The following is a 461,373-nucleotide window of genomic DNA, read 5'->3' on the forward strand; positions in this document are numbered from 1 at the left end:
TTGCACCTGCTGAGGTGCATCCTTTGTATATCAGCGTAACCGAGATCAATCACAATAATACGGATAAAACTATCGAGATCAGCTGCAAAATTTTCACGGACGACTTCGAGAAAGGCATCTCCGAAGTACTCAAAAAGCATGTAGATCTCAGCAAACCTGCCAATCAGGAAGAAGCCAATAAACTGGTGGCTGAATACATCACGCGGCATCTGCAGCTCAGGGCCGATAACCGCGATCTGAAATATGAATTTGTAGGGTTTGAAAGGGAGCGGGATGTGATCTGGAGCTACTTTCAGGTGAGTGGCGTTCCCAATCCTCCCAAAACCATAACAGTAAAGAATTCCATACTGTACGAGACTTACGATTCACAGATAAATATGATGCATGTAACGGTGTCGGGTAAGCGGAAAAGCTACAAGGTGAGCAATCCGAAACCCGATGCAAGTTTCGAGTTCTGATATCTCACAAATCATAATGCGATACTGAGTTTTACTGAACCGGCTGCATTCCGCGCGAATGTGTGCCTGCGGTCTGTGTGTTTTTCCATACCTGCGTAGGGGTAAGGCCTCACTTGATTGTTTATATAGCAAGTACTTTATGTTTTACACTTCCCGGAATGCGGGCGGCTGGAGGGCTGCTTGCATTTTCGGTTTTTATCACCATCGTCCCCGTAATTTTTTAGTAGCCGGAATAGAAATGAATTCCTTGAAAACTGCTGTCGATAACAGCGCCATCCTCCGGATTATTCTGGTGGGTGGCGCCATCACTGCGCTGTTATTCAGTAAGAGTGGGAATTAATTATCGTCCATATTCTCTTTGATCTCATCCGAAATGTGCACCAGCACTTTATCGATGCGCTGTGCATCCATGTCGATGATCTCAAATTTGAATCCCTGCCAGTCGAGGGTATCGCCGGTTTGCGGAATGCGTTCGAGTTTATGCAGAATAAATCCGGCGAGCGTATCGAACTCCTGTTCGCCTTCATTCATCCATTCTGTTTTTTCGAAGTGTGTGAGGAAGTCGTAGAAAGGTATTTGTCCGTCTACAAGATAGGAGCCGTCTTCGCGTTCGCGCACTTCATAATCTTCGATATCCATCTGCGGCAGATCGCCCACGATGGCTTCGAGGATATCGTTGAGGGTGATCATTCCCTGCAATGTGCCGTACTCGTCCACAATAAAGCAGGCATGTATCTTCTGTTTCTTGAATTTCTCCAGAACAGTGTAAGCGGTAATGTTTTCGGGTACAAAGAGTGCTGGTTTCATGATAGCGCCGAACACGGTGAGATCATTGGTAACGTACAAATCTTTCAATGATACCACGCCTTTGAGGTTATCGAGGCTTCCTTCGCAGATGGGATATACCGAATGAGGTTCGCGAATAATCTTTTCCTTCATCTTCACTTCGTTGTCCGAACTGTCGAACCAGATGATGTCGCTGCGGTGCGTCATTATCGAAGTGATATTGCGGTCTCCGAGATGGAAAACCCTTTCGATGATTTCCTGCTCAGCTTCTTCGATGGTGCCTTGTTCGGTTCCTTCGCTGATGATGGCTTTGATCTCTTCTTCCGTTACCTGTGTGTCTTTGGCTTTGATGCCTAAGAGTTTCACCAGCAGGTGGGTGCTTTTGGTAAGCAGCCAGATGAATGGATAGGTGGCGAGACTGAGCAAACGCATGGGAGCCGCCACATTTTTTGCAATGGCTTCCGGGCGCGATAGCCCCAGTCTTTTGGGAACCAGCTCTCCGAGCACCAATGAAAAATACGTAACGGCCACTACGATGATGGCAGTGGCGAGTCCGCTTGAATATGGTCGTGTAAGGTCGAATTGCTGCAACCAGATAACGATACCTGATTTCAGTTTCTCACCGGAGAAGATACCGGTAAGGATACCTATGAGTGTGATTCCGATCTGTACTGTACTGAGGAACGTGTCGGGGTGACTGGCCAGTTCTAGTGCTTCCCTGGCTCTTTTGTCGCCCTTATTGGCCTGGGCTTCGAGCCTTGCCTTGCGTGCTGATACCAGGGCGATCTCTGCCATCGAAAATAATCCGTTCAGTAAAATCAATCCCAGTATTATAAAAACTTCTCCCATTGCCGGCTTTATTTGTCTAGACTTAGCGTACCTATCTGTCGGTTAAACATTTTTCCTGTAAAATATCCTATGCCACAGCCTAATAATGATCCACAAAATACGTCAAAAGGATAATGTACGCCTACATATATTTGAGTGTACCCGATAATAAAAGCCCAAAAGAAGAAAATCCATGCGAATTTTCCTATAACCGGCCTCAATGTTAAGAAAAAGAACATAGCCTGCGCAAAATGGCTGGTGGCATGCGAAGAGGTGAAACTGGAGCTTCTGGGGCAATACTTGATGAAAAATCTTAATTGCTGAGACAGTTCCGGATCCTGACAGGGACGGGTACGCATTATAGTCTGTTTGATGATCTGACTGCTGAACACATCGGCCAGAGCCGCAGTAACAACAATGCCCAGAAACCACCACCAGCCCTTCACTTTGAAGTTGAAGGCCACAAAAAGCAGCAGGAAAAGATAGAGGGGAATCCAGAAAAGCGTTTCCCGCATATAGGGGAGAACGGTGTCGAAGAAGTTATTTCCCCAGTTCTGATTGATATGTTTGATCAGCCAGCTGTCTGCCGGCTGAATTAGTTTCCAGAATGTTAAGAAGCATGTGCCTGAGTCGAAAATCATAACTACAAAAATAAAAACTATAATTTTAGCGCCTATTTTCTTTCTATGAAACAATTTATCAGAAGATTACCGGCCCTGGTTCGCTGGATCGGCTCGATCGGATTGATCTTTTTCATCCTCTTTACCCTCATGCGCCTGGGGATGTACCTCTTTTTCAATAAGCAGGGATACAGCCTCGGACAGCTTACGGATGCCTTTTTTCTCGGCGCCCGCTACGATCTCCGGATCATCAGCCTCGTACTTCTGATCATTTTGCTGCTGGGCAGTCTTCCCTGGCTGCATCCGTTCAAAAGCAATTTCGGCAGGCGCTGGTGGAATGTAATATTAACGATTGTCTGCTTCTTCCTGTTGTTCTTCTTTGTAGTTGATTATGCGCACTATGCTTATCTCGTACAAAGATTGAATGCCAGTGTGCTCAATTACCTCGAAGATGCCGGCATCAGCACCAGCATGGTATGGCAGAGTTATCCCGTTATCAGACTGGTTCTTGGCCTGCTGATCGGAACCTGGTTCATCGTTTGGCTCATCAAACGCTCCTGGCGCAGGATTCAGGCCAGCGCCCAACCCGTAAGCAAGAAAATGCGCATCGGATCTTTCATCGGTTGCTTTCTGATCTTCGGTTTTCTGATCTTCGGAAAGTTCAATCAGTATCCGCTTCGCTGGAGCGATGCATTTGCATTGGGCAGCGATTACAAAGCCAATCTCTCACTCAATCCATTCGAATCTTTCTTCAATACACTCAAGTTCCGCGCTAATCAGTACGATATCAAAAAGGTGAAGGAATTCTTCCCTGTGATAAAACAATACTACAACCTCGATGCCAATACTCCGGAGTTGCAGTACGAAAGAAAAGTGCTGCCGCGCACTACCAATACGCTCACATCGAAACCGAATATTGTTCTGGTGATCTGTGAATCGTTCAGCGGATACAAAAGTTCCATGTGGGGCAATCCGCTCAATACTACACCTTTCTTCGATCAGATGTGTAAATCGGGGATGTTCTTCGAGCGCTGCTTCACGCCTACCTACGGCACTGCCCGCGGTGTATGGGCCACACTCACCGGAATGCCCGATGTGGAGATGCCGAAGACTGCCAGCCGCAACCCGTCTGCTGTGGATCAGCACATCATCATCAACGATTTCACCGACTACGAAAAATTCTATCTCATCGGTGGCAGCACCAGCTGGGCCAATATGCGCGGACTGCTCACCAACAATATCCAGAACCTCCATCTCTACGAACAGGATGATTACGAAGTGCCCAAAGTAGATGTGTGGGGAATCAGCGATAAGAATCTTTTCCTCGAATCGAACAAGATACTCGCAAAGCAAACCAGGCCGTTCTTTGCGGTGATCCAAACGGCCGATAACCATCGCCCGTACACCATTCCGGAAGAAGATCAGAAAGAATTCAAAACCATCAATGTTCCGCAGGATTCCCTTCGCAAATACGGATTTGAATCGCTTCCCGAAGTGAATGCTTTCCGCTATACCGATTTCTGTTATCAGAAATTCATCGAAGCAGCGAGCAAGGAAAAATATTTCGATAACACTTTATTCGTATTCATCGGCGATCACGGCATTCCCGGCAATGCAGGAACCATGTTCCCCGATGCATGGACGGAGCAGCGTCTCACATCTGAGCATGTGCCGCTGCTGTTCTACGCACCGAAACTGATTGCGCCCGAACGCCGTTCGCAATTATGTTCTCAGATGGATGTACTGCCCACTATCGCGGGTCTCAGCAATATCCCTTACGTGAACAGTTCATTGGGAAAAGATCTGCTGGATACCACTTCCAAAAAGTTTGCGTTTATCTTTGATCCGGACAATACCCTCATCGGTGCCGTGAAAGGAGATTATTTCTATCGCGAACAACTGAAAACGAAGAAAGCAGAATTCGTATCGGTGGTTAACAACAACAAACCCGGCACTGACGCTGCTACGATGGCCGAGCGCGAGCAACTGAAGCAACTGAGCGAGGCCATTTACGAAACAGCGAAATATCTGTTGCTGAACAACAAGAAGAAAGTTCCGCCTGCGAAATAACAGCGGCATCAACTTCTATCAAAATATATCCGGGTTTCGTGAAAGCGAAACCCGGTTTTCCAATCCTGCAGAAGAGCCTCATACACATCCGGTATCCCTCACTGCCCATGGCAACCCTAAACAAACCTGCATGAAAAGTGGATTCACCGGATTACTGATCGCATTCGCATTCATCGCCTGCAATGATGCCGACAAGTCTGCATCGAAAAACGCATTGGCCGAAAATCGTCCTGCACCCTGCAATTCTTCTTCGAAGATCACCACCATCACTCCCGATGATGTGTATGACCTGAGTGGTTATGCGCACATCTCGCGCGTGAGTCCTTACAATCTCTTCGACGAAAATTATTTCGATCCGAAGGATCGCTTTGCCACCGAATTCCCGAAAACTTCTCCGCATCCGAAGAAGGGAATCAACTTATATTTCAAAGATGGCGGAAGCCGCATTGTAGTTGATCTCCGTGCGCCGCATAAATTATCGAACATCACGCTCTACGATCGTTCAAAACAATCCGACAGCGTATTCATCTACACTGGCACCATGCGCAACTGGAAACTCAAAGCAGCATTCAGTACCAAAGGAGATCCTGCAGGGTGGGGCTGGCGCAATATCAGTATTCAGGACAGCACTCAATACGTAATGTTCCGATTCAGCAGTCCGGAGGCCGACATCACCGAAGCAATTATGTACGGATGCCCGCTCGCAACGCTTCCTCCACCAGCACCAGCCGAGTACACCGGTCCGCGCCTCGAACCCAAAATGATGAAGGAATTCCTCGGCGTCAATTGCTACCAGGGCACCGATATCCGCTGGATGAAACCATTCTACTACTCCCGCGTATACACCAGCATCAGCCGCATCGATGTAGACAACGTAGACAACTGGCCCAACATAAAATATTTCATCACACCACATGGCTGGTGGAACAATGGCACCAACGATTACGTGCTGTATGCAGACAGCATCACCCGCGATGTGGGCAACAAAGTCTGGTATGCCTATCTCGGTGTACCTGCATGGATGGAGAAGAAGGGATTATGGAATGAAGACAGGCCCGTTACCAAAATCGGCATGAACCCCGAAGATCCGATGAGCTACGCACGGCATGCCAACATGATGTGGACCATGGCCGCCTGCTACGGCACCACCAAAGTAGACACCAATCTCATTCGCTCGATAGAACCACATCGATTCTCCGGCCGCAACATCATGACCATCTATGAAAACGGCAATGAAACCGATGCCGCCTGGGGAGGCAACAAATATTGCAATCCTGTTTCTTACTTCGCGCAAAGCACAGCAGATTACGATGGCAATGAAGGCCGCATGGGATCTACCTTCGGCATCAAGAATGCAGATCCCAACAGCAACCTCATGCTCGCCGGATTCACCAGCTTCGATGTAGATCGACTGCGCGTATTGCAGTTCCTCTGCAACACACTTCGCGACGATAAAAAATTCCTCTGGAATGGGGGCATTCAATACCACTATTACTCCAGCAATGGAAAAGGCGATCACCCCACAGATATCTTCACCAGCGCCACAGCCGGCATAACACCTGAAGAAGATAGCCTGCGTCAGAAAATGACCAAAGCACGAAACGAAACCTACAAGCTGCAACCCAATGTAGAATGCATTCTCGGAGAATATGGATACGACAAAAGCCGCACCAGCAAGGTATCTGCGCCACTCGTTCCGGGCTACAACCAATCTGAAAGTCAGGGACTGATGCTGGTCCGCGCCATCAATCTCATTGCCTTCTCCGGCTTCGACAGGTACATCATCTATTGGGTGAAAGACGATGCCGACGAAAATGATCCGGGCCTCTTCATCACCAGCGGTATCCTGCGACAGACGGGCAATTTCCAGTTCTCGCCATATCCCGCCTGGTTTTACATCAACACTTTTGTACATCATCTAGGCAACTACATTCCCGAAAAAATAATCAAAGAGCAGGGTGATGTATGGATCTACAAATATCGCAACAAAGTCTCTCCTGATTCAGCAGCCTACTTCGTATACTGTCCAACGCGCAACGGAAAAAAAGTGAATGCATTCACCTTGCAAACCGGCGGAGTATCTGCTACTGAAGTATCACTGAAAGATAAAATGCCGGAAGGAATAATCACTCCGCTGCAAATCAGCAATGGCACTGTAAACATAAACGTTAGTGAGGCGCCAAAGCTAATACTGGTGAAGGAAAAATAGTATGCAGCCGGAGGCGGGGCAGCAACGCGGCAGACAAATATGCCCGGCAGAGCAGTATCTCCGATGGGCGTTGGTCAAATCGGATTAAGCGATAGTAATACTTTTCAGCTTTCGCGCAACATATTTGAAGGCCTGCGTTGCTGAACCCCGCCTCCGGCTGATCGCTGAATGTGCAACAGTAAACTTTGAAAAGGTTCATGCTTCTTCTGTTGATCATGTGATGCATTGTGCTGCTCATTATTTTGACATTCATTCATCAGTTGCCTTTTATCTGCTGCACCTTCAGCGACGTGCAGCAAAGGGATATGCAACGTTGGCCTACAAATATGTTGTACTGCAGTTCAGCCTTGTGTCGAAGTTCCATCCGATTCGATAATGTCGATCGGAGATACTGCTCTGCCGGGCATATTTGTCAGCCGCGTCTCATATCCCTTTGTGAAACCATTCCTGCAATAGACATTCTAAACATGCCATTTAATGAGTCTGTAATTACTCAGTAACTGATCATCCAAACAATCGATTGATAACATTTCTCATATCCGCCTGTTGCCTTCATCCGGGCCTCCAGCCGCAAAAAACAGGGAAATAGGGCATATTTAGGGCTCCAATGTTGGTAAAATACCCGGAACTGGTAATCAGAACCTGCTGGTAAACACTTATTTTTGTACCCTTAATTTTGGAACCTTGGCATTGATAAAAAGCATATCAGGCATTCGCGGAACAATTGGCGGCAACCCTGGCGATAACCTGACACCACTCGACATCGTAAAGTTCACTGCTGCTTATGGCAACTGGATTCTCAGCAAAGATCTTCCCAAAAAGATTGTGATTGGTCGTGATGGACGCATCAGCGGCGCTATGGTGCAGCAGCTGGTTGTGAACACACTCATCGGTCTGGGAATCGATGTGATCGATACAGGTCTCAGCACAACACCAACTGTTGAGCTCGCCGTTGTCTGGGAAAATGCAGGTGGTGGCATCATCATCACAGCAAGCCATAATCCCAAAGAATGGAATGCACTGAAACTGCTGAACAATGCAGGTGAATTCATCAGCGGAGAAGATGGAGCAATCATCCTCGAATCAGCTGCAAAAGAAGATTTCAAATTTGCAACGGTGGACAAACTCGGACAGTACACTGTTAACGAAACCACTTTGCAAAAACACATCGATACCATCCTCCACTATCCACTGGTTGATGTAAATGCTATCCGCGAAAAGAACTACAAAGTAGTAGTGGATGTGATCAACTCCACCGGTGCACTGGTAGTACCCGATCTGCTCAAAGCACTCGGCGTTGGCGAAGTGATTGTGCTCAACGGAGAAGTAACCGGAAAGTTTGCACACAATCCCGAACCATTGCCTGAAAATCTCACTGAACTTGCCAATGCCGTACGCTCACATAAAGCAGACCTGGGCATTGCAGTAGATCCGGATGTAGACAGACTCTGCTTCGTTTGTGAAGATGGCAGCATGTTCGGAGAAGAATACACGCTGGTTGCAGTGGCCGACTATGTGCTGAGCAAAAGACCCGGCAATACCGTGAGCAATATGAGCAGCACCAAGGCACTGAAAGAAGTGACCATCAAACAGGGCGGCGAATATTTCCCCTCAGCAGTAGGAGAGGTGAATGTAGTGAAGAAGATGAAAGAGAAGAATGCTGTTATCGGTGGCGAAGGCAACGGAGGCATCATTGTACCCGATCTGCATTACGGACGTGATGCACTGATCGGTATCGGTCTCTTCCTGAGCGCGCTGGCAGCACATAAGAATGGCATCAAATCGTTCCGTGCAAAATATCCCGATTACTATATCTCCAAGAATAAGATCGAGCTCACCAATGGCATCGATCTGAACGCCATTTTCGACAAGATCAAGGCGAAATACAAAAATCAACCGGTAAACACTGAAGATGGACTGAAGATCGAATTCGACTCGGACTGGGTGCATCTCCGCAGTTCCAACACCGAGCCGATCATCCGGATCTATGCCGAAAGCAGCTTCGAAACAACGGCCAATAACATCGCTTTACGCCTCATGCAAGACATAAGGGAGTCAATCTAAGGCTATTAATGTACTCAAACTCCGGTTTTGTACAGGATAATTTCCTTTTCGTCATACCCTTTGATGTAATGAGTGTGGTTTAGAAATAATTTCGGAAATTTGCGCCGGAATTATAACGGGCAGTCAGCCGGAAGGTCAGCTGTCAAATAAACTACACGCAATGACTCAACGTATCTATTTCGATAATGCGGCAACCACACCATTGGATGCTACTGTGCTGGAAGCAATGATGCCTTACCTTACGGATAAGTTCGGTAACCCGAGTTCAATCTATTCATATGGACGAGAGAGCAGACTGGCTATCGAGAATGCCCGTAAATCCGTAGCAAAGATCCTCAATGCACATCCTGCAGAGATCTTCTTCACATCAGGCGGAACGGAAAGTTCCAATACCGCTATCTGTGCGGCAGTGAGAGACCTCGGATGCAAACATATCATCACATCACCTATCGAGCACCATGCTACACTCCATACAGTAGAAAATCTCTACCATCGCGGAGAAGCAGCGCTCAGTTATGTGAAACTCTTACCAAACGGACATATCGACCTGGAAGATCTGGAGCAGATCCTCGCGGGCAGCGAAGAGAAATGTGTGGTAACGCTGATGCATGCGAACAACGAGATCGGCAATATGCTCGACATAAATGCAGTAGGGGAGCTTTGTAAAATGTACAATGCCATTTTCCATTCAGATACTGTGCAGACAGTAGGGCATTTCCCTTTCGATCTGCGCAATACACCAGTGCATTTCATCACCGGAGCCGGACATAAATTCCACGGACCCAAAGGAGTGGGCATTCTCTACATCAATGAGAATGTGAAGATCAAGCCTTTCATTCAGGGAGGAGGACAGGAGCGCAACATGCGTGCCGGTACCGAAAACCTGTATGGAGTGGTAGGTTTCGCGAAAGCGCTGGAAATGGCTACCGAAGGATACGAAACAGAAAGCGCCCATATCAAGGGACTGAAATTATACATGATCGAGCAATTGAAGAAGAACATCAAAGGTGTTAGCTTCAATGGTGATCCGCTTGGCCGCAGCCTTTACACGGTGGTGAGCGTATCATTCCCTAAAACAGAGAAATCTGAAATGATACTCTTCAATCTCGACATCAGCAATATCTGCGCAAGTGGCGGCAGCGCCTGCACCAGCGGAGCCGATGCCGGTTCGCATGTGATCCGCGCCATCAACAACAACCCTAATCAGGTTACCGTTCGTTTCTCGTTCAGCAAACAGAACACCAAAGAGGAGATCGACTTCGTAGTGGAGAAATTGAAGGAGATGATTTAACTTGGTTGCTCTAATCTGAGCAAACCATGACTTCATTCATACAACGTATTCTGGCGATGACTGCAGTAACAAGCTGCTTCATCGCCAGTTGTGCTTCCGGCCCCGACAAAGAGAAAGCAACAGAAAACAACAGCGGGAAAGATACCATTGCCGTAGCGCCGCCTCCGGATTGGATAAAGCAATCCAACGTCTACGAAGTGAATGTGCGCCAGTACACCAAAGAAGGAACCTTCTCAGCGTTCTCCTCGTCTCTGCCCCGACTGAAAGAAATGGGGGTGGATGTTCTGTGGTTCATGCCCATAACACCCATCAGCAAAGCAGACCGCAAAGGAACGCTCGGCAGTTATTATGCAGTATCGGATTACACTGCTGTGAACCCTGATTTCGGTACATTGGAAGATTTCAAAAAGCTGGTGCGCGAAGCACATGCGATGGGCTTCAAAGTGATCACCGATTGGGTAGCCAACCACACCGGCGCCGATCACAAATGGCTGGCCACACATGCCGATTTCTACAACCGTGGTAAAGATGGTCAACCCATCTACGCATTCGACTGGAGCGATACCCGCGATCTCAATTACGATAACAAAGAGCTGCGCGACAGCATGACCGCTGCCATGCAATTCTGGCTTCGCGAAACCGATATCGATGGCTTCCGCTGCGACGTAGCTGCTGAAGTGCCCGCCGATTTCTGGAAGCAATGCATCGCGGATCTGAAGAAAACAAAACCCGGTATTTTCATGCTCGCCGAAGGCGATAATGGTGAATTGCACCGGGCAGGATTCGATGCGAGTTATGCATCGGATATGTTCCAGCATACCAAAATGATAGTGGCCGGAACCCGCGATGCACTTACCCTCGACTCTGTGCTTACCCGCGAAGATGAAGGTTTCCCCAAAGGTGCCATCCGCCTCTATTTCACCAGCAACCACGATGAGAACAGCTGGAACAAAAGCGATTTCGGCACTTATCCCGGTCAGTCACATTGGCCATTTATGGTATTCACGCAAACCATGCGCAACGGTGTTCCATTGATCTACAGCGGACAGGAAGAACCGATCCTTCGTGCCATTCCTTTCTTCGAGAAAGACAATATGGATATGAAGCACTTCAGGCGTGCGAAGATTTACAAAACCCTGCTGGAACTTCGCAAGAGCAATCCTGCATTGAGTACCGATGCCAGTTTCAAAAAGATTTCTGTGGGGGATGATAAAGCTCTCTACGCATACGTACGCGAAAAAGACAATCGTAAAATTCTGGTGATACTCAATCTCTCTCCCAAAGAGCAGACGATCCAGATAAAAGATACTTCCCTGGCAGGCAACCCGATGAATATTTTCATGGGCTCCAAAGAACCCATCAGTGTAGGGCTCAGCTTCGGCATCGAGCCCTGGGGATATATCGTGTACGAATATTAATACAAGCTAACGCGTTCATGCAATTCATTATCGGACTCGACATTGGAACAACGCATACCAAAGCAATCGCCCAGCAAAGCGATGGAGTTGTGGTGGCCGTAACATCCGCAGGATACCTGCCCATCACAGCCCCCGATGGACGGTATGAACTGGATTGCGAAGAGCTGTTGCAGGCCGTTACCAATGTATTGCAACAACTGATGCAGTCGCTGAAACAGCAGGGCATTGCGCAGGCCCCGTCTGCACTGGCTTTCAGCAGTGCCATGCATAGTCTCATTGCAGTGGATGCGCAACTGCATCCGCTTACCAACTGCATTACCTGGGCCGATCTCAGAAGTATTGAACAGGCAGAACGGCTTCGTGCAACCGATATGGCGATGGAGCTGTATCGGAACACAGGTACTCCTGTGCATGCGATGTCTCCGCTCTGCAAGCTCATCTGGATCGGAGAGACCATGCCGGAGCTTCATCGCAATGCAGCGTCTTTTATCGGCATCAAGGAATATGTGATGGCGCATATGACGGGTGAGCGCATAATCGATCACAGCATAGCTTCCGCAACTGGTTTATTCGATATCCATAACAGAAGCTGGTTCAGGCCAGCGCTTGCATTGGCAGGTATCGACGAAAATCGGTTGTTCGACCCAGTTAGTACCGATCATATCATACAGGGCATCACAGAAGAGTGGGCTACCTGCACGGGTCTGCCTCAGAATATTAAGCTCATTGCAGGTGCCAGCGATGGCTGCCTCGCCAATATCGGTAGCAATGCACTCTATCCCGGCGATCTCAGTGTAACGGTGGGTACATCAGGTGCAGTACGGATGTTATCGGATACGCCTCAGACTCACCCGCAGGCCAGCGTGTTCAACTACATTCTCGATGATGAATATTTTGTCTGCGGAGGTCCGCTGAACAATGGGGGAGCGCTGTTGCAATGGTATGCAAAACAATTGCTGCAACGCGATGTACAGGCAGATACAGACATGCAATGGTTCTTCGATGAAGCAGCCACTGTGCCTTCTGGTTCAGACGGATTACTTTTTCTTCCTTACGTGCGCGGAGAACGCGCACCCGTGTGGGATGCGGGCGCCAAAGCCGCATTCGTTGGTCTCGATCACCGGCATACGCGTGCACACGAGATGCGTGCACTCATCGAAGGCATCAACTATTCCATCTGCGATATCACCGATGCAGTTGCACAAACTGCCGGCAGCATTCAAAATGTATTTCTGAGTGGTGGCATCACCCGATCACCTCAATGGATGCAATGGCTGGCCAACGCGATGGGTAAGCCATTGCAGGTTTCCGGTAATGCCGATGCATCTGCACTTGGCGCGGCTATTCTAGGATGGAAAGCGCTAGGGCATCTGAAGTCCCTGACAGATGCGCGGGATTTTTTTCAGGTTGCTCACACCTATCAGCCGGATAGGCTCACCCACCAATTGCACCAACAATTTTTCAGCGTCTACCGCAACCTCTACACATCACTGCAAAGCAGCTTTAAAGCTTTGCAAACTATCCGGCATACGCATAATGATTTTCTTTAACATTTTATTCTGTTAAGTTATTGCCAACTGGCGTGGGGATTGAACTACGGGCTGCGTACAAGAGCGGAGTTTTCCGCGTCTTACAATTCTGTGGTTAAGTTTGAATTGGTCATCGCGCAACGTGACCAGGACTGCCGGGCGAAAGTCCGGCAGTTTTCTTTTGTCCAATGCAAAAAGCAGCAGAGCCGAAGCTCCGCTGCTATTCCACTTTTTTCCTGCTCCTTATGGCATCACGATCGCCTGTTTGAGCACCAGCTCATTACCGGCAAATACATGCACCACGTAGGTTCCTCTGGAGAGAGGCGTTTGTTGTAAAGGCAGGGTTGCTATCTGTCCACGGGCCATTGAGCCCAGATCTTTTTTCAGCAATTGCTGTCCTGCAATATTTCTGATCACCACCTGCAACTGGCTATGATCTTTTTCTGATTGAATGAAAAGCTGTTTATGCTGATCGAGTAAGGTTGGGTAAATTTTTGCCGATGTGGAAAGTTTTGTGTTGATGTTTACGATGGCTGAATATTTTTCAGGACCATCCTTGTCGATGATCTTCAAACGATAGAAAGCTGAACCTGATGGGGCATTGCGATCGTTGTAGCTGTATCGTCTGCCATTGGGTACCGCCACTGCTTCGGTTGATTTTACTTCTCCGATTGCATTGTATTGTCTGCCATCCGTACTGCGTTCGATCACAAAGCGGTCTTCAGTGCTTTCCTTGCTGGTGGTCCAGCTGAGGGTTGAGCCGCTGCCGGTATTCCTTCCGTCGAAACTGATGAGGTTAACGGGAAGGGTTGACCCATAATTGAAGAACACACGGTTAGGGCCATGATTGCCGTAATATTCAAGCACCATGTTGATGTAACCTCCGGTCAGTTTTATTGCTTTGGAAGTCATATTGAAAGCAGCCTGATCGGCCCATTTGTCGATGATCCAGGTTGCGCCACCATCAAGGCTGAGACGATAACCGTCGTCGCCACCGGCAGTGAAGAGGAACCAGCCTGCGGCGAAACTCTTTCTCAGCCTGAAGCGTACGCTGAAAGTTTCTGCAATAGGGCGGCATGCATTGGTGGGAATAGTGGCTGTGGGGCCTCCCCAGTCTTTATCGATCTTTGAATTGCCATCACTTCCCCAATCTTCACCCATGTAGGTGTTGAAATTCTTTCCATCGTAGTAATAAGCTTTCCAATAGGTATCCTGGCCGTAAGTTTCTGTAGGGATAGTGCTCATACAGCTGGAAACACTGTAGGCAAAACTTACCCTGTTGGTAGATTTATTGCCGTAGTATTCCACTACGAGATTATGCGCACCGGTGGTAAGCAATACAGGCATCGTATAAACAGTGTAGGTCTGATCGAGCCATTCGTCGATCATCAGAATGCCATCGACATACAGCTTTACACCGCCACTGGAGCCAACTTTAAAGTCGTATGTACCTCCTGTAAAATTGTGTGTAAGCCTTGCGCGCATACTGAAATTACTGCCATTTGCAGGGCATGTAAAAGTTGATGGCGAAGGTTTGTAGTTTCCGCTGAGTGTGATGTCGAATGCAGGATTGCCGATGCTTGCGCGGGCGTGATAGTTGGTTAAATTAAGGTCGCGATAGAAGTAGGCGTACCATACATTGCCTGATGGTGAAACAGATTGGTTGTCGGATTGTGCTGGGCAGCTTTGGCCATGCACAGGAGTTAGGGCATAGAGCAACAATCCACTGATAAATACCAGCAGTAGTTTACTTTTCATAACGGTTTAGCGTTTTACGGGCACAAGGGTTTAAAAAAAGGGCATAACAATCCTTGTTGCTGTTTGCAGCATCAGTTTAAGGGCATAAACTAACGCATACGCAGCAACGCAGAATACGTTCGGTATCAGGTTTAAATGATCAATGCGGGTAAGTGCGCGTCAGGTGTAACCATGCGAGTGACCTATGCAGCAAACTGCTTAAATAGCACTACATGCCTGAACAACGTTCAATAAGGTTATTGTGGTTAGCATCGCTGGTAAGCGGGCGATGTTTCAAAAGGGCAGCTTAGGGAATAATGGCAGTTATTATAAGCCAGGATATTAGTTATAAGTACGGTTGGAAGCACGAATGTAACGCACGGATTTTACTTTTTAGTATACCCATGCACTTAACTCTTTCATTTATTGAGATAAAGCAAGAAATGAAAAAAATTAATTCACTTTGCTTTTAATTTCCTGCAATTTTAATAAGGCCTCTACGGGAGTGAGTCTGTTGATATCTATGTTAGCGAGTATTTGCCGTATATCGTCGAAGGTTTCGCTATGTGCATCGAAAATTGATAATTGGAATTTCTCAGTCGCTATGCTTTTTACCTTCTCATTGGTGGCTGCAACAGCAGGACCATTTCCATCTACATGCTTTTCTTCGAGCTGATGCAATATCTCGTTTGCACGTTTGATCAGTGAAGGCGGCATACCGGCCATCTTGGCCACATGGATACCGAAGCTGTGCGTAGTGCCGCCCGGCGCCAGTTTGCGCAGGAAGATCACTTTATTGCCCACCTCTTTATTGGTGATATGATAATTGCGGATGCGGGGCAGTTTATTCTCCAGCTCATTCAGTTCGTGATAGTGTGTTGCGAACAGTGTACGTGGACGGAAATCCGAATTATGCAAATGCTCCGCAATACTCCATGCAATGGAGATACCATCGTAGGTGCTGGTGCCTCTTCCGATCTCGTCGAGCAGAATCAGACTGCGTGCCGTGATATTGTTGATGATGCTGGCCGTTTCGTTCATCTCCACCATAAAAGTAGATTCGCCTCCGCTCAGGTTGTCGGATGCACCTACCCGTGTGAAAATTTTATCGGTCAATGGAATATGCGCACTGTCTGCCGGAACAAAACTTCCCATATGCGCCATCAATGTGATCAGTGCTGTCTGACGAAGTATCGCACTCTTACCGCTCATGTTCGGACCAGTAAGAATTATGATCTGTTTGCCTTCGGGATCGAGCTCTATATCGTTGGCGATATACGGTTCTCCCACCGGCAGGTTTCTTTCAATCACCGGATGGCGGCTTTCTTTCAAGCTCAGCGAATGCCCTTCGTGCAGTTGCGGTTTTTTGTAGTTGTATTGCAAGGCATTGTTGGCAAAACAGATGAGGCAATCGAGTATGGCCAGCACACTGCCGTTGAGCTGCATCGCTGCGAGATGCGGTTGCAGCGCACTGAGCAGTTCGTCGTAAAGTGCGGCTTCGATGTTCAGTATCTTTTCTTCTGCACCTACGATCTTCTCTTCGTATTCTTTCAGCTCGGGAGTGATGTATCGCTCCGCACTGGTGAGTGTTTGCTTGCGGATCCAGTCGGCAGGCACTTTGTCTTTATGCGTGTGGGTTACTTCGAGGAAGTAGCCGAATACATTGTTGAATCCGATCTTCAGGGACGAGATGCCTGTTTTCTCTGCTTCTTTCTGTTGCAGGGCATTGAGGTAATCTTTTCCGCCGCTGGCAATGGCGCGCAGCTGATCGAGTTCAGCATGGATGCCTGCTGCAATTACACCTCCTTTGGCCGCAACGGCAGGTGGGTTCTCACCAATGGTATGGTTGATTCTGTCGCGGATAGCGGCGCAGGCATCGAGCGTTTCGCTTAGTCTTTTCAGATAGGCGTTGGGACTGTCGATGGTGAGCTGCTGCAGTTCTTCGATATGCTGCAATCCTCTTGCGAGCTGCAATACTTCACGTGGACCGATCTTTCTCGTCGGGATCTTGCTCACGAGGCGTTCTACGTCGCCGGTCTGTTTAATATGATGAGTGATCTTATTGCGCAGATCCACTTCTTTGATGAAGTGCTCCACCAGATCGAGTCGCTCATTGATGCGGCCCATATCTTTCAATGGCAGCAGTATCCAGCGTTTCAGCAGTCGTGCTCCCATAGGGCTCACGGTATGATCGAGTACTTTATGCAGACTGTTGCCCAGTTCGGGACCTCCGGTGAGTTCGAGGTTGCGGATAGTGAAGCGATCCATCCAGAGATAATCTTCTCTGTCGATGCGCTGCACGCCGGTGATATGCTGCAGATTCGGATGTTCGGTATCGCGCAGGTAATGCAGCACTGCACCTGCAGCGATGAGTCCTTCGCGCATGCCTTCCACACCAAATCCTTTCAGTGAATGCGTTTGAAAATGTTTCAGCAAACTTTCCGTGGCATACGCTTCGTCGAAGATCCAGCTCTCCATGGTGTAGGTGTAGAACCTGTTGGCGAATTGCTCTTTGAACATTTTCTGGTAACTGCGCTGGAAGATCACTTCGGCAGGTCTCAGCGTCTGCAGCAGCTTTTCGATATATTCCTGATTGCCTTCGGCAACATAGAATTCTCCGGTAGAGATATCCAGAAAGGCGATGCCGCTCTGTGTTTCGGTATAATGAATGCCTGCGAGGAAGTTATTGCTGTTATGCTCCAGCATCTTGTCGTTGGTAGCGATACCGGGGGTAACCAGTTCGGTTACACCACGCTTCACGATGCCCTTGGCTGTTTTGGGATCTTCGAGCTGATCGCAGATGGCTACGCGATGGCCGGCCTTCACCAGTTTATGGAGATAGGTATCCAGTGAATGATGGGGGAAACCTGCCAGATCCAAAGCGTCGGGATCGCCGCTGTGGCGCTTGGTAAGCGTTATGCCCAACACCTGGGAAGCAACGATGGCGTCGTTGCCGAATGTTTCATAAAAATCACCTACGCGAAATAAAAGAACAGCATCAGGATACTTCTGTTTGATCGCTTTATGCTGTTGCATCATCGGGGAAACTGTGCCTGCTTTAGCCATGGGGGCAAATATAAAGGCTTTGACGGCCTCCAAAAAATCCCGGAACCGGGTGTGGAGAATTCGTGGATTGTTTCTGACAACCAATATCTTTGCAGGATGCGTAAACTTGAAATGGATGAGCTCAACCGCCTGAGTGTAGACCAGTTCAGACAGAGTGAGAAAGTACCTGTGGTGGTGGTGCTCGACAATATCCGCAGCATGCATAACGTGGGCAGTGTATTCCGTACCTGCGATGCTTTTCTGCTGCAGTGCGTGTACCTTTGCGGATATACACCGCAACCGCCGCACCGCGATATCAATAAAACCGCGCTCGGCGCTACGGAGACCGTGGAATGGAAATATTTCGATACCACCATCGCTGCGGTAGAGCAGCTGAAAGAGCAGGGGTACAGCATCTGGGCCATCGAGCAGGTACAGGACAGTGTTCCGCTGCATCAGTTTACTTACGATGCTGAAAAACCACTGGCCATTGTATTCGGCAATGAAGTGGAAGGCGTGGATGCCGATGTGGTGAAAGCCTGCCATGGCAGCATTGAAATACCTCAGCTCGGCATGAAACATTCGCTCAATATTTCAGTAGCGGCCGGCATCGTGCTCTGGGAATTGGTGAGAAGCCGTAAAAACCTTTTTAGTTCAGACAAATGACTACAGTAAAAAAATATCTCTCGCTCGTTAAGTTTTCGCATACCATTTTTGCGATGCCTTTTGCTATGATCGGATTGGTACTGGGCCTGGTATCGGAGGAATATGCACATCAGGCAAACCCCTCACCATGGTGGAGAACATTCATTCTGGTGGTACTCTGTATGGTGTTTGCAAGAAGCGCTGCCATGGCCTTCAACCGCTGGCTCGATGCGAAATTCGACGCACTCAATCCGCGTACCGCCATTCGTGAAATTCCCGCAGGTATTCTGAAAGCCGACAGCGTACTCTGGTTCACCATCGCCTGCAGTCTGCTCTTTATGGCATGCACCTGGTTCATCAATCCTATTTGTTTCTTCTTATCGCCGGTTGCGCTCTTTGTGGTACTGGGATACAGTTATACAAAACGATTCACTCCGCTTTGTCACCTGATACTCGGATTGGGATTGTCGCTGGCTCCCATCGGCGCCTATCTCGCCGTTACCGGAGTGTTCAGCATGCTTCCCATTTTCTTCTCCATTGCAGTGATCTGCTGGGTGAGCGGATTCGATATCATCTATGCTTTGCAGGATGAAACCTTCGATAAGAACAACAATCTCCATTCCATCCCAGCTGCACTGGGCGGAGCCCGCGCGCTGCGCGTATCAGAACTGCTGCACCTGATCAGCGCCGCCTGTGTGATCGCAGCCGGACTGTACGGCCATTTTGAAATGCTTTACTGGATTGGTGTTGCCGTGTTTGTGGGTATGCTCATTTATCAGCATTCCATTGTAAAACCAAACGATCTCCGCAGGGTAAATCTCGCATTCATGACGGCCAATGGCATCGCCAGCGTAGTGTTTGCGGTATTCGTAATTGCAGATCTCACCATCAGGCACGCATTGGCCTGCTGTTAATTCATTCAACAATATCTCATGGCGCGCATACTGGCAATAGATTATGGTGGAAAGCGTACAGGGCTGGCCGTTACGGACCCTCTGCAAATAGTGGCAACCGGATTAACCACCGTTGAAACGCCGCAACTCTTCAAATACCTCAAAGATTATATCAGCAAAGAACAGGTAGAGCTGATCCTCATCGGCATGCCCACCAACTGGGACGATTCCGATACCCACGCCACTCCGCTGGTGAAAAAAGCCATTGAAAGACTGAAAAAAGAATTTCCCGCAATACCCCTCAAAGAAGTGGATGAACGATACACTTCCAAAATGGCCAAACAGGCGATGATCCAGATGGGGCTTGGCAAAAAGCAACGTCAGAATAAAGCGCTGGTCGATGAAATTGCTGCCACCATCATGCTGCAGGAATATCTGCAACAGAACGTGTAGCTTCTTCCTCATTCCTCAAGATTATTGAGCTGAAATCATGAGAATAGCCACTGGAAACCCCGCCTTTGCAATTCCATGACCGATGCGGCAATTATTTTGTTATCAACCACTTATCTCAATGTGGGTCTCAAAAGGAACCTCAATCCCCTTGCCGGTACTGAATTTTGGAGTAAATTTGCAGGATTCACAAAAAACAAGCAATCAAGCAATTACTATACAATGATTCTTCCAATTGTAGCTTACGGTGCGCCTATTCTGAGAGCAGTGGCGAAAGATATTGAACCTGATTATCCCGGTCTGCCAAAGCTGATCGAAGATATGTGGGAGACCATGTATTCTTCCAATGGAGTAGGGCTGGCAGCTCCGCAAATAAATAAAGGCATCCGCATTTTCGTAGTGGACAGTGCGCAGATTTTCGAGAATCTCGAACCCGAAGACGAAAAATATCCCGATGCTCCAGGCATCAAGCAGGTGTTCATCAATGCACATATCAAATCGCTGGGTGGTGATGAATGGGCATACAACGAAGGTTGCCTCAGCATCCCCAAGATCCGCGAAGATGTTTACCGCTCGGAAGAAGTAACCCTCGAATATATGGATGAGAACTTCGTAGCACATACTCAAACATTCATTGGCGTTACTGCCCGTGTAATTCTGCACGAATACGATCACCTCGAAGGCAAACTCTTTATCGACTATCTGAAGCCGCTGAAAAAGCGCATGATCAAAGGCAAGCTCGACGATATCTCCAAAGGGAAAGTGCGCGTAGATTACAGAATGACTTTCCAGAAGTAGCCGTCGGCAACACTGCATGAAGTTACTCTACACAATATCCTTTCTTTGCATCGGTTCTGCTGCCATGTCGCAGCAGGATACGAGCCATGTAAAGAAAGACAGTGCCATCATCGGCAACAAGGCCGTTACGCTCAAAGAAGTGGTGGTGCGCAGCAATCTCAATGTGCCGGCCTTCATCAACCGGATAAAGGAAGACACCACTTTCTACAAAGCTTTCCGCAATCTCAAAGTGCTGGGATACACTGCTCTCAACGATATCCGCATGGTAGACAAATCCGGTGAGCCCGTAGCTACCCTGTACAGCCGTACCATTCAGCAAACCGGCAAAGGTTGCCGCTGGATGAATACCGTTGAAGAACAGACCACCGGCGATATGTACAACAAGAAGCACAGTTTCAATTACTATACCGCTGAAATGTACGCCGGGCTTTTCTTTGCGCGCGATACCATCTGCGGCGAAAGCAATATCGTAAAAGGAACTTCCTTCACCATGGAAGGAAAATCCGGTATCGAAAAACACAAAGAGCAGTTGAAGATGCTGTTCTTCAATCCCGGCAAAAAGATCCCCGGCATTCCATTCATCGGCAACAAGATCGCCATCTTCGAAGAAGAAGCTGCCGCGCTATACGATTTCTCCATCGATATGCAGGAGTTCAAAGGGGAGATGTGTTACATCTTCAAAGTGATTCCCCGCGACAATCTCAGCAAATCTGAAAAGGACCAGATAGTGATCAACGAAATGACCACCTGGTTCAATGTAAATACCTGGGATATCGTGGCAAGAAACTACGACCTCAGCTACAATACCGGGTTCTACAATTTCGATGTGCACATGGAAGTGGAAATGACAAAATTCGAAGACCTGATCGTGCCCCGCGTACTCCGCTACTACGGCGGCTGGAACGTAATATTGAAGAAACGCGAACGCGGCCTCTTCACTGCCACACTGTTCGATTTCAACAGAAAATAATTTGCACCTGCATAAAAAAACGGAGCCCGCAATCTGCGCGCTCCGTTTACTATTTTAATGAACCAGTGTTAGATGATATTCTTCACCTTCACATAGTTTCTCCATTTCTCTATCAGCGCCGTCATATCAGCCGGGATCTCACTTTCAAACTGCACATGCTTGCCTGTGCGCGGATGTTTGAATCCGATGGTTCTTGCATGCAGTGCATGTCTGGGGCAGAGTGCAAAACAATTGTCTACATACTGCTTGTACTTGGTGAACACGGTTCCTTTCACGATGCGGTCGCCTCCGTATAATTCATCGCTGAACAATGGGTGGCCGATATGTTTCATGTGCACGCGGATCTGGTGTGTACGGCCTGTTTCCAGTTCGCACTGCACCATAGTTACGTAGCCCATGCGCTCCAGCACTTTGTAGTGGGTGATGGCTTCTTTTCCGTAATCGCCATCCGGGTAGGCGTCGAAGATCTTTCTGAAACGCTGGTGGCGGCCGATATGTGCGTTAACGGTGCCGCTTTCTTCAGCTACATCGCCCCATACCAATGCAACGTACTGACGGTGGATAGTGTGATCGAAGAATTGTTTGGCGAGACTGCTGGCGGCTTTGCCGGTTTTGGCCAGTACCATCAGTCCGGATGTATTCTTATCGATGCGATGCACCAGACCGAAACGTGGAAGTTCGTCGGTGTTCAGATTTTTATTCTGCTGCAACAGGTACCAGGCCACTCCATTGATGAGCGTGCCGCTTGGGTTGCCGCTTGCAGGATGCACTACCAGACCAACAGGTTTGTTGATGATGAGGATATCGTCATCTTCAAAAACAATATTGAGCGGCATTTCCTGAGGAATGATTTCTTCTCCCTGCACTTCTTTATCGGAATACACAACTATCTCTTCTCCGGGCTTGATCTTATGGTTGCTTTGAACCTGTTTTCCATTGATCAGCACACGGCCGTTTTCGATAGACTGCTGCACTTTGTTGCGGGAAGCGCCTTCGATGCGGGCCACGAGGAATTTATCGAGGCGCATCGGTTCCTGGCCACGGTCAACCACCAGGCTCATCCGCTCATAGAGCTCTTCCTGGCCATCTTCCTGGTTGTCGTCGAGTTCATTCAGCGCATCATTATTGATATTCGTAGTCATAGCGTGTAGAGGGCAAATTTCCGCAAAGGTAAGGGATCGCGGGGAGGTGCCGAATTTTGCGTAGTTTGCTGCCCTATGAAAGCTACCCTCATCCTGTGTTTGCTCATCGGAAGCCTGTTCTCAGCTCAGGCTCAGTCAGATCCGTGGACCGGCATCTGGCAATTCAGCCGTAAACCCTATGCAGGGGCATTAAAATCCATTGAGATGCAATTGCATATCGGCAAACCCGAAATGGGCATTCTCTACCCGGCGGTTCTTACCCTCAAATTCGGAGAGTTCACCGGCATTTACGAACTGCTGCTGGCCCGCAAGAACGAATACCAGCTCGGCATCAGCCGCGCCAAATACCCGCTGAAACAATCTCCCTACAAACTCGGCATCTGGATGTGGTATCTCAATGGTACCCTCGATATGAACAATAAGAAGATTTCCGTTAACCGCATGTACATCGATAAAAGCGATTTCTGGATGCGCGGTCTCTACGACGACGATGAGATCTACGTACACTCCAAAACTTTCCTGCGCGATTTTTTGTATCGCGACAGTATCACACTCAGCAAAACCGGCAATGGACAATTGCCCGATTCAAGTGTAAAACGCATTCTCGATCCCGGTGTAAAAAAAGTGTACTTCGGCATCTATGATCCCATCGTTTCCAAACAGGCCAGCATTCCCATGAAAGTGGAAGACGACGAACGGTACGACAAAGACACCGTAACACTCCTTCACAATGGCCGTGCTCTCTTCTCCAAAGAGCAGATCACAGACAGGAATCGCAGGATGGATATCAAACTCGATAGCGGCAGAAATTTGTTCATCTTCTTTGCCGACAATTACGGGAACATACAACCGAATACGGGCTTGCTCCATGCCACTATCGATGGAAAAGAATATGGGTTTGGATTTGCCAACCGCTCCAATGCCTACGCTACTTTTCTGGTAGCGGATATCTTATACAAACCTTCGCAGGTTTCAGTTGCTAAGGCAATACCTCCTGTGTTGCCTAAAACAATAGAACCCGCTCCGGCACCCGTTGTGGCTGCGCCACCGGTTGCAAAACTCACCGGAAAAGACACGATAACAAAACGCCTTACATCTTCTATTGCCACCTTCAAAGTGGATACAGCTGATGTTGTACTCGAATTGCGTGATAAAGAAATTCAGGATGGAGACAGCATCTCACTCCGCCTCAACGGAGAATGGATACTGAAAGGATTTGCCGTGAAGAAGGCTGTTCAGTCGGTGAACATTCACCTCAAACGCGGAGAGAACAGATTGCTGTTCGTCGCGGATAATCTCGGAAGCATACCGCCGAATACAGCGGAGTTGCGCATTCGTTACAAACGCGAAACGAAAGTATTGTCGCTGAGTACCGATCTCGCGAAGAACAATGAGATCATTATTGATTTTGTCCCTTAGCAGGAGGTGTGTAATCCTGTACCATCACGGGTAGTGGCTCAGCGATAGTGTTTTCAAAAATGATTGATTTCATTATTTTGAGGCCAATGTCTTTGTACTTGTCATAGGTATCGATGCGGGTAGTAAGTGTCAACACATACGACATATTTCCTTTCGCAAAACAATGCTGTGTAATCCTGATATTGTGTACGCCATATTTTCCCTGATAATCCAGAACATAGAAGGAGCGCCCATTCTCTGTTACGGTTTCACTTTTAAGAATAGTAACATCAGCCAGCATTTGGTTGATCTGGGTCAGGTTCGATGCTACGGCTTTTTCCAGATTGAAGGTAGTGCTGTCTATAGGTAACAAAACAACATTTACGTTTTCGCTAAAAGGGTCAGTTGCATCCTCTTTAGGAGAAAAGAAGTAGAGATCGCAGCCTCTCGTTTGGGAACTGTCTACCCTCCATTCATGCGGAGCCAGAATGGAATACGTGGGCCTGAAAATTCTGCTCCATCCACCATTGTTATTGGTTTTCTGCTGAGCATGCAGCAGGGCAGGGGTGGCCAGTAACAGTATCCATACACAAATGGAGGCTGAAAAAAATCTGCTGGTTTTACTTGCAGAACTATGCAGAGAGAATGCTTTCATAACTTCAATATTGAGCCAATATAGATCAAAACGTGAAAAACACCCTATACAGTTTCACTATTTTTTTGTAAGCTGCACAACGAAATGCAAATAGCGATCCAACCAGCAATTACTTCCGCCTGTGAATGATAGCCGCTAAAAATGCGATCAAAGCGGATAATCCCCCCAATGAAAAAAGTACAGATTTGATAGTGGTGAAATTTGCCACTGCAACATTTACGTTACCCTGTGGGTGCCAGAGATACCATGCAAAACTGATATTCTCTCCGAGGTCGCAGGCTACGCAGATGATCATAGCTGCTCCGAGAGTTCTGTAAAACCCTGTACCCTTCCAGTATGCAGCGAGACCCAGAAAGAAAGCACAATAAATAAAAGGATAAAACAGATCGAGGAGGAAAAAGCTGCGCATGTAGAGCGACCTGTCGTATTGTGCAGATGCCAGTCTCACATAGTCGGCATCGAATAAACGCCGGCTCCAGTCACTGAAAGAGGCATCATTTTTTTCAGGCATCAGATGCGAGTCGATGATATGCGTTACTGTTTCTGTGGGGGTGAAGAATCCGTTCTTATGTATCAGCTGAAAGCCGGCAGTAGCAGCAATAAAGAACAATGTGTTGATCAGCAGCCGTCTGGTGAAGATGCTTTTTTTCATAAGCAGGTTGTTGATTCAAATTATCAAAACTTAACTAAAATTCAAATAGTATGAGCAACGGTTTTCCCAATGCCAGCTTCAGGCAATACTGGTTATATCTGTATGCCGAAATAAAAGAAGAGGATGATGGTTTCTTCCGAAAGATCTGGAAAGGCCTGCGGATACTGGGTAAACTAACTTCAGAAGTGCTTTGGGATGCCTGGCTCGAATTGCTCTTCCTCGCGCTGTTCTGGCTGGTGATCGCTAAAATGGGACAGGGAAGAGACCTGATCGTAAGCCTCTTTGAACCAGACGGACTCTATACCGAAGTAAGGATCTTCTTTACCATCGTAACTGTGATCTTTTACTCGATGTCCATGTGGATCATCCCTGCGGTTTTCTTTCAGCAGAAAGATGATTATGCAGACAACAAACCTAATTATGAATCGAGCTTCCACAAACACCTTTTCTTTGCACATCGCATACTTCCGCTGATCCCTTTCTGGCTGATGTCTACAGTGCTGTTCAGACAAGCTTATGCCGACTGGATTTTCGCAGGTTTTGCGCTGATCGAGATAGTGATACTCACGCTTTTCAAGGGCTCGGAATATGAGCCCAGAAAGAAAGAGGGGCGTGATCTGCAAGCCGTAGAAAAGAAACGAAGAACCGGCCGGAAATGGCTGATGATCATCGTTATTGTTTTGCTGGCTGTTTCATTAGTTTGGTTTGCCATCATCTATCAGAAAAAATATACAGAAGCGAAGCGTGTGTTTGCGCTGATCCTCTACCTGATCTCTTTTCTCATGTACTTCTTCTACAATCGTAAAGATTCGCAGCTGATTGCAGTGGTGAAAGAACATGCAGGCCAGGAACCAAAACCTAAAACTAAAAGGTACAACTGGTGGGCAACTGTAAAAACATACAAAGCCAATAGTCTTTTCTTTGCGGGATATCTGATAATTCAGCTGGCTATTGTAGTATACATTTTCAAGTGGCGGCCGAATATCGATTTCGCTCCGGAATCATTACTGCTATTTTTATTCTCCTTCTACGTACTCATCATCGATCTGTTCTTTTATTTCATCAACGTAAGCAATGCACGGAGATTTGTTGCCGGATTTGTTTTTGTAATACTGGTAGTGCTCTACAACAGCAGTGCCGGCATCAATCTTAATCTGCGGCATTACAAACTCGATCCGAATCCCGAAAGTTCATTGGTAAATCAGTATGAACGGCTCGATTTTCAGCACAGGTACGAAATGCTGAGAGACAGCATCAACAACAGAGACAGCATTGCGCCTTATCCCATCATCCTCGTAAGTGGCGAAGGTGGCGGATCGCGTGCAGGCATGTGGTTCAGCGAAAACCTCATTGCATTCGACTATCTCACAAAAGGAAAATTCAGAGACCATATCTTTTCTGTTTCTACAGTATCCGGAAGCTCCATCGGGCTGGGAACAGTGATGGCATTCTGGGAGCAACCGATGAAGGGCGACAGCATCGACAAACGATGGCTGAACCTTCCTGCCAAAGTATTCTGCAATAATTTCGTAGGAAGTTCCATCACCGGATCGTTGCTCACCGATCTCTGGAAAACCTTTATACCGGTGGACCTCAGTACCCACGACAGAAACAATATTCTGCAGGATGAAGAAGCATTCTTTACACAGAAAGCACTCATGGAAGTTACGCAGGAGATCAGCACAGGATCGGATCAGGAGATCAAACTCCCCCGAAATATTCAAATTCCCGCAAACGAAAGAATACTCGCGCACGACTTCATGAGTTTTTTCTACGAGAAAGATCCTTACCATAACGGCATCCGTTTCAGAGCGCACATGCCACTTGTTTTTGTAAACACCTGCAGAAGCAACGACGGAAGAAGAGGCATCTTTTCTCCCATCAGATTAAGCGGAGATTATTTCAACGATGCAGTGGATATCACGGCATACCTGTACGATAAGGATGTGTATGATGAAGCCGGAAATAAAATTCCTGCATTCCGCAAACGAAATATTTCACTCGGACAGGCATGCAATACCAGCGAGCTTTTCCCGGTATTCAGCGCTTCCGCTTACATCGATAGTCTCGGTAATTTTGTAGATGGAGGCTATCACGAAAATTCAGGCCTCAAAACCACGCTCGATGTTTACCGCAAGCTCAGTGAGCAATTGGCGAATGATACTAAGATCAAAAAAGGGAGTTACAAAATCTATATCCTTTACCTGAAAAACGGAGAAACAGACAGGGATCTCTATAAATCGCAAAGGGCCGAACCTCCTTTGTTGTCGCCAGTAAAAGCCTTCTTCAATCAGCCATTCACTGGCAGCGCTGCCTACTTTGAAGAGAAGGCCCGGCATATAGGACTCGATAGTTCTGTGGAGTTCGTAAATATAGCGCTGAGCAATAGGGTAGCGCTCGATACATCCATTACATCGCAGCGTAGCAAGAAGGTTGGACTGGAACTGGAAAAAGAAATGCTCAACGATCTGGTGATGGAAATAGACACTTCCAAAAAGCAGATGGAACTCAATTTTCCGCTTGCGCGATGGTTGTCCCACGCCGTGATACGAAGAATCAGAATGAGTGCTCAGATACCTTTGACCAATAATCCCAAGCTGATGCAGCTGCTGGGTGCAGTGAATGCTATTTACATACGCAAATCGCAGGAGAATCATTTTCAGGAACTGCAGCCAATGCAGATTGAAATAAACAGCGATACATTGTTGCCGCTGCCGGATAGGGCAGTGCCTGCAAACTGATTCACCTGCATTGATTACAGTTGAATATTGGCAGCAATCTTCGCCGCAAATTCATCGAGGCTGATATTGCCCGTATTGCTGAGCAGTATAATGGTAGACCCTGTTCCTTCGATATGGAACAGCATGCTTTGTGCACCCATTATCATGCCCGGCCTTTTGATAATGCGGTACATGGTTCCTTTGATATCATAATCTTCGTACACCCAAACGCCATAACCGTATTCTCCTTTTCCGGATAAAAACATCTTGTCGAGCGATGCGGCTTTCAACAGTTTAATTCCGAACAATGCATTGCTGAACTGAAGCAGGTCCGCAACAGTGGAGTACATGGAGCCGGCGCCATACCAGTTTTCGGGATACACCGGAAAGTCTGGTGCAAGCCTGCCGAGATCATCCCGATAGAAGTAAGTATCAGCAAGGCCTGCGGGCATATCCCGTTGATGCAGCACTCCGGTATTCTTCAGCTGCAATGGCTTCAGTATATTTTGTTGCAGCACCGAATCGTACGATTGGTTGTACAATTTCTCGATGATCCTGCTGAGAATAACATAATCTGCATTGTTGTAATCGAACCGGCTTCCCGGAGCCTTTACCAGTTTGCCGCTGCAGAATTTATCCATCACTTCTGTTAAGGTATAGGGATGCTGATAAGGAGGCAAACCATTGTTCAACGCACTTTCAAAACTGGTGACGGTATCCATATTGCTGATACCCGAAGTATGATTCAGCAACTGATGAACAGTTACTTTATCCTTCGCCTCCCCTTTATATTCCGGAAGATATTTTCCGATAGTGCTGCTGAGCTCAAGCCTGCCCTGCTCGTACAGTTGCATAATCAGAACTGAGGTGAATAGTTTTGTTATCGAAGCAATCTTATATTTTGTATCGACGGACGAAGGAATTTTAAACGAAAGATTCGCATAACCAAAACTCTTCTGATAACTCAGTTTGTTCTTTTCCTGAATCAGCACTACGCCGTTGAAGCCTGCCGCTTTTGCAAAAGAATCGATGTACGTTACATACGACTGTGCCTGAGTGCAATGCAGGGCAATCAGCAAAAGCATGCTGCAGAGTATTCTTTTCATATGCCGGATGGTTTAAAGGAGTAAATCAAAATATGACATAAATCCCGGAAAACCTACCTCGGCCCGCAGATTTGAACCATTGTCAATTTCCTGTGTTTTATACAGTGTATACGCTATTTTTGCAGCATGAACACGCCACCCATCCCCGTAATTTTTGAAGATCTCGGCAATATGAGCTACCAGGCCGCCTGGGATTACCAGGAGCAACTGCTGAAGCAGAAGGTAGAGCGTAAGTCGAGGGTATTCGCCAATTCAGGGGAGCCGGTGGTTGAAGAAGACAATTCGCCGATTCCTCACCACCTGTTGTTCGTAGAACATCCGCCTGTGTACACGCTCGGAAAGAGCGGCAAGATGGAGCATGTGCTCATCAGCGAAGAAGAGCGCAACGCAAAAGGCATCGAATTCTTCAAGATCAATCGCGGTGGCGACATCACATTTCACGGCCCGCAACAATTGGTGGGTTATCCCATTTTCGACCTCGAACAATTCTATACCGATATCGGCAAGTATCTCCGCAATCTCGAAGAGGTATTCATCCTCACCATGGCAGAGTACGGTTTGAAAGGAGAGCGTTCGCCCGGAGAAACAGGCGTATGGCTCGATGCCGATGATTACACAAAAGCAAGGAAGATCTGCGCAATGGGCATCCGCTGCAGCCGCTGGATCACCATGCATGGATTTGCTTTCAACGTAAACACCGATCTCGATTATTTCTCTTACATCGTTCCCTGTGGAATAGAAAACAAAGCCGTTACATCTTTACAAAAAGAAGTAGGCCATGCGCTGGACATGGAGGAAGTAAAAGAAAAAGTAAAGAAGAATTTTGAAAAGGTCTTCAATATTACTGTAGGCTAGAAAGCAGTATCCATCAATCTTTCGGGATGAACACTTTGTGTGTTTCTTTCAGCTTCCCATCTTCATACAATTCAAATCTGAACCATCCTGAATGCAGGAAGGTTACTTTGTCGATGAGCAGCATAGGATCGCGTACTTTCTTTATTTCGAACAGAAGACTCTGATCGTCTTCGAAGAATTTCACTTCGTAATCTTTTTTGAGTGCATCGTAGAGATCAATCACCACATTGCCATCTCTGTCTGTAAACACAAAGCGCGATGGTTTGTAGATCTCGCGTGGTATATAGGGCCTCAGTACAATGGTGTCGAGGTTTTTGAAAGCGAGTGTGTCTTTGGTTTTGTACACGATGGAGTCGCGGAATTTTTTGAATCCTTTTTCGGGAATGGAGAACAGCAGGGAGTCGCGCTTCTTTACCACAAAAAACTTCTCCGCCGGTTTTACAGGAGTGGCGGGCTTTGCAGCATTTTGCTTCAGCTCTGCCGGATCTTTGTAATAAGGATTGGTGGCCTTGATCGATTGCTTTTCCGATTCTTTGGTTGCTTCGCGCAGTTCTGTTTTCAGTTGCTCCACATCACGCTGGCTCATATTGTCTGCTACAACAATGCGGTGGTTGTTGTTCTCTCCGGTGAAATTGCCTTCTCTTGAATCGGGCCTTGCTCCGGCAACGGTATCCCAGTAAGGGCGTTTAACCGGACTAAAAACATACTGCCCGCCTTCGAGCATAATGAAGAGACGATAGAAGAGATTGGGTGAATATGATTTTGTATCCACGAATCCGTTTTGCGGAACGGTGGGATCGGCAACATTCAGAATAGTGCGGAAACCTTTTGTACTGTCTGTAGAACGCTGGATACTTATCTGCGCAACATTCCGGTAGTTGTTGGTCCAGCTGATGATAGCTTTATTATAACCCCTGGTGGTTACGGTGAACCGGGGCAAAGTATCCTGTGCAAGGGAAGGAACGGAGATCAACAACAATAAACACACCCACAGCCTGTTCATGATAGCAATAACGATGTTTTTGTGTCTGTATTATTTAAGTTACAAATATAACGATCGTATCGTTGTCAAAATCCCTGCCATTAATAACTCAGTAAACCGGCCGGGAGACTGCGATTCCCCTGTAATCCACCACTATGTATCATCAATACGCGGTTTCCGGATGTGAAGAAGTTTTTCTGCAGCAGGTCGTTTAATCCGAAAGCCATCTTGCCGGTGTACACAATATCGGTGGGTATTTTGGTCTGCAGGTACAGTTCGCGCATGAAGCTGATCAGCTCCGGTTTATGTTTGCCGAAACCTCCGGAATGATAGTCGTAGATGAGCTGATACCGGTCATTCAACGCATGTTTGCTGAGAAATTGCAGCAATGTGTTGTCGTTGGTATTGCTGAGTTTGAGGCTGCTGAAACCAAGTATCTGCTGATGCGGGAGGCTGCTGTTGATCAGTCCGGCCATCATGGTGGCAGTGCCCACTGCACAGGCGATATGCGAGTATCGGGCAAGATCGGGAACGAGTGTAAGTATCTCTGATGCGCCGAGAACGCCTTCGGCGCTTTGTCCACCTGAAGGGATCACCGCAAAATCCGGAAACTGTTCCTGCATTTTAATTTGCAGCATTTCTTCCTCACCATATTCAGTTCTGTTAACGAACAATAGTTCCATTCCGGCATTTTCTGCATCCTGCAAAGCGGGATTAAGGGGTTCATTTCTTTCGCCTCTTACAATACCTTTGGCAGCAAAATTGTTAATCAATGCAGCTTCCGCTACTGCAACAAGGTGATTGCTCCAGGCGCCCCCGAAACTGAGGATGCCTTTGAAACCCTTGCTCCGTGCGGATTGCAGGTGATATTTCAGTTTAAACCATTTGTTGCCGGAGATAACGGGATGAATGAGATCGAGGCGAAGCACATCAACAGGAACAGCAATTGTTCCCCATTGTGAAAAATCCACCGGCTGAACAATTGCCCTGCTCAGATCAACTGTCTCGTATGGTGGTCTGGTGAACAAGCGCCTAATATCGCATATTTTTATATTTTCGTGCGTGAATTTTTAAATCAAAACAGACACATGCAACCAACGCTCTTAATACTGGCAGCCGGGATGGCATCGCGGTATGGCAGTATGAAACAGATACAGTCTTTTGGACCTGGAGGCGAAACCATCATGGACTATTCGATTTATGATGCAATCCGTGCCGGTTACAAGAAAGTGGTGTTTATCATCAGAAAGGAATTTCATCAGGATTTTGCTGATATTTTCGAGCCGAGGCTGAAGGGCAAAATTGAGATCGATTATGTGTATCAGGAAGTAACCGATGGCAGAACCAAACCATGGGGTACAGCACAGGCGGTTCTCTGCGCCAAAGACGCCATCAAAGAACCATTTGCCGTAATCAATGCAGATGATTTCTATGGCCGTGATGCATTTGAGAAATCATACAAATTCCTCACATCCGATGTAAAGCCTGATGTATACAGCATTATCGGATATGAGTTGCTGAAAACATTGTCCGACAACGGAACCGTAAACCGCGGTGTTTGTCAGGTGAATGCAGAGGGCAACCTGAGTTCTATCGCCGAGCGACTGAACATTGCCATGAAAGATGGAAAGATCCTTTGTGACGACGATCAGCAGCCGAAAGAGCTGGATACAAACTCTAAAGTATCCATGAACTTCTGGTGCTTCGATGCATCTGTGTTCAGCTATACAGAAAACCTGTTCAATGAATTCAGAGCTGCCAATGCCGGCAATCCGAAAGCGGAATTCTTTATTCCGCTGATGGCCGATCAATACATTCAGGAAAAAGCGGGTGTTATCAAAGTGATCCCTACTTCATCCAAATGGTTTGGCGTAACGTACAAGGAAGATGCTCCTGAGGTGAAAGCTGCGCTGGAAGCGCTGGTGAATGCAGGTGAATATCCTCCTGCGCTCTGGAAATAATCAATTGATACAAGCATAAATAAAGCCCCGTGCAGAACTGCAACGGGGCTTTTTTACTATCAGAGCTAAAACGGAAACTTTACAAGAATGCAAACAGAGTTTTTGATCAATAGCTTTTAACCATGAACACGCAGTCTTCGATCTTTTTGATCTGCTGAACCCGGTCCATGCCCTTTATCTGGGTATTGGAAGGCAGTTTCAGATTGCGAAACGTACTGTCTTCTTTTTTAATTGTCTCAAGTGTGCGGATAATGTTTTTTGCAGTGAGGGCAAACACCACACCTTCGGCCTGTTTGAGGCGGGTATTGATGATACCGATCACTTCGCCATTGCGGTTGAACACGGGGCCGCCTGAGTTGCCGGGATTGGCGGGTACACCAATCTGGCAGGTGAGCGTATCGCCGTTGTATCCGGTCTTGGCGCTCATATATCCTTCGTTGTAAACGATCTCTTCGCGGGGGAAGCCCAGTGTGAACAGAGGCTCTCCGAGATCGGAACCTCCTTTGCGGAAGGAGTAGGGAAGAACGGAATGCACTTTAAAATCGTCGTCGCTGATTTTGAGGATCGCCACATCTGAATTGTAGTTCACGTAGGCGGTCTGAGCGCGGAATTCCTGTCCTTTATTATTCTGAACAATGAAGGTAGAACCTCCCTTAATAACGTGTGCGTTGGTAACGAGGTAACCTTTACCGTCGATAAGAAAGCCTGTACCTCCTGAAATGGGTTCGGCGTCGACCGGAGCTTTGGAGATTTTGGAAATCACTTCATCCAGTACTTCATTCTTTTTATTGGCTACTTCTATTTTGAATTCGCGGCGGAGCTGTTGCAGCTCTGCATTGCTGGCCTGGCGTGTGTACCAGCTTACGCCACCGGCGATGAGCAGGGTAGTGATGCCGGCTATGGAAGCGGCAACACCCATTACTTTTTTGTATTTGCGGAAGATGGAAACCACTGTGGCTTTTGGAGCGGTTTCGGTGATCTCACCCGATTCGGTGAGTTGATGATGTACATCCTGCAGGGTGGATTTGAGATTTTTCCACTCACCGAACTGATCCATCTGCTGTAAGAACATGGTATGTTCCACTACCAGCTGGTCGATTTCGGGATTTGATTTCCGCAGTTGCTCAAAGTGCGCTTTTTCTTCCTGAGGCATTTCGTTTCTCAGGTAGCGTTCAATGGCATCCATCAGTTGAAGATCTTCCATCACAGGTTATTATTGTTTTTGTATGCACTGAAAAACAGTTTTTTCAGGCGCATCAGACATTTGTATTTCTGGTTCTTGGCATTATCGGCATTGGTGTAGCCGAAGTTGCCTGCGATCTCGGTCATGCTTTTCTTCTGAAGGTAGAAGGCATCGATGAGGCTCCGGCATGGTTCGCCGAGGTTCATCATGGCTTTTTCCATCATCTGGTAGGCGATATTCCGTTGGCCGAGAGCATCGAGTTCTTCTTCAACGGGTACCAGTTCTTCCAGACCGTTTACATCTGACACGAATTTCTGCTGCTGTTGCAACCTTTTGAGCCAGAGGCGTCTGCACACGGAGTACAGATAGGTTTTGAGCAGGCAGTTGAGCTCGAAGCTGTCGCTTTTTGCTTTTTCATACAGTACGATCATGGCTTCCTGGAAGATGTCCCTTGCGTCGTCTACACTGCCGTTGTTATTCAGTATCAGGGCCTGTACCATATTATAATGTTGCTTATAAATGGTTTCAATGGCCTGTCTGTCGTTTTTTGCCAATCCTTCCAGTAATGCTATTTCTCTGGGGTCTGTTTTCACGCGTAACCTTTTATTAATACCCAAAATGAGGAGAAGTAACCCACAAATTCCTTGTTTTTAAGGAGCTTTTCCCGCTCGCAAGATCGCTAATTCCGGGCCAAGGAAAAAAAATTACAATTTTTTTTAACGGGGCAGGTTACCTTTTGGGTGACCGGGGTATTAATCTTCAAATCATTCGATAACAAAACAAAAAGAAACAATGAAAAAGCTCCTGTTTGTATTCGCTGTAGCTGCATTTGCTGCTTGTAACGATTCTGGTTCTGCTGAAGCTCCTAAAACTGATTCTCCTGCAGTAAACACTCCTGCTGTTGATACTACTCAGAAAGTTGACACTAGCGCTACTATCAAAGCTGACACTACTGTTAAAGCTGATACTACTGCTAAACCAGCAGCTCACTAAGAGTTTAGTTCACTTTATTCATATGGCAAGCAATCGTTAGAGGCCATCCTGTTCGCAGGAGGGCTTTCTTCGATCGCTTGCCAATTTTGAGTAGAATAGCCGTTTCAAAAGCTGAAACGGCTTTTTTGTGCCTGCACATTGCTGAATGGGTTTCTTCGTTGGGAGGAATTTTTCAGGGCTGCCAAATGTGCCGGCCAGTATTGTAACTCCGATGGACTTAGGTAGGTAGGATTGGGCGGTGGTGCTACACCGGGCTTTCGTGCAAAACATTCGAAGGCCCTGAAAAATTCCTCCCAACTCCGAAACCCGCAGTTTCGCCGGAGGTGCAGCAAAAAAAGACCTGTTTGCAGCTTTTGTTTTTTGGGGAGGGAAGAGGTCTGGGAAGCATCATAAACTGCATAAAAACTGCAGAGCAATACCTGAAGTATTGCTCTGTAATGGCACTGTACTGGCTGACTTCCCCTTTAAAAGCGCTGAAAATAGGCTGAATACTGGCTGAAAATAGGCTGAAATATGTATGTCAACGTATGGACTCTGTGAGTCCATCCATACAGCGGGTTCCACCCTCCATTCATTTCTTTTCCTCAATCGAAGCCGGTATAAAATAATTGCAGAGTCGATTCCACTCAACCAGACTTTAAAACCAGCCCCCGCAGCGGGTGAGGGGCAATGGGGTATGCCTTTGGTGGCCTTCGGGCATGGTGCACGAAAGCCTGGCATAGCACCACCGCCCAATCCTACCTACCTAAGTCCATCGGAGTCACAACACTGCCCGGCATGCCTGTCGACACCAAAGGCATACCCCTTTGCCCAACAGAACAAAACAAAAACATCCACCACCCAATACCCCATCGCCCAAAAACAAAAAGTCTTTCTCACAGTGAGAAAGACTCGCAAATATTTTATAGCCCGGAGTTCGATTGCTCTATCTTCCGCTGCCGTAGCCGTAGCCAACGAGATTACGGGAAGAAGCGCATCCGCCCTTAGAAGCTGTGCATGAAGTGATCAATACTCCCGCCAATAATACAACGGCCAGGATAACCAGTGTCCTTTTCATTTTTGTGGTATTTAGAATGTTTACAGATTGCCTGATGATGCGGATAATCGATCTTCAGGTAATTCAGAGGTAGCGGATTCCGGTTAAAAGAGTTGTGGGGAGATTTTTAGAGGATTGGACGGGTTGATGGATCAAAATAACAACATATTTCCGGCTTATGCAATACCCCCTGCAAAAAAACGTTACGGGCAAATCAGAAATGTTTTGAACACTGAAATTGCCTATTTTCGATCCTTATTTCCAGTATGAACGTACATTTTATAGCCATCGGCGGCAGCGTAATGCACCAGCTTGCTCTTGCCCTCCATAAAAAAGGATACCGCGTTACCGGTAGTGATGATGAGATTTTTGAACCCGCCCGCGGCAACCTCCAACAGGCAGGCATTCTCCCCGCAGAAATGGGATGGTTCCCCGAAAAGATCACCGCTGATCTCGATGCCGTGATCCTCGGCATGCACGCCAAAGGAGACAATCCCGAATTGCTCCGCGCTAAAGAACTGCAGCTGAAGATCTATTCTTTCCCCGAATACATTTATCAGGAATCGATCGGTAAAACCCGTGTAGTGGTAGGCGGCAGCCATGGCAAAACCACCACCACAGCCATGATTATGCATGTGCTGAACCAGTCAGGCAAAGATTTCGATTATCTGGTTGGAGCAAGGCTCGAAGGTTTTGAGCAGTCCGTTCGCATCACCGATGCACCGATACTCATTGCAGAAGGAGATGAATATCCTGCAAGTGTAATCGAAAAACGCCCCAAATTCCATTTCCTCTTCCCGCAGATCGCCATCATTACCGGCATCGCCTGGGATCATATCAACGTATTTCCAACGTTTGAGATCTATCTCGAACAGTTTGTGATCTATATCAACAAAATTGAGCAGGGTGGACTGCTGATCTACAACGAATCCGATCCCGTTCTGAAAGAACTGGTGGAGAAGAATGCGCGTACCGATATTCGTTATCAGCCGTATTCCATTCCGCAGCATACCATTGAAAACGGACAAACCACCGTTACCATCGATGCGCAAACCACCCCGCTGGCAGTGTTCGGCGATCATAATCTGCTGAACCTCCATGCAGCCTGGTATGCCTGTGAAGAACTGGGCGTAGATGCAGCTGCATTCACTGCAGCCATTGCCAGCTTTACCGGTGCAGCAAAAAGACTCGAACTGATGGCAAAAAGCGCCGGCACAGCCGTGTACCGCGATTTTGCACACGCCCCCTCGAAAGTGAAAGCCACTATCGACGCAGTGAAACAGCAATATCCTGAGCGAACACTCATTGCCGTACTGGAACTGCATACCTACAGCAGCCTCAACGAGCAGTTCATGGAGCAGTACAACGGCGCCATGGAAAAAGCTGATAAAGCTGTGGTGTACTATTCCAATCACGCACTCGAATTGAAAAGACTGCCACCATTGGATGCGGCCCGCATCATAGCCGGTTTCGGTAAACCCGATCTGCAGGTGATGAACAACAAAGATGTGCTGATGAAATGGCTGGCAGAACAGCAATACCAGAACAGCAACCTGCTTTTGATGAGCTCCGGCAATTATGATGGAGCAGATATGCTTACATTTGCAAAGAACATAGTTGGCTAAATAAATCAATCAAGAGTTTCGATGTTACAGTTATCAAAACCATTAGCAATCCTCGACCTGGAAACTACCGGCGTTAACCTGGGTGTTGACCGTATTGTAGAAATTGCAATCGTAAGGATCTCGCCCGACGGAACAAGGCAGGTAAAAAGAAAGTTGCTCAATCCTGAAATGCCTATCTCGGCTGTTTCAATTGACATACATGGTATCACCAACGAAATGGTGAAAGATGCGCCAACTTTCAGACAGGCAGCCAACGAAATCAAGCAGTTTCTGGAGAATTGCGATCTGGCAGGCTACAACTCCAACCGTTTCGATATCCCGATGCTTGCAGAAGAATTCCTGCGGGTAGACCTCGATTTCGATTTCAAGGGCAGGAGACTGGTAGACGTTCAGAAAGTATATCACATGATGGAACAGCGCACACTCAGTGCCGCTTACAAATTCTACTGCAACAAAAATCTCGAAGACGCACACAGTGCAGAAGCCGATGCCAGCGCTACATGGGATGTACTGCAGGCGCAGGTGGAAAAATATCCGCAATTGGGAAATTCCGTGGAGAGCATCCTCAAAGTTCTGGGAGAAGATCCTGTGGTAGACTTTGCCCGTCGCATGATATTTGAAAACGGTGTGGAAGTATTCAATTTCGGTAAACACAAGGGAAGATCTGTTGCCCAGGTGTTAAAATCCGAACCCCAATATTATGATTGGATGATGAAAGGAGACTTTCCGCTTCATACCAAACAGAAACTCACTGAGATATTCAACAGAACCCTGTTAAAGAAGGGATAAATTGATCATGTGAGCAAGAAATGCTGGCCGTGAGGCCGAAAAATTGTACATTCGCTTATCTACAAGGGCCCTGATTTTGGAAAAGATAGTAATCATACCAACGTATAACGAGCGGGAGAATATTGCCAATATCATTGAAGCAATCATTTCCCTGCAACAGGGTTATCATATTCTTGTTATTGACGATGGTTCACCCGACGGAACCGCTGCCATCGTTAAAGAATTCCAGAAAAAATATTCCGGACAGGTATTTCTCGAAGAAAGAAAAGGCAAACTGGGCTTAGGCACTGCCTATATCCATGGTTTCAAATGGTCGCTCGCAAGAGGTTACCAGTTCATCTTCGAAATGGATGCCGATTTCTCTCATAATCCGCAGGATCTCGAAAGGCTGTACAATGCCTGTAAATCAGGCGGAGCAGCCATGGCCATCGGAAGCCGCTACGTAAAAGGTGGGGGAACCATCAACTGGCCATGGGATCGCATCTTTCTGTCAAAAGGCGGATCGCTCTATACGCGCATCATCACCTGGATGCCCGTAAAAGATACCACCGCCGGCTTCGTTTGCTACCGTCACGAAGTGCTCGAAGCCATCAATCTCGATCAGATTCACTTCCTCGGCTACGCCTTCCAGATAGAAATGAAATTCGCCACCTGGAAACTTGGTTTCAAGATCAAGGAAGTTCCCATCATCTTTCAGGACCGTAAATACGGCGCCTCCAAAATGCACAAAGGCATAGTGAAAGAAGGGATACTCGGCGTGCTCAAACTTCGCTGGTACAGCCTATTCAAAGATTACCACAATCGCGTGAAGAATACCAATCCTCCGCCTGCCTTTCGCTCGTTTACGAGAGACGAAGTGGTAAAATTATAGTTGCCGTTAAGGCATATTAACTTTGAATAATTATTCTCATGCGAAAGGCATTCATTCAATTACATACAGCTGTTTTTATAGCTGGCTTTACAGCTATTTTAGGACGACTCATTACACTCAACGAAGGTTTACTGGTTTGGTATCGATTGCTCTTTACCATCATCACCATGTGGCCTCTCTTTGCATTTCAGAAAAAACTGCAACGCATTTCGTTTAAAGAAATGATGAAGATCGGTGGGGTAGGCGTTATTGCTGCGCTGCACTGGGCAACGTTCTATGCCAGCATCAAATACTCCAATGTATCCGTTGCACTGGTTTGTTTCTCTTCCATCGGTTTTTTCACTGCCATCTTTGAACCTATCATTACGCGCAGCAAATTCAAGATCATCGAAATTCTGCTGGGACTGATAGCGGTAGTGGGCATTTCATTGATCTTCCATTTTGATCCGTCGTTCAAAGTGGGCATCATACTGGGCATTATCACGGCTATGCTGGGCAGCCTCTTTCCCATTCTCAACAGAGGATTGCTGAAAACACATTCAACGGAAACGGTTACCGTGTACGAACTCACCGGAGGTTTTGTATTTCTCACTCTGGTGATGCCGTTCTACCTGAATGTGTTCCCTACAGACAATCTGATACCTGGCTGGCAGGATCTCATATGGCTGCTGATTCTCGCATGGGTATGCACGGTACTCGCATTTCAGATGTCGATGGAAGCATTGAAAAAGATCTCCGCATTCACTGTGAACCTCACGTATAATCTGGAACCGATCTATGGCATCTCACTGGCCTTTATCATGTTCAGGGAAGATAAGATGCTGACCAACGCATTTTATGTGGGACTGGCACTGATCGTTTGTTCGGTGCTGTTTCAATCTTTCCTGGTATACCGGTCTAACAGAAAACCGGTATACAGAAAGTAAAAGCGGCTGATTTGTCGATCTAACTTGAGTTGTGATGAAAGGTTGTTTAATTTTATAGGATAAACCTAATCACATTTCCAATGAAAAAGATCCTAGCGTTAATGTTATGCGTTGCTGCATCAACCTCTGTTTATAGTCAGATTCGAATCGGAGTGAAAGGAGGTCCAAACCTTTCCAATCAGCGGACCCGCACCAGAGGCATGAACAGCGCCGGCAACCTCGATTACATAACAGGTTTTCAGACCGGATTAACCAGTGATATCAAACTCACCAGTACGCTTCACCTCAGACCGGAACTGCAGTATACAGCCAAAGGCAGTCAGGGAAAGGGGGATGGAATAAAAGTAAAATCCAATCCCGGTTATCTTGAACTGCCATTGAACCTGGTGGTTTATCGTGAGGGGGCGAAGCTCAGTTACTATGCAGGTGTTGGTCCGGTGCTTGCTTACGGGATATCAGGCAAATACAAATTCAACGACAGCAGCAACGATCTATTCGGTAAAGACGGAACGTACCGCCGGTTCGAGCTTGGGTTCAATATCGTTGCAGGCATCGATCTGCCTGGTGGATTTACCGCAGCACTGAACTTCAACCGGGCAATAACGAAAGCATGGAGCAATACCATTCATGTTACCGATATGCAGGGAAATGACAGGGGTACATTGCATACGTATGCCAGGAATTTCTCATTAGGCATCAGCGTTGGATACTTCTTCTACAAAAAGTAGATAACAGAACATACAGAAGGGCGGATTTTTCCGCCCTTCCTTTTTGGTGCAACATTGACCTGAAAAAAGGTATATTTAGCCCATACTACTACTAAACATTCATGGTATGACTAAAATGCCCCTTTTATTCATGGCAGTATTGTGTTCTACTGCCGCCCTGGCGCAGAAAAAGCCGCTGGATCATTCGGTATACGATGGCTGGCAAAGCATCAGCGAAAGGGTTATCAGCAACAATGGAAAATATGTGGCCTATACCATCACGCCACAGGAAGGCGATGGAACATTGGTGATCCAGGCAACAGACAAATCGTTCAAAAAGGAATTTCCGCGCGGAGCCAATCCCGTTATCACGCCGGATAACCGGTTTGTACTGTTCAGAGTGAAGCCCTTCTTCAAAGACACACGCGAAGCGCGCATCAAAAAGAAGAAACCGGAGGATATGCCCAAAGACACATTGGTGGTCTTCGAATTCGGCAAGGACAGCATCCTTCGTGTACCCAATATCAAAGGTTTCAAAACGCCCGAAAAAGGAACAGGGCAATGGATGGCTTACCTGCTCGAAAAAGCGGCGCCACCCGTTCTTCCCAAACCTGCGCCTGATTCACTCGCACAGCTGAGCAATCTGGAGAAGATGGCCGACAGCCTCGTACGTGTGAGCGACAGCCTCCGCAAAAAAGCAACAGAAGCCCGCACGAAGGGCCTCAGCATATTGCAGCCTGCAAAAAAAGAAAGCAAGTCCGCACCTAAACCCGGCGATCCTGTTGAAGAAGGAACCGAACTGGTGCTGCGCAACCTCTACACCGGTGAAGAAAAAAGATACCAGTTGGTATCCGACTACCTCTTCAGCGAAAAAGGAAATGTGCTGCTGATAGAAACAACCCGCAAAAATTCCGATACGCTCCGGCAGTCGCTGGTACTCTGGACGAAACTTCCGGAAGGGACCACTGATACGGTTATGCGCAAATTCAACGAAGCACGCAACTACTCCTTCGACAAGGAAGGAACACAGTTATCCTTCATGGCGGAGCGCGACAGCGTTTCCAAAGCGCTCACCAAATTCTTCCGTCTCTGGTACTACAAACCTGGCTACGACAGTGCACGCATCCGTGCAGACCGCAGTACGGCGGGCGTTCCATCGGGATACACCGTAACGGAAAATTATCCTGCCACATTCAGCAGAGATGGAAAGAAACTGTATTTCGGATTATCGCCCATCCGCAAACCGAAAGACACTTCGCTGGTAGACTTCGAAACAGCACGCCTCGATATCTGGCATTACAACGACGATTATCTGCAACCTCAGCAACTGGTGAATCTTTCCCGCGATCAGCGCAAAGCATATATGGCGGTACTGAATTCTCCGGAGGCAAGTACAGTGGTATCGTTATCGAATCCTGATTTTGATAATGCCGCATTGGTGGATGAAGGCAACGCAGACTATGTACTGGTTACCTCCACCAAAAACAATCGCGTAGCATCACAATGGCAGGGATTCACTATGTCTGATGCCTATATCGTATCAACACAGGATGGATCGCGCAAACTGGTGAAACAGAAGATCCGCGGCGGTTACAGCGCATCACCCTCCGGTAAATTCATCATCTGGTACGATGCTGCTTCAAAACAATATTTCACTTACGAAGTAGCTACCGGAACCACGCGCAATATCACACAGAAGATCACTACACATCTCTGGGACGATGAAGATGATCATCCCGATGATCCCGATGATTTCGGTATTGCAGACTGGACAGAAAACGATGCAACCGTACTCATTTACGATCGTTACGATGTATGGCAATGCGATCCCACAGGCGCTGCGGCCCCCATCAATGTAACGGACGGATATGGCAGAAAGAACAGAATCATACTTCGCATACAAAGCACAGATAAAGAAGCCAGATTTGTGAAGCGCGATGAGCAGCTCATCATTGGTGGCCTCAACAGAAACAATAAGTACAACGGCATATTCACTAAAAAACTGGATGTAACCGGCGAGCCGGTACAACTGTATCAGGGCCCTAATGCATTGGGGCTTGCAGGAAAAGCCAAAGATGCATCCATGTACATGCTCTCAGTAGCAAACGTGCAGGAACCTGCGAACATCAACGTTTCTGCTGATCTGAAAACTTTCACCAAACTCAGTGATATCAATCCGCAACAAAAAGAATACAACTGGCTCACCGCCGAGCTGGTGAAATGGAAAATGTTCGACGGAAAAGAATCTGAAGGACTTCTCTTCAAACCCGAAAATTTCGATCCTAAGAAAAAGTATCCTGTGATTCTTTACTTCTACGAACGCGATGCAGATGGTTTGTACAATTACCGTAATCCGGCGCCAAGCGCCTCAACCATCAACATTCCATGGTTTGTGAGCAATGGCTATCTCGTATTCGATCCCAATATTTACTACAAGAACGGACAGCCGGGAGAAAGCGCTTACAACTCCGTTGTATCTGCAGCGAAGATGCTGGCCAAACTTGGGTATGTAGATTCAACCAAAATGGCCATACAAGGCCAGAGCTGGGGAGGATATCAGGTTTCTTATCTCGTAACAAGAACGAATATGTTTGCAGCTGCAGGCGCCGGCGCACCTGTAGCGAATATGACCAGTGCTTATGGTGGTATCAGATGGGGCAGTGGCATGAACAGACAGTTCCAGTACGAGCGCACGCAAAGCCGCATCGGCGCTACATTGTGGCAGAGACAGGATCTTTATCTGAAGAACTCTCCGCTTTTCCATGCACCGAAAGTAACAACGCCATTGCTGATTATGCACAACGATCAGGATGGAGCAGTGCCATGGTATCAGGGTATCGAATACTTCACTGCACTGCGCAGACTGGGCAAAAAAGTATGGATGCTTCAGTATAACGGAGAAGATCACAACCTCGTAGAACGCAGGAACAGAAAGGATCTGAGCATTCGTCTCAGTCAGTTCTTCGATCATTACCTGAAAGGTGCGCCTGCAGCAAAATGGATTGCAGAAGGAGTACCTGCGATAGACAAAGGAATCGATTGGGGAACGGAAGTGAAGGGAGAAACGAAAGCGGGTTTCTGATATCAGTAAAAATAAAACATAACACAACGGGCAGACTGATTGGTCTGCCCGTTCTTATTGGTTGAAAGTATAAATTTATTGTGCATCACGCTGCAGTGGACAAATACCTCACCAGACATCGCTTCGCAACGGGCAACAACGTCTCATCCAGCGGAAAACTCAGATCCGTTTCTATCGAATACACTGCCGGATTCGGAAGATCTTTTCTCAACCGCAACAACTCCGTCTTAATATTCTCATACGAATTCGAAATATTCCGCGTCCACTGATCTAAATACTCTGTTCTGATGGCGCGGTATTTTTCTTCGTGATTCTCAAAGATACTGAGCTTGTACTGATACACACGCGTGATGCGGTAAGAGCCGTCGCTGAGAAAGAAATATCCTTCGTGGCTGTCGAGCGGAATAAGTCCAACAGGAAAGATCGTCAACTGATCTTCCACAAACTCATAAATGGCAGTTCCACTGCTGATGGTGGTTTGTATCTCTGCCGTTGCATAATTGATGATGTCTTCCAGCTCCTGCATCAGCTCATCGTCTTCAATGATCTGTTCGTACAGCAACTGCAATTGTTTTATCTGAAAGCCGGTAAGTTTTTTGGGGAAATGCTCCTGCAAATACTTTTTGTTATTGCGCAGCGCAACAAGATTGTTGTAATGAAAGATCACATCTGAAAGTTGCGGATAGAGCCGGTTCTCATTGAAATATTTATTCACTTCCTGCAGATAGGCGAGCAGGGTATATTTCTTCAGTTCAAAATCTACATATCCTTCGGCAAACCAGGTTTCGGAGAGTGTAACCATAAATAAAAGTTTTATGACGCTCTGCTATCCTGAATATACGAAGATTAACGGATTATTCCTCTATCAGTTTTTTGCCTTCCACCTTCAGATTGATATTGCCGGAACTCAGTACGCGCAGGATGCTGCTGAGCGGAAGATTTCTTTCGATCTTTCCCGAAAAGATTTCGGATGAAGGATTGCTCTTGTACTCCAGCTCCAGATCGTACCAACGCGCAAGCTGACGCAATATGCTGCGGGTATCTGTTTTATCGAACTGAAAATATCCTTTCACCCAGGCGGTGGATAGTAACGGATCTACTTCTTTCACGCTGATATTTCCCTGGTTTTGCAATTGCGCCTGTCTCCCTGGTTCGAGCAGGACAGACTTCTGTGTATTGTTCACTTTAACGGATCCTTCGAGCAGTGTAACCAATGCCTGTGGTTCATCTTCATAATTCATCACATTGAAATGCGTGCCGAGCACCTGTATATTCATCTGATTGTTCTTCACAATAAAGGGCATGTCTTTATTGGCTTCGACCTCAAAATATGCTTCGCCCGTGAGTTCTACTCTTCGTTCACCGTCTTTGAACTGAACCGGATAACGAAGCGTGGATGCCACATTCAGCCAGACTCTTGAACCATCGGAAAGCGTGAGCTGATAAGGCCTTCCTCCACGCGGCACTATCACTGTGTGCATGGCTGTAGTGGGTGTAATGGGGGATACGTTATATGCAATGGACCCATCCCGGAGTTTCTTTACTGTAGCATGGCCGGCTATTTGTCCATTTGCCTGTTTATCGAGCGCAAGCTGCTGTCCGTCTTCAGTTACAAGGATGGTCTGAGCAGTATTTGGTTCTATCGCTGGTGGATTTTGCTGCTCCTTTTTTTCAGCAAGAGGAGTGGTGCTGGGGCGTTTCATCAACCAGAAAACAGCCAGTGCAGCTACAAGAAGTAGAGAAGCTGCAACAGCTGAAGGCCACCAGCGGCGTGCTTTTCCGATGGATGGTGTTTGCTCCTGATGCTGCACTATCTGTTGCAGCATCTGATCCCAGTTAACGGTTCGTGATTCATCGCGCAGCTCACCGGATTTGGCACGTTCCCATAACAACTGATACTCCTCCGGCAATGCAACATCCTCCTCATCCATGCCATGAACAAGTATCAGCAATTCATCCAGTTCTCCGGAGCTGATGGTTTTGTTCTGATAGCGGGATAGGAGATACCTTACCCTGTCTTGTATTTCCATACAATAGGTTTTATTTGTTGTTATGGGGCCGTATGCACAGTAAAGACAGTCGGCACTGTAATTATAACTATTGATCCAACATATTTTTTTTCATCACCTGTGTATATGATTTTTTTAGTAAACTTGCCCTGGAAGCCGCCCAACCAAAATGAGTACTCACAACCATACTGCCCCCGGCTATTCAGAATTTCTGCACCTGTTCAACACATACAGGGAACCGGTACTGGCGTATATCCGTACCATTACGGCAGATCATGATGTGGCGGAAGAACTCACACAAAACATCTTTCTCAAACTCTGGCTGAAACGCCTTCAATTCTCCGAAATAGAAAACAAAGACCAGTACATTTTCCGCATGGCACACAATGCCAGCATGAACTGGTTCAAGAAGCTTGCACTCGATGCAAGGCTTGCCGGCGAAGTGAAACGCCGCATGAAGCTTGAGAACAATAATGTAGAAGACCATATCGCACACAGAGAAGCCAATGCGCTGCTCGAAAAAGCTTTGAACACTTTACCTCCTCAGCGCAGAAAGGTATTCGAACTCAGCAGAAGACAGGGCATGAAACTTTCCGAGATTGCGAGCCATCTCAATATATCGAAACACACAGCCAACAATCATTTGGTTACTGCCTTATCCCAGATCAGGGAATACTTCGCAATGCATTGCGGAGATACCGCCTTTCTTATCCTTGTATTGTCGCATGCATTATAGTGCGCAGAAATTATTTTTCTTTCCCTTAGCTACAATTCTTTTCTCATGGGTCTATGTACGTAAAGAGGCCACGTTTTCGGATGCATCTGCAAGGCATCCGAAAAAAAGAACCGCCACAACTGTAATTGCGGCGGTATTGTTCCGGGGTCTCTGATAATAACTAGCAGGCTATTATTTAAAACCCAAAACTGGTGCAAATTATGCATTTCCTGAATTCCAGGGAACGGCGCTTTTTCTGCATGCGCGCTGCCCCTGCCAAAACTATCTGGTTAGGTATGAGATTAACTGCCCTTCTGCTTACTGTACTTGTATGCCAGGTTGCTGCCAAAAGCTTCTCGCAACAGGTTACGTGGTCCGGAAAAAATGTTCCGCTGGAAAAACTCTTTCCGGTGATCGAACGGCAAACAGGCTACGTGGTATTTTACAATTACAATGCTTTAAAACAGGCAAAACAGGTAACTGCCGAGGCGCATAACATGCCGCTGAAACAGTTTCTGGAACTCTGTTTCAAAGAACAGCCGCTCAGTTTTACCATCGAAGGCAAAACCATTGTGGTGGCGCCGAAGAAAGAACCGCAGCCCATTCTGCAATTGTTTCCCACACTGATCGATATCAGGGGAAAAGTGGTGAACGAATCCGGTGAACCCATCGATAATGTTACCGTTACCGTAAAGGGAACCAAAACAGCCACCACTACGGATGCCGATGGCATTTTCTGGCTGAGGAATGTAAAAGAGCAATGCATCATTGTTTTCTCCGGCGTAAATATCGAAGTGTATGAGCTGGAGATCAAAGGCAATCGTGACTTTGCCATTGTGCGGCTCAAAACAAAGATCACTGCACTCACCGAAGTGAGCATCAGCATCAACACCGGTTATCAGACAATCTCCAAAGAACGCAGTGCGGGCTCTTACTCTAAACCTGATATGAAAGTGCTGCGCGACAGATCGGGCACCATGAATATCCTGCAAAGACTCGATGGCCTTGTACCAGGGCTCACCATCAACAATGCTCCCGGCGCCAGACAAAACCCACTGCTGATACGCGGTCTCTCCACCATCGGCATACCCGACGGTGAAGGCGGTTATGCAGGCACCAACAGAAGTCCTTTGTATGTGGTGGATGGTATTCCCATGGACGATGTATCTTCCATTAATCCGCAGGACGTTGCAGATATTACTGTTCTCAAAGATGCCACTGCTGCTTCCATCTGGGGCGCCAGAGCTTCCAACGGAGTGATTGTGATAGAAACAAAAAAAGCCGGAGAGAACGATAAACTCCGCATTCAGTACGATGCTTTCGTGAACTTTCAGGGCAAGCCCGATCTCGGTTACATCCCCACCATGAACAGCCGCCAGTTCATCGAAACATCCAAAGAAATGTTCGCTCCGGAACTGAATCCATGGAACAGCCTCACAGGCGATTCCGACAATGGAAGAACCGGCGTAGCGCCGCATCAGGTGATCATGTACAACCGGTACAGAGGATTGATCACCGAGGCGCAGGCCAACAAAAGTCTCGATAGTCTGGCCAGCCTCGACAACAGAGGCCAGATCAAAGATCTCTGGTATCGCAATGCTCTGCTGATGAATCATACATTGTCCGTTTCAGGAGGAGGCAGAGTGCATTCGTTCTACGGATCTGTTGCCTATACCAACACACAATCCAACCGTCCCGGTGAAAAGAACAATGCCTATAAGATCAATCTTCGTCAGGATCTGCGTTTCAACAGACATATCAATTTCTTTCTCATCACAGATCTTACCAACACTGTAACGTCAGCGAAGAACAATCCTGCAATAGACAACCGTTTTTATCCTTATCAGTTATTCAGAGATGGCAACGGAAAAAATCTGAGTGTGCCGTACATGGGTATGCTCAGCGATTCTGTACGCATATCCAATCAGGCAAGAAGCCGCATCGATCTCGATTACAATCCGCTCGATGAAGTGGGCAGAGCAAAAACAGAAAGCAATGCACTGCTCGCCAGAATTACCGGAGGGGTTACAGCGAAGCTGCTGGACGGACTGCGGTTCGAAGGTGTTTACGGCTATGTGCGAGGCGCAAACAAAACCACTTTTCTCGAAGACCTCAGCAACTATGGTGTGAGAACTGAAATAGTACAGTTCACCAGCGCAGGTGCTCCGGGCTCGACACCTGTGTACTATCTTCCTATCAATGGCAGCAGGTACACGGCTTCGGAAGCATCTCAGCGAAACTACACGGTTCGCAATCAGCTCATCTACGATCAGGGCTGGCAGAACAGGAAACATCAGTTGATAATGATGGCCGGACAGGAAGCGCAGGAGGCGCTCTCCATCTCCACCCGAAGCCTTGTGCGCGGATACAACGAACTGCTGCAAACCTACGGCTCAGTAGACTATCTGAAACTGGGATCACAAGGCGTGCCTTCACCTGTGATCGCCAACAACATCGGCAGAAGCGTACTCACCAATGATGCATTCCGCAAATCGGAAATACAAACCCGATTCACCAGCTGGTATGCAAACCTTGCTTACACATTCGACAGAAAATATGCGCTCAACGCCAGCTGGCGTATCGATAAAAGCAATCTCTTCGGATTGCAGAAATCTGCGCAGAACCGCTCTGTATGGAGCGTTGGCGGAAAATGGACCATCAGCGACGAAGCCTTCATGCAGGACCAAAGCTGGCTCGATATGCTGGCATTGCGCGCTACCTACGGCATCACAGGAAACTCTCCTGCGCCAGGCACTGCATCGTCCTACGATATCCTCAGCGCACAGAGCAGCAATTTTCTGCCCGGCGGTGTTGGTCTGCGCATCACTACTCCCGGCAACGATAAACTCACATGGGAAAGCACGCAGACCATCAATGTCGGATTCGATTTCGGCATCTTCAACAACACCCTCACCGGTTCGGTTGACCTGTACAGTAAGAAAACTGAAAACCTCATCGGCGATCTGGCCGTGAACGGATATACCGGTTATGCCTCCATCATCGGAAACTTCGGCGATATGCAGAACAGAGGAATCGAGTTGAGTCTCAACTCCTGCAACATCCGTTCAAAAGACTGGAAATGGAATACCATTTTCACCATGGCCTACAACAAAAATGAGATCACACGCCTGAACAGTGTAGCGCCGATCACCACCGGCGATCAGAAAGTGATGGAGTCTTACATGACGGGTTATGCAGCCTTCGCTGTATTTGCCTACAAGTACGCAGGTCTCGATGTTATGGGCGATCCGCAGATCTATGCAGGCGATAAATTAACCAAAGAAAGAAATGTTGCCAGCCTCGACGATATTCAATACGCAGGCACATTCCAGCCGATATGGAGTGGTGGCCTCAGCAATTCTGTTTCGTACAAAGCCATCAGACTTTCTGTAAATGCTGTGTACAATCTGGGGCATGTGATGCGCCGCGATGTGGATCCTTTCTATGCTGTCAACTGGATCTATGCAGGTTGGGTAGATCATGGAAATGTACTGAGCCTGAGCAGCAACAGCGGTTTCACAGGAGGCAACTTCAGCCCCATATTCCTCAATCGCTGGAAGAAAGCCGGTGATGAAGCCATCACGGATATTCCTTCTTATGATCCGAATTCTTCGGAAGCCATGAGCAGACGCGACATCGAGTATTTCAGAAAGGCCAACAAAAATGTTGTGAGTGCCTCCTACATCAAGATCAGGGATATCACACTGGCCTACAGTCTGCCGCAACAACTGATCCGCAGAATAAAAACGGATGATATTACGCTGCGGGTTCAGCTCTCCAACATCATGCTCTGGAAAGGAAACAAAGACGGCATCGATCCGGAGTTCCACAATGCTGCCTGGGGCGTAAGATCTGTGCCGGTAAATCAGGGATCTGTAACAGTTGGACTGAACGTCAGATTCTGATCCATTCACTTCTAAAACCGAAACAATGTTCAGAAACATACATAAGATCGTCGCATGCGTTGTGGTTGCTGCCACGATCACTTCCTGCAAAAAAGATTTTCTGGAGATCACGCCGAAGGGAAAACTCATTGCATCAACAGTATCGGATTACAATCTGCTGCTGAGTAATCTCGACCTGCTGAACATGAGCGCCGGCAGCGGTCTTGCGCAGGTTATCATGGGCGATGAAGTAGCAGCTGCTGCACCATATTTTGCAGGAGCAGATCTCCGCACGCAAAGACTCTTTCGTTGGGATGATGTGATCTATCAGCCAACAGAGATCGCTACCGAGATGAAGGTTTTCATGGAGAACCTGTATACCTACAACAAAATAATCCATGAGATCGATGATGCTACCGGTGGTTCGGAAGAGCAAAAAAAATCCATCAAAGCAGAGGCGCTGGCAAGCAGGGCATGGACCTACTTCTCACTGATCAACTACTATGGCAAGCCATACGATGCGGCAACTGCTGCCAGTGATCCGGGTTATCCCATCATTACTGTGGCAGATGTTACGGAGAGCAAATTCACGCGCGCGAGTGTGAAAGAAGTATATGATTTTATTGTGAGCGATCTTCAGGCGGCCATTCCGCAACTGCCTGCTAAAACAACACACCGGCTCAGAATGTCCAAAGCCACCGGAGAAGCCCTGCTCGGAAAAGTATGGATGTTCATGGGTAAGTTCGATGCCGCAGAACCATTGCTGGCCGCAGCTTTGACGGGTATTGCCAATGCAGAGATATCCGTTCAGTTATATGATTACAATGTTACGTTTGGGCCCAATGGCGAGTTTATGCCGGTTGGCTTTTTCGGTCCGAATTATCCTACTGCTCCGAATATCAAAGAGAACCTGTTTGCCAAGCAATTCATGAACAACTGGACGTTCACCAACTCCGAACTGGTGCTACATCCGCAGGCGGTGGCCTTGTACAAACCATCGGATCTGAGATTGAATTTCTATTCAACACAACCATTTCCCAGTGGAGACGATTACAAAGGCGGAGCACTCAGAAAAATGGGTCCCATCAGTGCACAGTTCGGCATCACGGTTCCCGATATCTATCTCCTGCTGGCAGAATGCAAAGCCCGCAACAACGATCTCAGCGGAGCAGTGACCACTACTGAAACACTTCGCAAAAACAGAATGCCTGCGCAGGATGTTGCCATCCCGGCAAATATCGCTACCAACAAAATATCGCTGGTGAAATTCATTCTCGAAGAGAGGATCAGAGAGTTTGCCATGCAGGGATACCGTTGGTTCGATATGCGCAGACTGTCTGTAGATCCCGATTACAAAAACACCGTAAAATACACGCACACATTATTCGACGAAGCTGGAAATGCCAGCTCATTTACACTCAGACCCGAAAGGCTGGTGATGCGGCTTCCGCAGCTGATCATTACACAGAATCCGGGAATGCAAAACAATCCATAAACAAATACACGTCATGAAACAGAAACTTGTTATGCTGTCGCTCTGCGCCGCAGCATTCAGCCAGCTCCATGCCCAGGAGAAATTCACCATCAAAGGAAAGATGGCAGGATGGAAAGGGAACACCAAAATATTTCTCGAATACAGAGATGGGGGAGACGGAACAAAAGATTCCACCATCGCCAGAAATGGTGTGTTCGAGCTGAAAGGATCAGTTGCTAATCCTACCAGAGCCACGCTGCTGGCGGCACCCATGAAAGACGATGGGCCTATGACCATAGAGAAATACATGAACCGCGACCTGCAGGAGTTCTTTCTCGAAAAAGGAACCATCACTGTAAAAGGCGCCAAAATTAAGAAGGCGATCATCACCGGTGGCAGCACGCAAAAAGACCTCGCATTGCTGCAGCAGCAACTGAAGCCATTGGAAGATAAAATGCGTCCATTGAGTGAGAAAATGCAGAAGCTGAAAACTGAGAAAGAAAGAGATGAGCTCTTTCCGCAATTGCGCGCCATCAGATTAGAGATGAACAAAGTGGAGGAAAAATTCTACGAAGATCATCCGGATTCTTATGTAAGCCTCGATATGCTGGAAAGCAGATCAGCAATGATCGATGTAGAAACTTTTGAGCCCCAGTTCAACCACCTGAGCGATCGCCTTCGCAGTTCAGCAGCCGGAAAAGAGCTGGCAGAGCGGCTTAGCATCGCCAGAAAATCTGCAGTAGGAAGAACAGCTGCCGACTTTACGCAAAACAATACAGAAGGCAAACCTTTCACGCTGTCTTCACTCAGAGGCAAATATGTGTTGCTCGATTTCTGGGCAAGCTGGTGCGGTCCTTGCCGTGCAGAGAATCCCAATGTACTGAAGGCATACAATCGGATGAAGGGAAAGAATTTCGAGATCGTAGGTGTATCGCTCGACGATAAATTGGCCAACTGGAAAAAAGCCATTGCCGACGACGGACTTCCATGGATCCACGTAAGCGATCTCAAAGGATGGAAGAACGACGTAGCCATCGAGTATGGCGTAAAAGCTGTTCCTCAGAACCTGCTCATCGATCCCAACGGGGTGATCATTGCAAAAGATCTTCGCGGCGAAGAGCTGGCTCAGAAACTCGAATCACTGATCAAATAATGTTTTAACTCATTCACAGATGAAAAAAATAGTATGGTTGTTGCTGCTGTGTTTCTCCATGCTGCAATTGCTGGCGCAGGATGGAATACAGTTTGAACATGGCAGCTGGAAGGCAGTGCTGGCAAAAGCCAGGCAGGAAAACAAACTGGTGTTTATCGATGTATACACCAGCTGGTGCGGTCCCTGTAAAAAAATGGTGAACGAAGTATTCCCCCGCAAAGATGTAGGGGAGAAATTCAATGCCTCTTTCATCAATTACAAACTCGATGCAGAAAAAGGAGAGGGAATCGATATCGCAAAATCCTTCGACGTTAAAGCATATCCTACCTATCTCTTCGTTAACGGAGATGGTGAACTGATCTATCGTTTCGGTGGATACAACGAACCCACTGCATTTCTGAAAGAAGCATCAGTGGCACTGGCAGAACAGAACTCTCCCAAACCACTGGCAAAATGGATCGCAGAATATGAATCAGGAAAACGCGATAAAGAATTTCTGTTGGGGTATCTTAAAAAAAGAGCCGTAGTGAAAATGCCCTCCGCCGCTATTATTGAAGAGCTGATGCCGATGCTGAGTACGGCAGAACTGGAGAGTAAAGAGGTGTTGGCAGTTATCGCCTATTACGATACCAATATCGAATATGTTCCCGGAGGAAAGTTCTACAACTACATTACAGCATCGCATGCAAAAACAGATGCGGCAATAGGCGAGCAATCCGGCTATGCATTGCAGTTGCTGCAGTTCGGCATAGGCAATTATTTCAAGAAGCAATTGATCCCTGCAAAGAACGAAGCAAAGGCTGCGGCTGCAGTAACCGCTGCCAGAAAACTGGCGGATCTGATGAAGGATGAAAACGCCGATGCAGCTTCGAAAAGAATGTGGATGAATTTCTATGCATCCTTCGGTGATGAACAGAAACTGATCAAAGCCTCCAATGATTATGTGGAGAATGGATTGCTGAAAATGAATATTCAGAAGATGCGCGATTCTGCAAAGGCGGCATACGACAGGTTCATGCAGCCATTTATTACGGGCAAAGAAGATTCTGTGAACAACGAAAATTTCACATTCTCCAAACGCTTGATGCAGGCAGGAGATCTTATCGAGCTTTCCTACAATATGCGCGATGCTGCCGAAACTGTGTTCTTCCATGTAGAAAATAAAGCAGCTGTTGCAAAAGCCATCGGTTGGGCAAAGCAGGCGAATGCTTTCTTTCCGCATTTCTCCACGCAGGCTGTGTATGCAGCGCTGCTGTATAAATCAGCCGATGCAAAACAGGCTGCTGCCTGGATGAACAAGGCGGCAACAGATTCTTTTCTGGCCGGTCAACCTGATTTGAAGGGTTTATTGATGGCCAATGCCGGTAAAATCGGCAAAGGAGAAGCCCTTACTGAAATCTGGCATAGGAAGTAATAAAGGTTGATAAACACATTTGTAACATGCGCGGATATTATCAAATAGTTATACGTGCATGTTTTGTTTTTTATATACGTAATCCGCCGCAGTTTTGCTAAATTCAGGAAGAATAACCCTGAATTAAATACATACCATGAGAATTGTTACATTGCTGACTGCTGCTGTACTTGTTTTGTCGTCCTGCTCACACACTTACTATGTGGTAAGGCATGCTGAAAAAAATGTTCCTGCTGAAGGAACCGTGATGAATACACCTAAAGATCCTCCGCTCAGCAAGGTCGGCGAACAACGCGCCATTGCACTGAAAGAACTGATGCACGATAAAGGGATCAGGTACATTTATTCTACCAATACCATCCGAACAAAGTCTACTGTGGAGCCAACGCGCGCGCTGCTGGGGTTAACAGTACAGACCTATGGACCGAAGCCCGATAGCGCGTTTATCAATCAATTGAAGCAGTTGAAAAAGAATACACTGATTGTAGGGCATAGCAATACCATCGATGATATTGCCAATGGATTGGCAGGTGAGCAGAAGGTGGAGGGCGATCTGGATGAATCGGTGTATGATCAGGTGTTTATCATTCACTATAGAAAGGGCGGGAAGAAGATTGTGTTTGAGAGAGTGAGTTATTAATTCAGGCGAGCATCAGCACTTTTCTCAATATCACTCAGAATCTGCTCTGCAATGGTGGTTGAAATATCCTCTATTTCAGGTTCAGTAAGATATTGATTGCACAATTTCTTGTAAAAGACCTCATTGTTATTGTAGCCGCCCAACTTCAGGCCGTACCAGTATTTTTCCACTACAAGGTGAAGAGTTATATTAATGTCAAAGGTTTCAGTGCCTGCAAATTTGAATCCATTAAGCTGATAATAATATTGAACTCCTCTGAATGTATCAAAGGCACTTTCTGTTTTCCACCTTTGTTCGAGGGTTGATAGATCATTGACAGTATTGGTTCCTGTGAACCAACTGTAATTGTGAGAAACAAAGCTTGGGTTGAATTCTTTTAGAGTTGCTGTGAGTTTTTCCATCAATGGTCTAAAACTATTATCAAATATTTTACAACAGCCAGCAAAATCAAGGGCTGCTTCAATTTCTCCAGCACTTCTGACCGCCAGTTTTTGTTTCACTTTTTCCAATCTTTGTGCAATGGGATCGGCTACCGCTTCAATTTCCAACCCCAGATTTTGTTCGATTTCTTCAATGCTGGGAAGCTCTCTTTGGATATGTTCCGGAAGCTCTCTTTGGATATGTTCCGGAAGCAACTCATTTATCTTGTATTCTGCTATTCCGATTGGAAGCTTGGAATCTCGTAAAGCATATTCCGCAATAACTCCATCCTTGGTTTTGCATAGTATCAAACCAATACTGTTCCCATCATTTTTATCCCGCAAAAGATCATCTGCCAGCTTCAGATAGAAGTCCATCTTGCCAATATGTTCGGGTTGAAAATCGCCGATTTTCAACTCTACTATTACATACCGTTTGAGTTTTGTATGATAGAAGAGCAGGTCATAGAAAAACTCTCTATCCCTCAGGTTCACTTTATATTGCCGCCCAAGGAAGGCGAACCATTGGCCCAGCTCCAGCAAGAATTTTGTGATTTGTTTTGTCAGCGCTTCTTCGAGGTCCTTTTCTCTGGATGCATCTCCCTGATAAATGAATTCAAAAAAATAGGGGTCTTTGAAAATCTGCTGAACAAGTTCCGATTCTTCGGGCGGGAGAGCAGTAGCAAAATTTGAAGGTAAATTTCCCTGTCTCTTAAATAGATTGGCTTCTATCTGATGTACCATTACATTTCTGCTCCACCCTCTTTCAGCTGTTGTACAAATGTAATAGGCGCGTTCATTACTATCTTTTACCTTGTCCAGCAAGGTGATATGATGATACCAACTCAATTTTGCAAGTGGTACTTGCAAAATTGTCTGACCAACCGAATAATTAATAACGGGGAATTCCGGATATGCTGTAAAGAAATCACGCATATAACGCAGGTTGCGTGGCGAAAAGCCTTTCATATCATTGAATTCCGATTTCAGATCTTTTGAAAGCTTATCAATTACCTTTGATCCCCAGCCTTCATTGATCTCCTGTTCTGCAATAATCTTCCCTGTCTCCCAATGTATTTTCAACAATTCGGTATTTACCGTATCAGTGGCTCGCCGTCTAGCTTCTCTGATTTTCTCTTTTAGTATACTCAGTACCGTTTGATATTTTTCTATGGCAGCTTGATTCATAAGCCGCAAATGTATCTTACAATACCATACGTGAAGTAAACATTTATCTACAAATAGGGCTTGGATATATGATTGTCTTTATATAGAAAAGGGTACTGTTTTTATCCAATAAATAAGTTTGGCAAGTTAGTTTATTCAAAAAAATACTCTCCGTTGCGTAACTCATAGATATACTCACTGGCAGTAATACCATTGACATCAAGAATTCTAACCTGTACGGCCGATTTCTTCATTGCTTCAGACTCTGTAGTAATATTTACATCAACACCAATAGCTGCCATTGAATACTCTTTATCGAGAATTCCTTTTCTGATTCTTTCTTCCAGCAGTCTGAGCACTTCACTTGCATCCGGGTATTCTTCTCCAGTGAAAAAGCCGATAGGCCTTAACTCCTGATGCATATTGATAGCAGCGCCGAATGGATAGAATTCTCCGGCCTCAGCGAGAAAGTATTTTTGCCTGAGATAAAATGTTATTGGTGAGTGCAGTTCGCTTTTCTTCTAATGTGTTATACATCCGTATGAGATTACTTATTTTCTAAAATACTTTCAGGCATTTAATGCTATCGAGGGCACCGAGGTAAAATTCCCAATGCCCTTTGTCTTTCAGATTAAGCCTGCCAATTATCTGCACTTTCTTATCATGCAGTGAATCCAGTTTTTGAGAAGGTATATTCCCGAATTCACATCCTAACCATATCGCTTCTTTGGAAGGTGCATGCTGTGCGGGATAAATAGCTACATCTTCAAAATTGGTATGCAGGTATCCTTCAAGCTGTACCCATTTCCCATCGAGGTTTTTGATCCGCTCAACATCTTTCAGCGATACAATTTCTACCGGTTCGGGAGCTGGATCACAGATGATTGTTACAGGTTCTCTTGTCGCAGATTTGCAACCAGTGATCGCCAGCAATAAAAGAATGGATAAGGCCTTGGTTTTCATCGCATCAAATTATGCATTTTTGGGAAGCTGGCATAACGCCGGCTACTCATAAAAAAAGCTGCCTTTGCAGGCAGCTCTTATAGCAAGTAACACAAACATTTCTATACTGTTCTCGCCGGATCGAATTGCTCCAGCTCTTTTGCCACAGCATTCAGGAACGTGGCGCCAAGCGCTCCATCCACAATTCTGTGATCGTAGCTCATGCTGAGATACATCATATGCCTGATGGCAATGCTGTCTCCCTGCTCTGTCTCGATCACTACCGGGCGTTTTTTGATCGCACCAACAGCGAGTATCGCTACCTGTGGCTGATTGATGATCGGTGTTCCCATCAGACTGCCGAATGTTCCCACATTCGTGAGCGTAAATGTTCCGCCCTGCGTATCATCTGGTTTCAGTTTATTGTTGCGGGCTGAATTGGCCAGTCCGTTCACCTGCTTGCTCAGTCCTACCAGGTTCAGCTGATCTGCATTCTTGATCACCGGAACAATCAGGTTTCCCGAAGGCAGGGCAGTGGCCATACCGATATTGATATCTTTCTTGATGATGATGTTATTGCCATCCAGACTGCAGTTCAGCAGCGGATATTTCTTCAGGCAACGTACAATCGCTTCTACGAACAGCGGAGTGAACGTGAGTTTTTCTCCTTCTCTCTTCTCGAAATCTTTTTTCACGCGATCTCTCCACAGCACCATATTGGTAACGTCTGCTTCGGTGAAGCTGGTTACGTGCGGACTGGTGTGTTTGCTGCGCACCATGTGATCTGCGATCAGTTTGCGCATGCGGTCCATCTCGATGATCTCCACATTGCCGCCATAAGATGCAGCGGGCGTTGAAGTGGTTGCTGGTGTGCTGATCACATCGGCTTTCGAAGCAGGCTGAGCAGCAACCGGGCGTGTTTCAGTTACTGTAGAAGGAGCAACAGCAGGTGTTTTTCCTGATTTGCGACCTTCAACATAAGCGAGAATATCTTTCTTGGTTACGCGGCCTTCGTTGCCGGAACCGGGGATGTTTTCGAGTTCGCTCATGCTTACTCCTTCACCGGCTGCGATATTCAGTACCAGCGGAGAGTAAAAACGATTGGCTGTTCCGTTTACAACAGGGCGGGCAGCAGTGCTGGTCTCTACCTGTGCAACGGCAGCGGGTGCAGTTTCTGCAACAGTGGCAGCTGGCGCTGTAACCGGAGCAGCAGCAGGGGCAGCAGACTCGGCAGCTCCCGTACGAATGCGCGCAATCGGCGTTCCGATCGGCACCACATCGTTCACATTAAATAGTATCGCTTCAATCACACCTTCGGCAGTGGATGGTACTTCGCTGTCTACCTTGTCGGTAGCGATCTCCAGGATCGTCTCATCCATTTTCACCGGGTCGCCGGGTTGCTTATGCCATTTGAGGATGGTGGCTTCCATAATACTTTCACCCAGTTTAGGCATTATTAAGTCAACAACTGCCATAGTTGATCGGAGGTTTTATTGTTTTTGTGTACTTGATTTGATCTGATAACGGGCCAAAGGTAATGATTTTACTAACAACCGTTCGCACTCTGCTCAATGATAAACTTTCTCAGCAGATTCAGTGCATTGATTGCCGTCATTTCTATGTTTCTGGCCCGGTCGAACCGGAAATGGAACTCCTGCGTAACTAGCGCATGTTTATTGCCTGCCGCCACCCATACCGTTCCTACCGGTTTTTGTTCTGATCCGCCCGAAGGGCCCATGATCCCGGAGGTGGCCAGTGCAAAATCGGTCTTCAGGGTGCTGAGCGCTCCTTCTACCATCTGCATCACGGTGGCTTCGCTCACTGCACCATATTTTTGCAGGGTTTCGGGCGATACATGCAGCACATTTTCTTTCACTTCATTGGCATAACTCACTACCGATCCCTTGTAAAAATCGCTGCTGCCGGATATGCTGGTGATCAGGTGAGCGATGTACCCGCCTGTGCAGCTTTCTGCGGTAGCCATGGTGGAATTGGTTTTCCGGAGCAGATCGCCGATGGCTTCCTGCATGGGCTTGTCTTCATCCACCACTATATAGGCAGCAACCAGTTGCTTCAGTTTGCTGAACTCGTTATCGAGCTCCTGCTCCAGTTGATTTTTGTCGGCGCCCGATCCCGTGATCCGCAGACGCACCATGCTGTAGTGCGGAAGATACGCCAGTTTTATATGTGCAGGAAGTTTTGCTTCCCAGTCTTTGATGATCTCCGCCAGAAAGCTTTCTCCGACCCCCGCAGTGAGCAGGGTACGATGGCTGATCACCGGCATCGTAAAATGCTGCTGCAGTCTCGGCAGTACTTCTTTCTGCATCAGTCCTTTCATCTCGTGGGGTACGCCGGGAAGGGAGACAAATATTGTTCCGTCCTTTTCGAACCACATGCCCGGTGCGGATCCGCGTTCGTTGAAGAGTACGGTACATACATCCGGAACCAGTGCCTGATCGAGATTACGTTGAATGATGGGCCGGCGGTATACCTGCTCGAACAGATGATAGATATGCGCCAATACTTTTTGGTCCATCACCATCTTTCCGCCGAAATAATCATTGAGTACTTCTTTGGTGATATCGTCGTTGGTAGGGCCGAGGCCGCCGGTCATGATAACGATCTGCGTATCTTTTTTCTGTTCATCGAGTGCATGTACGATCTCTTCGCGGAGATCACCCACAGCCACTCTTCGCTTCAGCCATACGCCGATCTTGTTCAGTTCCTGTGCCATCCACGGACTGTTGGTGTCCGTTACCTGTCCTATCAGTAATTCATCTCCGATTGTTATGATGCTCGCAAATACCTGCTGCATAGAATTTGAAATTGGGTTCAAAGGTAGTCACAAATATGTATTTTCATGGTGTAATCGAACATCGCATGAAGAAGATCCTCTACGTACCGTTTTTATTGCTTTTTGCCATTCGCGTAAACGCTCAGGTGGCGCAGAAACTGGAAGAAGCCATTGTGCAGCTCGAAGCCGATCCTGTGTTCAAACATGCTACCATCAGTCTCTGTGTGGTGAATACAGCTACCGGAGAACAGGTGTTCGGGCGCAATGAACAAACCGGACTTGCACCGGCCAGCACACAGAAACTCTTTACCAGCGCAGCTGCTTACGAATTGCTGGGGCAATTGTTCAAGTTCCACACCGCAATCGGCCGCGATCAGCAGGGTAATATCTTCATCACAGGTGGAGGTGATCCCACACTCGGAAGCTGGCGCTGGGCCGCTACCAGAGAGAAAGTTATTCTTCAACGCATCACCGATGTGCTCAAAAAACAAAAGATACAGGAAATAAAAGGTGATATCTGGATCGACGATCTCACTTTCACCAAAGATCCTATGCCCGGTGGCTGGATCTGGACCGATATCGGCAACTACTACGGAGCAGGATGCTGGGGACTCAACTGGCACGAAAATCAGTACGATCTCACATTGTCCGCCGGTGATTGCTGCGGTGGTCTCACTACCATCAAAAGCATTTCACCTGCCATCCCTGATTTTACCATCAGCAACGATATCAAAGCAGGGAAGAAGGGCAGTGGTGACAACGGTTATATTTTTTCCGCACCGTTCAGCACCAAAGCATACACATCCGGCACCATCCCTGCCAACGAAAATAATTTCACCATCTCCGGTTCCATGCCGCAACCTGCTGCTGTTTTCGGAGCCGCACTGAAGAGCGCAATCGTTCAGGCCGGCATCAAATTCTCCGGTAAAGTGCAAACCTCTGCTGGTGCTATGATCAATCAGCAAACAATCCGCAAACCTTCTGCGATACTCGACATACTCGCTTCGCCTACACTTGATAGCCTCAATTACTGGTTCCTTCAGAAAAGCATCAACCTCTATGGCGAAGCGCTCGTAAAACAATTTTCTTTTAAACAGGGAGGCGATGGCAGCACCGAGGAAGGTGTTGAACTGCTTCGCAAATTCTGGGAATCGAAAGGCATCGATAAAGGCGCTGTGAACATTATGGATGGAAGCGGACTATCCCCTCAAAATCGTGTAACAACAGACGCACTGGTGCGCGTACTGCAGTATGCGAAGTCTCAACCCTGGTATGCATCGTTCTACAATGCCTTGCCGCAATACAATGGCATGAAGATGAAAAGCGGCTCCATCGGCGGTTCCCGTGCGTATGCGGGCTATCATACAGCAAAAGATGGAGCGCAGTATTCATATGCCATCATCGTCAACAATTACAACGGATCTGCAGGAGATGTAGTGAAGAAAATGTACAAAGTGCTGGATAATCTCAAGTAGGCATAAAACAGAAAAACATCCGAAAGGATGTTTTTCAAAGGACGTTTTGGACAAAAGCTTGTTTCCAAGGTCCGGTTTTTGGACGGTCTTCTTCTAGGATTGGACAGGTTTTTCGTTTGGACTGGATCGTTTGGTTTTTCAGGAATTGGACAGTGCAAAGAAATTGTTTTGTTGGCTTCTTTCGGACATTACCCGGTTAAGTAAATATTAATTCGGACGTCCGCAGTATCGATGATAAAAATCAACTAAGCTTCTACGTTAAAGAAAGGTTCGAGCCTTTCGCGCAATGGTGCAGGCATCAGAGTGCGTTCTCTCGTTTTCGAATCGAGAAAATACAGCACCACATGCCCAACAGTAAGCAGTTTGCCTGCTTCATTGAAAACTTCCTGATGAAATTCAATTCTGTGATTGGATGGCAACTCGCGCAGAGTGGTCTTTACGGAGATGAGATCATCATAATGGGCGGGACGTAAGAACTTGAACTGTATTTCTACAATCGGCATTATTACGCCCGCCGCTTCCATGTCTTTATACGTAAACCCCAATTGCCGGATGCTTTCTGCTCTGGCCACTTCAAAATACTGGGCATAGTTACCGTGGTAGACGATGTCCATCTGATCGGTCTCGGCATATCGCACACGGATAGGAGTTGTAGTGATGTACATAGGAAGATGTTCTCTTATTTTCCGGCCATTCCGTCAACACTGATTTTACCAGGTCCCATAATGATGAGCGCGAGGTAACCTGAGAGATAAAGAGCAGCCATTTCGCCTTCTCCGAAGATCTGTCCGCCATGCGCTTTGAACAGTGCCACGCACATAGTGATGATCAGCGGAACACAGGCCAATCTTGAAAATAATCCGATCAGCAGCAACGCGCCACAAACCAGCTCGGCAAAAATTACCAGGCCAAGAGTGGTGGACTGGCCAATACCGAGAAAGCTCATGAATTGTCCTTTATACGTTGCGAAATTCACCAGTTTATCGTATCCGTGGTGAATGATCAGGCCGCCGCAGCCCAGGCGTAACAAAAGGGTTGCAAGGTTAAAGGAGCCTGTTGTGTAGTTGGTTGACATTAGTTTACTCATGGATAAAATGTTTGCTGCGCCAAAAATAGTAGTTTGAATCTGGAATTTCCTACTATAAAAAGAAAAGTTAAACCTGCCACTTATCCACAGGTGTTTGGAACGATGTTTGGTTGTAGATGAAATATTTAGAATCTTTACCACGTTACAACAGCGTATTCACTGTTGAGCTCTATTTCAAACGGATATTGGAATGAAAAAAATCACAGCCTTTTGCGTCCTGGCTCTTTCCATTCAAGGTTCTATTGCACAGCAAACCCGATTCATCAACGACCCGCAGGGTACTTTCAAGCAGGCTAAAGAATTTTTCCAGCGCGAACAGTACAGTCTTGCGTATCCGCTGCTGAAAGATCTTCAGCTGCAGATGAAGGATCAGGATAGAACCAATCTTGCCATCACCACGCAGGAAATCAAATACTATACTACTGTCTGCGCACTCAAACAAAATGAGCGCGGAGCCGTAGACAAGGCGAAAGATTTTATCGATCTCGAAGACAATACGCCGCGCGTTCAGATGATGAGCTTTCATCTGGCAGAATACTATTTCCGTCAGGGTGATTATTCCAAAGCGCTCGAACTCTACGAAGCCACCAATATCGAGAACCTCAGCAACCGCGAAATTGCAGACCTGAAATTCCATCAGGGCTATGCGTATTTCAACGCCAAACAGTTCGATAAGGCTAAACCCTTATTCGATGCCATCCGTCAGCTGAAAGACGATCCCAATTACATCGATGCCAATTACTACTACGGCTTCCTCGCGTTCAACGATAAAGAGTACCGCAAGGCGCTCGATGCATTTGCCATTGTAGAAGATCATCCGCAATACGGTCAGGTAGTGCCTTACTACATCGCAAACATTTATTATGCACTCGGCCAGAAAGATAAAGCCCTCGACTATGCCGAAGGCAAACTCAAAAGAGGCAATCTCTATTACGATCTCGAAATGCGCCAGATCGTAGGCCATGCTTATTTCGAGAAGAAAGAATTCAGCAAGGCCCTGCCTTATCTCGAAACCTACGTAAACAAATCAGATAAAGTAAGAAAGGAAGATCTGTACGAACTGAGCTATTGCTACTATCAGGCAAACAATCTCAACAGAGCCATCGATGGTTTCAAACAGATCAGCGGCACGCAGGATTCACTGGCACAGAACGCCATGTACCTGCTGGGGGATGCTTACCTGAAAACCGATCAGAAAGCCAATGCCCGCAATGCCTTCTACATCTGCGCTACCAACAGCAGCAATGCAAAGCAGAAAGAGATCGCATCGTTCAACTACGCCAAACTCTCCTTCGAGCTCGGCTATCAGGATGTGGCGATCACCGAACTGCAGAAATTCCTCGCAACATATCCGAACAGCGAATACAATGCAGAAGCAAAAGAGTTGCTCATCAATGTACTCGCCAATACCAACAACTACAAAGATGCACTTGCATTGCTCGAAGGTTTGAAAACACCTTCGCCCAATGCAAGAAAGCTCTATCCTAAAATATTGTACGGCCGCGCTACCGAGCTCATCAACGATGGCATGCTCGTAACCGCCAATGAACTGCTCACGCGCGCAGAAGCAATGCCCGATAACAGCAGCGTGCTGCCTTACATTCAGTTCTGGAAAGGAGAGATCGCTTACCGCCTCAACCGTACGGACGAAGCCATCAAGTACTATTTCGATTACCTGAAAACCGGCGTGGTGGCCGATGAAGCCAACCCGGTGAGTGCGAAATACAACCTCGGTTACTCCTATCTGCGCAAAGAAAATTATCGTCAGGCATTGACATTCTTTGAACAGATCGTAACCAATCCCAAACTGAATTCAACACCCATCGAGCAGGATGCCTATGTACGCGCAGCAGACTGTTACTACATGAGCCGCGATTACAAAAAAGCGCAGGCCATGTACGATAAAGTGCTCGACTATTCATGGCCGCAGAGCGATTACGCCACTTTCCAGAAAGCGATGATCGCCGGCGTTAACAATGGTAAGGACAAGATCGCTGTCCTCAGCGGCATCAGCAGAAAATATCCGTCTTCCGGTCTCGTGGGAGATGCCAATATGGAGATCGCCACCACTTATCTCGCCAACGAGCAGTTCCGCGAATCCATTCCGTATCTGAAGAATGTGATCAGCGATCCCAATTCGTCGCTCAAGCCAAAAGCTTATCTCAAACTCGGTATTGCCTACTACAATCTTGAGAACGATAACGAAGCGCTGAATCAGTATACATCCATCATCAAACAATATCCCAACTCACCCGAAGCGGAAGCAGCGCTGGAAAATGCCCGTACCATTTTTGTTGAGCAGGGCAAAACCAGCGAGTACGTTACATTCGCGCGCAGCATGGGCAAAGAAGTGAGCGGGTCACAGGAAGAAGACCTGGCCTATCAGGCAGCCGAAGTGCAGTTCAACAACGGCAACTTCCCGGCAGCCGCCAAAGCCTTCGAAGATTATATCAAACGATTCCCTGAAGGAAGACATTCGCTAGAAGCGCTCTATTACAAGAGTGAGATCTATTTCAATCAGAAAGACTGGAACAAAGCCATCGTGGGATACGAAGCGCTGGCCGACCGCGTTCCGCACAAATACGGAGAGAAATCTCTCATCAATGCAGCACGCCTCAACTTCTTCGATCTGAAGAACTACGAGAAAGCGGAGAAATATTTCAGAAGGCTGAAAGACTTCGCCACCTCACAGGAGAACAAGCTCGAAGCCATGCGTGGTCTGCTTCGCAGCCAATACCAGTTGCAGAAATGGAGCGATGCCGTTGAAAATGCACGCGACCTGCTTGCACAGAAAGGTATCGGTACAGACGATAAAACAATGGCGAATATGGCCATCGCCAAATCATATCAGAACAATAATCAGTTAGATCAGGCCATTACACAATTCCGTTCAGTGGTAGCGCTCAGCAAATCTGCCTACGGCGCTGAAGCCAGATACGAAATTGCAGCTTCCCTCTTTGCCCAGAACAGACCGAAAGATGCTGAGAAAGCAGCCTTTGAAGTAATCAACAAAGCAGGTTCTTACGAGCAGTGGGTAACCAAAGCCTACATTCTGCTGGGAGACATCTACTTCAAGCAAAACGATTACTTCAATGCCAAAGCCACTTTCCAGAGCGTTGTAGAAAATGCGAGGATCGAAGAACTGCGTCAGGAAGCTCAGCGCAAACTCGATCAGACCATCGAAGCAGAGAAGAAAAACAGTAAGATCAACAACTGATTACAATGAAACGCATCCACATATCACTTGCATCTCTCATTGCTTTTTGTGCGGCAGTTCCGGGCATGGCTCATGCGCAGGATACCACAAAGAGAAAAAGTATCGATATCACCAGCACCTTCAAACCCGTGCTGCGCGAAGCTGCCAAGATCAATTTCAACGCAGCGCCGCCTTCCGTTGATACCAGCAAACCAAGACTGGGGTATTCCATCCCGGTGCAGAATCTGTTCTTCACTTATCAACCCGCCGAACTGAAGCCGGTTGCTTTGCAGATGGATTCTATCACTGCATGGCAATACAGCAATTTCATCAAGGTGGGCATCGGCAATGTGCACCAGCCCTACGTGAAGGCAGGATTCAGTTTCGGAGATTTCAAGAATACTTTCTTCAATGTATTCGCCGATCACTACACGTCGAAAGGCAGTCTCGATTTTCAGAAGAACAGTCTCACCAGCGTAGGCGCCGCTATGACCTACAAAACCAACAGCAATCTGGAGATCAATGCCAGACTGGGTTTCAAGAGCGACGACTACTATCTCTACGGCTTTCAGCCTAAAGATCTTCCATTCAAGAAAAGTGATCTGCGCCAGCGATTCCAAACCATCGAAGGCAAAGTGGATCTCCGCAATATCGAACCCACTGAATTCGGGCTGAACTATCATCCCAATCTCCGCATCAGTGTGTTCAACGACAATCATTCACCCAAGGCCAACGAGACCAACACCGTGCTGAACCTTCCGCTCGAAAAAACATTCGGCGAAGATTTTGCCTTCCATCTCGGAGCCACAGCCGATCTCACCCGCTACGAGAGAAAGCTCAACACATCCAATGGCAGACCCCGTCTGGAACAGATGAACAATCTCTATCAGGTGAATGCGGCGCTCGAATACAAATCCACCAATCTCTTCATCCATGGCGGCATTACGCCGAGCTGGGAGCAGAAGAAATTCCATATGCTGCCGAACATCATGGCAGACATCACTACAGACGATAAGCAGCTGACCCTGCAACTCGGCTGGATCGGTTACTTCGAGAAAGGATCTTACCAGCGCTTCGCAGGCATCAATCCCTGGCTGGCGCAACCAGACAGCATGCTGAACACCCGCGTGGAAGAACGTTATGCCGGCCTCAAAGGCTCTGTAGGCAATCATTTCACCTACTCGGCCAAATTCGGATTGCTCACTTACCGCAATGCACCGCTGTTTGTGAACGATGATGTGGATGGCAAAACCTTTCTCGTTCGCTACGAACCTAAGTTCCATGCCATTCAGCTGCATACCGAAGCCGCCTACAACGTAAGCGAAACCTTCGGCGCAAAAGCAGGCTTCACCTTCAACAATTACTACAATATGAAAGTGGAGAAGAAAGCATGGGGAATGATACCTGTAGAACTCAATGCCGGATTGCACTGGCAGGCTATGAAAGACCTGATGCTGCGTACCGAATTCTGGCTCTGGGATGGCGCCCGTTACCTGAAGAACGGAACCGACTACAAAACCAAAGCCGGTCTCGATCTCAATGCAGGGGCAGAGTTTCGTATTACACGCAATTTGAATCTCTGGGTGCAGTTCAACAATATCCTGAACAACAAATACCAGCGCTGGAACCAGTACGAAGTATTCGGCTTCAACCTGCTGGGTGGAATTACCTATTCCTTTAACCAGAAATGATTTTGATTATACAACAAAATACTGTTGTTTCGCAACTTTAAACAACGTCTCATGACGGAAGTGCTGACCAGTTACTTATTGCAGAACAAGAGCCTATCCATTCCGGGTTTGGGTACCATCTATATTGAGCGTATCCCTGCTCAGACGGATTTCGTGAACAAACAGATACTGCCTCCTGGTTATCATTTCAGGTTCGATAAATATTTCGATGCGCCAGATAAAGATTTCTTTACCTATATCTCCAGAGTAAAGGATATCGCAGACTACGAGGCCATCAAATGGTACAACGAATGGGCTTATGAGTTTCGCGGGCGACTCCGCAACGATACCGAAGAGGTATGGCCCAATGTAGGATCGTTCAGAAAAGACAGTTCCGGTGAGATTGCCTTTCAGTCCGCCGGCGCAATTCCCACATACGAGAAACCATCTCCTGCTACCAGGATCGTAAGAACGCATACGCAGGCCACCATGCTGGTAGGCGATCGCGAAGTTACCCGCGACATCATCCATCAGGATGGCGAGAACTTTGCCGAAGAAACCGTTTACCGCGAAAAAGACAGCTGGTGGATCTATGCACTTATCATCGGCGCCATCGCTGCCAGCGCATTATTCTTCCATTTTTACAAGAAAGGATTCAACCCCGCATCACTGGGCAACCAGCAAAGAATCGAAATATCCGGATAAGCCTTTATTGCTGACTGATTTTCCTTTTCTTTGCACCTCGGTTATTTACAATGAAAGCTGTTATTACGTATACCAACTGCCCTGTATGCAGTGCCGCAACCATTCACGAAGCTCTGATTGCCACGGATCATACCGTTTCAGGAGAGCAATTCAGCATATGGGAATGTGCATCCTGCACGCATCGTTTTACCCAGTCTGTTCCAGACGAAGCAAACATCGCTCCCTACTACAAAGCAGACAGCTATATTTCGCATTCCAATACCAGCAAGGGTTTGGTGAATACTTTGTATCATCAGGTTCGTAATATCACACTTCGCAGCAAAAGAAAACTGGTACAGTCCACCACCAACCGCACCACCGGGCAGCTGCTCGATATCGGCGCCGGAACGGGCATGTTCGCCGGCTTCATGCAACGCAGCGGATGGCAGGTACTGGGCCTCGAACCAGATGCCAACGCGCGGCAAACTGCCAAAGAAGTGAACGGCATTTCATTGCATCCTACCGACGAACTCTTTGACCTTCCTGCAGAACATTTCGATGTAATTACCATGTGGCATGTACTGGAGCATGTTCATCGCCTGCAGGAATACATGCAGCAGCTGAAAAGACTGCTCAAACCCGGCGGCGTGCTGCTGATAGCCGTTCCCAATTACACCAGCTTCGATGCGCAGCATTACGGCCGCTTCTGGGCTGCTTACGATGTGCCGAGGCATCTCTATCATTTCTCACCCGCATCCATGCGTACACTGCTGAAAAGGAACGATCTCAAACTCGACTCCATCAAACCCATGTGGTTCGACAGTTTCTATGTGAGCATGCTCAGCGAAAAATGCAAACACGGAAAAGCCAGTCTGGTGAAGGGTTTCATCACGGGTCTCCGTTCTAACCTCAAAGCCGGCAAAGGCAACAATGCAAGATGCAGCAGCCTGATCTATGTGATCAGACCATAATCTACTCAAGGAATTATTTATTGGTGTAATGTGATCTCGTACATCTCAGGCCATTTCTTGCCCGTGATCATGTACCTGCCTGTTTTGGGATTGTAGGCAATGCCATTCAGCTCGCGATACACGATGAGCTGCTTATCTGCTTTCTGCTGCAATGGACTCAGATCTATTTTCCCCTTCACATAACCGGTGCCTGCATTGATCAGCAGAATATTATTCGTGAGCCACTGATTGGCGAAGATGGTTCCGTTTACATATTCCAGTTCGTTGAGGTTTGTAACCGGACCGTTTTCATCGCGCACTTCCAGCACTTTGTACCGAATGAGCGAATCGGGGTGGAGGTAGTAAAGCCGGTTGGTTCCATCGCTCATGATGAGATGGGTAGAGTCGTGAGTGAGTCCCCATCCCTTGCGTTCTATGGAAGGAAGCTTGAATTCTTTGAGTTTCTGCTTCGACTGAAGATCGTATACAAACCCAACACCATTATCGAGCGTGAGCCAGTACAGTTTATTGTTGAAGAAAGTAATGCCTTCTGCAAAGTATTTGCGCCTGTCGAGCAGTATCTCGGGATCATTGATGCCCTTCTTTGTGTTCACCACGCCAAGCACAGATGGGAAGGGACTTTCAGCGAGATTGCCTCCGGACGATTCCCAGAGTTTATCATCAAAATATTCAAGGCCTTCAGTGAAGTAAGTGGTATCGTGCGGATAACTGGCAAACACCGTATACCCGATATTGATGCTGGCTGGTATGCTGCTGTCGCTTTTGGTTGCGGAAGTGGCGTGTTCCGGATTGGAACATCCGGCCATGGCGATCAGCAGTGCAAGCATATCGGGAATAAGGTTTTTCATGATGCCTTATTGTATTTTGATCTCGTATACCTTCGGCCACTTTTTACCGGTAATGTAGATCTTGCCATTGGCGCTGTCGAATGCGATGCCGTTCAGCACATCGGCTTCGGGAGCTGTGTTGCGTATTTCATTGGTAAGATTGGAGAGGTCTAATTGTCCTACTACCTTTCCGCTGTTGGGATCGATCTTCAGAATGTAAGGTGTTTCCCACTGGTTGGCATATACGAAACCGTTGATGTATTCGAGTTCGTTGATATTCGCCACCGGACCATTGTAATCGCTCACGCTGACGATATTGAGCATCTTCAGTGAATCAGGACTATAGAAATACAGTTTGTTGCTGCCATCGCTCATGATGAGATTGGTTCCATCGTTGGTGAGTCCCCATCCATCGTGGTTATAAGTGAATTGTTTTACCAGTTTGAAATCCGGCAAATCATACACAAAACCTGCTTTTGTTTGCCAGGTGATGTAGTATGCTTTATTGTTGAGGATGGTACTGCCTTCTCCGAAATGTTCGGGAGCGAGTTTGGCTTTATGTTCGGCTTTGCCGGTGGCAAGATCAACAGGTCCGATCCAGGAGCCATTGTTCTTAATGCCTTCGCCGGGGCTGCCGGTGCTCTCATACATTTGTCCGTTATGAATAGTGAGGCCCTGCGTAAAGCTTTCTGTATCATGCGGAAAAGCATTCACTACAGTGTACTGCAGCCTTGGAGTACCTGCTTCAACGGTGTTGCCTGAATTGTTGTTGTTGTCTGTATTGTCGTTACTGTTGCAGCTTCCGAGAATAACACTGAGCAGGAGACTGCTATAAACTAAGTTTTTCATCATATATCGCTGGGTCTGTATGATCAAAAATACTGTTTTGGTGGTAAGAAAAAAGTGAAAATCATGTCGAATGGGAGGGGACTTGCATTTATTGGAAAGATTTACTTGTTTTACATCAGCTTACTGTACCATGTACAAGTTCAATATCCCACCTGTAATTCCATTTCCTGTTATTCTTTCGTTAAGTAACGCATAATTCATTCCTGTGTATGAACCTGGCAGCTGATGCCGGAGATTCAGGCAGCAGCTGTGGCTATTCGCTCACGAAAGCTGAACTGATGAAACACATTTTACTTGCCGCCTTACTTTTACTGCTGGTTTTTGCTGCAGATGCACAACGTGTCTGTCACACTATTTTCGATTCACCGGCAAAAGCACAAGGTGGAGTAAATAAATCATATACTTCAAACACTACAGCATCCATTTCAACACGATCCGGCACAGAAACAAACGGAGAGCTCCGCCTCATCCGCATTCCGGTTGTTGTGCATATTCTCTACAACAATGCACAACAGAATATCAGCGATCAGCAGGTATACTCACAACTCGAAGCGCTCAACAAAGATTTTCGCAAACTGAATGCCGATACGCAGTTCATACCTGCTGCGTTCAAAAGTATCGCAGCAGATTGCCGAATAGAATTTCAACTGGCCAGTTCCGATGCAGTGGGGCGAGCCACCACTGGCATTATTCGTAGATACACGCGCATCAAAGCATTTGGCATCGATGAAGGGATCCGTTCCACTACTTATGGAGGCAGTGATGCCTGGGATGGCAAATACTATCTCAATATCTGGGTGGCAAATCTCACGCAAGGCATTTACGGATATGCCACAGCGCCCGGCGCAACAGCTACCAATGATGGGATCGTAATTTCTTTCAAAGCTTTCGGCACTACCGGCACGGCGCTCGCACCCTACAACAAGGGCCGCACACTGACCCACGAAACCGGCCACTGGCTTGGTCTTCGTCATATCTGGGGAGACCGCGACTGTGGCAACGACTATATCGACGACACGCCTCCGCAGCAAAGCAGTACCCGTGGCTGTCCTTCGGGCATGCGCTCTACCTGCAACAATGGAGCTAACGGCGATATGTATATGAATTTTATGGATCTCACCGACGATGCCTGTCTGGGCATGTTCACTGCCGGTCAGTGCAATGTTATGCGCAGCCAGTTTGCACAAGATGCAGCACGCAGTTCTTTGCTTCAATCGAAAGGGTTATCGGCCCCCACATTACCTGCATTGAATGCCGAAGAAAATATGCCACGTAGTCTGGCATTGCATGTATGGCCTAATCCTGCAAAATCATTTGTGCAGTTATCGGGGTCGGTTGCTGATGGAACAGTTGTACTTGTTCAGCATGGCAACGGACAAACAGTATTGCGCACAACAGTGCGGACAGGAAAGATCTATCTGAATGGATTGAATGCGGGATTGTATTTTTTGAAAGTGGGGATGCATCCGGTTATCAAACTCATAAAGGTTGATTGATATAGTTTTTTATCAACGGCCGTGCCCGGGATATAAAAACAACGTCGAAAAACAGGCCCAGCAGGGGTTAACTTCGATTGGGCTATAAGTAAGGAGGATTGGGCGTTTGAATGTATCCGGGCTATCACGCAACCCGTTTTAAGGCCGTGTTTTCATATCCCGGTTCCCGGCCTTGCTTACTATTCGTATGTGCGTAAGAGTGAATCACCAACAGCTATTCATCATCAACTCCGACCTTTCTCCCTTCCTCCAACTCACAGCGCTCGTTGAATAAGATATTGCTAAAAAAAATGTTACACCTTCACGGGCATAGGGCAATGGGATATGATAATATCCGGCCTTGAAACGGGTTGGGCAGACGCCCGGTTTTATTCTATCGCCCAATCCTCCATTACAAAAGCCTCATCGGTGTTAACCCCTGCCCGGCCTGTTTCTCGACGGTATTATCATATCCCTTTGCCCAAAATTACCTAAGCCATTCTCTTTGCAATATCTTCTCCAACGAGCGCCGACAACGCCACACCCATGCCGCTCATGCGCACTGCGCAGAAAATGTTTGGTGCAACTTCCTTAATGATCGGCATTTTCTCAGAGCCCATTCCCATGATGCCGCTCCAGCGATCTGTAATTGTGAAACTTTTTCCGGGGATGATGTACTGTGAAAGAAAATTCTCCAGCTCCTGCTGAATGGTTTGAGTGATCTCCATCTCTGTAGTGGCTTCTTCTTCAAAAGCCTTGTTGCGCGCGCCTCCCAGGAGTATGCGGTCTCCAAGATCCCTAAAGTAATAGAAACCTTCGTCATAATGGAATGTGCCTTTGAATGGCAGGTTTTCGATTGGTGAGGTTACCAGAATTTGTCCGCGCGCGGGAACGATATCGAGATCGGGAAGCAATTGCTTTGCAAATGCATTGGTGCAGACAAGCAGTTGTTTGCTTTTGATTGTGAGTGATTGCGGAGTATCGCTGATCCTGTAATGGCAGTAGATATTCACTCCTTCGGGCCCTTGCTCGAAATGTGTAACATTGGTGGCATTCAGAATAGTTACGCCCATGGCCTGAATGCGTTGCATCAGTTGCTGGCAAAGCATGCCGGAATGAAGTCCGCCTTCAAATTTATTTTCGAGGAGATGCGCGGTTTGCCCGAATCCGAACTTCTTTATTTTGTTGCCGGCAAATCTGAAAGTGGGAGAGGAGCCGATGATGGGAGAGAGTTTTTCGTTGAGATAATCCATCTGTTGCTGCAGTACAGCTTTGCCCGGATCTTTTGCTGCAGTGATCATTTCATAGCCTCGGCTTAACTGAAAACCGATGGCTTTTTCACCGAGTATTTTTCTGGTTCGCTGAAGTCCGCGAAAGCGCATGTCTACCAGTTGAAGCATGGCATCTTCACCGGATTTTTCCATGTCTGCCATCAGTTCGGTTACGCTGCCGAAGCAGGCGAATCCTGCATTCCGTGTGCTGGCTCCTGTGGGGATGATGCCACGGTCGATTATTGTAATTTTGCTGGCAGGTTGCTGCTTCTTCAGATGCCATGCACACCATAGCCCAACCAGTCCGCTACCAAGGATCACCACATCATTGGGGGCGAAAAAACTTTCCTTTTCCCAGACAGATATTTGCATTGAATAAAGTTATTTGATAATATGCACCCGGAAAAATTGTAATTCAGTTTATTTGATCAAATCACTACCAGATGAAAAAGTTTATTTACCTGTTGCCACTATGTATTGTTTTGTTTTCAGGATGTGAAACCACACAGCAGATTCTGAAAGATATCGGACAAACCACGGGCTCGGGAACAGGCGCCGGCAGCAATACAGGATTGAGCAATGGCGATATCATTGCCGGATTGAAAGAAGCCCTCTCCGTAGGCGCTCAGCGCTCTTCCAATCAATTGTCTGCCATGGACGGATTCTTCAAAAATGCAGCTATCAAAATATTATTGCCACAGGAAGCACAGAAGGTAGAGAAAACGATGCGCGATCTCGGCATGGGAAATCTGGTTGATAAAGCCATCCTTTCATTGAACCGCGCGGCAGAAGATGCGGCTACATCAGCAGCGCCGATTTTCATCAATGCCATCAAGAGCATCACTATCACAGATGCACTCGGCATTCTGCGTGGAAGCGATACGGCTGCTACTTCTTTCCTCAGAGGAAGAACTACTACCGCACTCACCAATGCATTCAGACCTGTGATCGATAAATCACTTGCTAAAGTGAATGCTACAAAATACTGGAGCGATGTATTCACTGCATACAACCAGTTTGCTGCGAAAAAGATCAATCCCGATCTCGCAGGATATGTAACTGAAAAGGCATTAGGCGGCATTTTCTATCAGGTAGGGCTTGAAGAACAAGCGATACGTAAGGATCCTGTTGCAAGAACAACGGAGATCCTGAAGAAAGTATTTGGCAGCCGGTCATGATTACGGCTTGCTGAAATCCGGGGAGTGCCTCTGCAGACGGTACTCCCTTTTTTATGCCCGGATGATTCAGAATGAATGCATTAAGATGTTAAACTGTTCCGATTTGTTCTATGCCGGTTTCGACTACGGCGGTATTTTTGTAAATTGAAAATCAATTCAGAAACAGACAAATCCACGATGAAGTACCAGGAGATAATTCCGGGCAACAGACTGAAGCAGTACGTTAAATGCTATTACATCTATGAGTCGTCATCAGATGCAGCATTTGACGATACAGTGTTTCCGAGCGGATGCCTGGAGATCATCTTCAACCTTGGATCAGGCCAGTGGCAGACGGGTACTGCCGATGGATTTGTAACCAATCCTCCCATTGAGTTATGGGGACAGATACTGCGTCCCCTGCAAATAAAATCTGTAGGAAAGAATACCATGCTTGGCATAAGATTCTTTCCGCATGCAGCTGCTTACTTTCTGCCGGACAAAGTGGATCTCTTCAATAATCAGGTGGCTGATTTTACAGATCATTCAGGTAATGAAGTGAAGGGACTGCATAATCAGTTGCTGGAGACAGCTTCCTGGCAGCAAAGGATTGAACTGATCGAAAGATTTCTGACGCAGAAACTCGCGCGTACCGAAAATAAATTGCAGAAAGGAGTAGTCGTCAGCGGAGTGATGCATGAAATGATGCAGCGCGATTTCTTCGACAATATCGAGAATGTTGCGTCTAAGTACGGCATTACGTCGAGATACCTTCAAAAGTTGTTTCTTCAGTATACGGGCCTTACGCCGAAGCTGTACAGCAAGATCAACAGATTTCAGAACAGCCTTAAACTGATGTCTAAAAAAGAAAGTTCCCTCACTTCGATAGCCTATGACCTTGGCTATGCAGACCAGTCGCATTTTATCAGGGAGTTCAAATCTTTTACAGGATTAACGCCTTCCGGTTATTCATTCGAAAGTTCTCCCGTAACAGCTGCATTTACCGGCAACTAGTTGTTCCGATTTGTACAATTCCACGTTTTGATGCTGATATAATTTTGTTCCTGCAATAAAGCATACACAACAAAAAAGAAATATCATGTCATCATCACTCGCACAATTCAAAGCACTGCATCAGGCATCGGAATTATTTGTATTGCCAAATGCATGGAATGCAAAAAGCGCAGCAAGTTTTCAGGAACAAAATTTTTCAGCAGTGGGAACATCCAGTGCGGCAGTAGCCAGCAGCCTGGGTTACGACGATGGAGAGCAGCTTCCGTTTGAAGAGTATCTGCTGATTGTAAGAAGAATTCTCGCATCGGTAAAGATCCCTGTTACGGTTGATATCGAAATGGGATTCGGCAATACCAACGAAGCCATCCTGAAAAACATTCAGCAACTGGTTGATCTCGGCGTAGCAGGCATCAACATCGAAGACTCTCAGATCATCGATGGAGTACGCACACTGAAAGATGCGAAGCAATTTGCCGCTACCATCGAATACATCAAAAACAAACTGGCGGCTAAAAATCAGGATATCTTCATCAATCTCCGCAGCGATACTTATCTGCTGAATGTTGCCAACAAACATTCAGAAACTGTTACCCGTTTGAAGCTGTACAACAATACCGGAGCAGACGGCATCTTCCTTCCCTGCATAACCGCAGAAGAGGATATTGCAGCAGCAGTGGGCGTTTCATCGCTTCCGCTGAATGTAATGTGCATACCTGGGCTGCCGGATTTTGAACAGCTGAACAAGCTCGGCGTAAAACGCGCCAGCATGGGACCATTCTTCTTCAGCAAAGTGTACGAAGAAGTAGGGCAGCTGGCCAATGCAGTGCGCAGCAGTTACAGCTTTGCATCCATCCTTAGCTGATTTCAATTTTTCAACTTAAATAATCAATCGATGAAATTGCCAACCAGAGCCGAAGATGCACATGCGTCTTTAGCAGCAGCTTACAATACCGGCGATCTTGCTACCGTATTGAGCATGTACGATGTAAACGGAATAATTGTACCAGAGCTAAACAGGCCGGTTTCAGGAAAGGATCAATTTGAAGAAGCGGTGAAAGGCATTCTCTCCATCAAAGGAACTATGGAGATCAGAACAGTGTACTGTCTTCAAACAGGCGATCTCGCCGTTGGAAGATCGGAGTGGAATATCACCGGTGGAAATGATGTAAAAGTAAGTGCCAAAGGAATTGAAGTAATGAAACGCCAGGCTGATGGTACCTGGAAGATAGTGATCGACCATGCATTCGGAGCGCTCGAAGCGCTCACGCCATAAAAAACAAACATCAATTTTCTCTTGTGACCATGAGGCCTGATTTTTTGATCAGGCCTTTTTTCAAAATTCCCGGCCCCATTCTATTGCAGTCTCCCAATGCTCGCGTTATGCTGATCTGACACAGCGACTACAGATCAGCGGCTCACCAGCATCTTCTCTGCCAGAGTTGCTTCATCCGCATAATGGTACACGGCGCGGAGTCGGCAGAGGACACTTCGCGAACTGTTTGGTTGGGCCGGGGACCTGCACACTTAGACCTGACATCAAGTGATTCGGAACAGGAGCCGGGTATTTTGATAAGGCGCTGCCGTAATGCAGCATCGAACAGGGTTTAGGGAGCAGGGGTTAAACTTTCAGAACATACTGATACATATCGTTTATGATTAAGCGAAAACGATCGCTAATAATATTCTTTCAGACCCGATGGGCCGATAATGTTGTGTTGTTGTGTAAGGCAAAGCCCGTTGACCGGAAAGATCAATGGATAAAGAACATGAAATGGTTATCAAGGAAAAATGAGGAAGGTAATTGCAAAGGATATTTAATCTGAGGAAACTGACAAGGATTCCCGTGGAAATGATTGAATGAAACGTGGACGGGATATATGGTTTAAACGAAAGCGCTTGATGCACCGGCGTTTCCGCGTAAACAGGTATTGAATAGTGCTATTTCAAATATACAATCATTTTTAATATATAGTAGAAATACGCAGTTTTTTGTTTGACTTTTTTCACGCAAACGATTGCTTCTTATCATGATAAAAAAGCTGCCCCTTTGCAGGAGCAGCTGGTTTAACCATCACCTTCCAAAAGGAAACCACACTACTTTACCATGATCTTTCTGGTAATGGTTTCACCTGTAGAATGGTGTTTGATATTCAGAAAATACAAGCCTGTTTTAAGGTTGTGCAGTGTATACTGATTAACGCTGATACTTCTTACTGTTTGTATCTGCCTTCCGCTGCCATCAGTAACCTGAATGTCCTTCCCACTGGCATCATTGAACGAAATATTCACATTGCCATCCAGTGAAGGATTGGGATAGATCAGCACGGCCAGGCCTGATGAAGTATTGCCTTTCACTATCACCACTTTGCTGAAAGATTTCCTGCCATCGAGATCTGTCTGAGCCAACCTGTATTGCGTATTGTTGTCGGCACTGTTGTTATCTGTGTACTCATAGTTGCGTAGACTATTGCTGTTGCCATCTTTCGCAGATGATGAAATGAAGGTGATGGTTTCAAAATCACCACTGCCGGTTTTTCTTTGCACTTCAAATCCTTTATTGTTATGCTCGGAAACTGTTTGCCATTTTAGTTTTACCGATGAAGTGTTCAACCTGGTTGCGTCGAAGGAAGTTAGTTCAACAGGTAAAACCGGACAGGTATTCGAGAGTAATTGCGTAATGGAGAATGGTTGCCCGGTAACCTGAACGCGCACCCATAGACTTGCATTTTCATTTGGAGAAAGCAGTGGGAGCGCAGGAGAGGTGAAAGAAGTGCCCACCGCAGGAATGTTAACCAGCACAGAAGTGAAAATCACCGGGTCGGTTGCATCGAGCACACCCAACACTGCATTGTCTGCATACACAGTGAAGATGGCTGTCTGAGCTAACGACTGAGATGCAATGTTCACAGTGTACGTGCGCGGTAGTGGGCAAAGAATTTTGCCGCTTACCAACGGATCATTAACTATAAACGGATTTTTGGGCGATACACACTGCGTACCGTTATTGCTGTTTGAGTTGCTGCTCCATACATCGGCTATCAGTTTAGTTACATTGTTGCACGCACCCGGTATGGTCAGTGCAATACCTTTAATGGTAAAGCGATTGATGGTATTGATGCCTGTTCCGCTGACATAAGTTTTGGTAATGCCGGTGGCAGAAAGAATAGGAGAGAGTGTTGCATTCTGATATTGTGTACCAAGTGTTGGTGTGGCTAATGTTGGGTTTACCACTAAGATGGTTCCTAAAACATTGGCCAGATCTGTTGCATTGGGAGGATGCGCATAAGTGAGTTGTGGATTGGGATAATTCGCTTCCGTCCAGATATGTACAGTAGTGAACTTGTTTCCGCCATTATTACGCTGATCCCAGCTGAGGTCGATATTGAGTTGACAATTGCCGCCGCTGTTGGTGGCGCTGTTCAGTTTGATGGTGATGTTTGTTACATCACATGCCTGTGCCATTGCCTTTTGAAGGGAGGATGTAAAAATGAGGGCAATAGTAAGACAGGCGAGTAGTACTTTTCGCATAATGTGTGTGTTTTTTAGGTGACGAATAGGTAATAGAATATCGGTGCGTCAATGTATGTGTGGTATAACATTGATACACAAACGAAAAGTTCGGGCAATACAATTCCAGCAGGACTTCCGTCCTTGTTTTTTGGTGGCCTTGAATGCCTTAATTATGGAAATAGGATGGTTTACTGACGATTATGTCAGCGTTTCAGTGATGTTACTACATAGCGGGACACCGGGAGGTATTCCTGGAATTGCAAAGGATGGATGGATGGAAGGATAGATGGATGCGAAAGGAATAACCAGTAAAGGTTAACAAAGGATATTTGAATGCAGAGTGCATTGTGTAATAGACTCAGGTTAGCGAGTCATGTGGTGTGTATTGCAACGTAGGCTGAAGGAGTAAGGTAGGTATTGTGAAAAGTGGAGTGCCGGTTTATTAAGGTCGAATGCCGGGGTTATATATTAGCCAATTCAAAAGTACAAACAAATTTGATATATAGTAAAAATACTGTCTGCAAAATGGGGTGATATTTATCAATAAAAAAGGGCATTCCGTACAACGGAACGCCCTCCCTTCACATAATACCCTTATCAGATTATTTATAAAGATTAGGGTTATTCTGTTCTTCTGCAAGCGGAATTGCAAACAGGTAGTATGGACTATTAGGAACATAATCACTGCCATCGATAAACTTCGTGGAAGTATGTGATTTCGATGGAACCTGAATGGGAGTACCATCGGGTGTAATGGCAGTTACTACAATTGGTTTCTTATCTGCATCTACATACGGTTTGCGCGAAACAGCCTGCTGATTGCGGATGATATCGGAGAGCGAAAATCCTTCACCCCAGAGTTCCTTTCTGCGTTCGATCAGGATCTCTTTGATCAGATCATCTTTGCTGATTGCAGGATCTGCAGGCGTGGCGCCACGTGCATTGCGTAGATCGTTCAGCGCCTGCACAGCTTCTGCTTTTTTATCGGCACGTGCGAGACCTTCAGCTTTGATCAGATGTGCTTCAGCGCTGCGCATCAGCACGAGATCAGCCGTTTGATCGTCTCTGAAACGGAATTTCTTGTACTGAAGAAATCCCTGACGTCCCGATCTGCCATCCCATGAGAACAGCGATTTACGGATATCCCCATCATTGAACAGCAGCATGAAGAAGGGATCTGCACTGAAGCTATAGTAGTAAGAAGAAGCAGAAGATACATCGAGGAAGTGGAAGCTGTAGCTGCCATCACTCTGAGATGGGATCTCCGAATGGCCCCATATCCATTCTGAATTTCTTACATCATTGAAGCCCTGTGTGTAGTCTGCCTGCGTCATCAGCGGATAATATTTCAGCGCTTTGCTGGCAGCAGTTGCAGCTTCGTCCCATTTACCTGTGTTGAGGTATGCGCGGGCCTGAAGACCAAATACCACATTGGTATCGATCTTATACTTGGCTGTACGCTGATATCCATCCAGCAAAGGAATGGCATCGCCGAGATCTTTCAGAATCTGCGTATAGAGTTCATTCAGAGTGGCTCTTGGTTTGCCTTCCGTTTTATCGGTTGTAGGCTCTGTGTAGATCGGAGCTGTTTTCGCATTCGGATCTTTCAGATAAGAGAACTGATAGAAAGAAGCAATGGTGAGATAGATATTCGCACGTTGTGCCAATGCCTGACCTTTCGCCACACGCTTCAATCCTGCATCTCCCTCTACTTTATCTACATTGGCCAGAATGATGTTCTGGTTATTGATGATTTTGTAAAGCTGATTCCAGATAGCATTTACGCGGCTGGTTGTTTTATCGTGCAGCTGATTGAAACTGTATACAGGGTTGTAGCTGTATTTGTTTGGATTAACCGCTACATCACTACCCATCGCATCGCTTACGAGTGCAATGGTTTTGAAACCGGGGTTACCGAATGTGCCTCCATAGAAATCGTCCATGAAAGATGCCCATGCACCTTCTGAAATGGTATTGAGGTTGCCGATATTCTTCAGAATAATTTCTTCAGAAACGGCATCGGATGGAGAGGTGTTCAGTTGTTTGTTGCAACTCGCCAGGCCTATGGACAGTGCTGCAATATATAAAAGATGATATTTCGTTTTCATGATGCTTGATTTGAATGTGTTCATTAAAGTCCTACCTGTAAGCCAACTGAAATTGTTTTCATCTGTGGATACTGATAGTAGGTTGTACCGCCGAGTGATTGCTCAGGATCCATACCCTGGTGACCGTAGAAAGTGAGCAGGTTCTCGCCCAGCAGGTACACTTTGGCTGTTTTCAAACCAGCACGCGATAACAGTGTGCGTGGCAGATTGTAGCCTAATGAAACCTGTTTCAACCTTGCATATGTGGCATCGTACAAAAATCTGGTTGAAGTAGACGTGAAGTTCAGATTGTCTGTAGTGAGAATAGGAACATTGGTGTTCTTGTTCTCAGGAGTCCATCTTTCTTTCAGCTCCACACCCCAGTTGCGGCCGGGAGAGGTACCACCGGTAAGCATGTTCACGTAATCGAGATCGAGTACTTTACCACCGAGGCTGTATGCGAGGATGAACGACAGTTCAAATTCCTTATAGTTGAGGGTGTTGGTGATACCGCCGGTAACATCAGGAAGCGCAGTGCCGGCTTGCGTAAGCGTTCCGTCGCTGTAAACAGAAGTTGTTTTTCTTGCACCTGTTGTTTTGTCGTTTGTATACCAGAGTGGTTTGCCTGTTTCGGCATCAACACCAGCCCACTCGCGGAGGAAGAAATCGTAGATCGATCCGCCAACTGCCAGACGTTTTGTTCCGCTGATGATCTCTTTCTGTGGAAGTTCAACAATTTTGTTTTTGTTGTGTGCGAGGTTCACACCTACTGTCCACCTGAAATCTTTATTGCTTACAGGAACCGCATTCAGTTCTACTTCGATACCGGTGTTGCGGAGCTTTCCGATATTGGCGCTTACAGAAGTGAAACCTGTAGAACCTGCCAGTGGTTTGGCATACAGCAGATCTTTACTGGTTCTGATATAGTAGTTAACGGAACCGTATAAGCGATTTTTGAAGAAACCGAAATCTGTACCTACGTTAAAGTTGAGGTTGCTTTCCCATTTGAGGCCAGGCGTTGGAAGGCGGGATGTGATAACACCACCGTTGCCGAGGTTGGTCTTAATGGAATACAAAGCCAGATAGTTGTAAAAGCTGGTAAGATTATCGTTGCCTGATGAACCATAGCTGGCTTTCAGTGTGAGTGCGCTCAGCCAGTCCACCGACTTGAGGAAGTCTTCTTCAGACAATCTCCAGCTTGCACCTGCAGACCAGAATGTTCCCCATCTTGAATCCGGGTGGAAGCGGCTGCTTCCGTCTCTGCGAACCGATGCGGTAGCGAAATACTTTCCGAGATAGTTGTACTGCGCCTGTCCGAAGAAACTCAGCTTAACATAGTTGTCTGCGGTACCGGAGAAATCGTTCAGCTGTGAACCAGCTACCGGCTCGTACAGATCGGGCAGTACCATTTTCTGGCGGCTGCCATAGATGCGGTTCTTGTTGAGATAGTAGTATTCATGACCAGCCAGCAGGTTCAGGTGGTGACCCGATTGCAGGTTGAGATCATAAGTAAGAATGTTGTTCCATGTATAAGAAAGAAAACGGGAATTCTCTCTGTACACAGTGCCTTCGATCTCGGCATCTTCACCCACCAGTGGATTGGTGTAGTAATGTGAGTTGGCGTTGATGTAATCGAGATTGAAGCTGGTTTTGAACTTAAGCGCAGACGTAATGGCTGCTTCGAGGAATGTTCTCGCAGAGATATTCTCGTTGGTGTTTCTCGATCTGTTCAACGGCTCTGAACCGATGAGGTTGTAACGAGCCAGTGCAGAAGATGGACGGTAATCGCCATAATCGTACTGTGTTTTTCCGTTTGCATCGGTAAGGAATGTGCCATCAGGGTTGCGTTTCCAGATAGGGTAGAAGCTTGGAATGGTTCTTCCGAACAGCACAATGTTGGCTTGTTTGGAATCGGAAGAAGTAGGGTAGTCCTGTGTGGTAGTTGCACCATTGAGGTTAAGGCCTACTTTCAGCCATTTCTTTGCCTGCAAAGTGAGGTTGCTTCTGAAGTTATAGCGTTTGAAACCAGAGCCGAGGAAAGCGCCTTCATTGTTGGTGTAGCCACCGCCGAGGTAGTAAGTTGCTTTTTCAGTGCCGCCGCTGAAACTCAGCTGAGCCTGTGTGTATTTGGCGTTTTGCTGCATCGCATCGGCCCAATCGTCGTTCCAGAGCGGAACGGCGCCGGCAACGATCTTACCGTCTCTTCCAACCGGTTCGGCAAATTTGGGACCGTAAGGGTTGATGCCAAGATCAGATACAATGCGGCCGCTCGCAATTTCTGCTGCTTTTGCAGGTGTTTCTTTATTGCTGAGTGCTTTGTTGCGGAGTGCCTCCCAGTAAAGCTCGAAATAATCGTTGGTGCCGATCTTGTCGTAGTCTTTCACTGCGCGGCTGCTCGAGCCCTGATTAACTGTAACATTGATTACGCCATCTTCTCCTTTCTTTCCTGTTTTGGTGGTGATGATAATTACACCATTAGCAGCGCGTGAACCATACAGGTTGGCAGAAGCGGCATCTTTGAGGATACTGATAGATGCAATGTCCGCAGGGTCCAATGCGTTGATGTCTCCATCATATGGCGCACCGTCTACCACAAAGAGTGGAGCACTGGAAGCATTGATAGATCCAACACCGCGGATGCGGATGGCAGAAGCATTACCGGGTTGTCCGTTCTCAGAAGTGATCTGCAAACCGGGAGCAAGACCCTGCAATGCGTTGGTGATGTTGGGAGTAAGCCTGTTGTTGATCTTGTCGGCACTGATAGTGGCAACAGCACCGGGGTAACCGCTACGTTTTACAGTGGTGTAGGCAACTGCTACTACTTCTTCAAGTGTGGAATTCGATGCCTTCAGAAGAATGGTAAGATCATTGTCTGATTTTACTTCTGTTTCGAGCGGTTCTCTTCCTACAAATGTGATAGTGATAACGGTTTTCCCTTCGGGAACTTCCAACTGAAATTTTCCCTGCTGGTTGGTGGTGGTTACAATGGAAGTTTTGTTGACTGTAATAGTAGCCCCTTCTAAGGGTTGTTTGCTTTCAGCAGTCAGCACAACTCCACGCAACTGTTTTTTTTGTGCGTATACTCCAATGCTGATCAGCAGCGCCAGCATGAGTATTACATTTTTCTTAATAAGCATACGTATTGTTGAATTAAAAGTAGACACGGAATATCCCTTCCGATGCCTGGGTTTAGAATTGGCATAGCATCGGTTACAATGCTCCTTGAGGAGCTGTCAGTTTTTTACTTAGCTTGATTTGATACAGGAAGTAACTATCCCATACAACAGCAACAACAGCAGCGTTGCATGCTATGGGGCATCAGTTGACACATTCGTGGGGCAGAATAAATAGCTTTCATCACTTTCAACTTTACATGAGACAACCATTAACCAGAAAATGCTGCGGAGCGCTCAGAAGAGTTTTGAAATACATTCAACTATCTCATCTTTCTCCTTTTCAGGAGGAGGAGTTAGCACCTTATACATGGGTAAGTACAGGTTGCCAAGACGTCGCAGGGCCCTTCCCTCAGTCTGTTCTGGATAAGTGTTGTAAAAGATCTATTGTGTTTGGAGGTGCAAATATAGAGCGCATATTTTAGTCTACCAAAAAAGTAGGGTTATGTTTCAGGATAAATTTTCCGGACTGCTGCAAAAGGTTTCCAGACACTTGCAAAAGTTTCCTGAAGCGAATATTGGGCAGGTAACTCCCCACTATCCAATAATGCAAAAATGAATGGAGGTTTATCGGCTATGAATGCGGTTTTCAGACCTTTTAACGGTTTATGATCGACGTTAGTATCGGAATGATCTGTTCAGACTGTATTGCATCATTACTTATCAATATATTTTTATATTTTGTCCGGGAATAATCTAAATTTACCGAAGAGCGGGAACTGAGGCATATCAAAGCGAAGTACACTTTCAACCGTACAAACGGATTCAGCAAGCTGGTGTATTACGAAAAGAATGCATGGGAGAGTGAGCCGAAGGAGATTGATATCAAATAATCCGGATCGACGGATTCAATAAAAACAAAAGTCCCGCATCAGCTGATGCGGGACTTTTCTTTTATGCAGATAAATGCAATTAAAGGTGGATAGCTTCGCCATAAGCCACTTCAATAGCATCTTTCACGCTCTCGCTGATAGTCGGGTGCGGGTGGATGCTGTTGAGTACTTCGTGGTAAGTAGTTTCGAGCTTGCGGCCTACTACTGTTTCGATGATCATTTCAGTTACGTTGTAACCGATCATATGCGTACCGAGCCATTCGCCGTATTTAGCATCGAAGATTACTTTTACGAAACCTTCTGTATGGCCTGCAGCAGAGGCTTTGCCCGAAGCGCTGAGCGGGAATTTACCCACTTTGATTTCGTAGCCGGCTTCTTTGGCTTGTTTCTCTGTGTATCCAACTGAAGCGATCTCAGGTGTGCAATAAGTACAACCAGGAACGTTGTTGTAATCGATAGCTTCCGGCTGGTGATTGAATTTCTTCTCGTTGTATGCAATGCTCTCTACGCAGATGATGCCTTCTTTGCTTGCTACGTGTGCGAGTGCCTGGCCAGGAGCACAGTCACCGATTGCGTAGAAACCAGGAACATTCGTCTGATAGTATTTGTCCACTGCAACACGGCCTTTCTCAGTTTTGATGCCCAGTGTTTCCAATCCGATATTTTCGATATTGGCAGTAACACCTACAGCGCTGAGAACAACGTCTGCTTCGAGCACTACGTCGCCATTGGCAGTTTTGATAGTGGCTTTAACGCCATTGCCGCTGGTATCAACGCTGGTAACTTCGGCATTGGTCATTACTTCGATACCTTGTTTCTTGAAGTTCTTCTCCAGTTCTTTCGATACATCTTCATCTTCAACAGGCACGATGCGTGGGAGGAATTCAACGATGGTAACTTTTGTTCCGAGAGCATTGTAGAAGTAGCCGAATTCAACGCCGATAGCGCCTGATCCTACTACGATGATGCTCTTGGGTTGGGTAGGAAGGCTCATGGCTTCGCGATAGCCAATGATCTTCTTGCCATCCTGTTTCAGGGCTGGCAGTTCGCGGCTGCGGCCGCCGGTTGCTATGATGATATGTTTTCCTTCAACGATTTGTTTTTTGCCGTCAGCAGCAGTCACTTCAACCTGACCTTTTGCTTTGAGCACGCCGTTGCCCATCACAACGTCGATCTTGTTCTTTTTCATGAGGAACTGAACGCCCTTGCTCATTTTCTCTGCTACGCCGCGGCTGCGTTTGATCACAGCAGCAAAGTCGTGCTGACCGGTGGCTTCAATACCAAAATCTTTTGCATGTTTGATGTACTCCATTACTGAAGCACTTTTCAGGAGGGCTTTGGTAGGAATACAACCCCAGTTGAGGCATATACCACCGAGGCTTTCTCTTTCAATGATAGCGGTCTTTAAACCTAACTGAGATGCACGGATAGCTGCCACATATCCGCCGGGGCCACTTCCGAGTACTATTACGTCGTATGCCATATTTGGTTTGTGATTTTAAACATTATGATTTTGGGTCTGTAAGATAAGCTCTTGTTCCTCATGGGGCAGGAGGGGTTTCTTACGACCTGCGAAGCTAGTCGAAAATGGAGAAAAACCCAAATACGGGCAGGAGAGGGAAATGTTGTATCATTATTAGAACAAAATTTGAAGTAAAAAGTTGATTATCTGAATGATATGCTTATTTGATTAATTCTTCTCCCTGCTCAAAGTCATACTTCGCTATTCGGAGTAAGGCAGCAATTAACAAAAGTGCTTTATCAATTGAATAATCGTGATACTCATAATATGAATGTGCAACATTATTCCTGATATTAGGGCCACCTTCATTCAGAAAAAGATATTTGAAGAAAAAAACATCATCTTCTTCAAAATATTTCAGGAATTCTTCTTTCTCCAGAATGTTGTTAATATACAATTCCTGCATCCCTTTTTGTCTGCTAATGCTGGTGCTAACATTAATGTATTCGCAGAATTTGCGCAAAAGGCCTTCGAATTTTAGGGTTAAGCTATCAATACACAAAACAAAAGACGGTTGGTAGTATTTTGAACTGGTCCACGCCTGAATCTGAACAAAAAACTCAATGATTGAGGGGATAATTAACGGACTGGTATTTAATTCAAGTTCTTGTCCGCTTATGTCTTTGTAAATAAAACTTTTGCCAATCCAGCTGTCATTAACAATAAAGGAAATGAAATTTCTAAATGTCAAATGTCCTGATTGAATTCCGGGTATAATAATGTACCGCAGTTTGGGAAGAAGGCTATGTTGAACATAATAGGAATAGAATGTGTACAAATGGTTAGTCTGAATGTCTAAGGCGTTGTTCTTAATTATGTTTTTGTTTTTATCAAATTGTATATGATTAAAATGGTCAAAAGTTGTTTTTGCTAGTTTCTTAACCCCTTGTTGAGCAGCCTTGTAATTCGGCAGGATAGGCTCATTAGCTAAATAGGAGTAAATGCTTCTGGGCGTACACATTAATATTTTCTCTGCATTTCCTTTTAGATATTCATCCCATTTTTCAATTGCATTAACTGTTTTTACATCATAGTTTATACTAAAGGAGGTTAATCTGATATTGGATTTATGGGCATGATATAGTTGTTCGGTTTCCTCCTTTTCTTTAGTATTATGCGCTAATGTAAAGGCCTGGATTGCCTTGGTGTAATTATATTGCTTAATCCAGGCTCTGTCTTCGGTTGATTCCCGGTCGGCCATCCTCCTGTTTGCAAATCCAACTTCATTATGCCATTCTTTTAAATTTTCTTTCGTTTTTTGTGCTACTTCGATTGCTTTAGGAAAATATATTGATGTCCAAAGAAAATCACTTATTCTAGGGTTCTTATTTAGTTCGCTTTCGTAAATGTCAAGCACTCCCTTAAAGTCAATAGCCTTAAAAAGTTTTGGGAAGGATAACATATCTTCAACAATTCCCGACTTCACAAAAAAGGGAATTCCCGAAACTCTAAATAGTAAGTGGTTAGCTAGCTTTTTAATTTGCTCATGTTCAGTGTTAATTTCATTGCAGAGGCTCGATGTATTTTCGAAATAGCGTCCAATTAGGCTTGCTTTGTCTTCATCATAATTAGGGTGAAGCTGTTTAATAAGGTCATTAATACAATCAAAATAATTTTGGATTGCTTTAATGCCGTACTTCCTATTCTTAACACCAGAAATAGCTCTCCATAGTAAATGATAATACCTTGCCTTAAGTAAACTGGTTTTGCAGTTCTCCGCTCTTTTTTTTATGTAAGAAAATGCATTGGTTTGTATCTGATCTAAGGAAGGAAATTGACTTACCTCACCAATTATTGCACCATTAGAAGAGGAAAGAGAAAATAACCGGGGACCATTAATTTCAAAAATGAAGCATTCAACCTCCCATTGGGCCCACTGCTTTTCTTCAGGGGAATTTGTGAAATTTCTATACTTTATGAAAATATCTGAGATTTCCGAAAATTCCTCCAATTCCATCCCATTAGCTTCAACAAACTCATACAGGTCGTCAATTGTAGAAAATTGTGTTGCATCAAAGTCCTGGAAAGAGTTTTTATTCATAACTAACTTGCGCTGAGTTTTAATTGTTTAGAATCTTAATTTGTAAATTATATTAAAATAAAATAATAACTGATCTTGTCTTAAAAATCCAGGAAATTGATATGCATTTTGGGATTGTTGGGCAGTTAAAAATGTATCTAACAAAGTCATAAGAAATCCTTGCTTGTTTTTGGCTAAATTGTTATTAATTAGCCTTGCATGAAAAAAATCAACCGATACTTGAGTTATTTTGCCTACTCAATTGTAATTCTGCTGATTGCATTTGCAGGTTATGCATTCATCAGCGGCAAAACCTATCTCTTTAAAGTTGTCTGGTACAATTTCCCCGGCATCGACGATTACAAACATTTCAACAACAATACTCTCACCACCGGCACACATCAGCCATGGGCGGTGAGCACGGATTACAACAAACCTACACTCCCCGCCGATACACGCAGGCTGCTCACAGACCTGCAAACTACTGCTCTCCTCGTTATAAAAAACGACTCTGTTTTATTTGAAGAATACTGGGATGGATATTCCGATTCTTCCTGGTCCGGCTCTTTCTCCGTGGCCAAAAGCATCACCGGTCTGCTGGTTGGATGCGCGCTCAAAGACAGCAGCATCAAATCTCTTCAGGACCCTGTCGGAAAATATCTTCCGGAATTCAAAGAAGGAGAGAAGTCGAAAGTGAAAATCATCGATCTGCTCACCATGAGCAGCGGCACCGATTTTCAGGAAACCTATTCCAACCCGCTCAGCATCACTACTGAACTCTATTATGGAGATGATGTATACAAAACTGCCACGGGCGTGGGAATGGAGGCTGAGCCCGGTAAGCTCTTCGAGTACAGATCCGGCGATACGCAACTGTTGGGTCTCATCGTAGAGAAAGCCACCGGAAAATCGCTCAGCGCCTACTGTGCAGAAAAACTCTGGCATCCGCTGGGGGCCGAACATCCGGCACTCTGGAGCACCGATCATACGGGCGGACATATCAAATCGTATTGCTGTTTCAATTCCAATGCGCGCGACTTTGCAAGATTCGGGCAACTGATGGTGGACAGCGGCCGCTGGAAAGGGCAGGAGATCATTTCCCCCGAATACTACACTCAATCCATTACACCCAATATGATCCCCGACAGGCATGGAAAGCCCTGCGACTACTATGGTTATCAGTGGTGGATCATTCCCGGCAATGAAAAAATATTCTATGCCCGTGGAATCCTTGGGCAATACATCATTGTTATCCCTTCCAAAAAACTGGTGCTGGTGCGGTTAGGCAAAAAAAGAGCCGATCCCGTTCCTGCATTGCATGCCCCCGGAGAAGTAGCAGAATTGATCAACTGGGGAATGCAATTGTGAACAAATCCCTGATTATCTTTGTTGTTCGCACATCAACGATTATGAAACTAGATATACTCGCCATCGGCGTCCATCCCGATGATGTGGAACTTGGTTGTTCCGGAACACTCATTAACGAAATCAGAAATGGAAAGAAGGCTGGCATTCTCGACCTCACACAAGGGGAGCTTGGAACCAGGGGAACCATCGAAACCCGGTATGCCGAAGCGGCCAGTGCAGCAGCCATCATGGGCGTGCATGTGAGGGAAAACCTCAAAATGCGCGACGGTTTTTTCCGGAATGATGAAGCGCATCAGTTGCAACTGATCAGCGCCATCCGCAAGTATCAGCCGGATGTGATCCTCGCCAATGCGCTCGACGATCGCCACCCCGACCACGGCAGAGCGGGCCACCTCATCTCAGACGCCTGTTTCCTCAGCGGTCTTGTTAAAGTGGAGACCCGCGACGAGAACGGTAATCTTCAACCAAAATGGCGTCCCAAATATGTGCTGCACTACATGCAGGACTGGTATCACGAACCTAATCTCTTAATCGACATAAGCGATGTATTTGAACAGAGAATGAAGGCTGTAGAGGCTTATTCAACTCAGTTCTTCAATCCTATCAATGGCGGTGAAGGCACACAAACCTATATTTCCACCCCCGACTTCCTCGACAGTGTAATTGCGCGTGCGCGCATGCTCGGAAAAAGAATTGGCGTGAAATATGCAGAAGGGTTCATCAGCGAAAAAAAGATCGGCATCCGCAATCTCGATTCGCTGGTATTGGTAGAAACATAATTAGCAAGGTTTTAAGGGTTTGTAGGTATTATAATCGTAACTTTGCGCCTTTATTAATTTCTTTTAGTCCCCCTGTATTAAACAAAATGGCGACACCAAAATTTGCGAATGTTCCTCACTCATTCCATTCAGAACTGAAGCGCAGGATCAGTGAGTATTTTCAGGAAGTGGGTACATCCCAAACCGGTAATTACAGCCTTTTCATAAAAGCTGTGGTGCTGATGGTAGGTTTTCTCGCTGTGTATATTCACCTGGTGTTCTTTACACCCAGCCTCCTTTTTCAGATACTGGAAAGCGTTATACTGGGCGGACTGGTAGCAGCTATCGGCTTTAACGTAATGCACGACGGTGCACACGGAAGCTTCAGCAAATACAAATGGGTAAACACCCTCGCTTCTTTCTCTCTCAATATTCTCGGTGGCAACAGCTTCATGTGGAATGTGAAACATAACGTGATCCATCACGCGTATACCAACGTAGACGGTGTGGACGACGATATCGATATCCAACCATGGATGCGCATGAGCTCCACTCAGAAAAAATACAAACTGCACAAGTATCAGCATATCTATTTCTGGCTCCTGTATTCACTGCTCTACGTACTGTGGATCTTTGTACTCGACTATCAGAAATATTTCAAGAGCAAAGTAGGCAGCATGCCTCTGAAGAAAATGAAACTCAGCGACCACCTCGTGTTCTGGGGCTTCAAATTGCTGCACCTCTTCATGTTCGTTGGCCTTCCCATTTACATGGTAGGTTTCTCTTCATGGCTTATCAGCTTCCTCATCTTCACACTGGTGGCAGGTCTTGTACTGAGCCTCGTGTTCCAGCTGGCACATACGGTTGAGCATACTGCTTTCCCTGTAGTGAATGAAGATACCGGAAGACTGGATGATGAGTGGGCTATCCACCAGATCAAAACCACCGCAAACTTTGCTACCAACAATAAAGTAGTGAGCTGGCTGGTAGGTGGATTGAACTTCCAGATCGAACACCATCTTTTCCCCAAAATATCGCACGTACACTATCCTGCTATCAGCAAGATCATTCGTAAAATGTGCCAGGAGCACGGTCTCCAGTACATCGAATATCCACGTGTACGCTATGCGGTAGCTTCTCACGTGGCCTTCCTGAAACAAATGGGAACCGCAATGCCTTCATAGGCACGGAGTTTTAACACTAAAATTCCTGTTATTGCATAACTTTGCAGCCTCAAAGTTTAAACCATCATGTCTAAAGTAAAAGTAGGACTGGTGCAGATGAGTTGCACCGCCAATAAAGAAGAGAACCTGCAAAAGGCAGTTGACAAAGTAAGAGAAGCAGCTGATAAAGGTGCTCAGATCGTTTGTCTGCAGGAATTATTCACTTCACTGTACTTCTGCGATGTGGAGGATTACGACAACTTCAATCTGGCAGAAGCTGTTCCCGGACCATCCACTGAAACCCTCGGAAAGGTAGCGGCGGAGAAAGGTGTGGTGATCATCGCTTCACTTTTTGAAAAAAGAACACAGGGGCTGTATCACAATACCACTGCCGTGATCGATGCAGATGGTACTTACCTCGGCAAGTACCGCAAAATGCATATTCCCGATGATCCGGCTTACTACGAAAAATTCTACTTCACTCCCGGCGACCTGGGATATAAAGTCTTCAAAACAAAATTCGCCACCATCGGTGTGCTCATCTGCTGGGATCAATGGTATCCCGAAGCTGCGCGCATCACTGCACTCATGGGCGCAGAAATTCTGTTCTATCCCACCGCTATCGGCTGGGCCACTTCACAGGACGAAGCCACCAACAACGAGCAGTACAATGCATGGCAGACCATTCAACGCAGTCATGCTGTTGCCAATGGTATCCACGTGGTGAGCGTAAACAGGGTAGGCCTCGAACAGAACGGCGCCATGAAATTCTGGGGCGGCTCTTTCGTGAGCAATCCTTTCGGTAACCTCACTTATCTGGCAAGCCACGATAAAGAAGAGACCCACGTTCAGGAGCTCGATCTGAAACTGAGCGATCGCTATCGTACGCACTGGCCATTCCTGCGCGACAGAAGAATCGACTCTTATCAGCCGATCACCAAAAGATATATCGACGAAGATTAATCTGCCCTTTACCGCAGCATAAAAAACATTCCATGGAATCAATCACTCCTGCACAGCTGGGCTATGTGTTCCCTGCTGAATTTGCTCCGCATACCGCAACCTGGCTGAGCTGGCCTCATAAAGAAGCGAGCTGGCCCGGAAAGATCAATGCCATCTATCCATACTACAGCCAATTTGTAAAAGAACTGGCGCTGAGTGAGCTGGTGCGCATCAACGTGGCTGATGAAGCCATGAAACAGTTCGCATCGAAGCATCTCAACGATGCAGGTGTTGATATGAGTAAAGTGGAATTTTTCTTTCATCCCACCAACGACGCGTGGTGCAGGGATCATGGTCCGGCTTTCCTCATCAATCCCGCAGCAGAACAGAAAAAAGTGATCGTCGACTGGGGCTACAACGCCTGGGGCGGAAAATATCCTCCATTCGATCAGGATGATGTAATTCCAACCCTCATCGGAAAACATTACAACCTGCCTGTGTACAATCCCGGTATCGTAATGGAAGGAGGATCTGTAGAATTCAATGGCGCCGGCACTTTGCTCACATCAACAGCATGCCTGCTCAATCCGAACCGCAATCCGCATCTCAATCAGGATCAGATCGAAAACTACCTTCGTCAATATTACGGAGTAGAGCAGATCCTCTGGGTTGATGAAGGCATTGTAGGTGACGATACCGATGGACATATCGACGATACCATCCGCTTCGTGAATGAAGACACTGTGCTTACGGTTGTTGAATTCAGCAAAGAAGATGAGAACTACGAACTGCTGCAGCAGAACCTGCGTCAGCTGAAACAGATGCGACTGCTCAATGGCAAACAGCTCAACATCATCGAGCTGCCCATGCCGGATGCAGTGGTGTTCGACGATCAGCGGCTGCCGGCTTCTTACGCTAATTTCTATATCGCCAATAAATCTGTGATTGTTCCAACGTATCGCTGTGCAGCGGATGATGTGGCATTGCAGATCATTCAGCAAAGTTTCCCCGACAGAAAGGTAGTGGGTATCGACAGCACGGAGATTATCTGGGGACTGGGAAGTTTCCACTGTCTGAGCCAGCAGGAACCTGCGGTGTAGGGCAATGTTATTCCGCTAATCATTTATGGCAATAAAGAATGCTTCGGCGCCCTGTCTCGGCTTGATAGAGTTGCGGCAGGGCTCCATTTTTTTAAGACGCAGCTGTTGCTGGAAGATTGGCATATACGATTCGATATGTCCTCCATAAGGCGGCGCTGAATCAAAATCCCTGTTGAACAACACACCTGCAATTGTGCCTCCCGGAGCGAGCAATTCTTTCACTTTCTCTGCATATTTCGGCCTCATTGCAGGAGGAAAAACACAGAAGAAAGTCTGTTCGAGAATGAGATCATACTGGCCTGCATGCTCAAAGAAATCTCCGGTTATGATGTTGAGTGAATTGCCAGCATAAGTTTTTAATCTTTCTGCCAGCTGTGCTGTGAGAACTGAAGAAATATCAATTACTGTAAGGTGCTGAAACCCTTGCTGCATCAGGTATTCAGCTTCGTATCCGTTGCCGCATCCGGGAATGAGGATGCGAATGTTCTTATCTGTCAGCTGATCGATGTATTCTTTTAATGGAGTAGAGGGATAACCGATATCCCAGCCTTGTTTTTGCTGTTTGTATTGATCGTCCCAGAAGTCAGCATCGAAGATTTGATCCGGCATGGCATATCGTTTATGGATGGTTACTGCTTTGTTCTTTTCTCTTTCAACACTCTGGCTAGATTAGTGATCATCAGGTGATGTTTCTCCATCTCTGTACTCGTGGCAGGCTTCCCATCGATATAGAAAAATGGAGGCGCATCTCCATTCAATGTGAGTTTGTAAACAGTTCCACTTGGGTCTTTGATGGTGATGGTATTCTCCGCTGTTTCCTGTTGCATGCTTGGTTGTTCAAGCGGAGCAGATGTACTGTCTTTGGTACGTACCATCGTTTCTACTTCAGCCGGCAGAACGGTATCTCTGTTCCAGTATAGAAAACCCAGAATCACCAGCAACAAAAAAGAAGCTGCCATCCATACGCGTGCTGTGCGTGCACCGCGTCTTTCTGATTTCGGGCGAAGTGAAATTTTGTCACGCATGTTGTGTGCTGCTTAGTTGTGTTGTAGCCTGTTGCCTGATGATCGCATGCAGCGCACAGCCGTATGCCGGATCATGAAGCATTATTTCAAATCCAAGGTACGTTTTTTTGACAGCTAAGGTTAAACTACAGGAAACCAAATGGAAGGGAAAGCTCCGAAACCTGCTATGGTAGCAGGTTTGGAAGGAAGAAAAATATTAGGATGAGTCGGCTAAAGATTCTGCAAATACTTATATCCACTGCCGGTATTCAGCAGCAATATCTTTTCGTTGCGATCTATTTTGCCGGCATCAAGCAATTGCTCAAGTGCTACGTAAAGTGCGGCACCTTCCGGTGCGATGAGCATGCCTTCTGTGTTGGCGATCATGCGAACTGCATCGAGCATCGCCTGGTCTTCAACAGCAACCGGGAATCCGCCCGATTCCTGCAATACGCGCATGATCATCTTTTCCGCAAACGGATGCGGCACTGCCAGGCCGTTTGCCAATGATGGTGCGCCGGTATATTCTTTTACGCTGCTGATCCTGCCTTCGTAGCGTTGCACGATAGGTTGACAGTTTGCCGCCTGCACTGCAATCATTCTCGGACGATCAGGCCCAATCCAGCCCATGGCCTCCATTTCAGCGAAGGCCTTCCACATGCCGATCAGTCCGGTTCCGCCGCCGGTGGGGTAGAGGATCACATCGGGCAATTCGAAATTGAATTGCTCCGCAATCTCATAACCCATCGTTTTTTTGCCTTCGAGCCGGTAAGGCTCCTTCATGGTGGAGATATCGAAGTAAGGATATTGCTGTTTCAGCTCGGCCACTTTTTTTGCGCAGTCGCTGATCAATCCGTTTACCAGTAAGAGCTTCGCTCCGTACAATCTGCATTCTTCCTTGAATACTTCGGGGGTATGTGTGGGCATCACTACGATGGCCTGCATGCCTGCTGCTGCGCAATAGGCTGCCATAGCTCCGCCTGCGTTGCCGGCTGTGGGAACAATGCATCCTGAAAGTCCGAATTCTTTGGCTTTGCTCACCGCTACACTGATGCCGCGTGCTTTGAACGAACCGGTAGGATTTCCTGATTCATCTTTGATGTACACATCAGGCGTTCCGAGTTTTTCGGTTAGCCGTTTGGGATAGATGATGGGCGTCATGCCCTCACCAAGGCTCACGATATTGGATGCATCCAGTACAGGAAGCACCTCCGCATATCTCCACATGGTTGATGGCCGATGCTGCAATGCAGCAGGAGTGAAGCTTTCAGGATATTCGTATTCCGCTGTCAGCGGCTGCTGACAACAGGGAGAAAATGTCTGAGGCTCAAAAATCGATACTGGCTGACCGCATGATGAACAGATCAGCCGGGCTAATGTGCTTTGTTGCTGTGCTAGTTTCATATACTCACAATGACCCTGTAAAAGTAACAAGTCGCTGCACTGCCGCTAATGCTGATTGCTTATACGCTATAACTTTTTGTTATAACCCTTGGCCAGCTTAATGAATAACTGATTGAGCTTATCTGCTTCAGAATCTCTTCTTTGTACAAAGTAAAATGCACGCTGGATGGTCATTCCCGGTATATTCAGTTTTACCAGCTCTCCATTCTTTAACTGTTTCACAACAGATCGCAATGGCAGAAATCCGAGACAGGTATCGTCGAGCAGAAAATTTTTGAGGGCTTCCGTACCTCCGAGCACTATTTTATGGCGTATATCCGCAATGCTCATTTTGCATTTCTGCAATGCTTCGGTAACGGCGGCGAGTGTACCCGAACCTCTTTCGCGCAATGCTACAGGGATCTGCTTCAGCTCATCGGGCTGAATGGTTTTTCGTTTCACCAGATTGCTGCGCGCACTGCATACCGGCACTACTTCGTCGGAAATGAAGAACTGGTATTTCACCGCCGTGAGTTGTTTTTTTCCTTCGGTGATGCCCAGATCGATTTCGTGATTGAGCAATGCTTTCAGAATATTTTCGGAATTGCGGTTCACCAGCGTGAGCTCGATGTTGGGATATTGCTGATGGAATGCAGAAAACATGGGAGGAATCACATACAGCGTAATGGTGGTGCTGGTGCCGAGGGTGAGCGATCCCTTCGCCTGATGGATGTCTTCCTGTTTGCTAAGATCGAAGGCCAATTGCCGTTGCAGCTCTCTGCCCTTCACCACATAATTCAGCAGCAGTCTGCCTTCCGTGGTAAGCAGTACTGCATTGCCTTTGCGCTCGAAGAGGCTGGCCCCGTAATTTTTTTCGAGGGTCTGAATATGCCGCGTAATGGCGGGCTGACTGATAAACAGCACTTCCGCTGCGCGCGAAAAACTCAGGTGAGTAGCTACTTCAAAAAACACTTCATGACTGAAACTGATCATATCAGGCGCTTGTTCTCCCAAGATACGCAATAAAAAAAGGCCACCCTAAGGCGGCCTCCGAAGCAGATAGTTAATGTTGTATAGAACTCAGGTTTACTCGTGGATAGCCACAATCGGAATATGGCTATGATAAGCCAGCTTCTTCGTATGGCTTGTTTTGAACAGGCCACTCAGGAATGAATTTCTTTTCGGTACAATAATGATGGTATCGATCGCACGATCGATGCTGAACTGGCTGATCGCCTCCTGAAAATCATATTGACGGATGAAATAAAACTCAGGACTGTAACCGCTGAACATCTTCTCCATTTTCGCCTTCTCAGACTTGTATTCATCGGTAATATCAACGTAATGCTCACTGTCTACATTCACAATATGCAGTGAAGCTCCAAAAAGTTGCAGCACGGATCTGATAGGAGCCACCGGTGTAGTGGTTTCCACATCTTTCAGATCGGATGCCAGTGCAATATTTTTGATGGAATGATAAGTTGCATCGGGAGGAACAATCATCACAGGTCCGATACCCTTATCAACCAGGTTGAGGGTATTGCTTCCCATGAAGATCTGTTCGAGACGGGTAGCGCCGGTGATGCCCATTATCACGAGGTCGATGCCATGATGTCTCACATATCGTTCCAGACTATCTACCAGAGATGAACCTGCTTCGAGCACAATTTCGATTTTCACATTGCCGAGCGTAAGCAGCTCTGATTTCAGATTTTCAAGCGCATCGGTAAGAATAACCAGCCGGTCGTTCTCCGTTTCGGTCAGCAAAGAACCGTCTGATCCTGCAGCTACTACATCATGCAGATTGTACAAAATGATGGTGGAGTCTTTGTCTTTGGCATTGGCAACGGCTTGAACGGCAAACCTGGCAGCATTTTTCGAAGTGTCAGAAAAATCCGTTGGAACGAGGAATTTTGTCATACGTAACAGTTGGTTTTTTTGGAAAGATACATAAACGGGATTAAAAAAATATGCTCTATGATTGAATGAATACAATCCCCTAATTTTATTCACTCCATTCACTTAGCCCAATTAAGTTATATGAAAAAAATCACTATTGCGTTTGTATTGCTTGCCTGTTCTATGATTGGCGCAGCACAAACCTTACCTGCGATTATTCCACAACCTGTATCCCTCGGACTCCGTACCGGGAATTTTGAGCTGAATGCGCAAACGCGTATCGAAGTATCCGGCTCTCCCGAAGCGCTCCGTGTAGCTGAAATGCTGGCCACACAGCTCAGACCCGCCACCGGATATGCCCTCCCCGTAGGGAATGGCTTTACTAAAACGGTGAAATCGAATCTTATTGCATTTGAACTCAACAAATCTGCCGACATCACACTCGGCAATGAAGGGTATTCGCTCGACATTCAGCCTTCTTCCATCTCCATCAAAGCCAATAAGCCTGCAGGCCTGTTCTATGCCGTACAGACACTGTTGCAGATCTTCCCCAAAGAGATCGGCGGCAAAACCCTGATTAAAAAAACATACTGGAGCCTGCCCGGACTCAGCGTTACAGATCAGCCCCGCTTCGCATGGCGTGGACTGATGTTCGATGTAAGCCGCCACTTCTTCACCAAACAGGAAGTGAAAGACTTTATCGACAATATGGTGAAATACAAATACAACCTGCTCCACTGGCACCTTACAGACGATCAGGGATGGCGAATAGAGATCAAGTCCCTGCCCAAACTCACCTCTGTTGGTGCATGGCGCGTAGACAAGACCGGCAACTTCGGAAGCTTCTCTGCACCCACCGAAGACGAGCCCAAAACATACGGAGGTTTCTACACACAGGAAGACATCAAAGAAGTGATCAAATATGCAGCCGACCGTTTCGTTGACATTCTCCCCGAAGTGGATGTGCCCGGCCATAGCAGCGCTGCCATTGCTTCTTATCCCGAACTCACCTGCGACCCCGCCAATGTGCGTGTAAGCTCAGGAGAGAAATTCATGCAGTGGCATGGAGGTGGCAAATTCGACGCACTGGTTGAGAACATGCTTTGCCCCGCAAAAGAAACCACTTACGAATTCCTCGATAAAGTATTCACCGAAGTAGCCGCACTCTTTCCTTTTCCATACATCCACATGGGTGGTGATGAGTGTGCCAAGAACTTCTGGGAAAAAAGCAGTGCCGTAAAAGAACTGATGGAGCGCGAAAAGCTGAAAGACATGCACGAAGTGCAGAGTTACTTTGTTAAACGTGTAGAAAAGATCATTCTCGCCAAAGGCAAAAAAATGATCGGATGGGATGAAATCCTCGAAGGTGGCCTCGCACCCAGCGCTGCAGTGATGAGCTGGCGCGGCATGAAAGGCGGCACCGAAGCCGTGAAGATGGGCCACGAAGTGATCATGAGTCCCAACACCAATGCCTATCTCGATTTCATGCAGGGCGATGCCAGCATGGAACCTCCTGTATACAATTCACTTCGTTTGAAAACATCTTACGAGTTCGATCCCATGCCCGAAGGTGCAGATCCTAAACTGGTGAAAGGCGGACAAGCCAATCTCTGGACAGAGCAGATCTACAACACGCGTCACATGCAGTACATGCTGTGGCCACGTGCATTCGCCGTTGCTGAATCTCTCTGGAGCCCCAAAGAGAAGAAGAACTGGAAGAGTTTTGTGGAAAGAACGGAGCAGCATTTCGCGCGCTTCGATGAAGCTGAAATAAAGTACTCACCTGCGATGTACGATGCGATTGTGAAGCCCACACTCACTGAAGCCGGACAATTGAAAATCGATCTCAGCACCGAAGTGGATGGCCTCAATATCTACTACAGTTTCGACAATTCGTTCCCCGATCGTTACTATCCGAAATACACACAAACACTTACGCCACCCAAAGATGCCAGCACCATGAAGCTGATCACCTACAGAGGCAAGAATGTGGTTGGCCGCATGATGGTGATTCCCATAGCTGATCTGCAGAAAAGGGCAGCTAAAAAATAATGAGTGACCTCTCTGTGAATTTTTTTCAGAAACAATGCAACGCTCTGTAATTGAAGGGTGTCAAGGTAACCGGACGCAAGGAGAGCGTTCATTGGTATTTGCTTAGGGGTTATTACCAATTATGTCTACGTAGGGGCTTCCACCGTCTGAATGGAAGCCCCTTTTTTTATTTGTATACGCGAACGTAATCGATCTCCATACGAATGGGGAAGATGGTATCATCCACGCCTTTTTGTCCACCCCAGAACCCGCCCACAGCAATGTTCAGCAGCAGGTAGAACTTATTGTCGAATGGCCAGGCGTCATTGCCGGTATGCTCGTTGCGGAAAGTAAAATAAGTATTGTTGTCGACGCTTACACGAATGGAATCGGCATTCCAGTCGAGTGCATATACGTGAAATTTTTCCGATACATCGTTCACGCGGATCGTATCGGTTTTTTGTGTGCCGATGGTATGAAAATATTTCTTAGTGTGTGCGGAACCGTGAATCATTCCCGGGTTATGGCCAACGTGTTCCATGATGTCGATCTCGCCATCATCGGGCCATTGTTTCGGATTGGCATTCAGCATCCAGATGGCAGGCCAGCTGCCGCGGCCTGCGGGCAGTTTGGCACGCACTTCAATTCGTCCATACTGCCATTCGCCTTTTCCTTTGCTCACGAGTCTGGTGGAAGTGTATTTGTTCCCTTCCCAATCTTCTTTTCTTGCTTCGATCACCAGCCGGCCGTTTTCTACCCACACATTTTCTTTTCGTCCTTTGGTATAGAACTGCAGTTCTTCGTTGCCCCATCCGGAACCGCCCACATCGTAGCTCCATTTGGTGGAATCGGGAAGGCCGGTATAATTGAATTCGTCGCTCCAGGCGGGAGCAGGAACTACAGGTACCTGTTGCGCATGCGCAAAGGAAGGAAGAATAAGACTGGCTGCAATGCAGCAGTGGAGCAGAAAGGAGCGGGGTTTCATGAGCTATTATTTCAGTGTGTGTTACTGTAAAATACGGCAATATCGCAGCATCACTTACGAACGGCTGTTAAAATCCTCGCAAAAAAATATTTTGCAGTTCACATTCAGGTGTTACCTTTGCTCCACATTATGTTACAAAACACACATATCCATCATCATCATACTTACCGAGAGGTAGGCCAGTGATGTTGTGTATATGTACCAACAATATTCAAAGGGCTTACCACACGGTGAGCCCTTATTTTTTTGCTCATACTCCAAACACATAAAAATGGATCAGACAAAACTGCGAATCGCCATTCAGAAATCAGGCAGGCTCTACGAAGATTCAGTGCAACTGCTGAAAGAATGCGGCATCGACCTTCGCAATGTAAAAGACAGGCTGAAGACCGAATCTGATAATTTTCCGCTGGAAGTTTTCTTTCTCCGTGATGATGATATTCCTCAATATGTGGAAGATGGCGTAGCCGATATAGGCATCGTAGGCGAAAACGTACTGCTCGAAAAGAACAAACAGGCAGTGGTAGTGGAGAAACTGGGCTTCGGAAAATGCCGCCTCTCGGTTGCCATCCCCCGTGCCATGGAGTATGAAGGCGTGAAATCTTTGCAGGGCAAACGCATCGCAACCAGTTATCCTTTCCTCGTAAATAAATACCTCACCGATAATGGCGTGCAGGCTGAAATGCACGAGATCAGCGGATCAGTGGAGATCGCTCCCGGCATTGGTCTCGCAGATGTGGTGGCCGATCTCGTGAGCAGCGGATCAACCCTCTTCATGAACGGATTGAAAGAAGTGGAATCGATTCTGCAATCGCAGGCCGTTCTGGTAAAGAACAATAGCCTCGCACCTGCGCAATTGCAGCTGCTCGATAAACTGCTCTTCCGCATCCGCGCCGTGAAGAAAGCCAAGCGCAACAAATACGTGCTGCTCAACGCACCGAACGAAAAGCTGAAAGATATCATTTCATTACTGCCGGGTATGCGAAGCCCAACAGTTCTTCCGCTTGCAGAACCCGGATGGAGCAGCGTTCACAGCGTACTCAGCGAAGACACTTTCTGGGACATCATCGAAGCCCTGAAATCAGCCGGTGCCGAAGGCATTCTGGTAGTACCTATCGAAAAAATGGTGATCTAAAAACTGCACTATGAAATTATACCGATACCCGGAACAATCAAGCTGGAAGGCGCTGCTGCAGCGGCCTGTAGCTGATGCTGTTTCGTTAACACAACGTGTACGAACTGTATTGGACGATGTGAAGCAGAACGGAGATGCAGCAGTAAAACACTACACCAAACAATTCGACAATGTGGAGCTGAACACCGCACTGGTGTCTGCTGCTGATTTTGAAGAAGCAGAACAATCATTGTCCGAAGAACTGAAGCAGGCTATTCTCACTGCAAAGAATAACATTGTTTTATTCCATGAACAACAAATATCCCAACCGGTAATTGTGGAGACCATGCCCGGTGTGCAATGCTGGCGAAAGTCGGTAGGCATCGAGCGGGTAGGGCTCTACATTCCCGGCGGATCTGCCCCGCTTTTCTCTACCATTCTGATGCTGGGCGTTCCGGCTGTGCTGGCTGGTTGCCGCGAGATTGTGCTCTGTTCGCCTCCTGATGCTAATGGTAAACTGCATCCTGCCATTTTATTCGCAGCCAAAATTGTAGGCGTTACAAAAGTGTTCCGCATCGGTGGCGTGCAGGCTATCGCAGCAATGGCTTACGGAACAGAAACTGTTCCTTCGGTGTACAAGATTTTCGGTCCGGGTAACCAGTATGTTACCTGCGCCAAACAACTGGTGCAGCAGGAAGGACTGGCCATCGATATGCCCGCAGGTCCCAGCGAAGTAGCGGTTTTTGCTGACGATACGGTTCCTGCAAGTTTCATCGCAGCTGATCTGCTCAGCCAGGCAGAACACGGAGCAGACAGTCAGGTTTTGCTGGTAACCTGCTCCGAAAAACTCATCGGAGAAGTGGAAGCAGCTGTTGCTGAACAACTCGCACAACTGCCACGAAAAGACATTGCAGCACAAGCACTGACGCACAGCAAACTGATTCTGATGCGCGATGAAACTTCTGCCATGGATCTGCTCAATGAATATGCAGCAGAACACCTTATTCTCAGCTGCGCCAATGCTGCTGAACTTGCAGAAAAAGTGATCAATGCAGGATCTGTATTCCTCGGAAACTATTCTCCGGAAAGCGTTGGAGACTATGCCAGCGGCACCAATCACACGCTTCCCACCAATGGATATGCACGAGCCTACAGCGGCGTGAGCGTGGATAGTTTCGTAAGAAAGATTACCTTCCAGCAATTAAGTTACCAGGGGCTGCAAAGCATCGGCAGCACTGTAATTCAGATGGCAGAAGCAGAAGGGCTGCAGGCACACGCCAATGCAGTGAAAGTAAGATTGCAATAATTGAATTCTATCAATCAAAAGATCATGAGTTTTAATCTCGATAATCTCGTTAGACCGAATATCAAAAATCTCGTTCCCTATTCATCCGCACGCGACGAATTCAAAGGCAGCGCAAGTGTTTATCTCGATGCCAATGAAAACGCTTACGGTTCACCACTCACCAAATGGTACAATCGTTATCCCGATCCTTTGCAGTTGCAGGTGAAGAGCAAAATCAGCGAAGTGAAAGGTGTTCCGATGGAGAATATTTTCCTCGGCAATGGCAGCGATGAATGCATCGATATTCTCATCCGCGCATTCTGCGAACCGGGAAAAGACAATATCATTATTTGTCCGCCTACATACGGCATGTACGAAGTAAGCGCCAATATCAACGATGTGCAGATCAGGAAAGTGCCGCTCACACCTGAGTTTCAGCTCGATCTCCCTGCCATCGAAGAAGCTGTGGACGACAATACAAAAATCATCTTCCTCTGTTCTCCCAATAACCCTACGGGTAATTCACTCGATCGTGAAGACCTCGAAATAATTCTCAACAACTATTGGGGTATTGTGGCGCTCGACGAAGCCTATATCAATTTCTCCCGCTTCCGCAGCTTTACGCAGGAGCTTGCAGATTATCCGCAGCTGGTAGTGATGCAAACACTCAGCAAAGCATGGGGACTGGCAGCGCTTCGTCTCGGACTGGCCTTCGCTTCCGAGGAGATCATAGGTGTGATGAATAAAATAAAACCGCCGTACAATATCAACCAGGCATCGCAGGATCTTGCACTGAAAGCACTGGAAGAAGTAGGGATGGTGAACGATATGATCCGCGAGATCGTAAGTCAGCGCGGCATGCTCGAAAAAGAGCTGGCGAAGCTGCCTGTTGTACAAAGAATTTATCCCTCAGACGCCAACTTTCTGCTGGTGAAAGTAACAGATGCCAAAGGCATCTACAACTACCTGCTCGAAAAAGGAGTGGTGGTGCGCGATCGCAGTGGCGTTACCCTTTGCGAAGGCTGCCTCCGCATAACCGTTGGAACTGAGGCGGAAAATAAAGCCCTATTGGCATATTTGCAAAGTTACTTGGCATAAATAGCTTAGTCTGGCCAAATCATTTAATTTAGAGACGTACATAAAAGTCTTCAAAATGAATGCGATAATCAAAATGCTGCCGGTAGCCCTGTTATTGTCCGTGCAGACCCTTGCCAACGACTCAACTGTGGTGAAGAAAAAAATCATCAAAGAAGAGAATGGAGGCATCACGCTTCCCAAAGGTTTCAAAGCTGTAGTAGTGGCTGATAACCTTGGAACAGTGCGTCATATCGTGGCCCAGACCAATGGCGATATCTATGCAAAGCTCGATCGTGTAAAGAATGGAAAAGGCATCCTTCGTCTCCGCGACACCAACAAAGATGGTGTGGCAGATGAGATCCTCGGATGGGGCAACTACAGCGGAACAGGCATCACCATCAAAAATGGTTATCTCTATGCATCGTCCAACACAGATGTGTATCGTTACAAACTCGACGATAAAGGAGATGTGATCGATACTGCCAATGCTGAGAACATCGTAACGGGGTTGATCAACCGCAGAACACATAACACCAAATCCATCGTGCTCGACAATGATGGAAATATCTATGTGAACATTGGCGCTCCGTCCAATGCATGTCAGCTCAGCGACCGCACCGTGAACTCTCCCTCGATGGACCCATGTCCGCTGCTCGATTCAACCGGCGGCATCTGGCAGTTCAAAGCCGACCAGAAAGGGCAGAGCTACCACAACGGCATCAAATATGCCACCGGCATCCGCAACGTAGTGGGCCTCGACTGGAACCAGACCACCAATCAGCTCTACGCCATGCAGCACGGCCGCGACCTGCTGAACACGCTCTTCCCAGGCATGTACAACGAAGAGCAGAGTGCAGAGCTTCCTTCGGAAGAATTGCTGCGCATCAAAAAAGGCGACGACTATGGATGGCCATATTGCTACTACGATCAGTTCCAGAAGAAAAAAGTACTGGCTCCTGAATATGGTGGAGATGGAAAGAAATTGGGAAGATGTGCGGACAAATCTCAACCTATCTACGGATTTCCCGGACACTGGGCGCCGAACGCATTGCTGTTCTACACCGGCAACCAGTTTCCTGAAAAATATAAGAATGGCGCATTTGTGGCTTTCCACGGATCATGGAACCGCGCACCACGTCCGCAAAACGGCTACTTTGTAGTATTCCTTCCATTCAAAGACGGAATGCCTGGCGGAGATTATGAGATCTTCGCAGACGGATTTGCCGGAGAAAAGATCGATCCGAAAAATGCACGCTTCCGTCCATGCGGACTGGCACAGGGACCCGATGGATCGCTGTACATTTCCGAAGACAAAAAAGGAAGGATCTGGAAAGTATCTTACAACAAATAATTACGAACCTGAAAACTTACAAAATGAAAAGATTATTCTTTGCAGGAGTGGCAGGTATCGGATTGTTCTTCCTGAGTGCATCTTATCGTAATCCAGATCAGACGAAGCCCAAACAAACCAAACCTGCACAAACAAAGCAGGCAGCCATTTCAAAGAAAACGCTTGCCGATGGCAAGAAGATCTACGATACGTACTGTCTCGTTTGCCATCAGGCAGATGGAGGAGGCGTTCCGCGCCTCAATCCACCATTGCAGAAAACAGAATTTGTGCTGGGCGATAAAACCAGACTGATCAACATCGTGCTCAAAGGCATGAGTGAAGAAGTGGAGATCGACGGAGAAGTATACGACAACAATATGAGCGCTCACGCCTTCCTTACGGATCAACAGGTGTCTGATGTGCTCACTTATGTGCGCAATAATTTTACTAACAAAGCCAGTGCGGTTACACCCGCTGAAGTAAAGGCTGTTCGTGCAAAGCTGAAATAATTCAATAAGGGTCAGCTTGCCGGATCAGTATTTTTAAGTTGCTATGAAAAGGATTTTATTTATAGATCGCGACGGCACGCTCATCAATGAAGCGCCGCCTACTTATCAACTGGACTCATTCGACAAGCTGACCTTCTATCCCAAAATGTTCGAATACATGGGGAAGATCGCCAGAGAAATGGATTATGAACTGGTGATGGTCACCAATCAGGATGGACTCGGCACGGATGCCTTTCCTGAAGACACTTTCTGGCCGCTGCACAACCTGGTGATGAAGAGCCTCGAAGGCGAGGGCATTCGTTTCAGCGCTGTGCATATCGACAAATCATTCCCGGCAGAAAATCTTCCTACCCGCAAGCCCGGAACGGGCATGCTCACGCAGTATCTCAACAATCCGGCTTACGATATCGAAAATTCGTTTGTGATCGGAGACCGCATCACCGATGTGCAACTCGCCAAGAACCTTGGCTGCAGGGCCATCTGGCTGAATGAAGATTCAAGCCTTGGTGCGGCAGAGATCAGCGATAAAGTGGCTGAACTGCAATCGGTGATTGCACTTGAATCGATCGACTGGGCGGAGATCTATTCTTTCCTGAAACTCGGATTACGTCAGGTATTGCACGAACGCAATACGAACGAAACGCAGATCAAGATCGAACTGAATCTCGATGGCAGTGGCAAAGCAAAGATCATGACCGGCCTCGGTTTCTTCGATCATATGCTGGAGCAGATTGCACGGCATGGAAAATTAGACCTCACAGTTCGTGCAAACGGAGACCTGCATATCGATGAACATCACACAATAGAAGATACAGGCATTGCACTGGGTGAAACATTCGCGCAGGCGCTGGCAGATAAACGCGGCATGGAGCGTTATGGATTTGCATTGCCGATGGATGATGCAGAAGCAAAAGTGCTCATCGATTTCGGAGGAAGGAACTGGATTGTGTGGAATGCAGAATTCAAGCGCGAATACGTAGGGGATATGCCTACGGAGATGTTCTATCATTTCTTCAAATCGTTCTCCGATGCAGCGAAATGCAATTTGCAGATAGAGTGTCATGGAGATAATGAGCATCATAAGATCGAAGCGATCTTCAAGGCATTTGCGAAGGCCATCAGAATGGCGGTGAAACGCGATCCGATGAGCAATTATCTGCCGAGTACGAAGGGGGTGTTGTAGGGTCAATAAGCAGAAACACATATCTGAAATAGAAAAAATACTTATCCAGATATTCTGACCAAAAGACGTCAAACTACTTGATCTAAATAAAGATGAGTATTGAGCATGTATCATATACTCATCTTTTGGATATTAATAAAAGGTGGATTTTGTCTTATTAAAAGGTTTTTTTTATACCAAGGTGAAGAAGTAAGAATCCTCCCAAAGCCCAAATAGCCTCCGAAAAAAGATTTATTAATATGTTCCATATTGTTTCCACGAAACATTTGTAACTATATGAAGATACCAAATTTCAAGGCATTTGCGAAAATGGTAAAGTTGGCGGTGAAGTAAAATCTTGTACACGATTAGATGCGAGTAGGAAGGAGAAAATTCCCAATTGTAACAGATTCAGTTGGATCGAATCCAAAATTATTGTGAGTTTTGATTATCATAGATTGATATTTATAGATAAATATCAATCTTTCTACGCTTGTAATTCGATTTATATCCAGTACTTTGAATTAATACTTGTTGATTTTGGTTATTGTTTTCTGATTAGCAGTAATAAAATTAACCAACATGAAAAAAACACTTCTCATTACTGCAGTTTTGATGTTTTCGATCATTACCTTGAACGCACAGCAAAGCCCAAAAGAAAAGGAATCAACTGAAAAATCTAAACTTGAGGCATTCAGTTTAAAAACAGGAAGCTTAATAAAAAAAGAGTTTAAGACCCTCGGAACAGTAAAAAAGGTAGAAATAAAAACTCTTATCTTAACAGATGTGCTTTCTGATTCAAAAATTTCTGGAATAAAACTCGAGACCTCTGTTTACAAAAGTTATGGTTCTACAACCAAAAGCTGTTTTCTGGATTCTGACGAGATAGAAGCATTTCTCAAATCGGCTAACTACCTTATGAGTTCAATTGGTTCTCCTGGGGAGTTGTATTCTGAATTTCAGTTTACCAGTAGGGATGGATTTCAAGCAGGATGTTATAAGGAGAAAGACATTTGGAAATATTTTATCAAACTGGAAAAGTATGATGGAGATTCTTACGTTTTCCTTGATAAAGATGACTTTCAGAAGCTTATTGATACTATCCAATCAAAAGGGTAAGAGAACTTAACTCAAAATAAATTTGGTGATTCCTACTCAATCCCTACTTTTGCACTATGACATTTCAAGTAATAAACAAACAGTGGTGGTGGCATACAAACTCTATTCGGGGCTTGTAATCCACTATTGTTGTTTATTATAACACCATATTAGAAGGGCCTCGATGTACAATCGGGGCCCTTTTTCTTTTTCCCAAATACCTGAAGTCTCACTAATGAAAAAAATTACAGTTCAAACGAAATGCAAGAAAATGCTGGCGGATGTTTATACGCCGGTGGGGATCTACCTCAGGCTGAGAGACAGGTTCCGTGATACTGTGCTCCTCGAAAGCACCGATCACCACTCCGCAGAGAACAGTTACTCCTTCATCTGCATCAATGCCATCGCCGGCATGCAGATCAGCTCCACCAAAGAACTGGAACTGAAATATCCCAACAAGAATCCCGAAACACTACCTATCAAAAATGTGCAGGATGTACCTAACATCCTCTGGGACTTCATGCAGAACTTCACCATGCAATCCAACGAAGTGAAAGAAACCCGCTTCGCACAGGGACTGTACGGTTACACCACTTTCGATGCAGTGCAATTCTTCGATACCCTGAAACTGAAATCGGCGAACGAAACTCCTGCCATTCCTTTCATGCGTTATCGCCTGTATCAATACGTGATCGTTATCAATCACCATAAAGATGAACTCTTCCTCTGCGAGAATCTGGTAGACGGGCTCGAAAGCGATGTGAACGCAGTGGAAAGCCTCATCCGCAGTAAAGATGTTCCTGTTTATCCGTTCAAAGCCGTTGGTACCGAAACTTCCAATATGGACGATGAAAGCTACCGCAGCATGGTGAACGAAGGCATCCAGCACTGCTTCCGCGGCGATGTATTTCAGATAGTGCTCAGCCGTCGTTTTCAGCAGCAGTTCATCGGCGACGAATTCAATGTATACCGCGCACTCCGCTCTATCAATCCTTCTCCATACCTCTTCTTCTTCGATTACGGCGATTACAAACTGATGGGCTCTTCACCGGAGTCTCAGATTCTGATCAGCAATGGCAAGGCTGTTGTACATCCGATTGCAGGTACATTCAAACGTACCGGCGACGATGAAACCGATCAGAAAGCAGCAATGGATCTGCTGAAAGATCCGAAGGAGAATGCAGAGCATGTGATGCTGGTCGATCTCGCGCGCAACGATCTCAGCAGAGTATGCGACGATGTAACTGTAGCTCACTATCGCGAAGTGCAATACTACAGCCACGTAATTCATCTGGTAAGTGAAGTAAATGGAAAGGTTCGTGAGAATGCCAATCCTTTTGAACTGATGGCAAAAACATTCCCTGCGGGAACGCTCAGCGGTGCGCCAAAATTCAAAGCCATCGAACTCATCGACGGGCTGGAACCCACCAGCAGAAGCTATTACGGCGGAGCCATCGGATATATGGGCTTCGACGGAAGCTGCACGCATGCCATCATGATCCGCAGCTTCTTCACCAAAAACAACACACTCTACTATCAGGCAGGCGCCGGAGTGGTTGCTGCGAGCAAGCCCGAAAGCGAATTGCAGGAAGTGAACAACAAACTCGGTGCACTCAAAAAAGCCATCGTGTTTGCAGAAGAGATCGCACAATAAAAACTTTTAAAAAATTCCTTGTGAAAATATTAGTATTCGATAATTACGATTCATTCACCTACAACCTGGTTCATCTCGTTGAAAAGATCCTGCACCAGCGCGTAGACGTAGTTCGCAACGACCAGATTCCGCTGGAAAAAGTGAAAGACTACGATAAGATCATTCTCTCTCCGGGTCCCGGTATTCCCAATGAAGCCGGACTGCTGCTGCCGCTGATAAAAGAATATGCTCCCAGCAAATCGATACTGGGCGTATGTCTCGGCCATCAGGCCATCGGCGAAACCTTCGGCGGAAAACTGGTAAACCTCAGCACAGTGTATCATGGTGTGGCCACACCGGTGAACATTACCGACAGAGGAAGAAAGGGAATGGATCTCTTCGAATCATTGCCCGATACCATTGAAGTTGGTCGCTACCATTCATGGGTAGTGAGCGATGAAAATTTTCCGGCAGAGCTCCTCATCACTGCACGCGATGAGAAAGGATATGTGATGGGATGTCAGCACAAAACCTACGATGTACAGGGTGTGCAGTTCCATCCGGAGAGTGTGCTTACTCCGCAGGGCGAAACCATCCTCCGGAACTGGCTGAAAAAGTAAACCCGGCACAAACCCCATTTCTGAATCAGTGAACAGTTTACAATGAAAAAGATCTTAGAATTATTATTCGCACATAAATCCCTCAGTCGTGCTGCAGCCAAAGAAGCGCTGGTGAATATCGGCAAGGGAATGTACAACGAGCATGAAGTAACTGCGTTCATGACTGTGTATCTCATGCGCAGCATCACCATCGAAGAGCTGCAGGGCTTCCGCGATGCACTGCTTGAACTCTGTGTGCCTGTTGATCTCAACGGACACGAAACCATCGATATCGTTGGTACCGGAGGTGATGGCAAGAACACTTTCAATATCTCCACGCTCAGCTGCTTTATTGTAGCGGGTACAGGTCAGAAAGTGGCCAAACACGGCAATTACGGCGCAAGCAGCATCAGCGGTGCATCCAACGTGATGGAGCAGCTGGGCTACAAATTCAAAAGCGACAAAGACAGCCTGAAACGCGAAGTGGAAGAAACCAATATCTGTTTCCTGCATGCACCATTGTTTCATCCTGCCCTCAAAACCGTAGGGCCGATCCGCAAGAACCTGGGCATCCGCACCTTCTTCAATATGCTCGGACCGATGGCCAATCCCGCTTCTCCGAAATTTCAGCTGGTAGGCGTGTACAGCCTCGAAATGGCACGCATCTACAACTATCTGCTGCAACAATCCGGAACAGCATTCACCATCATTCACGGCCTCGACGGATACGACGAGATATCCCTCACCAACGATACCAAAGTGATCACCAACAAGGGCGAGCAGATCATGACGCCGGAGCAACTTGGCAAGCGCGCTGTAACGCCTGCAGATATCTACGGAGGAAATTCGGTGGAAGAAGCTGCCAAACTCTTCGTTAAGATATTGAAGGGAGAAGGAAGCTGGGCACAACATGCAGTTGTGCTCGCCAATGCCGCCATGGCGCTGCATTGCACAGGAACACACAAAACCTACGATCAGGCATATGCCGCAGCGGTGGAAAGCCTGGAGAGCGGTAAAGCCTATTCGACATTCCAAAAACTCATTGCGCTGCAATAGCGAAAACCTTTGCACATGAATATCCTGGATACAATAATTGCACATAAAAGAATGGAAGTAGCGGAGCGCAAAGCAGCCACACCTGCCAGCGCTCTGGAACGCTCGGAATTATTCAAAAGAAAGGTGTTTTCCCTGAAAGAATTCCTGCTCGATGATGCTCGTACGGGCATCATCGCGGAATTCAAAAGAAGATCACCCTCCAAAGGACTGATCAACGGAAACGCAGACGTGGTAGGTGTTACAGGCGCATACGCGAAACATGCTTCGGGCCTCAGCGTACTCACCGACGAACAGTTCTTCGGTGGTGTTACTGCAGATCTGATGGCTGCGCGCATCAATCAGATTCCCATTCTTCGCAAGGATTTCATCATCGATGAATATCAGATACTCGAAGCACGCGCCATGGGCGCCGATGTGATTCTCCTGATTGCGGCCTGCCTCACGCCCGCAGATGTAAAACGGTTGGCTACCTTTGCTACTCAGCTCGGACTCGAAGTGTTACTGGAACTTCACGACGAAGAAGAGCTCGCCCATATCTGCGATGAAACGGTTTTGGTCGGCATCAACAACCGTAACCTCAAAACCTTCAAAGTGGATATCGAACGCAGCCTCGCCATGGCAAAGAAAATCCCCGACAACCGGGTAAAGATCGCAGAGAGCGGAATCAGTTCTGTAGACAATATCCTGCTCTTCCGCAACAACGGTTTCAGAGGATTTCTGATCGGAGAGAACTTTATGAAAGAATCCGATCCCGCCATTGCTTTTGAAAACTTTGTACAGGAGCTGAAAGCGGCATCAGCACTGTAGTTCAGATTGCTTGCCGGATACACGCTTAACACTTAAAATCTGAACAATATGAGAGTAAAAGTATGCGGCATGACCCAGCCAGACCAGGTGGAGAAACTGGCGGACCTCGGCGTTTCGTTTGCGGGATTCATTTTCTATCCCAAAAGTCCGAGGTATGTGTTCAAACACATGACCACCACGCAGATCCGCAAGGAGAATCGTCTCAACAAAGTAGGCGTTTTTGTAAATGCCCCCATTGAAGAAGTGCTCCATATGGTGGATGAATGCCGGTTGCATCTTGTACAGCTTCATGGCGATGAACCACCCAAGTACTGCGAGAAACTCGCCGATTACGTAAGCGTGGTAAAAGCCTTCAGACTCAGCGATAACGACAGTGTGGAATGGATGATCCGGCCCTATCAGGATGTCTGCGATATGTTTCTCTTCGACACCATGGGCGCAGGATACGGGGGCACAGGAAAAAAGTTCGACTGGAGCGTGCTGAAAAATACCGACATCGGAAAACCATTCTTCCTCAGCGGAGGCATCGAACCCGGTGATGAAGAACAACTCAGAGAGTTCGAAAAAGAACCCGCTGCAAAAGCACTTTTCGCGCTCGATATCAACAGCAAATTCGAAACCAGTCCGGGTTTCAAAGACCTCGACAAAGTGGCTGAATTTGTAAATAAGATGAAATAAAAAATATCAGTTCATAAATAATCGGATGGATCATGGCAACAACAATTTATCAGCAACCTGATGCACAGGGATACTACGGAAAGTTCGGCGGCGCATACATCCCCGAAATGCTGCACCCCAATGTGGAAGAGCTGCGCAAACAGTATCGCAGCATCATTACCAGCAAAGACTTCAAAGATGAGTATCAGGCCCTGCTGAGAGATTATGTAGGACGTCCAACGCCGTTGTACTTCGCATCGCGCCTGAGCGATCAGTACAACACCAATATCTACCTCAAACGCGAAGATCTATGTCATACAGGTTCACACAAACTCAACAATGCGTTGGGACAGATCCTGCTGGCACAGCGGCTCGGAAAGAAACGCATCATTGCCGAAACAGGAGCCGGACAGCACGGCGTAGCAACCGCCACTGTATGCGCACTCAAAGGCATCGAATGCATCGTGTACATGGGAGAGAAAGATATTCAGCGTCAGGCTCCGAATGTTGCCCGCATGAAGATGCTCGGCGCTACTGTGATTCCCGCTGTCAGCGGCAGCAAAACGCTGAAAGACGCTACCAATGAAGCAATCCGCGACTGGATCAACAATCCCATCGATACGCATTACATCATCGGATCGGTGGTAGGTCCACATCCTTATCCGGACATGGTGGCCAGTTTCCAGAGTGTGATCTCCGAAGAGATCCGCAAGCAACTGAAAGATAAAACCGGCAGCGAATTGCCCACGCATGTACTCGCCTGTGTAGGTGGAGGAAGCAATGCTGCTGGCGCCTTCTATCATTTCACGGAAGAACAATCCGTGAAGCTGGTAGCAGTGGAAGCTGCGGGTCATGGGGTAGACTCCGGCATGAGCGCCGCTACAACACGCCTCGGGAAACCCGGTGTACTGCATGGCAGCAAGAGTCTTGTAATGCAAACAGAAGATGGACAGGTGGTAGAGCCACACAGCATTTCAGCCGGACTGGATTACCCAGGCATTGGACCACTGCATGCAAATCTGTTCGATAGCGGCAGAGGCACCTTCCTCAGTGCAACGGACGAAGAAGCGGTACGCGCAGCTTTCAATCTTACGCAGCTCGAAGGCATCATTCCCGCACTGGAATCATCCCATGCACTGGCAGGTCTCAATCAGGTGGCATTCAAAAAAGATGATGTAGTGGTGCTCTGTCTCTCCGGAAGAGGAGATAAAGATATGGCCACTTACATGCAGGCAATGGGAGTATAACAGTCACGGACATACTATTTCTGAAAACCGGAATCAATTATCATGAGCAGGATACAATCACTTTTCAATACAAAGAACAAACAGGTACTCAATGTGTACGTTACAGCAGGCTATCCGCAGCTGAACAGCACACTCACCATCATGTCGGCACTGCAGAAGAGCGGCGCTGATCTCATTGAACTCGGTATGCCGTACAGCGATCCGCTGGCCGATGGCCCTGTGATCCAGGCCAGCAGCACCATCGCATTGCAGAATGGCATGACCATCAAAACACTGTTTGCACAGCTTAAAGACTTCCGCAATACCATTCATGTGCCGGTAATTCTGATGGGCTACATGAACCCCATATTGCAGTACGGATTCGAGAAGTTCTGTGCGGATGCAGCAGCAGTGGGCATCGACGGACTGATACTTCCGGACCTTCCGGAGTTCGAATTCGAATCGGAGTACGGAGCCATCATCAAAAAGTACAATCTCGATTTTATATTCCTTGTAACGCCTGAAACAAAACCGGAGCGTGTACAGCGATTGGATAATCTCAGCACAGGTTTCCTGTATGCAGTATCATCCAGTTCCACCACGGGTAAAGATCAGAACATGGATGCAGTGAATGCTTACCTGCAACGACTGCAATCGATGAACCTGAAAAACCCAGTGCTGGTAGGTTTCGGCATCAAGGACAAAGCCAGTTTTGAAGCGGCTTCAAAATATTCCAATGGAGCCATCATCGGAACGGCCTTTATCAAAGCGCTCGAAGGAGCAACCGATGTTACGGCCGCTACCGAAGCCTTCATCAAAACTGTAAAATAATTTTACCTGACATTCAGAAAATAAACACCGTGGAATTAGCCATCGTAAAATACAATGCAGGAAATATCCAGAGCGTATTGTATGCGCTCGAAAGGATCGGCGCAACAGCTGTGGTCACCGATGATCACGAGCAATTGCGCAAGGCGGATAAAGTGATCTTCCCCGGAGTGGGAGAGGCCAGCAGCGCTATGCGTTATCTGCAACAGCATGGCCTCGATACAGTGCTGAAAGATTTGCAGCAGCCCGTACTCGGCATCTGTCTTGGCATGCAGCTCATGTGCGCATACAGCGAAGAGAACAATACACCATGCCTTCGCATCTTCGAGGAAAAAGTAAAACATTTTGAAAGTGTGACCACTGCTGAAGGCCCGCTCAAAATTCCGCAGATCGGCTGGAACAATATCTGGAGCCTGAAAACAGACCTCTTCAAAGGTGTGCCTGAAAACAGCTTCACGTATTTTGTGCATGGATACTATGCAGCGCTCGGTGAACATACCATTGCCACCACCACTTATGGCCATAGCTACAGCTCTGCGTTGCATCGCGGCAATTTCTACGGCGTGCAGTTCCACCCGGAGAAAAGTGCAGCTGTTGGCGAAACAATTCTGGGAAACTTTTTGAAACTTTAATCAGATACATGCAGATTATTCCGGCCATTGACATTATCGAGGGTAAATGCGTGAGGCTTACCCAGGGCGATTACCAGCAGAAGAAGATCTATAACGAACATCCGCTCGAAGTAGCGAAACAATTTGAAGATGCCGGCCTGCAACGCCTGCATCTCGTTGATCTCGACGGCGCAAAAGCCGGCACAGTAAAGAACTGGAAAGTGCTCGAATCCATTGCCGGGAAAACCAGACTGGTAGTGGATTTTGGAGGAGGCATAAAAAAACGGGAAGACGTTGATATCGTATTCAACTCCGGTGCGGCGCTGGCCACCATCGGCAGTCTCGCTGTGAAAGATGAAAGCACTTTTGTTCAGTGGCTCCAATCCTACGGAGCAGAAAAATTCCTGCTCGGAGCAGATGTGAAAGACGAAAAGATCGCAGTAGCCGGTTGGCTCGAAACCACCGATATCTGGATCTATGATTTCGTTCAGAAATACATCGAACATGGCATTCAGCAAGTGTTCTGTACCGATGTGAGTAAAGACGGATTATTGCAGGGGCCATCCACCGAACTGTACAAAAGCATTCTTACTAAATTCGATGGGCTGCACTTCATTGCCAGCGGCGGTGTAAGTTCAGTAGCCGATCTCGATGTTTTGCGCAATATCGGATGTGCCGGTGTAATCGTTGGGAAAGCCTTCTACGAAGGACGAATAACACTCGACGAACTGGTGCAATTCAACAGAGGCTAACACATAATAAAAATCTGCCGGTACAAGGTCTGATCAAACTCAGACCCTATACTGGTTTCATAAATTTCAGCAATGCTTTGTAAAAGAATCATTCCCTGTCTCGATATCAAAGACGGACGCACCGTGAAAGGCACCAACTTCGTTGATCTCCGCGACGCCGGTGATCCTGTTGAACTCGGCGCCCTCTATGCAAAGGAAGGTGCCGACGAACTGGTGTTCCTCGATATCACCGCTACCGTTGAAAAAAGAAAAACGCTTCGCGAGCTGGTGAATAAGATTTCGCATCATATCAATATTCCCTTCACTGTTGGTGGCGGCATCAGCAGTGTGGAAGATGTAAGTGCTTTGTTGCAGAACGGTGCCGATAAGATCTCCGTAAACACAGCTGCATTCAAAAATCCTGCACTGATCAACGAACTGAGTAAGGAGTTCGGAAGTCAGTGTGTGGTGCTGGCCATCGATACACGCAAAGAAGACGACGGAGAATGGTACGTTTACCTCAATGGAGGACGCGTAAAAACTGATATCCGGTGCATCGACTGGGCAAAGCAGGCCGTTGATCTCGGAGCCGGAGAAATTCTGCTCACCAGTATGAACCACGATGGAACCAAGGCCGGATTTGCCATCGATATCACTCGTGAACTGGCCACAACGCTGCCGGTTCCTGTGATTGCCAGTGGCGGCGGCGGTACCAAAGAGCATTTTGTAGAGGTGTTTGAAACCGGAAAAGCAGATGCAGCGCTGGCTGCAAGCATTTTCCACTTCAAGGAGATATCCATTCCGGAATTAAAAGGATATTTGCAGGAGAGGAAGATACATATCAGACCAGTTTAATGTATTTGTCATGCGTTTTCTTGCTCATATTGTTGAGATTATTGTGGCGTATTACAACGCCAGACCAGGTGCCTTACAACTGAGAGGCAGAGCTAAAAGGCATGCAAAGTGGGAAAAGAAAATTTCGAAATTGAAAACTGAGTCCGAAAAAGAAAAGTACCGGCACAGCAAAAATAACAGCGCATGAAGTTCCCTATTTTTATTCCACTGCTGGCAATCGCAATAACGATGTTTGTTTATTTCAAGAACAAGCAGTCAGATAAAAGCCGACATCGTCGTGAACGCTTTCAGGAAAAACAGGAAGAACTGCTCGAAACGTTGAGAAAACAAAAAGAAAAAAAAGATCAACAAAAGGATAGTCAATCGTAAACAGCAAACCATGAAAATCGATTTCTCCAAATATGCCGATGGCCTCGTTCCTGCCATCATTCAGGATTTCACCACCCACAAAGTACTGATGCTTGGTTTCATGAATCAGGAGGCAGTAGACAAAACCATGGCCGAAGGAAAAGTAACTTTCTTCAGCCGCAGCAAACAGCGACTCTGGACCAAAGGCGAAGAGAGTGGTCATTTTCTGCTGGTAAAAGAAGTGCTGAACGATTGCGACAACGATACCCTTCTCATCAAAGCCAATCCGCTGGGCCCAACCTGCCATACAGGTGCGGATACCTGCTGGGCAGAAAAAAATCATTCCGAAGAATTCCTTTATTATCTTCAGGATATCATCAATCTCCGCAAACAAAGCACCGATGCAAAGTCGTACGTGCGCGATCTTTTTGGCCGGGGAATCAATAAGATAGCTCAAAAAGTAGGGGAGGAAGCCGTGGAGCTGGTGATCGAGGCAAAGGACAATAACGAGGAGCTTTTTCTCAACGAAGCTGCCGATCTGCTCTTCCATTATTTGATTTTACTTAACGCAAAAGGACATAAATTGCAAGATGTGGTTGATATACTAAAATCAAGGCACTCAAAGTAAATTATGAAACTATTTTTCTCCCTGTTACTGATCGTTCCGGCAACCGTGTTTGCCCAGCAGAAAGGATTTGTGATCAACGGATCGATAGCCGGGTTGCAGGATGGATCGCTGGTTACCATCAGCGACGCCAACAATCCAACGGATACCCTCGCCAAAGCCATTGTTTCTAAAAATCAGTTTATACTCAAAGGCTCACTGAAAGAGCCGAATGTGCACTATGTAAATTTTCATGGCCCGAAAAAGAAAACTGTTCTTTTTATCGGCAATGAGAATGTAACCATCAAAGGCGATACGGCCGATGTTACCAAACTCGATGTAAAAGGTTCGCCGATCCAAAACGATTACGAAGCTTTTGCTCATCAGTTCAATCCGATGTTCGAGCAGCTTACCTTGCTCACGCAAAGAATCAACAGCAAGCAGGATATTCAACCCGGAGACACACTGCTGGTGCAGCATCAGGCCCTCATCGATAAACTGATCAGCAATATCGAGTCTTTCGTAACATCGCACAATACATCACCGGTATCTCCATTTTTGCTGGTGATTACATCGCAGCTCGATCAGGATATCGCCACTACAGAAAAAAGATTCGCCCTGCTGAAGCCCGCTGCGCAGGAAACCTTCTACGGTAAAATGATCAAAGACAGAATTGAAAAAAGCAAAATAGGACTGGTTGGATCACAGGCGCTCGACTTCACGCAGCCGGATGTTGATGGAAAGCAGGTTTCATTGTCCTCTTTCCGCGGAAAATATGTGCTGGTAGATTTCTGGGCAAGCTGGTGCAAACCCTGCCGCATGGAAAATCCCAATGTGGTGGCTAACTACAACCAGTTCAAATCGAAGAACTTTACTGTACTGGGTGTATCGCTCGATCGCGAGAAAGCCGACTGGCTCGAAGCCATCAAGGCCGATAACCTCAGCTGGACGCATGTGAGCGATCTTCAGTTCTGGAAGAATGCAGTTGCTGTGCAATACGGCATCGAAGGCATTCCTGCAAACATTCTGGTAGATCCGCAGGGCAAGATCGTAGGGAAGAATCTTCGTGGAGAAGAACTCACGGCCAAACTCACAGAATTACTCGGAAGCAAATAAGCGGCATACATTCAGCAGAAGAAACCACACATGAAAATATTGATCACCGGAGCAAATGGATTGCTGGGACAGCACCTCGTGAACGAGTTGCTGCAACAGCAGTTTCAGGTGGTGGCCACCGGCAAAGGCCCGTGCCGCCTGCCTTTTGAGCCATCGGAAAAATTCAGCTATCGCAGTCTCGATATCACAGACGAACTGGAGATAGAGAAAGTGCTCAGCGAAGAACGTGCAGACGTTATTGTTCATTCCGCTGCCATGACGCAGGTGGATGAATGCGAGAAAAATCCTGAGCTCTGCGAAAAGATCAATGTTTACGGCACCACACAACTGCTGGTGGATGCCGAGAATTACAGCAAATACATCATCTATCTTTCCACCGACTTCGTTTTCGATGGATTGTTTTCTCCCTATCGCGAAGACGATGATCTTCGTCCTGTGAACTTCTACGGGTTTACCAAAATGCAGGCGGAAGCCATCATGCATACCAGTGAAATTCCATGGGCCATCGTTCGCACCTGTCTGGTGTATGGCAATCCATTGGAAGGCACGCGCACCAATATCGTGAGCTGGGTAAGAGAAAGCCTGCAGGAAGGAGAGCCCATCAAAGTGGTATCCGATCAGCAACGCACACCTACGTATGTGGAAGATCTTGCCAAAGGCATTGTACTGATGATTCAGAAACAGGCCACCGGCATTTATCATATCTCCGGCAAAGACCTGCTTACGCCTTACGAAATGGCCATGCGCACTGCCGACTATTTCAGTCTCGATAAAAGCCTCATTACAGAAGTAACTTCCGAAACATTTACGCAGCCTGCAAAACGCCCTGCCCGTACCGGTTTCGATATCAGCAAAGCCGTTAAGGAGTTGGGTTACAGCCCTTCGTCTTTTGAAGATGGATTGAAGCAGATGTCTCAGTAATTATTCTCCAGAAAGGTATTCTGCAGCATCCCGCCACTTAATGGACGGTTCATTGTCAAAGCCTGTGAAATGCCACAGAAATTGACTAATTTACTATAGTCACATACCTTTTCACATGAGAAAAATCTACCTTCTGCTGCTTTGCAGCATGCTTTCTGTGTCGCCATTGTTCGCACAGATCAATAATCAATCTTCCGCACTTCCGCTGGGTACTGTTAGTTTTGTACTCGAAGATCGCACTATCAATGACCGGCTGCATCCGGATATCGTAGGCTCCGCCCTGCTTACAGACGACTGGTCGCAGGGTGCTGTTACCATGATCAACGGACAACATTTCTACAATGTGAATCTTCTCTTCAATATTTACGACAACATTCTCTATTTCCGCAGAGGCGAGAAAGAAATGTGTGAGTTCACTATACCTGTGAGGGAATTTGTGTTTCGTTACCTGAAAGGAAATGATTCCACCAGAGTGCTGTACAGAAGCGGGTTTCCGGCAACAGGAAAGAACACGGAGAATACTTTCTACGAAGTGCTGGCAGACGGCAAATTCATTCTGCTGAATTTCCACTACAAGAACCTGGTGAAAGTAAAAGGCGATTACGTTCGCAAAGATGCCTACAACAAATTCGAAGACAGGAGCCAGCTGTATCTCTACGATGCAAAGCAGGGCAAGCTCATCCGCCTCGATGCCATCGAAGATCTCAAAACGGCAGTAGGAGCCCCGGCCGATGCTGCTGCGCAGGCACTCGGCAAAACAAAAATCAAACTAAAGAATGAAGATGATGTAGCAGCGCTGGTGGCTGCCATCAACAAACAGCTGTAGTCGTCAGTTCATCATCAGCACATTCACACTGCGTTGCAGAATGTTGAATGCAATCTCACTCATGAGGTTTTCCTTATCGAGCGTGGGATTCACTTCCGTGATCTCGAAGCAGCAGATCTTGCGGTTTTGCATAAACTTGCTGATAAGATCTTCGGCTTCGCGCTCGCGGAGACCATTGCTCACGGGAGTTCCTGTTCCTTTGGAGATCGACGAATCGAGACTGTCCACATCGAAGCTGATGTAAATATCGGTGCAGTCGGAGAGATAGCGGATAACGCTTCTTACCACATTCTCCGGGCCTTTGCGGCGAACCTCGTTGGTGGAGATCACCTTCATGCCATATTTATCGATGAGGTATTTTTCTTCTTTCTCGAAGTCGCGAAGTGAAATGAATACCACATCTTCGGGCAATACTTTGGGTGCGATCTTGCCGAGATTTTTCAGGCCATTCCATTGCTTTTTGGTCTCTTCGTCCAGTTCATGAACGGCCATGTCCTCATTGTCTTCATTGATGGAAAGCGCCAGCGGCATGCCGTGCATATTGCCGGAGGGAGTGGTGTAGGGAGTATGCAGATCTGAATGTGCATCGATCCAGATAACGCCCAGCCTCGCTTTCGGCTTGGCCATTCTGATGCCTGCGATGGTAGCCCCGGCCATGCTGTGATCGCCACTGAGCACCACAGGAAAGAAATTATTCTTGATGGTATCGTGCACAGCCTTGCTCACGCGCTCGTACATGGTAGCTATACCCTTGATGCGTTTGGCGTAAGGAGATTCGATAGGCTCGTGCAGTATCTTATTTTCGTTGGGAACTTTTTCTGATGGAAAATGAATGAAGAAGTTACTCATGAAATCCAGCGCTGCAATCTTGATGGCATCGATTCCGAGGCTTGCTCCTCGTGTTCCGGCGCCAATTTCGGACGGTACTTCTATCAGCTTGATATTTTTCATATATAAACGTTGGTAACACAATCAGGTTTACTGAAATGAAAGCAGAAGGTCGGGAAGAAAGTAATGGATGGAACGCTAGCCCGGAATGTAGTAGTTCACCGGCAGCACCTGCTGGGCGAATGGCATAATCAATATGGGTTTCCGTGTGCGGGTCGACATAACAACAGCGTTACGGCCTAAAGATAGCAAGTCTTCATCAAAAGAAAAACGAACAATTGTTAGCAGGTTAGCGCATCTCCATTATATTTGTGTTCCGTCCAAAACCAACCATTCACAGAAAATCAATCTTTTTCACTGTAGGACGGCCAAAAAACAAGCGTCAATATGCAATTTCAATTATCAGAAGAACACCTCATGATCCGTCAGGCTGCGCGCGATTTTGCCCAGCAGGAATGCTTACCCGGCGTTATTGAAAGGGACGAACAGCAGAAATTTCCCTATGACCAGGTTTACAAACTTGCAGAACTGGGCTTTATGGGAATGATGGTTGACCCCAAATACGGTGGTTCCGGAATGGACACCATCAGCTATGTACTCGCCATGGAAGAGATCAGCAAGATCGACGCCAGCGTAAGCGTTTGCATGAGCGTGAATAACAGTCTGGTTTCATGGGGCCTCGAAGCTTTTGGTAACGAAGAGCAGAAACAAAAATACCTCACACCACTCGCACAGGGAAGAAAAGATGGCAAGCTCTATATCGGCGCTTTTCTGCTGAGTGAGCCGGAAGCGGGCAGCGACGCCACTTCGCAACGTACCACTGCTGAAGACAAAGGCGATCATTACCTGCTCAACGGAACCAAGAACTGGATCACAAATGGTTCTTCTGCATCTGTATACCTCGTAATGGCACAAACAGATGTTGCCAAAGGAAGCAAGGGCATCAACTGTTTCATCGTAGAAAAGAACTGGCCCGGCGTAGTAGTGGCGGCTAAAGAAAATAAACTCGGTATCCGCGGAAGCGATACGCATACTATCATGTTCAACGATGTGAAAGTTCCGAAAGAGAACCGTATCGGAGAAGATGGATTCGGATTCACATTCGCCATGAAAACATTGAGCGGAGGCCGCATCGGCATTGCCTCTCAGGCACTCGGTATCGCCAGCGGCGCTTACGAGCTGAGCGTAAAATATGCCAAAGAAAGAAAGGCATTCGGCAAAGAGATCATGCATCACCAGGCCATCCAGTTCAAACTGGCAGATATGGCAACACGCATCGAAGCAGCGCGTCTGCTCTGTCTGCGAGCAGCATGGGATAAAGACCAGCATCAGGATTATGCGCTGAGCTCTTCCATGGCCAAAGTATTCTCCAGCGAAACAGCGATGTGGACAACGGTTGAAGCCGTTCAGATCCACGGAGGATACGGATACGTAAAAGAATATCACGTAGAACGCCTCATGCGCGATGCCAAGATCACACAGATCTATGAAGGTACTTCCGAAGTACAGCGCATCGTAATCGGCAGATCTATTCTCAAATAAGTTTTATTTGAAAAGAAGAAAAGGCCTTCTCCGCAGGGAGAGGGCTTTTTTCTTTTCAGTAGCTTTGCCCCTTCAATTTTCTATTATGGCTGTGAATATTGCTGCATACAATCAGATACTGGCAGAGCTTCAACCCCAGGGCGTAACACTGGTGGCGGTTTCCAAAACCAAACCGGTGGAAGACATTCAGGCTTTGTACGATCTCGGTCAGCGCGATTTCGGTGAGAACTACGTACAGGAGCTCACAGAAAAACAGCCTCAGCTGCCGGCAGATATCCGCTGGCATTTTATCGGCCACCTGCAATCGAACAAAGTGAAATATATCGCTCCGTATGTGTTTATGATCCACGGAGTAGACAGCGCCAAACTGCTGAAGGAGATCGATAAGCAGGCGGCGAAACTGGGCAGGGTGATACCGGTACTGCTGCAGGTGTTCATCGCACGCGAAGAAACCAAGTTCGGGCTCGATGCTGCTGAACTCGAAGCCATCCTCACCGGTGATGAAACCGCCGGGTTGCGGAATATCCGCATCGAAGGGCTGATGGGCATGGCCTCTTTCACAGACAATACCAATAATATCCGCGAAGAATTCCGTTCGCTCAAAGCCCTGCACAGCAGGTGGAGTGGGCATCGCACCCACAATATTGAACTGAAAACACTGAGTTTCGGCATGAGCAGCGACTATGCCATTGCCATCGGAGAAGGAAGCAATCTGGTACGCATCGGAAGCCTGCTTTTCGGCGCACGTGGCTGATAATCATCGTGGAATTGAAGCCATTCAACCCGTAATCGGGGCCAAACGTCGAATAAGTTATGGATGATGGCCGTTGCGCAGTAGTTTTACTCCTGTAATTAAATAGTGTTTTTCATAGGTTATTGATTAATGGTAAGGAGCTGTTTCTACAGCTCTTTTTGCTTTTGGTACATCACCTCCTTCCGCTTGGTCAGCCAGCTTTTAAATAGTAAATTCGCAGCATACGAATTAAAACGCGCAGCTCAATGACAGAGACACTAAAAGAAGCAGAAAAGAGTCGCAATTTTTTGGAGGAGATCGTTGAAGAGGACCTGAAATCGGGGAAGTACCAATCCATCACCACACGTTTTCCGCCGGAACCCAACGGCTATCTTCACATCGGCCATGCAAAAAGCATTTGCCTCAATTTCGGTCTCGCCCTCAAATATGGCGGTAAGACCAACTTACGTTTCGACGATACCAATCCTGTTACAGAGGATACTGAATATGTAGACAGCATCAAGTCTGATGTCCAATGGCTCGGTTTCCAATGGGCTAAAGAACTGTATGCGTCTGATTATTTCGATCAGCTCTATGCATTTGCTGTAGACCTGATCAAAAAAGGATTTGCCTATGTAGACGACTCAACGCCAGATGAGATCGCTGCACAGAAAGGCACGCCTACAGAACCAGGCATACGCAACAAATATTCCGAACGCACCGTCGAAGAGAACCTGCAGTTGTTCGAAGAAATGAAGGCAGGAAAATATAAGGATGGAGAGAAAGTGCTTCGCGCGAAGATCGATATGGGATCTCCGAACATGCACTTCCGCGATCCGATCATGTATCGCATCAAGCACGCGCATCACCATAGGACCGGTGATAAATGGTGCATCTATCCGATGTATGACTTCGCTCACGGACAAAGCGATTCCATCGAACAGATCACACATAGCATCTGTACGTTGGAATTTATTCCGCATCGTCCGCTGTACGAATGGTTCATCGAAAAGCTCGATATCTTCCCATCGCATCAATATGAGTTTGCACGTCTCAACCTCACGTACAACGTGATGAGCAAACGCAAACTCAAACTGCTGGTGGCAGACAAGCACGTAACAGGTTGGGATGATCCCCGCATGATCACCATCGCCGGTCTCCGCCGCAGAGGATACACGCCGGAATCCATCCGCGAGCTCTGCGACAGAGTAGGTGTAGTGAAACGCGATAGCCTCATCGAAATGAGCCTGCTGGAATTCTGCATCCGCGAGCACCTGAACAAAATTGCACTTCGCCGCATGGTGGTGTTCGATCCGCTGAAAGTGGTGATCACCAACTATCCCGAAGGGCAATCGGAAATGCTGCACAGCGAAGACAATCCGGAAGATCCGAATGCAGGCAACCGCGAAATTCCTTTCAGCCGCGAACTCTTCATCGAGAAAGAAGATTTCATGGAGGTGGCTCCGAAGAAATTCTTCCGTCTCGCACCCGGACAAATGGTGCGTCTGAAAAGCGCGTATATCATCAAGTGCGACGAAGTGATCAAAGATGCTGCCGGCAATATCACCGAGCTGCATTGTTCATACATCCCTGAAAGCAAGAGCGGTGCGGATACCTCCGGTATCAACGTAAAAGGAACCCTGCACTGGGTAAGCGCTCCAACGGCTATCAGTTGCGAACTGCGTTTATACGATCGCCTGTTTCAGGTAGAGGATATGCTTGCAGATGATAAGCCATTTACGGAAAGCATCAATCCGAATTCGCTGGTAATAGTGAGCAATGCGTATGCAGAACCAGCGCTGAAGACAGCGAAATTCGATGATCGCTATCAGTTCCTGCGCAAAGGATATTTCTGCCTGGATAAAGATACCAGCGAAGAGAAGCTGGTTTTCAACAGAACAGTTACATTGAAAGATGGCTGGGCGAAAGAGCAGAAAAAAGGATAATAATGTAAGTTGAATTGATTACAATAAAGGAGCCGCTTCGTTTTTCGGAGCGGCTTTCTTATTTGAATTGCTCAGGATCATAATAGCTTGTGGGTCGAAGAGAATTCCTTCCGCCGGACCGCACAAAAAAAATAACTAGAATCAGGACAAGAATGAACATAATAAAAATCAAAAAGGAAGCAGAAATAAAATGCCCCAGCAGAGGAATGAAAATAAACAATGGGGCGATCAGCCACCAGTAAAGGTTATTTTGCTTCCAGCTATTTCCGCGCATTTGAACAATTTGAAATGGGCCGGGTAGTTCATCTGCTGAAGGCCAGATTTCCTTAGGAGGAATTGCACTGAATACCTTCTGATATTTGTTGATCGTATCTGCATAATATTCATCAAGCCAATAGTAGCCTTCATCATCATTGTATCCGCTGTATTTTATCAGTGGTTTTTTAAACAGAAGTACCTGGGTACATAACTCTTTCCAACCAAGTGGATAAAAGCCCTCATAGGTTTCCCATGCCAGCTCAACATCAGGAGGAGGAACCAGCATAGACTCCTTTTCAATTGTTATCAGAAAAAGAAAACGTTTGAATTCTTCGATTACTTCAGCAGTGTATTCTTTTGTCCAGTTTTCCTGATTTGCTAATCTGTCGGAAAATCTTTCGATCAGATTGGGTGCATCGAATGGGAATGCATTCAGTTGGTTCCAGATATGAGCTGTTTCGTTGTTCATGGGATCAGGTTGTATTTATTCAGGATCGCAATAACCGGTTGTATTCACAACACGCCATCCTTTGGTATGGCGTTCTCCATAGAAATGAATCGATGCCAGCAGCGCAATCAATATCACAACGGTGAAAGCAGAGAATGCGCTAAGGCTGAAAAATAAAAGAACCAGTAACGGGGCTTTCAACCAGAGTGAATTGAATCTGATTTTTCCTTCCTTGAAAGGATTGGGAAACTCTACTTCCTGCGTATAACTTCTTCTTACATCGGTCCAGATTTGCGGTGGCGGCTCGGAAAGGAATGCTTCGTAATATCTCGATCCGGTAAATTCATAGTACTCAACAATCTTCCTGTAATACCAGGATGAGGTGGAATTGCTGTTTCCAAGGAGGCCAGCCAATTCTTTTGATTCTCTTTTCAGGTTTCTGTTCAGTATGGTTCTGCAGATTTCTTCATATGCCAGAGGGTAATAGTTCTGATGGATAACCCACGCGTAATCTACATCCGGAGGCGGAACCAGATAACTGTTCCGATCAAAAACAGTGAGGAAAAGAAATCGTTTGTATTCGATGATCACTTGAGTGGTAAATTCTTTTGTCCAGCCTTTGGAGTTTGCCAATCTATCGGGGAAGGTTTCTATAAGGTTGGGTGCATCGAATGGATAGTCGGTTAGTTTGTTCCAGACGATAATATCCTCGTAATTCTTCATGTCTGCATTCGTTAGGGTTTAATCTCCGCCGCCACATCCGGAACATCCGCTGCTGCAACCTCCGTCGCCACTGCAACCGGAGCATCCATGTGCGGAGTTGCATCCAGAGCCACATCCTCCGATGCTTCCAGACCTGCCGTTGCCGGTTTTACTGGAGATAACCAATGCAAGGAAGATTCCACCGATCATTATTTCACCGTGCTTTGAAAGCAATGCAATAATCAGAAAAATAAACAGTACCAGTATTGGTAAATGCCATATTTTTTTTCGGATGATCCAGTGATCGGCAGCGGTTATGTGCGGGGAATTGCTGCTGCTGAATCTGGCTTCCGATGCCGGCCAGATATTTTCCGGAGGTTCTGTTTCGAATGTGGTTCTGTAAAGCGATAGTGTAAACTCGTAGAAGCTGAAGAATTTCTCTGTTTCCGATTGGCCGCCTTCTGTGGGATTGTGGTGTATTTTCTTTCCCAGCAGGTTTTCGCAGAGATCGTTCCAGTAAGACTTTGTGTAAGATAAGTGAAGATGCCAGGCCTGATCAACATCGTGGGAGGGGGTGCAGGCGAGGTCCTGAATGGCGCAGAGGAAAATGAACTTTTTGTACTCGTGAACTACTTCGGCAGCGTACTGCTCAGACCAGCTGTTTTCTCTCGCCAGTCTTTGTGTGAACGTGAATTGCACATCGGGCGGATCAATGGAAAAGATTTCGAGCTTTTTCCAGAGAGGGTTTGTCTCAATTTTCATAAAGAACTCTTTTACAAAAATAGCTCGCCAATATTACCGGAAGGTTATGTTAATGGTTTCAGTCCATCCACGCATGCTGTCTGCTGTGCGCGGATTTCCCAACCTTATCAGGCTGGTCAGTATCATGAACAGAAGAAAACCGATTATCAGAAAAGGAAGGAAAACAGGATGGATGCCTTTCTTCAATTGAAAATTACTTTTTAGCTGCTTTCAGTTTTGCATAATCAAACACCAGCTGGCAGAATGTTTTCACGCCGAGATCGAGCTGGCTATCATCGATAAAGAAATCAGGTGTATGATGTGGAGGGGCTTTCGATTTATCCGATCCTTTGGGCATGCCTCCGATGTAAAAGAAAAATGCAGGCGCTTTGGTTCCGTAGAACGAAAAATCCTCTGCACCGGTAACCCATTCTCTTTCTTTCACGTTATCCTTTCCGGCAGCGGATTCCAGCGAGTTGGTCATAAGCTTCACCAGTGCAGGATCATTGAAAGTGACCAGTGTTTTTGTATCGATATTTACCGTGGCCGATGCTCCGTAATCAGCGGCAATGCCGGTAGCCATTTTGCGGATGCGTTCGTGGGTTTCCTGTTGCATCTTGCTGTCGAGTGTTCGGATAGTGCCTTCGAGTACTGCTTCTTCGGGCATGATATTCGGGCGCACGCCACTGTTGAATTTCCCTACAGTGATTACCACCGGCGCTTTGGTGAGCTCGCTCTGACGGCTCACGATAGTTTGCAATCCGTTGATGATGGCAGTTGCCGCAACGATCGGATCAACTCCTTTCCATGGCTGCGAACCATGCGATTGTTTGCCTTTGATATGTATGGTGAACCAGTCTGAGGATGCCATGAAGGCGCCGGGCTTGTATTCCAGTTTACCCACTTCTATGTCCGACTGAATATGCATTCCGAAAACAGCGTCCACTTTGGGATTGTCCATTACGCCTTCTTTCACCATCAAAGGAGCGCCGCCTTCCTCATCTCCGGGAGGGCCTTCTTCGGCAGGCTGAAAGATAAACTTCACGGTGCCCGGCACTTCACTTTTGATCGATGCCAGCAACTGCGCTGTGCCCAGCAGCATCGACACATGGCTGTCGTGGCCACATGCGTGCATCACCGGAACATTTTGTCCGAGATAGTCTGCTGTTACCGTCGATTTGAAAGGAATATCTACCCGTTCTTTTACAGGCAATGCATCCATGTCGGCGCGCAATGCCACAACAGGACCGGGTTTGCCGCCTTTCAGTATCGCCACAACACCGGTTTTGGCAATGCCGGTTTGTACTTCAAGTCCGAATGATTTGAGGAGAGCGGCAACGTATTCGCCTGTTTTCACTTCGCGGTTGCTCAACTCAGGATGTTCATGGATGTATCGTCTCCATTCTATCAGTTTGGGACGCAGTGCTTCTGCTTTGGATGGGAGACTGGCAGGGATTGTCTGTGCATCGGCCGTATTATTGATAGCAGCCATACACAGCAGGGTAGAGGCGATAAGGATCTTCTGCATGAACGTTGGGATTTGGTACGCTGAATGTACTCAAAATTTTCGTCAGCTCCAATCCCAGGCAACTACTGCCCATTCATCGAGTTCATCCAGATGGGTATGAATTATTTTGAAACCAACCCGCTCATGCGCGCGCATCGAACGGAGGTTGCGTGTAGCAATCTCGGTAACGATGCAGTCGAAACTTGCACCATATGTAATTTTGTGCTGCTGATAGAGTTTATCGAAGACGCCTTGCCCGCGATAGGCTTCTGCTACACAAATTTGCCCCATTACATAGAACTTACTGTCACGCAACGATTTTCCCTTCCAGCTTACTTCGTCGAGCAGCGCAAACATAGGTTCGAGATCGGACATGAGGTAGCGGCATTCGCGGGTTTGTGTGAGCGCATAGCCAGCCATGATATCGCCGTCTTTTGCGATGATGCTGGGACTGGCTTCATGAAGTTTCTGAAGATCGGAGAGTGAATGTGATAAGCTCACAAACCCTTGCGACTGGCTGGTTTCAGCCGAAATGTTGTAACGCAGATTTTGTTGCTGCAATTGCAGTATTTGCTCCAGTTCTTTTTCGGAGGAAACGGTTGTGGTGATGATGGCCATACCTAAATTTACCGGAATTTTTCGGGATCCTTAGCCTTTGTATTCTCCGAATACCTCGCGCAGCGTATCTGCAATCTCTCCCAGCGTACAGAGATTTTCAACTGCTTCAACAACAGCAGGCATGATGTTCTCACCGTTCACAGCTCTGTCCTGCAACAACTGCAGCATCTGATCGCAACGGGCGGGGTCGCGACGATTGCGAAGGCTGGCCAGCTTTTCAGACTGGAGTTGTCTGATGCTGTCATCTATCTTGAACAGCGGAATGCTGTCTGTTTCTTTCACCTGAAATTTGTTCACGCCCACAATGATCTTCTCTCCGGTTTCGATCTCACGCTGGTAATTGTAGGCGCTTCGCGCGATCTCATCCTGAATAAATCCTGCTTCAATAGCGCTTACACTTCCTCCCATGGCATCGATGCTGTGGATGAGTTTCCATGCCTGTGCTTCCACTTCGTTGGTGAGGGCTTCCACGTAGTAAGATCCTGCAAGCGGATCAACCGTATCAGCTACGCCGCTTTCGAATGCTACGATCTGCTGTGTGCGAAGTGCTATGCGTGCTGCTTCTTCCGTAGGGAGACTCAGCGCTTCATCATATCCGTTGGTGTGTAAAGATTGAGTTCCGCCCAAAACAGCAGACATGGTCTGCACTGTTACACGTGCGATATTGTTAAGCGGCTGTTGCGCTGTGAGCGTGCTTCCTCCGGTCTGTGTGTGGAAACGAAGCATCTGTGCTTTGGGATCGGTAGCGCCCAGCTCTTTCATGATGCTTGCCCACATGCGGCGGGCAGCACGGAATTTGGCTACTTCTTCAAACATATTGTTATGTGCGTTGAAGAAGAAGGAAAGCCTTTTGCCAAATACATTGATGTCCAAACCCTTTTCCAGTGCGGCTTTCACGTATGCGCGCCCATTGCTGAGTGTGAAGGCGATCTCCTGAACGGCAGTGCTTCCTGCCTCACGGATATGATAGCCCGATATGGAAATGGTGTTCCATTTCGGCACTGTTGTACTGCACCACTCGAATATATCGGTGATGATGCGCATGCTCGGTTTGGGTGGATAGATATAAGTTCCGCGTGCGGCGTATTCTTTGAGGATATCGTTCTGGATGGTGCCTGAGATCTTTTTCAGATCGGCGCCCTGTTGTTTGGCCAGTGCTGTATAGAATGCCAGAAGAATGAAACCGGTGGCGTTGATGGTCATGGAAGTGGAAACATCTTCGAGTTTGATGCCTTTGAAAAGTGTTTGCATGTCTTCGAGACTGTCGATGGCAACGCCTACTTTTCCTACTTCGCCTTCGGCCAGCGGATGATCACTGTCGTACCCGATCTGGGTAGGAAGATCGAATGCCACACTCAATCCCATTACGCCCTGTGAAAGCAGATAGTGGTATCGTTTATTGCTCTCTTCGGCCGTGCTGAAACCTGCGTATTGACGCATGGTCCAGAGTTTACCGCGATACATATCGGGCTGAACGCCTCTGGTGAAAGGGAATTCACCGGGCTTTTCGCTCATAGGTACCGGATCGGTATAGAGTTGATTGATCTCGATTCCGCTATCTGTAAACACTTTCTTTTCTTCTGACATGGCAAGCTTTGTTTGTTCTTCTATTTCATCAGCTTCTTGGCTTCGAAGCTGAGTACATCCGACACTACGGTGTGCAGGGTGGCTTTGGGGTTCTGCATCAGCATTTCGAGCAGTGCGCGGCTCAGATCCTGGCCGGAGGCTTCTGCAGGCAGGAAGCTGGCTACCTGGTTTATGATAAGGATGTTCTGATCTTTCAGATTGCGCACAGCATCCCACGATTCTGCGCTCACATAAATCTGCTGGGTTACGTTGTGCTCAAATTCCTGTTTAACATGCTGGGTAAGCACCATCTGCATATCCCTGGCGCTGAGGCCGGGCTGGTTCACCCTGTTGATCAGGTTCGGGAGGGCAATGCGGTCTGTGAGCAGAATAAGGCGCTCATAGGCCTGCAACTGAAGCCCCTGCACGTTGGCTGATTTCTTGTCGTCTGTATCCTGTCCGGCCTGTTTGCGGGCCAGCAGCTCCTTCATATCTTTTCTCTGTTTCCAGAAAACAAAGGCCAATGAGCCGCCAAGAACAAAGGCAATAACCAGCGCGATCAATAATTCGTTTGTCGATAATGACATTCAGGGTTGTTTTTAGGTGCAACAAATGTAATAAAATAACGGGTAGTCGTATTTTTGTATTTATGGAAACGAAAAATGTATCTCCCGTGTTGTTCACTGCCGGTGCTATTGCTGAGATTAAGAGGCTGATGGCAGAGCCTGGATTCGATCAGAGCATGTTGCTGCGCGTTGGGGTGAAAGGCGGTGGCTGCTCCGGATTCAGTTATTTGCTGGGCTTCGATCAGAAACTCGAAGGGGACGCGGAATATGAATATGAAGGATTGAAGTTTATCATGAATCCCTCGCATGGGTTGTATTTGACGGGTATGCAGATCGACTGGACGGATGGATTGAATGCGAGAGGGTTTTCGTTTGATAATCCGAATGCGAGCAAGAGTTGCGGATGTGGTAGTTCGTTTGGAGTGTAACTCAACACTTCACAGTCTTTTTCTTCTTCCCAATCACACCTTTCTCTTTCACCTTCAGAATGTAATCCGGTGAAAAAGGAACTTTGCATGCTGTACCATTCATATCCACACTGATCACGCCAATCATGCGCCCCAGCTGAATCGATTCTGCAGTTAAAGCAGCTACATAACTTCCGGCTGCAATAATAAATCCATTCATCGTATACTTAACACGGTTAGGAGCTGTCTGAATTTCATCTTTCACACGATCCATCAATCGACGGATGTTTTCTATATCCAGCTCAGCATCCGGCCGGAGTGAAAGAATGCCAGATAAAGTATTCCATCCCGCAGCAGCCACCAGTTCTTTTTTGGAGTCGATCCATTTGAGTGCAATTGCCCAGCCTTTAGGATTTTCTGCGGTTACCCATGGCACGGTGTATTCGCTGAGAGAAGGGGAGTTGGCATTGTTCACCCAATGCTGCAGTTCTTTTTCAGTCATCTTTGCTCCATTGGCCATGAGCCCTGCAAGGTACATGGCATCTGCATTGCCCGAATTGTACAGCTCCATGGCAATGGACTGTGTGTCTTCTTTGATTTCTTTCTGTACTTTTTTGAGGTCTTCCACTTTAACACCAAAGAGCGGTTCTTTGGCCCCGTGCTTCATCAGTATCTTTTTGATCTGGTCGCTGCCGAGTGTTTCGAGTTTTGAAAGTACTTGTTCCGCCGTCATGGTATGCAATTCTGTTATCCTAAATGTAGGGTGTTTTCCTAATTCACCAATCCGGTTTTTGTAAGCAGTTTTCTGTTTTTTCTGTTGTGGATGATGCGGAATACCAGCGAATAGATCACGGGAAGAATCAGCAGGGTAAGAATGGTGGCGGTTACCAGTCCTCCGATCACTACAATGGCCAGTGGTTTCTGCGTTTCGGATCCGATGCCCGAAGAGACGGCTGCGGGCAGCAGTCCGATCATGGCCATGAGGGCTGTCATCACCACAGGTCGCACGCGCGAGAGCACTCCCTGCCTGATCGCATCCTCGAGGTGCAAGCCTTCTTCGAGATTTTTTCTGAATACGGAGATCAGTATCACGCCATTCTGGATACATACACCAAACAGCGCAATGAATCCGATGCCTGCGGAGATGCTGAAATTGAAACCGGTGATATGCAAAGCGAGTATCCCTCCGATCAGTGCAAACGGTACATTGAGAATGGTGAGCACGGCATCTTTCGCATTGCCGAATGTGATGAAGAGTATGAGAAAGATGGCCAGCAAACAAATGGGTACCACATGCGAAAGTGTTTTGCTGGCGCGTTGCTGATTTTCAAATTCTCCGTTCCAGGTCATTTTGTAGCCCGATGCCAGATGTACGCCGGCATTCACTTTTTGCTGTGCTTCTGCGATGGTGCTGCCGAGATCGCGTTCACGCACGGAGAACTTCACGGCGATGTACCGCATGTTGTTGTCGCGGAAAATAAAAGCAGGTCCGGTTAAAGTTTGTATCGAAGCGATTTCTTTCAGCGGCACTTTGGCCCCGTCGTTCGAGGGGACCATCAGGTTTTCGATGGCTTCCTGTGTGGCCCGGTATTCTTTCTGATAGCGAATACGTACATCGAATTTTCGTTCGCCTTCGTAGAGTTGTGTTGCGGCTTTACCTCCGATAGCCATCTCGATCACTGCATTGGCATCGGCGGTGTTAACGCCGTAGAAAGCCATCTTGCGCTGATCGAGTTCGATGCGGAATTCCGGTTGACCGAGATTGCGCAATACACCGAGGTCTTCGATGCCACGAACTGTTTTGAGAATGTTCAGTACGCTGTCGGCCTTGTCGTCGAGCACCTGAAAATCTGAACCGAAAATCTTTACTGCAAGTGCAGCATTCACGCCTGCAACGGCTTCTTCCACATTGTCGCGGATCGGCTGGGAATAGTTGTAAATGATGCCGGGAAGTTTGCGCAGCTGCTGATCCATGGCATCGATCAGTTTGTCTTCACTGAGGCCTTTGGTCCAGTATTTTTTCGGTTTCAGATCTACCTGTATCTGCACGTTGAAGAATCCTTTTGGATCGGTACCATCGTTGGTTCTGCCAACCTGCGATAAAGTTTGTTTCACTTCAGGGAACTTAGCCAGAATATCGATCATTTTGTTGGAGATATTGTTGGCTTCTGAAAGTGAAACACTCATGGGCAATTCTGCTTCCACCCAGAGTGCGCCTTCATTCAGTTCGGGTAAAAATTCTGTTCCGAGGAATCTGGAAGAGAAGAAAGTAAGTGCCATGATCAGCAATGCCACAAGCACACTTTTTTTCTGATTGCTGTACACGATGTTGAACAGCCTGCCAACACCACGTTCAAAGAACCGCACTATAGGATTATGTTTCTCTCTCACATTCTTTCGCAGTAAGATGCTGCTGAGTGCAGGCACCAGCGTGAGGGTAAGTATCAATGCGCCCAGCAGTGCAAAGCCCAGCGTGTAAGCCAGAGGTGAGAACATCTTTCCTTCCACTTTCTGAAATGCGAATATGGGAATGAGACAAGTGATGATAATGAGCTTGGAAAAGAAAATGGCCTTACCCATTTCAGTCCCCTTGTTCTTGAAGAGCCCCAGTTTGGCGAGGCGATTGAATTTCTCCATGCCTACTTCTCTGGCTTTGTGATCGAGCGCTACGAATAACCCTTCCACCATCACCACCGCTCCATCGATGATAATGCCGAAGTCTACAGCGCCCATGGAGAGCAGGTTTGCGCTCATGCCTTTTATGCGCATGCATATGAAGGCGAACAATAGCGAAAGTGGAATGATGATGCTTACGATCACTGTAGTGCGCCAGTCGGCCATGAACAGAAAAACGATCACCGTAACCAGAAAGATGCCTTCGATGAGATTATGGATCACGGTTTCCTGTGCGTAATCCATCAGATTGGTGCGGTCGTAGAAAGTGCTGATCTTAACATCATCGGGAAGGATGGAGTTGTTGAGCTCATTCACTTTTTCCCGAACACGATCCAGCACTTCGCCGGGGTTCTCGCCTTTGCGCATAACGATGATACCTTCAATCACATCTTCCTGCTGATCCCGCGCAACCTGCCCCAGCCGTGGCTTTCCGGCTTCCACTACGGTAGCCACATTCTTCACCAGCAAGGGAACGCCGTTGACTTTATTGATGATGATGTTCTCGATATCCGCAATATCATTCAGCACACCAATGCCCCGAACAACGTAGGATTGGCCGTTTCTTTCGATCACATCTCCGCCTACATTGATATTGCTTTTCTGAATGGCCGAATATACATCCAGCGAAGTGAGATTGTATTTGATCAGCAATTCAGGATTCACACTTACTTCAAAGATCTTTTCTTCACCTCCGAAACTGTTTACGTCTGCAATGCCGGGAACGGATTTGAACTGCCTGTCGAGCACCCAGTTCTGAATGGTGGTGAGATCGCGGATGCTGCGTGTATTGCTTTTGAGTGTGTAGCGGAAGATCTCGCCGGTGGGGCCATAGGGTGGTTGTACGTCGGGCTTTACGCCATCGGGAAGGTCTGCTCCTCCGAGCCGGCTGAGCACCTGCTGGCGGGCGAATGCATCGTCTACATCATCGTCGAATATGATGCGTACGTAACAAAGTCCGAATGCGGAAGTAGTGCGCAGATTCGATTTCTTCTGCACCGAATTCAGTACCGTTTCTATGGGGATGGTTACAAATTTCTCCACTTCTTCTGCGCTTCTTCCCGGCCATTGTGCAATGATGATGATCTGTGTATTGGTAACATCCGGGAAAGTTTCGATGGGTGTTTCTTTGTAGCTCCAGATGCCGAGGGCTACCAGTACCGCCGTCATAAAAAAAACAAAATAGCGGTGGCGGAGTGAGAAGTATATGATTCGTTTGATAAACTTGTTCATGGCCGCGGGATTAGTTTTCTCTCAATGCATTGAAAAGAAGTACCTGGTTTCTGGAAATGATCAGTTCTCCGGGGACCGCGCCACCACTGAGATAGGTGCTGTTGCCTACTGTGCGCAGCACCTGCACTTCGCGTATGGCGAGATCGCATTTGCCGTGATAGACGATCACGTAGTTTTTTCCGTTATCGCTGATCACAGCTGTGCGTGGAATGGTGATGGCCTGCGCTCCCTGTTTGTTTTCGATGAGGATGTTCGCGAACATCTCAGGTTTGAGCAATAGTCCGCTGTTGGGGAGCCGCACTCTTATCTTCATCACTTTTGTTTCGGGATCGAGTTGCTGGCTGATCTTGTCCACTACGCCGTTGAAGGTGGAGTCGGGGTAGGCGAGTGTGGTTACTTTAGCTGTATATCCTTCTTTCACTTTTGCTATATCGCTTTCGTATACATTGGCCCAAACCCATACATCACTGATATCGCCTACGGTGAAGAGGTTGTCGTTGAAATCGCTTCTGATGAATGATCCCTGTCCGATCTTCTTCTCCACTACGTATCCGCTCATGGGAGCCTTCACCACGTATGTTCCGTTGGGACTGGTTTGTCCGCCTCCATTGATCGCAATCTGCTCCTGTATTTTTCTCGAAGCAGCCAGCGACTTGTTGTAGTTTTCCTTTGCTTCTACATATTCTCTTTCACTGGCGATGCCATTTTTGTAGAGAGATTCCGCATTGTCGAGTTGCTTTTTTGCGATGGCGATATCATTGCCTGCCGTTGCCATGTCTGCGTAATTGCCTGCAACATCGGCGGACTTGATGATGGCGAGTGTTTGCCCCTTCGCCACTTTATCTCCGAGCGAAACATTCACCTGCAATACCTGTCCGCTGCTGAAAGGAAATACTTTCACTACTTTATTGTCGTCGAAACTGATCTCACCTGAAAGCTTCAGCTGGTCGTCGATACGGCTGGTTATCACCGTATCGATACTGATCATTTTTGCCAGTGAATCGCTGATGCAAACATCTTTGGGATCGCCGTCTTTGGGAGCATTCTCTTTGCAGCTTGCAAAGGAGATCACGGCAGAGATCAAAAGCAGTTGTATAAAGATTTTCATAATTGACCTGATTTCTGGTAACAAAAAAATGATGGTCTATGGCAGAGCCACCACATTGGCGCCGGTACTGAAATTCAACTCTGCTGCTGCATTTCTGAAAGCAGCGATTTGCTGTTGCTTTCTGATAAGCACCTCTTTGTACGAGTCGAAGAAGTCGATGAATTCTACGAGGCTTACCTGTCGCTGCCGGTAGCTGCTGATCATGTTCTGCAACAATTTGTCGAAGGGTTCATTGAGGGCGGGATCGGTTTGCTGCAAAAGATTGGCGGCAAGCAGGAATTTTCTGTAGGAAGCTGTTACATCCTGACTGATCTGGGTTTGTGCCTGTCTGATATTTAGGTCTGCCTGTTTGATGGATTCCTTTGCTGCGTTGATATTTCCCTTGTTCTGATTGAGAATGGGTAATGGCACACTCAGCTGAATGCCCCAATAATGCGGCACATAACTGTTGAGGCGGTCATATGCTACGCCGGCTGTAACATCGGGGGCCACCAGCGATTTCTGATAGGCAAGATTGTGCTGCTGCTGCAACAGACTGGTATTGGCCAGCTGCAGATCGGGGCGATTGTTCATCGCAGTATCAATCAGATCTGCGAGAGGCGGTAAAGGCGGGATAGTAACTTTGATTTCAGCAGGTATGATGATGGTCTGATCGTTCATCTGCAACAGTACATGAAGGTCTTTCTGAATATCGGCGATCTGTTGCTGCAATGCAGCCCGATCGTTCTGCAAAGAGAAGAGAAGCGCTTTGATGCGGAGGTTCTCTTTCTGCGAAATATTTCCTGCCTTGAATTCGGCATCCATCCCCTGTACCAGTTTTTGCATGGATTCCAGCTCGCGGGCATAAAGCTGATCTACTGCAGTAAGTTGCCCAAGGGTACTGAACTGTGTGGCAAGAGTGAATTTCAGATTGCGGAGCAGATCGCTGAACTGCTGACTGGCGCTGAGGGTAGCGTCTTCACTGAGTTTGATGAGTTTGTTTCTTTTGCCGGCGGTGCGGATCACCTGTTGAAGCTGGAGGTAGATCTCTCCGTAGGTTTGTCCGTTGGCGTTCTCTTTGCTGTGGCGAAAAAATTTTCCGTCGTAGAGTGTCTGATCTGTGTTGAGGGTGGGGTTGTCCCAGTATCTGGCTTGTTGTTCCAGCGCTTTGCTGATGGAGATATTGTATTGTTGCGCAAGGAGGACAAGATTTTTCTGAAGGAAGATTTTCTCAGCTTCCGGCAGATTGAGTTTCAGTGTATCGGTTTGCGCCTGCAGCTTGCTGTAACCCATAAAAACCAACAGCAATGCAAGCCACCTTAATGTGAACTGCATCTTAGTTAAGAATTTAGAAGTGATTGCTACTGCAAAGCTGGCAGCTTATTTGGTTAAGCCGTCATTAACCTCGGTTAATGCACCGTTAACTAACATTTGCGTTGAAGCGAAATCCAACGCCATGAATGGTTTCGAGAATTACGGAAGGGTCTGATTTAAAATACTTGCGGAGTTTGGTCATGAATACGTCCATGCTTCTGCCGAGGAAATAATCGTCTTTTCCCCAAACGTTCAGCAGCACTTCTTCGCGCCTGAGAATGCGGTTGGCGTGTTCGCAGAGGAACTTCAGGAGGTCGGCTTCTTTCTGGGTGAGGGTGTGAATGTCGCCGGACGCATAGAGTTTGAGATCGGTATAGGAGAAACGCATATTGCCGATGCCGTATTCCTGCACCTGATCGGCCTGCAGCTTGCGTGTGCGGCGGATGAATACTTCCATGCGCAGCAGCAGCTCCTGCATGCTGAAGGGTTTTACAATGTAGTCGTCTGCGCCTGTGAGAAACCCTTTGATCTTGTCCTCTTCCATGGAACGCGCCGTGATAAAGAGAATGGGTACTACATCGCTTTGTTGTCTGATTTTCTTTGCAACAGTGAACCCGTCTTTGAAGGGCATCATCACATCGAGCAGACAGATATCCACCTGTGTTTTATCGAAATTGTCGAGGGCTGTTTGTCCATCTGCAAAAAGATGCACATCATATCCTGCTTCTGTGAGGTTGTCTTTTATTACATAGCCGAGTGAGAGATCATCTTCGGCCAACAGTACTTTGATCTTTTTGGGTGCCATAGGTCCGTTGTTTAGTTTCCTGGCAACAGCAGTCTGAATTCGGTTCCGATACCCGGAATGCTGTTGATGTCGATGCTGCCATGATGGGCATCGATGATTCGTTTAACAAAGCTCAGCCCCAATCCGAAGCCTTTTACATTATGCACATCGCCGGTAGGTACGCGATAGAATTTCTCGAACAGTTTCTTATGGTATTTCTTATCGATACCTATCCCGTTGTCTTTTACTGAAATAAATATATGATCATTTTCTTTACCGGCACTCACAATTATGCGGGGATTGGGCGAGTATTTAAGGGCGTTCTCCAGCAGGTTCACAATGGCCAGCTCCAGGTGGGCCCTGTCGGCCAGCAGCTCATAGTTGTTGTCTTCGGGCAATTGCAGTTCCAGCACGGCTTTCTTCTCCTGTGCCAGCGGTTGAATTTTGGTAACGGCCTCTTCGATAATGCCGTTAACGGTAACCGGGGTACGCTGAATCGGTAATTCCTTTCTTTCGGAAGTGGCTACCTGCAATAAACGTTCTACCTGCTTCTGCAGGTGCATCGTTTGGTTCTGAATAATGGTAGCATACTGATGCAGCCGGTCTGGTTGTTTTATGATCTTCTCCTGCAACAATACATCCGACGATATCTTCATCACCGCCAGCGGTGTTTTGAATTCGTGCGTGAAGTTGTTCACGAAATCTTTCTGCACTTCGGCCAGAAATTTCTGTCGATAGAAATAGAAAAGACTTACCGCCAGTCCGATCAACACTACAAACAATACCACACTACTGATAAACCAGAAATTCATCTGTTGCAGCACATACCTGTTTCTGTGCGGAAAGTACAGCAATACATAATCGTACTGGCGTTCGAATACGGGGAATGGCGATACCACGGGATCATATCGTGCAGCGGCAGCAGCAACATATTCCCGCGATGTATATTTCTTTTCCCTGGAACTGTAAAAACCTACATGAGCATCGGTGAGCACATCAAAATCGTTCAGTTCATCTTTGAGATACCAAACGAGTGAATCTTTCTCATATACGCCACTGGTGCGGAAGAGAAAGTAGTCAGGCGAAGGGTGCTCGATAATATCCTGGAGGTGATTCACCGGAGAGTCCATGATGTTCACATCTTCGTACAATCCTCTGATGCTCTTCACCACATTGATGTTGAAGGTTTTCTGCTCAAGTGAATAGATCATATTGAGCCAGTAAAGCTGAACCCCCACTATCACAATGATGAGCAGGGTAGCTGTAAGCACAATCCATTTCAGGGTTTTAGAACGCATACCATCTATATAATCGACTATGACAAATTTGCTGCGCATTATGGATAATACATTTTTTTACTGCTCAAACAACATATCCTTAACAGCTGTTAACCGCCGGTTAAGGGTGGCTTCAAATAGCAATAGGGCAGGTTTATTGAATAGATTTAGGATGTAAATGTTTTTTTGAAATCAAACACCACTATCATGAAAAAGGTATTAATGGCTGCTACCCTGGTGATTGCTCTGGCAGGTTTTGCTACTGCACAAACCAAGCCTGCAGCTGATCAGAAGAAGCCTGCGAAAAAAGAAGCTAAAGCTCCGGCAAAGGAAACTCCTGCAAAGGATTCTACCACCAAGCCAGCAAAGAAACCACACGCCAAAAAAGGGGCGTAATCTCTGAGATGTTTTAAACGTTTGAGTATCGGTATGTTTTGGTTTTTTTTGCGCCGCTCCCTTGCGGAGCGGCTTTTTAAGAATTAAGTTTACTCTATCATATTTCTCCCAACTCTCTTAAAAATTAAGGTATGAAAAAGATCATGTTAGCCCTCGCATTGCTGCTTTCTCTGTCTGTTATGAGTTATGCTCAGACAGCTGCACCTGCAAAGCCTCAGCAGAAAGAGCAGAAAAAGAAAGCAGAAAAAGCTGAAAAATCAGCGAAGGACGCCGCTGCAGCAGCACCGGCAAAAGCAGCTCCTGCAAAGGAAGCAACAGCACCTGCCGGAACCCATGTGAAAAAAGATGGCACTCCCGATAAACGCTACAAAGAGAACAAAGGAGCTCCAACAGTTCACGTAAAAAAAGACGGTACTCCCGATAAACGTTACAAAGAAAATAAGAAAAAGAGCTAAGGTTGGTTTTAATTAGCGTCTATGCTGTGCCGCCTGCATCAGGCGGCATTTTTTTTGACCCCTCTTCCGCAGTTTTCTTATTCGCTTCTTTCAGCTTCGCTTCGTCTCTGATCAGCGACTGCAATAACCTAATCTGATCTGCCTGCGCCTCCATCAGTTTTTTGAATTGCTCTTCGAGCAGCAGATCCATTTTCTGATGCAATGTTCTGATTTCGATCTCTGCCTTCAGATTCACGATATAATCGTTCTCATTCCGCTTACGGTCTTTTTCTTCCTGCCGGTTCTGACTCATCATAATCACCGGCGCCTGTATTGCAGCCAGACAAGATAATACCAGGTTCAGCAAAATAAAGGGAAAGGGATCGAATCTTTTTCCTTCCGGCAATTGCATATTGATGATGATCCATCCGATCAGTATCACCGCAAATGAAATGATGAATTTCCAGCTGCCTCCGAACCTCGCCACCTGATCGGCGATGCGTTGGCCCGTCGTCAATTTTTCGGACGAAGGTTTTTCGATATTCTGCAGTATCAACTTTTCCTGTTCCACAGCCTGGCATACTATCTCATGCAATTTTTTCAGATGATCATTCTCCGTATTCATCAGATCATGTATATACCTGCCTTTTTGTGGATTCATACTGCAATAATTTGTACTGAAGTTACAGATTCGGCAGCATACCTGAACAGGCCCGTCTGATGGGCCTTTTAGCCAATGGTTAACGGTTGTTAAGCCCCGGTTAAGCAGCCGCCAAATTATTAATCGGCTACATTTATTGAATAGCTTTACGACGTAATCAATTCTCTCATACATAAAATCTAGTAAGATGAAAAAGTTATTGATCGTTGCAGGATTTGTATTAGCGATGACAGGATTGGCCGCAGCCGCTCAGACAGAGCCTACAGCTGCCACCACAAAAACAGAAAAAACAGCCATGGCAAAAGGACAAAAACATGGCAAAAAACATCATCACCATAAACAACATGCAGCAAAGCCTGCACCCGCAAAAAAAATGAATTAGAAGTGTAACAGCTTCTTAAAGAAGGTTTGTATTAGGGGTTTTTTATAAAACGTCGTACCGGGATAAGTACGGCGTTTTTTTATTGTCTTCGTAGGTGGCTGCCGGGGCGGGTTTTTGAATGTAAGATGAGTGTTTGATAATGCGGTGGAGCGATTTGTTTGTGTGATTTTTCCTGTGCTTCTTTCCCGGCTGCCGGCAGGAATATGTAACCGAGTCGAGAAATTAGCCAGGCAGGGATCTATGTTTCAGCTGATGTAGGTAGGATTGAACTGTGGTAATTCTTATGGACGGCCACGCAACTAATTTCAAGGCCTCAGGTAACATATCCCGTGACCGGCAGCATCGCTGGAGGTGAGGCTTTGTTGAATCGCTGATAGTGCAACTCAGACAATATATGTGGGGGAGGAGGAGGGGTTTCTGTGCAACGCTCTAAATAATTGCAGTCTTTGTTTCCGTGATAGATTGTTTGCCTTGTGTTTTGCTTTCGCGTTATTCCGCCAATATTTGTGAGCATGCGCATGCTTCAGTGAGTACGGGATTTCTTTTCATTGAGAAATGAATCCGATGAATATGATTGCGCATGATGGGCTTTTCAATCTTGCATTATCTGCATGTAATATTCTGTGCGCAAGGGCCTTCGTCGGGGTATAAATCACAGCCTTAAAACGGGTTGCGTGAGTGCCCCCGGATATATTCTATCGCTCAATCCTCCTTTTTATATGCTTCATCGGAGTTAACCCCTCCCTGGCCTGTTTTTCCGCCGTGCTTTATACCCCGACGAAGGCCCGGAGATGGCCTCATAAGCCCTATAAAACCCAAACGATATCAGACAAAAAAAGCCCCGGCAAAAACCGGGGCTTAAATATATTAAATCAATACTCGTTACGCTTTCTTAGCTACAGGAGCACTGCCTTTTGCAGCAGTTGCAGCAGCAGCTTTCTTAGGAGCTTCACCGAGTGGCTTGTCTTTTGCAAAATCAACAAGGATCGGAGCTGATACGAACATAGAAGAGTAAGTACCGGTAATTACACCAATCAGCATCGCGAATGCAAAGCCTTTAGTTACCTCACCACCTACCAGGAACAGGATCAGAATGGTCAGGAACACCGTGAATGATGTCATGATGGTACGGCTCAGTGTATCGTTGATCGCCTTGTTGATGATAGTGGTCTTATCGGCACCAACCATCTCTCTGCTGTACTCACGGATACGGTCGAATACGATTACCTTATCGTTCATCGAGAAACCGATCACCGTAAGGATCGCCGCAATGAAGTGCTGGTCTACCTCCAGTGAGAACGGCATCACATTCTTCAGGAACGAGAATACCGCGAGCGTTACAAGAATATCGTGCAACAGTCCTACGATGGTACCTACTGAATATCTCCAGTCGCGGAAACGGAGGAGGATATACGCTGCAATGATGAACAAGCTCCAGAAAGTTGCCCACTGAGCGCCTTTCTTCAGGTCGTCGGAGATCGTAGCGTCTACACGCTTGAAGCCCTGCAGATTCTTGGCTGCGAAATCAGCCTGTGAAATGCCTGGTTTCAGGAATGGCTGCAAACCTTCAAACAGTTTGTTCTGTACGCTGGAGTCGCCTGCTGTACCGGATCTTTCGATCAGATAGTCAGTAGTGATGTCGAGCTGATTGGTTGCACCATAAGTTTTCACTACAGGTGTTTTCTGGAAGGTATGCTCGAGGTTCAGACGAACTTTTTCGAGATCTACAGGCTGATCGAATTTCACTACGTAGCTACGGCCACCGGAGAATTCAACACCATATTTGAAACCATTCACCAGCGCGCCGATACCCAGTGCCAGGATCACGAAAGAAACCACATAAGTTTTCTTTCTCAGCTCGATGAACTTGAAGCTGGCATGTTTGAATATCTTCTGGCTGAGCGGAGTGAAATAGTTGAAGTGACGATTTTTTCTTGTCCAGAAATCGCTGATCAGTCGAGATACCAGGATACCGCAGAAAAGCGACAGCAGGATACCGATGATCTGAGTGGTAGCGAAACCGAGTACTGGTCCGAGACCGAAGTAGAACAGAATGATCGCAGTTAACAGGTTTGTGATGTGGGCATCGAATACAGGCGCCATTGAACGCTTGTAACCATCAGCCACAGCCTGTGAGTAGCTCTTTCCTTTGCTCAGCTCTTCTTTGATACGCTCGAAGATCAGTACGTTGGTGTCTACCGCGATACCGATAGTGAGTACCAGACCGGCGATACCAGGCGCTGTAAGCGTTGCACCCATTGCACTCAGCACACCTACAGTGAAGAGGAGGTTGAGGATAAGGGCGATATTCGCAACCCATCCACCAGTGTTGTAATACAGCAGCATCAGGATGAAGATTACAATGAAAGAGAGTGCGAAAGACATCATACCACCTTTAACAGCGGCTTGTCCGAGCGTTGGACCAACTACCTGCTCCTGAACAATCTTCGCTGGTGCATCCAGTTTACCGGATTTGAGGATGTTGGCAATGTCCTGCGCTTCTTCGATCAGAATCTGACGATCCTGATTGCCTCTGCCCATGGTGATGCGCGAACTTCCACCGTCGATCTTCTGCTGAACGTTCGGTGCAGTGTACACGATATCATCGAGCACGATAGCGATTGGCTTGTGAATGTTCTTCTCCGTCATGCGCGCCCATGCACTTGATCCCGCAGGAGTCATGTTCATGGTTACGAGCACTTCGTTGGTAACAGGGTCGAACTCCTGTTTTGCATCTTCGATAGCATTTCCTTCCAGCTCTGCACCTTCTTTACCGGGAACGGTTTTGATGGCATAGAGGTTAAGGGCAGGAACGAGTGTACCATTGGCATTTCTTTCCTGTTTGCCCCAGAGGAATTTAACGTTACCTGGGAAATTATTGCGAACTGCAGGGATGTTGAGGTAGCTGTTTACGATACCTGTATCCTGCAGACGGCTTGTTCCGATAAAGCTGTAGTAAGAAACACGGCCTGTTTCTTTATCAGGCTGCGGCTGCGCAGGGAACAGTTTCTGGAAGAGCGGGTTCATGTTGGATGAATCCACTTTAGCAGTTGCTGTGCTGTCGATAACCACATTACCGAGTGAGTCTACTTTTCTGCCACCGGAGAGATAGCCTTCGAGGGCTTTGTCGGCAGCCTGCAGCGGACCGGCAATGGTTTCGAGAGTGTATACTTCCCAGAATTGCAGGTTGGCAGTTGATTGCAGGTATTTTCTTACACGCTCAGGATCGCTTGCACCTGCCAGCTCCACCGTTATGATACCTTTGGTTTCATCGAGGCTGATGGTAGGTTGGGCAACACCGAATTTGTCGATACGTTTTCTCAGAACCTGGAAGGTCTGCTCCATGGCGTTGTTAGCCTGAGTGCTGATGTAATCGAGAATGGCATTGTCGCTCGCAGATGTGTTGAGCTTATTGTTGGCATTAGCAAAATGAGGAGCCAGTGCAGCGCCATTGTTCACCTTTTTGAATGCAGTTCCGAAAAGTGTGATATAATTCTGGTCGCTGTTCAGTTTTAACCGGTTAGCTTCTTCAATAGCCTTGATGATCTGGGGATCTTTGGAATTGTTGGCCAATCCTTTGATCAGACCATCGAGTGCAATATCCAGCGTTACGTTGATACCACCCTGAAGGTCGAGACCAAGGCGCAGTTCGCTTTCTTTTGCTTTCTGATAGGTTTGACCCCACCAGGTGATCTTGGTGTCAGCTGTACTGTCAAGCAACTCTTGATTGCGTTTTTTCAGCAGTTGGTCCAATGTGTCCTGGTAAAGTGCCCCTGCTTCTTTGTCGCCGGGATACTTCGTCGCGGCTGTAGGGTAGGCTCTTTTAATCTGCTGTAATGCTTTCTCACCCATGGCCTTTTCGTGCTTGTTCACGAACCAGGTAAAGGAAAGCTGGTACAGCGAGATGCCTATTAAAAGGGCAGTAAAAATGCTAACCAGTGCTCTCATTTCAGTGTTGTTTATTTTTTTAGGAGTTGGCAAAGATAGGGTTTTCAGGCAGAATCGGAAATACGAAAATCAGGGTGGATAAGGGGGATACAATGGCCGTCCGGACTGGCATTCCGGGGCCCTCAACTCCAATTTCAATATGACCTGCAACTGTTGTCAAACTTTGCGTGGATTTTGTATTTTACGGCAATGAAAATACGTGTTCTGGCTCTGATTTGCTTATCCTCTTATCTTTTTTTGTCATGTAAACAGCAGAAAGAGATACAAAAGCTCGCCGAAAAACGAATCGCTGATTCCGCTGCAACGCAGCCCCCGCCTGTAATTCCGGCTGCCATCCCAACCGGAAAAACTGATTCTCTGCTCGTGGCAGTTTTAGCGCAATACCCGCAGTATTTCGATTCCATTCTTCGAAATCCCGACCAATACAGGGTACAGATCATCTATACGCAGATCGATCGGGGGGCCAATAATATGCCTTCATTCAGACCATATTATTATCAGGTGGATCCCAATAAATACTTCTATCCCGCCTCCACCGTCAAAATGCCCACTGCTCTGCTGGCATTGCAGCGGCTCAGGGAACTGAACAAACCGGGTCTCAACAAATACACCACCATGATCACCGACAGTGCGTACAGCAAACAAACCGCGGTGTTCAACGATCCCACTACGCCCGACGGCCGCCCCAATATTGCGCAGTACCTGAGAAAGATATTCATGACAAGCGATAATGATGCGTATAACCGTTTGTATGAATTCCTTGGCCAGCAATATCTGAATGATGAGCTGAGGAAGAAAGGATACAGCTCGGCTGAGATCGTCCATCATCTCGAAGTGGTGATGAATGCCGATGAGAACAGGCATACCAATCCGGTTACCTTCCTCGGCGCCGCAGGCGATACCATTTATCATCAGCCCATGCAGGTGAGCACACTCGCTCCGCAGCCACGGCACGATTCCCTCGGCATTGGGTACGAGAAGGATGGCGCCATCGTTCATCAGCCATTTGATTTCTCCCGCAAGAACCGCATCAGTCTCGAAGACCTTACGGGCGTGCTGAAATCCATCCTCTTTCCACAGTCCATTCCTGAATCGCAGCGTTTCGATATAGATGCAGACGATTATCGTTTTGTGTGGAAATACATGAGCCAGTACCCGCAGGAATCTGTGTATCCTCCCTACGATACCAGCTTTCAGGATGCTTACTGCAAATACCTTTATTATGGAGGGGAGAAGGGGAGTCTGCCCAAACAGTTCCGCATCTTCAACAAGATCGGCGATGCATACGGCTTTCTGGTAGATGTGGCCTACTTCGCAGACTTCGACAGAAATATCGAGTTCATGCTCTCAGCTACCATCCTCAGCAATAAAGATGGGGTGTTCAACGACAGTCAGTACGACTACGAGACCGTCGGGTTTCCATTTATGAAGCAGCTCGGACGCGTGATTTATGAATATGAATTAAAAAGACCCCGAAAAACAGCGCCTGATTTGAATGAGTTCAAATTGTTGTATGATAAGTGAGAATCCGGTAACCCGATTCGGCGTTCTTCCGTACTTTTGCGGCTCACGTAAAGCAAGCAACAGACAAACATTATGCAACTATCAACCCGTTTAGATCTTTTCAACGAACCAGAAACGTTGAAAATGGCAAAGCTCGGCCGCGAACTGCGGGCCAAAGGCTTCGATGTAATTGACCTGAGTTTGGGCGAACCCGATTTCGATACTCCCGAACATATCAAGGAAGCTGCTAAGAAAGCAATTGACGACAACTACAGCCACTACACACCTGTGGCAGGTTATCCTGAACTCCGCGAAGCGGTTTGCCTGAAGCTGAAGCGCGACAATGGTCTCGAATACAAAGCCGAGAACATCATCGTATCTACAGGCGCCAAGCAAAGCCTCGCCAACGTGGTACTCGCTACGGTGAGCAAGGGCGATGAAGTAGTGATCCCCACTCCATACTGGGTAACTTACTCCGAAATTGTGAAGCTGGGAGAAGGCGTTGTGAAACTCGTTCCCACTTCTGTAGAAAACAAATACAAGATCACACCTGCTCAACTCGAAGCAGCGATCACCGATAAAACCAGATTGTTCATCTTCTCCTCACCCTGTAATCCAAGCGGCTCTGTATACAGCAAAGCTGAACTGGAAGGGTTGGCAGAAGTATTCCGCAAGCATCCGAAAGTATTCATCCTCTCCGACGAGATCTATGAATACATCAACTTTGTAGGCAAGCACGAGAGCATCGCTCAGTTCGAAGACCTCAAAGACCGCGTGATTGTGCTCAATGGTCTCAGCAAAGGTTTCGCCATGACCGGATACCGTCTCGGTTATGTAGCAGCTCATCCTGATGTGGTGAAAGCCTGCGAAAAACTCCAGGGACAATTCACCAGCGGTACCAACTCCATTACGCAGCGTGCTGCGATTGTGGCGCTCACTGCCGGTCTTCGTCCTACAGAAGAAATGGTGGAGGAATTCGGAAGAAGAAAGAAAAGAGTACTCGATATCATCGCCGCTATTCCCGGCCTCCAGCTGGCAGAGCCCGATGGCGCATTCTATGTGTTCCCCATCGTGAGCGCTTACTTCGGTAAGAGCGATGGTAATGAAACCATCAAAGATGCCGATGATCTTTGCATGTACCTGCTGAACAATGCACACGTGTCTACTGTAACCGGCCGTGCATTTGGAGAGCCTACCTGTATTCGTATCTCTTTTGCGAACAGCATGCAGAAGATCGAAGAAGGATGGAAGAGAATCAGTGAAGCACTGGCAAAATTGAAGTAAGAAACTTCTTGCATAAAACAAAAAAGCTCCGGCAATTGCCGGAGCTTTTTTGTTTTATTTACTTCTTAAAAATATAGGTGCCGGCTCCTCCATATTGCCGGGTTTCTACCAGCAAATCATTAGTGTAATCATCTTGTTTGGTGATGAATGAAAAAATTTTCAGTCTGTGATCAGGGTAATAGTCATTTAGGAAGTTTGTAAGCTTTTCTGTTTTTCTGTTGAAGGTGGTAGTTATACTATGAAACTTCGCAGGGTTATTCTTTGACAACAGCAATGCTTTGTCTATTCTTACCTGCTGCAGCACATCAGCGATAAGAAAGAATTCTCCCAGACCATTTTCTCCAAGTACATTTTTCATGTTATCATATTCAAACTCAAAATTGCCTGTTCCCTCTGTATTGCTATAGTTGTCTATGATAAGATTGCCTTTACTGTTGTATTTGTAGGTTTCGATATCGGTATCTGGTCCAAAAGTGGTTTCTGATCTGATCAATCTGTTCTGTTCATCATATTGATAAATTGAATGCCTTTCTACTGGGATATCCCGATAGGTATTTCGTTTTTTGATCGGCTTCCCTTTTGAATTGAATTCAAAATAGATGGTTTCCAGATGTTCCAATTCATCCTTCAGATTGTCTTTGAAATAGTATTCAATTTTCTCCGGATAATTAGCTGTTGTATTGTTGTAAGTAAAAACTGCGACCTCATTGAAGTAAAGTGGATCATTGTCGTTTTCTGTGCGGAGATTGCTTTTTGTCGGCCGGTTTTGTTCATCATAAGTAAGATCGATGATTTGATTGTCGAACTGAATTCGGCTTATTTGAGGGATCTTTTCTGGTTCTTCGACCCCGTTCTTATCATTTTTTTTGCTGCAGGATGTAATTGCCAATAGTATAAAAAAAGCATGCAGGATAACCTTTTTCATAGTAGTTGAACCTTGATTTGAATGGATGAATAACAAGGAACGTTTTATCCTGCCTGGAGAGATCATAGGCTGAAGCAGGATCCTTAGAGGTAAGTTGCATTATTTTTTGCAGAAATCCAAATATGGAGACACTCTTTGTCAGCTGCTATCACTTGCTTATTCACGATTGGCATATAAAAAGCTCCGGACATTACCGGAGCCTTTGCAAATTATCAGAATTGTCCTTTATTATTGATACTTGTTGAAAAAATACTTTCCTTCGCCGGAACCAACCTCAGTATACTGCAGCATATCATTCCTGTAACGCATTTCCTTTTTGTTAATGGTATAAGCACTTAGTTTGCCATTCGGTTCAAATTGATTGGTGAAATCGGTAGTGCTCTCCACTCTGACGTTATCGTTCACCGTTACTTCTGTAAATTTCACCGGATTATTCTTCGATAGATAAATCGCCGGTTCGCCCATAATGCTGGGTAACACTTCTATGCTGTACAGCAATTCTCCCAGATTATTTTCGCTCAGCACATTCTTCTTCGTATCATATTCATAATTGTATGTGCCGCTGCTGGCGCCATCCGAGTAATTCAGTTTGGTGATATTTCCCTGTGCATCATAATTGAATATGCTGAAACCATAGTAAGACCCCAGCGTAACATCCACTCTGCTCAGTCTGCCTTTCTCATTGTATTTGAAATAGGCCATTTGCCCAGCACTGCTAACGGAATTGGACATTTTCCTTTCGATGATCCGTCCGTTGCCATCGTAGGTAAAATAAGCGGTGTTTCCCAACACGAAATTGCTGGTGCCTGGTTGCCTGCCGAGATATTCAACACGAGCCAGTTTATCTTTATCCCAGATCAATACTGCTGTTGAATGCGCAGGCTCCAATACATTCAATTCCCTCCTGCGAAAATGGCACTTTACTGGTCTGTCGTTTTTGTCGTATTCGATCTCAACCAATTGGTGATTGTACTGAATGCCGGTGAGCAGGTTGGGGTTTGTTGAATGATCGTTTTTCTTACTGCACGATGTGCCTGCCACCACTGCAGCAATCACATAAAATAAAATCCTTTTCATAAAACAGGTTGTGGATGGGAATTATGAATGATGCGTTACATGCATCCTGCACTGAAGGATCAGTGGCTGTAGGCAGGAGGAATGATTACGAAACGAAATTACTTTGCCTGCTGTATGGTGCAAAAAAATGGTGCACCAATCTGGTGCACCTAACAATAACTTAATATAGGACAGGCTTACTTCTTCCTGCTCACCAATCCACCTTTCTTACTGTCTACTGTAATGGTGTAACTGCCGGCACCCTGCACAATCCATCTCACCGTTACCGTACTCACGCCGGGGATATTCGATACCTCGATATTCGCCGGATCGTTCTTCTGCTCTTTTGAAATATTCAGATCCCTGTTCTCCACCACCATTCCGGCCAGCACTTTGGCTCCGCTGATACTTACTTTATCAGGTGTTTCGATCCTGTATTTCAAATCCTGACTCGCATGCGTAGGAATAACGCGCTCGTTGGATATGATGGCTGTTACTTCTTTCAATCCATCTCCGAGATCGCGCTCCATGATGCTGTCGATATTCAGTTTCGGTGTCTGATAACAATGGAAAACACTAAAGCTCATATTGCGATGTGCATCTGCTTCGAGCAGAAAACCCGGATGCATGCGGCCGAAGTTTTTCTTGAATCCGCCAATCTCGATCTTTCCGTATTGCGGATGATCGTAGGCATGCCATTCAACAAATGCATCTTTGAAGAGCAGGTAACGATCGAACATATACGAAGGATCCTGCGCGCCTGATTCTTCATCATTGCCCTTGTTGAACATCAGGTAGCCCGTCCAGAGTTCGTTGGAGAAAGTGTAGATGCCACGGCCTCCGTAAAACCAGTCGAGCTCACCTCCGTACACCGAATACATATCTTTATACACTACCAGGTAGCGGTATCCGGGCATGAGGCTTTCGCCTTTTTTAGCGAGGAAATCATAGATGGAAATATCAGCCTGATTGTATGTGCCGATGTCTTCGATGGCACCGGGACCGCGAAGGATCATGCCACCGGAGTTGTGGTAAGATTGTGCTGCTGCGATATTCGGATGTTTCATCACAAACTCCATCACAGCGCGGTTTTCAGGAATGGAGAAAGGATATTTGTAAGCGCCGCCCTGAATGGGATTCGGCTGCCAGTTCCAGCCCCAGTCGCGGTTGGGATCGTACTGATGCGTGGGCGCATCTTCGTTCACCAATCCGTCGCCATCGTTGTCGATGCCTTCGGCGCCGAGCATATCGTATTCGCCTTTTTCTTCGGGACCAACCATTATCATTTTACGTGGATCAACGGGATCCTGTTTCCAGCGGCCATTGGGATTTTTGCGGCGCATCATGGTGATGCTGCCATCATTGTCGAGATCATCATAAGGATCCTCGTCGATGGTTCCATCGCGGTCGTTGTCGATAGGGATGAGGCCCGAACGTGGTGAGTGCGCAGTATTGGGTTCATGAAAGAAATAATCCCGCGCATCCGGGTTGATAGTTGGCACAATGTAGAATGTTTTATCTGCCAGCAGGTCTTTGATGAAAGCATTGTCCGCAAAGGATTCCAGCAGGTACCAGGCAGTGTAGAGCGCGAACTCGCTGCCCTGTACTTCATTGGAGTGGATATTGCCATCGATGTACATCGCAGGCTTGCGGTTGGCATCGCCTTTTTTGAGATCGGAGATGGTGAGGCACCAGAGATCTTTCCCTTTGAACGATTTTCCCAGCGACTCCAGTTTGCAGAGATTGGGATGCGCTGCTGCCAGTTTTTTTACGATCTCTGTAATGGCTGCATGATCGTTGTACCGGTTCCAGCTCACGGGAACCTTGGGATTCACCGGTGTGCCGGATGCTTTGAACACCTGATTGGGTTGCTGCGCCTGAACGGACATGCCGGTTACCAGTGCAGCTGATATGATGATGGAACGTATGCTGAATGTCATAGATCAGTTTTTACGCGTGAACACTAGAGGTTGATGTCGATTCCGGAATTGCCGGAAGTAGGGCAGGCCGCTTCGATGCGCAGTTTGCCGCTGCCTTTGATCAGCCAGTTGAGCGTTTGACTGCTGTTGCCTTCGAGCGTTGGTAGCAGTTGTTTGCTTTTTCCGCTTACGACCGATTGGTTGCCGCTGGTATTTACTTTCACCGTGATGCGTTTGGTGAAATAATTGCGCTCACCCATTTTGGTATGTGTGGCCAGCAGCCCTTTGTTGGTGAGATCGAGTGTTACACGGGTAAGTCCGTTGCCCAGTTTTTCTGTTTTCACATTGAGCAGTTCGAGAGTTGGTTGATATCCCGCGAGCTTCACCAGAAAGTTCGTATGCTGATCTACGATAGGCTGTACTAATTTGTATGGAGGATTGATCAGCACATAGGGATCGAGCCCGCCCACTTCCACTTTCTGATCAGGGAAATCGGGATGCGATACGGGTTTCCAGTCCGTGAATGTATTGGTGATTCCCTGCTGTGCCGCCCATCTCAGATAATTGGCAGAGGCATCTTCTACTGAAAATGCTTTTTCTTTTTTGGCGGTGTCTGGTTTGGCTTTGGGAACCGCCCAGCCGGGTGTGCTGAAACTGTATCGCGCATAATGATAGTACGCCCACGAAAGCAGGTCGCCTCCGGTAGGCGTGGTTTTCGGCGCATCTTTCAGCGTTACTGTTTTGTTGTAGAGATCAGACACACTCGCATTGATCTTTGCATCTGCTTCCTGATAACCATTGGTGAGCTTCTGCGAAGCAGCTGCCGCATTGTAAGTGAATGGTACGGACAGGTTGTTGTTTGTTCCGAAACTCACTACTGCGTATACATTGAAAAGTTCATAGAGCTGATCGAGCAATGCACGTGTTTCCAATTCGGAAACGGCAAACTCTCCTGAGCCGGGAACGAAGGGGGGATAGTTGTGCGTGAGATTGCGGTTGAACCAGATGCCGCCTTCGCCGTCTTCGTTGAAGCGGCTGTCTTTATCGTTGTCGGTTCCTTCGGTGTAGAGGAGGTATTGTCCTTTTTCTCCTTTGGAAAGATCTGCTTTGATGAGCACACGCGCATCATCAGGATGTGTCTTGTATTCACCCATGGGACTCTCTACGCGCATGAGCGTGATCTTTCCGTTATTGTCGAGATCATCAAATCCGTCCTCATTGTTTTTGCCGTCGCGGTCGTCGTCGGTAATGGTGGCATTACCCTGACGTTCGTAACGGAGTTTGGAAAAATATTGCTCGGATGCATCCGGACTCATATTCGGGAACACATAGAAAGTAGTGTTGCTGAGCAGGCGGCTGATGGAATCCGACTTGCTGCCGGCGAGCAGTTTTTCTGCGAAACCGAGAGCGAGCTCCGATCCCAGCAGGTGATGGCCTTCCACACCTCCGATAACTGCGATGGCTGATTTGGCAGAAGCGGGGGATGTGCCGATGGTGAGCATCCAGATATCTTTTCCGCCGGATGTTTTAGTGATCGATTTTACTTGAACGAGGCCGGGATAAGCAGCCTGAATGGCTTGTATCCGCCTGCTCTGTTGCTGATGATTGCTGTAATCAGCAGGGCTTTGCGCCGCCAATGCAAATGGCAGACTGCACAACGCCAGGGCTGTCAGGGTTTTTCTCATGCAGTGTTTATTTGTGGCTAAATATAGCAGATTGCACCACAAACAACAAAAGGAATGGATGAGTGGAATGAGGCAAAAACATCATATGTGCGCATGCTGCGATCTGCGTGTAATGCAGGAGTGGATCAGTTCTTAGCCGCTGCCAGTTTCAGCAGTTGCTGATGCAGTGCAAGCACCTGAGGAAGTACGGGATGCTGCTCATCATTCACGATTACAAAATCGCATAAGCGCATTTTGATGTTTTCGTTGATCTGTTTGCTCATGCGTGCGATTACTGCTTCGCGTGAGATATTGTCGCGCTGCATGGCGCGGTGAATGCGGAGTGCAGTGGGAGCGTATACGCCGATCACCAGATCGAGGGATGATGCGGAACCGCTTTCGAAGAATAGCGCTGCTTCCTTGAGCGCGTAGGGAGTAGTTTGGCGGAGCATCCAGTTCTCGCCATCGAGAATGGTGGCAGGATGTACCAGTGCATTCAGCTGTTCCAGTTTTTCTTTGTTGTTGAACACTGCCGAAGAGAGATAACTTCTGTTGAGCTGACCATCCACATAACTTTCAGCGCCGAAGGCTGCAATGATGGCTTCGCGAAGTGAAGCATCTTCATTCATCAGCCGCTTTGCAGCATCATCGGCATAGTAGACAGGAATGCCGAGTACTTCGAAGATTTTTGCAACAGTACTTTTGCCTGAGCCGATGCCGCCGGTAATGCCAATGCTGATCATGGGACTAAGTTAGCTAAAGGAGCCGATATACTGCGGCGCTGGTAAAAATTCGGGGTAAAAATACGGGTATTGATGTCTGATAAATTAAAGAAAACAATTGGAGAAAAATTGTAATTTGCGCACCTGTTCTGTATATTTATTTCAGAAAGATGACGCTTTCCTACAGCCCATGGAACTCATTTTTCTGTAATGCCGCGATAGCAATTTTTTATTTAAACCCCTTTCAATGAACAACACAAGACTCTATTTGAGAGCCATATTCCTTGGCCTCTGCATTCCACTTTTGATGATCAGCTGTACGAAGGAAACTCTTTTAAACAAAGTTCCCGTAGTGGATGCCGGTCAAACGCAAAACGTAAAGATTCCGGAAGTAACGCTAACTGGTTCTGCTTCTGATTCAGACGGCCATGTGGTGGCCTATTTATGGAGCCAGGTTTCGGGCCCTGGCGCTTCTACTATCCTGAATGCAGGTTCTCCCTCTACCAAAGTGATGGGGCTGTCCAACGGTAGATATGTATTCCAGTTGATGGCAACAGACAACAATGGAGCAACCGGAGTTGATACGGTTTCTGTTTTCGTGAATGTTCCCAATGTGGTTACCAAAACTCTTACACTGCAACCGATAAATAACACTGCAGAGTATAAGTTGAACCTGCGTGGTTCAGACTCGTGGGCTCAGGGCGATAATTTTGAATTTGTAATTTGTGCATGGACATGGGATGGTGCTACTTTCAATAACAGAATGGCCCTTAAGTTCGATATGAGCCAGATCCCTGCCAATGCAGTGGTGCAGAGTGCAAAGCTGGCTTTGTATTCATATCCGGTAGCTCCATTGAATGGCAACCATGTTGATCCGAACTATGGTACATCCAATTCATTTACCATCAGACAGATCAATGGCAACTGGAACCCGTCAGCCTTTAATTGGGCTACGCCAATTCCGGTTACTGAAGCAAATAAGGTTACTGTGCCTACTACCAACGAAAGCAGACTGGATCTTAATCTGGACGTGAAAGGGATGGTAGCGAGCCAGATCAATGGCAATGCCAACTACGGTTTCCATATGATGCTGGATAATGAGGTTACTTACAACTCCCGCATTTTCGTAGGCAGCTACAGCGTGCCTTATGCCGAAAAGAGACCCAAACTGGAAATTACGTACCAGGTTGCTCAATAATAGCTGACTTCAGATGAACGTAATATTCATAAAAAATCCCCGGTCGATCTGACCGGGGATTTTTGTTGTATTCAGTTGTGTATCTGCTGTTATTTTCCAGCTTTAGCTGCTTTCTCGAGTGCTTCGATTCTCTTATTCTGCTCGATAATATAAAGTGTGAGCTCTTCAATTTTTTTCAGCAGAGCTGCCTGATTGGACCCTACATCGAGCCCTTCCTTGCTTACTTCTTTTGCCGAAGGCATATCCGGGAGATGCTGATTATTTGCAATGAATTGTTCCAGCTCACTGAGCGGCATCAGCTGATAATTGCGGCTGAACACATAATCGGGCCAGTTTTGCTGATCGACTCTCACTTTTCTTGCTCTGATATTTCCTGATACATAGAGCTTGTAATCCGTGCCGATATTGTTAATGCCGATACCTACATTACCGTTGCTGGATATGCGCATTCTTTCAACGTTATTGGTAATGATGGGAAGGTCGAAGTTATCGATGGTTCCTAAGAGTTTCACTGCACCCACGGTGGTACCGCCTTGTCCCCAGCCACTGCCTCCGGCAGCAGGTGTTTGCCAGGTGGCGTTACCTGTTGCATCACTCGTAAGCACTTTGCCGGCACCCGCGCCTGCGGTCACCGTAAGGGATCCCAGTTTTGCATTGCCCGTAATGATGGAAGAACCTGTTACATGAAGGTTAGTGGTAGGGTTCCATGTGTTGATGCCTACATTGCCTTTGAAATAGCCATTGCCGGTTTCTGTGATCTGTGCTGTGAGTGCATGTGCTGTATCTCTCCAGGTCATTGTTTTGTATAAGGAGTTGGGAGCAAATTTAGTGAGTACTCCAAACTCGTTGGAGGGCCTGTCAGGTACATATTCTATTTCAGCAACAACGGCCTGTGCGCCTGGTTTGGCAGTAATGGTGAACTCCAGTTTTTTCAGGTAGTTCCAGTTACCGGGTGTGGTTCCTCTCCATACGGCATAGTTTGGAAAAGTGGAGATATTGCTCCAGTCTGTAATGTCGTACCAGGTTTCGTCGTTCTTCTGCGCACGGCCGGTTACTGAAAGAGGAACGCCAGTGTAGTAAAAATGAACATAGACTTTCCCGCCCGGGTAGGCGATACTTCCCAAACCTCTGCCGGTAAAATCAACGGTGATTTTGCCTGTTTCGCCTGCCGGCACTGTTACAGCGAGGCTTTCGTAAGATCCGTCGAACAGCAGGGCTGGCGAATTGGTAGTGCTGCTTGTTTCGGAGGTAACAGTAAAGCGGCTTGTACCTGAGAAGAGGTAATTGTCTACCAACTGATAACGCACGGTTGGTTGTCCCCAAACGCCGTTTGAGGTGAGATAACTTTTGTAGGGAATGTATTCCTGTGCCAATAACTGAATATTCATTAAAAGCAATAGCAAAGGAATAAGGGGTAATGATCTTTTCATAATCAGGGAGTAATTGAAGATGCAATATGAAAAAAAATCCCGACTGAATTTCAGTCGGGACCAGAAACTTTATAACTGTGATGAATTACTTGGCAGGCGTTGCAGCTGCTGCTTTGTTGATATTGTTGGTCCACTCCATGGAGATGGCGCTCTTTTCGATTTTGATGTAGCTGCCAGGGCTGGTTTCCAGCTGAATGGTGCCATCTTCGTTCATTTTGTATACAGTTCCGTGGATACCTGCGATGGTAACAATCTTGTCACCTTTCTGCATGTTCTCCTGGAATTGTTTGGCAAGCTTGGCTTTCTTGGCTTGTGGACGGATCATGAAGAAATAGAAAACCAGGATCATACCGCCCAACAGCACGAAGTTCATCATGGAAGCTGATCCTCCTGATGGTGCCTGTAAAAAAATCGCTAACTGTGTCATTGTATTGAATTTGAGAATTTGTGTTTGAATAGTATGTTTATTGTTTCGCTTGCGGTACTACTTCCACATCGAAAGATACTTTATGTGATTGTGTTCCGTTGGTATTGGCTTCCACATCTATCTCCTTGTGGTTGCTGCCTTCTCTGCCCTTGCTGTTGAAAGTAGCTTTGATCTCGCCTTCTGCACCCGGAGCGATCGGCTCGGCAGGAGGGTTGGCCACTGTACATCCGCAGCCGGGATGAACGCCTCTGATCACCAAAGGCTTCTTGCCTGTATTCTTGAACCTGAATACCACTTCTACCATTTGTCCTTCGGTGATCTTACCCAGATTTTTGGTGGAATCGATCCACTGAATATCCGTCAGCTCTGCACTGGTATTCAGTTCAGGTTGTTTGTAAGTCTGATCGCTGTTATTGCAGGCTGTTGCCAGAAGAACCGCGAGAACTGCTATGGACAGGAGTTTCATTGGTTGAAGGTTTTTGCAAATCTAGTGAATGAAGTGTTTGATCAGCTTTGTTTGTTATTAGGATTCGGTGAAAATGCCACTTTTCGCATTTTGTTTTCACTTACAAGATCTTTATGGATGTTGTCGAGAATGCCGTTCACAAACTGTCCGCTTTGCGGCGTGCTGTATTCTTTTGCCAGATCGATGTACTCGTTGATGGTCACCTTCGGCGGAATGGTTTCGAAGAACAGGAATTCTGCAATGCCCATGCGCATCAGCATCATATCCAGCACGGCAATCCTCTCTGCGTCCCAGTTCTTGAGCTTGGGGCGGATGAGTTCCATGGTCATTTCTTTCTTATCAACCACAGTCTCCAGCAGGGTTTTGGCGAAATACCATTTTTCTCTTCCCAGCAGTTCCTGAAAGTTGAAGCCAACGGGTTTGGCGAGGAGGGTCATCAGCAATTGACTGAGCATATCTCCATCATCGTCCCAGTTGTTGAAATGCTCTTCAACATAACTGTCGAACCTTTCGCTGCTGAGCATCAGTTGAGTGAAGATGAATTCGATGATGTCTTTCTCCTGCTTCTTATCCCTTCCCTGAACAGCAATGTATTCTTTATACTCCGGCTTTTCTGTCAGCTCGATGTATACTTTCTTTACCAGGTCCTGGTCGGTGATGGAATAGGGTTTTGCCTCTTTCTTTGCCTGCTCCCATGATGGAGATCCGAGGATCTTCCAGAGGAGTTCATTTCCTGCAAGCTTGATATTTACATTGAGGTCTTCTGCCGAAGGAAGGTGTTTGGCTGCCCGGTTGCGCGCATCTGTTTCTGCATAGCGGGCTACTTCTGTGAGAAAATGAACCATGAATACAAACAGTTGCTGGCTCTGATCAAACTGTTTCTGCAATAACTTAACCTGTTCTGCTGTTGATGGTCTTTTGTCTTCACCTGATTCTGTAAACTGGCTTTCCACAGCATACAAGGTCTGCATTACTTTCACACGAATATTTCTTCTGCTGATCATTTTCTAAGAACTTATTTTAGAGCGGGCAAAGCTAACTCATTTAAAGGTAGCCCCCAAAATTTGAATGGGAGCGGGATTGCCGCATTGGCTGAAAATTTGGCATTGGATATTAAGGAGATACAGGGTGTTATTGTGGAGTTTCTGGCAGGCTGGCCTCCGAATCCGGAAAAAATGGCTTTAACCGGAGGCCGTTAACCGATTGGTACGGAATTCGTGTACCTTTGGCAGCCTCCGACCGGCAGGGCATCCCATATGCCGGTCAGATCATTAAACAAAATCATAAAAACTGATACAACATGGCTAAGAAGTTAAATGTTACCCCACTGCACGACAGGGTAATTGTGAAACCTGCTAAAGCGGAAGAAAAGACTGCTGGAGGTATCATCATTCCTGATACTGCCAAAGAGAAACCCCAGCGCGGAACCATCGTAGCTGCCGGCCCCGGCAAAAAAGATGAGCCCGTTACCGTTAAAGTTGGAGACACTGTACTGTATGGCAAATATGCCGGTACTGAGATCCAGATCGAAGGTGAAGATCTCCTCATCATGAGAGAAAGCGACATCTTAGCAATTGTCTAAGTGTATCCGTTTAGTTCCCACCAATTTTAAAAATTACAAATTACCAGTATATGGCTAAGCAACTGTTCTTCGACATCGAAGCACGTAATAAAATGAAGAAAGGGGTTGATACCCTCGCCAATGCAGTGAAAGTAACACTGGGCCCTAAAGGCCGCAATGTGGTTATCGAGAAAAAATTCGGTGCACCTGCCGTAACTAAAGACGGTGTGAGTGTTGCCAAAGAAATCGAACTGGAAGATCCCATCGAAAATATGGGTGCTCAAATGGTGAAAGAAGTAGCTTCTAAAACTGCAGATATTGCAGGTGACGGTACTACCACTGCAACCGTTCTGGCACAGGCTATCATCGGCGAAGGTCTGAGAAACGTAGCTGCAGGCGCCAATCCAATGGACCTGAAACGTGGTATCGACAAAGCTGTTGCCAAAGTAATCGACAACCTCCGCGCTCAAACGCAGACTGTTGGTACCGACAGCAAAAAAATTCAGCAGGTAGCTTCTATCTCTGCCAACAACGACGACACTATCGGCAAACTGATTGCTGAAGCGTTCGGCAAAGTAGGTAAAGAAGGCGTTATCACTGTTGAAGAAGCCAAGAACACCGAAACTACCGTAGACGTAGTAGAAGGTATGCAATTCGACCGTGGATACATCTCTCCATACTTCGTTACCAACAGCGAGAAAATGGAAGCTGAACTCCAGACTCCATACATCCTGATCTACGACAAAAAGATCAGCGCTATGAAAGATATTCTGCACATCCTCGAGAAAGTTGCACAAAGCGGCCGTCCTCTCGTGATCATCGCAGAAGACCTCGAAGGCGAAGCACTCGCTACACTCGTAGTGAACAAACTGCGCGGAACACTGAAAGTAGCTGCTGTTAAGGCTCCTGGCTTCGGCGACCGTCGTAAGGAAATGCTTCAGGATATCGCGATCCTCACAAAAGGTATCGTTATCTCCGAAGAGCAAGGATACAAACTGGAAAACGCAGACCTGAGCTACCTCGGAACATGCGCCAGCATCACTATCGACAAAGACAACACTGTTATCGTTGGTGGCAAAGGCAAGAAAGATGATATCAATGCCCGCGTTAACCAGATCAAAGCACAGATCGAAGCAACAACTTCCGATTACGATAAAGAAAAACTGCAGGAGCGCCTCGCTAAACTGAGCGGTGGTGTGGCAGTTCTCTACGTAGGTGCTGCTACCGAAGTAGAAATGAAAGAGAAGAAAGACCGCGTAGACGACGCTCTTCATGCAACACGCGCTGCGGTTGAAGAAGGTATCGTACCTGGTGGTGGTGTAGCTTATATCCGCGCTATCGAATCTCTGGAAAAAGCGAAAGGTGCAAACGAAGACGAAACCACTGGTATCGCAATCGTTAAACGCGCACTGGAAGAACCAATCCGTCAGATCGTTGCCAACAGCGGTATCGAAGGAAGTATCGTGGTTCAGAAAGTGAAAGAAGGTGCTAAAGATTTCGGTTTCAATGCCCGCACTGAAGTGTATGAAAATCTCTTCAAAGCTGGTGTAATCGATCCTACTAAAGTTACCCGCATCGCTCTCGAGAATGCAGCTTCTATTGCCGGTATGGTACTCACTACCGAGTGTGTTATCGCCGACAAACCTAAGAAAGAAGAAGCACACGCTCACCCTGCTCCTGGCATGGGCGGCATGGATTATTAATCTGGTCCAACTTAGTATAAAGAAGGGCGGCCCAATGGGTCGCCCTTTGTTTTTGCATTTATCGGCGTCCTTTCGTCATAATTAACCTTACTGCCATTGGCACCCATCCCATTTTTCGATAATATTGACCTATGAAACCATTAAACACTATCTTACCCGCCGCTGCCCTGGCAGCCGCCCTCGCCATCACGGCATTTGCTCTGCCCGCCAAACAGGAGCAGACTCCGTCTTTCGCAGATAAATACTGGCTCATGGAATCGGGCAGCATTGTACCTGCCACCGATCTCAATGCCGACGGCAAACCAGATTCCGATCTCCGCAACTTTTTGGAAGATTGTGAGAAAGACGATACCGAAATGTTCAGAAGCAATGGCAAATTCGTGAAGAACCTGGGCAAACAAAAATGTGTTGAAGGAGAAGATGCAGAGTATGAAGATGGCAGCTGGACCTACAACTCCGCCACCAAACAGCTCACCATCAAACAAAACGAAGTGCCTCAGCCAATCGTAATAAGTATCAAAGAACTCACTGCTACCAAACTGGTGGGTACGTTTGAGTTCACTTCACCACAGGGGCAGAAAGTGATGATTACAGGCGTGTACAAACTAAAGCAGTAGTAGGGAATTGTTTCGCTGCAGTTCAGCCGCCTGATTATGCAGTTCGTCTGAATACGTCAGACACAGGTTTCAGCCGGCCAGTGGTTTTCTCTAATATTGGACCATGAAACCATTCAACCAATTATTGACCGTATCGGCAGTGGCAGCAACCATTGCCATCACTGCATTTGCCATCCCTTCGGCAACTGAACAAAGCGCACCATTCACCGAAAAATTCTGGGTGCTCGAATCCGGCTCCATCGTTCCTGCGATCGATGTAAGCGGCGATGGCAAACCCGATAAGGATATCCGCGCCATGCTCGAAGACTGCGAATTAGATGATGCAGAGATGTACAAATCCGGTGGCAAAGTGATGAAACACCAGGGCAAAGTAAAGTGCGATGAAGAAGATGAAACCACAATGGAGTCCGGCACCTGGAAATACAATGCCGCTACCAAACAGCTTACCATCCATCACTACGATACCGAGAAGCCGCAAACCCTGATTGTAAAAGAGGTTACGGCCACTAAAATGGTTTGCACCTACGAGTTCACCACTCCCAAAGGAAGCAAACACCTCATCACCGGTGTCTTCAAAGTAAAATAACGCTCGCTTAATCCGAAATAAGAAGCGCTCCGGGCATTGTACGGGGCGTTTCTGTTTTTTATAGACAGTTGACTACAGTACTGCCCCCAATGCTTTTGGTTTCCATAAAGAAATTGTAACTTTTGACTTACTAAGAAACCCTGCTATGAAAAATTTTCTATGGTGCCTGCTGCTGTTGGCTTCAGCCGCCTCTGCTCAGACAAGCACACCTAAATCGAGTGACGAATACGACGGCGTTGCCGGATCTCCCTATCTTTTCAAAGACTGGCTCAGCGGTACCGTGTATTATAAAAACGGAAGAGTGGTGAATCAGTTCAAACTTCGGTTCGACTGCTGCCGCAATTACCTGATGCTCGAATTCAAAGGACAATCATTTGCTCCGCAAACGGCCAGCATAACATCTTTTGTACTCAACACCAAAGAAGGAAAGAATGCAGACTCGATGGTATTCCGCAAAGGATACCCCAGTGTAGAAAACTGGAACGAAGAGACCTTCTACCATATTCTGCTGACCGCAAAATCTCCGGTACTGCATATTCTCACCAAATCCATCGTGGAAGAAAAAGGATTGCTGCCATCGAGCACCCGCAAGTTCTTTGAAGATGAAGAACATTTCTTTCTGCTGCACGATGGTAAAATGATCCATCTGCCCAAAGATGAACGCGAACAACTGGCAGCGCTATTCCCTGCACAGCGCGAAGCGCTGCTGAAATTTATGCAGGATCAGGACCTGAAAATGAAGTCCCCGGCGGATTTCATCAAGTTGGGGAAGAAGTTCAACGAACTGGTTCCTTAAGAAAGTGAATTGCACCTATTCATCGATGTTAGATAGATGATATTCAAACAAAAAGGCCAGCTTGCCGGCTGACCTTTTGTTGATATTATGCAGTAATCAATCTTTCAGTTTTTTCAGCTTCAGATCTTTCCATCTCACTTTGATACCACCACCATCGTGGATCTGCAATGCAATGAAACCATTGGCTGCACCGATCTTTTCATCATCGATGGTAACCATTTCATGCCCGTTCAGCCAGGTGGTAACTTTACTGCCTTTTGCGATTATTTTCAGCGTATTCCATTCTCCCTGCTGCAGGTAAGCTTCTTTTTCTTTGGCAGGCTGTATCAGCCAGCCACGTCCGTACGACTCATAGATGCCGCCCGTATGATTGTTGAGCGGAGCCACTTCTACCTGCCATCCGCTGATCTTAACGCCTTCGATCGATGATCGGAAGAATACACCGCTGTTGCCATTAGCCTCCTGTTTGAACTGGCAGGAAAACTCAAAATTCTTATAAGCACTGGTGGTAGACAAATAACCATACTGTTTGTCCGGGCCGCTTTCGCAGACCAGTTCACCATTATCTACGTACCATTTCTCGGTTCCGTGGATAGTCCACCCACTGAGGTCTTTGCCATTAAAGAGTTTCACTGATTTCTGGGCCGATGCAGCAAGCGTGCAGCAGCAGGCGAGGAGTAAAAAAAGATGTTTCAAAGCCTGGGATTTTATCAGATTAAGATAGTAAATTTCAGTATAACCTCCCCATATGCAACGATTTTATGTTGATCCGGATATCTCCGTAGCGAAGACCCTGCACACAGACTTCTACACAGATACTGCAATGTACCAGCTGGCAAAGGAGAAAATATTTGCCCCTTCCTTTCAGTTCATTGGCGACCAACAACAGGTGCCGGAGGCAGGCAGCTGTTATCCTTTCACTTATCTGGATGGTTATTTCAACGAACCGCTGCTGCTCACAAGAAGCAATAATGGTGCCCTGCATTGTTTGAGCAATGTGTGTACGCATCGCGGTACCATCGTGGTGCACGAAGCCTGCAAAGCAGCTCAGCTGCGCTGCCGCTATCACGGAAGGTTATTTCATCTCGACGGCAAATTCAAGTCGATGCCGGAGTTCAAAGAAGTGAAAGACTTTCCGGCAGAAAGCGACAACCTCACGCAATTGCCGGTATTCAAATGGGGGCCGCTGCTGTTTGCATCCCTGCAACGGAATTCCGATCCTGCCCCTTACCTGCAGGATATGATCGATCGGGTGGGGTGGTTGCCCATCGATGATTTTGTACTCAAACCCGAACTCTCCAAAGATTACATCGTTCAATCGCACTGGGCATTGTATTGCGAAAACTATCTCGAAGGATTTCATATACCCTTTGTACACGCAGGGCTCAATGCAGTGATCGATTTCGGCAATTACACCACCGAGCTTTTCAGGTATTCCAACTTACAGCTTGGCATCGCCAAAGACGATGATGATACATTCGATCTTCCCGCAAGCTCGCCTGATTACGGAAAGAAAGTAGCGGCCTATTATTTTTTCGTATTCCCCAATATGATGTTCAATTTCTATCCATGGGGACTGAGCATCAATATCGTTCAGCCATTGGCGATAGATCAGTGCAAAGTGAGTTTCGTAACATATGTCTGGAACCCGGATAAATTCAATACCGGCGCCGGTTCCGATCTCAATACAGTGGAGATGGAAGATGAAGAAGTGGTGGAAGCAGTGCAGCTCGGAGTAAAGAGCAGGTTCTACGAACATGGCAGGTATTCCGTTACGCGCGAACAGGGAACGCATCATTTCCATCGCATCATATCATCGATACTCAACCCATAACTCAACCCATAACCTAACCTATGTCTGCACCTCCATCGCATCGCCTGCTGGGGTTCTGGTCTGCAACCAGCATAGTTATTGGCAGCATCATCGGATCGGGTGTTTTTATGAAACCCGCTACCATGGCGGCACAGGTATCGTCTCCCATATGGCTGGCGATGGTGTGGGTAATTGCAGGCATCTTCTCTCTCTTTGGCGGATTGATCTATGCAGAAGTAGGCGCGATGTTTCCGCAAACCGGCGGACTCTATATTTTCTTCCGTAAAATGTTCGGCGAGTTCTTCGCCTTCATGTACGGATGGGCAGCATTTGCAGTGATCAATACTGCTTCGGTTGCGGCCATCTCTTTCGTATGCGCGCAGTACGCCGATTTCTTTTTGCATCTTCCAAGGTTTACAACTGTTACAGAGCAATCGGTTGTGTGGCATATTCCGTTTCTCGGCAATCTCTATCCCTTGCAGAATGCCGGCGTAAAATCGCTCGCCATTGCACTGATTCTTGGTCTCACCTGGCTCAACTACCGCAGCGTAAAAGCAGGAGGCGTGGTGCAGGTAGTATCCACCATCATCAAAATAGGCGTGATAGTGCTGCTGGTATTCGGCATCTTCTTCAGTGGCAAAGGAACTGTATCCAATTTCGTTTCACCTTCTTCCCACTCTAAAGATGGATGGCAGCTGATCGGCGGCATCGTTGCCGCACTCACCGGCGCTTTCATGGCATTCGACGGATGGGTGAATGTAACTTTTGTAGGAGGTGAGATAAAACACCCGCAACGAAACATCCCCAAAAGCCTGCTGGTGGGATTGCTGGTCTGTATCGGCATTTACCTGCTGGTGAATCAGGCATACCTCTACGTAATGCCTGTGGATGCGATGGCGGCTTCTCCGCTCGTAGCTGCTGATGCCATCGGCATCGCCATGGGCGAAACCAGCGGCGCCATCGTAGCAGCCATGATTGTGATCTGCACTTTCGGCGCCATCAATGGCAATACCATGACGGAAGCCCGTGTTACCTACGCCATGGGAAAAGACAAACTCTTCTGGGCCTTCACCGGAAGGCCACACCCCAGATACGGAACTCCCGGCAACGCACTCTGGCTGCATTTCGCATGGGCTGCAGTGTTGGTAGTGAGCGGCAGCTTCGATATGCTGGCCGATATGTTCACCTTCATTGCCTGGGTGGCCTATACTTTCGGTGCAGTAGGTGTTTTTGTATTGAGAAAAAAAATGCCTGATCATCCAAGACCCTATCGCGTATGGGGATATCCGGTAGTGCCGTTATTGTTCCTTGGTTTCGCAGGCTTCTATGTGGTGAGTACTATTGTGAATGATATCCGCAAATACAATGCAGGTGAAACACCGGTGGTGAATTCGTTGCTCGGATTATCCGTTGCAGCGCTGGGAGTGCCGCTGTACCTGTATTTCAGAAAAGTAAAGTCTAAGGCTCAATCTGAATCTTAACGGGCTTTCCGCCATAATACCAAACGTTCAGTGAATCTTTGAGGCGGGTGGTATCTGCTGCTTCTGCCGGAAGGCGAACAAAGATGGTGAAGTTGAGGGAGTCGCTTGTTTCCATCTGTATGCGCGAACTGAGATTGTGAACGAAAGCATATCGCTTCAACGCTCTCGATTTTTTATCCGTTCTCTCGAATACGAATTTGTAAGTGCCGGGAACAGTTGTGGCAACAGTAGCCGGAGGCGTTGCCTGCGGACTGTCTGGCAGTACGTTGGAACTGGTTGTATCGGGTGTGGTTACAGGAGTAGCTACCTGTTGTGTATTGTCGGGCGAATTGTGATTGTCGCTTTTGTTGTAGAGCATGTATCCGCCCCAGAGGATCACTACCAGTCCGATAACGGCCAATGTACCGATCAGCAATATGCGGCGTTGACTGTTGTGCACTTTATGACGAACCTGGTTCTCATCGTACACGGGAATATGGCGGGTAGATTTATCCGGCGTTCTGTCCTCCGTATGAAAATCGAGTTTCTCGATGGTGGGTTCTCCGGGAGTGAAAGCCAGTTCACCATCTTTCAGTTTCTGCAACGATCCGATACCTTCGATGGAGAAAGGTTTGCCGATATTGAGCAGCAGCTTGCCATCGGCAAGATAACTTTCGAGATCGGCTTCTGCCAGTGGTTTGATCTTACCGGTTTGTGTACGGATAAATTCAATCAGCTCTTCATCAACTTTCGCAGCAGGCTTATGGGTGAATTGAATATACTTCAGCACTTCCCTGAAATTCTTATCGCTGAAATCGGGAACGGTTACGGCTGCATCCAGATGCAATTCACCGATACCCGGCAGGCTAAGGCGTTTATTGGTGTAGAAGTATTTCGCTAACAGAACGGCAAGTTTCAAGATATCATGGATTTTGTTGCCCACAAGTTAAACATAAATTGTTGGTATGCAAACAAACAAGCATCACAGGTTGTAATTTTGCAATATGACAGAAAGAGAGATACAATTCATGCGTTACTGGGAAGAGAACAGGGAGCGTGAAAGCAAATGGCAATATCAGCTCGTGATCGGCATACCAATAGGACTGCTTTTTTCGTTACCCATTATCGGCATCGTATTCACCAGCCGCTACTGGTACGAGCGTGCAGACATGGCCGTCAATGCAAGCCTCAACCCAACAGTATTGATGGTGGCGGTGTTCATAATTTCGGTTTTTGTAGCTATCTTTTACAAGCGGTACCAGTGGGACAGAAAAGAGCAGCAGTACAAAGAACTGAAAGCAAAGGAAGATCGTGAGCGGAAGTCGGGTAGTGAGCCGGTGCAGCAATAATATTGAGACGATTGTCTATATGTGCATTCCGTGCATTACCAGCAATAATAACCATGCTAAGACCACTACTGTATCTGTTGATTGTAACTTTCCTCATCGCCTGTTTCAAAAAGGAGAATGATTGCGCCCCTAAAAATGTAACTGCTCCTGCATCCGAAGTTCAGGCAGTAAGAGATTATCTCGCGGCCAACAGCATCGAGGCCGAAGCGCATAGCAGCGGAATGTATTTCCAGATACTCGCACCGGGCAATGGAGTTCCTCCTCCCATCTGCAGCAGCATCCGTGTAAAATTCAGTGGCAAACTCGTAAACGGAACCGAATTCGAAAGCAGCAATGATGTAGTGCTGAATCTTAAACTGATGCTGGAAAGCTGGAGAATCTGTTTGCCGATGATCAAACCCATGGGCAGGATCCGTTTTTTTGTTCCGCCTTCACTTGGCTACGGCTCCGAAGGCAAGAAAGACAAGGTATCCGGAGCCATCCTCGTAGCCCCGCATACTCCCGTGATTATCTACGAAGTAACCCTGTTCGAAGTGAGTTAGGAGGTTATCCCTTTTCAACTATCTTTGTAATAAATTAAGCTCACTTGCCACACGAAGCCATTTCAGTTTTCGATATGTTCAAGATTGGTGTAGGTCCCAGCAGCTCCCATACACTGGGGCCCTGGCGTGCCGCACAACGATTTCTCCAGGCCCTCGCAAAACGTCAGCCTCTCTTCAACGTAATGTCTGTTCGCGTACTGCTCTATGGCTCTCTTGCCAAAACCGGTAAGGGCCACGGAACGGATATCGCCGTTCAGCTCGGTCTTTGCGGAGAAGATCCGGTAACCTTTGATGTGCATCAGATTCAACCCCGCATCAAAGACATCAGGGAGATGAAGAAGATGGTGCTGGATGGCAAACACGAAATAGATTTCGATCCCGCTGAAGATATAGAACTGCTGATGACGGAAAGCCTGCCTTTCCATCCCAATGCACTCACTTTCCTCGCCACATTCGAAAATGGCGATCAGGTTGCAGAAACTTACTACTCTGTTGGTGGAGGTTTTGTAACGCAGGAAGGAGAGGAGACAGGTGGAGCCGATGCAGTTCAACTGCCTTTTCCCATCGATACCGGTGATGATCTCGAACACTGGTGCCGCAAAACCGGACTCAGCATCAGCGAAGTGGTGATGGAGAACGAAAACTGCTGGAGGCCCGAAGCTGATACCAAAGCCGGCATGCTCCGTATCTGGCAGGTGATGAAAGATTGTATCTACAGAGGTTGCCATACACAGGGCATCCTTCCCGGTGGACTCAATGTAAAACGCCGCGCTGCCGACCTCAACAAAAAACTGATCGGCGGAAGAGAATACCACAACTACGACAGCTGGCTGGAGGCTATCAGAGCCGGAGGCCAGAACTTTCAATATACCCTCGACTGGGTGAGCTGCTTTGCACTGGCCGTGAACGAAGAGAATGCATCCTTCGGCCGAGTAGTTACTGCGCCCACCAATGGCGCTGCAGGTGTGATCCCCGCAGTGCTGCAATATTTCGTGACCTTCTGCGATGGTTATAAAGAAGACAGGATACTGCAGTTTATGCTCACTGCAGCAGAGATCGGAAGCATCTTCAAAAAAGGTGCAACCATATCTGCGGCTATGGGTGGCTGTCAGGCTGAGATCGGTGTATCATCTGCAATGGCTGCTGCCGGCCTTACCGAGGCAATGGGTGGAACCCAGCGCCAGGCTATGATGGCTGCAGAGATTGCAATGGAACACCACCTTGGGCTTACCTGCGATCCGATTGCGGGCCTCGTTCAGATCCCCTGCATCGAACGCAATACCATGGGCGCCATCAAGGCTATCACTGCTTCTCAACTGGCCTTACAGAGCACGCCTGATTTTGCCAGGGTGTCTCTGGATGGTGTGATCAGAACTATGTGGGACACAGCAAGGGACATGAGTTTCAAGTACAAGGAAACCGCCGAAGGCGGGCTGGCTGTTCATATTCCGATCAGCCTGCCGGAATGTTAACGGATAAGACCGTTGATTGGATTCCTGCCACTGACCTTCTCCGACATCGACTGCTTTTCGTTGCGTTTACGACTCCCTTAGTCCCGTTGTTCATTCTTTAAAAACAACAGGTATGACTACAGAACGTAACTTCAACACCATTAGTCCATCAGCACGCGTATTGCTGCTGATGAAGGCATTAACAGACATTCCCTTCGCCAGGGAAACAGCCTCGCTTATTCTCGATCCGGAAGCATTCGACCGGTTGCTGCAGCAACAGCATTCCATTACATTCCTCATGCGCGTAGTGCATTTCGAGAACAGGTACAAGACCATCGATCAGATGCTCGACATCCTGCTGCCGCATAATATTCTGGAACTCTCATCGGGCTTCAGTTGCAGAGGACTGGCCATGGCGCAGCACCAACCGGTGATCTATCTCGATACCGATCTTCCTGAGTCGGCAGGCAATAAGAAAACACTCATCACCGATCTCATCCGCATTCACCATGTGCATCGCAGAGGCAAACTTTATGTGCAGCCACTCAATGCCATGGACGAACATCAGTTTGAAAATGCGTTGCAGTTTTTTCCACCCGGCCCCATCACCATCGTAAATGAAGGACTGCTGGTATATCTCAACGATGAAGAAAAACGCGAGTTATGCCGAACCATACATGCCATACTCAAACGCCGCGGCGGGCATTGGATAACCGGAGATATTTATCTGAAGAATCCAGATCACGAACCCGGTAACAGCAAGGTAACGGCAGATGATAACAGATGGAAAGAATTTCTCACCGAGCATAATGTAAACGATAACAAGTTCGGCAGTTATGAAGAAGCGGAGACTTTCTTCAACAGCTGCAAGTTCCGCGTAGCGCACAAAGCGCCCACCCTGTACAAAACCATCAGTGCGCTGCGATATTTCTCAGAGCCGGTAACAACAGAAATGATCGACAGGTGGTTGCAGTTCAGGCAAACATGGGTGCTCGAAGCGGAATGAGAAGAGCTTGCCTGCTAAGACAATGGCGCCGGATCTGATACCAGGCGCCATTGTTATTGGTAAGTATATTCTTTTTTGAAAATTCTATCGGCTTTTCTTTTTCTCTTTCCATTACTCTTGATGGTGACCTCAAAAATCCGCATCTCTGTACAATTGCCAAAGCTGTCATAGTTGTACTCATAGTCGTAATTAACTTCGGTACCATTGAACTGTTTGGTTGTCGAAGTGAGGGCATCACCGTGCTCATTGTACGTGACCCCTTCTTTGGGAAACTTACTGCCATTTTCAAAATTCAAGGTGGCGGTATCTGTCAGCAGTTTTCTGCCATCCGGATGGTAGGCCGTTTTTACATATTTGTTCTGATCATAAAGATATTCCGCACATTCGGTTCCGAAAGGGGAACCACTCTTATCGTACAGTGTAAACTTTACCGGATCCCCGTTTTCATTGTTGACAATATCGGCATACTGATACATGGTTCGGTAAGCATCCTGATAGATTTCCTTTATAAGAAAACCTTTGCTGTCGTATTCGAACACCGTGGTTTCTTTATTGATGCCGATGCTTGTAAGGTGCTCGCTGTATGAGGATAACCTTCTTCTGTGAATAGTGTCGTTGGTGCAGGTGAGTTTGAAAATGAGCTTGTCGTCTTTATCATATCTTTCAACCTGAGCCAGCATCCCGGCTTCAAACAACATTATCGATCGCTCAATCTTTTTTCCGCTGGAACCATAGAATATATTGGTAGCAATGATTTTTTCCGGCCTGACGGTTTTGTATTCAGGTCTGTCGCGTTGAATAGTCGAATAAAGACTTTGTGCCTGTAATACTGAACAATACAATATAGAAAAGCAGAAAGTAAATAGTCTGATCATGAAAGATTGTACATTGAATATCATAACTGCAAGATATTACGGATCTGTTACTGCTGCAAGTGATTTTATGGAACCGGCACCCAGTAAGTGCGTACCATTCTGTCGTTCACATTGTCGTAGAGCTCGGCATTGAAAATGCCACCATTATTTTCGATCACTTTCATAGATCCGATATTGGTGATATTGCAGCCGATGAGTACGCGGCTGTTTTCTTTCTTATCGATCTTTTGCAGCAGCAGCTGGAGCATGATGGATGCGAGGCCTTTGAGTCTGTGCGAAGGTGCGATGTCATATCCGATATGTCCACCAATGTTGGCGAAGTATTCGTTGTCTAATGATGGCCGGTAGCGGATGGTGCCGTAGATGGTATTTGTTTCGTCTGTAAGCCAGTAGGAATGCATTTTTACGAAGCCGGGTGGGAGGTTGATGCCTTGCGATTCATCGAGACGGTCTTGCACGTATTGGGGAAAGTTGTCGAGGGCGGGTTGGAAGATGTTGTATTTGCGCGTTTCGTTGTGGTGGAAGAAATCCAACACAAAAGCTGAGAATTCATTTTCATATTGAAGAGCTGGTATGGTAAGGAACTGTTGCATAGGTTTGCTTTTTCCTTCTGTAAAGGTAGAGCCTATAATTTCACTTTATCCAAAAAACCTTGAGCCAGTTTCAAAAGCATTTCTGCTCTTTCTTCTGATCGCTCCGATTTGGAAGTGTAATGGACAGATTTATCATTTTCAAAGTACCAATCCATTAGTAATTCCTTTCCGTCTGCGGTTACTTTTTCTTCTACTTTGATCAGTTTGTTCTCGTTGAAATAAAAAGCACTGATAGCATGCATTTCAAGGGTCACTCCATTTTCCTTTCTTTTGGAATGAATATCATTGATGTATTTTTTCAGTTCTTTGTTCTTTACCAAAGCGGTAAGATAAGTGCGGAAAGACATTTCATTTGCTAGATAATCTGTTTTGACGCTGTCTTTTAAAGCGTTCAGGTCTGCATTATTGATTAGTTTTACCATTGCATCAATTCTCCTGATTGCAGTACTGTCCTGAGAATAAGCATTGAATGAAAAGCAGGAAAACAAGAGTATTGAAATAGGGATGATGCTCCAGAACTTCCACCATTGTTTTGCAGCCTTCGCTGTTTTTTCATTCTTTGTACGGGGTTGCGATTTCTTCAACTGGCTAGTCCATAGTGTATGAAATGTTACCCCTACGTAGCTATTGTCGGGCAAAGTATAAGGCAGATTGAGCTTCTCCATGAAATCATGCAATTGCCACTCCTCTTTTCCGTATTCATCACCGGGATATGCTTTCTCCTCATCTTCATCATTCCATCGTACGAGGTAGTTGCTGATGCTGTCCGCTTTCACATTGGGCAAATACTTTTCGATAATGGAAGCATTGCCTTTCCAACTGTCAAGCTCTTCGGGAGAAAGGCTATCGTCCCAATAATCAGGAATGGGATTGAATTGATCAACCACCTCACCATTATGATAGAGTGTGTACATCCAAAGGTCACCATCGTGAATATGAAACGAAAATACAGACGTGTTAAGGTCTTTTGAAATGAAGGCTGAGCTTTCGTCCCATTCAAGGTATCCGCTGGGATAACGAACCGTAGTGTTTCCAAACGCCTGAATTACTATAGTGTGGTTATCCGATTCTTCATCGGCAACAGAATCTGGTTCAAATCCGCCTGAAACCGAAACTGCATATCTGGCCATGCTTTCTGTTACCTGATTTGCAGGTTTGCCTATTACTGAAGAAAGTGCGATAAAGTTACCCATTGCAGATTGAGATCAATTTGTATATGATTGTTAGCAATAATAACGTCAAAATTCCATTTGTAGTTTCTGCATAAAAAAAATCACCGGCCAGAACCGGTGATTTCATCATATCATAATCCTTACTTAATTCAGCAAAGGATTCATCTCGATCTCTTTTATATCCAGCTCAGAATAATCACGTACTACATTATACAGCGTATCGCGCTCAACAGGCTTGCGTTTCACCTGCTTGATCAGCGTTACCAGCTGCGCTGTACTCATCGCCGGCGTCTGCTCTTCAGAACCCGCCATGGAGTAGATCTTCGTAGAATCATCGATGGTGCCATCGATATCATTCACACCAAATGAAAGCGACAACTGCGCATTGTTTCTTCCCAGCATCGGCCAGTAAGCTTTCAGGTGCGGGAAATTATCCATGTAAAGACGTGCGATGGCATACAGGCGCATATCTTCTATGATGCTAGTCTCAGCGATATGGCTCATCTCATTATCGCCGTTTCTGAATTTGAGCGGAATGAATGTATTGAAGCCGCCGGTCTCATCCTGAAGACTGCGGAGTTTTTCCATATGATCCACACGGTCTGCATAGCTTTCAATATGACCATAGAGCATGGTGGCATTGCTGTGCATGCCGAGCTGGTGAGCTGCTTTGTGAATGGCCAGCCATCCTGCACCATCGATCTTATCGTCGCAGATCTGTTGACGAACTGCCGGTGCGAATATCTCTGCACCGCCGCCAGGCAGTGATTGCAAGCCTGCTTCATGCAGATACGCCATTCCTTCTTCCACGGTTTTCTTTGCTTTGCGGAACATATAATCCAGCTCCACTGCAGTGAATCCTTTCACATGCAGATCGGGGCGGTGTGCCTTGATCTTTCTGATCAGGTCTGCAAAGAATTCGAGGTTCATCTTAGGGTGAACACCACCCACAATATGCACTTCGGTTACGGGCTTGCCGTCGTATTTTTTAACGATATCGAGCATCTGTTCGGTGCTGAGTTCCCAGCCTTCTTCGCGGTGTGCGTACAGGCGTGAGTAAGAGCAGAATTTGCATGCGAACACGCATACGTTGGTAGGCTCGATATGGAAATTGCGGTTGAAATAAGTTGTATCTCCGTGCAGGCGTTCTCTTACGAAATTGGCCAGTGCGCCCACAAAGGGAAGGCTGGCATGTTCGAAAAGATAGATGCCGTCTTCGGGACTGATCCTTTCCTTCCGAACTACTTTTTCTGCGATGGTCCTGAGTGCCTGATCGGGTTCGGCTGCGATGAGCTTTTCAATAGAAGTATTCATGGTATTAACCGCCTTTGAGTGAATGTCACAAAGGTACAATAGTGATGTAACAGTTGAAGCGCAATATTGTTTGTGATGATGAAAACAACCTTACACCTTATCGAACAGTGCACCGGCGATACAGCCGCACATGAGGCAGGCGATGGTGCCGCCGATGAGGGCTTTCACGCCCAGCTCCGTAAGGTTTTTGCGTTGATTGGGCGCCAGCTGGCTGATACCGCCGATCTGAATGCCGATGCTCGCAAAGTTGGCAAAGCCACAGAGCGCATAAGTGGTAATCAGTATCGACTTGGGATCGGAGATGGCTCCCGATGTTTTCATATTGCCGAAAGAGATATAGGCAACAAATTCGTTGAGGATGGTTTTCTCTCCCAATAGTTGCCCCACCTGCACCATCTCCGGCGAGTTGACGCCGATCAGCCAGGCAACAGGCGAGAACACATATCCAAGTATCATCTGAAGTGACAGAGAATCGTAGCGTCCGTTTGTGTTGCGTGCGATGGTTTCATTGAGGTGCGTCCAGTGACCAACGCTGCCCAGAATATAGTTGGCGAAATACATCAGGGCAGTGAATACAATCAGCATGGCGCCAACGTTCACAGCCAGTTTGAGACCATCGGTAGTGCCGAGTGAAATGGAATCGAGGAAATTATCGCCGAGCTTTTCGCGGGGAACTTTCAGTTCGCGCATATACGGCTCGGTTTGAGGGAAGAGAATTTTTGAAACTACAATGGCAGCTGGTGCACTCATGATGCTCTGACTGAGCATATGCAGTGCAAAGAATTTCTGCTGATCGGGATCGTTGCCTCCGAGAAAACCCACGTAGGCTGCGAGTACGCTGCCGGCTGTGTTGGCCATGCCACCGATCATGATACAGAGTATTTCCGAGCGGGTCATCTTGTCGAGGAAAGGGCGGATCATCAGCGGAGCTTCTGTCTGGCCGAGAAAGATATTCGCGCCCGTGCTCACACTTTCCGGTCCGGATATGCCGAGTTTTTTCAGCATCCATGCAAATACATACACTATTTTCTGCAGCACGCCCAGGTAGTAGAACATCGCACTTAGTGCGGAGAAGAAAATGATATTGGGAAGAACCTGTACGGCAAAAACGTATGCCCATGATCCCTGTGCATTGGCCAGATTTCCGAAAAGGAACTCGATACCTTTGTGACCGATATTGATCACATCCACAAACTTCTCGGAAAGCCATACGAAGATGGCTTTGATGAAGTTCACTTTCTGCACACCAAGGGCGAAGCAAACCTGCGCTACAACGCCGATGATCACAAGCCTCCAGTTGATGGCCCTTTTATTATTGCTGAGAAGAAAACACACGAAAATGAGGAAGAACATGCCAAGCATGCCACGGAGAATATTTTCCAGTACAGGACTCATGTATCACGGTTTGGATGAAAAGACCGGCCAATATAGCCAAAAATCATAATCAGAGGATGGCAGGGCGGCAAAAATAGGCAGGTTAAGCCGGATATGTAAAAAAAATCGACTGCAATAGCCCGGTAGGAGGGGCGCTAAGCAACAAAAAAGCGCTTCAGGGGTGAATTGAAGCGCTTCGAATGGTATACGTTAACCGGATGTTATTGAATGCAGACGCAAAACAAAAAAGACCGGCTCTCAGAACCGGTCTTTTCATTCAGCAGTATACTGCTTCTATATTGCGAATACTACATATGCTGCTCAATCTTCTTAACGAAGTTCGCTTTAGGCTGTGCACCTACCAGCTTGTCTACGATCTTTCCACCTTTGAAGAAAAGGATCGCAGGGATAGATGTGATGCCATAGTTGATGCTGATCTCAGGATTGTGGTCAACGTTCACTTTACCTACATTCACTCTTCCTTCGTATTCTTTATGCAGATCTTCGATAACTGGTCCGATTGCACGGCAGGGTCCACACCATTCAGCCCAGCAATCCACTACAGACAGTTTATCGGAAGAAAGAACTTGTTCCTGGAAGTTCGCATCTGTAAATTCTAAAGCCATAAATTAAATTTTATAAAGATGATAATTTGAATAAAGACCGTATAATGAATAAAACAGGTAAACCTTCGCTTTTGTTCATCACCCTTCCGGCCTCTGTTTCATGGGGTCAAGAGTGCAAATATAAAACCATTTCCATTTTACTGAAACGGTGACATTTCCACATATCCACACCTGCTAGAGCGTCACTACAGACACTTCTACCTCAGGCTTTTCGTGCAGCCAGGCAGTCATTTCGTCATTCATGGTGAAACGCCCTTCCAGACTGTACAATCCTACTTTGAATTGTGTTTTCGGCTCCACTATGTTAAAGCGAAGACCTGTTCCGCCTGGATTCTTTTTAACATTATCTTCAAGGAAATCGATCATCTCCGCACTCACATGCCTCGCCTGAATATCCAGTATCAGCTGCTTTGTGTATTTCGCTTTCACTGTTTCGAGCAGCGTGATCTCCGATGCCTTGAATTCGAATTCCGGTGGTTTGTTGGGATCGGTATTGAAGCTGCGTTTGGCCGCGAAACTTCCTGTAACCAGCAGGTTCAGTCCGTTCTGGAAGAAAGAACTGAAACGCGGATAGTCGTTGCTCCAGAAAAGCAGTTCTGCATTGCCTGTATAATCTTCTATCACCACTTTCGCAAAGTTCTTACCTGTTTTGGTTACGCGATGCTGCGCATCGGTCACCAATCCCGCAATACGGATGGTTTTGCCCACGTTTGCCTGCATCATCAGCTCCGAGTTCTGGATCTCGTTGTAATCCTGCAATGTTTTGATACCGTAATGATGCAGCTCAAATTTGAAGTGATCCAGCGGGTGACCGCTCATGAAGATGCCCGTTACTTCCTTCTCCTTGTTCAGCAGATCGGTGAGCGTCCAGGGTTCGCAGGGTGCAATCTTCGGTGGTTGAATTTCTATATTGGTGCTTAACGCTCCGAACAATGTATTCGAAGAGTTATTGCTTTCTGCCTGTAAGATGTTGCCATACTTGATGATCTTCTCCAGACCCGAACTGGTATCGCCGGGAGGGATGGTAAAGTATTGCGCGCGATGCAGTTCGGGGAAGCAATCGAATGCTCCTGCATACACCAGACTTTCCAGCGTTTTCTTGTTCACGGTACGCTGATTCACACGCTTGGCCATATCGAAGATGGAAGTGAAGTGCCCTTTGCTGTCTCTCTCTTCGATGAGGCTGTCTACTGCGGCTTCACCTACGCCTTTCAAGCCTCCCAATCCAAAGCGGATATCGCCTGCTTTGTTCACAGCGAAACCCTTTTTAGATTCGTTTACATCCGGACCAAGTACATTCAATCCCATGCGCTTGCACTCTTCCATGAAGAAGGTGATCTTCTCGATATTGCCGGCGTTGTTCAGTACCGCGGCCATATATTCAGAAGGATAGTGCGCTTTTAAGTATGCTGTCTGATACGCCACAAATGCGTAACAGGTAGAGTGCGATTTGTTGAAGGCGTACTGTGCGAAAGCCTCCCAGTCTGTCCAGATCTTCTCCAGCTTGTCTGCCGGATGGCCCTTTGCCGTGGCTCCGTTGATGAACTGGGCTTTCATTTTATCCAGTACCGATTTCTGCTTCTTACCCATCGCTTTACGCAGTACGTCTGCATCACCTTTGGAGAATCCGGCAAGCGATTGTGCCAGCAACATCACCTGTTCCTGATAAACCGTGATACCGTAAGATTCTGCGAGGTATTCTTCCATCTCCGGAAGATCATACGTAATGGGTTCGCGGCCATGCTTACGATCGATGAAGAGTGGGATGTAAGCCAGTGGACCGGGGCGGTACAGGGCGTTCATCGCAATGAGATCCGCAAACTGATCCGGTTTGAGATCGCGGAGGTATTTCTGCATACCCGGACTTTCAAACTGGAAAGTACCGATGGTATCAGCTTTCTGGTAAAGCTCGAATGTTTTTGCATCGTCGAGCGGAACATCATCGATCACAATATCCACTCCGTGGTTCTCCTTGATCATGCGGAGTGCATTCTTGATGATGGTAAGGGTTTTCAAACCCAGAAAGTCCATCTTGATTACACCCGCATCTTCGATGATGCTTCCTTCGATCTGTGTTACCCAGAGCGCAGAGTCTTTGGCGGTACACACAGGAATCAGTTCTGTAAGGTCTTTCGGTGCGATGATGATACCAGCCGCGTGGATACCGGTGTTACGAACAGATCCTTCGAGACGTTCCGCTTCGTGCAGCACTTGTGCATTGAGGTTATTGCCACGATATACTTCGCGGATGCGTCTTACATTCTCTATATCATCAGGACCTAACTGGTCTTTTTCTTCGAGTGATTTTTCTCCGTCTTTTGCGGTGATGGGCGCTTTCAGTACACGGCCCAACTCGATGCCCGGTTTGTCGGGAACAAGTTTGGCGAGTGCGTTTGCTTCAGCCAGCGGCAGATCGAGCGCACGGGCCACGTCTTTGATACTCATCTTGGCAGCCATGGTACCATAGGTGATGATCTGCGCTACCTGGTTCTTTCCGTATTTTTCGACAACATAATCGATTACGCGTTGACGGCCTTCGTCGTCGAAGTCCGTATCGATATCCGGCATGCTCTTACGATCCGGGTTAAGGAACCTCTCGAACAGCAGGTTGTATTTGATGGGATCGATATTGGTGATGCCGATGCAATAGGCCACGGCACTACCCGCAGCAGATCCACGACCCGGCCCGATGAATACACCCATGTCTCTTCCGGCTTTGATGAAGTCGCTCACAATTAGGAAGTAACCGGCAAATCCCATCGTTTTGATGGTGAAGAGTTCAAAGTCGAGACGCTCCTGAATATCGGGCGTGATGTCTACATATCGTTGTTTGGCGCCTTCGTAGGTAAGGTGCCTGAGGAACTCCCACTGATTGAGATTGCTGTCGTTGGTAGTCTGGAATTCTTTCGGCAGCGGGAAGGCGGGAAGCAGGATATCTTTCTTCAGGTTCAGCACTTCCACACGATCAACGATCATATTGGTATTGTCGATGGCCTGCGGAACATCAGCGAACAGTTTCTTCATCTCATCCTGAGTTTTGAAGTAGAACTGATCGTTCGGGAATTTGAAACGACGGTCTTTGATGAGGGTATCATCGTTTACAAAGTCGTCGAAGCCCGGCGTTGATTTCTTTTCGCCGGTGTTGATGCAAAGCAGGATATCGTGGGCATTGTAATCGTCCTGATCGGTATAATGGCTGTCGTTGGTGGCGATCATCGGCACATTATACTTGAGGGCGAATTTCATCAGCACCTCATTGATCTGAATCTGTTCTTTGATATCGTGCCTTTGCAGTTCGATGAAATAATCTTCTCCGAAAAGGTCGAGCCACCACTTGAATTCTTTCTCCGCTTTTTCTTCTCCATCGTGCAGGATGGTCTGCGGAACGTAAGCACCGATGCAGCAGGTGGTAGCGATCAGGCCTTCGTGGTATTTTTCGATCAGCGATTTATCAATACGCGGGTACTTGCTGTACATACCCTCGATATATCCGAGAGAAGTGAGTTTGATGAGGTTCTGGTAGCCGGTGGCATTTTTGGCCAGCAGCACCTGGTGGTAACGTTCGTCTTTTACTTCTTTGGAGAAAGTTTTGCGCGTTCTGTCTTCCACCACATAGAATTCGCATCCCACAATTGGTTTTACTTTGAGGGAGCCGTCGTCGTTCTTGTGTTTGTAAGCTTCCGATACAAACTCAAAAGCCCCGAACATATTGCCGTGGTCGGTGATGGCAATAGCGGGTTGCCCATCTTTGATGGCCTTTTTGTAGAGGCTCTGGATGCTGGCTGCACCATCGAGTAAGGAGAACTGGGTATGTACGTGGAGATGCGAGAATTTACTCATGAGTCTGGATCTGTCGGTTCTAAATCAATCAAACAGCAAATAACGCTACAAAGTTCCTGAAAGGGCGCAAAACTCTCCACAATTTTAATCCACAGCAGCTTAGGTAAATGTGAAGATTGCAGCAATGCCGCAGAATTGCTGACGAACAGGGGAAGATTGGCTGTGGAATGGCACTGTAATGGCTCGTTACTGGCTGGATTCCCCTTTAAAACCGCTGAATTCAGGCTGAATAATGGCTGAAGATAGGCTGAAAGTTGCGACCCCTTCCCGCGAAGTAATCCCGTCATTCAGACTCATTTGGCAATGTATTTGTTATATTTGCTCACTTACTTACTAACCAGATCTGAAATAATGTTTTTTACTGTGAAGAACAGCTTATTGGTAGCTACGATCGCAATTTCAGCTACCAGCTGCGGCACTTTTAAGCGATCAACCACCAGTAGCCCTCCGGCTGGCGGCTCTTCGTCGACGGCAAAAGCTAGCCATCCTCCCAAATTCATCGAGAATATTTCCATCAACAGCAGTGATTTCCACGGCGCGAGAACCGAAGGAAGCAATATGCCCACTTTAATTGCACCCGCTTCGAATATGGAATCTGTTGCACCGATGGCATTCAAATATGCCATTCTGCTCGATGTGCCTGTGGAACAGATAACAGATGGCAGGCTCTTCGATTTTATCGAAAGCTGGTACGGAACCCGTTATCGGTATGGAGGCAACGACAAGAGTGGCATCGATTGCTCTGCATTTGCGAAAACATTCATTTCATCCATCTACAATGTGAATCTGCCGCGTACATCTGCCTCGCAGTACGATAACAGCGAACGCATCAGCAAAAGCGAATTGCGCGAAGGCGATCTGGTGTTCTTCAAAACAATGGGAAGAAGAAAAGGCGTATCGCATGTAGGCGTGTACCTGAGGAACAATAAATTCCTGCATGCATCTACTTCAAATGGTGTGATCATCAACGATCTCAACGATAATTACTATGCTACGCATTTCGCAGGTTGCGGAAGAGTGAAGTAGAAGTACAACTCATAAAAACAAAGGCGTCCCGTTCAATTGGGACGCCTTTGCTTTTTATGGCTGAAAATTATAAATGATCCCAGCCGGTGCTCCAGCCAAATGGTTCATAATACCATAAGTGCTCGAGATTACCAGCGCTGCCAGTTGCTACAATGTTGAAGCCTGCATTATCTCTTGTTACCACATATGATTCAGAATAGAGGTAACCGCCTTTGTTCTGCCAGCTTCCCCAGAGGGCAACGGCATTGTCGTAGGTTCTGAATGAAAGTGTATTGCCTGTACTGGTTGCTGCCACATGCAAAATGCTGCCATGGGTGCCACGCACAGAAGCATGTGGTTTAGAAGCAACATTACCTCCGAGATTTTCCCAGGTACTGGTCCAGCCCGTTGGATCTGTATACCACAGATGCGCAAGTGTATTGCCGCTTCCTCTGGCAACTACATTGATGTCTGTACGATTCTGACCGCGAACAACTGCTGTAGGAGCAGAGTAGAGATAACCACCGAGATTATTCCATTGTGCAATCCAATTGGTAGCATCTGTGTACCTTTTTTGAACCAGATTGTTGTTGGCTCCTAATGCGAATACATCGATTCTTTCCAGATTGGCGCCTCCTGCAACAGCGAATGGTTCAGAAGTAATATAGCCACCGAGATTATCCCAGCCTGTGCTCCAGCCTAAGATATCTGTGTACCATAAATGCACCAGGTTGTTACTGGAACCTTTGGCAAATATGTTGAAGCCATTCAGGTTAACACCTCTGGCGATTGCCTGCGGAGCAGAAGTGATATTCCCTCCTTTGTTCTCCCAGCTTCCCCATCCAATACTGTCTTTATAAGCAATATGCAACAGGTTATTGCTGGTGCCTTTTGCAAATACATCGATAATATTGCCTGTTGCTCCTCTGTACACCGCATAAGGATCAGAGGTGAGATTACCGCCCAAATCTACCCATGCAGCCCATCCTGAACCTTCGTGATAATTGCGATGCAGCAGGTGATTGTCTGTACTCCTTGCAAATACATCCAGATTGGTGAGGTTGCGCGCGATGGCAACAGGATTGCCGGTGATGGAACTGGTTGTAATAGTTCCGGTTAGTGCTTCTGCAACCGCATTGTCTGCTGTTAATGCTGATTTCTTGCAGGATACGGCCATTACACTGCCGGTGATCAGGGAAAATACAATTCTCAGATACATTCTTCTTTTCATACTGAAAGGTTTTGATAAATGAAAATGGATTGATTATAGAAATAGATTACCCGTCAGGCAGAAAACGAACTTCTTCCTGATCCGATAAAACTTTCTGAATGAACAAACAATCCATTACACTCCGCATTTTTCCAATGCATCGTTACAAATGAAAACGGGGCTGACAGAGAAATAATGAAAAAAGCAATTGTTGTGTAGCAAGTGCCTATAAACAGATGGGCTGATAAGAGATATTAAGGTACGAAAGTTCTGATACTTCGAATGCTGGTCAACGTTTATTTTTAAATTTTTGCGGCTAACAACATTGCAATAAAAAACAGGGCCGCTCATAATGAGCGGCCCTGTTTTCGGTTATACCTGAGTGATACGGGTAACCGTAATTTATTCCTTCACTTCTTTAGTAGTGATGTAGAAATTCTTATCTGCTTTGAACACCTTACCTGAATAGCCGTCTACTGAAACACTCTGCCATTCGGTAGTTGGGTTGATCCATTGTGTTTTTCCTCCCAGATCTGCCTTTACCGGCATATTGAAACCATCCACCACATTGTTCCAGCGGAAGCTGATTTTGCCTTCTGTGGTTTTATATTCCAGCACAGGAATTTTGATGGTACGCAGATACTGGTCAAATACCTTAGAGAAATCTTTGCCGGCTGTTTTGCTGATATATTCTTCGATCTGCTTTGTAGTCACAGTCTGATGATAGAATTCTTTATTCAGTCCGCGCAATATTTTTCTGAACAGCGTATCATCGTTGATCACGGTGCGGATATTGTGGATCATATTCCCACCCTTGTAATACATATCGCCACTGCCTTCCTGGTTCACACCATATGGCCCGATAACAGGAATATCATTCCTGATATTATTTCTCGTGCCAATCACATATGCCTGTCCGGCTTCAGTTCCATACTGGCAACCTGTGTAGATGGTCTCTGAATAATTGGTTAAGCTTTCATGTATCCACATATCCGCGATATCTTTTGAGGTGATGCTGTTGGCAAACCACTCATGACCGCTTTCGTGAACAATGATGAAATCCCATTTCAGTCCCCATCCCGATCCGGAAAGGTCATTGCCTTTGTAGCCGTTCTGATAACCGTTACCATAAGCCACTGCACTCTGGTGTTCCATACCCAGGTGTGGACTTTCCACCAGTTTGTAGCTGTCTTTATAGAAAGGGTAGGGACCAAACCAATACTCGAAACACTTCAGCATCGGCGCTACCTGTTTGAATTGTTCTTTTGCTTTGTCGAGATTGTAATCGAGCACATAGTAGTCGCAATCGAGCGGACCCTGTTCTCCGAAATACACTTCACCGAAATGCACATATTTGCCGATATAAGGAATGATATTGTAGCTGTTGATGGGATTTCTTACCGCCCACTTGAACACTTTTTTATTGGTACCCATTTTGTGTTCAGCCAGCAGTCTTCCGTTGCCCACGCCTACGAGATCAGCGGGGGTAATGATCTCCAGCATTGCACCATTATCCGGTTCATCGCTCTGATGATCTTTGCAGGGGAACCAAACGCTGGCACCTAGTCCCTGACAGGCAACAGACATCCATGGATTACCGTTCTTGTCTTTCTTCCAGATCCATCCTCCATCCCATGGTGGGTTCACTGCTTCGCGTGGCTTGCCACTGAATTCAATTCTGATACTCTGCTCTTTTTTGGGCAGGTCGTCTTCAAACGTGAGATAATACACATTGCCATCTCTTTTCAACGGAAGAGGAATGCCGTGGAAAAAGGCTTTGTCGATCACCATCGGTTCCTGCAGATCGATCTGCATAACTTTTCCTTTGCCGGTGGGCTTAAAAAAAATAGTATTGGAGCCTTTGATGGTCTTTGTGTTAAAATCCGGTTCAACAGAGATAATATATTGCTGTACATCCCACCAGGCGCGTTCGGGTGTAATGCTCCCGCGAAGCGTATCCTGATGTGTAAATGTTCTGCTGCCATGCAATGGTTGCGCGTGGCAACTGCTGGAAACGCCCGTCAGCGCTGTGATTCCGATAAGGCTCGCCACAACTGCTGTACTGCGGATAAGAGGAAGGGTTAACATCACCTGAAAGTTTTAAGGCTCTAATATAGGGCGTTTCGTTAAATTAGTCGCTGTATGCGTAAACAGCTCATCATCTTTCCCTGTTCCCTGCTGCTATTGCTCTCTGCCTGTTCTGGTGGCGGAGGCAATAAAGAACAGATCTTTCACTACAATGAAGCCACCGGCATAGCATCACTCGATCCCGCATTTGCGAAGAATCAAAGCGTAATCTGGGCTATCCATCAGCTCTACAATACACTCGTTGAAACCGACGATCAGTTGCGCATTGTGCCATCCCTCGCATATCGCTGGGATGTGTCCGACGATAGAAAGGTCTACACTTTCCATCTCCGCAACGATGTATATTTTCACGATAACCCGGCCTTCCCCAATGGAAAAGGAAGAAAGATGACGGCCCATGATGTGGAATACAGTTTCCGTCGAATCATCGAACCCGCAACCGCCAGCAGCGGTGCCTGGATCTTCAACGATCGCATCGATGCCGATGAAGGATTCAGCGCCATCAACGATTCTACTTTCAGACTCATTCTTAAACGCCCGTTCACACCCGTACTCGGATTGCTCAGCATGAAATACTGCTCTGTTGTTCCGCGCGAAGTAGTAGAGAAGTACGGTCACGATTTCCGCAACCATCCATGCGGTACAGGTCCGTTTATGATGAAAGCATGGGAAGAAGGACAAGCGATGATCCTTCGGCGCAATCCACAATATTTTGAAAAGGACAGCAGCGGCAAACCCTTGCCCAGACTGGATGGTATCAAGATCTCTTTTTTCGATAGCCGCGCCACAGAGTTCATGCTTTTTCGTCAGGGCAAACTCGATTTCATCAACGATATCGATCCCAGTTTCAAGGACGAAGTACTCACCAAAAAAGGCGTGCTTCGAAAAGAGTGGGAGGGGAGAGTGCGTTTATCGAAACATCCTTACCTCAACACAGAATATTTAGGCATACTGGTAGACAGTACAAAAGATATCGTGAAGCATAGTCCGCTGCGGCATCGCGCCATTCGGCAGGCTATCAATTACGGGTTCGACAGAAGAAAGATGATGATGTATCTCCGCAATTCCATCGGAACGCCAGCCGAGAGCGGATTCATTCCCGCAGGTTTTCCCAGCTTCAGTGCAACCAACGTAAAAGGATATTCCTACGATCCCGAACGTGCGCGCAAACTCTTGTCCGATGCAGGTTTCCCCGATGGCAAAGGATTGCCCGTAATCAAATTGCTCACCGTTCCCATCTATGCAGATCTCGGCAGTTTCATAGCAAGGCAGCTCGAAGAAGTGGGCATAAAAGTGCAGGTGGAAGTAGTGCAGAAAGCGTTGCTGCTGGAACAGACAGCCAAATCTGAAGCGCTGTTTTTCCGTGGCAGCTGGATTGCCGATTATCCCGAAGCAGAAAACTACCTCAGTGTATTCTACGGCAGGAATCCTGCGCCGCCAAACTACACGCAATACCACAATCCTGAGTTCGATAAACTCTATGAGTATGCGCTGGAAACGGAAAACGATTCGCTTCGCTATCTCATGTATCAGCAGATGGATCAGCTCGTAATGCGCGATGCGCCTGTAGTGCCGCTCTGGTACGACGAAGTGATACATCTCGAACAACTGAAAGTAAAGGATTTCATTCCGAATGGATTGAACCTGCTGGAGCTTAGGCGAACCTATCTGCAGGAAGATCCTAAAAAATGAAAGTGATGTTGTACAGGGAGTATGCACCGGATCCGTTGTTGAGTGCGCATATCGATGCGTACTGGACACTCACGCATACGCAGGAGGATGTGCAGCAGCAGATCATTCTGCCAGACGGATGCATGGATATCATTTTCAATTTCGGCGCAACCTGCAAAACCAGTTCCGGTTCGCAAACTTTACAGCAGGGCCGCACTTATCTCGTTGGAACCATGACGCGTTTCACCGGCACAGAAATGCCGCCCGGTACGGATTTGCTGGGAATCAGATTCAGGCCCGCCAGCATTCAGCAATTCTTTTCTTTTGGAACTATCTGTGAAATCACGGATCAGACCATCGGGATACAATCACCATTTGATTTTGATGGCGATCCGCGATCGAAACCATCATCCCAATTTCTGAACAACTTCCTCGGCAGAAGAATGTCGTCCTCCCGAAATGAATTCCGGCAGGTGATCGATGTGTGCATTGCTGCAAGGGGACTGATCAGTGTAAAACAACTCGCGGCACATTGCTGCATTTCGTTGCGTCAGCTCGAAAGAAAGTTTCTGCAACAGACAGGCATCCATCCCAAGCAGTTCATCAGCATCATCCGGAATCGAGCAGCGATGGCTGCTATTAAATCAAAAAAAGCGGATACCACTTTGCTGGAAATTGCGCTCGACTTCGGTTTTTATGATCATGCCCATCTTTCCAATGAGATAAAAAAGTTTTCGGGCCGGGTACCGTCTGCCATTTGAATTTGTCGTTTTTTTCCAAACAGCGTAGCAGGGGAGCGGAATAATTTTGAGGCATGAAAACAGTTCACCTCTTAATCACATTCGTTTGTACAATTGCAGCGGGTGCTGCATTTGCACAGCAAAAAAAACAACAAAATCATCCGACAATGGAACAAAGGATCAGTGTGCTTACCATCGCAGCCAATGATGTGGTGGCCATGAAAAAATTCTATGAAGGAACGCTCGGCTGGAAGCCTGTTACACAAAACAAAGACCTCAGTTTTTATAAGATGAATGGTTTTTTGCTCAGTATCTGCAACCGGAAGTTCTTATCGGATTTCATTGGCGTATCGCCCGAAAGCAATGGCTCGCGTTCTGTAGTGATCAGCTATAACCTGCCCGCCGAAGCCGAAGTGCGGGCCCTGTTTGAAGAACTGAAGGGCAAAGGTGTGAAGATCATCAAAGAACCTACTGTACCGTATTTTGGCGGACTCTTCTTCTATTTTGAAGATGTGGAAGGGAATATTCTCGAAGTGGCTTTCAACAGTCTTATTCCGCTTGATGAGAAAGGCAATGCAACAGGTCACAAGCCCATCGAACATCTCTAATACCGGCAGGCAGCAATATTTTTTCGTGTATTTTTGCTCCCTAAATAAGTTTCTATGGGTATTGCTGATAAATTATTCCAGCTGAAGAAAGAGAAATCTGAAGCGAATCTCAAAGCCGGACAAGAGTTCCTGGCTGCCAACAAAACCAAACCCGGCATCACCGAGCTCCCCAGCGGATTGCAATATGAAGTGATCACCGAAGGTACCGGAGCTAAGCCAACTGCGGCCAATACGGTTACCTGCCATTATCATGGTACACTGATCGACGGAACGGTATTCGACAGCTCCGTAAAACGCGGACAACCGGCCTCTTTTCCGCTGAGCGCTGTGATCAAAGGCTGGACGGAAGGAGTAGCCCTGATGCCACTCGGCAGCAAATGGCGTTTCTTCATCCCTCCACATCTGGGGTATGGCGACAGACAGGTAAGTGCACAGATCGGACCGAACAGTACCCTCATTTTTGAGGTAGAACTGCTGGGCATCAAATAACTAGTGCCTGATCTTGTTCTTGAAAACTTTCTGGAATTTTTCGAGCTTGGGACGGATCACGTAGTAGCAATAAGGCTGTGAGCCATTATTGTTGTAGTAATCCTGGTGATAGTCTTCGGCAATATAAAAAGCGGTGTATGGCGATATTTCGGTCACGATCGGATTGTCGAATGCACCGCTTTTATTCAGTTCATTCTTATACTTCTCCGACTTTTCTTTCTGTTCCTGATTGTGATAGAAAATAGCGCTGCGGTATTGTGTACCAACATCATTGCCCTGACGGTTCAGGGTGGTAGGATCGTGGGTTTGCCAGAACACCTCGAGCAGATCGTCGAAACTGATCTTTTCAGGATCGTACAGAATCTGCACTACTTCTGCATGACCGGTAGTGCCGGTGCTTACATCTTTATACGTAGGATTGGAAATTTCGCCTCCGCTGTATCCTGAGGTTACTTTCAGCACACCATCCAGTTGCTGGAAAATGGCTTCGGTACACCAGAAACAACCCGTTCCAAAAGTAGCTGTATCTATTTTACGGGATACGGCACTATTAGTCAGTGAGTTAGACATCGGCTCATTACTCATATTCTTTTGCGGATTTTCTTTTAATGCGCAGGACATCAAGGTAACAGAAACGAGCGCCTGCGTAATCAACAGTTTCATACCACTTCGGTTTGATAGAACGTTCATGCCTGAAATCAATAATTAAGTGCAAAGTTAACTACTGGAAAAGGGCTTCCATAGCCAATTACCATTAGGTTAACAGTTAGAATAGTTGCATCATTTCATAGGAGGGTAGCTATCAACGTTGTGCCAAACATCAATAATACGCAGTAAAAACAATTTCAGCAAATGAATGGTTCAGATTGCGGTGCACCGCCACAAAACTTGTTTTACCTTTGCAGGCGGTAAAAAGATTATTTTAGCATTATGAAGTTTTTCCCCGAATCGGCCCTTGTGCAGCTGGAATTTGATAAAGTGAAGGCTTTGCTGGTAGAACATTGCAAGAGTGTGTATGCCAAGGAAAAAGCACAGGATCTCCGTATTCATACACGTAGAGAGTTTATAGAACTGGAGCTCAGTCAGAGTAACGAATATAAATTGCTGCAGCAGAATGGGCAGTACTTTCCCAACGATTATGTACTGAACCTGGCCCGCGATCTGAGGCTGCTCGCCATTCCCGGCGCTGTGCTCAGTGGTGAGCAATTTATCCAGATCCGCAAGCTGGCAGACAGTATGTCGCAGATCTTCCGCTGGTTCGACAACGAAAAGCGGATTGCCTATCCTGCCCTCACCAAAGTGATTGCCGACACTTACTACGAAAAAGCCATCCTGGCCATGATCGATGAAGTGCTCGACGAGCAGGGCGTAGTGAAAGACAATGCCTCCGAAGAGCTGGCCCGCATCCGCCTCAGCCTCTACAAACGACGCAACGACCTGCGCCGCATGTTCGACCGCATTGTGAAAGGCCTCGGTAAACAGGGCTATGTGGCCGATATCGAAGAAGCCTTCCTCAACGGAAGAAGAGTGGTGGCCGTTTTTGCCGAGCAGAAACGCCAGGTACGCGGCATCCTTCACGGCGAGAGCGATACACGCAAAACAGCTTTCATCGAACCCGAAGAAACCATCGAGCTCAACAACGAAATATTTGCACTGGAGAACGAAGAGAGCCGCGAAGTATACCGCATCCTCCGCGATCTCACTGCCAGCGTATCGGTATATGCAGCGCTGCTGCGCACGTACCACGATATACTCGGCGAGTTCGATTTCATCCGCGGCAAAGCAAAACTGGCCGTTGATATCAATGGCAACTTTCCGCTGCTCTCCGATAAAAGCGTAATCAAACTGATCAACGCCTATCATCCGCTGCTGTATCTGTACAATCTCCGTTCACAGAAACCTACCATCCCAACGCAGATCTCACTGAACGAGAAAGAAAGGATACTGGTTATCTCAGGTCCCAATGCCGGCGGTAAAACCGTTACCATGAAAACGGTAGGGCTGCTGCAGATAATGCTGCAGGCGGGTTTGCTGATACCGGTGCATCCTGATTCCGAGATCGGCATCTTCAAACAAATGATGATCCATATCGGCGACACGCAGAGCCTCGAATTCGAACTCAGCACCTACAGTTCGCATCTCAAGCATATGAAACATATGATCGAGAATGCGAACGGCAGAACGCTGTTCTTCATCGATGAGCTGGGAAGCGGATCTGACCCCAATCTCGGCGGATCTTTCGCGGAAGTGATCATGGAAGAGCTGGTGAAGAAACATGCTATCGGCATCGTTACCACGCACTATCTCAACCTGAAAGTGATGGCCAACAAAACGCCCGGTATCATCAACGGCGCCATGGCATTCGACGAAACCAATCTGCTGCCGCTGTACAAACTCATCATCGGAAAACCCGGAAGCTCCTATACCTTCTCCATCGCGGAACGCATCGGTCTCGATCCTTCGCTGATTGCGCGCGCACGCAAGCTGGTAGATGAAGATCATTTCCGCCTCGATAAACTGCTCAACCGCACCGAACAGGATCTCCGCGAAATAGAGAAGAAAGAAACGGAACTGAACAAAGCGCTCAAAGAGAACGAACGGATGCGCAAAGAGATGGAAGCGCTCATCAATAAAGAGAAACACCATCAGCAGGTAGAGTTGCTGAAACATCAGAACAAGATCACTGAAGACAGGATCGCTTACCTCAAAGACATGGAGCGCAAGCTCAAACAGATTGTGCTCGACTGGCGCAAAACTGAAGTAACCGAAGATCGTAAAGAACTGATCAAACAATTGCAGATACTGCTGTTCAAGCAAAACCAGCAGCATGCGAACGAAAAAGTGAAGAAGAAGATCGGGTCGAAGTACGATACAGTGGGTGGAGAGGTCGTTGTAGGCAATAAGGTGCTGATGAAAAAGAACCATCAGGTAGGAGAGGTGAAAGAGATCAGGGGAAGGAAGGCAGTGGTGCAATTGGGGCTGATGCCGATCACTGTTGATCTGGGAGATCTCGTAGTGGTGGCGGAGAAGCCGGAAGATGAGAAGCAAAAGGCGAAATAGCGGATCACAATTTTTACAATATGGATCAACCCAAAGCCACAGTAGTGCTGAGCGGTGAGAAGCAGATCGTACGCACGCAAAACAGCGAATACGTTTTTCATATTTCTTCGTATACGACCAATGGTAAGCTCAGCATTTACGAAGCAACTTTCAGAACGCCGGGGAAGAATAAGAACCTGCATTATCATAAGATCATCACCGAAACATTTACTGTTCTGGAAGGGGAGTTCTACTTCAATCTTGCAGACGAAGAAATGGTGTTGAAGCCCGGTGATTCTCTGGTAGTACCTCCCACTGTAATACATGGTTTCAGGGCAAAATTACCTGGCAGCAAGCTGCTGATAGGGTTTACCGACAGCCCTGAAAGAGACGATTTCTTTGTTAAGTTGGCGCAGATCGTGAACGGAGAATTGGTGTTGAATGAAAAGGAGAAGGAAGGGTTTTATAATTCGTACGATCAGTATTATCCGGTGTGAGAGCCGGGTAAGTGAAAATAAAACAAGAGGACGCTTCATAACAAAGCGTCCTCTTGCAGTCTTATGATGGAATCCACAAGCCCTACAATCCCGGCTTGTCTACTTTGTGATCGTACAAAAACTTCGCCTGCTGCGAAATAAAAGTAGCCAGTCCTTCCCCTTCAACTGCCAGCTCTTTCAGCTTATCCACTATCGGTTTTCCCGCGCGCGGATAACTATAGCTGTAACTCGTATCATCATTATACCACACAGTGATCCTTTCGTCTTCAATCTGATACTTCGAAATAGGAGAATTGCCGCTTTTGTTCAGATACTTTTCCATCTGATAAGATTTGGTTTATGGTTAATTGAAAATTGTCGGGGGATTAAAAAAGCCCTCCTTGCAAGAGGGCTTCCGCTGCACGGGTACTGCAGCCATGAGTAATTTATCTTGAACTGTGCAGATAATCTTTTAACTGCGTAATGGTTTCTTCATGAGAAAGAATGGTTTCTTTCACCACATCGTTGATGGAAATGATCCCGATCACATGATCTAAATCAAATACAGGCAGATATCGGATATTTTTATCGGACATCAGCTGCATGCAGTAATCGATGGAGTCGGCTGTAGTTACCCTGGGGTAATCCGACGTCATTATTTCCTCCACTTTTGTATCGGTAGAGGATTTTCCTTTCAGGATGATCTTACGGCTGTAATCGCGTTCGGTCATGATACCGGCATACTTTCCATCTTCCATAACCATTACAGAACCGATATTGCGGTCGGCCATGATCTGCAATGCTTCAAGTACTGAAGTACCAGGGGTTACTGTAGTGATGTTGCTTCCCTTTCTTAACAGGATGTCGGTTACTTTTTTGTTCATACAGCATGTTGGTTTTAGTGAAGAATCGTTATACGTAATTTACAAAAAAACATCCACTTTTTTACTAGATTTATGGTCTCATTCCGGGAATTTCCAATTTCATACCCATCGCTATGATTGCTGATGATAATAGTTTCAATATGGCTGAGTTTCAGCAGGGTAGCCCCCTCGCTGTAGCAAGGCTTTTCGAAATGCTCTACCGTCCGCTGGTATATTTTGCCGTTTCCATCACCCACGATAAAGCCGAAGCGGAAGACATTGTGGTGGAATGTTTCGAAAAGGCCATGATCAAAAAAATGGATTTTGACAGTCTCCCCAATCTCCGTTCTTTTCTGTATGTAGCCACCCGGAACGCCTGCTTCAATTACCTCAGATCACTCAAAGTAGATGCCCGTTCACAGCAGGAACTGCAGTATCTGTACAATCCAATGAATAACGATAATGCAGACCTGCAGCAGATTGAATCGGAAGTGCTGAGCAGCATTCTCGCAGAAATTGAATCCCTGCCCACACAATGCAGGCAGGTATTCCGCCATGTGTATTTCGGACAGCTCGATACCCGCGAGATTGCCGGAAGAATGGGCATCAGCATCAAGACCGTACGCAATCAGAAAGCACGTGCTATCCGTTTGCTGCAGACACGGCTACTGAAAAAAGGACTGCTTCCGGCCGTATTTCTGTTGCAGATCCTCATCAACCAAAGGATGCTGGCCGAACAGCCTGCCTCCCTGCTTGCATAGCAGCAAAAAAAATATGAAAATGCTTTGGGCGTTTCGCCCTTCTCCTTGTTACACTTACAGGATCAGCGCCGGAATGCGCTGTCTGCAGGCATACACCACAGTTGGCGCATATCCGTACAAGTATAAATCATGACAAGAATTACCTGGCTTATCACCCGTTACCTGCGAGATGAACTCAGTACTGCCGAAAAGCAGGAACTGGAGGATTGGATTGCTGCAGACCCAAACCGCAAAAAATGGATGCAGCGGTTTGAAGAGCCCGGAATTCACGGTCTCCTTTATAATATGAGTGAGATCAACTGGAAAGATGGACATGAAAAATTCCTGCAAAGGAACCCGCAATACAGAGAAACTGAACGAAGGCCAACAGTGTTTTTTCATAAGTGGATGGCTGCTGCAGCCATCCTGCTGCTGATACTGGGTGCAGGCGCCTGGTGGATCCTGCACAGGCAATCAATTCCGTCTGATCCTGTGCAGCGATCTCAGCAACCTTATGCACAGGATGTTCAGCCGGGTTCAGAGAAAGCTACGCTAACTACCGGAAATGAACAGCCGGTATTGCTTGACACATTGAAATCGGCCAACGGAAAATATACCAATGAAAACGGTCAACTGAATTATAGCCATGATCAAAACATTGATGCCGCCGTGTCCATGAATACCGTCACCACGCCAAAAGGCGGCACTTACCGCGTAGTGCTGCCCGATGGCACCAAAGTGTGGCTGAACGCAGCTTCTTCCATCCGCTTCCCGTCTGCATTCACCGGCAACGAAAGAAAAGTGACCGTAGATGGCGAGCTGTATTTCGATGTGGCGAAAGACGCGCAAAAACAATTCATCGTACAAAGCAATCACAGCACCACAACAGTGCTGGGAACGCAATTCAATATAGCTGATTACAGCAACGACCCGTACACCAGTACCACATTGGTTCAGGGAAAAGTGGTCGTGAGCAAAGGCGATAACAAAGTGATGCTGCAACCAGGATCGCAATCTGTAATCAGCAACACAAACGATGCAGCACCGATCAGCATCAGAGATGCCAACCTCGAAGAAACAGTGGCCTGGAAAAATGGCTATTTCATTTTCAATGATGCACAACTCCCGGAGATCATGAGAATGGTGGAAAGATGGTACAATGTCTCCGTTATCTATGAAGCAACTATCAGCAAACAATTTGTGGGTGTGATAAGGCGTAATGAGCCGCTGTCGAAATTGCTGCAATTGCTTGAGCTCACCGGTGAGGTGAAATTCAGCATCAACGGTAATACTGTAAAAGTCAGCCGCTGAGCTGATTTACATACTGATCTGTTCATTCCATTAATGCAACCATAAACCAATCCTTGCAGTACTGCGGCCGCGGTACTGGTGTATCCTTTTCGAAGATTGATAACAACAATTGCACAACCCAAAACACAACGCTACGATGAAATGCTTTTTTCACGTTGGCGATGATCGGTTGCATGCCGGCTATTACTGCAAAGCCGCAGCATGTATGGTTGCCCGTTCATCGTTCAAAAGGTTCTGTTGTATAGCCATCTGCTTTACACTGCTGCTTTTTATTGCCCAACAGGCAAATGCTCATACACAGGAACAACCAATTACGCTTAAAGTAAAGAATGCCTCTCTCGAATCGGTTTTTGCCGAAATCAAAAAGCAAACCGGCCTCAATTTCATCTACACCAGAGACCTGCTGCAGAAAGCAGGCAAGATCACCATCGATGTAAAAAACGAATCACTCGAACGCGCACTTGAACTTATTCTCAAAGATCAGCCACTCACGTATTCTCTGGTTGATCAGTACGTGGTGATCAGAAAAAAAGAACCTCCTGCAAAATCAATGGAAACAACCGATAGCAATCCACGCATTGTGCAGGGATCTGTTATCAATGGCAAAGGCGAAGCTGTTGTAGGCGCCACCGTTTCGGTAAAAGGAAGTAAGAACACTACTTTCACAGATGAAACAGGAAGGTTTACATTGCGCGATGTACAGGCAGGGGATATGCTGGTAATTACGAGCATTGGTTATGCTTCGAGAGAAGTGGAAGCGATGAAGAATGGTCCGTTGATCATTTCGCTTCAGCCGAGGGTGAATGAGCTGATACCGGTTGCGGTGGTGATCAGTACGGGTTATCAACAGGTATCGAAGGAAAGGATGGTGGGATCATTTTCACAGCTTGACAGCGCAGCGTTTCATCGCAGGGCAGGATTGAATATCCTCGACAGATTGGATGGAACAGTAACTGGTGTGCTGTTCAACAGAAACAGTGCAAATGTACCCATCCAGATCAGAGGTATCAGCACTGTAGGAATGGCTGGAGCCAATGAAGCGCCTGCTTATGCTCCGCTGATTATTCTCGACAATTTTCCTTACAATGGAACACTCGAAAATATCAATCCAAATGATATCAAAGATATTACTGTATTGAAGGATGCAGCTGCTGCATCCATCTGGGGAGCAAGAGCCGGCAATGGTGTTATTGTGATCACTACTAAGAGAGGAAGTTTCAATCAACCGCTAAAAATTACAGCTACTGCCAACTTAACCGTTACTTCCAAGCCCGACCTCTTTCATATTCCACAGATGACCAGCAGCGATTTTATAGATGCAGAACGTTTCCTTTATGATCAGAGTTTTTATGATGGGGAAATCGATAATTCAACCCGGCCGGTAATTTCACCGGTGGTTGAAATTCTGGAGAGGAAAAAGGCCGGAACCATCACTGCTGAAGAAGCTGAACAACAAATAAACTCACTACGTAAGAAAGACCTTCGTAATGATCTGAACGATTATGTATATCGCACCGGCGTAAATCAGCAATATCATGTAAGCCTCAACGGAGGCTCCGAAAAGATTAGCTATCTGCTGAGTGCAGGCTACGACAAATCCACCCCTGGTATTCAGGGATCCAGGCCCGACCAGCGTTTCAGCCTGCAATCACAAAATACCTTCCGCATCAGTCCGACTTTCGATCTCAATGCCGGAGTTCAACTCTCGCAAACCAATAACAGGTCGGTTGATTTTGCTTCATTTCTCCTGCCGGGTGCAGGTAAAGCAAACTATTACCCATATGCGCAATTAAGAGGTACAGACGGATCTGTTCTTGCTACTCCTAAAGAATATCGCACACTGTATACCGACACTGCCGGCGGAGGTAAATTGCTTCCCTGGCAATATCGCATGCTGGACGAAATAAGCATGTACGATAGGAAGAGTGACAATCTCTTTGTACGGTTAGACCTTGGCGCAGCATGGCGGTACAGAGATTGGTTGAAGGCTGAGGTAAGATATCAGTATACAACCCAGCAGATCGAAAGCAGGCAGTATTTTAGTCCTGATACCTGGTACGCAAGAAATATGATCAATCTCTTCTCCGCACCTGATAATAATAAGATCGTAAGAAATATTCCGATGGGTGGTATTCTTGATGCAGCCAATGTACGCGGAACTACGCACAACGCCAGAGCCCAGGTGAATATCCGGAAAACCTGGAATATTCATGAGCTGGCAGTAATGGTTGCAGGTGAGATCAGTGAAACACGCAACAGCTCGGGGCAGCGGAGAATGTACGGCTATCGCGATGAATGGGGCACTTATTCTTCCAATCTCGATTTCAGTAAACCATTCGATACATGGGAGGGATTGGCGGGATCTCTCTATATCCCTTACGGAAATGACGAAGGGGTTTCGACATTGAACCGTTTTGTCTCATTGTTGGGAAACGCTTCTTATACATTGATGGGTAGATATTCTGCCTATGTAAGTGCAAGAAGGGATGGCGCCAATGTATTCGGTGTAAGAACCAATAACAAATGGAAGCCTTTATGGTCGGCAGGTGTCAACTGGGATATCGCCAGAGAACCTTTCTATAACGTAACATGGTTGCAGACGTTGAAACTTCGCCTTGCCATGGGATATATGGGAAATGTAAGTGTAGGGCGGTCTGGATTCCCAACCATAAAATTTATCAGCACCATTTCTCCAACAGGCCTGCCATCTGCTGTTTTGGGAGCCCCCCCCAATCCTGATCTTCGGTGGGAATCGGTCAAAACAATCAACGTTGGAGTTGATTTTGGATTACTCAAAGGAAGATTGTCCGGAGGTTTTGAACTGTTTACAAAAAGATCAGATTATCTCATCTCGAATACACCGCTCGACCCTACTTCGGGTGTAAGCAGTTATGTGGTAAATAGTGCGCAATTGAAGGGAAATGGTTTTGAGTTCACCCTTAATTCTGTCAATATCCGGGTGCCGTTTGTCTGGGAAACAAGAGCAGGATTTAGTTACAACAAAACCATTGTTCAAAAATATTATCAACCACTTGGAAACTCAATAATCAGTCTGTTCTTCAATCCGGATGTAAATCCGGTGGAAGGAAGAATGGCATGGGGACTTTCCAGCTACCGCTGGGCAGGGCTTGATCCGGAGACCGGTGATCCGAGAGGCTATCTGAATAAAACCATCAGCAACGATTATCAGAAACTTGCTCAGGATTCGGTAGAGAACCAGATCTTCAACGGATCTTCCATTCCACTGATTAACGGATTTCTCACCAATACCTTTCATTTCCGTGGTTTCTCTCTTTCAGCGAATATCATATACCGGCTGAATTACTATTACCGCAGACCTACCATCAACTATTCCAATCTTTTTTACCAATGGCAGGGGAATGCTGATTATGCAGACAGATGGCAGAAATTGGGTGATGAAGCACTTACCACCGTACCATCCATGATTTACCCTGCGGATGATCGAAGGGATCAATTCTATACTTATTCAGAAGTGAATGTAAAAAGGGCAGACAATATCCGGTTGCAGGATATAAGGCTCAGCTATCAGTGGAGCAGGATAAAACAACTTTCCATTCCGGTGCAAAGCGTGCAGGTTTACTGCTATGTAAACAACCTGAACTGGTTTCTCTGGAAGAAAGATGGCGGCAGGCTGGATCCTGATAACCCGACACAGAGCTATCCTGTATTGCGTGCTGTTACTTTCGGAACCATCATTCAATTCTGATTAACGATTTAATGTACTTTTTATGAAGCCTTTTTGTTCAATATCGATACCACGCATGGTGCGCAAACTGTTGGTAGTACTGATGCTGCCTGTTTGCTTACTCTCCTGCAAAAAATATCTCGAAGAGAAACCCGACAAATCTTTGGTGCTGATCACCAGCCTTGATGATATTCAGAAACTGCTGGACAGGTTTGATGTGATGACAAGTGGAGGAACATCCGGACTGATTGAACTGGTAGCAGACGACTACTACCTCACGGATCAGATCATAGGAAGACTGCCGCAGAATGAAAGGAGTAATTACCTCTGGGATCCCACCGCTCAATACGCTAATGGCTGGATAGGGTCTTACTCTTCCCCTGTATATTATTCTAATGTGATACTGAACCAAATGCCAAAAATAACAATCAATGCAAATGAGCATGAGCGTTATGATCATTTGAAAGGAGCTGCACTTTTCTTCAGGGCATGGGCTTTTTTTCATGTTGCCCAGTTGTATTGCCAGCCTTATGATGCATCGGTACTTCAGTCGCCCGGAATTGTTTTGCGACTGACTGATGCCATACTCGACAAATCAGAAAGGGCAACAATTGCTCAGACCTACGATCAGATAATGAAAGACTTTGCAGAAGCAGCAAAACTGCTTCCGGAAAATTCAGATTATCAGACCAGACCCACTAAGGCTGCAGCTTTCGGGGCAATGGCACGTGCAAGTCTGGCTATGCGAAAATATGAGGATGCCGGCAGGTTTGCCGACAGCTGCCTGAAAAGAAATGCAAATCTGATCGATTATAATTCGCTCGATACCACTGCTGCTGTGCCGATCGAAAGATTCAATAAAGAAACCGTATTCTATAGTATCCTCTCATTGCAAGTTGCCATAATAAAAGACTATGCAAGAATAGATACAAATCTGGCTGGTTCCTATGCTGCAGATGATCTTCGAAGAGGGGTATATCTGAACAAACGCACAGATAACAGTTGGGAATATAATGGCTCCTATGAAGGAAGTTCATTCAGACTGCTGTTCAATGGAATTGCTACAGATGAAATGTACCTTATAAAAGCTGAAGCAGCCGCAAGGGCAGGCAACACACAGAAATCGATGGATGTGCTGAATGCACTGCTTTCATACCGGTGGGTAACAGGAACCTGGCAAAACAGAACTGCCGGCTCTCCGTCAGAAGCAGTGGATATGATTCTGGAAGAACGAAGAAAAGAATTGCTGTTCAGAGGACTTCGCTGGACCGACCTTCGCAGGCTTAACCTTGAAGGTAGAAATTTCGAACTCAAAAGAAACTACAACGGACAAGAATATCTGCTGAAGGCAGGGGATCAACGATGGGTAATGCTGGTACCCGACGTGGTAATCAAATTAAGCGGCATACCTCAGAATCCAAGATAATCAATCAAACAATTACGATCGGGCCATGAAAAAAAACAGCTACAATCCCGCTTGCAGGAAGATATCCTGCCTGATAGTGTGTGTATTATTTTTACTCAAAATGCATGCGCAGGATAAGAGCAAACCTGATTCAACTTCTAAAGCATCATTGGGAGGCAGCCCTGTGGCTTATAAAACACTGATCACAGATAGTGCGAAAGCTTTCAAGGGATTGCTGACATTCCATCTGCTGAATGATCGCTGGTATCTCGAAATTGCTGATTCAATGCTGAATGTGCCTTTGCTGCTGGTGAACCGGATTTCACAGGGAGCAGGAGGAGGACAGTCACAGGGACTTGGATACGCCGGAGATCTGATCAACAAAGATGAAGTACAGTTCATCAAAGGCCCTGGGAATAAGCTTTTTCTGCAAAGAATGTTTCAGTACATACGTGCAACAGACAGTTCAGAAAATGGTTTGTTCAAAGCAGTGAAGAGATCAGATCTGCAGCCGATCATCTTCGCTTTTCCGGTAAGATCCTATGGACCTGGTGGAAGTATGGTAGTTGATTTCACTGATTTTATGATGAGTGATAACAACTCATTCTCTTTTGATGAATGGACGAGAGGACAATTGAGCATCAAGAGCTATTTCCCAGATCGTTCATACATCAGGTCTGTAAAATGTTTCCCTTTAAATGTAGAGATCAGAACCGTAAAATCTTTCACCAGGTTAGCTGAATTTCCTGCCACTTATGAATTTAACTTATCGATTGTTCAATTACCCCGTACACTCATGCGTTCACGAGCAGGGGACAAAAGGATCGGGTATTTTGAAGTAGAACATGAAGATATAGATGCAGATCCGCAGGATGTAAAATTTCCGACGATGATCACACGATGGAGATTGGAACCAGCTCCCGAAGATGTACAACGTTATCTGAAAGGAGAACTGGTGGAACCCATAAAGCCCATTGTGTTCTACATTGATCCCGCAACACCCAAGAAATGGGTACCCTGGCTAATCCAGGGAGTAAACGCCTGGCAGAAAGCTTTTGAAAAAGCCGGATTCAGGAATGCGATCTATGCATTGGAAGCACCCTTAAATGACAGCAGCTGGAGCCTTGAAGATGCACGTCACAACGCAATTGTATACAAACCTTCCTACATAAAAAATGCCAGTGGACCACAAATCAATGATCCAAGAACCGGTGAAATTCTTGAAAGCCATATCAACTGGCATCATAATGTAATGAGCCTTTTACAGGATTGGTATTTCGCTCAGACAGCTGCAGTAGATCCCAAAGCCAGGCAATTCCCAATGGACGATACACTGATGGGAAAACTGATCAGATTCGTTTGCACGCATGAGGTAGGGCATACATTGGGCCTTCGGCATAATTTCGGTGCGTCTGTAAATTATCCGACTGACAGTCTTCGCAACCCACACTGGCTGAAACAAAATGGCCATACTCCTTCTATTATGGACTACGCACGTTTCAATTATGTGGCACAACCCGGTGATAAGGTGGAGCAGGACGAACTGATTCCTAAGATCGGCGTATATGACGAATGGGCGATTGATTATGGTTATCGTTGGCTTCCTCCGCTTGTCAAAGGCGAAGAAGCGGCTGTTATGAAAAAATGGCTGGGACAGACAGTGAGCAGCGATCAGCGACTCTGGTTTGGAACAGAGGTTTCCAAATTTGATGCAAGATGCCTCTCAGAAGACTTGGGTGATGATCCTTCCACAGCTGGTACCTATGGCATCAGAAATCTCAAAATAATAATGAAAAACCTGCCGGAATGGACGGTAGACAAGAATACGGATGATGCATTTGAAATCACCAAAAGAATGGAAACTGCTGTAATGAATCAGTTCGACCGATATATGTTTCATGCTGCAGATCAGATTGCAGGAGGAAATATCAACTTCCGCAACCGGTCACAGAAGGGAAAAGTAATCGACTTCGTAGTAAAGGAAAAGCAGGAAAGAGCATTGGCATTCATCAACAGAGAACTGTTCATTACCCCTGAGTGGTTAAAGAACCCTGGTGTATATGCATTGGTAGGAGGAATGGGACATGTATACAGGATTGCACAGTGTCAAAAGAAAGTGATGGACAAGATCATCAGTTATGCAAATTTTGAAAACATGTCGTATCATGAAGAAATGAATCCGACAACTGCCTATCCGTTTACAAAATTTATGAATGATCTCCGGGGCTATATTTTTAATGATCTGAAAAGCAGACAACCGATTGATGCAGCAAGAAGAAATTTGCAGAAGAGATATGTTGAAAGACTAAACCTGTTGCTAACCTTTTCACCTGATCAGCGGCCCCGGGATGTGTACTATACTGACTTCACTTCGATTGTTAAACAACAACTGAGGCTTTTGAGCAAGCAAACTGCAGATGCGAAACAATTGCATTACGATAGTGCAACCCTCATACATCTTACTGATCTCAGTGAAAGGATCAATGAAGCGCTTTCCCTTCCTGAAAAGAAAGTAGAAAAACCTGAATAATTACAAAGAGACCCTCCATAAAATGGAGGGTCTCGTTTATCTTTCAAACCCGATTAAGGTTTCAGATCAACTCTGCCAGGAAGTTCGGCAACATTAGAGCCGTCAAGGCCTGTTGCATTGAGGATATCATTTTTCAGAGAACCTGCAATATCAACCTTAGGCAGACCAATGTTAGAACCTGAAGTGTATACTTCAGAAGCCACTACATTGATTGCATGGAGGTTAATGTCAGGAGTTTGCTGAGTAGGCTCGGTAGTACCAAAGTACTGGTAGTTCTTTGGATCTGTAACGTCTGCAACGGCGCCAGTTGCAGATAATTTGTAAGTATACCATCCTGCAGCAAACTTAGGAGCTGGAGTTTTGAAAGCGAATGCAGCTACGATACCACCTGCTACTACAACAGCAGCGAATGCAAATTTTGCAATTTTCATAAAATAAAATTTAAACGTAATTATTAATTGTGCCTACTCTATCGAGGGTTTTCGGCATACCCCTGCGTCTGCCTGTTTTAAGGAGGAAGCAAACAGCCACCTTTCCGGATGCGCTTGCAATCACAAGCCGGTGTTGTACAACAGTATGTTCAAAAGGAAAAACGAAAACAATAAATGAATAAGTGAAATATCACTGATGGTGTAAATCAACAACAGCAACAACAGCTGTCGAATGCAACAGTAGAGGAGGAGAGATGAAGAGAAAACACACACATCAGATTCTGTTTCATAACATCAGGTTTTTAATAATTGTCCGGTCAGGAAGTTGCCGGAACTGGGCCGGCAACAGTCCAGAGACCGGTTTTGCCGGGTTACTTCCCGCATTTGCTACATCAAAGCACATAACCCTATCTTTCGCAAAAAAGCGTTGGATCATGGTTCAGCACTACATGGCTTTCCCATGTGCTGGCACAATATTGTATTGGGTAATAATCCGGCAGTCCGGTTGCGTACAGGCAATAGCCGTACAGGTAAAAATCAAGGCAATGGCAATGTGGAAATTTTTTGCGAAAGAGAGCTTGAAAGATGCAGTGTGAGCGAGAAGCGATATGTTATTCACAACTGCCCTGTAAAAATAGATCAGGAAATGAGATTCCTGTTATGAATTCGGGATAATCTTCTTTCGAAGATGTACAGTAGAATGAAGTTGATGCATCGATAAAAGAACGTGGAATTGTTTTGCGAAAAGATGCAGGAGTAACCGGCAAGGTAATGATCAAGGACAGTCTGGACCTAATAGAACTCTGTCGACCAATTCACCCACGTTTGAGCCATCACAGCCACTTGCATTCAGAATGTCATCACGGAGCGCTCCACTCACATCTACTTTTGGCAATCCGGCTTTGCTGCCCGTTGAGTATACCTCTGTTGCAGCGTCAACATGGATATATTGCACGTGAATGTCGGGTGTTGTAGATGTCGGAGTAGTGTAACCCACAAACACATAGTTAAAAGGGTTTGAAAAGTCAATGCATTCACAGTTTTTGACCCGGAACCATTTAGTAAGTCCCAAAACTTTGTCAGGCGGCGTTGCTCCAATCATAAGTGTACTCAATATACTTATGAGAGTAAGAGATAAGAAATTCTTCCTGTTCATAACCTAAAATTTAAAATGAATAAAAAATTTGACAACGTAAAATTGCTCACTCATTTTCTTCTTAGGTTTCGAATGCAGGAGCATTTACTTTCATTTAAAAACAGCAAGGCGGCATTGGAATCTTCCGACTCCAATGCCGCCCTCTTCAAATGCTTTCTCACAGATCCTGCAACAGTTCCTGCGCCTTCCCATAATTGCCCGATGTGGCCGGGATCTGCTGCAACCATTTTTTACAATTCTCAGTATCCTTTTCTTTCAGGTAACTCAGCGCTACATAAAAACTTGCTTCATGCTGAAATGCTGAACTTCCCTTGCTTACTGTTATCAGTGTTTGTCTTGCTTTTTCTGTTGCGCCGCTTTGCAGCAATGCAATGCCGTAGTAGTATTGTGCAAAGCTGTTGGACGAATCCTTTTCAACTACTTCATACAGATAAGTAGCAGCAGAAGAATATTCCTTTGCATTGAATGCCTTGCTTGCCAGCACCAGCACACTGTCTGTATGGCTTCCTCTTTCAACAGGGCTCTCCATTTCGTTCACTGCATACTGGCTATACGGATCTTTATTCCAGGGCTGCCATACGAATACTGCTATCAATATCGCAGCTGCTGCAGTGATGGCTACCTTCCTCCACATCATCTTCACTACAGTTGCCTTGTAAGCAGAAGCTGGTTTTGAAACAGTAGCCGCAGATGCATCGTTGCTGAAGAATTCACCGCGCATATCTTTCAGCGTTGCGCGCAATTGCTCTTCATTTTCTGCTGCTGTGAAGGATCGCTCCAGTGAACCGTTTACTTCTTTATACAGATTCAGCTGCTGCTGCAACTCACTGTCTTCGGTGAGCGCAGTTTCGAATTCCTGCTGTTCTTCTGCCGACATCAGCCCTTCGGCGTAACGTGCTGCATCTTCTATGGTGAACTTACTCTTCATGTTATTGCCATTTGGAAAGTTGTGATTGAATGTTTTTGGTCAGCGAAGCCATGCACTCGGCTTTCTTCTTGCGAAGGTATCCGTAAGTGATCTGCAGCGATGCTGCAATCGACTCCTGATCTCCACCACCAAGGCAGCGTTTCAGTATCTCTTTGCAGCTGCTTCCCAGCTGTTCAAAGCATTCGAGAAACACTTTCATGCGATGATCCTGCTGCTGCATCTGTTCGGCAAGTGCAAAAACATCTTCACCTACAGATACATCATCCAGTTCTTTTGTTACCGGCTGACGGCCCGATTTTTTTAAATTATTTAACCATTTGCGTTTGCAGATAAGTAAGAGGTAGGGTTCAAATGGACAGGTAAGCTGCAATTGCTGTTCACTTGCCTGCCGGTAGATATCTATTAATGCCTCCTGCATAATATCGGCAGCATCATCTTCACTGCCGCTGTTGGCAACAATGTATCGCTTGATATTACCTGAATATTTCTGATAGATCTCCTTTACTACAAGGGTATCATTGCTGAGCAGGGCCGTTACATAGCGTTGATCAGGGTGTGTCATTGACAATGGAAACGAATGAGTTAATGAGGATGCAGCAATAAAAATAAAAAAACTTTCCAAACAGGGGGTAACAAAAGAACTGCCCCGGTGATATACCTGTGAATCAAATCTTTTTTTATGAAAAGTACCTTCAAATCTGCCGCGATAGTAATGGCGGCCATCATGAGCACTGTAGCTTGTAAAAAGAATAACGACAAACCTGTATTTGTGAAGGCAGATGAGGTTCTCGCCAAGAATGCAATTCCTTCCCAATCCTTCACCGGTAATGCCGGCACGGGTTTCACCATCATCGGTGAGAAAGGAACCAAAATAGTTTTCCCTGCCAATTCAATGGTCGATGGCAACGGAAATCCGGTTACCGGAACTGTAACGGTAACCCTCAAAGAAGTGCTGAGCAAAAAAGACGTCATTTTCTCAGGTGTTATGACGGAGTCTAATGGGCAAATTCTGGAATCAGGCGGAGAGTTGCTGGTTAAAGCACTTAAAGACGGGCAAGAGCTGAAAGTGGCTCCCGATGCGGCGATCAAAGTTGAAGTACCTAAAGTGATGAACAATAAAGACATGGGTCTGTTCGTACTTGGGAGAAGAGAAAAGCAACCAGGCGACAATGGGGGCCAGCAACCTCCGCAATTCCAGAACACATGGATCCCTGCACCTTATGCGCCTTTCGGCAACGGGCCAAACAGCTACTCTTTCAATCTGCCTTCTTTCACATGGGTGAACTGCGATCGCTTCTACAGTGATCCTAATCCCAAAACAACCATCACTGTTTCTCCTGTATTCGTTGATAATAATCAGGTAGGAGATCTTCAGGTGATGCTGGTGTTCAAAAATATTCAAACTGTTATCACGCTTCCTTTCAACTCAGGCATCAACAAGTTTGAAAGTTATCCTTACAGCCTTCCCATAGGCCTTCAGGCAGATCTCGTGATCATCGGAAAAGACAATGAAGGATACCTGCAGTTCGGAACTCAATTGATTACCATCAGCGCCAACATGCACATCAACGCAAATATGCACCGCGCTAATCAATCTGAGGTAGATGCCTTCCTGGCAACCGTGCACTAAGAAAACTCTGAAATCACGCTTCAGTCCTTCATAGCCCGGATCTGCTTTGCAGGTCCGGGATACTTTGTAGTAAACAATCGTACAGATTCATTACATTTACAAACATCACTATATGATCTCATACAAACCCTTAACAGCACTGATCGTATTGCTCTGTATAGTGAAAGGACTGAATGCGCAGGTGAGCGACACGATCCCCCCCGAAATTGAACCGGGAATAGACAGTAATCAGGTTAAACTGAACGCCGTTCTGCGGCCGCTAAGGCAGATCGCAGGGGCTCCGGCTGCCTTCTACACCTATTTCTGGGAGTTCGGCGATGGCACTTACAGCTTCGACAGATCACCCGTACATCATTACAGGGATACCGGCGATTACGATATCCGGCTCTTTGCCACCAACAACTATGATGATGGCAAGAAGCCGCCCACCCGTCTCCGCCGCGTTCGCGTAGAAGAAAAGAAGAAGCGAACCATGCTGGCCATGAACAATCAGCCATCTTTCTTTTCCGGAACCGGCTCGCTGGAGATCCGCTCCAATCAGCAACCCAAACCGGGTGAAGACATGGTGCTGCTGCTCGGTTACCGGAACAGACCCGGCGCTCCCGTGTCGAACGTAAGCGGTTCCGTGATGCTGCTCTACAACGAAAAACAGTTCTCACAAAACGCTTTCGATTTTGCCGATGCAAGAACTTATCATCAGGAGAAAACCATCGGATATGATTCACTGATTGCAATGGCGCCTGCCGATGCTTCTACCTACATGGCCGGAGAACCAGACAGGACGGGACTTTTCAGCGTAAGCGGCACCGAATATGATCCGCTTGCCGGAAAAAAAGAACTGCTGCAATGGCTGAAGCAGGAAACGGAAAGCTTCCGCACACAAAAGATCTGGCGCATCGATAATGTAAAACCGGGCGAAGAAAAATTCATGTTCATTTCCATCAATACATTGCCGGGAATGATCAAAGACACCAATGCGATGGTCACCATTGCCGGATTGTTTATTCCGGATGATCCCAGCATGGAACCAGAACGTTTCAACCTCGAAATGCAGATTGTGGCCTCGCACGATCCCAACAAGCTTCAGCTGCGCAACCGCCGCCTCAACTATCGTTTCACTACAAAGAATAAAGACAATACCTACAAAGTCCGTTTCCAGAATACCGGCAAGGGACCCGCCAAACGGATTGCCATTACAGTGAGCCTTCCCGGCATGCTCAATTCAGCCACGTTGAAAGTGGTGGACATGAAGCCTGCCTGCGTCTGGTGCAGCACTGCCTATCCCAATCAGAGCTGCATCGACACGCTTGTTTTCAAAGACAGCATTCAGTTCATCTTCAAAAATATTTACCTGCCCGGCACACAGCAGGAAGGAGTAACCGACCCGGATTCTACCATGGGCTACATAAAATACGTGCTCAATTTCAACAAGGGTATGAAGAAGCTGCCCTTCACCAGCAGCGCTGCCATTGTGTTTGATAAGAATGAACCGATCTATACAAACCGCTCTGTGGGCCGCTTCCGCAAAGGATTGTCTCCGGGAATTATGGTTGGATACAATACGGCGCTGGGTGCCAACCTCACCGAAATACCGAAGCAGAACTATACAATCGGATTTACACTTTCCGAATATTCGCCGTACAAACCTTATCTGCAATGGGAGCTCTATCTGCAACCATCGCGCAAACAGGAAACCTATCTCGGAAGAAGAATGGGAGGTGATACGGTGATCGATGGGCGCGGACAAAAAGTAGAGTACCGCGATCAATACCACAGGGTAGAGGTACTCGGCATCGAAGCGGTACCCATTCAGGTGCGATACAATCTCAAATCCTGGATCGGTACAGGTGCAGGATTGCTCGTAGCCGGAGAGATCAGCCGCAAAACATCGCAGTATATCGAAGCCAATGTGATCAGCGCAAATGGTGTATCCGCCATGCTGAAAGGTGTGCAGAATGCCAAAACCGAAGCCTTCTCAAAATGGAGGGGCGCAGTGTTTGCGGATATACAGCTCGGAATGGTTCGCGTAGGACCAGCACTGGGCGTGCGTTTGCTGCATTATATCAATCCAGCTCAGCAACGGATATACTTTTTTGCTACCTGGAGAATTTAATGGCTTCAAACGACTATCTTTAGGCAAACACTGGCTGATGACCCGCCGCCTGTGCGCTGCCCAACTACTAATTACATTTCTCTTTTTGCTGCTGCATGGCAAAGCCAATGCAGTGGCCGACTCCACTGCGCTGCCTGCCGCATTGCAGCAGCAGCTGAATGATTTCAAAAATAAGAATGATCTCACTGCCTGGCTTTACGCCCGCATCGATTATGCAGAGAAATCACCTGCTGAACGAACTGCTTTTCTCATGAGGACACAGCAGGAGGCATGGCGCGGATACCAAACCCTTCCCGAACGCGCAGCATGGTTCAATCTGCTGATACTGCAAGGCTACAATCAATTGCAGACAGGCAACATGCTTGCCAGTATCCATGCCTATGAAAAAGCCATGGAGTTCTACGATGCCTATCCAATCGCCGATACCGACGAATATGTTGAATATGTGCTGAAGCCGCTCGGCAACAATTACACCCGCCTGGCCGATTACGATGCCGCATTCTACATCCACCAGAAAACATTGCAGCTTCAACTGAAAGATTCTGTACGATTGAGCAGGGCAGGACTCTACGCCAATCTCGCCACCTGTTCCCGATGGAAAGGAAACCTGCCACTCGCAGCCTCTTACTGCAAACTCGGATTGAAAGATTGCGATAAGAATGCCGCTCTCTACGGATTGCTGCTGAACAATTACGCCGATATTTTGCAGGAACAGAATAAACCGGACAGTGCATTTCATTTCAGTCAGCTTGCATTGCAGCAACTGCGCACATTCAAAACCCGCTTCAACACCGATCCACAGGCATTGTACTGGTATGCTGCTGCGTTGCAGATCAATGCCAGATTATTGCTGCATCGTCAGGAGTATGCAGCCAGCATCAGCAATGCAAAGGAGGCAATGCAACTACTGCAGCAGTACTTTCCGGTTACGCATCAGCGGGAGAAAGCAAAGCTGCATGTTTTGCTGGGAGATATTTATCAGCAGCATCAGCAGGCGCCACGGGCCATGGATCATTACCAGCAGGCGATGTTGTTGTTATTGCCCGGATGGAAACCTGCCAATGCACAGCAGCTTCCTCCCGACGAACTGCTTTATCCCGAAAATACCATCACCGATGCACTGGCCGGAAAAGCAGCTGCGCTGGCTTCCATGCAGTACGATGATATCGCACTCGAACACTATTTCTCCATGTTTCGCGCCGCGCGTAAGCTCCGCGAAGCATTCGCCTATACCAGCTCGCGTGTACGCGATATGCAATTGCTCAGATCGCGCGCAGAAGCGGCGATGGATCTCGCATGGTCGCTGCATTCCAGATCTTCTGTTTCTGCACTCTACAAGAATAAATTGCTGCTGGTTACCGAACTGAGCAAAGCCCAGGTTTTGCAGGAAGAAAGATCGCTGCGCTGGCAGTTCAGATCCAATGCTTCTTCGGATGTACTGCAAAACAAAAAACGCAGATTGCAGGAAGCCATCATCTACTATCAGCACGAAATAATCGAAGCGCGCGGAAAAGAAAAGGAAAAGCTCAGCGCACTGGCTGAAGAAACAGAATACGAACTAACACTACTGAATAAACGCAATAACGATTCCTCTGTCACTGCTTCCTCCGGTTTAACATCCGCTGATTTGCTGCAGATGCTCACCGCCATTCCTGCAGGTACGAGCATGCTCAGTTTTTTTGAAGGAAGAAACAACAGCTACGTTATCCGGTTCAATGCACAGGGTGTTACGGATCTGATTCGTTTGCAGGGCGCAGATCAGCTGGCGGGCTCCATCAGGTCATTCGTTAAAAAGTGGTATGGCAGCGGAGCGCAGCCCATGATCAATGCTCCGGTTGTTTATGCAGCTGAAAGTTATCATCTCTACAATACCATACTCGGTCAGCTGAAATGGGCACCCGGACAGCAATGCATCTTGTTGCCCGATGGCAGTTTCGGCCAGCTTCCGTTCGATGCACTGCTCACAGAACCCACCGAAAGCAGCAATGCCGGTAACTGGAATATGTTCTTCAAAAAATGTCTGCTCAGTCAGGCATGGAGCCTGCAAACCTGGTACGAACAACAGAAAGCAAACTATGCACAGGGGAATTTTGCTGCATGGTTTGTGGCAAAGAGCAGCAACAATCAATTACCGGAACTGGAGGTGGAGAAAGAACAGCAATGGCTCGAAGCACAATTCCCCGGAAAATACTATCTCAATGAAAAGGCCAGCTGGCAAGCCTTTCAGCTGAATGCAGACAGCGCTTCCGTGCTGCATATCGGCACACATGCAGTGGCTGCGCAAGCGGGAAACGATCCGTATCTTCAGTTATTCGATCAGCCTTACTACCTCTTCGATCTGCAATACAAACATTTCGCTCCGGCCCTCGTTTGGCTGGGTGCGTGCAGAACCGGCGATGGCGAACTGATGGAAGGAGAGGGTGTAAACAGCCTCAGCCGCGCCTTCACTGTAGCCGGCGCTGGTGGCGTTGTTGCCGGCATGTGGAATGTGAACGATAAAGCCTCTGCTGAAATTATGGAACAGTTCTATCAGCAGGTAGCGGGTGGACAAAATGCCGCCCTGGCACTGCACAGCGCAAAAGACGATTATCTCTACAGGCATCGCAAGAATCAATTGCTGCAACTGCCTTATTATTGGGCAGGATACACGTACAGCGGGCATCTTCAATCGATCTACATGCCTATCAAAACACCTGCTTTTGCCTGGATACTTGCCATGATCAGCATCATGATCATGATTGGATTTTTCCTCTGGTTCTTCAAAAAAGGATACCAATAAAAAAGACCGGCATTGCTACGCAACACCGGTCCTGAACAATGAACATATACGCATCATGCAAAAGCCTCGTTCACTACTTCCATCACCTTATACATTTTTTCGCCGGCCGGCATTTTCCAGTTCACTGTCTGCCCTTTACGGTAACCAATAAGTGCAGTGCCGATTGGGGCGAGTACAGACACTTTGCCATCGTTGATGGCAGCCTTCTCAGGCAATACCAGCATGAGGTTGATGAGTTTGCCCGTTCGGTGATCCTGTATGGTAACAGTTGAGTTTAGTCTGATTACATCAAGTGGAAATTCTTCCTTGCTCAATACGGTGCCTTTGGTTAATTCTTCTTTTAATTTCTCTGCATTTTTCTGATCGAAAAGATTAAGATAGTTGCCGCCTTTGATATAGGAGGTCAGCAATTGCACGTCTTCTTTCAACAGAATTAATTCATTGGTCATTGCTGTATGATTTAGTTTAGTAATGATTGTCTGGTATTGCTTACTGCAGTCTGATGCAGCTGATAGATCTCTGCAAAACTTTGCGTGTTGAGCGCATCCGTTTTGCGGAAGAACTTAGTGGCCGTTACATCGCTGAGTCGTTTGAATCCGCAGGCTTCCATCAGTTCTACCACTGCTTTGATGGTACCGGTATGGAAATTGGCCACACGATGTTTTTTATCGGTGATATCGATGCCCTTGTACAGTCGCGGATCCTGTGTTGCCACGCCTGCAGGGCATTTGCCGCTGTCGCATTGCAAAGCCTGCACGCATCCCAGAGAGAACATCATGCCTCTTGCACTGTAGCAGGCGTGTGCACCCAGCGCCAGTGTTTTGAGAATATCGAAACCCGTAATGAGACGGCCTGCGGCGATGATGCGCACAGCATCCTGCAGATCGAACTCGCGGAGTGTGCGCGATGCAAAAGCCAGTGCATCGTGCAGAGGCATACCGAGGTGATCGGTGAACTCCAGCGGCGCAGCGCCTGTTCCTCCTTCGGCTCCATCGATGGTGATGAAGTCCGGTAAAATGCCGGTAGTGATCATAGCCTGACAGACAGACCTGAACTCGTGTTTGTTCCCGATGCAGAGTTTGAAGCCTACGGGTTTTCCACCGGAAAGATTCCGGAGTTTCGAGAGAAACCATAACAGTTCCTGTGCATTGCTGAATGCACTGTGAGCAGGAGGGGAGGCAACGGTTGTGCCTGGCTCTACATTTCTGATAGCTGCAATTTCAGGCGTGTTCTTCGAGGCGGGAAGAATGCCGCCATGGCCGGGCTTGGCGCCCTGAGAGAGTTTCAGCTCAATCATTTTCACTTCTGGGCGAAGGGCATTGTTGCGGAAATGTTCGTCGGAGAAATGTCCATCTGCATCGCGGCATCCGAAATAACCGGTACCGATCTGCCAGATGAGATCGCCTCCCATCAGATGATAACTGCTGATGCCACCCTCACCGGTATTATGTGCAAAGCCTCCGATAGCGGCGCCTTTGTTGAGGCTTTCTACGGCGGTTCTGCTCAGTGCACCATAACTCATGGCGCCGATGTTGAGGATGCTGGCATGATAAGGCTGTGCACACTGCGCATTGCCGATCCATACACGAAGGTCTTTTTCGGCTACGTGTGCAGGATAGAGTGAATGGGCCAGCCATTCGAACCCCGGTTGCATGGGGTCTGCCTGCATGCCAAAGGCTACAGTCTGTTTTTCATTTTTCGCACGCTGATACACAATCGAACGCTGACGGCGGTTGAATGGTCGCCCATCGAGATCCGATTCGAAAAAATACTGCCTCAGTTCGGGCCTTACTTTTTCGGACAGATACCTGAAATACCCGAGTACCGGGTAATTGCGAAGCACAGCGTGCTTCTTCTGAATACGGTTGTAAATGGCAAGCAACAATAAAGGCAGCGCCAGCAGCAATACAGGTAACCATGATCCTCCGAGGTAGGCCTCACGAAGCATGATCACATTCAAAATTGCCAGTAACGCAATAATACTGCCGCTCGCCGAAATCCTGGATTGATTTCGCTGCATAGCAATACCATTTTAACTGTAGAGAATAAATAAGAGGTGAAAGTCCCCCCGGGTCTGCCGATCAATGGCGGATATAGCCGGGGCTTAAGTATTAAAGTCTTTAAAGCTGGAGAAGTAGTACAGCTTCTGTGCGAAACGAGGGCTCATTACACTTGCATGCACGCAATTGTTGTATGCAAGCGCAATGGTGTGCGCCGCAACAGAATGCCTGCATGATATGGTGAATGAATTGTTCACGTTGTACAAATATAGCCCTTACCGCATGGTGGGCAAGGGCAGGGGAGTTTCCTAATGAGATTTTAACTTAGTTGATCTCTTCGAAGATGCCGGTGCGTTTGTTCTTGCGAACATTGTCCCAGTCGAAATATCTTCCGTTCATGCAGATGTACACGCCATGTGGAAGCGTTTGAGCAAATGCGAGTGCGCCGCCGAGGTTGAAGAATCCGTCGGAGCTGCCGAATTTGTAGGGGATCATGGCTCCGGTGATTACGATGGTTTTGTCTTTTACTTTTTCGGCCAGCACTTTGGCAGTAACCGTCATGGTATCGGTACCATGGGTGATCACGATCCTTTCCTCAGGAGAATTGCGTACCTGATGGGCTATCAGTTCGCGGTCTTCGTCTGTCATCAGCAGGCTGTCGATCATCATCAGCGTTCGAACAGTGGTATCAATTGTACTGCGGGCGCGCAGCAACATCTCCGGAAGATGGGTTTCCTTGAAGAAAAGTTCTCCGTTCAGTTCGTTGTACTCTTTGTCGAAAGTTCCGCCTGTGATAAAGATTCTGATAGACATTTGAAGGTGTTATGGTGCGCAAATTTAGCATTCTGCAAGGGAATATGCCAGCGGTTTTTGAAGCTCTCCCGGCTGATTGCCATTGAGTTAGGCCGTTGTATAATCAAATTGCCCGTTTGTTGGATAAACTGCAAACATCGGGGGCTGCAACCGAACAATATTCAGCAAAGGGGGCTGAGAAATTGAAAGCGATCAGCGCCGGAATTTTGTGCCTTTTGCGAGGATGAAATGCCAGTTGCGAAGCCGTTTTCAGCTTAAAAAGTATGCATTGAACCATTCAAAGGTTATATCGGTACCGAAATAAAGTATTAAGCAAACCAAACTCATTTTCGCATCATTCTAATGGCTTTATTTACATTTCGCAACTGACTATGGAAAGAGATCCAAGGTATAAAGCAGTAAAATTAATGGTTGAAAAGGGAGAGATAACCGTATTCAATGAAATGTTCAGAATCATCCCTAAAAGTGTTGTGGCAGCGGACCTGGGTAAACAGAATATCCGGTTCACTATGCTCATGAACCGCATTGACAGGTTCACATTGAAAGACCTGTTTCTACTCGGCAAGTTCTTCGATCTCGACGAACGCATGATCTTCGAACTCGCTTATCAACAATATTTGCAACAAAAGGCCAGAAAGAGCGATTGATGCGGAAGCATTAAAACATTGTGCATCAATTTTAACCATTAACCTGTTCCTGCAGCAGCTTCCGACTTTTCCATCACTCAAACGATTAGTAGCCTGTAAAAAAGCAGGAGACTGCACCAGAGATTGGTCAGTCTCCTTTTTTATTTTTCTTTCAAGCCTTAGCTCAGTTTTTACCCGGCTTTTTCCGGCTCATACCCGAATAACTATCGGCTCTTTCCGGCTCATAGTCGGCTAACTGTCGGCTCCCCATTGGAAACACAGGCCTATAACCAATGCAATCACTTGTTCATACTCATTGAATGGGGCTGAACTTGCTCAGTCTCGGAATTTCCCTTTATATTGCAAGCGGTAGGCATCCATAAACTATTGTTGCATACACCCCTTCCACAGAAATTTTGAAAAGTTTGATTGTCATATGTGATCTCCGTTCAGAGAGATCGGTACACGCTTTTTGCCGCGTGGCTGTGTTATTCTTTGGACTGCTTTTATCGGCCGCTGTTGCCTTCCCGCAATCCAGAACGGATAGCCTGCGCAAGCTGCTGAACAGTACTTTGCCGGATTCTCAGAAGATCAGAAGACTCAATCAGCTGGCCACCTGGCTCAACCGCGATTCCACCAACGAAGCGCTGGTGCTCGCCAACGAAGCTTACCTGCTGGCGCTGAAAACCGGAGACAAACAATCGCAGATCAACTCACTGCTCAACCTCTCTGAAGGATACCTGTACAACGACAGTTACGAACAGGCCCTCGAATACGGTCTCAGTGCGCTGGACCTGAGCCGCGCTCTCAATAACGAAGCAGACCTTGCCTCATCCTACACCAATCTCGGCTGGATATTTTACGATACCGAAAACCTCAACTTCGCCCTCCAGTACCATAAAGACGCCTATGCCCTCAATAAAAAAGAAGGCAATAAAGCGAAGGAAGCCGTTTCGCTCAACGCGATCGGACTGGTGTACCAGACAAAAAACGATTACGATTCCGCCCGCAAATATTTCGACCAGAGCCTTCAGCTGGCCCTCGACGAAAACCTGCCCGGCGTTTCAAGCGCTGCATACAATAATATAGGTATATGCGAGAACGCCAGGGGACGGCATACCGAAGCCGTGGAGTTCTTCAAAAAAGCCCTCGAGCTGGAAACCGTACTGAACGGACCACTCAGCCAGGCCGAGACCCTCAACCAGATGGCTTACAGCTATCTGATGATGAAGCAGTACGCACAGTGCGAAGCATTGCTGAAGCAATCCCGCGCCCTCATCGAGGGAGCAAGCTCCAATACCAAGAAAGAAAAACTGCTGGATAACCTCAGTACATCCTCCCAGCTCTATCAGGCACTGGGCGACTATAAAAAAGCCTATGCAGATCTGCAGGAGTACACGGAAATCAGAAATCATATCATCACCCGCAGCAAGTCCGACGCCGTAGCGGCCCTGAAAACCAAGAAGGAGACGCAGGAGAAAGAAACCGAGATCAGGGAACTGGCCGCAGAGAAACAATTGCGCGTATTTCAACGGAATGTGCTGGCGCTTTGCATAGTGCTGATACTCATCATCGGCCTGCTTTTCTACAGCAAAATGAAACAAAAGCAGCGCAAGGAAAAGGAGCTCGAAGAGATAAAGCAGGCGCTGATCCGCAAGGATCTCGACAATACGCTGCTCGAAAAAGCCGCCCTTCAGGATAAGCTGAAGTATAAAGATGCCGAACTGAAGAATTATGCCCTGTTCATTTCCCAGAGAAATGAACTGGTAAGATCGTTCATCGAAGATCTCGGTGCTTTGAAACTGGAAGGAGAGGGGAAGAAGGATCGGTTCAATAAGATGATCCAGAAATTCCAGCACGACCTCGACATCAATAAAGAAGCGCAGGATTTCAACCTGTCGGTAGACGAGATTCACAAAGATTTCTTCTTCAATCTGCTGCAGAAATACCCCGAACTCACCGAAAACGAACGGAGGCTCTGTGCGCAGATACGGTTGAATCTCTCCATAAAAGACATTGCATCCTTGAATAATATCTCCGTAAAATCAGCCGAAATGGCTCGTTATCGCCTCAGAAAGCAGTTCAATCTGGAACATGGCGATAACCTTAATGATTTCCTAAAACAGTTTTAACAATTTGATAATCAATGGTAGTTTGAGTGTGTAGAGGTTAAATAGAGGTGTGTGGAAGGCCATTGTAGGTGCTGATTTCATTTGTTTTGGATGAGACAGGGGTAATTTCCATGCACCAAATAAATTAACCCAAGAACTCTCCAGGAACAATTAAAAACAAAATCAGCAACATGCAAATGCTAAAACGATTGCTACAGAAATTGACCCCTTTGTGTTTACTCCTGTTAGGTTGGCAATTGACTTTCGCTATGCCCACCGACTGGACCATCAAAGGTGTGGTTACGGACAAAAAAGGTAACCCCGTTGAGGCGGCTTCCATTTCAGTGAAAGGAAGCAATGCGGGAACCAAATCGGATCAGGACGGAAAATTCTCTCTCTCCGTACCTGAAAATTCTACCCTTGTAATTTCTGCGGTAGGGTTCGCAACCAGAGAAATTAAAGTCACCTCTGAAAAAGAGCTCAGCATCAGCCTCGAGGCGAGTGCCAATGATCTCAACGAAGTAGTGGTGATCGGTTACGGAACCCAGAAAAGAAGTGCCATTACTTCTGCCATTTCCACTGTAAATACCAAAAACCTCGAAAAGCAGCCTACCGCCAACATAGCGAATATGCTGCAAGGTCAGGCAGCCGGTGTATCGGTTTCAACCGGTTCAGGAAACCCTGCCGGATCTCCCAGCATCCAGGTGAGAGGTTTCAGCAGCATCAACGGTGGAAAACCATTGTTTGTGGTAGATGGTATTCCTCAGGACTATTCATATGAACTCAATCCGAACGACGTTGAAAGTGTCAGCATCCTCAAAGACGCATCTGCAGGTACCATTTACGGTGCAAGATCAGCGTCTGGTGTAATTCTCGTTACTACCAAAAAAGGAAAGAGCGGTGAGCCTAAAGTGAATTTCAATTATTTTGTAGGCAACCATAAACTCGAAGACAAGATCAAATTGCTGGATAAAGTGAGTATGAACCGTGTGGTGAAAACCGCCTACAGCAATGATGGCGACAATGCTCCTGCATATGCGCTGGACGATAACAAATACGCCAACACCAACTGGAAAGATGCTTACTTCAAAAAAGCTACCGAGCAGAAATATGATATCGATGTATCGGGTGGCAATGAAAAATTGAATTACCGTCTCTCTTATGGTCACTGGGAAAATAACGGAACAATTATCAACTCCGGTTCCAAAAGAGACAATATCAGGCTGAACAGTGAGATCAAATTGCTGAAGAACCGCCTGAAGATCACGCCAATCATGTCTTATACCAGATTCAACAATAAGAATTTCGGTGATGTGAATGGTGATGGCAACGCAGGCTATTCCGACATCATGCGCCTGTATGAGATGAAACCTCACAAAGCTGTGTACGATCCAACAACACCCGATGGCTTTGCAAAGCCCCCTGTTGAACTCGGCGACGGTAACCCTGTGGGTGAGCGCATGCTGACAGACAGCAGAACTTCCGATGATTACTTCCAGTTCAATCTTACGGCGGATCTGCAACTCTACAAAGGTCTTTCATACAACTTCAGTGTAGGTAAAACCATTTCAAACACTTTCGACTTTACTCAAACGAAAGCATACGACTTCGGAGCACAGGCCTTCAATGAAAACAATAGCAGAGCAGAAACAAGAGCCAGAGTTGATTATACTGTGATGGTTCATTTGCTGAACTATGAAAGAAGCTTTGGTGATCATAACTTCAAAGCCATGTATGGTTTCTCACGCGATAAATGGACCAGAGCAGGAACTATTGCCAGTGGCAACAAACTCAGCTCTCCATTGATCGAATCGTTGAGAGGCCTTATTATCGAATACCCAACCGACTTCGTTCGCGTAGGTGGTTATAACTCCACCAATACCATGCAGTCTTATTTTGGTCGTCTGTCTTACAACTACGACGAGAAATACTTCCTGCAGGCCAACTATCGCCGTGATGGATCTTCAAGATTTGCTCCTGACTACCGTTATGGTAATTTCTGGGGTATATCTGGTGGATGGGCACTGAACAAGGAGAAATTCTTCAATGTTCCCTGGGTTGATGAACTGAAGATCAGAGGTAGCTATGGCGAATTGGGCAATCAGGAGATCGGAGACTTCAGATTCCTGAATCAGATCTTCCTGCAAGGTTCAAGTCCGTTCCTCAACTATCCTTTCGGTGGCAAAACAAGCCAGCAGGTATTCATCGGTGCCATTTCAGCTGAACTGGCCAACCAGGCTATCAGATGGGAAACATCCGGTACTGCCAACTACGGTATCAACTTCAGTGTGCTGAACAACAAATTCAGCGGTAGCTTCGATTACTTCCAGACCCGTACAAGAAACATGCTGGCTGTTACACCGGTTCCACCTTCTTCCGGTGTAACCATCAACCCAACTACCAATATCGGTTCTATGGAGAATCAGGGTTGGGAGATGTCGCTCACTTATCGTCAGTCGTACCCTTCAGGTTTCAACTTCGATGTAACAGGTAACCTTACTCATACAAAGAACAAAGTACTGAAACTGGGTTCTGATGATGGAAGAATCATCGATGGTGCTGTTGATTTCGAAAACAGATATACCACACTCACCACAGCAGGTCAGACACTCGGAGCTTTTTACATGTTCAAAAATGGAGGCATCTTCCAGAATCAGGCAGAGATCGATGCATACAAAAACAAAGATGGTCAGCTGATTCAGCCAAACGCTAAACCCGGCGATCTGAAATTCCTCGATACAAACAATGACGGCCAGCTTACAGATGACGACAAAGTGATTGTAGGATCACCGCTTCCTAAATTCGAGTTTGGTCTCAACATCAATGCTTCATACAAAAACTTCGACTTCACCATTTTCCTGAACGGAAAAGGAGGACTGAAAATGTACAATGGTGCCAAAATGTTCATGTACCGTCAGTACCGTTCAACTGATCTGGAAAATGCATGGACACCACAGAACGCCAAATCAAATATCTACAGACTGAGCAATAATGATGAAAATCAGAACCAGCGCGTATCTGATTACTTCCTCGAAGATGCATCATTCATCCGTCTGCGCAACATTCAACTCGGGTATACACTGCCAAACGATCTCGTACGCAAAGCATACCTGAACCGTGTTCGTGTATATGTTGGTGCTTACAATCTGCTCACCATTACCAATTATGATGGGTTCGACCCTGATCTCACTTCAACAGGTGTTTTCAGCCGTGGAGTAGACAGAGGATACTATCCGCTCAGCCGCTCATTTGTAGCTGGTGTAAACATTGGATTCTAATTGGTAACCATTAAAAAAACTAGTATGAACAAATATAAAATGGCATTGCTGGGATTGGGATTCAGCGCCATCACACTCGGTGGATGTTCTGATAAATTCCTCGATGTTGCAGACAAAGGAAATCTCTCTGAAAGCACTTTCTGGACCAATCGTCAACAGGCTATCTGGGGTATTACTGCCACTTACGGTGCTTTGCAGGGAAACACCGGCGACAAGTGGGCTTTTTATGAGCAGCTTTTCGTAGGCCTCACCTATAAATCCGATGAAGTAGACAACAATAAAAATGAACCATACGGAAAAGAACTGGCTGCATTTGTGAACGGTGCAGATGATTATGCTACAGCCGGCGTATGGTCAACTTTCTATGCTGGCATTGGCCGTGCCAATCAGGTAATTGATAATGTACCTGGCATCACAGCAATGTCTGAAGCAGAAAGAAAAGAACTGGTTGCCGAAGCCAAATTTCTTCGCGCATACAATTATTTCATGCTCGTGAATGGTTTCGAGAATGTACCACTCGTAACCAAATATGAAAAGGATATTACGAAGTTGAAACGCAAAGCAGCGCCACCTGCCGAAGTATGGGCGCTGATCGAAGCAGACCTCAAGGAAGCAGAAGCTACTCTTCCGGATAATTACGTTGATGCAGGCATGCAGGGCCGTGCAACCAGGAATGCAGCTAAAGCAATGCTCGGTAAAGTGTATCTCTATCAGGAAAAATGGCCTGAAGCAGAAGCCAAGCTGGGAGAGGTTTATGGCAAGTACTCCCTGCTTACCAACTTCGTTGACAACTTCAACGGTAAAGCAGAGAACGGACCAGAATCCATCTTCGAAATTCAGTTCTCCGGCGACCGTTCTGTTGCCGATGAGCGTCATCCCCTCAACTTCGAGCTCACTCCTTATCCACTCGGTGGATGGGATGAGATCAGCGTATCTCCATGGCTCGAAAGTGAAATGAGAAAAGACCTGAAAACAAACGGTACCTACAGCGACCGTATTTACAACAGCATTTTCTTCGATGATCCGAATTCAAAAATGCTCGATCTGGGTTCTCCTCAGACCCTCACCAGCTATGCAGATGTGAAAGCCGATCTCCGCGAGAAAGCATACTTCACCAAGTATACGTATCCAACCGATAAAGGTGGAAGTTATACCGGCGTTAACATCACCATCATCCGTTATGCAGATGTGCTGCTGATGCTGGCTGAAGCTAAGAACGAGAACGGTAAAACTGGTGAAGCTGTGGACCTGATCAATGAAGTACGCAGACGCAGCCATGCCAAAGAACTGGTGGCAGCTGATTTCAATAAAACTACCCTGCGCACGCATATCCGTCACCACGAACGCCCTGTAGAACTCAGCATGGAATGGGGTATCCGCTGGTTCGATCTCGTAAGATGGGGAAGAGGCAACACTGCCAAAGAATCCATCAAAGCAACCCTGCAATTGCACAACAAACCTTTTGCGAATAATTTCGACGACAAAAAACATATCCGGTACGCTATTCCCTCTGCGGAACGCGCCGCTAATCCCTTAGTGGATCAGAACTTCGGTTACTAGGCAGCATACAGTAAGCGCGTGGTCATCCCGTTTGACTGCGCGCTTTTTTTCCCGCATTACAAGTGAAAACTGATTAACTATCATGCAAAAACAGGTTCTATCTCTTCTGCTGGCAGCGATGCCATGGATGGCTATTGCACAAAAGACAAGCAATGACTGGGAAAATCCCCAACAACCTTCCCTGCATACCACTGCACCACATGCATGGTTCATTCCGCACACCAGCGAAACAGCGGCTTTGAATCAACAGCATTCTTCCAACGTACTCTCTCTCGATGGTACCTGGAAATTCAATGTGGTTACTACTCCCGATCAAAGGCCGAAGGATTTTTACAAAAAGAATTTCGATGTAAGCAAATGGAGCAATATGCCCGTTCCTGCCAACTGGCAGACCGTAGGTAAAGACACTTACATCTTCACCGATGTGGAGTATCCCATCAAAGTAAATCCTCCTTTCGTACCAGAAGATTTCAACCCTGTTGGTTCTTACAAACGCAGCTTCACCATTCCTGCCAACTGGAAAGGAAAAGATGTGATGCTTCGTTTCGGTGCCGTGAACTCATTCTTCTATTGCTGGATCAACGATCACTATGTTGGTTTCAGCAAAGACAGCAAAACTCCTGCAGAATTCGATATTACCCCTTACCTCAAATCTGGCAGCAACACCGTTTCTGTGCAGGTTTTCCGTTTCAGCGATGGCACGTATCTCGAAGGACAGGATATGTGGAAACTCAGTGGCATAGAGCGTTCTGTTGAACTGATCGCCCGCCCCAAACTGAGCATCTACGATTTCTTTGCCAAAGCCACGCTCGACAATAGTTATACCAATGGCGTTTTTGATTGTACCCTTACACTCAACCGCAATCCCCAAACTCAGAACCAGCTCGCGCTTCAGGTGAAGATCCTCGACAATAATGGAAAGCTGATCTGGGAGCAGAAAAAAGCTACAGACACCGGCAGAAATTATCAATTCACCACCAGCATTCCGGCAGTAAGAAAATGGTCTGCTGAGACCCCTGAACTTTATACCCTTGTGATCAATACCCTCGATCACAAAGGAGCAGTAACGGAAAGCATCATGCACCATATCGGTTTCCGCACTGCAGAAGTGAAACATGGCCTGTTCCTCGTGAATGGTGTTCCCGTTAAGATCAAAGGCGTTAACCGTCACGAACACGACATGCACACTGCCAAAGTAGTGAGCAAAGAAAGCATGATCCGCGACATCAAAGTGATGAAAGCCTACAACATCAATGCAGCGCGCAACAGCCATTATCCCAACCGCGAAGAATGGTACCAGCTCTGCGATCAGTACGGCATCTACCTCGTTGATGAAGCAAACATCGAATGTGATGGCATGGACTTCCACGAATGGAAAACACTCAGCGACCGTCCTGAGTGGAAGAATGCGTACATGGACAGAACCCGCCGCATGTTCGAGCGCGATAAGAATTTCTGCAGCATCGTTACCTGGAGCCTTGGCAACGAAAGCCGCTTCGGATCTAACTTTATTGCTACTTATCAATTCCTGAAAGAGAACGATAAAACGCGTCCTGTTCAATACGATGAGGCACGTGATAATCCATATACAGATATCATTGCTCCGATGTATCGTCCGGTAAGTACTTTGCTGGAATATGTGAAGGAGTGGAGAAGCCGCCCCTACATCCTCTGCGAGTATGCGCACATGATGGGCAATGGTGGTGGCAACCTCAAAGAATACTGGGATCTCATCTATGCCAATAAACAATTGCAGGGTGGATTCATCTGGGATTTTTCCGATCAGACTTTCGAGAGAAAAGACGCCAATGGCCGCAGCTTCTGGGCTTATGGCCGTGATATGGGCAATGTAGGCGCAACAAGCGATACCAGCTTCTGTGCAGATGGTTTGTTCGATGCCGCGAGAAATCCGCATCCGCAGGCGTTTGAACTGAAGAAAATTTATCAGCCTGTCGCATTCAGCACAGCTGATTTTTCTACCAACGTAATCCGCCTCACCAACAGAACAGATTTTACCAATCTCGAAGAATATTCTATCCATTGGTATATCCGTGGTGATGGCAAAACTGTCGCTTCAGGTGATGCTACCATCGGCAGCATTGCTCCACAGGAATCAGGTGATGTAACACTGAAGATCCCTGCATTCACCCGCACACCCGGCACTGAATATTTCCTCACTGTAGAAGCAAAAACCAAAAAGGCAACCGAAATGCTGCCTGCAGGTCATGTTGCTGCATGGGAACAATTTGCATTGCCCGGAACAGTGGAAGTAGCCAAAGTGGGCATTCCACAACAGGCTCAACTGTCAAAGAATACAGAGAACGGACAACTGAAGATCTCTTCCAAAGATTTTGCTGTGAGCTTCGATCAGAAATCAGGATGGCTCACTCAATATAATTTCAAAGGCCTCGACATGCTGAAAGGCAGCCTGCAGCCGCATTTCTGGCGTGCTCCAACCGATACCGATATCGGCAACAGCATGCAGATCCGTTGTGCAGTATGGCAGGATCCGCTTCGTTTGGCAAGACTGGATTCTTTCAACATCAAAGAACTCGGTTACCTCACGGAAGTAAGCACTGTTCATTATCTCCGTACACTCAATGCATTCTACAAAGTAGTATACGAAGTGTATCCCGATGGCGATGTGAAAGTGAATGTTGCCATGAAAGCAGGCAATAACAACCTCCCCGAAATGCCACGTTTCGGCATGCGTGTATTGCTGAATGAAGCATTCAGCAATGTAAGCTGGCTGGGCCGCGGACCTTTCGATAACTATGAAGACAGAAAGACCGCTGCTGCAGTAGACGTTTACAGCATGCCTGCAGATTCGCTGTTCTATCCTTATCCACGCGCACAGGAAAGCGGTTACAGAACCGATGTTCGCTGGATGAGTCTCCGCAACGCACAGGGAACCGGACTGATGGCCGTAGCCGCATCAAGTATCAGTACAGGCGTTCTGCATTTCGATATGAGCAAACTCGAATTCGACCGCAACGCCAAAGAGAATAACCACGGTGGTTCTATGGCCAATGATCCGCTGATCTGGTGGAATATCGACTTCAAACAAATGGGTGTTGGTGGCGACAACAGCTGGGGATCGAGAACCCACGCAAAGTATATGTTGCCTTATAACGATTACAGCTATACCTTCACACTCCGGCCTGTTAACTCAACAGATCAGCTCACAGAAAAAGCCAAATAGATGATGATGCGTAAAACAGCTGTTTTCTTTTCGTTTCTGATATCAACGGTCACTGCAACGGCGCAGAGCCAACGGATGAATTATCCCGATGTGCTCGATCTGCGTACTTCCGTAACTAAACCAAGATTTATAGAGCCTTCCGTATTCAGCGATATGGGCGCATGGCATGCCTATGCACTGCCCGAAAAAAATGCTGATTACGGCAGTTTCATTGGTCCGCTTGTGATGGACATGGACGGCAAATGGCTCGGCAATAATTTCACCCGTCTTCAACTTTCTGAAAACGGAAAAGCAATCGACCTCAGCGCTGCCACCATCTCGCAGCATTACTATCCGGGATTGCTGGAACAAAAGCTCACTGTGGATGGCCTCACCATCCGCATGCAGCTGATCTTCATCTCCAACAGAGAGTCGATGATCAGAACCAGCATCACCAACAATGGTGCGGCAAGAACCCTGCAGCCTGCATACACAGGCTGGGCCTACAACAGAGGCATTGCGCTCAAAGCCGATGGCAACACAGTGCAGGTGGGATACACCAAACTGATGCAACGCTTTGATCTGCGTCTTCCAGCAAAGAATGAATGGAATATTCAGATTGCTGACAGCAGCTATTCAGCAACCGGCAAATCGTTCGCCATTGCAAAGGGCGCTACTGTAACCTGGGATCATACCGAAGCATTTTATCCTTCGGTAAAACATACACCTTCCGTTGCGAAACCAGATTTCAGCAAAGCGCTGACGCAAAATCAGCAACGCTGGGACGGATACCTGAAACGCTATTTCTCTTTCACCAAAGCGCTGAGCAAGGATGAAAAAAGACTGGCAGTAAAAGCGATGGTAACCCTGCTCACCAACTGGCGCAGTGCCAACAAAGACCTGCTCCACGATGGAGTGTTCCCATCCGTGAACTATCAGGGCTTCTACGGCGTGTGGAGCTGGGATAGCTGGAAACAGGCTGTGGGACTGAGTTTGATCAGTCCATCCATTGCCCGCGACAATATCCGCTGCATGTTCGATTACATCGACTCGGTAGGCATGGTACCCGACTGCATCTACAGCGATAAGTCTGAGAACAATCTCCGCGACACCAAACCCGCACTCTCCGCCTGGGGCGTTTGGGAAGTGTACAAGGCTTCACCCGATAAGAAGTTTTTGCAGGAAATGTATCCGATGCTGGCGAAGTATCATCGCTGGTGGTACATCTACCGCGATCACGATAAAAACGGTCTTTGTGAATTCGGATCAACCGATGGTACACGCATCGCAGCTGCATGGGAAAGCGGAATGGACAATGCCGTTCGCTTCGACAGCGCCGTAATGCTGAAGAATGGTCCAGGCGCATGGAGCCTCGATCAGGAAAGCATCGATCTCAATGCATACCTCTACAAAGAAAAGATCTACCTCGCGCAGATTGCCGATGTACTGAATATGGCTGATGTGGCTGTACAATGGAGAAAAGAAGCATTCGAACTCAAAAAGTACATCAACGAAGTTTTCTACGACAGCGAAAAAGGATACTACTACGACAAACGCATCGGCAAAACAGGGCATGTTACTGTAAACGGACCGGAAGGCTGGATCCCGCTCTGGGCGGGCATCTGCAATCAACAGCAGGCAGGCGCCGTTAAAGATATGATGGCCAGCAGCAGCACATTCAATACGCTGGTACCTTTACCAACGCTGGCAGCCAATCATCCTGCATTCGATCCGATGAAAGGATACTGGCGCGGACCCGTTTGGCTCGATCAGTTCAACTACGGCATCGACGGACTGAAACAATACGGTTACAACATGCTCGCGAAAGAACTGGTGCAGAAACTGCTGAAGAATGCACAGGGACTGCTCGGCGATTCGCCCATCTGTGAGAATTATCATCCGCTGACAGGAAAAGGACTGAATGCAAAGAATTTCAGCTGGTCCTCAGCGCATCTTTTACTGTTATTAAAGACTAAATAACACATGAAATTTTCTACCGAAGCTGCATCATCCTTAGTGAAAGAATATTTCGGTATCGATGGTGTTGCGAAAGACCTCAACGGATACGACGAATGGAATTATCTCTTCACATCTGCTGAAGGCAAAAAATATATTTTCAAGATCGGCAACGAAGAACATGGAGCATCTTTTCTCGATGCACAGGTTCGCATTACCAGTCACCTCGCTGAAACAAGCGTGGGCAGCAAGGTGCAGCAGCATGTTCCTGCACTGAACGGACAATCTCTGATCCCCGTTGCGATCGACGGTAAACAATATTTCCTCCGCCTGCTGACCTTCCTCGAAGGAACATTCTGGGTAGACAATACAAGCCGCCCTGATGGTTTGTACGAAGATCTCGGCAGCGTACTCGGAGCAATGGATAAGGCACTGATTGGTTTTTCTCATACTGCCATGCATCGCAGGTATACATGGGATATCAGCGCAGCAGCTGATGCAAATAAAAAACTGCATTATATCCGCGATCATCATCAGCGCAGAATTGCAGGATACTTTTTGCTTCAGTTCGATACGCTGGTGCAGCCGGTGATCTCCTCACTTCGTCATGCCTACATTCACAACGATGCCAACGACTACAACGTATTGGTGCGTGATGGAAAGATTGCGGGCATCATCGATTTCGGCGACATGGTGTACACCGCGCTGATCAACAATCTCGCTATCGCGTGTACCTACGCTATGTTCGATACAGCAGATCCGTTAAAGGCAGCTGCACTCACTGTGAAAGGTTATCACCAGCAATACGCGCTCACAGAACAGGAAACTGATCTGCTGTATTACCTGATTGCAGCAAGACTCTGCATCAGTGTAACACAATCGGCCTGGAACAGCGCACAGGGCAGCACCAACGAGCATCACTTCATAACAGAAGCTGCTGCATGGAAACTGCTGCATTACCTGATAGAGCTCAATCCTGTAAAAGCGCAGGATGCCTTCCGCAAAGCCTGCGGATTCAGCAGCCTCATCAACAAAGAAGATAATTACACAGACCTGCTCACCGAACGTAAAAAACTCATCGGACGCAATCTTAGCATCAGCTACGATAAGCCGCTGAAAATAGTTCGTGGTGCACTGCAATATTTGTATGATGATAAAGGCGATACCTATATCGACTGCGTAAACAACGTAAGCCATGTAGGGCATTGCCATCCTGTAGTGGTACGCGCGATGCAGCAACAAATTGCAACACTCAATACCAACACGCGTTATCTGCATGATGCGCTGGAAGAGTTTGCAGCGCAACTCACCGCAACGCTTCCTGGCAAACTGAAAGTGTGTTACTTCACCAACTCAGGAAGTGAAGCGAATGATCTCGCGATCCGCATGAGCCGCCACTTCACTAAACAGCAGGATGTGATTGTGCTCGATCACGCCTATCACGGCACATCCACTGTTGCCATAGAACTGAGCCCATATAAATTCGATGGAAAGGGCGGACCGGGACAGAAACCCTGGGTGCACAAAGCCATCTCTCCCGATCTGTATCGCGGTGAATATCAGTATGGCGATGCGCAGGCGGGAGAAAAATATGCAGCCGATGTTCAACGCATCATCGAAGGATTGCAGAAAGAAAATAAAGGTGTTGCAGCTTTCATCTGCGAAACCCTGCTCGGTGTAGGTGGCCAAATTCCGCTGCCCGACAACTACCTCAAAAATGTGTACGCACACGTGAAAGCTGCCGGTGGCATCTGCATCGCAGATGAAGTACAGGTTGGTTTCGGAAGAGTGGGCGACAAATTCTGGGGATTCCAGTTGCAGGATGTGGAACCGGATATCGTAGTGCTCGGAAAGCCTATCGGAAATGGCCATCCGCTGGCAGCTGTTGTGGTTACCGAAGAAATCGCCAATGCATTCAACAACGGCATGGAATACTTCAACACATTCGGTGGAAACCCTGTGTCGATGGTTACCGGCGCAACCGTGCTGAATGTGATTCAGCAGGAAGAAATGCAGCGTCACGCCAAAGAAACCGGCGATTACATGCTGCAGTTGCTGAAAGAGCTGATGCCGAAATATCCCATCATTTCAGACGTGCGCGGGCATGGTCTCTTTGTGGGTGCTGAACTGGTGAAAGACCAGACCACCAAAGAACCTGCTGTACCTGAAATTGATTTCATTGTGCAGCGCATGAAAGAGCGTGGCTTCCTGCTCAGCACAGACGGGCCTTTGCACAATGTGCTCAAAATTAAACCGCCATTAGTGTTCACAAAAGATAATGCGTCTCAGATGGTGAAGCACCTCGATGAAGTGCTCGCTGCTATGCAGTAAGGTTATTGATCATAAAACAGGGGTCTTGCTGAAAACGATGCCAGTCGTGCAGCAGCTCCTGTTTTAGTTTTTGCAGGTCTGCGTCATGTTTATATCTGTGGTGCAGCGTTTCGAGCCGCATGATATGTTTGATGAGGTTGTAGCAAGCGGTTAATTGTCCGGATGCAATCACCTTATCGCGTTTGTCTTTCGATGATTCATCAAACCAGAGTGTGGTGCCCATGGTGCGTGCTTCGTCCACCAGTTGTTGCATGGCAGGAGAGGGCATCAAAGTTTCTTTCATTTCATCCCACCATTTTTTATCCCTGTCTTCGAGATTTCTCAATCTTCTGGCCTCATGTGCCGAACTGAATTCATAGATCAGGCATACCTGTGCGCGATTTTTCATTACGGGTTTACTCAGCAGGTTTTCATATTGTGCTCTGCGGATCTGTTTCAGAAAGAGATCGCTTACCAGCATGAGTGAACTGCTCAGTCTTTCTTTTACCATGGGCATGAGTTTAGAAAGTGGCAGCCGCAGAAAATAATCGAGGTATTTGAAAGCTACGGCGGCGGAGCCTCCGCTCTTTTTTGCAGCGCGTTTGAGTTTCACAAACCCGAACCAGTAAACAGCCGATAAAGCCAGTGATGGGATGAGCAGCAGGTAACCCGCAACAGGAGCCAGTTTCAACACTATCGATGCAATACAGGCAAGCAGCAGGATGTTGGCATACTTGCATACATTGATCAGTCGTTGAATGGTGAGAAATGACAGTATGCCTCCGTGTGAACCATTCTTTTCTTTGTACGGATTATTGAAATAACTGCTCACATCGCAGGAAAGTATCAGGTCGAATGGTTGATTGCGTGCCGCTTTACCATTGGTGGGATTGGCATTGAGCCGCCGGCTGTCTTCGAGCTGAACAGCACGTAAGCCCATGTTATCGCAGATGCCGCCATCCATGAGGGCGAATGCCTTTTTGTTTACATCATCCAGATCGAGTGGATTGTTGTGGCTGAAGTCGAGCCCTTCAAATAATTCGTTCAGATCCCGGTTGTTTTCGTGCACAAAATCATTGGGATACAATAACGGTTCAAACCCGCTGGGGAAGCAGGATGAAGCGGCCACCACATCACTCAGCTTTAGTTTCTTCGCTGTTTCCGATTTGCTCAGCTTCAGGTACCCATTGCCGTTTCTGTAAACGAAATGCTGATGTGTGTTTATCTGAAAATAAAAATTGATGCCGTTGTTGAACTCGGTAGTGTTGAAGCAGACTTTTTCGAGATGGGGTTTATTAGCTCCACGATGCGCATCTGCTATAGCACCCAAAGTAGCATGATTGAACAAAATCTTATCGTAGGATTTCGCAAATGCATTGATGAGATTGCGTTTTTTATGTACGATATGGATATTCCCCGATGCATCTTTGAAGGATCCGTTCTCCGTCCATGCTTTTTTGTTTCGCAGCGTGCTGAATGCCTCCTGCAATAATTTTTCTCCTTCCATCTCTTTGCGCAGCTGCTGGTAGAATTCCAGGAAACTGTGTTGTGGATTGAGATAGAGGCTGCTTACATAAAATCCGTTGGTGATGGAACCGCCTGAAGTGGAAGTGATGAATTTTACTTTTTCGAGCAGTGGTTTATCCTGAAACTGAATGCGGAAAAGATAACTGAGAACGCCGAGTGAGAAACTCGCGGCCCTGAAGCCACCTCCGGAAAAGGTAAGCGCGATATTCTGCAATGGAGCATGTGGTTCAATCGGTGTGCAGTCATCAATTACCTTGATCAACTCCGGCTGGCTGGTTACTGGATTCATAGAAATGGTTTAAGTGGCTCAGCTGAAAAGGTAGTAAAAATTTTTGCAGCGAAAAAGGAGGTATCTTTAGATTATCTCAAACATAATACAATGGCAAAACTGATCACAGGCATTCACCACGTAACCGCTATTGCTGCCGATTCGCAGCATAACGTTGATTTCTACACCGGCATTCTCGGATTGCGACTGGTTAAGAAAACCGTGAATTTCGATGCGCCGGATGTTTACCATTTTTATTATGGAGATGAAAACGGAAGTCCCGGCAGCATACTCACTTTCTTTCCGTATGCAGGCCTCGTTCGGGGCCGTCACGGAAAGGGAATGTTGAACACCACTACGTTTTCTGTTCCTTCAAATTCTATCGGGTATTGGGAAGAACGCTTCAAAAAATTCAATGTAAACTATAAACCTGCGGAAGACCGCTTCCATGCTGAAACGGTAATTTATTTTGAAGACCCTGATGGGCTCGGTCTGGAGCTGGTTTTCAACGATAAGGATGCCCGTGCAGGTTTTTCGTATGGACAAATCCCACCGGAGCATGCCATCAAAGGATTTTACAATGTAGAGATTTGGGAAGAAGGATATGAACGAACAGCTGGATTGCTCAGCGGTCAGCTCGATCATGTGCTGATCGCTGAAAGAGGAAATCGTTTCCGCTTCGCTGCCACCGATGCTCCCGGCAATTACGTAGACATTCTCTGCACACCTGATAGTCTTCGCGGACTCGGAGGAAGCGGCACTGTGCATCATATCGCCTTCGCCACTCCTGACAAGGAATCGCAGACAGCCGTTCAGCAAAAGTTGCTGAGCATTTCCCTGAACCCCACACCGATACTCGACAGAAATTATTTCACTTCTATTTATTTCCGCGAACCGGGCGGTGTATTGTTTGAAGTAGCTACATCCGGACCAGGATTTGCGATCGATGAAACGCCAGATCATTTGGGAGAATTGCTGAAGCTTCCACCACAATACGAAGCAAGGAGAAGCAGGCTGGAAACTGAATTACCACCTGTGTCGCTGCACATAGATCAATACAAATAGGCAACTGCATTTCGGAAACTGACAATTGACCTTCACCTAATGATCCATTCAATTGTTAACCGAAAAATGAGCAAATGCCCATCATGTACATTATTGCCGGATGTAATGGCGCCGGCAAAACTACCGGAAGTAAAAACATACTTTCCGCACTCACTCATTGTAACACTTATGTGAATGCAGATGATATTGCCGCGGAGCTTTCTCCTGAGAACCCTGCCGCTGCTGCGTTTGAGGCCGGAAGAATAATGCTCAGTCAGCTGGAAGAACTACTGCAAAGCAATGCAGACTTTGCTTTTGAAACAACACTTTCCACCAGATCATTTGCTGGGATGATCAGAAAAGCGAAATCCAAAGGATATGCAATCAGGTTATTCTTTCTGTGGCTGGTATCTCCCGAAATGGCGAAACAACGTGTGGCGGCGCGAGTGAAACGCGGCGGGCATTCAATTCCGGAAGATGTAATCGAAAGAAGATACTACAGAGGCGTTGCAAACTTCATTCACATATACCGAAATATCAGTGACAGTTGGGTATTGATGGATAACAGAACGGCTGAACCGGTGCAGATTGCAGAAGGGTATCTCGATAAAGCTACCGATATAAGAGATGCTGCCTTATGGAGCCTCTTTGTTGAACATAGCACAATGGTGGAAGAGCCTGCTGAACAGTATGGTGAAGGATTCACAGACAGACTCATTGCCGCTATGATGAAATCCAATTACCAAATGCTTATCGAGGCTGCCGCCATCAACGAATCGCTGGTAGTGGGCGACGGACCGCCTGGATTCAGGCATGCGCCTGCAATAGAGTTGTTACAGGAGTTTGAGCGATCGGAAAAATTCAAATCTCTTTTCGGCATCAATGCTTAACGCTTGCATAAAAGAAATCCTTATAGTAACTTGGCTTTACAACCTCTGCTATGTCTGAATTCATCACCTACCAGAAATTTTACAATCAGGGCGATGCAGAAGCATTTGCTGCATTTCTCGATGTGAAAAATATTCCATTCGAATTGGAAAGGCAGCGTGCGGTGCTCGATCCGATCTATATTGGCGAGCAATCGGAGCCTACTTACATTGTGAAAATAGCGCCTGAGCAGTTTGAGAAAGTGAATGTGCTGATGAAAGAAGAAGCTGCAAAACAACTGGACAGTGTACCTGCAGATTATTACCTTTTCGAATTCACGGATGATGAACTGAAGAATGTACTTACAGAAGCCAATGAGTGGAGCCAGCTCGATGTGCTGCTCGCAGAGAAATTGCTGAAAACCCGTGGAGTACCGGATGCTGCCATTCCGCTTGAAGCGCTTGTGGCTCCTTATCAGCCCGCAAGGATCGGAACCTGGGCCTTAGTTGCAGGATATATTTGCTGTGGCTTGTTTCCCGTGTATTCCATTCCGATGGGAGTGGTGGTGATGGTTGCAAAGAAAACTTTACCTGATGGAACAAGAATCCCGATGTACGATAAATGGTCTTACAATCATGGGCTCGCAATCACTGTAATCGGTACCTTGATCGTATTCTCCTACCTTGGCAGTTTACTCCTCAGAGGGGGCTGGCAATATTACTGGTAATCGCTTTCTGTACGATCCCGGCGAAACGCCCGTTACTTTCTTGAAATACCGGTTGAAATAATCCGGATCGTCGAAGCCGAGCAGATAGGCCAGTTCTTTCACGGGCAATGTATCATGAAACAAATACCGTTTTGCTTCGAGCATGATCCTTTGTTTGATGAGGTCTCCTGCCGATGCATGTCCATATTTCCTGCTGATGGTATTCAGGTGTTTTAACGATACATGCATTTTCGCTGCATACACATTCGGCTGATGTGTATTGCGAAAATCCGATTCTATCAGCATTTTGAACTGCCGGAACTGCCGTTGTCCGAAATCCTTATCCGGATTGTCTTCCCTTGTTTTTTGCTGTCGCAGCTGATAGATATGCAGTAAGAAGATCTTCACATAACTCATCAGGATCATTTTCTGCATGCTGCCCGAAAACTGCATGGCGCGCTGCATTTGTCTGATAGTGGAATCGAGCAGCATGGCCGATTCCTTATCTACTTCGAGAAATGGAAAGCAATCGATATTGTCGAAAACAGATTTGAGTGAAAACGAATTGCTGTGCGGGTTTTCCCATTCGAAGAAACTCTCCGGAAGCATCAGCATATGGCCTCGTGCATTGGTGCTGATATCCATCTGGTGTACCTGATTGGGCGATAGCAGCACCAATGCCGGGCCTTCCGAAAGATAGAGTTTGAAATCTACCTGTTGTTTTCCGGTTCCTTCTCTGAAAAATATCACCTGATAAAATGTACGGCGATGCGGAGAGAGTTGCCAGATATTGGCTTTCTCGAAGCAATCCACATAAAAATCGCCGGGGATTCCTTTGCCGGAATAAACGGGTATTCCTGATGATGTAACCGATTTCATGGTTCCACTCATTTTTTTTGTTCAACCAGCAAAAGAAGAAATTGTTCGGTGTCAGCTGATGAGGGTTTTCAGCGCCAATGCCGCGAGGCCACCCACAAACGGACCTGCAATGGGTATCCAGGCATAGCCCCAGTCGTTCCCCGATTTGTGTTTGATGGGAAGCAATGCATACACTATGCGCGGGCCCAGATCCCGTGCGGGATTCATGGCACAACCTGTTGGTCCGCCAAGGCAAAGCGCAATGGCCAATACAATAAATGCAACGGGCAATGAACTCAGCGATCCCAGTCCTACTTCGGGTTTGGCGAGGTTCAGCACTGCAAATACGAGCACGAACGTGGCTACAATCTCTGTGAGCAGATTGCTGCCGGTGTTTCTGATGGCAGGATCAGTACAAAAGCAGGACCTGTTGGCGATGCCATCCGACGTACTATGAAAGTGCGATTTGTACGCGATGTATACCAGCCAGGCACCCATCATGGCACCGCCGAACTGGCCTGCTAAATACACAGGGACCTGATTGAGCGAACACATACCTTTCAGCACCAGTGCCACTGTTACAACGGGATTGAGGTGAGCGCCACTCACCGGTGCCGAGATATACACTGCGAGATAGGCCGCCATGCTCCATCCCAGCGCAACAACTATCCATCCGCCATTCTCTCCCTTACTATGTTTCAACACTACATTCGCCACGCTTCCATTGCCCAGTAAAATCAATACGGCTCCTCCGATAAATTCTCCCAGAAATATCTGTAACGCAGTCATGAGTGATGAATGATGTTAGAATGATTGGTAACGATGATCAATATACGCGGATGATCTGTCCATGTACTCCGCCGTCGATGCTCCTGATATATGCATTGATCACGCGATGTACAGACACCGGTGTATGTCCGGGCATATTGGGTCCGTTTACATCCACGGTATTGTCGGTGAGGCCGGGGCTCACTACGTTGATCCGCACGCTGCGCGGGAGTTCGAGTGCAGCTGCGAGCACAAATCCGTGCAGGCCTGCATTGGCAATAGCGTAGTCGACTGATCCGGGTACGGGCTCATCTGCAAGTATGCCAGATACAAGCGTGAAGGAACCGCCATCGCGGATATATTTCAATCCTTTGCGAACAAGATTGATCTGTCCCACCAGTTTATCGTGAATGCCCGCATAGAGTTGTTCATCGGTAAATTGTTGAAATGGTCCCCAATAGGCGCTGCCCGCAACGCTGGCCAATGCATCGAATGGACCAACCTGTTCGAAGAATGCATCGATCGACGCGGGCTTGGTGATATCGAGCTGATATTGGCTGTTCTTTCTGCTTGCCTGGATCACTTCATACTTCCTGGCTTCCAATGCCTTCACCAGTTCTTTTCCTATCGCACCTGAAGCGCCTGTAACGATAATTTTCATAGCTGTTTTTTTATGATGATAAATGAATTGTTCATCAAAGGTAGCAGCGGCGTCAATTGAAGAGATGGATGAATGGTACTTCTAACTGGACTTTTGAACCCGGGCTTACTTAATGGCCTGAATCCGGGAACAGCCCATCAGCTGTACTGTCTGTATCTGATGCCGGCTTTTTTTGTATAGTGGGATGAATTGCTCCAGGCTTCTGCCAGGTGTTACGGTATTGCCAGATAATGCCTGTGATCAAAACTATGATAACACCTGCATAGGCGAGCTGTCTTCTCAGGCTTCCGGCGTGAATATTCTCTTGTTCCTCCTGGTTTTTTTGATCCGCTTCGCGGATCGCCAGCCAATGTTCTATAAAACGTTTTTCTTCCTCCGTTGCTTTTCCTTTCAGATAGCGGTTAAGGATGCGCTCAAATTCAAACAAATTCATACACAACCGGAATAGGCTTGTTCAAAACAATAAAAATATAGGTGTGCATCCGAATGTGCTGCCTATGTGATTTTACTTTATTATTAATTTCGATAAGATGGCCGGGCCACTTAATTGTGGTAACTTCCGGTACAACCAAATACCGGGCATCTATGATACAGCAACAATTTGCGGAAAAGGCGGCTGCCATTGTGCTGGAAGATCCTTCTGCAATCGGATTGGCAGCAGCAGGGAGCTGGCTCAGCCATGAGCTGGACGAATTCTCCGACCTCGACCTTATTCTCGTTACCAAACACAAAGCAGGTGGCGATAAAAAAAGGATGATGGAATGGGCAGCTAAATTCGGTCAGCTGCTCTCTGCATTCACCGGCGAGCATGTGGGTGAACCAAGGCTGCTGATCTGCCTCTACGATAATCCGCTGTTGCATGTGGACATTAAATTTCTCACCCTCGAAGAATTTGCATTCAGAGTGGAAGAGCCGGTGATACTCGCCGATATGTACGGACAACTGGAGCAAAGCCTTCAACTGACAGAAGCAAAATTCCCGATGCCCGAATACCAGTGGATCGAAGACAGGTTCTGGGTTTGGATTCACTACGGCCTCACTAAAACAGGAAGAGGGGAATATTTTGAAGCGATGGATTTTCTGTCGGCCATCCGTTCGATGGTACTGGGCCCATTGCTGCTGATCAGACAGGGACAGCTGCCACGTGGTGTACGCAAAGTAGAATTTCGTTTACCCGATACTGTATTGGAACAACTGAAAGGAACAGTGGCGGATTATGATCCTCAATCGATACTCAAAGCCATGCATCAATGCGTGCACCTGTACCGTGAGCTGCGCGATCAATTATATGATGCCGGCATTCAACGGCAGACTGCCAGTGAAAAAAGAGTACTCGCCTACGCAGAAGAAATCAGGATGATTGCTCAGCGAGTAAACAGTTGATCCGCAGGCCTGTACTGTTTTGCATCAGGATAATTTCAATAACGCTGCAACGGTTTCCGGCAATCCGGAGTCAACGCCGGTATGCTTATGAGATTGCTGGCGCTGGCGATTGTCATATTTTTCGCGTCCCAACTTCAGGGACAGCGATGCACCATACCCGGACAGACACCTGTAACTGCATTTCCGGTTTGTGGCAATGCTGTGTTTAATCAGCGAAGTGTATCTGAATGCACCAATGGTGAAATACCCGTGCCGGGTTGTGCAAGAGGCGTAAACAACTACGCTGATAAAAATCCCTACTGGTATAAATTCTATTGCTATTCCGGAGGAACGCTGGGCTTTCTCATCAAACCCAATAACGGAGGTGATGATTACGACTGGCAGCTCTTCGATATTACCAATCATCATCCGGATGATGTGTATACGGATGCCAGTCTGGTAGTTACCGCTAACTGGACGGGCAATCCGGTCGGCAATACCGGCGCTTCCGCAGATGGCGTACCGTATCTGGTTTGCGGCACTATCAACAGGGAACGCAGACCTGCTTTCACTGCCATGCCAACCCTGATCGAAGGACACCAGTATTTGCTGCTGATCAGTCATTTTACCAATTCACAAAGCGGTTATTCACTTTCATTCGGAGGAGGCACTGCAGTGATCACAGATCCCGATCCTCCAAAACCAGACAGGGCATGGGCCGGTTGCGGTGGCGTTACTGTTACGGTGAAGCTCGATAAGAAACTGATCTGCACAAGCCTCGCAGCCGATGGCAGTGATTTCAGCATGGTGCCGATGCCGGCAGGCGTGAAAATATTGTCCGCATCCAGTTCCCGGTGCAACGGGAATTTTGATATGGATACTGTGCAACTTCAACTCAGTACCGGATTGCCTCCCGGAGATTATCAGGTATTGTTCAAGCGCGGCACCGACGGCAATACACTCACGGATGAATGCGGCAGGGAAGTGGCCGAAGGGTCGGTGATCCCATTCAAAGTACTGCCCGTTCCTTACACTCCGATGGACAGTCTGATGCCGGTAGTCTGTGCTCCGAAATATGTGGACCTGTTTTTTTCAAAACCCATGTGGTGCCCATCCATCGAACCGGGTGGCAGCGATTTCCGCATCACCGGAACAACTCCTGTACGCATACTGAAAGCCTATGGCAACTGCGTAAACAAATTGTCTACCACCATCAGAATTGAATTTGATGCACCCATTTTACTGGAAGGCAATTATATCATCACGTTAGTGGAAGGTTCTGATGGCAATACCATCGAAGATGAATGCCGGCAGGAAACTCCCGCTGGCGCTACGCTTAGGTTCAGCACGAAAGATACGGTGAATGCAGATTTCAATTACAGCATACAATGGGGTTGTAAAGAAGACATCGTTCATTTTACGCAGCATGGGAAGAATAAGATCTCCTCATGGAACTGGAATTTCAATGGAGAAGGATCGAGTACAGCGCAGAACCCGGTCTTTGGGTTTAAGCTGTTTGGTGATAAGAAAATTCATCTTACTGTCTCCAATGGATTCTGTACTGCCGGAAAAGACACCCTCATTCAGCTCGATAATTACATCTATGCCGCATTCTCCGTTCCTGATTTTGTTTGTCCTGATGATGTTGCTGTGTTCAAGAATCAGAGCGCCGGCAAGATCGTATCATGGGAATGGAATTTCGACAACGGTTACATGAGTACATCCAAAGACCCGCCTCCGCAGAAATATCCTCCCGTAACAATCGGAAGAAATAAATACTACAATGTACAACTGAAAGTAACGGACAAACTCGGCTGCACGGATACGCGAACAAAGCGGCTGCAGGTGGTGTATTCCTGCTCTGTGGCGGTTCCCAATGCCTTTACTCCCAATAATGATGGGAATAATGATTACCTGTACCCGCTGAATGCATGGAAGGCGACTAATGTCGATTTCTCCGTGTTCAACCGGTACGGACAACTCATTTTCCACACTACCGACTGGACCCGAAAATGGGATGGCACATTCAAAGGAGCGCCACAACCAACGGGCAATTATGTCTGGATGTTGCAGTACACCGATCCTGAAAGCGGAATAAAAGTGGTGAAGAAGGGAAGCACGATACTGATCCGCTGATGATGCTCCCCGTTATTTCCAGAATCCCTGCGCCTGCACCTGGTGTGCGGCTACACCTTGCTGCTTCAGCATCTTGCGAAGACCATGCACCATGTAAGAATTTCCTGCAAGATAGAACTGTTTGTCGCCACGCTGCGAACAGCCTGCAATGAACGATTCAGCTTCTGCCGTAGTGCCCAGCGTTCCGATGCTTAGACTGGGGAATGCCTGAGAAAAATCTGCTCTGTATTGCGGATTGCTTACAATGATATTTCCGGTGATGTTGCCAAGACCATTGGTGAGTTGCATGAGTGCAAAGAAATGTCCGATAGCGCTGGGGTCGCCGAGAAATACATGCGTGCTGCAATCTGCGGGTGGCTTTCCATACGAATCCATACCGAGATACACAAGCTGCTGACCGGGCTGAAGTTTGCGTACCCACTCGCTTCCAGGGCCTTCGTGTGCGGTGTCGATGTAGATGGAGCAGCTTTTCGTATGCTCGTCCCAAATGGCTGCTGTATAGTCGCGGTACTTGCCTGCGGCCACTTTGAATTTGATATGCTGGGGGCGGTTCCATGCATCCATCCTTGCTTCGGGCAGATGCATGCGCACTTCGTACATGCCGGCATAATGCTGCAATACATAGAGCACTATACCTTTCTTTGCGATGGCAGATTCGAGCAATCCTGTTATTCTGTGTTTAATGCTGGTTGTTTGTTCCACTGTTGATATTTTATGCAAAGCAACGAACAGTGGATGCTTCAGAAAATAGAGGATTAGCGGTTTTGATTGGACAAATCGAGGTGCATGATGCGGAAGTCGAGCGGCGAAGATCCGGTTACTTTTTTGAAGAGTCTGCTGAAATAAGTAGGATCGTCGTAGCCGGTACGATAGGCAATTTCTTTTGCGGTGAGATCGGTATGAACCAGCAGGCGTCTGGCTTCGAGAAAGATTTCCTGCTGAATCCAGTAACTCGCTGTGAAGCCGGTATGAAGCTTCACGATTTCGTTGAGGTAAGAAGTGGAAATGTTCAGCATCAGTGCATATTGACCGGCACTCCTTGCCATGAGAAAATGTGCTTTCACCAGTTTTCTGAATTCCTGCACCAGTGTATCGGTGCGGCCTGCCTGCCTGTTGTTGTTGCCCATCCATGCATTGTCTACTGCTGCGGCCAGCATGCCTGTGAAAGCCTGCAGTAAGGAAAGCTGTGTACTCATCTGCAAAGGATGTGTGGCAGATTGCTGAAACTCATTGAGCAGTAAAGACGCACATTGCATGAGCTGCGAATTTTCTTCGAGCCTTACGTACTGGCAGGCGGGACGGCCGTGCTCCAGCAGACTTCTGGTTTGATTGTTCAGTACAGATGCATCGGCGGCTACAAACCAGCCGCTGCTGTTTCTGCCGATATACTGATGAATCTGACCTGGACAAATATACCCGGCGCCGGTTCCTTCGAGACGCATTCTTTCGAAGTCGATCATCACTTCGCAGAAGCCCTGGTGCTGAACGTAGAAAACATAGTGATCGTCGCGATGGGCTTCGTGTGCAGGATCATGGAGCTCTTCGGTACTCATATCGAAGTATTCGATTCTGAATCCCGGAGAGCCCGCCAGTTCTGCAGTGTGAAGCGGTATCGTTTGCTGTTTCTTTCTGTTTTGTTTGCTCATGCCTCTGTGCTTGTTCACGAATGATGCAGCAATTTAACGGAGTATGCGCACAGAAGTTTACGAATTGGGGAAGATTCGGTTAATATTTGGTAAATCTCTTACGATGCCCATATCGGCAGTTTTGTACAGCGCCTCCGGTATCTGCGCAAGTGTGGAAGCATGTACCTGTTCCCCCAGCGTGTAGAATTGCTGAAAGCTCATGATGAGTGGTTTCCATTTATCTGGGTCGATGCGGTTGGGATCGTTGTTGAAGAGTATGGATGGATGAAGATGCACGCGCTGTATCCGCAGCTCGAAAGTGATGATCTTTCCCTGCTGCGCAGGCTCATCTTCACCAATAGGATGAACCGCTGCCAGCGCGGCTTCCAGCTGAACCGGACATTCATTGGCGCGTGGTGCTTCAACGGTGAGGGAAGGAACCGGAGTAAAGCCCGCCAGTTCGAACTTTCCTTTCACATGGCGGTAGCCTTTCTGTTGTTTGCCTGCCGGAACAGGATCGCTGCCCGTTGTTTTTGCCAGCAGGTTCACTGCCGCAACCTGATCGACGGAAGGAAGATTGAGCAAGCATTCGCGCGTTCGGAGGATGTTCTGGGTTGTTTTGCTCGATGCCGCCAGTCCGATGATGCAGCGCCATCCGAGCCAGAAGGCAGACGACATGGGTGCGAGATTGAAACTGCCGTCTTCATTAACGGTGCTGATAACCACTACGGGAGTGCCGAAATAGAGTATGGGAGGTTCGCTTTGAATGTGCATGATGTTGCTTTTTGAAGCAGCAAATCTATCATGGCATAGAGTGGAAGGGAACCCGGTTCTTGCGGAATTATGGAAAGGGTAACAGCCCGAATCTCTTTACAAAACCTGTTGCATGAGAAAAAAAGGATACCTCTTTGTCGCATTGACTGCTGCTTTGCTTTCCTGCGAAAATGATGGACCAACCGCCATCCGCGATCTCCGGACGGAACTTGGTCCGGCACTTCAGGTGATCGTTTCCAGTACAGTGTTCAATTCATATCACGATACGGCTGCTTACAGGTTCATTACGAGATCTGCCGGCAAAAAAGATTTGCTTAGCATGAGCCGTTCGGAGCATCCGCGGATCAGGGCGCTGGCTTATCATCTGCTCACCAAAGATGCCGGTGAGGACGGGTTTGCATTCATGATGTCGCATCTGCAGGATACTGCGAATCTGATAACTGATCTGGGTCATATGGGTGTAGAATGGGAGCGCGTTGCTGATTTTATGATCAGGAATGCCCAGTGGAGTTCATTCGAAAAAAGGGATAGCACCATCAGGCAGATCATTTTGCATCATAACAACCTCAATTCAGCCTATATGGGTTTAAGAAAAATTGAAATGACAGAAGATCTTCATGCTGCTGTACTGAGCATGTGTTATCGCGAGCCATATTCTTCTGAACTATGGGAAGAACCATTGGTTGCCCTTGCCAGATTCAAACGGGAAGAGGATGTGGCTGTTTTGCATGATATCTTACTGAAGAAGATCAGTTGGCTGGGACGGGAATCATTCGTGATGATGAAAGAGTATCCGCATGCAGCGTATATCGATGTATTGAAAGCATTCAGCAAAAGGATCTACAAAATATTGGGCAATGATTATACCGGCTACGTAAAGGTGGAGAGTTATTTAAAAACGCTCGTGGCATACAGAGATCAGGAATGTACGCGTATACTGGATACTTTGCTGATAAAGCCCAGGAATGTATTGGAGTCGAAGTACGATGATGTAAAGGACATCATTATGCGGGCTGTTTTTGAGAATCCGCACCCCGGCAATGCAGCATTGAGAAAGCAACTGCAGCGTGACTATCAGGAATACAGCAAATGGCAATTTGAATTGCCGGCCACGGGGAGGTGGGTGAAGAAACCTTTGGATTCTGTGATCACCTGGCGTTCCTCACGGGCAGATACCCTTGGTTATGAATCTATTTCTTCCCCGGTTTCATATAATGTGCTTTCTGTGCCGGACTCAACCGTTCGATCGCATACCGCAAAAAAGTCCGGGGAAGTTTTGCCGCATATTTGTCGAGGAAGGCAAGCAGTTGCTTCGGTTGCTGAGAACCCGCCATGCGCAGCCATCCGCCGGCTGCTTTCTGAATCAGGTCTTCTTTATCCTGCATCAGCATCTCAGATATTTTGAAAGTTTCCGTGGTATCGCCTTTACGAAGGAAGTAAGCCGTGGCAACGATGGCAGTTCTTCTTTCCCACATATTCTTCGATCTGGCGAGGCGGTACAGTGGATCTTTCGGTTTACCATCGAGGTAAGCTCCTACAACAAATTGAGCGGCAAGGTCTACCAGGTCCCAGTTATTGATGCGGTCGTGACGGCGGAGATAAAGCTCGTAAAGAGCTTTGCGTTGTTCCGGACTGGTTTTCCTGTTTCTTCCCTGTTTGTCCATGATGCTCATGGCGCCGGCCCGCAGTTCGTGAATGGGGCTGTCCATAAGTATTTCGAGCTGGTCGGGCGTCATGGCAATGAAGGTCTTTGCCAGATCGAAGAGATGGCCCATACGAACCCCGATGAACTGATCACCTTCTCCATACTGACCTTCGCCCGATTTGAAGTAACGTTGAATTTTGCGGAGCTCTTCATCAGACTGAAGCAGGTATAGTCTCCGGGTAAATTCAGCGGCGCTGAAATTGCCTGAAGCTCCAGTTGGGGTCTTTGCGGAAGACTTTGCTGATTTTGCTTTAGGGGAAGGGGATGTTTTGGAATTTACTGCTGCTTTGGTGGCTGCTTTACGGGGATGGACAGCCGTATTCACTGAACCAGAGCCTGTTACCTTTGGAGAAATGCCTTTGCGTGAAGGAGAAAGCGGCTTAGCAGACTTCGAAGCCTGTGCCGGCTTTGTGCCGGAATTGGGTGTTGCGGAACCGTTAGCCCGGTTGCCGGATGCTTTTTTGGAAGTTGTTGCAGCTTTCTGCTTGTTTTCACTTCTGGTTCTTGCAGCAGAAGTTGCAGTCTTTTTTTGCGAAGAAACTGATCTGGCGGAGCTTTTGCCCACTTTTCCGGTAGACTTTTGATTTTTGTTGCGGAGGGTGGCCATAACCGAAAATTTTTCGTTGTTTTTCCAAGATACACAATTTGGATAAGCACTAACCCTTAGTGAGACTTGAAAAAATAATAAAGCCTGAAAAAAATCAAATGAACTAACGTCTTTATTTACAATGCAAAGCGCTGTAAAGTACGCCGGATGCGATTTGCATGATAAGTTTTCTGTAGAAATTTTTACTAAATTTATTGCCTCAGTTACTGATAGTTTCAACACTGGGTTGTATAACCGAAATGTGAAACACGGCTGAAAAAACCTAACAATTATAACCTTATGCTATCCAAACTGACCAATGTGGCTATTGTAGATGATCACACGTTATTCCGTAAAACGCTCAGAAACTTTTTATCTACACAGGCCAATGTGAATGTGGTAATCCAGTCTCCCGACATCGCGGACCTCCTGAGCAAATTGAAAGACGCCAATGTTCATGTACTGCTGATGGACATATTCATGCCGAAATTATTCGGGCATGATGCGGTGAAAATCATCAAAGCAGAGTATCCTGAAATCAAGATTCTTATTTTGTCTATGTGCACCGACATGGAGCTGCTGAGCAGCCTCCTCGATGCAGGTGTATGTGGCATCCTCTCCAAAGCGGATGAACCCGAAGAGCTGATCCATGCCATCGGCGCTTTGTCTGAACAGCGCATCTACCGAAGCAAACTGTTCACCGAAGCGATGTACTGGAGCAAGCAGAACATCATCAAGAAAAATGCAGGCGCCGAGATCCCGCTCAATGCACGTGAAAGAGAAGTGCTGCAATTGCTCTGGGAAGAAAAGAGCAACAAAGAAATTGCAGATCATCTTTTTTTAAGTGTAAGATCTATCGAAAAGATCAGGCAGGATATGAAAGAAAAACTGGGATTGAAATCCACAGTTGGTTTGCTCAAGTACGCCATCGCCAAAAAGATCATACGCCTGTATGAACCGGAGGCTGATATGAGCGTGCATCTTGCATCCACTCATTTCTAAACTAAAACTTATAGCAGCAGGTGTTTACGGAAAGCGGCTCAGCTCCGATCTGAATACCAGTGTTTCCGAACTGATGGATTTGAATATAGCCGAATCCATCAGTCTCTCACCTGCATTCCAGGTAGGCTCCATATCTGCCCAGCTGTCTGAACCGATCAGCAGGTACCAGTGGTTGAGGTTATCTCCATCTACTGCTTTGTAGGTGCGGAAGTATTTGATACCGGGTTTATCCTGCAATTTGTTGCGTAATGTCCTCACTCTCCATTGTGCGCGATAGTCGTCCCGCACTTCAAGAGCTATCATTTTCATGTATTTTGTTTTCAGCCCAACTTCAAGGTTGTAGCTGACAGCTGGTATGGCCTGCCATTTCATGGCGCTTTGAAAATCTGCGTAGGGTTCGGTATTTTTCTCGTTGTCTTCTCTGTCGCCCGATGGGTTCACCGGATGATCAAAATCAGCCCATGCATGATCGATGGTAGCATCCATAAATTGTCCGGCCCTCGGCCCGGAAATGAAAGTCCATCCATACCATCCCCATGTATCGCCGTTATCCGCATGCCATCCGAGATGGCGTTTATATCCATCCTCAAATTTTTGTTCCATTCCGGCTTTGGGTTTCCAGGTCACAAACTGCGCGAGGCTTTTGCTCTGCGCCTCACTGATCAGAGGAAATATCAGCAATAGTGTAAAAAAGGATCTCATGGCTTTTTCTTTTAAAGATAAAATAGTGCGTTGGCTGTTTATCGTTGCTCCGCCTGATTTATAGGTTGCTTAACAAAATGAGATCGGTATTGGTTGCAGTTTTATTACCGTAAATGAAACTGCCCCGGAAGCGGTTGCTTCCGGGGCAGAGATCAAAAATCATTTATTGAAAAGATGATTAATATTTAGCTGGTTGACCTGCCTGTGGTAAAGAGGCTTTGATGAATTTGCGAACATCTTCGTTCGAAGTTTCGAGATCGGCTTTACGGAGATACATCATGTGCCCGCTGCGGTAACCCACAAAGCTCAGTCTGTTCTTCAGCTTGCCGCTTGGATCGATATTCCACATGCTGTACTTGGCGTTGAAGTAATCGCAGGCGCCATCGTAATAGCCACTCTGGATCATCACTTTCAGCCATGGGTTCTGTGCCATAGCCTGACGGAGATTCTCGCCGGTGCGGTCCTGCGTGCGATCCCACGGATACACCGATCCGAACATATTGTACTTGAGATCGGTTTTGTATTTCAGTTCATCACGCAGATACATATTGATGGGAGGCGTAAAAGAATGCAGCCAGCTGGTAAGCTCTGCATTAAAATCAGGAGAGTTGCCGCCATCGCTGCGGTCTACGCCGAGGTAACGGCTGTCGAGCCTTCCAACGGTAAAGCCTTTATCGCGCATGAGCTCTTTCCAGAAGAGATCGATGGGCAGAACGAGATTGTTGCGCAACACCACCTCTTCCGAAATTCCGGAGTAGCGCGCCACTTTTGCAGCGAGCGCTTTCTTTTTCGATTCTTCGAGAAAGCCGCCTTTAGCGAGTGCAGGAAGCAGTTCGTTTACAGTAAACTCTTCTACTTCGGGCAGCATATTGGTGAGGTCTTTCTGCTGAAGTGAAGACTCCAGTTTTTTATGAAACCATGCAGTGGCAGCGAAGTAGGGGAGGCGGTTGGCTCCGCTAACGGGACCGTCCCTTTCGATATCGAGGTCAGTGGGAGATACGAGTATCACACCATTGAGATACATCCAGTGTGCGTTCTGCAGTTCGAGTGCGAGGCCCGAAACTCTTGTGGTACCATAACTTTCGCCGATAAGGTATTTGGGAGATGCCCAGCGGTTGTTGCGGTTCACGAAAGTGTTGATCCATTCACCGAGATATTTGATGTCGGCCCTGGTGCCGAAGAATTTTGTAGCAGGAACATTCTTATCGATGATGCGGCTGAAGCCGGTGTTCACCGGATCGACGTACACAATGTCTGCCACGTCGAGAATGGAGTAGGGATTTTCTTTGTATCCGTATGGCTGAACGGGATAACCTTCGTCGTCGATATTCAGCAAACGTGGACCAGTATACGCAATATGCATCCATACCGAAGCGGAGCCGGGTCCGCCGTTGAAGCTGATCACGAGCGGGCGTGCAGCTTTGTCCTTAACATCGGAGCGTTCGTAGTAAGTGTAAAAAACGCCGGCGATCACTTTACCATCTTCATCCCATACAGGAATGGTGCCGGTAGTAGCGCGGTATGGAACTCTTTGTCCTTTGATGGTTACAGCATTTTCAGTAACAACATTCTGATCGGGATTCAGTACGCGGCTGCCTGCGGCCGGCTTCTCTTCTTTGGGAGGGGGCGGTGTTTCTTTCGGGGGATTGTTTTTAGGTTGTGCATTGGACTGTGCAATTGCCATGCAGCAAAGAAATACCATCAGAGCAGTTTTTTTCATACAGTGTGTGCGTTTGGTTGGTTCTGGAAAACAGCAATCTACTCAATAATGAATAATATCGGTAAGAAGCGGTGGCAGCGGTTTTTTTCAGGTATTTGCGGTTGGAGCAGGCCATGTGCGACGCGAAAACCGCGCAGACACCTCATTGTAACGAAAAGACAACTGCATAGAAAAAAATTTAAATGTGCTGATGTTTGAACGTTTTTCGAATTTTATTTTGAAATTTGTTTAGATAGCCCTCTCACTCTCCCCCTCTGCATATTTACAATCCATCCCATTAAAACGATCTTGTTTCTTCAATAGCTATGTGTGCAATTCCTGCTCCGGAAACGGTGCATCGGTTGTACTGTCTGATACATACTATTAACCATTAAACCTTGTTTTATGAAACATGAACATTCCGTTCAGGTAGCAACCCGTATTGCCCTGATTAGAGTGCAGCAGGACTATGCCCAAATGGTAAAGACCTCTACATTCTCCCTTCAAGAACTTTTCAATCCGGATGATTTTAGTTTGATGGAGTATTGCCGTGCTTATAACCCTCACCCACAAACGGAGTTGCTGGTGGATGTGGTAAAAGAGTTCGGCGAGCGATTCAACATCTGGCTGCCGAATGCAAGGCATTATGTTACCAGTGCACTGTTTCTTTTTCCCGATGCCGATTATCAGCGTGCAACTGCGCTGGTGAAGAATCTGGCCACCGATTATTTTCTCAACGACACTATGGGCAGAGAGATCTACAAGTATCTTTCCAAAGAACAGCAGATGGGAGCGAAGGAACTGATTGGCCGAATCACTTCGCTCGACGAAGAGCTCTCCACCATCCCCGCTGCATTAGGCATCGAGCTGGCCAATGTGGAGATGCTGAAAGAGATCAGGGATATTTCACCGCTTCCCTGGTTTATGGAGTTTCTTAAACTGTACCTGTATCACATCGAAGTAACGCATAAAGATTGCTCGGCTGCTGCGCTCGGTTATATGCCAACGGTAGAAGAATATATCAGCATGCGCAATCATACTTCGGGTATGCCGCATATCATTGCACTGGCAGAGTACAGCGACAACCGGTTCCTCGATTGGAACTGGCTGGCCGATATGAAGCTCGACGCACACCTGAGAAGAATACATCGCGCCGTGGCCCTGTTCGGTTGCCTTACCAACGACCTTTTCTCATTCGAGAAAGAAGTGATCGACAGAAATGCCGACCCCAATCTGGTGATGGCAGTGGCAATGAACAATCCCGAAATGAGTTTTGAAGAGATCATCCGCTTTTCGGCAGGCATTGTGAAGAATGTACTTACAGACTTCCTTTCGCTCACCGAACGCATTTACGAACGCATAAAAAACCTGCCTACATCTGAAGAATCAGAAACCCTGCGGATCCATATGGGAACTATGGAGAAGATCGTACAGGCTTCCTGGATGTGGCAGGTATATACAAAAAGATATAAACGCGAGCAAAGCATCTGGACTGAAACCAGGCTGCAGGAAACAGCAGCTGTTGTCAGCTGATCTTTTCTTTAACAGCATTTTCTTCGGCCAGCCCGTTTGAAGCAGACAGGGCTCTGCTGAGCACTTTTGCCAGCGAGCCCTGCTCTATTGGCTTGAGAATATAATCATCGGCGCCGGCAGCCAGCAGTTTGTCGAGCGAATCTGTATACACATCTCCGGTTGTAACTATCACCGGAATGCTGCGCAGCCTGGCATCGCTTTTCAGCAGGCGGATGGCTGTTTCGCCATTCATCAATGGCATATGATAGTCCATTATGATAAGATCGTAATTCATGGATGAAGCTTTCAGCAACAGCTCTTTTCCGTTCTCCGCAATGGTAGCCTTGCAATCCAGCGCTTCGAGGCTGATGCAAAGTGCTCTTGCATTGAGTGCATCGTCTTCGGCGATCAGCACTTTGGCTCCGTTGAAACTTGCTGGTGTATTGTCTTCTTCGGGCAGTTCCAGATCCACTTCTTTGAGTTTGCCGAGATGGAGTGGAAGAGTTACCGTGAAAATGGTATACCCATCGAAGGTGCAGTCGAATCCGATATTGCCTTCGAGTGATTCTACTTTGTTACGGGTGATGAATAAACCGAGGCCGCTGCTTTCCGGTACCAGCGTGCCATTCATGCCACGCATGAAAGGATCCCAGATGGTCTCTCTTTTCTCAGGCGGAATAGGCTTGCCCTGATTCTTCACCTGAATGATCCATCTGCCATTGGATTCGTCTACACTTACCAGCACTGTTACTTTGCTTCTCTTGGTGCCGAACTTGATGGCATTCGACAGCAGGTTGTTTACAATATGACTGATCTTATGCGGATCGGAAGAAATGAGCGAAGGAATATTATCGAACAGCAATCCGATACTGATCTGTTTCTTCTGAGCCAGTACGCCTCCTACACTGATCAGTTTGGTAAAGAATTGTTTTACGTTGAATGTAGAAATGATATTGGGTTCTGGCTTGCCCGCTTCAATCTCAGACAGGGTGAGTACGTTGGAGATCACCTGCTGTGCATTGATGCTGGCCATATTCAGCATATGCGAATACCCCTCCAGATTTTTATAGTTTTCGTTTTTGGTGACCTCTGCATGCAGTTTTTTGGAGAGCAGTGAAATGGCATTGATGGGGGAACGCACTTCGTGTGTTACGTGCGCCATATAGTTCTTGATATAGCGGTTCGATTTTTCGAGTTGATAGCTTTTGTCCTGCCGAAGTACAAAACCTGCTGAAGTGAGCAGTACGATCACCAGAACACTGATCATAGCCAGCAGCTGAATAGTGCGGATATAATCTGCGTGTTTGATAGGATCGAGAAAAACAAGAGGTTTTCCGTAATTATACACGCATTGTACAAATATCAGTACGCCGATAGCTGTTGCAAATGCAAGCGCTCTGTTGCCCGGCTTGCGGAACAACTGAAATGCAATGGCCAGCATAAAGAATACCATGAATTGCAACTGAAGCACTTTGCCCATCATGGCGCCGAAATAAGCTACGGCCGCGCAGGTAGTGGCAAAGATGGTGAAGGCGGCGAGGTTTTGCTTATGCCATCTTCTGTTGAGTTGTGTGGCGAAATAATTCAATGCAGCATACAGCGCAATGGCGATGGTGATGCGCCAATCGGCAACGGGCAATGCCCAGAGATGAAATACAAATGTAAATGGAACCAGCACCCAGGTGAGGAGAAGACCGAATTGATTGATCTTTTTGAACCGCTCTTTGTCTTCCTCGTCGGGAAGAATTTCGCTGCCTTTGGTGATCTTGTTCTGCCACCACTGCCTTACAAAACCTGCTACATTAGTACAGGAGGTTGCGATTCGCTCCCATAAGCGGATTACCGGGTTAATGACAGTTGTAAGCATACCGTTAATTTTGATGGATGATTAATAAATAACAGATGCCGTGGGTACGAACATCATCTTTCAATTGCATCTATCAGAGCTAACCATGCTATAGAGGATATACCTGCGTGTTCCTGTTGCAAGGCATAACGGTATTTACTGCTGTGAACGTAGTCAAATATAGACAATTCTTCCATATTTTTTCTTAGCATCAGATAAGAGTAACTGCTTACATGGGTTTTATACCATTCGGTTTAAAAACTTCTGCTTCCCGTTTCAGTGGATTAAACAAAACAGGTTTGAATTATTGTACGGAATAGCCTCGGATTGCTCTTGCATCAACACCGGCTTACAGCCTGAAATGATGGCCGGATCACTGTTTGCAGAGAAATAGATTTGTTCCATTGCAATCATTTTCATTTAGTTATTGATTGAGTCGATAAGAAGAGGCAGGCGTCGCAAAATTAGTTGCCAATAATTAGCGGCGACACCGCTGAAACTGTTCTGCATCCTCCGGAACAGCTTGGCGGCTTACTGAAATTTTTTTTCAGAACGGGTATTTCTACCCGGTAAATTCTTCCTTCCCGCTCTGCGGAAACGGGCACGCAACTATGCAACCAGGCATCACGGGTAGGAGGGAGCGCGAATGTTTTTCCTGCCGATGAAGATATCCTTCGCTAACCGGATATACATTTATCTTTGAACGGCAATTGGATTGAACAGATTTTGAAAATCTTTGCGAACCCCTGACGATGAATTATTTTCTGCTGACCCTCCGGATCATCTGGATAGTGATTGTTTTTGTTTTTCTCACGGCCCTTACTCAAGTGGGAGGAGTTATTTACCTGCTCTGCTTTCTGGCTCATCCCCTCATCAATAACAAAACTGAACAATGGTGGATGCGCGCATTGCTGAAAACCGTTTTATTTCTCATAATGTATTGCTGCATTTCCATCTGGGTGGTACCCATTGCAGCCAAACCTTTCGGCAGAGTGCAGTTGCCGGTATTTACAGGTGGACCGGTACGCCCTTTGAATTTTGCATTCGGATTATGCAACCGGAATTATGTACGTCCCGAACTGAAAGAAACTTTGATCAGCGCAGGAGCAACACTTCGTCAGCAATATCATAATGCCACCATCTGTTATCTCGACGCAGGTTTTCCGTTCTTCGACGGTTTCCCATTGCCTCCACATCGCAGTCACGACGACGGAAAGAAACTGGATCTCGCATTCTTCTATCTCGATGCGCGGCTCGAACAACCCGTTACAGACGCGCCATCACCCATCGGATACGGCATCAGCGAAGGACCGCGAAAAGGAGAAGTGAATATGCCTTTGCTCTGCGCATCGAAAAAACAATGGCAGTACAATGTGCTCGACAGTCTCGTTCCGAAAGGGAACAAAAAGAATTACATCTTCGACAGTGTAAGAACAAAAGCCCTGATAATGGCTTTTGCAAAGCAGGATGCCATCGCTACCATCTTCATAGAACCTCATCTCAAAGCAAGGCTCGGCATTACCAGCAAGAAAGTTCGCTTCCATGGATGTGCAGCCATCCGTCACGACGATCACCTGCATGTACAAATGAAGTGATTTGCTTCTGCGATCGCTTTCATCAAAGAAAAAGATGTACTATATACAGGTGTTACACTGTTTGCATTAAGCATGCTCATCGCGAGTTTACTCACATAATTGGATAGGTCCGCCGATTTTGTTTACTTTACGAAAAAGCATCAACTGATGGCTGTTTCACCGAAGATCGATTTTGATGATGTTTATGAGATCGAACCTATATCCGAAGACCTTCGCTACAGTTATTTCAAATCGAAACTGGAGAGTGGAAGGGAAGTGAGCCTTAGCGTAAAGATCAGCAACCAAAGTCATGCACTGCTTCCGAATGTATACAACCTGAGTTTCGGGCCACTGAATGCAAAAGGAAAGATCAACGACAAAGCGGAGCTTACTCACGACGATTATTCAAAGGTTTTCTCAACCATACTGCTTACGGCATACGTGTATCTGAAGAACAATCCCGACCATTATCTGGGGATCGACGGCTCAGACAATGCCCGCGCCTATTTCTATTACAGGGCCCTGCAACGAAATTTTAACTATCTCGACAAATATTTCAGGATGTTCGGGGTAAAATACTTCGTCCGCATAACCCGATTTGGCAAAACGCAATACGATAACCCCTTTGATTTTGAGGATATTATGCCATATCCCTTCCGCATAGAGAAAGGAAGCTCAGTATCTCAGGACCATATGTACAACTATTTCATCTTTAACCTCAGGCAAAGGGGTGAAAAGACACATTAATTAAAAAAAACCGTACATTTGACTTGAACCCGTGAATTTTTTTGGTATGAAACAAACAATAGCCCGTAAGGTAGCCGCACTTACCCGCAAAGCAAAACAAGAGGGTAAAAAGTCTGAGCCAAAGCCAGCAATGGCCAATTCGTCACTGCATCAGGTGATCAAAACCAAGGAACAGGCCGCTTTGTTTATGAAGCTGTTGAAAGAAGCATAATGAAATTGTCCTAATATATTTGATCAGCCCGCAATCAAAGCGGGCTTTTTTTATGCCTGCCATTCAACTACAATTGAAAGGATTTATGAAAAAGAATATCAGGGAGACCCTTTGCATTATCGGGATCATCCTGCTCTATATTATCGGGGAGTTTATCGCAACGTTTCCGGTAGCTATTTGTACGGCTGCAATTGTTTTTCTTTTGAAGATATGGATCGAAGGAATCATCCATCTCATTAACCAGAAATTTGGCGTACATGCAGAAGGCACAATAGTAAAAAGTATTGAACGAGAGTTTTCGCCTGTGCCGGACAAAACACACTATCGCCTTAGAGTGGCTTTCCAATCGCCCATCGATCAGCAGTTGTATAATATTCCTTTCAACTTTTATGGAGATCCTCCTCCGGCCAAAATGGTGATACTCGTGAACAGAAAGAATCCATTAAGATCTGTGGAGTTGCAGAAAGAAAGTTTCTGGCTGGTGGCGCTGTACACTGTGCTGCTGCTTTGTACTGTAGCGCTGACGATTTATTTCTTCAATGAGATGTTTCATACTGCTGCGTTACCGGATGAGGTACCGGTTGAGATTCCTTCGGGCGATTAATCGAGTAATGCTTTGTACAAATCATAATTCTCCTTATCGAAACAAACGAACACTACACGTTTGATTGAAGTTGTCTTTTGCAGATATGCTTTCACTGTACGCACTGCAATTTCTGCTGCGAGCTGTTTCGGAAAATGATAAATGCCGGTACTGATATTCGGGAAAGCAATCGACTGCAGTCCGTTCTCCTCCGCCAATTTCAAACTGTTCTCATAGCATAATGCCAGCAGCGTTTCTTCATTACTGTTACCTCCGTTCCATACCGGTCCAACAGTATGTATCACAAACCTCGCAGGCAGTCTGCCTCCGGTGGTGAGTACCGCTTCTCCGGTTTTGCATCCTCCCTGTCTGTTTCTGATCTGCACACAGGCTTCGAGAATGGCCGGTCCGCCGGCTCGGTGAATGGCTCCATCCACACCGCCACCGCCCAGCAGGGAAGTGTTGGCGGCATTCACGATAGCGTCGGTATCAAGTTTAGTGATATCTCCCTGGATCAGTTCGACCATGCTGAATTGTTATAGAAGGGCAAATCTAATCAAACCCAGCCGCTTTCACATTTCACGCTTTAACAGTTTGAACAACATTTTTTCTATATTTTCGCGGACCGGTGAATTATGAAAACAGACAAGCATTCAATTTCATACAGAATTGGCGCGCAAAATAGCTCTGGACCCCTGGTTGTGATAGCGGGGCTGGTGCTTATTCTGCTTTGCAGTTTCTCGTCTGCTCATACATCGGCCCAAAAGGCAAAAAACAGCCTGCCCGGATGGCTTCTTCCTTCAGCCACCGGCGCTGAGCGCTTTGCAGCTTGGCAGGATGCAGGCGATCCCAACGGCGATCTTCATCTCTCTGTAAGAAAGCAAACCAAGGTGAAATGCGTAAAGAAACTTACGCTCAATGCCATGTATGCCGACAGATCGGAGAGCCGCTCAGCTGCTGTTTTACATCCCATCGCAGGTTTTGATACGGTAAAAAGGCCTGCTTACTACATCTTCCTCTTCCGGTATACATTGTTCTGATCTCTCACTTCATACGGAAACCTCCGTTCACTACCTCCGTTGCGGAGGCCGCGAAACGCTTTTGCTGTGCACTTTCCACAGCCATTGTATACCCTCAAATTTGAAAACTATGAAATGTCCGAATTGCAATGAGACCCTGCTCATGACCGAACGGAACAAAATCGAGATCGATTATTGTCCCGCCTGTCGCGGCATCTGGCTCGATAAAGGAGAGCTGGATAAAATGCTCGAATACGCAGAGCAGCAACAGAAACAGGTACAGCAGCCAGGTCAGAATGGGCAACATCATTATCCTGATCATAAAAAAGAGCATTACAAATACGATCAATACAAGCAAGATCCCAACTATCACAAGCATAAGAAGAAAGGATTTTTGGGCGATCTGTTTGATTTTGATTAGGCCTTAACAAAACCAATTGGAATAACTAAATCGTAAGTAGTATGTCGGCATTGTTGGAACTGTTTCACAATCTCACCAACGCAAATTGGATCATGGCACACGGTGGCCTGTACATTGTAGTGTTCATTGTGTTTGCAGAAACAGGTTTGTTTGCAGGTTTCTTTCTCCCCGGTGACTCCATTCTTTTCATTGCGGGGATGATCATTGCCCAGGCAGCCGTTCCCGGTACTGCACCGGTACTGAGCCTGCTCTATTGGGTAACACTGATATCGGCAGCAGCCATCATCGGAAATTACCTGGGTTACTGGTTCGGAAAGCGTTCCGGTGAAATATTGATGAAACGGAAAGACAGCTGGCTCTTCAAAAAGAAGTACCTTATACAGGCCAAAGATTTTTACGAAAAGAAGGGTGGAGGCGCTATCATGATCGCACGCTTCCTGCCGGTTGTACGTACCTTTGCTCCCATAGTGGCAGGCATGGTTAGTATGGATCGCCGCAAATTCACTATCTACAATATCCTCGGCGCCGTTGCATGGGCCGGGAGCATCGTAACAGCAGGTTTCCTGCTCGGCAATTACGAAGTAGTGAAGAACAATCTCGATATGATCATCATCGGAATCGTTGTGGTAACCACTGCGCCCGTACTGATCAAAATGATCGCAGGAAGAAAAAAGAAAGCTCCCCTCCCGGCCGATCAAATAAACTCATAACAAAATGACCGAATTTCTGATGCCGGATTTTGCAGATCCGGCGATATGGATCAGCTTGCTGACCCTCTGTTTTCTCGAAATTGTATTGGGGATCGACAATATCATTTTCATCTCCATCGTGGCAGGCAAACTGCCCGAAGCACAACAGCGCAAGGCCCGCAACACAGGTCTGCTGCTGGCCATGGTTTTCAGGGTACTGCTGCTGCTTTGCATCAACTGGATCATCGGCCTCAAGGAAGCAGTATTCACCCTCCCGCATGTGAAAGGCATCACCGATGCACCGATCGGACTGAGCTGGAAAGACCTTATTCTGATCGCAGGCGGTATCTTCCTCATCGTTAAGAGCACACTGGAAATTCACCATAAGCTGGTAAAAAAAGAAGAAGAGACAAAGAAAGGATCGAAGAAAGCCTCGATGTCCGTTGCGGCTGTACTGGGACAAATAATATTGGTGGATGCCGTGTTCTCCTTCGATTCTATCCTCACGGCAGTGGGGCTGGTAGAGAATGTGATCATCATGATCATCGCCGTGATAGTATCGATTGGTGTAATGATGTTGTTCGCTGGTCCGGTTACCCGTATCATCAACAAGCAGCCTACCTTGCAGATGCTGGCATTGAGTTTCCTTGTAGTGATCGGTGTGGTGCTGGTAGCCAGTGGCTTCCACCAGGAAGTGGCCAAGAGCATCATCTACTCCTGTCTGGCATTCTCGCTGGGTGTTGAGTTGCTCAATATCAAGCTGAGAGGAAGACAGAAAAATATCGAACTGAACGATGGAGAAGAAGTGATCAGCCAGCAGGAGAAAAAGTAATCACCTGATTTATCATAGCAATCCCGGTTCAGGCGAACCGGGATTTTTTTGCGCTGTGCGGCAGTGCGGGGCCGTGTACGGCAATCTTGCAGCAGCGCTTTTATTTGCGTAAAACCTGACGTAAATTTCTGGTATGGAATTACAAATAGTTGAAGGAGGACTGCATCAGCGCGATCAGTTATTGCGGCTGTATCAGGCTGTGGCGGCCATTCCCGGCGGATTGATCCGTCAGCCTGCAGAAGTTACACCTGCCTATATCGAAGAGTTCACCAGCGAGTCTGTATCGCATGGATTGATGCTGGTGGCCATGGAAGGAGAGGAGCTGGTAGGCGACATACACGCGCATACGCCACCCATCTATGCATTCAGTCATTTGCTCACCGATCTCACCATAATGGTGCATCCTGAACATCAGGGGAAGGGCATTGGGAGGAAATTGTTCAATGCGTTTTTAGCACGGGTGGAGAAAGATTATCCGCATATTCTGCGGGTAGAACTCTACGTTAGGAGACACAACACAAAGAACGTACAGTTTTATACCAGCCTTGGTTTCGAAACGGAAGGCGTGCACGAACGAAAGATTTTTGCAGGAAATGGCCGGTTTGAAACGCCGCTTCAGATGGTTTGGATCAATCCGGGCTATCGCGGATAGGATGAAAAGATAAAAATCCGGTAGCCTGTAAATCAGTTTGGGGCTGGTTTTGGGGTGAATGGTAATTTTTTGAATTTGCGAAAAGAAATTTTTAAAAAATATTTTTCTCTTCATTCAGGAATTTTAGTGTTGGCTGAAATGCAGTACTGTACTGTGTTCCGGAAGATCGTAAAATTCTTAACTGCCTCGGTATCTTTCACTAACGAAGATTTTTTTTTCAAAATAATTGCAGGAGATTTTGTCAATTTCAAACGCAGACTTACATTTGCCCCGGAGAGATGGCAGAGCGGTCGAATGCGGCGGTCTTGAAAACCGTTGACTGTTACAGGTCCGGGGGTTCGAATCCCTCTCTCTCCGCTGGATAACTTATCAAATCGTATTAAAGGGCTCATAAAACGCTGGTTTTGTGGGCCCTTTTTGATTTTTCCACCTCAAATCGCATCAAACGAAATCAACCTGAAAGGTGGAAATTCGGTGCACCTGGATCTTACTTAATTTCGGTGCACCGAATTTTCCGGAAACGCCCTACTGGTGAGGGTTTGAAGCGATAGAACTTTTAGTGACGGATTTTAATCATTCGTAAAACACAAAAAAGGAGGTGAAAGATGGAACACCGGATCAGTATTCTTTTTTATGCCCGCAAGTCTAAAATGACCAAAGGGAATTTGACTCCAATCTATGCCCGCATTACAATTAATGGGCAACGTCTTGAACACAGCATTCAACGGTATATCGAGGTCGCGCGTTGGAGTGCGGCGGCGGGCCGCGCGCGGGGTAACAGCGTGGAGGCGCGGCAGCTCAATACCTACCTCGACACCCTTACCGGGAAAGTATTGAAGCTGGAGCGGGAAATGGTGCAGGATGGGCTGGAAATTACTTTTGAAACATTCCGGGAAAAATGGATGGGCAACCAGGAACGGCCCCGGATGTTGATTGAAATTTTCCAGCACCACAACGATCAACTGGCGGCTTTGATTGGGAAAGAGTTTTCCGCCGCTACCCTGGAACGATATAATACCTCAAGAGATCACACAAAAGCATTTTTGCAATGGAAGTATGGGATCAATGATATTGATATCAAACGCCTGAATTATGAATTTGTATCCGATTATGAGTTTTGGCTGAAAACCCAAAGGAACTACAATCACAATACCGCGATCAAGTATATCAGCAATTTCCGGAAGATCATCAATATCTGTATTCGCAAGGGCTGGCTGCAGAAAGATCCATTCGTGGGTTTTAAGATGACCAAACACGAAGTGGAAAGGGACTTTCTGACGGAAGAAGAATTACAAACTATTGTTTCAAGGGATTTTGGTACTGATCGACTAAATCATGTCCGCGACATTTTTGTGTTTAGCTGCTTTACCGGCCTGGCTTATGCAGATGTGCAGAAATTGAAGCGGTCTGAGGTGGCCCTTGGGATCGATGGCGACTACTGGATCTTTACGAGTCGGCAGAAAACGGAGACTGCCTCCCGTATTCCTCTTTTGCCTACAGCCGTAGAAATATTGGACAGATATAAGGACTACCCTCTTTGTGTGAGTTCGGGCAAAGCCCTACCAGTGTTGAGTAATCAGAAAATGAATGCCTACCTGAAGGAAATTGCCGATGTATGCAAAATTCATAAGAACCTTACTTTTCATATTGCCCGGCATACTTTCGCTACTACCGTTACGCTCAGTAATGGCGTGCCGATGGAATCGGTGAGTAAGATGTTGGGGCATAAAAATCTGAAAACGACGCAGCATTATGCGAAAATCCTGGACAAGAAGGTAAGTGATGATATGAAAGTTTTGAGGGAGAAGTTTGGCGGTAAAGGTAACGGAAGTTTGAAGCCCAAAACGGCTGGATAATATTCTTGACAAAAAAGGCATTTCCGGCATTAAATGTGAAGACTGTCTTGGCAACCCCCAAAACTTGTATAAACAAAATTTAACTGTTCCTGCTTTAATCTCAGGAAATACTTCTTTCAACTGCTCCGGGAAGGCTGCTTTAAATATTCTTTTTGTACGTGGTGCTTCAGACAAGCCGAAATAAACGGTTTTCTTGTCTTTGTACCAGTCAAAACTCAATATGTTGAACAACAGATTCTGCACAGTGTATTACGCTTTATGAAATAATGGGTTTAAAGTTTCTATTCTTGATTTCATCGTCATATCTGCATTTTGCAAATTATTGAAAACGATGTTTAAATTTCTCACATCAATGATTATATCCCCGGAGAGCATAGCCGAAGGAATAGAAAATGTCGCATCAACAGCGGATGAATTTACCGTTGCCGGATACAGTAAAAGCACATTACTGCAATTGCGTCTTAAAGCATAACTAATCATCTGATAAAGGTCAGACTGAGCTACACCAGCCTTCAGGCCATCATTAGTTGAACGGATTTTGTACTTGGTGTCAATTATCAGCTTATCGGGAATGTAGATGTCATTACGAATTTGAAAAACAGAAGAACCTTTGCTAAGAGCAAGATAATCGGTACTCTGACTTCTGATGTTTGATGTTGGCCACTTATCTGAAACAAAGCCAAAAATAAAATCCTCAAAAATGTACTCCATTGGCAGCAAAAAGCAGAAGTTGTTACTATCCTCATCTTCTAAATCAATTACCTGATTGGACAGGTACAACCTGCACAGATCCAGTATGTGTTTATGTTCGGCAAATAAAGGATTCAGTTTGACTTTATCACAATCATTTGCCGAGCAAGGAATATCCGAAACGTCATTTAGGATAAAAAGAATCTCGTTTAACCGTTCCTGATTCAGATAGTTTTCGCTGACAGCAAGCAATCGCTTTGTAACGTACTTTACTATCCGATTAAAAAGATTATCGTAAACAAACGGTTCATGGTTGCAAAAGAAATTCTGCCATTTGCCGGTTGTAAGGTTGCTTTTGGTGTACTCCTCAAATGAAATACGCCCTTTTAAAAACGGGGTTTCTTCACCTACCGTTTGGTATGCCTGAAAAGGCTGATTGGAAATAACGTCTTCGGTAAAATTGGCAAAAATGTAAATGAGCAGTTCCAGAAAGTCATCGAATTGCAGCTTAGAAACATCGGCAAATGAAAAAGGAAACTTCACCTTCCGGCAATAAGAAAGCCAATACAACATGTTAAGTTGCCACTGCTTTGTATTTTCTGCTTCATCATCTGCAAATATTTTGGGGTACACTTCAACACGGATTCCATCATATTGTACTACGCCCACATAGTTTCTTGCAGAGATTTTACCATCTATCGTGAAATCAAAAAAACGCTGCCTTTGTATTTTCTCCTCCTGCTGTTCTTCTTCTGTTAGTTCTTCCGTTGATTCGACATACCGATTCCTGTTTTGCCAAACACCAGAAAGGTAATTGACAAATCCCGGCAGCTTTGATTGATGACCGGCAAAAGAAACGCTATGCCACTCGAATAACCTCACTCAGCAATAATTTGAAAATTTTCTTTGATGCCTGTTGATTTTAAAGCTACACCTGCCTCACTTAAAATGTTTTTCACTGTAGCCGCATTACTTTGACAGTATTCATAAAGCAGGGGTATAATCTTTGTGTTCAATATCCTGGCTCTGTCTGCCTCTGGTTTGTTTATAAAAAAGGCATGGCCAATAAAAAAATCAGGGTTCTTCTTCCAATTATAAATAGCCTGATTCAAGGCTTCCAGCAGTGATGCCCACCATTCGGATTCTATGTATTCAGGGTAGAGTGACTTAAACTCAAACCTTCTTCTCAAAGCAATATCCAATAAAGCAATTGAGCGGTCGGCTGTGTTCATTGTGCCAATAACATACAAATTCCCTGGCACACTGAATTTCTCATTTGAATAAGGCAATTCTAACCACATTTCATTGTCTGCTCCTATACGTTTGTCATCTTCAAGCAGGGTGATGAGTTCGCCAAATACTGCTGAAATATTCGCCCTGTTTATTTCATCAATAAACAAAGCAAACTGCATGGATGGATTGGATTTTGCCGTTTCAAACTTTGCAATCCGGTTTTCTACTGAATCCTGATAGCATGCTTCAAATGAATCATAACCCACTAAACGCAATGCTTCCAGACAGCTATTGTAGAAGATACCTTTCTTTAATTCAAACTGCAATTCACCTGACTGTTCCTCTGCATCTTCACTGCTAAGCAACGGCTTAATGCCTTCGATAAAATCTTCATAGCTGTATTTCTGGTGGAACGTAATGAAATTATACCGGGTTTTGAAAGTGGAACTTTGTACTGGTTGCTGCACCGGATTGGCGGCTATGTCTAATAATTCCTGATCAATAATGTCAGCCAAATCCGCTTTCTTATCTTCTAAAATTGACCATTTGCTATCATTACTCTTCTTAAACAACTGTATAGGACCCTTATACTTTACATCCATATCTGTTGAAGCACTATCGGCGTAGGATTGAAGAATACGCCATACAGTATTTCTTGGTGTTTTAGCGTCAGGATTTATCTTTGCTTTAATCAATGGAGACTCTAAAATTTCACTTACAGACATAGAAGCACTCCTTGATCCTAATACCGCACCTAATACTTTCCAAAAGGGATAAGCATTTACCTTACCCTTTAGCACATCTTCTGCACTGTTGGTAACACCTCTATCGGTGAAGTAGGTTTCTTCGTATTGGTTGAGTTTGTATGTTTTGCCCGTGCCGGGAGGACCATACAGTATTGTATTGATGTACAAGTCTAATTTCTTGCCCATATTCTGAGTGTTTGCTTCAATTAATTTTAACAGGGTGTGATACTGCTTTCTGGTTGCTGAAAAGTTGGTTCCCTGATTGCCAACTTTCAATTCCTCTAAACCTTTCGTGGATTTAATGTTTTGCCACAGCAACGGATTATCGACCAGGTTGTGTGTTAATTCAATACCTGCTTTTAATGATATTTTCGGCTCTGATTTCCAGAGATGGTTGTCGGGAGATATGCCTGTCTCAGCAGGGTCGTTGGTAATACGTGCCAATGCGTAACAACCTGCTCTTTTGCCGGTAAGCCAAAGAATGACCTTGTCGTTAGTCTTGATTTTATCTTTATGAGCCGCTACTGTCCAATCGTGTAGCAAATTGCTTTTTACTGCCTTTGCATAATCAAATTCTGCCGGGTTGCATTGGAATACCCAATAATTGATAAAGCGATCATGCCAAATACCTAAAACAATATTTTTGTAGGGAGCATGTACCCTGCATATTCCTTGTTGTAATGGATAAGTAAATACTTCGTCTTCTGACAATTCATACCATTCAACTTTGGAGATATTTACATTGCTATCATATTCAATTTTGTGGTTGTCGAAATCGGCTTCATACTCCGGGAAATTAACAGATGGTGACGGTGCTTCAAGAACTTTGCCGATTGATAAAACCGTTTGCCCCTCTGTAATGATCACCAAATCGCCAATGGAGTACATTCTATCATTTACTCCAATAACCATTGAGTGCTTTTTGATGAACTCGTAAAAACTCGGAGCACCTTTCCCCCAATTACAGCCCAGCTTGCAAACATTACCAGTGAGGTTAACAATAGTACCAAGGATCTGAACAAACCCTTCTTTGGTGGCCGGTATTTCAGGTTCTTCTCCTTTGGGAACAATTTCAAACTCAAACTTCCTTAGATACTTGTTTGTGGGTTCGCCACCACTGTATAGCCAATCCTTTGTACCATTGGCAAGCAGGTTGGCATACCGCATTATCTCTTTGGGAGGATACGCCTTCCCGTCGATAACAACATCATAATCTCTCGATCGCTTCAGTTCAATACCTTCCCGTTCGATCTTATCAACCGCATCTAAAACATGTTGCTTTGTGATTTTATCAATGCTCATAAAAGACTACGGTAGTTATTTATTTGGCTGAATATTGTGGTTTTGTTTCCAGATTCTGTCAAACACAAAATCGAGGTATTGCCTTTTGAAATCGGCATCATCTGTAAACTTCTTGTATAAATCGGTATAGGTGAAAATGACATCCTGCATCAGGTCTTCCACCTTTTTATCAGAGGTGATTTTTGCATTTTGTTTATCTGAATTAATGACTGCATTAACCGTTGCCTGGTCTCTGGCTAAGTCGGCAGGCAATTGTTCAAATAGGAACCGCTTTACCTTGTCATCATCTGTCCAGTTATCAATGCCAAAACGGGTATTGAAATCATTAATGATGGCCTCCAGTTCATCAAACTCATTATCGCCTTTCTTGCCTTTCATTATTGCCGGGGTGGGGTCTAATTCTTCACCGCCCTGCAATTTGATGTTGTCGGTTGTTGTTTTGCTTAGCCTGTAACTATCCAGGTCTATGGCTTCCAGTATGCCTTTTGCCAAATCCTCATTTTCCTGCTGCTTAATTTTTGGCATCAGGAATTTCAAAAACCAATACAGCCTTTCCCAATAAGGATTATTGAAGGATAAAATCTTTGAAAGGAAAGCGTAGGTTCGGTTAAAGGATTTTGCCTTTACATAAAAGTCTACCTGAGCATCGGGATTGAGTTCTGTTTTAAACTGATGCACACAGCCGTCTATAATGGGGTCTAATTCAGTACGGTCTGCATTTTTGAAATACAGGTCGGTAAAGTTGATCACATCGTCTTTGCTGTACACCTGTGCATTATCCAACGCATCCTGCAAATCGTTCAGCTTGTTGGCATCGGTTTCTTCACTCAATACTGTTGTGGTGTAGAAAGGCTCAAACGATTCCTTAATGTCATCTACAGAGTTGAAGAAATCAAGCACAAAAGTGTCTTCCTTATCAGGCTTGTACGCCCTGTTTAATCGTGAAAGCGTTTGAACGGCCTGCACATCGGTTAGCTTCTTATCTACATACATGGTATGCAGTAAAGGCTGGTCGAAACCTGTTTGGAATTTATTGGCCACAATAAGGAAACGATATTCATTTTTCTTGAACAACTTTGGAATATCTCCACTTGGGAAACCGTTGAGTTTGGCTTCATCATATTCCACGCCATCAATGGTTCTTTTACCGGAGAAGGCAACGATGGCTTTGTATGGCGAATGAATTTCTTTGAGATACGTATTGAATGCCCTGTAGTACTGAATGGCATTGTTGATGGATTTGGTTACCACCATCGCTTTTGCCTTACCCTTAATCTGCTTTTTTACTTCGCTGTGGAAATGGTCCACCATTACTTTCGACTTTTCCCTAATGGAAAAGGCATGATTCTCCACATAAGCCCTTAGCTTCTTTTGTGCCTGATGGGTTTCAAATTCCGGGTTTTCTTCAACTGCCTTATTGAGCTTGTAATAGCTTTGGTAGGTGGTATAGTTTTTCAGCACATCGAGAATAAATTCTTCCTCGATGGCCTGTTTCATGCTGTATAAGTGGAATGGGTAAAACTTACCGGGTTCTCTTGCGGTATCATCCGGCAATATGCCTTTGCGGCCAAAGGTTTCCAGTGTTTTGTTTTTGGGTGTAGCCGTAAAAGCAAAGTAGCTGGCATTCTTCAGCATCTTGCGTTGCTGAATCATTTGGTTTATCTGGTCTTCGGTATCTTCCGGTTCTTCGTCAGGAATTTTATCTTCATCACCGTAAGGTTCGCTGCGGTCGCTGAGTACCCAATTCATTTTGGATGCGGTTTCTCCGCTTTGGCTGCTGTGTGCTTCATCTATAATGATGGCGAAACGCTTTCCTGCCAATTCGCCAATTTCATCCATCACAAAGGGAAATTTCTGTACGGTGGTAATGATAATTTTCTTGCCATCTTCCAACGCCTGTTTCAACTGCTTGCTGCCTTTATCAATGGCTTCCACCACTTTGGCCACTTGTGCAAACTGTTTGATGTTGTCCCGTATTTGTTTGTCCAGGACTTTACGGTCGGTTACTACAATTACGCTGTCAAAAACAGGTTGTGTATTGGCTGCTTCGTGCAGGCTTACCAACTGATGGGCCAACCAAGTAATAGAATTGGATTTGCCAGAACCTGCGGAATGCTGAATTAAGTATCGCTGCCCAACACCGTTTGCCTTTGAATCGGCCAACAGCTTTTGCACCACTTTGAGCTGGTGGTAACGGGGGAATACCAGTTTGCGTTTAACCTTGCCGGTATCTTCATCCGTTTCCTCTACAATCTGTGCGTAGTTTTCAATGATGTTGCTCAGGCTGTGTTTGGTGAGTATCTCCTTCCATAAATAATCACTTTTCAGCCCGTTGGGATTAACCGGATTGCCTGCACCGTTGTTTACGCCTTTGTTGAAAGGGAGGAAAAAGGTAGAGAAGCCCGACAAGGCGGTAGCCATGTACACCAAATCGGGGTCAACAGCAAAATGAACCATGCAACGGCCAAAGGCAAACAATGGCTCTTTAGGGTCACGGTCGGTTTGGTATTGGCGAATGGCATGTTTAACATTCTGCCCTGTCCAAGGGTTTTTCAATTCAAAAGTAATTACAGGAAGGCCGTTGATGAACAAGGCCATGTCCAGCGAATTGTTGTTGCTGAGGCTGTAATGCAGTTGACGGGTAATGGAAAATATATTGGACTGATACAGTTTGGTGGCTTTGGCATTGAGGGTGGAGGCAGGGCTTTTGAAATACAGCCATACATTGAGGTCGAGGTCTTTAATGCCTTTACGCAACACATCAATAATGCCCCGTTGTTTGATTTGCTCGGCAAGGCGTTTCAGGAATTTTTCTTCGCCCCGCTTTTGTATGGTATCCCATGCATCGGGTTGGGTGCTTTGCAAAAACTCAAACAATAGTTTTCTATTCAGGCATAAATCCCTGTCGTAATCCGTTGGGTACGAAATACGAAACGCCTGCTCCTCTACCAGGCTTTTTTCGATGAGGGTTTCTAACCCTTTTTCTGATGTATCTGTACTCATAGATTATGCTACTTTAATTTTACCTGTTACTACCTCAGCAATCAGGCTATTTTTAAATTCATTGAGCTTCTGTTTTTCAACTTCAAACACCTTGACTAACTCTTCAAAACGGATAAAATCCTCCATCATCATCTTTACATCATCTTCAGTTGGAATTGGTATTGGCAATTCAGCAAAGTCCACCCAATTAACATTCTTACCATCTCTAATTCCTGTAATTGCTGTATTCAAAAGCGAAATGAACTGGGGTGTTTTAAATAAATATTTATAATACTGAGTCATCCAAGGCGATTCATATTGTTCTCTTAAATTGAATATTGTGTAAGCAGGACTAATAATCCCCCTATACGGTGAATACTCAATACCACCTTGGAATGAACGAAGGCTAATTACAAAGTCATTTTCACAAACAAGTTTTAAGCCCGATAAATCACCGGCTGGTGAAACAAAATTTTCAGAGCACATGTCTTTAGGTAGAACTCCTCGATCCTGTGTGGATGCCAATAGTGCTTCTGAGGATTTATTCTTTATGTTCCTCTCTATAAAAATCCGTTTAGCCTTTTCAACTTTCCACGTTTTAGGTATTGTAGGCCAAAATTTGGAATCGTTTAATTGTTCTCCCTCTATTGATTGAACAATGACATCAATCTTCTCCCTAAGGCTTTTAATCAGCTTTTCTTTTTTCTCAATAAAGCGGTTGATTTGTTCGGTTTTGGCATCGAGGTAGTTGGCAATGGCGGTTTGTTCGGGCAGTGGGGGGAACGGCAATAACGAATCTTTGAACTCAGCATAGTCAATATTCTGCCCTTCCCTGATGCCGGTTACAAAAAGAGTCAATGAATTAATGAAAGGATGTGATTTGAATAAGTGTCTGTAAAAAGCCTTATTCACTGGCACTTTATTTTTTTCATAAAAAATGGTGTATGCCGGGCTAATAATACCCCTGTGATAAGCATACTCAATGCCGCCCTGAAATGAACGTAAGCTGATAACAAAATCTTCTTCTTTGACCAGTTTCAGCAAATGAAAATCTTTTTGTGCCGTAACAGTTCTGGTCTCATATTCTTCTTTCCTTACTACACCTTTTGTTTGTGTGGCAGCCAACAAGGGTTCATTAGGATAGCCCTTCTCTGAACGTTCCTTAAAAATGTGCTTAGCCTTTAATGCATCCCAATGCTCAGGCATTTCAGGCAGCCAGGGGATAGAAGTTGATTTATATGTAGGGTATGATGCTCTCATTATTCAATTAAATGGGGTCAGCGATATTTGCAGGGTTACGGGGAATGGGCTTATAACCATTGGCAGGGTCAAAACAATTTGTTGCCGTACCTTGGATAATTGTATTATCAGTTAGCCTTTCCATAACCAAAGGCTCATTCATAAACTCTTCGTACCACAAGCTAAAAAAGCCGCTATCTGCTGCTCTTCTTGCTATATCTGTAGCAACTACATTAGCATTATATGTGGGTGAAGCAACAGCCATATCATACACCTGCCGGGCTGATTGGACAGATAACATTGCAGCCTTACGTTTTAAACTTCGGATGTCAACAATAGCAGGCCTTTCATCAATGTTATCCAACTCAAGAAGGTCAATGGTGTCCTCTGCTTTTTGTTGTTGAGCAGCAAGAACGTCCGGAACTGCCTTAGCGGCTACTATTGCATGATCCGGATTTATTGATAGCACTATTGAAAAGGGTAAATGTGTATTATGCTCTTCTGGCAGATAATAGATGTTTGCATCTACCGGGTTATTACTTTTTGCATTGTTACATGGGCCACAAGCAAGCAGCATATTTGACCATGCAATCGGATCGCCTGCAGTGTAACCCGGAGGAGGATTCTTTGGAACCACATGTTCCACTTGCAGACTATGACTTAACGGTTGGTTACAATACACACAATAATAGCCAATCCGTTCAATTAATGCTTTACGCCAATTTTTATAATCGGTAGGTGCAATTACATTACCTGTTGCATCAGTAGGTGTATTTCCTTTATTTAATGGCCTCATTTCCCTTTAGAAATTTTTTGTAGTTCAAGAAATGCTCTTACTGCCGGGTCTGAAATATCATCCAGTTCTTTTTGAAGCTCATCCACAGATTTATTTGATTCGAGGTCTTCCATGAATTTTTTGCTTTTATTATAAAGGCCCTCGTTAGATTCAGAGTAAGCACTTGAAACGCCCATTATCTCGGTTGCTACGGTATCAATCTTTAACTCGTCTGGAGCTACATCCATTAATTTGTCAAGATTCCAGATTTCATCACTTTTTAAGGATTGAACAATGAATGGAGAATGGGTAGTAACGACAAATTGAATATTTGGGAATGCTTTCTTTAAATCAGCAACAACATGCCTTTGCCACTTAGGATGAAGATGGAGATCAATTTCATCAATCATAACAACACCCCTTGTTTCCTCAACTGCTTTTTCTTTGTGATGCCCGTTCAGGACTATACAGCGATAGGCAATTTCTGCAACCATTTCAGTGAAATAGTGAATACCATCGCTGTGCAGACTTAAAGGAAGCATGTTAGATTCATCCCCATCTATCTTTACTTTTACCCATAACTCACCATCGTAAAACTCCATTTGGGTAATAAATGAATTTGCAGTTTTCACGGCATGGAAGAAAGCCTCTTTTGTACGAGGGTACTCCTTTTCCTGATTAAGTAATACTTCATAACGTGCAAGCCATTCCGGATAATGAAATTTTACCGCTTTCATTTCCTCCCAATCTTGATAACCTTCACGGAATAGCATTTTACCCAAACGCTGTATGCGACTTTTCTTAGTGACACGTCCCGCACCAACAGCCCGTGATATTCCATAAAATGCGATGATAGGCAAGCCCACTGTATCGTCACCATCTTTTGTAACTTTCTGATATTTGGAAGATGCTATCGCCTTGATGTTACCAACATCGGAATTTCTAATAGTTGACGATGAACTGCCCTCTAACCACTGCCTACGCCATATAACAGGCTCATTAATTCCAGGAAAAAAAGCCTTTGCTTCTACTTTCACAGGATACTGAGGCAATAACAACTTACCAGATTCATCCATCCTAATTTCATCCTTCTGAATATGCCGGGATTTAACATCTGGAATAGCAAGAAAATAAGAACCACTCGCCACCCGTAAGGCATGGAGAATGGTTGATTTACCTTTACCGTTAATACCGATAAAAGCTGTAAAATGCCTATTCAGGAGAAAGGTTCGTTCCTTTCCAATATTCCTGAAGTTTTGTATGGTGATGCTTTCTATATTCATCGTTTAAGCTATTATATCGTTTAATAAACCTTCAGTTTCTCTTTCCAGCTGCATTATCTCCTCGGTGATGGTAGCCACACTTCGCAATGGTTGGTAGCGATAGAAAATTTTGGTAAAGGACACTTCATAGCCTTTAACCGTTTTTGAATGGTCAATCCATGCATCGGGAACAAAGGGCCACACTTCCTTTTCAAAATACTCCTGCACATTTTGCTTTACAGGAACACTCTCGTAATCCCGTAATTCAGGGTCGGCTTCATAAATTACTTCGTCTTTGTCCTGCTTTTTGATAACAGGTTGGGCTTCTTCATCACGCCATGACAGTGCATCTAAAAAAGTTTTCTTCTCTTTTGGCTTCCACTTCAATGACAATTTCTTTAGCTGCGTATCTAATGCAGACAATAGTTGATTGAAGTCGTTTTGAACAGCAGTGCCAAACTGCTTTTGCAATGCTTTGAGTACCGGCAAATAGTAATCAGTATCCTCAATTGCAGATAGCTTTTCTTCTGTTAGCTGCCATGCCAAACGCAAAGGCCGTTCTACCGTAATACTCCAATAGGCAAAGTCATCGTTTTCAAAATTTCTGCTGATTTCGTTCTGTTGAAAATCTTTAAATGCATCTGCAATTTGTTGGATATGGGTTTCCGTCAATTCATTTGACTTGCTGCCTAAACCCTTTCGCATTTTGCTGTAGATGCTAGAGGCATCAATCAATTGAACTTTACCTTTTCTTCTTTCCTCTTTTTTGTTACTCAACACCCATATATACGTTGCGATGCCAGTGTTATAAAACATATCATTGGGCAACTGAATGATTGCTTCGAGTAAATCGTTTTCAATGATGTACTTTCTGATTTCGCTTTCACCTCCACCAGCTTCTCCTGTAAAGAGTGATGAACCGTTATGAACAGAAGCAATACGGCTGCCTATTTCACTATCGACCTTCATTTTGGAAACCATGTTCATCAAGAACAGCAACTGGCCATCACTTACTCTTGGTACACCAACACTAAAGCGACTATCAAGAATCTCTTTTGTTTTTGAATCAACAATGCTGTCCTGGTCAACCTTCCATGTTTTACCATAAGGCGGATTGGACAGCATAAAGTCAAACTTTAGCTTGGGAAAGCCATCATTTGACAAAGTAGAACCAAAAGCAATCTTCTCAGGGTCTTCCTCTTTAATGAGCATATCTGCTTTGCAGATGGCAAATGTTTCAGGGTTCACTTCCTGACCGTATAAATGGTAGGTTGCTTTGGGATTTATTTCCAATGCAAAATGTTCGGCTTCCGTTAACATACCACCACTGCCACAAGCAGGGTCATAAATGAGATAAGTACCTTCCTTTATTTTGTTTTTGACGGGTTCAAAAATGAGGTGGGTCATCAACTTAATGATTTCCCTTGGTGTGAAGTGTTCACCAGCTTCTTCGTTGTTTTCTTCATTGAACTTGCGAATAAGCTCCTCAAAAACATAGCCCATTCCCAGATTACTCAATCCTTCATGCACAATGTTTCCATCCTTATCTTTCACCGCTACCGGACTAAGGTTGATTTGAGAAGAACAGAATTTTTCAATCAATGGGAACGTGATATTGCCTTCTTCAAGCGTATCCAACTGATTACGCAATTTGAATTTGCTAATGATGTCCTGCACATCTGAACTAAAGCCATCCAGATAATTTTCAAGGTTCTGCCGAATGTTTGCAGGGTCATTCAGTAACTTCTTGAAAGTGTATTTAGAAGTGTTGTAAAAAACGTATCCTGATACCTTTCTTAGCTGTGGTGACTGATTTTCGATTTTCAACTTATTGAGTTGCTCATGCATTTCAATCACCTTGTCTTTTGAAGGCTCCAGCAAAGCATCTAACCTGCGTAATACCGTGAATGGAAGTATTATATCTCTGTATTTGCCTCGTGTATAAACATCTCGAAGCACATCATCGGCAATACCCCAAATGAAATTGACAATTTGATTATGTTGGATATGGTTCATTTCTTCTTTTTAATCTTTCGTGAAACGGATTTTAAAGCCTCATCAGCCATGTTTTCATCTTTGATAACATCAAAAACCTGGTCTGCAAGCCAAAGGGTAATGAGTTCATCCTTATCAGCTTTCAGGATTTCGGCAAGCAAAGGGATCTGCTCCTTCTTCAAATGGCGTTGCCCTTTTTCAATTTTACTAAGCTGGGCGGTATCCATCTCAAGTAAGGGGGCAACCTGCCGCAAATACAGTTTCTGCTTTTCCCTCAAGGCTCTAACCCTATTACCAAACTGGCTTTCCATTGTCTTTTTTTGACTTGTCAATATTTGGCTAATATAGGCAAAAAAGAAATTCCTGACAACAAAAAGAAAATAATCCCAAACGTCTGGTTTTCACTATTTTAAGCAAGCGGAGGAAGCTGAGTGCGGTTACCTCTTACCTTCTCTTAGATCCTGAGTTTCCTTAGCGTTGGGATTCAGGTAATGCTCTTGCTTTTCTCTATGAATCAGCCTCCCGTTTGCAGGAGTCGGTAATGTAACCTTCGGCTGTTTTATCGAGTTTGGACATAGAGGCGGCAATTTCTTAGGTACTCCTACCTGTTGAAGCTGGCAAGTAGGGCATCCAGAAACCTTTCCTTTTGGTTTTTACGCTTAGGCATTGGTGTATCTTGGAGTAGTTCGGAAAATACCTTACTGGCATGTTTCACCAATACCCGGACTATCTCCAACGGGGTTTGAAATTCTCTTTCCTCACAAATGATGCGTTCCAGCAATCTACATGTTCCATAATCCGAGAAGTGCATTTAAAAGATGTACGTGGTTGAAGGGATACAAATTCTGGGCAGGAAGGTGAGTGAGGATATGAAGATAATGCGGGAGAAATTTGGCGCGAAAGGTAATCGAAGTTGGACGCCCAAAACGGCTGGATGATAATGATAACATCAGATACCGGTTATGAGAAAAACTCTTAAATTGTAGTATGAAAAAGAATACCCAAGTAAAAGGTCGCAAAAGGGTTCTGGCGACTAAAAAACTTGTTGGCACTGCAACAGTGAAACAAAGTACACCATTAAAGTTCAGACAATTGTCTGCATCAGAGTTATCTGCTAAGCGTAATTCAGCTTATGCATATATCATTCGTTAATGTTTGATTCCCATCTACCGCACTTACTTCTTAGTAAGAAAATTCAAGAAAATCCCTCATTTCTAAAGACGACGACTTTTTACAAGATAAAACCTGTTGGGGGCCTTATATTAATGAAACTGAAGAATACCTGATACTTTTATTCTGAAGCATGAATAAGTCAGGCATGGAAAGGAAGTAGCCCTAAGGCGGTACGCAACTTATCAGCTTCTTCAGCAGATAATTGACGAACAACTTCGAAATCATTTCCAGATTCGTTGATCTGTTCTATGGTTATTTTGCCATCCGCATATTCCATGTAACATTGGCGCGACGTACCGGGAAACCGCGACATTTACCAAGGGAGCATAACCATCAGCGTAAACAAAGATGTTACGGATGGCATTTAACTCTTGTACCTAGGTAATCTGCCACCTTTTCCACAAAATCACGGATATGCTCAATATAAGCGAACAGTCCGTCGTGAAAATAGAAATGGTATGTATAAGACCGGTGCTGTTCAAGATCGAAAGAGTCTGCATTACTATCCATAACAACATCATGATAAGAGATAAAAACTTTGTTAGAAGCCCTTGAGAAATACAGGTTAAAGCGGGTTTAATTCTTTAGCTTTTTCTCATGTAGTTTATGAAAATTAGGAATAAAGGTAAACTCTACATTGATCGCTTCAAGTGCATCCATTGATTCATATGTTAAACAGAACCTATCTACATGAACCAGTTCTCATAAAAGATATGGTTAGTAAATGTAATGTAAAGAGATTATTACAGGGGCCGGGAGAACAGTACTTTGAATTTTATTCTTGGAAAAGATGTAATTTCGTCTATTGTCACAGAGGTGGCAAATTCGGTGCACCGGCCAGTAACAGTGAGTCTAAATCTTTGATAATAAACTAAATTAGAGAGTAGGTTCAACTCCCTCTCTCTCCGCTGAAAAGCAAAAGCCTTCAAGTCATAGATTTGAAGGCTTTTTTGTGTTTGAAATATTTTGGATTGCTTATGCAGAGAAAATAGATCAAACAGCATTTTGCTTTGGTAAGGGTCTTTATTGAATTAGTAAAAGACCATTTATTTATTGCGCTTTTTTCAAAATACCTGATCGAATGTTGAAATATTATGTGTTATTGCTGGCTCTGTTTGCCGCGAATGGAGTGTTTGCCCAGGATTGTAATTGCGAATCCAGTTTTCTTTGGATGAAGAAGACTTTTGAGGATAATGATGCAGGCTTTACCTATATCTTGTCCAAAAAAGGAAAAGATGCTTACGAAATGCACAACAGCGCTTACCTTAAAAAGGTAAAGAAGATCACCAGTGATAAGGAATGTGCCATTGTATTGGATCGATGGATGAGATTCTTCAGACAAGGCCATATTGGGGTGGATTACATAGCAAAGGATACAGTAACCGGAGCAGTTGTCGGGAAATCGGAGACAATTAAAGTGGATACCAGGGAGTTTGAAAAATACCTGACCGATAAGAAAGACCCGGGGTATGAAGGGATCTGGTTGTCTGAGCCCTATAAAATCGGAATCAAAAAAACAGGCGATCACTATGTAGGTTTTATCATAGAGACCACTGCCGAAAATTGGAAAGCCGGTGAGGTTAAAGCGAAATTCAACGACGATGGAGGTGCCTACTACACCAGAAACAAAACAGAAGTGAAATTTGCTAAATCGGGACTTAAACTGGAAGGTAAGAATGATTTGCAGCTAGGCAATTTTTCGTTGAAGAGAACATATCCGGTATTAAAGAATGATGCTGAAACAGAACTCGATCTAAAGCTATTGAGAAGCTCTAAACCGTTTCTCGAAAAACTGAATGCAACCACTCTTATCCTCCGCATTCCCTTCTTTGAAATTACAGAGAAAAAATACATCGATAGCGTCATCAGAGTAAACAGGGCAACAATTCTGGCAACGCCTAATCTGATCATCGATCTGCGAAACAACCCTGGTGGCAGCGACGAAAGCTTCGAAGAGATCCTTCCATTCCTCTACACCAATCCTATTCGGTCTGTGGGTGTAGATTTTCTTTCTACAAAGCTGAATAATCAACGGATGCTGGATTTATCGAACAACACGGAGTTTGATGAGGATTCCAGAAAGCAGCTAAAAAAATATTACGAAAAGCTGGAGCAGTCTTTGGGAAAATTTGTCAGCCTTTCTGATCAAAAGGTTGAAATTTACAAGAGAGACAGTGTCTATACCTATCCACAGCAAGTGGGTATCCTCATCAATGAAAAGAATGGCAGTACAACCGAACAGTTTCTGCTTGCTGCAAAGCAGAGTAAAAAAGTAAAATTGTTTGGAGTAACAACATACGGTATGCTCGATATTTCCCATGTACATACCCTGGCTTTTCCCTGTGGGAAATTTGAGCTTTTCTATGGACTGTCCAGGAGCTATCGCATACCGGGAATGGCAATAGACGACATTGGCCTTCAACCCGATTATTATATTGATGGGACTATTGAACGCAATGGATGGGTGAAATTTGCCAATGAAGTACTGAACAATAAATAGTCTCAGGAGAATCCCGACTCACTTTCCCTGCTGAAAAGCAAAAGCCTTCAATCTTGGATTTGAAGGCTTTTTTTGTGCCGAATATTCTGATTGTTTTTGGACTATGCCCATGACCCTTCTCTGGAAATACATTTACGGAATTATCTTTTTTTGCCGCATCTCCTCAAACAAATTATAAAACATGGTCTCCGTCTCGATGTATTCATGAAATCCGAATCGTCTCGACTTGCTGCTATCCCCAAACATATCATAGTCCCAACTGAACACCACGTCTCCGAATCCCCATGAAGAAACAGCATCATAGCTGTGTTTTTCAAGTCCGTATTTTTCCTGCATTGATTTCCATAATTCGGCTTTATCTGCCATAATAACCTGCAACTGCATTGGCAATGGAGGAGCAGTTTCCAGGTCGAACCAGGAAGCCAGTTTGGGCCATAATTCTTCCCACCTGAAAAGATCTCCATTGGTGATATTGAATGCCTGGTTGGCACAACGTGGATCTGTAGCCGCCCATACGGTGGCTTTGGCGAGAAGCCCGGCATCAGTCATTTCCAGCAGTTTGTTATATGCTCCGGGTTTACCGGGAAAACGTAATGGAAGTCCCAGTTCTTTGGAGATACTGGCATAAACGGCAATCACCATTGCCAGGTTCATCGGGTTGCCTAATGCTGTTCCTCCTACAACTGAAGGCCTGATCGCAGACCAGGTCCATTGTTTCCCTTTTTGCTGTTGTTCCAGAAATTGCTGCTGATCAACATTGAACTCAGGAGGCATATGTGCTGCATCTGTTTCGCGCGCGGGTGTTTTGAAAGGGCCAAGATGGGCTCCATACACTTTATATCCCTGCATCAGGCTGATATGCTGCAGTCCATGAGCAATGGGTTCAACTGCCGACACAACATTCACCAGCATCGCAAGATTGGGAGCCACCAGTTCTGCCCATGTTGGTCTGTCCTGAAAAGCTGCATAAAAGATATGTGTAACGTCTGTAAGATGTTTCAATTGCTGTTCGGTATTCTCCCGGTTCAGAAGATCCACACTTATGTACTGAAGTCTTTCCTTGTTTTGTCCGCCTTTGCGTGAGAGGCCAATTACCTGCCAGTCCTCAAGCGTAAGCAAATGATCGATGAGACTGCTCGCGATTACGCCATTGGCTCCTACAACCAATGCTGTGTATTTTGTTTTCATCTGTTTGTTCTTTTTTGTTTTACCGGAATACGGCGGCCATGTTTCCGATGTAAAATTGAACAAAACCCCGTTTACAGCGTTTGTATAAATCGGTCTAAAAATTGTACAATTACGTTATGAAACAATACAGGCAATTCGAACCGGTACTGATTGCTGATTTTGAATCGGAGGAGTGGCTGCATCCTTTGCACAGGCATAATCATTATGAGATCATTTACATCAGCAAAGGGCGTGGTGTTCATCATGTGAATCAGTCTGAGATCCCATACAGTGCAGGAAATGTTTTCTTTGTTGGTCCGGATGACGAACATTATTTCGATATTCATCAGTCAACGCGATTCGTATATGTAAAATTCACTGATGAGTTTCTGCATCAGCAGGATGCTCATTTTTATCGGGGAATACAATCTTTGGAGTACCTGATCAAAAGACGGGACCTGCATTTGTCAGGATTTCAATTTTCTTCGCAGGACCAGAAAATTCTCAACAATCTTTTTAAAGTGATCATTTCTCTGAAGTACGATACTGCGGGTAATGAGCCTTTGATCTGGCTGCAGTTGATTGCTGTTGCGGGGATACTGCAAAGAAACCTGCCTGAGATCACTGATATGAATGGGCAGTCAAAGAATATGCAGGCGATATTCTGTTTTATTCATAAACACATTTATGACCCAGCCAGGTTGCGGGCGTCAGAGCTGGCAAAACAGTTCAATACAACCGAAGATTATATCGGTCGTTATTTCAGAAAACATGCAGGTATTACCCTGCGGGATTATGTGCGGGGATATCGAAATACACTGATCAAAAAAAGACTCAATAACGGCGCGTACAGTCTCAAACAGATCGCTGCTGAGTTTGGGCTTACAGACGAAAGCCATGTAAGCAAACTGCTGAAAAAGGATAAGGTCAATGCAGGCAAAAGTAATTAACCAAAGACCTGAAACAGAGAGTGCACATCATACTGATGCGCACCTTAAAATCAGGCAGCATAGCAGTTAATTGCACCTTCCGCCGAAAAGACAAAAGCCTTCGGAGCCTGAATCCGATGGCTTGTTTACTGTAAGAAATTATCCAGGTATTCAAATATCTTTTTGGTTTGCTTCATCAGGCTAACATGGCTTTCATTGGGAACAATGGCCAGATGTGATTTTGGCATTGGTTGAAAACCTGCAGAAATTCCACCTCCCAGCAACTTGTATGTTTTTGCCAGTTCGATTTTATCCATACCATCATTGTCTCCTGATATGATTAATACAGGTGCTGTGATTTTTGCGATATTGTCATCCCCCAAATTAAATGGCTCTCCGGCTGAGGCAATCATCTGTTCGAGGAATTTATTCCATTTTGTTTTATCAGGCGCTACTGCATCATAAGCCGCTTGCAGGGGAGAGTTGGCAAAAAACTCAGGCTTCATATTTTTGAAGGCGCCTCTTACTTCCGGTACCCAACCTTCACTTTTATGAACAGAAGAGATAATCACCAGCTTTTTCAATCGCTTAGGACTTTGTATCGCAAACTGATAGGCAATCTGACCACCGAAACTATAGCCCACTATATCTGCACTGTCAATTTTCAGATGATCCATTACCTGCTCCACATCGCTGGCTAAAGTTGCCCGTGATAATGCCCTTTCTGAATAAGGTGTATGCCCATGACCTTGCAATTCCAGCGCAATTACTTTTCTTGTTTTTGCCAGTTCCGGTATCAATTCTCCCCAGTTCATCGCGATGGTATAGTACGCACCATGCAACAAAACTATTGGCTCGCCGTCGCCATATACTTCGTAATAAACTTTGGTGCCATTTGCTGGTGCGTAGCCACTGCTGGTAGGTTTAATTTGTTGAGCATTGGAAGTAGGAACCATAGTAATGATAATTGCGATTAGGAATAGAATATTTAAATATCGTGGTTTTATTATTTTTTTCATAAACCAGTTAGGTTTGATTGTTGGTGATAATGCAAAGATCAGCAGCTGACTATTATTCTAAGTGGTATAAAAACGACAAATTGGGGGTAAATCATGCCAATACTCTTATGAAAACTCACAATTTTGTTCGATTTGCCGGTTCATTCGCTGAGCCTTTTCCCAGAAAGAATTTTCGAAGTGTTTCTGCGACTATCATTGGACTTCCACTGTTGTCAGCTGCACAATGACCCAGTTTTTCAAATTGGATGCGCTTAACATGCGGAATAGACCTTTCCAGACAGTCTAATGCAACGGACAAATAATGATGGCTCCTGGTGCCACCCAGCAATAACACTTCTGCTTTGATAGTTCTTGACTTTTCAATCAGCGGCAAAGATTCGCTGACCACTCTGCTGTCGTACCGAAAAGTAGGAACCAGTTCCGCTAATGGCAATTCAGTTTCATCCTTTTTCTTCTCTTGTTTTTTTATCATGAAATTGAGCAGGGGACTGATAATAAAAGCTGGCAGAATAGTAAACAGTGATTTGTCTCCGGGATCACCGGTGCCTTTGAGTATTGTCACAAACGCTTTCCCTGCATTTCCTGTACGCATAGCGTTTGTATAATCGACCTGTGTTTTTTTCAACAGCTCAATATCAGCTTTTCGCAGGAGTTTATTATCCACCTGAATGGGTGGTTCGTACAGCGCAATCTTTTGCAGGGATTGTCCCATTAATGCTGCTTGCAGCGTAATGATGGCTCCGCTGCTCAATGCAAAAATTTGTTTGGCGTCTATTGTGTTTATTAATGTTAGCAGGTCTTCTGCTTCCGTCAACAGATTGTCCTTTTCCTGGTAAGGGCTGCTTAAACCTCTTCCACGCCGGTCTGGAACATATACCGTAAAATCGGTTGAAAGCAATGTCGCAAGCGTTGTGAAATTCAGGGAAGACTGAAGTCCGCCATGCAGTAAAATAAGTGCCGGACCGTTACCAATGATCCGGTAACCAATAGTAGTCCCATCAGAAACTGTTACAAAACCTGTTCGGAATTTTTTTAGGACAGACATGAAACCAAGTTAATGAATATTCATTAACTTGGGTACGTTGAAATTAATTTAACCATCTTATGACAAAAGCAGGCTCAACGGAGATAACTATTCGGGAACAAGCCATCCATATGATTGCAAAGGAGGGGTTTGATGGTTTTAGCATGAATAAGCTTGCCAAAGTATCCGGGTTTTCTGTAGCGGCGATCTACATTTACTATAAGAACAAAGAAGAACTATTAAGCAGGATTTTCAATTATGTACAAACAGATTTTTCAGATCATATGCTTAAAGGTTTTGCTGCCGATGCGTCATTTGAAAAAGGCTTATGGACACTTTGGGAAAACTATGTTGCGTTTGCGCTTGCAAAGCCTTCTTATTTTTTGTTCTTCGATCTTTTTCGCAATTCACACCTTGTCAATAGCGCTGATATTGAAGTGTCTTCATTCAACCAGTCGGTGGAGAAGTTTGCACGGAATGCAATTAATAAAAAGGAGATAAGGGGGATGGAGCCAGAACTATTCTGGTCGCTTGCTTTCGGACCTTTGAATGCATTGATCAGGTTTCATTTTGAAAAGGAAAATGTGTACACCCATGAAATGTTTGAAATCACAAAAAAGAATTTGAAGAGTCTGTTCAGCATGGTAGTGGCTGGCTTTCAAAGAAAGAAATGAGCTGGTCTGCTGCGATCTGGTAAAAGATCGAAAAGCCTTCCACCTGATCCAATTATGACCAAAGCCTTCAAATATTCTTTGAAGGCCCTGGTTTGTTCGGATTTATTATTTCTAATTACTCCAGCTTCCGATATTGGAGAATCCCCAATGATCGGGGTTCGCATGCCTGAAATCCGATTTATATCTTTCTGGAATTTCATTCAGAAAAGAACCGGTTTCATAGGAAGGGAAGATCTCTTCATAAGTGGACATCGATTGAAATGAAATCCTTCTGTAAATATGCGAACGGGTAATATTTTCTTTTCTTTCGAGCCCCGATGCACCTAACAATTCTACAACGCTTTCAATGGTATTCTTGTGAAAATTGGCGATCCTGGTTTTTTTATCTTCCACAACCAATCCTACAGTTAATCTTGGATCTTGTGTGGCTACGCCTACAGGGCATTTATTGGTATTGCATTGCAGAGCCTGGATACATCCTACGGCCATCATCATGGCTCTCGCAGAATAGCAGGCATCGGCTCCCAGTGCCATGGCGCGTATGATATGGAAGCCGGTGACGATCTTTCCGGATGCCATTATTTTGATATGTCTGCGGATATTCAGGCCATTGAGGATATTGTGCACGAAATCCAATCCGTCGAGCAAGGGTGCACCCACATAGTTGGAGAATTCCTGTGGTGCAGCACCAGTGCCGCCTTCAGCTCCGTCGATGGTGATGAAGTCGGGATAAATGTCCAGTTCCATCATCGCTTTACAGATGCCGATGAATTCACTTTTATGGCCGATACATAATTTGAATCCGATTGGTTTGCCACCTGAAAGCTCTCTGAGTTTCTGAATGAAGAGCATCATTCCCCTTGGAGTGCCAAATGCTTTGTGGAAGGGTGGGGATGCTACCACAGTATGCGGTTCTATATTTCTGATGGCAGCAATTTCAGGCGTGTTCTTGGAAGCAGGGAGGATACCGCCATGGCCGGGCTTGGCTCCCTGAGACATCTTTAATTCGATCATTTTCACCTGAGGCAATTGCGCTTTTTCACGGAACAGTTCTTCACTGAAATTGCCATCGGCAGTTCTGCATCCGAAATATCCGGTACCGATCTGCCAGATCACATCTCCACCATGTTTCAGGTGAAAAGGACTCAGGCCACCTTCTCCCGTGTTATGGGCAAATCCTCCGATTTTGGCGCCGGCATTCATGGCTTCAACTGCATTGGAGCTAAGCGCTCCATAACTCATGGCCGAAATATTATAGATGCTGCACGAGTAAGGCTGCGTGCAGTCTTTATTGCCGATCATAACTCTGGGATTGTGATCGAGCAGATTGAAATCTTTTGGAGCCATGGAATGGCACATCCATTCGTATCCTTCTGAATATACATCCAGCTGCGTACCGAAAGGCATGGTGTCGTTTTCCTTTTTCGCACGCTGATAAATAGTGGAACGATCTATTCTGTTGATCGGTCTGCCATCGATATCAGACTCGATGAAATACTGATAAATTTTTGGACGGAGCTCTTCCATTAAAAACCTCAGTCTGCCAAAAACCGGATAGATCCGCATAATGGAATGTTTGGTTTGCAGCATATCGTAATATCCAATACAGGTAAGGATAATTACAATGGACAGAACAACATACCAATTGGGATTCAGGTACATGGCAAGAGCAAGGGTAACAACAATAAGCAATGTAGAAGTGAGGATGAAACTCCGTCTCATAGTGATATTTTTTGTTTCAACTAATCTAAAAATGTACGTTTTTCCAGCTGAGTTCTTTTTCTGTTGCTGGAAAAGGCGCTGCTATGGGCTATAATCTGCAGTATATGTTGGGAGAACTTCAGGGTAATCTTGCACGCGAAAATAGCATTTTTTATTCTTTGCAAGCTTGCCGGGGTTATGGAAAGACAGTAATGCAGTTTGTCTGGATTTATAAACGTAGTTTAGCGGGCTTGTATAACCTTAGTGTTAAATATACTTAGCTTAAGCATACACGATGACCCATCAACAAATAATTGACAAGCTTGCAGCCAGACATCTGGTTCAATCTATTGACGAGGATCTGGCAAGACTGGTATACACTGCCATGTGTTTTCATAAGGACGATAGCAAACAGGCTTCATATATCCTTACAAAACTTTTACTTCGCTGGAATTGTGTTTTAAAAGCCGGCGATACTGTTTCGGTACACTACAAAAAGAAAACAGTACTTGCATTAGCCGTTTTACTGCATAAATATGGCTTCACTGACAATAACATCACTGCCGAATCACTCCAGGCAATTGATGATCTGAATGCTGATGTTGTTTTGGACGACGACTTTTTCAGGAAGTCTGAGGAAATAAAAAAATTCCTGACAGCCGAACCAGTAAAACTAAAGCGGAAACCTACAGTTCCTGAAAACATCACTTTTTACCGGCCCAAAGATGTTATTTCCATTCAGCTGGATAACCGATATTATGCGGCTTATATTCACCGGCTTTCGGCTCCTAATGAAAGTACGGTCATAGAATTTTATGATGGGATTTTTGACCATGTGCCCACACTGGCAGAACTTGAAAGACTGCAGGCAAAAGGGCAGAAGTTCAATGATGGACTTGAAAGAGTTGCTAACTTTTCAATATGCGGGCTGAAATTCCTGCCAGACCTGGCCAATCAGGTTCAGCTGATCAGCGCATGTATTGAAACAAAACCTTCAAATAGTCACCTCAGTGAATCAATCGGATTGTATACTGTTAAAGATATTTTTATGATTCAGGATGATATAACGGCCATGTTCCAATAAGCCGTTCAATTGTAATTGATGCATTTCGGGATGTGCTTCTCTGCGCTGATGAGTGCTTTCAGTGTGCCTTTCTCATTGTCCAGATAAACAAAACGAACATAATCTCCCGGTGCAAAACGATCGTCGTCTATATTCCCCGGGATTATCTGACTACCTATCCGGTACCAGTACAAACAGGTGTATGCTGCGCCATCTCCATCATACCGGGAAGCAAATATTTCAGTGATAAAGCCAGTTATGGATACTTTTAGTTTTGCATTTTGGGTACGTCGGTTGATTAGTGCGAATGAAACTGCAAAATATGCTGCTATCGCAAGCAATGGCGTTGCGATCAGAAAACTGGCTTTCAGCGGGCTGGTCCTTACTTGTTCAATCAGTAAGAAACACACAATCAAAAAGGCGAGCGTAATGAATAGGAATATTTTGAGCAGTTGCAATATTGATTTGGAGGACGCCATAAAAGGCTGATTCATGGCTTTGTCTGCAGGGGCTGTTATCACCGTAGGTTCAGGTACTTCTTTGTAAGTGATGTTCAGCAGCAAATTGCCTTCTCCCGTGAGTGGAAGTATTTCCAAAATTACCGGCACCTGAGCTATATAATTGCAGCTATTAATACTTCTTAACGGATTGCTTGTTTTTACGCTTATTATGCTGTCGCCGATGGTATAGGTGATGGTTTTTTTATGCAGCCCCACTGTTATTGCCTGAAGTGTACCGGCGATTATTTGTTTGTTCGAGACGGACAATGTTTTGTTTATTCTTAAGAAATGTTGCAGCGAAACAACCAGCTTGCAGGTAAAGAACAATCCGAGCGGAGCAACACAAACAATAGTCAGTATATTAATCAATAATTCTTCTTCTTTGTCAGTGGACAAATGAAGCCATGTAGCACCAACAGCAAGTAAGGTGATTGAACCAGCCCAAAGCCACATCAATCCGGCATATTCCATTTTTCTCTGGCGTACAAGTATTTTGTCGGTATTGCTTAGTGGTTCAGTTTTGGGCTGATGACTAAATTTAGTTGAAACCGGCATAGTCAAAAATAGCAATGACAGAGGGTTTGGGTATCCCTGAAAACCATTAATTTATAAATCGCGGTATTCACTTGGAGAAAAGCCACTCTTTTTCTTAAAGAATGTAGAAAATCCGGATATGTTCTCGAATCCGAGATCAAACGTAATTTCTTTTACTGATTTGTCGGAATATCTCAGTTGCGCTTTTGCTTCCTGCATAATTTTCTGATGAATCATATCTGTGGCTGTGATGTTTAGATGCTTCCTGCATAGGGTATTCAGGTAAGTTCGGTGTTACAGCAAGTTGTTCGGCATACCAGCCGGGAACTTTCTTTCTGGAATAATTTTCACTGATCAGATTCCAGAATCGTTTAACGGTTGGGTTAGATTTGGATAACAGGTTTTCTTTGATAAAACTTTCTGCTTCCCTTCGCATAATGGAAGCCAGAATATCCATGCGAAGTTGAATGATCTTATTCCATGAGTTGTCGTTTTTCAGAAACTGAAGGTCTCTTTCAATGCTTTCAACTTCATGATTGACCACCTGAAATAAAGGATCGGAAAGCCTGAACACCGGATTCAGGTTATGCCTGATAAAGTGGAATTCATCCGTACTTGAAAAAGATTCAAATACTTTTCTGCCTACAATGATTTTATGCGCAAATGTCTCGGGACCTGTAACCCAGTGGTGATGCTGCCCCGGGAATAAAAAGTGCAGTTGGTTTTTCCCGATTGGAAACTCTTCACCGTCAATATAGTGAATGCCGCTTCCCTCGCTGAAAAGTACAACCAGAAAATAAGAGCAGTGGATAGTTTTGTTGAAATCATCGATTCCCCTGAGCATTTTATGCACAACCTCATAGTCTGGCAGTTTACCTGCCGGTAAATTCGCTTCCATACCTACATATTTAACTAATCAAAATTATTAATTTGGGGGAGTGAATTGTTTACGATAGCCAATTATCATGCATTTGAACGCTAATTCTACACCCATGAAAATTGCTTCTTATTACTTCTGACTGCATTGTCAATACTTTAAGTTCGATTAAGGATAGGCCAAATCAAAACGGCGGAACTTTCTTTACGAAGGCTCCGCCGTTTTATTTTAATGATGTCAGTTTGTAAGCAATAAAACTTAATCTTTCAACTCCAGAATAACAAGCACCGGCTTATGATCAGATGCCTTCGCATCGATCACCTTCACCTCCTTTACTTTCCATTTGTTTTCTTTACTCAAAAAAACATAATCCAGTCGCACTGTTGGTTTATCCGAAGGGAAAGTCAGTTCAGGCTTGCCATGCAGCTCGGCTGCATCTTTGTAAACAGTTGTCAGATACTGATAGGGTTGGGTATCTGGTGTAATATTCAGATCGCCTGCCAATATCGCCGGTACTTTTTTAGCGGCAAGCGTGGCGGCGATTTCTTTCACCTGCGCCATTCTGTTTTCTTCGTATTCATGACAAAGGTGTGTTGCTCCGAACACAATCTGTCTGCCATTCGGAAAGGTATGACGGATAGCAATCATAGCCCTCGGTTCTCCTCCCTTGGGGATAGGAAGATGATACACTGCTGATGTATCTGCATACCTCGACAATAATCCTTCTCCGTATCCACCATTGCTGTAGTCCATGGCCTTCCCATAATAGCCATACATGCCTGTTAGAGCGGCCAGTTCTTTCACCAGATCTTTGCGTGTACCGTTGTTGAACCTGGCTGTGCGGTCAGTCATGCTGTCCACTTCCTGCAATGCCACAAAATCGGGTTTGTATTGTTTGATGATGGCGGCAATATCTTCCAGATTGCTTTTGCCTTTATCGTATCCCTGTTCGCCATGATAAATATTGTATGTCAGGATCTTTATTTCCTGCGCGCTGATCTGGCTGAAACCAAAGCCTGCGAACAAACAGAACAATCCGCGTTTACCATATTTTTTGATACCTGTGAACATCGACATGATATAGATTTTTACTGAACTATTACTTCTTTTTGATTGTCACATCATCCAGCACAACCTGTGTTTTGCCCGTATTCTCAAAAACAAGCCTCACCGTTTTCTTATTGTTTACATACTCCGGTCCTGTAGTGAAACGAAGAGTGTTTTGTGTAAACTGATCTTTCCCGCTTGATTGCTGCGTTATGATTTCCGATAGTTCGCCATTGACCATCGTTACATTATCTATTCTGGCTTTTACAGTGCTCTTGCCCTTACTCCAGTACTCCAGGGTGTAGGCTGTGCTATTGTCGAGGTAAATATACTGCTCCAGTTTTTCTCCTGCGTTAAGAATTAGTCCTGTGCTGTGATTGCGGCCAGTACCGGGTTTCAGACCTGCGCCTCCTTCCCATGGCTGCAGGCCGCTGCTGTATTCGAAACCGGGATTGGGCAACTCGTTGCCATCCTGCAATGGCCAGTTGTATGCACGGATATAATCAACTTCCATACTCACCGTTCCGTCGGAGCCATAGCTTCCGAGGAAAACGCTCATCAGGTGATTGGGGGACATGATCTTTCGTTTGTCTGTATATGCTTTGATGAGATTGCCGTTGATGTAATGTTGGATGCTGGTGGGCGTCCACAAAATGCCATGCGTTACCCATTGATCGCGATGCTCATATCCCGTGGCGATATGTGTGTCGATATTGTGTTCGAAGCGTCCGTTCTTATCAACATGACCGTGCAATACAAACTGTGCTGTGAGGTATTCGAATATGTCTATTTCGAATACCTGGCCTTTAGGTCTGATGCCTTTTACACCGTCGAGCTCTGTGCCTTGTTCGAGATAATACTTTAGATCAGGGCCGGGTGAATCGAACCAGAAAGCAGTGTTCAGTCCTTTGGGATTACCGGTGCTGCTTCGTTTTACCCTGGCTTCAAAGTAGCCACCACGGCTGTTATCGAGCAACTGCTCATTTGTTCTCCAGTCGTAGGTTTGGATGCTCGATATTTTCTGATTCCCTTTTGGAGTGAACAGTCGGGTAGGGAGGGTATCGTTTACATACAGTTCGATGGTGCGACCGTTCAGGCGATAAGCGGGCTGAGGGAGCTGATCCGAAAGCATTTCTGCTTTCGATGTTTTATCCAGATAATTGAATGAAGAAAAATAATTGGTTGTCCATTTATTGCGATCGAGCAGGGAGTCGTTGAATTCATCCTGCCAGAACAATTGCATGCCGGATGGAACAGCAGCCGAGCTGGGGTTCAATTGCAGCTCTGTCAGTTCAGCCGGTTGCAGGTACCATTGCCTGGTGGTGACTATTTCCTGATGGGTTGATTTCGATACGCCTGTTTCATTGAATGTTTCGATCCAGATATGGTAATGGGTTTCCGGCAAGACATCCTTGATGTAGAAATGCTTTCTGCCCTTATTCAGTAGGGCATTGGGCATCGGTGGCTTCTGGTTGTTGTTACTCCAGTATAGATTGTATCCTGCTATCTTTCCTTCCTTGTTTTTCAAATCAACCCTGATCCAGCTTCTGGTGGCATAGATACTGAAGTTGTCAGAAGAAACCGGGGTCTGTGACCAGGCCCCGGATGAAAGTATAAAAACGACAAACACAAAAACGTACTTCATTGCTAGTTGTATCCAAAATTTTGTTTAATAATTCCATTGCTTTGAGTAACTGCCGTGCGTGGTAACGGGTACAGTACTTTGAACGATTCTGCGGTTGAAGAACCATCATTGGCTGCACGCTGCGTAAATAGATTCCATCTGATTAGATCGTCTCTTCTCCAGCCTTCGCCCCATAATTCAAAGAGACGTTCATCCTGTATTTTGGCGAGGAACTGCGCTTTGTTCAAACCCTGTGGCAGCGCTGCTACTCCCGCACGTGTGCGTATCAGATTGATGGCATCATATGCATCACTGTTGGGGCCTCCGTTTACTTCGTTGATGCTTTCTGCGAGCATCAGCAATACATCGCCATAACGATAGATGGGCAGATCCACTGCACTCTTCTGCGAATTGGCTTTTGATGGATCAGGACCGAACTTAACCGGCACTGCGCCCATGTCGCCGGCGGTTCTTGCATTTTTATAGATGATGTTGCCGGAGCCGTCCTTGCCGATCGGATAATTTTCCAGCACCACTTTCAATCGTTTATCGTTTGCAGCAAATTTGTCGTAGCTGCTCCATTTCATTTTGTATCCGCCCCATGCTGTGAGTGTGATGCCCGAAGGATCTTTGTAGTCTGCGGGCAGCGCATGCGCGAGCCACATATTGGTGTACTGATCACCTCCGGTGGCTGTGCATACAACGGCGAGGATCATTTCAGGGGATGCTCCGTTCTTATTGGCGATGCTGAACAGGTCTTCGTATTTATCCTGCAATGAATAACCCATTGTTTTTATTTTGTTGCCGGCAGCCACTGCTTTCTCCCACTGCTTCTCGTGCATATACAGTTTCATCAATCCGGTAAGTGCTGCGGCTTTGGAGAATCTGCCGTAGTTGCCTCCGGTGAATCTGTCGGGCAATGCGTCTGCGGCTTCGAGAAAATCCTGCTCTATCTGTTTCACCATTTGTTCGGCTGTAGGCCTGGGTACGGGCGCTGCATATGGATCGGCGGCTATTTTCGGATCGGTGATGATGGTCAATGGACCGTATGCGAAATAGAGTTGTTCTGCATATTGTGCGCGTAATGCCTTCAGTTCTCCGATGAGTCTTTTCTTGAGTGTTTCATCGATCTGAATTGTCTGGATATCTGCAAGTGTGATAGTGATGCGCGAGATGTAAGGAAGATAACGTGTATAGTTATGCGTTACCCAATCGAAGTCCGGTGTAAAATTCAGGGTATGCATTTTGCCCCAGTCGTTGCCCCATGCGCAAACACCTTCGTCTGTGGTCATCATAGCCTGTGTTCTCCATCCGTAAGTGCCGGCGCCCCAGCCGCCCTGCCAGTCTGTACCGCCTGCGAGGCCGGTATAGGCGGCGTTTACAGCTGCTGTAACTCCTTCGGGTGTTTTTACTACAGAGTTGAGATCGCCAAAACTTACATAGTCGAGTTTTTTCTCACAGGCGCTGAAAAGAATCATGCCACCACATACGCAGGCTAAAGAAAAATATTTATTAAGTGTTCGGTTGTTTATCCGTTTCATAACAAGTTCTTTTTAGATCAGAAAGATGCATTGATGCCAAATACATAGCTTTTTACCAGTGGGTAATAATTGGTAGTGCTCAACTCCGGATCGAGGCCAGGATACTTTGTGATAGTGAAAGCATTCTGTACATCGAACGAAACCCTGATGGCTGAGAAGATCTTCTGATTAGCCAGCAGTTTAGCAGGAATGGAATATCCCAGCGTGATGTTCCTTGCACGAAGAAAGTCTGCATCTACAAGCCAGTAGGTGGAGTTGTTCTGATAACCGCCATAGGTATCATCAAACAAAGCAGTAGGGAAATTGCCGCCGGTATTTTTGATGCTCCAGCGCTGGTCTTTGGTTGGCATGGCATTGAATCCGAATGTGAGCATGTCTTTCTCTGTTGCTCTGCCAGCCTGCACCGGCGACCACTTCTGTTGTTTTACACCAGAGAAATAAATGTTGAGATCAAAACCTTTGTATTTGAATGTATTTCCGATGCCAAAAATGAAACGCGGGTCCTGATTGCCGATGTAAGTGCGGTCCGCATCTGTAATTTTCCCGTCGGGTCCGGTGAGATTTCCATTTGCATCGTATCCGTGAATGTCTTTGATGATCACACCGCCGGGCAGCATGTTTGCCATCTGGGCAGGACCTTTGCCTGCATTACCCTGATATATGCCTTCTGCAATGTAGCCCCAGAAAGGAGTGAAGAGTGCATTACGTCCTTTTTCATTTTCGTATTTGGGCAGCACTTTCAATGCTTCGGGAGAACGCTCTACCCAGAAGTTGCGGTAGTGTGAGAAGTTGATATTGGTAGACCAGCTGAATCCACCTGATGCAGCAGCACGGATGTTCTTAGATTCGAGACTCACTTCATATCCGGTAGATCTTGTCTTACCTGCATTGCCATACACACCATTGATGATGAAACCGGCAGGGTAGGGAACAAACGCAATAAGGTTGCGGATGGTTTTATTGAAGTAATCAACCGAACCGGTGATTCTGTTATTGAAAAGGGCGAAGTCTGCACCTACATTTATTTCACCGGCAGTTTCCCAGGTGAGGTTCGGGCTTTCTGCGCGAATGAGCGCCAGGCCCGATGCTACACTATTGTTGCCGAAATATGCGTTGAGACTGGTTCCGTATTGTGCAAAGGCCGCAGATGCAAATGAACTGTTGCCTGTTTCTCCATAACCAACGCGGACTTTGAGGTAGGAGACTGGCTTCAGCGCACTCATCCACGATTCATCAGACAGTACCCAACCTGCTGACACAGCAGGGAAGTAGCCCCATTTTTTGTTGTTGGCAAAAATGGATGATCCGTCTCTTCTTACCGATGCCTGCAGAGAGATATTTCCGTTGAATGTATAGATTGCACGTGCAAAATAAGAAGCCCATGTAGTCTGGCTTTTGCTGGAACCTACAATTGGTTTGTCCGATTGGCCTGATTGCAGCGCGTAGTATTGTGATATGTCAGACAGGAAGTTCTGATTGCCTGCGTTGAGACCTTCCCAGTCTGTTTGCTGGAAAGTATAACCAGCCACTGCATTTACGTGATGCTTCGCACTGATCTCTTTATCGTAGCTGAGTGTGTACTCATACAATTTCGATTGAGAGCCGGACTCGATGATTTCCGCAGATCCGTTGGCTTGTGTGCCGTACAGAAATGTCTTGGGGAAATAAGTAGATCTTTTGGAGGCCGATTGGTCGTAGCTGAAACCAGCTCTGGCTTTCAGTCCGCTGATGATGCTCCATTCTCCATAAGCACTTGTAAGGAATCTGTTTGTTTTGGTGAGATCCGATATCGTTGCGTAAGACAATGGGTTGGGGATGTTCGGATAGTATGGACTCAATGGATAACTGCCATCTGTGCCGCGCAGCGGGATATTCGGAGCCCAGTAAATAGCGGCTGTTACGATGCCTCCGTTTTCCAGTGTTCCATTGGTGATGGTGTTGTTAGATTGAGCATTGGACACCACTATATTGGCGCCTATCTTGATTTTTTTGCTCAGAATATGATCGATATTCAGTCGGCCGTTGTAACGTTTGAAATCGGTTCCGATCAGCACACCTTTCTGATCGAAGTAGTTGCCGGATGCGAAGAATTTTGTTTTGTTATTGCCTCCGGTGAGCGAGATATTGTGCTGTTGTGTGTTGCCCGATTGAGTGATGGCATCCGTGGCAGATTTGCCTGTTGGAGCATTGTCGATTTCCTGCTGGGTGTAAAATGGTTTGTAGGGAGTAACAGTAGAACCATCGACTGAGCCATACCAGGGGCCAATCTTGTTGTCTTTGTACCATTTTTCTTCTCCGAGCAGATTGCGTTCCGTCATGTATTCGCGGGCGCCATACACGGGATACATTTTATCTACCCGCTGAATGCCGTAGGTGCCGGTATATTGAAGCGTTGATTTCCCTTCAACTCCTTTTTTTGTAGTGATCAATACCACGCCGGCACCTGCACGTGCACCGTAGATGGAAGCTGCACTCGCATCTTTCAGAAACTGAATCGATTCAATGTCATTAGGATTGATGAAGTTCATCGGAGATTTATCCACCCCGCCTGATTTGTACTTCGATCCTACGCCGGCATTCATTTCAGGCTGACCCGCATTGTCGTTCACAGGTACTCCGTCGATTACATAGAGTACACCTGCATTGGCGAATGAGGGGTTGCTTCTGATCTGTACGGTAACGCCTGCGCCCGGTTGACCGGTTGCCTGCAAAACCTGCACCCCGGCTGCTTTTCCCTGCAGTGTCTGCTGAAAGCTGGATGCCACGCTGCTGTTCAGGTCCTTGCCTTCCACTTTGGAAACTGCACCAGTTACATTTTTTTGTTTGATGGCGCCGTATCCGATTACGATTACACTCGACAACGATTTGCTGGCGGAAACCAGATTGATGTCGATGGTTGACTGGCCACGGTAGATCCATTCCAGTTCCTCATAACTCACGTGTGTGATCACCAGAACATTTCCGTCCTCGAGGTCGAGGCTAAAGCGGCCATTGTTATCGGTTTGAACGCTTTTGCCGGTTCCTTTTATGGTGATCACAGCGCCGGGAATGCCGTTGCCGTTCTCATCTTTTATTTGTCCGGATACTGCGGCACGCTCTGCATACACCAGGGTACCGGCGGACTCCTTTTCGGATGCCTTTTTTAATACAACAGTGCGCCCTTTGATCTCATAGACCAATGGCTGATTTTTCATCAGTTGATTCAATGCTTCTTTCAGTGGAGCATTTTTCAGATCGAGTGTAACGGGTTGCGTGTTTTCGAGCAGGGAAGCGACATAAAAGAAATTGTATCCGCTTTTACTGCGCAGCTCTTCGAGCGCTTTCTGAAAGGAGGCATTTTTTACAGCCAGCGTAATAGTTTGCGCAGTGGCTGCAAGATTCATTTGCAACAGAGACGCAAGCAGTAAGATCCTGGCGCCGGAAAGCCATTTGCGGAAAGGCCGCTTGCATGGCATGGACGTTAATTTCGGTTTAGTTGATCTCATAAATTTTCGATTGGTTGGAAACTGTTTGCTGAATTACCCGGAGGGTCAGTTTATTATTGTGTGGAGTGGGTTAGAATTTGCTGATGTAAATTTTTCTTCCTTCCTGTCTGCATCGCAGCAGGCTGGTGGTTTGTATGATCTCGAGTATTTCCGGGATGCTCTGACGGAGAGCGAAATTTCCGTTCATTCCATCCATTGGTATATGGCCTTCATAGATCACCTGTATATCGTGAAAGCGGCTGATCTTACGCATGATGCCATAGATGTTTTCATTCCTGAATTCGAGATTGCCTTTCTTCCAGCTCACTGCCATGGCGGTGTCTGCCTTGCGGATGGTGAGTTTGCCTGCATCATCGAGCAGTGTTTGTTCGCCGGGTTCCAGCGTTATCTGATTGTTTACTTTAACTGATCCTTCGAGCAGAGTAGTCTGAACAAGCGGATCATCACTGTAGCTGCTGATATTGAAATGAGTGCCCAATACTTTTACTTCCTGATCCCGCGACTGTACAATGAATGGTTTTTCCTTATCCTTCGCCACTTCAAAATATGCTTCACCGGTCAGTTCCACTCTTCGTTCAGTTGTTGAAGCGAAACTCGCGGGGTATTTCAGGTGCGATGCTGCATTGAGCCAAACATTGGTTCCGTCGGGCAATGTAATATGGCGTTGTTGACCTTTTTCAGTGGCAAGTATATTGTAGGGCATTGATGGTTGTTTGCTGGAAATGTTTACTGAAAAGAATCCTCCGGACATATAAAGTATCAGTACTGCCGCCGCCGCAGCTACACCCGACCAGATGATGAGTTTTCTGTAGCTTTTGCCTTTGATACGGCTTTCAATGTTTTGCAGCATCTGTTGTTGCCTGTCGGGAAAGTCAGCAGGCATGGGGCTTTGCTGCTCCTGTGCTGCATTGCACCAGTTGTTGTACAGCTCAAGATCCTGATCTGTATGGGTGCCGGCTGCAATTCTGTCGATGGCTTGTTGTAATGCTTCCTTACTCATAGTGTGCAGTCACCGGGTTTGAACCGGTTTCTGTATGATAAGGAACATGAACGAAGTGTATCCCCTAAGACATTCAAAAAAATATTACAGAAAAACTGACCAGAAAGACATTTTGCCCAAATGCAGTTTGAGTTTTTTGAGGGAGATGGTCATCTGTGCTTCTACCGTTTTTTCGGAGATGCCAAGCCGGGCGGCGATTTCCTTGTTGGAAAAATATTGTTCCCTGCTCAGCTGATATATTTCTCTCGCCCGTGGCGGCAATGTTTTGATGAAGTCTGCGATGGTTTCGCGGAGTTGTTTTATTTCGAGGTCTTCACCGGTAGAAAGTGTATTGATAGCAATGGGATGTGATGAGAGTATTGCTTCTTTTCTCTTGCTGCTCACGATGATGCGCGACAGCTTGTATTTGATAGCTGCAAGCAGATATCCTTTCAGGTTGCTGATGTTGAGCTTTTCGCGGTTGGTCCAGAGCCAGACGAATATGTCCTGCACTGCATCTGTACATTCTTCATCATTTTGCAGAATATGAAGTGCATACCTGTACATCATTTCGGAGTACCGGAAATAAATGGTGTTGAATGCATCCATGTCTCCGTTACGGAGCTGTTCAGTGAGCAGCAAATCAGTTTGCTGTTCCTGATTGTGGGCTACAGAAAGGTATGGCAGTATGGCTTCTATTTGAATCGTTTTTACGTCGCTGGGAATGACGAATTTTAAACGATACTACCAACATTTATGTAAACTAACAACAGCAAATGGCACGCAAACGATTGTGCTATTTATTATCCGGAATATGTCAATCAGAAAAGGCCGATCTGCTTCATGATACTGGCATTGTCGATCAGGTTCCAGGTCTCGGCAATCTGTCCTTCTTCATTGAAAAGATGCAGGTCCCAAAACGCTGCAGTGATTGGCTTATGTGTAGGTGCAATACCCATTACAGCCTTGTTATGGATAGCTGTAGCGATACTGCGACCCATTACCCAGTTGTCTTCCGCCACTGCATGTTCAACGGTCAGCTGAAGATTGTCCCAGGTGTTGTGCAGCCCCTCGAAAAACTGTTGAATTACCTGCCGTCCTTTCTCCGCAGGCATGGATTTCACGATATGATCAGCAGCATAATATTCTAAGCACCCGGCAATATCTTTCCGGTTGAATGCTTCTTTGGCGGCAAGATAATTGGCTTTGTTTCTTGCTGCCTTGTTTTGTATTTCCATTAAGGATGGTTTATATGAAAGCAATGTTGTTGATGGTTCGAACCATACTCATAAAATACAAAAAATGTATCAGCCGGGAACTTTTTTTTCAGCGTTGTTTCAGTGTTGATTTCAATAGGTTTACTGCCGCTTCCAGCTCTTTTTCGTCCATAGAGGCAAAACCAAAACGAAACGCGTTCTGTTTATTGTAAACCCTTGCTATTCTTAATTCCGGGATTTTTGTGAGTTGCGCAACTGAATAACCCGGCTGTAACTTAACCCAGATGGCCATTCCGCCGGATGGCATCGACCAGGTGATGTATTTGCTGAGGCAAGCTTTCAGCAGGGAATCCAGAAAATCTCTGCGCTGATGGTAAATCTTCTTCGCTTTTTTCAGGTGGCGTTTGATTTCTCCGTTTCTGATCAGAGTGGCGAGCGCGTTTTGCATGTAACCATCACCTCCGGTGTCTATCAGTGCTCTGAGTGCAGTGCATTGTTCGATGAAGTTGGCAGGTGCCACCATAAATCCTATGCGCAGTCCGGGATCGAGAACTTTGGAGAAGGAGCCGATGTAAAGAATATTGCCTTTGTGATTACTGCTGGCCAAAGGCAGATAAGGAGAGGATGTATAATGATAGTCGTAATCATAATCATCTTCGATTATGGCAAACCCATATTTGTTGGAAAGCTCCAGCAGCTTCATTCTTCTTTCCACACTCAATGTAACGGTGGTTGGATAATGATGATGCGGAATCACATACACCGCTGTTATTTTTTTCTTTTTGCAAAGCGTTTCAATGGCAGTTGTATCGATACCATTCTCATCGATATTAACTTCGATAACGTTTGCGCCTGTTTCTTCGAAGGCCTTGCTGGCTACGGGATAGCCGGGTTTGGCTACAATGATGTTCGAACCCGTCTGCAGCAATAACCGGGCGGAAAGATAAATGCTCATCTGTGCTCCATGCGTGATAAGGATGTTCTCTGCACCCATATTCAGCCCTCTTGTTTCGGATAAGTATCGAACCAGTTCGGTACGCAGCATGGCCGTTCCCTGATCTGTTCCGGTATGTGCATTTTTGATGGCGTATTTTCTGGAGGTAAATGTGCGATAGGTTTTGAGCAATTCATCGATGGGCGATAAGCGCACATCGGGATAGCCGTCGTCGATAATCAATGTAGGAATGGACGTTTCAGACTGAGCTTTTACCTGGGCCACTGTTTTTCTGAAGGGCAGTTTGAAATTTCCTGCGAATGGAGAAGCGGATTCTGCCGCATTCCATTTCTGTGGTTTGAGCAACGGGATCCGCTCAGATACCGAAACATGCTTTCTCGGAACAATGGTGATCCAGTCCTGCGCATTCAATTCTTCATACGCAGCAATGGCTGTTTTGCGATGGATGTTCAGTGTCCTCGCCAGTTCACGACTGCCCGGAAGATGCACGCCCGGCCTGAGTGTACCGTTCCTGATGGCGTTGATAATGCTTACGGCAATCTGTTTGTAGACGGCTGTTTTGCTGTTTTTATCGATGAGTATGATCCGTTCGAATGGTAGCATATCTGGACTACTTGATAATTGAAAACTGGATTCCAAAGGTAGTCCAATTAGAAAATACTTTTGTGGAACAAATCAAATCGGTACAACTATGAGTTACAACATCAGAAAAGCCAGTCTGGAAGAATTGGACGAAACCGCGGAATTATTCAATCTATACCGGATCTTTTATCGTCAGCAATCAGATCTGGAAAAGGGCAAAGCCTTTCTGAAAGAACGGATGCTGAACAACGAATCGGATATCTTTCTGGCTTTTGCAGATGGAAAGGCGGTAGGATTTGTGCAGTTGTACAAATTGTTTCACTACACGAAGCTGCAAAAGCAATGGTTGCTGAGCGATCTGTTTGTGCATCCCGATTATCGTGGACGGGGATTGTCTGTGGCACTGATCGACAGAAGCAAGCAGTGGTGCGAAGAAACAGGCGCCTGCGGCCTGATGCTGGAAACCGAAAAAACAAATGAAATCGGCAACCAGCTTTATCCACGTACCGGTTTCGAATACGACGGGGCGCATAATTACTATCATTGGTGGAAATAACAGACCGGCAGCTTAATTTTGACGCATGAACATCTTCGACCTGATCATCAAGAATAAAGAAACCGTAGCCCTCAGCGATGTAATTCTCGATAAGGAAAACAGCGCGAGCATCCGTCAACTGATCAAAGAGCATTCGTATGCCGATGAACTCGCCAAATACGGACTGCCTGTAAACAATAAAGTGTTGTTGTACGGAAGTTCAGGATGCGGCAAAACGATGACGGCTAAAGCCATCGCCGGTGCACTCGGTAAAAATATTCTGATACTCAATCTCAGCAATATCGTGTGTTCACGGATCGGGGAAACGTCTCAGAATATTCAACAGGTATTTGATAAAGCAGCGAAGGAAAAAGCAGTGCTGTTTCTCGATGAGTTCGATCAGATCGGCAAAACAAGAGGAAATGGTGTGCAGGATGTGGAAGAAATGCGCAGACTGGTGAATACACTTATTCAGCTCATCGATTATTTTCCGTCTTATGCGCTGCTGATCTGTGCCACCAATTTTCCGGAGATCATCGATGTTGCATTGATGCGCAGGTTTCAGCTGCGTATTGGATATGAGATGCCGCCAACAGAAATACTCGACGGATATTACGATAAACTGCTGGCCGCGATGCCGGAACAATATCAGGATATCCCGCGCAAATATGATATTTCCTTTGCAGAAGCGAGAGACTACGCATTCACACTGGTGAAATCCTTACTGATCGAAGAGCTGGAGCAAAACAAAAAATTACAGCAGCATGAGTGAAGAAATCCGGAATAACCTGCATAACATCCTTACAAGAATTGAAAATGCCTGCATCAGCAACGGGCGGCAATCCGGTGAAGTGAAATTGTTGCTGGCCACAAAAACAGTGGATGCAGAGCGGATTGCAGTAGCGCTGCAAACCGGACAAACACTGATAGCTGAGAACAAGGTGCAGGAACTCAAGGAGAAATATGAAGCACTGAAACCCATCCCGCATACCAATCATTTTATTGGCCATCTGCAAAGCAATAAGATCAAAGATCTGCTGAAGTACGAAGTGGCCTGTGTGCAATCGCTCGACCGGCTGGAGCTTGCTGAAAAGCTGCATCAGCGTTTATTGTTCGAGAAGAAAACAATCGAAGTGCTGATACAGGTAAACACATCCGGCGAGGAAAGCAAATTTGGTGTTCATCCAGATAATGCTCTCGAACTTGTTCGACAGGTAGCGAAGCTGGAAACCTTACACATAAAAGGACTCATGACCATCGGTCTCTTCAGTTCCGAAACAGAAAAGGTAAGGCAGTGTTTCAGACTGTTGAAAGATATTCAGCAGGCTGTTATCGCGGAAAATATTCCGAATGTGGAGATGAAAGAATTATCGATGGGCATGAGTGGAGATCTGGAAACGGCGATCGCGGAAGGTGCTACCATCGTAAGAGTGGGCACGGCTATTTTCGGAAAACGGATCTATCCTGATAGTTATTACTGGAACGAAAATCAGTAAAGATAAAAAGAAGAAAGGGCGGTTATCATTGTGATAGCCGCCCTTTCTTTTACGCGGGATATTTTAACGTACCATCTTGAATGCTACAAATCCTTTTTTGGTAGCGCCGTACACGCTCAGCCAAACCGGCAGCATCATTTCCGATGAACGGGCATGAGTGATATCGCCCATGTCGATGATATCATTCCATCCAAACTGTTGCAGCAATTCAGTAACGCTTGCTTTGGCAGTGGTGTTGTTTCCTGCCAGCAGCATAGTGGCGTCGCCTCCGCATTTGGAAGCGTTTACCATTACTTCGCAGTTTACGATGTTGAGGGTTTTCACAACATGCGTGTCGGGCAGGAACTGCTGAATGCTTTCACCCAGTGAATTGGTGTTGCAGAGTCCAGGCATGAGCGCGGGCCTTTTGCCAGGCTCGAACAGCAATGGATTGCTTACGTCGATCAGAATTTTGTTGCGGAGATTTTCATTGCCGGCCTGTTTCATTACTTCGAGTGAAACATCACCCTGCGTGCAGTTGAAGACGATGTCTCCGAAAGCCGCAGCGGAAGCGAAAGTGCCGGTGGATGCGTTGTTGCCTTGTTGTTTCGCCCATGCGAGGGCCTTTTCATTGTCGGGAGTGCGCGATCCCATCATTACTTCGTATCCAAGCTGAACCAGTTTGGTGGCGATTGCGTTGCCAACCATGCCTGTTCCAAATACACCTATCTTTTTCATTTAATCGTTGCTGTTTAGTGGTGATGGCCTGCCAGTTCTTTTCCTACATTGTCAGCAGAGAGACCTACCATGAACTGACATCCGTAATCGGGATAGGCAGTTAACATCACCTGTTCAAATTGTTTTCTGGTTTCGTCGTTGAAGATGCCGGTTCCATTGGTGGCTTTCAATACTTCTGAACAGTAGTGGAGGAAGTAAGCGCGCTGTTTATCGAAGTCTTTGAGTTCGCAAACCGGTCCGTGTCCAACGTAGAAAGATTCGTAGCTCTTCAATGAGGGAGCCAGGTTTTCGAGGTTGGAGAGCCAGCGGAGGATACCGCCATCGTTCATGTAAGTGTGGTTGTTCTTGTAGAGGAGGTCGCCGGCAAATACAGCACGGTTCTCATCTTCGAGCAGCCAGATGGAGTTGGCATCACAGTCTCCACCGGCACCGATGTCGAGCACTGTGAAATGCATGTTGCCAATTTTCACCTGATCGTTGTTGTGTACGATTTCGGTAGGGTAGGCCCATTGGGGGATCCACTCATCTCCGAACATGCCGGACCATTGTGCATGTTTTGCCTGTTCGGTATCGAGCATCAGTTGTTTTACTGCGGGTACGGCAAATACAGGAATATCCTGATCCTGCTTCACATTGAAGGCGCCCGCTATGTGATCGGGGTGACCGTGTGTGAGAATGATGCCCGAAATGGGTTTGCCTAAAGAATCAGCCTGTTGACGAAGCGCAAGGCTATCGCTTTTTGTGAGGGTTGTATCCACAATTACCAGCTCATCGTTACCTTCTACAATGAAGGCCTTTACTTGCAACATCGGTTCTTTTGATGTATAAGTATGAATTTTTCTTTTCATGTTATATTTTTGGGTCCTTGTAAAGAAGACCAAAAGTAAACTGAACCCAAATCGTGCACAATAGCTGTCAATTCTGACAGGTGCAAAAAATAATTATGATCATCAACGGAAAAGAAGCCGGGTTTAAACTGCATGGGAAAACCTACCACTGTGCGATGGATATCACCATGGATTATATCGGAGGCAAATGGAAGTCGGTAATTCTATGGTATCTGCGTAACAACACCATGCGTTTTATGGAACTGAAACAACGCATTCCGGACATCACTGAGAAAATGCTGAGCCTGCAATTGAAAGCGCTGGAGGGAGATGGACTGATACAACGCGCATCATTCGGAACCAAGCCACCGCTTCGCGTGGAATATTCCTTAACCGAGTTCGGAAAAACTTTGATTGAACCGCTTGAAACCATTGCCAGATGGGGGCGGACGCTGGGTGAGACTGCAGGGACCATTCAAATGATGGAGTAGAGGAAAGGCTATTTTTTGTTCAGCCAGTCAGCTGCTGCACTGAGCAATAACTTGGGATCTATGTCGGGATTATGCACCAATCCAACAAACCTGGCAGACTGTTTTGGAGTGGAATGCACTATGCTCAACTGCACATTGTTTTCGTGAATTACCAATGCTTGATGCTGTTTTCCGGATTGCAAAAATGCGATGATTTTTTCCGAAGATTCAATGGCAGTTTTGGTGGGAAATCTGATGGGAGCAGTGATGGTCATCACAACAGTGGCTCCTTTTGGAACATCATTTTGCACAGCAGCTCTGATATCTCTTAACAAGCGAATAACAACTCCGTCGAAGCGAAGGCCCATTTTTTTGACGGTAGAACCGGCGAGGGCGGCAATTTCGAGACCGTTTTGTTTTTCTGATTGTTCCATAGGTTTTATTTGGCTCTCTAATTTAATGATAAAATAAAACGGGAAGCTCACTACGCATACGTTTGTTTGAAATCTTTCTGCGCATACCCCTGCCTGCATCTTTTTAACTACTTTTAACCACCAACAAAAGTTTAGTACATGCGAATTGTTTTCAGTTTATTAATGGCTATAACCTGCTGTGCGGCTGCATCTGCGCAGACAGTGAATATTATTCCCCAGCCTGTTTCCGTGAAAACCGGTAAAGGACAGTTCACCGTTTCACCATCAACAGTACTGGTAGTGCAGGATGAAGGCGACCGGAAAGCTGCCGACTTCTTAAACAAGTACCTCAGACAATATTATGGATTCAGTTTGCCGGTAAAGAAACAGGCAACAAAGAATGCCATTCGTTTCAATACACGAAAATTCATCAGAAAGCCGGATAACGATGCATATTCTTTCAGCTCAACCCCAGCAGGAGTAAGCATCGACGGCGATACGTATGAAGGAACCTTCTACGGAATGCAAACCTTAATTCAACTGCTGCCGCTCACCAAATCAAAATCACTGGCTATTCCTGCCGTATCGATTCAGGATGAACCCCGCTTTGGATATCGTGGTATGATGCTCGATTGCAGCCGTCACTTCTTCGATCTGGCATTCGTAAAAAAATACATCGATTACCTGGCGCTGCACAAATTCAACTATTTCCACTGGCACCTTACCGATGATCAGGGATGGCGCATAGAGATAAAAAAATATCCTGAGCTGATGAGCAAGGGTGCATGGCGCAATGGAACGGTTATTGGCCGTTATCCCGGAACGGGCAACGACAATGAACATTACGGCGGATACTACACACAGGAGCAGGTGAAAGAAATTGTGCAATATGCAGCAGACAGACATATCACAGTTGTTCCCGAAATTGAAATGCCGGGCCACGCAAGCGCTGCCATCACGGCCTATCCTGATCTGAGCTGTTTCCCTGAAACACCCACTAAGGCATACTATCCGAAAGAATGTGCCTGGGCTGGCGACAGTACCGGCAAACAGGTGGTACAGAGCTGGGGTGTATACGCAGATGTATTCTGCGCAGGAAAAGAAAATACATTTAAATTTCTGCAGGATGTGATCGATGAGATCCTTCCATTGTTCCCTTCACAATACATTCACGTGGGTGGCGACGAATGCCCCAAATCGAACTGGCAGAAATGCGCCAAATGCCAGCAACGCATGAAGGAAAATAACCTGAAAGATGAACACGAGCTTCAGAGCTACTTCATTCAGCGCATGGAAAAATACATCAACGAAAAAGGCAAAACCCTTATCGGATGGGATGAAATTCTCGAAGGTGGTCTCGCTCCCAATGCATGGGTAATGAGCTGGAGAGGGGAGAAAGGCGGAATCGAAGCTGCAAAGCAACACCATAACGTGATCATGACACCCACTGATTATGTATACTTCGATTACAATCAAACGAAGAAAGAAGACTCTGTTACCATCGGCGGGTACATCAATCTGGAAAAAGTATACGGCTACAATCCTGTTCCGAAAGAACTGACAGCAGAGGAAGGAAAATTCATTGTGGGAGCACAGGCCAATCTCTGGACCGAATACGTTACCAATCCAGGAAAGGTGGAATACATGGTGTTCCCGCGTATGACGGCCCTTAGCGAAGTATTATGGACACCGCTTGAAAAGAAGAACTGGCCTGCATTTGAGAAGAAACTCAAAACCCAGTACAAACGCTACGATCGCTGGGGATCCGATTATCACAAAGAGCATTTCAAGGCTACTGCAGCCAATAAATAGGTAATTAACACTAATGTTCGTGCCGCTGGTAATTATTATCAGCGGCTTTTTTGTTTGGTGAAAGTGCTTAATTTTAATTCACCATGAAAGAAGATATCATTGTGCAGATCAGTAACCGGCTGAAAGAAAGCCGTAAAGATAAAAGCATCACGTTGCAGGAACTGGCAGACTCTGCCGGTGTAACAAAAGGACTGCTGTCGCAGATCGAAAACGGAAGAACCATTCCTTCCCTGCAGGTGCTGCTCAATCTGATCAAAGAGCTGAAGCTCGATCTGAATGAATTCTTCAAAGACATCAATCTGCATGGTCCCGAAAGCAAAGTACTGGTGAGACGCAGGAGCGATCATCAGGCATTCGAGAAAGAGAATGCTATCGGCTTTCATTACAAACGTATCTTCTCCACCACCATTCAGGAGCATATCGTAGACTTTGTTATTCTTACATTGGACCCCGGTTGTTCACGTCCACCTGTAGAAACGGAAGCCTTCGAATTCAAATACATCCTCTCCGGAAAAGTAACATACACTGTCGCCGATCAGCAATATGATCTCGAAGCAGGCGACTCCATTTTCTTTGATGCAGCAGAAACGCATAACCCTTACAACAACTCAAAAGAGCCGGTAACAATGCTGGTTATTTACTTCTTCAAAAACCGGAAGTAATTGATATACAAGGTGTTTTAATGTGTTTTTAATGCCTGAATTTGTTTAGTATATGTAAACAAATGGCGTTTATAAAGACTTTAAAGTTTAGTATATCTTAACTTTAACGTAATTTTTGCAACATAACAAGATAACATAGCAGCAATAGTTTTGGGGCCAATTCTTAAAACTCATTGCTAGTATGTACAACCAACTCCAGCAGTTTATGCTGGCCATTCTTTTCCTGATTTCAGTACCGGTTACTGCCCTTGCGCAGCAGGATGTAAATGGCCAGGTAATCTCTGCCGAAAACAGGCAGCCGATAGCAGGTGCTACCATTACTTTAAAAAACAATGGCAAAAGAACTTTAACCGATGCAGGTGGATATTTCCGCATCCATGCCAATTCCGGCGACCTGCTGATTGTTAGCAGCGTTGGATATATGGTGAAAGAAGTTGCTGCCGGAAGCGACACCATCATTTCTCTCGCTACAGATCCTAAGAACCTCTCCGAAGTAGTTGTTACTGCATTAGGCATCAAAAAAGAAAAAAAGAAACTGGGTTACTCCATTCAGGAAGTTCGCGGTGAAGACCTCGTGAAAGCACGCGAACCAAATCCACTCAACGGTCTCGTTGGTAAAGTAGCAGGCCTTACTGTGGGCGCTTCCGCCGAAATGCTTGCTGCTCCTCAGTTGATCCTTCGCGGCCGCAATATCGATCTCTTTGTTGTGGACGGTGTTCCTATCAATTCCGATACCTGGAACATTAGTCCTGACGACATTGAAACATACACTGTTCTAAAAGGCGTTACTGCCGCTGCTCTCTATGGTTCCCGCGGCCTCAACGGCGCTATCATGATCACCACTAAACGCGGCTCACGCGATAAACGTGGCTACGCCATCGAGTTCAACAGCAGCACCATGGTGGACAAAGGATTCAATGCAATTCCTAAAGTGCAGGACGAATACGGCCCCGGCGATCACGGCAAATATGCTTTCAAAGATGGAAAGGGTGGTGGTACCAATGATGGCGACTATGATGTATGGGGACCAAAATTCGAAGGTCAGCTCATTCCTCAGTACGATAGTCCTGTTGATCCGAATACCGGTGAAAGAAAAGGAACACCATGGACCAACCGCGGAAAGAACAACCTTACACGCTTCCTGAATCCTGGAATTCTTTCTACCAACAACGTAGCTGTATCAGCACGTGGTGATAAATATGATCTCCGTTTCTCACTATCGCATACTTACCAGAAGAGCATCGTGCCTAACATGAAGCTCAACATCACCAACTTCAATATTTCAGCAGGTTACAATTTCTCTGATAAGGTGAGAATGGAAGCCAACTTCAACTACAACCGTCAGTACACACCCAACTTCCCCGATGTAGCTTATGGTCCCAACAGCCTTATCTACAATATGGTGATCTGGGCAGGTGCAGACTGGAATGTAGACGATATGCGCAATTACTGGCAGCCCGGTAAAGAAGGCAGACAAAGCATTTACGCAGAATACCAGCGTTATCACAACCCCTACTTTGTGGTATACGAATGGCTGCGTGGTCATTACAAAACCGATATGAACGGTTATGCCAAACTGACCTACAAACCAACTAAAAACTGGGAGATCCTGGCGCGCACACAGGTTACTACGTATGATCTTTTCCGTGACGAAAAAATGCCTTTCTCTGCTCACCCTTATGGAAGAGAAGAAGGCCGTGGTGATTATCGTGAAGACAAGCGCTCACTTTTCGAGAATAACAGTGATGTGCTGGCTACTTATACCAACAATATCGGAGCAGTTAGCATCAAAGCTTCTGCCGGTGGTAACATCCGCAGCTTCAGATATAACTCCAGCTTCGTAACAACTGATTATCTCAATGTACCAGGTTGGTACAATTTCAATAACTCACGCAATCCGGTTAAAGCCTCTGGCTTCAATAGTGATATGCTTGTGTTGAGCGGATATGGCTATGTAGATATCGGGCTCAGCAAATACGCTACTGTTTCATTGACTGGTCGTCTCGATAAACATTCTACACTCCCTTCCGATCACAATGTGGGTTTCTATCCCGGTGTGTCTGTGAGCACAGTGGTAAGTGATTATGTGCAGATGCCTGAATATATCTCCATGGTGAAACTGCGTGGTTCATATGCCAACGTAAAAGGTGGTATCACTGCAACGCAGATCGGTGCTACGCCGCAGGCCAGCTATCCAATCGGTTATGGAATGGAGTACCTGAGCAGCTATGATGGTCCGTCTTATCAGAACTCGGGTTCTTACACTGTTCGTCCGGTTTACAACAATCAGCCTGGTGCATTTTTCACTGATCAGCTGCCTAACCCTGAGATCAAACCCTTTACCAGTACTGCTTATGAAGCAGGTGCAGATATCCGCTTCCTCAGAAACCGTGTAGGTATTGAAGCTACTTACTTCCTTACCAATGATGGTCCCCGTATCTTCTCTCTGCCTCTTTCAGAAACCACCGGTTATACTGGTGTGCTGAAGAATGGTATCACCACACGCAAAACCGGTTGGGAAGTTTCTCTCACCGGAACTCCGTTGAAAAGTGCCAAGGGACTCAACTGGGATGTAATGGTGAACTGGTCTACTTTCAAAGAAGTATATACGAAGTTCTATGATGATGTAAAACAACTGGATCTCTACACCAAAATCGGCAGCCGCGTAGATCAGTTCGTTGGTTCTGCATTCGTAAAAACGCCTGAAGGAAAAATCATTTACGATGGTGGTGGATTGCCTATCCGCAACCCCATCAATCAGATTCAGGGATATACCAATCCCGACTGGGTTTGGAGTGTGATTAACAATTTCAGCTATAAGAATTTTCGTCTCGGTTTCCAGTTCGATGGACGAGTAGGTGGAAAGATGATCAACTATATTCAACAGCAAACATACCGTGGCGGCCGTCACATAAACACTGTTGAAGGTGCTATGGGCGCAGCACGCTATCAGGATTACAAAGGGGTAAAATCATGGGTTGGTGAAGGCGTAACTGTGAACAATGGTGTAGGTATCAACTACGACAATCTCGGTAATGTAACCAACTACAAAGACCTCGCTTACGCACCAAACACCAAAGCCACTTACCTGCAGGATTATATCAGCTTCTACTACAGCACCAACGAAGCGAACCTGATCAGTAAAACATTTGCGAAGCTGCGTGAAGTAACACTCACTTACAGCCTTCCTCAGACTTTGCTGAAGCGTTCATTCTTCAGACAGGCGAGCATTTCACTGGTAGGCCGTAACCTGTTCTACTTCTCCAAATACAAAGACGTAGATATCGATCAGTATGCTGGTCCGCAAGGTTCTTCCAACCTGCAGACACCTACTACAAGAAGATATGGTGTAAACCTCAACCTGGTGTTCTAATCACTTCAAAAAAGAGAAACATGAAATCAACCAAAATACTCCTGACACTGATCACTGCCGGAGCCCTGGCAGCAGGTTGTCAGAAAAAGTTCAACGATTACGAAGCAAATCCTAATCGCCCGTTAACTGTACCTCCGAATCTGCTGCTGACCGGTGTATTGTCAGACATGAACGGAGATAAGCCATGGAGCAATGTCAGCCGCTGGAATCAGTTCGATAACTGCAATTACAATTATTACGGCGATCAGCGTTATGACTGGACGGGTGCTTCCCTCAACTACCTCACACTGAAAAATGTAGTGAAGATGGAAGAAGAAGCGCAGAAGATCGGCGAAGAAGAGAAGAAAGCGTACCTGGCCATCGGCAAATTCATCCGCGCCTGGTATTTCTACCGCATGACCAATCTGGTTGGAGACCTTCCGATGACCGAAGCATTGAAAGGTATGGATAATACCAGACCTAAATATGATTCGCAGAAAGAGATTTTTGTGCAGATACTGAAATGGCTCGATGAAGCAAACAATGAACTGGCGGCACTTACAGCCGGTTTCAACGGAAATGCAAAGATCGACGGTGATATTTATTTCAACGATAAAACCTCCTGGCGCCGTGCTATCAATACGTTCCGTTTGCGTGTGTTGATTTTGCTGAGCAACAAAACAGCCGATGCCGATCTGAAAGTAAAGCAGGATTTTGCTGCAGTAATGGCGGATGCTGTCAAATATCCGTTGATGCGCAGCAATGCTGAAAACCTTCAGTACATCTACAACAATTTCAACAAGTATCCCAGCAATCCTGATAACCTTGGTAACGATGCTACGAGATACAACATGTCTTCGAGCTACCTCAATACACTGGTTGATCTGAAAGATGCCCGCGCATTTGTAACGGCAGAGCCTGCAACACAGCAGTTGAATGAATTCCATAAAACACCGGCTGACATCACTGCATATGTAGGTGCAGAATCAGGTGAAGAGCTGGCTGTGATGTCTTCAAAAATGTCGAACGTAGATACGGCAGCGTATTCAGTTCGGAGCAGAAGCCGTTACTATTCAAGTTATACAGCTGAACCCGGAACATTGATCGGTTATGCAGAATTGTGTTTCAATATCGCTGAAGCCATTAACCGCGGCTGGATAACAGGCAATGCTGAAACATGGTATAAGAATGGGATCAAAGCTTCTATGACACTCTATGGAATTCCTGTAGATGCAGCTGGCAATATCTCCAAGATATACCCATACGGCTCGCCTAAAGCTGTTACCTATACTATCCCTTTCGATTTTGAAGCTGTTTATTATGTACAGGGAAAAGTGAAATATGCCGGCGACAATGCGGATGGCCTCAAACAAATTCTTACACAGAAATACCTTGCATTCTTCCAGAACTCAGGCTGGGAAGCGTATTTCAACTGGAGACGTACTGGAGTACCAACCTTCAGTACCGGCGTAGGTACAGGAAACAGCGGCCGTATCCCCAAAAGATTCCGCTATCCCAACTCTGAATCAACTACCAATACCGACAATCTCAAAGAAGCACTGAAGAATCAGTTTTCCGGAGCGGACGATATCAATGCAGATATGTGGTTGCTGAAGTAAAATAATTGTTACCAATCAAACAGAACTGATGAAAAGAATATTCGTGGCCTGCTGTATGCTCATGGGAATGAGCAGCAGCATGGCACAGACAAAAAAAGCAGCAAACGTAGTAGTGGTTACGCTCGATGGATTCCGCTGGCAGGAAATGTTTGGCGGAGCCGATGAACAACTGATCAATGATCCGTCGTATTCATTCGACACTGCTGCGCTGAAGAAAAAATACTGGGCGGCAACTCCGCAGGAGCGCAGAGCAAAACTGCTTCCTTTTGTGTGGAATACCATTGCGAAGCAAGGACAGCTGCATGGCAACCGCACACTCGGCAGCAACGTGAATGTGAAGAACAGGTATTGGTTCTCTTATCCCGGTTACAATGAGATCTTCAGCGGATACCCCGATACACTGGTCAATTCAAATGATCCCACGCCGAACGCAAATGTTACAGTGCTGGAGTTTCTGAATAACCAGCCTGCGTTTAAAGGCAAAGTAGCTGCATTCACTTCATGGGATTGCTTCGATGGCATCTTCAACGAAAAGCGTGCAGGGTTTCCGGTGAGTGCAGGATTTGATTCACTAAAAATGAAACAGCCCGCATTCAGATTGCTCAATGAAATGCAGTTTCTTTCTCCGCAGCCCTTGGGTGAAGGAGTACGTCCTGATCATCTCACCTATACAATCGGCAAAGAATATCTGCGCCAATATGCGCCCCGCGTGCTTTACATCGGATTCGATGAAACAGACGACTATGCACATGGCGGCCGATACGATTTCTATCTCAATACTGCACATGCAACCGACAAATGGCTAGCCGATCTCTGGAACACGCTTCAGTCGATTCCGCAATATCGCAATAACACAACCTTGCTGGTCACCACAGATCATGGTCGTGGTGATATTGTGAAGAAAGATTGGAGAAGTCATGGCAGTGAGATCGAAGGTTCTGATCAGATATGGTTTGCTGCAATCGGTGTTGGCATCAAAGCCGAAGGCGAGAGCAATAAATCGGAGCAATTGTATCAGGCGCAGATCGCATCCACCATTGCAGCGCTGCTGGGACTGCGGTTTACACCGCCACAACCTGTGGCAGCTCACCTGCCGGTGATCATGAAATAATCAAACAATACATGACGCAACAACAAGCTATAGAAACGGTCGCTGATATATTCTCACTCTACGAGTTATTCGGTAGTGCGGATTATATCGGCGAACCGGTTTCGCAAATCGAACATATGTGCCAGGCAGCAGAACTGGCCGAAGCCGAAGGTTATGATGAAGAAGTGATACTCGCAGCATTCTTTCATGATATCGGCCATCTCTGCGAATACATCATGCCGGCAGAGCAGATGAACGGATACGGCGTAGTGGATCACGAAGTACTTGCCGGCACTTATCTGCGTGAAAAAGGATTTTCTGAAAGAGTGGCAAAGCTTGCCGAAAGCCATGTGCTGGCAAAGCGTTACCTCACTTTCAAATATCCTGCATACTTCGAACGACTATCGGTTGCCAGCAGGGAAACATTGCAGCAACAAGGTGGTGTGATGAATGCAGCCGAAGCCGCCGCATTCGAATCAGATCCATTGCATACACTGTTCATCAAACTGCGCGAGTGGGATGATCTTGCCAAGCAGGAACATAAACCACTTCCATCATTACAGAAATACAAAGACATGGCCATTCGCCATCTCTCCAATAACCTCGATCACAAAACAGCAAGAAACGATGATTAAACTAGCGGTATTCGACATGGCGGGCACCACCGTGGTGGACAATAATTTTGTAGGCAAAGCCTTTCAGCAGGCCTTCAGCAAAAATGGATATGAAATTGCATTGGCAGACTTCAATCACCTCATGGGCTATCACAAGCCCACTGCCATTCGCATGGTGCTCGATAAAATAGGCGTTGATGCAAACGATCAACTGATCGAAACCATACACGATGCATTCCAAACCGAAATGCTCGATTTCTACAAACACGATCCTGCAGTAAGCGCTATTCCCGAAGCAGAAAATATCTTCCTCTACCTGAAAGAAAAGGGCATCCGCATTGCGCTGAACACGGGCTTCTCGCGCGAGATCGCAGACAGCATCATTACGCGCCTGAAATGGAAAGAGCGTGGACTGATCGACGATTACATTGCCAGTGACGAAGTAGAGCAGGGGCGTCCGCAGGTGTTTATGATGCAGCAGCTGATGCAACGCGCCGGCATTACCGATACAACACTGGTGGCCAAGATCGGCGATACCGAAGTGGATATCAATGAAGGCCGTAATGCAGGCTGCGGGCTGGTTGTAGCGGTAACAACAGGTGCTTACACCCGCGAAGAACTGGCAGCTTTTAACCCGGATCATATTCTCGACAGTCTCGATGAACTGCCGCAGCTTATCGGCATTGCATAATCATTGCTCACATTAAACAGCAAAAGCTTGTCTGAACAATTAGCAATATCAGCAAGGCCTGCAGGCCGGCAAACAGGCACCGCACTGTACGTTGCCGTAGTGGCGTTTCTTACTTACGCATCGGTGTATGCATTTCGGAAACCCTTTACTGTAGCTACTTTTGAAGGCATCAGTTTTTTGGGGATACCGTATCAGACCCTGCTGATCATCAGTCAGGTGATCGGATATATGGGCAGCAAGTTTGCCGGCATTAAACTGATCGCAGAGCTGAAACAAAGCGGTCGCTGGAAAACAGCCATGATACTGATCGGTGCTGCATGGATCTCGCTGCTCTTCTTCGCACTTGTACCCGCACCTTTCGGAATGATCTTTTTACTGATCAATGGCTTCTCACTGGGGTTCATGTGGGGCATAGTGTTCAGTTATGTGGAAGGAAGAAGAACCACTGACTTTATCGGCTCCACCATGGCGGTGAGCTTTATTTTCGCAGGAGGATTCACACGCTCCGTGGCTAAATGGCTGATGCTTGAATGGAGCGTTTCTGAAAAGTGGATGCCTTTCATGACGGGGCTCGTTTTCATTGTTCCGATTATGCTGTTATTCCTGATGCTCGAAAAAATTCCGGCGCCCACATCGGAAGACGTCCGGGAAAGAACAGCAAGAGTGCCACTCGATAAATCAGGAAGAAAACAACTGCTGCGCAGGTTCGGTGGCGGATTGATAGTGATCACCATCACTTATTCTTTTCTTACAGTGATGCGCGATGTGCGCGACAACTATATGGCCAATATGTGGAATGAGATCGGTTATGGCAACGATGCAGGCATTTTTGCCCGTTCTGAATCTTCTATCTCAATTTCTGTACTGGCGCTGATGGCGCTGCTGGTGCTGGTTCGCAGAAATCTTACCGCATTCAGATTGATTCATGTGGTGATAGCTGCAGGTTTTCTGCTGGCAGGTGTCAGCTCATGTCTGTTTGTGAATGGTCGCCTGAACGGCGCACTGTGGATGCAGCTTACAGGCCTTGGCCTCTACATGGCATACATCCCTTTCAATTGCATTTTCTTCGAGCGACTGATCGCAACTTTCAAAATAGCCGGCAATGTGGGCTTTCTCATTTACCTCGCAGATGCCTATGGCTATCTGGGAAGTGTATCGGTGATGCTGGGAAAATCTTTCCTGGATCTGAAACTGAACTGGAGTGGATTTTTTTCGCATGGCGTAATTTTGCTTTCTGTAATCGGCATCGCCGGTACCGTAGCTTCCCTGTATTATTTCAACAATAAATTCAAACAACAAAATTTATAAAATGGCGCAAAGAAGTGCGATAGTGATCGGTGCAGGCATAGCCGGACTGGCAACCGCCAGAGCCCTTGCAGTTCGTGGATACAAGGTTACTGTAATTGAAAGATCAGGAAGGGCAGTAGGTGCTTCCATCCGCAATTTCGGAATGATATGGCCGATTGGTCAACCCGATGGCGGCATGTACGAAACTGCCATGCTGAGCAGAAAGATCTGGAAAACGGTTTGCACAGAAGCAGGGATCTGGCATGATGAAGTGGGCTCACTTCATCTGGCATACAGCGCCGACGAATTTGCTGTGTTGCAGGAACTGTCGAAGGTCTATCAGCATAGAAACTATCAATTGCTTACGCCCGAAGAGATTAAGGCATCCTCTCCGAATGTTGTTACGGAGTCTTTGATAGGCGGGCTTTTCAGCAGCGACGAACTGATTGTTGATCCACGCGAAGCGATTGCAAAAATACCGGACTACCTCAGTGATAAATTCGGTGTTGAATTCAAATGGGGAGTTGCAGCAACTGATATTGCCTATCCTTCGGTATTCAGTGCCGGAGAAACATTTGAGGCCGATGATATCTATGTGTGCAGTGGCGCAGACTTTGAAACACTCTATCCGAAAGTATTTGCAGCATTGCCGATTACCAAATGCAAATTGCAGATGATGCGCATGGCGGCCCAGCCCGAAGCGCAGCGTATCGGACCTGCCATCTGCGGGGCCTTATCTCTTGCGCATTACAGCAGCTTTAAGCAGGCGACCTCTCTCGATGCACTGCGTAAGCGCTTCGAAGCGGAATATCCTGAATATCTGCGCTGGGGCATTCACGTTATGGTGTCGCAGAACCAGTCGGGTGAACTGACTGTCGGAGATTCACATGAGTATGGCCATACGCATGATCCTTTCGATAAAAGATTCATCAATCAACTGATACTCGATTACCTGAAAACATTCGCCCGGTTTGCCGATGAAACAGTGATCGAAACATGGAATGGCATCTATCCCAAACTCACCAACGGCGAAACCAATCTGGTGCTGGAACCAGAGCCGGGAGTAACTATCATCAATGGATTTGGTGGTGTAGGAATGACCCTGGCATTTGGAGTCTGCGAACAGTTGATGAAGTAAAAAGAAATAGAAAAGCCCGGAAGTACAGCTTCCGGGCTTTTTTTTATGCAATAGTTTAGAATCCCATTTGTATCGCTACCGGCTTCTGAATCACATTCAGATGCGTTTCTGTAAATGAATTAGAAACGGTGTTGAACAAATAAAATGATCCCTTCATGGCTTTGGATGAATTCGGATCATACGTGCATACGCCGATATTTTCCATCGAAACTGTTCCACCTTCGTTGAAAGCAAACGCTGCAATATCGCCAGATTGATCTTCGGGCAATGTGAATACCTTCTGCAATTCCATGCCCATCACAGTAGTGCGGTAAACGCTGCGCCCGATTGCGAAATACCAGAAGTTGTTGCTGAAGTTGAAATAAGGCATTATCATTTTATCCAGATCGGGGACTGTGGCTTCTGCAATCTTGGTAAGACTGTTCACCGATTGATATCCATTCAGTGTGATGAGGAAGGAGGCAAGCTTATCGCCTTTCTTCATCAGAAATACGTAGCAGAATCCACCGTTTATGGATGTTTCAAATCCTTTGATGAAAGTGTATCCGGCGAGTATCGACTGATCGAGTGGTCCTTCTGCACTGGTGATATAACTGTCGCTGGCTGCCTGATTGGCTGTCATCAGAATGCGCACTTTGTTGTTTCTGTAATCCCATCCTGCCAGGAGTCGTGAGTAGAGTGATCTGCTGGTGAATAATCCCTGTGCACCAAAATCATAGTTCTGAGGATCACCGGGGTAGAGCACACTTCCTATCGCACCCTTATTCATCAAATGCGCTTTCCCATCTACCAGAATATAATTGTGGGTGGCGGATACCAACCGCACATATTGGGTGATGTTGAAAGAAGCGGAAGGTTCGATGAAGCTGGATTTGTTGTAGAACAGTATCGGCTTCATTTCGTTCACAAATACCTCCATCACATTGGCGTCGGATTCTCTGGCCGCCGTCATAACTGTGTAGGTGTAGTTGGTAGATGAGTTGCCATAATTGATTTTGAGTCCAAGATCAACAGGGTATTTGCCAATTGCTTTATCATTGAATGCACTGTAAGGCCTGAACAGGTTGTTTACACTGAGCGCTGAATGCATGTACAGTATTGCATTGTGGTCGGCATCTTCAGCGAGAATGTAAGTGCCTCTGCTTGCGGCGTTGCTGATTTCGAGCGTGAAGTTGTAAGTGTAAACAGTGTTGGTGGTGAGGTCTTTAACGAAGTAATATCCCACCAGTTTACCAAAGCCCATATTGGCAATGGTATGCAGCTCTTTGGTTCTTGCGATGGTATCTTTTTCAATCACCCATGCGAACCTGAGATTGGTAGTGTCTGATCCGGATACGGTACCTGTAATAACCGGTGTGAAATTAAGAGGATCGCCATTCACCACACGATAGATGCGCTGTGAGTTGTGATCTCCCAGCAGCATGTTGTCGATACTGATCTTGTTGATCTTTGTATAATCATAGTTTCCCTTATCTTTTGAGCAGGCGCCCGCGAGAACGGAAACAACCATCATGAAATATATAAGAATTCTCATTGCAGTTGATTTATGGTAAAAGAATGCGGGGCTGGGTATTATCTCCGTTGGGATACACCGGATGCTCGATGAAGTATTGCTTCAGGTAGTTCACGTACATGAATGTTACCGGATACCAGCTCGAAATGGCAGAAGTGGGCATGTTGTTCCAGTAGTAAATGGGGCCCGGAGCTGCTGTGATGAGATCGGGTGAAGGGTCTGCACCAAGGTAGTAAATCTGAATCCATCTTTCGTAGATCTCAGGATAGAATGTGCCGAACTGATTGCGCCAGGTGAACCACCACTTGGGTTCAAGCAGCTGATTGGTGAAGATGATCCGCAGTTTTTCGTTGTATTTGTTGCCTATCGCAAAATCATTGTTCTCTTTCAGTTGCAGGGTGAACCACATGATATTGTTGCGCAGTGCTGTTCCTTTTTTGATCCTGATGTAGAGGGTATCCGTATATTTTCCTGATCCGATTACGGGTTCGGAAAAAGATACCAGCGAAGCATCGAAATTACTGCTCTGTGCAGCAATGCTGTAAGTATAACTGCGGCTTTGCTGGCTTGCTCCCCCTGCAATTTTTACAGGTATGGCAAATGTTTTCTCGTCGAGGTTGGGATTGTCCATCGCAAAGGAATAGTTCAGACTGTCGATATACAACTCTACCGCTCTGTTGTCTGTATTCCGCTGTGCGAAATAGATGTAAGACTTGTTTGTATTGAATGTCTCAACCACTTTGTTTTTGGAGCAGCCGGTGAACATTGAGCCGGTGAGCAGTATTATCAGGCTGCTGCCTATATGTTGGATGATTCGTTTCATGATAAATGTTTTAACCTACTTGGTGTTGTTGTAAATGGATTCATCAACAGGCAATGGCAGATGATAGATGGTGAGATCGGCCGGAATGGTTCCGGTGGGCCTCACCAATGGCCTGAACATCCTCTTGTACATCAGGTACACGTATCCTTCGCCGGGATATTCTTTTCTGCTTTCGTCGATGATGAAGTTCATCACCACCTCCGGAGTGGTAGTTGCCGGATCGTATGGAATTCCGGTTGTGAGGTTTCTGCTGAAGCGAAGCTTGTTGAGCAATTGCATGGCCAGTGCCGGATCGGTGGCTGCTTTTGCTTCGGCCATGATGAAATACATTTCGGGCAGTGCCAGCAACGATACTTCATACTGATCTTGTGATGAAGAGGGCAACGTGTCTATCTCGAATTTGGTGAACCTGTACTGGCTGGTGCCGATCACTCCGAACCAGTTGATCCATCTGTAATCGTTCACACTTCCGTGAACGCTGTTCTTGTACAGATTGTTCATGAGATAAGTGTACTGCGGAACAAGTGTAGGTGTTGCTGTAGCTGAAAAATCGGGCAGATAACCGGCCAGCATATCACGGTGATTGTAAATGTAGAGCCCGAAAAGATTCTCCACTGAAAATCGTTTGTTTCTTGCACTAACATCGGAGCTGCCTACGAGGCGGATAGCTGCGTCTCTGTTGGTTTCGAGTTGTGTTATCACTGCATTGGCGCGGGTGTATGCTTCGTCAGTTTTGCCTGCCCACATGGAAAGCCGGGCCTTCAATCCCAGCACTGCATAGTAATTCATACGGATGCCTCTGCGGTCGATGAGCGAATTGTATCGGATGGTACCGAATCCATTACCGTTGGTGCTTCTGCCGATTGTTTTGATGGTGTCGTTCTTCAGCAGCAGCTCTGCATCGGCAAGATCTTTATCGATGCGGCTGATCACTTCTCCTGCGGAAATCAGCGGCTGGGGCAGGTTTCCGGCTGCGGCATAGTAGGGGATGGCTTTTGCTCCCGCACCTTCCTGGCTGATAACAGGACCAAATAGCCGAAGCAGCTCGAGATGTGCAAATGCCCGCATGCCTGTTGCTTCTCCTTTGATGAGATCGTAATACTGATCTCCTTTGATGTTCTCGATATTCTTGAGTATCGTATTGGTTTTGTTGATGGCAGTGTAGAGGCCGCTCCAGATATTGCTCAGCATCGTCTGATACACGGGCAGCTGGTAATTGAGGCCAATCACATTGGAGTATGGGTTCTGCTGTGCAGGGATATTCCAGTAACCGGCCATTGCATCCAGCATGCCGTATTTCAGCTGACGCCCATAGAGATTGGGATTGGTGATGCCGTAATAAACATCGGCGAGCGCACTCTCGAATCCGTCCCGGCTATTGAAGAGCTCATTTTCGAATACCTTATCGTTCGGGGTAACATCGAGGAACTTCCTGCATCCTGTGAAGGTCACCAGCGCGAAAAGGGCTATATGAATATATTTCATTGTGATCTGTTGTGTGGTGATTAATATTCAACGGTCAATCCGAGGTTGTAAGTTCTGGCAAACGGATAATCGATGCCACGCTCCATTCTGATGGTGCTCAATCTGAATACATCGTTGGTGGAGAAGTTAAGCCTCAGTCGCTGAATGCGGTATTTGGCCAGCTTCACTTTCATGAAATCGTAATTGACATTGAGGCTGGCGAGACGCAGCGTGTTTTCTTTCTGAACAAACCTTGTGGTAAGCTGAGTGGCTGTCTGATCGGAAATGCCTTTGTACATCGCCACATCACCGGGCGTTTTCCAGCGCTGTTCAAGGATGCGCAGATCTGCATTCATATATGGGCTTGCATTTTCTACTTTATCAACCAGAGTGGTATTGTAGATGTCTGCTCCGAGCGTATAGTAGAAGAACAATCTTACTGACAGGCCTTTCCATGACAGATCGGTGCCGAAAGTTCCGCTGAGCCTGGGTTCTTTGTCACCAGCCACTATCTGATTCTGGGCGTTCCAGGTGTAGGTTCTGTTGCCGTTGAGATCGAGGTACAATTCACGTCCGGTGGCTGGATCGATGCCGAGTGAGCGCACTGCACGGAAAACGCTGAGCGACTGATTTTCTTCATAGTAAGCAGAGATCCTTTTGATGTCTCCGTTGCTTTCTTTGGCAACCAGTGATTCGTTCAGCTTCTTCAGCTCATCGGAGATCTTCACCAGCTTGCTTTGATTTTTCACAGCAGCGAAGTTGAGGCTCCAGTAAAGTTGTTTTTGCGGATTGGAGTACACCATTACTGTACTGCTGAGTTCAAAGCCGCGGTTTCTTACTTCGCCCAGATTCTCATAAAATCTGTTGTCTGCAAATCCCAGACTCGGTGCAACAGTGATGGCCGAGATCATTCTGTTGGTGGTTCTTTCGTATACGTTCAATCTTACGTTGATGCGCTGGTTCCAGAAGGCGGCATCGATACCGGCGCTTTTCTGGAAGATCTTGGGCCATGTGAGTGAGGGGTTGCCCTGGCTCACATACATGGTCGTATTTTTTTTATAGTACCGCGCATCAGGAGAGAAGAGATAGGCAGTGGTGGTCATGTCTGCAGTGAAATTCTCGTTGCCTGTTTCGCCGAGGTTGGCGAATACGCGGAACATATCTACTCCGTTCACGTGAAAGAATTTCTCTTTGTGCAGGTTGTATCCGAGACCCACACTCCAGAACGAACCGAAGCGGTTGTCTTCTCCGAATTTGGATGATCCGTCTACGCGATAGGAGAAGTCTGCCAGGTATTTCTGATCATAGTCGTAATGCAGGTTGGAAGCAAGTCCCAGCAATCTTTCCGGAACACTGGTGTAAGTTGGTCTCATGCTGGAATAACCAAGGGCGAGGCTGGGGCTTACGAAACGATCGTCTACAAATCCACGGAGCGTATCCGATCGTCCATCGATCTTGCTCGATCTGGCTTCTCCGATCACAGCTGCATTGAGTGAATGCAATCCTAATGTTTTGCCGTATTGCAAGGTGAGGTTGGCCTGATACTGTGTGGCTCCTCCATTGTTCACTGCATACAATCCTTTTCTGGTGTCGGATGATTCGGAGATGAAACGGGTATTGTATGGCGAGATGTAGAGTTCTCCATCATTGAATGTTTTTGAGAGCACACCAACGGCATTCAGTTTGAAGCCGCTGCCGATGAACCATTCGATGCTCAGATTATTGGTAAGGATGGAACTGTTGTTGAAGTTTTTATAAGGAAGACTGGCATTGTAAAGCGGGTTATACGAAACGCCGCCGGCGAATGAAGTGAAATACTGGCCGAGATCATTGTAACGCGGAATCAGCTTTCCGTTATCGTCATAGATGCGCTCGTAAGGATTCATTTTTGTGTAGAGCGAGAAAGAGCCATACGGAGAATTGTATTCTTTCGTGCCCTGAAAACTGGCATTGTTTCTGAAAGTGACCTTATTGGGAATACGGTAGATGAGGTTGAAAGCCGCGCCGTATCTGGTTCTTCCCGATCCTTTCATAGCTCCTTTGAAATCGGCGTAGTTGCCGTCGATGCTGTAACGAACTTCCTGATTGCCTCCTTCGGCGCGGATACTGTGACCGGTTGAGAAGGTCGATTGCACAGGTTGTTTCAGCCAGTAGGTGTTTACGCCGCTCTGCACTGCGAGTTGTCTGTCGCGGTACAGGTTGTTCAGCTTCATGGTGTAGTCGGCCGTCCATTGCGGATCTGCTGGGTCTTTGTACTGATAGATGCCTGCGAGTTTTTCATACTCGAGTTTCTGTGAAGCATTCATCAGGTTGTAATCGGAGAGATCAACCAGCGTGGCTGATCCTTTGAAATCATAGCTGACAGTGAATTTGCCCGATTTCGGCAATCTCGTTTCAATTACCAGCACCCCATTGCCTGCGCGGCTTCCGTAGAGAATGGTAGCACTGGCATCTTTGAGAATGGAAATGGATTCGATGCGGTTCACATCCATGTCGTAGAGTTGCTGCAGCGTGCCCTGAAATCCATCGATGATGATGAGCGGCAGGTTCACATTGCTTCCTACGCTGCTGATGCCACGGATATTGATATCGGGCAACCGGTTGGGGTCGGAACCTGCAATATTGTTTTCCTGTACCCTGAATGCAGGATCGAGGGTTTGGATAATGGAGAAGATATTGTTGTTGTTGAATTTCTGTAACTCCTTTCTGGTAATGGTAGTGGATGCTCCGGTGAAGGTTTCTTTCTTTCTGGTGAAATAACCCGTTACCACTACATCTTTACCTGCGAGTGATTCTTTGAGGTTTACTTCAGCTTTAACACTGGTTTGATTGTCTGAAAGCCTTACTGCATACGGTTCTATGCTTACGTGTGTAATGATGAGTGTTGCTCCTGTACGCACTTTGATGCGGAACTCGCCACGCTCGTTGGTGGCAGTTGCATTGCCGTTTACACCTTTCTCGCTGACAGTAGCGCCGGCAAGGGGAGTGGGGGCGCCCAGACCATCTTTGAGTTGCACCACACCTGTTATCACCTGGGCCGGAATGGTATCCGGTGCTATGAGAAGGGAGAGTGGTGAAGGCGCTGTTTTTTGTTGAGACAGCACGATGGTTCCTTCTTCAATTCTGGCTTTGATGCGGGTACCTTTCAAAGCCAGCGTGAGAAACTGCTCCAGCGGCATATTCTCTGCATGCACATTGAGGCAGCAGGCACTCTGAAGCAATTCTTTATTGGCCCAATAGGTATAACCCGTTTGCTTCTGAACGGCCAGCAGCACGGTTTTCAGCGATACGTTCTTCGCAGAGAGCGTAACGGTTTGGGAAGATGCCATTACTGATGCACTCAGCATGGCAATGAGCAGAACAGCAGTCGACAATTTCATAATGAACTTGATGGGGAGGCGTATCCAGTCATGCATGAAAACAGACCTGTACGTAGGGGCATGACGTTTTCTCCAATTAACAGTTAATTGCATACATTCGCATTGTTTGGTTTTTTAAAAGGTGCCTAGCCTTGTATAGAAATCAACATCGCCGGGAATGCGTCAACATTTCCGGTTTTTGTTTGATAACAGCCTATTGTTTCTTATTGCTGATGATCAGCATTCTGCCTTCCTGCCTTGCATCCACATCCATGTCTTTGAGCGATTTGATGATGCCTGAGAGTTTCATGCTTCTCGGTACCATGCCTGCATATGTTTCTGTGGGAATGGCGCCTTCGTATTTTACATCTACATCGTACCATCTTTCTATCAGTTTCATGATCTGCTGAAGGGTGAGATCATCAAAACTGAAATAGCCATTCTTCCACGCGAGTATTTTATCGAGATCCACAGATGGTATTGTCTTAATGGGTGCAGAGGGCCGGAAACGCGCCTGCTGACCGGGTTTCAGCGTTGCAGGTAATATGCCTTCAGCCGAAACTTTTACCGAACCGGATACCAGTGTTGTATTGATGGTGGTTTCATCGTCATAGGCATTCACATTGAAAGATGTGCCGAGTACCTGCACTTCCATATTCTTAGTCTGCACTTTGAAAGGAGCCTCCGGTTGAGCCGCAATTTCGAAATACACTTCTCCTGTAATTTTCACGGCTCTTTCATTGCCGGTGAAAACTACAGGATATTCCAGTGAGCTGCCTGCATTCAACCATGCTTTGGACCCGTCGGAGAGTACCATCATGTATTGCCTGCCTTTGGGTGTGCTTACTGTGTTTCGGGTAATTTCTGTGGATGAACTCCAGTTGTGACCGGCTACCAGATGTCCGTCTTTGATGTTGATATTTATTCCACCGGAAGTATTGGTGGTGCCGTCTTTCAGTGTATCGAGCAGAACGGTAGTTCCATCGGCAAGTGTAAGTACAGCGCCGTTCGATGCTGGATTTCTGTCTGCGATCACCGGAGCATCGGGTGTTGTTGTTGTAGTTGCAGGAGCCATGATGCGCCAGATGCTGAATGCCCCGATGATGATGGCCGATGCAGCCACCCACCACCAGCGATAATTTGTTTTGCGGGATGGTATGATGCGGATAACTGCTTGCTGCTCCTGCGTTTCAGGCGCAAGTATCGCTGCTATGATCTCATCCGAACTCTGTTGCGGCAGTAAATGCGGGCCAGCTTTCTTCGCCGCCATAATGTGCGAGATCGCCTCCTGTACAGCGGATTTATTGGCCGGGTCTGCCAGGTATTCCATCAGTGTCTTCCGGTCCGGTTCAGAAAGCTCAGTTCCGGAAAGCTTACTCAAAAGCTCTTCGAGTTGGTTTTGGTGCATCGCAGTCGATTAATAATGTTGCTGTGAGTAAAGAGTAGGGCAATAGTTGCCCCGGGTCAATAGGTTGAAAAAATATTTTTTTATCGCACCTGCATGCAGATCAGCAGGGCAATGGCCGGTGTGAGATCGAGGTGCAGCAGGCAATAAGAACGGATGGTTCTGGTAGCCAGACTCAGATGCCGTTTCACCGTCTCGGGTTGTAATCCAAGCCTGTCGGCCGCTTCGGCGCGTGAAAGCCCCTGCTGCCTTATCAGCACATACACCTGCAGTTGCTGCGGTGGCAGTTGCTGTATAGCCCGCTGCAATAATCTGTTGTAGTCTTTTTCGAGAATGGTGGACAGCAGATTGTCTTCGTGCTCTGTGTCTGCAGTCTGCTCCTGCCAGGCTTTGTGTTTCTTCGATTGCTGCGCCTGCGCATGAAGACTTCTGTACACGGCATTTCTGGTGATGATGAAAAGGTATGCATCCCAGTCCGTTACTGCAGCAACTTTTTCTCTGCTCTTCCAGATCTGAAGAAAAACATCCTGCACAATCTCTTCGGCAATATTGGTGGAAGTGGTGAACAGCAGGGCATTCGAGTAGACCCTGTGTTTGTATCGGTTGAACAGCAGACTGAAAGCACTATGGCTTCCAGATCCCAATTGTTCAAGCAGTTCGGGGGTATCCTGATGATCTTTTTTATTCTCCAATTCTACAGCAGTTTGGTTCAGATGATTACAGGATAAGTATCCGGGGCATGGAACCAAAGATGGCTAATTTATTGGAATAATCAGGATGAAAAAATGAACGCTCTGGTATTCAGAGCGTTCATCGGTATTCAGCAATACACTTTCAATATCCTGCCATTTACAGCGCCCTCCACACTGAGAACGTAGGCATTCACCACTTTTTTCATAGGAGCAAGGTTGTAGCCGGGAAATAACTCCCCATATCTTTCAAAGCTGTCTTCCACCAGACCGGGACTTACTGCATTGATACGCATGTCCTGTTTCAGCTCCTGTGCGGAAGCCAGCACAAAGCTGTTGACAGCACCGTTGATCATGGCCACTGCGGTTCCATTTTTTGCAGGATGTTCTGCTGCAATGCCGGATGTTAACGTAAAACTTCCTTCTCTGGAGAGATAATCTTTTCCGATGAGCACCAGGTTCATCTGCCCGATGAGTTTGCCTTTGATGCCCGGCATCATATCGGCTTCCGTCATACCATAATAGTTGCCATAGAAACCAGTACCAGCTGTGCAGATGAGGGCGTCTACAGTTTTGAGTTGTTCAAACATCTGCAGAATGCTCTGCCTGTCTGCAATATCCACCTGAACATCTCCACTGTTCCTGCCTGCAATGATGATCTCGTGTTTTGGCTGTAGTGCTTCTTTTACTTTCTTTCCGATTGTGCCATTGCCTCCGATAATTAATACGCGCATAGTTTTTTATGCAAAGCTATCGGTAAGCATAGGCTGGCTGTTAGTACAAAAAGTTCATTCAGTATAACGATTAGCCCGGAACTCGGTTGGAGTGATGTTGTATGCCCGTTTGAACAGTTTGGTGAAATAGGAGGTAGCTTCAAACCCACACTGATCGGAGATCTCCGAAATTCTGGTGTCGGTATTGTTCAATAATAAGCGGGCATGTTCGAGCCGCTTCTGAGTGATCCATTTTTTGGGAGAAGATTGATAGAGGGAAGTAAAATCTCTTTTGAATGAACTCAGACTTCTGTTGCAGAGTTTGGCATATTGCTCTACCGATAATTTCTGGAACAAAAACTTTTCTACGATACGCGAAATATCAGCTGATTCTGCCGATGTGAGGCTGGCCCAGAAAGGGGCTGTCTTTGCAAAGGGAATTGTTTTGAGGATATAGAGCAGTATCTCTTTCTGCTTCAGCAGCAGTATGCCCTTGTCTTTTAGAGTATTGTTGGTGAAATATTGAAGCAGTTGTTTTTTGAAACCATCGATGGTTTCATTGGATGGAAGTTTCAGGTAATGGGAGTCTGAAACTGTAGAGGGAAGTGTTATTTTGTATTCAGCGATCACTTCCTGCACAATGGAGGGAGTGAGAAAAAGGAGGATGGCTTCGAAGTTCAGTCCTTCTTCAAAATATTCAGCCATTGCGTAGATCCCTTTCTTCAGGAAAATGATTTCCTGTGAACTCACTTCCACTTTTTCATTATCTATATGCAGGTGTTTTTCTCCTTTCAGAATAAATACCAGTGTATCTCTGGTAAGGAAAACCGTTTTGGTGTTCTTCTTGTTTTCTGTTTTGTGTTTGGCGAAAATAGAACCATCTGCGGTGAGAAAGGTTCTGTCGTCAGTTGCTGCCTGTACTGGTGGAAATTCTGTGATAGACAACGTAAAGAGATTTTATGATTATCCTTCAACGGGTGTGGGCTTACCGTTATCATCCAGTGCCACAAAGGTGAATACGCCGTTGGCTACTTTTTCTCTTCCTTCCACATGCAGGTGTTCGAGAAATACTTCTACCTGAATTTTGATGCTGGTATTGCCAACGGTGTGTACGTTGCCAACAAGTTCAACCATAGTGGCAGCGGGGATGGGCTTTTTGAAATCAACTTGTCCGCTGCTGACCATCACGAAGGTTTTTCTGGAGTATCTGGTAGCTGTCATGAAAGCCGTTTCAGACATCATCATTATCACCCTGCCACCAAACATGGTGTTGTGGTGATTGGTGGTATCCGGGAATACGGTTTTGAATACATGCGTTTCTGCGTTGGCTATTCTTTCTGCGGATGTCATCTGGTAATTTGTTGATCAGGTTATTGGCTTTGCGGCAATGGAGCCGGAGGTGAAATTAAGAAAACCTCGCCTCAAAGGAAATAATTTCCGGTGAAGCAAGGCTTTAAACTATGGCAGAGGGATAAAAAATGATACGGGTGGTTGCAGAGGCAGACTAGCTGGTTCTTTGGGGTTCGGGCCTCACTGCTTCTTCTTCTACTGAAAAGATCACGCTTACGATCTTCCATTCGCCGTTTGTTTTGATCATTCCCCAGCTTTCGGCTCCCCAGTTAAGTTTTTTGCCACTAAGCCAGAAACTGTAATCGAAAAACACAGTAGCTGCATACCCGTCGTGGTTGATGCGGATATTGTAGAATTTCTCTTCACAGTTTGCTTCGTATATGCTGCGGATAAAACTCTTGTAATCGCTGGCGAAATAATCGCGGGCTTTTTCATTTCTCTTCAGATCGTTCTGATGGGTGGCCGGCATGATCGATCCTGCCCACGATACAGGATCTTTGTGAAAGAGTGGATAGAAACGGGTACTGTCTCTTTTGATGATGCAATCCATGAATGTATCCAGCACTTTCCGGATGGCTTCTTCATCGTTGGATCCTTGTGCAAAAGAAAACTGCAGACAGAACAGCAGCGAAAGCAGAACGGAGATCTTCTTCATGTAAGGGGTGTGTTTTATAGGTATCTAAGTTACACTCACCGTGAATGCAGAACTATACCTGCTTCCCGTGAATTATCCATTCGTCCTCCCGAAAAATTTAGGATATTTGACGCCTTTTATTGACGGAATCATGAAGGTTTGCATTGCAGAAAAGCCCAGTGTGGCACGCGATATTGCTGACGTAATCGGCGCCAAACAGCGCAGGGACGGCTATTACGAAGGCAATGGGTACCAGGTTACCTGGACCTTCGGGCATTTCTGTACCCTCAAAGAACCGCACGATTATACCGATCAGTGGAAGTACTGGCGCCTCGAAGACCTGCCCATGATCCCACCAAGCTTCGGCATCAAACTCATCGAGAACGATGGTGTGAAGAAGCAGTTCAAAGTGATTGAGAATCTCGTGAAGGCCTGCGACGAAGTGATCAACTGTGGTGATGCCGGACAAGAAGGAGAGCTCATTCAGCGATGGGTATTGCAGAAAGCGCAATGCACGGTTCCCGTGAAGCGGCTTTGGATATCATCCCTCACAGAAGATGCCATCCGCGAAGGTTTCCAGAAACTGAAAGAAGCCGAACAGTACAATAATCTCTATGCTGCAGGCAGCGCCCGTGCCATCGGCGACTGGCTGCTGGGCATGAATGCTACCAGACTCTTCACCAAAAAATTTGCATCGGGCAAAACCGTACTCTCCATTGGACGTGTGCAAACGCCCACGCTGGCCATGATTGTGGCGCGACAAAAAGAGATCAATGCTTTTGTGTCCGAAGAATATTACGAACTGAAGACCATCTACCGCGAAACCGAGTTCACTGCTACCATCGATCGCATCAAGGTGCTCGACAGAGCACAGAAAGGATTGGCTTATCTCAAAGAACATCCTTTCGAGATCACATCAGCGGAAAAGAAAGAAGGGAAAGAAGGAAACCCGCGTCTCTTCGACCTTACAGCCCTGCAGGTAGAAGCCAATAAGAAATATGCCTATTCGGCAGATGATACACTGAAGTACATTCAGAATCTCTATGAGAAAAAGATGGTGACCTATCCCAGAGTAGATACCACGTATCTTTCTGAAGATCTCCATCCTAAGATCGAAGGCATCATGCGCGATATGACGCCCTATGCTGCACTCACTGCGCCGGTGCTCGCTCAGCCGATCCCCAAACTCAAAACGGTGTTCGACGATAAGAAAGTAACGGATCACCATGCGATCATTCCTACGGGCGTATTTCCATCAAACCTCAATCCGGAGGAGAAACGGATCTACGATCTCGTGGCTCGCAGATTTATCGCTGCATTCTATCCTGAATGTAAAATATCCAACTCCACTGTGATGGGCAAAGTGGGACAGGTGGAATTCAAAGCCACCGGAAAGCAGATACTCGAACCGGGATGGAGAGAAGTGTACGCACATGAAAAGTCCGAGAAAAAAGAAGGGGAGGAAGAAGAAAAAGTACTGCCTGAATTCGTAGCCGGCGAAACTGGTCCGCATACACCGCGCGTACATCAGGGAAAGACCACCGCGCCGAAAGCCTTTACTGAAGCGAGTTTGCTGCGTGCCATGGAAACAGCAGGCAAGCAGGTGGATGATGAAGAAGTACGCGAATTGCTGAAAGACAACGGTATTGGCCGCCCGTCTACACGCGCGAATATCATCGAAACATTGTTCCGCCGAAAATACATCGAGAAGAAGAAAAAGAATATCTACGCTACGCAAACAGGCATCGATCTTATCGATACCATTCGTACCGAACTGCTCAAGAGTCCTGAGTTGACGGGTATCTGGGAGCGTAAACTTCGGCAGATTGAGAAGGGAGAATATGCCATCGAAACATTCAAGCAGGAGTTAATTCAGATGGTGATCGATCTCACGATAGAAGTAAAAACTGCTACTTACAAAGCCATTACTATTGCTCCCGATAAAGCGCCTGAGCCCGAAGAGAAGCCAAAGAAAGAGGCAAAACCAAAAGAGCCGAAAGAACCTAAGAAGGCAATGGTAGTGGAAGAGCAGCACTGCCCGAAATGTAAGGAGCACCTGCTGTTGAAAGGGAACTCGGCTTATGGTTGCGCTAATTTCAAGGTTTGCGGATTCAAAATCCCATTTGAAATATTCGGAAAGAAATTAACAGACAAACAAATTGCTGATCTCATTGCAAAAGGCAAAACCACCAAAGTGAAAGGATGGAAGCTGCCGGGTAAGGAAGAAGAGATGGAAGGCAAGCTGGTGCTGAATGCTGCGTTTGGTTTTGAGATCGGAAACTGATTACTGCAAACGATAAAAGAAAGGCTTCCCTCAGTAGAGCGGAAGCCTTTGCATTTCTGCCTGCATTACAGATGCAGGAATTCAGTGTTCTACTGAACCGGGTGCTGCTGGTTCTGAGCTGCCGCCCGCAGGTAGGCGCCGGTAAGTGATGCTGATGCTTCGAATATTTCATTCGGTCTTCCTTCGAATACAACCTGTCCTCCTTTACTTCCTCCTTCCGGCCCCATATCGATTATCCAGTCCGCATTGCGGATCACATCTGTATTGTGTTCTATCACCAGTACGGTATTGCCTCTGTCTACCAGGTGATCGAGTATCGTCAGCAGATGCCCTACATCAGACATATGCAGCCCTGTAGTTGGTTCATCGAGCACATAGATGCTGCCTTGCTTATGCAGTTCTCCGGCGAGTTTTATGCGCTGGCATTCGCCTCCGCTCAATGTGCTGAGTGGCTGACCGAGTGTGAGATAATCCAGCCCGACATCATAAATGGATTGCAGTTTCTTCTTCACTTCTTTCTTGTCGAAAAATTGAAGCGCCTGCGCAACGGTCATTTCCAGCACTTCCGCAATGGATTTTCCTTTCAGTTTGTATTCCAGCACTTCTTTGCTGAAACGCTTGCCACCACAGGTTTCGCAGGTAGACCGGATAGCTTCCATGAAGGCGAGATCGGTATAGATAAATCCCAGCCCTTCGCAATCCGGACATGCTCCTTTGGAATTGAAACTGAACAGCGAAACATGCACATCGTTTGCTTTGGCAAATTGCCTGCGGATATCATCCATGATGCCTGTGTAAGTAACAGGGTTGGAGCGGATATTGGTACTCACTGCCGACTGATCGATGTTGATTGCTTCAGGAAATCGCTTCAGAAATTCTCCGTTGATGAGCGAACTCTTGCCGGATCCTGCAACGCCTGTAACAACAGTGAACATGCCCGAAGGAATATTCACCGTTACATTCTTCAGATTATTCAATGTTGCATTCCTGATAGTGATATATCCATTGGGTAACCTGTATTGCTGCTTGAGCGGAAGCGACCGGTTCATGAAGCGGCCGGTGAGTGTGGGTGCATCGAACAATCCTTCCACAGAACCTTCGTATACTATTTCGCCGCCGCGTGCACCTGCATGCGGACCAACATCCACAATATGATCAGCGATGCGGATCACTTCGGGATCGTGCTCCACCACAATCAGTGTATTGCCTTTGTTGCAGAGTTTGCGAAGCATATCATTCAGGCGGTGCACATCTCTGGGATGCAGGCCGATACTGGGCTCGTCGAAGATATAGATGGTTTCAACAAGACTGCTGCCGAGATGCCTCACCATTTTGATGCGCTGCGATTCGCCACCGGAGAGTGAGGAAGTTTCTCTGTTCAGGCTCAGGTAATCGAGACCGATATCGATCATATGCTGCAACCGCTCTGCGATGGCGGGCACCATGGTTGCCGCCAACGGATCATCGATGGCATTGATATGCCCGATCAGCTCGCTGACTTCCATGGCAGTGAAATCTGCGATGTTGAATCCATCGATGCGGCAATTGAGCGTTACCTTGTTCAGCCTTGCTCCGTTGCATGTTTCGCAGGTGGCAGATTTGAGATACCGTTCCAGGTTGCTGATGGTAGACTCAGCCAGGGCGCTGGTATCGCGCTTGATGAAAAGCCGGTTGAATTTTTCAATCACTCCTTCGGGTTCTGTTCCATGCAGCAGCTCCTGCCATTCCGTGTCGGAATAATCTTCGAGCTTAAGGTCGACATCGAACTTGCCGCTTCCGGCGTAGGCTTTCCAATAATATGATCCTACCGAGAAGGCAGGAAAAATAATGCCCCCCTGATTGAGCGATAAAGATCTGTTGAATAATTTCTCCTGATCGGCTTCCACTGTTCGTCCCAGTCCATTGCATGCAGGGCACATGCCCGCAGGATCATTGAATGAGAACGCATTGCTGTAACCCGCATGGGGCTTGCCTATGCGCGAGAACAGCAATCTGATCAACGAATAAATATCTGTGATGGTCCCAACAGTGGATCTCGAATTGCCGCCGATCTTTTTCTGATCGATGATGATGGCTGTGGAGAGATTTTCTATCGCATCGGCATCGGGCTTCTTTGCCGATGGCATAAAATTCTGAACAAAAGCGGTGAAGGTTTCGTTCAGCTGGCGCCTTGCTTCTGCGCCGATGGTTTCGAAAGCAATACTCGATTTGCCTGATCCTGAAACGCCGGTGAAAACAGTGATGGCATTGCGCGGTATGCGCAGCGATACGTTCTTCAGATTGTTTTGCCGTGCTCCTCTGATCTCTATGAAGGTTTGTTGCATATAGATGGTTTTAGGCTGATGTGTGAATGGTGTTGCTGTAATCGGGAGTGTGCAAAATTGAAAACACCTGAATAATCAGCGCCTTCCACCACGGATTTTGAACCCGCCAAAAAGGATTTTTAACATCGGCAGTTTATGTAAACAAACAATTAGTCTTAACTTGTGTACCCATTTTTCCCCATTCATTATGCGCAAAAAAGGTATGACCGGTTGGTTGTTTCCTCCGGGAGCACAACAGTGTTGTTTCGTGGATGCACGTGGAGTTTCTGCTCAGATCTTACTGAGTGAAGAACATCTCCCCACATCCACTATTTTCTTTGGATGTACACAGCAACAGGAAAAAATTACGTTGCGTGAGCAATATGATACACCCATGCTGTCCCTTTATTTTTCGCTGGAAGGGGATACTTCTTCACTCTCCAATGGCGAGGTGTTGAGTGTATTGGGACAACAGCATATTGTGAGTTACAAACCATCTTTCGATGGGTATTATGTTTTCGATAGTCCGTCTGTAAAGAACTTCGGCGTATTGATCAATGAATCGTTCTTCGACAGACTGCATATGGATGATCTTGATTGCCTCAAACGTTTCTGGGATAAAGTGCATGCAAATCAGGTGGCCGATATTTCTCCGGCACCCATGAACATCACAGCACGCCAGCTTTCGCTGATTCATGATATTGCCTATTGCCCCTTCAATGGCAAAATGAGGATCAATTACCTCGAATCGAAGATCGTAGAGTTGTTTATTCTTCAGGCGGCGCAGGCAGAGAGTTTGCGCGGAATGAATGCCGGATCGATATCAAAAGCCGATGCCGACAAATTGCAGGCAGCCCGTGTTTATATTCGCGAGCATATGTTCGAGCCGATGAGTTTGCACGAAATTTCAAGAGCATCCGGACTGAATGAGTTCAAACTGAAGAAAGGGTTCCGCGAATTATTCGGAACTACCGCATTTGGCTATCTCAATGAACTGAGGATGGCTTATGCACGACAGCTGATACTGAACAGCGACTGCAGTATTCTGGAAGCCGCGTACAGCGTGGGTTATGCTGAACCATACAGTTTCACCAGAGCATTCAGAAAGCATTTCGGTTATCTGCCGAGTGAATTGAAAGGGTAGTTATCTTTTGATCAGTGTCAGTTTTGAACCATTCATTATTGCAAAGTATGTACCGCCAGGCAGGTCTTTGATGTTTATTGCATTAATGCCTGTTTGCAGCAGAATATTTTTAACGTTCTTTCCATCGGCTGAATAAAGATGAACCGTGCCTGGTTCATTGGTTTCAAAATAGATCATTCCGTTTGAAGGATTGGGATAGGCGAGTAATCCCTCATTTATTTTTTGTGCAAGCCTTATGATCTGACTGTTTTTGCTGCGTGTATCGATATCCACCATTTTCAACCGGTAGAAAGCCACGGCTTCTTTCTGTGGCAGTTGAAGCGTGTACTTTCCGGATCCTTTTGCGGGCACTTTTGAAACGGCCTGAAATGCAGCACTGCCGGTACTTTTCTCAATCTCAAAATAATTGAAATTGATTTCCGCAGCAGTGGACCATTGCAAACTGGCAATGCCATTGTTCAATACACCGGTAAAACTGATCAGCGTTACAGGTAATGCACTGCTGTTCCGTTCATATGCTCCTATGTCTATTGCAGTGCCCAGAATGCGCGGATTTCCTGCAATGTCTGTATCTCCCAGAAAAAGGCCGGTAGTATCGGGTGTTCCTGCATTGATGCAGGGACTGGTTGCATTGGGATAAATGCCATCGTCGGCTGTTTTCCAGATGCCATCGGCTCCGGCGGGTAATGAAACATCCACAAACGGACTGCTGGCTCCGGTAATATTTCCGGTGCCTGCACGGCTGGTTTGTGTGAAGCTGTTATTGACATTCATCGTACCGGTTTCGTGCCAGATATCGGGATTGGAGGCTGCAGTATTTCCCCAGAAAACAACATTGGTTGCATTCACATTGTTGTTGTAGTGATCGATTGCTCCGCCTCCGTTATTAGCATGGTTGTTGACGAAGGTTACATTTTTCAGATCGAGATTGCTGTTCATGTTGGCAATGGCTCCTCCATCTCCTGTACAGATGTTTCCATCAAAAACACTGTTTTTGATGGAATAGGAAGTAGAACCTGAATTATACAATGCACCGCCGTAAGCCGAACGATTATTGGTAAAAATGCAATCACTGATAATTGCATTAGCCGTCCAGCTTGAAATAGCACCGCCACCGCCTAAAGGTGTAGTAGAGGCAGTGTTATTGGAAAAGATGCAGTTGCTGATACGGGGTAACGAGAGACTTCTGTTGTAGATCGCGCCACCTGATCCATCTTTTGGAGTTGCTGTATTGTTGATGAACCGGCAATTGCTGATAACAGGAGATGAATATATATTGTACATGCCTGCACCATGAAGTGCGGTTCCGTTGCTGATGGTAAATCCATCTAATAAAGCAGTTGCATCGATGCTTTCATTGAAGATGATGCTTTTGCCATTCCCGTTCAATATAGTTTCGTTGGTGTTGGTATTGCGTTGAGCCATACTGCCGCCGCCGGTGGGAAAGCCACCGTAAAGATTTAGATTGTTCATTAAGCCGAATGACGTGCGTAGCGTTGGTTTGTAAGTGCCTTTGGCTACATGGATGCTGCTGACAAGGGGTTGCTGGCCGGCAGCCAGCATGGCTTCATCGAGTGTTTTGAAAGCGTTGGTCCAGTTACCTCCATCTCCTGATGCTGCTACTGATCCGTCAACAAACAATGTATTGTAGGCATTGGGAGTGAACGACGTTTCGTAAGCTCCCATATCGATCTTATTCCCCTGTACTCTCACCGCTCCTGTAACATCAGTGGCTGGCAAAACAATGCCCGGAATAGTATTGGTGCCGCTATTGGCTGCAGGACTGTTGTTCGGTATTTTCAAACCATCGTCTGCAGTGCCCCAGATATTATCAGGGCCTATCGGATTGGCAATATTTACAAAAAGCGGGTTGGTATTCCAGTTGGCGTTATAGCCATCCTGAATAATGGATTGCGTAACTACAGTTGGAATTAATGTATTCTGAATTACCATGGCAACGTGGTTTCCAGAGATGATGCAGTTCTGAATCACCGGGGATGAACGCGCCCCGCAATAGATTGCTCCGGCACCTCCGTTGTTCACAAAATCATTTCCCCAGAATGTGCAGTTGATGATCCTGATAGATATAGGAGCTACGTCATCTATGTAAATTGCTCCTCCCCAGTACCCTAAATTCTGAGAAAACACGCAATTGATCACTGTTACGTTCGGAGATCTTGCATTGGTGATGCCACCTCCGTATGTAGTGAGGGTGTTGGGCTGATTACCTGCAAAAACGCAGTTGATAATACTTGCGGATGAGGAAGCATTGTACATTCCACCTCCATGATTATCTGAAAAGACACAATTGCTGATAGTAGGGGAGGCCTGGTTATTGAACATTCCTGCTCCATAGCTGGCAGCTCCGCCGTTAATGGTGAAACCATCCAGTAAGGCCGCTGTTGTGATGCCTGCACCATTCACAATCGTGCGACCATTATTTCCCCGCAGTATTGATTTGAATCCCAGTTGCAGGTTTCTTTCCATCAGGTAAAGCTCTGTGCCTGCAAAGCCACCGTAGATCTTTACGCCTTCTTTCATCGAAAACGATTGTCCACTTACAGCTTGATAGGTGCCCTGCATCACAAAAATACTGTCACCAGCCTGTGCAGTGCCGAGGGCATTCGGAAAGGTGATCGGATCTGCCCATGACAGCCCTCCGCCTGTTACTGATGCTGTGGATGTGACGAACCATTTGGTTTGCGCATGTACTGAAAAAGATATGCAAAATGTAAGCAGTAGGGAGGTAGAGAGCCTCTTCATAAGGATAGAAGTTTGATTGCTTTATGGAACTATGAAATGAATCCGTAAAGCTAATCACAGTGTAACGATGCCGGAGGATGAACCTTGTCCTGACTTATAAAGCAGGACAAACTTCAGACCGTGCAGCATCACTTATTCAACTGCTGAAGGTATTCTTTGGGACTGATGCCCGTTTCTTTCTTAAATGCATTGTAGAATGCGCTGCGCGAGCTGAAACCTGCATCGTGAGCCAGCATTTCGATGGTGTATTTGCGCAATGTATCTGCATTGGACAGCTGTTCTTTGATGCAGTTGATCCGGCATACATTTATATAATCTGAAAAACTCTGATGGTAGTGATTGTTGATCAATGAAGAGAGCCTGTGTTTGCTGATACCCAGTTCTGCCGACAATACGGTGAGACTGATCTTTTTGTTTCTGAACAGTTGTTTGGAGCGGATATGATGATCAATTTGTTCGCACTCTTCTTCTGAACGCATCCTGCCCGGAATCTGACTGGTATACTGTTTCTTCAGCCTTGCCAGTGTCAGCGGTTTGATGTTGAGCAGTGAGGCTACATTCTCCTCCGGCAATCGTTCAATATGTCCGGGTTTGGTTTGAACGAAATACATATATCGTTCCAATGCATTACCTATACGGATGATGTAAGAACGCTCTTGTGCATCCCGGTAATAATGCTCTACCATTACCCGGAAAATGAAATTGAAATCGAAATAAGTATTGAAGAGTCTTTGCATCACATCGTTGTGCATGGCCAGCAGTACCGAAGATTCGATGGCCATCACGGTTTCTTTGGATGGCGTTACGCCGTGCAATCCGGTGATGGAACTGACGAACTCGTTCTCGATGGAAATATAAGTGGTTATCTTTTTCTGGTGGTGTACCGAATAACCCATCATGGCACCTGTTTTGATGAAATACATATGCTGACAGGTTTGTCCCTGCGAGAGCAGTACCTCATCTTTCTGCAGCCTGATGGTTCGAACATTGTCGTAAAATTCCTGCTGGAGACTTTCGCTTAACGGGTAGATGGAAGTCAGCATCTGCAGCAGCTGCGCTACATCATTTCTGGCAGCTTTCCGGTACTGATGGCCATTTGTCATTTCTTCAGGATAATCGGTGAAAAGTAAAGATAGCAGCTGAATTTGTAACTTTAATAACAATAAAATCCATCCAATGCCTGAAATACCTGATCTGGAAGTTTTCAGCAGGCATCTCGGTAAGATGCTTGCAGGCAAAAAGCTTCAGCATGTAAAAGTGTCGGCTGCTGCGAAACTGAATGTATCCCGCACAAAACTGGCAGGCGCCATCACGGGGCATACGCTCCAAAAAATATATCGCACAGGAAAAGAGCTCCGGTTTATTTTTTCCAACAAAGAAGTACTTGGTTTTCACCTGATGTTACATGGGAGGTTTGATTGGGAAGAAGAACTGACGGGTAAGCTGAAGCCATTGCTGGTGCTTGATTTTGGTAAAGACCGGAAACTGGCGCTGTCGGATTTTCATAAACAGGCAAGAGTGATGCTGAATCCAGAGGAAAGTGATGTGCCCGATGTGCTTTCTCCAAAAGTGAATGTGGCTTTCTGGAAGAAACAGCTCAACTCTCATACGGCGGTGAAAAAAATCATTACTGATCAGTCTGTAGCAAGAGGGCTGGGCAATGCATACTCAGACGAAATTCTCTGGCACGCAAAGATCTCTCCTTTTTCTTTCGGAGACAAAATTCCGGCTGCAGCAGCAGGCAAGCTGTCAAGGGCCATCAAAAGCACTTTGAAAAAAGCAACCAGTCATATCCTCAAAAATGATCCGAATCCGATAGGAGTTGTACTGCGTGATTTTCTCCTGATCCATAATTCGAGGAAGAAACTATCGCCGGGTGGTGCTCCGATTTTGTCGAAATCTTCTGGTGGCAGTAAAACTTACTACACAGATGAGCAGGTTCTTTATACATGAAATTTAACAGGTTATCCATCTGCATGCTGCACCTGAAAATTGAAAGCATTTTCCAGGCATCGAACAATTCCTTTTGCGATTATTTCCTGAGGGTCTTTAGTGGGGTTGTAGCCTGTGATGCTCATCCCTGCTACTTTTCCTGTTTGCAGCATGCTGTTGATGATAGCGCTGGCTTCTTCAAAACGGAGGCCTCCCGGAAGTCTGTAATCCACAGCCGGATTGATATCATCTGCCAGCACATCGGTGTCGAAATGTATCCAGTAGCCTGCCACTGTCATATTATTCAGCAGGGTATGGATGTATTCGACAGTAGCAGCTATCCCTTCAGTCTGAACTTTGTTGATCCCAATGCAATGAATTTCTGTTTCGCGGATCTCCTGTGAGCGGTATTTGATGGTTTCTTCCTGATCCCGCTGCCCGATATGAATTACATTTTCATCTTTCACGTAGGGTTTCAGTTCATGGATATTGGTGAGCACATCGGGGCCTCTGCCTGTGGCTATTGCAAGCACCATGTCAGCCACTTCGCCGGTGGTTGATCTTTCGGGCTGATAAAAATCTGCATGCGAATCGATGTAGATCAGTGCATAGTCGGAGATCTTTTTCAGTTCGGGCAGAATGCCCAGCAGAATGCTGCAATCACCTCCGGCTACCATCGCAAAATGATCCTGGCTGAGCGTGTCAGCTACCGGTTGCATGAGTGTTTCTGAAAAATCTCTCAGGAGCACAGGGTTGAGACAATTGGTTACCGGATCTCTGTTGGCGCTGTAAAAAGTATTGAAGGTCGGAACCTCTGTCACGGGAGGATGAGCTCCGGTTCTTTCAAGCAGACCATTGTTCAGCAATGCCGTTGCCTGCATTTCGGCTGTGTTGGGTCTCAGTCCGAGTATGGATGGCGCTGATATTATCCTTATTTTGTAGGGAAGGTTTTTCATGATGCAAGGTTTTGTTGCATCGACCTTCCAAAATAATGCCCACCCTCTTTATTGAACGCTTTCTCCCGATAATCGTATGCGCTGCAGCCATTTTTTTCTGAATGAATCGGTTGAATTTTTCATTACGGCGATATAAGTCACCTTTACAGGTGATATTCCGCAGAATTGGAGTGTCCCTTTTTTGAACTGATTGATGGCGGGGCGTTTCATAACCAGCCAATGGTACCATCCCGGAGTGTCTGCTGTTACAATTATGTGGCCTGTTTTCCCTTTCAGCAGTTTATTGGGTAAGGGCTTACCCGGTATGTTTTCGTAGGTAATGCCGGGAAGGAATACCCGGTCTATGAATCCTTTCATGATGGCAGGATAACCATACCACCATACCGGGAAAAACCATACAAGATGATCGGCTTTTTGGATCAGTTCTACTGACGCTTTGAGATCGGGTTCCAGCTCCATTCTTTTTCTGTAGCCAAACTGCAGGCTGGGATTGAATTGCAGACTGCCGATATCGATACGGGATATTTTTACGTCTGTTTTGCTTAATCCCTGAAAGTAGGCATTTGCCAGTGCGTGATTGAAACTTTCTCTATCAGGATGTCCGTTGATGATGAGTACATTTTTCATTTTGCCTGTTTGCAGCAAAATAACAGGGTAGATTCATGGGTAAAAAGGACAAATGTCTAAATCGATTTGCGTAGTCTGCTCAGGTGCCGTTGTGTAATGCCCAGATATGAAGCCAGATGATTCAGCGGAATTTGCTGAACATACTCAGGGTGGTTTTCCAGTAATCGTTTATAACGTTTCTCTGCAGGCTCTTTCAACAAAGAGATCACGCGTTTTTCCATGGTGATGAACTCTGCTTCTGCTATCGCTTTGCCGAAACGAAGCCAGTTGACGTGTTGTTTTTCCAGTTGAATCAGGGCCTGATGCGGGATTACAAATATCTCCGTGTCGGCCGCTGCAACAATGTTTTCTTCGGTTGGAGTTTGGGTGATGAATGATGCATACGCTGTAATAAACGATCCCGGAAAGAAAAAGCAATAGGTGATCTCTTCTCCTTCGCTATTGATATAATAAGACCTGAATAATCCTGATTTTACAAATGCCACTGACTTGCAGGTATGGCCCTCAGTAATAAAGAGTTCGCTCTTCTTTAAGGATTTTTCATGTCCTGCCTGAACGGCAAGTCCGATCTCTTCATTGGTGAGAATGTTGAATGATTGCAGGTATTCTTTCATAGATGAATAGGTGCAATATACTTCAGTTTATTTCTTCACCTCGGTAACCTTTAGGTTTGTGCCGTCCCAGGTGTAGGCTCTGCTTTTCTTCTCTGTTACTTCAAGAATGGGTTCTCCGTTCTTGTCTAATTTCTTTTCGTTGCTTTCTTCTGTTTTGCTGTTCCAGAAGATCATATCAGGCTTGCCATTCTTCTCGTTGGGGAAAGTGAAATTTTCATCGTGATAATACACGCCGGCATCTCCAACAGTCATTTTACCGGGGAGTTGCACCAGCTGATTGTTTTTGGTGAATGCGAGGTAATGATACATGGTTGGGATGCCGCAGGCTTCTCCGCTGAAAGTGAACACGAGGATCTGCTGAACATTGGTGAGCCCCATGCCGCTCATGATCTTGGCTTCGCTCCAGTTGGCGCTTTCATCATCGGGAGTGGCGAAGGAAGCTTTCGCAATGATCTGGCCATTCTGCACCACTTTCAGTTTCATCAGAAAGTAAGATAATTTATGTTTTCTTCCATCTGCCACTATGGTGCTGTCGAATTTGCGTTCGGGTGCATACACGTATTTGATATCTCCTCTGCGCAAAGGCATGCAGCTGACTAGTCCCTGCCAGATATAACCGGTTTTCTGTGAGCCGTTCTTGGTGTAGTAGACAGCCAGCCAGGGACCTTGCATGCCACGGATGGTAAGGGCCTGTTTTTCAACTTTGGCTACCTGAATATTGTCTCCGGCAAATAATGTATCCAGTGGCGGTTGTTTTGTATCGGGTGAAATGCGCACGTAGGCTGTATCGGCGAAAATATATCTTTCGATGGGAGTGTCGCCGGGATAGAGGCCCCAGCTGCGGAAATCGGAATAACGGGTATCATCGTCCTGTGCATGTGCAGCAACAGTAAATGCGAGGCAAAGAATAGCAAATAGTGTTCTCATGAATTAATATTCTGGCCTCAAAACTATTACATTTTTCCGGGCTGTGCTATCCCGGAAAACAGGTAGAATCGATGTTGGCATCAGTTCCCCGATGCAGTGCTTTTTGCGAGTTTGTTATGATAGAGCAGGTGTGCAATGAGTGTAAGCAGCGTAAAGCTCATGCCAACGAATACCACGCCATTCCACTGATAATGATTCCACGCTTTTGCTGCGAGCCATGTACCGGTAGATCCTCCGATAAAATAGCTGAACATATACACGGTGTTGAGACGGTTCTTGGCGCCCACATTCAATGCAAAGAAAGTTGATTGATTCATGATATGCATCGACTGCAATCCGAGATCGATGAGTATGATGCCGATGATCAGTCCGATATACGTAAAACCTCCGAACCAGAAGATCACCCAGCTGAGCACCATCATGAGTATGGAATACAGAATAATATGGAACGATGAGAATTTGTTGGAAATGCGGCCCACCACTGCAGCTGCTAGTGCGCCAACTGCTCCGATGATGCCGAAAGATCCTGCTACTGCCGCACCTGCATGGAAGGGCGCTTCTTCGAGATGAAAAACCAGCGTGGTCCAGAATGCGCTGAAGGCTGCGAAACCCATTGCTCCGCGGAATGATGCGAGCCGCAGCACGGGCTGCGTGCGCGTGAGCTGCACCAGCGAACGCATCAGTGCTCCGTAATTGCCTGCAAAGTTCGGATGCACTTCCGGTAGTTTGGCTGCAATGAGTATAGCCAATATCGCCATGCAGACAGCTGCTACGTAGTACATGGCTCTCCATCCCCAGATATCACCGATAAATCCGCTGATAACGCGGGAAAGGAGAATGCCGATCAGCAATCCGCTCATCACCATTCCGATGCTGGCACTTTGTTTTTCGGGAACGGCCAACTCGGCAGCCATCGGTACGAAGATCTGTGGCACCACCGATGTAAATCCTACCATGAAACTCAATGGCAGCAGCCATTTCACGGAGGGCGCCATGGCCATGCCGGTGAGCGATAATATGATGAAGATAAAATCGAAGAGAATAAGCCGCTTGCGCATGAACATATCACCCAGCGGAACTATCAGCAATAACCCCATGGCGTAACCGATCTGTGTTAACATGGCGATGCTGCTGATGGTGTTTTCCGACACGTTGAGATCGCGTGCCATCAATCCCAGCAAGGGCTGGTTGTAGTAGTTGTTGGCAACTACCAGGCCCGCGGCGATGGTCATCAGCCAGAGTGTGGAGCGGGTGAGTACGGGTTTCCCTGAATACTGGTTCATGCGCAAAATTGAGAAATTTATCCGAAGACGCCGCTACAAATCATTTACCGCCTGCTTTTTCAAGCACGGATACTATCCCTGAAAAACCGCGTGATCTGGCATGCTGCAGTGGAGTGATACCGTCGTGGTCGGGTATGTTCACATTGCAGCCTGCGTCTATGAGTGTTTGAATGATGTTGATATACGTCTGGCTTCCGTTGCCGAGTACGATGGCTTCCATGAGGCCCGTCCAGCCAAGCCGGTTCACATGATCGATGGGAAAGCCTTTGGTGCTGGCCAGCAGCTTTACCACATCGAGATGCCCTCTTTCGCAGGCGGGTATCAATGCAGTTCCATTGTACCGGTTGAATACATCGAAACGTGCGCCATTGCTGAGGTATAGCTTCACCAGGTCTGTATAGCCCGATGCGCCGGCAAAGAGAAAGGGGCTGTCCTGAATATTGTCCTGCATGTTTACATCTGCCCCGTGAGCAACCAGTATCTGTGCCATTACCAAATTGTTTGCATGTGTGGCAATGAGCAGCAGATTCCGGTTGTTTTTGTCACGGGTGTTCACGTCTGTTCCGCGCTTCAATTCAGCTTCAACCGCCGCCGTCTGATTATTCATCACGGATTCGATGATGGAAATCTGAGCGGCATCTGGTTGATGAACGTGGTTCTTCATAGTACAGGAATTGAGCAGGTACACCGAGAGGATTATAAAAATGTTATTCATAGGGATGGATTTTAGTACACCACATTTCCGCTATGGACCAGCGACCGGACCGGCGAAATTCTCGAAACTGCTTCCGCAGAGCAGCTGGCATCCACCAGCACAAAGCTGGCTGTGTCTCCGGCTTTGGGCCATTGACGGTTGCCTTTTTCATCCAGCGGAAGGAGATTGCAGGTAGCTAACCTGAGACTTCTGTTGAGCTCGAATTCTGTAGAGTATCCATATAGTTGCGCCATCAGGTTGGCTTTTTGCAGCACACTGCCTGATCCGAAAGTATTCCAGTGATCGATGATGCTGTCGTTGCCCGTCATCACTTCTACTCCGTATTTGTAGAGAGTTGGGATGGGCATGGTGATGCCTCCGAATGGGATGGTGCTCACTACGCCGATCTTTGCATTGGCCATTTTCTCTACTGTTTCCTGCAGTTTGGCAGGTTCCAGTTTTGCCAGCACAAAGCAGTGGCTGAGCCATGTTTTACCTTTCAGCACAGGGTTTTCATTCACTTTACTGATGAGATATTCCACGGTCTTCAGTCCGGGTTCGCCTCCTTCGTGCAGGTGAATGTCGATGCCTTTGTTGTGATCGAGTGCAAGCTGAACAACTATGTCCATGCTCTTTTCGATATTGCCATCCACTGAATTGGGATCGAGGCCTCCGATGAAATCGATATCCATCTGCGCTGCTTCCTTCATCAGTTGTTCGGAATGCGAATAGAGAATGCCATGTTGCGGAAATGCCACCAGCTCTGCACCGAATGAGTTCTTCTTATTCTCCAGCGCCTTCTGGAGGTTCTTCAGCGAATCGAGTTTCGAAGTAGGATCGATGTTCACATGGCTGCGTGCGAAATTGCTTCCTTTCGATTGCAGCAACTCTATCAGCTTCTCCGCGCGGTAGGTAGATGTCTTCAGCATCTCCGGCAGTATTTGCTGTTCGAGTGCAATCATGTCTTTTACGGAACGCTGCTTTTTGGAGCGCGCTTTCCATGGACCACCGTAAAAAGTTTTGTCGAGGTGAATATGCATGTCCCTGAATGCAGGCAGCATCAGCAGTCCTTTGGCATCGATGCCTTTTGCATTGGGTTCGTTGGGCTTTACGGATCTTATTTTCCCGTCGCTGATTTCGATGGTGAAGAGTTCTGTGCGTGTTGCAACGATCTCTCCGTCTTCCGTTTCAAATCCGGTTTCGAGTCTCACATTTTTTATTAGAGAGACTTTGCCCGGAGCGATGGTTTCGGGTGTAGGGGCTGTATGTGCACTGGCAACGTTACCGGCCAGTATGCCGCCGCCTGCCAGAAGAATAGAGGAGTTTCTGATAAAATCTTTGCGTGAGAGGGGTGAGGTCATTTACTCAGATTTTTTAGATAATCAAAGTTACCCACACCCTGCGCGGATTTGATGTGATGATTATGCCATAACTTGTAAATTTTATAACTGTTCCCTGAATTCGCGGGGCGAAACGTTGGTTTGTCCTTTGAAGAAATTGGAGAAATAAGCGGGATCATTGAAGCCAAGCCCGAAAGAGATCTCCTTGATCGATTTATCTGAAGCCTGCAGTAAACGCTTGGCTTCGAGTGTAATGCGGTTCTGTATCAGGAACATCGCAGGCACATTGAAATGCCGCTGGCTCAGTATATTGAGGTAATTGGGTGTGATGTTGAGCTGTGATGCGTAGAAACTTACAGATTTCTGTTCTCTGAAATGTGCATCCACCAACGTGTAGTATTGGTGCAATATCGGTTTGGTGCGATAAATGCTCATGTCTTTGAATTTCTTCTCTGCTTCGCGGCTTACCATTTCTGCAATCAGCCTGCTGCGCAGATTAACGATGCTCCATTGCACAGGTTTCTTCTGCAATTCTTTTTTGATAGCGAAGATCTCATAATGCAGCTTGCTGTACATCTCTGCAGAAAGATTCACTACCGGGTGCTTCTGATAAAGTATATAGGAGAGATCTAGAGAAGAAGAGAAGGACTCATAGATGCGCCTGCTGATCATGAGCTGAAAAGCCCTGGTGCTCTTGCCTAATTTCCAGGTGTGCACCTGATCAGGAAATAGCAGATGGATCTGCGAGTCCTTCACTTTATAATCAACGAAATCGATGGTGTGTATGCCGCTTCCTTTTTCGAATAGCTGGAAAATGAAGAAATCGTGTTTGTGCGGTTTCTCTATCAGTCTTTCTCCGATAATATCGTGGTACTGCAAACTGTCGTCTGCTTCCAGTTCTATCTGAAATTCCCTGATACCGAATGTGGGATACTGTTCCTTCTTTTTTTGCTGTCTGCTGCTTTTAGTCATTGGCTGATTTTATGACCGGATATGCATCATGCTGCAAAAATAGTCAGTGGAACTGATATGTGCTACAACGATTATTTCAGGGTAATGGTAGTGTTTTATCAGGCATTCCCGTTCAGGATACTTTTGTAATGCGGATTGTACATGATGCCGAGTACATTACCGAACGGATCGATCACTGAAGCGGTAATGAAATCGCCGTTTTCTCCTCTTGGTGTAACAGGCTCCAGTTCTTTTGCGCCCATGCCGATCAGCTGCGCGAACGTTGCCTGTACATCTTCCACATGCCAGTAAGCCACACCACCGCCACCAATGCCTTGTGCAAGGCTTTGAGGTGCATATTTGCGATCGATAAATCCGAGTTCATGTTCATAATCGCCGATGCGGAATTCAATGTATGCAGGTGCTTCGGCATTCGGAAATGCGTAGTATGCCTCAATCCCCAGCAGTTGGCTGTACCATTTTTTTGCTGCTGCGATATCATCTGCGAAGAATGTTACTGTTGCCAGTCCTTTCAGGTTTTTTGAAGTTGCCATATGTATTGTTTTTTGTTTGACAGATCAAAACTATCATGGCGGAGTGACAGCAGTATGTCAGCAGGATTTTCTAAAACTGATTTTTTTTGAAAGGTATTGCTCCGGAAATACGAATGCTTTTTGCGTATATTGCTTTGCTTATCTTAAAATAGTCACATGCAGATTACAGTAACACCAAGGCTCGTGATCAGAGAACTGGTTCTTGAGGACGCACCATTCGTTCTCAGCATTCTCAATACTCCCGGATGGATCCGCTTTATTGGCGACAGAAAAGTACACGATCTCGCTGCTGCGGAACAATACATCGATACAAGATTCATCTACAGCTACAACACTTACGGATACGGCATTTACGCCATCGAATCTTCCGAAGGAAAATTACTGGGCCTCTGTGGACTGGTGAAAAGAGACTACCTGCCGCATCCTGACCTCGGTTATGCCCTGATGCCGGAGAACGAAGGACAGGGGTATGCGCGTGAAGCTGCAGCGGCAGTGTTGCGTTATGCCGTTGAAACCCTGGGGCAGAAAGTGATTCACGCGATTGTTACACCCACCAATTCACGATCTGTACACCTGCTCGAACAACTGGGTTTCAGTTTTGAAAAAGATATTATGGATACAGGAGAGCGGTTGCTGCTATTCAGCTATCATGCGAATGGATCAGCAGAGCAATAGGGAAAGATAATTACGAGTTGTGCATATGCTTCCGCCTGAATTCCTGCGGACTCTTACCGGTTTGTTTTTTGAAGAAGCGGCAGAAATAACTCTGATCTGCATAGTTCAGTTCACCTGCGATCTGTGTAACTGTGTGCTGCGTTTGTATCAGCAGGCTCTTGGCTTCGGTGATCAATACCTCGTAAATGAATTCACTGGCAGGTTTGCCGGTAACGGCTTTCACCGTATCGTTTAGGTAATGCGGCGTAACATACAGCAGCGCTGCATAATCCGATACCTGCCTTTTGCTAAGGTAGTGTTCCGCCACCATTTTTCTGTACTGCGTTACCAGCTGCTGGCTTTTGGGAATGCCGGACTGTTCTGTTTGTTTTTTGTGGCGATAGATGCGTTCAATTTCTATCAGCAAAATGTTGAGGTATAATCTTACCAGCAGATCGTCGTTGATGCTTTTGCGTTGGCTGTATTCGAAACTCATTTTCTCAAACAGCTCAATGATAGCGTCCGCCTCGGTTTCGGATACTTTCATGAACAGATCGTTGTCTGGCTGAAAGAAAGGGTAGTGGTTTAGCTTCACCTGATGGCGGAGGCAGAGCAGAAAGTAATCGGCGTCGAAGATTACATGATATCCTTTTACATCATTGCTCCAGTGTTCAATAGTGTGGAGTTGATTTTCGGGAACGAAGTATAAAGTGTTCGCACCAAACTCATAGCTTTTGAATCCGATGGTCTCCTTTACTTTTCCGCGAGTGACCAATACTAGTGTATAGAAACTTCTGCGTGTTGCAGAGAACGGATGCTCCTTGTGAAAGGTTTTGAGTTTCTCCAGCGGCATCACTTCAAAGAAGTTCTGCGTACGCGCCTGCCCAAAATCGCAGCTGATCTGTCCGGTTTCAGACAGGTACTGCTTTTTGAAATCCTGTGGATTCTTTATCAGCTTAGGCTTTCTGGTACTGCTCATAATCCTGCATAATTAATCCGCCGTTGCAGGCGATGCCTGCCTTGGTTCCTGAAGATGCTGCAAATATCACCTGATGTGCCATTGGGTGCGACAGATCTCCAACTGCAAAAACGCCGGGTACGGTTGTCTGAAAATGTTCATCCACCACCACTGCGCCTTCTTCTGTGAGACTGCATCCCAGCTGCACTGCAAGTTCGTTGTGGAACTTATATCCGGTGGCTCTTACATAAACAGCCGTAACCTGTGATTGTTTGCCATCTGCTGTTTTCACAACCACACCTGCCGGATAATCGATCAGTTCGGTAACAGTAGATTCAATCACAGGAATATTATTGCCTGCAAGCCATTCTTTGAATTTGGGCGATAATTCTGCTGTTCCGTTGGTGAACAACTGCACTTGTTTATTGAGATTATAAACAAGTGGCACCACATGCTCAGCAGCTTTACCATTATTGATCAGTGCAACGGGTTCGTCGCGCACTTCCCATCCATGGCAGTAAGGGCAATGGATCACTTTGCCACCCCATAGTGCTTTAAGGCCTTTGATTTCGGGAAGCAGATCGGTGAGGCCGGTAGCGAGTATCACTCTTCTTGCTGAAAAAGTTTCTCCTTTGTTATTGGTGATTATGAACCGGTTGCTCTGTTGTGTTATGCCTGTTACGCGCGATTGGCTGAATTGCACACTGGTATAAGGTTTCAGTTGTTCTCTTGCAATGCGCAGCAATTCTAGCGGCGGTGTTCCATCGCGCGTAAAAATATTTTGTGCATGCGCTGCAGGTTTGTTGCGTGGTTCACCTGCGTCGAAAACAATGGTTCTTCTGCGTGCACGGCCTAGTGTGAGTGCCGCTGATAATCCTGCTGATGCGCCACCGATGATGGCTACTTCCTGTTCCATATGCCGATGTTTTTTGAGGTAATCCTGCCGAATTGATCAGGTACAAACCGTCTGGTAGCTTTTGGCTCTCTGGATGAGTTTGCACCTGGGTTCCTTATCTGAAGGCAAAATTAGGCAGTATTTCTGTGCTGGAGTTGGATTATTCGTGTGAGTTTAGGTACAAATCGCCGGTAGTGCAGTGCAGCCCTGAAATACAAAAGCCCCCGGAACTGCCGGAGGCTTTTGCTGCACTTGATTCTTGTATGAGAATGTTTACCAGTTGAATTTTTTGAGGTTCACCAGTCCGCTCATGTTGAGGTTGGTGAGTGCGCAATCATCTGCATTCAGATCTACCAGTTTTCTCAGCTGCGTTACCTTCAATGTTCCGAGTTCTTTATTGTCCCAGATCCAGAGCATCTCAAGGTCTTTGAGTGATCTTGCATCCAGAGATTTCAGGTTGTTGCGTTGCAATTGCAATTCCTTGATCTTGGTAACTCCTTTGAAAGTAAAAGTGCGGATCTCGTTATCGTTCAGCTGGCATTTTTCGAGGCTGGTGCATCCGCTTACATCCACATCGAACAGCATATTGTTGTTCAGTTCCAGCTCTTTCAGTTTAGGCAGATCTGTAAGATCGATTTTGATGATGCCATTATAATTGATGTAAAGGCCTTCCAGATTGGAGCATCCTTTTACATTGATGCTTTCCATTTTGGTGGAGAAGCCATATACTGCTCTCAGTTTTTTCATGCCTGAGAGGTCCACATTGCGGATATCATTGTAATAGAATCCAAACTCTTCGAGATTGGTAAAACTCTTGATGCCGGTGAGGTTGTCGATGCCGCGTTTATCTACATACAGCACTTTTACTTTCTGTGCTTCCGCTACAGAGATTTCACCATCGCCATTCAGGTCTACATTGGCGTACACGCAGGCTTTCTTGAAATTGGGATCGAGGAACTTCACGTTCTGTGCCATGGCGGTTCCGCTAAAGATCAATCCCAGACTGATTTGTATGATTAATTTCTTCATTGTTCCTGATTTAGTTGGTTACTACTACTGTTACACGTTCGCCATCGGCTTTTACTTCCACAACGGCAGAAACTTCCATCTCTACATCGTATTTGTAGGTATAGGAAGTATAAATAGGCCAGGAAGAAACTGCCTGTCCGTAATAGTTATAGCCTACCGATGTTCCGGTCTGCACTGAGTAACTGGCTGATTTCTGATAGTCGATCCAGGTAACGAGATAATATTTGCCCGGCTTCAGTCCTCTGAATTCAAAAGTGCCTCTGTCGTCCATCGTTCTGCCTTCGATGCGATAACTGAAGGCATCATTGGTCATGGTAGCAACCTTCTTTCCTTTTCTGTATTTCTTGTTCAGTTCCGCAAACTCCATAATGTAGGGAGTAGCAGGGAAGAGGTTGATAGGGTCTTTCCGACCGGGGTAGTAAGTTGTTCCTCTCTTTTTTATTTTGGCTGTTCCTGAAATAATGGCTGTTCCTTCTTCCATTTGTTTGGCAGTGGTTGCTTCATCGAATGGCGTTTCGGGATACACATAGGTGGGTGCCTTCTGAGCCATGGCTCCCAGGCCGGTCAAAAGCAGGCCTGCTATGATGAAAGCCTGTCTGGTACTACGTTTCATATCTCTTCTTTTGAGGTTTTTTTAAAAGAAAAGGAGGCTGCGGAAGGGCCGCAGACACCTGGATACTTTGATTACAAAGCAAAATACTGTAAGCAACTGTACCAATACCACGAAAACAGGTATTTTTTGTACTGGTTTACCGGTAGTTCGTAGACTGATTTCCGGCAATATATTAATAATAAGATAAAACAGACAGAGGGTGGTTTCATTTTCAGTGCCTCTACCTTTGCCCGCGATCCTGAAAATTATTTGTGATTAAGCGGACCCCATGCGAAACGCCGGACTTTCAGATATTGAGCTGTTGGATCTGATCAAGCAACACGATGCATCGGCATTTCGTGTATTGTTTGAAAGGTATTGGGAACAACTGTATCTCTTCGCCTTAAAAAGACTGAAGAGCAAACAGGATGCTGAAGACGCCGTTCAGCACGTGTTCATGAGTATCTGGGACAAACGATCTGTCCGAAACATCCACTTCTCCCTTCAGCATTATCTCTACAAATCGGTTTCTTACGAATGTATTGCAGCGCTCAAAAGAATGCTCGATCGTCCTTCGGACATTGAAGCGGTCGACGAAAATATTCTTCCTCTCTTCAGTGATGTGCTCGAAAATATGAGCCTGCAGGAACTCAATCAGCTCATCGAAACCGAGATCAGTCGACTGCCGCACCGCATGCAGCAGATCTATCGCCTCAGCAGGGAGCAGGATCTCAGCGTGCGCGAGATCGCCGTATCACTGAATGTATCTGAACAAACAGTAAAGAATCAACTCACCACTGCCTTGCATCGTTTGCGCAAACCTGTTACGGATGCCATGCTGTTGCTGCTCGCCAATGAGTTAATGATTCGGTAACATAGACCACTAGTACCAAACTTCTTTTTAGGGCGCTTATAATAAAGCGCCTTTCTTTTTTACAGAAACAGACATTACGCAACAATGAATAAGGAAGCACTGAAAAGCATTGCCGAAAAATACCTGAACGGCACTGCTTCAGAAAAAGAAATAAAAATGATGCAGGCATGGATGCTGCTTACAGAACAGGAGGATGCTTCCCTCACTGATCAGGAACGCCTGTCTGCCAAAGAAAGGATCTGGTTGATGATCGATCCCGATGCGCAGGATTCTGCGGAAACCACTGCCAAACCTATGTTCCGGAGGATCAGTAAAAGAATGATGCGCTATGCAGCTGCCGTATTGCTGCTCACAGGTCTCGGTTCTGTTGCCTGGATCTATCGCTTTCCCATACTCGATATGGTAGACCCTATTGCACTGAAGAGTATGCAAAGTGGTCCGTATGAAATAAAAGAATGTTGGTTGCCGGATAGTACGCATGTAACATTGGCGGCAGGCAGCAGCATCAGTTATCCCGAAAAATACCGCGGAGCCAGAAGATTTGCCACACTGCGTGGTAAAGCATTCTTCAATGTAGCGCGCGATGTTGCACATCCTTTTGAAGTGGAAAGCCATCACATGAAAATAAAAGTGCTGGGAACATCCTTCGAAGTAGATGATGCCGATGGCCGGGAACATGCACTGGTAACCGTTGTAACCGGTAAAGTGCAGGTGAATGCAACCAGGCAGCAGCCTGCATTGCTCGGTCGTAATCAGCAATTGAAATTCAACAAAAAATCAGGCAGCATTGCCATCGATGATACAATCGACGCCGGTTCGGTAACCGGATGGACAACCAAATCTTTATCCTTCAATGAAACACCGCTTGCAGAAGTGCTGAAAGCCGTTGCAGTTGCTTATCAGCTGGATATTCAGCCTGGCCAGCAGGTGGTGAAATCATCAGCCACATTCAGTGGAAATTTTTCCAGATCGGAGTATTGGAAAGATGTGCTCGATATCATCTGCATGTCGTCGGATCTCTCCTGGTCTGTGAACAGATCAAACACAATTGTGATCAAAAAATAACGCCGGCAAACTTAGTGTAGTCGCCAGGTTGCAGCAGCAGCCCGGCAGGCGGTCTCATTCTGCTAAAACAGGATACGGGATTGTTTTATCCAAAAAAGTAAATGCAAATGCACAAAATTCTACCGTTCTGTTTCAGACGGGAACCAACCAGAACCCGGAACCTTCCCGGAAGATTATGGCTCAGTCTGGTGCTGGTATTGTTCAGCACTATCATGCAGGCACAACAACCTGCAAAAAAGATCAGCCTGGAGTTCAGCAATGAAGATGTTATCAGTTGCCTGAAGAAGATCGAATCTGCGTCAGGCATCAATATCTACTATCAGCCCAGTGAACTGAAAACCGTTTCTAAAAAGTTCACCATCAGTTTCACCAACCAATCCGTTACTTCTGTACTGAATACTTTGTTCAGCAATACCGGCTTCACCTGGCAGGAGCTGAATGGAAAGATCGTCATAAAAAAAAAGGCAGCAGAACCAGCCCCCGCGAAGGAGCCTGAAACTGTAAAGCCTGTAAACCAGCAACCATTCAGGGTTTCGGGCCGTGTGAAAGATGAAAAGAATAAACCGATGTCTGGTGTTTCTGTAAATATCAAAGGAACGAAGTCTGGTACATTGACCAATGCCGAAGGACAGTTCGATATCAGGGTTCCCGGTAAGAATCCCGTGCTGGTGTTCAGCTATACCGGATACGAAAAAACAGAAACAGTAGTGGAAGACAGTGCTGCTATTACTGTTTCGCTTCTTCCCGGTAATGCAACACTCGGATCTGTGACCGTTTCTGCCAGAAGAAAACTGAACACAGAAGCATCACTGCTCACAGAAAGAAAGAACGCGAGCATCATCTCCGATGGTATCTCTGCACAACAGATAGAGAAAACAGCGAGCATCACCACTACGCAGGCTTTGCAACGTGTGTCTGGTGTAACTGTAACGGATGATAAGTATGTGGCCATCCGTGGACTTGGCGACAGAAGTGTAATCGGACAGCTCAACGGTATTCGTCTTGCTTCCTCCGATCCCGACAGAAGCGCTATTCCATTGGATCTGGTACCTGCATCGTTGCTGGATAATATCACCATTTACAAAAGCATCACGCCAGATAAACCTGCGGATGCAGCAGCGGGTATCGTGGATCTGAAAACAAAATCAATCCCTGATAAAGAAACATTCACCATCTCCGCGCAAACCGGAATGAACACACAGACCGGCAGCAAGGTGAACAGTTTTTACAATAGCGAAATGGGTTTCCTCGGAGGAAAAGTAAAAGATAAATCGCTGAGCAACGAGTTTCAGCAGCTCTCCAAACAGTATCCCGGAGGCCTGCGCGACATACAGCGAATGATTGCCGACAGCCGTAATGATCCATCATTGCTTGCAGAAGCCAATCGCATCAACCGCATCATGCATCAGTTCGATCCTGTACTGACTACCCGATACAAAAATGCACCGGTGAATCAGAATTATTCCATCACGTATGGCAACAATTATTCTGTGTTCAAAAATCATCAGGTGGGATTGATAGTAGGCGCAAACTATTACAACCGTACCAGTGATATACACGAGGGAACCCTTACCCAGTACAGTGTTTATCAGGGTGTGCTTACGGGGAACAATCATGTGTTCAGCCCGCGCATCATCCCCAACTATATCACGCCGAATAATATCAACCTTGGAAAATACCTGAACTACAAAGAGAATACAGGAACACAAACCATCAACTATGGTTTCCTTGGTGGACTTACGTATCGCTTCTCGCCGCAGCATGAGATCAGTATGCAGTATCTCGGAAGCCGTGGCGCAGAATCGAGAGCTTCCAATTTGTACGGAGCATACGAGTACACGGGTATTCCGGGTAAAATATCCAACACCATTTACTCGCTGAGGCAGGTGTACCGCACGCTGAATACTTTCAACCTGCAGGGCGAACATAAATTCCTGCAAAATGAATATTCTCCGAGACTCAGCTACAACCTCGCGAGTTCGGGCAGCAGTCAGGATGATCCTGATTATCGTTTCGTGAACCTCGCAGACTATACGCCCAATAATGGCGCAGCCATTCAGATGCCTTCCGATATTCCGAACTCAGTAGGTGGCATACAATACACGCGCAACTTGTATTCGCTGGTATCTGGTTATGTGAATGGATATGGTCCGTACGGAATCATTCAGGCAGATCCTAACGGCCGGAGGTTCAGAAAACTGAAAGAAGAGAATTACAACTACAAAGCTGATGTATCGCTTCCTTTCAAATTCCTTGGCAACAAACAGGAATTCAAAACAGGGGTGAACTACCTGCATCGCAAGAGAAATTTCACCGAGAACGTGTTGTACCTGCCGGGTTCAAATTACTCATCTGAAAAGAGTATGCCGTTGTACGAAGTAACCGGCAATCTCGATAAACTGATTGGATACGATCGTATCGGTATCCGTTCGCAATCGAGTTTCAACGGAGAAGGTGCTCCGAGAATGGGCGGCTTCCTCTACAATATTCAGAAATCACCGAACAACTACAAAGGATATTATGAAACGCGCGCCTTCTACGGCATGCTCGATCTGAGATTGACGGAGAGCCTGCGACTCACTGGTGGTGCACGTTTTGAGATGACGGATATTCAGGCAGCAGTAGATACATCGAATGTATTTCTCGATGCCAGCATCACTACCATTGACGGTGGTGGCAACAAAGTGAACCTGGTGTATACCGAACCGAACTCCGTATACAAAACCAATTACGAACCTTACTATTCGGCTAACCTCACCTACACATTCAATAAGAACATGAACTTCAGGCTGGGCTACAACAATTCGCTGAGCCGCCCTGAACTGCGTGAACTTACAAACGTATTCGACTTCGATCCTTTCCAGTTTGCACTGGTAGTAGGAAATCCGAAGCTGAAAAACCAGCAAACAACCAGTTATGATTTCCGTTGGGAGTGGTTCCCACGTTCCGGTGAAGTGCTGTCTGCATCTGTGTTCTACAAGGAGATCGACAATCAGCTGACGAAGGTTTTCAAAATTAATTCAACCGGCCTGGATGCAAAATTCCCTGAGTTTCCTGCCATCGAGTTTCAGAACGATCCCAACAAAGGACGTGTTTATGGTATCGAACTGGAAGCAGTGAAGAACCTGGGGACTTTGCTTCCTGCGCTGAAGTACTTCTCACTCGGCACCAATCTGTTGCTGGCACAGAGCGATATCAAAAAATCTCCTGAGCGACTGGAATCATCGCGCGCTATCGACAGAAAAGCTCCATCGAACAGTCCATTGTTCGAGCAGGCGCCTTACAGCATCAATATCTTCCTCAACTATAACAACAAGAAACGCGGAACGGATCTCACTGCCACATTCAATATGGTAGGAGAGCGACTGATACAGGTTAATCTGGATGGTACGCCGGATCTGTATTCCAGACCAAACCCCGTGCTCGACATCGTATTTACGCAGCAACTGCTGAAACGCTGGCAGCTGAAAGGCTACGCGAAAAATATTCTCGACAAGCCGGTTGAAGAAGTATATGCCAACCCCGGAACAGGAGGCAAATTCTATGGTAAGAAATATGTGCGCCGCAGTTTCTATCGCGGTACAGAATTGATGATCGGACTTACCTACACGCTCTAAAAAGAAACACTGATGAAAAAATCACTCATATATTTTTGCAGACTTGGGTTGGCAGTGATACTGCTGACCGGTTGCAAAAAGAAACTGGATTTTGAATACGATAACCGTCTCAGCAAAGAACCTATCGCAGGTTCCATCACGCGGATAGTGAACATCACCGGTTCAGATCAGCTGAGGATCAACAATACAAAGCTTACGGCTTTTATTGCACCTGCTATCGACGGAAGTTACGGTGAGAAGGAAACCCGCGGCACCATTTACTTTCCGGAGAACGGAAGAATTGGAGTTGGCACTGCCTTTACTGTTCCGCAAATGTTTGTAGGAGCTGATGGACAGATAAATAACATTCAGTTCAGCTCATTGGGCAACAGGCAGGCGCTGCCACCATCGAGATCATTCGTTGCGAAGAACGATCCCAATAACGCTACAGATTATTACTACGTAAGATATCGTCCGAACAGAGAGAGCTATCTCGATTCACTTATTGCTGTGCCGAGATCAATTTCTCCCTCTTCCAATCCGGCCAGTTTCAGAATCAGGCTGGTGAACCTCTCTTCAGATGCTGACCGGAATTCACTTCCGGGTATGTTCCGAAAAGGAGCGATGACACTGGCTTTCGCTGATGGAACACCGCTCGCCGGAATGGCAGCAGTAGAGCCCGGAAAATATTCTGAGTACATCGATGTGCCTTATGGTACTTATCAGTTTAAAGTATTAGACAGTGATGGAAAAGAAGTGCCCTCAAGCAGTTCTTATGTGATGAATCCGCAGACAGGTACACTGATGGACCTGTACGGAGAACCCGGTATCGGTGGTAAAATGGATACCTGGCTCACTTACGCACCCATCAGATCTTACCAACCTGGAGGTGTGTACACTATCGTAGTGAGCATGAATACCGATTGCTCGATCCCCACCGGAAACCCCAACGGTGAAACGTACAACGCCGAAGGAAATACATTCCGCATTATTGCTGATATAGCTGATCCTGTGAATATGACATATGCCAGAATGCAGGCTGTTGCTGCAATACCGGGCACTACGGTGCAATGGAAAACAGGTAATGGCAATCTTGGTAAGCCTATCGGTTTTGCTGAGGCAACTGCTTATCAATCTTTCATCACCGGAGTACAGTCGGTGAAAGCATACGACAACAATGGAAAGTTGCTGGCAGAAAAAGAATTGAAACTGGAACCCGGCGACAATATCACTGCCTGGCTGTTTACAGCTGCCGACGGCAAACCTGCTATCAGTTTTGTTGCCAATAACCTCAGCGGAAAATTCTTCAATGGTAAAGCAGGAGAGGACGGAAGCTACAGCATGTACAAAGATGGATTCCCTACCTGGATGAGGTTGATGAATTTCTGCCCTCAGTTGAACGAAGTGAGTTTCAGAGCAGACAATGGTCAGCAATTTATTGTTGGTGCGGGTTCGAAAGCCGCTTCTGCCACGGATCATATTCTGCTGGGAAAACCAGTGGTGTCCGATGCTTACGTGCAGTTTATGCTGAATCATCCGGCAAGGGTACTGGCCTACGCTTCTGCTCCGGGCATCCTTCCCGGAAACTTTATGACGCATGTGGCACCACTCGAAAACCGCCGTTTTATCGCAAGACCTGATCTGTACAAAACAGCCAGCCTCCCTAATAAAGAGCCGGGCGTTTATACGGTAGCGATAGTAGGGGAGACAGTGGCAGCAGCCCGCATGATCATTGTTAAACACAATCAATAAACAGTCAGCAATGAAATATAAACTTAGTTTCTGTACCGCCTTCCTGATGCTGCTGCTGTTGGCAGGATGCCGCAAAACAGATTTCGCAGCAGTGGAAAGTCCCGCATATATCCGGGTGTTCAACAGCCTTGATTTCAACACCACTGTAGATAATAAAGACGCACCCCAGCCATTTCTGGTGATGCTGATAGACCCCGTGCTCGATAAAGACGGTATTCCTGAAAGCGCCGCCATTACCGGCGACTTCCTCGATAAACGCGATGCCTGGGCCAGACCTTACCCCGATGCAGTGAACACTACACTGTGGCAGAAAGAATATCCCGGCACACTCAAAGTGCTGGCTGCTCCCATCCTCAACGGATACGATCTCAGCAGCTGGGCGCAGGTTCCATCGGGAAAACACCGCATCATATTTCAGACAAGACCTTACAACCAAACACCGTTTTTCAGTCTGGAGAAAAAACTCCGCGGCGTATCCATCATCGATACCACTATCGAAATGGGCGTAAGAGAAGTATATACCATGCAGGTGTTGCAGAAAAATTATCAGTCGCCCAAAACCATCCTGTATGTGCGCAACGAAAATTTTGTAAAGCAGCCGCTCAGCGATTCGATGGTGTATGTTAATTTCTATAACCTCAGCTCCGAAGGATTTTTTGATGTGGCAAAAACAGAGAAAGATCCGAACGATGTTCCCAATAAACTGATGGGAGACAGAATGGGCGTGTATTTCAGCCTTACCAGCAGTAAGAGCAACAGCCCTAAACCTGTAGCCGGTTTCACCAATGTACCGATGGGAGCCATTATCAGATCGCATAAACCGGAGGCGGCGCCTTATTACAGTTTTCCATTATTTGCCGATACCAGCGCTTCAAAAATATTCACCGGCAATATGGGACAATATTTCGCATTCTGTGCGCCGGGTTATACACCAGATATCATTCCTCCCTTCGAAACACCGGTAGGCGTATTTACAGGAGTGGCATTGGGCGATTATGGAGATGATGCCGGAAGCCAGTTCTGGCCTTACAAGATCAAAGGAGATCTGCGTACCGGCATGGTGGTGAGCATCCATTCCGGAAAGGACAATCCTAAATCTTTCTCAACCATCAATACAGTTGAATACATCAACAAGAAATTCTATCTCACTACCATTCAGCGCAAATTTGAACCGCCTACCTACTAACAAATCAATCATGAAAAAAATATCCAGCATATCAATTTGCGCACTGCTGATGCTGATGATGGCAGCAGGTTGCAAAAAAGAAGATCTCACTGCGCCGGCAGACAGAACAACGCTGCCGCGGAATATGGGAGAGTTTATCGAAAACAATTATGACCTGAGCATTCTGAAAGCTGCCCTGATTAAAACCGGAATGATGAACGACCTGAAACAGCCGGGCGCTTTCACCATGTTTGCTCCGGATAACAAAGCTTTCAATCAGATCGGTATCACGGAAGAATCAATCGCTGCAATGAATACCGATAGTCTGAAGTTCATACTCCAGTATCACCTGATTGCAGACAGGTATTATGTTTCAAACTTTCCGGTGCAGTTGGACAATGTGTATAAAACGCAGAACGGAAAAGAGCTGTATGTAAGCATTTCAAAGCAACAATCGCAGGGAGCCAACAATAAAGATACCTATGTGAACGGAGTACCTGTAATGCCCGAAGCCAAAAGAAATATCCCTTTATCGAATGGCGTGCTGCATATACTTTTTCGTCCATTGAATATTTCAACCGGAACGGTGCAGGATTACATCGCATCCAGATCGGAGCTGTCGCTTTTTGCAGCCATCATGAAAAAATTCAATCATTGGGATGATCTGAAAAGCAAACCGCTGCTGACCGTGTACGCTCCGGTGAATGATGCATTCTTAGCTTATGGATTAACAGCCGACAGCATTGCGAAGATCAATCCTGCTACATTCAATCCGCTGGTGTTCGATGTATATCTGCTGCAAATGAAGTCTGCCAGAGTGTTTGCCAGTGATGCCGCTACGCTTACGGAGAACGGCACTCAGCCTATCAGCAATGGCATTATGATACAGCCAGATTATGCAATGAATCCGGGCTATACGTTTTCTACCTACAATTTCACGGAAATCGCCACACTCTGGATCTACAAAAAGGCCATAAACGGAATCTGGGACGTAAACCCCCACGGCAACGCTACTGTGTATTACGCAGGAGGATTGAACTACTCCAATAAACTCAACAGCAATGGCGTGGTGCATACGATCGATCAACTGATTTTCGATCCAGCCAGGTTCCGCAAATAAAAAAACTTACACATGATCTATACAATACCACATAACAAATTCTTTACAGCGCTGCTGGTGCTGGCGGTGGCCTTCGTTGGTTGCCGTAAAAAAGATGTAATGCCTGAGCCGGTAGGAGAGCCGGTGCCATTTACCGGCGCCACCAAAAAATGGCAGCAACTGATTGAGGAAGGCAACAACTTTTCGCTCTTTCAGGCAGCCCTCAAAAGGTCGTCGCTGAACACCATTATCGAAAAGAGCGGCTCGGCATTTTTAACCTTCTTTCTTCCGGTGAACAAAGCCATGGAAGAAGCCGGCTGGACTTTAGACAAGATCAATGCTGCAGATCCGAAGCATCTGGACAGCATGCTTACCTATTGCATCGTTGCCGGACAAACACTTCCCGGCGCATTCACAAGCCCCGGAAGTAAAACACTGGCCACGCTTTCGAAACGCGATGATGTGCCCAATTTCTCTTCTTCACAGTTGTATACCGATTTTCTTTTTGTGGGTTCGCACAATGACAGTGTTTGTGTAAACGGACAAACACAATCCAAATGGAGCGAAGCTCAGCTGGCCACCAACGGCGCGATATATCCGGTTAGCAGAATGGTGCCGCGTCCCACAAAGACACTTATTCAATATATCGCTGAAGATCCCAGACTGGAATTTTACAGTGAAGCAATCCGCATCAACGATAGTTTGTATACATCCGAATGGCGCGATATTCAGGTAGTGATGGCGCTCACCGGTGGCCCTTCGGTAGCACAGCATACACTTTTTGCGCCTTCAAACGAAGCATTCAAAAAAGCAGGCTTTCAGTCTGTAGACGATATCAGAAATTATTCTCTGGCCACATGGCCGATCCCCTGGCCTGAAACTGGGGAAGATGGATACTTTCATGTCCCTGTTACTTCCATGGATACATTGTTGTTCCCTCATGGTACTGGTCTGTATCAGATATTGGGAGGAAAAGACCTTTCTGGTCCGGTTTTCTTCACCAACGATCTCATCGATAACGGAGCTTCATTAACGGGTATGCCACTCACTACTTCCAGTCCGGGTTATCTGCCTCCTTTATTTATTCCGCTTGCATTCAGTAGTCCGGATAAAGAGCCGCTGATAAAACTGCTGAAATCGAACAGGCAACCGGTGCCGATCGCAGATAAGAATATCCGAACGCTGAATGGCGTGATCCACGTGGTAGACAACCTCTTTATGCCTTAGGCTAAAAACACTGAACAATGAAACAATTGCTATACACCTGCATGGCGGCGCTTGCACTCGCAGCCTGCAGCAAGAACGATAAAACATTGCCGGAGAAGGAGAGTGATCTCTCCAACCGTCTCACTTTTATCATCGACGACAATAAATTCAATTTCTCTTACTTCAACACGGCGCTTGGCCGTACAGCTTACAAAAAGAAGCTGGGAGAGGAAGGGCCTTTCACTGTGCTGGTCCCCGATAACAACGCTTTCATCCGAAATGGATATAGTACTGAGAATTCAGTGCTCACCGAAGATGCAGCCATACTCAACAACATCGTTCCTTATCATATTATCGATGGTATCTGGGACTTTACTAAACTGCCTTTTGCATTCAATCAGGAGATCAGCTCCATCACAGGTGCAAGCATGTACATAACGCGATGGGTAAAGAATCAGGATACTGTTCTTACCATCAACGGATCGCGCGTGATCAGCAGAAACCTGAAAGCCAGCAATGGCACCATACAGGCCATCGACCAGCTGCTGCAGCCGATGGTGCACAAGCGTCTCTCAGATCTGGCAGCAGCTGATACTACACTCACCTGGTTTAATGTGGCGTTGCAACATGCCGATATGAAATCGTTGCTGGAGACCAACAAAGCTTACACTGTATTCGCACCATCGAACAAGGCTTTCCGCGAAGCGGGATATCCCACTATCGAATCTGTATTGAATGCAGATGCAACGGTGATAAAGAATCTCCTTCGCTACCAGCTATTCGAAGGCCGCCGATTCGTTTACGATTACATACTCACTACCGGCGCTGCTGAAGTGTCTGATCAGGCGATGCTCAATGGCAATCCCATTCAGGTATCGCTGACCAAAACAGGCATCAACTATACAGGCATTAAAGTAAAAGGACTGAGCAATGCCACATACTCAAACATTCTAAAAGGCAATCTGCTGGCAGGCAATGGCGTGATGCATATCATCGACCAGGTGCTGAAAGAAAACCAGTAAAAATATTCCCCATGAAACAGATCCTGCGTATTTGCTTTCTGCTTTGTATGGTACTGATTGGCACACATGGCTGGAGCCAGGAAACCAACGGCGCTATCACCGGAAAGATAACAGACGATAAAAAAGAACCATTGGCTGGTGCATCTGTCACTGCCATTCACGAACCATCCGGAACCAGCTATGGCATTGCCACAGGCGCCGATGGAAGATATTATCTCCCCGGTCTCCGTATCGGTGGACCTTACACCCTGAAAATTACAATGGCTGGAAGAGCACCGCAGGCGATCAGTTCCATAACCGTTCGTCTCGGTGAGCCATTGCAATTGAATGTAACAATCACTGCTTCGGAAAAAGAACTGGCTTCTGTTGAAGTGAAAGCCCGCAAAGGAGCTGCCAGAGCCAATTCTACAGGTGCAGGACTCAATATCGGAAGAACGCAGCTGAATTCGATGCCCACCATCAGCCGCAGCATTCAGGACATCACCAAACTTGTTCCGCAAGGCTCTAAGGACAATTCATTTGCAGGAACCAATTTCCGTTACAACAATATTACCATCGACGGAGCTATCAATAACGATGCGATCGGGTTCAGTCCTTCGAGCGGAGGCATCACCGGCAGCTCAGGCATGCCCGGATCGAGCACGCGCTCCAATGCCATTTCGCTCGATGCCATCGAAGACATGCAGGTATATCTTGCACCCTACGATGTTAAGATCGGCAACTTCACCGGAGGCAGCATCAACGCTGTAACACGCAGCGGTACCAACAAAGTAACCGGCTCCGTGTATGGATTTGGCAGAAATGCCACCATCACCGGAAAAGATAAAACCGGATCAACCGGTAAAATGAAATCCGACTTCCACGATTATCAGGCAGGTTTCAGAGTAGGTTTCCCCATCATCAAAAACAAACTCTTTTTCTTCACCAACGAAGAGATCACCAGTCGCCGCGATCCGGTGCAACTGCTGGCCGGAAGCCCTGAAACTGCGGGTATTCTCAGTGCCGAAGATGCAGACAAGATCCGAACGGAAACCGTGAAGCGTTATGGCAATCGTTTCGATCCCGGTACTGCAGGTGATTACAATGCCTGGTCGCGTTCACAGAAATTCTTCAACCGCATCGACTGGAATATCAATGCCAGACATCAGCTGAGTCTTCGCAACAACACCATTTTCTCCAAAGCGATGAACATGGATCGTGATCAGCAGGATTTCCGGTTCAGCAGCATGGCTTACGAACAAAGCAATAACCAGCATTCAACTGTGCTCGAACTGAAGAGCCGTTTCAATGGAGGATGGAGCAACAGCTTCATCGCAGGATACAGCGCCGTGCATGATAAACGCTCACCCACCGCAGACCCTGCATTGCCGCAGGTGCAGGTGGCAGGCCGCACTCCGGGCACTACCATTTATTTTGGTACCGACCGCGAAGCGAGCATCTTCAATATGAAACAACGCACTATCGAGATCACCGATAACGTAACGCTGAGAAAAGGAAAACATACTATCCTCATCGGAACGCACAACGAGTTGTATCGCATCAACTACGGATTTGTAAACAGCTGGAATGGCCGTGTAGACTATCTCAGCGTGGAAGACTATCTCGCCAACAAACCATACCGCGTTCGCGGCAGCTACAATTTCAACAACAATAACCGCGATTATATTCTTGCCAATCCCGAAGCGGTGTTCAATGTGAACATGCATAGCCTGTATGCGCAGGACGAAATTCAGGTGACAGACAAACTGAAGCTGATCCCCGGTCTTCGTGCAGACTACACCTGGCTTCCTCAAAAGCCAGCCATGAGCGAGCAGGTGCAGAACGCCATTACCGATAACGCATTCGGAACAACCTACACGTACACACCGCTCAACAGAATCAACAACAACTACCTCAACAAAGTGCAGTTGTCGCCACGACTTGGATTCAGGTATGATGTGAAAGGAGATCAGAGCATCATCATCCGCGGTGGAACAGGATTGTTCACCGGCCGCATTCCATTCGCATGGCTGGCATATGCTTACTACAACAACGGCATCAACTACGGATCATTCGATCAGAAAGCAGACACGAAAGTATTTGTTCCCGGTTCTGATCCATTACTCGCTGGGCCCAACGGCATAGCGGGATTCATTGAACAGAACGGTGCTGTGATCAACAACAGAAATTCAGGAAAAACACAGGTGGATGTAATCGATAACGGATTTGTAATGCCGCAGGTTTGGCGCAGCAGCGTAGCGCTCGATTACAGTACTGAAAGCGGATACAAATTCGGATTCGAAGCCCTCTTTACCAAAACGCTGAAGGATGTGATGTTTCAACAGATCAATATCAAAGACGATCCAAAATATTATCCTTACGATAAAAACAAAGAGCAACCCATCTACAGTGGAACAGTTGATCCCCGTTTCTCCAACGCTTATCTGCTGAGCAATACAAAGCAGGGTTATCGTTACAGTCTCACTGCAACTGTGAGCCGCACATATGCGTTTGGATTGAATGCCTCGCTGGCCTACACCTATGGTGGATCGAAAGATATCTCCAATGGTATCCGCAACTCAATGGAAAGCAACTGGCAGCTGAATCAGGCGCTGAGCCCCAACAATCCCGGACTGGCATGGTCTAACTTCGATCTTCGCCATCGTATTGTTGCCAATGCCACTTACAGAAAAGCCTGGAACGATCATTGGACAAGCTCCCTCACTGTATTCGCTACGGCTCAGTCCGGAAGTCCGTTTACCTATGGTGTTGTCAACAACAGCGTACAGGGATTGCCACAGCAAACAAGTTTGCTTTTTATTCCGCAACGTGAAGAAGCAGTGAAATTCTTTCAGGATTATACTGGTCAGAATGGGCATTCAATCACAGCAGCCGCGCAGGCTGCAGCATTCAATGCCTATATCGATGGCGACAAATACCTGCGCACACGCAGAGGGCAATTCACAGAACGCAATGCAGGCCGTACACCATGGAATGTGCAGGCAGACCTTCACTTTGTACAGGAGTACAAACTCACAAACGGACATGCCATCAGTTTCACCATCGACATCATCAACTTCACCAACCTCATCAACAGCAGCTGGGGAAGGATCTATTTTTCACCGAATACATTCAACTCAACAGCGAGTGTAGGCTTAACACCTGCATTCCCTGCGAAGCAGAATCCTGAAGGTTATCCGGTGTACACATTCGATAATCCGGGCAAACCATATTCTGTGGATTTCTTCAATTCGAGAGCACAGATGCAGATGGGCATCAGGTATTCATTCTAGTACAATCAATACAAGACAATGAAAAGATATTTTGGACTGCTGGCGTTGATGCTGATACTGGCCTTCGCCTGTAAAAAAGACAATCACGAAAATGCAAAACCTGCATTTGCGGTGAAAGCATTCTGGCCTAACGGCGGAAATGCGGGAACCATTGTAACCATCCGTGGGCAAGGGTTTGGTGCCAAAGCATCCGATAACGAAGTAAGCTTCAACGGAACAATTGCCACGGTAGTGAGCAGAAACGATTCTACGCTGATGGTGCAGGCTCCTGCAAACGGAAGCACCGGAACACTCTCCGTAAAAGTAGCCGATAAGAAAATCGATGCAGGTACCTACACGTATCAGCAGTTGACCGTAAAAAATGTATATCCGCTCAACGGACCTGCAGGAACCAATATCCGCATCAGCGGAGAAGGTTTCGGCAATACAGGAGCACCTGCAAAAGTGATGGTGAATGGCAAAGAAGCCATCATTACCGATCTCTCAGATACCTTGCTGATTGCAGCAGTACCTGAGGCTGCTGGCAGCGGAAGCATCAAAGTATTTGTGAATGGCAAAGAAGTGACCGGCCCCGGATTCAGCTTCCAGCATATCTCCGGCATCAAACCATTGAAAGGTGGTGCAGGAACTGAAGTAACCATTCTCGGTGAAGGGTTCAGCACAGATGCTGCAAACAACCTGATAGCCTTCAACGGCAAACCCGCGGAAGTGCTGAGCGCCAGCAATGGTAAGCTGGTTGTGAAAGCGCCTGCGGAAGTAGCCACAGGTTCAATCTCGGTGACCATCAACGGACAAAAAACATCCGGCAATGTATTCACCGTTGTTCCTAAACCAGTGCTGAAAACAGTCACTCCACTGAGCGCTCCTGCAGGAAGAGATATAGAATTTACCGGTGAATATTTCAGTGAATTTGCCGATGAGATCAATATCACATTCAATGGCAAACCCGCTACCATCGTTGTTTCAGCAGAAAAGAAAATGACGGTGAAAGTACCAGCGGGTGCAGGTGCAGGCAATATACTCGTAACGGTGAACGGACAACAAACCGGCGGCCCGCTTTTCAAAGAACAATCTCTCGGCGTTGTGAAACTCACGCCCGACAATGGATTGACAGGAACCGACGTAACTATCGCTGGCATGGGATTTGGCTCGCTGACTGCGGATAATCAGGTATTCTTCAATGGCGTTGCTGCAACTGTAGTGAGCGCCACTGAATCTGAACTGAAAGTAAAAGCACCTGCTGCATTCACTACTGGCGCCATCACTGTGAAAGCCGGTGGGCTCGATGCAACTGGTCCGGTTTTCAGAAGGGCAGGTGTGATCACCATCGCGGGTAATCCATCTGCGAATGAATTCAGCTACCCTGAAGGAATTGCAGTGGATGCTTCAGGCAATGTGTTCGTATCCGATGGTAACCTCATCAAAAAAGTAACACCAAACGGAACCGTTTCTGTATTCGCAGGAAGCACTACCTCCGGTTTTGCAGATGATATGGGGCCCAATGCCCGCTTCAATTTTATTACTACGCTCGCAATGGGTGAAAACGGCATACTGTATGCGCTGGATGTTTTAAACAGGAGAGTAAGACAGATCACTTCAGACGGAAATGTTAAAACATTCGCAATACTCGGCTTTACTCCGACAGGCATGGGGGTAGACAAGAACAACGTTGTCTATGTAGGATCGCAGTACAGTTCGATCTACAGATTGGATGCATTGGGAAATGCCACCAAAGTAAGCAACACCTATGAATCCGCTACCGGATTGATTGCGATTGATAATGCAGGACAGATCTTTTACAATGGCGATTACAGCTACAATGATGTGTTCCATATATTGCCTGATGGCCGCAAAGAAGTATTTGCAGGAAGTACCAGTTACGGATCTGTAAACGGACCATACAGATCGGCCATGTTCGGCACATTGAACGGAACCGTTATCGACAGAAACAGCGGCATCATGCATGTTGTTGACGGCAATGGAATAAGAGTGCTGGCAGACGGAATGGTGTCCACACTCACCGGCTGGAGCGGCGGCTTATCACCAGTATCCGGATACAAAGATGGTACGCTGAACGAAGCGAAATTTTGGGATATCAAATCGCTTTGTATAGACAAGGAAGGAAATATCTATGTGATCGAAAGGAACAATAAGGCTGTTCGTAAGATCATAATGAAATAAACGATGTAGTTATATTCGGACTGGCAACATGGCAAGATCAGCAAATCACAACAGTCAAACCCGCTGATCTTCCATGTTTGCTTTTTTATGTATTAGTGCGGAAGTTTTTCTCTGAAATATCCATACACCCAGGTGCCCGCAATTGCAGACAACACCACTACAATCACCACATACACACCTGTTCCGATCTGCGCGAACAATGGGCCCGGACAAGCGCCTGTGAGCGTCCATCCCAAACCGAACAGCAGTCCGCCATAGATCTGTCCCTTGCTGAATTTCTTTTTCTGAAAACTGATCTCCTCTCCATGAATGGTTTTCACTTTGAACTTTTTGATCAGCCATACGGAGATCATGCCCACCACTACTGCGGTACCTATCACGCCATACATATGAAAACTTTGCAGGCGGAACATCTCCTGAATTCTGAACCAGCTGATGATCTCTGCTTTTACGAATACGATTCCGAATACTACTCCAACCGCCAGGTATTTCAGGTTGTACCAACCGGGATGCTGTTGCTGCGATTCATTCACGCAGATGGTATCCGTTGATCTTACTTCAAAATCTGTATCGGGTGTTGCTTGTTGTGTTTGCATTACTCAGGAGTTTAGAGACGAAGAATGAAGGGGAGGATGAGATTGGCCATAATGAAACCTCCCACCATGAACATGATAGTGGCTATCAATGAGGGCAATTGCAGGTTGCTCAGTCCCATGATGGAATGGCCGGATGTACAACCTCCAGCCCATCTTGTTCCGAAGCCTACGAGAAAGCCACCGCCGATGAGCATGATCAGTCCACGCAACGTAAACAGACTTTCAAACGAGAACAACTCTTTCGGAAGCATGCCACTGTGATCGTTGATATTGTAAGTGGCCAGTTCTTTTGCAAGATCGGGATGGATCGCTACAGGATCAGGATTGCTCATCAACTGCGTGGCAATGATGGCGCCGATTATGATGCCACCGACGAACACAAAATTCCAGATCTCCTTTTTCCAGTTGTATTGAAAAAATTTTATGCCTGCAGGAAAGCAGGCTGCGCATACATGCCGCAGATTGGCGGATATGCCGAAATGTTTATTGCCCAGCAACAGCAGTGCCGGTACTATCAGTCCGATTAGAGCGCCGGCTACATACCAGGGCCATGGGGCTTGGATCGCTTGCAACATCAGGGTGTATTTATTTTGTAAAACTCTTACAAAATAATACTTGTTTTGGTGACATTGGTCACACTATGCTTCTTCGGGATGTTTTCTGGCAGTGACGAAATAGTCGAGGCAGCCGGAGTCGAGCGGTTTCAGCTGAAAATCAGTGTGCAGAATACCCGCAGTGATATCGGGCGATTTGCGGGCGAGTTGAAGCCTGTTGTAGTTATTCATCAGGCTGTAAACGCCTCTGAGCAATGCGGCTGGCAGATTGTGCTGAAGATCGAGTACATCGAATTTCAGTATTCGCTGTACATTCTTCTTATTGGCTTCGTAATAATCCATCACAATATCATTGCCATAGATTCCTTCGACACTTGCACGGTGGAAATGTTTCGCAATCAGTACCTGCATGGAAACGGGTGCGTATTCGCGTACGTGAAAAGGATTTCTTGTTAAAGACATCATTTTGTTGGGCGTGGTGAGATACAATGTACCACCCGGTTTCAGCACGCGTTTCATTTCGCGCAACAGCGCATGATCATCTTCGATATGTTCTATCACCTGAAAACAAATAACGGTATCGAAATTATTGGAGGGAATGCCGGTGAGATGGGGGAGAAGACAATATTGAAACTGTTTGTGATCGTTGAACTCTACACGTGCAGGTTTTTTCTTGTCGATTGCCAGCCATTGCGCTGCCTGATGATGCAGCATCTCCATTCCGTACCCTTCGCCACAGCCCACTTCCAGTACGGTTTTCCCGTGAAGGCTGGAAGACGGTATGGCCTTGTAGGCAAACACGTGGCGTTGATAGATATAATTGTTGGCATAGGTATGGCTGTCCGCTCTTTCGGCGGTTTTCAGTATTGCGATCATGGATGTATCAGTGGTTTCAATATGATACACGCATCAAAAGGAAAACCCTTACCGTTGTTCGAAGAAATTCAGGTTAAAAAATAAACCTGCCTGAACGCCTATCCAGCTCATGCGGAAACTGCTGGCATTCTCATCGTAATTATTGGTGAGATTGTAAAGTGGAGGTGCGATGCCGAATTTATCGTACATCTCCGATTCTGTCATATTGAATGGTACGAGACTACCGCTTTTATCGTGCTTCAGGTGCTGCATATGTAAAACCGGACCGAACTGCAACTGCAGGTTACCACTGATCTTCCACGATGCCAGCAGACGAACTGTATTTAAACGTTGTGTAACGGTTTTCGGAGCAGAAGGCAACGAGTCTTTTTTGTAATCGAGACCACCCGTGAGAAACTGTGCATGGATGCTCCAGCGGTGATTTACAGGCACTGAACTTCCAAGCCCATACCGTGGTCCACCATTTCTGAAATTGCTGGCCACACTGCCGATAGCGTACAGCCATGTATGTCCGGCCAGTATGGTTGTTTGTGCATAGAGCGCATCATCGATTGTTAAGCCGGCAGCGGCAAAGAGGCCGGTGTAGCCGCTTCCGGATTCCGCACGGCGTTCGGCCCGGAACGCACTTCTGGCAAGCCTTCGGGAAGCCCGGTCCGGCCTTGAATTTATCTTTTCTTCCTCATCTCTTTTTGATGAAAGATCTTTGAGAATCGCAGGCGCCGGTTTATCGGGAGTAAGTAATTTGTTGTTGACGGAACTGATGGAAACAATGCTGTCTGTTATGGTGCTCTTTTCTTCAAATGATGAGGTGATAGCCGGTAATGATGCCGCCATTTCTTTCTCCCTTATTCCGTTTTCCGCGAAACGATTTGCAGCTGCATTCTTCTTTGCATCGGTTGCGCTTTTAGGAGTACGATGACTGTATGGCCCCCGTGTTAGGCCAGCGATGGAAGGCCTTACAGAAGTGGGTACCATAGTTCCGACTTTGTCGGCAAAGATAATATGCGATCCAAACTCCGCATAGTTAACACCGGTAGTTTGTCTGGTCTCTTCGAGCAACGTGTAAACAGTGTATTTGCGCTTGCTTAATTTCAGTATTTTTTCCGGAGGGAATTTCTTTGTATTCACGGAGAACTTTACTGCTGTCTGCTGTGTGATCTGTGTGAGCAGTTCCTGCAGTGTCCATTGGGTTTTGGACAATTGCACAGGTTTCTTCAAAGCCGGATTCGTATGCTGCGAATGGGTTGGTGCAGCAACCAACAGAAGGTAAACGATCAATGATGCACAGTATAGAAATCTACTCGCAACTCTTTCCACTTAGATACACGGTTTTATGGTCTTTTCTAAATTGAATATTGAGTGTAGCAGCAATCACTTCGAGAATATAATCGAGTGACTGTTTGTCGAAACTGGCGCTGATAGTGCAGTGTGCCAGTTCTCTGTTCTCATATACAAATTCTACACCGAAGTGCGCTTCGAGCGACCTCGTTACTTCTATCAGCGAAGTGTTCTGAAAGTTCATCTCCTTCACGGCTTTGCTCAGTGGCTTCACGTATGGCTCAACAAGATCTATCTTTTTCTTTGCGATATCATAGATGCCTTGTTGGTTTGGCAGTAAGGTAAGACTGTCGCCGCCTCCATACATGCGCACTTTACCTGTGTGCACATTTACTTTTATTTCCAATGAATCCTGATACACAAAGAAGTTGGTGCCCAGTACTTTGATGGTTACCGGTCCGGCTATCACTGTAAACGGATCAGCAGCAATGTGCCGAACATCAAAAGAAGCCATACCGGTAAGGGTAATTGTTCTGTTACCTTTAAACTGAGCAGGGTAGCTGATGCCGGATTGGGTGGCCAATGTAACCACGCTGCCGTCTGAAAGTGTGTCGTTGATAATATTATCTGAAGTTTTTCTCTGCACCAGTTCTGCTGTTACAGAAGACGGATTGTTTTGAGCCGTATTGAAATATCGGATGAGCAGGGAGATGATCAGCAGAAAACCTGCAGCAATGCCAATACGAACGAGCCATATTTTTTCGGAAGCAGATTGTGTTCTTTGTGGATGCAGCTGCTGCTTTACCGAGTTCCAGAATAATTTTTTATCGGGAAGCTGATGTGGCTCGCCCGCACTGAATTGATTCCACGCAGCACTGATCTGATCGAATATCGCTTTGTTGTTGGGGTCTGCTTCCAGCCAATGCTCCACCTGAATGGCCTCTTCGGGCAAAGCTTCGCCCGACAGGTATTTAGCCAGCAGCTGATCATCGATGATATATGGTTGTTGGCTCATTTTATAGGGTTGCGTAAAGGATGATCATTACCAATACCTGCGATAATTTTTCGCGCAATATCTTCAATGCTTTTCCAATCTGTGCTTCCACTGTTTTGATGGAAATGTCCAGCTCTGCTGCAATAGCCGCATACTTCATGTTCTCGAAACGGCTTTTGTGGAAGATCAGTTTACATTGAGGCGGCAGGCTTTCGAGCGCATCCCTGATCTGTTGCTGCTGTTCTTTGCTCAGTAAAGGATCGGTGTAAACTAAAGTGGTCGACTGAAACTGCTGATCAGCTGTGTATTTGATTCTTACAGCTTCATTGCGCTTCACATTCAGGCAGTAATTGTACACGGAGGTATAGAGCCAGCTCTGCACGGATTGCTGTTCATCGATAGTGGAGCGTTTTTCCCAGAGCTTCAGAAATACTGTCTGCACGGCATCGCGGGCGGCTTCGTTGTTGCGCAGTATGGTCCATGCGTAACGGTGCAATCCTTCCATATGTTTATGGAAATACTGCTCTACAGCCTTTGCGAGTTTGTCGTCCGCGTTAGGTATGCCTTCAACTTGTTTCAGGGCAGGCGATTGAAATGGTATTTAGATATGATACACTCCAGGTGGAATATACCCTTACTCTGTTTCAAAAAAAATCCGGAGCTGGTTATCCCGGCTTTGATATGTCTGTGCAGTAAATCGCTGCACGATGTACAAACAATAGCGGTATCTTTTTGTTGTGCTTCCGGAACTTCGCGCTGGAACTTAAGTGTTCGGGAGCAGAGCAAAGATGCTGTAATCTGTAATCAGCCGCAATATTTACTGGATGAATGGCAAGGCCTGCAGCGCCATTTGCAATAGCAGATCGGCTTCTTTCTATTGTAAAATCTGCCATGCAGGGGCGCCTGCGTGGAAAATGACATAATAAAATATTAAATACAGGCTCAGGGGCTGTAGGCCAGGATAATATATTCTTGCTTATCCTTTACCTTTGCCTAAAATTTCCCCGGTTGAAGCATCTAAAGGCGATCAATAAATATTTCTGGAAGTATCGGTGGCGGTTTCTGTTTGGTATCCTCTTCGTTATACTATCCAATTACTTCAAAATTCTCTCACCACAGCTTACAGGTTTTGTGATAGATGAAGTACAGCTGGAGCTTGTTCAGAAGAATGCTCCGGATCACTTTCCTGCACGCGCGGCCAATGTGGCCGAGAAGCAGAGCAGGTACGATATTTCCGTGCAGGAACTGATACATACCTACAATCATGGCGATCTCAGCTTCGGCCAGAAGATCGTATGGACGGGTATTGTGTTGCTTACACTGGCTATACTCAGTGGATTCTTTCTGTTTCTCATGCGGCAGACCATCATTGTGATGAGCCGCTACATCGAATACGATCAGAAGAATGAAGTGTTCAATCACTATCTGAAACTCGACAGCAATTTCTATAAAACACATAGCACCGGCGATCTCATGAACCGCATTGCGGAAGATGTGAGCCGTGTTAGAATGTATACCGGTCCGGCATTGATGTATTTCATTAACCTGGCCATTACCATCGGCTTCAGTGTGTTCTTCATGTACAAAACCAGCAAGATGCTCACGTTGTATGTGCTGGCGCCACTGCCATTGCTGGCCATCATCATTTATTGGGTTAACACCATCATCAATAAGAAGAGCGAACGCATTCAGAGCCTGCTGTCCGATCTTACCACCAATGCACAGGAATCTTATTCCGGCATCCGTGTTATCAAATCATTCGTGCAGGAGAAAGCGATGTTTGCCTTCTTCAATAAGAACAGTGAAGAGTATAAGGATAATGCCATCGGGCTTGCGAAACTCGAAGCAGTATACTTTCCCACGATGGCATTGCTGATAGGGCTCAGCACCTTAATGACCATCATGATCGGCGGCATCTATGCCATCAAAGGAAATGATCCCAGCATCACCATCGGCACCATTGCAGAATTTGTGATGTATGTGAATATGCTCACCTTCCCGGTAAGCGCCATCGGCTGGACCGCCAGCATGATACAACGCGCAGCGGCATCGCAGAAAAGACTGAATGAATTTCTCTATACCGATACTGCCATTCCAAATCCTGAGCAGGCACTCAAGCCTTCGATGGAAGGAGCGATTGCATTCAACCATGTAAACTTCGTTTATCCGAATACAGGCATTCATGCACTGAAAGACTTCGATCTGCACATCAGAAAAGGGGAGAAGATCGCCATCATCGGGCATACGGGCAGCGGCAAAACCACCATTGCACAATTGCTGCTGAGAATGTACGACCCAACAGGCGGAAATGTGGAGATCGATGGAACCGATGTGCGCAGGATCGATCTGCAGACATTGAGAAAGCAGGTGAGCTATGTGCCGCAGGATGTGTTTCTGTTCAGCGACAGCATCAGCAGCAATATCAGCTTCGGCCTCGATGGCGAGCCGGATATGGCCAAAGTGCAGCTGGCAGCGCGCCATGCATCGGTGGAGAAAGAGATCGCCGGATTTCATGAGCAGTACAATACCATGATCGGCGAACGGGGCGTAACACTCAGCGGAGGACAAAAACAGCGGATATCCATTGCACGTGCATTGATCAAAGATCCGCATGTGGTGGTGTTCGACGATTGCCTCAGCGCAGTGGATGCCAGAACAGAAAAAGAGATCCTCGGCAACCTCAACAGATATCTTAAAGACAAGACTGCTATTATTATTACGCATCGCATATTTACACTATTTGATTTCGACCAGATCATTGTAATGGAAGAAGGCAAGATGGTGGAGCGCGGAACGCATTCCGAACTCCTGGCCCAAAACGGGTATTATGCTTATCTGTACGAACAGCAATTGTCTGAAAGATCCGACGCTCCTGACGATAACTGATTTATTAGCTTACTGACGCCCGGTTAAAGAAAACCACGTAAATTCAGGCCGGAAATTTTGCCGGTTCGAAAACAATATTATATTTGTGCCTACTTTTTTGTAAAACTGCCAAATTATTAAACTGCAAAAATCAAAATGACTGTGGCGTACGAAAACAACGACAAACGAATGGAAAGCGTTTACAGTAAGCGCATCAGGGCTGGAAAAAGAAGGACCTACTTCTTTGATGTGAGAGCTACCCGCGGCAATGACTATTACATTACCATCACGGAAAGCCGTAAGAAATTCAACGAGAACGGTTACGACAGGCACAAGATCTTCCTCTACAAAGAAGATTTCAACAAGTTCCTGAAAGCGCTGACCGAAGCTGTTGATTACGTGAAGACCGATCTGATGCCTAACTTCGATTTCGATGCTTACAACCATGAGAATGATGGTGAGCACGGAGGTGATGTTGACGGAGGTGAAGAGTCTGTTGCTGAAGCTACAGAAGTTGTTGCAGTTGCTGCCACAGCTGCCGCCCCAATTCAAAGCGCTTCTGCTGAAGCCAGCGAAGAGGTGGACAAATGGTAATCCCAACGCTGTACTAACTAATTCAACAATAAAGCCCCGGATCTTCCGGGGCTTTTTATTTTATGAAAGGGGCAAGGTCCCTTTGTTGTTTACAACTTCATTTTCTTCCAGGCATTGATCAGTCCATTTGTGCTGGAATCGTGGCTGGACACAGGTTTCGCATCTTTCAGCTCCGGCAGAATGGCATTGGCCAGTTGCTTGCCCAACTCAACTCCCCACTGATCGAAACTGAAGATATTCCAGATAACACCCTGTACAAAGATCTTGTGCTCGTAGATAGCAATGAGCTGTCCGAGTGTGTACGGAGTGATCTTTTTGATGAGTATGGAATTGGTAGGACGATTGCCGCTGAATACCTTGAATGGCTGAAGCGCTTTGATCTCCTCTTCATTCTTACCGGCAGCGATCAGTTCGGAACGAACAATGTCTTTGCTCTTTCCGTTCATCAGCGCTTCAGTTTGTGCAAAGAAGTTGGAAAGCAGTTTCGCATGGTGGTCGCCGATAGGATTGTGACTGATAGCCGGTGCAATGAAATCGCAGGGGATCATCACCGTTCCCTGATGGATCAGCTGATAGAATGCGTGCTGGCCGTTGGTGCCAGGCTCGCCCCAGATAACCGGACCGGTAGCATAATCCACCTTTTTGCCTCTGCGGTCGGTGCTCTTGCCGTTGCTTTCCATATTACCCTGCTGAAAGTAAGCTGCAAAGCGGTGCAGGTACTGATCGTAGGGGAGGATAGCCTCCGTTTGGGTACCAAAGAAATCGGTGTACCAGAGCCCGATGAGGGCGAGTATCACGGGGATATTCTTATCGAATGGCGTATTGCGGAAATGCAGATCGGTAGCGTGTGCGCCGCGAAGCAGCTGCTCGAAATTATCGTAACCGATAGTGAGCGCAATGCTCAGTCCGATGGCGCTCCAGAGCGAATATCTTCCTCCAACCCAATCCCAGAACACGAACATATTCTCTTTGTCGATCCCGAATTTCACTACTTCTTTTTCATTGGTGGAGAGCGCCACGAAATGTTTGGCCACATGCGCTTCTTCTTTCGCAGATTCGAGAAACCAGGCACGGGCAGTGAGCGCGTTGGTCATGGTTTCCTGTGTGGTGAAAGTTTTACTCGCAATGAGGAAGAGTGTTTCTTCGGGGTTTACTTTCTTCAGTGTTTCGGCAATATGAGTGCCGTCTACATTGGAAACAAAGTATGGTTGAATGCCATCCACCCAATAAGGTTTCAGCGCTTCGGTAACCATGTATGGACCGAGATCGCTGCCACCGATACCGATGTTGACGATGTATTTTATTTTCTTGCCGGTGTAGCCGGTCCACTCACCATTGTGCACGCGCGCAGAGAAGTTTTGCATCTGTTTGAGCACACGCTGCACTTCGGGCATAACATCGTGTCCTTCTGCTTTTACGGGCTTGCCCGAGAAGTTGCGGAGGGCGGTATGAAGCACAGCGCGGCCTTCGGTTTCGTTGATGGCTTCTCCGTTGAACATGGCTTCTATGGCGGGTTTCAGCTCAGACTGCTGTGCCAGCTCTTCCAGCAGGTGCAGGGTTTTCTGAGTGATTCTGTTCTTGGAGAAATCAACCAGAATGTCTTCGAACTGAAGAGAGAATTTATCGAACCTTTCGGCATCATCTGCAAACAGTTCTTTCAGTTCTGTGTCCTTGATTTTCTTATAGTGAGCGTTCAGTTTCTTCCACACTTCGGTACGCTGAGGTTTAATTTTCGGTAGCATCTGGTTAATATTATGATCAAAAATAATAAGGTTGTCAATAGTAGTTTCTAGCAAGGTGTAAGAGTAAACACGTAGGTCGGTTAAATAACGGTATCGAATATTTGCAGTAAGATTAAAAACCCTTCTCTTTACGTAGTTACAATTTTTACCCTACGTATTTCCCCTAAACCCTGCAACCTACGTGAATGAGGTAAGGTTCGGGCAGCTAATAACTGCCCGTTCTTTCATTTAAGAACTTCCTGCTTTCGATAAATTTCGCATAGTATCTACAGTTATGTTCACCATTTCTTCGGTGATGCCCAAATGAAATACCAGTCTTATCTGGGTAGATGAAACAGGCAAACACAAAATACCTTTTTGTTTCAGTACTTCTGTGAATTGAGCCGGTGTGTACCGGTTGCTCACTTTGGCTATTACGATATTGGTGCTCACGGGCAGCACAGATTCGGCGAGTCCGTTTTGCAGCATGGCTTCGGCAACAATGCCCGCATTGCGGTGGTCGTCGGCCAGCCGGTCGATATGGTGGTCGAGGGCATAGAGTCCGGCTGCAGCCATATACCCTGCCTGCCGCATACCGCCTCCCAGTACCTTTCTGATACGCCTTGCTTTGGTGATGAATGATTTGGTGCCGAGGAGAACACTGCCGATGGGGCAGCCAAGTCCTTTATTGAGACATACGGAGATGCTGTGGAACAGTTCGCCGTATTGCGATGGCTGATGCTTTTGAGCCACGATGGCATTGAACAACCGGGCGCCATCGAGGTGAAGGATAAGCCCGTGGGCATCGCAGACCTCCCTGATTTTGCGGATCTCCTCCAGTTCGTAGCAGCTGCCGCCTCCGCGGTTGCTGGTATTTTCGAGGCAGACCAGGCTGGTACGGGCCCGGTGGACATCATCCGGATTGATGGCTTCGAGAACCTGTTGGGCATTGATTCTGCCGAGATCACCGGGCAGGGTGCGGGCCTGAGCGCCTGAATTGAAGGCGATACCGCCTCCTTCATACACAAACACATGGGCGTTCTGGTCGCAGATCACTTCGTCGCCGGGCTGGGTGTGCGCTTTGATGGCGATCTGGTTGCTCATGGTGCCGGTAGGGCAGTAGAGGGCGGCTTCCATTCCAAAGAGAGCGGCCATGCGCTCTTCCAGCTTGTTTACGGAGGGATCTTCTCCGAAAACATCATCCCCAACAGGAGCACGCATCATTGCCTCCAGCATGCCGGAGGTAGGAAGGGTGAAAGTATCTGAACGAAAGTCGATCATGCTCAAATAATTAGGGTACGAATGTACACATTGAAAAATCGCAATCCAATTCCTGCTGAGTTTCGTAAGTGTAGAATAGAAAGCTTACCCAAAAAAGAAAGTTTGATCCGTTCCCCGGAAATAGCCGGTCACTCATTACAATGGGAGACCGGTTTTTGTTTGTAAAGGGCCTGATTATTAACATTCCATCCTGAATTTGAATGCTGCCGATTCAGTAAATTCATTACAAATATTTAATATATGGCTATCCTTACAGGTAAGGTTAAGTTCACTGGCAGGGTCGGTGATCTGATCGGCTACAAACGTAATGGGGTAGATTGCCTCCGCAGTATGCCGCTTGAAGTAAAACAGACAAATGCTACATGCAAAGCCGCGAAGCGATTCGGAGAAGCCAGCCATACCGGCAAACTGATAAGACAAGCATTTGCTCCATATCTGTTGGGAAAGACAGACAGAAGCTATGTTAACCGCCTCAACAAAGCCATCATTCAATCAGGAGTGGAAGGGCTCAGAGGCTACCGGTTCAATCAACAGTCGCATATCTCAGATTTTTTGCAGTCTCCCATACTTGGGGATGATAACATACTCCGCATCACCAAAATCCTCCAACCTCGACACATAAAGGTCACGCATATGGAGTACAGGCTCATTGCTATGAGGATTGATATAACAACAGGAAAAATTCTCCAATCTCTTGAACGGTCTTACATGCACGAGTTCGTGCGTTGGTCTGCAGATTTCAAACCAATAGAATTCGATGCAAACCTTCCCGGCAAAGGCACGCTGATAGTGGTGTTGCAGGCAAATCCTTATCAGGGAAAATATCCTTTGTACGATAAGCGATACCTGGCCACCGATATTATCAAAGTGGAAATGCCTCCGGCAAATACTGTTTCTAAAAAGCAACGCAGATTACAACAGAAACGCGATGCTGTTAAACAACAAACGGCACAAAATTCGCAGTACTTTGGAGACAAACAATTACTTCAAACTTCATCAGAATTAATAGTTCCAATACGCAACGATACATTCCACAATTCTCGTCTGAAAGAACAGCGGGAATAGAAAATGATCATCGCAGCACTGCGCTTAAAAATCTAAGGCAGATTTTATTGATTCAAAGATTCGATTTCTCACTACAGAGCAGCGCTCTGAGGATACTCATTTTCGCAACCATCGTTTTTCTTCAATGTCCACTCATATTTTCTTCTTCATGGTATCTTACTCACCATTTACTTCACTCAAAACGCAGTTGCATATACTCCGCAACATCAAAACTGCGACTTCAAATTGCAATTACATCGAAGAAACCTCATCGGCAGATCGCTTCCAGATCAAGTCCACGTCAACTCCGGCAAAACATTGAGCGTACTTAAGCTTTAGTCGCTACTTACCTGCTTCGTACTCCCTGTGAGGAGCGGGGCGGGTCCGTGGTAAGAGTATGTAACGTCCGTGCTGTATATCTGTTCAGCAGGTATTGCTTGTACAGGATTGGGAAAATGATTTTACAGGAGACGTAAGTGGTAGAAAAACCGAGTTTTTTTGATCGTAGAAAAGGAAGGAAAGGTACATCAGTAACGAGTTTTAGCGATTACTGGTGTATCGAACCTAAGTTAGTTGAAGTCTTGAAAGCATGATACAACTTACCGGGCTTGAAGACTTCCAGGACCAAGGTGTATCGAACCTAAGTTAGTTGAAGTCTTGAAAGCATGATACAACGAAGACTTCCAGGACCAACAACTTTAACTTGGTGTATCGAACCTAAGTTAGTTGAAGTCTTGAAAGCATGATACAACAGACTGGATTCAATCTCGCTACAAATGGGCGAAGCATCAAACCTGAATTCGTTGAAGTTTTGAAGGTTGGATACAACAACGAGTGGAAAGAACTTACCTAATGTTTCGAATCTGAATTAATAAAACAAAAAGTTTGCAAAGTAAACATTGTATAGAGTCATTGGTGTAAAGAAATAACCATCGGTTTTACTTTTTACAATACCAAGTTCACCATACTCAATATCTTCTACTTCAACATTGATTAAGTCCGCTGGGAAAATATCAAACTCTGTGAATTCGGATCTGATCAAGCCCTCAATTTCGTTGCTGATCTCACGCTCTTTAATAGAAAAATTCTGAAATAGCACCGGAGAGTCTGATTCTGAAAAGTCATATTTCTCAGCTATAGAATAAAGCGAAAAAAACGGTATCAATTTACTCATTGTAACTACTATAAAAGGGAATAAAGTCCCTTTTTTTCTTATTGCTATCCTGAAGCTTCTTGGTGGTCTTTCCTCATATCCAATTTCTTCTATTGAATATCCTAATCGCTGAAATACGTTGAGTAGCGAATGCCATTTCCTGCTCAATTCTTCTGACTGAGAAGTTACTTCGACCAAATGCCTGAATTCTTTTGAGCTTTCGAAAATCAGTTTATCATCATAACTCAAACCTTTCGGAAAAAAGGTATAGGCAAGTTGAATGAGTGTTTCTTTTTCCATATAAAAAAAGGAGCGCCATCCGGCGCTCCTTCAAATTGTACTTATTTCTCCATCGTTTTTGTCGCTTCAAACTTCGCAAGCGTATCGATGCCTTTTAATAACATCAGCCATCGCCCGCGAACATAATACCCATCCGTATTATTCAGGGACTGCATCAGTCCGTCTTCCGCCTCCATTGCACCTTGGCAGAACATCTTGGTACTCGCCACTCCATTGAACCTGAGCCCGGTTCCATTAAGACTGTAAGACCCGAAGTACCTGTTACATCCGCCGCTTCCGAATACCCGTCCGGTATCGAGGCGGAGCGTAATCTCCCGCGGCGTCTTGGGCAATCCTTTGGGTAAGCTGCTCAATGCAGTGAGTTTCCAGTTGGTGCCTTCTAGCGAATGATTGCTGCCCGATGAGCCGTTTCTGCTGTAACTGCAGGCGGCCATTACCAGTACAGCTGCCATTCCGGAGAGCAGGAATGATAACTTTTTCATGCAAGTGAATTTTCTGGTGAAAGATGTGTTCAATTCCATCTTTCTACGGTATGGGCGTACCAGCTTAGATAGCGTCGAACACTACCAGCAGGGCATACACAACACCTGGGATCCAGAACAGGAGCGTAAGAACCAGGCTGAGCCAGAACTTACCATTGATCTGACCTTCTTTCAGATATACAGCCAGTGGTGGCAACAGAATAGCGAGGATCGCCAGCAATACCTGATTGGTCTCATCTGTTGATTTACCTGCACGTTTGTCTGCACGGTACTCTTTCATCAGCTTCTTTGCATCTCTCATTCTTTCTTTTCGCTCTTTGCGGGGCAGGGCCTTGAAGCTTTCGAGTGCTGCCTTTACTTCTTCAGGAGTAGGCTCTTTTGAAGCAGGTACTGAAACAGGAACGGGTTCAACCATTACAGTAGCCAGTACTGGTGAAGAAATAGTGAGTGTAAGAAGAAGGAATGCAAATAGGCGGGTGTTGAGTTTTTTCATAGTTCGACGTTTTAATAGTTATTGGATACAATGTTAATGAATTTGTAATAATAAAAAAAGCTACCGACTGTAGTAACAGTTCGATAGCCTGGTAAAATTGGGACTATAAGCAGGTTTACAGCGTGCTGGCCTGCTCCTTAATGCTGTTTCCACTGGCTTTGGTGGCATTGATCAGTTGAAGCACCCGCTCTCTCACATCGTCTTTCAGCCCGCTGATCTCCTGCTCGAATACTTCTTTCAATTCATCCAGTTCGTCTGCAGTATGGCCCATCATACGGTTCCATCTCTTTCTCAGCGACGCTGCTGAATCTGCCAGTTTCTGCCTCGTTTCGCTGCCCGATGCCGGCGCCACCAGCAATCCGATAGCTACTCCTGCCAATACTCCTGTAAGCGTGCCGAGCATTACTTTTTGTGTACTCATAACATGCGTATTTAAATGATGAATAATCGGTATAAACGGAAGAGGACTACCTCAGTTTTTCAAGAATCCTGCCAGAACGGTCAAGCGTATTAAAGGGGAATTAAATCTGTTACAGCAATTTACATATAATAATTGTTCAGCGGTTTTTCCCCACTCTTTTTAACCGAAATAAAATCAGTGACTTCTGCGTTACTGTTGGCGTTCCTTATCCTGTAAACAGCTTTATATGCAAACCTGCGGCCAGGCCCTGCTAAAGCATTGGACGGTTCTCTGTACCATGGGCGTGTATTCAGGCATGGAAGAATACGAAAGGCGCAAGCTCATCATATTCAACCAGCTCAACTGCATCAGCATGTTATGCGGACTGCTGCTCATTTTTGCGGGACTCGCAAGTACAGAGCATCTCCCTCCGCTCACATGGTACGTGGCTATCAGTCCGATGCTCATTTGCACACTTGTTCTTTTACTCAATAGAAAGTACCGCTACCGCAATGCGCGACTGGCTTATTTCGGATTGTATCCGATGGTTACCTGCATTGTGTATCTCGGTAGGGCAGATGTGGGCATCAGCCTCTTCTTTCTGCTGTACATTGTGATGGCCGTTTTCTTTCTCCATCACATGACCAGCATGATCGTAAGCTTCTGCTGGAGCAGCAGCTGTTTTGTGATTGCGGTTGTTGTGCCCCGTGAGTACGAGTTCAGGCTCGCCGATATCAGCTACTGGATATTCGCCGTTAATCATATGCTGGCATTGGGATTTATCTTTTATGCGCTCTTCCTCATCAAACAGGAACATATGCGCTATCAATACACGCTTGTTGTAAAAAGCCGCGAGCTGCATCAACGCAATACCGACATCGCTAAAAAGAAAAAAGAGATCGCTGAAAAAGCCGCCCTGCTCGAATTGCAGACGCAGGAACTTACAGAGCTCAATCAGGTGAAGAACAAACTGTTCTCTGTAATTGCCCACGATCTCAAAACGCCGATGTATGCACTCCGCAACCTTTTTCTCAACATGCAGCGATCGAAAATGTCTGCACGGGAGCTGAAAGAACTGCTGCCCGGTATTTCAAATGAAATGAACTACGTAACCAGTCTTATGGAAAACCTGCTCGTATGGAGCCGTTCGCAAATGAAACACGAATCGGTTCAACCCGAAGTACTCGATCTTCAAACGATGATCACAGAAACTATGTCCCTGCTGGGCCTTCAGGCCGATAATAAAAAGATCTGGCTCGAAGCCACGCTCGATCAACCCGTTTACTGCTATGCCGACCGCGAAATGCTGCGACTGGTGCTGCGCAATCTCTTATCCAATGCCATCAAGTTCACGCCTGCTCACGGCACGGTATGGATTGGCGCTACCGAGCATTCCGATGGGGTGGAGATCTCCGTACAGGATACCGGCATCGGCATGACGCCCGATACCATCAGTCAGCTTTTCGGCGAAATCTATTTCAGCACAAGAGGCACGCACTCCGAAACCGGAACAGGATTAGGACTGAAACTCTGCAAAGAATTTCTGGAGAAGAACGGAGGAAGCATCAGAGTAAATTCAAATCCGGGACAGGGGAGTACCTTTTCGGTTATTTTACCGCGTTATGAGTTCGGCAGGATCGCTACGGCCTCCTGAATGGCTTTCCGCCGCCGTTAAAACTTCTTTAAATTCCATGAAGCGTCAGGCATTTTTTTTAGCTTGGGAGCTAAACAGTCCTGCCGGAAATGACAACCTTCCTGTTAAACTTATTCAGAGCATTATTCGTAAGCCTGCTGCAATGGCTGCTTGCAATTGGAACTCATTCATTGCTGTATAATCACTTCACAGAATTAACAGCCGGTGGAAAAGGAGATATAGGCTGGGGGCTTTATATCTATTTCGGATTCTATTGGCTCTTTGCCATTGCTGTGTTCATTCTTAATCTTCTCTGGAATATAAAAATGCAGGTAAAATACAAATGGATGGTACTGATGGGTATAATTCTTTTGTATTCGTTAACCTGGCTCGATGGCTGGAGTTACAGACCTTACAAAACCCTGCTGGTAATGAGTTGTGCCGTGATGGGCTTTGCGAGTATCGTTCTGTTCCGTTACAAAACTTTGCGCAATGCCATAACTATTCCGGAGGAAACACAAGCAGCTTCCTGATCATCTCAACTCTTCAACTTTCTTAATGCAAAAGCCCCCGCAACAGCAGGGGCCAAACTCTATTCAAATATTGTCCTTTTTTACTTCAGAACCGTCTTGAAAAAGTCCTGCATATCCTTCCACGAAGCAGTATCCGCTGCTCCGTTATACGCAATCTGCATATTGAATTTCTTCCCCAATTCCGTTGCCGCAGGATTGCTGAATGCATGCAATGCGCCCGGATAATTTTTAAAAGTATACGGCGCTCCAACCGAATCGAGTTGCTTTTTGAATACCTCAATATCCTTTGCCGGAACATAGGTATCTGCTTCTCCATTGCACACCAGTATATTTGCTTTGGTAAGTCCTTTTTGCGGTACTACACTGCCTTCGAGTCCGGCATGAAAACCAACTACTCCTTTGAAGTTCGAGCCGAGTTTTGCTGCATTCAAAACCATCGATCCGCCGAAGCAATATCCGATGGCCACCAGCTGGCTGCTGTCTGTGTTGGCATTCTGCTTAATCAGGCTGGCAGCGGCTTCTATGCGACGCTGTGCTGCCACAGGATCCTGATACCAGGGCATGGCATACTCCAATGCCGTCTTAGGATCTTCTGCTATTTTTCCTTTGCCGTACATATCGAGTGCCATCGCAACGTAACCCAGTTTGGCCAGTTCGCGTGCACGGAATTTTGAGTAGTCGGTAAGGCCCCACCACTCGTGAACAATTAAGACGGCAGGGCGTTTTTTATTCACCGCCGCATCCCATGCAATGAACCCGGTAAGGGTATCACCTTTATCTGTATAGGTTACTACTTCTTCCTTAATATCTGGAGTAGTAACGGTGGTTGCCGGAGTACCGGATTCACCTTCTTTTTTAGGATCGGCATTGTTGCAACTAACCGTAAAACCGGCAGCTGCCAGCAGTAAAACGTAGATTTTCATGATGTGGTTGATTGTGAAGACTGAAGATCGGAAAAAGTGATCAATACATCCGTTTTTTTGTACCTTGCGCCCCTATGACACAAGAACAAATCAAGGCTATGAGGGACCGTGTTGTTGTCCTGAGGAGGTTTCTTTGACGTCGATAACAGACGTGATAAGATAAACCAGGACAAACAATTGTCGCTTTCCCCCGGATTCTGGGACGATAACAAGCGTGCCACAGAGATCCTTAAAAACACCAAGCTGAACGAATACTGGGTGAAGTTGTTCGAGAATACCGAAACTTCGGTAGAAGACTTCGCCGTTCTCTTCGATTTCTGGAAAGCAGGAGAGGCTTCTGAAGAAGAAACCAAACTTGCTTATGACGCAAGCATCCAGCAACTCGAAGAAGCTGAGTTCAAAAGCACCCTTAATCAACCGGAAGATGAATTGCCCGGCGTGCTGCAGATCAACAGCGGCGCGGGTGGAACGGAGAGTCAGGACTGGGCCGAAATGCTCGCCCGCATGTACCGCATGTATGGCGAAAAGCAGGGATGGTCTGTTACTGAACTCGACTGGCAGGATGGAGACAGCGCCGGCATCAAAAGCGCTACCCTTCAGTTCGACGGTCCGTTTGCCTACGGCTTTCTGAAAGCCGAAAGCGGCGTTCACCGCCTCGTGCGCATCTCGCCATTCGACAGCAATGCCCGCAGGCATACCAGCTTCGCTTCTGTGTACGTATATCCGTTAGTGGACGACAGCATCGAAGTGGCAGTAAGCCCCGCAGATCTCGAATGGGAATTCTATCGTTCAGGAGGTAAGGGAGGTCAGAACGTAAACAAAGTGGAAACAGCTGTGCGACTCAAGCACATCCCCAGCGGTATCATTGTGGAGTGCCAGAAAGCACGTACACAGGGTGAGAACAGGGAGATGGCTTTGCAGATGCTGAAAAGCCGCCTCTACGAAGAGGAAATGCGCAAGCGCGAAGCGCTGAAAAACGCTGCCAATGCCAACAAGAAAAAGATCGAGTGGGGCAGCCAGATCAGAAGCTACGTTTTCCATCCTTACAAAATGATCAAAGACCATCGTACAGACTTTGAAGTAGGGAACGTACAGCCCGTTATGGACGGAGAACTGGACGGATTCATCAAAGCCTATCTGATGAACGAAAAAGAAGAACAGGCAAACAGCTAATACCTAACGATCACCATAAAATTATAAGAACATGAATCTTGGATATTTTTCATACCCTGTGCCAGCGAATGAGCCGGTATTAAATTATGCCCCCGGATCACCGGAAAAGAAACGTTTGAAAGAAGTTTTGGCAGAGCTGAAAAATACACAGGCCGATATTCCCATGTATATCGGTGGGCAGGAAGTGCGTACAGGCAAAACCGTTACACTCCGTCCACCTCACGAAATAGCCCATACACTCGGTGTTTTCCACGCAGGCGATGCTTCGCATGTAAGCCAGGCTATCGATGCAGCCCTCGCTGCACGCGAAAGCTGGAGCAACCTCAGCTGGGAAAACCGCGCTAATATTTTCCTCAAAGCCGCTGATCTGATCGCTACTAAGTACCGCCCTTACATGAACGGTACTACCATGCTCGGCCAAAGCAAGAATGCTTACCAGGCTGAGATCGACAGCGCCTGCGAGATCATCGATTTCCTTCGCTTCAATGTGCATTACCTCAGCGAGATCTATCGTCAGCAACCTGTGAGCTCTCCCGGTATTCACAACCGTCTTGAGTTCCGTGCACTGGAAGGTTTTGTACTCGCTGTAACACCTTTCAACTTCACCGCTATCGGTGGCAACCTGCCTACTTCTGCAGCCATGTGCGGCAACGTAGTGGTTTGGAAACCCGCCAATACACAGGTATTTGCAGCGCAGATGTTCATGCGCATTCTCAAAGAAGCAGGCCTGCCCGATGGTGTAATCAACCTCGTTTATGTAGATGGACCTACACTCGGCAGCGTATGTTTTGCGCACCGCGACTTTGCAGGTGTTCACTTCACTGGTTCTACCGGCGTATTCAACAATATGTGGGAGACCATCGGAAAGAACATGAGCAAGTACCGTTCTTATCCACGCATCGTAGGTGAAACAGGCGGTAAAGATTTTGTGCTGGCACATAAGAGCGCCATTCCCGAAGTAGTGGCAACAGCTCTGCTCCGTGGTGCATTCGAATACCAGGGACAAAAATGTTCTGCAGCATCACGCGCATACATTCCATCCAACATCGCAGAAGAAGTGAAAAAACTGCTGGTAGAAGGAGTGAACAGCTTCAAAATGGGTACGGTAGAAGACTTCACCAACTTCATCAATGCGGTGATCGATGAGAAGAGCTTCGATAAGATCAAGTCTTATATCGATAATGCGAAGAACGATCCCAATGCAAGCATCCTCGTTGGTGGCAATTGCGATAAGAGCAAGGGCTGGTACATCCAACCAACTGTGATCGAAGCAAAGGATCCTAAATATGTAACCATGTGCGAAGAGATCTTCGGACCAGTGCTCACCATCCACGTATACGATGCTGAGAAATTTGAAGAAGCCATTGAACTGGTGGATACCACTTCTCCATATGCACTCACCGGCTCTATTCTCGCGCAGGATAGAAATGCAGTGGAACTGGCTACCAACAAGCTTCGCAACGCAGCAGGCAACTTCTACATCAACGATAAACCAACAGGTGCAGTTGTAGGTCAGCAGCCATTCGGTGGTGCAAGAGCATCGGGTACCAACGATAAAGCAGGATCTATCCTGAACCTCTACCGCTGGTTGAGCGCACGTACCATCAAGGAAACTTTCAACCCACCGGTTGATTACCGTTATCCTTTCATGAACGAGGCATAGCCGCAAACAATAAAAGTTATATAGAGGCGCTCCCTGTGAGCGCCTTTTTTATTGCATGCATTGTGATTAATTCACGATCCCGCACACGTTTGAATGCGACAGAAAAACATGCTGAATTGTTAAAAATAAATACAAAATAAAATAATGGGTTCGTCGTTGCGGCAATGGTTAAAAAATAGTATGACTACTTGAAATGCAGCGTGGTAGCAGTGTTGAAGCAAAATTAATTATGGCAGAATTGAAAATCTGGCATGAATATTTCTGGTGGGTGATCGGCGATCATTGCATCAATGCAGATCGCAATATATGTTTGCAGGCGATTTTACCGGATGTAAACAAAAAGAGGAACTATAGCATATTCATGTAGTTGTTCCGAAAGTTGAAGTCCGGTCGATTTGCGTGTTAATCAATAAACAAAACAAGAAGAAACATGAAAAGGATTTTTTTGCTGCTTGCATTTGCAGGAACATTTGCAGCGGCCAAAGCTCAGTCAACATTTGGTGCAAAGGCAGGTCTGAACGTTGCGAACATTGGCGGTAAAGATGTGCACAATAACAAAGCCCGTATTGCTTTCCACGGAGGTTTGTATGGTAATTTCAGTCTTGCAGATAAACTGAGCATCCAGCCAGAACTGGTGTATTCTCTTCAGGGTGTAACCTTCGATTACATTGGGGATGATTCCAAAACCAGATTGAATTACCTGAACATCCCTGTAATGTTCCAGTATGAAATCGCTGAAGGATTTTATGCGCAGGCAGGTCCGCAATTCGGCTTTCTGCTTAGTGCCAAGAATAAGTTAGGGAGTGTTACAAAGGATATTAAAAACGACCGCAAGAAATTCGATCTTGGGTTAGGACTTGGTGCAGGATATAAATTCCCTAAATCTCCGCTTGGTATCGATGCACGTTACATTTTCGGACTTTCCAAACTGGATGAAAACAATGATCTCAAAAGATACAACCGTGTACTCCAGATTGGCCTGTTCTATCAACTGGGCAAACTCAAATAAGTAAAGCAGTTTAATAATTGAATATGCCGGCGAAACCAGCCACTGTACCGAAAGGTGCAGTTCGCAGGTTTCGCCGGTTCTTTTTTCGTCTTAATTCATCCTTTCAGCCTATTTTTATAAAAATTTTCCTGTTTGAAAACTGTATTGAACGAACAGCAACTGGCCATCACCATTAAAAGATTAAGTCACCAGATTCTGGAGAATCATACCAATCTGGAAAATACTGTACTGATCGGCATTCAACCGCGCGGCGTGTATGTGAGCGACAGGGTAGTGCAGGAGATCCGGCAGCTGGTTCCTCCCAATACCGTGCAGTACGGCAAACTCGATATCACGTTCTACCGCGATGATGTTCGTACGGAACTGCATGTACCCAATCATACCGATATTCCTTTCAGCATCGAGAATAAAAATGTAGTGCTGGTAGATGATGTGCTCTACACGGGCCGCACCATCCGTGCTGCACTGGATGCCCTGCTCGATTTCGGCCGGCCGGCCAAAGTGGAGCTCTGCATACTCGTAGACCGCCGCTTCGGACGTGAGCTGCCCATTCAGGCAGACTATGTAGGAAGATCCATCGATACCATTATCTCCCAGAAAGTGAAAGTGTTCTGGAAAGAGAAAGATGGAAAGGATGAAGTAGGCCTCATCTGACCAACTGATGGGCTGTATTGTTTTTTACCCTAACTTCGCTGCCTGAAATGCGACTTTCTGTAAAACATCTGCTCGGTATCAGAGATCTCACGCGTGAGGATATTCAGATTTTATTGGACACAGCCACAGAATTCAAGGAAGTACTCCAGCGACCTATCAAAAAGGTGCCTTCCCTGCGGGATGTGACAATAGTAAATCTGTTCTACGAGAATTCCACCCGTACAAGAATATCCTTCGAGCTGGCCGAAAAAAGGCTCAGCGCCGATACCATTAATTTCACCGCTTCCGGATCATCCGTTTCAAAAGGAGAAACATTGTTAGACACCGTCAACAATATCCTGTCTATGAAAGTAGATATGGTAGTGATGCGTCACAGTGCCACCGGAGCGCCCCACTTTCTCAGCAAACATATTCCTGCAGCCATCATCAACGCCGGCGACGGTATCAATGAGCATCCCACACAAGGATTGCTCGATGCCTTTTCCATGCGCGAAAGACTCGGCAAACTCGAAGGGCTGAAAGTGGCCATCATCGGAGATATCATGCACTCGCGCGTAGCGATGAGCAATATGTACCTTCTCAAAAAAATGGGTGCCGAAGTAATGGTGGCTGGTCCGCCCACACTCATCCCCAAACATATCCAGCAGGCCTTCGATGTACGCGTGGAATACGATGTACGCAAAGCGCTGCAGTGGTGCGATGTGGCCAACGTGCTGCGCATCCAGCTGGAGCGTCAGAACCAGGTGCTTTTCTCTTCACTGAGAGAATACAACCTGGCTTATGGCATCAGCAGAAGACTGCTCGAAAGCCTCAATAAAGAAGTAGTGATCATGCACCCCGGACCAATCAACCGTGGCGTGGAGCTGGACAGTGATGTGGCAGACAGCGGGCAATCCATCATCCTCAACCAGGTAGAAAATGGCGTAGCTGTTCGTATGGCAGCGCTCTATCTGCTTTCCGGTGGAAGAGATGTGGCCAATGCCTGATCATAAACTGAAACTTTAATTGCATCGATATGCAAAGAATTGCGCTATTTCCCGGAACCTTCGATCCTATTACCATCGGTCACCTAGATATTATCAATCGTGCATTGCCGTTATTCGATAAACTGGTGATCGGCATCGGCCGCAATATCAACAAAGTTCCCATGTTCTCCGAAGAACAGCGTGTGGCCTGGATCAGAGAGATCTACAAAGACGATCCGAGAGTAAGCGCCATTGTGTACGAAGGCCTCACCGTTACTGCCTGTCAGCAAGTAGGAGCGCAATTCATAGTGCGTGGTATCCGCTACGTAAACGATTTTGAATATGAGAAGGCCATCGCGGATATGAACCGCAGCCTCGATCAGCATATCGAAACAGTATTTCTCACCTGTCTGCCGCAATACACATCAGTAGCATCCACACTCGTACGCGATGTACTGAAGAACGGAGGTGATGTAATGCAGTTTCTGCCTAAGGAAGTGGCCAACAGCCTTCCCAAACCCACGCTTAAAAAGTAATCGGTATGATCTGGTTCAGGAAAGACCTCACATTGAGCGATATTCACCATCTCCGCAGCAACAATATGGCGGAGTATCTGGGGATTGAATTCACGGAGCTTGGTCCTGATTTTCTCAAAGCCACCATGCCGGTGGATCATCGTACCAATCAGCCTTATGGCATTCTGCATGGCGGCGCCAGCTGCGTTCTGGCAGAAACACTGGGCAGCATCGGCGCTGCGCTGGTGATGGACGATACCCAATTCATTTGTGTAGGGCTGGAGATCAATGCCAATCATATCCGCAGCGTACGCGAAGGATTGGTGACCGGCACTGCAACACCTATCCATCTCGGAAGGTCCACGCAGGTATGGGATATCAAGATCCACGACCAGCAGGAGAAATTGGTTTGCATCAGCAGACTTACGGTGGCTGTTCTTCCAAAGAAATAATTACAATCCCGCTTTCGAGATCACTTCTTTCACTGAAGGGAAAGTGTTCTTCATATACTCTTTCAATGCTTTCGCATCAGCCCATACCAGTTCGGTGATCTGTTCTTCTGTCTGAGGTACCAGCGCCTGACCGGCAGTAGCATTCATCCTGAACCAGAAGGTTTCTTTCAGAATATGATGGCCGCTATCATTATAGGTATGATAAGTGGTAACGAGTTGTTCTCCCAGCGTTGCTTTTATGCCGGTTTCTTCTTCAACTTCCCGTAATGCGCTCTGTGCGGGCGTTTCACCGGGATCCATCTTGCCTTTGGGAAGGTCCCATTTGCCGCGGCGGAACATCATCAGCACATGATTGTCGGGGTTCTGAACAAGGCCGCCCGCCGCCTGTACCAGTATGAATTTTCTCCAGAAAGCATGTTTCAGCTGTTCGATATCATCATGAAAATAGATGCCGGCATGAATTTTTTCCTGATTCATTTCGTGGATCATGGAGTTTACACCGGGAGCGGAGAGCTCATCCATAAACACCGCATCATCGTGATGGGCATAGGGAGCAATTTCATCGGTGATGGTATCGGTGAGAAATAATGGTTTGTCGTTGAAGTAGATGGTAATGTGCATAAATAATTTTCCTTTTTCCCTTTTCAATGGTCAATTTCGCCGCAACCAGGAATAAATCAACATTATGGCACCGAACAAAAAAGCAGTAGCTGAAAAGTTATTACAAATTAATGCTATTAAATTAAATCTTGATCAACCATTTACATGGGCATCAGGATGGAAGAGCCCTATTTATTGCGATAACCGTAAAGCGCTGAGCTTTCCGTATATCCGCGAATTTGTAAAATCTGAGATGAGCAATGTGATTTTTGAGGAGTTCCCTGATGGCGAACTGCTGGCCGGTGTAGCAACAGCGGGCATTCCATGGGGCGCAATGGCGGCTGATCAGCTGAAACTTCCTTATATCTATGTTCGTCCAAAACCCAAAGAGCACGGGCTGGGCAATCAGATCGAAGGGTATTACACACCCGGACAAAAAGTGGTGGTGGTTGAAGACCTCGTATCTACCGCCAAAAGCAGCATGCAGGTAGTGGATGTACTGAAAGGAGCCGGATTGAACATTGTAGGTATGATAAGCATCTTCACTTATGGCTTTCCTGTTGCGGATCAGAAGTTTGCAGAAGCAGGCATCGCATACCGCTCGCTCACAGATTATCCCACTCTGATTGAACTGGCCATCGAGAAAGGAATGGTATCGAAAGATGAGGAAGGCATTTTGTTAAAATGGCGCGAAGACCCTGCGAACTGGCAAGGGAAATAAGTACATTTGGGTTAAATCGAATTCTATATGAAGAAACTCCTGTTACTGTTGGTGGCTGTTATGGGCATCGCTTCGATGGGTTTTGCCCAGGCGAAGAAAGGTGTACAGACAATGACCATCAAAACCCCGACCGTACAATGCGAAATGTGCAAGAACCGCATTGAAAAATACCTGCTTCGCGAAGAAGGTGTTCAGAAAGTGAATGTTGATTTCAGAAAGAAGGTTACCAAGGTAACGTATATTACTGATCGCAATAACGAAGACAATATCAGAACCGCTATCGCCAATATCGGATACGATGCCGATGATATCAAGGCCGAAGCGGAAGCCTATAAGAAATTGCCAAAATGCTGTAAGAAGCCGGAAGACGGCGGAGGCCAGTAGTTGAGGTAAAAGTTTTGAAGCCGCTCCAGGGGAGCGGCTTTTTTATTTCAAGGATTGTCTGTAATGTATGCTGGTAGCGGCTTTCATAGTTGTGCTACGCAACTCAGGCCAGTTCTGCACTGTGAACAGATACAAACCCTCCCTTTGCAGAATATGCGTTGATGCCGAAAGCATCGAATCCATTTCGCTGCAACCAATCCAGCGTTACTTTTTCGCCATTGAGAAGGCGAATATCGCCCTGTGTATCCTTCATCGTTGCCTGCTCTTCTTCATAATCGATATTGAAAAAAGCTACCGGTACGATCTCGAATACCTCATTGCCGGCACTGTCGCGATAAACTTTATCTGCTACTCTTTTATTGGTTTCTTCCGTTAACCATTCATCACAGAATAGGTTGTTGTAGCCATGCACGCAGCCATCGAAAAGCAGGATCTTTTCGCCTGAAACAATATCTACTGCGTAGATAAGTTCGGGGGCGAAGTCTGATCCCGCAATCAGTCCTGCGAAATGTTTTCCGTAGTTTTTCTCATGAAATTCGCGGTGCTGAGGGGTGTCTTTTACCGGCCAGTTATAGAGTTCATTATAATATAGGATGCGGAAGAGACGTCCTCCGTGGGAAGATTGCAGTTGCGCTCTCCATTCTATTGCATGCATTTTATTGAAATAATCCGGGTTATCATACACTGAAAATGGAGCGAGATGATCGGGTGCCTGTTTGTTAGCATTCATTGTTTTCTTTATTTATTCGCCTCCCAGCTGCAGCCATTCTTCCACTTTTGAAGGGGAGTTCAGCTGGAGGGCGCGGTCGTAATTGGAGCCATCCGGCGGGTTGATTTCTACGTTCAGAAACCAAAGCTCCCGCATTTTGCCGGTACCAAAATCGCCGGCGTCGATCAGCTTTTGGAGGGAATTGATCATAGCGCCGAGCCGGAGATCAGCTTCTTCTTCCCACGCTTTTTCACAGAGTTCGTCGATGCCCGGGCGATGAAGGAACCACTCGTTAACCGGTCCAAAGAATGGTTCTCCGATGTAAAATAGCGGAGAATCGGCATAGCTGAACCGGAGCAGATTGCACATTTCCGCAGGGTCGGAACCCTGTTTTTCGGCAGCCTCTATGGCTGCTTTTTCAAGGAGTTCTGTGCTCCAGAAACTATGTCCGGGTGTTAGAATTTCCCCGGTTGTGGTAAGAGCAAAGTAATAAAAATGGTGCTTAGGATAGGTGGATTTCACCAGATCGAGGGTGCTCCGGATAGCCGGAATGAGGAGGTTTTCAAGAGCAGCCTGTGCTGAATTCATGCTCAAAAATAGCCCAATGATGCAGGAGAAGTACTCCCTGAGAACAGGTAAAATTGATCGGAGCCAGTAAAAATTAGAGTCAAATCAGGAGTGTTCCTGGGAAAATTGAGGGGATGATTGCAGGGCAAAAAAGCGAAAAAACAGAGCAGGAAGCTGGCAGACAGGCTTCAAATTTTCTGAGAATTATTAGCAAAAAAAATAATGGATGGCGCCTTCGCGAACCAAAAATACCACGAAAAAAGACTTGTTTTAGTCGCTTAAGAAACGGGAAAATAACGCTGGTTTTCCGGAATTACGGAACGGTAAAAGAAAGGAGCAGATCGTGGATTGAGGGAATTCTGGCAATAAAACAGAGTCATTTTTCTGTTGAAATACTCAGAAATTTTGAAGATTCCGAACACTGATTCTTCAGAAATCCGGTCCAAAATGTGGTGGTTCAATTCCCGGATTTTCCGGAAAAATGGATCAATTCTACCGGATGGAAAAGGCAAAAATCTGCTAAAAACGGGGCAGTTTTATGACTTTTTTTTCAAATTTCTTCGCTGAAAAAACGCCTCCAAAACGAATAATTATTGCCAGTTTGACATATAAAATGAAAATCTCCGTAAGAGTCGGGCTATGCCCATTTGCCGGATTTATGATTTCCGGCAGCTGAAAATTACCCGTTGAGCAGGAGATATTTTGGATCTGACCGGTATGACTGATCTATCAACCCGACAGAAAAATGTCTAAGAATCTGCCAATCCCATTGCCTGATTTCTCCTTAATTCCCCGAAATAATATGATTTGGCGACAGCAATTTCCTTCTGGTTTTTCAACATCGTTTTCAAAAAAGATGGACAATCTTGCACAGTTAATTTTTATCATGTGTGGGAGTATCTACCGACAGCACCCCAAAATCCGAGCAGTTTTTTCGACCTGATGGGCCCATTTTTCCGGGAGCTTTCCTGGCTGTGTGGCACAAAAAAACACCATGCTTTTGAGTGAAAATTCCGGCATCGCCGATGCCTTTTCCAGATCGGAATGGAAGCGGATCCTATCCGTAGACCGACCCCTGGTTTTTGAAAACGGGGCCTCCGGGCAAAAAAAATCCGGCGGTTGTCCGCCGGAAAATTATGTGTGAAACAGGAGCAAAAAATCAAAAACTGAGCTTCTGTTTCCGGGTGTAATTGATCGGGTAATTGATGAAAATTCCGCTGCGTCCAATCTTCGCATTTCCCTCCAAACGGAGCAGCACTTCCTCGGAACTGAGGTTTTGAAGAAAGCCGATTCCCACCGTTGCCATGTCGATCGTCAGCTTCACCGGCACCAGAAAAGTATCCTGTTTGGGAATTTTCAGGGTGCTGTCGAATGTGGATTTTCCGAGGTATTTGTCGTTCACGAAAACGTTCACTTCCGCTTTTTTCATGGTCAGCGGGTAGCGGTTCGGATTGAAATATTCCACGTCAACTGCCACCGTCGATTCCTTCCAGCCCATGCTCAGCACCTTCACATTACGGATTCCGAGATAATCTAAAGAAGTAGGTTTTGCACATCCTGACCATCCCAACCAGAGGAGTGGGAGCAGGAGCCACCAGGGCGTTTTTTTCATGCGGGAGATTTTATGGAGCACAAAGTAGGGGATTAATTTTTTCTGCCAAAAAACGGTTGTACATTTAAGATTTTGTTTGCTAATTCCTTTAGAAAAATACAGTGCAGAAATGGCAGAACGCTGAAAAACAGCCAACTACTAAATTTAGTATTCAAATTTAATTGTAAGTAGCTATTTATAAATGCAATTATGTGGAATAATGATGATTTAAATCAAAAGAAAAAAGTAGAAAAAATGAATGCATTTACCCTTTTTTCTTTCAAGATTCCACAGAATATTGCAAAATGAAACAAAGATGAAGTTAATAATTGATTGTCAGTATTTTACACCGGTTATCTTACACCAGATTTCTACAGATTTCACACATATTGTTTTTGATGCATATGATCGCTATCAGAAAGTGAGTTTTCGCAACCGGGCGGTGGTGCTTGGTGGCAACGGTGAGATCATGCTGAGTGTTCCCCTGATCGATGGCCGGGAACAAAGACGACCGATGAAGGATGTCCGCATCGCCAATAATGCCGACTGGCAATCCCAACATTTCAAGACCCTCAAGAGCTGCTATAACCGCTCCCCCTGGTTCCAGTTTTTCGAGCACGAGCTGCTTGCTTTATATGAGAAAAAATTTGAATGGCTGATGGATTGGAACCTGGCCTGCTGGGAATGGTCGGTGAAGAAAACCGGTGGTACATTTACTACGGAAATCACCGAAAGCTATCAGGAGGAATATGATCCCGCAGAGTGGCTCGACCTCCGGAACCGGATCCGGGTGCAAACCCTCAATCAGGATTTTCCGAACCCCGTGAAGTACAATCAGGTCTTCGAAGACCGACATGGATTTGTACCCAATTGCTCCGTTCTCGACCTCATTTTCTGCGAAGGAAAAAATGCCCGGTCGCTGCTGATGAAGGCACAAAAACAGCTGTGAAAAACCGGGGTTGGTGAAATATCCGACTACAGGTAGTATGGCAAATAATCAATATATTTAGTGTAGAGCCGGGTCCTTAATACCCGGCTTCTTTTTGCTTGCATGGCTAAAATCCAACTACTGATCCTACTGCTGACTGGCTGCTATTTTGCCCATGGGCAGGACTTCACCAATAAGGGTAAAGAGTTCTGGCTGGGCTTCGGAAACCATCAGGATATGTACACGGCCAGTAAGCCGATGATGGACATTTATATTACTTCCGAAACAGACACAAGGGTAACGGTTGATGTACCCGCACTGGGTATCACAATCGGTACCTACAATGTGAAGGCAAATAAAATTACTGAGGTAACCAGCTTCCCCGATCTGTTATGGCTGGCCGAAGAAGGAGTGAGTGGTAAGGGTATTCATATTGTTGCCGAGCAACCGGTGGTGGTGTACAGTCAGATCTTTCTTGCCCAGGCTTCGGGTACTTCTTTATGTCTTCCTGTCAGTACTTTAGGTAGCGAATATTACTCCGTAAACTTTACTCAGGCAGCAAATACGGGCCCTACGAACGCTACGTCTTACAGCTATTTTTTTGTGGTGGCCACCTCGGATAATACCAGGCTTGAAATCAAACCGGCCGCTACGGCTTTGAATGGTTCGATGGTTGCCGGACAAACGTATACAGTCAACCTGAACAAAGGGGAGGTTTTCAATTATCTCAGCCGGACCGATCTCACCGGTTCGATGGTTCGTTCCGTAAATTCCGGAACGGGTTGCAATAAAGTAGCGATGTTTTGCGGAAGCGGAAAAATCGGGATTGGATGCAGTGGTGCCGTCCAGGGCAGCGACAATCTGTTTCAGCAGATGTATCCGATGGTAACCTGGGGTAAAAAATACCTGACGGTTCCGAGTCTCACAAGGCCGAGGAATTTTTATCGGGTCATCCGTCCTGATCCATCCATTCAGGTTAAAGTGGATGGCGTGCAAATTCCGGGCAGTTCATTTATTAATAATTTTTATTATCAGTTCGACGATTCGAATCCGCATTTGATTGAAGGGAACGGACCGATTGCAGTTGCTCAATATTTTACTTCCAAAAACTGCGGCGAGCCGACCGGGAATGGAGATCCTGAAATGATTTTTCTGAATCCTGTAGAGCAGGTGCTTAATCATACTGCGCTCCCAACTATGAGAATGGGGACTACAGAGTTCCGGCATCACTACTTTAATGCTGTTGTAAAAAACAACCCTGGTATCATCAATTCCTTTACCATCGATGGTATGAATGTCTCTGGTTCATTTCGGCCGCATCCTGCTGATCCTGCGTATGCATATGTGCAGCTTGAAATAGGAGCAGGCGCTGAGGCAGAACCAACTTCTCATGTTATCAACTGTGATTCCGGGTTCAATGCTATCGTCTACGGATTCAGTGAAAACGAAAGCTACGGATACTCCGCCGGTACCAATCTCTCCGACCTCTATCAATACATCACCGTTCAGAACGATCACGGAGCCGTCAACTTCCCGGCAGGATGCAAGAGCAGTCCGTTTTCCCTCGCCATGACCTTCCCATATGAACCCACCCGCATCCAATGGATTTTCGGACCCAGGCTGAACGCGATGGGGGTGCGGGACAGCATCATCAATAACCCGGTCTTCGATTCCAGCTGGACACTCGACGGAGGGCTCACCCTCTATCGCTACAAACTTAAACGTCCCGATAAAGTAGCTGCCACCGGAACCTATCCCATCCGGGTAAAAGTGATAAACCCTACTTTGGGCGGATGTTCAGGTGAACAAGAGTTGGGTTTTGATTTTCAGTTGTTTGATAAACCTGTCGCCAATTTCAATTTTACGCATGCCGGATGTTTTACAGACGATGTAATGCTCGTCGATAATGCAATTCCAAAAGGGCGGCCCGTCAACAATTGGTATTGGGGAATGGGCAATGGCGCTACTATTTTAAAGCAATCATCTCCTGCATACCGATACCCGGATGCCGGTACTTACACTATCAGCCACGCCGTGATCACCGATATCGGATGCACGTCTGATACTATCAAAAAGGACATCACCATCTATGCACTTCCCGAAGCGAAGTTTGAACTGAAAGATGCCCTCTGCGAAAAAGCAGCGGTGCGGATGGTTAGTCTGAGCAATGGCTTTGGAGTTCCGATCAATAACCTTACCTGGGATTTCGGAGACGGGAACACCGGTGCCGGTACTCAGGTAACACATACTTACGAGACTACAGGACCTCAAACCATTAGCCTGCAGGTAACAACCGCCAAAGGATGCAAGAGCCCGGTCTATGTTCAACGGCTTGCAGTAAACGCTTCGCCGGTGGTGGATTTTACGCTGCCGGCGATCTGTGTGCTCGATCCTGCATCGTTCAGAGATGCCAGTACCATCTCCGATAATTCGGCTTCCCGGTTCAGCTGGCTCTGGAAATTCGGTGACGGCAATACGGCCACCGATCAGCACCCCGTGTACAATTATGCCAATGCCGGCGATTATCAGGTGGCCCTTACGGTTAAATCGGGAGATGGGTGCGCCACTACGCTCACCAAACCATTTACCGTTAATGGGGTGGTGCAGGCCGCCGATATTGTGGTGGATGCCACACAGAGTTTCTGTGCCAATCAGGAACTGGTTATCAAAGATGCCAGCCGCATTGAAAGCGGCCACTTACTGAAAACAATCGTCTGGTGGGATTACGACCGCGATCCTGGTCTCGGATTTACCGATGCAGAACCCGTTGCCGGTAAATCATATGCGCATCAATACAGTGATTTTGGTACTCCTCCAACAAATAATTACAAAATTGTATATCAGGCGTATACCGGTACTGCCTGTTATAAAAGTGTAAGTAAGATCGTTACCCTCAAATCGAGTCCGCTGATTGTTTTTGGCTCCCTGCCTGCGGTCTGTGAAGATGCTGCTCCGCTGCAAATTCCTGCCCGCGAAAGTCTTGGTATTGGTGGGACCGGACTGTTCACCGGACCGGGAGTAAGCGCTTCCGGACTCTTCGATCCGCGGTTAGCCGGCCCCGGCCGTCACGATATCACTTTTAGTTTCCGGTCGCCAAACGGATGCAACGCATCCACCACTCAGGTGATGCAGGTAAACCCTTCGCCGAAGGCAGATGCCGGTCCGGATAAAGGCGTACTTCCCGATGGCTTCGTATTGCTGCAGGGTGGTGGAACCGGCGATGGTTTGCGATACAGCTGGTCGCCCGTTGCCACACTCAACGATCCCTTCCGGGCGCAGCCCACGGCCGCTCCGAAAGAAGATACGAAGTATACACTCACTGTTACCTCACCCGAAAACTGTTCGGGGACCGACGAGGTGCTGGTGAAAATATTACCTAAGATAGTAGTGCCTAATGCCTTCACTCCCAATGGAGACGGCATCAACGATACATGGGTGTTGCAGTACCTCGAAACCTATCCGAACTGTACGGTGGATGTGTTCAACCGCTATGGTCAGCGCGTATTCACTTCCGTTGGATATGGCCGCCCATGGGATGGAAGAACCAATGGCAACCTGCTTCCGGCAGCCACTTATTACTGGGTGATCAATCCGCGAAACGGTAAAGACGTACTCAAGGGATCGGTCACCATCATACGATAACCGAATAACATGAAGCTGATCTGTAGCTTTTGCCTTATGATAATGCTCACCGGTCTGCGGGCGCAGCAGCTGCCGCATTACAGCCAGTACATGCTGAATCAGTACATCATCAATCCGGCGTTAACGGGCATCGAGAATTATATCGATGTGAAGGCCAGCCATCGCCACCAGTGGGTGGGCATCGACGGTGCGCCCGTAACCACTTACCTCAGCGCACATGCGCCGATCGGCAAGAAAGATTTCCGTACATCCGCTACAGGTGTTCGTATTCCGGGAGAGAATCCGAGAGGAAAACAATGGTGGGAAGATTATACGGCGTCGGAGCCGCATCATGGCATCGGCATTCAACTGATCAATGATAAAACCGGACCGCTAAACCGGTTCTCAGGATATCTCACCTATGCCTATCATGTCGGCATCAGCGGAAAGACCAGTCTGGCAGCGGGTTTCGGGGCAGGACTCACCAACCTGAGGCTGAATACCGATAAACTGAATTTCGGAGTGATCACACCGGTGGATCCGGCTGTGTATGAGAACCGGTCCCTCAATTATATCAGGCCCGATTTTACAGCGGGATTATACCTGTACTCGGCATCTTATTTTCTCGGTCTTTCTGCGCAGCAGATCATCCCCCAGAAAATAAAATTCTCCGACAATGCCGTGAGTCCGGCAGATGGAAAGCAGGTACCGCATGTTTTCGCAACGGCAGGCTACCGTTTTCTGCTGACCGAAGATTTCAATTGTATGCCTTCGGTGATGGTGAAATACATCAAACCACTGCCTGTGCAGGCCGATCTGAATGTGAAGCTGCAATACCACGATCTCGCGTGGATAGGCGCCAGTTACAGAACAGGGGAGGGTTTTGCCGCCATGCTCGGCATGAATATTTCCAGCTCACTCAATATCGGATACGCATACGATTATACTACCACGCGACTGAATACCGTGAGTAAGGGAACGCATGAGATCCTCATCGGATTCATGATCGGCAATAAATACGGGAGCTGGTGCCCGAAGAATGTTTGGTAATAGAATGGAATTTAGATGTCGACCACTTTTTTGCGAACCTTCGCCTTCATCTCAGGCTTGATGTTCTCCAGCAGTCTTTCTTCTATGATCTCCTGACGGAGCTGATCGCGCTCTGCTACCTTGCGTTGACGCTGACGCTGGTAGTTTTCCAGTTTCTTCTGCCATTCGGCCTGTGCTTTGGAATACATGGCTGCTTCTTCTTCGGCATTGCCCTGCGCGTATTGGCTAAGTCTCAGGCAGGTGATTTCGAGGAAGGCTTTCTGGAGTTCTTTGCGGATCTCGGTGCCGCTCATTTTTACGCCTTTGTCAGACAATTCGCGTTCGAGTTTGGGCCAGTCGATCTGACGGAGAGCAGCCATTGCTTTTTCCATTGCCTGGCGTGCCTGCAGTTGTGGGGAAACAACAGGGTACTCTTTGGGAGTGGTGGAATCCTGCATGTACTGATAATAAAAAGTACGGGCAGGTACATACGCTCTGATCTCGGCAGTGTACACCGGAGCGGGATCAGGAGCGGCCGCCGCATAGCTGATCATGGTATAATCACGTTGATCGAAATTGTTGTTAACCTGTATGTTCAGCTGTGTTTCAACGGCTTGATGATGTTCGATTTTTGATGCAGCCTGAATGTCGTAGGCCAGTTGCAGAATTCTTTCTGCATCATCTGCACTCAGTTCAACCAGCGAAGGCATCATGTCGGGGTTGATGCTTTCTTCTTTTTTGCAGGGTTTTTTCTTGCCCGCCTTGCATACCTGATGATCGGATTTTTTATCTTTTGCAGCAGGTGTTTCGAATTTCACCTGACGCAGATCTCCGTTGTTATTGAAAATATACGGATATACTTTTTTCACAATCACATTGCCAGGGTTGTATAATCCGATGAATCCGAAAGTGAGGGCGGTGAGCAGATAGGCGATCATGCGCTGGCTAACGGGTGTGCTCACCTGCGGCTGCTGCAGAATGCGTTTTACGCGATGCAGCAGTACGGGCGTTTTACTTCCGGTGGCAGCAACGGCCAGATTGCAGCCGGGTGCTGTGCGCTGCTGTTCGAGAATCAACAGGGAAGTGGCATATTCTGCGGGGTCGTAGCGGAACTGGAGTACCAGGTCGTCGCAGCTGTTCTCGCGTTCTTTGCGGATAACATTGGAGAGCCATTTCGCAAAGGGGTTGAAGAACAATATCACTTCCACACAGGCCATCAAGATATTGATGAGGTAATCGTTGCGTTTGATATGTTTCAGCTCGTGCAGCAGAATGGCTTCTGTCTGTTTGATGCTGAGGTGGTTCACGATGGCCAGAGGCAGCAGTATCACGGGTTTCCAGAAGCCCATGGTCATGGGTACTTCAACGGCTGAAGAAAGCCGGAGTACCACATTCTTTTTGATGCCCATATGTGCGGCGGCCTGCTGCAGAAATACGCGCAGTTCAGGAGCGGCCTTAACGGTCTGGACTTTCAGTATCTGTTGAGTCTGACGATATCGGTGATAGAAACGAATGAACAACCAAACCGCTGCCAGCAGGTAAGCCATGCTCAGCAGGGGAAGGGCCGATTCGATGAGACGTGAAGTGTGTGAGAACAATCCGAGTGAAAGCTGTTCGTCGGGATAGAGCGAAATCACGGCGGGGGCGGAAGCTGCATTGTAAAAATGCATGGCCAGCGTGATCATAAACCAGACTGCACCTCCGGCCAGCGACAGCAGCGCGATGGTATGTCGCTGACGCGATTCGTACTTTTTGCCGTTGCCGGTGAGGATCACATAAACCAACCACAACAACCCCATCTGCCAGAGGCTGTCGATCAATGACCATCCCAATGCCTTCAGGAAAGCGGACTGGTACACTTCATTCATGCGTCTATTGTTTTTTCAGGTTGTTGAGCATTTGCTGAATGGCCTCCAGTTCTTCGGGGGAGGCTTTGTGATTGCCGAGGGCCTGCATCACCATGGCGGTGGGAGAGCCACCGAACAGGGTATCGATCATTTTGCCAACGAGATGTTTCTGCGTTTTTTCCTTGCTCACGGTTGCCTGATAGATATGCGTTTTGATGCTGTCATCCCTTTTCACCAGCCCCTTCTCGTGCATGATCTGCATCAGCTTGAGTGTGGTGGTGTAACCGGCTTCCTTGTTCTTGAGCAGCTCTTCGTGCACTTCGCGCACGCTGGCTGTTCCTCTGTCCCACAATACCTGCAATATCTCCAGCTCGCTCTCTGTGGGTTTGATAGGTTTTGTATTTGCCATAACCAATGGAATGATTTGCCCCAATATACGATATCTTTCGTAACAAAATGTTAAGATGCCCTTACAATTTGTATAATCAACATGATAAAAAGAAGGAGAGATTGCCCGGACGGAGGTATTCCGGGCTAAACGGCGGGAGGGGGCGCGATCCGATAGTTATCCGACTGTTATCCGATGATCAGGCGTAGGTATCCGATGGTTAACCGACCGGGAGCCGAAGATCAGCCGACTATTAGCCGGAGATATCCGATGATCAGCCGGAAGATATCCGGCGATCAGTCATTCAATAAGTCCAGTATCCCTTCATTATTGATGATCAGCATACCCTGCCTGTCTTCCGTAATGCCCCTTTCCAGCTTATACGGATAGCGCGGATGCAGCCCCTCCATTATAGTAGGCATATAAACAAACTGAATATTGTTCTTTCCTTTCAATGCTTCTCCTACTTCTATAATATGTGTAGATACGATGAACAGGCAATCCCTGTAATCTGCAAAACCTTCCGTCACCGCCAATGTACCATCATAGGCGTCTTTCACATTGGTGCCTTTGAAAAGCTCATCAAACATGAGCAGTAACCGCTTACCACTGGCAGCGGCTACTGCTGCTTGTTTCACACGCACAACTTCTGCATAAAAATGGCTATACCCTAATCCGATATTATCGGCAACATTGATGCTTGAGTACAAACCTTCCCTTACGGAGAACTCCATAAAACTGGCCGCTACCGGAAAACCCATATGAGCGAGATAGAAATTTATACCGATGGCTTTCATCAGGGTGGATTTACCGGCCATGTTGGCGCCGGTTAAGAACAGTACATTGGAGTTGTTGTCCATTTTCAGATCATTTCCAATGGCACGATCCACGCAGGGGTGGGCGAGGTTCCTTGCTTCGAGTTTGTTGATGGTGGGCGGCAGGGCCGTGGCGTAATGGAATCCCCGGCTTGTTGCAGTATTGCCTACTGCAATGTTCACATCGAGTTCATTGATGAATTCATTTACGTTCAGCAGCTTTTCTTTCATCCGGCCTTTCAGCAGGTATTCATAAAAAGCGAGGGTACTGGTGGGAAGTGCCTGATAGATATCGATCAGGCGGAGCCGCTCCAGCTCCGGTGTTTCCAGAATGCTTTTGATGGCACGGAACCTGCTCTGGAACGGACTTTCAATACCGGCTAGCGGCTCTATGAACTGATGGCATTTGTTCAGGGTTACGATGGTAGCCTGCAGCCCCTGCATCATTTTTTTATAGCGTTCGTCGCGGGTAATGGACGAGAGCAGTTTTTTTATCAACGTGGCTGCCATTACCAATGCCTTATTTTTGCCGGACTCCGTATCCAGAAATTCACGCATCAGCGTTAGTTGAGCTGCATCGAACGGGAAACTCAGTTTTTGTTGCTGGAAGAATTGAAAGATGCTGCTGCGCTGATTGATGGCCTGCGCATCCTGCAGGGGATTGCGGAACATATGATCCAGCAATTGCTCTCCGCCACGGGTCTTTACCTGAGCAAATAATCCATACACAGAACCCTGGCGGAACTTGCCGAGGATATTCAGTTCTTCTATTGTTTGTTTGTCGTTGTTAAACATGGCGTACAGGTGTTTGAGCATTTGTTGAGGAGGTACTTTCTTTTTTTCCTTTCTCCAGAATATCGAGAATGCCTTCATTGCGGATGATGATCATACCGTGACGATCATCAGTGATACCACGTTCGAGCTGATAAGTGTATTCAGGAACATGGCCCTTCATTCGGGTGGGCAGGAATTGAAAATCTACATTGCTGCTGTCTTTCAGCTGCTCACCCGCTTCCACAATGTGAGAAGACACGATGAACAGGCTGTTGCTTTTACGGGTAAATCCTTTGATCACTGCAACAGTTGCTTCATGCGCGTCTTTCACATTGGTGCCGCGGAACAGCTCGTCGAAGAGGATGAAGAACGAGCCGCCGCTGCTGAGTTCCTGCGCCATTTTTTTTACGCGTAGTACTTCCACATAAAAATGGCTGGCGCCGATACCGAGGTTATCAGGAAGGTTCACGGTAGTATAGATCCCATCGAGTACGGAAAATTCCATCGAAGTGGCTGCCACAGGAAAGCCCATATGCGCAATGTAGAGCGCCGTGCTCAACGATCGCAGGAAGGTGGATTTGCCGGCCATGTTAGCTCCCGTGAGGAACAATACATTTTTGCCGCCATTCATCTGCAGATCGTTGGCTACGGGCTTTTTGAGTGAAGGATGATACACGCCCTTCACATTCAATATGGCCTGTCCTTTTTCCAATGCCTTCGGGAAAATGAATTTCCGTTCCAGCGCTGTCATCGCAACAGACATATACACATCGAGATGATAGATGGCTTTGAGCAGTTGCTGTATCTTTTCTCTTTCGGCTATACGGAAGAGTGAATCGAATGCAGTAACCGCACTATAGGACAGCCGGGCTTTTTCCGATTCTTTGAGTGCAGGTTCAAATGCCGGAGCAGTGATGAGGTTGTTGATCGCTTCCCGTTCCGCATCATAATCTGGAATTGCTATGATCTTTGGTTGCTCAATAAACGCAAGTGTAACCCTGAAAATTTCAAGGATGGCATTAACGCCGTTTTGAATTTCTTTTTCGCCTAACGTCATCCGGTTGCCCTTTGCTTTCATTTCTTCTTCCGTATGACTCAGGTATTTCTCTGCCGTATCAAAAATGGAAGTATGATAGGGGAACGGTATGTTCAATCTCGCAAAACTCCCGATGATGCTGCTTCTGCGATTGATGGCGTCTCTGTCCGACAAAGGCTGGCGAAACAGTTCGCCCAGCAGCGTTTCGCCTCCGCGCGTATGCACATGGTTATAAATATCGAAGATGCCTCCACCGCTCTTCTTTGAAAATATTTCCAGATCACTGATGGTCTGGTCGTCTGTCCGAAGTAGGTTCATTGCAGGTATTTTTTATCGGATTACTATTGTCGTTTTCTTCTGATGAGGAATATGATGGCTACCAGTAACAACAGGCCGGGTATTATCCATACAAGGATTATTTTTTGAATGTGTGCACCGTGTTCAGAAATATCCAGCAGTATATCTTTCTCTTCCATTTTCGTTAACCTTACCGGAAAGTGATTGTAGGTGAGCCAGCTATTGGCACCTCTTCCAAACCGGATATTGGGTTCGTTCAATCTCAGATTGCTCAGGAAATCGGCGCTTCCGCAAACAATGATGCGTTGTTCTTTCTGATGGATGTTTCGTGTAAGCTGTACTGCTGTTGTGAAAGTATCTTTCACCTGATCACCAGCTCTGGCATCTAATGGCGGCAGTATGGAATCTACCACAATGTTGCCGGCTTTGAGCCATGTTCTGCCGGGTTGCGTTAATAGTAAGGGCCGAACTGTAAAAACTCCGGACTGTTGCTCAACACCCGTCACTGTTGGCATTCCTAAGCCATTTATGGATACTTCAAAACTAAGATTGCGGGCTTCCGGAGTGGTGAGCGCTACTACTTTTTCAGGTGTTTCATCATACGTGGGCTGTAGAATCTGTCCGTTTTGCAGTTGCACTCCCAGTTGCTGCAACAGTGGATTGAGCACATATTGCTTGCCTGGTTTGCCGAGGATGATCATATTGCCACCAGCATCGATATGGCTCCTGATCTTTCCCTGAACTATCGCAGACAGATCCATCACAGGATCTGCGATTATCAGCGTGGCCATATCTTTTGGAATAGGTTGGGTATTCAGATTCAGGGTATCGATATCCAGTCCCATGTTCACAATGGAACCACGTACACTTCTATCCGCGAGGTTGAAATAGCCGCGGTCTCCTATCTTGCGGATATCGCGTTCCAGATCGCCGGTAAGGAAATACACTTTGGAGATCTTCTCTGGTTCCAGCAACCGTTTCAATACCGATGCAATAATGTAGAAGTCTGGCCAGACATTCGGATCGTTCAGGGTACGTAAGAATTCAGTGCGCCCTTTGTATTTCAATTGCATCACCATGCGGTTCCCTTCAGGTTGCAGGTTGATGAGTTTGCGGATGGCAGCCGGCGATTTGAACATGCTGAAGTCAACATCCACTTTCTCACGTTCCACTACTTTAGCTGCCAGTGCATCCACAGACAGGCCGGGATATTTATGGAACCAGCTGGTATCGGCAGTTTGCGGATCTATATCATAATAATATTCATAGTTGAATCGTATGCCTGGCTTGAAGCGCAGGATCGGATCCCACAATTGGGTGAGATAATCCGGATTGCGGGCCTGCGGAAAGCCACGCTTGGCTTTCGATGTAGTGCTGAGCAGATTGGTGTAGAGGGTTACTTCCAGATCACCATCTTCCATTTGTTTCAGCATGCTTCTCAGTTCGGGTGGAATGGTTTTCATTTGGGTAGCAGTGGTATCCCAGTAAACATTCAGCGTTGGCCGGGAGCTGACATAACCTGCAAGCAGTGCTGCCGCCATTACCAGCGCATAGCGGCTGAATGGCACATACCATGGTTTGGACTCCCGTTCAGTACGGAGTTTGATGATGGTAAAACAAATGAAGATGCCCGTAATCACTATAAAGTAAACGATGTCTCTTGTTTCTATGAGACCGAGCATCATTTTCTGTGTGCGGTTTTGCAGAGAAAGAAACCAGGTGAGGTCTCTGAGTATATCATATTGCTGCCAGAGCATGCCAATACGGTCGAGCAAAAAGATAGTGAGAAAAACACCCAATGCCGCAATGATGGGATGGATGGAAAGCGCAGACATCAGCATACCGATAGCTGAATAAGCACATACCAACAGGTAGAATCCCAGCAGTCCGGACAGAAACACTCCGGCATCTTCATCACGGATATTGAATGCGCCGATAATCATCAGCAATCCTATAACGGCCACCAGCATCAACAGGTACATCATCATTCCCAGATATTTGCCCAGTACAATTTGTCTTACAGTAGCGGGCGAAGAGCTTAGCAGGCGCATGGTGCCGGATGTTCTTTCCCGGCTGATCAAACTCATGGTGAGCAAGGGTATGAACAGGTAGAGATAAGACACTGCCGATTTGTACACATCTCCGAAATATCTCAGGGTCAGAAATCCCGGATGCCAGTGCCAATGGGGATCGCTGTTTTTGATCATCACCTCCTGAAAATTAGCGTCGCCATGTACCGGATAGGCATAAGCGATAGCGCTTAAAACCCAGAAAACGATGAGGGTGCACCATGCGATGGGCGAGTAGAAGAGATAGCGCAATTCGTTCTTTGCTATGGTAAGAATCAGGCGCATGTAATATTATTTTTATCAGGAATAATGTTGTTTTATTTTCTTTTTCTCCTTATCAGCAATACCATGCCCAGCAGTAATATCAGCGAAGGGATCACCCATACATAGAGCAGTTTTTCGAGTTTGGCCCAGCCGGGTGTCATGGTCATCCAGTTGTCCTTTGCTAATGGGAAGTTCAGGAAAAGCGGATACTCGTTGTAGTTGAGCCAGCTGAAAACAGAGCGGACCAGCGTGAAACCCCGCCCGGCTGTTACTCTTATTTTGCTTGGGATGTCTGCATCGGCCATCACCACTATGCGCTGTTCTTTTCCGTTGAGCTGTCGTGTAAGCTGGATGGCAACCGGGTAACTGTTTTCTTTCAGATCGCCCTCAGCTGCATTGAATTGGGGTGCAGTGGAATCGATTACCAGCTTTCCCATTTTCTGCCACACTTTTCCGGGTTCTGTCATCAGCAAAGGTTTTATGGTGAAACCACTGTCGGCGGTATAAGAAATGCGACTGACCTTTTCCGTTGTTTCATAGCTCGTATCAGATCCACGCAACTGATCATTATTCGTAGCAAGAAAACTGATGTATAATTGATTGAGCCCTTCTTCCGACAGTTTGTATGCATCAGGCGCCCGGTAATATTTGATCTTATCCGCTGTTTCGTGGAAGCTTGGCTGTACCAGTTGTCCAGGCATCAACTGTACCCCCAACTGCTGTAGCAGCGGATTCAATACCTGCTGCTTACCGGGTTCTCCGAGAATGAAGAGGTTGCCTCCGCTATGTATGTATCGGTTCAGTTTCTCCATTACTGTCGCACTGAGATCCTGTTTGGGATCGGCAAGTACCAGTGTGGTAATGTCTGCTGGTATCTGCTGCGTATTCAGGTTCAGTGTATCCATATCGAAGCCGAGCGGATACAATGAATGCAGCCAGGCATATTCCCTTTCTCCGTTTTTGAATATGCTGCGTTCGAGTTGTCCGGAAATAAAGCCCAGCTTCGGCATCTTCTCTCCCTGAAGTCGCCTGAAAGCAGCGTTGAAAGCCGATTCACTGGCTGCCTGGATATTGCTGAAAGAAGGTTGGCCTGTTTTGAAAGGAAAGAAATTGATGAGTATGGATTTGCCTCTCCAGCTTAGCCGGCTTCCTCTCTGATAATTCAGAGAATCGGGGTCTACAAACTTTTTGATTTCCTCCGGTCCCATGAACAGGGATGAATCTATTCTCAATGCTTTGGATACCAGCACCGCGATCTCTTTCAATGTTTTCCCCGGAAAATTATAATACAAAGTGCTGTCGCCTGGCCGAACCGCATAGTAGTACACATATTTGAACCGGATATTGTTTTTGAAACGCCGGTAGGGTTCCCACATATCCATATAGGTATTGATATTCTGAGGAAGGCCAAGAAAGCAGTATTCTTCACCTTGATTGAAAAGATTGGTGTAGAGCGTCACTTCAAGCGGATCGTCCCCAAAGGCTTTTAACTGTTGTTGCGTTATGTGGTGAAGGGTATTGGTTTTCCCAACAGTAGCATCGAGGTATCCGATTGCAGGCTGACGCGAAGAAAGATAACCGATGCTCAAAGTAACTGCGATCACCGCCAGATATTTTCCCGCCCTTACGTACCATGGGCTGGATTGCATTTTGCCTTTCATCACCAGCATGGTGAAGGCGAGGAACATTGCAATGATAGCCAGATAGTAAATGATATCTTTCGTTGTAAGCAGGCCACTCAGCATTCTTTTGGTACGGCTCCTGAGACTCAGAAAATAAGTGAGGTCCCTTACAAAATCAAACTCCTGCCACAGCATGTGGATATTTCCCAGAATAGTGAGAATTACAAAACTGATAATGGCAGACACTATCGGGAAGCGGGTAAGACTGGAAGTAAAAAAGCCGATAGCGGCATAAGTGGAAAGCAGTAACCACACACCAGTAGCGGCAGACAGCATTACGCCAACGTCTACTGATTGTATGTCGAATGCTGCAGTAACCATCATCACTCCCAGTATCAGCATGAACAACATATTGAAAAAACAGATGCCGAGATACTTCCCAAATACCAGCTGTCGGATGCGCAGGGGAGAAGAGTACAGCAATTTGTAGGTACTGCTGTTGAACTCTCTGCTGATCACACTCATGGTGAGCAATGGGATAAAAAGATACAGGTACTGCAATACATCTGCGATCATTCCCGATTGAGGGTGCGTAACGAAACCTTCTGTGAGCGACACGTTTCTGAAGTATACCGACCAGGGTTTTTCTTTGAGTATATTGTACATTCTGGGGCCCATCACATATACACGCCCCACATAGAAAAGTGCACTGAGCACCCAGAATATGATCAGCAGAAACCAGGCTACAGGCGTGTAGAACAGGTTCTTTAATTCGTTTCGGGCTATTCTGAAAATTAGGTTCATCCGAATTCTTTTAAAAGTTTTTGTTGGCCGGAACTTCACACGGGCAGGCAACTTTGTGATGAGCATGCAAGGTTCCTGTGAGTGCAAAGCATGGCCTGTCCGCCTTCGCAGGGCAGACTATATTTTTACTGATTCTTTCAGGAAATGCTTATTGTCCTGCTGTGTCGGATAACTGTCTGAATACTTCGTCGAGCACTCCTTTGTCGGGATTGATTTCCCTGAGACGCCAGCCGCCGTTCACACTGGCGGTAATCAACAGATTGGTGATCTCTTCTTCGCTGCCTTCAAAATGGATCCTTGCCTGTTTGTTTGAAATGAATTCCGCACGGAGCACGCCTTTGATGCTTTCCAATGTGGCGGCCGGTGGCGGATTATCCATCAGCATCAGCACAGCGCTTGCCTGTGCGTAGTTATTGAATGCATCCATGGTATCCGAGAAAACAATTCTGCCTCCTTCGATCATGATCACTTCCCTGCAAAGCAGGTTTACTTCAGACAGTACGTGCGATGAAAAGAGCACGGTGTGTTCTTCTGCAATTTCCCTGATCAGTTTTCTTACTTCGATCATCTGATTGGGATCGAGCCCGTTGGTGGGTTCATCCATCACTACCAGTCTGGGTTTATGGATAATGGCCTGCGCGATGCCCACACGTTGCCGGTAACCGCCAGACAAATTCTTGATCAGCCTCGAACTGAAATGCGCGATACCGCATCGTTCTTTCACTTCTTCAACAGCCTCTCTTATTTTCTGCTTATCCATCAAACGAAGCGCTGCGCAATACACCAGGTATTCATCGATGGTAAGATCGGTATAGAGTGGAGCTGTCTGAGGCAGAAAGCCAATTTGTTTTTTAGCTTCCAGCGGATGTTTTCTTAAATCGATATCATTGATGAATACATTGCCTTCGGTAGGGTTGAGGGAGCCGCAGATAATATTCATGGTAGTGGACTTACCGGCGCCGTTTGATCCAAGCAAACCGATAATGCCGGAGTCGGCAATGTCGATATTGATATCGCGGATGGCCCAGCTGCTGCTGTATTTGTGCGACAGGTGTTCGGTTTTGAGTATCATATTTCTTAATGTAGATGTTTAAAGTATTTGGAATCCGATCGACCTGAGCAGCGTACGTGCAGCTCTGAATTTATTCCGTACTACCGGGTACGAAGCATAATCGGCATCGAAAGCTTCTATGGTTTCATAGGTAAGTGCTGCTTCGAGATAAGTGAGCAGATCATCCTGCATCATCGGCATGGATTTTCTTCCATACATGATCAATGAATAACTGGCCCTGATGAATCCGTACTCTTCAAAAATTACCGGTACTCCGGGAGAAAGGGCAGACCACAGGTCGCCATAAATTCTTTTGCCCGGAGCAACGTTCTTAGTGAGGCTGTAAAACTCAGTTTGTATCTGCTGAAGGTGTTCGCGCAATAATCTTTTGGAAGCCAGTTTTGCCAATACCGAAGCAGCGTATGTTTTCTTACCTGCTGCCGTCATTGTATCGGGATTCACAGCAGGAATGAGGATGGTATTGAAAGCATTATGCGGCTTATTCGAAACCCCTGAAAACCCCGAATTGTCTGCATTGCTTATTCCTCTTAAAGTCAACGATTTTACAATCAGGATACTGTAAACCTGCATGTTGGTGGGTACCCGTGAAAGTACTTCCTCCCTGAGCAATGGCAATAAAGGAAGTGCCTGTTCTTTTTCCGGAATCAGTTTATAGGAGAGCCCCGGCTGAATGCCGAATGGCGAGTAATTGGTTGCCAGCCTGCGGTAAGAATAAACTGGTATGCCGGAAGTATCGCCAACGTGTATGCGCTCGATGGTATCGTTGTAAAATACCGGCACTCCTGTAGTCTGATAGAACTGGTAAATGGCATGATCCACCGGGTCTGAAGGATTGTCTTTTACTTCCAACCGGTTTTCATCTTTCTCATCGGGTTGCAATGGTGCTTCTTTTTTGCAGGAAGCGACCCCAAAAAACAGCAGTAGCAACAGGCTGTTGTGGATGAGTTGTATTTTATTCACTGCTTGCATATATGTTTTTTTAGGAGTTAGCATGCATTTATGGAATCAATGGGCGGTCGGGGCGAGGCTCATTTGTAATGGCTCCCTTATTGAATTCAATTTCTTTTGAAGGGATCGGTTGCAGCCAGGCTGAAGGTTCCTGCGAGTATGGTTTCAGTTCATAATACCCCGATTCATAACGCCCTGAACCATCAAAAGCAAATGCACGGTGGCGGATGGATTTTTCATAAGGGAACCTGCTGTTGACGGCATAACGCCGCAGATCGAACCAACGGTGCAGTTCAAAGCAAAGCTCCCTTCTGCGTTCATCTCTGATGAAATCTATCAATTGCTTTCCGCTGAATGGCAAGTCTGTGAGATCGGCCGGCTTAAAACGTTTCTTGCGTAATTCCTGAATGGCTGCAATGGCTTCTTCATTTTTTCCGGATGCAGCCAGCGCTTCTGCTTTATTCAGATACAATTCCGGCAATCTGATCATGGCCAGATCGCATGCATCGGATTTGTTATCATCTCCTGATTTTTTGGTGATGAAATCCCCTTCATCCAGTTGTTTGAAAAAAGCCCCAGGTCTGAGATCAGTGGTGGAGTAGTTGCCAAGCAAGTCTTCAGACACCCGGTAGTTATTGATATACTGAGACAGTAGTATTGCCGGATCGATCATTACCCGGTACATATTATTGCCGGTGGCATTTGATGTGAAAATGATTTCAGCCGAAGCGCGTTCCAGAAAGGGAGACGAGGCTGGCCAGTTATTCAGATCCTGCAGCTGATAATGTTTTTGCAATACTTTATCGGCTACGGAAACAGCTTTTTCATACTCCTCACGATAGAGATAAACCCTGCACAGTAATGCCTGTACCGCAGCCTGATTGGCTCTCAATACTCCTGTTTCATTGGCGCCGGCCAGTTCTTTTTCTGCATCCAGCAGATCGCTTGTGATCTGATCATATACTTCTTTTACACTTGCTCTTTTTAGCGGGGTGGTTTGCACTTCAGGAGTGATTTTCAGCGGAACTCCATTATCGGTATTTGCCGTAGAAATATTATAAGGTTTACCGTAGAAGTTCACCAGCAGAAAATAATAGTAGGCTCTAAGAAAATGCGCTTCGCCTGCTATGCGTTGCAACGCGTTTTCGGGCTCATTCTTTTCTCTGAGGGAAGGGATGTTGAATAAGATAGTGTTCAACGTTGAGAACCTTTTGTAAAAAATCTCATAACTGCCATACCCAGGATTAAGCGATCCGTTTCTGTTCAATGCAGGATCTTTTTGCCAGTAGTGTATGCCGAATTCAGGGTAACTGACGAGGTTGGATGTTTGTGTAATGGTAGGATTTTGCTCCAGATCATCATCCAGCAGCAACATTTCAGGCCAGAGTCCAGATAAAGGATAACAGCTGCCTATCAGCAATTCGTCCAGATCGGCAGCTGACTGAATGAAAGTCTGGTTCTGTGAATACTGCGCCAGGAATTTTTTGCAGGAAGGGCTGATAAACAAAACAGCCGCAATGAATAAAATATGAATGGCTTTCATGTGTCTGTGTATTAAATCAAAAACTCACATTTATTGAAAGGGCGTAAACAGGTCTTATCGAGAGATTGATATTGGGACTTGTTCCCGATTGTGTAGGATCTTGTCCCTTCATCTCTTTATGTGCCCAGGTAACAAGGTTTGAACCGGAGAGACTAATGCGGGCGGCTTTCAAACGATAACGTTTGCAAAGTTCCGGTGGACAGTTGTAGTTAAGTGCGGCGGATTGCAGCTTCAGGTAATCTCCGCTTACTACGCGCAGGTCGGAATAATCGTACATCTGGAAATAATCCAAAGCAAATGCGTTGTTGGCTCCCCACCACGCGCGCTCATTGCCTGCCAAAGAAAACAAGCCGGGAATGGTTGTTTTTGTTTCATCGCCGGGATAACGCCAGCGATCGACATACTCTTTGCGAAGGTTCTGCTGGGAGCTGGGTTGAAAGGTTCCATATTCTCCAGAGGCTATTTTCAGCAGTCGGATCTTGTTGCCGAGACTATAAGTGAAGTTGAGGTTGAGCGACCAGTTGCCATAAGCCAGATAATTGGAAATGCTCCCCTGCAATACCGGTTCACGCCTGCCGGATTCTGTCATCACTTCTCTGAATATATCTTCTGTGCTCATCTTGCTGTACTTTGCTTCGAGCGCTGCGGCATTTTCGGGTTCAGCCCCATAGAAAACGGGCACACCTTTGTTGTCGATTGATTTAAACCGATAGGCGTAAAAAGTGCCTACCGGTTTACCGCTTGTTGGTATATCTCCATTCAGATAAGTAGTGTAGTTGATATTTTCTCCTTCGTTTGCATTCAACGTTAGCCTGTTGTTGCCAAGGGCCCTGTCGAGGATCTTGTTGAATACCTGTCCCAGCTGCGGATCGATGCGCCAGATCAGCCCTTTCTTTCCGCCATTCATAGCGTTATTGATGGGAGTGAAATTAAAGCTGAGTTCAATGCCCTTGTTTTCCAGATCGCCTCCGTTAACGGTGTAGTAGTTTACACCATTCACAACCGAAACGGAGCGTGTCAAGAAAGCGTTGGTGGTCTTTTTGTAGAATACTCCTACAGAGCCAACGAGCCTGCCATTTAAAAGGCTGAAATCAATGCCTGCATCATAGTTATCTGTTTTCTCCCAGCGGAGATAAGGGTTGGGAAGATATGCGATAGTGGAACCAAAGGCGCCATAATCACCGATCAGATCTCCTTTCTGAATAATGGCATAGGGTGTTTGGTTCTGCAGCATATTACCCTGTGTTCCGTAGGAGAGCCGAAGCGCTGCGGTGTTCACCCATTGAAGGTTTTTTAATAAATCTTTTTCCATGTTCCACCGGGCAGAGATCACCCATGTTGGCATGAAGCGTTCATTGCTTCTGGAGCCAAAAGCATTGGAATAATCGCTGCGTGCATTTGCGGTGAGCACATAACGATCATCATAGATATAACTGGCCGAAGCATACACCGAAGCAAGATTTGTAAGCCCTTCAGTGATGGTGGGTTGTCCGGAATTTTGCAGCCAGTTGGCATAAGCAGTATAAGTGGCGAGGTTGATCTGGGCAAAACTGTATCCGCGTTCGGGGTAATACCCTCTGCGCGTTTGAGCGAGCGCACTGTTTTTTGAAGATGATAATTCCGTACCCAGCATCGCATTCAGAAAATGCTTTTTGCGTGCATCTGCGTATCGGCTGTATTCAACATCACCCCGCATTGTGTAAGCCTGTACGCGATTGTTTTGTTGCCACAGTTCACCCCCAAACGGAATGGCATTTGAGCTGGGGTCTCCCGGTGCAGCGCTTCTTAACTGATCAATGTAACTGGTTTTTTCGTCATACCATTTGCGTTGCTCGGTATTGGAAGCTGTGTAGGATAGTACAGCTTTCAGTTGAAGCCCCTGCACCAGCTGATAATTGAGGTTACCTGTAAATGTATAACTGTTCCCTTCTACCGTTTGGCCGGAGTGGTTCATCTCGTTCAGAACATTAAAAGCGGGTCTTAACGAAGTGGTGCCATCCGGCAGGGTAGGAGCATAGAAATACAGGCTGTCTTTTTCTTTGTATAACGGAATAGCGCGGCTGGTGCCATAAGCGTATTTGAGAATGCCGAGGTTTTCCGGCGTATAGCGGCGGTCGTTCCTGTTGGCAACGATGCTGAACTGCGCAAGGAAATTCCTGTAGTTCAGGTTCAGTTTCAGCAAACCGGTATATCGTTTACTGTATTCGCCTTTGATTACGCCGCGTTCATTGGTATAACCTACCGATGCATAATAACTGCTTTGTGCACTGCCCCCTGAAATGCCGAGTGTTTGATTGGAGGACAAAACATCCTGAGTTACTGCCCCCAGCCAATCGGTATTCATGGTCTTTGCGCGGTTTACCCGTTGCAGATAGGTTGCATAATCTATTTCGCCATTGTAGTAAGCGATCATGGCTTTTTCATAGGCTTCCGGTACTCCTTTGGTGGGAATCTGACGGTCGAACATTTCTTTGGAAACGTCTATCCGTTCCTGTGAGTTCATCATGTACACATCGTTGTCTGTGTATCTTGGCCGCCGGGTATAAGTGATATTGTTGCTGTAGCTGACTGTTGCCGGGCCCGATTTACCTCTTTTAGTGGTGACCACAATTACGCCATTGGCGGCCCTTACACCATACATAGCTGTAGCGGCAGCATCTTTCAGTACACTGATATTTTCTATGTCGTTGGGATTAAGTCCTGATATGGCGTTTCCTACGAGGTTTACAAAATCGTAGTCGTTGATGCGGTTGGCTTCTATTGGTACGGGATCCGTTTGCACGATGCCATCTACCACCCATATCGGTTCACGGGAACCGAGTATGGTGGATGTTCCGCGGATGCGCAGTTTTGGTGCAGCACCAGCCTGTCCGGAATTCTGCATCATGATTAATCCCGGCACACGGCCTTCGAGCATTTTATCTACGGTAGTAATGCCGGGCTGGTAGAGGGAGTCCATCTTTAAACGGGTAACGGCTCCCGTCATGTATTTTTGTTCGATCCTCTGGTAGCCGGTGGAAATGGTTACTTCATCCATAGCACTGATGTTGGCTTCCAGTATCACATCGATCACTTTTCTGCCTTTTATGGAAATGATGTCCTGCTTATAATTTACATAGGTAACGATCAATTGATCATTTGCTTCAGCAGTAATACTGTATCGCCCGTCGTCGGCCGATTTGCCGCCTGTAGATTTACCTTTTACGCGGATGGTGGCGCCTGCAAGGGGCTGACCTTCCCTGCTGGTAATACGGCCTGTTATCAGCTGTTCCCGAGAAGAACCATTCTCCATATTGGTTGAATCGGATACTGATCTTTTTACCGGAATCAGAGAGATGGTGATAATTTTCCCGTTGATGTTGTAAGTAAAGGGCTGTCCTTTACAGATCAGTTCCAGCGCGGCTTTCAACGAGGTATTGGTAATGTCTATGTTCACTGGCCGGGCGCCTTTCAAGGCATTGGCCGGATAAAAAAAAGAGAAGCCGGTTTGTTTCTTGATTTCATCGAAGAGTTTCTCAACAGGTACGTCTGAACCTTTCAGGCTTACACTTTGTGAAAATCCTGCAACGGACCATGCCATCAGTATGACAAGCAGCAGTGTTCTGGTAATTTGTTTTTTCATAAAGCAGTGCAGTAATGTTGGCGTTGCATAATGCTCCATTATGCAACAATCGTTTGTTGTTATCCGGTATCCACAATAAGTATAAGGTTTGATGGCACCAACCCTTTTGACAGCGGGTTAGTAGGAGGATGTTAAGGTAGAATGGTTATTTTTTTCGCGTCTTGCTGGAAGTGAACTCCCGTTGTTTTCAATGCTTCCAGCACCTGAGAAAGTGTAGCGTCCATTGGGATGGCGCCTTTGAATTGCAGGTGTTCAGGCGCACCGGTTTCGTAGGAGATCTCCAGATCGTACCAGCGGGCCAGTTGACGCAATACTGTTCTTAGATCGGTAAGGTATTTGAAATTGAATTCGTTGTTTTTCCATGCCAGTTCTACTTCCATATCGGATTGCTTCAGCAGTTTGAGTTGTTTGTTTTCATTCACCTGCGCTTGCTGTCCGGGGAGCAGTTTTTGCTGCTGATTTCCCGTACTCACTCTTACTGAACCCTGAACCAGCGTGGTTTTGATGATGGGTTCATCGTTGTATGCATTGATGTTGAACTGAGTGCCGAGCACTTCAACTTCCACGCTGCCTGTTTTTACTTTGAAAGGCTTTCCGGCATCTTTAGCCACATCGAAATAGCCTTCTCCTTTTAACTCAACAGTACGGCTTTCGCCATTGAAGGCAACAGGATAGGTAATAGAGGATCCGGCATTGAGCCATACGCGCGAACCATCGGCCAGCGTCATATCCATCACGCGGCTTCCTCTGGGATTGGTAAGTGTGTTGTATTGTATTTTTTCCATCGACGCTCCGGTACCTTTCTGATAGGCAAACTGACCATTGCTCAGTTTCACCAGTTTTACGTCTCCCTGCAAAGCCAGTTGCCCATTTACAGTACTATCGAGTAAGATGGTGCGGCCATCTGAAAGCGTAACGATAGCGCGGTTTTGCCTCGGGGCCGTAATATCTGTGGGAGTGGTTTTGGCAATAACCGGAGCATCCTTTTTCTGAGAATGCAGCCACCAGTAAATTCCGATACCAGCCAGTGCTACGAAGGAAGCGGCTATGCACCAGCGGCGCCAATGGATATGGCGGACAGGAGCTGTTTTGGATATGTTAGTTTCCTCCTGCTTATCGATATTGATAATGGATCTGAACAGCTCTTTCCATGTATCATTTTCTGCATCTTCAAACTCCAGTTTTTGTGCTTCGTAATAATCATTCATGCAGGAAATCACCTCACCAGACTGATCGCTGTTCATCAGCTGCAGCAGCTGCTCACATTCTTCAGAAGTAGCAGTAGCGGCCTTAACCTTGCTCAATAGCTGCCTGATCGTTTCCTGTTGTGCATTCACGTGCTTCAGTTTTGGGTATCCTCACAGGTAAAATAATTCCTGCTTAAGGCACAGGTTTGTGCCCTGTACATCTATACGATCCCTGAGCAGTAAAAATATACTCAGTGAAAAACACTTTTTTTATTGCATGGCTAACGCGATAAGGAGCAGGGGAAGTGTGATGCCCTGATGTTGCAGATATTCCTTCAGAAATTTCCCTGAACGTGTCAGGGAATTTCGAACACTTTGTACGGAGATACCCAACTGATCGGCTATCTCCTGTGGTTTATGTCCCTGGATGCGGTTTAAACGGTAGATAAGGCCCGATTGCGCCGGCATTGCCTGTATGCCGGCCTCTATCAGCCGGCGTACTTCCGTCATGTCCAAATGCTGTTCCAAAGATGGCGCAAGATCATTGCCGCCCTGATCAGCAGCAATCTGCAGCGCAGCTTTTTCTTCAGTCAGCTGCTTTTTCAGGTATTTGAAGGATTGGTTATACACCATCCGGAAAATATAGCTTTTGGGTTCCTGAATCTCAGTGAGTTTTTCCCTGTTAAGCCAGAGTCTTAAAAATAAACCCTGCACCAGATCTTTTACTACCGCTTCTGATTTCACAATCTGGAGTATCACAGGCTGGATGAGTGGGAGATATCGGTCATACAATTGTTCGAAGGCGCTTTCATCGCCTTTGGAAACCAGGAGCAGCAATTCTTTGTCAGTATAGGTCGGATTGTAACTCAAGAACGTTTATTTAGGGCAAGAAGAGGCATAAATTTATTGCTTTTTGCAGCAGGATCATCGATATTAAATGGGAGAATGTGAGAGGATGAATTTAGGCAAATTCAGGGAAAATGGAGTGTTCATTTATTTTTAGCGCAGATGGGAAGTGGTTTAAAAGAAAAAGTCCCCGTATGGAAATACGCGGACTTTTGGTATTTGGTATGATATAGTGCTTAGTTATGGAATGCAAATATAAACCTTACATCAGATATGAACCAAGCATATCTGTTAAAAAATTTCAGGATTAATTTGCATGATATGTTGCTGTATTGCTGGCTGTTGTCACAGTTTTAGCCTGTGCAGCGGCAGTAAGCTCCACTTTTTTGGCAGGTGTAACCTTCACTTCAGGTACGCCGTATCCATGGATCTGTGCCAGAGTAGGCGCCACCACCAGTGATACGATCGACATCAGTTTGATGAGGATGTTCATAGACGGACCAGAAGTATCTTTAAACGGATCACCTACGGTATCTCCGGTTACAGACGCTTTATGCGGCTCAGATTTTTTGTAGTAGATCTGTCCGTTTATCTCAACGCCTTTCTCGAACGATTTTTTAGCATTGTCCCATGCACCGCCTGCATTGTTCTGGAACATTCCCATCAGTACACCACTTACAGTAGCGCCTGCGAGGAATCCACCCAGTGCTTCTGGTCCGAAAAGGAAGCCCATGATCAGCGGAGAAATGATGGCAATTGCACCGGGCAGCATCATCTTTTTGATGGATGCATCGGTAGAAATGGCCACGCATTTTTCGTACTCAGGTTTTGCTTTTCCTTCCATGATGCCGGGGATCTCACGGAACTGGCGGCGAACTTCTTCCACCATGCTCATCGCTGCTTCGCCTACCGCACGGATAGCGAGAGAAGAGAAGATGAAAGGGATCATGGCTCCCACAAAGAGAGAAGCCAGTACATCGGCTTTATAGATATTGATCGCGTCTCCGAGATCGTATCCGTTGTTTTTGATCACCCCTACATAGGCAGCGAAAAGAGCCAGTGCAGTGAGGGCGGCAGAAGCGATGGCGAATCCTTTACCCGTTGCAGCTGTGGTGTTGCCCACGGCGTCGAGTACATCGGTTTTCTCACGCACTTCTTTGGGCAGTTCGCTCATTTCAGCGATGCCACCTGCGTTATCTGCAATCGGACCGAATGCATCGATGGCCAGCTGCATGGCAGTAGTTGCCATCATACCGGCTGCTGCGATTGCAACGCCGTAGAGACCAGCACAGGCGTATGATCCGTAGATACCGCCGGCGAGTACGAGAATAGGAAGGAGGGTAGACTCCATACCCACTGCCAGGCCTCCGATCACGTTGGTGGCGTGGCCGGTTGCTGACTGACGAACGATACTCATTACCGGGCGTTTACCCATGGCCGTATAGTATTCGGTGATGATGCTCATCAGTGTTCCTACTGCGAGACCAACACCAATAGCGCCTAGTACACCCCATTTGGTGAATGTGTGACCACGGAGCTCCATTGTTTCGGGGAGAATGAAATACACGAGACCAACAGAAGCGATCGCTGTTAAAACGATCGATCCCCAGTTGCCCATGTTCAGTGCTTTCTGCACAGCGCTGGTGCTGATGCCTGCTGAATCGCTGATGCGAACGAACCAGGTACCTACGATTGAGAAGAGGATACCCAAACCTGCAATCAGCATCGGCAGCAGAATGGGAGCCATGCCACCAACCGAGTCTACAGAAATGGTTTCTTGTCCAAGCACCATTGTTGCCAGAACGGTAGCCACATAAGAACCGAACAGATCGGCACCCATACCGGCTACGTCGCCCACGTTATCACCTACGTTGTCGGCGATAGTGGCAGGGTTACGCGGATCATCTTCAGGGATGCCTGCTTCCACCTTACCTACCAGGTCGGCGCCTACGTCGGCCGCCTTGGTGTAGATACCCCCACCCACGCGGGCGAATAGGGCGATGGATTCAGCTCCGAGAGAGAACCCGGTCAATACTTCGATGGCCTGCACCATCTCGTGGCCATTCACGGATGCATCACCCGGAACCAGCCACGCCTTTAATATTATGAAGAGACTGCCTAAGCCGAGTACAGCCAGACCAGCTACACCGAGACCCATCACAGAACCACCTGTGAAAGAAACGGCCAGCGCCTTGCTGAGACTGCCGCGGGCTGCATTGGCTGTACGCACGTTCGCCTTGGTGGCAACACGCATACCAATATAACCTGCCAGTGCACTGAAAAATGCACCAATAATAAAGGCAATTGCAATAGACCAGTGTGAGTGAGGATTGGTAGTGGCCATAAATCCGAGGAGGAGCGCCACCACTACTACGAAATAACCCAGAATTTTCCATTCTGCTTTGAGGAAGGCCATGGCTCCGTCTGCAATGTAGGTAGAGATCTCTTTCATCCGATCGTTACCGGCATCCTGTTTTGATACCCATTTGAATTTTACCAAGGTGTACAGGAGCCCGATGATACCCATCAGAGGAACCAGATAAATCAGTTTATCCATAAGCGCAATCTTAGTTCTGTTAGTTTTAAGGAGGTCAAAAATAGGGGAAAAGGTCTGGAATTAACTTTTCCCCCAGTTATTTTTTGGATTTGTGATTATTGCTTCGTACTATCCGCAGCGTTTTTCTTTTTCTTGAACAGGCTGTTGATGAGACCTTTCCCCGTATTCTCCAGATCTTTCTTCGGATCTGGCTTTGCGCCGCCTGTGGTATCTTTTTTACCGAACAGTTGTTTGTTCAGCTCATCTTTCAGCGCTGCTGCCGCTTTTTTCTTCGCAGATTCCAGTGAGTCTTTCGCCTGCTGCTTCGCTACGGCCAGCGCACTGTCGGCCGCTTTCTTCTTCGCTTCCACAAACTGATTGGCCTGATCTTTCATGTCTGCTGCCAGACTTCCTCCGGCTCCCTTCAGATCTGTTTTCACGGTTGGATTGCCGATAGATCCGCCCAGGTTCACTTTGAAGTTGATGGTTTCGCTGATGTTCACCGGAATGCCTTTCGCCGTTGCCTGCGAAGCAAGATTGTTCACCAGCGCATTCGCCTGTGAGCCCAGCTTGGCGCGCGGCACTTTCAGATTGATCACATAATCGAGACTCTGATCGAGACCGTGCATGCCGCCGATCTCCATATCGATGTCCTTTACTTTTACATTGAATGGCTTCACCAATACCTTTCCGTTGGCGAACTCGAAATAGTTCTTGATGTCTTTTACGGAAATGTTCTGGAGATCGTTCAGGTTGAGCGTGCTCGCCAGCTTATCGAGTGGACCGAATTTGCTGAGGAAGCCCTGCAGCAGAAACAGCGTTCCGTCGCCGGTGAGCGTGCTGAGATCGGGCATCATGTCCCCGCCGAGTTGTCCTTTTACAGTCATCTTCGAAGTGAGCTTACCTGCAATGAATTTACCGATCGGCATCAGCTTCTGAACAGTGTTGAAGGCCATGAAGGTTTTCTGCACATCGAGGTTCTGCACATCGTATGCAAGAGAAATATCGGGTTTCTTTTTGTTCACTTTGGTAGAGTAGGAGCCATTGAGACCGATGGTTCCGTCGAGCGCATCGAGCTTCACATCTTTCAGGTACACGGTTTCGTTGTTCAGTTGCAGACTGCCGTTGATATTGTTGTAATCAACTTTATCGTAGTGCAATTGATTCACTTTGGTGTTGAGCGTGAAGTTGATATTCTTTGGTACAAGGAATGGATCCCCCGCCGCAGCTGGCGCAGCAGCGCTGTCTTTCTTTTCAGTTGCAGCCGGAGCAGCAGTTGCAGTTGTTCCCATGAATTTGTTGAGATCAACTTTATCTGCATTTACATTGAGCGTACCTGCAAGCGGTTCATCCTTCATCGCATATCCGATGAGGTTATTGAAAGATCCGTTGGCGTTGAAATTGGTCTGCATGAAATTGCCGGCCAGGTTGTTCACCGTTACGTTCTTCGGATTGAAGGTAAACAGACTGTTGGTGATGTTCACACCATCAGGATAATCTTTCGATTTGTACGATATGTTGGTAGCCTGTACCGTGCCGGTTGTATTGATGGCATCGTACTGGCTTTTGTCGATCATCGATTTCTTTCCTTTGAAAGCCACATTCGCATTCACCTGACCCGCGAGTGAAGTGCCGGGCGTGAAAGTGTAGAACTGGCCTACGTTTGCGAGGTTGAATCCGCCTTTCAGCGTTCCGTCGAATGCCGGGTCTGAAGCAGGTGTCTGCAACAGCAGCGTAAGATCCGCTGCATCTTTTCCTACCTCTACGTGTGCTGCAGGAATATGCACCACTGTATGATCAGGTACGCCATCAGGATTGGTTACATTGATGCGCGCACTGGTATTCTGGATCGGTGCAGGAAATGCTGTGGACGAATAGAAGAGTTTGCTCATATCGATAAAACCCTGCGCGGCAAATTGTCCGGGTTTCTGCTGCATTATCACAGCGAGATTGCCTTTCGCCTGCACATCCGCATCTACGAGACCTGCGAGTTTTGTACCGGCCGGCAGTTTCACAAACTGTGTGATGCCCGCGAGATCGAGCTTGCCTTTGGCAGCAGCATCGATGTATCGGTCGGTCTCCGGTTTTTTGAACAGCAGATGGAAGTCGAAAGGATCACTTCCGAACTCGATATGCGCTTTCGGAATTTCAACCACCGCATTATCGGTTACGCCATCCGGATTATCCACTTTCACCTGCAGGTTGATATTCTGCACAGGTTTTGGAAGATCTGGATACTGGAAGAAACCGTTCTCCACCTGAAGGTTGAGGTTGTATGCGGGGATCTGTTTTCCGTTATAGGTTCCTTTTACAAATCCGTTGAGAATGGCTTTGCCACTGGTTTTCACCTTGGCGAAATCATTGGCGTACACAGCGGGGATCAGACTGAGGATGCTTTTGAAATCTGTCGACGGCGCTTTGAACTTGATGTCCATATTGTAGGTGCTGTCGTTCACCAGCTGAAAGAATCCGTCGGCTGCGATCTTCAGATCGTTCAGTGCTATCTCTTCGGTATTGAAAGTGTATTTGGAAGATTTGCTGTCGATATCGATATCCAGGTCGATATTGGTTTTGGTACGTGCGAGATAGGGGATGCCTGCATAGGTGAACGTCACTTCATCGGCTTTGGTACCGGTGCTGAGCTTGAAATGATCAGAAGTGAAATCGCCTGAACCTTCGTGATTGAGGTTGGTGATCTCGGTGCTCATGCCGGTAGTGGCATCGCTGTACTGCACATAGCCATTGCTGATGGCGTACTTCTGCAGATTGAGTTTGAAGGAAGAAGGTTCTGCAGGCGCCTCCGGTGTTTTGGTGGTTGTATCGGGTAACATGATATCCCAGTTGGCCTTTCCTTCCTTATTCAACAATGCATGGATGCGCGGCTGATCGATGCTCACTTTCGTAACACGGATCTGATCTCCGAACAGGCTGAACAGGTCTACCGCTGCAATCAGTTCTTTCGCACTTATCAGCGTGTCCTTGAGAAATGGTTCAGGGCCGGTTACCTGCAATCCTTCCAGTGAAACGGAGGCTTTGGGGAAGTTGCGGAAGAAACTCAGACTGAGATCTGTAAAATCAACTTTTGCAGCAACATTTTTGTTGATCTGTTCTTTTACAATCTTTGCAATCTTGTCTTTGAATAGGTAGGGGGCTGTAAACAATAGCACCAGCAATACAAGGAGGATAATTCCGAGAATGCGGAAGGTCTTCTTCAACATAGGCCATATTGGTTTAGTGGCATAAATATCGGACGAAGATAATAATTTAAAAATAGCACGTAATATTGCCGCCGGGCCTTAACTTATCAATATTTTACAAATATGACACCGGAACGTTACGATCGATTGTTATCAGTATTGAACAAGCGTCAGAATGATCTCTGCATAGTGCTGGAGAACGTATTTGATCCGCATAACATATCTGCCGTGATGCGCACCTGCGATGCAGTAGGAGTGCAGGAGATCTATGTTCTGAACACCAAAATTCCGCGACATAAGAAGTTTGGACCCAGAAGCAGCAGCAGTGCAGCGAAATGGCTCACCGTACATCAGTTCACCGATGCGGCGGAATGTTTTGCGCAGCTGCGTTCAAAATATGATCGTATCTTAACAACACATCTCAGCAGCGATGCCATTGATCTGTACAACATCGATTTCGCCGCAGGCAGCATAGCGCTGGTTTTCGGCAATGAACACAGTGGCGTGAGTGATGAGATCAGGGCGATAGCCGACGGCAATTTCATCATACCGCAGGTAGGCATTATTCAATCACTGAATATTTCAGTGGCCTGCGCAGTAACCTTGTATGAGGCGCAACGGCAGAAGAAAGTGGCCGGGCATTATGATAAACGACGCATGAGTGGCGAACAACTCGATGGCCTGCTCGATCAATGGAAACTGCAACTCGATGAAGCCGATCAGAACGGATAAGAAATTTGCTGCCTGATATATTTTCAATTTACATAAGTGTATGAAGCAATTTATCTTTTTGTTATGCGGGATGTTTGTGGTGTTCACAGCATCATCCCAATCAGTGAAACGCGTGAAGATCGATGAACTGACTTCGTATATCCAGAACAGTGATCATCCCATGGTGATCAGTTTCTGGGCTACCTGGTGCGCGCCCTGCGTGCAGGAGATCCCCTGGCTCGAAGACGGAGTAGGGCAGTTCAAAAATGATAAAGTAGAACTGATACTCGTGAGCCTCGACTTCGAAAAAGAATTCCCGAAAGGCATCGAAACTTTCATCAAAAAGAAAAACTTCAAAGCCAGTTTCTTCTGGCTCGATGAAAGCAATGCAGATTATTTCTGTCCGAAAATAGATTCCGCATGGAGTGGCGGCATTCCTTCCACGCTCTTCCTCAATAATGCAACAGGATATCGTCATTTCTTTGAACGCCAGCTCACCGACAGGCAGATAGTGCCGGAGATCAGATTGCTGGTGGCTCCTAAAAAAGATGCCGGAAAGTAATTCCGGTTACTCATCACTGTAATCCTTCATTACAGTTGGCTGAGAGGCTGTACAACTGTGGTCTTCGCTACATTTGAACAGTCGTTCCTGCATACCCCTCACAGTAGACCCTCACTGATTGCTGTAACGTCAGCTGCTGTTTTTTATCATCAAAAAATAGAAGTATGAAATGTGTACAACATGCAGTCGGACTCACTGTATTGGCAATGTTATTTGTTGTCAGTTGCAGAAAAAACGATGCAACGGCAGTGCCTGATCCAACTGGCGCTGATGCCAATATTTTTTCGCGGGTAGAACATATGTATCATATCAAAGACAGCCTCTCTGGCCGTACCTGGGATTTTGTGTACAATAAATATCAGGACCCTGAAGCCATTATCACCAATGTTGTTACCGACGGCAATCCCAATCAGTATTTTCTGTACGATTGGCAAAAGCGAATGGTGCAATATATCAGGATGTTCGAATTTGAGAATGGCTTCGAGACCTTCAGAGAATTTGTATACGACCCCATCAAACGTAACCGGATCATCCGCGATACCGGATACAGTTTCGGCAGAATTGTGAACGGAAGACCAGTAGAGTATACGCAGAAATTGCTGAGACGTTATTGGTACGATTCGCTGGACAGAGTGATTCAGGAACGCTGGAATCTCCTTGAGCCGCAGTATCCCGATTCCATGACCTTTACCTACCAGTACGATCAGCGTGGCAACCTTATCAGAAACGGTGTGGAGTACGACGATAAAGTGAATATCCATCGTGCCAGCAGAGTATTCATGTTCCTCGACAGGGATTACAGTGTGAACAACCCATTCCGGTCTCGGGCATATACACAAAAAGGAATGCCGAAACATATGGAAACGGGGCTTCACAACGAGCGCTACTTTCTTGATCTTGATCTGGACGACGCCAACATCACTTATCCTTCAGACGGACCTCCCGTTCCATTGCCATAAAAAAGCAACACAATTTTCCAGCCAATCGCAGACCGGGTAAAGCGCTGTGCGCAACCCGGTTTTTTATTTCGCTTACAAAGGAAGCGATCTGATCCATGCTTCAGCAGTGGCAGGGTCAGTAAAGAATTGCTCGCGGTCCGAACTGAAACTGGTTTGATATAAAGTTATCTTGGTCTCGTCCTGATGTGCATGAGCAGCTCCCACGCATTGAATGCCTCTGATATTTCTGAACACCATTTTTTGTGCTTCTTCTTCAAAGAGGCCGAGGTAGCCGGTTCGCCAACCATAGTCTGCCAACGTCAACGGAACAATATCTCTGAACTTTTTATGTGCTTCGAGGTTCACTGCTTTGAAGCCATGGAGATTTACAAATATCTTGAAACGGGCATTATCCGGAAGCTGCTGAAATGCAGTGTGGAAGCCGGTTATCCACTGTTCAATATCGCTGAGATCGAGCAGGCCGCTCACTTCGGTGACCATCAGATGTGCATCGGGGTACCAGTTGGTAGCGGTTATTTTTGTATTGTTCATGGCGTTGAAATTTAGTGGACTAATGTAACCAACGCTGCAAAATGATCTTGTTAAATTGGCTGAAAGGCATAACCGTTATCATGAGGTGCTTTTATCAGCTGATCGATGCATGTATCACAAAGCGAAACTCCCGCAAAGTAGTATTGCATTCTTACGAAAGAAACCTTATTTTTATTTTACCACACATGCCCGTGTATAGGAATGCATCGTCTTTGTATCCTTTCTGCTGATCCGTTTTAAGTCCATATTTCCTCCAGACGCACGATGTTTTTTTATTACCTAAACCTATACATTTATGAAAAGGATCAGAAAGATTTCCCTGTTATTTGCATTGCCATTGCTGCTGGCGCTTCAGGGCTGCAATAAGATCTGGGATATCATCAAAAACTCGCCTGATGGTGTGTATTCCAAATGCCGTATCAGAGAGATCACAGATATCGGAGAGCCTAAAAAACTCAGTTTCTTTTACAACAAATATGGAAATCCGGATAGTATCGTTTCTTCCAATGTCAGCACAGGTTATCAGAGTTTGCTTTTCCGTTACGACAATAAACAACGAATGATCGAAAGCCAGTACTATCCTGAAAATCCCCGTTCATTCATCTACTGGTCTAAATATTACTACGATAATAAAGGCCGCATTGCAAAAGATACCAGCCATCTCTGGGGCAGCATTGTAAATGGACAACCCACCTGGCATTGGGGCGATTATTTCCATAGCTATGAATACGACAACAAAGACAGAATAATCAAGATCACCAGATATTGGCGCGCAGCAGGCAGTACTGAGCCTCCGGCGTTCAGCGATGTTCAGAATTTTGCTTACAATGAAGACGGCAATTTAACACGCAGTGGTGTTGTGTATGATAACAAACTGAGCATGTTCAGAACGCATAAGATCTGGATGTTCATGGCCAGGGATTACAGCATAAATAATCCATTCACTGCAACCGGTTACAATGATAAGGGATTGCCAACGCGCATAAAAGCACAAGGAGATGTTTACAATGTGCCTTCAAGTTTTCTGAATTTCCATGGCAATAAGATTACTGATGCCACAGTAGTGTGGGATTGCAAATAGATCTCAATAGTTCCGATACAAAAACAAACAGCCTGTATGCAGTGATACAGGCTGTTTGCAACAGATTTTAAAAACGGGGCTTAACCTGCTCTTTTGATAGAGCATCCTACAGACCTGGAGGTCTTTACAGTCACGTCTTTTCCATTGCTTACTTCAGTGATGGCAAGTTGCAGGTGTTTTCGGGTAACGGCTTCTGCTTTATTGGGGTTGTCGTCGATAGCTCCATGATATACCAGTTTGCCTGAGTTGTCGAACAGAAAGCATTCCGGTGTTTTGGTGGCGCCGAAGGCGTCTGCCAGTTCATTTTTTTCGTCGAGTGCATAGTACCAGCTGAATTTTTCTTTGGCTGCGTAAGCCTTCATGGCATCCATGGACTCATATACTTCGCGTTCTGCAGCATTTGAATTGAGGAATATCACCCCCACTTTATTTTCCAGTGCAAACTTCGCAATGTCGTTGGCACGTGCTGCATTATTGAGAACAACAGGGCAGGTGTTGCAGCTGAACATCACCAGCAATCCGTTTTGTTTGCGTGCTTTATTCAGACTAATATCCTTGCCTGAAACGTCGCGCATTACTATATCACCTTTAGGCATAGCCGAACCGATAGCAAGTGGCTCGGAACCTGTTCTGAATGCCATTGCAGGCAGCAACAGGCAGAGGATAAGAAATTGTTTCATATCTGTATGATTTTGGTATACAAAGTTTACGAAAAAATCAGGGAACGGGAATGCCGCTTGTCTCGTGTCTCGCCCTTTCATCCGCCAATGCTTTGAGGGAGTGTATGCTCACGTTCAGTTCGTATCCTATCAGCAGAACAAGCGCATTGATGTAGATCAATATCATTGCCACAATGATGGTGCCAATAGATCCATACAGCGCGTTATATTTTCCGAAATTGCTCACGAAGAAACTGAAACCCAGTGTGGCCAGCAAGCTGAGGAAGGTGGCCAGAATGGAGCCGGGAGAGATCAGCCGCCACCTGCGTTTGGTGGCTGGTGCATATTTGTAAATGAATGCTATTGCGTAGAATACCAGACCGATGATGAAGATCCATCTGAACGAACTGATCAGCGCTGCCCACTTTGGGCCGATGCCCAGCCATTTAAGCACTACACCCTGCATGGCCAGCAGCACAAGGCAGGCAACCAGCAATCCTAATATGATAAAAGTGAGCTTGATGGCTGCCCATCTGCTTTCGAGTCCGCTGCGTTTTTCAAATCCGATATAATTTTTGTTGAAAGAGCGCATCAGTCCCATCATGCCATTGGAGGCGAAGAAGATGAGCAATACAAAACCGAAGGAGATCAGCCCCACGCGTGCCTGATTCAGAAATCCATCTACAAAATCGATGATGCCTTTATTGTATTCCTTCGCCGGGATCATATCATTGATCAGGTGATGCAGTTGCGTTTCAATGCTGTCTTTCGGAATAAAGGGCAGGTGCGGAATAAGCGTGAATATGAACAGGCAGGTAGGAGGGATGGCCATGATGAAGTTGTAAGCCACAGCAGAAGCGCGTTCTGTGAGCCCTACTGTTTTCACCTGCTGCAAAAAGAATACGATCACATCGTACAGCGGCACTTTGTCGAAGCCGGGCAAAACGATATGTTTGGTTCGTTCTGTAACGAACTTTACAGGAGGCAGGTTCAACAGTATTCTTTCGAGTTTGGTCATGCCGTTTAGCCGGTTTTATTTTTGTGTGCCGATGTCTTCCTTCGCCGGTTTTTTCAGCGCCTGCACAGAGTCCAGCGCTTTCTGGAATGCCTTGGCATTCACCAGATGCTGTTCGTAGGTTTCGCTGAAGGTATGCCTTCCGGAGAAATCGCTTTTTGCCACAAAGAACAGATAGTTGGTGGCAGGCTGGTTCAGCACTGCATCGAGCGTTACCAGCTGCGGCGTGCAGATGGGGCCGGGAGGCAATCCCACTACACGATAGGTGTTGTACGGAGACTCCGCCAGCAGGTGTTTCTCATAGATCCTGCGGAGCGAAAAATCGCCCAGCGCAAACTTCACGGTCGGATCGGCCTGCAGCTTCATGCCTTTTTTATAGCGGTTGTAATACACGCTGGCAATATTGCCTTTCTCTTCATTGGCATTGGTCTCTTCTTCCACAATGCTGGCGAGGGTGTAAGCCTGTGTGGCTGTGAGTCCCAGCGCAGCGGCTTTGTTCTTCCTTTCGTCGGTCCACACTTTTTTGTATTCGGCGAAGAACTTTTTGAAAATGCCTTCGGGTGTATTGTTCCAGAAATAAGTATAGGTATTGGGATAGATGGCCGTCATGATGCTTACAGAATCGAATCCGTAGGCGCTCATGGAATCTTTGTTGTTCATGTAATCCATCACGGAGGCGGAGTCGCATTCGAATTTGCGGCCGATCAGCGACGCCAGGTCCGCACGGGTCCGCAGTTTGGTGATCACCAGGTTTACGGCACTCTGACGGCCATTGCGCAGCATGCGTGCGATGCTGAAAAGGCTCATGCCTTTGCGGATCTCATAACGGCCGGGTTTGATCTTTTCGTCGAGATCCATGCGATGGCCGATCCATTCGAATGAACCGGGATTGCTCACGAGATTACTGTCCTGCACCGTTTTCACCACTTCCGCGAATGTGGCATGGCCGGTACGGATGTACAGGTATTTATGATTGCTGTTAAATGGAGTATTGGAGGTGAAGAACCTGAAACCGATAGCAGCTGCCGCCAGCAATACCACTATGAGCGTTCCCCAGATCAGTTTTTTGAACATGATGTACCGGATTGATACTGTAAATTAAAAAACCCTGCTGAAATCAGCAGGGTATATTGAAAAAGTTGAAAAGAATCTTATTTGGTAGCAGGAAGCGTAGTAGTTCCGGGCTGTGCAGCTGGATTAGCTTGTGTTGGAGCAGGAGCTGTTTTTGGAGCAGTTGCACCAGGAGCTTCCACACCTGAACTTACAGCAGCACCACCGCCAATGAAGAAAGAAGAGAAGAGGCAGAGCAATCCGATTGCTACAGCCATTACCCATGTTCCTTTCTCAAGTACATCAGTTGTTTGCTTCACACCCATGAACTGGTTGTTGAATCCTGCAATGTTACCTGCCAGGCCACCGCCTTTGGGGTTCTGGATCAGGATGAACAAACTGATCACAACAGTAAGAATGATGATCAGCGCCAGGAATAAATAAATCATATTACAATGCTTTTAATTGTTGTATACGGTCTGCAAAATAAGGGCTTTTGACGGGATTCTGCAAACTTAATTTCTCGTAAATGGTGATGGCTTTCCGGTAATTGCCCTGTTTAACCCAAACTTCTGCCATTGCCTCAGTTACAATGTCTTTCAATTCGTTCGAATTGTCGGCAATGCTCTGAATGGCATGCTGCGTACTGTCGTCGAGCAGGGCATTGATGGCAGCAGGACCAACCCTCTTCATGCCGCGCAGCCACTCGGTGAAACTCTTCAGTTGCTGCCCCAGTTTGTCTTTGGCCAGCTCTTCGAGTTTCAGCTTGATGCCCTGCGATGCAAAGTAGTCGATGGTATGGTAAGGATCGAATCCGATTTCATTGGCAGGCGCCTGATTCACAGCCTCGGCCAGCGCTACGGCAGAGGTATGAGTGGCTTCCGCAGCAGGTTTCGGCTCTTCTCTGGTAACTCCTTCGGAGAGTGAAACGTTTTCGGCTGCTATAACAGTTGCTTCAGCAGCTGTGATGGTGAATGGAGCTTCTTCCTCTGTTTCTTCATCGGCAGATAGCTCAGTGGTGAGCTCCTGCAATCCCGGAAGTGGTTCTTCCGACATGGTGATAGCTGCTTTCAATCCCTCCAGATTGGCTTCAGGATGTTCCTGCAACTGCCAGTACAACCAGGCCGGATTGTTGAAATAGAGCGAAGTGCGAAGCGCCTGATCATGGAACTTCTCCTGGTTATCGTGCCGCATTTTTTCTGCCAGCAGAAACTGACCGATGATGGCATACGGATAGTCGCTGGTGAACTGTTGCAGCTCGGCCTCAGCTACCTCATGCAGACTCTCTTTCTGAAAAAAATGTTGTACGATGGTTTGAATGTGTTGTTGCATTGACAGGGCTTGTGTTATACGCTTTTGTTTGGCTTACCAGTTTGAGAACACACGGTTGAACATATCATCAGTCATTCCCTGAATGATGGTTTCTGTGAGCTGTGCTTCCGCTGCCTGCAAACTGAGGTTGGCGGAGAAATCAAACGGTCTCGAAAGCGTTGCTTCAAAATTCTTGGTAGGATCAAGATTGTTCTTAAACACCAGATTCACCGTTACTGTCAGGCGGTTATTCGCTGCCTGCTGATTGCTGATGCCCGATGTGCTGATGGTATAATCAGTGATGGTTCCACTGATATCGTAATGCGCATCTTCGCTCTGCACCAGGGTGAGGCGTGTTTGGTTATTGATCTTCTGACGCAGCTTGTCTGTCAGTTGAGGACTCAGCTGCGGATTGATATACCTTGCTTTGTTTTCGATATAGTTCACACGCACGGTCTTTACTTCTTTCGGGATCTCGCCAATATCCTTGAAGGAATAGCATCCGCTGAAAAGCAGTACCAGCGCACATCCTGTGATCATCATCGCAATGCGTGCAAATGTTCGCATGCCCGATATGTTACTCTTTGATGTCATATTCTTTCAGCTTACGGTAAAGGGTTCTTTCACTGATGCCGAGATCTGTTGCAGCATCCTTTCTTTTGCCCTTGTGTTTTTTGAGCGCTTTTATGATCAGTTCTTTTTCCTTGTCCATGATGTTCAGACTTTCTTCCACCTCTTCGTGATGATGGATATCGTCTTCGTGATGGATCATCACCTGCTGCACCGGCGAATTGACCGTGGCAGGTTGCATATGAGGGATCAATCCGGTTCCTCCCAGTATTTCCTTGCTCTTCAGTTCATTGATGATGGCTGCCTGATTCTGCACCGCCATTCCCGGATTCTGAATGATCTCCACAAACATCTTCTTCAGTTCTGTTACATCTTTCTTCATATCGAAGAAAAGTTTGTACAGGATCTCCCGCTCATTGGCAAACTCATGCCCGTTTGCTGCCGCACTTTGCGTAGGGCTAACCAGCATCGGTAAGCGATTGTTAGGATCGCGTTCCGGCAGAAAACGCCTGATCTCCGTTCCACTTACCATTTTATCCTGCGCCAGTACGCTCATCTGCTCTGCAATATTCTTCAATTCGCGCACATTGCCGGGCCAGGAATAGTTAATTAGCAGGTCTTTTGCTTCCTCATCCAGCTGAAGAGGGGAGGCTTTGTATTTTTCTGCGAAATCAACTGCAAATCTTCTGAAGAGCAGACTGATATCTTCTTTTCTGTCTCTCAATGCCGGAACACGGATGGGCACGGTACTGAGCCTGTAATAAAGATCTTCCCTGAATTTTCCTTTCTGGGTAAATTCCAGCAAATCTTTATTGGTAGCGGCTATTACGCGCACATCGGTCTTCTGCACTTTGGAAGAACCCACCCGAATGAATTCGCCCGTTTCAAGAACACGCAACAAACGTGCCTGTGTACCGAGGGGCATTTCACCGATTTCATCGAGAAAGATAGTACCGCCGTTGACAGTTTCAAAATATCCTTTGCGGCTGTCCACAGCGCCGGTGAAAGAACCTTTTTCGTGACCGAACAGTTCCGAATCGATGGTGCCTTCGGGGATGGCGCCGCAGTTAACTGCTATGAAGGGATTATGCTTCCGGGCAGACAGTGCATGGATCACCTGGCTGAATGCTTCCTTACCTGTTCCGCTTTCGCCGGTAATCAGTACTGTAAGGTCTGTATTGGCTACCTGCGAAGCCACCTGCAATGCATAATTCAGTGCAGGCGAGTTGCCGATAATGCCGAATCGGTTTTTGATTGATTGGATATCCATATTCACAAGTCGTTTAGCTCCTAACAATTGATCTTATACAATCTCACCCAGCAGGGTGGCCACTGTGCAATCTGTGACTTTAACCATCACATAGTCTCCTTTGTTCACATCGTGACTGCCTTTGGGAAAAACAATCGTTTTGTTCTGCGATGTTCTTCCTTTCCAGTCGTTGGCGCTTTTTTTAGAATCGCCGTCGATCAGTACTTTGAAGGTTTTGCCCATATCCCGCTGGTTGCTCTCATGGCTGAGTCTGTTCTGCAGTTTCACAATTTCATCGAGCCTTCTTTTCTTCACTTCTTCGGGTATATCGTCTTCATAACGGCGGGCTGCCAGCGTACCGGGCCTTTCGCTGTAGAAGAACATATAACTCATATCGTATTGGCTGTATTCCATCAGGCTCATCGTCTCCTGATGCTCTTCCTCGGTTTCTGTGCAGAAGCCTGCAATGATGTCGGAACTGATGCCGCAATCGGGAATGATGCTGCGGATCCTGTCCACTTTTGCGATATACCACTCACGCGTATACGTGCGGTTCATCAGCTGCAATACACGCGTGGAGCCGCTTTGAACGGGCAGGTGTATGTAGTTGCAGATGTTCTCGTATTTGGCAATGGTATGCAGTACGTCGTCGGTAATGTCTTTGGGGTGGGAGGTAGAAAAGCGAACACGCAGATCGGGATTGATCAGCGCTACCATTTCGAGCAGCTGCGCAAAGGTTACGATGGTGTCGTTCTTTTCATCTACCCAATAGTAGCTGTCTACATTCTGGCCAAGCAGGGTCACTTCTTTGTAACCGTTGTCGGAAAGCTGGCGGCATTCGTTCACGATGCTCGCTGCATCCCTGCTTCTTTCTCTTCCTCTGGTGAATGGCACCACGCAGAACGAACACATATTATTGCATCCACGCATGATGCTCACAAAGGCGGCAATGCCGTCTGTGTTGAGGCGAACAGGGGCGATGTCTGCATAGGTTTCTTCGCGGCTCAGCAGTACGTTCACTGCTTTTTGTCCGGTTTCGGCTTCCGCTATCAGTCCGGGTAAAGTACGGTAGGCATCGGGGCCCACCACCAGATCAACCAGTTTTTCTTCTTCGAGCAGTTTGCCTTTGAGGCGCTCTGCCATGCATCCGAGCACGCCGATGAGGGTGCCGGGGTTCCGTTGTTTGGCTTTGCGGAGTTCGGTAAGCCGTTGGCGAACCGTCTGCTCTGCCTTCTCACGGATAGAACAGGTATTTACAAGAATGAGATCCGCCTCTTCAAAATTGCGGGTAGCCCCAAATCCGCCCTCATGGAGGATGCTGGCCACTACTTCGCTATCCGAAAAGTTCATGGCGCATCCATAACTCTCGATATAGAATTTCTTGGAAAATTGCTGCACATCAACCGCCTCCGGAGCAAAAGCTTCGCCCTGGCGGTTCTCGTCATGTTTCTTCTGGGAAATGAGATCCAACATCTGCAATCTGAAATTAAGAGGGCAAAGATAGGGAAAACTCTGGTTAAATGACAGTATGACAGTTGATTGTTATGAGGTTAGCCGCTATTTCTTCAGCCATGCTTAAACTTTTCGGACGGCCGCAGTCTAACACGGGTTTATATTACCTTTATCGTATGCCCCTGATTCGACCCCTATTGATCGTTTTCTGCTTACTGCTGATGAGAAACTTGACGTTAACTGCCCAGGATAGGCCCGCGAAAGCGGCACCCGGACTGATCACGGGCAATGTTATCGATCCGCAGCAGAAGGCTATTGCCGACGCAACCGTAACCCTCCGCCCGTTAACCGATTCCCTTCCTTCCCGGAATACCCGTACAGATAAGAACGGAAATTTCGAGTTCGAGAACCTGAATTTCGGATTGTATCGCCTTACCATCAGCTTTGTGAGCTTCCGGCCACTCACGCTCGACAGCATCCATATCCGATCCGAACGATACGATTTCAATCTCAGCGATCTTACGCTGAAACCCAATACCGATTCGGCTTTGGAAGAAGTAGTGGTCTATGCGGAGAAGCCCCTTATTCAGAGTAAGGATGGAAATATCACTTTCAATGCCGGCGAATCCGCGCTCAGCGCAGGTTCCAATGCAGCCGAACTGCTCAAAAACGTACCCCTCGTGGCCAACGACCCCGACGGAAAGATAGTGGTACGCGGAAAAGAACCTAAAATACTCATCGACGATAAACCCGTTGAGCTCAACGCCCAGCAACTGGCCGATCTGCTCGAATCCCTTCCCGGCAGCATGATCGAAAAGATCGAAGTAATGACCAACCCTCCGCCCCAATACGCCAATGAACAGGGCGGTGTTATCAATATCGTAACCCGCAAAGGAAAAGTAGGAGTAGGGGCGAGACTCACCCTCACCGCCGGTACCCGTGGAGAATACGGCGCCAGCGGAAATATCAATTACAGAAAGAAAGGACTCAGCGTTAACTTCAATATGGGCTTCGCCTACAACGAATTCGATGGCAACGGATACAGCAAACGCCAGAACTTCAACAAAACACTGGACACCATTACCAGTTACAACAACTCGCTCAACAATAACCACAATAAAGGTATCAGGCCCAATGCGCGATTGAGCATCGATTATGAAGTGGATAAACGCAACGCTTTCAACCTGGCAGCGAATGTAAATCAGAGCATCACACGCAACAGCAATTTCAACGAATACACCAATCTCAACCGTAACGCAGATGTGTACCGCAACTGGAAGCGGGAGATCGCCAACAGGGGAGATAATATCAGTCCGGTCTTTAACCTCACGTACACGCACAAGGGAAAGAAACCGGGCGAAACGCTTCGCGTGATAGCCGGCGCCAATTTCTCCAATTCCAGTAGCGACAGAACATGGGAGCAGCAAACGCTTTTCCCGGTTTCAACCATCACCGGACCAGACTCTTCGCAGCAGATCGTAAACGGTAATCGCAATACAGGCCTCAACCTGCGTGTGAACTACGATAAAATGCTCGATAATAAAAAGACCACCATCTCTACAGGTGGTGCGGTTGTCAGCGATCTCAACAGGGTAGACCTCACCACCAGGTTCAGGGATAAGAATACCGGTGAGTATATTCTCGACGACAGGGCCACCACCGATTTTCGGTTCCGTCAAACAGTGAGCAATATCCGCGTGGCAGTGAAACAGCTGCTTACGGAAAATTTCAGTGTAACAGCGGGCGTAACAGCCGAAGCAGCCGATCTCGGCTTCTCCTTCAAAAACAAAACGGAGCTCAACAATAAATTTTTCACCTGGCTTCCGTTTACCACATTCAGCAAGAAATTTGGAGATGTGCTCAACATCAATCTGAGTTATCGCAAAACAGTACGCAGGCCGGGCATTGCGCATCTCAATCCTAACGTAGACAGTACCGATCCGAACAATCACCGGTTCGGTAACCCCGGATTGCAGCCAACTATCTCGCATAACTTCGATCTGGTGTTCGGAAGAACAACTGATAAGTATTACACCAATCTCGGTTTCGGATACAATCAGGTGAAGGGCAATTTCAGCCAGATCCGCAATCCGAATCCATTGGACAGCGGAGTGATGGACATCACCTGGTTCAATATCGACGACCGCCATGAGTACGAAGTGAGCAGCTGGAGTGGTTACACCTTCTCGAAAGCCCTCCGCATCAATCTTAGCGTGAGTTATACGTACAACAGATACAGTTCATTCGACCGTGAGCGCAACAAGTACCGCGATGGAGGAAGTTTAACTTCCAACTTCAACGGCAACTACGTACCCACCGATGTGTGGAATTTCACCACAGGCATAACGTACAATCGATTTGCCAATCCGCAGGGTACTGTCCGCAGCAATTTGCGCATGAACCTGGGTGTGCAGCGTAAGCTTTTCAAAAAGAAACTGGTGATTACCTTCAATGTGGTAGATCCGATTGCGAAGCAGGAGTATCATAGTTTTACTTATGGCGCTACTTACAATCAGGAATCATTCAGCAGCACCAATACGCGCAATTTCAGATTAACGGTAGGGTACAACTTCACACAATTAGGGAAATCGAAAAAGAAGCCGGCACAGTCGAAGAAGAAATAATACTTGGTAGGTGTCCGCCCGAAAAAAATCCTGCATGTTTCCATGGTTATTACTAACCGTTGTCAGTAACATGAAGCAAAGTGGTATCGATTACTGATAATTTAGTTTGCACTTGATCACAAACAACTTTATGGAAGTTTTTTCCTTTTTTCTGTTGCTGATTTTGTTGAGGACACTATTTTCGCAATCAGCTATACGGCAAGGCTTGTCGCATTAAACTCCTGATGATTGCGGTTGCGCATCTTTCATTTCATTGATCAATCAATCACTTTCTTCTCTTTGATTTCCGCTCAGCCTGAATCTGGTTGTAGACGATGGTAATCATTTTGAAATCATCAACACCAAAATAATCGGCGATGCTGATTATCTTACCCATGCGAAGGCGGGAAGGATTGTTGATATGACTGGTAAGAGTAGCGTGATTGGTTTTGAGGTGAAGTATAACAGGAGTGATATCGTAGAAATCGAATATCTCTTTGAAAAGCGTGATGTCGCCTTTGTCGATCATTTGTTTGATCAGCTTTTGACGCTTTTCTTTATTCATGAAGCAAATAAACAATGCAGCGGCGGATTGATTCTTATATAAGTACAATTAGTACTTAAGAAAGGAAGGAAGTGTAAGTATTAAGTATAAAATTTACTTTTTTTAGAATGAAATTGTACTTAAATTAGTGTTGCTATATCGATCTGATCTCAACAAAGATCAGTAACCGGTTCCGGTAACATCCACAGCATCTTCCCCAGCCTTTCAAGTCGAGTATATTCATTCCGAAATATAAAGCATCCTTCGGCACTGCCGATGTGTTGTAGATTAATGGAAAATAGAGGACTCTATTTCTATGGAGTCCTTCTTTAAAAATTCCCCAATCATCATAAAAATATTTAACCGGGCCGTCTATGGGTAGGTCCGGTTAATAGGTTACGCTCTGAAAAGTGCAACAGCAGCCCATTTTCATGAGGCTTCTGCGGCAATCTGATAACACAGATTGATACTTAGAGATCGCCGGTATAGGAGCCGGCCGATTGATATTTACTCTTGAATTGAACGTGAAAGCAAAAAGGATGTACCACCTAAGTACATCCTTTTTGTTATGTTGGTTTGCAACCATCTCAACCGATCACCAGCTCAGTCTTCCCTGATAATAATCGATGATGCGTTTACGCAACACATACTCGTATCGCGCGATGATGAGATCTATGTTCGCAAAATCAAGTTTGTTCTTGGCAATTAGATAATCCACCGAGTTGATGGCTCCATTCTCAAACTGCACTTCCGCTGCGCGGAAATTTTCTGAATAACTCGCCACCTGCTCTGTCAATACCTGATACCTGCTAAGCGTTGCCGTCATATTGAGATAATCCCTCTCGATATTCTGACGAAGCTGAATGCGGATGCTCTCAGACTGGAACTCCGCTTCTCTCTTCGCCACCCTCGCCATGCTGAGCTGGTTACGTGTTCTGAATCCGTTCATCAGCGGAATATTCAGTCCGATACCGGCATAGGTACCACGGTTATTCTTCAGCTGATCGAAATAGGGGATAGACTTGTTATCTGCATCTTTCTGCACTTTCGAGAAGTTGGTATTGTAACCGCCTACCAGACTAAGCGTAGGCCAGAGTCCGCCTTTCGCCGACTGAACAGATTTGTCGAAGGACTTGAGGCTAAGGTCCACCGATTTGATCATCGCCAGTTGATCCAGCGCTATCTGGTAAATGGAATCTGCCCCTGCAGTACTGCTGATCTCGAATTGTTCGAGATTAACAGGTTCCACCGTCAGACTTTCATTGTAAGTTGTATTCATCAGCTGTGCCAGCTTGAGGCGGGCATTGTTCAGCGCATTCTTTGCGTTAATGATGGCTACCTTATTGCCGGAGAGCTGTCCCTTCACATCATAAAACTCAGAAGGCTTGATGGCGCCCTGCTCATTTTGAATGGCCAGACGGCTCACCTGTTTTTCGGTTACTGCTGCCTGTGCTTCACTTTGTTTCAGCACATCCGAACTGCTCAGCACATCGAGGTAACTCAGTATCACATTCAGCACCAGCAGATCCTTTGCCTGCTGAATTTCCATTCTTCCCGCTTCTGCATTCAGCTGATTTGCCTTGAGGTTATTGAATAAACGGAAACCATTGAAGAGGGTGAGATCTCCCTCTGCATTCACCGATGCTGTGGTATTGCTGCTGTTGATATACTGGTTGGTGGCATTATCGATGTTGCGGCCCTGGCGAAGGTAATGATACACACTGGCGTTCAGCGATGGCAGCATCGCTCCCTTCGCTCCGCGGAGATTGATCAGGTCGCGCTCACTCTCGAAGCCGGCTTTCTTTACATCCGGATTATTTTTCAGAGCTGTTTCTACGCACTCACGGAGTGTAAGTACTGAAGGGGTATTCTGAGCTGACAGGTCGCTGGCTGCAATCAGGCATAAACAGCCTGCTGCCAGGATTTTTCCGATACTCATGGCGTGATCTTTAATTGAATTGGTCTCAAATTTTTTACGGTTGTTGTTCCTGCTCTATTCTTCCATCGAGCAGGTGGATGATGCGGCTGCCATATCCGGCATTCTTCTCCGAGTGCGTTACCTGAATAATGGTTACGCCTTCGTTGTTCAGCTGTTTGAACAGATCCATGATCTCTTCTCCCTGCTTCGAATTGAGGTTGCCGGTTGGCTCATCGGCCAGCAAAAGCTGCGGCTTGGCTATCAGCGCACGGGCAATGCCCACCAGCTGCTGCTGTCCACCGGACAGTTGCGTTGGGAACAGGTCTTTCTTTCCCACTATCTGAAACCGGTCGAGCATATCCGCTACGATCGCTTTCCGCTCAGAGGATTTTACATTCTGATAGATCAGCGGCGTTTCGATATTCTCATACACGGTGAGCTCGTCTATCAGGTGATAGGCCTGAAACACAAAGCCGATATGTTGCTTGTACAATGCAGATCTTTGCTTCTCTTTCAAAGTATGCACCGGTTGATCCATAAACAGGTACTCGCCTTCATTGAAATCGTCGAGCATGCCGATGATATGAAGAAGGGTGGATTTCCCTGATCCTGACGGACCCATGATCGATACAAACTCGCCCTGGTTAATAGTGAGGTTCACATCTTTCAGCAGAAAGTTGGGCTTCCCTCCAAGTGTGATCCATTTTGATATATGCTTCAGTGATAACATGCTGATGGTTTTGTGATTATTGTGCCAGAACGTAAGTTATATGATTTTCAACACTGTACATAATTCTTTGCGCATATGGCAGTACGTTTCCGATACAAAAACCGTCCGGTACTGATACAGTGCTTTTATTCGCTTTTCAAACTCTTTACCGGATTGGCCAGCGCCGCCCGAAGCGTTTGAAAACTGATGGTGACCAACGCAATGGCTATCGCTGCTGTTCCTGCCAGTGCAAAGGGCCAGGCATTCATCTGTACACGATATTCAAAATCCTGCAGCCAGTTGTTCATGGCCCACCATGCAATCGGACAGGCTATTACAAACGCAATGAACACCAGCAGGAGGAATTCTCTGCTCAATATCACAAACAGACTTTGCAGACTTGCTCCCAGTATTTTTCTGATGCCGATCTCCCGCACGCGCTGTTCGGCTGCGAACATCGCCAGTCCCAGCAAACCAAGACAGGAGATCACAACCGCCAGCAGAGCAAAGGCTCCGCTCAGCCGCTGCATCAGTGTTTCGGTTCTGTAAGACTGCTCAAATCCGGCATCTGCAAACTGATAGTTGAAAGTGAATGCAGGATTGAGCCTGCGAACCAATGATTCGAGTTGATGAAGCGCCGCCTGCGTTTTTCCTGCTTCAATTCTTGCCACTGCAATGCCCCATGCCGGATTGCGTTTCAGGTGCAGTACCATCGGACCAATAGGTATGTGCATAGATCGGAAGTGGTAATCGCTGATTACTCCGATGATCTTTCCCGGCCTTCCCTGGTAGGTGAATGGCCGTCCTACCGGATTGGTATACCCGATCTTATTTACAGCAGATTCGTTCAGGATGAACGAAGCAGAATCGGTTCCGAACAAAGGAGAGAAGTCTCGGCCTGCTATCATCTTCAATTGCATGGTTTCAACAAAATCGTACCCTATGCCTATATGCGTAAATTCAGGTTTGGTATTGGGGTCTTTCCCTTCCCAGCTGATACTGGCTGTGGTATTGCCCAGATCGAGCGGGTCGTTTTCTGCTATGGTAATGCCACTTACGCCAGGTATCTGCAACGCCTGCTCTCTGAACAGCTGCGTTTTTTGAGCGAGTTCTCCGGTAATTTCAATTTTTACGAGATTATTCCGGTTGTATCCCAGATTCTTTTCGCGGATATAGTCCACCTGTTGCGATACTACTACGGTACCTATTATCAGCAGGCTCGATAATGCAAACTGAAATACTACCAGTCCCTTTCTGAACCAGTTGGCTGAGCCTTTTATTTTCAGCACGCCTTTCAATACCAGTATAGGTTTGAAGGATGATAAGAATAAGGCAGGATAACTCCCTGCCAGCAATCCTGTACAGAAAGTGAACACCGCAATGGCGGTCCAGAATTTCAGGTTCTGCCATGGGAAAAGAAGTTGCTTTTCTGTAAGCAGATTGAACACCGGCAGTAACAGCGAGAGCAGCAATATGGAAACGATCATGGCAATGGTAGTTACCAGTATGGCTTCTCCCAGAAACTGTTTGATCAGCGAATACCGCATGGCACCCACCACTTTTCTTATGCCGATCTCGCGTGCGCGTTTTACAGACCGGGCTGTAGTAAGATTCATGAAGTTGATGCAGGCAATCAGCAATATGAATGCAGCAACGATGCTGAATAACCTTACATATTCTATTTTGCCTCCGCTAATTACTCCGTTTTTGAAATTGGAGTACAGGTATTGATCTGAGAATTTCTGTAGATACACTTCTGCTTTGAACCCGGCCTGCTCACCGGTAAAGCTGGTTATGATATTTCTGATTTCCTTTTCTGTATGCTCCGGATCTGCTCCGGCACGGAGCATTACATGGGCAGCCGGACCATGATTATCCCAGTCCCGTACCCAGGGACTCGATTCCAGTTTATCGTTCCAGTTCAGAATATAATCGTACTGCCACGAACTGTTACGGGGCATGTCTTCAAAAACGGCTGTTACAGTAAAATCTTTTCTGTCGTCTACCCTCAGCACTTTACCCATAGCCGCATCAGGTGTTCCGAAAAGAGCAACGGCCATCTTTCTCGATACGGCCACACTCACTGGTGAGGAGAGGGCAGTACCCGCACTGCCATGCAGCAGCGGATAGCTGAACATTTTGAAAAAATCACTGTCGGCATATGTGCCGGGCATCTGCAATATCTTATCGCCATACCGGAATGTATTTTGCTCATTCCAGGTCATTGCCGTAGAATATTCAATGTCGGGATAGTTCTTCTTCAGCTCCCTCGCCAGCAGTCCCGGTACATTGCGCTGACCACTGATCTGATTATCGAAGTATTGCTTTTCATAAACAGTATAGAGCCTGTTTCCATTGCTATGAAACTGATTGATGCTTTTCTCATCCAGTACCCATAACATTATCAGCAGGCTGCAGGTGAGGCCCAGCGCCAGTCCGATGATATTGATGGATGAAAAAAATTTGTTGCGCGTAAGATTGCGATACGCAACCAGAAAATAGTTTCTAAGCATTATTATGTGTTATTCACTTTTCAGTGATGTTACCGGATTGGCCAGCGCCGCACGTATTGTCTGAAAACTTATGGTGATCAGGGCGATGGCCATCGCTGCTATTCCCGCCAGTGCAAAAGGCCAGGCATCGATATGTATGCGGAATTCAAAATCCTGCAACCAGTTGTTCATCATCCACCACGCAATGGGGCAGGCTATCACAAACGCAATGAACACCAGCAGCAGAAATTCTTTGCTCAGTATCACAAACAAACTTTGCAGACTTGCGCCCAGTATTTTTCTGATGCCGATCTCGCGCACGCGCTGCTCTGCAGCAAACATCGCCAGACCAAGCAATCCGAGACAGGAGATCATTATCGCCAGTGCTGCGAAGCAATTGCTCAGCTTGCCGGTGAGAGTTTCACTTTTATAGGCTTTCTGAAAATCATCATCCGCAAAAGTGTAACTGAAAGGAAAGTTCGGATTGAATTCTTTGTGCAGTTTTTCCAGTTGCTGCATAGCCGCCATAGTTTTGCTGCCTTCGAGCCGGAGCAGCACAAAGCCGCTGTTCTTATCCCGGTCGAGACGCAGCACCAGCGGATTGATGGCAAAATGCAGGGAGTTGAAATTGAAATCTTTTACCACACCAACAATGGTTCCTTTGGTTCCCCAGAATGTGAATGGTTTGCCGATAGGATCTGTATATCCGATCTTCTTCACCGCTGTTTCATTCAGCACATAGGAGAGTGTATCTGTTCCGAAAGAACGGGAGAAATCTCTTCCTTCTTTCAATTGGATCTCCATTGTTTTCAGAAAATCGTACCCTACTGCAAGTTGTGTGAAAGTAGGTTTTGCATCAGGATCTTTTCCTTCCCACGATACTCCCATTGTGATATTGCCAAGTCGTATGGGATCCATGTTGGCAGATGAAACCGAGCTTATGCCATTCACCTGCGATGCCCGCTGCATAAAGCTTTCATAATGTTTGGGAAGGTCTCCCTGCAGGGTGATCTTCAATACATGATCCCGGCTATAACCAAGATTGCTGTTTTGTATGAAACGCACCTGCTGCGATACCACAATTGTACCGATGATCAGCAGACTCGATAAGGCAAATTGAAAAACTACCAGTCCTTTTCTGAACCAGTTGGCCGATGCACTATTCACGCGCAGCACTCCTTTCAGTACCGTTATTGGTTTGAAGGAGGATAGGAAGAGGGCAGGGTAGCTGCCAGATAAGATACCCGTGATCAGCACCAGCGAAGCGATGCAGATCCAGAACAATCCGTTGCTGAAAGGAAATTCAATCTCTTTTTGGGTTAACTGATTGAATGCAGGTAAAGTGAAATAGAGCAATATCAATGCAAAGACCATCGCTATTGCCGTAACTACCACTGCTTCTCCAAGGAATTGTCTTATCAGTCTTCCGCGAATGGCGCCCACTACTTTTCTTACACCGATCTCGCGTGCGCGTTTCATCGATCTGGCTGTAGTAAGATTCATGAAATTGATGCAGGCAATCAGCAGAATGAAAACCGCTATGATGCTGAAGAGACGAACATATTCAATTCTTCCTCCCGCAATTACTCCGTCTTTGAAATTGGAATGGAGGTATTTGTCCGTATACTTCTGCAGCCCAAGCTCTACGCGGTATCCGGGAAATTCACCGGCTATTTTGGTGATGAAATTCTTTATCTGTGCTTCGAACTTCGATACATCTGCATCGGAGCGAAGTTGTACTATGGTGAGGGGATCGTTATTGCCCCATTCTTTGAGCCAGGAATTTTTGTCGAGAAAATCTGTCCAGTTGATGATGTAATCCCATTGTATCGAACTGGTGCCGGGCATATCTTCATAGACTGCAGAAATGGTCATGTCTTTTCTGTCGTCTATCCGGATTATTTTGCCGAAGGCCGCCTGCGGCGTTCCAAAGAATGCCACCGCCATGCTTCTGCTGATGGCAATACTGTTGGGACCTGCGAGTGCTGCCTGTGCATTTCCTTCGAGCAGGGGATAGCTGAACATTTTGAAGAAGTCGCTGTCCGAACTGTTTCCCTGAAACTGCAGTATCTTATCTCCGAGTTTGAATGTTGCGCGTTGCTCCCATCCTATTGCCGTAGAGTTTTCGATGGCAGGCAATTGTTTTTTCAGTTCGGCTGCGAGTATGCCGGGAGTGTAAAAACTACCCGTGACTTTATTGTCGTAGTACTCCCGCTGATAAATGCTGTACAGATTTTCTTTGTTTACATGAAAGGCATCTTTTCTGTATTCATCCAATACCCAGAGGGTTATCAGCAGGCTGCAAACCAATCCCAGTGAAAGCCCGATGATATTGATGGATGAAAATACCTTGTTCCGTTTCATGTTACGGATGGCGGTAAGAAAATAGTGCTTCAGCATAATGGATAAGGTTTTATTCGCTTCGCAATGATTTAATAGGATTCGCCAATGCCGCCTTCACCGTTTGAAAACTGATGGTGAACAACGCAATGGCCAGCGCTGCAAGCCCTGCAATCACGAAGGGCCATGCATTGATGGTTGTACGGTATTCATAATTGTGCAGCCAGTTGTTCATGGCCCACCATGCAACCGGACATGCAATGATAAATGCAATGAATACCAGCATCAGAAACTCCCTGCTCAGCAGCACGAACAATGTTTTAATATCGGCTCCCAGCACTTTTCTGATACCAATCTCACGAACACGCTGCTCGGCAGCAAACATTGCCAGGCCAAGCAGTCCAAGGCTCGATATCAAAATAGCCAGTACGGCAAAGCAATTGCTGAGTTTATTGATAAGTGTTTCGCTCGCATACAACTGGCGAAACCGTTCATCGGAAAAACTATAAGTGAAAGGGAACTTTGGATTGAGTTGATTATTGATCTGTTCCATTGCTGCAACTGCCTCTTTGGTTCTGGCTCCTTCAATCCGAACCAGTGCAAATGCATGCTTCGAATTATCTGAAAGATGTATAACCAGCGGCTCTATTGCATTGTGCATCGATCCGTAATGAAAATCTTTTACTACTCCGATAATGGTGCCTTTGGTTTCCCAGAGCGTAAACGTTTTCCCTATCGGATCTTTATACCCGATCTTTTTTACCGCTGTTTCGTTGAGTATGAATGCTGCCGAATCGTTACCATAATCTCTTGAAAAATCCCTGCCTTCAACCAATTGCATCTGCATGGTTTTTATGAGATCGTATCCCACTCCCAAACTTGAAAAGATAGGTTTGGTATTGGGCGTTTTGCCTTCCCATTCAACATCGGTGGTGGAATTGGCTATCTGCATCGGATCCTGATCCGCTGGCGTTATGGAAGTTACGCCAGGGATAGCGGTTATCTTTTGTCTGAAGGTTTCATAATGTTTCGGAAGCTCTCCCTGCAACAATACACGAACTATATTCTCTCTGTTGAAGCCTAAATTCTTATTCTGTATGTATTGTACCTGACGGGCCACTATGATGGTTCCTATTATCAGCAGCGACGATAATGCAAATTGAAATACCACCAGTCCCTTCCGGAATCTGTTGGCAGATGCACTTGCTTTCATCACTCCTTTCAATACCACTACCGGTTTGAATGATGAAAGAAACAATGCGGGATAGCTGCCTGCAAGCAATCCGGTGAGCATGGTCAATGCAAATATGCTCCCCCAGAATGCCCATTGGGAAAATGGAAGTTCAATCTCTTTTTGAGTAAGCTGATTGAAGAAGGGCAGCGCTATGAAAAGCAAAATAAGTGCAGCAGTCATGGCTATGGCAACCACTACAATGGCTTCTCCGATGAACTGTCTGATCAGTGCCGGCCTGATGGCTCCGGACACTTTTCTTACACCGATCTCCTTGCTTCGCTTGATAGATCGGGCAGTGGTTAAGTTCATGAAGTTAATGCAGGCGATCAGCAGAATGAATACAGCTACAATGCTGAACAGCCGCACGTATTCTATGCGGCCTCCTGCAATAAATCCATCCTTCATATTCGACCAGAGATAGCGGTCTGCATATTTCTGAAGGTAGAGCTCAACATGCCATCCTTCGTTGCCGAGGTGACGGTCCATATAGTTTTTGATCCTTGCTTCGAACTGCGCAACATTGGCATCGGAGCGAAGCAGCAGCATGGTGGCCGGACCATTATTAGCCCATTGTTTTACCCAATCGTTGTATTGCTGCAGGTAATGCCAGTTGAAGAGATAGTCCCATTTCTGCGTACTGTTTTTGGGCATGTTCTCAAACACGGCAGTGATCACCAGATTGTCCCGGTTTTCTACACGAACAGTTTTTCCGATAGCGGCCTGCGGGCTACCAAAAAATGTTTCTGCAAAATGGCGTGATACTGCCATTCCCGAAGGATCGGACAATGCCGATTGCGGCTTGCCTTCGAGCAGCGGATAGCTGAACATTTTGAAGAAATCACTGTCTGCATGATTTCCCTCCATCTGAACAATCTTATCGCCCACCTGAAAAGTGAGCCAGTCGTTCCATGCAAGGCCGGTGGAGGCTTCCACTTCGGGAAACAATTTTTTCAGCTCCTGTGCCAGCATGCCGGGTGTGTAATGTCCGCCGGTTGTTTTGCCGTCGGAATACTGCCGTTGGTAAACGCTGTACAGTCTGTCTTTGTTAGCATGGAACTGGTCTACGCTGCGTTCATCCAAAACCCAGAGCATCACCAGGAGGCTGCAGGTAAGGCCCAGCGCCAATCCTGCGATATTGATCACGGAAAATACTTTGTTCCGTTTTAGATTCCGGATGGCTATGAGGAAATAGCTCTTCAGCATACAGTTGTTTTATTCGCTTCTCAGCGATTTAATAGGATTCGCCAATGCCGCCTTCACCGTTTGAAAACTGATGGTGAATAAAGCAATGGCCAGCGCTGCAAGCCCTGCCAATGCAAATGGCCACACCGTCATGGTTACACGGTATTCGAAATCGTGCAGCCAGTTGTTCATGGCCCACCATGCGAGCGGACACGCAATGAGGAATGCCACAAACACCAGCATCAGAAACTCTTTGGAAAGAATAAGGAACAGGCTCTGCAAATTAGCGCCCAGCACTTTTCTGATACCGATCTCACGCACCCGCTGCTCTGCGGCAAACATGGCCAGTCCCAGCAATCCGAGACAGGAGATCACAATGGCCAATGCTGCAAAGCAGTTGCTCAGCCGGTGTATCATGGTTTCGTTCTCGTACAATCTTTTGAACTCGTCGTCTGCAAAATCATACGTGAATACAAACTGTGGATTCATCTCCTTTGCGATCTTTTCTATTGACGCAATCACCGATTTTGTTTTGGCTGCTTCTGCGCGTACGAATGCATATCCGTAACTGGAACTATCGGCCAGGCGGAATATCAGCGGCTCGATAGGATTATGCATGCTGGTGTAATGGAAATTCTGCACCACACCAATGATAGTGCCTTTGCGGCCCCAGAGTGTGAACGATCTGCCTATCGGATCTGCATAACCGATCTTTTTGATAGCCGCTTCGTTGAGAATATATCCTGATGTATCGGTTCCGTAATCCCTTCCGAATTCTCTGCCCGCCACCAGTTTCATTTGCATGGTTTTTATGAAGTCGTACCCGATACCTGTTTGCATGAACAGTGGTTTGGTATTGGGCACTTTCCCATCCCAGTCTACACCGATGGTGCTGTTGCCCATCCGCATGGGGTCTGCTTCCGATCTGGTAACGGCCGTTACTCCGGGAATATCGGCTATCTGTCTTCTGAACAGCTGCGATTTCTGATTCAGTTCTCCCTGCAAGGTTACTCTGATGATATTCTCGCGGTTGAATCCTAAATTCTTGTTCTGAATATATTGTACCTGCTGCGACACTACAATGGTGCCGATGATCAGCAGGCTCGATAATGCAAATTGAAATACCACCAGTCCTTTTCTGAACCAGTTGGCAGAGCTGCTCACTTTCATTACTCCCTTCAGCACCACAATCGGCCTGAACGAAGAAAGGAAGAGGGCAGGATAGCTTCCTGAAAGCAATCCTGTTACGAAGATCAGCCCAATGATGCTGGCCCAGAATGTCCAGTGCTGCACAGGAAACTCAATTTGTTTCTGTGTAAGAGTATTGAACATGGGCAGAAACAGAAACAACAGCGCCAGTGCTACGATCATGGCCAAACCCGCTACTATAATGGCTTCTCCGATAAACTGCCTGATCAGTGCCGGCCTGATAGCACCCACTACTTTTCTAACACCTATCTCACGCGAACGTTTTATCGAACGCGCGGTGGTGAGGTTCATGAAATTGATGCAGGCAATCAGCAGGATAAATATGGCTACAATGCTGAATAGCCGCACATACTCTATGCGGCCTCCTGAAATATATCCTTCTTTGAAATTCGAATAGAGGTATCTGTCTGAAAATTTCTGCAAATAGAGTTCTATTTTCCAGCCGGCATTTCCTTCGAGGTATTTGTCCATGAAGTTTTTGATCTTGGCTTCGAACTTTTGCGCATCGGCATCGGAGCGGAGCAGCAACATGGTACTCGGACCGTTATTGTCCCATTCTCTGATCCACTCACGGATCTCCTGCATGTAATGCCAGTTGAGCACGTAATCCCATTTCAGTGTGCTGTTATGCGGCATATCTTCATACACGGCAGTTACCTGAAAGTCTCTGCGGTTCTCAACCCTGATGGTTTTGCCGAAGGCAGCCTGAGGACTTCCGAAAAAAGCTACCGCCATTTTGCGTGAGATAGCGAGACTGTTGGGAGAGGACAATGCATTTTTTGCAGAGCCTTCGATTATCGGAAAGCTGAACATCTCGAAGAAGTTGCTGTCGGCAAAGTTGCCGTCCTGCTTCAGTATTTTATCTCCTACCTGAAAAGTGAAGTAGTCGTCCCAGGCCATGCCGGTAGACATTTCCACTTCCGGAAATTGTTTCTTCAGTTCCTGCGCCAGCAGTCCGGGAGTATAGTGTCCGCCCTGTGTTTTGCCATCGGTGAACTGTCTTTCATATACGCTGTACAGCCTGTCTTTTTTCTCATGGAACTGATCGGTGCTGCGTTCATCGAGCACCCAGAGCATGATTAACAGGCTGCAGGTAAGTCCCAGTGCCAGGCCAACGATATTGATGGCAGAGAACACTTTGTTCCGTTTCAGATTCCGGATGGCAACCAGGAAATAATTTTTGATCATACGAATAAGTTTGTGGGTGTTTCGGTTTCAGAACCTTTATGAATTGTCTTACTCTGTTTTCAAAGAGCGTACTGGGTTTGCAATGGCCGCTCTGATGGCCTGCGTGCTCACCGTAACGATGGTTATGAGCATGGCTCCGCCGAATGCTGCAGCGAAGATCCACCACGAAAGTGTTGTATGGTATTCGTAATCCTGCAACCAGTTGTTCATGAAGTACCAGGCTGCAGGAGCAGAGATGATCATGGATAATAGAACAAGTAAACAGAAATCTTTCGAGAGCAGTTGCCAGATGCCGAAAACAGAAGCGCCTAAGATCTTTCTGATACCGATCTCTTTGATGCGTTGCTCAGCAACGAAAGAAGCTAATCCGAAAATGCCGAGGCAACTGATGAAGATGGCGAGCCCTGCAAAAACACCGGAGAGCTTGCCTACCTGTTCTTCAGCAGCAAATTTTTGTCCGTTCAACTCATCGGCAAACTTGTAATCGAAAGGAGCGGAGGGATCGTATTTCCTGAATACATTTTCTATTGCAGCAATGGCATCAGGTAAACCCACATCGGGTTTGATATTGATGAAGATCACATTGCTCCATGTATAGCTGAGCAGATAAACCGTAGGAACAGGAGGTGTATAAGGAGAAGACATCACCATGTCGTTTACCACACCGATGATCTTGTAAGGCTGATCGTTCCATTGAATGATTTCACCTACTGGATTTTTGAAGCCCATCAGTTTTACGGCAGACTCGTTGAGTACAAGAGAAGCACTGTCTGCACGGAAATCCCTGGAGAAATCGCGGCCTTCTTTCAATTTCCATTGCACTGTATTCCCGTAATCGTGGGTTACTGCAACTGTGCCGAATACGGGAATGAAATTGGGATCCTTTCCCTGCCACGTGAAGCCGCTCTGATTGCTCCAGATGTCTGTAACAGCGGAAGAAGATTGCGCCATATCGCGCACCATACCGGTTTTCAGCAGATCATTGCGGAGCGCATCGTAGTGGCCCAGCGGTTCTCTGGTGAGCATTATATTCTGGATCAGGCGGTTGCTGTTGTAGCCCATCGGCCTGTTGCGCGCATGCTGCACCTGCCTGAATACTACAATGGTGCCGATGATCAGTATAATCGATACCGTGAATTGCAGCACCACCAATACTTTGCGGGGAACTGCCGCATATCTTCCTGCCTTGAATACTCCTTTCAGCACTTTGATAGGTTTGAAAGAAGAGAGATAGAATGCAGGATAACTGCCGGCCATCAGTCCGGTTACAATAGTGAAGCCGAGCGCTGCAGTCCAGAACAGTGGCTCGTTCCATGGAATGCTGATCTTTTTCGCAGCCACCTGATTGAACCATGGCATCGAAAGGGAAACCAGCAGCAGCGATAACAGCAACGAAAGAAAAGCTACCAGCAATGATTCCATCATAAACTGATATATCAGCTGCGTTCTCATGGAACCGATGGTTTTTCTCACGCCTACTTCCTTTGCTCTTTTTTCAGAACGGGCAGTTCCGAGATTCATGAAATTGATGCAGGCCAGCAGCAGTACAAATCCTCCGATGATGCCGAACAGCCAAACGAATCTGATCTGACCGCCTGCCTGTACACCGTTTTTGAACTCGCCGCGCAGGTGCCAGTCTTTCATCGGAAGAATGATGGTCTCTTCTCTCCAGTTATCGTCTTTGAAATATGGTTTGGCAATATCTCTTATTCTGTCCTGAACAGTGGCCAGTTCGGCTCCGTTCTTCAGTTGTACGAAACATTGAAAAGAATGGTTGTCCCATTTACCGGCACATCCTTTCACCCATGGCTGTATGGTTTCGTACGATTCCCACGACGCGAGATACTGCACTTCGTGCAACGCAGTATTCATGGGAAGATCTTCATAAACACCCGCCACAATTACATCGTATGTGTTGTTCATGCGCATGGTCTGTCCCATGGCATTGCTGTTTCCGAAATAGGCTTTGGCCATGGACGCAGAAAGAAGAATGGCTTTGGGTTCTTTCAGGGCATTGGTACTTCCTGCAATCATTTTCAGCGCAAACATTTCAGGGAAATCAGGTTCAACCCACATGCCATTCCTGATCAGTTTCTTTTCTCCCGATGTAATGAGGTTGTCGAGCTGCCAGGAGCCCATTGCCACCCGTTTGAAATCTTCGCCGTATTTGGTTCGGAGTTCATTGGCAAGAGGATAGGCTATGGCAACACCTGTATTGATTTCGTTGTTCCTGTACTGCTGAATCATCACCTGACCAACCGAATCGTAAGTAGCATGATACTTATCGAAGTTCAGCTCATCTCTGATCCACAAGGCAATCAGTATAACAACAGCCATGCCTACAGACAGGCCTGTGATATTGATGATGCTGTTGATCTTGCTTTTCTGCAACGATCTCCAGGCGGTTTTCAGATAATTTTTCAGCATGTAAGGGTGTTTGTTTCGGTTATATGAAACAGTTGTTATTCGTTTTTGAGACTCTTCACCGGATTGGTGAGCGCAGCCCTGATTGCCTGGAAACTCACAGTAAGCAAAGCAATCAGCAGCGTAACTATCGCAGTACCTGCAAATACCCACCAGGTGATCTGTGTACGATAGGCGAAATGCTGCAGCCAGCTGCTCATGGCCCACCATGCGAATGGTACAGCAATGAGAATGGCCACTGCTACCAGTTTGATGAAATCTTTGGAGAGCATTTGAATAATGCCGCTCACAGAAGCGCCCAATACCTTACGGATACCGATCTCCTTGGTGCGTTGTTCTGCTGCATATGCTGCCAGGCCGAACAATCCGAGACAGGCAATCATCACTGCCAGAATGGAGAATGCCATGGAGATCTTTCCGGTACGCTGTTCGCTTTCATAGATAGCATTGAAATCTTCATCCATGAAAGAATAGGCCAGTGGCTGCTGAGGCGCCATCGATTTCCAGATGCTCTCGATTTTCTGAACAGCTTGCTGAATATTTCCACTCTGCAGTTTCAGTGCCATCCGGTCGTTATCTCTTCCAAACTGAAGCAGCAACGGTGTTACTGTTTCGCGCATGCTGTTGAAGTTGAAATCTTTTACTACGCCTACAATGGTGTAGGGAGAATTGGCGGAGCCAAGGCGGCCATCGGGCATGTACACCATTTTGTTCACGGGATCGGTGTAGCCGAGCAATCTGGCAGCCGATTCGTTGATGATCACAGACATCGAATCGGTGGGAAGGTCTTTGGAGAAATTTCGTCCCGCAGCCATTTGCATGCCAAGAGTTGGAATATAGCTGTCATCCACTTTCCAGAGTTGCAGCGTGATGCTTGCATCCGCACTGGCGGTGGCTTCTTTAAAAACAACATCGGTGTTTCTGCTGGAACCGGTTGGCAGGTAACCTGTAACGGTAACCTGACTGGCAGCGCCCGATGCGAGTATTTCTTCTTTGAATGTTTTGAGTTTTCCTTTCAATACCTGCGTATTGTTGAGCACCATTATCTGCTCTCTGTTGAAGCCGGTATTCTTATTGCGGATATAATTCAGCTGATTGTAGATCACCACAGTGCCCACGATCAGAAAAATCGAAATGCTGAACTGAAATACTACCAGCGAATTGCGAAGCCAGCCTGTTTTGAAACCTGCTGCCAGCTTCCCTTTCAGAACTTTGATCGGCTGAAACCCACTGAGAAAGAAAGCGGGGTAGCTGCCTGCCAGCAATCCTACCAGCGCAGCAAAACTTATCAGCGACAGCACCGTCAGCGGCGTCAGCTGCTCCTGCATGTTAAGCGTTTTTCCGGCTAGCTGATTGAACCATGGAAGACTGAACCAGGCTAGTACCAGCGCCAGCAGCAGAGAAATAAAACTGATCACCATCGATTCTGCCAGAAACTGTGTGATGAGGTTCCATCTCAGCGATCCCATCACTTTTCTGATGCCCACTTCACGGCTTCTGTTGCTCGATCTGGCTGTTGACAGATTCATGAAATTAACACAGGCAATCAGCAGAATAAAAAGCGCCACTGCCGAAAAGATGTATACGTACACGATATTGCCGTTGCCTGAAAGTTCGGCCATGCGTGCTGAATGCAAATGTATATCCAGCATAGGAGTGAGGCTGTAGCGCAAATACTCGCCGCGTTTCTCCATCTCTTCGAGTGTGCTGTTTACTCCTTCTTTCAGTTGAGGCGCAACATATTTGATCACTATCTGATCGAGGCCGGCCTTTATCTGATCGACACTGGCTCCTTCCTTGAGAAGTATGTAGGTATTGAAATTATTGCTCAGCCAATTGTTTCTGCGGGCTTCTTCGAGGCCAGCCATGGAAAAGAAGAAATCGAAATTGAAATGTGAGTTCTTCGGTATGTCTTTGATTACGCCAGCTACTTTCAGTGTTTGGTTATCTCCTGTTTCGAGGAACTGACCTGCAACATTGGTGCGGTTGAAATATTTTCTGGCAGTTTTTTCTGTAATCACCACCGTATTAGGCTCGGTAAGCATTTGCTGCGGATTGCCATCCACTACGGGTAGTGTAAATACTTTGAAGATAGAAGCATCCACATATGCCAGGTTGTTCTCCATGATGCGGTCGTTCCCTTTTTTGAACTGCATGTTTTCGGGCGTGCGGAAACGAACCGCAGCTTCTACCTGAGGGTAATCTTTCAAAAGTGTTTCTGCCAGTATATCGGGAGCAGAAGCCAGATTGAATAAAGACCCGCCAAATTTGATATCGGGGTCTACGCGATAAATGCGTTCCGCGTTTTTATTGAACCGGTCGTAACTCAGTTCGTCTTTTACATACATAACAATGAGCAGACAGGCTGCCAGACCAAGCGCCAGCCCCGATATATTCAGTGCAGAAAAACTCTTATTCTTCCACAGACTTCTGAATGCTATTTTCAGGTAATTCCGAAACATTGTTATTGTTTTATTCAGTTCTTAAAGATTTCACCGGATTAGCCACTGCTGCTTTCACAGCCATGAAGCTGATGGTGAACAATCCGATCAGCAGGGAGAGTGTGCCTGCGAGAGCAAACATCCACCAGCCGATATCGATTCTGTACGCAAATTCCTGCAACCATTTGTGCATGAAGAACCATGCAATGGGCACACCGATGCAGAAGGCAACAATTGCCAGCAGCATAAATTCTTTAGACAACAGGTGAAGAATGTCGGTTACACTGGCGCCCATTACTTTTCTGATGCCAATTTCTTTGGTGCGTTGGATGGTGCTGTAAGAAGTGAGGCCCAGCAAACCAAGGCAGGAGATAAGTATGGCAAGCACTGCGAAGTTGAGGAAGAGCTTTCCGAACTTCTGCTCACTGCGATACTGATTGTCGAGCATTTCGTCGAGGAAAGTGTAGGAGAAAGGCATGTTTGGAATCAGCTCTTTCCATTTCTTTTCCACTGCTGCCATCGTTTCCGGTATATGATTGCCATCTACATTTATGGTGATCTTCGAATAATTTTTGCTGCCGTCTTTTTCCATACGGAAAACAAGCGGCTCGATGGCTGATTGCAGGGATGTGTAGTGGAAATCTTTCATCACTCCGATGATGGTTCCTGCCCGGCCCCATTGGTTGAATTTTTTGCCGAGAGCATCCTGCGGTTTATCGTATCCGAACATTCTGGTGGTTGCTTCATTCACCACCATTGCCTGTGTGGTATCGGTCATGAAGTCGCGGGAGAATCTTCGTCCGGCCACCATTTGCATATTGTACTCGTTCATGTAGTCGAAGTCAACAAAGTAGAGGTGAAGATTGGCTACCTGCATTTCTCCGGCTTTGTTTTCTATTTCGGAATAAGCGCCAAGCCAATCACCGCCGGGAACGGTGGAGCTGAGGGTAGATGATTTTACACCGGGCACATTGCGCAATACATCACGAAGCGTTGCCTGTGCTTTGTCGCCTTCTGTCTGCAACACCACCATCTGATCTTTATTGAATCCTACATTGAAACTACGCATGTACTGCGTTTGAAAATACACTACCAGTGTGGCTATGATCAGTGCAATGGATATGGTGAATTGTGTTACTACCAATCCTTTTCTCAGCAGTATGCCTCTGGTTCCGGTAGCGAATCTTCCTTTCAACACCACAATGGGCCTGAAGGAGCTCAATACAAGAGCAGGGTAGATGCCTGCCAGTAATCCAAAGAAAGCAGCTGCACCAAGGAGCAGTGCAATGTAATGCCAGTTGCTGAAAATGCTTTTGCTTACAGTAACGCCTGCGAGCGTATTGAACATCGGCAGCAAACCTGCAGAAAGAAATAGAGTCAGTGCAAATGCTATGAATGAAATGATCAGCGACTCGCCGAGAAACTGTCTGATGAGTTGTGTACGATCTGCACCCACTACTTTTCGAACGCCTACTTCTTTGGCACGTTCCGTTGATCTTGCAGTGGTGAGGTTTACAAAGTTGATACACGCGATCAGCAGAATGAAAGCAGCGATGATGGAGAAGATGTAAATATTGGTGACGAGTCCACCCTTGTTTTCGTCTCTTGTAGAATACAGATGGATATCCTTGAAAGGTTCGAGGTAAATGGTAGGGAACATTTTGGATCTGCGCTGCTCTTCTCCGTTGTTCTTTTCGAGGAAGGCAGGAAATTTCTTTTCCAGCGCTTTGGGATCAGTACCGGGTTTCAGCAGAAAATAAGTTTGTGAACCATAACTTCCCCAGTTATCGTTCATGCCTTTAAAAACTTTGCTGAAGCTGGCCATCGAGGAGAACATACTTCCTTTTACCAGTGTGTTTTCGGGAAGATCTTTCATTATACCCGTAACCATGGTAGGGAAACCTTCTTCTGTGAGAAACACTGTTTTGCCCATAGGATCTTCGTCACCGAAATATTTCTTTGCTGCAGATTCAGTCAGCACCACAGTGAAGGGATCGTTAAGAGCAGTTTGGGGATTGCCTTTGATCATTTCCCATCCGAACATATTGAAAGCAGTGGAATCGGCTAATGCAGAAATTTCTTCTTTGAACTTTTTATCGCCATAACGCACAATCAGATGGTTTTTCTGAATGCGGCAGAACGATTCGATCTCCGGCATTTCCATAGCTGCATGTGGACCAACTGCATATGCAACAGTATTGGCATTGATGGTTTCAGAAGGTGTTTTCAGA

General features: G+C 46.5%; 376 protein-coding genes, 1 tRNA gene, 1 pseudogene and 1 riboswitch (2 of these 379 running past the window's edge). Of the genes and pseudogenes, 183 read left to right on the top strand and 195 right to left on the bottom strand.

The features are described 5' to 3' along the window. On the top strand, window positions 1–458 hold the 3' portion of the coding sequence (locus tag HHL16_RS20620; protein ID WP_169427225.1) for a DUF6702 family protein. 70 nt of this gene lie to the left of the window's left edge; 458 of the gene's 528 nt are visible here — the last part of the coding sequence; the start codon falls outside the window, past its left edge; its stop codon occupies window positions 456–458. 336 nt (window positions 459–794) lie between these two features. On the opposite strand, the gene HHL16_RS20625 is transcribed toward HHL16_RS20620, so the two are convergent. Both HHL16_RS20625 and HHL16_RS25240 read right to left on the bottom strand, forming a co-directional pair. Then, entirely contained in the window at window positions 795–2,093 is a 1,299-nt protein-coding gene (locus tag HHL16_RS20625; protein ID WP_169427226.1) for a hemolysin family protein, read from the bottom strand. Between the two features lie 8 nt (window positions 2,094–2,101). Then, window positions 2,102–2,713, bottom strand: a complete 612-nt coding sequence (locus HHL16_RS25240; RefSeq protein WP_169427227.1) for a phosphatase PAP2 family protein — start codon at window positions 2,711–2,713, stop codon at window positions 2,102–2,104. 45 nt (window positions 2,714–2,758) lie between these two features. Here HHL16_RS25240 and HHL16_RS20635 point away from each other — a divergent pair, with 45 nt between their 5' ends. The 6 genes from HHL16_RS20635 (at window position 2,759) to HHL16_RS20660 (ending at window position 13,294) form a co-directional block, all read left to right on the top strand. Further along, a complete protein-coding gene (locus tag HHL16_RS20635; RefSeq protein WP_169427228.1) occupies window positions 2,759–4,762 on the top strand; it encodes an alkaline phosphatase family protein in 2,004 nt (667 codons plus the stop codon). 130 nt (window positions 4,763–4,892) lie between these two features. Further along, window positions 4,893–6,971: a hypothetical protein gene (locus HHL16_RS20640; RefSeq protein WP_169427229.1), complete on the top strand. Its 2,079-nt coding sequence runs from the start codon at window positions 4,893–4,895 to the stop codon at window positions 6,969–6,971. Between the two features lie 684 nt (window positions 6,972–7,655). After that, window positions 7,656–9,035 (top strand): phosphoglucosamine mutase, encoded by a 1,380-nt coding sequence (glmM, locus tag HHL16_RS20645; protein ID WP_169427230.1) that lies wholly within the window; start codon window positions 7,656–7,658, stop codon window positions 9,033–9,035. Between the two features lie 160 nt (window positions 9,036–9,195). After that, window positions 9,196–10,326: a cysteine desulfurase family protein gene (locus tag HHL16_RS20650; protein WP_169427231.1), complete on the top strand. Its 1,131-nt coding sequence runs from the start codon at window positions 9,196–9,198 to the stop codon at window positions 10,324–10,326. Window positions 10,327–10,352: 26 nt separating this feature from the next. Further along, the gene (locus HHL16_RS20655; protein WP_169427232.1) at window positions 10,353–11,744 is read left to right on the top strand and encodes an alpha-amylase family glycosyl hydrolase; all 1,392 of its coding nucleotides are present in this window, start codon (window positions 10,353–10,355) and stop codon (window positions 11,742–11,744) included. 17 nt (window positions 11,745–11,761) lie between these two features. Continuing rightward, on the top strand, window positions 11,762–13,294 hold the full coding sequence (locus HHL16_RS20660; protein ID WP_169427233.1) for a gluconokinase: 1,533 nt from the start codon (window positions 11,762–11,764) through the stop codon (window positions 13,292–13,294). Window positions 13,295–13,516: 222 nt separating this feature from the next. Here the strand turns inward: HHL16_RS20660 and HHL16_RS20665 are convergent, their stop codons facing one another. After that, window positions 13,517–15,031 carry a PA14 domain-containing protein gene (locus HHL16_RS20665; RefSeq protein WP_169427234.1) on the bottom strand — a complete coding sequence of 505 codons (1,515 nt, stop codon included), beginning with the start codon at window positions 15,029–15,031 and terminating at the stop codon, window positions 13,517–13,519. Window positions 15,032–15,463: 432 nt separating this feature from the next. After that, on the bottom strand, window positions 15,464–18,076 hold the full coding sequence (gene mutS / locus HHL16_RS20670; RefSeq protein ID WP_169427235.1) for a DNA mismatch repair protein MutS: 2,613 nt from the start codon (window positions 18,074–18,076) through the stop codon (window positions 15,464–15,466). A gap of 96 nt (window positions 18,077–18,172) precedes the next feature. Here mutS and HHL16_RS20675 point away from each other — a divergent pair, with 96 nt between their 5' ends. The 5 genes from HHL16_RS20675 to HHL16_RS20695 all read left to right on the top strand — a co-directional run bounded on the left by HHL16_RS20675 (window position 18,173) and on the right by HHL16_RS20695 (window position 21,811). Continuing rightward, entirely contained in the window at window positions 18,173–18,721 is a 549-nt protein-coding gene (locus tag HHL16_RS20675) for an RNA methyltransferase (protein ID WP_240966284.1), read from the top strand. Beyond that, window positions 18,718–19,614 carry a UbiA-like polyprenyltransferase gene (locus HHL16_RS20680; protein ID WP_169427236.1) on the top strand — a complete coding sequence of 299 codons (897 nt, stop codon included), beginning with the start codon at window positions 18,718–18,720 and terminating at the stop codon, window positions 19,612–19,614. Before HHL16_RS20675 ends, HHL16_RS20680 begins: the two co-directional genes overlap by 4 nt. A gap of 18 nt (window positions 19,615–19,632) precedes the next feature. Continuing rightward, on the top strand, window positions 19,633–20,046 hold the full coding sequence (gene ruvX / locus HHL16_RS20685) for a Holliday junction resolvase RuvX (RefSeq protein WP_169427237.1): 414 nt from the start codon (window positions 19,633–19,635) through the stop codon (window positions 20,044–20,046). A gap of 219 nt (window positions 20,047–20,265) precedes the next feature. Then, entirely contained in the window at window positions 20,266–20,841 is a 576-nt protein-coding gene (gene def / locus HHL16_RS20690) for a peptide deformylase (RefSeq protein ID WP_169427238.1), read from the top strand. A gap of 16 nt (window positions 20,842–20,857) precedes the next feature. After that, window positions 20,858–21,811, top strand: coding sequence for a hypothetical protein (locus HHL16_RS20695; protein ID WP_169427239.1), 954 nt, complete (start codon window positions 20,858–20,860; stop codon window positions 21,809–21,811). 68 nt (window positions 21,812–21,879) lie between these two features. Here the strand turns inward: HHL16_RS20695 and HHL16_RS20700 are convergent, their stop codons facing one another. After that, entirely contained in the window at window positions 21,880–22,953 is a 1,074-nt protein-coding gene (locus tag HHL16_RS20700) for an RluA family pseudouridine synthase (protein ID WP_169427240.1), read from the bottom strand. 75 nt (window positions 22,954–23,028) lie between these two features. On the opposite strand from HHL16_RS20700, the gene HHL16_RS20705 reads away from it, so the two are divergent. Continuing rightward, a complete protein-coding gene (locus tag HHL16_RS20705) occupies window positions 23,029–24,372 on the top strand; it encodes a hypothetical protein (RefSeq protein WP_169427241.1) in 1,344 nt (447 codons plus the stop codon). On the opposite strand, the gene HHL16_RS20710 is transcribed toward HHL16_RS20705, so the two are convergent. Continuing rightward, window positions 24,353–25,006, bottom strand: coding sequence for a PsbP-related protein (locus HHL16_RS20710; RefSeq protein WP_169427242.1), 654 nt, complete (start codon window positions 25,004–25,006; stop codon window positions 24,353–24,355). The genes HHL16_RS20705 and HHL16_RS20710 overlap by 20 nt on opposite strands. 109 nt (window positions 25,007–25,115) lie before the next feature. Next, entirely contained in the window at window positions 25,116–25,658 is a 543-nt protein-coding gene (locus HHL16_RS20715; RefSeq protein ID WP_169427243.1) for a hypothetical protein, read from the bottom strand. Window positions 25,659–25,708: 50 nt separating this feature from the next. Here HHL16_RS20715 and HHL16_RS20720 point away from each other — a divergent pair, with 50 nt between their 5' ends. Then, on the top strand, window positions 25,709–28,399 hold the full coding sequence (locus HHL16_RS20720) for a hypothetical protein (RefSeq protein ID WP_169427244.1): 2,691 nt from the start codon (window positions 25,709–25,711) through the stop codon (window positions 28,397–28,399). Window positions 28,400–28,413: 14 nt separating this feature from the next. Here HHL16_RS20720 and HHL16_RS20725 read toward each other — a convergent pair whose 3' ends face one another. After that, window positions 28,414–29,484 carry a serine hydrolase domain-containing protein gene (locus HHL16_RS20725; protein ID WP_169427245.1) on the bottom strand — a complete coding sequence of 357 codons (1,071 nt, stop codon included), beginning with the start codon at window positions 29,482–29,484 and terminating at the stop codon, window positions 28,414–28,416. A gap of 126 nt (window positions 29,485–29,610) precedes the next feature. Here HHL16_RS20725 and lipB point away from each other — a divergent pair, with 126 nt between their 5' ends. After that, window positions 29,611–30,339, top strand: a complete 729-nt coding sequence (gene lipB, locus HHL16_RS20730) for a lipoyl(octanoyl) transferase LipB (RefSeq protein ID WP_169427246.1) — start codon at window positions 29,611–29,613, stop codon at window positions 30,337–30,339. Window positions 30,340–30,352: 13 nt separating this feature from the next. Here lipB and HHL16_RS20735 read toward each other — a convergent pair whose 3' ends face one another. Continuing rightward, window positions 30,353–31,342, bottom strand: a complete 990-nt coding sequence (locus tag HHL16_RS20735; protein ID WP_169427247.1) for a hypothetical protein — start codon at window positions 31,340–31,342, stop codon at window positions 30,353–30,355. Between the two features lie 80 nt (window positions 31,343–31,422). Further along, window positions 31,423–32,349, bottom strand: a complete 927-nt coding sequence (locus tag HHL16_RS20740; protein WP_169427248.1) for a 1-aminocyclopropane-1-carboxylate deaminase/D-cysteine desulfhydrase — start codon at window positions 32,347–32,349, stop codon at window positions 31,423–31,425. A gap of 60 nt (window positions 32,350–32,409) precedes the next feature. Here HHL16_RS20740 and HHL16_RS20745 point away from each other — a divergent pair, with 60 nt between their 5' ends. Beyond that, window positions 32,410–33,282, top strand: a complete 873-nt coding sequence (locus HHL16_RS20745) for a sugar phosphate nucleotidyltransferase (RefSeq protein WP_169427249.1) — start codon at window positions 32,410–32,412, stop codon at window positions 33,280–33,282. A 106-nt stretch (window positions 33,283–33,388) separates the two neighbouring features. On the opposite strand, the gene HHL16_RS20750 is transcribed toward HHL16_RS20745, so the two are convergent. Together HHL16_RS20750 and HHL16_RS20755 are read right to left on the bottom strand one after the other, a co-directional pair. Continuing rightward, the gene (locus HHL16_RS20750) at window positions 33,389–34,486 is read right to left on the bottom strand and encodes a serine protease (protein ID WP_169427250.1); all 1,098 of its coding nucleotides are present in this window, start codon (window positions 34,484–34,486) and stop codon (window positions 33,389–33,391) included. Next, window positions 34,486–35,058, bottom strand: a complete 573-nt coding sequence (locus HHL16_RS20755) for an RNA polymerase sigma factor (protein WP_169427251.1) — start codon at window positions 35,056–35,058, stop codon at window positions 34,486–34,488. Before HHL16_RS20755 ends, HHL16_RS20750 begins: the two co-directional genes overlap by 1 nt. Window positions 35,059–35,257: 199 nt before the next feature. Here HHL16_RS20755 and HHL16_RS20760 point away from each other — a divergent pair, with 199 nt between their 5' ends. After that, window positions 35,258–35,458, top strand: a complete 201-nt coding sequence (locus HHL16_RS20760) for a hypothetical protein (RefSeq protein ID WP_169427252.1) — start codon at window positions 35,258–35,260, stop codon at window positions 35,456–35,458. Between the two features lie 925 nt (window positions 35,459–36,383). On the opposite strand, the gene HHL16_RS25245 is transcribed toward HHL16_RS20760, so the two are convergent. Then, the gene (locus HHL16_RS25245; RefSeq protein WP_277349397.1) at window positions 36,384–36,515 is read right to left on the bottom strand and encodes a hypothetical protein; all 132 of its coding nucleotides are present in this window, start codon (window positions 36,513–36,515) and stop codon (window positions 36,384–36,386) included. 245 nt (window positions 36,516–36,760) lie between these two features. Here HHL16_RS25245 and HHL16_RS20765 point away from each other — a divergent pair, with 245 nt between their 5' ends. The 6 genes from HHL16_RS20765 (at window position 36,761) to HHL16_RS20790 (ending at window position 44,494) form a co-directional block, all read left to right on the top strand. Continuing rightward, the gene (locus HHL16_RS20765) at window positions 36,761–38,119 is read left to right on the top strand and encodes a Mur ligase family protein (RefSeq protein WP_169427253.1); all 1,359 of its coding nucleotides are present in this window, start codon (window positions 36,761–36,763) and stop codon (window positions 38,117–38,119) included. Between the two features lie 21 nt (window positions 38,120–38,140). Beyond that, window positions 38,141–38,908, top strand: a complete 768-nt coding sequence (locus HHL16_RS20770; protein ID WP_169427254.1) for a 3'-5' exonuclease — start codon at window positions 38,141–38,143, stop codon at window positions 38,906–38,908. Between the two features lie 76 nt (window positions 38,909–38,984). Beyond that, a complete protein-coding gene (locus HHL16_RS20775; protein ID WP_169427255.1) occupies window positions 38,985–39,779 on the top strand; it encodes a polyprenol monophosphomannose synthase in 795 nt (264 codons plus the stop codon). 38 nt (window positions 39,780–39,817) lie between these two features. Then, complete coding sequence (locus HHL16_RS20780) at window positions 39,818–40,705, top strand: DMT family transporter (RefSeq protein ID WP_169427256.1); 888 nt, start codon at window positions 39,818–39,820, stop codon at window positions 40,703–40,705. Between the two features lie 80 nt (window positions 40,706–40,785). Continuing rightward, entirely contained in the window at window positions 40,786–41,433 is a 648-nt protein-coding gene (locus HHL16_RS20785; protein WP_169427257.1) for a porin family protein, read from the top strand. A gap of 106 nt (window positions 41,434–41,539) precedes the next feature. Further along, window positions 41,540–44,494: a prolyl oligopeptidase family serine peptidase gene (locus HHL16_RS20790; RefSeq protein WP_169427258.1), complete on the top strand. Its 2,955-nt coding sequence runs from the start codon at window positions 41,540–41,542 to the stop codon at window positions 44,492–44,494. An 85-nt stretch (window positions 44,495–44,579) separates the two neighbouring features. On the opposite strand, the gene HHL16_RS20795 is transcribed toward HHL16_RS20790, so the two are convergent. Both HHL16_RS20795 and HHL16_RS20800 read right to left on the bottom strand, forming a co-directional pair. Then, entirely contained in the window at window positions 44,580–45,296 is a 717-nt protein-coding gene (locus HHL16_RS20795; protein WP_169427259.1) for a hypothetical protein, read from the bottom strand. Between the two features lie 52 nt (window positions 45,297–45,348). Next, window positions 45,349–46,524: a FecR family protein gene (locus HHL16_RS20800; RefSeq protein WP_169427260.1), complete on the bottom strand. Its 1,176-nt coding sequence runs from the start codon at window positions 46,522–46,524 to the stop codon at window positions 45,349–45,351. Between the two features lie 148 nt (window positions 46,525–46,672). On the opposite strand from HHL16_RS20800, the gene HHL16_RS20805 reads away from it, so the two are divergent. The 6 genes from HHL16_RS20805 (at window position 46,673) to HHL16_RS20830 (ending at window position 55,783) form a co-directional block, all read left to right on the top strand. Continuing rightward, window positions 46,673–47,239, top strand: coding sequence for an RNA polymerase sigma-70 factor (locus HHL16_RS20805; protein ID WP_169427261.1), 567 nt, complete (start codon window positions 46,673–46,675; stop codon window positions 47,237–47,239). A 275-nt stretch (window positions 47,240–47,514) separates the two neighbouring features. Then, window positions 47,515–51,123, top strand: a complete 3,609-nt coding sequence (locus HHL16_RS20810) for a SusC/RagA family TonB-linked outer membrane protein (RefSeq protein ID WP_169427262.1) — start codon at window positions 47,515–47,517, stop codon at window positions 51,121–51,123. A 25-nt stretch (window positions 51,124–51,148) separates the two neighbouring features. Next, window positions 51,149–52,597 (top strand): RagB/SusD family nutrient uptake outer membrane protein, encoded by a 1,449-nt coding sequence (locus HHL16_RS20815; RefSeq protein WP_169427263.1) that lies wholly within the window; start codon window positions 51,149–51,151, stop codon window positions 52,595–52,597. 13 nt (window positions 52,598–52,610) lie between these two features. Then, window positions 52,611–53,729, top strand: coding sequence for a TlpA disulfide reductase family protein (locus HHL16_RS20820; protein WP_169427264.1), 1,119 nt, complete (start codon window positions 52,611–52,613; stop codon window positions 53,727–53,729). 19 nt (window positions 53,730–53,748) lie between these two features. Then, window positions 53,749–55,143, top strand: a complete 1,395-nt coding sequence (locus HHL16_RS20825) for a thioredoxin family protein (RefSeq protein WP_169427265.1) — start codon at window positions 53,749–53,751, stop codon at window positions 55,141–55,143. A 136-nt stretch (window positions 55,144–55,279) separates the two neighbouring features. Next, complete coding sequence (locus HHL16_RS20830; protein WP_169427266.1) at window positions 55,280–55,783, top strand: histidine phosphatase family protein; 504 nt, start codon at window positions 55,280–55,282, stop codon at window positions 55,781–55,783. Here HHL16_RS20830 and HHL16_RS20835 read toward each other — a convergent pair. The 5 genes from HHL16_RS20835 to HHL16_RS20855 form a co-directional block, all read right to left on the bottom strand. After that, window positions 55,780–57,390: a PDDEXK nuclease domain-containing protein gene (locus tag HHL16_RS20835; protein ID WP_169427267.1), complete on the bottom strand. Its 1,611-nt coding sequence runs from the start codon at window positions 57,388–57,390 to the stop codon at window positions 55,780–55,782. The genes HHL16_RS20830 and HHL16_RS20835 overlap by 4 nt on opposite strands. 131 nt (window positions 57,391–57,521) lie before the next feature. Continuing rightward, window positions 57,522–57,791, bottom strand: a complete 270-nt coding sequence (locus HHL16_RS20840) for a hypothetical protein (protein ID WP_169427268.1) — start codon at window positions 57,789–57,791, stop codon at window positions 57,522–57,524. A 136-nt stretch (window positions 57,792–57,927) separates the two neighbouring features. After that, window positions 57,928–58,332 (bottom strand): hypothetical protein, encoded by a 405-nt coding sequence (locus tag HHL16_RS20845; protein WP_169427269.1) that lies wholly within the window; start codon window positions 58,330–58,332, stop codon window positions 57,928–57,930. 101 nt (window positions 58,333–58,433) lie between these two features. Continuing rightward, the gene (locus HHL16_RS20850) at window positions 58,434–59,786 is read right to left on the bottom strand and encodes a dihydrolipoamide acetyltransferase family protein (protein ID WP_169427270.1); all 1,353 of its coding nucleotides are present in this window, start codon (window positions 59,784–59,786) and stop codon (window positions 58,434–58,436) included. A gap of 71 nt (window positions 59,787–59,857) precedes the next feature. Beyond that, window positions 59,858–61,126: a CinA family nicotinamide mononucleotide deamidase-related protein gene (locus HHL16_RS20855; protein ID WP_169427271.1), complete on the bottom strand. Its 1,269-nt coding sequence runs from the start codon at window positions 61,124–61,126 to the stop codon at window positions 59,858–59,860. Window positions 61,127–61,191: 65 nt separating this feature from the next. Between HHL16_RS20855 and dacB the strand changes: the two genes are divergently transcribed. Next, window positions 61,192–62,580, top strand: a complete 1,389-nt coding sequence (gene dacB, locus HHL16_RS20860; protein WP_169427272.1) for a D-alanyl-D-alanine carboxypeptidase/D-alanyl-D-alanine-endopeptidase — start codon at window positions 61,192–61,194, stop codon at window positions 62,578–62,580. 245 nt (window positions 62,581–62,825) lie between these two features. Here the strand turns inward: dacB and HHL16_RS20865 are convergent, their stop codons facing one another. Then, a complete protein-coding gene (locus tag HHL16_RS20865; RefSeq protein ID WP_169427273.1) occupies window positions 62,826–63,245 on the bottom strand; it encodes a thioesterase family protein in 420 nt (139 codons plus the stop codon). A gap of 14 nt (window positions 63,246–63,259) precedes the next feature. After that, window positions 63,260–63,667 carry a DoxX family protein gene (locus HHL16_RS20870; RefSeq protein ID WP_169427274.1) on the bottom strand — a complete coding sequence of 136 codons (408 nt, stop codon included), beginning with the start codon at window positions 63,665–63,667 and terminating at the stop codon, window positions 63,260–63,262. Between the two features lie 190 nt (window positions 63,668–63,857). On the opposite strand from HHL16_RS20870, the gene HHL16_RS20875 reads away from it, so the two are divergent. The 4 genes from HHL16_RS20875 to HHL16_RS20890 are packed head-to-tail and all read left to right on the top strand — an operon-like array spanning window position 63,858 to window position 70,188. Then, entirely contained in the window at window positions 63,858–66,884 is a 3,027-nt protein-coding gene (locus HHL16_RS20875; protein ID WP_169427275.1) for a tetratricopeptide repeat protein, read from the top strand. A gap of 5 nt (window positions 66,885–66,889) precedes the next feature. Then, window positions 66,890–68,554, top strand: coding sequence for a hypothetical protein (locus HHL16_RS20880; protein WP_169427276.1), 1,665 nt, complete (start codon window positions 66,890–66,892; stop codon window positions 68,552–68,554). 51 nt (window positions 68,555–68,605) lie between these two features. Further along, window positions 68,606–69,238, top strand: a complete 633-nt coding sequence (locus tag HHL16_RS20885) for a hypothetical protein (protein WP_169427277.1) — start codon at window positions 68,606–68,608, stop codon at window positions 69,236–69,238. Between the two features lie 50 nt (window positions 69,239–69,288). After that, the gene (locus HHL16_RS20890) at window positions 69,289–70,188 is read left to right on the top strand and encodes a class I SAM-dependent methyltransferase (RefSeq protein ID WP_169427278.1); all 900 of its coding nucleotides are present in this window, start codon (window positions 69,289–69,291) and stop codon (window positions 70,186–70,188) included. 17 nt (window positions 70,189–70,205) lie between these two features. Here the strand turns inward: HHL16_RS20890 and HHL16_RS20895 are convergent, their stop codons facing one another. Further along, window positions 70,206–71,036 carry a glutaminyl-peptide cyclotransferase gene (locus HHL16_RS20895; protein ID WP_169427279.1) on the bottom strand — a complete coding sequence of 277 codons (831 nt, stop codon included), beginning with the start codon at window positions 71,034–71,036 and terminating at the stop codon, window positions 70,206–70,208. A 6-nt stretch (window positions 71,037–71,042) separates the two neighbouring features. Next, window positions 71,043–71,867 carry a glutaminyl-peptide cyclotransferase gene (locus HHL16_RS20900; protein WP_206022514.1) on the bottom strand — a complete coding sequence of 275 codons (825 nt, stop codon included), beginning with the start codon at window positions 71,865–71,867 and terminating at the stop codon, window positions 71,043–71,045. A 206-nt stretch (window positions 71,868–72,073) separates the two neighbouring features. Here HHL16_RS20900 and HHL16_RS20905 point away from each other — a divergent pair, with 206 nt between their 5' ends. Further along, on the top strand, window positions 72,074–73,360 hold the full coding sequence (locus HHL16_RS20905; RefSeq protein WP_169427281.1) for a M43 family zinc metalloprotease: 1,287 nt from the start codon (window positions 72,074–72,076) through the stop codon (window positions 73,358–73,360). Between the two features lie 470 nt (window positions 73,361–73,830). Here HHL16_RS20905 and HHL16_RS20910 read toward each other — a convergent pair whose 3' ends face one another. Further along, window positions 73,831–74,982, bottom strand: a complete 1,152-nt coding sequence (locus HHL16_RS20910; protein ID WP_169427282.1) for an FAD-dependent oxidoreductase — start codon at window positions 74,980–74,982, stop codon at window positions 73,831–73,833. 71 nt (window positions 74,983–75,053) lie between these two features. On the opposite strand from HHL16_RS20910, the gene HHL16_RS20915 reads away from it, so the two are divergent. The 4 genes from HHL16_RS20915 to HHL16_RS20930 all read left to right on the top strand — a co-directional run bounded on the left by HHL16_RS20915 (window position 75,054) and on the right by HHL16_RS20930 (window position 78,054). Continuing rightward, window positions 75,054–75,788 carry a DUF4197 domain-containing protein gene (locus HHL16_RS20915; protein ID WP_169427283.1) on the top strand — a complete coding sequence of 245 codons (735 nt, stop codon included), beginning with the start codon at window positions 75,054–75,056 and terminating at the stop codon, window positions 75,786–75,788. Window positions 75,789–75,932: 144 nt separating this feature from the next. Next, the gene (locus tag HHL16_RS20920) at window positions 75,933–76,781 is read left to right on the top strand and encodes a helix-turn-helix transcriptional regulator (RefSeq protein ID WP_169427284.1); all 849 of its coding nucleotides are present in this window, start codon (window positions 75,933–75,935) and stop codon (window positions 76,779–76,781) included. A gap of 85 nt (window positions 76,782–76,866) precedes the next feature. Then, window positions 76,867–77,643 (top strand): isocitrate lyase/phosphoenolpyruvate mutase family protein, encoded by a 777-nt coding sequence (locus HHL16_RS20925; protein ID WP_169427285.1) that lies wholly within the window; start codon window positions 76,867–76,869, stop codon window positions 77,641–77,643. A gap of 30 nt (window positions 77,644–77,673) precedes the next feature. Next, a complete protein-coding gene (locus HHL16_RS20930; protein WP_169427286.1) occupies window positions 77,674–78,054 on the top strand; it encodes a DUF4440 domain-containing protein in 381 nt (126 codons plus the stop codon). An 821-nt stretch (window positions 78,055–78,875) separates the two neighbouring features. Here the strand turns inward: HHL16_RS20930 and HHL16_RS20935 are convergent. The 5 genes from HHL16_RS20935 to HHL16_RS20955 form a co-directional block, all read right to left on the bottom strand. Then, on the bottom strand, window positions 78,876–80,309 hold the full coding sequence (locus tag HHL16_RS20935) for a T9SS type A sorting domain-containing protein (protein WP_169427287.1): 1,434 nt from the start codon (window positions 80,307–80,309) through the stop codon (window positions 78,876–78,878). Between the two features lie 584 nt (window positions 80,310–80,893). Continuing rightward, window positions 80,894–82,399 (bottom strand): RagB/SusD family nutrient uptake outer membrane protein, encoded by a 1,506-nt coding sequence (locus HHL16_RS20940; protein ID WP_169427288.1) that lies wholly within the window; start codon window positions 82,397–82,399, stop codon window positions 80,894–80,896. Between the two features lie 23 nt (window positions 82,400–82,422). Then, on the bottom strand, window positions 82,423–85,515 hold the full coding sequence (locus HHL16_RS20945; protein WP_169427289.1) for a TonB-dependent receptor: 3,093 nt from the start codon (window positions 85,513–85,515) through the stop codon (window positions 82,423–82,425). A 301-nt stretch (window positions 85,516–85,816) separates the two neighbouring features. Beyond that, window positions 85,817–85,924, bottom strand: a riboswitch (SAM riboswitch). Between the two features lie 539 nt (window positions 85,925–86,463). Further along, window positions 86,464–87,867: a dihydrolipoyl dehydrogenase gene (lpdA, locus tag HHL16_RS20950; RefSeq protein ID WP_169427290.1), complete on the bottom strand. Its 1,404-nt coding sequence runs from the start codon at window positions 87,865–87,867 to the stop codon at window positions 86,464–86,466. Window positions 87,868–88,066: 199 nt separating this feature from the next. Beyond that, window positions 88,067–89,947, bottom strand: coding sequence for a DUF4209 domain-containing protein (locus HHL16_RS20955; RefSeq protein WP_169427291.1), 1,881 nt, complete (start codon window positions 89,945–89,947; stop codon window positions 88,067–88,069). A 198-nt stretch (window positions 89,948–90,145) separates the two neighbouring features. On the opposite strand from HHL16_RS20955, the gene HHL16_RS20960 reads away from it, so the two are divergent. The 5 genes from HHL16_RS20960 (at window position 90,146) to HHL16_RS20980 (ending at window position 95,257) form a co-directional block, all read left to right on the top strand. Further along, entirely contained in the window at window positions 90,146–91,294 is a 1,149-nt protein-coding gene (locus tag HHL16_RS20960; protein WP_169427292.1) for a serine hydrolase, read from the top strand. 41 nt (window positions 91,295–91,335) lie between these two features. Beyond that, window positions 91,336–92,073, top strand: a complete 738-nt coding sequence (bshB1, locus tag HHL16_RS20965; protein WP_169427293.1) for a bacillithiol biosynthesis deacetylase BshB1 — start codon at window positions 91,336–91,338, stop codon at window positions 92,071–92,073. An 86-nt stretch (window positions 92,074–92,159) separates the two neighbouring features. Beyond that, the gene (locus tag HHL16_RS20970) at window positions 92,160–93,236 is read left to right on the top strand and encodes an acyl-CoA desaturase (RefSeq protein ID WP_169427294.1); all 1,077 of its coding nucleotides are present in this window, start codon (window positions 92,160–92,162) and stop codon (window positions 93,234–93,236) included. Between the two features lie 66 nt (window positions 93,237–93,302). Next, a complete protein-coding gene (locus tag HHL16_RS20975) occupies window positions 93,303–94,178 on the top strand; it encodes a carbon-nitrogen hydrolase (protein ID WP_169427295.1) in 876 nt (291 codons plus the stop codon). 32 nt (window positions 94,179–94,210) lie between these two features. Continuing rightward, window positions 94,211–95,257, top strand: coding sequence for an agmatine deiminase family protein (locus HHL16_RS20980; RefSeq protein ID WP_169427296.1), 1,047 nt, complete (start codon window positions 94,211–94,213; stop codon window positions 95,255–95,257). A 15-nt stretch (window positions 95,258–95,272) separates the two neighbouring features. Here the strand turns inward: HHL16_RS20980 and HHL16_RS20985 are convergent, their stop codons facing one another. From HHL16_RS20985 to HHL16_RS21005, 5 genes are all read right to left on the bottom strand, one after another. Further along, entirely contained in the window at window positions 95,273–95,866 is a 594-nt protein-coding gene (locus HHL16_RS20985) for a methyltransferase domain-containing protein (RefSeq protein ID WP_169427297.1), read from the bottom strand. A 20-nt stretch (window positions 95,867–95,886) separates the two neighbouring features. Then, window positions 95,887–96,282 carry a hypothetical protein gene (locus HHL16_RS20990; RefSeq protein ID WP_169427298.1) on the bottom strand — a complete coding sequence of 132 codons (396 nt, stop codon included), beginning with the start codon at window positions 96,280–96,282 and terminating at the stop codon, window positions 95,887–95,889. Window positions 96,283–96,492: 210 nt separating this feature from the next. After that, window positions 96,493–97,665 (bottom strand): threonine synthase, encoded by a 1,173-nt coding sequence (locus HHL16_RS20995; protein ID WP_169427299.1) that lies wholly within the window; start codon window positions 97,663–97,665, stop codon window positions 96,493–96,495. 66 nt (window positions 97,666–97,731) lie between these two features. Then, window positions 97,732–98,637 carry a LysR substrate-binding domain-containing protein gene (locus tag HHL16_RS21000; protein WP_169427300.1) on the bottom strand — a complete coding sequence of 302 codons (906 nt, stop codon included), beginning with the start codon at window positions 98,635–98,637 and terminating at the stop codon, window positions 97,732–97,734. 93 nt (window positions 98,638–98,730) lie between these two features. Next, window positions 98,731–99,564, bottom strand: coding sequence for a universal stress protein (locus HHL16_RS21005; RefSeq protein WP_169427301.1), 834 nt, complete (start codon window positions 99,562–99,564; stop codon window positions 98,731–98,733). 120 nt (window positions 99,565–99,684) lie between these two features. On the opposite strand from HHL16_RS21005, the gene HHL16_RS21010 reads away from it, so the two are divergent. Next, a complete protein-coding gene (locus HHL16_RS21010; protein ID WP_169427302.1) occupies window positions 99,685–101,595 on the top strand; it encodes a family 20 glycosylhydrolase in 1,911 nt (636 codons plus the stop codon). A gap of 166 nt (window positions 101,596–101,761) precedes the next feature. Here HHL16_RS21010 and HHL16_RS21015 read toward each other — a convergent pair whose 3' ends face one another. Next, entirely contained in the window at window positions 101,762–102,559 is a 798-nt protein-coding gene (locus tag HHL16_RS21015; protein ID WP_169427303.1) for a glycoside hydrolase family 16 protein, read from the bottom strand. 271 nt (window positions 102,560–102,830) lie between these two features. On the opposite strand from HHL16_RS21015, the gene hisG reads away from it, so the two are divergent. From hisG to HHL16_RS21125, 22 genes are all read left to right on the top strand, one after another. After that, window positions 102,831–103,694, top strand: coding sequence for an ATP phosphoribosyltransferase (gene hisG / locus HHL16_RS21020; RefSeq protein WP_169427304.1), 864 nt, complete (start codon window positions 102,831–102,833; stop codon window positions 103,692–103,694). Window positions 103,695–103,704: 10 nt separating this feature from the next. Continuing rightward, window positions 103,705–104,979: a histidinol dehydrogenase gene (hisD, locus tag HHL16_RS21025; protein ID WP_169427305.1), complete on the top strand. Its 1,275-nt coding sequence runs from the start codon at window positions 103,705–103,707 to the stop codon at window positions 104,977–104,979. A 24-nt stretch (window positions 104,980–105,003) separates the two neighbouring features. After that, window positions 105,004–106,056 (top strand): histidinol-phosphate transaminase, encoded by a 1,053-nt coding sequence (hisC, locus tag HHL16_RS21030; RefSeq protein ID WP_169427306.1) that lies wholly within the window; start codon window positions 105,004–105,006, stop codon window positions 106,054–106,056. 55 nt (window positions 106,057–106,111) lie between these two features. Continuing rightward, window positions 106,112–107,386: a PQQ-dependent sugar dehydrogenase gene (locus HHL16_RS21035; RefSeq protein WP_169427307.1), complete on the top strand. Its 1,275-nt coding sequence runs from the start codon at window positions 106,112–106,114 to the stop codon at window positions 107,384–107,386. A gap of 23 nt (window positions 107,387–107,409) precedes the next feature. Beyond that, on the top strand, window positions 107,410–107,874 hold the full coding sequence (locus tag HHL16_RS21040; protein WP_169427308.1) for a c-type cytochrome: 465 nt from the start codon (window positions 107,410–107,412) through the stop codon (window positions 107,872–107,874). A gap of 43 nt (window positions 107,875–107,917) precedes the next feature. Further along, on the top strand, window positions 107,918–109,057 hold the full coding sequence (gene hisB / locus HHL16_RS21045) for a bifunctional histidinol-phosphatase/imidazoleglycerol-phosphate dehydratase HisB (protein WP_169427309.1): 1,140 nt from the start codon (window positions 107,918–107,920) through the stop codon (window positions 109,055–109,057). 561 nt (window positions 109,058–109,618) lie between these two features. After that, window positions 109,619–110,155, top strand: coding sequence for a hypothetical protein (locus tag HHL16_RS21050; RefSeq protein WP_169427310.1), 537 nt, complete (start codon window positions 109,619–109,621; stop codon window positions 110,153–110,155). 214 nt (window positions 110,156–110,369) lie between these two features. Beyond that, window positions 110,370–111,788, top strand: a complete 1,419-nt coding sequence (locus HHL16_RS21055; protein ID WP_169427311.1) for an anthranilate synthase component I family protein — start codon at window positions 110,370–110,372, stop codon at window positions 111,786–111,788. 20 nt (window positions 111,789–111,808) lie between these two features. Further along, window positions 111,809–112,387 (top strand): aminodeoxychorismate/anthranilate synthase component II, encoded by a 579-nt coding sequence (locus HHL16_RS21060; protein ID WP_169427312.1) that lies wholly within the window; start codon window positions 111,809–111,811, stop codon window positions 112,385–112,387. Between the two features lie 42 nt (window positions 112,388–112,429). Further along, a complete protein-coding gene (gene trpD, locus HHL16_RS21065; protein ID WP_169427313.1) occupies window positions 112,430–113,422 on the top strand; it encodes an anthranilate phosphoribosyltransferase in 993 nt (330 codons plus the stop codon). A gap of 15 nt (window positions 113,423–113,437) precedes the next feature. Then, window positions 113,438–114,229 (top strand): indole-3-glycerol phosphate synthase TrpC, encoded by a 792-nt coding sequence (gene trpC, locus HHL16_RS21070; RefSeq protein ID WP_169427314.1) that lies wholly within the window; start codon window positions 113,438–113,440, stop codon window positions 114,227–114,229. A 48-nt stretch (window positions 114,230–114,277) separates the two neighbouring features. After that, a complete protein-coding gene (locus HHL16_RS21075) occupies window positions 114,278–114,907 on the top strand; it encodes a phosphoribosylanthranilate isomerase (RefSeq protein ID WP_169427315.1) in 630 nt (209 codons plus the stop codon). Window positions 114,908–114,939: 32 nt separating this feature from the next. Further along, window positions 114,940–116,133, top strand: a complete 1,194-nt coding sequence (gene trpB, locus HHL16_RS21080) for a tryptophan synthase subunit beta (RefSeq protein WP_169427316.1) — start codon at window positions 114,940–114,942, stop codon at window positions 116,131–116,133. 42 nt (window positions 116,134–116,175) lie between these two features. Beyond that, window positions 116,176–116,943 (top strand): tryptophan synthase subunit alpha, encoded by a 768-nt coding sequence (gene trpA / locus HHL16_RS21085; RefSeq protein WP_169427317.1) that lies wholly within the window; start codon window positions 116,176–116,178, stop codon window positions 116,941–116,943. Between the two features lie 29 nt (window positions 116,944–116,972). After that, window positions 116,973–117,572: an imidazole glycerol phosphate synthase subunit HisH gene (gene hisH / locus HHL16_RS21090; RefSeq protein WP_169427318.1), complete on the top strand. Its 600-nt coding sequence runs from the start codon at window positions 116,973–116,975 to the stop codon at window positions 117,570–117,572. An 8-nt stretch (window positions 117,573–117,580) separates the two neighbouring features. Then, window positions 117,581–118,303: a 1-(5-phosphoribosyl)-5-[(5-phosphoribosylamino)methylideneamino]imidazole-4-carboxamide isomerase gene (gene hisA, locus HHL16_RS21095; protein WP_169427319.1), complete on the top strand. Its 723-nt coding sequence runs from the start codon at window positions 117,581–117,583 to the stop codon at window positions 118,301–118,303. A 72-nt stretch (window positions 118,304–118,375) separates the two neighbouring features. After that, window positions 118,376–119,137: an imidazole glycerol phosphate synthase subunit HisF gene (gene hisF, locus HHL16_RS21100; protein ID WP_169427320.1), complete on the top strand. Its 762-nt coding sequence runs from the start codon at window positions 118,376–118,378 to the stop codon at window positions 119,135–119,137. 183 nt (window positions 119,138–119,320) lie between these two features. Beyond that, complete coding sequence (locus tag HHL16_RS21105) at window positions 119,321–119,506, top strand: hypothetical protein (RefSeq protein WP_169427321.1); 186 nt, start codon at window positions 119,321–119,323, stop codon at window positions 119,504–119,506. A gap of 10 nt (window positions 119,507–119,516) precedes the next feature. Then, entirely contained in the window at window positions 119,517–120,113 is a 597-nt protein-coding gene (gene hisIE, locus HHL16_RS21110; RefSeq protein WP_169427322.1) for a bifunctional phosphoribosyl-AMP cyclohydrolase/phosphoribosyl-ATP diphosphatase HisIE, read from the top strand. A gap of 3 nt (window positions 120,114–120,116) precedes the next feature. Beyond that, window positions 120,117–121,205: a TlpA disulfide reductase family protein gene (locus tag HHL16_RS21115; protein ID WP_169427323.1), complete on the top strand. Its 1,089-nt coding sequence runs from the start codon at window positions 120,117–120,119 to the stop codon at window positions 121,203–121,205. Window positions 121,206–121,235: 30 nt separating this feature from the next. Beyond that, entirely contained in the window at window positions 121,236–122,126 is an 891-nt protein-coding gene (locus HHL16_RS21120; RefSeq protein WP_169427324.1) for an SDR family oxidoreductase, read from the top strand. A 115-nt stretch (window positions 122,127–122,241) separates the two neighbouring features. Further along, window positions 122,242–122,952, top strand: a complete 711-nt coding sequence (locus HHL16_RS21125) for a hypothetical protein (RefSeq protein WP_169427325.1) — start codon at window positions 122,242–122,244, stop codon at window positions 122,950–122,952. A 3-nt stretch (window positions 122,953–122,955) separates the two neighbouring features. Here the strand turns inward: HHL16_RS21125 and HHL16_RS21130 are convergent, their stop codons facing one another. Further along, a complete protein-coding gene (locus HHL16_RS21130; RefSeq protein ID WP_169427326.1) occupies window positions 122,956–123,903 on the bottom strand; it encodes an arginase in 948 nt (315 codons plus the stop codon). 324 nt (window positions 123,904–124,227) lie between these two features. On the opposite strand from HHL16_RS21130, the gene HHL16_RS21135 reads away from it, so the two are divergent. The 3 genes from HHL16_RS21135 to HHL16_RS21145 all read left to right on the top strand — a co-directional run bounded on the left by HHL16_RS21135 (window position 124,228) and on the right by HHL16_RS21145 (window position 128,061). After that, the gene (locus HHL16_RS21135) at window positions 124,228–125,382 is read left to right on the top strand and encodes an acyl-CoA dehydrogenase (protein ID WP_169427327.1); all 1,155 of its coding nucleotides are present in this window, start codon (window positions 124,228–124,230) and stop codon (window positions 125,380–125,382) included. 85 nt (window positions 125,383–125,467) lie between these two features. Next, window positions 125,468–126,136, top strand: coding sequence for a YggS family pyridoxal phosphate-dependent enzyme (locus HHL16_RS21140; RefSeq protein WP_169427328.1), 669 nt, complete (start codon window positions 125,468–125,470; stop codon window positions 126,134–126,136). A gap of 245 nt (window positions 126,137–126,381) precedes the next feature. Further along, window positions 126,382–128,061, top strand: coding sequence for a glutamine--tRNA ligase/YqeY domain fusion protein (locus tag HHL16_RS21145; RefSeq protein ID WP_169427329.1), 1,680 nt, complete (start codon window positions 126,382–126,384; stop codon window positions 128,059–128,061). 58 nt (window positions 128,062–128,119) lie between these two features. Here the strand turns inward: HHL16_RS21145 and HHL16_RS21150 are convergent, their stop codons facing one another. From HHL16_RS21150 to HHL16_RS21180, 7 genes are all read right to left on the bottom strand, one after another. Then, entirely contained in the window at window positions 128,120–128,788 is a 669-nt protein-coding gene (locus HHL16_RS21150) for a hypothetical protein (protein ID WP_169427330.1), read from the bottom strand. Window positions 128,789–128,803: 15 nt separating this feature from the next. Further along, entirely contained in the window at window positions 128,804–129,490 is a 687-nt protein-coding gene (locus HHL16_RS21155; protein ID WP_169427331.1) for a hypothetical protein, read from the bottom strand. Between the two features lie 18 nt (window positions 129,491–129,508). Further along, window positions 129,509–130,231: a hypothetical protein gene (locus HHL16_RS21160; protein WP_169427332.1), complete on the bottom strand. Its 723-nt coding sequence runs from the start codon at window positions 130,229–130,231 to the stop codon at window positions 129,509–129,511. Window positions 130,232–130,424: 193 nt separating this feature from the next. Beyond that, window positions 130,425–131,738: an amidohydrolase gene (locus HHL16_RS21165; protein WP_169427333.1), complete on the bottom strand. Its 1,314-nt coding sequence runs from the start codon at window positions 131,736–131,738 to the stop codon at window positions 130,425–130,427. A gap of 42 nt (window positions 131,739–131,780) precedes the next feature. After that, entirely contained in the window at window positions 131,781–132,335 is a 555-nt protein-coding gene (locus HHL16_RS21170) for a GNAT family N-acetyltransferase (RefSeq protein WP_169427334.1), read from the bottom strand. A gap of 30 nt (window positions 132,336–132,365) precedes the next feature. Continuing rightward, complete coding sequence (locus HHL16_RS21175; RefSeq protein ID WP_169427335.1) at window positions 132,366–133,922, bottom strand: methylmalonyl-CoA mutase family protein; 1,557 nt, start codon at window positions 133,920–133,922, stop codon at window positions 132,366–132,368. A gap of 20 nt (window positions 133,923–133,942) precedes the next feature. After that, window positions 133,943–134,488, bottom strand: coding sequence for a hypothetical protein (locus tag HHL16_RS21180; protein WP_169427336.1), 546 nt, complete (start codon window positions 134,486–134,488; stop codon window positions 133,943–133,945). 62 nt (window positions 134,489–134,550) lie between these two features. Here HHL16_RS21180 and HHL16_RS21185 point away from each other — a divergent pair, with 62 nt between their 5' ends. Then, window positions 134,551–134,895 carry an iron-sulfur cluster assembly accessory protein gene (locus HHL16_RS21185; protein ID WP_169427337.1) on the top strand — a complete coding sequence of 115 codons (345 nt, stop codon included), beginning with the start codon at window positions 134,551–134,553 and terminating at the stop codon, window positions 134,893–134,895. A 1-nt stretch (window position 134,896) separates the two neighbouring features. Here HHL16_RS21185 and HHL16_RS21190 read toward each other — a convergent pair whose 3' ends face one another. From HHL16_RS21190 to HHL16_RS21215, 6 genes are all read right to left on the bottom strand, one after another. Next, on the bottom strand, window positions 134,897–135,607 hold the full coding sequence (locus HHL16_RS21190) for a DNA alkylation repair protein (RefSeq protein ID WP_169427338.1): 711 nt from the start codon (window positions 135,605–135,607) through the stop codon (window positions 134,897–134,899). Window positions 135,608–135,645: 38 nt separating this feature from the next. Further along, the gene (locus HHL16_RS21195; protein ID WP_169427339.1) at window positions 135,646–138,780 is read right to left on the bottom strand and encodes a CusA/CzcA family heavy metal efflux RND transporter; all 3,135 of its coding nucleotides are present in this window, start codon (window positions 138,778–138,780) and stop codon (window positions 135,646–135,648) included. A 10-nt stretch (window positions 138,781–138,790) separates the two neighbouring features. Continuing rightward, entirely contained in the window at window positions 138,791–139,888 is a 1,098-nt protein-coding gene (locus tag HHL16_RS21200; protein WP_169427340.1) for an efflux RND transporter periplasmic adaptor subunit, read from the bottom strand. A 36-nt stretch (window positions 139,889–139,924) separates the two neighbouring features. Next, the gene (locus tag HHL16_RS21205) at window positions 139,925–141,202 is read right to left on the bottom strand and encodes a TolC family protein (RefSeq protein ID WP_169427341.1); all 1,278 of its coding nucleotides are present in this window, start codon (window positions 141,200–141,202) and stop codon (window positions 139,925–139,927) included. Between the two features lie 85 nt (window positions 141,203–141,287). Further along, entirely contained in the window at window positions 141,288–141,986 is a 699-nt protein-coding gene (locus HHL16_RS21210; RefSeq protein WP_169427342.1) for a response regulator transcription factor, read from the bottom strand. Between the two features lie 11 nt (window positions 141,987–141,997). Continuing rightward, window positions 141,998–143,263 carry a HAMP domain-containing sensor histidine kinase gene (locus HHL16_RS21215; protein WP_169427343.1) on the bottom strand — a complete coding sequence of 422 codons (1,266 nt, stop codon included), beginning with the start codon at window positions 143,261–143,263 and terminating at the stop codon, window positions 141,998–142,000. A gap of 186 nt (window positions 143,264–143,449) precedes the next feature. Here HHL16_RS21215 and HHL16_RS24875 point away from each other — a divergent pair, with 186 nt between their 5' ends. Together HHL16_RS24875 and HHL16_RS21225 are read left to right on the top strand one after the other, a co-directional pair. Then, a complete protein-coding gene (locus tag HHL16_RS24875; protein WP_206022516.1) occupies window positions 143,450–143,638 on the top strand; it encodes a hypothetical protein in 189 nt (62 codons plus the stop codon). A 131-nt stretch (window positions 143,639–143,769) separates the two neighbouring features. Then, window positions 143,770–144,093, top strand: a complete 324-nt coding sequence (locus HHL16_RS21225; protein WP_169427344.1) for a hypothetical protein — start codon at window positions 143,770–143,772, stop codon at window positions 144,091–144,093. 19 nt (window positions 144,094–144,112) lie between these two features. Here the strand turns inward: HHL16_RS21225 and HHL16_RS21230 are convergent, their stop codons facing one another. Further along, window positions 144,113–144,733: a DUF1003 domain-containing protein gene (locus tag HHL16_RS21230; protein WP_169427345.1), complete on the bottom strand. Its 621-nt coding sequence runs from the start codon at window positions 144,731–144,733 to the stop codon at window positions 144,113–144,115. A gap of 187 nt (window positions 144,734–144,920) precedes the next feature. Between HHL16_RS21230 and HHL16_RS21235 the strand changes: the two genes are divergently transcribed. Continuing rightward, a complete protein-coding gene (locus tag HHL16_RS21235) occupies window positions 144,921–145,115 on the top strand; it encodes a hypothetical protein (RefSeq protein WP_169427346.1) in 195 nt (64 codons plus the stop codon). A gap of 882 nt (window positions 145,116–145,997) precedes the next feature. Here the strand turns inward: HHL16_RS21235 and secDF are convergent. Beyond that, window positions 145,998–149,063 (bottom strand): protein translocase subunit SecDF, encoded by a 3,066-nt coding sequence (gene secDF / locus HHL16_RS21240; RefSeq protein ID WP_169427347.1) that lies wholly within the window; start codon window positions 149,061–149,063, stop codon window positions 145,998–146,000. A 363-nt stretch (window positions 149,064–149,426) separates the two neighbouring features. On the opposite strand from secDF, the gene HHL16_RS21245 reads away from it, so the two are divergent. Together HHL16_RS21245 and HHL16_RS21250 are read left to right on the top strand one after the other, a co-directional pair. Beyond that, window positions 149,427–150,587: a serine hydrolase gene (locus HHL16_RS21245; RefSeq protein ID WP_206022518.1), complete on the top strand. Its 1,161-nt coding sequence runs from the start codon at window positions 149,427–149,429 to the stop codon at window positions 150,585–150,587. A gap of 72 nt (window positions 150,588–150,659) precedes the next feature. Then, window positions 150,660–151,850, top strand: a complete 1,191-nt coding sequence (locus tag HHL16_RS21250; RefSeq protein WP_169427348.1) for a pyridoxal phosphate-dependent aminotransferase — start codon at window positions 150,660–150,662, stop codon at window positions 151,848–151,850. A gap of 58 nt (window positions 151,851–151,908) precedes the next feature. On the opposite strand, the gene HHL16_RS21255 is transcribed toward HHL16_RS21250, so the two are convergent. The 5 genes from HHL16_RS21255 to coaE form a co-directional block, all read right to left on the bottom strand. Continuing rightward, window positions 151,909–152,775: a hypothetical protein gene (locus tag HHL16_RS21255; protein ID WP_169427349.1), complete on the bottom strand. Its 867-nt coding sequence runs from the start codon at window positions 152,773–152,775 to the stop codon at window positions 151,909–151,911. A 228-nt stretch (window positions 152,776–153,003) separates the two neighbouring features. After that, window positions 153,004–153,852 (bottom strand): RHS repeat protein, encoded by an 849-nt coding sequence (locus HHL16_RS21260; protein WP_169427350.1) that lies wholly within the window; start codon window positions 153,850–153,852, stop codon window positions 153,004–153,006. 176 nt (window positions 153,853–154,028) lie between these two features. Continuing rightward, window positions 154,029–155,771: a M14 family metallopeptidase gene (locus HHL16_RS21265; protein ID WP_169427351.1), complete on the bottom strand. Its 1,743-nt coding sequence runs from the start codon at window positions 155,769–155,771 to the stop codon at window positions 154,029–154,031. Between the two features lie 23 nt (window positions 155,772–155,794). Next, a complete protein-coding gene (locus tag HHL16_RS21270) occupies window positions 155,795–157,435 on the bottom strand; it encodes a M14 family metallopeptidase (RefSeq protein WP_169427352.1) in 1,641 nt (546 codons plus the stop codon). A 125-nt stretch (window positions 157,436–157,560) separates the two neighbouring features. Beyond that, window positions 157,561–158,157, bottom strand: coding sequence for a dephospho-CoA kinase (gene coaE, locus HHL16_RS21275; protein ID WP_169427353.1), 597 nt, complete (start codon window positions 158,155–158,157; stop codon window positions 157,561–157,563). Between the two features lie 226 nt (window positions 158,158–158,383). Here coaE and HHL16_RS21280 point away from each other — a divergent pair, with 226 nt between their 5' ends. Next, window positions 158,384–159,334: a DNRLRE domain-containing protein gene (locus HHL16_RS21280; RefSeq protein ID WP_169427354.1), complete on the top strand. Its 951-nt coding sequence runs from the start codon at window positions 158,384–158,386 to the stop codon at window positions 159,332–159,334. Between the two features lie 89 nt (window positions 159,335–159,423). On the opposite strand, the gene HHL16_RS21285 is transcribed toward HHL16_RS21280, so the two are convergent. The 4 genes from HHL16_RS21285 to nusB form a co-directional block, all read right to left on the bottom strand. Beyond that, window positions 159,424–160,764, bottom strand: a complete 1,341-nt coding sequence (locus HHL16_RS21285) for a hypothetical protein (protein ID WP_169427355.1) — start codon at window positions 160,762–160,764, stop codon at window positions 159,424–159,426. 85 nt (window positions 160,765–160,849) lie between these two features. Further along, window positions 160,850–161,191 (bottom strand): preprotein translocase subunit YajC, encoded by a 342-nt coding sequence (gene yajC / locus HHL16_RS21290; RefSeq protein WP_169427356.1) that lies wholly within the window; start codon window positions 161,189–161,191, stop codon window positions 160,850–160,852. 37 nt (window positions 161,192–161,228) lie between these two features. Next, window positions 161,229–161,657, bottom strand: a complete 429-nt coding sequence (locus HHL16_RS21295; protein ID WP_169427357.1) for a DUF1573 domain-containing protein — start codon at window positions 161,655–161,657, stop codon at window positions 161,229–161,231. A gap of 41 nt (window positions 161,658–161,698) precedes the next feature. Continuing rightward, window positions 161,699–162,661: a transcription antitermination factor NusB gene (nusB, locus tag HHL16_RS21300; RefSeq protein ID WP_169427358.1), complete on the bottom strand. Its 963-nt coding sequence runs from the start codon at window positions 162,659–162,661 to the stop codon at window positions 161,699–161,701. 296 nt (window positions 162,662–162,957) lie between these two features. On the opposite strand from nusB, the gene HHL16_RS21305 reads away from it, so the two are divergent. The 5 genes from HHL16_RS21305 to HHL16_RS21325 all read left to right on the top strand — a co-directional run bounded on the left by HHL16_RS21305 (window position 162,958) and on the right by HHL16_RS21325 (window position 166,920). Next, entirely contained in the window at window positions 162,958–163,239 is a 282-nt protein-coding gene (locus tag HHL16_RS21305) for a co-chaperone GroES (RefSeq protein ID WP_127132239.1), read from the top strand. Between the two features lie 50 nt (window positions 163,240–163,289). Next, window positions 163,290–164,921: a chaperonin GroEL gene (gene groL / locus HHL16_RS21310; RefSeq protein WP_169427359.1), complete on the top strand. Its 1,632-nt coding sequence runs from the start codon at window positions 163,290–163,292 to the stop codon at window positions 164,919–164,921. A gap of 131 nt (window positions 164,922–165,052) precedes the next feature. Continuing rightward, window positions 165,053–165,538: a lipocalin family protein gene (locus tag HHL16_RS21315; protein ID WP_169427360.1), complete on the top strand. Its 486-nt coding sequence runs from the start codon at window positions 165,053–165,055 to the stop codon at window positions 165,536–165,538. Window positions 165,539–165,641: 103 nt separating this feature from the next. Beyond that, window positions 165,642–166,124 (top strand): hypothetical protein, encoded by a 483-nt coding sequence (locus tag HHL16_RS21320; RefSeq protein WP_169427361.1) that lies wholly within the window; start codon window positions 165,642–165,644, stop codon window positions 166,122–166,124. 145 nt (window positions 166,125–166,269) lie between these two features. Continuing rightward, window positions 166,270–166,920 carry a hypothetical protein gene (locus tag HHL16_RS21325; RefSeq protein ID WP_169427362.1) on the top strand — a complete coding sequence of 217 codons (651 nt, stop codon included), beginning with the start codon at window positions 166,270–166,272 and terminating at the stop codon, window positions 166,918–166,920. A 96-nt stretch (window positions 166,921–167,016) separates the two neighbouring features. On the opposite strand, the gene HHL16_RS21330 is transcribed toward HHL16_RS21325, so the two are convergent. Next, a complete protein-coding gene (locus HHL16_RS21330; protein ID WP_206022520.1) occupies window positions 167,017–167,616 on the bottom strand; it encodes a DUF1080 domain-containing protein in 600 nt (199 codons plus the stop codon). 52 nt (window positions 167,617–167,668) lie between these two features. Here HHL16_RS21330 and HHL16_RS21335 point away from each other — a divergent pair, with 52 nt between their 5' ends. Together HHL16_RS21335 and HHL16_RS21340 are read left to right on the top strand one after the other, a co-directional pair. Next, entirely contained in the window at window positions 167,669–168,754 is a 1,086-nt protein-coding gene (locus HHL16_RS21335; protein ID WP_169427363.1) for an aromatic ring-hydroxylating dioxygenase subunit alpha, read from the top strand. A gap of 20 nt (window positions 168,755–168,774) precedes the next feature. Then, window positions 168,775–170,214: an amino acid permease gene (locus tag HHL16_RS21340; RefSeq protein WP_169427364.1), complete on the top strand. Its 1,440-nt coding sequence runs from the start codon at window positions 168,775–168,777 to the stop codon at window positions 170,212–170,214. Here the strand turns inward: HHL16_RS21340 and HHL16_RS21345 are convergent. Then, window positions 170,192–171,112, bottom strand: a complete 921-nt coding sequence (locus HHL16_RS21345) for a hypothetical protein (RefSeq protein ID WP_169427365.1) — start codon at window positions 171,110–171,112, stop codon at window positions 170,192–170,194. The genes HHL16_RS21340 and HHL16_RS21345 overlap by 23 nt on opposite strands. An 85-nt stretch (window positions 171,113–171,197) precedes the next feature. Between HHL16_RS21345 and HHL16_RS21350 the strand changes: the two genes are divergently transcribed. From HHL16_RS21350 to HHL16_RS21365, 4 genes are all read left to right on the top strand, one after another. Then, window positions 171,198–171,542 (top strand): hypothetical protein, encoded by a 345-nt coding sequence (locus tag HHL16_RS21350; RefSeq protein ID WP_169427366.1) that lies wholly within the window; start codon window positions 171,198–171,200, stop codon window positions 171,540–171,542. Between the two features lie 53 nt (window positions 171,543–171,595). Beyond that, window positions 171,596–172,084: an FKBP-type peptidyl-prolyl cis-trans isomerase gene (locus HHL16_RS21355; protein WP_169427367.1), complete on the top strand. Its 489-nt coding sequence runs from the start codon at window positions 171,596–171,598 to the stop codon at window positions 172,082–172,084. Between the two features lie 44 nt (window positions 172,085–172,128). Further along, window positions 172,129–173,556: an L-serine ammonia-lyase gene (locus HHL16_RS21360; RefSeq protein WP_169427368.1), complete on the top strand. Its 1,428-nt coding sequence runs from the start codon at window positions 172,129–172,131 to the stop codon at window positions 173,554–173,556. 112 nt (window positions 173,557–173,668) lie between these two features. After that, entirely contained in the window at window positions 173,669–174,541 is an 873-nt protein-coding gene (locus HHL16_RS21365; RefSeq protein WP_169427369.1) for a hypothetical protein, read from the top strand. Between the two features lie 53 nt (window positions 174,542–174,594). On the opposite strand, the gene HHL16_RS21370 is transcribed toward HHL16_RS21365, so the two are convergent. The 7 genes from HHL16_RS21370 to dnaE all read right to left on the bottom strand — a co-directional run bounded on the left by HHL16_RS21370 (window position 174,595) and on the right by dnaE (window position 184,335). Then, on the bottom strand, window positions 174,595–175,416 hold the full coding sequence (locus HHL16_RS21370) for a hypothetical protein (protein ID WP_169427370.1): 822 nt from the start codon (window positions 175,414–175,416) through the stop codon (window positions 174,595–174,597). A 65-nt stretch (window positions 175,417–175,481) separates the two neighbouring features. Then, window positions 175,482–176,009 (bottom strand): GNAT family N-acetyltransferase, encoded by a 528-nt coding sequence (locus HHL16_RS21375; protein WP_169427371.1) that lies wholly within the window; start codon window positions 176,007–176,009, stop codon window positions 175,482–175,484. A gap of 32 nt (window positions 176,010–176,041) precedes the next feature. Then, on the bottom strand, window positions 176,042–177,202 hold the full coding sequence (locus HHL16_RS21380; RefSeq protein ID WP_169427372.1) for a hypothetical protein: 1,161 nt from the start codon (window positions 177,200–177,202) through the stop codon (window positions 176,042–176,044). 123 nt (window positions 177,203–177,325) lie between these two features. Next, complete coding sequence (mqnE, locus tag HHL16_RS21385; RefSeq protein WP_169427373.1) at window positions 177,326–178,495, bottom strand: aminofutalosine synthase MqnE; 1,170 nt, start codon at window positions 178,493–178,495, stop codon at window positions 177,326–177,328. Window positions 178,496–178,585: 90 nt separating this feature from the next. Then, window positions 178,586–179,890: a nucleoside transporter C-terminal domain-containing protein gene (locus HHL16_RS21390; RefSeq protein WP_169427374.1), complete on the bottom strand. Its 1,305-nt coding sequence runs from the start codon at window positions 179,888–179,890 to the stop codon at window positions 178,586–178,588. Between the two features lie 287 nt (window positions 179,891–180,177). Beyond that, window positions 180,178–180,495 (bottom strand): thioredoxin, encoded by a 318-nt coding sequence (gene trxA / locus HHL16_RS21395; protein WP_169427375.1) that lies wholly within the window; start codon window positions 180,493–180,495, stop codon window positions 180,178–180,180. A gap of 174 nt (window positions 180,496–180,669) precedes the next feature. Next, on the bottom strand, window positions 180,670–184,335 hold the full coding sequence (gene dnaE / locus HHL16_RS21400) for a DNA polymerase III subunit alpha (RefSeq protein ID WP_169427376.1): 3,666 nt from the start codon (window positions 184,333–184,335) through the stop codon (window positions 180,670–180,672). Between the two features lie 363 nt (window positions 184,336–184,698). On the opposite strand from dnaE, the gene HHL16_RS25365 reads away from it, so the two are divergent. Then, the gene (locus HHL16_RS25365; RefSeq protein ID WP_169427377.1) at window positions 184,699–185,361 is read left to right on the top strand and encodes an NlpC/P60 family protein; all 663 of its coding nucleotides are present in this window, start codon (window positions 184,699–184,701) and stop codon (window positions 185,359–185,361) included. Between the two features lie 67 nt (window positions 185,362–185,428). On the opposite strand, the gene HHL16_RS21410 is transcribed toward HHL16_RS25365, so the two are convergent. Beyond that, window positions 185,429–186,571 (bottom strand): hypothetical protein, encoded by a 1,143-nt coding sequence (locus HHL16_RS21410; protein WP_169427378.1) that lies wholly within the window; start codon window positions 186,569–186,571, stop codon window positions 185,429–185,431. A gap of 381 nt (window positions 186,572–186,952) precedes the next feature. Continuing rightward, window positions 186,953–188,638, bottom strand: coding sequence for a M1 family metallopeptidase (locus HHL16_RS21415; protein ID WP_169427379.1), 1,686 nt, complete (start codon window positions 188,636–188,638; stop codon window positions 186,953–186,955). Window positions 188,639–188,692: 54 nt separating this feature from the next. On the opposite strand from HHL16_RS21415, the gene HHL16_RS21420 reads away from it, so the two are divergent. The 4 genes from HHL16_RS21420 (at window position 188,693) to HHL16_RS21435 (ending at window position 192,146) form a co-directional block, all read left to right on the top strand. After that, on the top strand, window positions 188,693–190,330 hold the full coding sequence (locus HHL16_RS21420; RefSeq protein WP_169427380.1) for an ABC transporter substrate-binding protein: 1,638 nt from the start codon (window positions 188,693–188,695) through the stop codon (window positions 190,328–190,330). Further along, window positions 190,327–191,070 carry a DUF6597 domain-containing transcriptional factor gene (locus HHL16_RS21425; RefSeq protein ID WP_206022522.1) on the top strand — a complete coding sequence of 248 codons (744 nt, stop codon included), beginning with the start codon at window positions 190,327–190,329 and terminating at the stop codon, window positions 191,068–191,070. Before HHL16_RS21420 ends, HHL16_RS21425 begins: the two co-directional genes overlap by 4 nt. Window positions 191,071–191,216: 146 nt before the next feature. Continuing rightward, a complete protein-coding gene (locus tag HHL16_RS21430) occupies window positions 191,217–191,657 on the top strand; it encodes a VOC family protein (protein ID WP_169427382.1) in 441 nt (146 codons plus the stop codon). Between the two features lie 54 nt (window positions 191,658–191,711). Next, window positions 191,712–192,146, top strand: coding sequence for an FKBP-type peptidyl-prolyl cis-trans isomerase (locus tag HHL16_RS21435; RefSeq protein WP_169427383.1), 435 nt, complete (start codon window positions 191,712–191,714; stop codon window positions 192,144–192,146). On the opposite strand, the gene msrA is transcribed toward HHL16_RS21435, so the two are convergent. Continuing rightward, entirely contained in the window at window positions 192,147–192,677 is a 531-nt protein-coding gene (gene msrA, locus HHL16_RS21440) for a peptide-methionine (S)-S-oxide reductase MsrA (RefSeq protein WP_346766852.1), read from the bottom strand. 399 nt (window positions 192,678–193,076) lie between these two features. Here msrA and HHL16_RS21445 point away from each other — a divergent pair, with 399 nt between their 5' ends. Both HHL16_RS21445 and HHL16_RS21450 read left to right on the top strand, forming a co-directional pair. Next, complete coding sequence (locus HHL16_RS21445) at window positions 193,077–195,206, top strand: MutS2/Smr-associated SH3 domain-containing protein (RefSeq protein ID WP_169427385.1); 2,130 nt, start codon at window positions 193,077–193,079, stop codon at window positions 195,204–195,206. Window positions 195,207–195,226: 20 nt separating this feature from the next. After that, the gene (locus HHL16_RS21450) at window positions 195,227–195,682 is read left to right on the top strand and encodes a cupin domain-containing protein (protein ID WP_169427386.1); all 456 of its coding nucleotides are present in this window, start codon (window positions 195,227–195,229) and stop codon (window positions 195,680–195,682) included. Window positions 195,683–195,764: 82 nt separating this feature from the next. Here HHL16_RS21450 and HHL16_RS21455 read toward each other — a convergent pair whose 3' ends face one another. Further along, on the bottom strand, window positions 195,765–196,004 hold the full coding sequence (locus HHL16_RS21455; protein WP_169427387.1) for a hypothetical protein: 240 nt from the start codon (window positions 196,002–196,004) through the stop codon (window positions 195,765–195,767). 103 nt (window positions 196,005–196,107) lie between these two features. Then, window positions 196,108–196,545, bottom strand: coding sequence for a CBS domain-containing protein (locus HHL16_RS21460; RefSeq protein ID WP_169427388.1), 438 nt, complete (start codon window positions 196,543–196,545; stop codon window positions 196,108–196,110). Window positions 196,546–196,658: 113 nt separating this feature from the next. On the opposite strand from HHL16_RS21460, the gene HHL16_RS21465 reads away from it, so the two are divergent. The 5 genes from HHL16_RS21465 to HHL16_RS21485 all read left to right on the top strand — a co-directional run bounded on the left by HHL16_RS21465 (window position 196,659) and on the right by HHL16_RS21485 (window position 206,216). Continuing rightward, on the top strand, window positions 196,659–197,285 hold the full coding sequence (locus HHL16_RS21465) for a sigma-70 family RNA polymerase sigma factor (RefSeq protein ID WP_169427389.1): 627 nt from the start codon (window positions 196,659–196,661) through the stop codon (window positions 197,283–197,285). Between the two features lie 129 nt (window positions 197,286–197,414). After that, window positions 197,415–198,575 carry a FecR family protein gene (locus HHL16_RS21470; protein ID WP_169427390.1) on the top strand — a complete coding sequence of 387 codons (1,161 nt, stop codon included), beginning with the start codon at window positions 197,415–197,417 and terminating at the stop codon, window positions 198,573–198,575. Window positions 198,576–198,711: 136 nt separating this feature from the next. Continuing rightward, complete coding sequence (locus HHL16_RS21475; protein ID WP_169427391.1) at window positions 198,712–202,302, top strand: SusC/RagA family TonB-linked outer membrane protein; 3,591 nt, start codon at window positions 198,712–198,714, stop codon at window positions 202,300–202,302. A gap of 22 nt (window positions 202,303–202,324) precedes the next feature. Further along, complete coding sequence (locus tag HHL16_RS21480; protein WP_206022524.1) at window positions 202,325–203,707, top strand: RagB/SusD family nutrient uptake outer membrane protein; 1,383 nt, start codon at window positions 202,325–202,327, stop codon at window positions 203,705–203,707. Between the two features lie 25 nt (window positions 203,708–203,732). Beyond that, a complete protein-coding gene (locus HHL16_RS21485; protein WP_206022526.1) occupies window positions 203,733–206,216 on the top strand; it encodes a zinc-dependent metalloprotease in 2,484 nt (827 codons plus the stop codon). 53 nt (window positions 206,217–206,269) lie between these two features. Here the strand turns inward: HHL16_RS21485 and HHL16_RS21490 are convergent, their stop codons facing one another. The 3 genes from HHL16_RS21490 to HHL16_RS21500 all read right to left on the bottom strand — a co-directional run bounded on the left by HHL16_RS21490 (window position 206,270) and on the right by HHL16_RS21500 (window position 209,293). Then, window positions 206,270–206,647 carry a hypothetical protein gene (locus HHL16_RS21490; RefSeq protein WP_169427394.1) on the bottom strand — a complete coding sequence of 126 codons (378 nt, stop codon included), beginning with the start codon at window positions 206,645–206,647 and terminating at the stop codon, window positions 206,270–206,272. A gap of 1,313 nt (window positions 206,648–207,960) precedes the next feature. Continuing rightward, a complete protein-coding gene (locus HHL16_RS21495; RefSeq protein ID WP_169427395.1) occupies window positions 207,961–208,731 on the bottom strand; it encodes a hypothetical protein in 771 nt (256 codons plus the stop codon). Window position 208,732: 1 nt separating this feature from the next. After that, window positions 208,733–209,293, bottom strand: a complete 561-nt coding sequence (locus HHL16_RS21500) for a sigma-70 family RNA polymerase sigma factor (protein ID WP_169427396.1) — start codon at window positions 209,291–209,293, stop codon at window positions 208,733–208,735. Between the two features lie 117 nt (window positions 209,294–209,410). Here HHL16_RS21500 and HHL16_RS21505 point away from each other — a divergent pair, with 117 nt between their 5' ends. From HHL16_RS21505 to HHL16_RS21515, 3 genes are all read left to right on the top strand, one after another. After that, entirely contained in the window at window positions 209,411–210,361 is a 951-nt protein-coding gene (locus tag HHL16_RS21505) for a hypothetical protein (protein ID WP_169427397.1), read from the top strand. Between the two features lie 112 nt (window positions 210,362–210,473). Next, window positions 210,474–212,474: a PKD domain-containing protein gene (locus HHL16_RS21510; protein ID WP_169427398.1), complete on the top strand. Its 2,001-nt coding sequence runs from the start codon at window positions 210,474–210,476 to the stop codon at window positions 212,472–212,474. A gap of 37 nt (window positions 212,475–212,511) precedes the next feature. Further along, window positions 212,512–215,253 (top strand): CHAT domain-containing protein, encoded by a 2,742-nt coding sequence (locus tag HHL16_RS21515; protein ID WP_169427399.1) that lies wholly within the window; start codon window positions 212,512–212,514, stop codon window positions 215,251–215,253. Window positions 215,254–215,306: 53 nt separating this feature from the next. Here HHL16_RS21515 and HHL16_RS21520 read toward each other — a convergent pair whose 3' ends face one another. From HHL16_RS21520 to HHL16_RS21530, 3 genes are all read right to left on the bottom strand, one after another. After that, the gene (locus tag HHL16_RS21520; RefSeq protein WP_169427400.1) at window positions 215,307–215,702 is read right to left on the bottom strand and encodes a GreA/GreB family elongation factor; all 396 of its coding nucleotides are present in this window, start codon (window positions 215,700–215,702) and stop codon (window positions 215,307–215,309) included. An 11-nt stretch (window positions 215,703–215,713) separates the two neighbouring features. Continuing rightward, window positions 215,714–217,273, bottom strand: a complete 1,560-nt coding sequence (locus HHL16_RS21525) for an FMN-binding glutamate synthase family protein (protein WP_169427401.1) — start codon at window positions 217,271–217,273, stop codon at window positions 215,714–215,716. A 304-nt stretch (window positions 217,274–217,577) separates the two neighbouring features. Then, window positions 217,578–218,066: an asparaginase domain-containing protein gene (locus tag HHL16_RS21530; protein WP_169427402.1), complete on the bottom strand. Its 489-nt coding sequence runs from the start codon at window positions 218,064–218,066 to the stop codon at window positions 217,578–217,580. Between the two features lie 371 nt (window positions 218,067–218,437). On the opposite strand from HHL16_RS21530, the gene HHL16_RS21535 reads away from it, so the two are divergent. The 7 genes from HHL16_RS21535 (at window position 218,438) to HHL16_RS21565 (ending at window position 233,109) form a co-directional block, all read left to right on the top strand. Beyond that, window positions 218,438–218,713, top strand: coding sequence for a hypothetical protein (locus HHL16_RS21535; protein ID WP_206022528.1), 276 nt, complete (start codon window positions 218,438–218,440; stop codon window positions 218,711–218,713). Window positions 218,714–219,117: 404 nt separating this feature from the next. Beyond that, window positions 219,118–220,824 carry a tetratricopeptide repeat protein gene (locus HHL16_RS21540; protein ID WP_169427404.1) on the top strand — a complete coding sequence of 569 codons (1,707 nt, stop codon included), beginning with the start codon at window positions 219,118–219,120 and terminating at the stop codon, window positions 220,822–220,824. A 248-nt stretch (window positions 220,825–221,072) separates the two neighbouring features. Further along, entirely contained in the window at window positions 221,073–224,081 is a 3,009-nt protein-coding gene (locus tag HHL16_RS21545; RefSeq protein WP_169427405.1) for a TonB-dependent receptor, read from the top strand. A 24-nt stretch (window positions 224,082–224,105) separates the two neighbouring features. Then, window positions 224,106–225,641 carry a RagB/SusD family nutrient uptake outer membrane protein gene (locus HHL16_RS21550; protein WP_169427406.1) on the top strand — a complete coding sequence of 512 codons (1,536 nt, stop codon included), beginning with the start codon at window positions 224,106–224,108 and terminating at the stop codon, window positions 225,639–225,641. 82 nt (window positions 225,642–225,723) lie between these two features. Further along, complete coding sequence (locus HHL16_RS21555) at window positions 225,724–228,843, top strand: glycoside hydrolase family 2 TIM barrel-domain containing protein (RefSeq protein WP_169427407.1); 3,120 nt, start codon at window positions 225,724–225,726, stop codon at window positions 228,841–228,843. A gap of 6 nt (window positions 228,844–228,849) precedes the next feature. Then, on the top strand, window positions 228,850–230,802 hold the full coding sequence (locus HHL16_RS21560) for a trehalase family glycosidase (RefSeq protein ID WP_169427408.1): 1,953 nt from the start codon (window positions 228,850–228,852) through the stop codon (window positions 230,800–230,802). 3 nt (window positions 230,803–230,805) lie between these two features. Next, the gene (locus tag HHL16_RS21565; RefSeq protein ID WP_169427409.1) at window positions 230,806–233,109 is read left to right on the top strand and encodes an aminotransferase class III-fold pyridoxal phosphate-dependent enzyme; all 2,304 of its coding nucleotides are present in this window, start codon (window positions 230,806–230,808) and stop codon (window positions 233,107–233,109) included. Here the strand turns inward: HHL16_RS21565 and HHL16_RS21570 are convergent. Continuing rightward, complete coding sequence (locus HHL16_RS21570; protein ID WP_169427410.1) at window positions 233,099–234,904, bottom strand: patatin-like phospholipase family protein; 1,806 nt, start codon at window positions 234,902–234,904, stop codon at window positions 233,099–233,101. The two genes, HHL16_RS21565 and HHL16_RS21570, sit on opposite strands and share 11 nt — an antisense overlap. A gap of 90 nt (window positions 234,905–234,994) precedes the next feature. On the opposite strand from HHL16_RS21570, the gene HHL16_RS21575 reads away from it, so the two are divergent. The 3 genes from HHL16_RS21575 (at window position 234,995) to HHL16_RS21585 (ending at window position 237,521) form a co-directional block, all read left to right on the top strand. Continuing rightward, entirely contained in the window at window positions 234,995–235,948 is a 954-nt protein-coding gene (locus HHL16_RS21575) for a ring-cleaving dioxygenase (RefSeq protein ID WP_169427411.1), read from the top strand. A 74-nt stretch (window positions 235,949–236,022) separates the two neighbouring features. Continuing rightward, on the top strand, window positions 236,023–236,817 hold the full coding sequence (locus HHL16_RS21580) for a zeta toxin family protein (protein ID WP_169427412.1): 795 nt from the start codon (window positions 236,023–236,025) through the stop codon (window positions 236,815–236,817). A 50-nt stretch (window positions 236,818–236,867) separates the two neighbouring features. Further along, complete coding sequence (locus tag HHL16_RS21585; protein WP_169427413.1) at window positions 236,868–237,521, top strand: hypothetical protein; 654 nt, start codon at window positions 236,868–236,870, stop codon at window positions 237,519–237,521. Here HHL16_RS21585 and HHL16_RS21590 read toward each other — a convergent pair. The 4 genes from HHL16_RS21590 to HHL16_RS21605 form a co-directional block, all read right to left on the bottom strand. Next, window positions 237,486–238,379: a helix-turn-helix transcriptional regulator gene (locus HHL16_RS21590; RefSeq protein ID WP_169427414.1), complete on the bottom strand. Its 894-nt coding sequence runs from the start codon at window positions 238,377–238,379 to the stop codon at window positions 237,486–237,488. The two genes, HHL16_RS21585 and HHL16_RS21590, sit on opposite strands and share 36 nt — an antisense overlap. Window positions 238,380–238,430: 51 nt before the next feature. Then, window positions 238,431–239,147, bottom strand: a complete 717-nt coding sequence (locus HHL16_RS21595; protein WP_169427415.1) for an MIP/aquaporin family protein — start codon at window positions 239,145–239,147, stop codon at window positions 238,431–238,433. A 37-nt stretch (window positions 239,148–239,184) separates the two neighbouring features. Next, on the bottom strand, window positions 239,185–239,787 hold the full coding sequence (locus tag HHL16_RS21600; protein ID WP_169427416.1) for a short chain dehydrogenase: 603 nt from the start codon (window positions 239,785–239,787) through the stop codon (window positions 239,185–239,187). Between the two features lie 109 nt (window positions 239,788–239,896). After that, window positions 239,897–240,220, bottom strand: a complete 324-nt coding sequence (locus HHL16_RS21605) for a hypothetical protein (RefSeq protein ID WP_169427417.1) — start codon at window positions 240,218–240,220, stop codon at window positions 239,897–239,899. Window positions 240,221–240,372: 152 nt separating this feature from the next. Between HHL16_RS21605 and HHL16_RS21610 the strand changes: the two genes are divergently transcribed. Both HHL16_RS21610 and HHL16_RS21615 read left to right on the top strand, forming a co-directional pair. Next, a complete protein-coding gene (locus HHL16_RS21610) occupies window positions 240,373–241,170 on the top strand; it encodes a nucleotidyltransferase domain-containing protein (protein WP_169427418.1) in 798 nt (265 codons plus the stop codon). An 81-nt stretch (window positions 241,171–241,251) separates the two neighbouring features. Then, on the top strand, window positions 241,252–243,285 hold the full coding sequence (locus HHL16_RS21615) for a gliding motility-associated C-terminal domain-containing protein (RefSeq protein ID WP_169427419.1): 2,034 nt from the start codon (window positions 241,252–241,254) through the stop codon (window positions 243,283–243,285). Between the two features lie 12 nt (window positions 243,286–243,297). Here the strand turns inward: HHL16_RS21615 and HHL16_RS21620 are convergent, their stop codons facing one another. The 4 genes from HHL16_RS21620 to HHL16_RS21635 form a co-directional block, all read right to left on the bottom strand. Next, window positions 243,298–243,987, bottom strand: coding sequence for an SIP domain-containing protein (locus HHL16_RS21620; protein WP_169427420.1), 690 nt, complete (start codon window positions 243,985–243,987; stop codon window positions 243,298–243,300). 53 nt (window positions 243,988–244,040) lie between these two features. Beyond that, window positions 244,041–244,931: a helix-turn-helix domain-containing protein gene (locus HHL16_RS21625; protein ID WP_206022532.1), complete on the bottom strand. Its 891-nt coding sequence runs from the start codon at window positions 244,929–244,931 to the stop codon at window positions 244,041–244,043. A gap of 57 nt (window positions 244,932–244,988) precedes the next feature. Further along, window positions 244,989–245,684, bottom strand: a complete 696-nt coding sequence (locus HHL16_RS21630; protein WP_169427422.1) for a flavin reductase family protein — start codon at window positions 245,682–245,684, stop codon at window positions 244,989–244,991. A gap of 1,190 nt (window positions 245,685–246,874) precedes the next feature. Next, window positions 246,875–247,996, bottom strand: a complete 1,122-nt coding sequence (locus HHL16_RS21635) for a DNA alkylation repair protein (RefSeq protein ID WP_169427423.1) — start codon at window positions 247,994–247,996, stop codon at window positions 246,875–246,877. 279 nt (window positions 247,997–248,275) lie between these two features. Here HHL16_RS21635 and HHL16_RS21640 point away from each other — a divergent pair, with 279 nt between their 5' ends. Then, window positions 248,276–248,977 (top strand): response regulator transcription factor, encoded by a 702-nt coding sequence (locus tag HHL16_RS21640; RefSeq protein ID WP_169427424.1) that lies wholly within the window; start codon window positions 248,276–248,278, stop codon window positions 248,975–248,977. Window positions 248,978–249,001: 24 nt separating this feature from the next. Here the strand turns inward: HHL16_RS21640 and HHL16_RS21645 are convergent, their stop codons facing one another. Both HHL16_RS21645 and HHL16_RS21650 read right to left on the bottom strand, forming a co-directional pair. Then, on the bottom strand, window positions 249,002–249,679 hold the full coding sequence (locus tag HHL16_RS21645) for a hypothetical protein (protein WP_169427425.1): 678 nt from the start codon (window positions 249,677–249,679) through the stop codon (window positions 249,002–249,004). 178 nt (window positions 249,680–249,857) lie between these two features. Beyond that, window positions 249,858–251,399: a carboxypeptidase gene (locus tag HHL16_RS21650; RefSeq protein WP_169427426.1), complete on the bottom strand. Its 1,542-nt coding sequence runs from the start codon at window positions 251,397–251,399 to the stop codon at window positions 249,858–249,860. 384 nt (window positions 251,400–251,783) lie between these two features. On the opposite strand from HHL16_RS21650, the gene HHL16_RS21655 reads away from it, so the two are divergent. Then, window positions 251,784–252,911, top strand: coding sequence for a terpene synthase family protein (locus tag HHL16_RS21655; protein WP_169427427.1), 1,128 nt, complete (start codon window positions 251,784–251,786; stop codon window positions 252,909–252,911). On the opposite strand, the gene HHL16_RS21660 is transcribed toward HHL16_RS21655, so the two are convergent. Continuing rightward, window positions 252,904–254,757: a response regulator gene (locus HHL16_RS21660; RefSeq protein WP_169427428.1), complete on the bottom strand. Its 1,854-nt coding sequence runs from the start codon at window positions 254,755–254,757 to the stop codon at window positions 252,904–252,906. The genes HHL16_RS21655 and HHL16_RS21660 overlap by 8 nt on opposite strands. Before the next feature lie 731 nt (window positions 254,758–255,488). On the opposite strand from HHL16_RS21660, the gene HHL16_RS21665 reads away from it, so the two are divergent. The 4 genes from HHL16_RS21665 (at window position 255,489) to HHL16_RS21680 (ending at window position 257,872) form a co-directional block, all read left to right on the top strand. Next, the gene (locus HHL16_RS21665) at window positions 255,489–256,331 is read left to right on the top strand and encodes a hypothetical protein (RefSeq protein ID WP_169427429.1); all 843 of its coding nucleotides are present in this window, start codon (window positions 255,489–255,491) and stop codon (window positions 256,329–256,331) included. Window positions 256,332–256,478: 147 nt separating this feature from the next. Continuing rightward, the gene (locus HHL16_RS21670) at window positions 256,479–257,057 is read left to right on the top strand and encodes a hypothetical protein (RefSeq protein ID WP_169427430.1); all 579 of its coding nucleotides are present in this window, start codon (window positions 256,479–256,481) and stop codon (window positions 257,055–257,057) included. A gap of 46 nt (window positions 257,058–257,103) precedes the next feature. Continuing rightward, entirely contained in the window at window positions 257,104–257,268 is a 165-nt protein-coding gene (locus HHL16_RS21675; protein WP_169427431.1) for a hypothetical protein, read from the top strand. A gap of 85 nt (window positions 257,269–257,353) precedes the next feature. Then, window positions 257,354–257,872 carry a hypothetical protein gene (locus tag HHL16_RS21680; protein WP_169427432.1) on the top strand — a complete coding sequence of 173 codons (519 nt, stop codon included), beginning with the start codon at window positions 257,354–257,356 and terminating at the stop codon, window positions 257,870–257,872. Here HHL16_RS21680 and HHL16_RS21685 read toward each other — a convergent pair. After that, entirely contained in the window at window positions 257,869–258,378 is a 510-nt protein-coding gene (locus HHL16_RS21685; RefSeq protein WP_169427433.1) for an O-acetyl-ADP-ribose deacetylase, read from the bottom strand. The genes HHL16_RS21680 and HHL16_RS21685 overlap by 4 nt on opposite strands. A 174-nt stretch (window positions 258,379–258,552) precedes the next feature. Between HHL16_RS21685 and HHL16_RS21690 the strand changes: the two genes are divergently transcribed. The 7 genes from HHL16_RS21690 (at window position 258,553) to HHL16_RS21720 (ending at window position 263,320) form a co-directional block, all read left to right on the top strand. Then, on the top strand, window positions 258,553–258,891 hold the full coding sequence (locus HHL16_RS21690; protein WP_169427434.1) for a hypothetical protein: 339 nt from the start codon (window positions 258,553–258,555) through the stop codon (window positions 258,889–258,891). Window positions 258,892–259,000: 109 nt separating this feature from the next. After that, window positions 259,001–259,291 carry a zf-TFIIB domain-containing protein gene (locus HHL16_RS21695; protein WP_169427435.1) on the top strand — a complete coding sequence of 97 codons (291 nt, stop codon included), beginning with the start codon at window positions 259,001–259,003 and terminating at the stop codon, window positions 259,289–259,291. Between the two features lie 41 nt (window positions 259,292–259,332). Further along, the gene (locus HHL16_RS21700) at window positions 259,333–260,001 is read left to right on the top strand and encodes a VTT domain-containing protein (protein WP_169427436.1); all 669 of its coding nucleotides are present in this window, start codon (window positions 259,333–259,335) and stop codon (window positions 259,999–260,001) included. A 4-nt stretch (window positions 260,002–260,005) separates the two neighbouring features. Further along, window positions 260,006–260,812 carry a TerC family protein gene (locus tag HHL16_RS21705; RefSeq protein ID WP_169427437.1) on the top strand — a complete coding sequence of 269 codons (807 nt, stop codon included), beginning with the start codon at window positions 260,006–260,008 and terminating at the stop codon, window positions 260,810–260,812. Between the two features lie 133 nt (window positions 260,813–260,945). Beyond that, window positions 260,946–261,464 carry a GNAT family N-acetyltransferase gene (locus HHL16_RS21710; RefSeq protein WP_169427438.1) on the top strand — a complete coding sequence of 173 codons (519 nt, stop codon included), beginning with the start codon at window positions 260,946–260,948 and terminating at the stop codon, window positions 261,462–261,464. Between the two features lie 272 nt (window positions 261,465–261,736). Continuing rightward, window positions 261,737–261,821: transfer RNA gene (locus HHL16_RS21715), tRNA-Ser, on the top strand. Between the two features lie 248 nt (window positions 261,822–262,069). Beyond that, window positions 262,070–263,320 carry a site-specific integrase gene (locus HHL16_RS21720; RefSeq protein WP_169427439.1) on the top strand — a complete coding sequence of 417 codons (1,251 nt, stop codon included), beginning with the start codon at window positions 262,070–262,072 and terminating at the stop codon, window positions 263,318–263,320. Window positions 263,321–263,569: 249 nt separating this feature from the next. On the opposite strand, the gene HHL16_RS21725 is transcribed toward HHL16_RS21720, so the two are convergent. Genes HHL16_RS21725 through HHL16_RS21760 form a run of 8 tightly spaced genes read right to left on the bottom strand, consistent with a single transcriptional unit; the run spans window position 263,570 to window position 275,855 of the window. Further along, window positions 263,570–264,892 carry a hypothetical protein gene (locus HHL16_RS21725; RefSeq protein ID WP_169427440.1) on the bottom strand — a complete coding sequence of 441 codons (1,323 nt, stop codon included), beginning with the start codon at window positions 264,890–264,892 and terminating at the stop codon, window positions 263,570–263,572. Next, the gene (locus tag HHL16_RS21730; protein WP_169427441.1) at window positions 264,889–267,291 is read right to left on the bottom strand and encodes an AAA family ATPase; all 2,403 of its coding nucleotides are present in this window, start codon (window positions 267,289–267,291) and stop codon (window positions 264,889–264,891) included. The genes HHL16_RS21725 and HHL16_RS21730 overlap by 4 nt, the downstream gene beginning before the upstream one ends. A gap of 15 nt (window positions 267,292–267,306) precedes the next feature. Beyond that, a complete protein-coding gene (locus HHL16_RS21735; RefSeq protein ID WP_169427442.1) occupies window positions 267,307–270,294 on the bottom strand; it encodes a type I restriction endonuclease in 2,988 nt (995 codons plus the stop codon). Between the two features lie 3 nt (window positions 270,295–270,297). Next, a complete protein-coding gene (locus HHL16_RS24880) occupies window positions 270,298–271,533 on the bottom strand; it encodes a restriction endonuclease subunit S (protein ID WP_206022533.1) in 1,236 nt (411 codons plus the stop codon). A 7-nt stretch (window positions 271,534–271,540) separates the two neighbouring features. After that, complete coding sequence (locus HHL16_RS21745) at window positions 271,541–272,308, bottom strand: HNH endonuclease signature motif containing protein (protein WP_169427443.1); 768 nt, start codon at window positions 272,306–272,308, stop codon at window positions 271,541–271,543. Beyond that, entirely contained in the window at window positions 272,305–273,570 is a 1,266-nt protein-coding gene (locus HHL16_RS21750; RefSeq protein ID WP_169427444.1) for an AAA family ATPase, read from the bottom strand. Before HHL16_RS21750 ends, HHL16_RS21745 begins: the two co-directional genes overlap by 4 nt. 3 nt (window positions 273,571–273,573) lie before the next feature. Continuing rightward, a complete protein-coding gene (locus HHL16_RS21755) occupies window positions 273,574–275,565 on the bottom strand; it encodes a class I SAM-dependent DNA methyltransferase (protein WP_169427445.1) in 1,992 nt (663 codons plus the stop codon). After that, complete coding sequence (locus HHL16_RS21760) at window positions 275,562–275,855, bottom strand: helix-turn-helix transcriptional regulator (protein ID WP_083727442.1); 294 nt, start codon at window positions 275,853–275,855, stop codon at window positions 275,562–275,564. The genes HHL16_RS21755 and HHL16_RS21760 overlap by 4 nt, the downstream gene beginning before the upstream one ends. A gap of 676 nt (window positions 275,856–276,531) precedes the next feature. On the opposite strand from HHL16_RS21760, the gene HHL16_RS21765 reads away from it, so the two are divergent. Both HHL16_RS21765 and HHL16_RS21770 read left to right on the top strand, forming a co-directional pair. Continuing rightward, complete coding sequence (locus HHL16_RS21765; RefSeq protein WP_169427446.1) at window positions 276,532–276,696, top strand: hypothetical protein; 165 nt, start codon at window positions 276,532–276,534, stop codon at window positions 276,694–276,696. A gap of 1,192 nt (window positions 276,697–277,888) precedes the next feature. Further along, a complete protein-coding gene (locus HHL16_RS21770; protein WP_206022534.1) occupies window positions 277,889–279,217 on the top strand; it encodes a S41 family peptidase in 1,329 nt (442 codons plus the stop codon). A gap of 132 nt (window positions 279,218–279,349) precedes the next feature. On the opposite strand, the gene HHL16_RS21775 is transcribed toward HHL16_RS21770, so the two are convergent. Next, window positions 279,350–280,405, bottom strand: coding sequence for an SDR family oxidoreductase (locus HHL16_RS21775; RefSeq protein ID WP_169427448.1), 1,056 nt, complete (start codon window positions 280,403–280,405; stop codon window positions 279,350–279,352). Window positions 280,406–280,521: 116 nt separating this feature from the next. Here HHL16_RS21775 and HHL16_RS21780 point away from each other — a divergent pair, with 116 nt between their 5' ends. After that, window positions 280,522–281,334: an AraC family transcriptional regulator gene (locus HHL16_RS21780; RefSeq protein ID WP_169427449.1), complete on the top strand. Its 813-nt coding sequence runs from the start codon at window positions 280,522–280,524 to the stop codon at window positions 281,332–281,334. Between the two features lie 125 nt (window positions 281,335–281,459). Here the strand turns inward: HHL16_RS21780 and HHL16_RS21785 are convergent, their stop codons facing one another. Both HHL16_RS21785 and HHL16_RS21790 read right to left on the bottom strand, forming a co-directional pair. Next, window positions 281,460–282,332 (bottom strand): alpha/beta hydrolase, encoded by an 873-nt coding sequence (locus HHL16_RS21785; RefSeq protein ID WP_169427450.1) that lies wholly within the window; start codon window positions 282,330–282,332, stop codon window positions 281,460–281,462. A 115-nt stretch (window positions 282,333–282,447) separates the two neighbouring features. Beyond that, window positions 282,448–283,377 (bottom strand): alpha/beta hydrolase, encoded by a 930-nt coding sequence (locus tag HHL16_RS21790; RefSeq protein ID WP_169427451.1) that lies wholly within the window; start codon window positions 283,375–283,377, stop codon window positions 282,448–282,450. A gap of 59 nt (window positions 283,378–283,436) precedes the next feature. Here HHL16_RS21790 and HHL16_RS21795 point away from each other — a divergent pair, with 59 nt between their 5' ends. Beyond that, window positions 283,437–284,030, top strand: coding sequence for a TetR/AcrR family transcriptional regulator (locus HHL16_RS21795; protein WP_169427452.1), 594 nt, complete (start codon window positions 283,437–283,439; stop codon window positions 284,028–284,030). Window positions 284,031–284,141: 111 nt separating this feature from the next. Here the strand turns inward: HHL16_RS21795 and HHL16_RS21800 are convergent, their stop codons facing one another. Beyond that, window positions 284,142–285,752 (bottom strand): FMN-binding glutamate synthase family protein, encoded by a 1,611-nt coding sequence (locus tag HHL16_RS21800; RefSeq protein ID WP_169427453.1) that lies wholly within the window; start codon window positions 285,750–285,752, stop codon window positions 284,142–284,144. 274 nt (window positions 285,753–286,026) lie between these two features. Here HHL16_RS21800 and HHL16_RS21805 point away from each other — a divergent pair, with 274 nt between their 5' ends. Beyond that, a complete protein-coding gene (locus HHL16_RS21805; protein WP_169427454.1) occupies window positions 286,027–286,815 on the top strand; it encodes a hypothetical protein in 789 nt (262 codons plus the stop codon). Window positions 286,816–286,820: 5 nt separating this feature from the next. Here HHL16_RS21805 and HHL16_RS21810 read toward each other — a convergent pair whose 3' ends face one another. The 10 genes from HHL16_RS21810 to HHL16_RS21855 all read right to left on the bottom strand — a co-directional run bounded on the left by HHL16_RS21810 (window position 286,821) and on the right by HHL16_RS21855 (window position 300,156). Beyond that, complete coding sequence (locus HHL16_RS21810) at window positions 286,821–287,849, bottom strand: hypothetical protein (RefSeq protein ID WP_169427455.1); 1,029 nt, start codon at window positions 287,847–287,849, stop codon at window positions 286,821–286,823. A 136-nt stretch (window positions 287,850–287,985) separates the two neighbouring features. Next, entirely contained in the window at window positions 287,986–288,726 is a 741-nt protein-coding gene (locus tag HHL16_RS25115; RefSeq protein ID WP_240966285.1) for a hypothetical protein, read from the bottom strand. A gap of 237 nt (window positions 288,727–288,963) precedes the next feature. Continuing rightward, on the bottom strand, window positions 288,964–289,782 hold the full coding sequence (locus HHL16_RS21820) for an endonuclease/exonuclease/phosphatase family protein (RefSeq protein ID WP_240966286.1): 819 nt from the start codon (window positions 289,780–289,782) through the stop codon (window positions 288,964–288,966). Between the two features lie 22 nt (window positions 289,783–289,804). Beyond that, a complete protein-coding gene (locus tag HHL16_RS21825; protein ID WP_240966287.1) occupies window positions 289,805–291,280 on the bottom strand; it encodes a family 16 glycosylhydrolase in 1,476 nt (491 codons plus the stop codon). 119 nt (window positions 291,281–291,399) lie between these two features. After that, window positions 291,400–292,917, bottom strand: a complete 1,518-nt coding sequence (locus tag HHL16_RS21830) for a RagB/SusD family nutrient uptake outer membrane protein (protein WP_169427457.1) — start codon at window positions 292,915–292,917, stop codon at window positions 291,400–291,402. Between the two features lie 17 nt (window positions 292,918–292,934). Beyond that, window positions 292,935–296,402, bottom strand: a complete 3,468-nt coding sequence (locus tag HHL16_RS21835; protein ID WP_169427458.1) for a TonB-dependent receptor — start codon at window positions 296,400–296,402, stop codon at window positions 292,935–292,937. A gap of 70 nt (window positions 296,403–296,472) precedes the next feature. After that, on the bottom strand, window positions 296,473–297,402 hold the full coding sequence (locus tag HHL16_RS21840) for a FecR family protein (RefSeq protein ID WP_169427459.1): 930 nt from the start codon (window positions 297,400–297,402) through the stop codon (window positions 296,473–296,475). Window positions 297,403–297,486: 84 nt separating this feature from the next. Continuing rightward, window positions 297,487–298,023, bottom strand: coding sequence for an RNA polymerase sigma-70 factor (locus tag HHL16_RS21845; RefSeq protein WP_206022535.1), 537 nt, complete (start codon window positions 298,021–298,023; stop codon window positions 297,487–297,489). 179 nt (window positions 298,024–298,202) lie between these two features. Then, window positions 298,203–298,619: an ester cyclase gene (locus HHL16_RS21850; protein WP_169427460.1), complete on the bottom strand. Its 417-nt coding sequence runs from the start codon at window positions 298,617–298,619 to the stop codon at window positions 298,203–298,205. Between the two features lie 88 nt (window positions 298,620–298,707). Then, window positions 298,708–300,156 carry a PLP-dependent aminotransferase family protein gene (locus HHL16_RS21855; RefSeq protein ID WP_169427461.1) on the bottom strand — a complete coding sequence of 483 codons (1,449 nt, stop codon included), beginning with the start codon at window positions 300,154–300,156 and terminating at the stop codon, window positions 298,708–298,710. A gap of 88 nt (window positions 300,157–300,244) precedes the next feature. Between HHL16_RS21855 and HHL16_RS21860 the strand changes: the two genes are divergently transcribed. The 3 genes from HHL16_RS21860 to HHL16_RS21870 are packed head-to-tail and all read left to right on the top strand — an operon-like array spanning window position 300,245 to window position 302,166. Continuing rightward, entirely contained in the window at window positions 300,245–300,691 is a 447-nt protein-coding gene (locus tag HHL16_RS21860; protein WP_169427462.1) for a GNAT family N-acetyltransferase, read from the top strand. Between the two features lie 25 nt (window positions 300,692–300,716). After that, window positions 300,717–301,442: an ATP-binding protein gene (locus tag HHL16_RS21865; protein ID WP_169427463.1), complete on the top strand. Its 726-nt coding sequence runs from the start codon at window positions 300,717–300,719 to the stop codon at window positions 301,440–301,442. After that, complete coding sequence (locus HHL16_RS21870; RefSeq protein ID WP_169427464.1) at window positions 301,435–302,166, top strand: YggS family pyridoxal phosphate-dependent enzyme; 732 nt, start codon at window positions 301,435–301,437, stop codon at window positions 302,164–302,166. The genes HHL16_RS21865 and HHL16_RS21870 overlap by 8 nt, the downstream gene beginning before the upstream one ends. A gap of 63 nt (window positions 302,167–302,229) precedes the next feature. On the opposite strand, the gene HHL16_RS21875 is transcribed toward HHL16_RS21870, so the two are convergent. Beyond that, on the bottom strand, window positions 302,230–302,883 hold the full coding sequence (locus tag HHL16_RS21875) for an NAD(P)-binding domain-containing protein (protein WP_169427465.1): 654 nt from the start codon (window positions 302,881–302,883) through the stop codon (window positions 302,230–302,232). 14 nt (window positions 302,884–302,897) lie between these two features. Then, window positions 302,898–303,731: an MBL fold metallo-hydrolase gene (locus HHL16_RS21880; RefSeq protein WP_169427466.1), complete on the bottom strand. Its 834-nt coding sequence runs from the start codon at window positions 303,729–303,731 to the stop codon at window positions 302,898–302,900. A gap of 95 nt (window positions 303,732–303,826) precedes the next feature. Here HHL16_RS21880 and HHL16_RS21885 point away from each other — a divergent pair, with 95 nt between their 5' ends. Next, window positions 303,827–304,201 carry a helix-turn-helix domain-containing protein gene (locus HHL16_RS21885; RefSeq protein ID WP_169427467.1) on the top strand — a complete coding sequence of 125 codons (375 nt, stop codon included), beginning with the start codon at window positions 303,827–303,829 and terminating at the stop codon, window positions 304,199–304,201. A gap of 8 nt (window positions 304,202–304,209) precedes the next feature. On the opposite strand, the gene HHL16_RS21890 is transcribed toward HHL16_RS21885, so the two are convergent. Next, the gene (locus tag HHL16_RS21890; protein WP_169427468.1) at window positions 304,210–304,614 is read right to left on the bottom strand and encodes a hypothetical protein; all 405 of its coding nucleotides are present in this window, start codon (window positions 304,612–304,614) and stop codon (window positions 304,210–304,212) included. 138 nt (window positions 304,615–304,752) lie between these two features. Here HHL16_RS21890 and HHL16_RS21895 point away from each other — a divergent pair, with 138 nt between their 5' ends. From HHL16_RS21895 to HHL16_RS21935, 9 genes are all read left to right on the top strand, one after another. Further along, window positions 304,753–306,405, top strand: coding sequence for a beta-N-acetylhexosaminidase (locus HHL16_RS21895; protein WP_169427469.1), 1,653 nt, complete (start codon window positions 304,753–304,755; stop codon window positions 306,403–306,405). Window positions 306,406–306,488: 83 nt separating this feature from the next. Further along, window positions 306,489–307,067, top strand: coding sequence for an XRE family transcriptional regulator (locus tag HHL16_RS21900; protein WP_169427470.1), 579 nt, complete (start codon window positions 306,489–306,491; stop codon window positions 307,065–307,067). A 181-nt stretch (window positions 307,068–307,248) separates the two neighbouring features. Further along, window positions 307,249–310,440, top strand: coding sequence for a SusC/RagA family TonB-linked outer membrane protein (locus tag HHL16_RS21905; protein ID WP_169427471.1), 3,192 nt, complete (start codon window positions 307,249–307,251; stop codon window positions 310,438–310,440). Window positions 310,441–310,460: 20 nt separating this feature from the next. Further along, window positions 310,461–312,038 carry a SusD/RagB family nutrient-binding outer membrane lipoprotein gene (locus tag HHL16_RS21910; RefSeq protein WP_169427472.1) on the top strand — a complete coding sequence of 526 codons (1,578 nt, stop codon included), beginning with the start codon at window positions 310,461–310,463 and terminating at the stop codon, window positions 312,036–312,038. Window positions 312,039–312,066: 28 nt separating this feature from the next. After that, complete coding sequence (locus HHL16_RS21915; RefSeq protein WP_169427473.1) at window positions 312,067–313,149, top strand: alkaline phosphatase family protein; 1,083 nt, start codon at window positions 312,067–312,069, stop codon at window positions 313,147–313,149. A gap of 11 nt (window positions 313,150–313,160) precedes the next feature. Further along, complete coding sequence (locus HHL16_RS21920; RefSeq protein WP_169427474.1) at window positions 313,161–313,763, top strand: HDIG domain-containing metalloprotein; 603 nt, start codon at window positions 313,161–313,163, stop codon at window positions 313,761–313,763. Then, window positions 313,756–314,433 (top strand): HAD hydrolase-like protein, encoded by a 678-nt coding sequence (locus HHL16_RS21925; RefSeq protein WP_169427475.1) that lies wholly within the window; start codon window positions 313,756–313,758, stop codon window positions 314,431–314,433. The genes HHL16_RS21920 and HHL16_RS21925 overlap by 8 nt, the downstream gene beginning before the upstream one ends. Before the next feature lie 27 nt (window positions 314,434–314,460). After that, window positions 314,461–315,741 (top strand): DUF5690 family protein, encoded by a 1,281-nt coding sequence (locus tag HHL16_RS21930; RefSeq protein ID WP_206022536.1) that lies wholly within the window; start codon window positions 314,461–314,463, stop codon window positions 315,739–315,741. Between the two features lies 1 nt (window position 315,742). Beyond that, window positions 315,743–316,858, top strand: coding sequence for a TIGR03364 family FAD-dependent oxidoreductase (locus HHL16_RS21935; protein WP_169427476.1), 1,116 nt, complete (start codon window positions 315,743–315,745; stop codon window positions 316,856–316,858). Between the two features lie 55 nt (window positions 316,859–316,913). Here HHL16_RS21935 and HHL16_RS21940 read toward each other — a convergent pair whose 3' ends face one another. From HHL16_RS21940 to HHL16_RS21985, 10 genes are all read right to left on the bottom strand, one after another. Further along, complete coding sequence (locus tag HHL16_RS21940) at window positions 316,914–318,392, bottom strand: PKD-like family lipoprotein (protein WP_169427477.1); 1,479 nt, start codon at window positions 318,390–318,392, stop codon at window positions 316,914–316,916. Between the two features lie 10 nt (window positions 318,393–318,402). Further along, complete coding sequence (locus HHL16_RS21945) at window positions 318,403–319,194, bottom strand: DUF4843 domain-containing protein (RefSeq protein WP_169427478.1); 792 nt, start codon at window positions 319,192–319,194, stop codon at window positions 318,403–318,405. Window positions 319,195–319,209: 15 nt separating this feature from the next. Continuing rightward, on the bottom strand, window positions 319,210–320,679 hold the full coding sequence (locus HHL16_RS21950; protein ID WP_169427479.1) for a RagB/SusD family nutrient uptake outer membrane protein: 1,470 nt from the start codon (window positions 320,677–320,679) through the stop codon (window positions 319,210–319,212). Between the two features lie 20 nt (window positions 320,680–320,699). Continuing rightward, a complete protein-coding gene (locus HHL16_RS21955) occupies window positions 320,700–324,038 on the bottom strand; it encodes a SusC/RagA family TonB-linked outer membrane protein (RefSeq protein WP_169427480.1) in 3,339 nt (1,112 codons plus the stop codon). A 193-nt stretch (window positions 324,039–324,231) separates the two neighbouring features. Beyond that, entirely contained in the window at window positions 324,232–325,425 is a 1,194-nt protein-coding gene (locus HHL16_RS21960; protein ID WP_169427481.1) for a FecR family protein, read from the bottom strand. A gap of 80 nt (window positions 325,426–325,505) precedes the next feature. After that, the gene (locus tag HHL16_RS21965; RefSeq protein ID WP_169427482.1) at window positions 325,506–326,114 is read right to left on the bottom strand and encodes a sigma-70 family RNA polymerase sigma factor; all 609 of its coding nucleotides are present in this window, start codon (window positions 326,112–326,114) and stop codon (window positions 325,506–325,508) included. A 128-nt stretch (window positions 326,115–326,242) separates the two neighbouring features. Then, the gene (locus tag HHL16_RS21970) at window positions 326,243–326,845 is read right to left on the bottom strand and encodes a short chain dehydrogenase (RefSeq protein WP_169427483.1); all 603 of its coding nucleotides are present in this window, start codon (window positions 326,843–326,845) and stop codon (window positions 326,243–326,245) included. 54 nt (window positions 326,846–326,899) lie between these two features. Then, window positions 326,900–327,769, bottom strand: coding sequence for an AraC family transcriptional regulator (locus tag HHL16_RS21975; protein ID WP_169427484.1), 870 nt, complete (start codon window positions 327,767–327,769; stop codon window positions 326,900–326,902). Window positions 327,770–327,787: 18 nt separating this feature from the next. Then, window positions 327,788–328,174: an acyl-CoA thioesterase gene (locus HHL16_RS21980; protein WP_169427485.1), complete on the bottom strand. Its 387-nt coding sequence runs from the start codon at window positions 328,172–328,174 to the stop codon at window positions 327,788–327,790. 154 nt (window positions 328,175–328,328) lie between these two features. Further along, window positions 328,329–328,829: a nuclear transport factor 2 family protein gene (locus HHL16_RS21985; RefSeq protein ID WP_169427486.1), complete on the bottom strand. Its 501-nt coding sequence runs from the start codon at window positions 328,827–328,829 to the stop codon at window positions 328,329–328,331. Window positions 328,830–328,935: 106 nt separating this feature from the next. On the opposite strand from HHL16_RS21985, the gene HHL16_RS21990 reads away from it, so the two are divergent. Next, window positions 328,936–331,092, top strand: a complete 2,157-nt coding sequence (locus HHL16_RS21990) for a DNA topoisomerase 3 (protein ID WP_240966288.1) — start codon at window positions 328,936–328,938, stop codon at window positions 331,090–331,092. 89 nt (window positions 331,093–331,181) lie between these two features. Here the strand turns inward: HHL16_RS21990 and HHL16_RS21995 are convergent, their stop codons facing one another. Then, window positions 331,182–333,416, bottom strand: coding sequence for an excinuclease ABC subunit UvrA (locus tag HHL16_RS21995; protein WP_169427487.1), 2,235 nt, complete (start codon window positions 333,414–333,416; stop codon window positions 331,182–331,184). A 187-nt stretch (window positions 333,417–333,603) separates the two neighbouring features. Between HHL16_RS21995 and HHL16_RS22000 the strand changes: the two genes are divergently transcribed. Next, entirely contained in the window at window positions 333,604–334,539 is a 936-nt protein-coding gene (locus HHL16_RS22000; protein ID WP_169427488.1) for an AraC family transcriptional regulator, read from the top strand. Here the strand turns inward: HHL16_RS22000 and HHL16_RS22005 are convergent, their stop codons facing one another. Next, window positions 334,540–337,302: a choice-of-anchor Q domain-containing protein gene (locus tag HHL16_RS22005; protein WP_169427489.1), complete on the bottom strand. Its 2,763-nt coding sequence runs from the start codon at window positions 337,300–337,302 to the stop codon at window positions 334,540–334,542. Window positions 337,303–337,430: 128 nt separating this feature from the next. Then, window positions 337,431–338,405, bottom strand: coding sequence for a helix-turn-helix domain-containing protein (locus HHL16_RS22010; protein WP_169427490.1), 975 nt, complete (start codon window positions 338,403–338,405; stop codon window positions 337,431–337,433). 73 nt (window positions 338,406–338,478) lie between these two features. Between HHL16_RS22010 and HHL16_RS22015 the strand changes: the two genes are divergently transcribed. Further along, window positions 338,479–339,255 carry a DNA-formamidopyrimidine glycosylase family protein gene (locus tag HHL16_RS22015; RefSeq protein WP_169427491.1) on the top strand — a complete coding sequence of 259 codons (777 nt, stop codon included), beginning with the start codon at window positions 338,479–338,481 and terminating at the stop codon, window positions 339,253–339,255. Between the two features lie 11 nt (window positions 339,256–339,266). Here HHL16_RS22015 and HHL16_RS22020 read toward each other — a convergent pair whose 3' ends face one another. From HHL16_RS22020 to HHL16_RS22060, 9 genes are all read right to left on the bottom strand, one after another. Beyond that, on the bottom strand, window positions 339,267–340,190 hold the full coding sequence (locus HHL16_RS22020) for an arginase family protein (protein ID WP_169427492.1): 924 nt from the start codon (window positions 340,188–340,190) through the stop codon (window positions 339,267–339,269). Between the two features lie 48 nt (window positions 340,191–340,238). Further along, window positions 340,239–340,817 (bottom strand): NAD(P)H-dependent oxidoreductase, encoded by a 579-nt coding sequence (locus tag HHL16_RS22025; RefSeq protein ID WP_169427493.1) that lies wholly within the window; start codon window positions 340,815–340,817, stop codon window positions 340,239–340,241. Between the two features lie 56 nt (window positions 340,818–340,873). Then, the gene (locus HHL16_RS22030) at window positions 340,874–341,431 is read right to left on the bottom strand and encodes a Crp/Fnr family transcriptional regulator (RefSeq protein ID WP_169427494.1); all 558 of its coding nucleotides are present in this window, start codon (window positions 341,429–341,431) and stop codon (window positions 340,874–340,876) included. A gap of 27 nt (window positions 341,432–341,458) precedes the next feature. Beyond that, window positions 341,459–342,358: a hypothetical protein gene (locus HHL16_RS22035; RefSeq protein WP_169427495.1), complete on the bottom strand. Its 900-nt coding sequence runs from the start codon at window positions 342,356–342,358 to the stop codon at window positions 341,459–341,461. An 80-nt stretch (window positions 342,359–342,438) separates the two neighbouring features. Next, on the bottom strand, window positions 342,439–343,641 hold the full coding sequence (locus HHL16_RS22040; RefSeq protein WP_169427496.1) for an MFS transporter: 1,203 nt from the start codon (window positions 343,639–343,641) through the stop codon (window positions 342,439–342,441). A gap of 40 nt (window positions 343,642–343,681) precedes the next feature. Further along, entirely contained in the window at window positions 343,682–344,356 is a 675-nt protein-coding gene (locus tag HHL16_RS22045; protein ID WP_169427497.1) for an ankyrin repeat domain-containing protein, read from the bottom strand. 11 nt (window positions 344,357–344,367) lie between these two features. Then, window positions 344,368–345,696, bottom strand: a complete 1,329-nt coding sequence (locus HHL16_RS22050) for an amidohydrolase family protein (protein ID WP_169427498.1) — start codon at window positions 345,694–345,696, stop codon at window positions 344,368–344,370. Between the two features lie 81 nt (window positions 345,697–345,777). Further along, window positions 345,778–346,647: an AraC family transcriptional regulator gene (locus HHL16_RS22055; RefSeq protein WP_169427499.1), complete on the bottom strand. Its 870-nt coding sequence runs from the start codon at window positions 346,645–346,647 to the stop codon at window positions 345,778–345,780. Between the two features lie 98 nt (window positions 346,648–346,745). Next, window positions 346,746–347,180 (bottom strand): VOC family protein, encoded by a 435-nt coding sequence (locus HHL16_RS22060; protein WP_169427500.1) that lies wholly within the window; start codon window positions 347,178–347,180, stop codon window positions 346,746–346,748. Window positions 347,181–347,336: 156 nt separating this feature from the next. Between HHL16_RS22060 and HHL16_RS22065 the strand changes: the two genes are divergently transcribed. After that, window positions 347,337–347,855: a GNAT family N-acetyltransferase gene (locus HHL16_RS22065; protein WP_169427501.1), complete on the top strand. Its 519-nt coding sequence runs from the start codon at window positions 347,337–347,339 to the stop codon at window positions 347,853–347,855. 10 nt (window positions 347,856–347,865) lie between these two features. Here the strand turns inward: HHL16_RS22065 and HHL16_RS22070 are convergent, their stop codons facing one another. From HHL16_RS22070 to HHL16_RS22085, 4 genes are all read right to left on the bottom strand, one after another. Continuing rightward, window positions 347,866–348,813, bottom strand: coding sequence for a helix-turn-helix domain-containing protein (locus HHL16_RS22070; protein ID WP_169427502.1), 948 nt, complete (start codon window positions 348,811–348,813; stop codon window positions 347,866–347,868). Further along, complete coding sequence (locus HHL16_RS22075) at window positions 348,791–349,708, bottom strand: NAD(P)/FAD-dependent oxidoreductase (protein WP_169427503.1); 918 nt, start codon at window positions 349,706–349,708, stop codon at window positions 348,791–348,793. The genes HHL16_RS22070 and HHL16_RS22075 overlap by 23 nt, the downstream gene beginning before the upstream one ends. Before the next feature lie 252 nt (window positions 349,709–349,960). Beyond that, entirely contained in the window at window positions 349,961–350,716 is a 756-nt protein-coding gene (locus HHL16_RS22080; RefSeq protein WP_169427504.1) for a hypothetical protein, read from the bottom strand. 10 nt (window positions 350,717–350,726) lie between these two features. After that, on the bottom strand, window positions 350,727–351,329 hold the full coding sequence (locus HHL16_RS22085; protein WP_169427505.1) for a hypothetical protein: 603 nt from the start codon (window positions 351,327–351,329) through the stop codon (window positions 350,727–350,729). Between the two features lie 268 nt (window positions 351,330–351,597). Between HHL16_RS22085 and HHL16_RS22090 the strand changes: the two genes are divergently transcribed. The 10 genes from HHL16_RS22090 (at window position 351,598) to HHL16_RS22135 (ending at window position 368,540) form a co-directional block, all read left to right on the top strand. Then, the gene (locus HHL16_RS22090) at window positions 351,598–352,182 is read left to right on the top strand and encodes a sigma-70 family RNA polymerase sigma factor (RefSeq protein ID WP_169427506.1); all 585 of its coding nucleotides are present in this window, start codon (window positions 351,598–351,600) and stop codon (window positions 352,180–352,182) included. A gap of 84 nt (window positions 352,183–352,266) precedes the next feature. Further along, window positions 352,267–353,247: a FecR family protein gene (locus HHL16_RS22095; protein ID WP_169427507.1), complete on the top strand. Its 981-nt coding sequence runs from the start codon at window positions 352,267–352,269 to the stop codon at window positions 353,245–353,247. 107 nt (window positions 353,248–353,354) lie between these two features. Next, window positions 353,355–356,864: a TonB-dependent receptor gene (locus HHL16_RS22100; protein ID WP_206022537.1), complete on the top strand. Its 3,510-nt coding sequence runs from the start codon at window positions 353,355–353,357 to the stop codon at window positions 356,862–356,864. A 12-nt stretch (window positions 356,865–356,876) separates the two neighbouring features. Further along, window positions 356,877–358,595: a hypothetical protein gene (locus tag HHL16_RS22105; RefSeq protein ID WP_169427508.1), complete on the top strand. Its 1,719-nt coding sequence runs from the start codon at window positions 356,877–356,879 to the stop codon at window positions 358,593–358,595. A 10-nt stretch (window positions 358,596–358,605) separates the two neighbouring features. After that, window positions 358,606–359,781, top strand: coding sequence for a hypothetical protein (locus HHL16_RS22110; RefSeq protein ID WP_169427509.1), 1,176 nt, complete (start codon window positions 358,606–358,608; stop codon window positions 359,779–359,781). Between the two features lie 10 nt (window positions 359,782–359,791). Further along, window positions 359,792–360,880 (top strand): fasciclin domain-containing protein, encoded by a 1,089-nt coding sequence (locus HHL16_RS22115; RefSeq protein WP_169427510.1) that lies wholly within the window; start codon window positions 359,792–359,794, stop codon window positions 360,878–360,880. 12 nt (window positions 360,881–360,892) lie between these two features. Continuing rightward, window positions 360,893–362,086, top strand: a complete 1,194-nt coding sequence (locus HHL16_RS22120; RefSeq protein WP_169427511.1) for a fasciclin domain-containing protein — start codon at window positions 360,893–360,895, stop codon at window positions 362,084–362,086. A gap of 17 nt (window positions 362,087–362,103) precedes the next feature. Continuing rightward, window positions 362,104–363,087: a fasciclin domain-containing protein gene (locus HHL16_RS22125; RefSeq protein WP_169427512.1), complete on the top strand. Its 984-nt coding sequence runs from the start codon at window positions 362,104–362,106 to the stop codon at window positions 363,085–363,087. Window positions 363,088–363,098: 11 nt separating this feature from the next. After that, window positions 363,099–366,359 (top strand): TonB-dependent receptor, encoded by a 3,261-nt coding sequence (locus HHL16_RS22130; RefSeq protein WP_169427513.1) that lies wholly within the window; start codon window positions 363,099–363,101, stop codon window positions 366,357–366,359. Window positions 366,360–366,377: 18 nt separating this feature from the next. After that, a complete protein-coding gene (locus HHL16_RS22135; RefSeq protein WP_169427514.1) occupies window positions 366,378–368,540 on the top strand; it encodes an IPT/TIG domain-containing protein in 2,163 nt (720 codons plus the stop codon). A gap of 92 nt (window positions 368,541–368,632) precedes the next feature. Here the strand turns inward: HHL16_RS22135 and HHL16_RS22140 are convergent, their stop codons facing one another. The 6 genes and pseudogenes from HHL16_RS22140 to HHL16_RS22165 all read right to left on the bottom strand — a co-directional run bounded on the left by HHL16_RS22140 (window position 368,633) and on the right by HHL16_RS22165 (window position 373,439). Next, window positions 368,633–369,136, bottom strand: coding sequence for a DUF6691 family protein (locus HHL16_RS22140; RefSeq protein ID WP_169427515.1), 504 nt, complete (start codon window positions 369,134–369,136; stop codon window positions 368,633–368,635). An 11-nt stretch (window positions 369,137–369,147) separates the two neighbouring features. Continuing rightward, window positions 369,148–369,717 (bottom strand): annotated as a pseudogene (locus HHL16_RS22145) (YeeE/YedE thiosulfate transporter family protein); the annotation flags it as partial. 57 nt (window positions 369,718–369,774) lie between these two features. Continuing rightward, a complete protein-coding gene (locus tag HHL16_RS22150; RefSeq protein ID WP_169427517.1) occupies window positions 369,775–370,566 on the bottom strand; it encodes a class I SAM-dependent methyltransferase in 792 nt (263 codons plus the stop codon). A gap of 48 nt (window positions 370,567–370,614) precedes the next feature. Beyond that, window positions 370,615–371,766, bottom strand: a complete 1,152-nt coding sequence (locus tag HHL16_RS22155; protein WP_169427518.1) for a hypothetical protein — start codon at window positions 371,764–371,766, stop codon at window positions 370,615–370,617. 97 nt (window positions 371,767–371,863) lie between these two features. Next, window positions 371,864–372,859: a FecR domain-containing protein gene (locus HHL16_RS22160; RefSeq protein ID WP_169427519.1), complete on the bottom strand. Its 996-nt coding sequence runs from the start codon at window positions 372,857–372,859 to the stop codon at window positions 371,864–371,866. Between the two features lies 1 nt (window position 372,860). After that, a complete protein-coding gene (locus tag HHL16_RS22165; protein WP_346766853.1) occupies window positions 372,861–373,439 on the bottom strand; it encodes an RNA polymerase sigma-70 factor in 579 nt (192 codons plus the stop codon). A 407-nt stretch (window positions 373,440–373,846) separates the two neighbouring features. On the opposite strand from HHL16_RS22165, the gene HHL16_RS22170 reads away from it, so the two are divergent. Beyond that, on the top strand, window positions 373,847–375,724 hold the full coding sequence (locus HHL16_RS22170) for an ABC transporter ATP-binding protein (RefSeq protein ID WP_169427521.1): 1,878 nt from the start codon (window positions 373,847–373,849) through the stop codon (window positions 375,722–375,724). Between the two features lie 135 nt (window positions 375,725–375,859). After that, window positions 375,860–376,297: a DUF3276 family protein gene (locus HHL16_RS22175; protein ID WP_169427522.1), complete on the top strand. Its 438-nt coding sequence runs from the start codon at window positions 375,860–375,862 to the stop codon at window positions 376,295–376,297. Between the two features lie 89 nt (window positions 376,298–376,386). Here HHL16_RS22175 and pgi read toward each other — a convergent pair whose 3' ends face one another. Together pgi and HHL16_RS22185 are read right to left on the bottom strand one after the other, a co-directional pair. Next, window positions 376,387–378,039 carry a glucose-6-phosphate isomerase gene (gene pgi, locus HHL16_RS22180; protein WP_169427523.1) on the bottom strand — a complete coding sequence of 551 codons (1,653 nt, stop codon included), beginning with the start codon at window positions 378,037–378,039 and terminating at the stop codon, window positions 376,387–376,389. A gap of 228 nt (window positions 378,040–378,267) precedes the next feature. Next, complete coding sequence (locus tag HHL16_RS22185) at window positions 378,268–379,299, bottom strand: GntG family PLP-dependent aldolase (protein ID WP_169427524.1); 1,032 nt, start codon at window positions 379,297–379,299, stop codon at window positions 378,268–378,270. A 240-nt stretch (window positions 379,300–379,539) separates the two neighbouring features. On the opposite strand from HHL16_RS22185, the gene HHL16_RS22190 reads away from it, so the two are divergent. After that, complete coding sequence (locus HHL16_RS22190) at window positions 379,540–380,364, top strand: hypothetical protein (protein ID WP_169427525.1); 825 nt, start codon at window positions 379,540–379,542, stop codon at window positions 380,362–380,364. Between the two features lie 847 nt (window positions 380,365–381,211). On the opposite strand, the gene HHL16_RS22195 is transcribed toward HHL16_RS22190, so the two are convergent. The 4 genes from HHL16_RS22195 to HHL16_RS22210 form a co-directional block, all read right to left on the bottom strand. Next, entirely contained in the window at window positions 381,212–381,796 is a 585-nt protein-coding gene (locus HHL16_RS22195) for a hypothetical protein (protein ID WP_169427526.1), read from the bottom strand. 41 nt (window positions 381,797–381,837) lie between these two features. Next, a complete protein-coding gene (locus HHL16_RS22200) occupies window positions 381,838–382,278 on the bottom strand; it encodes an META domain-containing protein (protein WP_169427527.1) in 441 nt (146 codons plus the stop codon). A gap of 64 nt (window positions 382,279–382,342) precedes the next feature. After that, window positions 382,343–382,771 (bottom strand): YqaE/Pmp3 family membrane protein, encoded by a 429-nt coding sequence (locus HHL16_RS25120; RefSeq protein ID WP_240966289.1) that lies wholly within the window; start codon window positions 382,769–382,771, stop codon window positions 382,343–382,345. A 115-nt stretch (window positions 382,772–382,886) separates the two neighbouring features. Further along, complete coding sequence (locus tag HHL16_RS22210; protein ID WP_169427528.1) at window positions 382,887–383,192, bottom strand: YtxH domain-containing protein; 306 nt, start codon at window positions 383,190–383,192, stop codon at window positions 382,887–382,889. Window positions 383,193–383,418: 226 nt separating this feature from the next. On the opposite strand from HHL16_RS22210, the gene HHL16_RS22215 reads away from it, so the two are divergent. Together HHL16_RS22215 and HHL16_RS22220 are read left to right on the top strand one after the other, a co-directional pair. Continuing rightward, window positions 383,419–384,825 carry a HAMP domain-containing sensor histidine kinase gene (locus HHL16_RS22215; RefSeq protein ID WP_169427529.1) on the top strand — a complete coding sequence of 469 codons (1,407 nt, stop codon included), beginning with the start codon at window positions 383,419–383,421 and terminating at the stop codon, window positions 384,823–384,825. Between the two features lie 89 nt (window positions 384,826–384,914). Continuing rightward, the gene (locus HHL16_RS22220) at window positions 384,915–385,337 is read left to right on the top strand and encodes a hypothetical protein (RefSeq protein WP_169427530.1); all 423 of its coding nucleotides are present in this window, start codon (window positions 384,915–384,917) and stop codon (window positions 385,335–385,337) included. 80 nt (window positions 385,338–385,417) lie between these two features. Here HHL16_RS22220 and HHL16_RS22225 read toward each other — a convergent pair whose 3' ends face one another. After that, window positions 385,418–386,260 (bottom strand): dienelactone hydrolase family protein, encoded by an 843-nt coding sequence (locus HHL16_RS22225; protein WP_169427531.1) that lies wholly within the window; start codon window positions 386,258–386,260, stop codon window positions 385,418–385,420. Between the two features lie 74 nt (window positions 386,261–386,334). Between HHL16_RS22225 and prfB the strand changes: the two genes are divergently transcribed. The 8 genes from prfB (at window position 386,335) to HHL16_RS22265 (ending at window position 392,691) form a co-directional block, all read left to right on the top strand. After that, a protein-coding gene (gene prfB / locus HHL16_RS22230) for a peptide chain release factor 2 (protein WP_169427532.1) occupies window positions 386,335–387,433 on the top strand; the annotation gives its coding sequence in 2 pieces (ribosomal slippage) (window positions 386,335–386,382 and window positions 386,384–387,433; 1,098 coding nt in all). Window positions 387,434–387,464: 31 nt separating this feature from the next. Continuing rightward, the gene (gene pruA / locus HHL16_RS22235; RefSeq protein ID WP_169427533.1) at window positions 387,465–389,096 is read left to right on the top strand and encodes an L-glutamate gamma-semialdehyde dehydrogenase; all 1,632 of its coding nucleotides are present in this window, start codon (window positions 387,465–387,467) and stop codon (window positions 389,094–389,096) included. Window positions 389,097–389,325: 229 nt separating this feature from the next. After that, a complete protein-coding gene (locus HHL16_RS22240; protein WP_169427534.1) occupies window positions 389,326–389,463 on the top strand; it encodes a hypothetical protein in 138 nt (45 codons plus the stop codon). A 63-nt stretch (window positions 389,464–389,526) separates the two neighbouring features. Then, entirely contained in the window at window positions 389,527–390,105 is a 579-nt protein-coding gene (locus tag HHL16_RS22245) for a porin family protein (protein WP_169427535.1), read from the top strand. Window positions 390,106–390,237: 132 nt separating this feature from the next. Then, window positions 390,238–390,759 carry a bifunctional pyr operon transcriptional regulator/uracil phosphoribosyltransferase PyrR gene (gene pyrR, locus HHL16_RS22250; RefSeq protein ID WP_169427536.1) on the top strand — a complete coding sequence of 174 codons (522 nt, stop codon included), beginning with the start codon at window positions 390,238–390,240 and terminating at the stop codon, window positions 390,757–390,759. A gap of 47 nt (window positions 390,760–390,806) precedes the next feature. Beyond that, on the top strand, window positions 390,807–391,745 hold the full coding sequence (locus HHL16_RS22255; RefSeq protein WP_169427537.1) for an aspartate carbamoyltransferase catalytic subunit: 939 nt from the start codon (window positions 390,807–390,809) through the stop codon (window positions 391,743–391,745). 29 nt (window positions 391,746–391,774) lie between these two features. Then, window positions 391,775–392,260, top strand: a complete 486-nt coding sequence (gene coaD / locus HHL16_RS22260; RefSeq protein ID WP_169427538.1) for a pantetheine-phosphate adenylyltransferase — start codon at window positions 391,775–391,777, stop codon at window positions 392,258–392,260. A gap of 5 nt (window positions 392,261–392,265) precedes the next feature. Then, on the top strand, window positions 392,266–392,691 hold the full coding sequence (locus HHL16_RS22265) for a hotdog fold thioesterase (protein ID WP_169427539.1): 426 nt from the start codon (window positions 392,266–392,268) through the stop codon (window positions 392,689–392,691). Here the strand turns inward: HHL16_RS22265 and HHL16_RS22270 are convergent, their stop codons facing one another. Continuing rightward, window positions 392,692–393,312 carry an NUDIX hydrolase gene (locus HHL16_RS22270; RefSeq protein ID WP_169427540.1) on the bottom strand — a complete coding sequence of 207 codons (621 nt, stop codon included), beginning with the start codon at window positions 393,310–393,312 and terminating at the stop codon, window positions 392,692–392,694. A 64-nt stretch (window positions 393,313–393,376) separates the two neighbouring features. Between HHL16_RS22270 and pyrE the strand changes: the two genes are divergently transcribed. Both pyrE and HHL16_RS22280 read left to right on the top strand, forming a co-directional pair. Then, window positions 393,377–394,012, top strand: a complete 636-nt coding sequence (pyrE, locus tag HHL16_RS22275) for an orotate phosphoribosyltransferase (RefSeq protein WP_169427541.1) — start codon at window positions 393,377–393,379, stop codon at window positions 394,010–394,012. Between the two features lie 27 nt (window positions 394,013–394,039). Further along, window positions 394,040–394,396: a heavy-metal-associated domain-containing protein gene (locus HHL16_RS22280; RefSeq protein WP_169427542.1), complete on the top strand. Its 357-nt coding sequence runs from the start codon at window positions 394,040–394,042 to the stop codon at window positions 394,394–394,396. Window positions 394,397–394,499: 103 nt separating this feature from the next. Here the strand turns inward: HHL16_RS22280 and HHL16_RS22285 are convergent, their stop codons facing one another. The 3 genes from HHL16_RS22285 to HHL16_RS22295 all read right to left on the bottom strand — a co-directional run bounded on the left by HHL16_RS22285 (window position 394,500) and on the right by HHL16_RS22295 (window position 397,284). After that, window positions 394,500–395,126, bottom strand: coding sequence for a hypothetical protein (locus HHL16_RS22285; protein WP_169427543.1), 627 nt, complete (start codon window positions 395,124–395,126; stop codon window positions 394,500–394,502). Between the two features lie 12 nt (window positions 395,127–395,138). Further along, window positions 395,139–395,693 carry a DUF4303 domain-containing protein gene (locus tag HHL16_RS22290; protein WP_169427544.1) on the bottom strand — a complete coding sequence of 185 codons (555 nt, stop codon included), beginning with the start codon at window positions 395,691–395,693 and terminating at the stop codon, window positions 395,139–395,141. A gap of 1,138 nt (window positions 395,694–396,831) precedes the next feature. Next, window positions 396,832–397,284 carry an LEA type 2 family protein gene (locus tag HHL16_RS22295; protein WP_169427545.1) on the bottom strand — a complete coding sequence of 151 codons (453 nt, stop codon included), beginning with the start codon at window positions 397,282–397,284 and terminating at the stop codon, window positions 396,832–396,834. A gap of 295 nt (window positions 397,285–397,579) precedes the next feature. Between HHL16_RS22295 and HHL16_RS22300 the strand changes: the two genes are divergently transcribed. The 3 genes from HHL16_RS22300 (at window position 397,580) to HHL16_RS22310 (ending at window position 402,862) form a co-directional block, all read left to right on the top strand. Then, window positions 397,580–398,212 carry a WbqC family protein gene (locus HHL16_RS22300; protein WP_169427546.1) on the top strand — a complete coding sequence of 211 codons (633 nt, stop codon included), beginning with the start codon at window positions 397,580–397,582 and terminating at the stop codon, window positions 398,210–398,212. A gap of 102 nt (window positions 398,213–398,314) precedes the next feature. Then, window positions 398,315–401,833 carry a PKD domain-containing protein gene (locus HHL16_RS22305; protein WP_169427547.1) on the top strand — a complete coding sequence of 1,173 codons (3,519 nt, stop codon included), beginning with the start codon at window positions 398,315–398,317 and terminating at the stop codon, window positions 401,831–401,833. A gap of 9 nt (window positions 401,834–401,842) precedes the next feature. Further along, window positions 401,843–402,862 carry a type IX secretion system membrane protein PorP/SprF gene (locus tag HHL16_RS22310; RefSeq protein ID WP_169427548.1) on the top strand — a complete coding sequence of 340 codons (1,020 nt, stop codon included), beginning with the start codon at window positions 401,843–401,845 and terminating at the stop codon, window positions 402,860–402,862. An 11-nt stretch (window positions 402,863–402,873) separates the two neighbouring features. On the opposite strand, the gene HHL16_RS22315 is transcribed toward HHL16_RS22310, so the two are convergent. From HHL16_RS22315 to HHL16_RS22380, 14 genes are all read right to left on the bottom strand, one after another. Next, a complete protein-coding gene (locus HHL16_RS22315; protein ID WP_169427549.1) occupies window positions 402,874–404,709 on the bottom strand; it encodes a M56 family metallopeptidase in 1,836 nt (611 codons plus the stop codon). 4 nt (window positions 404,710–404,713) lie between these two features. Further along, on the bottom strand, window positions 404,714–405,097 hold the full coding sequence (locus tag HHL16_RS22320; RefSeq protein ID WP_169427550.1) for a BlaI/MecI/CopY family transcriptional regulator: 384 nt from the start codon (window positions 405,095–405,097) through the stop codon (window positions 404,714–404,716). 275 nt (window positions 405,098–405,372) lie between these two features. Further along, window positions 405,373–406,764, bottom strand: coding sequence for a DNA mismatch repair protein (locus HHL16_RS22325; RefSeq protein ID WP_240966291.1), 1,392 nt, complete (start codon window positions 406,762–406,764; stop codon window positions 405,373–405,375). Next, window positions 406,679–408,019, bottom strand: a complete 1,341-nt coding sequence (locus tag HHL16_RS22330) for a DNA mismatch repair protein (protein WP_169427551.1) — start codon at window positions 408,017–408,019, stop codon at window positions 406,679–406,681. Before HHL16_RS22330 ends, HHL16_RS22325 begins: the two co-directional genes overlap by 86 nt. Before the next feature lie 23 nt (window positions 408,020–408,042). After that, complete coding sequence (locus HHL16_RS22335) at window positions 408,043–410,352, bottom strand: ABC transporter permease subunit (protein ID WP_169427552.1); 2,310 nt, start codon at window positions 410,350–410,352, stop codon at window positions 408,043–408,045. 32 nt (window positions 410,353–410,384) lie between these two features. Then, complete coding sequence (locus tag HHL16_RS22340; RefSeq protein ID WP_169427553.1) at window positions 410,385–412,757, bottom strand: Gldg family protein; 2,373 nt, start codon at window positions 412,755–412,757, stop codon at window positions 410,385–410,387. A 148-nt stretch (window positions 412,758–412,905) separates the two neighbouring features. Continuing rightward, the gene (locus HHL16_RS22345) at window positions 412,906–413,829 is read right to left on the bottom strand and encodes an ABC transporter ATP-binding protein (RefSeq protein WP_169427554.1); all 924 of its coding nucleotides are present in this window, start codon (window positions 413,827–413,829) and stop codon (window positions 412,906–412,908) included. Between the two features lie 18 nt (window positions 413,830–413,847). Next, on the bottom strand, window positions 413,848–414,798 hold the full coding sequence (locus HHL16_RS22350; RefSeq protein ID WP_169427555.1) for a hypothetical protein: 951 nt from the start codon (window positions 414,796–414,798) through the stop codon (window positions 413,848–413,850). Between the two features lie 28 nt (window positions 414,799–414,826). After that, window positions 414,827–416,320, bottom strand: a complete 1,494-nt coding sequence (locus HHL16_RS22355) for a RagB/SusD family nutrient uptake outer membrane protein (protein WP_169427556.1) — start codon at window positions 416,318–416,320, stop codon at window positions 414,827–414,829. Window positions 416,321–416,336: 16 nt separating this feature from the next. After that, window positions 416,337–419,942: a SusC/RagA family TonB-linked outer membrane protein gene (locus HHL16_RS22360; protein ID WP_169427557.1), complete on the bottom strand. Its 3,606-nt coding sequence runs from the start codon at window positions 419,940–419,942 to the stop codon at window positions 416,337–416,339. Between the two features lie 131 nt (window positions 419,943–420,073). Further along, window positions 420,074–421,279 (bottom strand): FecR family protein, encoded by a 1,206-nt coding sequence (locus HHL16_RS25370; RefSeq protein ID WP_169427558.1) that lies wholly within the window; start codon window positions 421,277–421,279, stop codon window positions 420,074–420,076. A gap of 120 nt (window positions 421,280–421,399) precedes the next feature. Beyond that, window positions 421,400–421,999 (bottom strand): sigma-70 family RNA polymerase sigma factor, encoded by a 600-nt coding sequence (locus tag HHL16_RS22370; protein ID WP_169427559.1) that lies wholly within the window; start codon window positions 421,997–421,999, stop codon window positions 421,400–421,402. A 283-nt stretch (window positions 422,000–422,282) separates the two neighbouring features. Beyond that, window positions 422,283–424,532, bottom strand: a complete 2,250-nt coding sequence (locus HHL16_RS22375) for a sodium-translocating pyrophosphatase (protein ID WP_169427560.1) — start codon at window positions 424,530–424,532, stop codon at window positions 422,283–422,285. A 95-nt stretch (window positions 424,533–424,627) separates the two neighbouring features. Beyond that, entirely contained in the window at window positions 424,628–427,729 is a 3,102-nt protein-coding gene (locus HHL16_RS22380) for an AsmA-like C-terminal region-containing protein (protein WP_169427561.1), read from the bottom strand. A 102-nt stretch (window positions 427,730–427,831) separates the two neighbouring features. Between HHL16_RS22380 and HHL16_RS22385 the strand changes: the two genes are divergently transcribed. The 3 genes from HHL16_RS22385 (at window position 427,832) to HHL16_RS22395 (ending at window position 429,940) form a co-directional block, all read left to right on the top strand. Continuing rightward, complete coding sequence (locus HHL16_RS22385) at window positions 427,832–428,440, top strand: RNA methyltransferase (RefSeq protein ID WP_169427562.1); 609 nt, start codon at window positions 427,832–427,834, stop codon at window positions 428,438–428,440. A 40-nt stretch (window positions 428,441–428,480) separates the two neighbouring features. Next, window positions 428,481–428,981, top strand: a complete 501-nt coding sequence (locus tag HHL16_RS22390) for a TlpA disulfide reductase family protein (protein ID WP_169427563.1) — start codon at window positions 428,481–428,483, stop codon at window positions 428,979–428,981. 164 nt (window positions 428,982–429,145) lie between these two features. Continuing rightward, window positions 429,146–429,940, top strand: a complete 795-nt coding sequence (locus HHL16_RS22395; RefSeq protein ID WP_169427564.1) for a hypothetical protein — start codon at window positions 429,146–429,148, stop codon at window positions 429,938–429,940. A gap of 72 nt (window positions 429,941–430,012) precedes the next feature. On the opposite strand, the gene HHL16_RS22400 is transcribed toward HHL16_RS22395, so the two are convergent. Further along, window positions 430,013–430,471, bottom strand: coding sequence for a hypothetical protein (locus tag HHL16_RS22400; protein ID WP_169427565.1), 459 nt, complete (start codon window positions 430,469–430,471; stop codon window positions 430,013–430,015). A gap of 295 nt (window positions 430,472–430,766) precedes the next feature. Here HHL16_RS22400 and HHL16_RS22405 point away from each other — a divergent pair, with 295 nt between their 5' ends. Further along, window positions 430,767–431,552: a hypothetical protein gene (locus HHL16_RS22405; RefSeq protein WP_169427566.1), complete on the top strand. Its 786-nt coding sequence runs from the start codon at window positions 430,767–430,769 to the stop codon at window positions 431,550–431,552. A gap of 80 nt (window positions 431,553–431,632) precedes the next feature. Here the strand turns inward: HHL16_RS22405 and HHL16_RS22410 are convergent, their stop codons facing one another. From HHL16_RS22410 to miaB, 8 genes are all read right to left on the bottom strand, one after another. Beyond that, window positions 431,633–432,232: a thioredoxin family protein gene (locus HHL16_RS22410; RefSeq protein WP_169427567.1), complete on the bottom strand. Its 600-nt coding sequence runs from the start codon at window positions 432,230–432,232 to the stop codon at window positions 431,633–431,635. Window positions 432,233–432,269: 37 nt separating this feature from the next. Next, on the bottom strand, window positions 432,270–433,229 hold the full coding sequence (locus HHL16_RS22415) for a YihY/virulence factor BrkB family protein (protein ID WP_169427568.1): 960 nt from the start codon (window positions 433,227–433,229) through the stop codon (window positions 432,270–432,272). 15 nt (window positions 433,230–433,244) lie between these two features. After that, a complete protein-coding gene (gene mltG, locus HHL16_RS22420) occupies window positions 433,245–434,300 on the bottom strand; it encodes an endolytic transglycosylase MltG (RefSeq protein WP_169427569.1) in 1,056 nt (351 codons plus the stop codon). A 77-nt stretch (window positions 434,301–434,377) separates the two neighbouring features. Then, complete coding sequence (gene secG / locus HHL16_RS22425; RefSeq protein WP_169427570.1) at window positions 434,378–434,725, bottom strand: preprotein translocase subunit SecG; 348 nt, start codon at window positions 434,723–434,725, stop codon at window positions 434,378–434,380. Window position 434,726: 1 nt separating this feature from the next. Then, window positions 434,727–435,608, bottom strand: a complete 882-nt coding sequence (locus HHL16_RS22430; protein WP_169427571.1) for a hypothetical protein — start codon at window positions 435,606–435,608, stop codon at window positions 434,727–434,729. Window positions 435,609–435,641: 33 nt separating this feature from the next. Further along, window positions 435,642–436,154 (bottom strand): LptE family protein, encoded by a 513-nt coding sequence (locus tag HHL16_RS22435; RefSeq protein WP_240966292.1) that lies wholly within the window; start codon window positions 436,152–436,154, stop codon window positions 435,642–435,644. Between the two features lie 10 nt (window positions 436,155–436,164). Continuing rightward, on the bottom strand, window positions 436,165–437,427 hold the full coding sequence (locus tag HHL16_RS22440) for a sigma-54 dependent transcriptional regulator (RefSeq protein WP_169427572.1): 1,263 nt from the start codon (window positions 437,425–437,427) through the stop codon (window positions 436,165–436,167). A 33-nt stretch (window positions 437,428–437,460) separates the two neighbouring features. Beyond that, window positions 437,461–438,879, bottom strand: coding sequence for a tRNA (N6-isopentenyl adenosine(37)-C2)-methylthiotransferase MiaB (gene miaB, locus HHL16_RS22445; protein ID WP_169427573.1), 1,419 nt, complete (start codon window positions 438,877–438,879; stop codon window positions 437,461–437,463). Window positions 438,880–439,079: 200 nt separating this feature from the next. Here miaB and HHL16_RS22450 point away from each other — a divergent pair, with 200 nt between their 5' ends. Beyond that, on the top strand, window positions 439,080–441,482 hold the full coding sequence (locus tag HHL16_RS22450; protein WP_169427574.1) for an outer membrane beta-barrel protein: 2,403 nt from the start codon (window positions 439,080–439,082) through the stop codon (window positions 441,480–441,482). A gap of 265 nt (window positions 441,483–441,747) precedes the next feature. Here the strand turns inward: HHL16_RS22450 and HHL16_RS22455 are convergent, their stop codons facing one another. The 10 genes from HHL16_RS22455 to HHL16_RS22500 all read right to left on the bottom strand — a co-directional run. Continuing rightward, on the bottom strand, window positions 441,748–442,026 hold the full coding sequence (locus HHL16_RS22455; RefSeq protein ID WP_169427575.1) for a hypothetical protein: 279 nt from the start codon (window positions 442,024–442,026) through the stop codon (window positions 441,748–441,750). Window positions 442,027–442,600: 574 nt separating this feature from the next. Further along, entirely contained in the window at window positions 442,601–443,944 is a 1,344-nt protein-coding gene (locus tag HHL16_RS22460; RefSeq protein WP_169427576.1) for a TolC family protein, read from the bottom strand. A gap of 34 nt (window positions 443,945–443,978) precedes the next feature. Further along, complete coding sequence (locus HHL16_RS22465; protein ID WP_169427577.1) at window positions 443,979–444,653, bottom strand: ABC transporter ATP-binding protein; 675 nt, start codon at window positions 444,651–444,653, stop codon at window positions 443,979–443,981. Between the two features lie 125 nt (window positions 444,654–444,778). Continuing rightward, window positions 444,779–447,145, bottom strand: a complete 2,367-nt coding sequence (locus HHL16_RS22470; protein ID WP_169427578.1) for an ABC transporter permease — start codon at window positions 447,143–447,145, stop codon at window positions 444,779–444,781. Between the two features lie 9 nt (window positions 447,146–447,154). Further along, on the bottom strand, window positions 447,155–449,524 hold the full coding sequence (locus HHL16_RS22475; RefSeq protein WP_169427579.1) for an ABC transporter permease: 2,370 nt from the start codon (window positions 449,522–449,524) through the stop codon (window positions 447,155–447,157). Window positions 449,525–449,537: 13 nt separating this feature from the next. Continuing rightward, on the bottom strand, window positions 449,538–451,901 hold the full coding sequence (locus HHL16_RS22480; RefSeq protein ID WP_169427580.1) for an ABC transporter permease: 2,364 nt from the start codon (window positions 451,899–451,901) through the stop codon (window positions 449,538–449,540). Window positions 451,902–451,910: 9 nt separating this feature from the next. Then, window positions 451,911–454,277: an ABC transporter permease gene (locus HHL16_RS22485; RefSeq protein WP_169427581.1), complete on the bottom strand. Its 2,367-nt coding sequence runs from the start codon at window positions 454,275–454,277 to the stop codon at window positions 451,911–451,913. A gap of 48 nt (window positions 454,278–454,325) precedes the next feature. Beyond that, window positions 454,326–456,704, bottom strand: coding sequence for an ABC transporter permease (locus tag HHL16_RS22490; RefSeq protein WP_169427582.1), 2,379 nt, complete (start codon window positions 456,702–456,704; stop codon window positions 454,326–454,328). Between the two features lie 35 nt (window positions 456,705–456,739). Then, window positions 456,740–459,163: an ABC transporter permease gene (locus HHL16_RS22495; protein ID WP_169427583.1), complete on the bottom strand. Its 2,424-nt coding sequence runs from the start codon at window positions 459,161–459,163 to the stop codon at window positions 456,740–456,742. Between the two features lie 10 nt (window positions 459,164–459,173). Beyond that, on the bottom strand, window positions 459,174–461,373 hold the 3' portion of the coding sequence (locus tag HHL16_RS22500; protein ID WP_169427584.1) for an ABC transporter permease. The gene runs 188 nt beyond the window's last position; the window shows 2,200 of its 2,388 coding nt (coding positions 189–2,388); its start codon lies off the right edge, out of view; its stop codon occupies window positions 459,174–459,176.

This window comes from Pseudoflavitalea sp. G-6-1-2 (genome assembly GCF_012927185.1).
GTDB lineage: Bacteria > Bacteroidota > Bacteroidia > Chitinophagales > Chitinophagaceae > Pseudobacter.

Bases quoted from the DNA above. Each gene is read 5' to 3' on its own strand.
- HHL16_RS22410 (WP_169427567.1), bottom strand. From the start codon at position 432,232: ATGAAACAATTTCTTATCCTCTGCCTGTTGCTGCCTGCAATGGCATTC.
- hisIE (WP_169427322.1), top strand. From the start codon at position 119,517: ATGAAAATCGATTTCTCCAAATATGCCGATGGCCTCGTTCCTGCCATC.
- HHL16_RS20710 (WP_169427242.1), bottom strand. From the start codon at position 25,006: ATGAAAGCATTCTCTCTGCATAGTTCTGCAAGTAAAACCAGCAGATTT.
- HHL16_RS21835 (WP_169427458.1), bottom strand. From the start codon at position 296,402: ATGAGATCAACTAAACCGAAATTAACGTCCATGCCATGCAAGCGGCCT.
- trpA (WP_169427317.1), top strand. From the start codon at position 116,176: ATGAGCAGGATACAATCACTTTTCAATACAAAGAACAAACAGGTACTC.
- HHL16_RS20865 (WP_169427273.1), bottom strand. From the start codon at position 63,245: ATGTACATCACTACAACTCCTATCCGTGTGCGATATGCCGAGACCGAT.
- HHL16_RS21655 (WP_169427427.1), top strand. From the start codon at position 251,784: ATGAAACATGAACATTCCGTTCAGGTAGCAACCCGTATTGCCCTGATT.
- HHL16_RS21775 (WP_169427448.1), bottom strand. From the start codon at position 280,405: ATGAAAACAAAATACACAGCATTGGTTGTAGGAGCCAATGGCGTAATC.
- HHL16_RS21860 (WP_169427462.1), top strand. From the start codon at position 300,245: ATGAGTTACAACATCAGAAAAGCCAGTCTGGAAGAATTGGACGAAACC.
- HHL16_RS21105 (WP_169427321.1), top strand. From the start codon at position 119,321: ATGAAGTTCCCTATTTTTATTCCACTGCTGGCAATCGCAATAACGATG.
- HHL16_RS22315 (WP_169427549.1), bottom strand. From the start codon at position 404,709: ATGAATGAAGTGTACCAGTCCGCTTTCCTGAAGGCATTGGGATGGTCA.
- HHL16_RS22010 (WP_169427490.1), bottom strand. From the start codon at position 338,405: ATGACAAATGGCCATCAGTACCGGAAAGCTGCCAGAAATGATGTAGCG.
- HHL16_RS24880 (WP_206022533.1), bottom strand. From the start codon at position 271,533: ATGAGAGCATCATACCCTACATATAAATCAACTTCTATCCCCTGGCTG.
- HHL16_RS20835 (WP_169427267.1), bottom strand. From the start codon at position 57,390: ATGAATCAAGCTGCCATAGAAAAATATCAAACGGTACTGAGTATACTA.
- dnaE (WP_169427376.1), bottom strand. From the start codon at position 184,335: ATGAGTAAATTCTCGCATCTCCACGTACATACCCAGTTCTCCTTACTC.
- HHL16_RS22395 (WP_169427564.1), top strand. From the start codon at position 429,146: ATGAAATGTGTACAACATGCAGTCGGACTCACTGTATTGGCAATGTTA.
- HHL16_RS20785 (WP_169427257.1), top strand. From the start codon at position 40,786: ATGAAAAAGATCCTAGCGTTAATGTTATGCGTTGCTGCATCAACCTCT.
- HHL16_RS21340 (WP_169427364.1), top strand. From the start codon at position 168,775: ATGTCTGCACCTCCATCGCATCGCCTGCTGGGGTTCTGGTCTGCAACC.
- HHL16_RS22440 (WP_169427572.1), bottom strand. From the start codon at position 437,427: ATGGATATCCAATCAATCAAAAACCGATTCGGCATTATCGGCAACTCG.
- HHL16_RS21195 (WP_169427339.1), bottom strand. From the start codon at position 138,780: ATGAACAAGTTTATCAAACGAATCATATACTTCTCACTCCGCCACCGC.
- HHL16_RS22160 (WP_169427519.1), bottom strand. From the start codon at position 372,859: ATGAGCCAACAACCATATATCATCGATGATCAGCTGCTGGCTAAATAC.
- HHL16_RS21235 (WP_169427346.1), top strand. From the start codon at position 144,921: ATGAAAAAGTTATTGATCGTTGCAGGATTTGTATTAGCGATGACAGGA.
- HHL16_RS21925 (WP_169427475.1), top strand. From the start codon at position 313,756: ATGATTAAACTAGCGGTATTCGACATGGCGGGCACCACCGTGGTGGAC.
- HHL16_RS21530 (WP_169427402.1), bottom strand. From the start codon at position 218,066: ATGTCTATCAGAATCTTTATCACAGGCGGAACTTTCGACAAAGAGTAC.
- HHL16_RS20970 (WP_169427294.1), top strand. From the start codon at position 92,160: ATGGCGACACCAAAATTTGCGAATGTTCCTCACTCATTCCATTCAGAA.
- HHL16_RS25120 (WP_240966289.1), bottom strand. From the start codon at position 382,771: ATGAAAAAACTCAACACCCGCCTATTTGCATTCCTTCTTCTTACACTC.
- HHL16_RS20735 (WP_169427247.1), bottom strand. From the start codon at position 31,342: ATGAACAGGCTGTGGGTGTGTTTATTGTTGTTGATCTCCGTTCCTTCC.
- HHL16_RS22360 (WP_169427557.1), bottom strand. From the start codon at position 419,942: ATGAAAAAACAAATTACCAGAACACTGCTGCTTGTCATACTGATGGCA.
- HHL16_RS20665 (WP_169427234.1), bottom strand. From the start codon at position 15,031: ATGAAAAGTAAACTACTGCTGGTATTTATCAGTGGATTGTTGCTCTAT.
- HHL16_RS21230 (WP_169427345.1), bottom strand. From the start codon at position 144,733: ATGAATCCACAAAAAGGCAGGTATATACATGATCTGATGAATACGGAG.
- HHL16_RS20810 (WP_169427262.1), top strand. From the start codon at position 47,515: ATGAGATTAACTGCCCTTCTGCTTACTGTACTTGTATGCCAGGTTGCT.
- HHL16_RS22385 (WP_169427562.1), top strand. From the start codon at position 427,832: ATGACACCGGAACGTTACGATCGATTGTTATCAGTATTGAACAAGCGT.
- lpdA (WP_169427290.1), bottom strand. From the start codon at position 87,867: ATGGCATACGACGTAATAGTACTCGGAAGTGGCCCCGGCGGATATGTG.
- HHL16_RS21910 (WP_169427472.1), top strand. From the start codon at position 310,461: ATGAAATCAACCAAAATACTCCTGACACTGATCACTGCCGGAGCCCTG.
- HHL16_RS20830 (WP_169427266.1), top strand. From the start codon at position 55,280: ATGAGAATTGTTACATTGCTGACTGCTGCTGTACTTGTTTTGTCGTCC.
- HHL16_RS21810 (WP_169427455.1), bottom strand. From the start codon at position 287,849: ATGCCGGTTTCAACTAAATTTAGTCATCAGCCCAAAACTGAACCACTA.
- HHL16_RS21625 (WP_206022532.1), bottom strand. From the start codon at position 244,931: ATGAGCAAACAAAACAGAAAGAAACAGCAAACGATACCGCTTCACACT.
- HHL16_RS21490 (WP_169427394.1), bottom strand. From the start codon at position 206,647: ATGAAAATTGCAAAATTTGCATTCGCTGCTGTTGTAGTAGCAGGTGGT.
- HHL16_RS21720 (WP_169427439.1), top strand. From the start codon at position 262,070: ATGGAACACCGGATCAGTATTCTTTTTTATGCCCGCAAGTCTAAAATG.
- coaD (WP_169427538.1), top strand. From the start codon at position 391,775: ATGCAAAGAATTGCGCTATTTCCCGGAACCTTCGATCCTATTACCATC.
- HHL16_RS22450 (WP_169427574.1), top strand. From the start codon at position 439,080: ATGAGAAACTTGACGTTAACTGCCCAGGATAGGCCCGCGAAAGCGGCA.
- HHL16_RS21595 (WP_169427415.1), bottom strand. From the start codon at position 239,147: ATGACTGCGTTACAGATATTTCTGGGAGAATTTATCGGAGGAGCCGTA.
- HHL16_RS21750 (WP_169427444.1), bottom strand. From the start codon at position 273,570: ATGAATATAGAAAGCATCACCATACAAAACTTCAGGAATATTGGAAAG.
- HHL16_RS21660 (WP_169427428.1), bottom strand. From the start codon at position 254,757: ATGCTTACAACTGTCATTAACCCGGTAATCCGCTTATGGGAGCGAATC.
- ruvX (WP_169427237.1), top strand. From the start codon at position 19,633: ATGGCGCGCATACTGGCAATAGATTATGGTGGAAAGCGTACAGGGCTG.
- HHL16_RS21805 (WP_169427454.1), top strand. From the start codon at position 286,027: ATGACCCATCAACAAATAATTGACAAGCTTGCAGCCAGACATCTGGTT.
- HHL16_RS22095 (WP_169427507.1), top strand. From the start codon at position 352,267: ATGAATAAGGAAGCACTGAAAAGCATTGCCGAAAAATACCTGAACGGC.
- HHL16_RS22070 (WP_169427502.1), bottom strand. From the start codon at position 348,813: ATGAGCAGTACCAGAAAGCCTAAGCTGATAAAGAATCCACAGGATTTC.
- hisF (WP_169427320.1), top strand. From the start codon at position 118,376: ATGCTTTGTAAAAGAATCATTCCCTGTCTCGATATCAAAGACGGACGC.
- HHL16_RS22475 (WP_169427579.1), bottom strand. From the start codon at position 449,524: ATGCTGAAGCACTATTTTCTTACCGCCATCCGTAACATGAAACGGAAC.
- HHL16_RS21915 (WP_169427473.1), top strand. From the start codon at position 312,067: ATGAAAAGAATATTCGTGGCCTGCTGTATGCTCATGGGAATGAGCAGC.
- HHL16_RS21215 (WP_169427343.1), bottom strand. From the start codon at position 143,263: ATGCGTTCTAAAACCCTGAAATGGATTGTGCTTACAGCTACCCTGCTC.
- HHL16_RS21445 (WP_169427385.1), top strand. From the start codon at position 193,077: ATGAAGTTTTTCCCCGAATCGGCCCTTGTGCAGCTGGAATTTGATAAA.
- HHL16_RS22025 (WP_169427493.1), bottom strand. From the start codon at position 340,817: ATGAAAAATGTACTCATCATCAACGGACATCCTGATAGAGAAAGTTTC.
- HHL16_RS22295 (WP_169427545.1), bottom strand. From the start codon at position 397,284: ATGAAAAAAACGCCCTGGTGGCTCCTGCTCCCACTCCTCTGGTTGGGA.
- HHL16_RS22495 (WP_169427583.1), bottom strand. From the start codon at position 459,163: ATGTTTCGGAATTACCTGAAAATAGCATTCAGAAGTCTGTGGAAGAAT.
- HHL16_RS20805 (WP_169427261.1), top strand. From the start codon at position 46,673: ATGAGTACTCACAACCATACTGCCCCCGGCTATTCAGAATTTCTGCAC.
- HHL16_RS21285 (WP_169427355.1), bottom strand. From the start codon at position 160,764: ATGAAAAGATCATTACCCCTTATTCCTTTGCTATTGCTTTTAATGAAT.
- HHL16_RS20780 (WP_169427256.1), top strand. From the start codon at position 39,818: ATGCGAAAGGCATTCATTCAATTACATACAGCTGTTTTTATAGCTGGC.
- HHL16_RS21150 (WP_169427330.1), bottom strand. From the start codon at position 128,788: ATGAACAACGAAACAGCTCATATCTGGAACCAACTGAATGCATTCCCA.
- HHL16_RS21565 (WP_169427409.1), top strand. From the start codon at position 230,806: ATGAAATTTTCTACCGAAGCTGCATCATCCTTAGTGAAAGAATATTTC.
- HHL16_RS22330 (WP_169427551.1), bottom strand. From the start codon at position 408,019: ATGAACCTACTTCGGACAGACGACCAGACCATCAGTGATCTGGAAATA.
- HHL16_RS22040 (WP_169427496.1), bottom strand. From the start codon at position 343,641: ATGAACCAGTATTCAGGGAAACCCGTACTCACCCGCTCCACACTCTGG.
- HHL16_RS25245 (WP_277349397.1), bottom strand. From the start codon at position 36,515: ATGAAAAGGACACTGGTTATCCTGGCCGTTGTATTATTGGCGGGAGTA.
- HHL16_RS21305 (WP_127132239.1), top strand. From the start codon at position 162,958: ATGGCTAAGAAGTTAAATGTTACCCCACTGCACGACAGGGTAATTGTG.
- HHL16_RS20905 (WP_169427281.1), top strand. From the start codon at position 72,074: ATGAACCTGGCAGCTGATGCCGGAGATTCAGGCAGCAGCTGTGGCTAT.
- HHL16_RS21320 (WP_169427361.1), top strand. From the start codon at position 165,642: ATGAAACCATTCAACCAATTATTGACCGTATCGGCAGTGGCAGCAACC.
- mltG (WP_169427569.1), bottom strand. From the start codon at position 434,300: ATGTTCAAAAAACTGATCTGGGGAACGCTCATAGTGGTATTGCTGGCG.
- HHL16_RS22300 (WP_169427546.1), top strand. From the start codon at position 397,580: ATGAAGTTAATAATTGATTGTCAGTATTTTACACCGGTTATCTTACAC.
- HHL16_RS22245 (WP_169427535.1), top strand. From the start codon at position 389,527: ATGAAAAGGATTTTTTTGCTGCTTGCATTTGCAGGAACATTTGCAGCG.
- HHL16_RS21550 (WP_169427406.1), top strand. From the start codon at position 224,106: ATGAACAAATATAAAATGGCATTGCTGGGATTGGGATTCAGCGCCATC.
- HHL16_RS21675 (WP_169427431.1), top strand. From the start codon at position 257,104: ATGAAACAAACAATAGCCCGTAAGGTAGCCGCACTTACCCGCAAAGCA.
- HHL16_RS20635 (WP_169427228.1), top strand. From the start codon at position 2,759: ATGAAACAATTTATCAGAAGATTACCGGCCCTGGTTCGCTGGATCGGC.
- HHL16_RS21900 (WP_169427470.1), top strand. From the start codon at position 306,489: ATGAAAGAAGATATCATTGTGCAGATCAGTAACCGGCTGAAAGAAAGC.
- HHL16_RS22470 (WP_169427578.1), bottom strand. From the start codon at position 447,145: ATGCTTAGAAACTATTTTCTGGTTGCGTATCGCAATCTTACGCGCAAC.
- HHL16_RS21155 (WP_169427331.1), bottom strand. From the start codon at position 129,490: ATGAAGAATTACGAGGATATTATCGTCTGGAACAAACTAACCGACTAT.
- HHL16_RS21705 (WP_169427437.1), top strand. From the start codon at position 260,006: ATGACCGAATTTCTGATGCCGGATTTTGCAGATCCGGCGATATGGATC.
- HHL16_RS21680 (WP_169427432.1), top strand. From the start codon at position 257,354: ATGAAAAAGAATATCAGGGAGACCCTTTGCATTATCGGGATCATCCTG.
- HHL16_RS20885 (WP_169427277.1), top strand. From the start codon at position 68,606: ATGACGGAAGTGCTGACCAGTTACTTATTGCAGAACAAGAGCCTATCC.
- HHL16_RS22455 (WP_169427575.1), bottom strand. From the start codon at position 442,026: ATGAATAAAGAAAAGCGTCAAAAGCTGATCAAACAAATGATCGACAAA.
- trpC (WP_169427314.1), top strand. From the start codon at position 113,438: ATGAATATCCTGGATACAATAATTGCACATAAAAGAATGGAAGTAGCG.
- HHL16_RS21920 (WP_169427474.1), top strand. From the start codon at position 313,161: ATGACGCAACAACAAGCTATAGAAACGGTCGCTGATATATTCTCACTC.
- nusB (WP_169427358.1), bottom strand. From the start codon at position 162,661: ATGATCAGCAGAAGAAATATTCGTGTGAAAGTAATGCAGACCTTGTAT.
- HHL16_RS20650 (WP_169427231.1), top strand. From the start codon at position 9,196: ATGACTCAACGTATCTATTTCGATAATGCGGCAACCACACCATTGGAT.
- HHL16_RS21645 (WP_169427425.1), bottom strand. From the start codon at position 249,679: ATGAGATCCTTTTTTACACTATTGCTGATATTTCCTCTGATCAGTGAG.
- HHL16_RS21170 (WP_169427334.1), bottom strand. From the start codon at position 132,335: ATGGCCATCATCACCACAACCGTTTCCTCCGAAAAAGAACTGGAGCAA.
- HHL16_RS22200 (WP_169427527.1), bottom strand. From the start codon at position 382,278: ATGAAAAAGTTATCATTCCTGCTCTCCGGAATGGCAGCTGTACTGGTA.
- HHL16_RS22130 (WP_169427513.1), top strand. From the start codon at position 363,099: ATGAAACAGATCCTGCGTATTTGCTTTCTGCTTTGTATGGTACTGATT.
- HHL16_RS22035 (WP_169427495.1), bottom strand. From the start codon at position 342,358: ATGAGAACACTATTTGCTATTCTTTGCCTCGCATTTACTGTTGCTGCA.
- trxA (WP_169427375.1), bottom strand. From the start codon at position 180,495: ATGGCTTTAGAATTTACAGATGCGAACTTCCAGGAACAAGTTCTTTCT.
- HHL16_RS21415 (WP_169427379.1), bottom strand. From the start codon at position 188,638: ATGTTAACCCTTCCTCTTATCCGCAGTACAGCAGTTGTGGCGAGCCTT.
- HHL16_RS21525 (WP_169427401.1), bottom strand. From the start codon at position 217,273: ATGCAGCGAAATCAATCCAGGATTTCGGCGAGCGGCAGTATTATTGCG.
- HHL16_RS21640 (WP_169427424.1), top strand. From the start codon at position 248,276: ATGCTATCCAAACTGACCAATGTGGCTATTGTAGATGATCACACGTTA.
- HHL16_RS22415 (WP_169427568.1), bottom strand. From the start codon at position 433,229: ATGACCAAACTCGAAAGAATACTGTTGAACCTGCCTCCTGTAAAGTTC.
- HHL16_RS21370 (WP_169427370.1), bottom strand. From the start codon at position 175,416: ATGATCAGACTATTTACTTTCTGCTTTTCTATATTGTATTGTTCAGTA.
- HHL16_RS24875 (WP_206022516.1), top strand. From the start codon at position 143,450: ATGAAAAAGGTATTAATGGCTGCTACCCTGGTGATTGCTCTGGCAGGT.
- HHL16_RS21520 (WP_169427400.1), bottom strand. From the start codon at position 215,702: ATGACCAATGAATTAATTCTGTTGAAAGAAGACGTGCAATTGCTGACC.
- HHL16_RS22195 (WP_169427526.1), bottom strand. From the start codon at position 381,796: ATGGAAAAAGAAACACTCATTCAACTTGCCTATACCTTTTTTCCGAAA.
- HHL16_RS21430 (WP_169427382.1), top strand. From the start codon at position 191,217: ATGGAACAAAGGATCAGTGTGCTTACCATCGCAGCCAATGATGTGGTG.
- HHL16_RS22400 (WP_169427565.1), bottom strand. From the start codon at position 430,471: ATGAACAATACAAAAATAACCGCTACCAACTGGTACCCCGATGCACAT.
- HHL16_RS21770 (WP_206022534.1), top strand. From the start codon at position 277,889: ATGAAGAAGACTTTTGAGGATAATGATGCAGGCTTTACCTATATCTTG.
- HHL16_RS21455 (WP_169427387.1), bottom strand. From the start codon at position 196,004: ATGGAAAAGTATCTGAACAAAAGCGGCAATTCTCCTATTTCGAAGTAT.
- HHL16_RS21410 (WP_169427378.1), bottom strand. From the start codon at position 186,571: ATGAAAAGAAGAATGTATCTGAGAATTGTATTTTCCCTGATCACCGGC.
- HHL16_RS20895 (WP_169427279.1), bottom strand. From the start codon at position 71,036: ATGAAAAACCTTATTCCCGATATGCTTGCACTGCTGATCGCCATGGCC.
- HHL16_RS21450 (WP_169427386.1), top strand. From the start codon at position 195,227: ATGGATCAACCCAAAGCCACAGTAGTGCTGAGCGGTGAGAAGCAGATC.
- HHL16_RS25115 (WP_240966285.1), bottom strand. From the start codon at position 288,726: ATGGAAGCGAATTTACCGGCAGGTAAACTGCCAGACTATGAGGTTGTG.
- HHL16_RS22140 (WP_169427515.1), bottom strand. From the start codon at position 369,136: ATGCAAACACAACAAGCAACACCCGATACAGATTTTGAAGTAAGATCA.
- HHL16_RS21260 (WP_169427350.1), bottom strand. From the start codon at position 153,852: ATGAAAAGGATTTTATTTTATGTGATTGCTGCAGTGGTGGCAGGCACA.
- HHL16_RS21500 (WP_169427396.1), bottom strand. From the start codon at position 209,293: ATGACACACCCTGATCAACGCTATGTAACGGCCCTGCTCAGCAATGAT.
- HHL16_RS20980 (WP_169427296.1), top strand. From the start codon at position 94,211: ATGGAATCAATCACTCCTGCACAGCTGGGCTATGTGTTCCCTGCTGAA.
- HHL16_RS22325 (WP_240966291.1), bottom strand. From the start codon at position 406,764: ATGAAGGCATTCTCGATATTCTGGAGAAAGGAAAAAAAGAAAGTACCT.
- HHL16_RS21495 (WP_169427395.1), bottom strand. From the start codon at position 208,731: ATGAAGAGTAAGTTCACCATAGAAGATGCAGCACGTTACGCCGAAGGG.
- HHL16_RS20815 (WP_169427263.1), top strand. From the start codon at position 51,149: ATGTTCAGAAACATACATAAGATCGTCGCATGCGTTGTGGTTGCTGCC.
- HHL16_RS21795 (WP_169427452.1), top strand. From the start codon at position 283,437: ATGACAAAAGCAGGCTCAACGGAGATAACTATTCGGGAACAAGCCATC.
- HHL16_RS22285 (WP_169427543.1), bottom strand. From the start codon at position 395,126: ATGAATGCTAACAAACAGGCACCCGATCATCTCGCTCCATTTTCAGTG.
- HHL16_RS20955 (WP_169427291.1), bottom strand. From the start codon at position 89,947: ATGAATAAAAACTCTTTCCAGGACTTTGATGCAACACAATTTTCTACA.
- HHL16_RS21225 (WP_169427344.1), top strand. From the start codon at position 143,770: ATGAAAAAGATCATGTTAGCCCTCGCATTGCTGCTTTCTCTGTCTGTT.
- HHL16_RS21055 (WP_169427311.1), top strand. From the start codon at position 110,370: ATGAAAAAAATTACAGTTCAAACGAAATGCAAGAAAATGCTGGCGGAT.
- hisD (WP_169427305.1), top strand. From the start codon at position 103,705: ATGAAATTATACCGATACCCGGAACAATCAAGCTGGAAGGCGCTGCTG.
- hisG (WP_169427304.1), top strand. From the start codon at position 102,831: ATGGATCAGACAAAACTGCGAATCGCCATTCAGAAATCAGGCAGGCTC.
- HHL16_RS22485 (WP_169427581.1), bottom strand. From the start codon at position 454,277: ATGATCAAAAATTATTTCCTGGTTGCCATCCGGAATCTGAAACGGAAC.
- HHL16_RS20915 (WP_169427283.1), top strand. From the start codon at position 75,054: ATGAAAAAGTTTATTTACCTGTTGCCACTATGTATTGTTTTGTTTTCA.
- trpD (WP_169427313.1), top strand. From the start codon at position 112,430: ATGAAAAAGATCTTAGAATTATTATTCGCACATAAATCCCTCAGTCGT.
- HHL16_RS21685 (WP_169427433.1), bottom strand. From the start codon at position 258,378: ATGGTCGAACTGATCCAGGGAGATATCACTAAACTTGATACCGACGCT.
- HHL16_RS21950 (WP_169427479.1), bottom strand. From the start codon at position 320,679: ATGAAATATATTCATATAGCCCTTTTCGCGCTGGTGACCTTCACAGGA.
- HHL16_RS22000 (WP_169427488.1), top strand. From the start codon at position 333,604: ATGCGCAAAAAAGGTATGACCGGTTGGTTGTTTCCTCCGGGAGCACAA.
- HHL16_RS21945 (WP_169427478.1), bottom strand. From the start codon at position 319,194: ATGAAACGAATCATCCAACATATAGGCAGCAGCCTGATAATACTGCTC.
- HHL16_RS21185 (WP_169427337.1), top strand. From the start codon at position 134,551: ATGGAAACGAAAAATGTATCTCCCGTGTTGTTCACTGCCGGTGCTATT.
- HHL16_RS22120 (WP_169427511.1), top strand. From the start codon at position 360,893: ATGATCTATACAATACCACATAACAAATTCTTTACAGCGCTGCTGGTG.
- HHL16_RS22110 (WP_169427509.1), top strand. From the start codon at position 358,606: ATGAAATATAAACTTAGTTTCTGTACCGCCTTCCTGATGCTGCTGCTG.
- HHL16_RS21890 (WP_169427468.1), bottom strand. From the start codon at position 304,614: ATGGAACAATCAGAAAAACAAAACGGTCTCGAAATTGCCGCCCTCGCC.
- HHL16_RS22100 (WP_206022537.1), top strand. From the start codon at position 353,355: ATGCACAAAATTCTACCGTTCTGTTTCAGACGGGAACCAACCAGAACC.
- HHL16_RS20935 (WP_169427287.1), bottom strand. From the start codon at position 80,309: ATGCGAAAAGTACTACTCGCCTGTCTTACTATTGCCCTCATTTTTACA.
- HHL16_RS20750 (WP_169427250.1), bottom strand. From the start codon at position 34,486: ATGGAAGATCTTCAACTGATGGATGCCATTGAACGCTACCTGAGAAAC.
- HHL16_RS21535 (WP_206022528.1), top strand. From the start codon at position 218,438: ATGGAAAGAGATCCAAGGTATAAAGCAGTAAAATTAATGGTTGAAAAG.
- HHL16_RS21615 (WP_169427419.1), top strand. From the start codon at position 241,252: ATGCTTATGAGATTGCTGGCGCTGGCGATTGTCATATTTTTCGCGTCC.
- HHL16_RS20675 (WP_240966284.1), top strand. From the start codon at position 18,173: ATGCGTAAACTTGAAATGGATGAGCTCAACCGCCTGAGTGTAGACCAG.
- HHL16_RS21425 (WP_206022522.1), top strand. From the start codon at position 190,327: ATGAAAGTGATGTTGTACAGGGAGTATGCACCGGATCCGTTGTTGAGT.
- HHL16_RS21710 (WP_169427438.1), top strand. From the start codon at position 260,946: ATGGAATTACAAATAGTTGAAGGAGGACTGCATCAGCGCGATCAGTTA.
- HHL16_RS20715 (WP_169427243.1), bottom strand. From the start codon at position 25,658: ATGAAAAAAAGCATCTTCACCAGACGGCTGCTGATCAACACATTGTTC.
- HHL16_RS20850 (WP_169427270.1), bottom strand. From the start codon at position 59,786: ATGGCAGTTGTTGACTTAATAATGCCTAAACTGGGTGAAAGTATTATG.
- HHL16_RS21015 (WP_169427303.1), bottom strand. From the start codon at position 102,559: ATGAAACCCCGCTCCTTTCTGCTCCACTGCTGCATTGCAGCCAGTCTT.
- HHL16_RS22115 (WP_169427510.1), top strand. From the start codon at position 359,792: ATGAAAAAAATATCCAGCATATCAATTTGCGCACTGCTGATGCTGATG.
- HHL16_RS22320 (WP_169427550.1), bottom strand. From the start codon at position 405,097: ATGGCAAATACAAAACCTATCAAACCCACAGAGAGCGAGCTGGAGATA.
- HHL16_RS21545 (WP_169427405.1), top strand. From the start codon at position 221,073: ATGCCCACCGACTGGACCATCAAAGGTGTGGTTACGGACAAAAAAGGT.
- HHL16_RS21885 (WP_169427467.1), top strand. From the start codon at position 303,827: ATGATCATCAACGGAAAAGAAGCCGGGTTTAAACTGCATGGGAAAACC.
- HHL16_RS22405 (WP_169427566.1), top strand. From the start codon at position 430,767: ATGAAAAGGATCAGAAAGATTTCCCTGTTATTTGCATTGCCATTGCTG.
- HHL16_RS22240 (WP_169427534.1), top strand. From the start codon at position 389,326: ATGGCAGAATTGAAAATCTGGCATGAATATTTCTGGTGGGTGATCGGC.
- HHL16_RS21010 (WP_169427302.1), top strand. From the start codon at position 99,685: ATGAAAAAAATCACTATTGCGTTTGTATTGCTTGCCTGTTCTATGATT.
- HHL16_RS20745 (WP_169427249.1), top strand. From the start codon at position 32,410: ATGCAACCAACGCTCTTAATACTGGCAGCCGGGATGGCATCGCGGTAT.
- HHL16_RS21120 (WP_169427324.1), top strand. From the start codon at position 121,236: ATGAAAATATTGATCACCGGAGCAAATGGATTGCTGGGACAGCACCTC.
- HHL16_RS21755 (WP_169427445.1), bottom strand. From the start codon at position 275,565: ATGAACCATATCCAACATAATCAAATTGTCAATTTCATTTGGGGTATT.
- HHL16_RS22290 (WP_169427544.1), bottom strand. From the start codon at position 395,693: ATGAATTCAGCACAGGCTGCTCTTGAAAACCTCCTCATTCCGGCTATC.
- HHL16_RS21000 (WP_169427300.1), bottom strand. From the start codon at position 98,637: ATGATCAGTTTCAGTCATGAAGTGTTTTTTGAAGTAGCTACTCACCTG.
- hisA (WP_169427319.1), top strand. From the start codon at position 117,581: ATGCAGATTATTCCGGCCATTGACATTATCGAGGGTAAATGCGTGAGG.
- HHL16_RS20840 (WP_169427268.1), bottom strand. From the start codon at position 57,791: ATGCATCAGGAGTTAAGGCCTATCGGCTTTTTCACTGGAGAAGAATAC.
- HHL16_RS21635 (WP_169427423.1), bottom strand. From the start codon at position 247,996: ATGGCCACCCTCCGCAACAAAAATCAAAAGTCTACCGGAAAAGTGGGC.
- HHL16_RS21560 (WP_169427408.1), top strand. From the start codon at position 228,850: ATGCGTAAAACAGCTGTTTTCTTTTCGTTTCTGATATCAACGGTCACT.
- dacB (WP_169427272.1), top strand. From the start codon at position 61,192: ATGAAGAAGATCCTCTACGTACCGTTTTTATTGCTTTTTGCCATTCGC.
- HHL16_RS21250 (WP_169427348.1), top strand. From the start codon at position 150,660: ATGCAACTATCAACCCGTTTAGATCTTTTCAACGAACCAGAAACGTTG.
- HHL16_RS20760 (WP_169427252.1), top strand. From the start codon at position 35,258: ATGAAAAAGCTCCTGTTTGTATTCGCTGTAGCTGCATTTGCTGCTTGT.
- HHL16_RS21380 (WP_169427372.1), bottom strand. From the start codon at position 177,202: ATGGGTAACTTTATCGCACTTTCTTCAGTAATAGGCAAACCTGCAAAT.
- HHL16_RS22355 (WP_169427556.1), bottom strand. From the start codon at position 416,320: ATGAAAGCCATTCATATTTTATTCATTGCGGCTGTTTTGTTTATCAGC.
- HHL16_RS20995 (WP_169427299.1), bottom strand. From the start codon at position 97,665: ATGAAACTAGCACAGCAACAAAGCACATTAGCCCGGCTGATCTGTTCA.
- HHL16_RS21880 (WP_169427466.1), bottom strand. From the start codon at position 303,731: ATGAAAAGAAAAATTCATACTTATACATCAAAAGAACCGATGTTGCAA.
- HHL16_RS20640 (WP_169427229.1), top strand. From the start codon at position 4,893: ATGAAAAGTGGATTCACCGGATTACTGATCGCATTCGCATTCATCGCC.
- HHL16_RS20765 (WP_169427253.1), top strand. From the start codon at position 36,761: ATGAACGTACATTTTATAGCCATCGGCGGCAGCGTAATGCACCAGCTT.
- HHL16_RS22065 (WP_169427501.1), top strand. From the start codon at position 347,337: ATGCAGATTACAGTAACACCAAGGCTCGTGATCAGAGAACTGGTTCTT.
- HHL16_RS22490 (WP_169427582.1), bottom strand. From the start codon at position 456,704: ATGCTGAAAAATTATCTGAAAACCGCCTGGAGATCGTTGCAGAAAAGC.
- HHL16_RS20625 (WP_169427226.1), bottom strand. From the start codon at position 2,093: ATGGGAGAAGTTTTTATAATACTGGGATTGATTTTACTGAACGGATTA.
- HHL16_RS20975 (WP_169427295.1), top strand. From the start codon at position 93,303: ATGTCTAAAGTAAAAGTAGGACTGGTGCAGATGAGTTGCACCGCCAAT.
- HHL16_RS22225 (WP_169427531.1), bottom strand. From the start codon at position 386,260: ATGAAAATCTACGTTTTACTGCTGGCAGCTGCCGGTTTTACGGTTAGT.
- HHL16_RS21270 (WP_169427352.1), bottom strand. From the start codon at position 157,435: ATGAGAAAAACCCTGACAGCCCTGGCGTTGTGCAGTCTGCCATTTGCA.
- HHL16_RS21590 (WP_169427414.1), bottom strand. From the start codon at position 238,379: ATGAAATCGGTTACATCATCAGGAATACCCGTTTATTCCGGCAAAGGA.
- HHL16_RS21650 (WP_169427426.1), bottom strand. From the start codon at position 251,399: ATGAAAAAAACTGCTCTGATGGTATTTCTTTGCTGCATGGCAATTGCA.
- HHL16_RS21895 (WP_169427469.1), top strand. From the start codon at position 304,753: ATGCGAATTGTTTTCAGTTTATTAATGGCTATAACCTGCTGTGCGGCT.
- HHL16_RS22305 (WP_169427547.1), top strand. From the start codon at position 398,315: ATGGCTAAAATCCAACTACTGATCCTACTGCTGACTGGCTGCTATTTT.
- HHL16_RS20875 (WP_169427275.1), top strand. From the start codon at position 63,858: ATGAAAAAAATCACAGCCTTTTGCGTCCTGGCTCTTTCCATTCAAGGT.
- HHL16_RS21145 (WP_169427329.1), top strand. From the start codon at position 126,382: ATGACAGAGACACTAAAAGAAGCAGAAAAGAGTCGCAATTTTTTGGAG.
- HHL16_RS22015 (WP_169427491.1), top strand. From the start codon at position 338,479: ATGCCTGAAATACCTGATCTGGAAGTTTTCAGCAGGCATCTCGGTAAG.
- HHL16_RS21980 (WP_169427485.1), bottom strand. From the start codon at position 328,174: ATGACATCCGCAGAAAGAATAGCCAACGCAGAAACGCATGTATTCAAA.
- HHL16_RS20900 (WP_206022514.1), bottom strand. From the start codon at position 71,867: ATGATGAAAAACTTAGTTTATAGCAGTCTCCTGCTCAGTGTTATTCTC.
- HHL16_RS22460 (WP_169427576.1), bottom strand. From the start codon at position 443,944: ATGAGTATCGGAAAAATCCTGGCAGCAGGCTGTTTATGCCTGATTGCA.
- HHL16_RS21670 (WP_169427430.1), top strand. From the start codon at position 256,479: ATGGCTGTTTCACCGAAGATCGATTTTGATGATGTTTATGAGATCGAA.
- HHL16_RS22380 (WP_169427561.1), bottom strand. From the start codon at position 427,729: ATGTTGAAGAAGACCTTCCGCATTCTCGGAATTATCCTCCTTGTATTG.
- HHL16_RS21600 (WP_169427416.1), bottom strand. From the start codon at position 239,787: ATGAAAATTATCGTTACAGGCGCTTCAGGTGCGATAGGAAAAGAACTG.
- HHL16_RS22390 (WP_169427563.1), top strand. From the start codon at position 428,481: ATGAAGCAATTTATCTTTTTGTTATGCGGGATGTTTGTGGTGTTCACA.
- HHL16_RS22220 (WP_169427530.1), top strand. From the start codon at position 384,915: ATGACAACCTTCCTGTTAAACTTATTCAGAGCATTATTCGTAAGCCTG.
- HHL16_RS21205 (WP_169427341.1), bottom strand. From the start codon at position 141,202: ATGCAGTTCACATTAAGGTGGCTTGCATTGCTGTTGGTTTTTATGGGT.
- HHL16_RS21035 (WP_169427307.1), top strand. From the start codon at position 106,112: ATGAATGCGATAATCAAAATGCTGCCGGTAGCCCTGTTATTGTCCGTG.
- HHL16_RS21485 (WP_206022526.1), top strand. From the start codon at position 203,733: ATGAAAAAAAACAGCTACAATCCCGCTTGCAGGAAGATATCCTGCCTG.
- HHL16_RS22005 (WP_169427489.1), bottom strand. From the start codon at position 337,302: ATGAAGAGGCTCTCTACCTCCCTACTGCTTACATTTTGCATATCTTTT.
- HHL16_RS22465 (WP_169427577.1), bottom strand. From the start codon at position 444,653: ATGTTATCACTGAAGCATATATCAAAATGGATCACACTTGGAGGGAAG.
- lipB (WP_169427246.1), top strand. From the start codon at position 29,611: ATGAACACGCCACCCATCCCCGTAATTTTTGAAGATCTCGGCAATATG.
- HHL16_RS20880 (WP_169427276.1), top strand. From the start codon at position 66,890: ATGAAACGCATCCACATATCACTTGCATCTCTCATTGCTTTTTGTGCG.
- HHL16_RS21295 (WP_169427357.1), bottom strand. From the start codon at position 161,657: ATGAAACTCCTGTCCATAGCAGTTCTCGCGGTTCTTCTGGCAACAGCC.
- HHL16_RS21375 (WP_169427371.1), bottom strand. From the start codon at position 176,009: ATGCAACAGTTCCTTACCATACCAGCTCTTCAATATGAAAATGAATTC.
- HHL16_RS21130 (WP_169427326.1), bottom strand. From the start codon at position 123,903: ATGAAAAATATCAAGCTGATAGAAGTACCGTCCGAAATTGGCGCCGGA.
- HHL16_RS21115 (WP_169427323.1), top strand. From the start codon at position 120,117: ATGAAACTATTTTTCTCCCTGTTACTGATCGTTCCGGCAACCGTGTTT.
- HHL16_RS22340 (WP_169427553.1), bottom strand. From the start codon at position 412,757: ATGAACCTAATTTTCAGAATAGCCCGAAACGAATTAAAGAACCTGTTC.
- HHL16_RS21570 (WP_169427410.1), bottom strand. From the start codon at position 234,904: ATGAATCCAGTAACCAGCCAGCCGGAGTTGATCAAGGTAATTGATGAC.
- HHL16_RS21865 (WP_169427463.1), top strand. From the start codon at position 300,717: ATGAACATCTTCGACCTGATCATCAAGAATAAAGAAACCGTAGCCCTC.
- HHL16_RS21585 (WP_169427413.1), top strand. From the start codon at position 236,868: ATGTCTGAATTCATCACCTACCAGAAATTTTACAATCAGGGCGATGCA.
- HHL16_RS20800 (WP_169427260.1), bottom strand. From the start codon at position 46,524: ATGGAAATACAAGACAGGGTAAGGTATCTCCTATCCCGCTATCAGAAC.
- HHL16_RS22350 (WP_169427555.1), bottom strand. From the start codon at position 414,798: ATGCAAGCAGTGAATAAAATACAACTCATCCACAACAGCCTGTTGCTA.
- HHL16_RS22105 (WP_169427508.1), top strand. From the start codon at position 356,877: ATGAAAAAATCACTCATATATTTTTGCAGACTTGGGTTGGCAGTGATA.
- HHL16_RS21700 (WP_169427436.1), top strand. From the start codon at position 259,333: ATGTCGGCATTGTTGGAACTGTTTCACAATCTCACCAACGCAAATTGG.
- HHL16_RS22080 (WP_169427504.1), bottom strand. From the start codon at position 350,716: ATGAAGAAATTAATCATACAAATCAGTCTGGGATTGATCTTTAGCGGA.
- HHL16_RS22085 (WP_169427505.1), bottom strand. From the start codon at position 351,329: ATGAAACGTAGTACCAGACAGGCTTTCATCATAGCAGGCCTGCTTTTG.
- HHL16_RS20680 (WP_169427236.1), top strand. From the start codon at position 18,718: ATGACTACAGTAAAAAAATATCTCTCGCTCGTTAAGTTTTCGCATACC.
- HHL16_RS21180 (WP_169427336.1), bottom strand. From the start codon at position 134,488: ATGTCATTATCGACAAACGAATTATTGATCGCGCTGGTTATTGCCTTT.
- HHL16_RS22150 (WP_169427517.1), bottom strand. From the start codon at position 370,566: ATGATCGCAATACTGAAAACCGCCGAAAGAGCGGACAGCCATACCTAT.
- HHL16_RS22210 (WP_169427528.1), bottom strand. From the start codon at position 383,192: ATGAGTACACAAAAAGTAATGCTCGGCACGCTTACAGGAGTATTGGCA.
- HHL16_RS22060 (WP_169427500.1), bottom strand. From the start codon at position 347,180: ATGGCAACTTCAAAAAACCTGAAAGGACTGGCAACAGTAACATTCTTC.
- HHL16_RS21255 (WP_169427349.1), bottom strand. From the start codon at position 152,775: ATGAAAAAGGTTATCCTGCATGCTTTTTTTATACTATTGGCAATTACA.
- HHL16_RS21960 (WP_169427481.1), bottom strand. From the start codon at position 325,425: ATGCACCAAAACCAACTCGAAGAGCTTTTGAGTAAGCTTTCCGGAACT.
- HHL16_RS21355 (WP_169427367.1), top strand. From the start codon at position 171,596: ATGCTAAGACCACTACTGTATCTGTTGATTGTAACTTTCCTCATCGCC.
- HHL16_RS22020 (WP_169427492.1), bottom strand. From the start codon at position 340,190: ATGAAAAACCTTCCCTACAAAATAAGGATAATATCAGCGCCATCCATA.
- HHL16_RS21820 (WP_240966286.1), bottom strand. From the start codon at position 289,782: ATGTCGATGTTCACAGGTATCAAAAAATATGGTAAACGCGGATTGTTC.
- HHL16_RS20820 (WP_169427264.1), top strand. From the start codon at position 52,611: ATGAAACAGAAACTTGTTATGCTGTCGCTCTGCGCCGCAGCATTCAGC.
- pyrE (WP_169427541.1), top strand. From the start codon at position 393,377: ATGGCACCGAACAAAAAAGCAGTAGCTGAAAAGTTATTACAAATTAAT.
- HHL16_RS21475 (WP_169427391.1), top strand. From the start codon at position 198,712: ATGAAATGCTTTTTTCACGTTGGCGATGATCGGTTGCATGCCGGCTAT.
- bshB1 (WP_169427293.1), top strand. From the start codon at position 91,336: ATGAAACTAGATATACTCGCCATCGGCGTCCATCCCGATGATGTGGAA.
- def (WP_169427238.1), top strand. From the start codon at position 20,266: ATGATTCTTCCAATTGTAGCTTACGGTGCGCCTATTCTGAGAGCAGTG.
- HHL16_RS22375 (WP_169427560.1), bottom strand. From the start codon at position 424,532: ATGGATAAACTGATTTATCTGGTTCCTCTGATGGGTATCATCGGGCTC.
- pruA (WP_169427533.1), top strand. From the start codon at position 387,465: ATGAATCTTGGATATTTTTCATACCCTGTGCCAGCGAATGAGCCGGTA.
- HHL16_RS20870 (WP_169427274.1), bottom strand. From the start codon at position 63,667: ATGAGTAAACTAATGTCAACCAACTACACAACAGGCTCCTTTAACCTT.
- HHL16_RS21745 (WP_169427443.1), bottom strand. From the start codon at position 272,308: ATGAGGCCATTAAATAAAGGAAATACACCTACTGATGCAACAGGTAAT.
- HHL16_RS22435 (WP_240966292.1), bottom strand. From the start codon at position 436,154: ATGCGAACATTTGCACGCATTGCGATGATGATCACAGGATGTGCGCTG.
- yajC (WP_169427356.1), bottom strand. From the start codon at position 161,191: ATGACACAGTTAGCGATTTTTTTACAGGCACCATCAGGAGGATCAGCT.
- HHL16_RS21735 (WP_169427442.1), bottom strand. From the start codon at position 270,294: ATGAGTACAGATACATCAGAAAAAGGGTTAGAAACCCTCATCGAAAAA.
- HHL16_RS21800 (WP_169427453.1), bottom strand. From the start codon at position 285,752: ATGAGACGGAGTTTCATCCTCACTTCTACATTGCTTATTGTTGTTACC.
- HHL16_RS22175 (WP_169427522.1), top strand. From the start codon at position 375,860: ATGACTGTGGCGTACGAAAACAACGACAAACGAATGGAAAGCGTTTAC.
- HHL16_RS22480 (WP_169427580.1), bottom strand. From the start codon at position 451,901: ATGCTGAAGAGCTATTTCCTCATAGCCATCCGGAATCTAAAACGGAAC.
- HHL16_RS21040 (WP_169427308.1), top strand. From the start codon at position 107,410: ATGAAAAGATTATTCTTTGCAGGAGTGGCAGGTATCGGATTGTTCTTC.
- HHL16_RS20725 (WP_169427245.1), bottom strand. From the start codon at position 29,484: ATGAAAAGAATACTCTGCAGCATGCTTTTGCTGATTGCCCTGCATTGC.
- HHL16_RS21905 (WP_169427471.1), top strand. From the start codon at position 307,249: ATGTACAACCAACTCCAGCAGTTTATGCTGGCCATTCTTTTCCTGATT.
- HHL16_RS21005 (WP_169427301.1), bottom strand. From the start codon at position 99,564: ATGACAAAATTCCTCGTTCCAACGGATTTTTCTGACACTTCGAAAAAT.
- HHL16_RS20925 (WP_169427285.1), top strand. From the start codon at position 76,867: ATGTCATCATCACTCGCACAATTCAAAGCACTGCATCAGGCATCGGAA.
- HHL16_RS21790 (WP_169427451.1), bottom strand. From the start codon at position 283,377: ATGTCTGTCCTAAAAAAATTCCGAACAGGTTTTGTAACAGTTTCTGAT.
- HHL16_RS21785 (WP_169427450.1), bottom strand. From the start codon at position 282,332: ATGAAAAAAATAATAAAACCACGATATTTAAATATTCTATTCCTAATC.
- HHL16_RS21510 (WP_169427398.1), top strand. From the start codon at position 210,474: ATGATCTCATACAAACCCTTAACAGCACTGATCGTATTGCTCTGTATA.
- HHL16_RS20910 (WP_169427282.1), bottom strand. From the start codon at position 74,982: ATGCAAATATCTGTCTGGGAAAAGGAAAGTTTTTTCGCCCCCAATGAT.
- HHL16_RS21050 (WP_169427310.1), top strand. From the start codon at position 109,619: ATGAAAAAAACACTTCTCATTACTGCAGTTTTGATGTTTTCGATCATT.
- hisB (WP_169427309.1), top strand. From the start codon at position 107,918: ATGAAAAGGATTTTATTTATAGATCGCGACGGCACGCTCATCAATGAA.
- secG (WP_169427570.1), bottom strand. From the start codon at position 434,725: ATGATTTATTTATTCCTGGCGCTGATCATCATTCTTACTGTTGTGATC.
- HHL16_RS22050 (WP_169427498.1), bottom strand. From the start codon at position 345,696: ATGACCTCACCCCTCTCACGCAAAGATTTTATCAGAAACTCCTCTATT.
- hisC (WP_169427306.1), top strand. From the start codon at position 105,004: ATGAGTTTTAATCTCGATAATCTCGTTAGACCGAATATCAAAAATCTC.
- HHL16_RS21165 (WP_169427333.1), bottom strand. From the start codon at position 131,738: ATGCAGAAGATCCTTATCGCCTCTACCCTGCTGTGTATGGCTGCTATC.
- HHL16_RS22255 (WP_169427537.1), top strand. From the start codon at position 390,807: ATGCGACTTTCTGTAAAACATCTGCTCGGTATCAGAGATCTCACGCGT.
- HHL16_RS20660 (WP_169427233.1), top strand. From the start codon at position 11,762: ATGCAATTCATTATCGGACTCGACATTGGAACAACGCATACCAAAGCA.
- HHL16_RS21955 (WP_169427480.1), bottom strand. From the start codon at position 324,038: ATGAAATTGTCGACTGCTGTTCTGCTCATTGCCATGCTGAGTGCATCA.
- HHL16_RS20795 (WP_169427259.1), bottom strand. From the start codon at position 45,296: ATGGTTACACTCTCCGAAACCTGGTTTGCCGAAGGATATGTAGATTTT.
- HHL16_RS20695 (WP_169427239.1), top strand. From the start codon at position 20,858: ATGAAGTTACTCTACACAATATCCTTTCTTTGCATCGGTTCTGCTGCC.
- HHL16_RS22045 (WP_169427497.1), bottom strand. From the start codon at position 344,356: ATGAATAACATTTTTATAATCCTCTCGGTGTACCTGCTCAATTCCTGT.
- HHL16_RS21175 (WP_169427335.1), bottom strand. From the start codon at position 133,922: ATGTCAGAAGAAAAGAAAGTGTTTACAGATAGCGGAATCGAGATCAAT.
- HHL16_RS22280 (WP_169427542.1), top strand. From the start codon at position 394,040: ATGAAGAAACTCCTGTTACTGTTGGTGGCTGTTATGGGCATCGCTTCG.
- groL (WP_169427359.1), top strand. From the start codon at position 163,290: ATGGCTAAGCAACTGTTCTTCGACATCGAAGCACGTAATAAAATGAAG.
- HHL16_RS21970 (WP_169427483.1), bottom strand. From the start codon at position 326,845: ATGCGCGTATTAATTATCGGAGGCAATGGCACAATCGGAAAGAAAGTA.
- HHL16_RS22030 (WP_169427494.1), bottom strand. From the start codon at position 341,431: ATGAAAGAATACCTGCAATCATTCAACATTCTCACCAATGAAGAGATC.
- HHL16_RS21435 (WP_169427383.1), top strand. From the start codon at position 191,712: ATGGGTATTGCTGATAAATTATTCCAGCTGAAGAAAGAGAAATCTGAA.
- coaE (WP_169427353.1), bottom strand. From the start codon at position 158,157: ATGATCAGCATTGGCATTACCGGCGGCATCGGCTCAGGCAAAAGTACT.
- HHL16_RS21555 (WP_169427407.1), top strand. From the start codon at position 225,724: ATGCAAAAACAGGTTCTATCTCTTCTGCTGGCAGCGATGCCATGGATG.
- HHL16_RS21875 (WP_169427465.1), bottom strand. From the start codon at position 302,883: ATGAAAAAGATAGGTGTATTTGGAACAGGCATGGTTGGCAACGCAATC.
- HHL16_RS22265 (WP_169427539.1), top strand. From the start codon at position 392,266: ATGATCTGGTTCAGGAAAGACCTCACATTGAGCGATATTCACCATCTC.
- HHL16_RS20845 (WP_169427269.1), bottom strand. From the start codon at position 58,332: ATGAAAACCAAGGCCTTATCCATTCTTTTATTGCTGGCGATCACTGGT.
- HHL16_RS21335 (WP_169427363.1), top strand. From the start codon at position 167,669: ATGCAACGATTTTATGTTGATCCGGATATCTCCGTAGCGAAGACCCTG.
- HHL16_RS21985 (WP_169427486.1), bottom strand. From the start codon at position 328,829: ATGAAGAAGATCTCCGTTCTGCTTTCGCTGCTGTTCTGTCTGCAGTTT.
- HHL16_RS21365 (WP_169427369.1), top strand. From the start codon at position 173,669: ATGACTACAGAACGTAACTTCAACACCATTAGTCCATCAGCACGCGTA.
- HHL16_RS21420 (WP_169427380.1), top strand. From the start codon at position 188,693: ATGCGTAAACAGCTCATCATCTTTCCCTGTTCCCTGCTGCTATTGCTC.
- HHL16_RS21850 (WP_169427460.1), bottom strand. From the start codon at position 298,619: ATGGAAATACAAAACAAGGCAGCAAGAAACAAAGCCAATTATCTTGCC.
- HHL16_RS21995 (WP_169427487.1), bottom strand. From the start codon at position 333,416: ATGCAACAAACCTTCATAGAGATCAGAGGAGCACGGCAAAACAATCTG.
- HHL16_RS22310 (WP_169427548.1), top strand. From the start codon at position 401,843: ATGAAGCTGATCTGTAGCTTTTGCCTTATGATAATGCTCACCGGTCTG.
- HHL16_RS21140 (WP_169427328.1), top strand. From the start codon at position 125,468: ATGGCTGTGAATATTGCTGCATACAATCAGATACTGGCAGAGCTTCAA.
- HHL16_RS21505 (WP_169427397.1), top strand. From the start codon at position 209,411: ATGAAAAGTACCTTCAAATCTGCCGCGATAGTAATGGCGGCCATCATG.
- HHL16_RS22215 (WP_169427529.1), top strand. From the start codon at position 383,419: ATGCAAACCTGCGGCCAGGCCCTGCTAAAGCATTGGACGGTTCTCTGT.
- HHL16_RS21575 (WP_169427411.1), top strand. From the start codon at position 234,995: ATGGCAAAACTGATCACAGGCATTCACCACGTAACCGCTATTGCTGCC.
- HHL16_RS25240 (WP_169427227.1), bottom strand. From the start codon at position 2,713: ATGATTTTCGACTCAGGCACATGCTTCTTAACATTCTGGAAACTAATT.
- HHL16_RS22185 (WP_169427524.1), bottom strand. From the start codon at position 379,299: ATGATCGACTTTCGTTCAGATACTTTCACCCTTCCTACCTCCGGCATG.
- HHL16_RS20825 (WP_169427265.1), top strand. From the start codon at position 53,749: ATGAAAAAAATAGTATGGTTGTTGCTGCTGTGTTTCTCCATGCTGCAA.
- HHL16_RS20945 (WP_169427289.1), bottom strand. From the start codon at position 85,515: ATGCTTATTAAGAAAAATGTAATACTCATGCTGGCGCTGCTGATCAGC.
- secDF (WP_169427347.1), bottom strand. From the start codon at position 149,063: ATGAGAGCACTGGTTAGCATTTTTACTGCCCTTTTAATAGGCATCTCG.
- HHL16_RS21940 (WP_169427477.1), bottom strand. From the start codon at position 318,392: ATGAGAATTCTTATATATTTCATGATGGTTGTTTCCGTTCTCGCGGGC.
- HHL16_RS21465 (WP_169427389.1), top strand. From the start codon at position 196,659: ATGATTGCTGATGATAATAGTTTCAATATGGCTGAGTTTCAGCAGGGT.
- HHL16_RS20890 (WP_169427278.1), top strand. From the start codon at position 69,289: ATGAAAGCTGTTATTACGTATACCAACTGCCCTGTATGCAGTGCCGCA.
- HHL16_RS21125 (WP_169427325.1), top strand. From the start codon at position 122,242: ATGAGAAAAATCTACCTTCTGCTGCTTTGCAGCATGCTTTCTGTGTCG.
- mqnE (WP_169427373.1), bottom strand. From the start codon at position 178,495: ATGAATACTTCTATTGAAAAGCTCATCGCAGCCGAACCCGATCAGGCA.
- HHL16_RS22345 (WP_169427554.1), bottom strand. From the start codon at position 413,829: ATGATACTCAAAACCGAACACCTGTCGCACAAATACAGCAGCAGCTGG.
- HHL16_RS20940 (WP_169427288.1), bottom strand. From the start codon at position 82,399: ATGAAAACGAAATATCATCTTTTATATATTGCAGCACTGTCCATAGGC.
- HHL16_RS21935 (WP_169427476.1), top strand. From the start codon at position 315,743: ATGGCGCAAAGAAGTGCGATAGTGATCGGTGCAGGCATAGCCGGACTG.
- HHL16_RS20705 (WP_169427241.1), top strand. From the start codon at position 23,029: ATGAAAGCTACCCTCATCCTGTGTTTGCTCATCGGAAGCCTGTTCTCA.
- HHL16_RS21210 (WP_169427342.1), bottom strand. From the start codon at position 141,986: ATGGCACCCAAAAAGATCAAAGTACTGTTGGCCGAAGATGATCTCTCA.
- HHL16_RS22090 (WP_169427506.1), top strand. From the start codon at position 351,598: ATGCGAAACGCCGGACTTTCAGATATTGAGCTGTTGGATCTGATCAAG.
- HHL16_RS22125 (WP_169427512.1), top strand. From the start codon at position 362,104: ATGAAACAATTGCTATACACCTGCATGGCGGCGCTTGCACTCGCAGCC.
- HHL16_RS21665 (WP_169427429.1), top strand. From the start codon at position 255,489: ATGAATTATTTTCTGCTGACCCTCCGGATCATCTGGATAGTGATTGTT.
- HHL16_RS21470 (WP_169427390.1), top strand. From the start codon at position 197,415: ATGACAAGAATTACCTGGCTTATCACCCGTTACCTGCGAGATGAACTC.
- HHL16_RS21730 (WP_169427441.1), bottom strand. From the start codon at position 267,291: ATGAGCATTGATAAAATCACAAAGCAACATGTTTTAGATGCGGTTGAT.
- HHL16_RS21315 (WP_169427360.1), top strand. From the start codon at position 165,053: ATGAAACCATTAAACACTATCTTACCCGCCGCTGCCCTGGCAGCCGCC.
- HHL16_RS20990 (WP_169427298.1), bottom strand. From the start codon at position 96,282: ATGCGTGACAAAATTTCACTTCGCCCGAAATCAGAAAGACGCGGTGCA.
- HHL16_RS21350 (WP_169427366.1), top strand. From the start codon at position 171,198: ATGACAGAAAGAGAGATACAATTCATGCGTTACTGGGAAGAGAACAGG.
- HHL16_RS20960 (WP_169427292.1), top strand. From the start codon at position 90,146: ATGAAAAAAATCAACCGATACTTGAGTTATTTTGCCTACTCAATTGTA.
- HHL16_RS22135 (WP_169427514.1), top strand. From the start codon at position 366,378: ATGAAAAGATATTTTGGACTGCTGGCGTTGATGCTGATACTGGCCTTC.
- HHL16_RS20790 (WP_169427258.1), top strand. From the start codon at position 41,540: ATGACTAAAATGCCCCTTTTATTCATGGCAGTATTGTGTTCTACTGCC.
- HHL16_RS21200 (WP_169427340.1), bottom strand. From the start codon at position 139,888: ATGAAAATCTTTATACAACTGCTTTTGATCTCTGCCGTGATCTCCTTT.
- HHL16_RS21265 (WP_169427351.1), bottom strand. From the start codon at position 155,771: ATGACATTCAGCATACGTTCCATCATCATATCAGCTGCACTGGTAACC.
- HHL16_RS21840 (WP_169427459.1), bottom strand. From the start codon at position 297,402: ATGAGTAAGGAAGCATTACAACAAGCCATCGACAGAATTGCAGCCGGC.
- HHL16_RS21630 (WP_169427422.1), bottom strand. From the start codon at position 245,684: ATGCACATTCAAAGCGAACCTCCCATACTCTATTTCGGCACTCCCGTA.
- HHL16_RS22055 (WP_169427499.1), bottom strand. From the start codon at position 346,647: ATGACTAAAAGCAGCAGACAGCAAAAAAAGAAGGAACAGTATCCCACA.
- HHL16_RS21695 (WP_169427435.1), top strand. From the start codon at position 259,001: ATGAAATGTCCGAATTGCAATGAGACCCTGCTCATGACCGAACGGAAC.
- HHL16_RS20720 (WP_169427244.1), top strand. From the start codon at position 25,709: ATGAGCAACGGTTTTCCCAATGCCAGCTTCAGGCAATACTGGTTATAT.
- HHL16_RS21390 (WP_169427374.1), bottom strand. From the start codon at position 179,890: ATGAGTCCTGTACTGGAAAATATTCTCCGTGGCATGCTTGGCATGTTC.
- HHL16_RS21765 (WP_169427446.1), top strand. From the start codon at position 276,532: ATGAAAAAGAATACCCAAGTAAAAGGTCGCAAAAGGGTTCTGGCGACT.
- HHL16_RS22335 (WP_169427552.1), bottom strand. From the start codon at position 410,352: ATGCGCCTGATTCTTACCATAGCAAAGAACGAATTGCGCTATCTCTTC.
- HHL16_RS21780 (WP_169427449.1), top strand. From the start codon at position 280,522: ATGAAACAATACAGGCAATTCGAACCGGTACTGATTGCTGATTTTGAA.
- HHL16_RS21135 (WP_169427327.1), top strand. From the start codon at position 124,228: ATGCAATTTCAATTATCAGAAGAACACCTCATGATCCGTCAGGCTGCG.
- trpB (WP_169427316.1), top strand. From the start codon at position 114,940: ATGGCAACAACAATTTATCAGCAACCTGATGCACAGGGATACTACGGA.
- HHL16_RS21580 (WP_169427412.1), top strand. From the start codon at position 236,023: ATGCCCATCATGTACATTATTGCCGGATGTAATGGCGCCGGCAAAACT.
- HHL16_RS21830 (WP_169427457.1), bottom strand. From the start codon at position 292,917: ATGAAACGGATAAACAACCGAACACTTAATAAATATTTTTCTTTAGCC.
- mutS (WP_169427235.1), bottom strand. From the start codon at position 18,076: ATGGCTAAAGCAGGCACAGTTTCCCCGATGATGCAACAGCATAAAGCG.
- HHL16_RS21605 (WP_169427417.1), bottom strand. From the start codon at position 240,220: ATGAATTTGTTTGAATTTGAGCGCATCCTTAACCGCTATCTGAAAGGA.
- HHL16_RS20930 (WP_169427286.1), top strand. From the start codon at position 77,674: ATGAAATTGCCAACCAGAGCCGAAGATGCACATGCGTCTTTAGCAGCA.
- HHL16_RS21870 (WP_169427464.1), top strand. From the start codon at position 301,435: ATGAGTGAAGAAATCCGGAATAACCTGCATAACATCCTTACAAGAATT.
- HHL16_RS21610 (WP_169427418.1), top strand. From the start codon at position 240,373: ATGATACAGCAACAATTTGCGGAAAAGGCGGCTGCCATTGTGCTGGAA.
- HHL16_RS20770 (WP_169427254.1), top strand. From the start codon at position 38,141: ATGTTACAGTTATCAAAACCATTAGCAATCCTCGACCTGGAAACTACC.
- HHL16_RS21460 (WP_169427388.1), bottom strand. From the start codon at position 196,545: ATGAACAAAAAAGTAACCGACATCCTGTTAAGAAAGGGAAGCAACATC.
- HHL16_RS21190 (WP_169427338.1), bottom strand. From the start codon at position 135,607: ATGACGGCGGAACAAGTACTTTCAAAACTCGAAACACTCGGCAGCGAC.
- HHL16_RS22075 (WP_169427503.1), bottom strand. From the start codon at position 349,708: ATGGAACAGGAAGTAGCCATCATCGGTGGCGCATCAGCAGGATTATCA.
- HHL16_RS21325 (WP_169427362.1), top strand. From the start codon at position 166,270: ATGAAAAATTTTCTATGGTGCCTGCTGCTGTTGGCTTCAGCCGCCTCT.
- HHL16_RS22190 (WP_169427525.1), top strand. From the start codon at position 379,540: ATGGCTATCCTTACAGGTAAGGTTAAGTTCACTGGCAGGGTCGGTGAT.
- HHL16_RS21480 (WP_206022524.1), top strand. From the start codon at position 202,325: ATGAAGCCTTTTTGTTCAATATCGATACCACGCATGGTGCGCAAACTG.
- HHL16_RS20855 (WP_169427271.1), bottom strand. From the start codon at position 61,126: ATGCAGCAGGTATTTGCGAGCATCATAACAATCGGAGATGAATTACTG.
- HHL16_RS21760 (WP_083727442.1), bottom strand. From the start codon at position 275,855: ATGGAAAGCCAGTTTGGTAATAGGGTTAGAGCCTTGAGGGAAAAGCAG.
- HHL16_RS20655 (WP_169427232.1), top strand. From the start codon at position 10,353: ATGACTTCATTCATACAACGTATTCTGGCGATGACTGCAGTAACAAGC.
- HHL16_RS22270 (WP_169427540.1), bottom strand. From the start codon at position 393,312: ATGCACATTACCATCTACTTCAACGACAAACCATTATTTCTCACCGAT.
- HHL16_RS21515 (WP_169427399.1), top strand. From the start codon at position 212,512: ATGACCCGCCGCCTGTGCGCTGCCCAACTACTAATTACATTTCTCTTT.
- HHL16_RS20700 (WP_169427240.1), bottom strand. From the start codon at position 22,953: ATGACTACGAATATCAATAATGATGCGCTGAATGAACTCGACGACAAC.
- HHL16_RS22430 (WP_169427571.1), bottom strand. From the start codon at position 435,608: ATGCAACAACACATTCAAACCATCGTACAACATTTTTTTCAGAAAGAG.
- miaB (WP_169427573.1), bottom strand. From the start codon at position 438,879: ATGTTGGATCTCATTTCCCAGAAGAAACATGACGAGAACCGCCAGGGC.
- HHL16_RS20985 (WP_169427297.1), bottom strand. From the start codon at position 95,866: ATGCCGGATCAAATCTTCGATGCTGACTTCTGGGACGATCAATACAAA.
- HHL16_RS21075 (WP_169427315.1), top strand. From the start codon at position 114,278: ATGAGAGTAAAAGTATGCGGCATGACCCAGCCAGACCAGGTGGAGAAA.
- HHL16_RS21280 (WP_169427354.1), top strand. From the start codon at position 158,384: ATGAACAACACAAGACTCTATTTGAGAGCCATATTCCTTGGCCTCTGC.
- pgi (WP_169427523.1), bottom strand. From the start codon at position 378,039: ATGCTACCGAAAATTAAACCTCAGCGTACCGAAGTGTGGAAGAAACTG.
- HHL16_RS21160 (WP_169427332.1), bottom strand. From the start codon at position 130,231: ATGAAAATTGAGACAAACCCTCTCTGGAAAAAGCTCGAAATCTTTTCC.
- HHL16_RS21855 (WP_169427461.1), bottom strand. From the start codon at position 300,156: ATGCTACCATTCGAACGGATCATACTCATCGATAAAAACAGCAAAACA.